The 362,458-nt window shown below is 58.9% G+C and carries 298 protein-coding genes, 1 tRNA gene, 2 rRNA genes and 4 pseudogenes; 104 read left to right on the forward strand and 201 right to left on the reverse strand.

What is annotated here, in order from left to right; all coding sequences use genetic code 11:
• A 23S ribosomal RNA gene (locus tag G494_RS27300) occupies positions 1–111 on the forward strand; the annotation flags it as partial.
• Between the two features lie 58 nt (positions 112–169).
• A 5S ribosomal RNA gene (rrf, locus tag G494_RS0100005) occupies positions 170–286 on the forward strand.
• A gap of 286 nt (positions 287–572) precedes the next feature.
• On the opposite strand, the gene G494_RS21200 is transcribed toward rrf, so the two are convergent.
• Positions 573–2,936 (reverse strand): PAS domain-containing hybrid sensor histidine kinase/response regulator, encoded by a 2,364-nt coding sequence (locus tag G494_RS21200; RefSeq protein ID WP_051305153.1) that lies wholly within the window; start codon positions 2,934–2,936, stop codon positions 573–575.
• A 174-nt stretch (positions 2,937–3,110) separates the two neighbouring features.
• On the opposite strand from G494_RS21200, the gene rsmI reads away from it, so the two are divergent.
• Both rsmI and G494_RS21205 read left to right on the forward strand, forming a co-directional pair.
• Positions 3,111–3,980, forward strand: a complete 870-nt coding sequence (gene rsmI, locus G494_RS0100015) for a 16S rRNA (cytidine(1402)-2'-O)-methyltransferase (RefSeq protein ID WP_051305155.1) — start codon at positions 3,111–3,113, stop codon at positions 3,978–3,980.
• Positions 3,981–4,142: 162 nt separating this feature from the next.
• Positions 4,143–5,075, forward strand: a complete 933-nt coding sequence (locus G494_RS21205) for a DMT family transporter (RefSeq protein WP_051305157.1) — start codon at positions 4,143–4,145, stop codon at positions 5,073–5,075.
• A 146-nt stretch (positions 5,076–5,221) separates the two neighbouring features.
• On the opposite strand, the gene G494_RS0100025 is transcribed toward G494_RS21205, so the two are convergent.
• From G494_RS0100025 to G494_RS0100090, 14 genes are all read right to left on the reverse strand, one after another.
• Entirely contained in the window at positions 5,222–6,394 is a 1,173-nt protein-coding gene (locus tag G494_RS0100025; RefSeq protein ID WP_028582852.1) for an ABC transporter substrate-binding protein, read from the reverse strand.
• Positions 6,395–6,459: 65 nt separating this feature from the next.
• Positions 6,460–8,577: a methyl-accepting chemotaxis protein gene (locus G494_RS24915; protein ID WP_051305159.1), complete on the reverse strand. Its 2,118-nt coding sequence runs from the start codon at positions 8,575–8,577 to the stop codon at positions 6,460–6,462.
• A 246-nt stretch (positions 8,578–8,823) separates the two neighbouring features.
• Positions 8,824–8,979 carry a hypothetical protein gene (locus G494_RS27215; RefSeq protein WP_167331667.1) on the reverse strand — a complete coding sequence of 52 codons (156 nt, stop codon included), beginning with the start codon at positions 8,977–8,979 and terminating at the stop codon, positions 8,824–8,826.
• Positions 8,980–9,016: 37 nt separating this feature from the next.
• Complete coding sequence (locus G494_RS0100040) at positions 9,017–10,306, reverse strand: M16 family metallopeptidase (RefSeq protein ID WP_028582853.1); 1,290 nt, start codon at positions 10,304–10,306, stop codon at positions 9,017–9,019.
• A 29-nt stretch (positions 10,307–10,335) separates the two neighbouring features.
• On the reverse strand, positions 10,336–10,827 hold the full coding sequence (locus G494_RS0100045) for a hypothetical protein (RefSeq protein ID WP_028582854.1): 492 nt from the start codon (positions 10,825–10,827) through the stop codon (positions 10,336–10,338).
• Positions 10,820–11,293 (reverse strand): chemotaxis protein CheW, encoded by a 474-nt coding sequence (locus G494_RS0100050; protein WP_028582855.1) that lies wholly within the window; start codon positions 11,291–11,293, stop codon positions 10,820–10,822. The genes G494_RS0100045 and G494_RS0100050 overlap by 8 nt, the downstream gene beginning before the upstream one ends.
• Entirely contained in the window at positions 11,293–14,673 is a 3,381-nt protein-coding gene (locus G494_RS0100055) for an Hpt domain-containing protein (RefSeq protein ID WP_028582856.1), read from the reverse strand. Before G494_RS0100055 ends, G494_RS0100050 begins: the two co-directional genes overlap by 1 nt.
• A 21-nt stretch (positions 14,674–14,694) precedes the next feature.
• On the reverse strand, positions 14,695–15,327 hold the full coding sequence (locus tag G494_RS0100060; protein ID WP_028582857.1) for a chemotaxis protein CheW: 633 nt from the start codon (positions 15,325–15,327) through the stop codon (positions 14,695–14,697).
• A 77-nt stretch (positions 15,328–15,404) separates the two neighbouring features.
• Positions 15,405–15,770: a response regulator transcription factor gene (locus tag G494_RS0100065; protein WP_028582858.1), complete on the reverse strand. Its 366-nt coding sequence runs from the start codon at positions 15,768–15,770 to the stop codon at positions 15,405–15,407.
• Positions 15,771–15,827: 57 nt separating this feature from the next.
• The gene (locus tag G494_RS25920) at positions 15,828–17,156 is read right to left on the reverse strand and encodes a response regulator (RefSeq protein WP_161629909.1); all 1,329 of its coding nucleotides are present in this window, start codon (positions 17,154–17,156) and stop codon (positions 15,828–15,830) included.
• A 1,096-nt stretch (positions 17,157–18,252) separates the two neighbouring features.
• A complete protein-coding gene (locus G494_RS0100075) occupies positions 18,253–20,031 on the reverse strand; it encodes a M3 family oligoendopeptidase (protein ID WP_028582860.1) in 1,779 nt (592 codons plus the stop codon).
• Between the two features lie 40 nt (positions 20,032–20,071).
• Entirely contained in the window at positions 20,072–20,866 is a 795-nt protein-coding gene (trpA, locus tag G494_RS0100080; protein ID WP_028582861.1) for a tryptophan synthase subunit alpha, read from the reverse strand.
• 197 nt (positions 20,867–21,063) lie between these two features.
• Positions 21,064–22,290, reverse strand: coding sequence for a tryptophan synthase subunit beta (trpB, locus tag G494_RS0100085; protein ID WP_028582862.1), 1,227 nt, complete (start codon positions 22,288–22,290; stop codon positions 21,064–21,066).
• 102 nt (positions 22,291–22,392) lie between these two features.
• On the reverse strand, positions 22,393–23,988 hold the full coding sequence (locus G494_RS0100090; RefSeq protein WP_035244999.1) for a hypothetical protein: 1,596 nt from the start codon (positions 23,986–23,988) through the stop codon (positions 22,393–22,395).
• A gap of 176 nt (positions 23,989–24,164) precedes the next feature.
• On the opposite strand from G494_RS0100090, the gene G494_RS0100095 reads away from it, so the two are divergent.
• The 8 genes from G494_RS0100095 to lhpI all read left to right on the forward strand — a co-directional run bounded on the left by G494_RS0100095 (position 24,165) and on the right by lhpI (position 34,610).
• Complete coding sequence (locus G494_RS0100095; protein WP_028582864.1) at positions 24,165–25,265, forward strand: cyclic nucleotide-binding domain-containing protein; 1,101 nt, start codon at positions 24,165–24,167, stop codon at positions 25,263–25,265.
• Positions 25,266–25,735: 470 nt separating this feature from the next.
• Positions 25,736–26,398: a succinate dehydrogenase cytochrome b subunit gene (locus tag G494_RS0100100; protein ID WP_028582865.1), complete on the forward strand. Its 663-nt coding sequence runs from the start codon at positions 25,736–25,738 to the stop codon at positions 26,396–26,398.
• A gap of 128 nt (positions 26,399–26,526) precedes the next feature.
• Entirely contained in the window at positions 26,527–28,455 is a 1,929-nt protein-coding gene (locus G494_RS0100105) for a fumarate reductase/succinate dehydrogenase flavoprotein subunit (RefSeq protein ID WP_028582866.1), read from the forward strand.
• 74 nt (positions 28,456–28,529) lie between these two features.
• The gene (locus G494_RS0100110) at positions 28,530–29,294 is read left to right on the forward strand and encodes a succinate dehydrogenase/fumarate reductase iron-sulfur subunit (RefSeq protein WP_028582867.1); all 765 of its coding nucleotides are present in this window, start codon (positions 28,530–28,532) and stop codon (positions 29,292–29,294) included.
• Positions 29,295–29,550: 256 nt separating this feature from the next.
• The gene (locus G494_RS0100115; RefSeq protein WP_028582868.1) at positions 29,551–30,771 is read left to right on the forward strand and encodes an L-serine ammonia-lyase, iron-sulfur-dependent, subunit alpha; all 1,221 of its coding nucleotides are present in this window, start codon (positions 29,551–29,553) and stop codon (positions 30,769–30,771) included.
• Positions 30,740–32,527 (forward strand): L,D-transpeptidase family protein, encoded by a 1,788-nt coding sequence (locus tag G494_RS21215; RefSeq protein ID WP_153305704.1) that lies wholly within the window; start codon positions 30,740–30,742, stop codon positions 32,525–32,527. The genes G494_RS0100115 and G494_RS21215 overlap by 32 nt, the downstream gene beginning before the upstream one ends.
• Positions 32,528–32,596: 69 nt before the next feature.
• A complete protein-coding gene (locus tag G494_RS21220) occupies positions 32,597–33,670 on the forward strand; it encodes a trans-3-hydroxy-L-proline dehydratase (RefSeq protein WP_051305163.1) in 1,074 nt (357 codons plus the stop codon).
• Positions 33,657–34,610: a bifunctional Delta(1)-pyrroline-2-carboxylate/Delta(1)-piperideine-2-carboxylate reductase gene (gene lhpI / locus G494_RS0100130; protein ID WP_028582869.1), complete on the forward strand. Its 954-nt coding sequence runs from the start codon at positions 33,657–33,659 to the stop codon at positions 34,608–34,610. Before G494_RS21220 ends, lhpI begins: the two co-directional genes overlap by 14 nt.
• A gap of 48 nt (positions 34,611–34,658) precedes the next feature.
• Here the strand turns inward: lhpI and G494_RS0100135 are convergent, their stop codons facing one another.
• The 6 genes from G494_RS0100135 to G494_RS0100160 form a co-directional block, all read right to left on the reverse strand.
• Positions 34,659–35,147, reverse strand: coding sequence for a universal stress protein (locus G494_RS0100135; protein ID WP_028582870.1), 489 nt, complete (start codon positions 35,145–35,147; stop codon positions 34,659–34,661).
• A gap of 72 nt (positions 35,148–35,219) precedes the next feature.
• Positions 35,220–36,620 carry a TRAP transporter large permease gene (locus G494_RS0100140; protein ID WP_028582871.1) on the reverse strand — a complete coding sequence of 467 codons (1,401 nt, stop codon included), beginning with the start codon at positions 36,618–36,620 and terminating at the stop codon, positions 35,220–35,222.
• A complete protein-coding gene (locus G494_RS0100145) occupies positions 36,617–37,162 on the reverse strand; it encodes a TRAP transporter small permease (protein WP_028582872.1) in 546 nt (181 codons plus the stop codon). Before G494_RS0100145 ends, G494_RS0100140 begins: the two co-directional genes overlap by 4 nt.
• Before the next feature lie 93 nt (positions 37,163–37,255).
• Positions 37,256–38,248: a TRAP transporter substrate-binding protein gene (locus G494_RS0100150; RefSeq protein WP_035245002.1), complete on the reverse strand. Its 993-nt coding sequence runs from the start codon at positions 38,246–38,248 to the stop codon at positions 37,256–37,258.
• 317 nt (positions 38,249–38,565) lie between these two features.
• Positions 38,566–39,921: a sigma-54-dependent transcriptional regulator gene (locus tag G494_RS0100155; RefSeq protein ID WP_028582874.1), complete on the reverse strand. Its 1,356-nt coding sequence runs from the start codon at positions 39,919–39,921 to the stop codon at positions 38,566–38,568.
• Between the two features lie 6 nt (positions 39,922–39,927).
• Positions 39,928–41,784, reverse strand: coding sequence for a sensor histidine kinase (locus G494_RS0100160; RefSeq protein ID WP_208597617.1), 1,857 nt, complete (start codon positions 41,782–41,784; stop codon positions 39,928–39,930).
• 189 nt (positions 41,785–41,973) lie between these two features.
• Here G494_RS0100160 and G494_RS0100165 point away from each other — a divergent pair, with 189 nt between their 5' ends.
• From G494_RS0100165 to G494_RS0100175, 3 genes are all read left to right on the forward strand, one after another.
• Positions 41,974–43,020 (forward strand): KamA family radical SAM protein, encoded by a 1,047-nt coding sequence (locus G494_RS0100165; protein ID WP_028582876.1) that lies wholly within the window; start codon positions 41,974–41,976, stop codon positions 43,018–43,020.
• A 187-nt stretch (positions 43,021–43,207) separates the two neighbouring features.
• The gene (locus G494_RS0100170) at positions 43,208–44,788 is read left to right on the forward strand and encodes a sensor domain-containing diguanylate cyclase (protein ID WP_028582877.1); all 1,581 of its coding nucleotides are present in this window, start codon (positions 43,208–43,210) and stop codon (positions 44,786–44,788) included.
• A gap of 342 nt (positions 44,789–45,130) precedes the next feature.
• On the forward strand, positions 45,131–46,045 hold the full coding sequence (locus tag G494_RS0100175) for an HpcH/HpaI aldolase/citrate lyase family protein (protein ID WP_028582878.1): 915 nt from the start codon (positions 45,131–45,133) through the stop codon (positions 46,043–46,045).
• Positions 46,046–46,156: 111 nt separating this feature from the next.
• Here the strand turns inward: G494_RS0100175 and G494_RS0100180 are convergent, their stop codons facing one another.
• The 7 genes from G494_RS0100180 to G494_RS0100210 all read right to left on the reverse strand — a co-directional run bounded on the left by G494_RS0100180 (position 46,157) and on the right by G494_RS0100210 (position 56,020).
• Positions 46,157–48,136 carry a pyruvate carboxylase subunit B gene (locus tag G494_RS0100180; protein ID WP_028582879.1) on the reverse strand — a complete coding sequence of 660 codons (1,980 nt, stop codon included), beginning with the start codon at positions 48,134–48,136 and terminating at the stop codon, positions 46,157–46,159.
• Positions 48,137–48,192: 56 nt separating this feature from the next.
• A complete protein-coding gene (locus G494_RS0100185) occupies positions 48,193–48,423 on the reverse strand; it encodes a hypothetical protein (protein ID WP_232362449.1) in 231 nt (76 codons plus the stop codon).
• A gap of 37 nt (positions 48,424–48,460) precedes the next feature.
• Positions 48,461–50,017, reverse strand: a complete 1,557-nt coding sequence (locus tag G494_RS0100190; RefSeq protein ID WP_028582881.1) for an acyl-CoA carboxylase subunit beta — start codon at positions 50,015–50,017, stop codon at positions 48,461–48,463.
• Positions 50,018–50,125: 108 nt separating this feature from the next.
• Positions 50,126–50,992 carry a succinate--CoA ligase subunit alpha gene (sucD, locus tag G494_RS0100195; RefSeq protein WP_028582882.1) on the reverse strand — a complete coding sequence of 289 codons (867 nt, stop codon included), beginning with the start codon at positions 50,990–50,992 and terminating at the stop codon, positions 50,126–50,128.
• Between the two features lie 103 nt (positions 50,993–51,095).
• A complete protein-coding gene (gene sucC / locus G494_RS0100200) occupies positions 51,096–52,253 on the reverse strand; it encodes an ADP-forming succinate--CoA ligase subunit beta (protein ID WP_028582883.1) in 1,158 nt (385 codons plus the stop codon).
• Between the two features lie 875 nt (positions 52,254–53,128).
• The gene (locus G494_RS0100205) at positions 53,129–54,091 is read right to left on the reverse strand and encodes a hypothetical protein (RefSeq protein WP_153305705.1); all 963 of its coding nucleotides are present in this window, start codon (positions 54,089–54,091) and stop codon (positions 53,129–53,131) included.
• Between the two features lie 99 nt (positions 54,092–54,190).
• Positions 54,191–56,020, reverse strand: a complete 1,830-nt coding sequence (locus tag G494_RS0100210; protein ID WP_051305165.1) for an extracellular solute-binding protein — start codon at positions 56,018–56,020, stop codon at positions 54,191–54,193.
• A gap of 308 nt (positions 56,021–56,328) precedes the next feature.
• Here G494_RS0100210 and G494_RS0100215 point away from each other — a divergent pair, with 308 nt between their 5' ends.
• Genes G494_RS0100215 through G494_RS0100225 form a run of 3 tightly spaced genes read left to right on the forward strand, consistent with a single transcriptional unit; the run spans position 56,329 to position 59,434 of the window.
• A complete protein-coding gene (locus G494_RS0100215) occupies positions 56,329–57,615 on the forward strand; it encodes a 3-isopropylmalate dehydratase large subunit (RefSeq protein WP_028582886.1) in 1,287 nt (428 codons plus the stop codon).
• Between the two features lie 56 nt (positions 57,616–57,671).
• Positions 57,672–58,202 (forward strand): 3-isopropylmalate dehydratase small subunit, encoded by a 531-nt coding sequence (locus G494_RS0100220; protein ID WP_028582887.1) that lies wholly within the window; start codon positions 57,672–57,674, stop codon positions 58,200–58,202.
• Between the two features lie 50 nt (positions 58,203–58,252).
• Positions 58,253–59,434 carry an aminotransferase-like domain-containing protein gene (locus tag G494_RS0100225; RefSeq protein ID WP_028582888.1) on the forward strand — a complete coding sequence of 394 codons (1,182 nt, stop codon included), beginning with the start codon at positions 58,253–58,255 and terminating at the stop codon, positions 59,432–59,434.
• Positions 59,435–59,625: 191 nt separating this feature from the next.
• On the opposite strand, the gene G494_RS0100230 is transcribed toward G494_RS0100225, so the two are convergent.
• From G494_RS0100230 to G494_RS0100240, 3 genes are all read right to left on the reverse strand, one after another.
• Positions 59,626–60,576 (reverse strand): DnaJ C-terminal domain-containing protein, encoded by a 951-nt coding sequence (locus G494_RS0100230; protein ID WP_028582889.1) that lies wholly within the window; start codon positions 60,574–60,576, stop codon positions 59,626–59,628.
• 106 nt (positions 60,577–60,682) lie between these two features.
• Complete coding sequence (locus G494_RS21225) at positions 60,683–61,951, reverse strand: D-alanyl-D-alanine carboxypeptidase/D-alanyl-D-alanine-endopeptidase (RefSeq protein WP_051305167.1); 1,269 nt, start codon at positions 61,949–61,951, stop codon at positions 60,683–60,685.
• 254 nt (positions 61,952–62,205) lie between these two features.
• Positions 62,206–64,758, reverse strand: a complete 2,553-nt coding sequence (locus tag G494_RS0100240) for a TIGR03960 family B12-binding radical SAM protein (RefSeq protein WP_028582890.1) — start codon at positions 64,756–64,758, stop codon at positions 62,206–62,208.
• A 130-nt stretch (positions 64,759–64,888) separates the two neighbouring features.
• On the opposite strand from G494_RS0100240, the gene G494_RS0100245 reads away from it, so the two are divergent.
• A complete protein-coding gene (locus tag G494_RS0100245) occupies positions 64,889–65,833 on the forward strand; it encodes an AMIN domain-containing protein (protein WP_028582891.1) in 945 nt (314 codons plus the stop codon).
• A gap of 5 nt (positions 65,834–65,838) precedes the next feature.
• Here the strand turns inward: G494_RS0100245 and G494_RS0100250 are convergent, their stop codons facing one another.
• The 18 genes from G494_RS0100250 to G494_RS21235 form a co-directional block, all read right to left on the reverse strand.
• Positions 65,839–66,708 carry a hypothetical protein gene (locus G494_RS0100250; protein WP_028582892.1) on the reverse strand — a complete coding sequence of 290 codons (870 nt, stop codon included), beginning with the start codon at positions 66,706–66,708 and terminating at the stop codon, positions 65,839–65,841.
• The gene (locus G494_RS0100255; protein WP_028582893.1) at positions 66,705–68,444 is read right to left on the reverse strand and encodes a tetratricopeptide repeat protein; all 1,740 of its coding nucleotides are present in this window, start codon (positions 68,442–68,444) and stop codon (positions 66,705–66,707) included. Before G494_RS0100255 ends, G494_RS0100250 begins: the two co-directional genes overlap by 4 nt.
• Before the next feature lie 9 nt (positions 68,445–68,453).
• Positions 68,454–69,053, reverse strand: coding sequence for a dTMP kinase (tmk, locus tag G494_RS0100260; RefSeq protein ID WP_028582894.1), 600 nt, complete (start codon positions 69,051–69,053; stop codon positions 68,454–68,456).
• The gene (gene pdxA, locus G494_RS0100265) at positions 69,046–70,083 is read right to left on the reverse strand and encodes a 4-hydroxythreonine-4-phosphate dehydrogenase PdxA (RefSeq protein ID WP_035245004.1); all 1,038 of its coding nucleotides are present in this window, start codon (positions 70,081–70,083) and stop codon (positions 69,046–69,048) included. The genes tmk and pdxA overlap by 8 nt, the downstream gene beginning before the upstream one ends.
• The gene (locus G494_RS0100270; RefSeq protein WP_028582896.1) at positions 70,083–70,466 is read right to left on the reverse strand and encodes a YraN family protein; all 384 of its coding nucleotides are present in this window, start codon (positions 70,464–70,466) and stop codon (positions 70,083–70,085) included. The genes pdxA and G494_RS0100270 overlap by 1 nt, the downstream gene beginning before the upstream one ends.
• A gap of 24 nt (positions 70,467–70,490) precedes the next feature.
• Positions 70,491–70,838 (reverse strand): PilZ domain-containing protein, encoded by a 348-nt coding sequence (locus tag G494_RS0100275; protein WP_028582897.1) that lies wholly within the window; start codon positions 70,836–70,838, stop codon positions 70,491–70,493.
• A gap of 220 nt (positions 70,839–71,058) precedes the next feature.
• A complete protein-coding gene (locus G494_RS21230; RefSeq protein ID WP_084456222.1) occupies positions 71,059–71,775 on the reverse strand; it encodes a ribonuclease HII in 717 nt (238 codons plus the stop codon).
• A 116-nt stretch (positions 71,776–71,891) separates the two neighbouring features.
• On the reverse strand, positions 71,892–72,239 hold the full coding sequence (gene rplS / locus G494_RS0100285) for a 50S ribosomal protein L19 (protein WP_028582898.1): 348 nt from the start codon (positions 72,237–72,239) through the stop codon (positions 71,892–71,894).
• Between the two features lie 134 nt (positions 72,240–72,373).
• The gene (locus G494_RS0100290; protein ID WP_028582899.1) at positions 72,374–72,955 is read right to left on the reverse strand and encodes an RNA methyltransferase; all 582 of its coding nucleotides are present in this window, start codon (positions 72,953–72,955) and stop codon (positions 72,374–72,376) included.
• Positions 72,952–73,707 (reverse strand): tRNA (guanosine(37)-N1)-methyltransferase TrmD, encoded by a 756-nt coding sequence (gene trmD, locus G494_RS0100295; RefSeq protein WP_028582900.1) that lies wholly within the window; start codon positions 73,705–73,707, stop codon positions 72,952–72,954. The genes G494_RS0100290 and trmD overlap by 4 nt, the downstream gene beginning before the upstream one ends.
• A gap of 9 nt (positions 73,708–73,716) precedes the next feature.
• A complete protein-coding gene (gene rimM / locus G494_RS0100300) occupies positions 73,717–74,253 on the reverse strand; it encodes a ribosome maturation factor RimM (RefSeq protein ID WP_028582901.1) in 537 nt (178 codons plus the stop codon).
• Positions 74,254–74,255: 2 nt separating this feature from the next.
• The gene (locus G494_RS0100305) at positions 74,256–74,486 is read right to left on the reverse strand and encodes a KH domain-containing protein (protein ID WP_028582902.1); all 231 of its coding nucleotides are present in this window, start codon (positions 74,484–74,486) and stop codon (positions 74,256–74,258) included.
• Positions 74,487–74,744 (reverse strand): 30S ribosomal protein S16, encoded by a 258-nt coding sequence (gene rpsP, locus G494_RS0100310; protein ID WP_028582903.1) that lies wholly within the window; start codon positions 74,742–74,744, stop codon positions 74,487–74,489.
• A 102-nt stretch (positions 74,745–74,846) separates the two neighbouring features.
• Positions 74,847–76,199 carry a signal recognition particle protein gene (gene ffh / locus G494_RS0100315; RefSeq protein ID WP_028582904.1) on the reverse strand — a complete coding sequence of 451 codons (1,353 nt, stop codon included), beginning with the start codon at positions 76,197–76,199 and terminating at the stop codon, positions 74,847–74,849.
• A 140-nt stretch (positions 76,200–76,339) separates the two neighbouring features.
• Positions 76,340–77,287, reverse strand: a complete 948-nt coding sequence (gene fabD, locus G494_RS0100320) for an ACP S-malonyltransferase (RefSeq protein ID WP_028582905.1) — start codon at positions 77,285–77,287, stop codon at positions 76,340–76,342.
• Between the two features lie 5 nt (positions 77,288–77,292).
• Positions 77,293–77,784 (reverse strand): signal peptidase II, encoded by a 492-nt coding sequence (lspA, locus tag G494_RS0100325; protein WP_028582906.1) that lies wholly within the window; start codon positions 77,782–77,784, stop codon positions 77,293–77,295.
• Positions 77,785–77,799: 15 nt separating this feature from the next.
• Positions 77,800–80,610, reverse strand: coding sequence for an isoleucine--tRNA ligase (gene ileS / locus G494_RS0100330; protein WP_028582907.1), 2,811 nt, complete (start codon positions 80,608–80,610; stop codon positions 77,800–77,802).
• A 325-nt stretch (positions 80,611–80,935) separates the two neighbouring features.
• Positions 80,936–81,520, reverse strand: coding sequence for a TrmH family RNA methyltransferase (locus G494_RS21235; RefSeq protein WP_232362451.1), 585 nt, complete (start codon positions 81,518–81,520; stop codon positions 80,936–80,938).
• Positions 81,521–81,747: 227 nt separating this feature from the next.
• Between G494_RS21235 and G494_RS27305 the strand changes: the two genes are divergently transcribed.
• Positions 81,748–82,284, forward strand: a complete 537-nt coding sequence (locus G494_RS27305) for a TSCPD domain-containing protein (protein WP_208597618.1) — start codon at positions 81,748–81,750, stop codon at positions 82,282–82,284.
• A gap of 152 nt (positions 82,285–82,436) precedes the next feature.
• On the opposite strand, the gene G494_RS0100345 is transcribed toward G494_RS27305, so the two are convergent.
• Positions 82,437–82,820, reverse strand: coding sequence for a thioesterase family protein (locus G494_RS0100345; RefSeq protein ID WP_028582908.1), 384 nt, complete (start codon positions 82,818–82,820; stop codon positions 82,437–82,439).
• Positions 82,821–82,990: 170 nt separating this feature from the next.
• A complete protein-coding gene (locus G494_RS0100350; protein WP_028582909.1) occupies positions 82,991–84,295 on the reverse strand; it encodes an L-lactate MFS transporter in 1,305 nt (434 codons plus the stop codon).
• 1,058 nt (positions 84,296–85,353) lie between these two features.
• Between G494_RS0100350 and G494_RS24920 the strand changes: the two genes are divergently transcribed.
• From G494_RS24920 to G494_RS0100410, 11 genes are all read left to right on the forward strand, one after another.
• Complete coding sequence (locus G494_RS24920) at positions 85,354–85,950, forward strand: TorD/DmsD family molecular chaperone (protein WP_028582911.1); 597 nt, start codon at positions 85,354–85,356, stop codon at positions 85,948–85,950.
• On the forward strand, positions 85,951–88,167 hold the full coding sequence (locus G494_RS0100365; RefSeq protein ID WP_028582912.1) for a molybdopterin-containing oxidoreductase family protein: 2,217 nt from the start codon (positions 85,951–85,953) through the stop codon (positions 88,165–88,167).
• 55 nt (positions 88,168–88,222) lie between these two features.
• The gene (locus G494_RS0100370; protein WP_028582913.1) at positions 88,223–89,026 is read left to right on the forward strand and encodes a 4Fe-4S dicluster domain-containing protein; all 804 of its coding nucleotides are present in this window, start codon (positions 88,223–88,225) and stop codon (positions 89,024–89,026) included.
• Positions 89,027–89,090: 64 nt separating this feature from the next.
• On the forward strand, positions 89,091–89,942 hold the full coding sequence (locus G494_RS0100375; protein ID WP_028582914.1) for a sugar phosphate isomerase/epimerase family protein: 852 nt from the start codon (positions 89,091–89,093) through the stop codon (positions 89,940–89,942).
• A 93-nt stretch (positions 89,943–90,035) separates the two neighbouring features.
• Positions 90,036–91,190 carry an OmpA/MotB family protein gene (locus G494_RS24925; RefSeq protein WP_051305172.1) on the forward strand — a complete coding sequence of 385 codons (1,155 nt, stop codon included), beginning with the start codon at positions 90,036–90,038 and terminating at the stop codon, positions 91,188–91,190.
• 11 nt (positions 91,191–91,201) lie between these two features.
• A complete protein-coding gene (locus G494_RS0100385) occupies positions 91,202–92,044 on the forward strand; it encodes a motility protein A (protein WP_028582915.1) in 843 nt (280 codons plus the stop codon).
• Positions 92,045–92,085: 41 nt separating this feature from the next.
• Complete coding sequence (locus tag G494_RS27310) at positions 92,086–93,084, forward strand: pentapeptide repeat-containing protein (protein WP_051305177.1); 999 nt, start codon at positions 92,086–92,088, stop codon at positions 93,082–93,084.
• A gap of 106 nt (positions 93,085–93,190) precedes the next feature.
• Positions 93,191–96,709, forward strand: coding sequence for a DNA polymerase III subunit alpha (gene dnaE, locus G494_RS0100395; RefSeq protein ID WP_028582917.1), 3,519 nt, complete (start codon positions 93,191–93,193; stop codon positions 96,707–96,709).
• Positions 96,710–97,035: 326 nt separating this feature from the next.
• Positions 97,036–97,236, forward strand: coding sequence for a cold shock domain-containing protein (locus tag G494_RS0100400; protein ID WP_028582918.1), 201 nt, complete (start codon positions 97,036–97,038; stop codon positions 97,234–97,236).
• A 112-nt stretch (positions 97,237–97,348) separates the two neighbouring features.
• Positions 97,349–99,055: a DEAD/DEAH box helicase gene (locus tag G494_RS0100405; RefSeq protein ID WP_028582919.1), complete on the forward strand. Its 1,707-nt coding sequence runs from the start codon at positions 97,349–97,351 to the stop codon at positions 99,053–99,055.
• Positions 99,056–99,166: 111 nt separating this feature from the next.
• Positions 99,167–99,445 (forward strand): RNA recognition motif domain-containing protein, encoded by a 279-nt coding sequence (locus G494_RS0100410; protein ID WP_028582920.1) that lies wholly within the window; start codon positions 99,167–99,169, stop codon positions 99,443–99,445.
• Between the two features lie 239 nt (positions 99,446–99,684).
• On the opposite strand, the gene G494_RS0100415 is transcribed toward G494_RS0100410, so the two are convergent.
• The 4 genes from G494_RS0100415 to G494_RS0100430 all read right to left on the reverse strand — a co-directional run bounded on the left by G494_RS0100415 (position 99,685) and on the right by G494_RS0100430 (position 103,431).
• Entirely contained in the window at positions 99,685–100,218 is a 534-nt protein-coding gene (locus G494_RS0100415) for a zinc ribbon-containing (seleno)protein DG (RefSeq protein ID WP_035245007.1), read from the reverse strand.
• 83 nt (positions 100,219–100,301) lie between these two features.
• On the reverse strand, positions 100,302–101,717 hold the full coding sequence (gene hslU, locus G494_RS0100420) for an ATP-dependent protease ATPase subunit HslU (RefSeq protein WP_028582922.1): 1,416 nt from the start codon (positions 101,715–101,717) through the stop codon (positions 100,302–100,304).
• Positions 101,689–102,252, reverse strand: coding sequence for an ATP-dependent protease subunit HslV (gene hslV, locus G494_RS0100425; protein ID WP_208597620.1), 564 nt, complete (start codon positions 102,250–102,252; stop codon positions 101,689–101,691). The genes hslU and hslV overlap by 29 nt, the downstream gene beginning before the upstream one ends.
• Positions 102,253–102,519: 267 nt before the next feature.
• On the reverse strand, positions 102,520–103,431 hold the full coding sequence (locus G494_RS0100430; protein WP_028582924.1) for a tyrosine recombinase XerC: 912 nt from the start codon (positions 103,429–103,431) through the stop codon (positions 102,520–102,522).
• A gap of 122 nt (positions 103,432–103,553) precedes the next feature.
• On the opposite strand from G494_RS0100430, the gene G494_RS0100435 reads away from it, so the two are divergent.
• Genes G494_RS0100435 through dxs form a run of 3 tightly spaced genes read left to right on the forward strand, consistent with a single transcriptional unit; the run spans position 103,554 to position 106,583 of the window.
• Complete coding sequence (locus tag G494_RS0100435) at positions 103,554–103,787, forward strand: exodeoxyribonuclease VII small subunit (RefSeq protein ID WP_028582925.1); 234 nt, start codon at positions 103,554–103,556, stop codon at positions 103,785–103,787.
• On the forward strand, positions 103,777–104,673 hold the full coding sequence (locus tag G494_RS0100440; RefSeq protein WP_028582926.1) for a polyprenyl synthetase family protein: 897 nt from the start codon (positions 103,777–103,779) through the stop codon (positions 104,671–104,673). The genes G494_RS0100435 and G494_RS0100440 overlap by 11 nt, the downstream gene beginning before the upstream one ends.
• Before the next feature lie 11 nt (positions 104,674–104,684).
• Entirely contained in the window at positions 104,685–106,583 is a 1,899-nt protein-coding gene (dxs, locus tag G494_RS0100445) for a 1-deoxy-D-xylulose-5-phosphate synthase (RefSeq protein ID WP_028582927.1), read from the forward strand.
• A gap of 148 nt (positions 106,584–106,731) precedes the next feature.
• Here dxs and G494_RS0100450 read toward each other — a convergent pair whose 3' ends face one another.
• From G494_RS0100450 to tatC, 3 genes and pseudogenes are all read right to left on the reverse strand, one after another.
• The gene (locus tag G494_RS0100450; RefSeq protein ID WP_028582928.1) at positions 106,732–107,742 is read right to left on the reverse strand and encodes an NAD-dependent epimerase; all 1,011 of its coding nucleotides are present in this window, start codon (positions 107,740–107,742) and stop codon (positions 106,732–106,734) included.
• 60 nt (positions 107,743–107,802) lie between these two features.
• A complete protein-coding gene (locus G494_RS0100455) occupies positions 107,803–109,083 on the reverse strand; it encodes a class II fructose-bisphosphate aldolase (RefSeq protein WP_028582929.1) in 1,281 nt (426 codons plus the stop codon).
• Between the two features lie 194 nt (positions 109,084–109,277).
• Positions 109,278–109,984 (reverse strand): annotated as a pseudogene (gene tatC, locus G494_RS24935) (twin-arginine translocase subunit TatC).
• 381 nt (positions 109,985–110,365) lie between these two features.
• On the opposite strand from tatC, the gene G494_RS0100470 reads away from it, so the two are divergent.
• Positions 110,366–111,739, forward strand: coding sequence for a sigma-54-dependent transcriptional regulator (locus tag G494_RS0100470; RefSeq protein WP_028582931.1), 1,374 nt, complete (start codon positions 110,366–110,368; stop codon positions 111,737–111,739).
• A 54-nt stretch (positions 111,740–111,793) separates the two neighbouring features.
• Positions 111,794–113,518 carry an ATP-binding protein gene (locus G494_RS21265; RefSeq protein WP_051305182.1) on the forward strand — a complete coding sequence of 575 codons (1,725 nt, stop codon included), beginning with the start codon at positions 111,794–111,796 and terminating at the stop codon, positions 113,516–113,518.
• Here G494_RS21265 and murA read toward each other — a convergent pair.
• The 14 genes from murA to G494_RS0100545 form a co-directional block, all read right to left on the reverse strand.
• On the reverse strand, positions 113,496–114,779 hold the full coding sequence (gene murA / locus G494_RS0100480) for a UDP-N-acetylglucosamine 1-carboxyvinyltransferase (protein WP_028582932.1): 1,284 nt from the start codon (positions 114,777–114,779) through the stop codon (positions 113,496–113,498). The two genes, G494_RS21265 and murA, sit on opposite strands and share 23 nt — an antisense overlap.
• Positions 114,780–114,912: 133 nt before the next feature.
• The gene (prmC, locus tag G494_RS21270) at positions 114,913–115,770 is read right to left on the reverse strand and encodes a peptide chain release factor N(5)-glutamine methyltransferase (protein ID WP_035245011.1); all 858 of its coding nucleotides are present in this window, start codon (positions 115,768–115,770) and stop codon (positions 114,913–114,915) included.
• Positions 115,771–115,786: 16 nt separating this feature from the next.
• Positions 115,787–116,857 (reverse strand): peptide chain release factor 1, encoded by a 1,071-nt coding sequence (gene prfA, locus G494_RS0100490; protein WP_028582933.1) that lies wholly within the window; start codon positions 116,855–116,857, stop codon positions 115,787–115,789.
• 81 nt (positions 116,858–116,938) lie between these two features.
• Positions 116,939–117,148 (reverse strand): 50S ribosomal protein L31, encoded by a 210-nt coding sequence (gene rpmE / locus G494_RS0100495; RefSeq protein WP_028582934.1) that lies wholly within the window; start codon positions 117,146–117,148, stop codon positions 116,939–116,941.
• 91 nt (positions 117,149–117,239) lie between these two features.
• Positions 117,240–118,487 (reverse strand): transcription termination factor Rho, encoded by a 1,248-nt coding sequence (rho, locus tag G494_RS0100500; protein WP_028582935.1) that lies wholly within the window; start codon positions 118,485–118,487, stop codon positions 117,240–117,242.
• 386 nt (positions 118,488–118,873) lie between these two features.
• A complete protein-coding gene (gene coaE, locus G494_RS0100505; RefSeq protein WP_028582936.1) occupies positions 118,874–119,503 on the reverse strand; it encodes a dephospho-CoA kinase in 630 nt (209 codons plus the stop codon).
• Between the two features lie 15 nt (positions 119,504–119,518).
• Positions 119,519–120,496 carry an RluA family pseudouridine synthase gene (locus tag G494_RS0100510; protein WP_232362453.1) on the reverse strand — a complete coding sequence of 326 codons (978 nt, stop codon included), beginning with the start codon at positions 120,494–120,496 and terminating at the stop codon, positions 119,519–119,521.
• A gap of 26 nt (positions 120,497–120,522) precedes the next feature.
• The gene (locus tag G494_RS0100515) at positions 120,523–121,002 is read right to left on the reverse strand and encodes a CarD family transcriptional regulator (RefSeq protein WP_028582938.1); all 480 of its coding nucleotides are present in this window, start codon (positions 121,000–121,002) and stop codon (positions 120,523–120,525) included.
• Positions 121,003–121,201: 199 nt separating this feature from the next.
• Positions 121,202–121,801: an aminoacyl-tRNA hydrolase gene (gene pth, locus G494_RS0100520; protein ID WP_028582939.1), complete on the reverse strand. Its 600-nt coding sequence runs from the start codon at positions 121,799–121,801 to the stop codon at positions 121,202–121,204.
• Positions 121,802–121,907: 106 nt separating this feature from the next.
• Positions 121,908–122,465, reverse strand: a complete 558-nt coding sequence (locus G494_RS0100525) for a 50S ribosomal protein L25 (protein WP_028582940.1) — start codon at positions 122,463–122,465, stop codon at positions 121,908–121,910.
• A 51-nt stretch (positions 122,466–122,516) separates the two neighbouring features.
• Complete coding sequence (locus G494_RS0100530; RefSeq protein WP_028582941.1) at positions 122,517–123,455, reverse strand: ribose-phosphate pyrophosphokinase; 939 nt, start codon at positions 123,453–123,455, stop codon at positions 122,517–122,519.
• Between the two features lie 97 nt (positions 123,456–123,552).
• Positions 123,553–123,627 (reverse strand) — tRNA-Gln (locus G494_RS0100535).
• A gap of 4 nt (positions 123,628–123,631) precedes the next feature.
• Positions 123,632–124,582 (reverse strand): 4-(cytidine 5'-diphospho)-2-C-methyl-D-erythritol kinase, encoded by a 951-nt coding sequence (ispE, locus tag G494_RS21275; RefSeq protein ID WP_051305183.1) that lies wholly within the window; start codon positions 124,580–124,582, stop codon positions 123,632–123,634.
• A gap of 15 nt (positions 124,583–124,597) precedes the next feature.
• Complete coding sequence (locus G494_RS0100545) at positions 124,598–124,918, reverse strand: DUF1844 domain-containing protein (protein WP_035245016.1); 321 nt, start codon at positions 124,916–124,918, stop codon at positions 124,598–124,600.
• 422 nt (positions 124,919–125,340) lie between these two features.
• Here G494_RS0100545 and gltX point away from each other — a divergent pair, with 422 nt between their 5' ends.
• The 7 genes from gltX (at position 125,341) to feoB (ending at position 132,210) form a co-directional block, all read left to right on the forward strand.
• Complete coding sequence (gene gltX / locus G494_RS0100550; protein ID WP_028582943.1) at positions 125,341–126,825, forward strand: glutamate--tRNA ligase; 1,485 nt, start codon at positions 125,341–125,343, stop codon at positions 126,823–126,825.
• Positions 126,826–126,838: 13 nt separating this feature from the next.
• The gene (locus G494_RS0100555; protein ID WP_028582944.1) at positions 126,839–128,530 is read left to right on the forward strand and encodes a glutamine--tRNA ligase/YqeY domain fusion protein; all 1,692 of its coding nucleotides are present in this window, start codon (positions 126,839–126,841) and stop codon (positions 128,528–128,530) included.
• 62 nt (positions 128,531–128,592) lie between these two features.
• Complete coding sequence (locus G494_RS0100560; RefSeq protein WP_028582945.1) at positions 128,593–128,823, forward strand: FeoA family protein; 231 nt, start codon at positions 128,593–128,595, stop codon at positions 128,821–128,823.
• Positions 128,824–129,001: 178 nt separating this feature from the next.
• The gene (locus tag G494_RS26535; RefSeq protein ID WP_153305706.1) at positions 129,002–129,190 is read left to right on the forward strand and encodes a hypothetical protein; all 189 of its coding nucleotides are present in this window, start codon (positions 129,002–129,004) and stop codon (positions 129,188–129,190) included.
• Between the two features lie 145 nt (positions 129,191–129,335).
• Positions 129,336–129,650, forward strand: coding sequence for a FeoA family protein (locus G494_RS0100570; protein ID WP_028582947.1), 315 nt, complete (start codon positions 129,336–129,338; stop codon positions 129,648–129,650).
• A gap of 46 nt (positions 129,651–129,696) precedes the next feature.
• Complete coding sequence (locus G494_RS25930) at positions 129,697–129,867, forward strand: FeoB-associated Cys-rich membrane protein (protein WP_084456224.1); 171 nt, start codon at positions 129,697–129,699, stop codon at positions 129,865–129,867.
• Between the two features lie 171 nt (positions 129,868–130,038).
• Positions 130,039–132,210 (forward strand): ferrous iron transport protein B, encoded by a 2,172-nt coding sequence (gene feoB, locus G494_RS0100580; protein ID WP_028582948.1) that lies wholly within the window; start codon positions 130,039–130,041, stop codon positions 132,208–132,210.
• 77 nt (positions 132,211–132,287) lie between these two features.
• Here the strand turns inward: feoB and G494_RS0100585 are convergent, their stop codons facing one another.
• From G494_RS0100585 to G494_RS0100600, 4 genes are read right to left on the reverse strand one after another with little or no spacing between them, the layout of a single operon-like run.
• The gene (locus tag G494_RS0100585; RefSeq protein WP_232362454.1) at positions 132,288–132,956 is read right to left on the reverse strand and encodes a class II aldolase/adducin family protein; all 669 of its coding nucleotides are present in this window, start codon (positions 132,954–132,956) and stop codon (positions 132,288–132,290) included.
• Complete coding sequence (mtnA, locus tag G494_RS0100590; protein WP_028582950.1) at positions 132,949–134,049, reverse strand: S-methyl-5-thioribose-1-phosphate isomerase; 1,101 nt, start codon at positions 134,047–134,049, stop codon at positions 132,949–132,951. The genes G494_RS0100585 and mtnA overlap by 8 nt, the downstream gene beginning before the upstream one ends.
• 53 nt (positions 134,050–134,102) lie before the next feature.
• Positions 134,103–134,501 (reverse strand): hypothetical protein, encoded by a 399-nt coding sequence (locus G494_RS0100595; RefSeq protein ID WP_028582951.1) that lies wholly within the window; start codon positions 134,499–134,501, stop codon positions 134,103–134,105.
• On the reverse strand, positions 134,498–134,854 hold the full coding sequence (locus tag G494_RS0100600) for a hypothetical protein (RefSeq protein WP_028582952.1): 357 nt from the start codon (positions 134,852–134,854) through the stop codon (positions 134,498–134,500). The genes G494_RS0100595 and G494_RS0100600 overlap by 4 nt, the downstream gene beginning before the upstream one ends.
• Positions 134,855–135,158: 304 nt before the next feature.
• On the opposite strand from G494_RS0100600, the gene G494_RS0100605 reads away from it, so the two are divergent.
• The 4 genes from G494_RS0100605 to G494_RS0100630 all read left to right on the forward strand — a co-directional run bounded on the left by G494_RS0100605 (position 135,159) and on the right by G494_RS0100630 (position 142,535).
• Positions 135,159–137,294, forward strand: a complete 2,136-nt coding sequence (locus tag G494_RS0100605) for an HDOD domain-containing protein (protein WP_028582953.1) — start codon at positions 135,159–135,161, stop codon at positions 137,292–137,294.
• A gap of 269 nt (positions 137,295–137,563) precedes the next feature.
• Positions 137,564–139,480 (forward strand): hybrid sensor histidine kinase/response regulator, encoded by a 1,917-nt coding sequence (locus G494_RS0100615; protein WP_028582954.1) that lies wholly within the window; start codon positions 137,564–137,566, stop codon positions 139,478–139,480.
• A gap of 192 nt (positions 139,481–139,672) precedes the next feature.
• Entirely contained in the window at positions 139,673–141,577 is a 1,905-nt protein-coding gene (sppA, locus tag G494_RS21280) for a signal peptide peptidase SppA (protein WP_051305185.1), read from the forward strand.
• Between the two features lie 40 nt (positions 141,578–141,617).
• The gene (locus G494_RS0100630) at positions 141,618–142,535 is read left to right on the forward strand and encodes a substrate-binding periplasmic protein (RefSeq protein ID WP_028582955.1); all 918 of its coding nucleotides are present in this window, start codon (positions 141,618–141,620) and stop codon (positions 142,533–142,535) included.
• 129 nt (positions 142,536–142,664) lie between these two features.
• Here the strand turns inward: G494_RS0100630 and G494_RS0100635 are convergent, their stop codons facing one another.
• Complete coding sequence (locus tag G494_RS0100635; protein ID WP_028582956.1) at positions 142,665–143,828, reverse strand: RtcB family protein; 1,164 nt, start codon at positions 143,826–143,828, stop codon at positions 142,665–142,667.
• Between the two features lie 108 nt (positions 143,829–143,936).
• Here G494_RS0100635 and G494_RS0100640 point away from each other — a divergent pair, with 108 nt between their 5' ends.
• Together G494_RS0100640 and G494_RS0100645 are read left to right on the forward strand one after the other, a co-directional pair.
• Positions 143,937–144,899, forward strand: coding sequence for a membrane protein (locus tag G494_RS0100640; protein ID WP_028582957.1), 963 nt, complete (start codon positions 143,937–143,939; stop codon positions 144,897–144,899).
• 88 nt (positions 144,900–144,987) lie between these two features.
• A complete protein-coding gene (locus tag G494_RS0100645) occupies positions 144,988–145,914 on the forward strand; it encodes a universal stress protein (RefSeq protein ID WP_028582958.1) in 927 nt (308 codons plus the stop codon).
• Between the two features lie 8 nt (positions 145,915–145,922).
• Here the strand turns inward: G494_RS0100645 and G494_RS0100650 are convergent, their stop codons facing one another.
• Positions 145,923–148,799 (reverse strand): M16 family metallopeptidase, encoded by a 2,877-nt coding sequence (locus tag G494_RS0100650; protein ID WP_028582959.1) that lies wholly within the window; start codon positions 148,797–148,799, stop codon positions 145,923–145,925.
• Positions 148,800–148,884: 85 nt separating this feature from the next.
• Between G494_RS0100650 and G494_RS0100655 the strand changes: the two genes are divergently transcribed.
• A complete protein-coding gene (locus G494_RS0100655) occupies positions 148,885–149,712 on the forward strand; it encodes an SDR family NAD(P)-dependent oxidoreductase (protein ID WP_028582960.1) in 828 nt (275 codons plus the stop codon).
• Positions 149,713–149,899: 187 nt separating this feature from the next.
• On the opposite strand, the gene G494_RS0100660 is transcribed toward G494_RS0100655, so the two are convergent.
• On the reverse strand, positions 149,900–150,154 hold the full coding sequence (locus G494_RS0100660) for a hypothetical protein (RefSeq protein ID WP_028582961.1): 255 nt from the start codon (positions 150,152–150,154) through the stop codon (positions 149,900–149,902).
• A gap of 158 nt (positions 150,155–150,312) precedes the next feature.
• A complete protein-coding gene (rpmB, locus tag G494_RS25935; protein WP_084456228.1) occupies positions 150,313–150,507 on the reverse strand; it encodes a 50S ribosomal protein L28 in 195 nt (64 codons plus the stop codon).
• Positions 150,508–150,809: 302 nt separating this feature from the next.
• Between rpmB and G494_RS21285 the strand changes: the two genes are divergently transcribed.
• From G494_RS21285 to G494_RS0100715, 8 genes are all read left to right on the forward strand, one after another.
• On the forward strand, positions 150,810–151,634 hold the full coding sequence (locus G494_RS21285) for a class I SAM-dependent methyltransferase (RefSeq protein ID WP_051305187.1): 825 nt from the start codon (positions 150,810–150,812) through the stop codon (positions 151,632–151,634).
• A gap of 221 nt (positions 151,635–151,855) precedes the next feature.
• Positions 151,856–152,449 carry a tetratricopeptide repeat protein gene (locus G494_RS21290; protein ID WP_051305189.1) on the forward strand — a complete coding sequence of 198 codons (594 nt, stop codon included), beginning with the start codon at positions 151,856–151,858 and terminating at the stop codon, positions 152,447–152,449.
• Positions 152,450–152,674: 225 nt separating this feature from the next.
• Entirely contained in the window at positions 152,675–154,375 is a 1,701-nt protein-coding gene (ilvB, locus tag G494_RS0100685) for a biosynthetic-type acetolactate synthase large subunit (protein ID WP_028582963.1), read from the forward strand.
• A 230-nt stretch (positions 154,376–154,605) separates the two neighbouring features.
• Complete coding sequence (locus tag G494_RS0100695; protein ID WP_028582964.1) at positions 154,606–155,247, forward strand: phosphatidylserine decarboxylase family protein; 642 nt, start codon at positions 154,606–154,608, stop codon at positions 155,245–155,247.
• 139 nt (positions 155,248–155,386) lie between these two features.
• Positions 155,387–155,980: a 16S rRNA (guanine(966)-N(2))-methyltransferase RsmD gene (rsmD, locus tag G494_RS0100700; RefSeq protein WP_028582965.1), complete on the forward strand. Its 594-nt coding sequence runs from the start codon at positions 155,387–155,389 to the stop codon at positions 155,978–155,980.
• Positions 155,977–156,501: a pantetheine-phosphate adenylyltransferase gene (gene coaD, locus G494_RS0100705; RefSeq protein WP_051305191.1), complete on the forward strand. Its 525-nt coding sequence runs from the start codon at positions 155,977–155,979 to the stop codon at positions 156,499–156,501. Before rsmD ends, coaD begins: the two co-directional genes overlap by 4 nt.
• Complete coding sequence (locus tag G494_RS0100710; protein ID WP_028582967.1) at positions 156,501–156,956, forward strand: QcrA and Rieske domain-containing protein; 456 nt, start codon at positions 156,501–156,503, stop codon at positions 156,954–156,956. The genes coaD and G494_RS0100710 overlap by 1 nt, the downstream gene beginning before the upstream one ends.
• Positions 156,953–157,804: a cytochrome b N-terminal domain-containing protein gene (locus G494_RS0100715; RefSeq protein WP_028582968.1), complete on the forward strand. Its 852-nt coding sequence runs from the start codon at positions 156,953–156,955 to the stop codon at positions 157,802–157,804. Before G494_RS0100710 ends, G494_RS0100715 begins: the two co-directional genes overlap by 4 nt.
• Here the strand turns inward: G494_RS0100715 and G494_RS0100720 are convergent.
• The 7 genes from G494_RS0100720 to G494_RS0100750 all read right to left on the reverse strand — a co-directional run bounded on the left by G494_RS0100720 (position 157,789) and on the right by G494_RS0100750 (position 165,919).
• Positions 157,789–158,697, reverse strand: coding sequence for an HAD family hydrolase (locus G494_RS0100720; RefSeq protein ID WP_028582969.1), 909 nt, complete (start codon positions 158,695–158,697; stop codon positions 157,789–157,791). The genes G494_RS0100715 and G494_RS0100720 overlap by 16 nt on opposite strands.
• Positions 158,698–160,155 carry a glycosyltransferase gene (locus G494_RS0100725; protein ID WP_028582970.1) on the reverse strand — a complete coding sequence of 486 codons (1,458 nt, stop codon included), beginning with the start codon at positions 160,153–160,155 and terminating at the stop codon, positions 158,698–158,700.
• 27 nt (positions 160,156–160,182) lie between these two features.
• Positions 160,183–161,160, reverse strand: coding sequence for a glucosyl-3-phosphoglycerate synthase (locus tag G494_RS0100730; protein WP_028582971.1), 978 nt, complete (start codon positions 161,158–161,160; stop codon positions 160,183–160,185).
• Positions 161,153–162,307, reverse strand: coding sequence for a zinc-binding metallopeptidase family protein (locus tag G494_RS21295; RefSeq protein WP_051305192.1), 1,155 nt, complete (start codon positions 162,305–162,307; stop codon positions 161,153–161,155). The genes G494_RS0100730 and G494_RS21295 overlap by 8 nt, the downstream gene beginning before the upstream one ends.
• Complete coding sequence (locus tag G494_RS0100740; protein ID WP_051305193.1) at positions 162,304–162,693, reverse strand: phosphomannose isomerase type II C-terminal cupin domain; 390 nt, start codon at positions 162,691–162,693, stop codon at positions 162,304–162,306. Before G494_RS0100740 ends, G494_RS21295 begins: the two co-directional genes overlap by 4 nt.
• A gap of 27 nt (positions 162,694–162,720) precedes the next feature.
• Entirely contained in the window at positions 162,721–164,472 is a 1,752-nt protein-coding gene (locus G494_RS0100745; RefSeq protein ID WP_028582973.1) for a sugar phosphorylase, read from the reverse strand.
• A gap of 187 nt (positions 164,473–164,659) precedes the next feature.
• On the reverse strand, positions 164,660–165,919 hold the full coding sequence (locus tag G494_RS0100750) for a glycosyltransferase family 4 protein (RefSeq protein ID WP_028582974.1): 1,260 nt from the start codon (positions 165,917–165,919) through the stop codon (positions 164,660–164,662).
• Between the two features lie 329 nt (positions 165,920–166,248).
• Here G494_RS0100750 and G494_RS0100755 point away from each other — a divergent pair, with 329 nt between their 5' ends.
• The 6 genes from G494_RS0100755 to G494_RS0100780 all read left to right on the forward strand — a co-directional run bounded on the left by G494_RS0100755 (position 166,249) and on the right by G494_RS0100780 (position 174,283).
• Complete coding sequence (locus G494_RS0100755; RefSeq protein WP_028582975.1) at positions 166,249–166,959, forward strand: response regulator transcription factor; 711 nt, start codon at positions 166,249–166,251, stop codon at positions 166,957–166,959.
• Positions 166,960–167,174: 215 nt separating this feature from the next.
• Positions 167,175–168,845 (forward strand): FecR domain-containing protein, encoded by a 1,671-nt coding sequence (locus tag G494_RS0100760; RefSeq protein WP_028582976.1) that lies wholly within the window; start codon positions 167,175–167,177, stop codon positions 168,843–168,845.
• A gap of 17 nt (positions 168,846–168,862) precedes the next feature.
• Positions 168,863–171,127 carry a CHASE2 domain-containing protein gene (locus tag G494_RS0100765; protein WP_028582977.1) on the forward strand — a complete coding sequence of 755 codons (2,265 nt, stop codon included), beginning with the start codon at positions 168,863–168,865 and terminating at the stop codon, positions 171,125–171,127.
• Between the two features lie 116 nt (positions 171,128–171,243).
• On the forward strand, positions 171,244–173,727 hold the full coding sequence (locus G494_RS0100770; protein ID WP_028582978.1) for an intermembrane phospholipid transport protein YdbH family protein: 2,484 nt from the start codon (positions 171,244–171,246) through the stop codon (positions 173,725–173,727).
• A 30-nt stretch (positions 173,728–173,757) separates the two neighbouring features.
• Entirely contained in the window at positions 173,758–173,946 is a 189-nt protein-coding gene (locus tag G494_RS0100775; RefSeq protein WP_035245099.1) for a YnbE family lipoprotein, read from the forward strand.
• A gap of 13 nt (positions 173,947–173,959) precedes the next feature.
• The gene (locus G494_RS0100780; protein WP_028582980.1) at positions 173,960–174,283 is read left to right on the forward strand and encodes a YdbL family protein; all 324 of its coding nucleotides are present in this window, start codon (positions 173,960–173,962) and stop codon (positions 174,281–174,283) included.
• Positions 174,284–174,309: 26 nt separating this feature from the next.
• Here G494_RS0100780 and G494_RS0100785 read toward each other — a convergent pair whose 3' ends face one another.
• From G494_RS0100785 to G494_RS0100800, 4 genes are all read right to left on the reverse strand, one after another.
• On the reverse strand, positions 174,310–176,028 hold the full coding sequence (locus G494_RS0100785) for an ABC1 kinase family protein (protein ID WP_028582981.1): 1,719 nt from the start codon (positions 176,026–176,028) through the stop codon (positions 174,310–174,312).
• A gap of 11 nt (positions 176,029–176,039) precedes the next feature.
• Complete coding sequence (locus tag G494_RS0100790) at positions 176,040–176,351, reverse strand: phasin family protein (RefSeq protein WP_028582982.1); 312 nt, start codon at positions 176,349–176,351, stop codon at positions 176,040–176,042.
• A 47-nt stretch (positions 176,352–176,398) separates the two neighbouring features.
• Positions 176,399–176,767, reverse strand: coding sequence for a RapZ C-terminal domain-containing protein (locus G494_RS21300; protein WP_084456232.1), 369 nt, complete (start codon positions 176,765–176,767; stop codon positions 176,399–176,401).
• Positions 176,768–176,883: 116 nt separating this feature from the next.
• Positions 176,884–178,668 carry a chloride channel protein gene (locus G494_RS0100800; protein WP_028582983.1) on the reverse strand — a complete coding sequence of 595 codons (1,785 nt, stop codon included), beginning with the start codon at positions 178,666–178,668 and terminating at the stop codon, positions 176,884–176,886.
• 439 nt (positions 178,669–179,107) lie between these two features.
• Between G494_RS0100800 and G494_RS0100805 the strand changes: the two genes are divergently transcribed.
• The 3 genes from G494_RS0100805 to G494_RS0100820 all read left to right on the forward strand — a co-directional run bounded on the left by G494_RS0100805 (position 179,108) and on the right by G494_RS0100820 (position 183,971).
• Entirely contained in the window at positions 179,108–179,287 is a 180-nt protein-coding gene (locus G494_RS0100805; RefSeq protein WP_028582984.1) for a hypothetical protein, read from the forward strand.
• Between the two features lie 474 nt (positions 179,288–179,761).
• Positions 179,762–183,334 (forward strand): pyruvate:ferredoxin (flavodoxin) oxidoreductase, encoded by a 3,573-nt coding sequence (gene nifJ / locus G494_RS0100815; protein ID WP_028582985.1) that lies wholly within the window; start codon positions 179,762–179,764, stop codon positions 183,332–183,334.
• 172 nt (positions 183,335–183,506) lie between these two features.
• Positions 183,507–183,971, forward strand: a complete 465-nt coding sequence (locus tag G494_RS0100820) for a CBS domain-containing protein (protein WP_028582986.1) — start codon at positions 183,507–183,509, stop codon at positions 183,969–183,971.
• Between the two features lie 143 nt (positions 183,972–184,114).
• On the opposite strand, the gene G494_RS0100825 is transcribed toward G494_RS0100820, so the two are convergent.
• Positions 184,115–185,059, reverse strand: coding sequence for a YkgJ family cysteine cluster protein (locus tag G494_RS0100825; RefSeq protein WP_028582987.1), 945 nt, complete (start codon positions 185,057–185,059; stop codon positions 184,115–184,117).
• Between the two features lie 563 nt (positions 185,060–185,622).
• On the opposite strand from G494_RS0100825, the gene G494_RS0100830 reads away from it, so the two are divergent.
• Complete coding sequence (locus tag G494_RS0100830) at positions 185,623–185,820, forward strand: hypothetical protein (protein WP_028582988.1); 198 nt, start codon at positions 185,623–185,625, stop codon at positions 185,818–185,820.
• 110 nt (positions 185,821–185,930) lie between these two features.
• Complete coding sequence (locus G494_RS21305; RefSeq protein WP_084456234.1) at positions 185,931–186,764, forward strand: histidinol-phosphatase; 834 nt, start codon at positions 185,931–185,933, stop codon at positions 186,762–186,764.
• 34 nt (positions 186,765–186,798) lie between these two features.
• On the opposite strand, the gene G494_RS0100840 is transcribed toward G494_RS21305, so the two are convergent.
• The 10 genes from G494_RS0100840 to G494_RS0100885 form a co-directional block, all read right to left on the reverse strand.
• Positions 186,799–188,427: a HEAT repeat domain-containing protein gene (locus G494_RS0100840; RefSeq protein ID WP_028582989.1), complete on the reverse strand. Its 1,629-nt coding sequence runs from the start codon at positions 188,425–188,427 to the stop codon at positions 186,799–186,801.
• A 48-nt stretch (positions 188,428–188,475) separates the two neighbouring features.
• On the reverse strand, positions 188,476–190,209 hold the full coding sequence (locus G494_RS0100845; RefSeq protein ID WP_408608361.1) for an FAD-dependent oxidoreductase: 1,734 nt from the start codon (positions 190,207–190,209) through the stop codon (positions 188,476–188,478).
• 149 nt (positions 190,210–190,358) lie between these two features.
• Positions 190,359–190,700: a DUF190 domain-containing protein gene (locus G494_RS0100850; RefSeq protein WP_028582991.1), complete on the reverse strand. Its 342-nt coding sequence runs from the start codon at positions 190,698–190,700 to the stop codon at positions 190,359–190,361.
• Positions 190,701–190,702: 2 nt separating this feature from the next.
• Positions 190,703–191,095 carry a fluoride efflux transporter CrcB gene (gene crcB / locus G494_RS0100855; RefSeq protein ID WP_035245023.1) on the reverse strand — a complete coding sequence of 131 codons (393 nt, stop codon included), beginning with the start codon at positions 191,093–191,095 and terminating at the stop codon, positions 190,703–190,705.
• Between the two features lie 4 nt (positions 191,096–191,099).
• Positions 191,100–194,636: a hypothetical protein gene (locus G494_RS0100860; RefSeq protein WP_153305709.1), complete on the reverse strand. Its 3,537-nt coding sequence runs from the start codon at positions 194,634–194,636 to the stop codon at positions 191,100–191,102.
• A gap of 207 nt (positions 194,637–194,843) precedes the next feature.
• Positions 194,844–195,452 (reverse strand): response regulator, encoded by a 609-nt coding sequence (locus G494_RS21310; RefSeq protein ID WP_084456236.1) that lies wholly within the window; start codon positions 195,450–195,452, stop codon positions 194,844–194,846.
• Positions 195,431–197,767, reverse strand: coding sequence for a PAS domain-containing sensor histidine kinase (locus G494_RS0100870; RefSeq protein WP_028582994.1), 2,337 nt, complete (start codon positions 197,765–197,767; stop codon positions 195,431–195,433). Before G494_RS0100870 ends, G494_RS21310 begins: the two co-directional genes overlap by 22 nt.
• A gap of 330 nt (positions 197,768–198,097) precedes the next feature.
• The gene (locus G494_RS24945; protein WP_153305711.1) at positions 198,098–199,174 is read right to left on the reverse strand and encodes a glycosyltransferase family protein; all 1,077 of its coding nucleotides are present in this window, start codon (positions 199,172–199,174) and stop codon (positions 198,098–198,100) included.
• Entirely contained in the window at positions 199,171–200,727 is a 1,557-nt protein-coding gene (locus tag G494_RS0100880) for a sensor histidine kinase (protein ID WP_167331666.1), read from the reverse strand. The genes G494_RS24945 and G494_RS0100880 overlap by 4 nt, the downstream gene beginning before the upstream one ends.
• A complete protein-coding gene (locus tag G494_RS0100885; RefSeq protein WP_028582997.1) occupies positions 200,636–202,390 on the reverse strand; it encodes a radical SAM protein in 1,755 nt (584 codons plus the stop codon). Before G494_RS0100885 ends, G494_RS0100880 begins: the two co-directional genes overlap by 92 nt.
• Positions 202,391–202,417: 27 nt before the next feature.
• On the opposite strand from G494_RS0100885, the gene G494_RS27850 reads away from it, so the two are divergent.
• Complete coding sequence (locus G494_RS27850) at positions 202,418–202,546, forward strand: hypothetical protein (RefSeq protein ID WP_269746539.1); 129 nt, start codon at positions 202,418–202,420, stop codon at positions 202,544–202,546.
• Here the strand turns inward: G494_RS27850 and ftsZ are convergent.
• From ftsZ to recN, 22 genes are all read right to left on the reverse strand, one after another.
• A complete protein-coding gene (gene ftsZ / locus G494_RS0100895; protein WP_028582998.1) occupies positions 202,522–203,736 on the reverse strand; it encodes a cell division protein FtsZ in 1,215 nt (404 codons plus the stop codon). The genes G494_RS27850 and ftsZ overlap by 25 nt on opposite strands.
• 87 nt (positions 203,737–203,823) lie before the next feature.
• Entirely contained in the window at positions 203,824–205,056 is a 1,233-nt protein-coding gene (ftsA, locus tag G494_RS0100900) for a cell division protein FtsA (protein WP_028582999.1), read from the reverse strand.
• The gene (locus G494_RS0100905) at positions 205,053–205,997 is read right to left on the reverse strand and encodes a cell division protein FtsQ/DivIB (RefSeq protein ID WP_161629910.1); all 945 of its coding nucleotides are present in this window, start codon (positions 205,995–205,997) and stop codon (positions 205,053–205,055) included. Before G494_RS0100905 ends, ftsA begins: the two co-directional genes overlap by 4 nt.
• Before the next feature lie 108 nt (positions 205,998–206,105).
• Positions 206,106–207,065 carry a UDP-N-acetylmuramate dehydrogenase gene (gene murB, locus G494_RS0100910; RefSeq protein WP_051305196.1) on the reverse strand — a complete coding sequence of 320 codons (960 nt, stop codon included), beginning with the start codon at positions 207,063–207,065 and terminating at the stop codon, positions 206,106–206,108.
• Positions 207,066–207,073: 8 nt separating this feature from the next.
• The gene (murC, locus tag G494_RS0100915) at positions 207,074–208,477 is read right to left on the reverse strand and encodes a UDP-N-acetylmuramate--L-alanine ligase (RefSeq protein WP_028583002.1); all 1,404 of its coding nucleotides are present in this window, start codon (positions 208,475–208,477) and stop codon (positions 207,074–207,076) included.
• A 47-nt stretch (positions 208,478–208,524) separates the two neighbouring features.
• Positions 208,525–209,607, reverse strand: a complete 1,083-nt coding sequence (gene murG, locus G494_RS0100920) for an undecaprenyldiphospho-muramoylpentapeptide beta-N-acetylglucosaminyltransferase (protein ID WP_028583003.1) — start codon at positions 209,605–209,607, stop codon at positions 208,525–208,527.
• Between the two features lies 1 nt (position 209,608).
• Positions 209,609–209,833: a hypothetical protein gene (locus tag G494_RS0100925; protein ID WP_028583004.1), complete on the reverse strand. Its 225-nt coding sequence runs from the start codon at positions 209,831–209,833 to the stop codon at positions 209,609–209,611.
• Positions 209,830–211,269 carry a UDP-N-acetylmuramoyl-L-alanine--D-glutamate ligase gene (gene murD / locus G494_RS0100930; protein ID WP_028583005.1) on the reverse strand — a complete coding sequence of 480 codons (1,440 nt, stop codon included), beginning with the start codon at positions 211,267–211,269 and terminating at the stop codon, positions 209,830–209,832. The genes G494_RS0100925 and murD overlap by 4 nt, the downstream gene beginning before the upstream one ends.
• Positions 211,266–212,345, reverse strand: coding sequence for a phospho-N-acetylmuramoyl-pentapeptide-transferase (mraY, locus tag G494_RS0100935; protein WP_028583006.1), 1,080 nt, complete (start codon positions 212,343–212,345; stop codon positions 211,266–211,268). Before mraY ends, murD begins: the two co-directional genes overlap by 4 nt.
• A gap of 6 nt (positions 212,346–212,351) precedes the next feature.
• Positions 212,352–215,387, reverse strand: a complete 3,036-nt coding sequence (locus tag G494_RS0100940) for a UDP-N-acetylmuramoyl-L-alanyl-D-glutamate--2,6-diaminopimelate ligase (protein WP_028583007.1) — start codon at positions 215,385–215,387, stop codon at positions 212,352–212,354.
• 5 nt (positions 215,388–215,392) lie between these two features.
• On the reverse strand, positions 215,393–217,246 hold the full coding sequence (locus G494_RS0100945) for a PASTA domain-containing protein (protein ID WP_084456240.1): 1,854 nt from the start codon (positions 217,244–217,246) through the stop codon (positions 215,393–215,395).
• Between the two features lie 3 nt (positions 217,247–217,249).
• Complete coding sequence (locus G494_RS0100950) at positions 217,250–217,609, reverse strand: hypothetical protein (RefSeq protein WP_153305712.1); 360 nt, start codon at positions 217,607–217,609, stop codon at positions 217,250–217,252.
• A 40-nt stretch (positions 217,610–217,649) separates the two neighbouring features.
• Complete coding sequence (rsmH, locus tag G494_RS0100955) at positions 217,650–218,567, reverse strand: 16S rRNA (cytosine(1402)-N(4))-methyltransferase RsmH (protein WP_035245025.1); 918 nt, start codon at positions 218,565–218,567, stop codon at positions 217,650–217,652.
• Between the two features lie 15 nt (positions 218,568–218,582).
• Positions 218,583–219,038 (reverse strand): division/cell wall cluster transcriptional repressor MraZ, encoded by a 456-nt coding sequence (gene mraZ / locus G494_RS0100960; protein ID WP_028583011.1) that lies wholly within the window; start codon positions 219,036–219,038, stop codon positions 218,583–218,585.
• Between the two features lie 1,111 nt (positions 219,039–220,149).
• A complete protein-coding gene (gene ruvB / locus G494_RS0100970; RefSeq protein ID WP_028583012.1) occupies positions 220,150–221,196 on the reverse strand; it encodes a Holliday junction branch migration DNA helicase RuvB in 1,047 nt (348 codons plus the stop codon).
• A gap of 7 nt (positions 221,197–221,203) precedes the next feature.
• Positions 221,204–221,854: a Holliday junction branch migration protein RuvA gene (gene ruvA, locus G494_RS0100975; RefSeq protein ID WP_028583013.1), complete on the reverse strand. Its 651-nt coding sequence runs from the start codon at positions 221,852–221,854 to the stop codon at positions 221,204–221,206.
• Between the two features lie 84 nt (positions 221,855–221,938).
• A complete protein-coding gene (gene ruvC / locus G494_RS21320) occupies positions 221,939–222,430 on the reverse strand; it encodes a crossover junction endodeoxyribonuclease RuvC (protein WP_232362455.1) in 492 nt (163 codons plus the stop codon).
• Positions 222,431–222,451: 21 nt separating this feature from the next.
• Positions 222,452–223,201: a YebC/PmpR family DNA-binding transcriptional regulator gene (locus tag G494_RS0100985; protein WP_028583014.1), complete on the reverse strand. Its 750-nt coding sequence runs from the start codon at positions 223,199–223,201 to the stop codon at positions 222,452–222,454.
• 182 nt (positions 223,202–223,383) lie between these two features.
• A complete protein-coding gene (locus G494_RS0100990; protein ID WP_028583015.1) occupies positions 223,384–223,995 on the reverse strand; it encodes an SAM-dependent methyltransferase in 612 nt (203 codons plus the stop codon).
• A gap of 174 nt (positions 223,996–224,169) precedes the next feature.
• Positions 224,170–225,699: a CCA tRNA nucleotidyltransferase gene (locus G494_RS21325; protein ID WP_161629912.1), complete on the reverse strand. Its 1,530-nt coding sequence runs from the start codon at positions 225,697–225,699 to the stop codon at positions 224,170–224,172.
• 9 nt (positions 225,700–225,708) lie between these two features.
• Entirely contained in the window at positions 225,709–226,755 is a 1,047-nt protein-coding gene (locus tag G494_RS0101000; RefSeq protein WP_028583016.1) for a thiamine biosynthesis protein, read from the reverse strand.
• Positions 226,752–228,446, reverse strand: coding sequence for a DNA repair protein RecN (gene recN / locus G494_RS0101005; protein ID WP_028583017.1), 1,695 nt, complete (start codon positions 228,444–228,446; stop codon positions 226,752–226,754). The genes G494_RS0101000 and recN overlap by 4 nt, the downstream gene beginning before the upstream one ends.
• A 116-nt stretch (positions 228,447–228,562) precedes the next feature.
• Here recN and G494_RS0101010 point away from each other — a divergent pair, with 116 nt between their 5' ends.
• Positions 228,563–229,069 carry a metal-dependent transcriptional regulator gene (locus G494_RS0101010; RefSeq protein ID WP_028583018.1) on the forward strand — a complete coding sequence of 169 codons (507 nt, stop codon included), beginning with the start codon at positions 228,563–228,565 and terminating at the stop codon, positions 229,067–229,069.
• Between the two features lie 29 nt (positions 229,070–229,098).
• Here the strand turns inward: G494_RS0101010 and G494_RS25940 are convergent, their stop codons facing one another.
• Positions 229,099–229,329: a SelT/SelW/SelH family (seleno)protein gene (locus G494_RS25940; protein WP_084456242.1), complete on the reverse strand. Its 231-nt coding sequence runs from the start codon at positions 229,327–229,329 to the stop codon at positions 229,099–229,101.
• Positions 229,330–229,496: 167 nt separating this feature from the next.
• Between G494_RS25940 and gspF the strand changes: the two genes are divergently transcribed.
• A complete protein-coding gene (gene gspF / locus G494_RS0101020; protein ID WP_028583019.1) occupies positions 229,497–230,723 on the forward strand; it encodes a type II secretion system inner membrane protein GspF in 1,227 nt (408 codons plus the stop codon).
• On the opposite strand, the gene gspE is transcribed toward gspF, so the two are convergent.
• A complete protein-coding gene (gene gspE / locus G494_RS0101025; RefSeq protein WP_035245028.1) occupies positions 230,716–232,410 on the reverse strand; it encodes a type II secretion system ATPase GspE in 1,695 nt (564 codons plus the stop codon). The genes gspF and gspE overlap by 8 nt on opposite strands.
• A gap of 269 nt (positions 232,411–232,679) precedes the next feature.
• Here gspE and G494_RS0101030 point away from each other — a divergent pair, with 269 nt between their 5' ends.
• Both G494_RS0101030 and G494_RS28040 read left to right on the forward strand, forming a co-directional pair.
• Entirely contained in the window at positions 232,680–232,928 is a 249-nt protein-coding gene (locus G494_RS0101030; RefSeq protein WP_028583021.1) for a helix-turn-helix transcriptional regulator, read from the forward strand.
• A gap of 631 nt (positions 232,929–233,559) precedes the next feature.
• Positions 233,560–233,688: pseudogene (locus G494_RS28040) on the forward strand (Fic family protein); the annotation flags it as partial.
• Between the two features lie 99 nt (positions 233,689–233,787).
• Here the strand turns inward: G494_RS28040 and G494_RS0101040 are convergent.
• The 20 genes from G494_RS0101040 to G494_RS0101140 form a co-directional block, all read right to left on the reverse strand.
• On the reverse strand, positions 233,788–233,973 hold the full coding sequence (locus tag G494_RS0101040) for a hypothetical protein (RefSeq protein ID WP_028583023.1): 186 nt from the start codon (positions 233,971–233,973) through the stop codon (positions 233,788–233,790).
• A gap of 628 nt (positions 233,974–234,601) precedes the next feature.
• Positions 234,602–236,827, reverse strand: a complete 2,226-nt coding sequence (gene gspD / locus G494_RS21335; protein ID WP_161629914.1) for a type II secretion system secretin GspD — start codon at positions 236,825–236,827, stop codon at positions 234,602–234,604.
• A gap of 123 nt (positions 236,828–236,950) precedes the next feature.
• Positions 236,951–237,688: a type II secretion system protein N gene (locus tag G494_RS0101055; RefSeq protein ID WP_028583025.1), complete on the reverse strand. Its 738-nt coding sequence runs from the start codon at positions 237,686–237,688 to the stop codon at positions 236,951–236,953.
• Position 237,689: 1 nt separating this feature from the next.
• Complete coding sequence (gspN, locus tag G494_RS0101060) at positions 237,690–238,637, reverse strand: type II secretion system protein GspN (protein ID WP_028583026.1); 948 nt, start codon at positions 238,635–238,637, stop codon at positions 237,690–237,692.
• Entirely contained in the window at positions 238,637–239,179 is a 543-nt protein-coding gene (gene gspM / locus G494_RS0101065) for a type II secretion system protein GspM (RefSeq protein WP_028583027.1), read from the reverse strand. The genes gspN and gspM overlap by 1 nt, the downstream gene beginning before the upstream one ends.
• The gene (gene gspL, locus G494_RS0101070; protein ID WP_028583028.1) at positions 239,179–240,681 is read right to left on the reverse strand and encodes a type II secretion system protein GspL; all 1,503 of its coding nucleotides are present in this window, start codon (positions 240,679–240,681) and stop codon (positions 239,179–239,181) included. The genes gspM and gspL overlap by 1 nt, the downstream gene beginning before the upstream one ends.
• A 26-nt stretch (positions 240,682–240,707) precedes the next feature.
• On the reverse strand, positions 240,708–241,742 hold the full coding sequence (locus tag G494_RS0101075; RefSeq protein ID WP_161629915.1) for a type II secretion system minor pseudopilin: 1,035 nt from the start codon (positions 241,740–241,742) through the stop codon (positions 240,708–240,710).
• Positions 241,735–242,409 (reverse strand): PulJ/GspJ family protein, encoded by a 675-nt coding sequence (locus G494_RS0101080; RefSeq protein WP_028583030.1) that lies wholly within the window; start codon positions 242,407–242,409, stop codon positions 241,735–241,737. The genes G494_RS0101075 and G494_RS0101080 overlap by 8 nt, the downstream gene beginning before the upstream one ends.
• The gene (locus G494_RS0101085; RefSeq protein WP_028583031.1) at positions 242,402–242,821 is read right to left on the reverse strand and encodes a type IV pilus modification PilV family protein; all 420 of its coding nucleotides are present in this window, start codon (positions 242,819–242,821) and stop codon (positions 242,402–242,404) included. The genes G494_RS0101080 and G494_RS0101085 overlap by 8 nt, the downstream gene beginning before the upstream one ends.
• Before the next feature lie 6 nt (positions 242,822–242,827).
• Positions 242,828–243,346, reverse strand: a complete 519-nt coding sequence (locus G494_RS0101090; RefSeq protein ID WP_028583032.1) for a prepilin-type N-terminal cleavage/methylation domain-containing protein — start codon at positions 243,344–243,346, stop codon at positions 242,828–242,830.
• Positions 243,347–243,388: 42 nt separating this feature from the next.
• Positions 243,389–243,847 carry a type II secretion system major pseudopilin GspG gene (gene gspG / locus G494_RS0101095; RefSeq protein ID WP_028583033.1) on the reverse strand — a complete coding sequence of 153 codons (459 nt, stop codon included), beginning with the start codon at positions 243,845–243,847 and terminating at the stop codon, positions 243,389–243,391.
• Positions 243,848–243,914: 67 nt separating this feature from the next.
• Positions 243,915–246,650, reverse strand: coding sequence for a delta-60 repeat domain-containing protein (locus G494_RS0101100; RefSeq protein WP_028583034.1), 2,736 nt, complete (start codon positions 246,648–246,650; stop codon positions 243,915–243,917).
• Between the two features lie 93 nt (positions 246,651–246,743).
• Positions 246,744–247,769, reverse strand: a complete 1,026-nt coding sequence (locus tag G494_RS0101105; RefSeq protein ID WP_028583035.1) for a molybdopterin-binding protein — start codon at positions 247,767–247,769, stop codon at positions 246,744–246,746.
• A gap of 354 nt (positions 247,770–248,123) precedes the next feature.
• Positions 248,124–249,800, reverse strand: a complete 1,677-nt coding sequence (locus tag G494_RS0101110; protein WP_028583036.1) for an FAD-dependent oxidoreductase — start codon at positions 249,798–249,800, stop codon at positions 248,124–248,126.
• Between the two features lie 39 nt (positions 249,801–249,839).
• Positions 249,840–250,622 (reverse strand): 2Fe-2S iron-sulfur cluster binding domain-containing protein, encoded by a 783-nt coding sequence (locus G494_RS0101115; RefSeq protein WP_028583037.1) that lies wholly within the window; start codon positions 250,620–250,622, stop codon positions 249,840–249,842.
• Between the two features lie 48 nt (positions 250,623–250,670).
• Positions 250,671–251,555, reverse strand: coding sequence for a CoB--CoM heterodisulfide reductase iron-sulfur subunit B family protein (locus G494_RS0101120; protein ID WP_028583038.1), 885 nt, complete (start codon positions 251,553–251,555; stop codon positions 250,671–250,673).
• Positions 251,556–251,563: 8 nt separating this feature from the next.
• A complete protein-coding gene (locus G494_RS0101125; RefSeq protein ID WP_028583039.1) occupies positions 251,564–251,971 on the reverse strand; it encodes a 4Fe-4S dicluster domain-containing protein in 408 nt (135 codons plus the stop codon).
• A gap of 897 nt (positions 251,972–252,868) precedes the next feature.
• Positions 252,869–254,740 carry a flotillin family protein gene (locus G494_RS21340; protein ID WP_084456250.1) on the reverse strand — a complete coding sequence of 624 codons (1,872 nt, stop codon included), beginning with the start codon at positions 254,738–254,740 and terminating at the stop codon, positions 252,869–252,871.
• Between the two features lie 36 nt (positions 254,741–254,776).
• Positions 254,777–255,445, reverse strand: a complete 669-nt coding sequence (locus G494_RS0101135) for a YqiJ family protein (RefSeq protein ID WP_028583040.1) — start codon at positions 255,443–255,445, stop codon at positions 254,777–254,779.
• The gene (locus G494_RS0101140) at positions 255,442–256,137 is read right to left on the reverse strand and encodes a PspA/IM30 family protein (protein WP_028583041.1); all 696 of its coding nucleotides are present in this window, start codon (positions 256,135–256,137) and stop codon (positions 255,442–255,444) included. The genes G494_RS0101135 and G494_RS0101140 overlap by 4 nt, the downstream gene beginning before the upstream one ends.
• A gap of 796 nt (positions 256,138–256,933) precedes the next feature.
• On the opposite strand from G494_RS0101140, the gene G494_RS0101145 reads away from it, so the two are divergent.
• From G494_RS0101145 to G494_RS0101185, 8 genes are all read left to right on the forward strand, one after another.
• Positions 256,934–257,731, forward strand: a complete 798-nt coding sequence (locus tag G494_RS0101145) for a TOBE domain-containing protein (protein ID WP_035245030.1) — start codon at positions 256,934–256,936, stop codon at positions 257,729–257,731.
• Positions 257,732–257,918: 187 nt separating this feature from the next.
• The gene (gene modA / locus G494_RS0101150) at positions 257,919–258,680 is read left to right on the forward strand and encodes a molybdate ABC transporter substrate-binding protein (protein WP_028583043.1); all 762 of its coding nucleotides are present in this window, start codon (positions 257,919–257,921) and stop codon (positions 258,678–258,680) included.
• 70 nt (positions 258,681–258,750) lie between these two features.
• Entirely contained in the window at positions 258,751–259,431 is a 681-nt protein-coding gene (gene modB / locus G494_RS0101155) for a molybdate ABC transporter permease subunit (protein WP_269746542.1), read from the forward strand.
• 3 nt (positions 259,432–259,434) lie between these two features.
• The gene (modC, locus tag G494_RS0101160; RefSeq protein WP_028583045.1) at positions 259,435–260,490 is read left to right on the forward strand and encodes a molybdenum ABC transporter ATP-binding protein; all 1,056 of its coding nucleotides are present in this window, start codon (positions 259,435–259,437) and stop codon (positions 260,488–260,490) included.
• A gap of 94 nt (positions 260,491–260,584) precedes the next feature.
• Positions 260,585–260,983, forward strand: coding sequence for a hypothetical protein (locus G494_RS27315; protein WP_028583046.1), 399 nt, complete (start codon positions 260,585–260,587; stop codon positions 260,981–260,983).
• Between the two features lie 96 nt (positions 260,984–261,079).
• Positions 261,080–261,811 carry a Rossmann-like domain-containing protein gene (locus G494_RS0101170; protein WP_028583047.1) on the forward strand — a complete coding sequence of 244 codons (732 nt, stop codon included), beginning with the start codon at positions 261,080–261,082 and terminating at the stop codon, positions 261,809–261,811.
• A 719-nt stretch (positions 261,812–262,530) separates the two neighbouring features.
• A complete protein-coding gene (locus G494_RS0101180) occupies positions 262,531–264,645 on the forward strand; it encodes a sensor histidine kinase (RefSeq protein ID WP_084456252.1) in 2,115 nt (704 codons plus the stop codon).
• Positions 264,646–265,449: 804 nt separating this feature from the next.
• Positions 265,450–266,040 carry a PEP-CTERM sorting domain-containing protein gene (locus tag G494_RS0101185; RefSeq protein WP_028583050.1) on the forward strand — a complete coding sequence of 197 codons (591 nt, stop codon included), beginning with the start codon at positions 265,450–265,452 and terminating at the stop codon, positions 266,038–266,040.
• Positions 266,041–266,308: 268 nt separating this feature from the next.
• On the opposite strand, the gene G494_RS0101190 is transcribed toward G494_RS0101185, so the two are convergent.
• Entirely contained in the window at positions 266,309–266,941 is a 633-nt protein-coding gene (locus tag G494_RS0101190) for a LysE family translocator (RefSeq protein WP_028583051.1), read from the reverse strand.
• 752 nt (positions 266,942–267,693) lie between these two features.
• Between G494_RS0101190 and G494_RS0101200 the strand changes: the two genes are divergently transcribed.
• From G494_RS0101200 to G494_RS0101235, 8 genes are all read left to right on the forward strand, one after another.
• Complete coding sequence (locus tag G494_RS0101200) at positions 267,694–267,975, forward strand: 4Fe-4S dicluster domain-containing protein (RefSeq protein ID WP_028583052.1); 282 nt, start codon at positions 267,694–267,696, stop codon at positions 267,973–267,975.
• 35 nt (positions 267,976–268,010) lie between these two features.
• A complete protein-coding gene (locus G494_RS0101205) occupies positions 268,011–269,156 on the forward strand; it encodes a 2-oxoacid:acceptor oxidoreductase subunit alpha (protein WP_028583053.1) in 1,146 nt (381 codons plus the stop codon).
• Positions 269,157–269,159: 3 nt separating this feature from the next.
• A complete protein-coding gene (locus tag G494_RS0101210; protein WP_028583054.1) occupies positions 269,160–270,008 on the forward strand; it encodes a 2-oxoacid:ferredoxin oxidoreductase subunit beta in 849 nt (282 codons plus the stop codon).
• Positions 270,009–270,043: 35 nt separating this feature from the next.
• Positions 270,044–270,652, forward strand: a complete 609-nt coding sequence (locus G494_RS0101215) for a 2-oxoacid:acceptor oxidoreductase family protein (RefSeq protein WP_028583055.1) — start codon at positions 270,044–270,046, stop codon at positions 270,650–270,652.
• A complete protein-coding gene (locus G494_RS0101220) occupies positions 270,649–274,056 on the forward strand; it encodes an FAD-dependent oxidoreductase (protein ID WP_028583056.1) in 3,408 nt (1,135 codons plus the stop codon). Before G494_RS0101215 ends, G494_RS0101220 begins: the two co-directional genes overlap by 4 nt.
• A 4-nt stretch (positions 274,057–274,060) precedes the next feature.
• A complete protein-coding gene (locus G494_RS0101225; protein ID WP_167331668.1) occupies positions 274,061–275,662 on the forward strand; it encodes a hydrogenase iron-sulfur subunit in 1,602 nt (533 codons plus the stop codon).
• A 20-nt stretch (positions 275,663–275,682) separates the two neighbouring features.
• Positions 275,683–278,133 (forward strand): CoB-CoM heterodisulfide reductase HdrA2, encoded by a 2,451-nt coding sequence (gene hdrA2, locus G494_RS21355; protein ID WP_084456254.1) that lies wholly within the window; start codon positions 275,683–275,685, stop codon positions 278,131–278,133.
• A gap of 181 nt (positions 278,134–278,314) precedes the next feature.
• Complete coding sequence (locus G494_RS0101235) at positions 278,315–278,500, forward strand: Trm112 family protein (RefSeq protein WP_028583058.1); 186 nt, start codon at positions 278,315–278,317, stop codon at positions 278,498–278,500.
• A 107-nt stretch (positions 278,501–278,607) separates the two neighbouring features.
• Here the strand turns inward: G494_RS0101235 and ppsA are convergent, their stop codons facing one another.
• Positions 278,608–281,058, reverse strand: a complete 2,451-nt coding sequence (ppsA, locus tag G494_RS0101240; protein WP_028583059.1) for a phosphoenolpyruvate synthase — start codon at positions 281,056–281,058, stop codon at positions 278,608–278,610.
• 327 nt (positions 281,059–281,385) lie between these two features.
• On the opposite strand from ppsA, the gene G494_RS0101245 reads away from it, so the two are divergent.
• From G494_RS0101245 to G494_RS0101270, 6 genes are all read left to right on the forward strand, one after another.
• Positions 281,386–283,146, forward strand: coding sequence for a phosphohexomutase domain-containing protein (locus G494_RS0101245; protein WP_035245037.1), 1,761 nt, complete (start codon positions 281,386–281,388; stop codon positions 283,144–283,146).
• A 118-nt stretch (positions 283,147–283,264) separates the two neighbouring features.
• Positions 283,265–284,101 carry a Fe-S cluster assembly protein NifU gene (gene nifU / locus G494_RS0101250; RefSeq protein WP_028583061.1) on the forward strand — a complete coding sequence of 279 codons (837 nt, stop codon included), beginning with the start codon at positions 283,265–283,267 and terminating at the stop codon, positions 284,099–284,101.
• Complete coding sequence (gene nifS, locus G494_RS0101255) at positions 284,101–285,288, forward strand: cysteine desulfurase NifS (RefSeq protein ID WP_035245039.1); 1,188 nt, start codon at positions 284,101–284,103, stop codon at positions 285,286–285,288. Before nifU ends, nifS begins: the two co-directional genes overlap by 1 nt.
• Positions 285,289–285,370: 82 nt before the next feature.
• Positions 285,371–286,306, forward strand: a complete 936-nt coding sequence (locus G494_RS25955; protein WP_028583063.1) for an FAD-dependent thymidylate synthase — start codon at positions 285,371–285,373, stop codon at positions 286,304–286,306.
• A 238-nt stretch (positions 286,307–286,544) separates the two neighbouring features.
• Entirely contained in the window at positions 286,545–288,743 is a 2,199-nt protein-coding gene (gene pilB, locus G494_RS0101265) for a type IV-A pilus assembly ATPase PilB (RefSeq protein ID WP_035245042.1), read from the forward strand.
• Positions 288,740–289,528: a glycosyltransferase family 2 protein gene (locus G494_RS0101270; protein WP_028583065.1), complete on the forward strand. Its 789-nt coding sequence runs from the start codon at positions 288,740–288,742 to the stop codon at positions 289,526–289,528. Before pilB ends, G494_RS0101270 begins: the two co-directional genes overlap by 4 nt.
• 7 nt (positions 289,529–289,535) lie before the next feature.
• Here G494_RS0101270 and G494_RS0101275 read toward each other — a convergent pair whose 3' ends face one another.
• From G494_RS0101275 to G494_RS0101335, 13 genes and pseudogenes are all read right to left on the reverse strand, one after another.
• On the reverse strand, positions 289,536–290,339 hold the full coding sequence (locus tag G494_RS0101275; RefSeq protein ID WP_028583066.1) for a glycosyltransferase family 2 protein: 804 nt from the start codon (positions 290,337–290,339) through the stop codon (positions 289,536–289,538).
• A complete protein-coding gene (locus G494_RS21365; protein ID WP_051305203.1) occupies positions 290,326–291,414 on the reverse strand; it encodes a glycosyltransferase family 9 protein in 1,089 nt (362 codons plus the stop codon). The genes G494_RS0101275 and G494_RS21365 overlap by 14 nt, the downstream gene beginning before the upstream one ends.
• A gap of 3 nt (positions 291,415–291,417) precedes the next feature.
• Entirely contained in the window at positions 291,418–292,476 is a 1,059-nt protein-coding gene (locus G494_RS0101285) for a glycosyltransferase family 4 protein (RefSeq protein ID WP_028583067.1), read from the reverse strand.
• Positions 292,454–293,356, reverse strand: coding sequence for a glycosyltransferase family 2 protein (locus tag G494_RS0101290; protein WP_028583068.1), 903 nt, complete (start codon positions 293,354–293,356; stop codon positions 292,454–292,456). The genes G494_RS0101285 and G494_RS0101290 overlap by 23 nt, the downstream gene beginning before the upstream one ends.
• A gap of 2 nt (positions 293,357–293,358) precedes the next feature.
• Positions 293,359–294,636, reverse strand: coding sequence for an O-antigen ligase family protein (locus G494_RS0101295; RefSeq protein ID WP_028583069.1), 1,278 nt, complete (start codon positions 294,634–294,636; stop codon positions 293,359–293,361).
• The gene (gene msbA, locus G494_RS0101300; protein ID WP_332307516.1) at positions 294,593–296,326 is read right to left on the reverse strand and encodes a lipid A export permease/ATP-binding protein MsbA; all 1,734 of its coding nucleotides are present in this window, start codon (positions 296,324–296,326) and stop codon (positions 294,593–294,595) included. Before msbA ends, G494_RS0101295 begins: the two co-directional genes overlap by 44 nt.
• A gap of 50 nt (positions 296,327–296,376) precedes the next feature.
• Entirely contained in the window at positions 296,377–297,252 is an 876-nt protein-coding gene (locus G494_RS0101305; protein ID WP_028583071.1) for a glycosyltransferase family 9 protein, read from the reverse strand.
• Positions 297,252–299,549: a peptidase U32 family protein gene (locus G494_RS24955; protein ID WP_084456256.1), complete on the reverse strand. Its 2,298-nt coding sequence runs from the start codon at positions 299,547–299,549 to the stop codon at positions 297,252–297,254. Before G494_RS24955 ends, G494_RS0101305 begins: the two co-directional genes overlap by 1 nt.
• A 57-nt stretch (positions 299,550–299,606) precedes the next feature.
• The gene (locus G494_RS0101315; RefSeq protein WP_035245044.1) at positions 299,607–301,073 is read right to left on the reverse strand and encodes a sensor histidine kinase; all 1,467 of its coding nucleotides are present in this window, start codon (positions 301,071–301,073) and stop codon (positions 299,607–299,609) included.
• A 468-nt stretch (positions 301,074–301,541) separates the two neighbouring features.
• Positions 301,542–302,075 carry a bifunctional pyr operon transcriptional regulator/uracil phosphoribosyltransferase PyrR gene (pyrR, locus tag G494_RS0101320; RefSeq protein WP_028583073.1) on the reverse strand — a complete coding sequence of 178 codons (534 nt, stop codon included), beginning with the start codon at positions 302,073–302,075 and terminating at the stop codon, positions 301,542–301,544.
• A complete protein-coding gene (purN, locus tag G494_RS0101325; protein ID WP_028583074.1) occupies positions 302,072–302,656 on the reverse strand; it encodes a phosphoribosylglycinamide formyltransferase in 585 nt (194 codons plus the stop codon). Before purN ends, pyrR begins: the two co-directional genes overlap by 4 nt.
• 47 nt (positions 302,657–302,703) lie before the next feature.
• A pseudogene (locus tag G494_RS0101330) lies at positions 302,704–303,279 on the reverse strand (IMP cyclohydrolase); the annotation flags it as partial.
• A gap of 153 nt (positions 303,280–303,432) precedes the next feature.
• Positions 303,433–303,831 (reverse strand): RNA-binding S4 domain-containing protein, encoded by a 399-nt coding sequence (locus G494_RS0101335; protein WP_232362456.1) that lies wholly within the window; start codon positions 303,829–303,831, stop codon positions 303,433–303,435.
• A 299-nt stretch (positions 303,832–304,130) separates the two neighbouring features.
• Here G494_RS0101335 and folE2 point away from each other — a divergent pair, with 299 nt between their 5' ends.
• Positions 304,131–305,006: a GTP cyclohydrolase FolE2 gene (gene folE2, locus G494_RS21375; RefSeq protein ID WP_232362457.1), complete on the forward strand. Its 876-nt coding sequence runs from the start codon at positions 304,131–304,133 to the stop codon at positions 305,004–305,006.
• Positions 305,007–305,206: 200 nt separating this feature from the next.
• Positions 305,207–305,659 (forward strand): PilZ domain-containing protein, encoded by a 453-nt coding sequence (locus tag G494_RS0101345; protein WP_028583077.1) that lies wholly within the window; start codon positions 305,207–305,209, stop codon positions 305,657–305,659.
• 39 nt (positions 305,660–305,698) lie between these two features.
• On the opposite strand, the gene G494_RS0101350 is transcribed toward G494_RS0101345, so the two are convergent.
• Complete coding sequence (locus G494_RS0101350; RefSeq protein WP_028583078.1) at positions 305,699–307,240, reverse strand: adenylate/guanylate cyclase domain-containing protein; 1,542 nt, start codon at positions 307,238–307,240, stop codon at positions 305,699–305,701.
• A 351-nt stretch (positions 307,241–307,591) separates the two neighbouring features.
• Between G494_RS0101350 and G494_RS26545 the strand changes: the two genes are divergently transcribed.
• A complete protein-coding gene (locus G494_RS26545; RefSeq protein ID WP_153305715.1) occupies positions 307,592–307,738 on the forward strand; it encodes a hypothetical protein in 147 nt (48 codons plus the stop codon).
• A gap of 33 nt (positions 307,739–307,771) precedes the next feature.
• A complete protein-coding gene (locus G494_RS0101365) occupies positions 307,772–308,731 on the forward strand; it encodes a bifunctional UDP-sugar hydrolase/5'-nucleotidase (protein ID WP_028583079.1) in 960 nt (319 codons plus the stop codon).
• Between the two features lie 129 nt (positions 308,732–308,860).
• Here the strand turns inward: G494_RS0101365 and G494_RS0101370 are convergent, their stop codons facing one another.
• Positions 308,861–309,775 carry a manganese-dependent inorganic pyrophosphatase gene (locus G494_RS0101370; protein ID WP_028583080.1) on the reverse strand — a complete coding sequence of 305 codons (915 nt, stop codon included), beginning with the start codon at positions 309,773–309,775 and terminating at the stop codon, positions 308,861–308,863.
• 317 nt (positions 309,776–310,092) lie between these two features.
• On the opposite strand from G494_RS0101370, the gene G494_RS0101375 reads away from it, so the two are divergent.
• Positions 310,093–311,052, forward strand: a complete 960-nt coding sequence (locus tag G494_RS0101375; RefSeq protein WP_153305716.1) for a hypothetical protein — start codon at positions 310,093–310,095, stop codon at positions 311,050–311,052.
• 56 nt (positions 311,053–311,108) lie between these two features.
• On the opposite strand, the gene G494_RS0101380 is transcribed toward G494_RS0101375, so the two are convergent.
• The 17 genes from G494_RS0101380 to G494_RS0101460 all read right to left on the reverse strand — a co-directional run bounded on the left by G494_RS0101380 (position 311,109) and on the right by G494_RS0101460 (position 332,098).
• A complete protein-coding gene (locus tag G494_RS0101380; RefSeq protein WP_028583082.1) occupies positions 311,109–311,816 on the reverse strand; it encodes a Bax inhibitor-1/YccA family protein in 708 nt (235 codons plus the stop codon).
• Positions 311,817–312,337: 521 nt separating this feature from the next.
• The gene (locus G494_RS21380) at positions 312,338–313,768 is read right to left on the reverse strand and encodes a sugar transferase (RefSeq protein WP_051305205.1); all 1,431 of its coding nucleotides are present in this window, start codon (positions 313,766–313,768) and stop codon (positions 312,338–312,340) included.
• A 14-nt stretch (positions 313,769–313,782) separates the two neighbouring features.
• Positions 313,783–314,745 carry a glycosyltransferase family 2 protein gene (locus tag G494_RS0101390; RefSeq protein ID WP_051305241.1) on the reverse strand — a complete coding sequence of 321 codons (963 nt, stop codon included), beginning with the start codon at positions 314,743–314,745 and terminating at the stop codon, positions 313,783–313,785.
• A gap of 5 nt (positions 314,746–314,750) precedes the next feature.
• Complete coding sequence (locus G494_RS0101395; protein WP_153305717.1) at positions 314,751–315,608, reverse strand: glycosyltransferase family 2 protein; 858 nt, start codon at positions 315,606–315,608, stop codon at positions 314,751–314,753.
• Positions 315,609–315,655: 47 nt separating this feature from the next.
• On the reverse strand, positions 315,656–316,624 hold the full coding sequence (locus tag G494_RS0101400) for a glycosyltransferase family 2 protein (protein ID WP_028583085.1): 969 nt from the start codon (positions 316,622–316,624) through the stop codon (positions 315,656–315,658).
• A 184-nt stretch (positions 316,625–316,808) separates the two neighbouring features.
• Positions 316,809–318,134 (reverse strand): radical SAM protein, encoded by a 1,326-nt coding sequence (locus G494_RS0101405; protein WP_028583086.1) that lies wholly within the window; start codon positions 318,132–318,134, stop codon positions 316,809–316,811.
• A gap of 47 nt (positions 318,135–318,181) precedes the next feature.
• Entirely contained in the window at positions 318,182–319,171 is a 990-nt protein-coding gene (locus tag G494_RS21385; RefSeq protein ID WP_051305206.1) for a glycosyltransferase family 2 protein, read from the reverse strand.
• 18 nt (positions 319,172–319,189) lie between these two features.
• Complete coding sequence (locus G494_RS0101415) at positions 319,190–321,979, reverse strand: hypothetical protein (RefSeq protein WP_028583087.1); 2,790 nt, start codon at positions 321,977–321,979, stop codon at positions 319,190–319,192.
• A 203-nt stretch (positions 321,980–322,182) separates the two neighbouring features.
• On the reverse strand, positions 322,183–323,838 hold the full coding sequence (locus G494_RS0101420) for a glycerol-3-phosphate dehydrogenase/oxidase (protein ID WP_028583088.1): 1,656 nt from the start codon (positions 323,836–323,838) through the stop codon (positions 322,183–322,185).
• A 20-nt stretch (positions 323,839–323,858) separates the two neighbouring features.
• A complete protein-coding gene (locus G494_RS24960) occupies positions 323,859–324,662 on the reverse strand; it encodes a hypothetical protein (protein WP_153305718.1) in 804 nt (267 codons plus the stop codon).
• Positions 324,663–324,795: 133 nt separating this feature from the next.
• Complete coding sequence (locus G494_RS0101430; RefSeq protein WP_028583089.1) at positions 324,796–325,794, reverse strand: SGNH/GDSL hydrolase family protein; 999 nt, start codon at positions 325,792–325,794, stop codon at positions 324,796–324,798.
• Positions 325,795–325,839: 45 nt separating this feature from the next.
• The gene (locus G494_RS0101435) at positions 325,840–326,697 is read right to left on the reverse strand and encodes a hypothetical protein (RefSeq protein ID WP_028583090.1); all 858 of its coding nucleotides are present in this window, start codon (positions 326,695–326,697) and stop codon (positions 325,840–325,842) included.
• Between the two features lie 250 nt (positions 326,698–326,947).
• Positions 326,948–327,991 (reverse strand): glycosyltransferase family 2 protein, encoded by a 1,044-nt coding sequence (locus G494_RS0101440; RefSeq protein WP_028583091.1) that lies wholly within the window; start codon positions 327,989–327,991, stop codon positions 326,948–326,950.
• 47 nt (positions 327,992–328,038) lie between these two features.
• Positions 328,039–329,025 (reverse strand): lysylphosphatidylglycerol synthase transmembrane domain-containing protein, encoded by a 987-nt coding sequence (locus G494_RS0101445; RefSeq protein ID WP_028583092.1) that lies wholly within the window; start codon positions 329,023–329,025, stop codon positions 328,039–328,041.
• 3 nt (positions 329,026–329,028) lie between these two features.
• On the reverse strand, positions 329,029–329,859 hold the full coding sequence (locus tag G494_RS0101450) for an acyltransferase (RefSeq protein ID WP_051305208.1): 831 nt from the start codon (positions 329,857–329,859) through the stop codon (positions 329,029–329,031).
• A complete protein-coding gene (locus G494_RS0101455; RefSeq protein WP_035245050.1) occupies positions 329,856–330,833 on the reverse strand; it encodes an NAD-dependent epimerase/dehydratase family protein in 978 nt (325 codons plus the stop codon). Before G494_RS0101455 ends, G494_RS0101450 begins: the two co-directional genes overlap by 4 nt.
• 5 nt (positions 330,834–330,838) lie before the next feature.
• Entirely contained in the window at positions 330,839–332,098 is a 1,260-nt protein-coding gene (locus tag G494_RS0101460) for a glycosyltransferase family 4 protein (protein ID WP_028583095.1), read from the reverse strand.
• Between the two features lie 198 nt (positions 332,099–332,296).
• Between G494_RS0101460 and G494_RS0101465 the strand changes: the two genes are divergently transcribed.
• From G494_RS0101465 to G494_RS0101475, 3 genes are read left to right on the forward strand one after another with little or no spacing between them, the layout of a single operon-like run.
• A complete protein-coding gene (locus G494_RS0101465) occupies positions 332,297–333,871 on the forward strand; it encodes an MBOAT family O-acyltransferase (protein ID WP_208597622.1) in 1,575 nt (524 codons plus the stop codon).
• A gap of 1 nt (position 333,872) precedes the next feature.
• Positions 333,873–334,991 carry an alginate O-acetyltransferase AlgX-related protein gene (locus tag G494_RS0101470; protein ID WP_028583097.1) on the forward strand — a complete coding sequence of 373 codons (1,119 nt, stop codon included), beginning with the start codon at positions 333,873–333,875 and terminating at the stop codon, positions 334,989–334,991.
• Between the two features lie 4 nt (positions 334,992–334,995).
• A complete protein-coding gene (locus G494_RS0101475) occupies positions 334,996–335,583 on the forward strand; it encodes a hypothetical protein (RefSeq protein ID WP_028583098.1) in 588 nt (195 codons plus the stop codon).
• Between the two features lie 135 nt (positions 335,584–335,718).
• On the opposite strand, the gene G494_RS0101485 is transcribed toward G494_RS0101475, so the two are convergent.
• The 21 genes and pseudogenes from G494_RS0101485 to G494_RS21415 all read right to left on the reverse strand — a co-directional run.
• Positions 335,719–338,160 carry a YfhO family protein gene (locus G494_RS0101485; RefSeq protein ID WP_084456265.1) on the reverse strand — a complete coding sequence of 814 codons (2,442 nt, stop codon included), beginning with the start codon at positions 338,158–338,160 and terminating at the stop codon, positions 335,719–335,721.
• Positions 338,161–338,205: 45 nt separating this feature from the next.
• Positions 338,206–340,215 carry a glycosyltransferase family 2 protein gene (locus G494_RS21395; protein WP_051305209.1) on the reverse strand — a complete coding sequence of 670 codons (2,010 nt, stop codon included), beginning with the start codon at positions 340,213–340,215 and terminating at the stop codon, positions 338,206–338,208.
• The gene (locus tag G494_RS24965) at positions 340,212–343,751 is read right to left on the reverse strand and encodes a glycosyltransferase (protein ID WP_051305211.1); all 3,540 of its coding nucleotides are present in this window, start codon (positions 343,749–343,751) and stop codon (positions 340,212–340,214) included. The genes G494_RS21395 and G494_RS24965 overlap by 4 nt, the downstream gene beginning before the upstream one ends.
• Positions 343,752–343,790: 39 nt before the next feature.
• Complete coding sequence (locus G494_RS0101500; RefSeq protein ID WP_028583100.1) at positions 343,791–344,747, reverse strand: UDP-glucuronic acid decarboxylase family protein; 957 nt, start codon at positions 344,745–344,747, stop codon at positions 343,791–343,793.
• Positions 344,748–344,796: 49 nt separating this feature from the next.
• Positions 344,797–345,858 carry a UDP-glucose 4-epimerase GalE gene (gene galE, locus G494_RS0101505; RefSeq protein ID WP_332307517.1) on the reverse strand — a complete coding sequence of 354 codons (1,062 nt, stop codon included), beginning with the start codon at positions 345,856–345,858 and terminating at the stop codon, positions 344,797–344,799.
• Positions 345,859–345,867: 9 nt separating this feature from the next.
• On the reverse strand, positions 345,868–346,248 hold the full coding sequence (locus G494_RS0101510) for a DUF2304 domain-containing protein (RefSeq protein ID WP_028583102.1): 381 nt from the start codon (positions 346,246–346,248) through the stop codon (positions 345,868–345,870).
• 26 nt (positions 346,249–346,274) lie between these two features.
• A complete protein-coding gene (locus tag G494_RS0101515) occupies positions 346,275–346,964 on the reverse strand; it encodes a glycosyltransferase family 2 protein (protein WP_035245054.1) in 690 nt (229 codons plus the stop codon).
• 888 nt (positions 346,965–347,852) lie between these two features.
• Complete coding sequence (locus tag G494_RS0101520) at positions 347,853–349,598, reverse strand: hypothetical protein (RefSeq protein ID WP_028583104.1); 1,746 nt, start codon at positions 349,596–349,598, stop codon at positions 347,853–347,855.
• A 40-nt stretch (positions 349,599–349,638) separates the two neighbouring features.
• On the reverse strand, positions 349,639–350,607 hold the full coding sequence (locus tag G494_RS0101525) for a glycosyltransferase family 2 protein (RefSeq protein ID WP_208597623.1): 969 nt from the start codon (positions 350,605–350,607) through the stop codon (positions 349,639–349,641).
• The gene (locus tag G494_RS0101530) at positions 350,604–351,347 is read right to left on the reverse strand and encodes a glycosyltransferase family protein (RefSeq protein ID WP_208597624.1); all 744 of its coding nucleotides are present in this window, start codon (positions 351,345–351,347) and stop codon (positions 350,604–350,606) included. The genes G494_RS0101525 and G494_RS0101530 overlap by 4 nt, the downstream gene beginning before the upstream one ends.
• Before the next feature lie 344 nt (positions 351,348–351,691).
• The gene (locus G494_RS0101535) at positions 351,692–352,846 is read right to left on the reverse strand and encodes a glycosyltransferase family 4 protein (protein WP_084456266.1); all 1,155 of its coding nucleotides are present in this window, start codon (positions 352,844–352,846) and stop codon (positions 351,692–351,694) included.
• 60 nt (positions 352,847–352,906) lie between these two features.
• Positions 352,907–354,145, reverse strand: coding sequence for a glycosyltransferase family 4 protein (locus tag G494_RS0101540; protein WP_153305720.1), 1,239 nt, complete (start codon positions 354,143–354,145; stop codon positions 352,907–352,909).
• Between the two features lie 70 nt (positions 354,146–354,215).
• A complete protein-coding gene (locus tag G494_RS0101545; RefSeq protein WP_161629917.1) occupies positions 354,216–354,554 on the reverse strand; it encodes an SMR family transporter in 339 nt (112 codons plus the stop codon).
• Positions 354,555–355,093: 539 nt separating this feature from the next.
• Positions 355,094–356,122 carry a glycosyltransferase gene (locus tag G494_RS24970; protein ID WP_051305213.1) on the reverse strand — a complete coding sequence of 343 codons (1,029 nt, stop codon included), beginning with the start codon at positions 356,120–356,122 and terminating at the stop codon, positions 355,094–355,096.
• Positions 356,119–357,222, reverse strand: a complete 1,104-nt coding sequence (locus G494_RS0101555; protein ID WP_161629918.1) for a glycosyltransferase family 4 protein — start codon at positions 357,220–357,222, stop codon at positions 356,119–356,121. The genes G494_RS24970 and G494_RS0101555 overlap by 4 nt, the downstream gene beginning before the upstream one ends.
• A gap of 100 nt (positions 357,223–357,322) precedes the next feature.
• Entirely contained in the window at positions 357,323–358,423 is a 1,101-nt protein-coding gene (locus G494_RS0101560; protein WP_028583111.1) for a hypothetical protein, read from the reverse strand.
• The gene (locus G494_RS0101565; RefSeq protein ID WP_028583112.1) at positions 358,416–359,444 is read right to left on the reverse strand and encodes a glycosyltransferase; all 1,029 of its coding nucleotides are present in this window, start codon (positions 359,442–359,444) and stop codon (positions 358,416–358,418) included. Before G494_RS0101565 ends, G494_RS0101560 begins: the two co-directional genes overlap by 8 nt.
• An 80-nt stretch (positions 359,445–359,524) precedes the next feature.
• On the reverse strand, positions 359,525–360,544 hold the full coding sequence (locus G494_RS0101570) for a glycosyltransferase (protein ID WP_028583113.1): 1,020 nt from the start codon (positions 360,542–360,544) through the stop codon (positions 359,525–359,527).
• A gap of 66 nt (positions 360,545–360,610) precedes the next feature.
• A complete protein-coding gene (locus G494_RS24975) occupies positions 360,611–361,657 on the reverse strand; it encodes a glycosyltransferase family 2 protein (protein WP_084456272.1) in 1,047 nt (348 codons plus the stop codon).
• A 278-nt stretch (positions 361,658–361,935) separates the two neighbouring features.
• Positions 361,936–362,064: pseudogene (locus tag G494_RS25960) on the reverse strand (transposase); the annotation flags it as partial.
• Between the two features lie 82 nt (positions 362,065–362,146).
• A partial coding sequence (locus G494_RS21415) for a transposase (RefSeq protein ID WP_161629919.1) occupies positions 362,147–362,458 on the reverse strand: 312 nt, incomplete at its 5' end.

Consider the following 362,458-nt stretch of genomic DNA (forward strand, 5'->3'; position numbering starts at 1 on the left):
ATCTTAAGATACCTCAAGGCTCGTTGGAGACTACAACGTTGATAGGTCGGGTGTGGAAGTGCAGTAATGCATGGAGCTAACCGATACTAATTAGCCGTGAGGCTTAACCATATCCTTTTTTAAACAAAGTATTTACCCTGCTACTTTAATTGTCACAGTTTTTTGATATATCGGTGACCATAGCGAAGAGGCTCCACCCGTTCCCATTCCGAACACGGAAGTTAAGCTCTTCAGCGCCGATGGTACTGCATGGGTGACTGTGTGGGAGAGTAGGTCGTTGCCGATTCTTTTATAAGAAAAAGCTCCAATCATCATTGATGATTGGAGCTTTTTTTTTGGGGTTTTGAATCTGGTTCTTTTCCAGCTGCCGGGCTGAAGAGGCCTGTCTCCCGCTACAGAAGAAGTGTTGAGAAGGATTGAGAAGGATTGAAAACCGCCCTGAAATTATCCCTGGCCGCAATTGCATAACAGGCAGGCTCAAGTGGATCCGTTCCCTCTGAGAGCCTGCTGAGGGGCTCTACGCCAGGCTACCCTCCTGCTCCTGTGCCGCCCCCTGAGCTTAGCGAAGCAGCCTACTGTTCGCTGCTCCACTCCTCCTTTAAAAGCAAACTCACCTGCATGGCCAGTTCCTCGGCGTTAAATGGTTTCTCCAGGTAACCGGCAAGGCCGAGTTCCTCGGCATTTTCCGGAGTAACCTGGGTGCTGAAACCGGTACAGAGCAGGACCTTTACCCCGGGCTGGATCGCCTGCAGTCGCTCGAACAACTCCAGGCCCGTCATCCCCGGCATCCCCATGTCGGTGATCACCAGATCAAAGTTGCCCCCCTCCCGGACAAAGATCTCCAGGGCCTGGCTACTGGTCGGAGAAGAGATGACCTGACAGCCGAGATGCTCCAAGACCTGGGTTTGAAAATCAACGATCTGGGGTTCGTCATCCACCACCAGGATACGCCCCCCCTGAAAACCATAGTCGGCCCGCGGCTCCTCCTCCCCCTCTTCTGCCAACTCGACCTCCGGCAGATAGAGGCTGAACCTGGCCCCCTCTCCGGAAACAGACTCCACCGTCACCGCGCCCCGGTGGTCATTGACAATACCGTGGACCACGGAGAGGCCGAGACCGGTACCCTGATTCTTATCCTTGGTGGTGAAGTAGGGTTCAAAGATCCTGGGCAGATACTCCTTGGGAATGCCTGCACCGTTATCTTCCACCATGATCCTGACATAGGGTCCTGGACTGAGGTTGCCGATCTCCAACCCCTGCTGCGGACTGAGGTTGACCCGTTCCAGGGATAGCCTGATCTCCCCTCCGGTCTTTTCCAATGCCTGAAAGGCGTTGGTGCAGAGGTTGAGCACGACCTGGTGTATCTGGGTGGGGTCCGCCTTGACAAAGACCTCTCTGGCCAGGTTGGCGATGATCTCGATGTTGGCAGGCAGACTGGCCCGCAGCAGCTTTAAGACCTCCTTGACGATCAGGTCAATCTGGAGGTTGGTGGTGCTCTTCTCGCTCTGCCTGCTGAACTGGAGGATCTGACCCACCAACTTGCCGGCCCGCTCTGCCCCGGAAATAATCTCAGCAAGGTTGTCATAGAGCACCGTTCCCTGGTCGCAGCGCGCCTGGCTCAACTCCGCATAGCCAAGGATAGCCGTGAGGATATTATTAAAATCATGGGCTACCCCGCCTGCCAGGGTACCGATGGCCTGCATTTTCTGAGACTGCCGGATCTGATCTTCCAGGGCCAGCTGACGGGTAATGTCCCGTTTCACGGTCACATAGTGACGGATGGTACCGGCATCGTCTTTGACCGGAGTAATGGTCGCCTCTTCCTGGTAACAACTGCCATCCTTCTTACGGTTGGCAAAGGTGCCACGCCAGACCTTTCCCTGGGAGATTTCCTGCCACATCAAGTTGCTCTCGAGTCGTGAGTAGCCCTTGCTGCGAAACATCTTGGGTGACTTCCCCACGACCTCGCCAAACTCATAGCCACTGGTCTCTTCAAAGGCCGGGTTGACATACTCTATCTTTCCCGACGGATCGGTGATCATCACCGATTCCGCTGCCTGGTCGATGGCAGTGGCCAGTAGGCGCCGTCGTTCTTCCAGCTTCTGTCGTTTGCGGATGTCATGGAAGGTGATCTGAGCGATCCTCCGCCCATTGATCACCGCAGTGGCAATCTTGAGCTGAACCGGAATATCACCGCCCCCTCGATTATCACCAATCACGGAGTCAAATCCCGGCGAGTTTCCCCCACCCTCAAGCTGACTCTGATAGTAACGGAAGTACTGTCCCCGCACCGCCCTGGGAAACAGTTCCTCATGATCCATCCCCACCAGTTCTCCGACCGGCCTGGCAAACAGCTCCACGGCCCTGGGATTCACCTCCTGGATGGAACCGCTCCTGCAATCGACAATAACCACGGCATCGTTGGCAGCAGTAACCAGGAGCCGATACTTTTCCATGGATTCCTTGAGTTGGGTAATGCTTTCCTTCTGCTGGGAGATATCCACGAAGGTCAGCATACCACAGGTGGCATCCTCCACCTGGCCCAGGTCCAGGTAGACCTCCAGGTATCTCGGCTGCCTCCCGCCCGGGGAGAGGATCGTTTCAAACAGGGCATGCTGCTCCTCTTTCAAACAGGCCGCAATGAACTGTCGGAAGAAATTACTGTTCCGGGCTCCAAAGATAGCCAGATAGTCGCGCTTGAACTGTTCTTCATTCTCAACACCGGCAAGGGCCAACATGCTCCCGTTGACCTTGATCGTGGTGAGGAGCGTTGCTCCCCTCTCCTGAAGGGCGCGTTCGGCGCTCAGGTACTCATCGATGTCAGCCAACTCCAGTTGACGGAGCTGCTCACACGCCTCTTTTAACCGGGTCAGATCGATCAACCAATGGGGAAGCTGCCCCTTATCAACGAAGACATGACAGTAATCGGTGCTCATGAATCCTCTTTACAAAAATTTCTACAGCAGTTCATGGCTCTGCTTGTTAGGGTAGCGTAAAAACGGTGCGGTCAGGATCCCGTTCCAGTGCCGGATCCGGGCTGTCCCGTTTTGTAACGAAACGCACACCAGGAGAGAATCGACCCGTACCCCTATCAGCCGGGTCCACTATCTATGAAACCACGTATCCCTGCCCCTGACAAGAATCTTAGCGGTGAGCTTTTTGTGGTGGCCACCCCCATCGGCAACCTCCAGGAGATGAGTCCCAGGGCCTGCGCAGTCCTGTCCCAGGTGGATCTCATTGCCTGCGAAGATACCAGGCACACCAGAAAGCTCTGTTCCGCCTTCGAGATCTCCACCCCGCTGACCAGTTATTACCGCGAACAGGAACAGAAAAAATCCGATACCCTGATCAGACGGCTGCAGGGGGGGGAAAACATAGCCCTGGTTGCCGACGCCGGCACCCCCGGCCTCTCAGACCCAGGTGCCGTTCTGGTAAAAAAGGCGCGGGCCGCAGGGATCAAGATCAATGCGGTGGCAGGCCCCTCGGCCCTGGCAGCAGCCCTCTCCATCGCCGGCATAAACGAATCTGCCTTCTTCTTTGGCGGCTTTCTCCCGGCCAAGAAAAGTGAAAAGGCCCAATGGCTCAGAGGTGTGCGAACCCTGCCCTGGCCCTTGATCTTCTATGAATCCCCCCATCGAATCAAACAGTCGCTGGCTGTACTCCTGGAGGTGCTCGGCTACCGTCAGGCCCTACTCATCCGGGAACTGACCAAGATCCATGAACAGTGCCTGGAGGGCACCCTGGAGCAACTTCTTGAGCAGGTAGGCAATGGGGTCAAGGGCGAGCTGGTGCTGATCGTTGAGGGAGCCCCGCCCCCGACCCAGGAAAAACCGGAAAACCTGGAAGAACTGGTGGCCTGGTACCGCCGGGAGCAGCAGGCCAGCCTCAAGGACACGGTCCAGGGTATTTCCGCAGACCTTGATCTCCCCCGCTCCACGGTGTATAAAAACGTGCTGGCCATCTGGAAACAGGAGGAGTAGGCTCGGTCGGCCCGGGTGAAAGCGGGTGGAAAAGGCCCGATCTTTGCCAGCTTCACCCTCTAGCTCGCCTCAAGCTTGTCAGCGTCTGCGAGCCGACTCGGATGATGCCTCCCTCAGCCCTCTCTGACTCCGGTCAGGCAACGTTCACCCCGATCCTCCGGCATGAAACCATCCACCTGGCAGGTCCACGGCTGCGTGCTCATCAGTACCACCCTGGCTGCAACCTCCTTTACCGTGGGCAAGGCCATTGCCCCTGCCCTGGAGCCCACGCCGCTGATCCTGCTCCGCTTCTGCTGCGCAGCCCTGCTCTTCTTCCCCTACATCCGCTGGCGCCATGAGCTGAGCCTTCCCAGCCTGCACGACCTGGGCCGCTACAGCCTAATCAGCGGCGTCCTGGTGGGCTTCTTCTGGCTGATGTTCTTTGCCCTGCGCTTTACCAGCGCCCTGAACACCGGGGCGATCTTCACCCTGGTTCCCGGGATTTCCAGCATCTACAGTGCTCTTCTGGTCAAGGAAAGATTAGGGAGATATCGCCTGGCAGCCCTGTTCACGGCCATGGCCGGGGCGCTGTGGGTGATCTTCCAGGGGGATCCGGCCAGGTTGCTGTCCCTGGAGCTGAATCAGGGCGACCTGATCTTCTTTTCCGGCTGCCTGCTGATGGCCCTCTACACCCCCCTGGTCAGGTTGCTCCATCGGGGAGAGCCCATGGCAATCATGACCTTCTGGGTTCTGGTCACCGGCTGCGGCTGGTTACTGCTCCTGGGGGGCTACAGCCTGTTCTCCATTCCCTGGCTTGAGATTGCCCCTCGAGTCTGGGCAGGAATCGTTTACCTGGCGGTCTTTACCACCATTATCACCTTTTTCATCTCCCAGTGGGCCACCCTGCACCTGGGTCCAACCCGGGTGATCGCCTACTCCTACCTCTATCCCCTGGTAATCGTCATCATCCAATGGCTGCTGGGAGCTGGTCTTCCCCCGACCAGGACCCTGGTCGGGGTTGCTCTTATTCTCCCGGCCATGCTCATCCTCCAGAGGGGTAAGCGCTCTCGGCAGGTTCGGGGTGGAGACCACTTCATTGATCCTCCAGGGCGTTGACAAAAGCTGAAGCCCAATGCCCTGCCCTTATTTTCTTGAGACAGCCGGCTTAAGCCGGTGCCGCCGGCTTGCAATCAGGGCGGCGACAGTTCCACCACTCCTGCCCACCACTGGGGAGGAGGGAAAAAGCAGCTCGGCCGTCCTGTTTACGGACAGAGGGTTTCGTGATGCGTTAATACCCCCTCATCGCTGATCTTGATCATCACCGCACACTTAGTGGGATCACCGGAGGCATTAAAACTCAAGGTACCGGTAACGCCCTCAAAATCCTTGATCGAGACCAACTGATCACGTATCCGCTGACGATCAGATACCAGATCATTGCCCAGGCCACCGGTATTTTTGATTGCCTCAAGCATAATCCAGACCGCATCCCAGGTAAGCCCTGCAACCTCATCGGGAAGAACACCATACCTCTCCTGGTAGACACGGGCAAACTGCCTGGAAACGCCCACAGCCCCTCCGGCGGCATAGTTGCCGACAAAGTAGAGTCCGTTACAGTCATCACCACACTCACTTATCAAATCGCCGCCAGCCCAAGAGTTTGAACCTACAATCGGCTTGTTCCATCCCAACTTTCTCGCCTGCCGGACAATGGAGGGTACTTCGTTATAATGCTGGGGGGTGAAGAGAACATCGGCCCCTGAGGCAACTATTCTCTGCAGTTGCCTGGTGAAATCCGTGTCACCGGTACGAAACTCCTCATAGGCGACCACGGATCCAGGTCCGCTGACTGCCTCGAATACTCTTTTAAAATCCTTGGCCATAAAACGGGGATAGGTATCAACGATGTCATAGAGCACGGCAGCCTTTTCCGCACCAAACTGCTTTCTGACAAAGGTGGTCAATACCGGCGCCTGGATATCGACCAGGTAACCGCTACGAAAGGCAAATGGTCTGTTTTTTGTTGTTTTCGGTGAGGTGGACCAGGGTGAAATGATCGGGGTGGCAAAGGCGTTGGCCACCTCGGCGGCCGGGATCGCCTGCCGACTGCTCAAGGGGCCGACGATGGCCACTACCTGCTGAGCACTCACCAGGTTGAGTACCTGGGATGAAGCACCGGCCGGCGTAGAAGCGTTATCGGCATAGACAAAGTCCACCTCATAGCTGATGTCGCCCACCTTGAGACCACCCTGCTTGCGCAGCTGCTCATTGATCATTTGGCCGACATTTTTCGCATTATTGCCAACAACGGTAAACTCCCCTGTGAGGGGGATATCGAAGCCCAGTTTGATGGTCTGCCGGGCGGCGTGCACTACTGGCTGGAGAAAGATGGCAGCCAGGGCTACGGTCACCAGAATTGTGATCATTTTGTTCATGCTTTGTTCCTCTTAGCTTGCCTTGGGTAGGGGGAGTCCTGCAAGAGATAGTAGATGCCGCCTCCTTATACTGCTGGCGGAGAAACAGTCTCGATTTTAAACATGGCCACCGCCTCGGTAAGGGTTCTGGCAGTCTGACTCAAGACGTTCATCGATTCCGCTGTTTCCTTGGAGGCAACCGAGGTCTCCTCACTCACCGCCCCCACCTCTTTCATGGAATTTGAAATATCTGCTGAGACCTTAACCTGCTGTAGAGAGGCCTGCCTGATCGACTCAATTAAGTCAGCCAACTGGTTGGAGACCTGCTCAATCTCCTGCAGCTTTTCGTGGGCATTATCTGCAAGCCGGGTTCCTTTGACCACCTTGGCAATACTCTCATCCATCCGGTTGCCAGCTCCCTTGATCTCTGCCTGAATACTCTTAACCAGGATCTCAATCTGTTTGGTGGAGTCACTGGAGCTTTCTGCCAGTCGCTGAACCTCTTCTGCAACCACGGCAAATCCATGGCCCGCATCTCCGGCCATGGCTGCCTGAATGGAGGCGTTCAAGGCAAGAATAGAGGTACGATCGGCGATATCATTAATGATCTGGATGACGTTACCAATCTCAAGGGAACTCTCTCCCAAACGCTTAATGGAACGGGCCGTTTCGTTAATCTGCTCACGAATCTCTTCAATCGCCTGATTCGTCTCACTTACCGCCAGGGCGCCCTGGCGTGCATGGGTCCGGGAAACAGAGGAGACCTCGGCTGACTGGGAGGCGTTTTGAGATACCTGCTGAATCGATTGCACCATGGTGTTGATCGAAGCCACGGCCCCGTTAACCACCCTGGACTGCTCACTACTCTTGTCAGCCAACTCAACAGTACGGTTGTTGACGTAGAGTGAGGTATCATCCACAGATGCGGTGGTAGCCTTTACCTGACGAATAATATCACCAAACTGGTTTGCCATGGTGTTAAAGGAGTCGGCAATGGCGCCGGTCATATCCTCGGTCACCTCAGCACGTGCCGTCAGGTCACCTTCGGTCAGATCACTGATCTCTTCCAAGAGCTTCATGATCGAATCCTGAATTTTGTCACGCTCATCCTGACTCTGAATGAGGAGCGTGATATTATCGAGCATGGCGTTCAGGGTAAAGGCCATGGTGCCAAGTTCGTCCGTTGAAACCACCTCAACACGGGCGTCAAAGTTACCCATACCGATATCTGAAAGCAGATCCATGATCTGCCCTACCTGACGAGTCATCCCACGGGAGAGACCGACCGCGATAAGACCACCCAGGACAACGGCTGTCAGTCCGATTGCGAGGAGCAGGTATCGGGTGGTTTGTGCCTGCCGCTCCATGGCAGCAATGGCCTGAATCTCGTTTTCGGCTGCATTGGCGACAAAGGCGGCAAGAACCGGCCGGGCCTCTTCCGCAGCAGCGGTGTAGGCCGCAACCCTGGAGGCAATGGTCCCATCGGTCTTGCTTACCTCTGCAAACCAGCGGCTATACTCAGCGGTTGCCCCACTGAGCTGACGCCGCAGACTCTCATCGACCGGAGCCTGGGAGATACCTTGGCCCATGGCATCGAAATGGCTGCGCACCTCTGTGCCTGCTTGGGCGTCGGGCAACAGAATATAGCGCTGCATTGCGGTTTGCAGGCCCAGGTTACGATCCTGGAGGGACTTATCGTTGACCCCTGCGAGGATAAGGTTAAGAGCCTCGCCACTCTGCTCCAGTTTAATCAATTCGCCAAACTCGGTATCCACACGCAGTTCAAGAATACTCACCGTACCCAGGAGGGCGCTGAGATATTCATTGATGGCCTCCATAGCCGATTGGGCTGAGGCCCGGTCCGCGTCGTTTACTGCCAATTGCTGAATAGCGTAGAGCGTCTTATAGGTCTTGCCTCCCTCGGCAATGAGCTTGTTCAGATAGAGATCCTTGGCCTCCTGAATCCCAACCTGCCTGTAGTTGAGGAAAAAGTCCTTCTCATAGTTGGCCATCAGGGAAAGGCCCTTATCCGTCTCCAGACTCAACCGTTCGATCTTGCCGTGGACCTGGACCACCTTATCAACTGTTTTCTGGGCAAACTGCTGCGAAAAAAAGGCGATACTGCTGACCACCAGTGTCAACGAGATCATGGCCATAAAGGCCAGCATCAACTTGCCTCGAATTTTGAGATTCACTCCCTTCATTTTCACCACTCCTTCCTTAAACGAAAAATACAATAACCCCTATACATACCTTACTGACAACGAAGCCGGACAGTGCCTGTCCGCCGCTTGCTGTCAGGGGAAAACAGGTTTTTCAGCTCTCCTCTCGCCCCGTGGCTGTTCAGGCAGAACCAGCCCTGAACAGCGTAAGCGATGGGATAACCATCCGCCTTTCCCTGATCTTCAACCTCCCTTGGCCCGACAGCTATTCGGGGGAAAGTCAAGGCATTACTTCTTGAGGAAAGTATCGATGGCTTCTTCTTTCCAGACCTTGAGGGTCTTTTCATCCTTGGGATCAATTTTAATCCCCAAGGCATTGACCGGGACAGCGCTCTTTTTTTGGATTTCGATCCAGTTGTTCTTGATCAAAGGATTAAGGCCCATAATTCTCTCCTATATAGTTGATTATCTGTTGCTCTTCCTACACACCACTGGTCATCTTCTGAAGAACGGCCGCCAGACAATCCCCGATGCCTTCCGGTCCGACCAGGGAGATGGCAGCATCCTTGATCCCGCCTTGCAAGAGGCGGCTGGCAAGCCCATGTAAGACGCCGGCCTCTACATCTTCTATTCGGGAAACCATCTCCTCTGATTCGATGTAGCGGTTAAAGTACAGGGACTGGGTGGCCAGGTTAGACATGATGGTTGAGCCGTTTTCAGCTGCCAACAGGTGACGCCCCTTGAGTTGCATCTTGGCCTTCCATAGTTCCTCTGCACTGATCGACAGACCGCCGCAGGCTAACTCATTAAGTTCTGTAAAGATCGTCACCAGGACCTCTTCAAGAAGCTCTGGTAAGGTTGCGCCCTCTATCACCAAGAGGCCGCCATCACGATAGGCCTGGTACTCGGAGTCGATTGCATAGACCAGCCCCTTGGTCTGACGCAGGCAGTGATAGAGCCGCGAACTGATTCCGCCGCCAAGGATGGCATTGAGCAGATGAAGATGATAACGATGCTCGGAATTAAAGCTGAATGCCCTGATACCAATAGAAAAATAAACATGACGAATATCTTTTTGACTAACCTGAACCCCAGCTTGAAAGGGAGCCAGTCCTCCTGCCGGCAGCACATTCGCTCGACCTGGCCTCAGGGCCCAGAGGGCATCGTTGATACTGGCGACCAGTTCGTCGTGTATCAGATTACCGGCCGCTGCAACCACCAAACGGTTGGCCCGGTAATGCTGGTCGACAAAGGCAAGGACATCTTCCCGCTCCAACCGCTCCACCGAGGCGAGCGAACCGCCAATGGGACGGCCGAGGTGGTGTCCCTGCCAGATGGCAGCTTTCAACTGCTCATGGGCAAGGAGATCGGGGCGGTCTGAGGCGCTGAGGAGCTCATGTTGAATAGAGTGTTTTTCCTGCTCCAGGCTGGCAGGCCGGAAGACAGAGTTCAGGAAAACATCACCAAAAAGATCAATAATATAGGTGCCATAATCATCTAAAACCGTGGCTGAAAAACAGGTATAATCACGGGAGGTAAAGGCAGCAATGCTGCCGCCGGTGGTATCAACGATCCTGGCTATTTCATCATCACTGCGGCCCTTGGTGCCCTTGAACATGAGATGTTCGCAAAGATGGGCTACTCCACTCTTGAACTCAGGTTCATGGGCAGGTCCGGCATCAAAGAGAAAGCCGATGGAGAGTGAGCGTTGCTGTTCCATCTTCTTGGTGACCACTCGCACCCCGTTTTCCAGTATGGTTTGACTGTGCATCCCTTAGCTCCCTGCCCCTTTGTTAGGCTCTAGGCCACGGCTTCCATGGCCGCACCAAGCAACAGCCGGTCAAAATCGATACTGATCAACCGCCTGCCCTGGCCGCTATAGATGCCGTTGAGTAAGCCGCCATTGGCCGGTACCTGGTCAGAGGGACTGAAATATTCCAGATTCTTGTCCTCCTCATTCTGTGGAATCTGCAAGCCACGACTGGAAGCCACCATGGCAAGCAGGTTGGTTCCGCTGGCCGGATCGACAGCTGCAGAACGAATGACGATAAACTGACGATATGGCCCTTGCTCGGCAGGATCGGCCAGACCAAGCATCTCCTCCGGACAGATCACCGGCAGCAACTGCTCACCATAGACAGCCGCTCCACGCATAAAGCGAGGGCAGAAAGGCACCTCACAGGCGATAATCTCCTGCATCACCTCAACGACCTGGCTCTGGCCAAAGATACAAGAGTAGGATTCCTTGGCATACCGTCCCAAGGGCAAGAGAAAGAATCTGTGTTCACTCAACGATGTCTTCTGCATTGGATCTGCCTGTACGGTGGTTTGTATGTTTTACCAAAAAACGATGAATATTCTCTGGGGCAAACAGTAAGATGGCATCCTGGCCATTGACCAACATCTCCGGAAAGACCATGGGCACGGCCCGACCAAAGGCAGGTGGCAGGGCCGTGCCCGCCTCTTCACGCACCGAGGCAATACCTCCCCGTGCACTGACCAGAAAGCTCAACAGCTCCTGGCCGTGTTCGACCACAAGAAGCTGCTTCATGTCGCCTGTTCCTGGTTGCTCCAGCCCAAAGAGCTGCTCCAAATCAAAGATCCGGGAGACCCTCCCCCTGGAGAGCAGGAGATACTCGACTCCACCCTTGACTGTGGTCTTGATCTTGCGATGGTTACGGGAGGCCATAGCCACCACCTTTTCCCGGTCCAGGCCGAAGAGTTGCTCTGCCAGCTTGAAGGTTACGATTGTTCGCATCAGGACGCATCCCCCTCTGCCATCACCATCCCTTCATCCTCCTGATATCCGGTGAGATCACGGACCAGGTGAACGAGTTCCTCATCTTTATAGGGCTTATTTAAAAATCCACGGGCACCCAGGGAAAAGGCCTTTTCCCGATGCTTGCGCGAAGTCCTTGAGGTAAGCATGGCCACAGGAATATCTCTCTTTTCACTGATATGTTGCAGCTTCGCCAAAAACTCAAAGCCATTGAGTCGGGGCATCTCCACATCAAGGAGGATGAAATCCGGGTGGTTCGTTTCCAACAACTCCAGGGCATCAAGCCCATCTTTGGCCTCAAGGGCTTCCCAGCCCATGGAGAGAACAAAACGGCTGACGACCCGACGTACGGAGATGGAGTCATCGACGACCATGATCTTCAGTGGTGGTTTTTCCTCCATCTCCAGAGGGAAGAGAGGTTCGATCTGCCGGCCGGTACGGGCAAGCGTCAACTCATAGATATTGAGAACCGGTACCAGGGTACCGTCACCAAGAAGAGATGCTCCGGCAACCCCCTTGACCGCCTGCAGATAGGAACCAAGACCTTTGACCACCAGTTCGCTCTGCCCGATGACAGCAGATATCTCAAGGGCCACCTCCTCACCAAGCAGGTCCAAAAGCAAGACCATGGGACGCTCTTCTGGCTCCACGTCCCTGGAAACCTCCCTGCCGAGCAGGGTTGCCAGGGAGAACCAGGGAATGGTGGCCTCTTCAAACCTCAAGTGATGTCCTGCCCTATCGATATCAGCGCGGTCGACCCTACGGATCTCCTTGATATCGCTGATGGGGATGGCATAGTTAACCTTGCCCGATTCAACCAGCAGGGACTTCACCACCCCCATGGTCAGCGGCAGGGTGATGACAAAGCTTGTCCCCTGCCCAGGAATGGTCTCAACAGTGATGCTTCCCTGGAGTTGCTGGATATTTTCTCTAACCACGTCCATCCCGACCCCGCGACCGGAGATCTCAGAGACGCTCTTGGTACTGAAGCCCGGGTAGAAGATCAGCTCGGTGAGCTGACGCCGGCTCATGGTTTCAACCTGCTCCCCCATGCCCAGCAGCGCAGCCTTGGTCCGGATAGCGTCGTAGTCCAGCCCCTGGCCATCATCACCGCAACGGATGATCACCTGATTGCCGGTTCTCTTGACTGAGATGGTTAAGGTGGCGATTCTCGGCTTACCGGCGGCAAGACGGGTTTCCTGATCTTCGATCCCATGGTGAATGGCGTTTCGGATCAGATGCATAAAGGGATCAGCCAGCTTTTCCCAAACAACCCGGTCAAGTTCGATCTCCTCTCCCGTGACCTTGAGCTCCACCTGCTTGTCCAGTTTAGCAGCCACATCACGCATGGTCCGTCCCAGGCGCGGAGTGATTGAGGCCAGAGGATTCATTCGGGTACGCATCAGCTGGAGCTGTAACTCACGCACATGACGGCGCTGCCGGTTGATATCAGCGTCTATGTCGCTATAGGCCAGCCCCAGGTTGCCGCGGATGGCACCAATATCAATCACCGCCTCATTGAGGGAACGGATGACCAGATTAAGCTGAGTGTAGCGGTCAAGCTCCATGGCATCAAATTCGCCATAGCCATCCCCCTCGCCGAGCTGGGTCATGGTCGACTGCAAACGTTTCACCCCTGCCCCGAAATCATCCAAGGCTTTCACCTCAAAGTTGATCTCAAGCTCAGAGGCGATTTTTTTTAGACGCTCTCTGGAGAGTTCCAGCTCATTAACGGCATCGCGGAAGAATACCAGGCGTTGTTCAAAACCGCTGATTCCCACCAGCAACTCATTGGCCAGGTTGACCATGGAATCAAGCTGGTCCCTGTTGACTCGAAGGGTCTGGCTGGCCTCGCCCAGGGTATACTCAGTTCTGCCCTCAACCCTGGGCAGTGAAGGGGATACCAGCAAGGCTTGACGGTCTTCAGCCCCAGGGTTCTCTTCACCCTGGCCACCATCATCTGGCCTCAACCCCTGAAAGAGTGCGCCCTCGGTGACGACCTGCTGCTCTGGATAGCGGCGCAGGCCGTCGCCTACTTGCCGGCACCTGGTCTGATCCACCTCATCAGGGCGGTCGATGAGCAGCGCCAACAGATCCAGGGCCTCAACCAGGGTGGCCTCCTGCTCGGCTGTCAACTCTTGACCAGAGTCAAACAACCCGTCGAGATAATCTTCCAAACCGTGGGCAAGGCCTGCGATATCTTGTAAGCCGACCACCCCGGCCGCTCCTTTTACGGTGTGGACACTGCGCCTGATTTTGGCTACCTCGTCTGGTCGTCCAGACCACGCACGCTTGCCCTGCTCATCGCTCCGGCCAAGCAGGATCGCCAAGGCAGCCTGGATGATCTCAAGATGTTCCTGGGCCTCATCACGAAACCCTGCAAAGAGTTCCAAGACTTCTTCCCTGGAAAGGGCTGCCATGCTTGAGCACTCAATGGCCGGGGCAAAGGATAGCGATTGCTCCTCAAGTCCGCCTCCTTCTCCTCCAGGCAGCTGCAGTTGCTCTACCAGGGCCTGCAGCTTCTGCTTATCCACCTCTTGCGGACTCTCTACAAGAGCGGCAAGCAGATCGATGGCACTGACCAGCAGAGTCACCTGACCTGGCCTCAGGGTGTTGGCAGACCCAAAGAGATCATCCAGATAATCTTCCAGCTGATGGGCAAAACCTGCAGTGGTCTCCAAGGCGACCATGGCAGCTGCCCCCTTTAAGGTATGGATGATTCGGCGAACGGTGGCGATGTTCTGCCGAATCTCTGCTGAGACAGGGGTGACGGTGCTGACCTGTTGCCCTAGCCGAACCATCTCCAGGTGGAGTCCCTGGAGATGCTCTTCTGCCTCCTGCCGAAAGAAGTCCTCAATCAAACCGGTGGAATCGGTGTTCAGCTCTTCCACGGCAAGTTGTTCTTCCTCATCCAGATCTGCAGGAATCAATTCGACCATTCCTTGATTGCTCTTGGCTGCAGGTATATCTGCCAGCAAGGCACGGCAGCCGGCAAGAGGCACGGCAATAATCGCCTCTGGGTCAGCCTCTGTCCCCTTCTCCATGGCCTGACAGTAGAGATCAATGGCAGCCACCGACTCGCTCATGACGGTTAAAAACGGATCATCCAGGCCACAGCGGGCCTCAATCACGGCCTCCACCAGTTCTTCCGCCTGCCCGGCGAGCTCACTTAATTCCGCTACACCCACCATTGCAGAGGCACCACGGATGATATGCATCTGACGATGCACCTCGGTAACCACCTCGGCCACCTGCCCTTCTTGCTCCAAGGTGGCAAGAGCCGACTGCAAGGCTGGCACATAGGACTGCACCTCTTCCAGATAGCTGCTCAGATAATCGTTTGACACCCTCAGGGGCATGCCGTTCCTCCTTGTTCGTGGTTACTCATTGTTTCCCCCGCTCGCACCTTCCCCAACCTGTTCAAGGCTTCGGATCCCTTTCTGCAGAATCTGGGAGTTCAGTAATTTGGCGCTGTCCAAAATGGCCAGCACCCGTTCATCACTGCGCAAAGTCCCTGAAATATAAGTGGAAAGATTGTTTACCGTTTCATCCTCAGATGCAGAAGAGGTCCGAAATGTACCCTCCCCTGCTTCGACCCCGACTATTCCGCTGATGCGATCCACGGGAAAGCCTAATTTAAGGTCCCCGTGACGTAACAGGATATAAAAGCTGGCCCGCCGGGCAGTATAGTAGGAAATTTTAAACAGGGTCCGCAGTTCCACCATGGATATGATCTCACCCCGGACATGGGCAATGCCCAATATCCAGGGCGGCAGGTTGGGCAGCGGAGTAACCGTGGGAAAACGATCCACTCCCTGGATGGAGCCAATTGGCAAGGCCAGCTCTATTTCATTTAAAAAAAAAGAGATATAGAGCTCTTTATGGCTCCGCCCCTGGCGGGCAACTTCCTGATGTTCTTTGATGCTCTGGGCCGCAAATGGTGCAGTTTTCGACTCAATCGCGCCTAAAAGCGCAGACAAGGACGGTGGGGGATTGGCGGTGGACGCTACCATACTGTTAGAACCCTTGACTTGTGATTACAATTAATCAACTCTGCAAACCGATACTATTGCTTCTCAATCACGGCACTCTAGAGAAGGGCCATGGCTGCATCATAGAGTTCCTGCTCATCAAAAGGTTTTGTCATATACTTGTCGGCACCCTGTTTCTTGCCCCAGAAGGCATCACTTTTTTGATTCTTGCTGGTCAGCATAACGACCTTGATATCCCTGGTGGTCTCTTCAGTTTTGATCTTCCGACAAACCTGAAATCCGTTCATCTTGGGCATGATCACATCGAGCACCACCAACATGGGCTTCTCGCTGTGGACCATACTCAAGGCCTCTTCACCATCTGTTGCGGTGATGACCTGGTAGCCGTTTTTTTCAAACGGTGCCTTCATCATGTTCAGTTGGGTGGGCGAGTCATCGACAACGAGTATTGTGTTCTTAGCCATACGGTTCACCTCATGCGCTAGCTTGATAAGTATTCATTTTTGTAATTCAAGATACTGTTATATATGCTTCTGAATTTCATCGATCATCTTTTGCGGATCAAAGGGTTTGGTTAAATAGGCATCGGCACCACCCATCTTGCCCTTGACCTTGTTGATAAATCCATCCTTACTGGTGAGCATGATAATCGGGATGGACTTCAGTTCCCTGTTGCCCTTGAGCAGAGAAAGAAGCTTAAAGCCGTCCATCTTCGGCAGCACCACATCAAGCAGGATGAGATCAGGCTTCTGGTGACTGACCCGGCTTAAGGCCTCAAGCCCGTCTCCGGCTTCAACAATCCCATACCCATTTCGCTTTAAGGAGATAGTGATAACCTTTCGAATGGTGGGGCTATCTTCGACCACCAGGATATTCTTCTTCTGCTGTATCGCCAACTGCTCCGGCGGCCCAGCCGACGGATTCGCCCCCATTGGCTGCTCTTCTGCCTCAGTAACTGCGCTGCTGGCCGTGGCGGCAAGATAATCCATCAGCAGATTAAGCTGGCGGCTAAACATGGTGTTATCAGGCGCCTTTTTGGAGAGTTGATCCAGACAGTGGAGAGCTTCCTTTAAATGCCCCATATTGAGATGGGCAAGAGAGAGACAATAGAGGGCGGCAAGTGACTCGGGATACTTGGCACTGACTCTGGAATACCTGCGAATGGCCGCGATAAAGGTCCCTGAGTTGGGCCGGTCGACCAACTCCAGCGACTCAGTATCGACCCGGAGAAACCCTGCACAGTGATGGCATCTCTTAAGCTTCTTATCCAGGGGAGTCCAACAGAAGTAACACTTACGGATGGCAGTGGTCTGGATCCGCTTTTTAGCGGCAGCAAACTTTGCCGTCTCTTCTCTCACCAGGGGATCATCGGGACCCAGGATCATCGCATTTTTCAACGCCTTTTCAACAACTTGCAAGTCAGCATGAATCCTGGAGTACCATACCCAGCCACTGGCATTCTTTCTGTTCTTTTTCAGATAGCGAAGCAGGTTGACATGGGCCGACCGGTAGAGATGGGCCTCGGCCTGCTCGATGGATTGCTCCAAGAGATTCAGCGGAGAACCCGGGGAATGTTTCTTCCGTTCATCCTTTTCCTTTGAGGCCTGGAGCAACAGGGACATCAGCGAGACATCAATATTGCGACTCCGTTGAGCAAGCGTAAACAGCTCACACTGGGCCTCTTCCCAACAAAGAATCTCCAAGGCGGCATCATGACCACTGAGTTCACCGCTAAAGGCATCGATGAGCTCTCCTTTTTCCACATAGAGATAGCCGATACGATCAAGGGCAACCACACTCATGGTGCAGCTCTTTTTCTCCATGGAAAGAATCTGAAGGATATTTTCCACTGAAAAACCATCTATGACTTTTGATGCAGCGACAACCATATTGAGACACCCGTACGGCTAAAATTACATGCGCTATATTTGCTTATCAAAACCCGATGTACTGAAACCATAAAAAACAAGACAGGGTACATCCCTGCCTAGCAAGACTGGGCCCACCAGTATTGGCAGAGGCCAAGCTTCCCAACCAGAGCAGCATTACAAACTGTAAAAAAGAAACCTAAACAAGAATGACGAACAGGAAGGATACAACTACAAAACAAAAAAAAATATACTGATAAAAATAAAAAAAAACTAACTACACTCAAACATCAAACGACATACAATCGGTATCAAACCGATCACCTAAAATAGTTAAGCACAATTAATCTTTACTCCTAAATATACTACGACATCAGTAGCTATAAACATCATCACTATTTTTTACTATTTGTTGACCATTAGATCAAATACGACATCTACTTCAGAATAATGAGCAACTTAACATCATGGCTCTCCAATCTCCTACAACGATACGGTAAACCATGATGCTTTATTAAAGACAAACAGTACCTGACAATCTCTACCAATGAATACACGAGACCTACATCTGCCTGAATACAGCTTCCTGAGATGAGGAAAAGATGAAAAAGAAGACAGCACCGCTCTTTTTAAATACAACTGAAATCGGATCGATTTCGCATGTTAAATACAAGTGTCCATGAAATAGCTTTTGATGTCAAACGACTTTTTGCTTTTTTTGCAAAAAAACAAACATCTTTGAATTTATTGTCAGCATACCCCCAGGCCCTAACAACGAAAAAGGCATCGCAATTACAATTACGAAATCCAACAACAGGACCGAGAAGAGAGATGCCTGCTTGCTGCTGCCTTAATCGGAGAGCACTACGAACAAGAAGGGGACAAACACAAAAGAACCAGCTGTGTGAGTACAGAGGGAAACAGTGGCAGTCGCAAGGAGAGATCAGCAGAGCGCTGAGAGCAGGAGAAGAACCAACAGGAGGGAAGGTGGTACAGAGGCACCAAGGGAACCGGCACCGGCCTGTCTGCCCCAAGCAGGGTAAGACAGGCCGGTTTTTTTTAGCACTCCAGCAAAGGACTAGCCCGCTTCCACCCTGGACAAAAGTGACTCGATGATCCCCAGACCGGCCTGCCAGAAGGAGGGGGCATTGAGATCGATATCAAAGGGGGCGAGGAGCTCGTAGGGTGAGCGGCTGCCGCCGGCGCTGAGCAGGGAGAGATACTGCTCCACAAAACGGTCGCCCTCCTGCTGGTAACGCGCATAGAGTGCGAGCACCAGGAGTTCGCCAAAGGCATAGGAGTAGACATAGCCCGGGGTGCTGAGGAAGTGGGGGATATAGGACCACCAGCAGCCGTAGTCCTGGGTCAGGATCAGCGAATCGCCGAACATGGCCTCCTGGGTCTGCTGCCAGATGGCGGCAAACTCCTGGGGTGACAACTCTCCCCTCTCCCGCCTCCGGGTATGCATCTGCTCCTCGAAGCGATTCATGGCCACCTGGCGAAAGACCGTGGCAAAGATGGATTCCAGCTTCTGACAGATAAAGGCCCGACGCTCTTGGCCAGAACCAAGCAACTCCAGCTGGGCGTTAAAGACCAGGAACTCGGCAAAGACCGAGGCGGTCTCTGCCAGTACCAGGGGGGTGTCGCTGTTGTAGTGCCCCTGTTTGCCGGCCAGGAGTTGATGGACCCCATGGCCCAGCTCATGGGCCACGGTGGAGACATCCCGGATGGAACCGGTATAGTTGACCATCACATAGGGATGGAGTTCAGGGATGCAGGGATGGGCAAAGGCCCCGCCCCGCTTACCCTCCATAATCGGGGCGTGGATCCAGCGTGAGCTGAAAAACTGCTCGGCAATCCCACCCATCTCCGGGGAAAAATCGCTAAAGGCAGCCACCACCATCTGCCGGCAGCTCTGCCACCCTACCACCCCTCCCTGGTCGCCGGGCAGGGGAGCGTAGCGATCATAGTCAAACAGTTGTTCATAGCCCAGGAGTTCCCGCTTGAGCCGGTAGTAGCGCTGGACAATATCATAACGAGCGGTCACCGCCTCGATCAGGGTGTCCACGGTCCTGTCCTCCAGCTCGTTGGCCAGATTGATCTCACTGCTCCAGCCGGGATAGCGACGGACCCGATCGCTGATCATCTTTTCAGCAGCCAGGGTATTGAAGACATGGCTCAGGAGGTGACTGTTTTTCTCCAGCTCAAGGGTCATCTCCCCGGCCGCCTGCCTGCGTACCTCCCGCCGGGGACTGTAGAGATCGTTGAGCACCTCTTCTTCGGTCCTGCCGGTTTCCCCAAACTGCAGGCGCCCCATGAGCTTATCAAAGAGCAGATTCCAGGCACTCCGGCCCACCGGCGCCAACTGCTGGAGGAGTTCTTCTTCCGCCCCGGAGAGCTGGTGCGGGGCGAAACGACGCAGGGCTTCCAGATAGTGGGCATAGCTCGCCACTGCCGGCTCGGCCAGGAGGCTGGTCACCGCAAGCTTATCAAGGGTATTCCATTCCAGGCGGAAGAAGACTGTGAGTTGCCCCACGCTGGAGGCCAACTCCTCGATTTCCTGGAGCAGGGCCGAGGCAGGGGCATCGCCGGTCTGGGTGGTAAAATTCAGATACGCGTAGGTCTCCAGCCTGCTCAGCCGGCAGTCGAGTCGCTCCAGTTCCGCCACCAGGCCGGCCAGCTGGTCGCCGCTCAGTTGAGCAACCCGACCGCGATACTGCTCTGCCAGAGCCTGGGCCGTGGCGAGGCACCACTCTTTATCCCGGCCAATGGCGGGATCATCGAGTCCCTGATAGAGATCCTCCAGGGCCCAGATCACCTCACCGGTGCCCAAATCCTGCTTGGTTACGCTGTTCATGGTCCTTCTCCCTCCAAAGGGTGGATAGCTTCTGTCGGCATCACTCTGCAGCTGGCTGACAACTGCCGGCCAGGAGGCCGGCAATAAAGGGCCCCACCGCCCCAGGCCCCTGTTCATCGACCAGTTTAATGGTGGCCGTACCGATGACCGCCATCTCCGCCATGCCGGTTAAGCGGTCGATATCCGCCCGGCTGCTGATACCGAAACCCACGGCCAGGGGGAGCGCGGTCGCCCCTTTACAGCGCTTAAGGTAGGCCTCTATGGAGGAATCCAACTCGGTCTGCTTGCCGGTCACCCCCTTGCGGGCCACACAGTAGACAAAACCATTCCCCTGGCCGGCAACCTCCTCCATCCGCGCCGAGGTGGAGGTTGGGGTGAAGAAGGTGATCGCTGCCAGGCCCAGCTCCCGGCTCAGCTGCAGATAGCTCTGCCCCTCTTCCGGAGGCAAGTCCGGGATGATGGTCCCCCAGAGTCCGATCTCCCTCGTCCGCCCCAGGAAGGTCTCCTCTCCCTGGGCATAGACGATGTTGTAGTAGGTCATGAAGAGGAAACAGACCTGGGGAAAACGATCCGCCATCTCCCGGGCAAAGGTAAAACACTGCTCCACCGTGATCCCGGTCTCCAGGCTGTCCTGATTCGCCTTGAGGATCACCGGTCCATCGGCGATGGGCTCGGAAAAGGGGATCTGCAGCTCGATGCAGTCCACCCCGTTTGCGGCCATCTGCTCAATGACCAGGCGATTATCCTCCAGGGAGGGGTAACCCAGGACCAGATGGGTCATGAGCAAGATGGGCTTCTGCTCCAGTCTGTTGTGTAACTCGTGTGCTAATTCCATACTGTTCTCACGGTGTGTAATGGCTCTCTTGAATATCCTGCTTGTGCCGACTTCCTGCGCAGCTGCCCGGTATCGCCCCCGAAACTCAAGAGAGACACCGAACCCATCCGCACGATTCAAGATACCCTCATGATAAGCGAGTTTCCCTGGATCGCTCCAGAGAAGGGTCTCCTGCCGGGGCAGACCGCTAGCGACCTTCAGCCCCCATACTCCTGCCCCCTGGCAATGATGAACTCTTTCCAGGAGGGATCGTCATAGGCGTGGGCCACGGTAAAGATATCCTTATCACCACGGCCGGACATGTTGATGATGATGGCCTCGTCCCTGGCCATCTTGGGGGCCTCCTTATAGGCCTGGACAAAGGCATGGGAGGACTCCAGGGCCGGAATCAGGCCCTCGGTCTCCATGGTCAGGGAGAGGGCCTCCAGCACCTCCTGGTCGGTGGCGGCCTCAAAGCGGACCCTGCCCTGTTCCCCCAGGTCGGCAAGGATGGGGGAGATGCCAACATAGTCAAGACCTGCTGCAATGGAGTGGGTGTCCAGCATCTGACCATCCTCATTCTGAAGAAACATGGTCTTATAGCCCTGGGCAACACCGGCACGGGCGCGGCTGCCCTTCATCCGGGCGGCATGGCGGGCGGTATCCACCCCTTCCCCGCCCGCCTCGACCCCGACCAGCTCGACCTGGGGTTGGCCGAGAAAGCCCTGGAAGATGCCCATGGCATTGGAGCCGCCACCTACGCAGGCATAGACCCGGGCAGGCAAGCCACCGTGCTGGGCCAGGATCTGCTCATGGGCCTCGATACCGATGATGGACTGAAACCAGGCCACCATCTCCGGGAAGGGATGGGGTCCGCAGACCGTACCGATGACATAGTGGGTATCCTCCATGGAGCTCACCCAGTCACGGAAGGCCTCGTTCATCGCATCCTTCAGGGTCCGGGAGCCGGAGGTCACCGGCACCACTGTGGCCCCGAGTTTTTCCATCCAGAAGACGTTGGGCCGCTGGCGGGCCACATCCTCTGCCCCCATGTAAATGGTACACTCCAGGCCATAGCGGGCCGCCATGGTGGCGGTGGCCACCCCGTGCTGTCCGGCTCCGGTCTCGGCAATGACCCGCCGCTTGCCCATCCGCTTGACCAGGAGACCCTGCCCCATCACGTTGTTGGCCTTATGGGCACCGGTATGATTGAGATCCTCCCGCTTGATATAGATCCTGGCGCCACCCAGGGCCTCACTCAGGTTATCGGCCACGGTGAGCGGGGTGGGTCGGCAGGAGTAGTTCTGCATCACCGCCACATACTCCTGCCAAAAGGCGGCATCGGCCCGGGCCTCCTCGTAGATTCGATTTAACTCCGCAAAGGTCGAATAGAGGACTTCCGGAATGAATGCCCCCCCCCACTGCCCATAGTATCCTTTTTTCATGGTCGGTTTTTTCCAGTTAAATAGTAGCGGGATGGCAGAGCAGGCCCTGACATCCTTGATTGAGCCGCCGGTCACGCGGAGCGGCAAACGTCCCTGAGCCCTTCACTCCTCCCGCTCCAGCATCTGCCGGCAGGCCGCAGCAAAATCCTCGGGATAGTGGCCGCAGATATACCTGGACTGGGCCTCACTGAAGCCTCCCATGGACCAGGGCAACTTCGGGGAAAACGAGTAGAGCAGACGTTGACCATTGTCCACCCCCAGGCGCTTGCTGTATTCGACGGAGGTCACCATCCGGGCCCCGAGGGCTGCCAGAACCTGCTGCGCCCGGAGAATACCCTGGTCAAGGGAGGTACGTACCGCCTGATCGGCCTCGACAATATTCCCCACCGGCCCCTGGGGGCTGTCGGCGATGACCATCAACTGCAGTTCCCACTGGGAGACCTGGGCCTTGGGCACGAAGAGCAGCACCTGTGGATCCTCCCAGACCACCAGGGACTGCTCGCCTCTGCCGCCGTCCACCCTGGTATTGGTGCGAATGGCCCTGAGGTAATCGCTGAAAAAGGAGGAGCCAAAGGCCTGGTGATACTGTTTCAGCCAGTCGGCAACCAGGTCGCCGCAGGCAAAGGCACCACAAGGCTCGCCGTCGCTACTTTCCACCTGCTCGGGGACCAGGGCATACTGCTGATGTATCATCTGGTGGGAGGCGTGGAGGCGATAACCCGAACCGGAAAAATCATAGCCGAAGTTCCAGCCCCAGAGGGTGGCGACCTGCTCCCCCCCTCCCCTCTCCAGCCTGGCCACGAGCTGCCGGCGGAGCGCCTCCAGCTCAGCAGGGCTGTAACGACGCCTCCTGATCGCGGTCTCGATCCCCAGCTTCTCGGCCAGAACCACATAGCTGCGCTGGTAGTAGAGATGGCGGAGCCCCTCCATGTCGGTGGCGCTGAGCTCCCCAATCCGGTAGCGGATGGCGTTGTGGGCAAAGTTGGCGGCAAAGTGGCCCCCAGGGATATAGGAGTTGCCCCGATGGTACTCGAAGAGCGCGGTCTGGTCCTGGTTGAAATCAGCGACAATCTCGCTCCCCCCCTGGGCCCCCGGGCGCAGCACCATGACCTCCTTATAGGGGTCCGGCAGGGCCGGATTGTTGGCAATGGTTTCAAAGAGGCGATGGTCATCGATCTCAGCAAGCCTTCGCCCCTGGACCTCGCGATAGGAGAGTCCCTCAGGCGCATCAAGATCCTCCCCGACAAAGCGGCAACAGCCGCGGGCCAGCATCACCAACTCCTCGGGCTTGGTGGAATTCTGAGCCAGGTCATAGCGCACAGAGCCGGGTAGCCGGGCAAAGATCTGCTCCGCCTTTTCCTGGCTCAGCTCGGCCAACAGCAGCTCCAGCAGTGAATCCTGCCCAGGCGGCGTCATGGCCATGGCGGTCGGATCCTGGCGACGACGGTCGGCCCAGGCAGCGTCGATGTAGGTGCAACCGCGAAAGGGCAAGGGATTAAGGATCTCATAGACCGCGTGGGAGGGAGTGACCTCCAGGTCTCCGGGAGTGAAGTTGGCCCGATTCTCGACAACTGTGCCGTCAGCCAGGGCTCCGAGGGTGAGAATGTGGTCGTGCTGGCGCAGATTGATCACCCCATAGCGGGGCTGATGTATGCCGACGCGGAAGGTGCCGTCGGGCTTCACAGAGGTTCGCATCATTTGAACAGCGGGGTAAGGTTGAAGAGGCCGAGAAGGACAGAAACAGGAACCAGAATAACAAAGCCGGGCAGGAGGATTCGCTTGTATCCCCACTGCAATTGGAGCATAATATACTAATGGGGTGGAATATTCACTAGGATTTCACCACTGGCAGAGAAATCGTTTGGGAGTTTTTTATGGGGTTTCCCAAAATCGGGTTCCGGATCTGTGAAAACAGACAGTGCCCGCTATACAGCTACAACGACACCTTTTTCATCTCCGGTATCGCCATCCGGATGGAGAGTAACGGTGAACAATCCTTTATCAACACCACCGTGATCCACTCTCCTCCGGACAAGGAACACTGCAAGATCCTCAACGGTGACCTCACCCGAATCATCATCGAATATGAACGGGCCGATCAGATCCCGGACTGCCTGATCAGCTGCAGCGGCTGCACCGGCTCCATCCGCCTGGAACATCACCGCTCAACAGAGCTGGACCCTGCCCCAGAGGCCGGAGAGAGGAAGATCAGCTCCATCCTCCACCTCTTGAGCAAATTTTCCTTTTTCCGCAACATCGATCAGGGGGCGCTGGAGAGCGTCATCCAGCACTTCAAGCTGCAGGAGTACTCCGCCAAAGAGATCATTCTCCGTAAGGGCGACCCCGGAGGTAACTTTTACATCGTGGTCAACGGCCGGGTCGACATCCTCAACGACGCCGGCATTGCCATCACCAGCCTGGAGAGAGGTGAGGTCTTCGGGGAGATGAGCCTGATCTGCGAGGAAAACGTCGGCGCAACCGTCCAGGCAGGCAGCGACAGCACCATCATCCACCTTGACCATGATCACTTCACCGCCATTTTAAAGAAATACCCTGCCCTCCAACTCTACTTTACCCGCCTGCTGGCCAAACGGTTAAGCGCAGCCAACCGGATACGTTCCGACGACTATGCCTCGGCCATGATCGGCAAGCTCGAAGAGATCCCCCCGGATGCCCTGTTCCAGACCCTGAACGCCAACCACAAGACCGGCATCCTGACCATCACCCAACTCCCCCGGGGAACGGCTCGTTTTTCTCTGCGTCAGGGCGCCCTGATCAAGGCGATCTATGGTGGCAGAAAGGGCAAGTCGGCCTTCTTTGCCGTACTCAGAGAAAAACAGGGCCGCTTTAAATTTACCCCCGGCATCCCGGCCGAGGATTTTGACGTTCCGGAAATCGGCTACTTCATGAAGCTGCTCATGGAGGGCCTCCAGCGCCTGGACGAGCACTCCAGCGCAAAGGGCCAAAAGGGCTAAGCCCCTCTCTCCGATCCCCCCTGGCGCCTTTTATCCCCCCCAGCAGAGGCGACCGCTCGACAGCAGGAAAAGCCGGTGACCGGCAGAGGGTGCCCGGCTGATCGCGATATGCCAACTGTGCAAGGACAGCAAAAACAACTCACGAAAACCAGAAAACACCCCGGTTTACCCCTCAAAAGAGGGTCGCGCCCACCCCAGGATCGGACCCGAGTCGGTAAAACCGAAGTTCACCCCAGAGAACTCCGCACAAAACGCACAGCAAACGCCCCCTTCGCCAGCACGCTCCAGTCCCGCAATAGTATCAAATATTTACAGCTTTTTTTTCCTTGACAGAGCATTACCCCCCTGTTAATGAATGATCGTTCAGTTGTAAAAGAAATCTACCAGCTGAGCAGTGGTCACGTTACCAAAACCGGTTGAAACGCAGTACAGTCTTTGATTTCGTTAACCAAAACTTAAGGTCAACAATTATGTCGTGGTTCATTCAAACCTGTCGGTCATCTCTAGGCAAAAAGTACATCATGGCCCTGACAGGGCTCATGCTAGGCGGCTTCCTGGTCGTCCATACCATTGGTAACAGCACGATCTTCTGGGGAAGAGAAGCTTTCAATGCGTACGCCCATCACCTTCACTCGCTGGGTATCTTTGTGCCGATTTTCGAGATCGGGCTCTACTCAATCTTTTTTCTCCATGTCATCACCGGTGTTATCCTCTTTCTGCAAAACAGGGCGGCACGAGGTGAGCAGAGGTATGAGGTGGACAAATCAGCTGGTGGCAGGACCTGGGGTTCCAAGACCATGCCATACACCGGTGCGGCCATCTTTGTCTTTGTCCTGATTCACCTTGCCAACTTCCATTTTGTTGAAAAGACGGAAATCCTGACCATTTCTGACGTGGTCACTGCGGTCCTCAACAATCCCGGTTTCACCCTCATCTACATCGTAGGTATGGGTGTCCTGGCGCTGCATATCAGCCATGGCTTCTGGTCTCTGTTCCAGACCTATGGCATCAGCCATCCTCGTTACGACGGGCCTATCCGTAATGTGACCTGGGCCGTGGCAGCCATCATGATCGTGGTCTTTGTCCTGATCACCCTGCTTTTGGTTGTGTCCCAGAATCATCTTCTCGGTTAAGGCAGCTGGAGCACGAGAGATGCTCTACCCTGTAGCGAGAACGCGTGTTGACGCTACGGTATACAGATATATAGCAACGACCCTGATACGTCGTAATTCACTTTCCACCATAGCTAGAAGAAAATATTATGCAGCTTGATTCGAAAATACCTGAAGGACCGTTGGCTGAAAAATGGAAAAAAGCCCGTTTTTCTAATAAACTCGTCAATCCGGCTAACAAAAGGAAATACGAAGTCATTGTTGTAGGAACCGGACTTGCCGGCGCAGCAGCAGCAGCTACCCTTGGAGAACTTGGGTATAACGTTAAATCATTCTGTATCCAAGACAGCGCCAGGAGAGCCCACTCCATCGCTGCCCAGGGTGGTATCAACGCTGCTAAAAATTACCAGGGAGATGGCGACTCCATCTTCCGTCTCTTCTATGACACCATCAAGGGCGGCGACTTCCGTGCCCGTGAGGCCAACGTCTACCGTCTGGCCGAGGTCGCCAACAACATCATCGACCAGGGTGTAGCCCAGGGCATCCCCTTTGCCCGCGAATACGGCGGAACCCTGGCCAACCGCTCCTTTGGCGGCGCCCAGGTCTCCCGTACCTTTTATGCCCGTGGTCAGACGGGACAGCAGCTCCTGCTCGGCGCCTACTCCGCCATGATGCGCCAGGTATCCACCGGCAAGGTCACCCTCCACACCCGTCAGGAGATGGTGGACCTGGTCGTGGTAGACGGTGAGGCCAAGGGGATCATCACCCGTAACCTGATCACCGGAGAGATCGAGCGTCACTCCGCCCATGCCGTGGTTCTGGCCACCGGCGGTTACGGCAACGTCTACTTCCTCTCCACCAACGCCATGGCCTCCAACGTGACCGCTGCCTGGCGTGCCCATAAACGGGGAGCCGGCTTTGCCAACCCCTGTATGGTCCAGATTCATCCCACCTGTATCCCGGTGCACGGCGACTTCCAGTCCAAGCTGACCCTGATGAGCGAGTCCCTGCGTAACGACGGTCGGGTCTGGGTTCCCAAGAACCCCAACGAGACCAGACCGGCGGCCGAGATTCCCGAGTCAGAGCGTGACTACTACCTGGAGCGCAAGTACCCGAGCTTCGGCAACCTGGTGCCCCGTGACGTGGCCTCCCGTAACGCCAAGCAGGCCTGCGATGACGGCCTGGGTGTGGGTGAGACCAAACTCGGTGTCTACCTTGACTTTGGTGAGGCCATCAAGCGTGACGGTCTGGACGTCATCTTGAGAAAGTATGGCAACCTCTTCCACATGTATGAGAAGATCACCGCCTCCAACCCGACCAAAGAGCCGATGATGATCTACCCTGCCGTCCATTACACCATGGGTGGACTCTGGGTCGATTACGAACTGATGACCACGGTTCCTGGTCTCTATGCAACCGGTGAGGCCAACTTCTCAGACCACGGCGCCAACCGGTTGGGTGCCTCCGCGCTGATGCAGGGCCTGGCCGATGGCTACTTTGTCCTGCCCTACACCATCGGCAACTACCTGGCCAACGTCGCACCCGAGCCCACCAACACCAACCACGAGGCCTACGATCAAGCCGAAAATGCAGTCCGGGAGAACACCACCAAGCTGCTGAAGAACACCGGCTCCAGCAAGGCAGGCCTGGAGACCGTGGATTACTTCCACAAGAAGCTCGGTCAGGTCATGTGGGATAACTGCGGTATGTCCAGAAACAAGGAAGGTTTGGAAAATGCACTCAAGGAGATCCCTGCCATCCGTGAAGAGTTCTGGGACAAGGTGGTCGTACCAGGCAATCGTAACGAACTGAACCAGTCCCTCGAGCGGGCAGGTCGGGTCGCCGACTTCCTCGAGTTCGGTGAGCTGATGGTTCGCGATGCCCTTAACCGTGAAGAGTCCTGCGGTGGACACTTCCGTGAAGAAAGCCAGACAGAAGAAAATGAAGCGAAGCGTGACGACGAGGGCTTCTCCCATGTTGCCGTTTGGGAACATAAGGGTGATGGTGCCGAACCTGTCATGCACAAGGAACCACTCACCTTTGAAAACGTTACACCTTCCCAGCGAAGCTACAAGTAACGAAGAAGATATACCATCGTCGAATAATTGTGGGTGTACTCCCTAAGGATTAATACAAACGCAGAATATATCTCATGGCATCGAATACGATCAATATAATAGTAAAGATATGGCGACAGAATGGGGCCCAGGCAAAGGGGCAATTCGAAGACCACGCACTGAAGGATATCAGTACGGACAGCTCCTTTCTGGAAATGCTGGACGTACTCAACGAATGGCTGGCCCGTAAAGGAAACGAGCCCATTGCCTTTGACCACGACTGCCGCGAGGGTATCTGCGGTATGTGTGGTGCAGTGGTGGACGGCATTGCCCATGGTCCTGAAAAGGAAACCACCCTCTGTCAGCTCCATATGCGCAGCTTCAATGACGGCGACACCATCATCATCGAGCCTTTCCGGACCAAGGGTTTCCCGATCATCAAGGACCTGGTGGTTGACCGCTCTGCCCTGGATCGACTCATCCAGGCCGGTGGCTTTGTCTCAGTCAACAGCGGTTCACCCCAGGATGCCAACAACATCCTGATCCCCCAGAACGTGGCAGAACAGGCCATGGACGCAGCAGCCTGTATCGGTTGCGGTGCCTGTGCAGCAGCCTGCCCCAACGCCACCCCCATGCTCTTTCTGGGTGCCAAGGTTTCCCAGCTGGCCCTGCTGCCCCAGGGACAGGCGGAAGCCAAGGCCCGGGCCATCAACATGGTCAAGGCCCTGGACTGTGAGGGATTCGGTAACTGTGGCAACGAGCGTGAGTGTGAGAATGTCTGCCCTAAAGGCATCTCCATCCGCAACATCGCCCGGCTGAACCGTGAGTACCTCAAGGCCCAGTTCAGCTACGACGAATAGGCCTCAGGAAGCTGCCCCAGGCAGTCCCAGGTGCAGGATCTACCCTGTTTCGGCATTGTGCCGGAACAGGGTTTTTTTTTGCCCGGAGCGCGCACCCTGAATCAGACTCCGGACGAATTGACCTTCCGCCCGGATGCGCTCCTGTTAGTTAAGGTATCACTCTTGTTATTCACCATGCCTCCTGGTATGCTGCAGTTGCTGAAACCACTGTGGTGTTATCCTCTACCTGAAACCAACCTCGGGACCCGGCCATTCCATGGACACCTTACTCTCCGCACTCAAGACAAGCCTTGAGGTCACCTCCGGCTGCACCGAACCCGCAGCCATAGCCTATGCAGCCAGCTTTATCGGCAAATACTTGAGCCAGCCGGTGACCAGGTTTGTCCTCCGCATCGATCAACGAACCTACAAGAATGCCTTTGCCGCCGGGATCCCCCACGGGGGTGAGCGCAAGGGCTCGGAATGGGCCCTGATCTTAGGCTTCCTCACCGCAGCTCCGGAAAGACGGCTGGCCCTGTTCTCTGCCCTTAACCAGGAGCTGCTGACCCGGGCCGATCTGCTTCATGCCAGGGACCTCATCCAGGTCGAACTGGTGGACAGGGAGGGGCTCCATATCGATATCCGGGGATTTGGCAGCAGCGAAGAGGTCCGCCTCACCCTGGAGGGGGGCCATACCCGGATCGTCCACCTGAGTAAAGACGACCAGGAACTCCCCTTGGACGAGTTCCAAGCCCAATCCCAGAGCGTCTCACCCTTCCACTTTGACGATACCCTCTACCAGGCCCATGACTGGCCGACTCTGGTCGATAGCCTCTACCAGGATGAAGCCCTGCAGAAGCTTGTCCAGCAGGGGATTGCCTTTAACATGGCCGCAGCACTCCATGGCCAGCAGTATGTCCCGGCCGATAACGACCAGGTCGAGAATCTGGTCATGGGCGCCATCTTTGCCCGGATGAACGGCGATCCCATCCCGGTGATGAGCTGTGCCGGTTCAGGCAACAAGGGTCTCACCTCCATCATCCCCGTGGTGGCCCTGGCCCGTGAGCAGCAGCGGGGTGAAGAAACCGAAATCAAGGCCGTACTGGTCGCGGTGCTCCTCACCGCCCTGATCACCTCCCGTTTCGGTGAGGTCTCTTCGGTCTGTGGGGCCCAGTATGCTGCCGGCGCCGGTATCATCGGCGGCGTACTCTACCTGCGTGACGAACTGCAGCTCTTTGATGGGGCCTATAACAACTTTGTCGCCGCCATCAGCGGCGGCTTCTGTGACGGTGCCAAGGGCAGCTGTTCCATGCGGGGCAGCATCGCCGTGAGCGCTGCCTTGAGTGCCATCAGGCATGCCGAATCAGGCTTTGTGGTCTCCTCCAGAGATGGTTTTCTTGGCCAGAGTTTCCATGCCACCCTGGATAATCTGGTCAAATATAACCCCCTGATCGCCCGTTTCGAACTTGAAACCATCAAGATCCTCCAAGATAAGTAGCCAGCAACCTGGTGAATCCATCAAGGGCCGGGTTCGCCTGCTCAGGATACCTCCCCCTGTAAGGCCTGCCCGGAGGCTGCTCAAGGCGCTCCTGCCCCTGCTGCTCATCCTCTCCTGGTGCCGACCAGGCCATGACCTTGCCGCAGGCGAGTCCATGCCGAGGGTCAGCCCCTTGCGGGTAAAGACCGCCATCCCCTCCAGAGCGGAAACCTCAGTGGATGGCCTGGTCAGGCGACTCTATCAACAACGGAACCATACCCCTCTCTGGCTCACGCCCCAGGGCCCGGACTCCCGGGCAGAGATGCTGCTCAACGTCCTGATTGATGCCCGCCATGAGGGCCTCTTTCCCGCAGACTACCAGGTTGATACCATCCTCGGGCTGTGGCACCGTCCCGGCATCAGGGAGCAGAGTCGACTCGACTACCTCCTGACCAGGGGCCTGACCCTCTATCTGCTGCAGAGCCGCAGAGGCAGGATATCTTCCTGCGGGGAAGGCAGAGGGTCGCGCCAGCTGGCCCACTCTTTTCAGGCAAAAGAGGATTTCGCCCTGCTGAGCCAGGCTGTGGAGGAGAAAGCGCTCCGCAGCTTTCTCTTAAGCCAGCAACCCAACCACCCCCAGTACCCTCTGCTCAGGCAGGCCCTGCAACGTTATCGACGCCTGGCCCTGGCCGGCGATTGGCCGACCCTCGCCCATGGACCACTGATCAGACCCGGGATGTATGATCAGCGCCTGGTCCAGGTCCACCGCCGACTGCGCCTGGATCAGGCCCCCCTGCTCTCCCCCCTCCCCCACAACCGCTACACCCCGGCCTTGGAGTCAGCAATCAAACGTTTCCAACAGCGCTTCAACCTGGAGGCCGATGGCATCATCGGTCAGGCGACCATCAAGGCCCTCAACATCCCTGCCCGCCAGCTGATCCGGCAGATCCTGCTCAACATGGAACGGCTCCGCTGGTTGCCCCAGCGGCTCAAGGGACCACGGGTAGTGGTCAACATCGCCGGCTTCCGGCTCACCGCCTTGGACGGCACCAGGGTAGCCCTGGAGATGCCGGTGATCGTCGGCACCACCGTCAACAAGACCCCCACCTTCAACGACAGCCTCCGTTACCTGGTCTTCAACCCCTACTGGAATATCCCAGACTCCATTGCCGCAAACGAGATCCTGCCCAGTCAGCTCAAGGACCCCAACTATCTTGAGGAGAACAACATCCGGGTCTTTGCCGACTGGGATCATCAGGCCACACCGATTCCGCCCGAGGCCATTGACTGGCAGCAGCTGGGCAGCAAGATCCGGGCTTATCGCTTCCGCCAGGAACCCGGACCTGACAATGCCCTGGGACAGTTGAAATTCATCTTTCCCAATCGCCACCATATCTACCTCCATGACACCCCGGCCACCAAGCTCTTCAGCCTGCACAGACGGAGCTTCAGTCACGGCTGTATCCGGGTCGCTGCACCGCGGCAGCTGGCCCTCTTCCTCCTGGAACAACGCGGCCCGGGCTGGGATCTTGACCGTATTGATCAACTGATTCAGGATGGTCAACGCACGGTCATCTCCCTGGGGACGCCGATACCGATCCATATCACCTATAGCACGGTGGTGGTTGATCCGGAAAACGATGAGACCTTCTTTTACCAGGACATCTATGGCCTGGATCAGCAGTTGGCCAACCATCTCTTTGCACCAGCAGAGAGGCGACTCTGCCGCAGCCAGGACGCTCCAGCCACACTTAGCGCCTCCCTGCCCGGATTGTAACCATAACCACCACCGACACCTTTGCCTGGCGGTGATCATCGCTAACCTTTAGATACGCCAAGGAGAACCATGCACGCCAAAAATATTATCCATCTGGTCAGTTGCCACGCCGAAGGTGAGGTCGGCGATGTCATCGTCGGCGGGGTGGCCCCTCCCCCAGGTGCCACCCTCTGGGAGCAGGCCAGGTGGATTGCCGCAGATCAGACCCTGCGCAACCTCATGCTCAACGAACCCAGGGGTGGCGTGTTTCGCCATGTCAACCTGCTGGTACCGGCAAAAGATCCCAGAGCTCAGATGGGCTGGATTATCATGGAGCCGGTCCACACCCCGCCCATGTCCGGCTCCAACTCCATCTGCGTTGCCACGGTCCTCCTGGAAACCGGCATCATTGCCATGGAAGAGCCGGTCACCACCATGGTCCTGGAGGCCCCCGGCGGCCTGGTTGAAATCCGCGCCAACTGTACAAACGGTAAGGTTACCCGGGTAGAGGTCAAAAATGTCCCCTCCTTTGTCGATCAGACCCAGGTCCCCCTGGAAGTCGCCGGGATGGGCACCCTGCTGGTGGATACCGCCTATGGCGGAGACAGTTTTGTGATGGTGGATGGGGCCGAACTGGGCTTTGCCATCACCCCGGATGAGGCCAGAGAGCTTGCCGAAACCGGGATCCGGATCACCGATGCCGCCAGCGAGCAGCTGGGCTTCAACCATCCGGAAAATCCTGACTGGGACCATATCTCCTTCTGCCAGTTCAACCTGCCCCTGGTTAAGGAAAACGGCATCCTGGTGGGCCGCAACACCGTCTCCATCCAACCGGGCAAACTGGACCGTTCGCCCACCGGTACCGGCTGTTCCGCCCGCATGGCCCTGCTCCACAGCCAGGGGCTGCTCAAGACCGGGGACCGCTTCATTGGGGAGTCGATCATCGGTTCCCGCTTTCACTGCCGGATTGCGGCCACCACCAGGGTGGGCTCGCGGCCGGCCATCCAGCCGATCATCTCCGGCCAGGCCTGGATCACCGGGATTCATCAGCACCTGCTGGACCCCGGCGATCCCTGGCCCCAGGGGTATCGGCTTGCCGATACCTGGCCCAGATTCAACCAATCCCCCTCTTTTCCAGGAGCCGACGCCCATGAAGATCTTTAATGCCCAAGAGGTTGCCGCCCACCTGCAGTGGCAGCCGCTGATCGACAGCCTGAGCACCATCTTCAGCCATGGCTGCCAGGTCCCGGTCCGACACCACCACACCATGGAGCTGGCCGGTCAGAGCGATGCCACCATGCTGATCATGCCGGCCTGGATCCCGGAGCAGTATGCAGGGGTGAAGATCGTCAACGTCTTTCCAGATAATCCCCGCAAGTCCCTACCCACCATCATGGGCCAGTATCTGCTCATGGACGGGGCCAGCGGCGCCTCCCTGGCCCTGCTTGATGGGGCAGAACTGACCGCCCGACGCACCGTGGCGGCCTCGGCACTGGCCAGCCGCTACCTCAGCCGGGAAGAGAGCAGCAAGCTGTTCATCGCCGGCAGCGGCCGAATTGCCCGCTACCTTGGACTGGCCCACGCCGCAGTCAGGCCCATCAGGGAAATCAAGGTCTGGTCACGCTCCCCTGAAAACGCTGCAGCCGCGGCCCAACACTATAGTGCGGCCGGCTTTACCGCCACCAGCACCGATTCCCTGGAGCAGGGCACGGCCTGGGCCGATATCATCAGCTGTGCCACCCTCTCCCAGGAGCCGCTGATCAGGAAGGCCTGGGTCCGGGCCGGCAGCCATATCGATCTGGTGGGCGCCTTTAAGCCCATGATGCGGGAAAGCGACACCGAGCTGATCTGCCGGGCCTCGGTCTTTGTCGATACCCGGAGCGGCACCCTGGCCGAGGCCGGAGACCTGCTCATCCCCATCCGGGAGGGACGTTTTGAGGCGGGTTCGATTCGGGCGGAACTGGAGGAACTGATCCGAGGACTCCATGGAGGACGGCTGGATAGGGAAGAGATCACCCTCTTTAAGTCGGTGGGTGCGGCCCAGGAGGACCTGGCCGCGGCCATCTGCTGCTATGAGCACCAGCAGGGGCAGCAGCCGAGCTAAGGCGCGCCGGGAAAATACGCTGCCCGGAGGATCCGGGCAGCCGACGACTCAGTTGTTGGGGATCAGGAACACGGGGATATTGGAGTAGCGGGTCACCCTGCGGGCACAGGTACCCATCATGGTGTTGCCGAAAAAGCTATGGGCGCTCTTGCCCATCACAATCACGTCCACATTGTTCTCCTCGGCAATCCGGAGGATCTCCCGGCTGGGCGTCCCCATGACCACATGGACTTCGGTGTCCGGGATCCGATCCTGCCGCTCTCCCCGGAGCTCCTCCCGGGCAAAGAGCTGCAGTCTTTTTTTCACCTTCTCCAGGACCTCATGCATGCCGTCTTCGCTCTTGAGCTTATCTGCGGTCTCCAGGGGCAGGTAGGTGTCCACGATGGCGTTGCCGGCGGCACTTAAGGGTTCAACCACGTGAACCATCAGGAGCTTGGCCTCATAACGGCGAGCCAGACTCACGGCCCGGCGAAATACCGGCCGGGTATGCTCGCCCTGGTCGCTGGCATACAGAATTTTATTGATTGGTGGGATCATTACAACCTCTACGGGGATGAGGGCTGATAGGGAGCGGGTGGACGACCCGTGGCCGTCCACCCCTGGGTTCAGTTACTGATAGCCGTGCAGCTTGTCCAGAAACTCGGGCAAGAACAGGGATACCTGGGGTATATAGGTAATGATGATCAGGAAAATAAGCAGGAGCATCAACCAGGGCAGACAGGCGCGAATGACCCAGCCGATACTGTTACCGGTTATTCCTGCGGTCACGAAGAGGTTCAGGCCCACCGGCGGAGTCAGCATACCGATTTCCATGTTCACCACCATGATGATCCCCAGGTGGATGGGATCGATTCCCAGTTTCACGGCAATGGGGAAGAGGATCGGGGCCATGATCAGGAGGATGGCCGAAGGCTCCATGAAGTTACCGGCCATCAGCAAGAGCAGGTTGACCACAATCAGGAACATCCAGGGAGAGAGTCCCCAGCCGATGATCAGTTCCGCCAGATGATGGGGAATCCGCTCGGTGGTCAGCACATGGGCAAAGAGCATGGCATTGGCAATGATAAAGAGCAGCATGATGCTGACCTTGGAGGCATCCAGAATAATCTTGCGCACATCCGGGTCGTTGAGGCAACGGGGGATGGCCTGGATGGATCTGGCGCAGTTGCGCAGAACCGCGCTGGCGACCCCTTCCCCCTGGTTTCGCCAGGCCACCTCTTTCAGCGGGCCCACGTCACGGTAACCGAAGATGGAAACCAGGAAGGCATAGACCGCCGAAACCGCAGCCGCCTCGGTGGGACTGGCCACGCCGCCGTAGATGGAGCCCAGGACGATGATGATCAGCATCAGGCCGCCAAAGGCCGAGGAACCGGCAGCCAGGACCTCGCCAAAGCCCATCCAGGGCATGGCCGGGAGTTTCTTGATCCGGGCAGCGATATAGATGGCCAGCATCAGGATGCCGCCCATCATCAGGCCCGGGATAAAGCCGGCCATGAACATCCTGGCTGCAGAGACCTCGGTTGCTGCCGCATAGACCAGCATGACGATGGAGGGGGGAATCAGGATCCCCAGGGTGCCGGCATTGGTGATCACCCCGGCGGCAAAACTTTCCGGATAGCCAGCCCGCACCATGCCCACGATGACAATGGAGCCAATGGCGGCAACGGTCGCAGGAGAGGAGCCGGAGACTGCCGCAAAGATCATACAGGCCATGACCGAGGCCATGGCCAGACCGCCGCGGATATGTCCCACCAGGCTCAGGGCAAAACGAATGATCCGCTTGGCCACCCCACCGGTGGAGAGAAAGGCTGAGGAGAGGATAAAGAAGGGGATGGCCAGCAGGGTGTAGTGTTCCGAGAGGGCCTCAAAGAGCTTCAGGGCGATGGAGGCCAGGGAGTCACTGGAAAAGAACAGGATGGTGGTGATACTGGAAAGTCCCAGGGCCAGGGCAATGGGCATGCCGATGAGCATGCAGCCGAAAAGCAGTATAAACAGAGCCGCCGTGGTCATGGTGTGACCTCCTCTTCTTTGAGTTCTTCTACGATTTCCATACTCTCCTTGGCCTCATCCACATGGCGGAAGCCATCGGCCTCGTCGATCACGACCTGCCAGAGCAGGAGCAGGATCCGGATGGAGATAAAGCTGAAACCGACCAGCAGCATCCCATGGGCCAGCCAGGTGGGGATGGGCAGATCTTCCAGTTCGATCCCGATCTTCTTCATCTTGGCCAGATAGATCCAGGAACCGTAGAGGATCAGCCCGCAGTAGCAGAGGGAGAGGATACAGGCGACACAGGTGATCAGGCGCCGCATGCCCCGGGGGAAAAGCTTGACAAAGGCATCGACCCCAATATGGGAGCCCACCTTAATCCCGTAGGAGGTGCCAAAGAGCACAAACCAGGCCGACATGTGCAGGGTCAGCTCCTGGGTCCACATGAAACCGGTATTAAAGCCGAACCGCATAACCACATCCAAAAACACCAAGAGCGTGGTTGCTATCAGGAGAAGACTGATCAGCGCCTCTTCCACTTGACTTAAAACACGCAAAAACATAAAAATAGTCCTCAGCAAAGGGAAGGGCAGGATCCCTGGGATGAATCCTGCCCTGGAACGAGCCGTAGCGGGCTCCGCTGGCTCAGCTCGCTCTTAGTTATTGGCATTATAGGCTGCGTCGATCAACTCTTTACCGATCTCATGCTCAAATTTCTTCCAGACCGGCTTCATCACCTCGACCCACTGGGCCCGCTCTTCCGGGGTCAGCTCCAGGATCTGACTGCGCTTGGAATCGATGATCTTCTGCTTATCGGTCTTGGCCTTGTCCGCAGCCACCTTATTACCAAAGAGAATGGCCTCATCCAGGGCTTTTTTCACCTCTACCCGCAGCTCATCGGAGAGGTCCATCCAGAATTCGGCAGAGGTGACCACCATATAGTCCAGGAGACCATGGTTGGACTCGGTGATATAGGGCTGTACCTCAAAGAACTTCTTGGAGTAGATGTTGGACCAGGTGTTTTCCTGGCCATCGATGGCCCTGGTCTGGAGCAGGGTGAAGACCTCGGAAAAGGGTTTCTTCAGGGGGGTGGCCTTGACGGCCTTAAACTGTGCGGCCAGCACGTCTGAAGACATGATCCGGAACTTGAGACCCGCGACATCGGCAGGCACCTTGAGCGGCTTGGAGGAAGAGAGCTGCTTCAGGCCGTTATGGAGATAGCCCAGGCCAACCAGTCCTTTCTTTTTCATGGCAGCCAGCATATCCTGTCCTTCCTTGCTGGACTGAAACTTATCCACCGCTGCCATATCCTCAAACAGAAAGGGCAGATCATAGAGGGCTACTTTTTTCGTATAGCGCTCAAACTTGGACAGGGAGGGTGCGGCCATCTGGACATCCCCAAGCAGCATGGCTTCCAGCACCTTATTATCACCAAAGAGCTGGGAGTTGGGATAGACCTCGACCACGACCTTGCCCCCCAGTCGTTCAGCGACCAGATCCTTGAACTTATTGGCCATCTGCCCCTTGGGGGTGTTCTCAGCAACGACATGAGAAAATTTGATCACCACTGGTTTAGCCCAGACAGGGCCGACTGCAAATGCTGCGCTGATTGCCAATGCGGCCGCGGCCAGAGTCACTTTACGAAACATACAATCCTCCAATCATTTTTAGGTAAGACAGTGTCGGGGAATACCGGCTGCCGAAGAATTCCACCAGGAAACGAGGCAGAAAGGGAACCAGCCAGGCTGCTGCTGATTCTCCATCTAACTAGCAAAGCAGGGACCACATTCAACCCCAAACGACAAGGTACTGATATGGTGGAAATTATAGGTGAGTCCAGCTGGGAGCGCGGACTTCAAACGGGTGGGATTCCACCCATTTGAAGCAAAGGGGAGTGGGGAAAGTTACCCACACCAACCCGGATCGGCTGAAGAAAGCCTGTCAGGAGAGGGGTGTGGGCCTTTTCTTATTTGAAATCATTCTTGTCCAGGCCGTGTTTCTGGAGCTTATCGTAGAGGGTCTTTCGCGGCAGGCAGAGGGCAGCCATGACCTGTTTCAGGGAACCGTTATGGGCGGCCAGGGACTGTTCCAGCAGGGCACGCTCAAACATCTCCACCTGCTGATGGAGGCTGCCGGAGAGGGCGGTCAGCTCACCGGAGAGCAGCTGCTCAACAGACCAGTCAGCCTGACTCCCGAGGAGCACATAGCGCTCGGCCAGATTGCGCAGCTCACGGACATTACCCGGCCAATCATAGGTCATCAGCATGTTGACCTCCGCCGCCTTGGGGGTCGGCACCTCCCGTTGATAGCGGTGGCCGGCCACCAGCAGGTAGTGATGAAAGAGCAGGGGAATATCTTCCCGCCGGGCCCGCAGGGGGGGAATTTCGATACAGACCACGTTGAGCCGGTAATAAAGGTCCTCCCGGAACTCGCCCCGCTCCGCAGCCTCCTTGAGGTCACACTTGGCTGCCGCCACCACCCGGATGTCCAGGGGGATGAGCTTGTTGGAGCCCAATCGTTCCACCGCCCGTTCCTGCAGCACCCGCAGGAGGTGGACCTGCATCTGCAGGGGCATACTCTCAATCTCGTCCAGCATCAGGGTGCCGCCGTTGGCGTGTTCGAACTTACCCACCCGCAGGGCCTTGGCATCGGTGAAGGCCCCGGCCTCATGGCCGAGGAGCTCACTCTCGATCAGATTCTCGGCAATTGCCCCGCAGTTGACTGCTACGAAATTTTTGTTGCGCCGGTTGGAGTGCTCGTGGAGTGAACGGGCCACCAGTTCCTTGCCGGTCCCGGTCTCCCCCACCACCAGCACATCGGCCCCGGTATCGGCGATCTGGGCAATGGTTGCCCGCAGCCTCTTGGTGGCTGCGGTCACTCCGATGATGCGCGGCCCAGGAGCACTGTGGACCTCCAGTTCGGTACGCAGTCGTCGATTCTCCAGGGTCAGCATCCGCTTCTCCAGGGCCCTGACCACGGTCTTGACCAAACGCTCGGAGGAGTAGGGTTTTTCCAGAAAGTCATAGGCCCCGTTACGCATGGCCCGGACCGCGGTGGAGATATCCCCGTGGCCGGTGATCAGGATCACGGGAAGGTCGGGATCGATCCTGTTGATCCGTTCCTGGAACTCCATGCCGCTGATCCCTGGCAGGCGAATATCACAGACCACCACCCCGGGCCAGTCCTCATCAATGACCTCCAAGGCCTGTTCAGCACAGTCACTGGTAATGACCTCCAGATCCTCCAGCTCCAGGGTCTGACGATTGGCCTGGCGGATATGCTTTTCATCATCGATAAAGAGTACCTTGGTCAACAGTTCCATAGCAGTCTAAGGGGTTTTGAGTTTAATGGTAAAACAGGCGCCAAGCTCGGTATTGGCCACCTCGATGGTACCTCCCATCTCCCGGACGATCCGGGCGGAAATCGTAAGGCCGAGCCCCAGTCCCTGACCAGGCTCCTTGGTGGTGAAAAAGGGTTCAAAGACCTGCTCGATCACCTCCTGCACCACTCCGGGCCCGTTGTCCTGGACCAGGAGCTTGACCAGACCCCCCTGACGGTGGGCCGTGATCAGGATCCGTTTTTCTTCCTGGTTCTGAACCGCGTGGAGGGCATTGGAGATCAGGTTGACCAGGACCTGCTGGAGCAGCACATTGTTGGCCCAGACCTCCAGGTCTTCGGGGATGATCCGCACCTCCAGCTTCACCCCTGATTTCACCAGAGCCGGACGCAGGATCTCCAGAGCCCCATCCAGGCTGCCGTGGAGGGGAACGATCTCCAGCCGGTCGCTGGTTTTACGGGCAAAGAGTTTCAACTGGGTACTCAAGGCAGCCATCCTTTCGGTCAACTCGCTGATCTGCTCCAGGTTCCAGAGGGCATCCTCGCCACGCTCTTTGCGAAAGAGGCGGACCGCATTCTCGGAGTAGGTCCTGATGGCGGCCAGGGGCTGGTTCAACTCATGGGTGATCCCTGCAGACATCTGCCCCAGGGCAGCCAGCTTGGCGGCATGGACCAGCTCCTTGCGGGTGCGCCGCAACTTGGCCTCGGTCCTTTGCCGCTCCGTAATCTCCTGTCGCAGCTGGCTGTTGGAGCGGGTCAGCTCCCTGGTCCTGGAAGAGACCCGTGACTCCAGGACCTCGTTGGCATCCTCCAGCATCCTGCGGGACTTCTCCTCATAGCGGTGGCGCTCCTGGAGACGGAGCTGGCGTTGCCAGAAGAGCAGAATCAACATCACGGCAATGGTGAAGACCGAACCCACCGCCACCATGGTACGGATCACGAACTGCTCCACCCCTTTGATGTCAGAGAGAATCTGCACCTCCCAGCCGGCCTCTCTCATCTCTGAGCGGAGATGGAGATAACGCTGGACCACCCCGTTCTCCTCGTCAACGATGGAGACCAGGCCATAGTCGTCCTGGACCTTGCTGTGGATGATGTTGATCGGGGTAAGGGAGGCGGCCGGGTAGCGTTTACTCGCCACCAGCATCTCCAGGACCCCATGGGAGAGGGGCAGGAGGGTACGATATCGCCAGTCGGTCTTGGTGGTGATGAAGATCACCCCCTCCGGATCGGTGACCAGGAAGATATCCCCTGGTTTTTTCCACTTATCCTCAACCGTATCGATGTTGATCTTCATCACCAGGGTGCCGAGGATCTGCTGCTGGTGACGCACCGGATAGGCAAAGTAATAGCCACGCTGGCTGGAGGTGGCACCCAGGGCAAAATAACGGCCCAGGTGTCCCTCCATGGCCTCCTGAAAGTAGGGTCTAAAACTGAAGTTCCTGCCCACAAAGGGCCTGGGAGTCTGCCAGTTGCTGGCGGCGATGGTCAGACCCTCCCGGTCCATCAGATAGGTATCGGCAGCATCACTGATCCGGTTGACGGTCTCCAGGTACCTGTTGAGGGCCTCGATCCGTTCCCGGCCGTCTGGATTCTGCAAGAAGTTGACCAGACGTTTATCCGTGGCCAACAACTCCGGCAGGGTCTCGTATTTCTCAAGGACTCCCTGGAGATAGGACCTGTAGAGGGCAAGGCGGGTGGAGCTCTCCCCTGCCTTCTCGGCAAATCCCTGTTGGTAGGCCCATCTGCTGGTGCCGGCAAGGGCAGCGATCATGAAAACCAGACCAAAGATCAATGCTGTCAGAAACGGACGGCCCATGAATCCCTCTGCCGTGCTCGGCTCGACCATGCCCCGGTCACTTGGTTCTGCCAGCCGCTCCCCGCCTCAGCCGGGCCGGGCCTGCCATCGATCAGCCGGGGAGCCAGGCCGATGGCGCCTGCTGAACCTGCCCGGTTCAATTCCCACTGGCTAATTGCGTTTCGATCCCGTATAGTTGGCTCGCACATACGCCCTCACTTTTCTCTGTCCATGGTACCTATGTCTCTGCACCCATCCTTCCACTCCGGCTCCATCACCTGTCCCGAACAACTCAGCTCTCTGCAGGGACTCGACCTCGCTGCTATCTCCAGGGTAGCTGCCCGCTATCCCCTGCGGATCAGCGGCTATTACTTCCGCCTGATGCAGGAGGTCGGTGCCCCCCTGATCAAACAGGTCATCCCGGACAGCCGTGAACTCAACGATCCCGATGGCCTGGAAGATCCCCTGGACGAAGAGAACCTGAGCCCGGTGCCCAACCTGGTCCATAAGTACCCGGACCGGGCACTCTTTCTGGTCTCCAGCGAATGTGCCATGTACTGCCGTTTCTGTACCCGCAAGCGAAAGGTGGGCACCCCCACCATGTCCATCACCGACCAGACCATTGCCCAGGGACTGGATTACCTGGCCCGAACTCCGGCCATCAAGGACGTCCTGGTCTCCGGAGGCGACCCGCTGATGCTTTCCGACCAGCGGCTGGAACGCATCCTCAAGGCCATCCGAGCCATTCCCAGTGTGGTCACCATCCGTATCGGTACCCGGATGCCCTGCTCGCAGCCCATGCGGATCACCCCCCGGCTGGCCGGGATGTTGAAGAAGTACCACCCTCTCTACCTCAACACCCACTTCAATCATCCGGCAGAGATTACTCCCCAGGCCACCCGCGCCTGCGGCCTGCTTGCCGATGCCGGGATCCCTCTGGGCTGCCAGACCGTGCTCCTGCGCGGGGTCAATGACCGACCCGAGGTCATCAAGGCCCTGATCTACAGCTTACTCGAGATCAGGGTAAAACCCTACTACCTCTTTCAGGCCGACCAGACCAGGGGAACCTCCCATTTCCGCACCACGATCCAGACCGGTCAAGCCATCATGCGCCACCTGATCGGCCATGTCAGCGGCATGGCCATCCCGACCTATGCCCTGGATGCACCGGGCGGAGGCGGCAAGATCCCCCTTACCCCGGAATACATCGATAATCTCACCGAAACCTTGGACTTTACCACCTACCTGGGCAAGCCCTGCTCCTACCCGAATACCATCATTGGCTGATCCTGGTTTCCAGGTTCTTGCTTTATCCCCAGGTTCTTGCTTGATGAATCAGAGCCATCCGTTATAGTATAACAGTATAGCATCACATGGGGTGCAGCAAGCTGCCTTTACCCATCCCCAGGCTCAACTCGACACCGTCGCAAGAACAAGGTCGGCTAAACGTCCCCAGTGCCCACAGGTAGGAGCCATGACTTCAAACACAGAACAGGTAGTCGCCTCTATCCTTCAGTCCCAGGAGTTGCCGACCCTGCCTGTGGTTGCCTCACGCCTGCTGAGCCTTACCGCCAGGGAAGAGACCACCCTCGCCGATATTGCCAATCTGATCTCCCAGGATGTGGGCCTCTCTGCCAAGATACTGCGGGTTGCCAACTCCTCTTTCTACAGCTTCCCCCAACAGATTGCCACCATAAACCAGGCAGTTTCCGTGCTCGGCACCAATGCGGTGCGCAGCCTGGTGCTCTCCTTTTCTTTTCTCAGTTTAAATCGGCGCAAAAAAAAATCTCTCTTTAATTTCCGTAAATTCTGGGAGGAATCGCTGATCGCGGCCGCGGCTGCCAAGCTGATTTTGGAACAGCTCGATGATAGCGACAACGAAGAGATCTTCATCTCCGGGCTCCTTCAGAATCTCGGTCAACTGATTTTTGCCACCACCCTGCCCGAGGAGTATGATCAGATCCTGGCAGAACTCAAGAACGATCCCGATCAGGATGAAGTTGCTCTGGAAAAACGTTTCATCGGGATCTCCCACTCTCTGGCCGGCTATGCTGTTGCCCAAAGATGGGGATTTCCTGACAGCCTGCTGATCCCCATCCGCTACCACCATGCCCCTGATGACTTTCCCCGGGACCAGGCAGGGGAGGAAACGCAGGCCATGCTCCAGAATATCCATGCGGTCTACCTCTCCGGCCTGCTGATCAAACTCTATACCTCTGCAAGCCCAGAAGAGTATCACCGCCAGTTCCGCAGAGATGCCAGACGACTCCTGGCTCTGAGTCCCAGGGCCATCAACACCGTCCTCCGACGATTGGACCTGGAGATCGACCAGGCTGCCAGCTATTTCGACCTGCCCATTAAAAATGTTAAATCTGTGGCAGAAATCCTCCAGGAGGCCAACCTTCGCCTCAGTCTGCTCAACCTCTCCTACGAGGAGATGAACCGCGAGTTGGTCCAGACCAAGATGAAACTGGAAAAGCTCACCGAAGAGTTGGCAAATAAAAACAGGTTACTGGAGAACCTGGCCAACATCGATGGGCTCACCGAAATCAACAACCATCGCTTCTTTCAAAATTTCCTGGACAACGAGATCAATCGGGCCATCCGGAATGAACGCCCCATCACCATCCTGCTGGCAGATATCGATCACTTCAAGCAGTTCAACGATACCTATGGCCACCAGACCGGTGACTTCATCCTCAAGGAGTTCTGCCGTGTGGCCTTGGAAAATATCCGGGAATATGACCTGATGGCCAGGTATGGGGGAGAGGAGTTCGTCTTTGTCCTGCCGGAGACCAACAGCGACGAGGCCCTGGTGGTTGCCGAAAAAATCAGGGAGTGCATAGCCACCTATCCCTTCAGCGACGGTGAACACACCTACCACGTCTCCATCTCCATCGGGGTTGCCACCGCCATCCCCCAGGACAGGAACTTTAAGAAAAATGAGTTCATTGGTATGGCTGATGACGCCCTCTACGATGCCAAGGGAAGCGGTCGCAATCGGGTAGCAGCCTATAGCCCCAAGCAGAAAAAAAAGAGATGGTTCAAGCTGTAAGGTTTTCCTCGCAGCCGCCGCTCCCTCCGCTCTCCCCGCTCTCACCCCCTTCTACTGATACCTGCCGCTCTCAGGACGATCCTCCTGATCAGCCTGGAGCTCACGCTTGTCCCACTGCTGGTCCCCCTCCCCTTGATCAGGGAATCAGCCGCTCTGCACTGGGAGGCCCTGGGATGATCTCCCGGAAAACCAGCCGTAACAATTCCCTTAACAGCTGTTCCCGGGCCTGATAAGATAGCCAGCGCAGTCCGCCATACGATTCTGCCCAGCAGAAGTCCACGCTGGTCCCAGTCCCGCTCAGCGGTTTATCCGTCTCATCAACAAGGAGTATAAGGAGAAATTATGAAGCCCAGGCGTTCCAATCTATCCGTACCCGGCCATGTCCAGAAGATGCATCCCAAGGCCGCTGCCAGCCAGGCCGACGTGATCATGCTGGACCTTGAAGACTCGGTCCCTGTTGACGCCAAAGAGGCGGCCAGGGCACAGGTCATCCAATCGCTTCAGGAGCTCGACTGGGACCAGGGCACGGTAACGGTTCGGATCAACTCCCTGGATACCCCCTTTGCCTATCGTGATCTCTTGGAGGTGGCCGAGGCATGCGGTCAGGTGATCGATGCCATCGTTATCCCCAAGGTCAACGATCCCAGTGATATCCACTTTGCCCGTCACCTCCTGGACGGGATTGAACTCAACCGCGGCCTGGATCGTCCCATCCGGATTGAGGCCTCCATCGAGACGGCAGAGGGCCTCTCCAGGGCCACTGAGATCGCCGCAGCCAGTGACCGGGTGGTCAGCCTGGTCTTTGGCATTGCCGACTATTCCGCCTCGGTCGGGGCCAGGCTGGTTTCGATCTCCGGCCACGGCGAGAAGGAGGAGGATCTCTATCCCGGCCACCGCTGGCATTTTCCCCTCTCCCAGATGATCATGGCTGCCAAGGCCCATGGATCCCTGGCCATCGATGCCCCCTACGGCAACTTCAAGGACCAGGAAGGACTGCGCCGCTCGGCGGTGATGGCCTGTGCCCTGGGCTGTGACGGTAAGTGGGCGATCCACCCCGGTCAGATCGAGACCATCAACGAGGTCTTCACCCCGGCCCAGGCAGATATCGAGCTGGCCCGAAAGGTGCTCGCTGCCAACGAGGAGGCCCGGAGCAGCGGCCGGGGCGCCATCGCGGTGGAGGGGAGGATGGTGGACCAGGCCACCGTGCGGCTGGCCAGACAGCTCTGCGCCCAGGCCGAGCACCTGGGACTGGACTAAGCGGCCGGCCTCCTACGAGTCGGCCACCACAGGGGTGGCCATAAAAAAAAGGGGACTCCGTAGAGTCCCCTTTTTTTTACTCCAATCAAACGATTGGATGCTGGCTGGTGCTTAGCCGATAACAGCCAGTACCGCGTCCTTGACTACGGAATCACCGGAACCGAAACCAAGGGCCTTCACCTCACCGTCACAGGGTGCGGCCAGGGCGTTTTCCATCTTCATGGCTTCGAGGATGACCACGGTGTCGCCGGCGCTGACGGTATCGCCGACATTGACATCGTAACGGATGATCAGACCAGGCATGGGCGCGGTCAGCGGGGTTCCGCCTTCTACGGCCACAGGGGCAGGCGCGGCGGCGGCAGGTGCAGCGGCAGCAGGTGCGGCAGCAGGTGCGGCAGCGGCAGCAGGCTTGGCAGCAGGTGCGGCTGCGGCAGCAGGTGCGGCTGCCATCATCACAGGGGCATCACCGGTGGGATCAACCTCGACATCAAAGTACTCGCCGTCAACAAAGACGTTGAAGGTCCGGATGTTGGCGGTCTTCTCAGGGGCAGGCTTGGGCTCGATCAGCTCACCGGCCTTGGCCTTGGCAAGGATCTCGTCACGCTTCTTGACGTCTTCCATGGTCACCGCACGTACCTCTTCGGGCGGCTCAGCTACACCGTACTTCCACTCCAGGAACTTCTTACCGGTTACCGGGTAGATGGCGTAGAGGATCAGGTCGTCGATGTCCTTGGCCAGATCGCCGATCTCAGCCTTGGCCTTCTCCATCTCAGGCTCGAGTACCTCGGCAGGACGGCAGCTGATGGGCTCCTCGCCACGATCGTAGCCCTTGAGGGCCTTCTTCTGTACCTCTTCGTTGATCGGCACAGCGGTCTTACCGTAGAGACCGTAGCAGAGATCCTTAACCTGACCGGTGATCATCTTGTAGCGCTCATCCGGGGTGTCAAAGAGGACGTTGTTGACGGTCTGGATGCCGACGATCTGGCTGGTGGGGGTAACCAGCGGAATCTGACCCAGGTCCTTACGTACCTTGGGCAGCTCTTTGTAGACGTCGTCGATCTTATCCAGGGAATCCATCTCACGCAGCTGGTTCACCAGGTTGGAGAGCATGCCGCCCGGGGTCTGGTGGAGCAGGACGTTGATATCGATGATGGAGAACTTGGAGTCATCCTGAAGGTGCTTGTACTTGGGCATAACCTCTTTCTCAAGCACTTCGTTGATCTCAGCCAGTTTCTTGATATCAAAACCGGTGTCGCGGTTGGTACCCAACAGACCCATGACGATCGGCTCTACTGCGGCGTGAGCGGTGCGGTAGGCGTATGGGGACATACAGGTATCGATGATGTCAACCCCGGCCTCGATGGCCTTGAGGTGACTCAGCGGAGACATACCGGAGGTGAAGTGGGAGTGCAGGTGTACCGGGGTGTCGGTGTTCTCTTTGATGGCCTTAACGATGGCATAGGCATCGTAGGGAGCGATCAGACCGGCCATGTCCTTGATACAGATGGAGTCTGCACCCATGGAATCCAGGTCTTTGGCCTTGTTGACATAGTAGTCGATATTGTAGAGATCACCACCAAGACGGGGCTCGGTCAGGGTATAACAGATACAACCCTGGAAATGCTTACCAGATGCCTTGATCTGCTTCACGACAGTCTCAAAGTTACGGTAGTCGTTGAGGGCGTCAAAGGTACGGAAGATGTCCATCCCGTTTTCTGCAGCACGCTCGACAAAGGCCAGGGCCAGGTCATCGGCGTAGTTACGGTAGCCGACCAGGTTCTGGGCGCGAAGCAGCATGGAGAAGGGGGTCTTCTTGATGTAACGCTTCAGGGTACGCAGACGTTCCCATGGATCTTCGTTGAGGAAACGGTGCATGGTATCAAAAGTAGCTCCACCCCAGGTCTCGATGGCCCAGAAGCCGATCTCGTCCATCATTTCCGCGACAGGAATCATGTCTTCTGTACGGCCACGGGTGGCGAACAGGGACTGATGTCCGTCGCGGAGACTAAGGTCCATGACTTTTACTGGATTTGCTGCCGCAGGACGGTCAGCATCGTAGTTCATGGCGGTCTGTGTTACTTGGTCGCTCATTTTCTGTTTCTCCTCTAATACTTATCGTTAAACATCGAAAACTGTGTGAAGCACAATTAAAACGCGCGCAGCTGCATCATTCTACGCATGGTCATCATTTCCTGGCGACCACTTATGGCCCAGAGATTGGGTCCTGCCTGGGCAGCATTTGCAGCGGCGGCCTGCTGTTCCAGATAGGCGGCCTCGGCTTCCTGCTGCAGATAGGCATTTACCGCAGCCAGTGCTGCTGCCATTTTCTTGTTTTTTGGTTTTGCCATCGTTTCACCCTTTGATGATAGGTTATTCACTGCATCTTTTCAGATCCTAGTGGTCGACTAGTTCCCGTTACAGCGGAATATTACCATGCTTCTTGGCAGGATTGGTGTCACGCTTGCCGCCGATTGAAGCCAGGGCATTGATGATGCGGGTCCGGGTTTCGGCAGGCTCGATGACGTCATCGATGTAGCCACGTTCCGCAGCACAGTAAGGATTCGAGAAATTGGTGGTATACTCTGCTTCCTTTTCGGCCAGGAATGCAGCAGGATCGTCTTCACCCTTGGCTGCCCGGGCATAGAGCACCTCAACCGCTCCCTTACCACCCATAACGGCGATCTCACCGGTGGGCCAGGAGTAGTTGACATCGCAGCGCAGATGCTTGGAGGACATAACGCAGTAGGCTCCACCATAGGCCTTACGGGTGATGATGGTGATCTTGGGTACCGTGGCTTCACCGTAGGCGTACATCAGCTTGGCGCCGTTACGGATAACACCACCGAACTCCTGATCGGTTCCTGGCAGGAAGCCGGGAACATCGACAAAGGTGATGACCGGGATGTTGAAACAGTCACAGAAGCGAACAAAGCGGGCACCCTTGATGGAGGCATCGATATCGAGCACACCGGCATAGTAGGCAGGCTGGTTGGCGAGAATACCAACACTCTTACCACCGTAGCGGGCAAAACCGATCACGATATTGGGCGCAAAGTTTTCCTTGATCTCAAAGTAGACGCCGTCATCCACGGTCTCGCAGATGACATTTTTCATGTCATAGGCCGCATTGGGGTTGTCCGGGATGATGTCGTTGAGGCTCTCACAGCGACGGGTGGTCGGATCATCACTCTCGACCACTGGCGGATCTTCCATGTTGTTCTGGGGCAGGTAGGAGAGCAGGGTCTGGATGTACCAGATGGCATCATCCTCATTCTCCGCACCATAATCGGTCACCCCGCTCTTGGTGGTATGCATGGAGGCCCCACCGAGCTGCTCAACGGTGACATCTTCGTTGAGTACCGTCTTGACCACCTTGGGACCGGTCAGGAACATGTAGGACTGCTCTTTAACCTGAACAATGAAGTCGGTGAGGGCGGGGGAGTAGACCGCACCACCGGCACAGGGGCCGAACACACCGGAGATCTGGGGAACAACCCCTGAGGCAAGGATGTTTCTCAGGAAGATGTCGGTGTAACCGCGCAGGGCTTCAATGCCTTCCTGGATGCGGGCACCACCGGAGTCGTTCAGACCGATGACCGGGATACCGTTCTTCATGCCAAGTTCCATAACCTTGACAATCTTTTCAGCAAGGGTTTCGGAAAGAGAGCCGGCCAGAACAGAAAAGTCCTGGGCATACAGGTATACGGGACGGCCATTGATCTTGCCGCAACCGGTTATAATACCGTCACCGGCAAACTTGGTCTTCTCCATGCCGAAGTTGACACATCGGTGGAGTTTAAAACAATCATACTCCTCGAAGGAACCCGGATCGACGAGTTGATTGATGCGTTCACGGGCGGTCTTTTTTCCCTTGGCGTGGATCTTGTCAATCTTGGCCTGGCCGCCACCGAGAAGAGCTGCGGCTCTGCGCTTTTTCAGCTCTTCTATTTTTTCTTTTGTTGTACTACTCATGCTGTCTCCTTGCTGCAGAATTCAGTAAAGATCCCGTGCTTCAATTATGAGTACAGGGCCTGTCCCTGGTACACCGGCAACAGGCCCTGGGTATCGGTAATCAAAGAATTAGAAAACTTTTTTACAAAGATCGCCCATTTTACCGAGGTTCTCGCAATGATGAACGCCGCTGGCCTTCATTGCCTCGATCTTAGCTTCAGCAGTACCCTTACCGCCACTGACGATCGCACCGGCATGGCCCATGCGACGACCTGGAGGAGCGGTCAGTCCTGCAATAAAACCAACAACAGGCTTCTTGGTGTTCGCCTTGATCCACTCGCAGGCATCCTCTTCCGCATTACCACCGATCTCACCGATCATGACGATGGATTTGGTCTCGGGATCCGCCTCAAAGGCCTCCAGACAATCGATGAAGTTGGTGCCGTTGATGGGGTCACCGCCGATACCGATGCAGGTGGTCTGGCCAAAGCCAACCTGGGTCAGCTGGTGAACAGCCTCATAGGTCAGGGTTCCGGAACGGGAAACAACACCGACATTACCAGGCTTGCCCATGGTGTTGGGCATGATACCGATCTTGCACTCGCCCGGAGTCATGATGCCTGGGCAGTTGGGACCGATCAGACGGGTGGTCTTGGTGGCCAGGTAGTTCTTGACCCGCATCATATCCATGACCGGGATTCCCTCGGTGATACAGACCACCAGTTCGATACCGGCATCGGCGGCTTCCATGATGGCGTCGGCGGCAAAGGGGGGCGGTACCAGGATCATGGAGGCGTTGGCGCCGGAGGCAGCCCGGGCTTCCCTGACAGAGTTATAGATGGGTACATCGTCCATCTTCTGACCACCCTTACCAGGGGTAACACCGGCAACGACGTTGGTTCCGTAGGCGATACAGGACCGTGCATGAAATTGGCCTTCCTGGCCGGTAATACCTTGTACAAGTAGACGTGTGTCTTTGTTTACAAAAACGCTCATTGTATTCCTCTATGGGTATAGTTGTAATTTCCGTTTAAAAAGAGTCATCAGCCGTCGCCGGGAGAAGAACTGCTGGAGACGGTGATTTGAGAACTCTAGTGTATCAGGCTACCAGTGCTGCTACCTTTTCAGCGGCGTCGGCCAGATCTACGGCATTGACCAGATCGAGTCCTGAATCAGCCAGGATCTTACGACCTTCTTCAACGTTTGTGCCTTCCATCCGGACAACGACAGGCACAGAAAGACTCAGCTTGGTAGCAGCCTGAACCACACCCTGGGCCAGGATATCGCAACGGAGAATACCACCGAATACATTGATCAAAATTCCTTTCACAGCGGGATCGCTCATGATCAAACGGAAACCGTTCTCAATGGCATCAGCGTTTGCTCCGCCTCCAACGTCAAGAAAGTTTGCAGGAGAGGCACCAGCCATCTTGACGATATCCATGGTGGCCATGGCCAGGCCGGCACCGTTCACGATGTTACCCACGTTGCCGTCCAGGTTGATGTAGTTGAGGCCATGCTCACTGGCTTCCAGTTCGATGGGATCTTCTTCCTCAGGATCATGCATCTCTTTGACGTCTGCATGACGATACATGGCGTTCCCGTCCACATCGATCTTGGCATCCAGAGCGATGATACCATTCTCTTCGGTGATGATCAGAGGATTGATCTCCAGCATGGAGCAGTCATAATCCACGAACAGGTTGTAGAGGTTTTTCACCAAAGCTGACATGGGCTTCATCAGCTCTTTTTCCAACTCCAGGCCAAAGCAGACCTGACGCATATGGAAGGGCTGGATACCGGTAACCGGACTGACACTGACGGTGATGATCCGCTCAGGGGTCTTGGCGGCCACCTCTTCGATATCCATACCACCATCCTGGCTACAGACGATGGCCACGGTGGAGGTCTCACGATCAGGAATAACGGAAAGGTAGAGTTCCTTCTTGATGGAAACGCCCTGCTCAACCAGGACCTTGTTAACCTTCTTCCCTTCGGCGCCGGTCTGCTTGGTAACCAGGGTCATACCGATGATGGCATCTGCACACTCTTTTACTTCTTCTTTGGTCTTGGCAAGCTTGACACCACCGCCCTTACCACGGCCACCAGCATGCACCTGGGCCTTTACCACTACAGGGAGTCCAAACTCATCCGCAATTTTCTCAACTTCTTCTGTCTTGTAAGCGACCTTGCCATTGGGGGTCGGTACATTGTATTTTCGGAATAATTCCTTGGCCTGATACTCATGAATTTTCATAGACGCATCCTTTTGCGGAGTACCGTTCATAAACCATGGGCGGTCTCCTAGAGAAGTAAAGTTATTACAAATTCCTATTGACACTAATGCTACGAGTTCCAAGTGAATGTCACTCGCTTTTTCGGGGATAGATTCGGTAAGACGCAGCGCAGGCTGGGCGGTAATCAGGACCAAGTATGGTCGTCATTACCAGTGCGGTCGACATGCATGCCCCGCAACACACCGGAGAACACCGTCAGCGGAGGCAGGGTCGATGTTGGTTGAGGAGGACCGCGTTGAAGGAAGTCGGTTTATAAACCGACATCATAATGTGGTTCTCAACGACAAAACACGACTCAAGGGAACTGACCGGTTTTCAGGTACTGTTACAGGCAGGAACTGCAGGGAAAATTAATGCGTGAGGCACTAATTCGGGTTGAAACCCACGTCTGAAAGATCTCCGGATGGTACCGGAACATCTTCCGCCAACGTCCATTTTACCGCTGCCATATCCGAAAAAACCACTCAAGACCCGGCACCGATACCAGGTGCCAAGTATGAGTCAAGCGATATACAAAGAAGTGGCGGCGGATGAATTCACCCGAAGCAAAAAGAAAAAACAGACAAGAAAGACAGGATATTAGCACAGGCAACCGGTGCTTAGTGTTGAGACTTACCGGTTACTTTACCCCTCCATTATCCATGATTCGATATTTGCACCCAGCACAACTTCTTCCAGAGAAATCACTCAAAACTCAGGATTTATAACAATATTCCAAGCAGGCAGTCAAGGGTTAAATAACGGCCGAAACTGGTAATATCCACAGGTACGCGGGGTAGGGAGATTTTTTAAGGAAGGCAACAGGGAACAGGGTGGTCACTGGGGATGAGACCGTTTACTCGTGTTCCTCTTTCTTTCTTTCTGAGATCTCATCAATGGATATCTCCAGTGAATCCAAGATGATACCGGTATAACGCTGGAGACGGTCCCGGATATAGGCGCGCAGCTCATGGAGCCCGCCTGCCAGGGTCTTGCCGTAGGGAACCCCCACATAGAGACTGATGCCGTAGCCGCTGCGGGCGGTCCTGACCTTCATCTTCTGCACCTGGACCTCCGAGTCATACTCGTCGATACAGTGGAGGATCATCTGGGTGAGGGCCGCCTCAGATATCCTGACCGAGCCGGGCGTCTTTTCCTCGGGATGAAAGTCGGGCTGAACCACGGACTTATCAAAAAAACGGGCCTTCTTGACCCCATCAAGGTTACGGCTGCCCTTAAAAAAGATCCGGATGGAATCGGAGAGAATCTGGGCATAGTCCCGTTTGATCTCGATGGCAGGGACCGGGATGACATGCTTGCCCTCTTCGAAGCGGGACTTGATGGCATTTTCGATATCCTCCTTACTGGCGATCTCCTCGATCTTGATGATCTGGGAGATCGGCGGCAGATCCAGCCGGTCGGCCATCCGGGCCACCATCTTATCCGAGGTACCGATCAGCAGGATCTTCTTGACCTTCTTCTTCTGGATCACCTCCACCATCCGGTCGCGGTGGACATCGTCGGTAAAGAGGGCGGTCTTGATGGCGCTGATATAGTTCTTCTCCTGCTTGGCTGATCTGCCGGCCAGGATGGTGGCCTCGTGGATCAGGAGGCCATCATCGACGATGTAGGGGATCCCGATTTTTTCCGCCAGGAGTTTGGCCCGAAAGCTCTTACCGGTCCCACTCTTGCCGACCAGGGCATACACCGTGATGCCCTGTAACCGTCCCTTGACCTTGTGAAAGAACTGGTAGATCTCTTTACCGGTCAGGTAAATCCACTGCTGGTCCTTACTGCTCTTTTCAGCTGAAGCTGGCATAATTCCTCATTGACTCGTTACTCGTGATGTTACAGTAGGCCTGGCATTGCCGCGCAGCAGGGCCGCAGAAACCATTGCGCGCAGACCTCGGCTTCGCAGCTACTCCCCACTCCACCAGGTATGCAAAAATTGTGCATAGTTATAGTAGAGCGGTAGCTGGCTGGGATACTGCAGGCGCGAGACATAGGCAAGACGCTGGCTGGCAAGATACCAGTTTGGAACCACATAGTAGCCATACCATAAAACCCTGTCAAGGGCTCGACAGGCAGCGGTCAACTCTGCCTGGCTGCTGGCGTAAATCACCTTATTTACCAGCAGATCCACCACCGGATCACCGACCCCGGCCAGGTTCCTGGAGCCCTTGCGGCCTGCAGCCTGGCTGGTCCAGTAATCACGTTGCTCGTTGCCCGGGGACTGGGACTGGGCAAAGACCGACACCGTCATCTCAAAGTCAAAATTCTTCAGCCGATCGGCATAGAGGGCCGGATCAATGGTCCGGTAGCTGGCCTCAATACCCAGCTTTTTCAAATTATTGACAAAAGGTGCCATCACCCGTTCAAAAGAGGGACTGACCAGGATAATCTCAAATCGAAACTCCTGGTCGCCGCGGCGCAAGACCCCGTCCTTCACCTCCCAGCCCTGCTCCCTGAGGATCTGTCTGGCCTGACGCAGGTTCGCGCGCAGACTTCCGGGGGCAGCGGTGCTGGCTGGCGCCAGCGCGGTGGTAAAGACCTCGGCCGGCAGCTGCTCCCTAAAGGGCTCCAGCAGGGCCAGTTCCCCAGCCGAGGGCAAGCCCCTGGCCGCCAGCTCGGAGTTGGCAAAGTAGGAGTTGGTCCGGGTGTACTGGTTATAGAACAGGGCCTGATTGGTCCACTCAAAGTCAAAGGCCAGGCCGATGGCCCGCCGTACCTGGCGGTCGGCAAAGAGGGGGTTGCGGGTATTAAAGACAAAGCCCTGCATGCCGGCGTTGTTGTGATGGGGGAAGGCGGTCTTCTTCAACAGGCCACGCTCAAACAGGGGACCGCGGAGATCACGCTCCCACTGTTTGGCCATGTTGACGTACATCAGATCATACTCTCCGGCCTTAAAGGCCTCCACACTGACGATCTGATCCTTGAAGTACTTGACCGTGATGGTGGAAAAGTTGAACATCCCCCTTCGGGTGGGATGATCGACGGCCCAGTAGTTGGGATTCTTGCGATACTGGATCGATTTCCCCGGCTTGACCTCGGCCACCAGATAGGGCCCTGAGCCCACCGGAACCGCCATGGCCCCTTGCCCCTGCCTGGGAGCAAAGGGGTGTTGCTGGTAAAAGCGTTTACTGAGGATCGGCAACTGACCGGCGATCAGATGGAGTTCCCGGTTGACCCGGGCGAAGTTGAAGCGGATCACCCCTGGCCCCAGGATCTGGGCATCGCTGATATCGTGGAAGTAGGCCTGGTAAAAGGGATGGGCCCCATCGCCCTTCAGGGTATTGAGGGAGAAGAGCACATCCTCGGCCATGACCTGGCTGCCGTCGGAGAAGCGGGCGCGCTCATCCAGGGTAAAGGTGACCGAGCGTTTGTCCGGGGCCAGGCTGATATCCCTGGCCAGAAGGCCGTAGCTGGCAATGGGTTCGTCCAGACTGGGAACGGTAAGGGTCTCAAAGACATAGAGGGAGAGTCCCAACGGCGGCACCCCCTTGAGGGTAAAGGGGTTGAGCTTGTCAAAACCGCCCAGGTCATGGAGGGTCAGGCTCCCCCCCTGCCTGGCCCGGGGCGAGGTATAGTCGAAGCGCTCAAATCCGGGAGCATACTTCAGGCTGCCATCCAGGCTCACCCCGTGGGCGGCCAGGGAGGGGAGTGCGGCCACCAGGCCAAGGAGACAGAGCAGAGCCGCGGCTGACAGCCAGCACCAGGGGGGCGGACCAGTTCTACAGATCTTTACCATTCCCATTTCATTTCCCTTTGTATTTCCCTTTGTATTTCCCATAAGGCAGGTACCACCACCCTAAGGTGCGACCAGAACCATTCTGATCTGTCTCGTCATTCTGATCCATCTAGTATATGCCATCCATTTCCCTCTGTGCAACACTCCTCTCCACCAGCCCGGCCGGGCTCCAGGAAAAAATTGACGAATCGCATCACTGGGTGTATTTAATGTGACTCTCTATAATCCGTAATTATCCAGCTGACCGGAACTGCCTGCCGGCACCGGTGCAGCCCTGATTGATGCCTCTTTGCCTCCAGGAGAACGACATGGGACAAACCATCACCGAAAAAATTTTTGCCGCCCATCGACGGGACACCCCGACCCCGGGCAACATGATCCTGGATCTCGATGTGATCATGTGCCATGAAATCACCACCCCAATCGCCATCATGGACCTGGTGGAAAAGGGTATGGATCGGGTCTGTGACCCCAGCAAAATCAAGGCCGTGATCGACCACGTTACCCCGGCCAAAGACTCCAAGACCGCCACCCAGGCCAAGATCATGCGCGACTGGGCGGCCCGCCACCAGATCAAGGACTTCTTTGATATCGGTCGAAACGGGGTCTGCCACGCCCTGTTCCCGGAAAAGGGCTTCATCCGCCCCGGCTACACCGTGATCATGGGCGATTCCCATACCTGCACCCACGGGGCCTTTGGCGCCTTTGCCGCCGGCGTGGGCACCACCGACCTGGAGGTGGGTATCCTCAAGGGCGTCTGCGCCTTCAGAACCCCACAGTCACTGAAGGTTGAACTCAAGGGCAGCCTCCGGCAGGGGGTCGTGGCCAAGGATATCATCCTGGCCATCATCAGGGAGCTCACCGTCAACGGCGCCACCGACATGGTGATCGAGTTCGGCGGCCCGGTGGTGGAGGCGATGAACATGGCCTCACGGATGACCCTCTGCAACATGGCCGTGGAGGCGGGAGCCACCTCCGGCGTCTGTCTGCCCGACGAGACCACGGCCCGCTACCTCTGGCCATTCATCCAGGACGACTACCCCACCCTGGAGGCAGCGGTGAGCGACTTTGCAAAGTGGCACTCCGACCCGGATGCCGAGTATGCCCGAACCCTCACCCTGGACGTCTCCGAGCTGCTCCCCCAGGTCACCTTCGGCTACAGGCCCGATAACGTCAAGGCCATCACAGAGCTTGCCGGTTCCCGGATCGACCAGGTCTACATCGGCTCCTGCACCAACGGCCGAATCGAAGATATCCGTGAGGCAGCCGCCATCCTGGACGGCAGGATGGTCGCCCCTGGTGTACGGGGGATCCTGACCCCTGCCACGCCGGCCATCTACTCTCAGGCCCTGGAAGAGGGACTGATCAAGATCTTCATGGACAGTGGTTTCTGTGTGCTCAACCCCACCTGCGGCGCCTGTCTGGGCATGAGCAGCGGCGTGCTGGCCGAGGGCGAGGTCTGCGCCTCAACCACCAACCGAAACTTCAACGGCAGAATGGGTAAGGGCGGCATGGTCCACCTGATGAGCCCGGCCAGTGCAGCTGCGGCCGCCGTCACCGGGGTGATCACCGATCCCCGTGAACTGCTCAGTTGACCCCCTTTGTCCAATACCATCACGCCACCACCAAGCCAACCCAAGAGGCATATCCGATGAAACACTTTGGCGGCCCAGCGGTCTTCATCGACCGAGACGACATCAACACCGACGAAATCATTCCGGCCAGGTACCTGACCGAAATCACCAAGAAGGCTCTCCAGCCCCACCTGCTGGAGGACCTCCACCTGGAAGACCAGACCTTTGATCCCCACTCACCCCAGATGGAGCAGGCCAGGTCCCTGGTCACCCGCTCCAACTTCGGCTGCGGCTCCTCCCGTGAGCATGCGGTCTGGGCCCTGGAGGTCAATGACATCAACCTGGTCATCGGCCAGAGTTTTGCCCGGATTTTCCGGCAGAACATGTTCAACTGCGGCATCCTGGCCGTGGAGTTGGCCCCCGCCGATCTGGACGCCCTCTTTGCACTGGAGGGCGAGGTCTCCATCGAGGTTGACCTGGGCCAGGAGCGGATCACCGCCACCCCGGCAGGGGGACAGGCAGTGAACTGTTCCTTTACCCTGAACCCCTTTGACAAGCAACTGGTCGAAGCAGGCGGCTGGCTCAGCTACGCCGACCAGAACTATTAAGACCCTGCTCCTCAGGGCCTCCCCCGTTCCCATTGACCAGTACGCTTGCCATGGACTCCCTCTTCTCTGACCGCATCACCGATGTCCCCCAGTCCTTTATCCGGGAGATCCTCAAGGTCACCCTGGATCCCTCCATCATCTCCTTTGCTGGCGGCCTGCCCAACCGCCAGCTCTTTCCGGTCCAGGCTCTGCAGCAGGCCGCTGACACGGTCTTCTCCCAGGCAGGCATGGATGCCCTCCAGTATGCCAACTCCGAAGGCTACCTCCCGCTGCGGGAATTTATCGCCCAACGCTACCGTCAAAAGCAGCAGCTGGAGGTGGCGCCGGAGCATATCCTGATCACCACCGGCTCCCAGCAGGGACTGGATCTCCTGGGCAAGACCCTGATCAACAGTGGTGATCCGGTGATGATCGAGGCTCCCGGTTATCTGGGCGCCATCCAGGCCTTTTCCATGTACCGCCCGCAGTTTGAAACCATTGCAGTGGATGAAGCGGGGATGGATATCCCTGCTCTGGAGCAGGTCCTGGACCGATGTTCCCCCAAGCTGCTCTATACGGTACCCAACTTTCAAAATCCCTCGGGCATCTCCTACAGCAGTGACAACCGGGCAGCGGTGGCCGCTCGGATCAGGGAGAGCCACTGTATCCTCATCCAGGACGATCCCTATGGAGAGCTGCGTTTTTCCGGCCATCCCAGAGAAAACTTCCTCTCCCTGATCCCGGAGCAGACCGTCCTCCTGGGCTCCTTTTCCAAGACCGTTGCCCCTGCCCTCCGAATAGGCTGGTTGGTAGCGCCGCCCCAGCTCATGGAAAAGCTGCTCATCGCCAAGCAGGCCTCAGACCTGCACACCGACTATCTGGCCCAACGGATCCTCCATCAGTATCTGAGAGATAACGATCTCGACCTCCATGTCAACCGCATTATCCAGGCCTATGGCCGGCAGAAGGAGGCCATGGTGGCGGCCATTGGCCGCCACTTCCCGGCCGGAGTGCACTGCACCAATCCAGAGGGCGGCATGTTCCTCTGGGTAACCCTGCCTGCTGCGATCTCGGCCATGGAACTCTTCCATACCGCTATCCGGGAAAAGGTTGCCTTTGTCCCGGGTACCCCCTTTTATGTCAACCGCCAGGACTGCAATACCCTGCGGCTGAACTTCTCCTGCATGGATTCGGAAACCATCGAGCGCGGAATAGAGCGACTGGGTCAGGCCATCCAAGGCATGATGGCCTAGGAAATCAGCAGAAACCACCATCAGGGAGCAGGGCGGCCTGTGCTGCACCAGCCGCTCTTGGACACAACAAAGCCCCCCTTCTTGCCGGCAAGAAGGGGGGCTTTGTTCACTCCCAGGCTCCCATGGTCGTGGGGCGCGGATGTGAGGCGCGGGTGTGAGGCGCCTGATTTTCGAGGCTCGCCTCCTGGTTCCTAGAGGGCAGCCTGGGCCAGAGATTTGATCAGGGCCTCCTGTTCCTGGTTGAGCTCGGTGGGAATCCGGATGGCTATCTTGACCAGCAGATCGCCCCGGGTCCCGCCGGGACCGGAGGGCAACCCATGTCCCTTGATCCGTAGTTTCGACTCCTGCTGGACCCCGGACGGCACCTTGACATTGAACTTCTTGCCCTCCAGGGTGGTGATCTCCACCGTGGTCCCCAGACAGGCCTGACTAAAGGGAATCCGTTGCTCCAGAAGCAGGTCATCACCATCACGATGGAACAGGGTATCATTGTCGACAGCAACCTTGAGGTAGAGATCACCGGGAGGTCCCCCGCCCGAAGAAGGACTGCCCTTGCCGCTCAGCCGCAGCCGCTTGCCCGCCTCGATCCCCGGAGGTACCTTAACGGTCACGTTTCTGGGTTGTCCGTTATGGCGCAGGCTGATGACCTTTTCCGCACCATTGAGCACATCTTCCAGGCTGATCTTCAACTCAAAGGTCAGGTCCTTGCCCTTGACCGCCTGCCTGGAACTGCAACCGCCGCCAGCGCAGCCATTGGTGCGCATCCCTGCCCCTGCCTGGCTGAAAAAGGATTCAAAGGGGGAGCCGCCCTGCTGATGGCCTTGAAAACCTCCTGCTGAACGAAAGGAATTACCACCAAAGCCAAACTGACGCAGGATATCGTTGAGATCAAAGCCCCGAAAGATGTCTTCCTGGGAATAGCGCTGCTGAAAGCCGTTGGCACCAAAGGTGTCATACTGCTGCCGCTTCTCTGGATCGGAGAGCACGGCATAGGCCTCACTGATCTCTTTAAATTTTCGCTCTGACTCGGCATCACCGGGATTTTTATCCGGGTGATGCTTGAGGGCCAGTTTTCGATAGGCCTTTTTAATTTCCGCGGCAGAGGCATCTTTGGCCACGCCCAGTTTCTGGTAATACTCCATAGTCCTTGTGTCGTGTCACATGTTTGCTGGTTAGTGTTTGGCGCAGTGATCCTGCGCTGGATAAACTATAAGCCTGAAGTGGTGATTGTCTATTCCGTAACTCGCTTTATTTGCCGCCGATGAGCCCAGCCCTCTTTCCGGAGTGCACCAGGCCGGGATGCTGCCGACAGAGCCGATCCAGGACCCGGGCACGCTGATTCTTTTCCTGGTTGAGCAGGATCACATAGGGACTGCCATCGCCCAGGTAGCCGGCATAATTATAAACCCCCTCCAGGGTGCCGGTTTTGGCCCGAACATTCCGCTGCCTGGGCAAGAGGGAGCCGTGGCCGGCAAAGAGACGCAGTATCTCCAGCATGCTGCGAACCGTTACCCTGTTCTCCCTGGACAAGCCGGCCCCGTCCACCACCACCGTTGCAGTTCGGGCGGCAGGACTCAACTCCGCGTCAAGCAGCTCGGCCACGGCAGCAGCACCCTTTTCCCAGGTGGCAGGGCTACCGAACCTCTTGGCTCCACAGGCCAGAAAGAGCTGGTTGGCGATGTAATTTGAGGAGTAGCGAAGCATGGCCTGGATCACCTCTTCCAAGGTTCTTGGATTATGGCTGACCAAGAGCAGGGTGGCCCCGGCAGGAACCGGCCGCTCTCCCAGCGGACCCTGAACCGCTATGCCTGCCTCTGCCATGATGGCAGCAAACAACTCCGCGCTGTGGCGGGCAGCCTGTTTCCCGGGCACCCCCCCTCTGCCCGTGATGTTGAGTCGATGACGGCCAGGCGCCAGCCCGGGTGCCACGGCCTGCATCAGCGGCAAGAGCGGTGTCTGTGGTTCCGCAGAACTGACCCGACCCTGCCCATCCACCCGGATGGGCAGGGTATTGAAATTCACCCCTGTGGCACTCACCGGGGCATCATAGGCATTGGCACTGTTGCCGCTCCCAGGCGGGCTGCCCTCGACTGCCAGCAGGCTGTCATCGATGAACAGCCCCTGAACCCGCCGCAGTCCATGGGCCTGCAAGCGGCCAACCACCCGCCGGACCTCTTCCGAGATCAAGAGCGGGTCACCGCTCCCCCTGATATAGAGGTTCTGGCTCCGATCCAGATGGAACTCGGTGCCAAAGCGATGGGAAGGGCCCAGGATACGGAAGGCAGCCTGGGCAGTGATGATCTTGATGATGCTGGCCGGGATATAGGCTTGGTCCAGGTTACAGCCCTCAGCCAAGGGAGGCGCAGCGACTACGCCGACCCCATAGCCGCCGTTCTCGATCAGCTCCGGATACTCCGGGCAGACGGCTGGAGCCAGCTGCCAGGACAACAGACAGAGCAGCCAGGAAAAGAGCAGCCCCCATATCCTCGCACCGACGCCTCTCCTGTTTCCAATCATGAACCGCATCTCCTCATCCCCTGACACCTACACCTGGACCGACCACCCTCTGCCAGCCAGCGCAGCTGGAATTTCCGGGACCAGAGCAGCGGCTCAGCAGCAGCTGGGCTTCCTGGACAACAGACCTGTTCATGGGCTCTCCTCCCCTCTTCTCTGTTTCTTTAAAAAAAGGAGGCCCGCTCCTCCCGCCTGCTGCCGGCAGGGCCGGGCAAGGAGTTGCGCCCCCTCCAAGGCGGCAACATCCACAAGCCCTCTCAGGCAGGGGTCTCCACCTCCTGGATGGCAAGCTTGGTGATCCGGGAGAGCAGGGCCTGACGGGGAGAGAGCCCCAGACCATGCTCCAGGATCTCCCTGGGGTTGGTCCCGGCCTGGCCATGATAATGGTAGAGGGCCAGGACCAGAATATTCTCCTCAAGCCCTATGGATTCCACCAGGGGGCGGAGATCCAGTTGCCTTTTTTTCCGCTTTCTGATCCGCTCGATCCAGAGGTGGTCCAGTTCGGAGAAGTCTTGCAGCCTGGTTGCCAAAGCCTCTGGATCCACCCCGGTCTCCTCAATCCGGTAGAGGGCCCGGAAACTGGCCTGGCCCGCCTTTTTCACCGGCTTGATCCCGCTCACCCGGATGGTGGGAGGAAGCTGGCTGTTGAGCCGCTCCACGGTCTGGCTCAGGGAGTTGAGGGGGGAGGCCAGTTCCATCTCAAAGAACTCGGCCAGACTCTCCATGCCCACGGGCAGGGCCTGACTAAAGGAGACCTTGGGTGAGGGGTTGAAGCCCTGGGAAAAAAGCAGGGGCAGCTCGGCCCGCTGCAGGACCCGGAAGATCAGCTGGAGGATCTCCAGGTGACCGTAAAAACGGCTGTCGCCCAGGCGCGCATAGTCGACCCGGTAGCTAAAGGCCGGCCGCTCCCCCTGCTCCTTTTTGCTAAGGGAACTCATCATGGGGCTGGTGGGTGCCAGCGGCGCCTCTTTATCCCCATGGACCTGCGGACGGAGGGTGGAAAAATCGCAGAGACCGCACTGCTGGCAGCCATGGACCCGGCAATCCTTGGTATAGCTGCGTTCCAGGGCCCGCTCCCGCTCCTGGAGCAGGAAGTCCCGGCCAACACCGCTCTTCAGGTGATCCCAGGGCAGGATCTCATCCAGGGCCCGGGCCCGCAGATAGTCATCGAGATCAAGCCCGCACTCCAGGGCCGCCTCCTGCCAACGCTCGAGGTTAAAATGCTCGGACCAGCCGTCCAGACGGGCCCCCATCTCCCAGGCCCTGATCAGCAGGGGGGCCAGGCGTCGATCCCCCCGGGAAAAGACCCCCTCCAGATAGGATTGACGGGCATCATGCCACTTGAGGGCAAATCCCTTTCTGGGCAAGAGCTCCTTCAAGCGGCTGATCTTTGCCAGGGACTCGTCCATGGAGAGCTGCGCCTCCCACTGAAAGGGGGTATGGGGCTTGGGCACAAAGGTGCCCACACTGACGTTGATGGTCACCTGTTTCACCTTGCCGGGCCCGGCCTCGAGCCTGGCCTTTTGGACCAGCTCGACAATGGCCTCCAGATCCTCCCTGGTCTCGGTGGGCAGCCCGATCATGAAATAAAATTTAATCAGTTTCCAGCCAAAACTAAAGGCATCCCTGCAGGTGGTGAGCAGGTCTTCTTCGCTGATCCCCTTGTTGATCACCTCCCGCAGACGGTCGGTACCCGCCTCAGGAGCCACGGTAAAGCCGGTCTTGCGGACCCGCTTGATCTGATCCATCAGGGTCGGGGTAAGGGTCCCCACCCGCATGGAGGGCATGGAGACCGAGACATACTCGGCGGCAAAACGATCCATCAGCGAGGTGAGCAGAGGGGCTATACAGGAGTAATCACCGCTGGAGAGGGAGAGCAGGGCCAGCTCATCAAAACCACTGGCCTTGATCCCGGCTTCCGCCATCTCCATGATCTCTTCCCTACTCCGCTCACGGACCGGTCGATAGATGATCCCGGCCTGGCAGAAACGGCAGCCCCGCGTACAACCCCGGGCGATCTCGATCCCCAGGCGATCATGGACCGGTTTGACAACGGGGACCAGGGGCTTGGCCAGAATCTCCGGGGCATGCATCTCAGGGATCACCCTCCGACTCACCGAGGAGTAGTCAGGATCCAGGGGGGTCACCTCCAGGAGACTGCTGCCCTCATAACGGGGCCGAAACAGGGAGGGCACATAGACGCCAGGAACCCGGGCAAGACGACTGCAGATCTCCCGACGGGGTACACCTGCGGCCTTGAGTTCAGCCAAGAGCATACTCACCTCGGCGATGATCTCCTCGCCGTCACCCAGGATAATGGCATCAAAGAAGTCGGCCACCGGCTCTGGGTTGAGGGCCCCGGCCCCTCCGCCGAGCACCAGGGGATGGTCATCACCGCGCTCAGCGGCATAGAAGGGGATACCGGCCAGGTCCAGGACCGTGAGGATATTGGTATAGCAGAGCTCATAGGGCAGGGTAAAGCCCACCACATCATAGGCCTGCAGGGGCAGCCTGGCCTCCAGGGAAAAGAGGGGCAGCTGCTCTTCCTTCAAGGCTGCTGCCATATCTATATCCGGGGTATAGCAGCGGTGGGCCAGACTGTCGTTCCGGCTGTTGAGGATATGATAGAGAATCTGCAAGCCCTGATGGGACATCCCGATCTCATAGAGATCGGGAAAAACGAGACAAAAGTGGATCTGCTCATCCTGCCACGCCTTGGTTTCTGCATTCAACTCACCGCCGATATACCTCCCTGGTTTACGGACAAGGGGCAGGATCTGATCGACATTAACCTGTTTATGTATTGACATTAGAAATAAAGTAGGCTGTAATTCCCAAAGCCTCGCCTGTAACGATCCAGCAAGGGGAACATGTTTATTAACTTTTATTCACCCAGACCTGGACAAAGGTCGTCCAGCGCCTGGGTGATCACAAAACACAATGAATTACCAACGAATAACTGTTATCTGCTCGTTTCTGATCCTCCTGACCCTCTCTGCGGTCAGCGCGACAGCTGCGGGACTGCGACTTGAGCGCATCGACTTCGCCGCCCTCTCTGCCGACAGAGAGCAGGTGGTGCTGCAACTCAACGGACCCTATATCCTAAATAGTTTCACTTTAAAAGGTGAAAAGCCCAGGCTGGTCTTTGACTTCAAAGACGCCAGGATCGCTGCCTCGATTCAAAACCAGACCAGCACCAACGGTGCCCTCATCCGCCAAATCCGGGTGGGCATGCATGGCGGCGGTGATCCCAAGACCAGGGTCGTCTTCGACCTGGCAGGCCTGGCGGGGGTGACGGTGCATCAGGCGCGTGATGATGACCACTTCTCCCTGACCATTCTCCTCTCCAGGAGCAGGGCTGCAGACGCCCCCGCCCCTTCCCCCCCGGGTGCGGTCTCGACCCCACCGCTCCCGGACGCAGAGCCGGCCGGTCCGGCTGCCGCTGTGAAGCTGGAGCCGCAACAGCCCTTGTCCCCGCCCCCTTTGCCTGGGCCTGCTGCCAAACAGAAGCTTGCTGCACCCACGATAGCGACCCTGGAGTCCATCCGTTATGAAAATTCCGCGCTCAAGGGAGAGATGATCCTCTTCCAACTCAACGGCTTCTACCCGCCAACGGTCCAGGGGGTCGAAGAGGGAGTGCCCAGGGCGGTGTGTGACTTTGCCAATACCCGACTCGGAGCGGAGGTGAAGACGATCAACAGAATCAAGGGGACCTATCTCAAGGCGATCCGGGTGGGGCAACACCGCAACCCGGAAAAGATCCGGGTGGTCCTGGACCTGGAGGCCAACAACAACTATGACCTCCAACAGCTCTTCTTCCGGGAAGAAAAGCTCTTTGTGATCATTATCAACACCATCGAGCCGACGCCAGCAACCCAGCCCTGAAGGGTTCAGGGCAGGGGCTCAAGCCGGTACGAGGGGGGGATCTGCGGCGGCCTGGCCAAGGCGTCCCGGGGCTGCACCGAGAAGACCTGCACCAGCCGCAGCTCCACCGTCCCCCCGACCGCGCTGCCGCTGAGCCTTATCCGTCCAGGCCAGAGGCCCTGCCCTCCTCCTGCCGTGGCATAGTCGCTGTAGCTCAGCTCCACCGCAGCCTCCTGGTCATCCTGGTCCATATCCAGAAAGAGGCAACGCCGGATGGTCGCCTGGTCCGAATCGAGCTGAACCAGCAGGGTCTGATCCCGGTCAACACCACGCAGCCGATACCAGAACTCCCCCACCTCCCCATCTCCACCAACTCCGATCCGGCCGACCTCTGCCAAGGCATACCCATCTGGCGGCAGCTGGCCGGCCAGGAGATAGGAAAGCTCCGTTGCAGCAATCACCTCCGGAACATAACGCTGCCAGCTTTCGGAATCGACGCTCCCCAGATAGGCGATGCCGCTCCTGCTATCGATCACGGTCACCTCGCTCCCGTCGGTGGCCGCGACCAGGAGGGCACGACCCAGGGGATCGAGCACACTCAGACGCAACCTGGAGGGCTGCTGGAGTTGTAAGATCCCCTCCACCATTCCCCTGCCTGCAAAAAAATTCCAGTTCAGTTGCACATCGGCATCCAGGGCAACCACCTTGGGTCGCTCCTGGTAGGCCTGGAACAGGGCTGCTGCCCGGCTCTGCTCGGGCAGCGTAAGCGGCTCCAGGGGGCCGATCTTGGCGCCGCAGCCCCAGAGGAGCCAGCTGCAGAGCAGGAGCAGCGGCCAGTGGTAACACCGGCAACACCGGGAGCGCCAGGAGCGCCAAAAAGCAGGCCAGAGGTTCACTCGCCCTCCCTGCCCAGGGTCTTAAGCCTGTCCTGAAGCGCCCGGTACTGTGCGCTCTCTTCCGGATAAAGGGTGAGCGCCTTGCGCAAGGCTGCACGGGCCCGGAGCGGCTGACGGTTCTGGAGATAGACCTCGGCCAGATGTTGCTGGACGCTGGGATCTTTCGGCAGCAGCCGCGCCGCCTCCTCCAGCTCGATGAGGGCCTGGTCGAGTCGGCCCAGCCGGTAGTAGACCCAGCCCAGGCTGTCTCGGATATAACCGTTGTCCGGTTCCAGGGCCACTGCCCGGCTGATATAGTCCAAGGCCTGGTCCAGGCGGACATTGTCCTCGGCCCAGGTATAGCCGACAAAGTTGAGGGCAGCGGCATGATCCGGATTCAGACCAATAACCCGCTCCATGGTTGCCAGAGCCTGGGCCCGCTCTCCTCTGGCTTCAAGCACCAGGGCAAACTCATAGAGCAGTTCATCGTTATCAGGAAAGATCTGGGTGGCCCGCAGATAGGTCTGCCGCACCATCGCCTCTTCACCGCTCAGCTCATAGAGGGCGGCCAGGGCCGCATAGACCTCCACCGAGAGCCGATCGCCGCCACGCAGGGCCTGTTCCATCCGGATGACAGCCTGGTCGCTATGGCCCTGAAGTTGTAAGATTCGGGCCTGGAGGAGCAGGAACTCGCTGGCCAGGGGTTCCCCCGGACCAACCGCCTCGGCCTGCTCAAGTGCCTCGGGCAGCAGCCTGGCCCGGAGAAAGAGCTGGGCCAGCAGATATCTGGACTCTGCCAGGAAGGCGGGCCCCTGATGTGCCTGCAGATATCTCCTGGCCTGGTCGTACTTTTTCCACTTGATATAGAGTCGGGCTATGGCCAGATCGACATGCTCAGGATGACTGGAAAACGGTCGCAGCTCCAGGAGCTGGGCCACGGCAGCTTGGTACTCCCTGCGCTCTTCATAGAGCTCAAACAACCCCATTCTGGCCCTGGTATGATCGCTCTCCCGCTCCAGGATCTCCTGGTAGGCCACAATGGCCTGGTCATCATGGCTGCGCAGACGTTCCAACTCGGCAATCTCCAAGAGCAGCTCGGCAGACCAGCGGAGCCCATGGGCTTTCCTATAGTGGGAGAGGGCGGCAGCAGGTTCCTGCTGCTCTTTAAAGAGACGGGCCAGGAGCAGATGGGCAGGGTAGCTGTTACCTCGATCCTTGAGCAGTTGCTCAAGAACCCTCTGCGCCGGGGCATAGTCCTTGACCGAGAGATAGAGTTCGACCAGGAGAAAACCAAGAGAGGTATCCTGGGGATGAGCTTCCCGAAGGAGGAGGTAACGATCAATGCCCTGCTCCAGCTTGCCCTGACGGACCAGCACCCTGGCTGCAAGTTTCCCCAAAAGCAGGTCATCTGGACGGGCAGCCAACTCCTGGGCCAAGAGTGCAGCAGCCGCATCGAGCCGCTCCAGACGAAGCAGCATCAGCGGTATCTTGGCCCGGAGATAGCTCTCCCCGGGGTCACAGATCAGTGCCTTCTCATAGGCCTCAAGGGCCTCTTCAAACTGGAGGCCAAGTTCGGCATGGCGGCCCCAGAGAAAATAAAAATAACTGCAATGCAGATCGGCCTCTTCCGCGGACAGCCCATTATCACGGTCACCAGGCGTGAACGTCCGGGCAGTGAACCCGGTGCAACCAGCCAGGGGCAACAGCAATCCTGCCAGGAGCAGGGCACAGAGCAGAGAGAGACCAGGACCTTTCACCAAACCTCCCTATGGGGTCAACAGCCCATCGACCTGACGACGGATCAGCCCTTGGACCGTAGCCGCAGGACCGCAGGCATCAATCCGCACGATCCAGGGGTCAGCAAAGCTCTCAAACAGGGCAGCCACCAGCTCCAGTTGTTCGGCCTGCTCAAAATCATTACGCTGTTCCTTCCGTTGCTCCTCAATCCTGCGGATACTTTCGGCCACCGGCATGGTCAGGAGCAGCACCAGATCAGGGGTCGGTGCAAATCGATTTCTGGCCAGGATCGCCTCCGGATCTGCACCGGCTGCCCCCTGATAGGCAGCAGTGGAATAGTAGTAGCGATCAGTCAGCACCACGGCTCCCCTATCCAGGGCAGGTTGAATGCATTGAAGGACATGATCCCGGCGATCCCTGATAAAGAGTTCCAGCTCCTGTTCCGGGGTCACGGTATGGCGCCGGGTATAAAGGGCCCGGATCTGCCGGCCGTAGGGACCGTCAGAGGGTTCCCTGGTAGCGACCACCTCCTGCTTCTTGAGACGCAGATACTCGGCCAATGCCTGCAGTTGGGTGGTCTTGCCGGTACCGTCGATGCCCTCAAAGGCGATCAGGATACCTTTACTCATCTCTGCGCCCTCCTGAGCGATGGCAGACAATGGAGCCGGCCAGGCTGATCGCGGCCTCCAGGCTGGAGGCACTGGCCTGCCAGCTGCCGGCGATATCATAGGCCGTACCGTGATCCACCGAGGTGCGGACCAGGGGGAGCCCCAGGGTAACATTAACTCCGTCTGCAAAGTGGAGCAGCTTAAAGGGGATCAAACCCTGGTCATGGTACATGGCCACCACGGCATCAAAGTGGCCTGCGGCGGCCTGATAAAAAACCGTATCCGGGGGCCAGGGGCCGCTGACCTCTGCCAGGGAACGGCACTGCTCTACTGCCGGCTTGATGACCAGGGCCTCCTGATCACCAAACATCCCCTCTTCGCCGCCATGGGGATTAAGCGCGGCCACGGCGACCCTGGGCTGCCGGATGCCGAAATCCCTCTTCAGGGCGTCCACGGTCTGGGTAATGCATGCTGCAACCCCTTCGACCGTGAGCAGCGCAGGGACCCGTTCCAAGGCCTCGTGGATGGTAACCAGGACCACCCGCAAGCGGGTACCTGCCATCATCATCCGATAACGCTGGCTGCCGGTGAGGGCGGCAAGCATCTCGGTGTGGCCGGGATAGGGGTAGCCGGCCCGGTTGAGGCTGTATTTGCTGATGGGGCAGGTGACCAGGCCGCTGCCCTGTCCGCCTTGAATCAGGGCGACGGCCTCTTCGATGTAGCGGGCCATGGCCTGACCGGTACGGGCATCGGGCTTGCCCCAGGCCTGGGGGGCATAGCCCAGCCTGGAAACGGGGTAGACGGGAATGGACGCCTCGGGGAGCGCCCCGCCCGGGGACCACTCCACCACCTCCAGGGACAGCTGCCGCTCGGCCGCCACCCCTGCAAGGATCTCGGGATCACCAACCACCACTGCAGGCAGTCGGCCCTCCGAGGGGCTGGTGCTGAAGTAGCGGAGAACGATTTCAGGCCCGATCCCCACGGGACAGCCCATGGAAATCAAGAGCGGCGCCCCGACCAGGGAAGCGTGATGTGCAACTGCAGGGTTCATTATTCGATACATTCAAAGGCATGGGTAATATGTTCCAGGCGTGGTTCGCCCGGAGCCTGGAACCAGACCGCGACCACGTCGAAACGGGCCGGCTGCTCCTCCAGGCCGTTTCTGACCAGATAATCAAGAGCAATTTTAGAGAGTTGTCGCTGCTTTCCCAGATCTACCGCCTCAAAGGGACTACCGAAGAGAGCACCGCTGCGGCTCTTGACCTCGACAAAGACGATGGTCGCCCCATCCTGGGCAATGATATCGACTTCGCCAAAGCGTCTGCGATAGTTTCTCGCCAGCAGGGTATAGCCCAGGCTGAGAAGATGATCTGCTGCCAAGCGCTCACCGCGTCGACCGGTGGAGACGGCAGGTTTAAAGAGCTTAAATCCCATCTGGCTGCTCCTGGTCGAGCCGGCTCAACCCCTTGCCTGGCTGAGTTTCTTTTGATAGACCGTGAACAGGAGGAGCCACTCCAGCGGCTTGGCAAAGGAAATGGCAGCAGGATGGGTGGTGCGAACGATCTCACCTGCCAACTGATCAATCACCAGCCGACTGTGCTCCCCGCGAAAAACAATCTGCAGGAAACAGGGCTGACCAAGGAACTCTTTCGGCAGCCCGTTCACCATGGCCAGCCCGGAGACACTCACATCACTTGCAGTACTGACAAAGACCTCGGTCGCCCCTTTGGGCTGCACCTTGACCTGCGCCGGGGTCTGAATACGAACACCGGTTCGACGGTCATTGATATCCTGCTTAAACTGCATACGCGCTATCCTTACACGGGGCTGATTACTGACAAGGGTTCATATCTGAAGCCGAGACGGGCTGGGGACGGTGAGGTCGCAAATAAAACATACTGCAAAGCACAGATCCTGTCATCTCCAGATCTGGCCAGGCGGCCAAATCCGGCCTGGGGTGGCCTGGCTGAAACTCCCGCTAAGCCGAACGCTTACTGCCATAGACAGGACATGAGCCCCTCCAAACTCACCAGAGCGTCTGCTGATCTGGCTGTTGATCAAGGGCAGCGGGATCAACACAAAACTCACGAACCCCCTTATAGGTCTTGCGATGGATGGGACAGGGTCCGAACCGACGGAGGGCGTCTCGGTGTTCCCGGGTGGGGTAACCCTGATTTTTGATAAAGTTGTACTGGGGATACTGCTGGTGGTAGTCGCGCATCAGCCGATCTCGGCTGACCTTGGCAACAATGGAGGCCGCAGCAATGGAGGCGCTCTTGGACTCGCCCTTGATCAGGGCATGCTGGGCAAGGGGCATGGGAATGGTGAACTTGCCGTCCACCAGCAGGAAATCAATCCCTGCTGACTCCTGGTATCCGGCACAACCGGTGACGGCCCGTTTCATGGCTTCCAGGGAGGCACGATGGATGTTGAGCTGCTCTATCTCAAGAGCCTCTACCACACCGACACCGATGGAACTGGGGCTGTCGAGAAGCAGCCCGTAGAGCTTTTCACGCCTGGCTGGGGAGAGCACCTTGGAATCTTTGTACCAGTCCGTGGGTATATCCGGGGCCAGAACCACACAGGCGGCTACCACCGGACCGGCCAGGGGTCCTCGTCCAGCCTCGTCGACGCCTCCTACTCCGCTGGCACCGTGCTGGTAGAGCACCTTTTCATAACGACAGGAGTCTTGGCTGCTCTCCTCAAGCTCGGCAAAGAGAAGTTCGGCTGAAGGAAATTTCAACGATCTGCTCCACCCCCTCGACAGAGAACGCCTGGGGGGACAAAGATGACACAGGCAGCGTCTCAACTCCCCTTAGAGGTGACGGCCACGCTCTAAGGGGAGTTGGGTCCGGCATCCTAGATAATACCACGCTCCCGGATTCGGGCAGCCTTACCACGACGTTCCCGCAGGTAGTAGAGACGGGAGCGACGTACCCGCCCAAGGGTCATCACCTCTATCTTTTCAAGACGTGGTGAATGGAGGGCAAAGGTCTTTTCCACGCCAACACCGTGGGAGATCTTGCGTACGGTAAAGGTGGCGTTCATCTTGCCGCGCTTACGCTTGAGCACCACGCCCTGGAATACCTGAACCCGCTCCTTATTCCCCTCAACGATCCGGATGTGCACCTTGACGGTATCACCGGCTCGAAATTCAGGGATATCAAAACGCATCTGCTCGTAATCAATCTTATCTAAAATATTCATAGTCATTATCTCCTGGTTACGGGTAACTACAGCACCGAAGGCTCAAATATCACCCGAGGAATGCCTCCAAATCATCCGCTTTAAACACTCAAAAAAAATCCGTAACACCGCTCCAAAGCCGGGCAGACGGTGCGTTATTGCTCAACCTCCAGCGCCAGCAGCCGGTCGAGAATAATCGACACCGCAGAACGAACTGACAAATGGTTGAATTCACTATTTCCCTGGATTGGCGGCAGGCTCGCATCAGCCAACTCCAGGGCTTGGGGAGCAAGTCCCCAGGCCGTGCCAAACAGCAGCAGCAGCGGCTCACCTGCCCACAGCCGCTGCCTCACCTGCCGGTACTGCAGGGGATTGGCCCGTGGCGTCGCAGCCGTGGCGAGTACCAGGGGTCTGCGACCATACTGATGTTCGGCCTGCTCAATCACCTCTTCAAGATCGGCGCAGATCCGGACAATGGACAGGGCATGGGCCCGGTCTGAGGCCGCCTTGCTGCCATGGCCGTCGGTCCAGTGGCCGACGATCTGGCCAACCAGCTCCTGCTGCTCCTGATAGGGAGTGACCACCCAAAAGGTATCCACCCCGTAGGTCTTCCCTGCCCTGGCAATATCATGGAGGTCCAGGTTGGTCACCGCAGAACCGATGGTCTCTCCCCTGCGATTAATCACCGGGGCATGTACCAGGGCAAGCCCTAGGTTTAACGTAGCCGTCGCTGTCATCCCTCTTGAACCTCTTTAACCTTGACCCACAAGCCGCTCTTACGCAGCAGCGCCACCTCTTCAGGGCTGAAACGCACCCCAGCCAGAAGATCAGGACGCTTTTCCAGGGTCAGCTCCACCGATTCCAGGAAACGGTAGCCGCGGATGGCAGCATGATCGCCGCTCAACAGCGGTCCAGGCACGCCCATCCCCTGAAACTCTCTGGGCCGGGTATACTGGGAGTGTTTCAACAGCCCACGACTAAAGGTATCGTGGAGTGCGGAATCAGAGCAACCCAACACCTCGGGCAGTAATCTGGTAATGGCGTCCACCATGACCATGGCAGCCAGTTCTCCTCCGGAGAGAACGTAATCTCCGATGGAGATCTCCTGGTCAACATAGCGGTCTGTGAAGCGCTGATCCACCCCTTCGTAGCGACCGCAGACCAGCACCAACCGACTTTCAGCAGCCAGTTCCTCGGCCACCTTCTGGGAAAACTGCCGCCCCCTGGGGCTCAACAGTACCACCGGTCCCCCTTGCTCTCGCTGCTCAAGGTCATCGAGGCAGGCAAGCAGGGGTTCGGGTTTCATCACCATCCCCTCGCCGCCGCCAAAGGGTCGATCATCGGTCATCTTATGGCGATCGAGGGCATAGTCCCGAATATTATGGACCGCTACCCGGATCTGACCGGCAGCCTGGGCCCGTCGCAAGATCCCTTCCTGCATGGGTGAATCAAAAAAATCAGGAAAGATCGTGAGAATATCAAAACGCATGATCTGGAATCAGCTGTTAATCTCCAGCAGCCCTGGAGGGAGCCGAAGCACCACCCGAGTGGCATCATGACTGACCAGAAATGCGGCCACCAGGGGCACCAGGACCTCTTTGCCCTGATGATCGATGGCCAACAGGTCCTGGGTGTCGGAGGTCAGCACTCGACGCACCTGTCCCAGGTGCCGGCCATCTTCGCTCACAGCCTCTTTTCCCTCAAGCTCGTAGAGATAGAATTCCCCGGCCTCCAGGGGAGGCAGCTCCTCGTTGCCGACCCAGAGAGTCTGGCCGACAAGGGTCTCGGCAGTGTTACGGTCATCACAGCCTTTCAGCTTGAGGATCACCTGCCTGCCAAGAACCCGGGCACGCTCCACCTCGTAGGCGGTTTGATGTTCTCCCTGATCCGGCGAGAGCAACAGCCGGGCATACTCCTGAAAGCTTTCCGGACGCTCCGCATAGGAGTAGACCTTCAACTCTCCCCGGATGCCGTGGGGTTTGCTCAGCACCCCAACCACGACGAACTCTGGACGCGTCCCTGCAGTCTCCTTCATAATTATTCAATTATTTCGAGACGAGACCGCTTATTTTCTCCCGCAAGAGCTGCGGAAAGAACAGTACGCATGGCGCGGACGGTTCTTCCCTGCTTGCCAATGACCTTGCCCAAATCTTCCTGGGCGACCCGCAGTTCAACGGTGACGCTGTCGTCCTCCTCCTGCAGGGTCACATTGACCTCTTCGGGCTTATCCACGAGCCGTTGAGCGATAAACTCGATTAAGGCTTTCATTTAGGCAGCAACGGCTGCAGCAGCACTATGCTTTTTAATCAGGCTCTTGACAGTAACCGTGGGCTTGGCGCCCTTCTCCATCCAGGCGTCCAGCTTTTCCTGGTCAATGACGACCTCAGCCGGGTCCTGCATGGGATTGTAGGTACCGACCACATCGAGAAACTTTCCGTCTCTGGGAGCCTGGGAATCGGCTACGATAATTCGGTAAAATGGTCTTTTTTTACGGCCTTTTAAGGTCAATCGGATATGTACTGCCATCGTGATGTATCCTCCTATGGATAACTATAATGCCCAACCTGGCCTGGCATGCCCGGTTGAGTATCTACTGCTCTGGTGAATCGATTCTTGTAAATCGCTTTTTTATCGTCGTGCCAGCCCTTTGGGAAGCTTCCTCCGCTTCCCTCCGCGCATCACGGATTTACCCTTGAGTTTCTTCATCATCTTCAACATCATGGTATAACTCTTCAGCACCCGGTTGACCTCGGCAACCGAGGTCCCGGAGCCTTTGGCAATCCGCTGGCGCCTGCTGGCGTTGATGATCCGATGATTACGCCGCTCCTTGTTGGTCATGGAACGGATGATTGCCTCGGTCTTGCCCAACTCTTTTTCATCGGGCTTAGGGGCGTCTTGGAGCTGCTTGAGCTTGTTGACCCCGGGGATCATGCCCATGAGCTGTTCCAGGTTCCCCATCTTCTTGATCTGCTGGATCTGCTCCAGAAAATCTTCCAGGGTAAACTCATTCTTCTGGAGCTTCTGGGCCAGCTTCTTGGCCTTCTTTTCGTCGACGACCGCTTCCGCCTTTTCGATGAGCGAGAGCACATCACCCATGCCGAGAATTCTGGAGGCGGTACGATCGGGATGAAAGACCTCCAGGGCGTCAACACTCTCGCCCACACCGACAAACTTGATGGGCTTGCCGGTCACCTTCTTCACCGACAGGGCGGCACCTCCACGGGCGTCACCCTCCATCTTGGTAAGGATGACCCCGGAGATCTCCAGGTCGGCATTGAATTTTTCCGCCACATTGACCGCGTCCTGACCGGTCATGGCGTCGGCCACAAAGAGGACCTCACTGAGCTCGACCGCCCTGCTGATCTCCTGCAGTTCGGCCATCAGGGCCTCGTCCACATGGAGTCGACCGGCGGTATCGATGATCACCGTGTCGCAGTCACCGCCTCTGGCCTGGGCCAGGGCCTGGCGGGCAATCTCCACCGGCTGCTGATCGGCCGAGGAGTCAAAGACAGGGACCTCCACCTGGGCTCCCAGGACATGGAGCTGTTCTATGGCTGCCGGCCGATAGATATCCGCAGGCACCAGGATCGGCTTGCGCCCCTTGGCCTTCAGCTGTTTGGCCAGCTTGGCAGCAGTGGTGGTCTTTCCCGAGCCCTGCAGACCGGCCAGCATGATCACCACCGGCTGGCGGCCGTCCAGGCGAAGCGGCTCGGCCTGGGTTCCCAGGAGGGCGACCAGTTCGTCATGGACGACCTTGACCACCTGCTGACCGGGAGAAAGGCTGGTCAGGACCTCCTGGCCCACGGCCTTCTCGGTCACGGCAGCGACAAATTCCTTGACCACCTTGAAGTTAACATCAGCCTCGAGCAGCGCCTTGCGCACCTCGCCCATGGCCTCCTGAATGTTCTCTTCAGTCAGTTTCCCGTGGCCGCGTAACTTCTTAAAAACGCTGTCAAGTCGATCTGTTAAGTTCTCAAACATATCCTGTTCATCGCATAACGGCAGCCCTGGAATCACTCCCCAGGGGCCTCTTAATAGTTTGCAGACGGAAAATAGCCATTATTACTCCAGAGGAACCGTCTTGTCAAGCAGGAAGAAAATCATGCTGATCCGGGTGCTTATCAGCCGGTGATTGCAGCCGCAGCCTTATCCAGTCCCTCGGGGCTGTCTGCCTGGAGGCAGACGATCCCGCTGTTTCGCGGCAAAATCTTTTTCATCATGCCGGTGAGGACGTTTTTGGGACCCAGCTCGATGAAGAGCTCGACCCCATGGTCAACCATCTTTTCAATGATCTCTGCCCAGCGCACCGGCGAGGCGATCTGCCTGGCCATGACCTGGCGGATGGTGGCAGGATCATCGATGGCATCGGCGGTCACGTTGAAGAGCAGCGGTACGCTCGGAGAACTGAAGTCGACCGTCTCCAGGAAGGCGGAAAAGTCAGCAACCGCCCCGGCCACCAGGGGACTGTGATTGGCCACGCTCACCTTTAAGGGGATAACCTTTGCCCCCTGCTCCTGACAGAGCGCGCCCAGCTGGTCGAGGCCCTGGGCATCGCCGGAGATCACAATCTGGGCCGGGGTATTGTGGTTGGCGATCACCGCCACCCCAGGTCCCTGCATCCCGGCCTGGAGCTCTTCGACCTGGTCATGGGAGAGTCCGAGCACCGCCCGCATGCCGCCGGGATTGGCCGCACCCTCACGCTCCATCAGCTCGCCGCGGCGGGTGACCAGAGAGAGAGCCCCCTCAGCCGAGATCGCGCCGGCCGCATAGAGCGCCGAATACTCGCCCAGGCTGTGACCGGCCAGATAGGCCGGGGTAAAGTCGGGCAGCCGTTTTTTCAGCTGCTGCCAACAGATCAGGTTGATCACGGTCAGGGCCGGCTGGAGATGGAGCACCCGGGTCAGCTCTGCCATGGGCCCCTCCAGACAGAGTTGTTCCAGGGGAAAGCCGGAGATCCGGCTGGCCTGGGCAAAGAGCTCGGCGGCCTGGGGATCGGTTTCAAGGAATGGTTGGCCCATGCCCAGGTACTGTGATCCCTGACCGGGAAAGAGAATAGCTGTTTTTTTCATATCTATCATATGGGGGTAGAGTGTTGTTGTTTCTTTCTGCGCTCGACCAGAATGGAGGTGATCATGAAGATCACCACTCCTCCGCTGATCGCGGCATCGGCGATATTAAAGGCAGGCCAGTGATGCCCCTTGAGGTGGAGATCGAGAAAATCAACCACATAGGCAAAGCGAATGCGATCGATCAGGTTCCCGATGGCGCCGCCGGCTATCAGGCCCAGGCCGATACTGTACCAGCGGGAATCGCGGCTGTAGCTACGCTGGGCGATGCCGATGATCACCAGGGCCACCAGGGTTGCTGAGATAAAAAAGAGCTGTCGCCACAGTGCCGGTTGGCCGGCCAGGATACTGAAGGCCGCGCCGTTGTTGGTGAGAAAGGTGAGATTAAAGAGACCCGGGATAATCTCCCGGGTCTCATAGAGGCTAAAGCACTGCAGGATCCAGTATTTGCTTGCCTGGTCCAAGACCACGACCAGGAACAGAGGAAGGAAAAAGCACATGGGCTAGAGTGGACCTCAACTGTCCAGGGAGCGGACGACCTCGGCGCAGCGGGAGCAGAGCGCCGGGTGCTGTTCATCGGTGCCGAGGGTGGTGGCGAGCATCCAGCAGCGCTCGCACTTCTCCCCTGGTGCGGGCTGGACCGCAACCTCCAATCCTTCAACGCTTTCATCACTGGAGAAGACAAGCTCCTGGTCGCTACCCTCCGGGGCCACGACCAGGGAGGAGACGATACAGAGCTCCTGGAGCTGGTCCTGATGGGCCTCCACAAAGGAACGCAGTTCGCCGTCTGCCCTCAGCACCACCTGGGCGTCCAGGGAGAGACCGATGCTCTTCTCCCGCCGTGCCGACTCCAGCACCCGGGTGATGGCACTGCGAATCATGAGCAGTTTATCCCAGCGGGCCATGAAGGCCTCATCCCTGGGGATGTCGTCCACCGTGGGAAAGGAGGCAAAACTGATGGATTGCTCCACCGGTCCGTTCTGATCATGCCCCAGGAAGGAGGCCCAGGCCTCATCGGCGGTAAAACAGAGAATCGGGGCCATCAAACGGAGCAGGCCGTCGAGGATCCGGTGGATCACGGTCTGGGCTGCCCTTCGTTGGGGTGCATCCGGGGCCGAGCAGTAGAGCCGGTCCTTGAGGACATCCATATAGAGGCTGGAGACCACGGTTCCGCAGAAGTTAAAGAGGCGGTGATAGACCGCGTGGAACTCATAACGCTCATAGGCGTCAGTGACCTGATCGCAGAGGAGAGCATAGCGGGCCAGGGCCCAGCGGTCCAGTTCGGTAAAGGCCGCAGGCTCCACCTGGTGGAGCTGGGGATCGAAGTCGGCCAGGTTGCTGAGCAGAAAGCGCATGGTGTTGCGGATCTTACGGTAGGCATCTGAGACCTGCTTGAGGATCTCGGGCGAAACCTTGACATCATCCTGGTAGTTCTCACTGGCCACCCAGAGGCGCAGCACCTCGGCCCCATACTGGTCGATGACCTCCTGGGGCGCGACCACGTTGCCCACGGACTTGGACATCTTCTTGCCCTTACCGTCCACCACATAGCCATGGGTGAGCACCCCCCGGTAGGGGGCCTGCTTCCTGGTACCCACCGAGGTGAGCAGGGAGGACTGGAACCAGCCGCGATGCTGATCACTGCCCTCCAGGTAGAGGTCGGCCGGGGAGTGCAACTCCTCCCGGGGCTCCAGGACCGCGGCATGGCTGGTGCCGGAGTCAAACCAGACATCCAGGATATCGGTCTCCTTTGTAAAGTCATGACTGCCGCAGCTGCAAGCCACCCCCTCGGGGATGAAGGCCTCGGGCCCATGCTTGAACCAGGCATCGGCCCCCTCCTCCTGAAACAGGGCCGTGATCCGTTCACAGACCTCCTGGTTCTTGAGGACCTCTCCGCAGCTGGTGCAGGAGAACACGGTCAGCGGCACCCCCCAGGAGCGCTGCCTGGAGAGACACCAGTCCGGACGGGCCTCCACCATCCCGGAGATCCGCTGCTCGCCCCAACTCGGGGTCCAGCACACCCCCTTGATCGCCTCCAGGGCCTGTTGACGGAGGGCCTCCTTTTCCATGGAGATAAACCACTGGGCCGTGGCCCGATACATCACCGGCTTCTTGCAACGCCAGCAGTGGGGATAACTGTGGTTGATGACGGTCTGCTTGACCAGGCTGCCGTCGGCCTGCATATCGGCGATGATCCGCTGGTTGACCTCGGGCACCTGTTCTCCGGCATAGGGGCCGGCATCTGCTGTGAAGCAGCCCTGGTCATCCACCGGCGAGAAGACCTCAAGCCCGTAGCGCAGCCCGGTCTGATAATCATCGGCTCCGTGGCCCGGCGCGGTGTGGACACAGCCTGTTCCGGAATCGGTGGTCACGTAGTCGGCCAGGACCATCAGGGAGTCCCGCTCAAGAAAGGGGTGACGGCACGTCTTGCCCTCCAGCTTGGCTGCCGAGAAACTGGTCAGGAGCCGATAGTCCTGGCGCTCAAACAGGGCAAAGCAGGATTCCACCAGATCCTTGGCCAGGATCCAGACCTCATCCTCCACAGCCACGGCGGCATAGACCACCTCGGGATGGAAGGCCACCGCCAGGTTGGCGGGCAGGGTCCAGGGGGTGGTGGTCCAGATGACGACCTGCACCTTTTTGCCGGCCAGCTCCGGAGCCACCTCGCCCAGGTCAGAACGTACAGGGAACTTCACATAGACCGAGGGCGAGCTGTGGTCATCGTAATCCACCTCTGCCTCGGCCAGGGCCGTGGTACAGGTGGAGCACCAGTAGACCGGTTTCTTGGATCGAACCACGGTATCGGCCAGCAGGAACTTGTTAAACTCGGCGGCAATGGTCGCCTCGTAGCCATAGTTCATGGTCAGGTAGGGATTGTCCCAGTCACCCAGAACGCCTAAGCGCTTGAACTGGGCCTTCTGGGTCTTGATCCACTTGCCGGCATACTTGCGGCAGGCATTCCTCTTGCCCAGGATGGAGATCTCGCTCTTCTTGGCCCCCAGTTCCAGGTCCACATTGTGCTCAATGGGCAGGCCATGACAGTCCCAGCCCGGGATATAGGGGGCGTTGAAGCCGGCCATCCGCTTGGAGCGGAGGATAATGTCTTTGAGGACCTTGTTAAAGGCCGTGCCCAGATGGATATTACCGTTGGCATAGGGAGGACCGTCGTGGAGGATAAAATCCGGTTTACCGGCGGCGTGCTGCTGCAACTTGGCGTAGAGTTGCTCCTTGTCCCACCGCTTGAGCACCATCGGCTCTTTCTGGGTGAGATTTGCCTTCATCTTGAAGTTGGTTTTCGGCAGGTTCAGTGTATCCCGGTAGTCCATGGTTGCTCTCTATGGTCGAATATATAGACAAAAAAGGTCGAAAAGTCAGCGCAGACAGCTGCATGCCCGGCCAAGCCAGGTGTGGCAAGCACAGCTATCGCCTCAGAATATCAGCCAGATAACCGCAACTCAGGGCTTCGGGACTCTGGCAAACAGGGGAAATATATCCCCCTTCAAGACAGCCGAATGGTGTCAACAGTACATCGGCTGGGACAGTCAAAGGAGCGAATTCTACCAACTAAGGGTGAAGTTGCAAGGGAAAAGGTGGCCCGCAAGGCAACAGGAACCCATTCGACCACCAGCGGGCCGCGTCCGGATCCGGCGCTTAGCCCTGGTTGAGCAGCTGCTCTGCAAGCTGACCGGTTCTGGCCTGCTCCGCCCTGCCATGCTGGCGCACATACTCATACATGGCCAGCGAGGCGGCCACACTGACATTGAGGCTCTGCACCTTACCCCACTGGGGAATGGTCAGCCGCTGAAATGCCGGATAGTCGTCGACCTGAAAGCTCAGGCCAAACTCCTCGTGCCCGACCACAAAGGCGGTCTTCAGAGGAAGCTCCCCACTGCCCAGAAGCTGCTCCCCCCCCGGCTCCAGACAGAGGAAGGTGAAGCCCTGATCCTCCAGGGCCCGATAACAGCCGGCAAAATCCTGATGTTGCCGGACCACCACCCAGCGCATGGAGCCCTTGGCCGGTTCAGGATCAAAAAAATCAACCCCGGTGAGATGAACCTCCCGGATACCAAAGGCATCTGCGGAACGAATAATCTTGCCGATATTAAAATCAGGCTTGAGTCCGTCCAGAATGACCACACACTCATGGGGACCCGGCTGGGCATAGATCAGGTTTTTGCGCTTGGCCTTGGTAAACCTGGTGGCCATATCCTGTCGACGGTTAAATCGGCTTCTCATTTTCCTCATCCTTGACGCTATTTTTTTCTTTCCCGGGGTGGCCTGGCAGGGTATACAAGGTTGATCTTTTGGGCATCTGGACTGGCTTGAGCCCTTGCCTGCACCGGCATACCGGCCCTGTGCGTGCACGCTATCCTCACAGCAGCAAGGACAGCTCAGCCGGCTGAACCTGACCAGGAAATCCCACGGCTCCGCCTCTCCCTACAATTTTTTCCATGGAGTATACTTTGAAGGAAACCAGCCCCACTCTCCCCTGTATCCTCTGCGGACTGGACACCCCGGCTGCAGCGCCTCAAGAGCCGACCATCTGTCCCGGGTGCAGCCCGGTGGCCCGGGCGGTCCGCAATAATCCAGAGGCCATCAAGGCGCTCTGGCGACACTACCAGGACGAGCCGATCCTGCCCAGGCCGCAGAGCAGCATGATCGATGCCGAGGGCGAGCTGCCGGAGGTCCTTGACGGTAAACGCTACCGGGCAATGGACCGTGAATTCAACAAGTGGTACCTCTCGGTCAGCGAGATCGAAGGCAAACCGGTGGAAATCTTTGCCTCCACCGCCTTTGACCGGGACCATCAACTCCAGTCCAGAATCTCCAACCTGACCACCATCACCCGGCTGATCTCGATGATCCTCCGCCATGTGGTTCTGGGGGAACGGTTGACCCTGAACAAGTGCCTCACCCAGATCCAGCGCAGCTCACGCCAACAGGATGATCTGCCCGACCTGCTCTACCGGGTGCTGAGCAAATACAACCTCCCCTCCTGATATCCGAGGGCGCCCCCTGTCAGCTGCTGCCGGAGTCAGGGAGCCCCCTTGAAGCGAGCACCGGACAGCGACCTTTCTGACGGCAACAGCCGGGCACCACGGACTCCAGGCCGACGCTCCGCCCCCTGGTCTTGGGCCGGAATCAGCGGGATTCAGTCCAGCTTGGCCATGAACTTCGCGGTATCGATGATAAAGCGCTCATGACGCCCCCTGCCGATCTCGCCGTTCTGATCCCGGGCCACCAGCTCAAAGACCAGCCTGCGCTTATCCTGCTCCACCAGGGTTGACTCACAGACCACCTCCTGCCCCACAGGGGTAGCCCTGGTATGACTGATATCGACCTTGATCCCCACGGTGCCGGAGCCGCTTGGTAAAAACGGCAGCACCGAGCCCAGACAGGTCTTCTCCATCAGGGCCACCATGGCCGGGGTGGCAAAGACCTCCACCAGGCCGCTGCCGTACTGGGCGGCGGTATCCTTATGCCCCACCACCATCTTCTCCTGACCTTTCAGGCCGATTTCCAATTGAACATCCATCTCCTCTTCCCCCGCTTGATGGGTTGAACACTCCCCGCCTGCCGCCGACAACCACCCTCTGGGCCTGCCGCAGCTGTGCGGGCTCAACAAAAAAAAACGCGGACATGCCTGGGGCATATCCGCGTTTGACGACTACGCTTGGAACGAACGACTCGTCCCTCCTGCGGCTGTTACTGCTCTGCCGGGATGTGGGAATCGTCCGGCCGCTTCAGCATCAGGGCGATGACCACGGAGAGGACCAGCAGGGCCGCCGACAGGTAGAAGGCGGTGTCCAGGCTACCGGTCTTATCTTTGATGGTACCGGCCAGGCGAGGCATGAAGGCACCCAGGCCCCAACCGAAGAAGACCACACCAAAGTTCATGCCCAGGTTCTTGGCGCCAAAGAAGTCGGCGATAAAGGAAGGCATCAGGGACAGGAGTCCACCGTACTGCCAGTAACCGACACCTACGGCCAGGAAGAGCAGGAACAGGTTCTGAGAGGCCATGATCATCGGCATACAGGCCAGGGCAATGGCGGCAACACCGTTGTTCAGGGCATAGGCCTTCATCCGGCTCCAGCCATCGGAGTAGATACCGGTACAGGGCCGACCGGCAGCATTCATGATACCACCGTACGAGGCGAGGATCCAGGCGTTGGCCGCCAGGAAGGGAATAGCCTTGGCGCTCTTGGCGAGCATGCCTGCGGCATTACCGATGATCAACAGACCGGACTGGGTGGCCAGGATGAACATCACCAAGAGCATCCAGTACTGGGGGGTCTTGATCATCTGCTGCCACTGCCAGTTCTTCTTGGTAGCCACAGCAACCTTGGGAGCAACGGCGCCCTCTTTGACCGGGGCAGCCGGCGGGGTGTAGCCTTCAGGCGTGGAGAGCAGCAGCTGACCGGCAACGATCACGACCAGGGCAAAGAAGATACCCAGGGCGATGAAACTTCCGGAGATACCGAACTTGTCGATCAGGTAACGGGCTAGGGGCGCGATATAGAGCGCGGCACCACCATACCCCATAACAACCAGACCGGCGATAACGCCACGACGGTGCGGACCGAACCAGGCCAAGGCAGCCGGCGTAGGTGAGGCATAACCGATACCCATGGCAGAACCACCCAGGATACCGAAACCGATGATCAGACCGGTGTAACTCTTCATCATACCAGCGAGGATACAGCCTGCTGCAAGCAACAGACCACCAAGGGTGGCACCGAATTTAGGACCAAAGGCGTCCCGAATCTTGCCACCAGGAATCATGGTTAAGGCAAAGAATATGACGCAGATGGAGAAAGGTGTAGCTGCCTGGGCATTGGACAGGTACGTCCAGCCGGCATTGACCCCGTCCATTGCCTGCCCAGCCAACTCTGTATTGACCAGAGACTTTTTCCACACACTCCAGGCATAGAGAATACCCAGACATGCGTTGATCGCCGTACCCGCGAACGTCGTAATCCAAGCTTGTACAGGCACTTTGTCTTGACTCATAAAACTTACCTCCCCCTTGTATGATTTACTATTGTTTAGCCCAGGGATTGACTTCCCAGGGCTATTGGTGGACAACGCAATCAATACAACTACTTCAACACGAAAGTGTACCACTGAAGTTAAGCCCTTATAACAACCCGTAAACTGGGCGTCAAGTGATAAAAGGGGAGGGAAAAGACGAGAAAATAGCAGGAAGGGCTAAAATGGGAGAGAGCTTGAAACATCCCAGAAAAGCAAACAGATAGGACACAAAAAACTCGAACCATACCAGACATCCCCTCGGCTGGCAAGGATTGGCCGTCATTTTTCTGCGGGACCCCGCAGGGCTGGCAAAAATAATGAACCTCCATTCATCGATATTTCCCTTTAAAACACATATTATTCCAGACTCATTTCGCCTGGTATCCGCTTCCACCTTGGCCAGCCTCTTTTTCGGGCAAATCCAGACAACCTGATCCTGCTCAGTCCACATATTTCGGTTCCGGAAGCCGTTTTTTTTGAGCTCAAAAAAAAATGGTCTCCCCCTTTTTCCCCTCAAAAAATTCTGTAAAAAAAGCTCTACCCCAAGCCCTTGCCGGCTGTTCGCTGCCAGCCTCGCCTGCTGAATTACGCAGCTGAGTTACCCTGCTGAAGGTGACGCCAAGCCGGCCTCGCACAGCCCGGCTTTGCCGACTCCTGGAGTTGCTGCTCCCAGCGGCACCCTCCCGGCCGGGTCCCCTGCCCCCTCACCTTGCCCCTACAGGGCGCCACCCGTGCAGATAGGGCCCTGCCTGGCCTAGCCCAGCTGCGCTGAGAAAAGCTGAACAGGGGAAAGATACGGACCTTGTACTCACCGCTCTTTTGTGCTACGATGTGCCGATATTGACGTTCCCGTCCGACCCCGTCCTCACAGGTCTCTGCCCGCAGCCGGCAGGCCTGTAGAGCCTTCGACAGAGGTACACGCTGACTCGCAGGTATCATCCGGTGCACTATATAAGATATAGCATAGAGAGATCCCAGAAGAGATTCCCCAGAGACTTCGTCCCTTACAATCCTATCATGCAGTAGATGCCAAGACCATGACCAGCCCCCATCCCCTGCCCCCTGCAGAGCCTGCCGAGGAAGCCGTCCTCCTCAGCGATGTCTACTCCTTTCTGGCGCTGAGCATGCGCTACCCTGATGCGCACTTTCTTGACGATCAGTTTCTTGAGGCCTTTGCCGCCCTCCTGGAGTCCCTGGAGCTCAAGCCCCAACTCGAGGAGTTCCTGCTCTGGCGAGCCGATAGCGCGGATCCCCTGGAAGAACTCCAGCTTGAGTACACCCGGTTGTTCATCAACTCGGTCCCCTGCTCCACGGTTCCCCCCTATGCCTCGGTCTATCTGGATGGAGATCGTACCATCCAGGGGAAGACCACGGAAAAGACCAAGGACTTTTATCTCAGCTGTGGTTTTGATGTCATCGACTCCACGGAGCCGCCGGATCATCTCCAGCACGAGCTGGATTTCCTGGCAGCACTGACCCGTGAATCCAGATTCGAGGAGGAAGAACTCTTTCTTGCGACCCTCTTCCGCCCCTGGTTTGCACAGTTTTTCGAAAAATGTATGCATGAAGCTCGACACCCCTTCTACCGGGTGTCGATACAGTTAATCGATTTTTTCACCAAGGAGGAACAGTAAATGGCAATAAACCTGACCAGGCGGAGATTCCTGCAAACCGCCTCCATTGCCGCTGCGTCCGTGCCGCTCTCGAAGGTTGTGGCCAAGGCAGATTCTGAAGTCGTCAAAACCCCACTGATCCCGCCGGGAAGTTTCAAGGATACCGAGACGGTGGTCGGCGGCGTCTGCGAGATGTGCTTCTGGCGCTGTCAGCTGGTGGGTAAGGTGCGTGACGGCCGTTTGGTCAAGATCGAGGGTAACCCAAAATCCATTGACAACGGCGCCTCCATCTGTGCCCGTGGTAATGCCGGCATCAAGATGCTCTATGATCCCGATCGGTTGAAGTACCCCCTGAAAAACGTGGGCAAGCGCGGCGCTCCTCAATGGAAACGAATCAGCTGGGACGAAGCCCTGGACACCTGTGCCTCCAAACTCAAGGCCGTGGTCGATGAACACGGTCCCGAGTCCCTGGCCATCTTTCCCCACGGCGCCTCGGCAAGCTACCCCTTCCACTTCTTTGAGCACACCGTGGGCACCCCCAACGTCTCGGAGGCCTCCTTCTTCCAGTGCCGCGGCATCCGCGATATGGCCTATGTGGCCACCATTGACAAGCCGCCGGGGGAAAACGTGGACATGCCCAACTCCAAGGTGATCTTCCTTTTAGGCGGTCACTTCGGGGAAAACGTCCATGTCTCCCACCTGAAGCGCTACCTCAAGGGACTGGAGAACGGTGCCAAGCTGGTGGTGGTGGATCCCCGCTTCTCAGCCTCGGCCGCCAAGGCCGATGTCTGGGTACCCATCCGGCCCGGCACCGACACCGCCATGCTCTTGGCCATGATGAACTACCTGATCCAAAATGACAAGCACGCCGCCGACTTCATCGAAGAGTATGGCGAAGGCTTTGAAGAGTTCAGCGAGGGCATTAAGGAGTGGACCCTGGAGCGAGCGGCGGCCGAGTGCGACATCCCGGCGGCCCAGATCAAAGAGGTAGCCGACCTGCTGGCTGCCAACGCCCCCAACGTAGCCATCCATCCGGGCCGACACGTCTCCTGGTACGGCAACGACTTCCAGCGTCAGCGTGCCCTGGCCTGCCTCACCGGCGTCCTCGGCGCCTTCGGGGTCAAGGGTGCCTTTGTCCCGCCCAAGGGACCCAAAGGTTTGAAAAAGGTCAAGTGGCCCCATGGGGACCATGAGCCCGATCGCCTCACCGAGTACAGCGACAACCCCTACGAGTTCTCTCCTCCGGGTACCCCAACGGACCTGATCCGGGATGCGGCCATCAGCGGCAAGCCCTATCCCATCAAGGGTTGTGTGATCTGGGGTCAGAACCCCATCCAGACCATCCCCAACCAGGAGAAGACCATCCAGATGCTTGCGCAGATGGATTTCGTGATGTGTACCGATATCATGCCCACCGATATCACCATGTTTGCCGACATCCTCCTGCCCGAGGCCTCCTACCTGGAGCGCTACGACTATATCAAGACCGGTACCCAGTGGAACTTCAGCGACGAGCACCAGCAGTACATCGCCCCGCGGATGCCCCTGGTGGACCCGGCCTTTGAACGCAAGGACGGCATCTGGATCACCAACGAGATCGCCAGACGGATGGGCTATGGCGACCAGATCCCCACCAAGGACCAGGTGGAGATGGTCAACTACCGCCTCTCCGGAGTCGGCCTGTCCATCGACAAGATCCGGGCAGAGGGTGGCATCCACCTCCAGCCGGGTAAGGATCCCTACGGGATTCCTGAGGATATGAGCGTCTACTTTTACAACGAAGACCTGGCTGATGCCGATTATCCGGCCATCCCCACCTATATCCCGGTGGAGCAGCCCCCTGCAGGCTACCTGCGCCTGCTCTACGGTCGCTCACCGGTGCACACCTTTAACCGGACCCAGAATAATGCCTGGCTGATGGCAGCCATGGACTCCACCCCCATCTGGCTCAACGATAAGGTGGCTGCCAAACTCGGGCTCAAGGACGGCGACACCGTCAGCCTGGAAAACCAGGATGGGGTCAAGTCACGGACCACGGCCCCGATCAAGGTCACTCCGGGTATCCGTGAGGACGCGGTCTACATCTACCACGGTTTTGGCTCCATGAACCCGGAACTCACCGTTGGCTACAACAAGGGTATCGACGACCAGTCCATGATCACCAAACTGGCTGTTGACCCGGAGACCGGCTGCCATGGCATGCGCAACAACTTTGTCAAGCTTGTAAAAGTCAGCTGATGGCGAGCCTGCACATACCGGCACACATCGCTTTATATATTCTGGAGGAATTCTAATGCAATATGGCATGATTATCGATATTGACCGCTGTGTGGGCTGTCACGCCTGCACCATTGCCTGCAAGGCTGAGTGGGAAGTGCCTGCCCAGTACGGGCGCAACTGGGTCCATCGGCTTGGCCCTGCCATGACCACTGCCGGCATGGCCTATACCTACTACCCTGGGCTCTGCAACCACTGCGACCAGCCCTCCTGCGTGGACGTCTGTCCCGCAGACCCGGTGGCCATGACCATGAAGGACGCCAAGAGCGGCAAGACCGTCACCATGGAGGTGGCAGCCACCTGGAAGGACCCCTTTAACGGTACCGTCCAGATCGACAAGGAACGCTGCATCGGCTGTGGCGCCTGTGCCGACGCCTGCCCCTATGGAGCCCGTTACATCAACGAGGCCCTGGCCGATGATGAGAGTGACGGCAAGGCCGACAAGTGCACCTACTGTATGCCGAGGGTGGCAGAGGGACTGCAGCCCTCCTGTGTGCAGACCTGTCTGGCTGGGGCCCGAATCTTCGGCGACCTGGATGATCCGAAATCCGAGGTTGCCCGGTATGTGAAGAGGGGAGCCGTTGGCCTGAGCTCTGCCGCGGTCCAGATCGGCCCCAACAGCCGCTACTTCGGCTCCAAGAAGGCGGACATGGAACTGCTGATGCAGTCTGCCCCCCAGGAGATGCCCGAGGCCTCCCTGCGGCGGATCATGCTGGCCAAGATGACCCGACCGGCGCTCAAGCAGGTCAAGGAGCTGGGCCTGCTGGGCCTGGCCGGCGGCCTGCTGGTCAGCGGTCTCAACAACAAGGATCAGGAGTAGCCCCAGGCCTGCCCCTGTACATAGACAGCCCGCCACCCTTGAGGGTGGCGGGTTTTTTGCTGCCATGACTTCCCCCTCAAAAAAACCACCCTGCCTCGAGCGATTCCGCGCGATCACCGCCCACTGCTTCATCACCACCCCCTACCCACGCCTCCACGACGATCTTCACCGCCTGCTGCTTCCCCAGAGGCTGCAGCCAGAGATCGGCCTGGAGGGAAACGCCCTCTGGCATGAACCAGGGGCGCGGTTCGAGGAGGCGGCCCGGCTCCTCCATGGCTGCGGTCTGGCCGCCACCATCCATGCCCCGTTCCAGGACCTGACCCCGGGTGGTTTCGATGAACGGATCCTTGACCTAAGCCGGGAAAAGCTGCGCCGTGCCTTTGCCCTGCTGCCGCTCTTTCGCCCCAGGAGCATAGTCTGCCACCTGGGCTACAATCACCAGCGACACCGTCACAACCTGGAGCGCTGGCTCTCGGTCAGCACCGAGACCTGGAAAGGGCTGCTGCCCCTGGCTCAAGCGGCCGGGGTAAAGGTGATGTTTGAGAACACCTATGAGCGGGACCCCTCGATCCACCGGGCCCTCTTTGCCCGGCTGGAAGAGTTTTCTCCGGGATTCTGCCTGGATGTGGGCCATGTGCTGGCCTTCTCCTCCACCCCCTGGCAACAGTGGCTGGCAGAGCTGGGCCCCTGGCTCGGCCAGCTCCACCTCCATGACAACGACGGCTCGAGTGACGCCCATGGCCCCATAGGCAGCGGCTGCTTCGACTTTCAGGGCCTGCTCCAGCGGCTGGCTCAAGACGGCCGGCGGCTGCTCTCTACCCTGGAGCAGCGCTCTGTCCAGGATACCCTGAGCAGCCTGGCCGCCCTGGAACGGTTCGACACCGCCGCCCTGAGCGGCCAGCCCCTGGAGAGCTGAGGGGCCACGGTCCCAGGGTGTTCTGTGCCGGCTCCAGGATCACAGCCGGCTGACTTTGATTGAAAAAACTCCCTATTCAAGCTATCCTGGAGCATGGATACCAACAAGGCCGCATCAGGCGAGCGCCAGGCAGCACCAGGCCAAGAGGATCATGGTGACCCCAACGGGATCGCCCGCCCGCCTGCCGACTATCACCAGACCATCAGCCAGCCGCTCTTTGTGATCGAAGATTCCTTCTTTCGCTCCCGCACCCCTGCCGCCACCCACTGGTCCATAGCCTGGTCTGACCTGATGATGACCATGTTTATCCTCTTTTTGACCCTCTTTGTCTACCAGCTGGCCCATCGCCAGTTCCTTGACCAGGAAGAGATCGCAGTCATCGCCGGCACCACCATGCCCCTGCCCCCTGCAACCATCAGCGGGCGGCCCTTTCACCCCATCTCCCCCCAGATCAGCCAACGCCGCTCCACCCCGCTCAAGGCCGTGGAACAGATGAGTGCAGAGGAGCTCGCCGCTGACCCGGCCCTGGAGGGGAAGGATATCCCGATCCGGCTCAGCGACGAAGCCCCGCCGGCCGAACTGCCCCCGCCAACCGCCCCCCCGGCTGCTGAGACCGCTGCAGAGTCCGGGCACCAGCAAGCCGGCTCCAGGGTACAGTCAAGGGCCTTGGTCATTCGCCAATCCCGGGAAGAGATCCTGGAGCCGACACCCCTGGAGACAGGTGAGCCGGCAGCAGCTGCCCCGGCTGAAGGGGAGATCTTCACCGAGATCTATGACCTCTCCCGCACCACCCTGAGCCGGGAACACCTGGAGCGCTTTGCCTCGGTGGAGCTGATCCCGGACAAAACCGTCCGCCTGATCCTCACCGGTGACCTCCTCTTTGCCACGGCCGAGGCAGAGCTGACTCCCCAGGCACGCATCTCCCTGGCCAAGCTCAGCCCCATCATTGCCCAGACGCCCTACATGATCAACGTGGTCGGCCATACCGACTCCATGCCCATGCACTCGGCCCGCTATCCCACCAACTGGGAGCTCTCCGTGGCCCGCGCCAGCCGGGTGGCCCGCTTTCTGGTGGAGGAGATCGGGGTGCCCGGCCAACAGATCGTGGTCTCAGGATTCAGTTATTTCCGGCCGCGCCGTCCCAACAGCACCGAACAGGAACGGCGGGCCAATCGACGGGTGGAGATCATCCTCTCCAAAGATCCGGCTCCGGCTGCAGCCTCGGCCCCCATTGACCTCAAGGAGTAGACAGCGGAAATATGCGACGCAAAAACCTGATCGGCCTGACCCTCTGTGTTCTCATCTTCCTCACCGGTTTCCTGATCAAGGGCAACCTGGGGCTCTACTTCAACCTGGCCGGCCTGATGATCGTGGTCGGCGGCAGCAGTGCCGCGGCCCTGCTCTCCTTCCAGGTCCACCGCCTGAAGATCGTCTTCCAGGTCATCCGTGCCTCCTATACCCAGCGCAACATCTCTGAGGATCAGATCGTCGAGATGCTGATCAACCTGGCCATCAAATCCCGGGTGGAGGGGATCCTCTCCCTCCAGGAAGAGGAGCAGGAGACCTCCATCCTCTTCCTCCGTCGGGGCCTGGGCTGCCTGGTGGACAACTACGACCCGCACCAGATCAGGGATATCCTCAACACCGAGATGTACTTCTTCAAACTGCGCCGGGAAGACAGTGAGCGGGTCCTGCGCACCATCGGCGATTTTTTCCCGGCCTTCGGGATCATCGGCTCGGTGGTGGGATTGATCTCCATGCTGGCCGGCATCGGCGACACCTCGGTGATCCTCCGGACCGTGCCCATTGCCCTGACCTCCACCCTCTACGGTCTGGTCTGTGCCAACTTCTTTTTCGTGCCCTTTGCCGCCAACCTGCGGGAACGGACCAACCACGAACTCCTGCTCCAGAAGATCATCCTGGAGGGGATCGTTGCCATTGAGAGTGAACTCAACCCCACGGTATTGAAGACCAAGTTGCTCTCCTTCCTGACCCCCTCCTCCCGCCAGGACGACCTGGTGCCCCTGGCCAAGATCCGCGATAAATTCAATATCCGCTCCCAGGAAGATACTGACAGGGCAGGAGAGCAGCCTGCCCCCTGAAGAGTAGAAGGAGATGGCGAAATCTGCCCAGGAAGTGTAGGATGGCGGTGATCTTTCTTTCCCCTGCAGCAGGGGAGCCAACCGTCTCCTCAACCCCTGGTCGCCCCATGGATCGTCTCCTCGCCCTTAGCCTGATCTGTCTGTTCTTTCTCGGCTGTTCTCCGGCCACGGTCTCCACCCTGGTCGAGCAGGAGGGGAGTCGACAGCTGGAGGCCCCGGAGGCCCTGAAACGGGTGCAGGCCAACACCCTCTTCCTCCACTCCAGCGACGAGGACAGTTACCTCTTCTTTGCTGCCTCGGGCAAACTCTTTGCCAGGGATATCTATGCCAACAGCGACTCGGGCCGCTGGGACCTCAGTGAAGACGGAGAGCTCTGCCTGCAGCTGAGCAAGTGGTGGTACGGCGACCTGCGCTGCTTCCGGCTCTTTACGGGCAGAGCAACAGACCGTCTGCATCTGGCCAACAGCGCCGATGTGCTCGAATACTCGGCCCAGCTCCTGCCAGGCGACGACCAGGAGCTCTACCGCCCCCCTGCTCCGGAAAAAAAGAGCTTTCGCCGCTCCCAGCGACGTAAGGCAGAGGCTGCCGCGCTTCAGGATAAGCCCCCCTCCATCCCTCCCAGGAGTGAGCCCCCCCCCCCTGCAGTGACGGTCCGGGACAACCAACCGCTCTCCAGCCACCGCAGCCAGAAGGACCACCAGGCCACGCTCCAGTGGATGGCACGGGACTGTCCCGGCTGCAACCTGGCCGGAGCCGATCTCCAGCAGAGTGCGCTGGTAGCAGCCCAACTGGGGGGGGCCGACCTGAAGGGGGCCAACCTGCGGATGGCCAACCTCCGCCGGGCCGATCTCAGCGGTGCGGATCTGCGCCAGGCCAGACTGACCTATGCCAACCTGCCCGGAGCCAACCTGCAGGGAGCCGACCTGAGGGGGGCCGATCTCCACGGGGCCAACCTGATCCGGGCAGACCTGCGCCGGGCCAGACTGGAAGGAGCCGACCTCAGCGAGGCCCTGCTGGAAGGGGCCATGGGCCTGCAATGAGGGCCTGACCACCAACCGAATCAATACTCCCGACCTTGAGCCCGGATCCGACTGCACGGCCCGGGGTTCAGGCGATCGTCAACCATCAACACCCTCGATACCATCCATGTCCGCACCCTTTGTTCATCTCCATGTCCATACCCAGTACTCCATGCTGGACGGCGCCATCCGCCTTCAAGACCTGATCAACCGTACCATCGAACTCGATATGGAGGCCGTGGCCGTCACCGACCACGGCGCCATGTACGGGGCCCTGGAGTTCTACGAAAAAGCCACCAAGGCCGGGATCAAACCCCTGGTGGGCTGTGAGTTCTATGTGGCTGAAAAAGGCATGCTGATCCATGATCGCTCTGCCGGCCACAACTTCCATCTGGTGGCCCTGGCCACCAATGCCCGCGGCTACGCCAACCTGATGAAGCTCACCTCCCTGGCCCAGACCAGGGGATTTTACTACAAACCCAGGATCGACTTTGCCACCCTCTATGCCCACAGTGAGGGCTTGATCGTGCTCACTGCCTGTCTCCACGGCGAGGTCCCCTGGAGGATCACCCATAATGATCCGGCCGGGGCACGGGCCAAGGCCCGGGAGATCCAGGAGGTCTTCGGCGACCGGCTCTACTTTGAGCTCCAGGAAAACGGCATCCCGGAGCAGCGGCTGGCCAACAACGGGATGATGGAGCTTGCCGACGAGCTGGGGATCAAGCTGGTGGCCACCAATGACTGCCACTACCTGACCAGGGAGGAGTCCTATGCCCATGAGGTGCTGCTCTCCATCCAGACCGGCAAGACCATCAGCGACCCCAGCCGCTTCCGCTTCCCCACCCAGGAGCTCTACTTCAAGACCCCGGACGAGATCGCTGCCCAGTTCCACTACTGCCCCCAGGCGGTGAGCAACACCCTGGAGGTGGCGGAGCGCTGCAAGCTGGAGCTCAGCTTCGGGGCCCATCACTTCCCGATCTTTCCGGTGCCCGAGCAAGATACCCTGGAGAGCCTCTTTGAACGGGCCTGCTGGGACGGCTTGAAGGAACGGCTTGAGCACCTGAGGGAACTCCAGGAGGTGGATCAGGAGCTGGAACAGGTCTACCGCGACCGATTGACCATGGAGATCGGGGTGATCAAGACCATGGGATTTTCCGGCTACTTCCTGATCGTGTCCGACTTTATCACCTGGGCCAAGGAGCAGAAGATCCCGGTGGGTCCGGGACGGGGTTCCGGGGCAGGCAGCCTGGCCGCCTTTGCCATGGCCATCACCGATATCGACCCCATCCCCTATGGTCTGATCTTTGAGCGCTTCCTCAATGTGGAGCGGATGTCCATGCCTGACTTTGATGTGGACTTCTGCAAGGATCGCCGCGACGAGGTGATCGACTATGTCCGCCGGCGCTACGGCGGCGACGACTATGTGGCCCAGATCGTGGCCTATGGTTCCATGAAGGCCAGGGCCGTGCTCCGCGACGTGGGCCGGGTGCTGGAGATCCCTCTGCCGGTGGTGGACCGGATCGCCAAGCTGGTACCCGACGAGCTCAAGATCACCCTCAAGAAGGCCATCGACAAGGAGCCCCGCCTGCGGGATGCGATGAAGGAGGACGATGTCCGCGAGCTGCTCACCGTGGCCCAGACCCTGGAGGGCCTCTCCCGGCACAAGTCCACCCATGCCGCCGGGGTGGTGATCTCCCCCACCCCCCTGGTGGACTACCTGCCGGTCTGCATCGGCCCCAACAAAGAGATCCTCACCCAGTATGACATGAAGTACACCGAGAAGACCGGACTGATCAAGTTCGACTTCCTCGGCCTCAAGACCCTGACCGTGATCGACCGGGCCCTGAAGGTGATCGCCTATGATGTGGGCAAAGAGATCGAGCTGAGCAAGATCCCCATGGACGATGCCAAGGCCTATGACCTGCTCTGCCGGGGCGACAGCCTAGGGGTCTTTCAGCTGGAGAGCGACGGCATGCGGGAGCTCTTGATCAAGATGCACCCCGAGCAGTTCACCGACCTGATCGCCCTGGTGGCCCTCTACCGCCCGGGTCCCCTGGATTCTGGCATGGTGGACACCTTTGTCGAGACCAAACACGGCCGGCAGCTTCCCGACTACCCCCTGCCCCAGATCAAACCGGTCCTGGAGGAGACCTACGGGGTGATCGTCTACCAGGAACAGGTCATGAAGATCTCCAACATCCTGGCCGGCTACAGCCTGGGTGATGCGGATATCCTCCGGAGGGCCATGGGCAAGAAGATCCCCGAGGTCATGGAGGAGGAACGGGAAAAATTCATGGCCGGGGCCGAGAAGAAGCAGGTGGACAAGGACAAGGCCAAATACATCTTTGACCTGATGGCCAAGTTTGCCGGCTACGGCTTCAACAAGTCCCACTCGGCCGCCTATGCCCTGATCGCCTACCAGACAGCCTATCTCAAGGCCCACTATCCGGCCCAGTTCTTTGCCGCCCTGCTCTCCTGTGACGTGGATAACACCGAAAAGGTGGTCAAGTATATCAGCGAGTGCCGCCAGAACGAGATCGATGTCCTGCCCCCGGATATCAACGAGTCCTTCAACGACTTCACCGTCATCCAGGACCGGATCCGTTTCGGTCTGGCTGCGGTGAAGAATGTCGGCGGTGCGGCCCTGGACTCCATCCTGGCCGAGCGCAAGGAGAACGGCCCATTTGCCTCCCTGGACGATTTCTGCAGCCGGATCGACGGCAGCCGGGTCAACCGCAAGGTGGTGGAGAGCCTGATCAAGGCCGGGGCCTTTGACTCCATGGGGGGCAAGCGGGCCCAGTACATGGAGGTCCTGGACCAGGCCCTGGAACAGGCCAAGGCCATCCAGCGCGACCGGCTGAGCGGCCAGATGAGCCTCTTTGGTCTGGCCGCGACTCCAGAGGCTGCCAGCTCCACCACCATCACCCTGCCCCCTATCCTGGAGTGGCCGGAGTTGCAGAAGCTTGGCTTTGAGAAGGAGACCATCGGCTTCTTCCTCACCGGCCATCCCCTGGAGGGGGTGAAGCAGGATATTGGCCTGATCGCGGATACCGAGATCGAAGGGTTGGACGGCTGGCGGGAGGGGCAAGCAGTCCGGATCGGCGGCCTGATCACCTCCTACAAGGAACATAAATCCAAGAAGGGTGACCGGATGGCCTTTGTCTCCCTGGAGGACATGGCAGCCAAGGTGGAGGTGATCGTCTTTCCCTCCACCTTTGCCGACTGCAGCGAGCTGCTCCTAAGCGATCATCCCCTGATCGTCCTGGGCACGGTCCAACAGGGGGAACGGGGCGCCAAGATCATTGCCCAGGAGATCACCAGGGTGGAAGAGGCCATGGAACGCTACGCCGAAAAGGCGGCGATCACCCTCCGGGCCGAGGCCACCTCCCGCCAGCATATGATCCAACTCAAGGAGTTGCTCTATCAGTACCACGGCACCACCCCGCTCAACCTCACTCTCCACTTCGACGGCCGGGGCCAGGTGGATATCGAGATCCTCAAGGACCTGACCATCCGAGCCTGCCCCGCCTTTTACCATGATATCGCAGGCCTCTGCGGAGAGCGGGCCCTGGCCCTGCAGATGAGGACCCCTGAGGTCAGAAGACGGGGCAACGGCAAACGCTATCCGGCCAGAGCCGGCAACTGATGCCGACCTCCCGGGCCGGCTGCAGCGGCCGGACCGGACGGCCGCTGGCCGGGACTCCTCCGGGGAGCGCGAAGCCTGCCGGGGTCCAGGGACAGGCCTGCACTTTCATGGAAAAATAAGGAATTATAAAAAACGGATTGCTTTATTCAGGAAATGGGGGTAAATAGAAAGCAGCAGTAGAATATCATCTGTTTTATCATGAGAGATTGTTATACCCCTTCGTCCAATCATCTTCCATGGGATTGGACGTTTTTTTTTCTGTTTTTTGCGGTGATATTCTCATCAACTAAAGGTCCACACAGGACGCACGAGAAAGGAAGTACGAAGTGAACACAGGTATTGTAAAATGGTTTAATGCCTCCAAGGGCTTTGGCTTTATTGAACAGGAGAATGGAGCAGATGTCTTTGTCCATTACTCCGCCATTCAAGCCGACAACTACAAGACCCTTGACGAAGGTGCAGAGGTAGAATTTGAAATAGTTGAGGGCCAGAAAGGTCCGGCTGCGGCCAATGTGGTTCAGCTCTAAACCTTTGCACAACATAGCACCATAGAAAATGCCCTGCGATGAGCAGGGCATTTTTTTTGGCCGTTACCGGCCTTCCTCTCTCCTTCACTTCCATCCGTACCGCTGAAACACTATGAATACATTTGTAACACTAGGGATCAACGATGATCTCCTCAAGGGCATTGCTGCCATCGGCTTTGAACAACCAACCCCTATCCAGGAAGAGGTCATCCCCCTGATCCTGGACCAGCAGGCAGACATGATCTGCCTGGCCCAGACCGGCACCGGCAAGACCGCTGCCTTTGGTCTGCCCCTGATCCAGTTGACCGAGGAGGCCACCCGCCAGACCCAGGCCCTGGTCCTCTGCCCGACCCGGGAACTCTGTGTGCAGGTCAGCCGCGACTTAACGGCCTTTGCCCGCTACGTCAAAGGCCTCAACATTGCCGCCATCTACGGCGGCGCCAGCATGGAACAGCAGATCCGGATGCTGCGCCGCGGCACCCAAATCATTGTCGCCACCCCGGGTCGGCTCAACGACCTGATCAACCGCGGTCAGGTGGATATCTCCCAGGTCCGCTATGCGATCTTTGACGAGGCGGACGAGATGCTCAACATGGGCTTTCAGGAAGAGCTCAACGCCATCCTGGCCCAGACCCCTGCAGAAAAGAATACCCTGCTCTTCTCGGCCACCATGTCCCGGGAGATCAAGAATATTGCCGGCAAGTACATGAGCGAGCCCATGGAGGTGACCATCGGCAAACTCAATGCCGGGGCCGAGCATGTGGAGCACGAGTACTATCTGGTCCAGGCCAGAAACCGCTACCCGGCCCTGAAACGGATCGTTGACAACGCACCTGGCAACTACTCCATCATCTTCTGCCGAACCCGCCAGGAGACCCAGGAGGTGGCCGACAAGCTCTCCCAGGACGGCTATAATGCCGAGGCCCTCCACGGTGACCTCTCCCAGGCACAACGGGACCAGGTGATGCAGAAGTTTCGCCGCAAGAGTCTCCAGATCCTGGTGGCCACCGATGTGGCGGCCCGCGGCCTGGATGTCAACGACCTCAGCCATGTGATCAACTACAACCTGCCCGATGATATCGCCAACTACACCCACCGCAGCGGCCGTACCGGCCGGGCCGGGCGTAAGGGCACCTCGGTGGCCATTATCCAGGCCCGGGAGCAGTTTCGAATCCGGCAGATCGAAAAAAAGATCAAGAAGAAGTTCAGCCGCAAACAGATCCCTTCGGGCCTGGACATCTGCAAGAAACAGCTGTTCAACCTGGCCGAGTCCCTGACCACCACCGAGGTGGACTGTGAGCAGGTGGATCAGCTCTACCCGGAGATCGCCGCAATGCTGGCCGAGGTCAGCCGGGAGGAGTTGATCAAGAAGCTCCTCTCCCGTGAGTTCAAGCAGTTCTTCAACTACTACCGCAATGCCCCGGACCTGAACATCAAGGAGGGGGAACTCAAGCGGGCCAGTCACCAGGAACGCAGCGGCAAAAACGAGCAGCGCTTTGCCGGCGGCAAGCATCAGTTCACCCGATTTCACCTCAACGTCGGCCGCAAGGACGGCCTGCTGCCCCAGGGCTTGATCGGTACCATCAATGGAGCGCCGGGCGGCGGCCGGATCAAGGTGGGAAAGATCGACATCATGCAGACTTCAGCCTTTCTGGAGGCGGACAGCAGGTATATCCCCCAGATCATGAACGCCTTTCGCCATACCACCATCAACGGCAAGACCGTATCCATCACCATTGCCCGGGGCAAACCGCCCATCCGCCACCCCAAACAGGGAGAATTACGCCGCAGCAAGCGGAGAAAATTTAAACATGCCTAAGCTGCCCCAGCGCTCGGGTCAAACCGATATAACCACCTGCCTCTTTCCTGCGGAAGAGGCAGCTCACTGCAGTGAGTCCCCCTGCAGCAACCATCTGAGGAGATCGACCCTATGAATATCTATGTTGGACAATTACCCTTTGACGTCAGCGAAAGTGACCTGACGGAACTCTTCACCCCCTTCGGAGAGGTCGCCAGTGCAAATCTGATCATGGACCGCTATTCGGGTCGATCCAAGGGGTTTGCCTTTGTGGATATGCCCAACAACTCCGAGGCTGACACCGCCATCAAGGCCCTGAACAAGTCCATGTTCAAGGGCCGGGAGATCAAGGTCAACCAGGTCCAACCCCAGAAGCGCAACAAACGCAACAAACGCCGCTCACGCTTTTAGCCGCCGGCCTTGCCCATGATCCGGCCAGGCGTGCTGGCTCCGGCTTGGCTCCGCTCTGGGCGGGACTGAGCCGGGACAACGCTCCTCAGCTGGAGGCAGACCGTTTCAAGGGCTGTACCCTGGGACTGTAGCCTGAGACGAAGGGCGCGTACTCTTCCCGGAGCAGCCTCTCCCCGGCGCCCCGGCCTCAAGGCCCACCCCCTCCCTGTGGGCAGCAGCGCCTGCTCCCTGGCTCCGGCTCAGGCGAAACAGAGCCCACATTCGGGACAGACCGTCGATTGGGTGGAAAAACAGCTGCCGCAGGCCGGACAGGTTGCCTCTGCTGCTGTCGGATCATAGACCGCCCCGGAGTGGGTGGTGTCAAACTCCGCCAAGCCCGTACTGCGCTGATGTTCCTGGGCCAGTACTGCCAGGACCTCTTCCAGATCTGCCAACCGTACCTGGAGCAACACCTCGCTGCCACAACACCCCTTGGTGCAGCCGGCCTGGGTTTCTGCCGCAATCAGAGAGGGCAGGGAGTGCTCGATCAGGTAGGCCTGCAGCGCCTTAATCTGGAGGAGCGGTCCCTGACGGATGGTCACCAGCTCCTCACCGGCTGCGATCTCCAGGGAGCGTTCCCCCTGGGCACGGGCCTGCTGCGCCAGGATCTCCCGCAACCGCGCCCCCTGGATCAGCTCCAGGCTGCAAGCAGCGCATTGGCTTATTTCAGGCCGATACTCCTCACCGCACCGCGGACAGTACTTCAACTCCGCTTCTATCTGTTCCAACTGCATTATCTGCTCTCGTCAGCCGCTGCCTGTCCCTGAACGATGGTTTGGTGACAGACAGCAGCCAGGTTCTGGTTCACAAAAAAAGACTAGAGGATGTAGCGGCTGAGGTCCTCGTCTTCGGAAATGTCGGCAAGCTGCTCCCGGACATATTCGGCGGTAACCCTGAAGTGCAACTCCTCCCGCTCCGGAGCGTCGAAGGAGACCGCGTCCAGGACCCGCTCGATGATGGTGTGCAGTCGCCGGGCCCCGATATCTTCGGTCTTCTGGTTAACCTGAACCGCAATCCGGGCCATCTCCCGGATGGCATCCTCGCTGAAGACCAGCTCAATATCCTCGGTGGCCATCAGGGCGGTATACTGTTTGACCAGGGCGTTCTGCGGTTCGGTCAGGATCCGGAAGAACTCCTCCTCGCCCAGGGCATCGAGGCTGACCCGGATGGGAAAGCGCCCCTGGAGCTCGGGCACCAGGTCCGAAGGCTTGCACATATGGAAGGCCCCGCTGGCGATGAAGAGGATGTGGTCGGTCTTTACCGGCCCGTACTTGGTGGTTACCGTGACCCCCTCGACAATGGGCAGCAGATCCCGCTGCACCCCTTCCCGGGAGACCTCTGGGGATCCGGAACCGCTGCCGCCCCTGGAGGCGATCTTATCGATCTCATCCAGGAAGATGATCCCGGACTGTTCGGTCCGGCGGATGGCCTTCTCGGCAATGGATTCATTGTCCACCAGCCGGCCGGCCTCTTCTTTTTTCAGCTGCTCCAGGGCCTCGGGGACCTTCATGGTGCGCTGCTGTTTCTTCTTGGGAAAAAACTTGGAAAAGGCGTCCTGGAGCGAACTCTGCATCTCCTCCATGCCTGAGGCGGAGAAGACCTCCACCATGGGGGCCCCGCCCTGGGCAGACACCTCCAGGGCAACCTCCCGCTGATCAAGCTTCCCCTCCCTGAGCATCTGCCGAAACCGTTCCCTGGTGGTCAAAGGACTCTCCTCTCCCCGCCCCTGGCCGGCATCCCCGTCATAGCCCAGGCTGACCACGCTTCCGGACTCGGCCCCTGTTCCAGGGCCTGGGGTCTGCCGGGGCGTGCCCGGCAGCAGCAGATCCAAAAGCCGCTCCTCGGCACGCTCCTCTGCCTGGCCCCTGACCCCCAGTTCCGCCTCCTTGGTCACCATATTCACCGCCAGCTGGGTGAGATCCCGGACCATGGATTCCACATCCCTGCCCACATAGCCGACCTCGGTGAACTTGGAGGCCTCCACCTTGATAAAGGGACTCTGGGCAAGGTGGGCCAGACGACGGGCGATTTCGGTCTTGCCCACGCCGGTGGGCCCGATCATGATGATATTTTTGGGAGCGATCTCTTCACGCAGGGGTGAAGCGACCTGCTGGCGGCGCCAGCGGTTACGCAGGGCAATGGCCACAGAGCGTTTGGCTGCTGCCTGACCGATGATATAGTGGTCCAGTTCGACCACGGTCTCTCTAGGGGTGAGCGAGTTCATGACGTTCATCTTCTAAGGTTTCAACCACCAGGTTGGAGTTGGTATAGACGCAGATGGAACCGGCAATTTCCAGGGCACTGCGGGCAATGGTCGGGGCATCGAGCTCGGAGTGACGGACCAGGGCCTGGGCCGCTGCCTGGGCATAGGGTCCGCCGGACCCGATGGCCAGGATGCCGTCGTCGGCCTCGATGACGTCACCGGTACCGGAGAGCAGCAGGGAGTAGCTGCTGTCCACCGCCACCAGCATGGCCTCCAGGCGACGCAGGATCTTATCGGTACGCCAGTCCTTGGCCAGTTCCACCGCTGCCCGCATCAGGTTGCCGTTGAACTGTTCCAGCTTCTGCTCCAGGCGGTCATAGAGGGTAAAGGCATCGGCTGTTGAGCCGGCAAAACCGGTGATCACCCGATCGTTATAGAGGCGTCGAACCTTCTTGGCGTTATGCTTGATCACCGTGGGGCCCAGGGATACCTGGCCGTCACCGGCAACCACCACCTTGCCCCGATGACGCAGGGCCAGGATGGTCGTAGATCGAATTTTTTTCATAGTTCCATATACAGCTGAATTTAATTTGTATTTTGAATAATGAGATATCTGCTGCCGGCTCGGCCCAGCACAGCGGCGGCAGCACCACCAGGCGAAACAGCTGGTGCCAGCATCTCCTCTTCAGCCGCTGTCTGGGCTTGGGCCGGGCCCCATTGTTTTTTGGCCTCATCCTGACCATCAGGCTGAGACGGGCCGCCTCGGTTCCAGGCCGACAACGTTGGCCAAGGTAAGCACTGGGGAGACGGGAGTCAATCCCTGTCAGCGGGACTACCTGCCCTCCTTGCCGGCCTGGGGATGGGCCTGGTCGTAGACCCGGGTCAGGTGTTCCACGTTGACATGGGTATACTTCTGGGTGGTGGAGAGGCTGACATGGCCAAGCAGTTCCTGGACCACCCGCAGATCGGCTCCCATCTCCAGGAGGTGGGTGGCAAAGGAGTGACGCAGGCCATGGGGGGTCACCGGCGTAGGAATTCCGGCCCGTTCCCCATACATCTTCATGAGCCGCTCCACACTGCGTACCGACAGGCGGCTACCGCGGTTGTTGAGGAACATGGCCGCCTGTTCCGGGGCATGCCCCCGGCTGAGGCGGGCAATGCTCAGGGCCTCGCGCTGGGGCTGATAGCGCTCCAGGGCCTCGGCCGCGAGCCTGCCGTAGGGTACCAGCCGCTCCCTGTTGCCCTTGCCCAGTACCCGCAGCATACCGGTATCTTTTTGATAGTCGCTCCGGTTGGAGGCCACCAACTCCGAGACCCGGACCCCGGTGGAGTAGAGGGTCTCCATGATGGCCAGGTCCCGATGTTGAAAGGTGTCTGTTGCCGCCGGCGCCTCCAGGAGGGCAAAGACCTCGTCCACGGTCAGAAAGTTGGGAATGGCCCGCCCGACCTTGGGGTTGCGGATCCCTTGCAGAGGATCGCTAGGCAACAGCCCCTGGCGGGAGAGAAAACGGGAAAAGGTACGCAGGGCAGAGAGTTTCCTGCCGATCGTGGCACTGGCGTTGCTGGTATAGAGGTGACCGATAAATCCCTGTACCAGGACAGGCGTCATGGCGGCGGGCTCGCTCGAGGCGCCTGCGAAGCGATGAAACTCCAGGAGGTCACGATGATACCCCTCCACCGTGTGGGGAGAGTAGCCCTTCTCCACCAGTAACCAGGTGGTAAATTGGTCAATATATGAAATCATCGGTAAACAGCTATTGAAAGGAAGCACTATTATGTTTAAACTAACAGATTACCCCCAGCTCGCAGAGAGAGCAAGGAACAAACAATCTTCGCTCAAACAAAGTGTTACCAGCGGTTGATGCCATGGCAAAAAAAACATTTGAAAGCGCCCTCTCCAAACTGGAGAAGATTACCCAAGAACTGGAAGCCGGTGAACTGCCCCTGGAGTCCAGCCTGAAGAAGTTTGACGAAGGTGTCCAGCTGGTCGACTTCTGCAACTCTAAGCTGGAAGAGGCCAAGTCCAGGGTCGAACTGCTGCTCAAGCGAGACGGCTCTTTTGAAACCGTACCCTTTGAAGAGGATTCCCGTGGAGATTAAGCAATACCTCAAGGATCAGCGAGAGATCGTCGAAGAACAGCTCAAGCAGGTGATGCCCGCTGCCGCAGGCCCCTTTGCCGAACATATGGAATCCATGCGCTACAGCCTCTTTGTCGGCGGCAAACGGCTCCGCCCCATCCTCTGTCTGGCCGGTGCCGAGGCCGTCAGCCCCGGGATCGAGCCAGAGGTGGCCCTGCCCTTTGCCTGTGCCCTGGAATGTATCCACACCTACTCCCTGATCCACGATGACCTGCCGGCCATGGACGATGACGACCTGCGCCGGGGCAAGCCCACCAACCACACCATCTACGGTGAGGCAGCCGCCATCCTGGCCGGTGACGGCCTGCTGACCTATGCCTTTGAGCTGCTCAGCAGAGCTGGTGAGGAGGCCGCGCTGCCCGCAGCCGCTAGACTGGCGATCATCGAACTTATCGCCCGGGGTGCCGGCTCCACCGGTATGGTCGGCGGCCAGTCCCTGGACATGATCTACGAGGGCAAACAGGTGGACTACGAGACCCTGAAGACCATCCACCGCAGCAAGACCGGTGCCCTGATCACCGCAGCCGTGCTCAGCGGCGGCATGGCCGCAGGCGCCAGCCCTGAGCAGGAGCAGGCCCTGAGCAGCTACGGCGACAACATCGGCCTGGCCTTTCAGATCGTGGATGACCTCCTCGATGTGGTCTCCACCACCGAAGAGCTGGGCAAGCCTGCAGGCAGCGATGAGGCCGCTGAAAAGGTTACCTATCCCTCCCTCTTCGGCCTGGACCGATCCTGGAGCATGGCCAAAGAGGCGGTGGAGCGGGCCATCACCGCCCTGGCTGGCTTTGACCACCATGCCGACCCCCTCCGGGCCCTGGCCACCTATATCATCGAACGGAAGAACTAGCCATGCTCATCATGAATACCCAGGTGGACCAGCAGCAAAAGGTACTGGACTTCATCGACAGCCCCCAGGACCTGCGCAGCCTGGATCCGGCTGAGTTAGAGATTCTGGCCCATGAGCTGCGGGAGACCATCATCTCCACGGTGGCCGAGACCGGCGGCCACCTGGCCCCCAGCCTGGGGGTGGTGGAACTCACCATGGCGCTGCACTATGTCTTTAACACCCCCAGCGACAAGCTGGTCTGGGACGTGGGCCATCAGGCCTATGCCCACAAGCTGCTCACCGGCCGGAAGGACCGCTTCCATACCCTCCGCCGCCACAAGGGGCTCAGCGGCTTTCCCAAACGCGGGGAGAGCATCTATGATCCGGTGGAGACCGGACACAGTTCCACCTCCATCTCCTACAGCCTGGGCATGGCCGTGGCCAAGAAGCTGCGGCAGGAGCAGGGCAAGACCATTGCCGTCATCGGCGACGGCTCCATGACCGCGGGTATGGCCTTTGAGGCGCTGAGCCACGCCGGGGACCTGGATAAGGACCTGGTGGTGATCCTCAACGACAACGAGATGTCCATCTCCCCGAATGTGGGCGCCTTCTCCAGCTTCCTGAGCCAAAGGATGACCGGCAAGACCATCCGGAGGCTGCGCGATCACATCGAAGAACGGTTGATGTCGCTCTCCTCGGTGGGCGAAAACCTGCTCTCCCTGCTGCGCAAGAGTGAGGAGAGCCTCAAGGTCTTCCTCACCCCGGGAATCCTCTTCGAGGCCCTGAAATTCAAGTATGTCGGCCCCATCCCGGGCCATGATCTGGACAGCCTGATCGCCACCCTGACCAATGTCCGCGACCATAACCACGGCCCGGTGCTGGTCCATGTGATAACCACCAAGGGCAAGGGCTACGCCCCTGCGGAAAAAAACCCCGGGGCCTACCACGGAGTCGGCCCCTTTGATATCGCCACCGGCAAGGGCAAGAGCTCAAGCCCCGGCCGTCCCTCCTATACCAAGGTCTTTGGCAACACCCTCTGCACCCTGGCCCGCAGAGACCCCAGGATCACCGCCATCACCGCGGCCATGCCCGGCGGCACCGGCCTCCAGCCCTTCAGTTGCGAGTTTCCGGACCGATTCTTTGATGTGGGCATTGCCGAGCAGCATGCCATCACCTTTGCCGCCGGCCTGGCCCTGGAGGGGATGCGGCCCTTCTTTGCCGTCTACTCCTCCTTTATGCAGCGCTCCCTGGACCAACTGATCCACGATGTCTGCCTGCCCAACCTGCCGGTGACCATTGCCCTGGATCGCAGCGGGGTGGTGGGCGCCGACGGCCCCACCCACCATGGAGTCTTTGACCTCTCCTTCCTGCCCTTTATCCCCAACCTCACCATGATGGCGCCCAAGGACGAAAATGAGCTCCAGCACATGCTCTACACCGCCAGCCTCCATGAGGGCCCGGTGGTGCTGCGCTACCCTCGGGGCACGGGGGAAGGCATCCCCCTGGATCAGGAGCTGACCGCGCTCGCCCACGGCAGGGGCGAGTTGCTCAGGGAGGGCAGCGACCTGCTCCTGCTGCCGGTGGGCAACCGGGTCTACCCGGCCCTGACGGCGGCCAACGAGCTAGCAGGATTGGGGATCCAGGCAGCGGTGGTCAACCCCCGCTTCATCAAACCCCTGGACGAGGAGCTGATCAGTAGCTGGGCCGAACAGACCGGTCGGGTGATCACCATCGAGGACAACGCCATCCAGGGCGGCTTTGGCGCTACGGTGCTGCAGATGCTCAACCAGAGGGGGATCAGCCTCCCCCTGGCCACCCTCGGCTATCCAGATCACTTCATCGAGCAAGGTCCCCAGGAGGTGCTCTGGCAGGAGGCCGGCATCGATCCTGCCGGGATCATCAGGGCTGCCCTGAAAATGATCCAGGCCTAGACCGATACGTCCAACTCAGCTGAAGAGGGCAGCTCCCCGCCCCCTCACTTCGTTCGGCTCGCCCAGGGGGGCTCTAGTGCCCAAAAAAAAACAGAGACTGCCAGGCAGTCTCTGTTTTTTTTTAAGGGAAGCAAAGGGCCGGGCCGTTTCAGATCCGATAGTAGTCCCGATACCAATCCACAAAACGCTGGACCCCCTCCTCGATGGAGGTGGCCGGCTTAAAGTCGATCTCCCGAACCAGATCATCCACATTGGCATAGGTGGCTGGGACATCGCCGTCCTGCATGGGCAGAAAGTTCTTTTCAGCCTTCTGACCGAGGCACTCTTCCAGCACCTCGATATAACGCATCAGCTTTTCCTTATGGTTGTTGCCGATGTTGAAGACCCGCCAGGGACAGTAGCTGGTGCCCGGATCCGGGGCATCACCGTTCCAGCTGCCATCGGGCCTGGGCAGGTGATCGATGACCCGGACCACCCCTTCGACGATGTCGTCGATATAGGTGAAGTCCCGTTCCATGTTGCCGTTGTTGAAGACATTGATGGGCCGGCCCTCAAGGATGGCCTTGGTGAAGAGGAACAGCGCCATATCCGGCCTTCCCCACGGCCCGTAGACCGTGAAAAAACGCAGCCCGGTGGTGGCCAGGCCAAAGAGATGGCTGTAGGTATGGGCCATCAGCTCGTTGGCCTTTTTAGAGGCTGCGTAGAGGGAGACCGGGTGATCGACGTTGTCGTGGACCGAGAAGGGCATCCGGGTGTTGGCCCCATAGACCGAACTGGACGAGGCATAGACCAGGTGCCTGACCCCGCTGTGGCGGCACCCTTCCAGCAGATTGACAAAGCCCACCAGGTTGGTGTCCACATAGGAGTGGGGATTGATCAGGGAATAGCGGACCCCGGCCTGGGCAGCCAGGTTGACCACCGCATCGAAGCGATACTCGCCAAAGAGGGCCGCCACCTGATCCCGGTCAGCCAGGTCAATATCGGCGTGGGTAAAGGAGGCCGAGGGCAAGAGCTGCGCCAGACGATCCCGTTTCAACTGGGGATCGTAGTAGTCGTTGAGGTTATCCAGGCCGACTACCTGCCGCCCCTGCCTGAGCAGTTGGAGGGTCAGGTTATGACCGATAAAGCCGGCAGCACCGGTTACAAGCAGGGTCTTCATCGTGGCCAGTTCACCGTTGCTGAGGTTAACAACAGGGCCTCGACCCTGGTCAGATTGTGATTAATCATCAAAATCCCCCTCCGGTCCCTTGTCGCTGTCCAGAAGCGCAGCCCGCTCACGGATCTTTTCCTCGCTCCACTCCTCGGCAGCCTCCAGGCGTCCTGTCTTGGGCCCCAGGTCATAGCTGCCCGCCTCCAGGATGGCCTCCACCGCGTAACGGGCGGTATCGCCTGCATTAAAGACCTCCACCAGCAGGGTATAGACAAAGTCCTCTACCCGGCGGGCCATCCGCTCGCGAATGGCCCGGGGCTGGCCCATGATCTTGTTTTCAAAGACCAGGTTGAGCTTCTTGTAGTCCCCCTTCTTCCAGCCCTGGCTATCGGCATGGGCCACCATCTCGGCCCAGAGTTCTTCACCGACGCCCTCGCCCGGGACCTTGATAAAGCCGCCCTGCTCATCCAGGATGGCGTTGCCGTAGTCGTTGACCTCCAGACCCCAGGAGATCATCTGCAGGGCCGTGGCCACATTGGCCTTGGTGGAACGGGTCTCTTCGGCGATCCGCCGCAGCCGCTTGGAGTTGTTGCCCGAGGTCCCGTGCTGGGCACCGGAGATGCCATAGGGGGCCAGGGCCTCATGAATCTCTCCGGTCAGCTCCACCTGGATCCCCTGGGCCGAGGCCTCGATCCCATGGGTGGTCCCGTTGTTGAGGGCAATCCAGTCCGGAAAGAGGTCATGACCATTCAGGCCCTGGACCAGGAACAGGGCCTCCTCCTTGGAGGAGAGGCCAAAGGCACCCTTGATCTCACCCACCTCGGTCTCAAAGCCGGCCCAGGAGGGTACAAGGCCGGCCAACTCGATGGAGGCCAGCAGGTTTTCCTCGTCAACCATGTGGGAGGCATCGATGGCAATGGAGGTGATGCCTGCCTCAAACAGGGTGGGAATCTCCACCCTGGCCGGTGCCACATCCTCAGGGCTCTTGATCCCATAGTGATCGGCATGGATGGCCACGGGCACGGTGATAGCCAACTCATTACAGAGGGCATCCACCTGTCTGGCCATGTTCCAGTAGTTGGTGGGGCAGTAGGCCTTGGCACCGCCTTCGGAACGGGCGATCTCGATAATCAGGGCGGCCCTGGCACGCTGGGCGGCCTTGAGCGCTCCCCGGATAACCAGATGGTTCCGGCCGTTGGCGGCAATGGTCATGGCGCCGCCCTTGGCCAGCATGGCCCGGTCAATCACCTTGCCGCTGACCAGCAGCGCTCTGGAGTTGGGAAAAAGTGCGGTGATGTTTGGTGGACGACCGATTTCCAGCGCCTTCTCAAAATCAGAAACATAGGCCATAACAAACCTCCTGAGAATAGGTAATGTGCAAAGTACAGATATAACGATAACGATAACGAAAAAAAAGAACCGCTCCGCCTCGAACCAGGGCCACTGCGGCCGGTCTCGGCGTCACGCTCAAAAACTCGAACTCGTGGCCAGGGGCTGGTCCCGAAAGCCATGCCCGGCAGATACCCCTCAGCCATGCCCCGCGCTCAGGAATCCCCGTTTCCCTGATCCGGGCCCTGTCTGGGGCTGAAGCCAAGAAAGGTGGTTCTGGCAAACAGACCAATGGCCACGATGCTCACCTCATAGAGGATGATCAACGGCCCTGCCATCAGGAGTTGATTGACCACATCCGGAGTCGGGGTGAGGATGGCTGCGACCACAAAGGCAATAAGCAGGGCATATTTTCGATTTTTCTGGAGAAAAGGACGGTTCACCACCCCCATCTTGGCCAAAAAAACCATAAAAACAGGTAACTCAAAAACCAGACCAAAGGCAAGCAGTAATCGCAGGGCCAGGGAAAAGTATTCACTCACCGCCGGCATGGGTTCCAGGAAGGTGTTGGCATAGCCAATGAAAAATTTAAAGGCCGGCGGGAAGACCACAAAGTAGCCAAAGGCACAGCCGCTGAGAAAACAACAGCTGGAGATCAGGGTAAAGGGCAGCATAACCCTCTTTTCATGGTGATAGAGGCCTGGGGCGATGAATCTCCAGAGCTGGTGGAAGAGAACAGGGGTGGCCAGCAGCACGCCGCAAACCAGGGCGAGCTTTAGATAAAAAAAAACCCCTCCTGATAGGAGGTGAAGATCAGGTGCTTCTCTTCGGGCAGGACTGTGACCAGGGGCTTGAAAAACCAATCGGCAATGGGCCGGATCCAACTGTAGGCGATCCCGAAACCGACCGCCACCGCCGCCATGGAGATAAGGAGACAGCTGCGGAGTTCCGCCAGGTGTTCGCTCAGGGACTGTTTATCAAATGGTTCTTGCTCGTTCACAGTGATGCTCTACTCCTTGCCAGGGACGGCTTGAAATCTTGCCCATTGTGGCAATCTCAGGATTATGCACTAAGAGCGCTCCCAGGGGGATCGGCCTCGACTCCATCTTCCGGCATACCTACCCGAGTTGAAAAAGGATTTTTCACCCTGCCCCTTCCCCGGACAACCGCCTTGGCCAAACTTACCGTATCCGGCAGCCAATGTAAACCGGAGACTGATTGTATTTGACTTCCCGCCGGGGTTGAGGATACACTGCGGCCAAGGCCAATCAACTGATTTAAGAGATTTTTTCAAAGGTAGCATATGCCAACCCTGCTGGTAGTGGACGATGAACTGAGCATGCGTGAGTTCCTGAAGATCCTATTGGAAAAAGATGGATACCAGGTAGTTACCGCAGCCGACGGCAAGGCGGCCCTGGAAATCGTCAACCACACCCCCGTTGACCTGATCATCTCGGATATCCGGATGCCGGGAATGAACGGCCTGGAACTCCTGGCCCGGGTCAAAGAGCTCGACAGCGAGGTTGGGGTAATCATGATCACCGCCTTTGCCAGTCCCGAGGACGCGGTCTCGGCCATGAAGAACGGGGCCTTTGACTATATCACCAAGCCCTTTAATGTGGATGAGATCAAGGGAGTGATCCGTGCTGCCCTGCTCAAACGAGGCAGGAGCTCGTCCTCGGATCAGAGCGACGCCTTTCCAGAGATCATCGGTCAGAGTCAGGAGATGGTCAAGATCTTTGAGCTGATCAAGAAGATCGCCCCCACACCGGCCAATGTCCTGATCTACGGCGAATCCGGTACCGGCAAGGAACTGGTGGCCAAGGCCATCCACAACCACTCCCGGGTGGCTGACAAGCCCTTTGTACCCATCACCTGCAGTGCCATTCCCGAGAGTCTTCTCGAGAGCGAACTCTTCGGCCACATGAAGGGCTCGTTTACCGGCGCCATCGCCGACAAGGCCGGCCTGTTTCAGCAGGCTGATCAGGGCACCGCCTTTTTAGACGAGATCGGTGAACTGACCCCCATCATCCAGACTAAACTGCTGCGGGTCCTCCAGGAGCGGGAATTCATGCCCGTGGGCTCCACCACCACCCGCAAGGTCAATGTCCGCATCATCACCGCCACCAACCGGGTCCTGGAAGAGGAGATCATCTCCGGCAGCTTTCGCGAAGACCTCTACTATCGCCTGGCCGTGGTGCCGATCCGGGTCCCTCCCCTGCGGGAACGTATCGGTGATGTCCCCCTGCTGGTGGACTATTTTCTCAAGAAATATTCCACCCTGCTGGGCAAGGAGGTGCAGACCATCTCCTCCTATGGCCTGGAGGTCTTGATGAAGTATGACTTTCCCGGCAATGTTCGCGAGTTGGAAAACATCATCGAACGGGGGGTGGCCCTGGAGTCCTCCAACATCATCCTCCCGGAGAACCTGGTTCTCTCCACCCACCGGAGGCAACAGCAGCAGCCAGCCCCTGAACAGAGCCCGCTCTTCGTGGCTGCAGAGGATGAAGAGGAACTCTTTGAACGGGGACTGGAGGAGGTCCTCCAGCAGCTGGAAAAACAGTTGATTCTCCATGCCCTGGACAGGGCGGATCATTCGAAGATGCGCGCTGCAGAACTGCTGAAGATCAGTTTTCGCAGCCTCCGCTATAAGACCAAGAAGTATGCCATCGACTGAGTCCCAGACCAGGTCACCGCCCCTAGCCACCTCTCCCCCGGAGATTTTCTGTTCATGACCGCCCTCTTTTCCTGGAAAGATCGACTCGCACCGGTGCAAAACACCAGTCAGCAGCTCAAAGGACACCTGCTCTCCCTGCTGCTGATCCGGGTCTGTCTCTTTACCCTGATCATCGGCATCACCATGCTCTTCCAGGCCTATGGCCATGGGGTCATCACCCCCCCGTGGCCGGTGAACGCCGCCTTTCTCCTGCTCATCGCCCTGTTTTCGGTGGGTTCGGTCCTCCTCATCCGCAGGCCCGGAATGTCCCTCCGCCGCTTCGGCGTGATCCAACTCCTGGCCGACACCCTCTTCACGGCCCTGCTGGTCTATGCCAACGGCTGCAGCCAGTCGATCTTTACCCCGGTGTTCATTGTACCCATCATTGCCGGCGGCCTGATCCTCTACAGGATCGGCGGCCTGATTCCGGCAGCCTCTGCAACCCTGCTCTATGGCACGGTGCTCGCCCTGGAACTGTTCGGCCTGGTCCCGCCCTACTTCCGGGACACTCCCTACCAGCCTTTAGCCAACTTTCTGGCCGGCTCCAACCTCCTGGCCGGCTACGGGATCACCTTCTTTGTGATTGCCCTGGTCAGCGGTCAGCTGGCCGGTCGCCTCCGGCATACCGAGCAGGAGCTCTCCAAGACCACCCTGGAGTTTGACCGCCTCTCCCTGCTCTATAAACAGATCTTTGACGATATTTCCACGGGCATCATCACCACCAACCAAGAGAACTACATCACCTCCTACAACAACGCTGCCCAGCGAATTACCGGCTATGACAAGGAAGAGGTCCTGGGCAGGCCCTGTGAGCAACGTTTTCCGGAACTTGAGCTGGAGAGCAGCCATGAACGCAATGTCTGTGATTTCTGCAAGCGGGACGGATCGATCATCCGGGTGGGCTACTCGCTCTCCCACCTCCACATGCCCACCAAGGAGCCCCCCCCGGCCCTCTCCAGCTGGCGGGTGATCACCCTCCAGGACATCAGCACCATAGAACAGATGGAGCAACAGGTTCGAGAGGCAGAGAAGATGGCTGCCATCGGTGAACTCAGTGCCTCCATTGCCCATGACTTCCGCAATCCCCTGGCCGCCATCTCAGGATCGGCCCAGATCCTGGCCATGGAGCAGGATGAAGCGTCCGTGGCCGATCCAACCAGCAGGTCACTGGTCGGCATCATCCTCCGGGAATCCGATCGGATGGCCAAGACGATCACCGACTTCCTCCAGTTTGCCCGTCCGGCAGAGATCAAGGGGGAGTGGTTTGACCTGAGGAGACTGGTCAACGAGGTGATCGCAGCCCAGCCAGGTCCCTTCAATGACGAGACCTACTGCAGGCCCCCCAAGGTGGAGATTGAGGCCAACCTGCACTGCTGGGCAGACCGTCAACAACTCCAGACCGTACTCAGCCACCTCCTGGAAAACAGCCGGACCAGCGCCGGGGCTTCAGGCCATGGAGAGACGGCCATCCGGGCCGGGGAGATCAGCCGAGGCAGGCTCAGCTACAACACTATTGAAATCTGCGACCAGGGACCGGGAATCCCGCCGGAGCTTCGGGAGCGGGTATTCACCCCCTTCTTCTCCACCCGTGAGGACGGCACCGGCCTGGGCCTGGCCATCGTCAAACAGATTATTGAAAACCACCAGGGCAGGGTGGAGATCGACCAGGACCGGGAGTACAGCTGCATCCTGCGGCTGCTCCTGCCCAATCCGGGAATTACGCCTCAGGAATCCGTTTGATATCGGCCCCAAGAGCTGCCAGTTTTTCCACCATCTTCTCGTAGCCCCGCTCCAGGTGATAGATCCTGGAGACCTCGGTCACCCCCCTGGAGGCCAGAGCTGCGATCACCAGGGAGGCCGAGGCCCGCAGGTCGGTGGCCATCACCTGGGCACCGGAGAGACCGCTGCGTCCCACACCGCGGACAATGGCGGCGGCACCGTCGATCTTGATGTTCGCACCCATCCGCTCCAGCTCGGCCACATGCATGAAGCGGTTCTCAAAGATGGTCTCATGGATCACGCTGGCTCCGCTGCCCAGGGCCATCAGGGCCATAAACTGTGCCTGAAGGTCGGTGGGAAAGCCCGGATAGGGCAGGGTGGTGACATCGACGCTCTCCAGCGGGCACGCCAGTCCCTGGTTCAGGGGACAACGGACGGTGAAGCCGGAGTCGCGGACACCGATCTCCACCCCGCATGCCTGCAGTTTTTCGGTGAGGGCCGGCAGATGGGCGGGAATGCAGTCGGTGATCTCCACCTCACCGCCGGCGGCGGCAACGGCCATCAGGTAGGTACCGGTTTCTATCCGGTCCGGGATGATGGTGGCCTCGGCAGGACAGAGTTCACCCACCCCGCTGACCGTCAGGCGGTCGCTGCCCTTACCTGTGATCACCGCCCCCATGGTTTCCAGCATCTCGATCAGATTGCCCACCTCAGGCTCCCTGGCCGCATTCTTGATCACGGTCTCGCCCTGGGCAAAGACCGAGGCCATCAGCAGGTTCTCGGTACCGGTAACCGAGGGCTTATCAAAGTAGACGGTGCCGCCGGAGAGCTGCTCTTCCACCCGGGCCTCGACATAGCCCTCACGGAGACTGGTCCGGATCCCCAGCTGTTCAAAACCGCTGAGGTGATAGTTGATGGGACGGGCGCCGATGGCACAGCCGCCGGGCAGCGAGACCCGGGCGGTCTTTAACCTGGCCAGCAGTGGACCCAGGACCAGCACCGAGGCCCGCATGGTCTTGACCAGTTCGTAGGGAGCCTCTACCCCGGTGAGTTGATCGGTGTTGATCCGCACCGTGCTGCCCTGCCGTTGCCAGCGGGCACCGAGAATCTCCAGCAGGCGAAGCATGGTTCTGGTATCACGGAGATCTGGAACATTATGGAGGGTATGCCAGCCGGGGGTGAGCAGGGTGGCGGCAATCAGTGGCAGGGCGGCATTCTTGGCACCGCTGATGGAGACGCGCCCATACAGGGGTCTGCCTCCATGGATGACGATTTTATCCATTGTTGGTTACCTCTCCAGCCGGAAGACAGGACATGGCTGTGCTGATTCCCGGCTGAACGTAGTTGCTGAAGGTTGGTCTGATTTTGCTACGAATCGGCTGCGATTGGCTGCGACCAGCCTGCTGAAGTCAGTCCTAGCGACGGAGCCGGGCCTGGAAAAGCCGGTCACGGCCGGCCCAGTCGGGCAGGACCGCCACCTCACGATAGCGGTCTCCCTGTTGACGGCAGAGCTCACTTACAGCCGCCCCCTGTTCTGCTCCAATCTCCAGGAAAAGCCAGCCCCCCGGAGAGAGGAAGGTATGGGCCTGGCTGATGACCCGACCAATGATCTCCAGGCCGGAGCTCCCCCCGGAGAGGGCGAGCCGTGGTTCAGATACGCTCACCTCAGGTTCAAGATCCCGCAGATCTGCGTCACTGATATAGGGGGGATTAGAGACAATCAGGTCAAATTGACGCTCAGGTCTGAGCGCGCTGAACAGATCACTGCAGAGCAGGGTCAGCTCTCCTCCAGGGCAGTGGCTGGCGACATTTCGGGCAGCCATCTCAAGGGCTGCCGCGGAGAGGTCCACCAGGGTGACCGGACAGGCCAACTCGCGGTTGAGCACCACCCCGATGACACCACTGCCGGTGCACATATCCAGGGCCCTGCGGGCCCCACCACTGGCACGCACCTGTTCCAGGACATGGCTGAGGACAAACTCGGTCTCTGGCCGGGGGATAAGGACTGCAGGCGAGACCTGAAAATCCAGGGACCAGAACTCCCGACTACCGGTGATATAGTGCAGGGGTATCCGGCGGGCGCGCTGCTCCACCAGGGCCAGAAATTGCTCCTCCTCGGCCACTGCTGCTTCCTGACCGCCATGGAGGACCAGGTCGGTTCTACTCATCCGGCTGACGAACTGCCAGAGCAGACGGGCATCGAGCCGGTACTCTTCAATGCCTGCCGCCTGCAGGCTGAGGGAGGCCTCTGTCAGGAGGTCGGAGATCTGCATGGGTGGCACGCAGCAGCTACTGCGCAGTCTGCAGGGCTTCGCTCTGAAAGTGGGTGATCACCGGCAGCAGGATCTCGTCGAGGTGCCCACCGATGATCTGATCCAGCTTATAGAGGGTCAGGTTAACCCGATGATCGGTCACCCTGCCCTGGGGGAAGTTATAGGTCCGAATGCGCTCACTGCGGTCACCGCTGCCGATCTGACTCTTCCGTTCCTCAGAGATCAGGCTGTGGCGCTCCTGCTCCAGCTTATCCAGCAGGCGGGCCCGCAGCACCAGGAGGGCCTTGGCCTTATTCTTATGCTGGGACTTCTCATCCTGACAGGTGACCACCAGGCCGGTGGGGAGATGGGTGATCCGTACGGCGGAATCGGTGGTGTTCACCGACTGACCGCCCGGGCCCGAGGAGCGATAGACATCAAACTTGAGCTCATTGGCCTCGATCTGGAGATCGACCTCCTCGGCCTCAGGGATGATGGCCACGGTCACCGCAGAGGTGTGAATCCGCCCCTGGGTTTCGGTATCCGGAACCCGCTGGACCCGATGCACCCCCGACTCATACTTGAGCCTGGAGTAGACCTGGTTCCCGCTGATCATGGCAATGATCTCCTTAAAACCGCCGATGCCGATGGGATTGGAACTCATCACCTCCACCTTCCAGCGCTGGGACTCGGCATAGCGGCTATACATCCTAAACAGGTCTGCTGCAAACAGCGCCGCCTCATCACCACCGGTCCCGGCCCGGATCTCCAGAAAGATGTTCTTCTCGTCGTTGGGATCCTTGGGCAGGAGCAGTATCCTGATCTCCTGCTCCAACTCGGCGATTCGGGCAGCGCCCTCCTCCAGTTCGGCCTTGGCCAACTCCACCATCTCAGGGTCCTCGTCTTCGTCCCTGATCATGGTCTGGTGTTCTCCCTGCTCCTCGTGCAGACGGGTATACTCCTGGTAGAGGCGGGTCAGTTTGGACACCGTGGCATGTTCGCGCACCACTTCCCGGTAACGCTTTTGATCATGAACCAGCTTGGGGTCTGAGAGCTGGCTCTCAAGCACGCCAAGCCGTTCGTCGATATCTCGCAGATTGTCAAACATCATAGGGAGGAGCGTGGTAGCAATAAAAAAATCCACATGACAGGAAGGCCCGTGTCATGTGGATGGAGGAACGGTCGGTGATTACTTCTTTTCAAGATGGGCGTACTTCTTCTTGAACTTCTCAATCCGGCCGGCGGTATCTACAAGCTTTTGTTTTCCGGTGAAAAACGGATGACAGGCCGAGCAGATCTCAACCTTCATTTCTTTTTCCACGGATCCCAGTTCAAATTCATGGCCACAGGCGCAAACTGCTTTAATCTTGTTATATTCTGGATGAATATCAGCTTTCATAGGTCGAAACTCCTTCCGAAAAAACACGTATAATAAAAATTGACCAAAAGATTAGCAATATACTTCTTTTGGTGTTTTTTTAAAGTCTTTTTTAACGATTCATGGAGGCAAAAAATTCCTGATTGTTCTTGGTCTGCCGCATTCGATCCAGGAGAAACTCCATGGCATCGGCTGGATTCATCGAGGTGAGCAGCTTACGCAGGATCCAGATGCGGTTGAGATCTTCCGGGGGCAGGAGCAGGTCTTCCTTGCGGGTGCCGGACTTGAGGATGTCGATGGCAGGATAGATCCTCCGGTTGGCCATCTTCCGGTCCAGGACGATCTCCATGTTACCGGTGCCCTTGAACTCTTCAAAGATCACCTCATCCATCCGGCTGCCGGTATCGATCAGGGCTGTGGCCAGGATGGTCAGGCTGCCACCCTCCTCGAGGTTACGAGCCGCTCCGAAAAACATCTTGGGCCGCTGGAGGGCATTGGCCTCGACCCCACCGGAGAGGATCTTTCCCGAGGCCGGGGTAACCGTATTATAGGCGCGGGCCAGGCGGGTGATGGAATCCAGCAGGATCACCACATCCTTCTTATGCTCAACCAGGCGCTTGGCCTTCTGGATCACCATCTCAGCCACCTGGATATGTCGCTGGGGCGGCTCATCAAAGGTGGAACTGACCACCTCTGCATCCACGTGGCGCTTCATATCGGTGACCTCTTCGGGCCGCTCATCGATGAGCAGGACGATCAGCTTGGCCTCCTTGTGGTTCTCGACAATGGAGTTGGCGATCTTCTGCATCAGGACCGTCTTACCGGTCCGCGGCGGTGCGACAATCAGACCACGCTGTCCCTTGCCCAGGGGGGCTGCCAGATTCAAGACCCGCATGGAGAGGTTCTCGGGCTCGGTCTCAAGATCGATGAGTTCCTCCGGGTGCAGCGGCGTCAGGTTGACAAAGGCGGTCTTGTTCTTGCCGGCCTCGGGCTTCTCATAGTTGATCCGATCCACCTTAAGCAGGGCAAAGTAGCGCTCATTATCCTTGGGAGAGCGCACCTCACCTTCGATGGTATCACCGGTGCGCAGATTGAGCCTGCGGATCTGGGAGGGGGAGACATAAATATCGTCCGGACCGGGCAGATAGTTGTAATCCGGAGCACGGAGAAAACCGAATCCATCCTGCAACACCTCAAGTACACCGCTGCCCCTGAGTTTTCCGTCTTCGTCGGCCTGGGCCTTCAGCAGGGCAAAGATCAACTCCTGCTTTCGCATGGTGCTGTAGCCCTCGATACCGAGGGAGGCAGCCATGGCAACCAGTTCTTTAATTTTTTTGTTTTTCAACTCAGTTGGATTCATTGACCGGTAATTCCTCCATGTGGTCAGAATGTAAATAACCTGGCGGCACCGAAACCACCAGGGAGTAAGTTGGGGGATAGAGCGCCCGATTACACCTGCCTCAAGACTTCAAGACGTCATCAGCTGCATCATACACACGCATATATCATGAATCACCACCACCCTGGGGTCAGTTTCGCTTCTAGGATATGTAACGTTGCTTGAATGCTTTGGCAGGATAGACTCTGAAATGGGGTAGGACTTCAATTTCCGTTTCCGGAATAGGCTCTTGAGGTCTACAGAAGTATCTGCGAGATTTTCAATATGAAATATCAGAACAAAATTCGCCAGACAGCGATCGATTGTACGAAATGTTCCTACGGTAGTAGTGGGAATGCCACCTGCTGTCAAGTGTTTTCTGGGCTCTCGGGAGCCGGCGGCACCTCTTTTTCCAGAAGCCTCGCCAATGCGATCACCGCCTGGCGGCTGAATCGCCAAGGGCCGCTGTTGTCGATGGTGTAATCGGCCCGGGCAACCTTCTCTCCAAGAGGCATCTGGGAGGCCACTGCGGCCTGGGCCTGTGCCGGAGAGACGCCATCGCGCTGGACGATCCGCCGACACTGACTCTCCAGGTCGGCATGCACCACGATCACCGCCTCCAGCTCCTCCTGCCAACCGGCTTCATAGAGCAGCGGTATTTCGATGAAGATCAGCTCCTGCTGTTGCTCTCTGACCAGGCGATGCATGGTACTGCGTGCCAGGGGGTGGAGCAGGGCATCTACCTCTCTCTTGATGGCCGGCTCCGAGAACAGGGCCTCACGCAGGCCGCTTCGGTCGAGCCGTCCCTGGGGATCGAAGAAACGGGGGCCAAAGACGCTGTTCAGGGCCTGCCAACCGGGTTCCCCTCTGTCCAGGAGACGGCGGCAACAGTGATCCAGATCGATCAGGGGCCGGTTGCAGTAGGCAGCCAGCAGACGGCTGACACTGCTCTTACCGGTGCCGATGCCGCCGGTTATGCCGATACATTGCCGATCCATGGGGGGCCGTCTCGTTCAAGGTTCCAGCTGGCGGAGCTGGGCCAGGCAGGCCTCCATGTCTTCCCAGAGTGGGGCCGTAAAGACGAGCCGCTGTCGACTGAAGGGGTGGAGGAGCTCCAGGGTTGTGGCGTGGAGAAGTTGGCGCTGGGGTTGGATCGGGCTGTTCGCATCCACCTTGCCGCCATAGAGGCGGTCAGCGGCCACCGGGCAGTTCAGCGAGGCCATATGGACCCGGATCTGATGGGTCCGGCCGGTCTCGATCCCGATCCTGGCCAGGCACCAACCGTTGAGATAGCGCTCTTCAACCGCCCAACTGGAGGCCGCGTAGCGACCGTGGATGGGACGGATAGCCATCTTTTTGCGATGCACCGGGTGACGACCGATGGGCTGGACGATACGCCCCTCCTCGGTCGCTGGGGTGCGGAGCAGCACGGCGGTATAGCTCTTCTCCACCCGCCGTTCCTTGAAGTCCTCTGCCAGCTGACGAAGGGCCTGCTCGGTCCTGGCGACCACCATCACCCCGGAGGTGTCCTTATCCAGCCGGTGAACAATCCCGGGGCGCCCCCCATCCAAGTGGGGAAGATCTCCAAAGCGCTGCAGCAGGCCGTTGACCAGGGTGCCTCCCTGATGGCCGGCAGCGGGATGAACCACAATCCCGGGAGGTTTGGCGATGATCAAGAGCTGTTCATCTTCAAAGAGCAGCTCAAAATCAACATCCTCGCCAACCAGGTGTGAGGCTTGGGGCGGAGGCAGTCGCACCGCTACCCTGTTGCCGGCCCTGAGGCGGCAACCTGCCTTGGCAGGTTGCCCATCCACCAGCACATCCTCAGCCAGGATCAGTTTGGTAATGTATGATCTTGAAAAATCAGGACACTGGCGAACAAGATAGTGATCCAGTCGCTGCTTAGCCTCGTGGCTCTGGACCAGATAGTGCCTGGGCTGTTCAGGATCACCAGCAGAGGAGATGTGCTCAACGACGACAGAATCGGGCATGGGAAAGGACAGGGAAACAGAAGGTCCTAGCAAAACAACATTTCGATCTGCTTTTCAACGGCGTCTTCTTCGATCTGCTTGGCCAGGGAGAGTTCTTTCACCAACAGGCTCTTGGCGGTGTCGAGCATCTTTCGCTCTCCATAGGAGAGATCTTTATCTTCCTTGAGCAGAAACAGGTCCCGGAGCACCACGGCGACCTCAAAAACCGAGCCTGTCTTGATTTTTTCCATGTAATCACGATAACGGCGATTCCATGTCTGGGCATTGATCTTAATGTCCCGCTCCTTGAGGATGCCGAGCACCTGCTTGACTTCTTCACTGGAAATGATGGCGCGGAGGCCGACATTATCACTGGTAGCGGTTGGAATCATGATGGTCATATCGTTATCCAGAATCTTCATCACATAAAAACTCTGATCGATTCCACCAATAGTTTGTGTTTCAATGGCTTCAATCAGTCCCACACCATGGGCAGGGTATACAGCCATATCGCCTTCTGAAAACACGTGGACCCCCGGAAAATGAGCTAAGGTTGTACGATCCAATCACAGGGCCGGACACGGCCGGTGATCAATCATAAAATGGTACTATACCATATTTTTCGTGAAGAGCAAAGCTCCGCGGCGTCTCCAATGGTACTTTAGACAGCTCGGTTCATGGCGAGGTGCCTAAACGTGCCTAAAGGATCCGACCTGCAGCAGTCACTCAGCCAGCGCCGCGGCCGTTGATGCCGTTCATGCAGGGACCGATCCCCTCCTGGATAAAGAGCCTGATCGCCTCCTGGACCAGGGGCAGGCGCTCCTCGATCTGTTGACGCTGTTCCGGGGAAAAGGGGGAGAGGACGTACCGTTCGACCGGCTGCCTGCCCTGACCATCGACACCTCTGGGGTGACTGATCCCGATCTTCAACCGGGCAATATCTGCGCTGCCCAGGTGCTGAACCAGGGACTTGATCCCGTTATGGCCGCCGGCGCCTCCACGGGCAACCGCCTTGATCCGGCCACAGCCAAGGTCCAGGTCATCATGGAGCACCAGCACCCTGCTGAGCGGGATATTGAAATAATCGACAAAACGACGGACACACTCGCCGGAACGGTTCATATAGGTCTGGGGCTCAAGCAGGATCGCCTGGGCGCCATGGAGCCGGAGCCGACAGTAGCGGCCCTGCATCTTGCTGCGGTTCACCTCCGCCCCCTGCTCGGCGGCAAGGGCATCGAGCATCATAAAGCCGACATTGTGCCGGGTATGGACATATTGGTCACCGGGATTTCCGAGACCTACAAAGAGATAGAGAGAATCAGCCATGGGAAAAAAAGGGGGGGGGGGCAGAAACAGTTAAGCCGGTATATGGGGACCATATACCGGCTTGAGCAAACAGAGCGGGAGGGAATACTCGAAGAGGGGAACGATCTTAGTAGACCGTAACGCAGGTAACGCTCTCTTTTTCAAGCATCTCCACCTTATCGGAGAGGGGCAGATCACCAAAGGTGATTCCTGCACCACCCTGCTCGAGCGGGGTGACGTCCACTTCGATCTCGTCGGGTATATCCAGAGGACATCCCTTGAGCTTCAACTCATTCTTGAAAATCTGCATCTCACCACCCAGATCAACCCCCTTGGCGGTTCCCACATAGTTGATGGGCACCTTGAACTCCTGGGCCTGGTCGAGCTCGATTTCCAGAAAATCAACATGGACCAGACTTCCGGTTACAGGCTCTTTCTGGATCTCCTGGATCAGCACATGGCGCTTGTCCTTGTCATCCCCTTCAACCTGGAGGGTAACAACAGCGTTACGACCATGGATAAAGAGCAGATTTTTGAAGAGCTGTCCTGCATCGAACTGCAGGGGCAGCGCCTCTTTGCCGCCACTGTATAAGTTGCCGGGTGTCATTTGATTCATCCGCAGCTGGCGCATGGGTCCCTTACCGAAAACCGTGCGTACCGCAGAAGCCATATCGACTTGTAACATGAAAAAGCCTCCCCTTACTCCGGGTTGTGTTAAACAATCATCAGATTAATATTAAACAAAGAGCTTGCTGACCGAGTCTTCGTTGTGAATCCTCTTGATGGCCTCACCAAGCAGTTCACCGACCGACAGCACCGTAATCTTATCACATTGCCGTGCCTCTTCCCGAAGCGGGATCGAGTTGGTCACCAGCAATGACTTGATACATGACGCCTTGATGCGCTCTATCGCAGGCCCTGACAGGAGTGGGTGCGAACAGCAGGCATGCACTTCCTTGGCGCCCTTTTTCATAAGGATCTCCGCCCCGCCGCAGAGGGTGCCGGCGGTGTCCACCATATCATCGAGCAGAATCGCGGTCTTTCCGGCGACATCACCGATCACATGCATGGCCTCGCACTCGTTGGCGGTCTCCCTGCGTTTATCGACGATGGCCAGCCCTGCATCCAGCCGCTTGGCAAAGGCCCGGGTCCGTTCGACTCCGCCTGCATCCGGGGAGACCAGGACGACATCATTGAAGTTCTCCCGGATATACCTCAGGATAATGGGCGCGGCATAGAGGTGATCCACCGGAATATTGAAGAAACCCTGGATTTGACCGGCATGCAGATCCATACAGAGTACCCGCCGGGTGCCGACCACGGTCAACATCTCAGCCACGGCCTTGGCAGTGATAGGTACCCGGGGACGGACCTTCCGGTCCTGGCGGGCGTAGCCGTAGTAGGGCAACACTGCGGTGATCCTGCGGGCAGAAGCCCGACGCAGGGCATCCACCATGATCACCAACTCCATCAGGTGGTCGTTAACCGGCGGACAGGTAGGCTGAATAACAAAGACATCGGCCCCACGAACATTCTCGCCGATCTCCACGGAAATCTCTCCGTCGGAGAATTTTTTCACCTCAGCGTCCCCCAGGGGCACACTCAGATACTCGCATATTTCCTCGGCAATAACCGGATTGGCATTACCGGTGAAAATCTTCATTGTATTGGGCATGGCATACGTCTCGTCTTAAGCTGCCGCTTATTGATCCCTTGGCAGGGAATATCTTATCTTTGAATCGTCTCTGGAATGGTACAGGCCACAAAAAAAATGGCTGGGGCGGAGGGATTCGAACCCCCGAATGCAAGGATCAAAACCTTGTGTCTTACCGCTTGACGACGCCCCAACCTCTACTGCATACCTGTGTCTGTATCCTCAGCGGCAAGACCGTCAAAATCCACCGCTTCGGCAAGAAATGTTGCTGAATATCTTTCCTTCAAGACCTGACAGCAGCGCTCGGCCTGCTGCCTGTCTGTAAAAACTCCAAAAACCGTTGGCCCGGAGCCGGACATCAGGGCAACCGATGCTCCCAACCCAACGAGCTCTTGTCTGATACGCCCTACCTCGGCGTACCGACCGGCAGTGACCTGTTGCAAATCATTTTCAAGGTCAGTACCTGCAGGCAGCTGACCGGCAACCCGGTTGCCCCAGCGCTGCCTCAGCAACTCAATACGAGAATTTGTTAGGTTAATACCTTTCCCTTTTCCTGTCAATGAAAAAGTATCATAAACCCACTTGGTCGAGACAGAGACACCTGGGTTCACCAGGACAAACACCACCCCCAGGACTGTCTCTACCGGGGTCAGGAGCTCGCCGATCCCGGACGCCCAGCAGGCTCCGCTGGTGGCGAGGAAGAAGGGCACATCCGCACCCAGCTGAAGACCCATTGCCGCCAGCTCCTCTGCAGAGAACAACCCTCCATGGAGTCGGTTGAGCCCGGCAAGGGTTGCGGCTGCGTCGCTGCTCCCCCCGCCCAGACCGGCGGCCACGGGAATGCGCTTTTCCAGGGTGATCTCCACCCCGGGAGCCACTGCCGTGGCAGACGATGTACCACGATCAAGAAAGAGGCGGGCTGCCTGGAAGACCAGATTTGACTCATCCTCGGCCAACTCGCTCCCCGGACAGCGGAGACGGACGCCCCACTGCTCGACCAGGCGCAGCTCCAGGCGATCGTAGAGGCTCACCTTCTGCATCAGGGATTCGATGGTGTGATAGCCATCGGCCCGGCGACCGGTAACCTTCAGCAGGAGGTTGACCTTGGCCGGAGCTCGCAGCACCAGCGAACCGAGAGGAGCACGCATCAACCGGTAACCAGACTAGGATCGAGCCAGTTTGACAAACTTCATCTTCAACTCATAGAGCACCCGGGTAAGGAGCTCACTCTCGTCATGGTCCAGATTACCTACGGTCTTTTCCGCCAGCAGATCCAGGGTGTCGATGGTGTGCTTGGCCAGATCATAGTCGACCAGCTTTTCACCGCTTTCCGGATGGGGCAGTTCCCCCATGTGAAACAGGGCCGAGGTATTCAGGGAGAGAATAAAGGAGGCAAAGCTCACCTGCGGCATCACGCAGCGACCGGCATCATCCTTTACCATCCCATCGGGACACTCTTCACAGTTTGAACGTTTATCCACCATAGCCCACCTCGTTAATCTCCTGAGCCAACACCATGTCGACAGCCGTGTTCTTCCCTGAAGCGGCAGGGAACGGATAGCTCTCCTGGAGCTTCAGTCATTATCAGCGTGGCAAATATACCGTCATACCGGTCCGGGGACAAGCCATATTTTAGGTTTTTTCATGCCAAGGAAAATCAGGCCGCCTCCAGCTTCTCCTTGAAGAATCTTGTCTGAAGCGCTATAGATATCCTTTTTATCATCCAGGTGGGTATGGTGACAGACGGCTGACCGTTGATGCCGGCCTGTGGATAGGATCAAGCCTCTCGAGCTGGAACAACGAAAGTTTCCATGACCTGACCTCAACGCTGTAACGGTTCCCCGCTTTCCCCTGAATTGTCCACCAACCTGCCTTCTTTCTGCCCATAGTCACCCAGGAGTTACCCATGGTCGAAGTTCGTGTTCGTTTCCCCCCCAGCCCCACCGGCTACCTCCACATCGGCGGAGCCCGCACCGCCCTGATCAACTGGCTCTTTGCCCGAAAGCACCAGGGGAAACTGATACTGCGGATAGAAGATACCGATACCGAACGCTCTACCCAGGAATCCATAGACGGCATCCTGGACGGCTTGCGCTGGCTTGAGCTGGACTGGGACGAAGGACCCTACTTTCAGACCGACTTTGCCGACGACCATGTCCGCGCCGCCCAGCAGCTCCTGAACGACAACCATGCCTACAGGTGCTTCTGCACCAAGGAAGAGTTGGACCGTAAGCGGGAACTGGCCATGGCCAACAAACAGACCGTGGGCTATGACGGCACCTGTCGCAACCTGAGCCCTGCTGAAGTTGCCGAAAAAGAGGCCGCAGGCCTGCCCTCGGTAATCCGCTTCAAGGTCCCGCGCCGCCCCGGCACCCTGGCCTACACGGACCAGGTTCTGGGCACCATCGAACGCGCCTACAGTGAGATCGAAGATTTTGTGATCGTCCGTTCCAACGGCAAACCGCTCTACCTGCTCTGCAACGTGGTTGATGATATCCGGGACCGGATCTCCCACGTGATCCGCGGCCAGGACCACATGACCAACACCACCCGCCAGCTGCTGCTCTACGAGGCCCTGGGTGCACCTGTTCCGGTCTTTGCCCACATGCCCCTGACCCTGGATCTGCAAAAACGCAAGATCTCCAAGCGCAGCCACGGCGAGATCGTGGCGGTCCAGTTCTACCGTGAGCGGGGCTTCATCCCCTGGGCCCTGTGCAACTTCCTCTGCCTCTTGGGCTGGAACCCGGGCACAGAACAGGAGTTTTTCAGCCGGGAGGAGCTGATCGAGGTCTTCAGCCTGGAACGGATCAGCAAGGTCAACTCGGTCTTCAACTTCAAGCCCGGTGACCAGAAGTTTTTCACCGACCCCAAGCTGATCGCCATCAACGAACATTATCTCCGGACCATGGATCTCTCCGACCTGGGCGAACTTGTGGAAGAACGCCTCCTGGCCGACGGGATCTGGGACCCGGCTTACCTGGACCAGCGCCGGGAGTGGTACCTGGCAACCCTGGACCTGATCCGTGACCGCTTCCACACCCTGGACGACTTCACCACCCTGGGACGGGCCTACTTTGCCGACGACTACAGCGTGGAGGCCAAACCGCTGAAGAAAAACATCCTCAAGCACCCGGATCTTGTTACCTGGATGCCCCAGCTCAGCCAGCGGCTGGCCGCCCTGTCCAGCTTTGACCAGGCCAACGTTGAGCAGGCTGCCCGGGATCTGGCCGACGAACTGGAGATCAAACCAGGCATCCTGATCAACGGGATGCGGACGGTGCTCACCGGTCAACTGGCCGGCCCCTCCATGTTCGCCATCACCGACACCCTGGGCAGAGACAAGGTCGTTGCCCGACTCAGCGACATCAGCCACCTCTACCCCTCAAACTGATCCCCAGACGACCATGACCACAGAACCAAGCATCGTTAAACCTCTGGACTTTATTCGCCAGATCATTGCCGCAGACCTGGCCTCCGGCAAACACCAGACCACCATCACCCGCTTCCCGCCGGAGCCCAACGGCTTCCTCCACATCGGCCATGCCAAATCCATCTGCCTCAACTTCGGCATCGCCAGGGAAAACCAGGGCAGCTGCCACCTCCGCTTTGACGACACCAACCCGGGTCAGGAGTCCAGCGAGTATGTGGAGGCTATCAAAAAGGACGTCCACTGGCTGGGCTTTGACTGGGGTGAACAGCTTCACTATGCCTCAGACTACTTTGAACAGCTCTACGGTTTTGCCGTCCAACTCATCGAGGCGGGCAAGGCCTATGTCTGCGATCTCAGCGGCGAAGAGATGCGCCAACAGCGCGGCACCCCGACCGAGCCGGGCACTAAGAGCCCCTACCGGGAACGCAGTGTGGCCGAGAACCTGGAGCTCTTTGAACAGATGCGCAAGGGCGACTTTGCCGAGGGAGAACGGGTGCTCCGGGCCAAGATCGATATGGCCTCCCCCAACTTCCTGCTGCGCGACCCGGTGCTCTACCGGATCATGCACACCAGCCACCACCGGACCGGTGACAGCTGGTGCATCTACCCCATGTATGACTTCACCCACTGCCTCTCGGACATGCTGGAGGGGATCACCCACTCGCTCTGCACCCTGGAGTTTGAAAACAACCGTCCCCTCTATGACTGGGTCCTGGACACCCTCTCCACCCCCTGCCATCCCCGGCAGATCGAGTTTGCCAGGCTCAACATCAACTACACGGTCACCAGCAAGCGTAAGCTGCGTCAGCTGGTGGAGGAGGGACATGTTCTGGGCTGGGATGATCCTCGGATGCTGACCATCTCCGGACTCAGACGGAGGGGCTACACCCCGGCCTCCATCCGCAACTTCTGCGAGATCATCGGTGTGGGTAAACGGGAATCCTGGATCGACATGGGGGTCCTGGAAAACGCGGTCCGGGAAGACCTCAACACCCATGCGCCCAGGGTCCTGGCAGTGCTGGATCCCCTCAAGGTGGTCATCACCAACTACCCTGAGGGAGAGAGCGAAGAGTTGGAGGCCCGCAACCATCCCCAGGACCCTGAGGCCGGCACCCGGATGCTCCCCTTTTCCCGGGAACTCTATATCGAGCGCAGCGACTTCATGGAAGACGCGCCCAAGAAATTCTTCCGTCTCTCCCTGGGACGTGAGGTCCGACTGCGCTATGCCTACTTCATCACCTGCACCGAGGTGATCAAGGATGAAGAGGGCGAGGTCATCGAGCTGCACTGCAGCTATGATCCGGAGACCCGCGGCGGCAACGCCCCGGACGGGCGCAAGGTCAAGGGCACCATCCACTGGGTCTCGGCGGCCCATGCCCCCCAAGCAGAGGTTCGCCTCTATGACCGTCTCTTCACCACCGAGTTTCCTGACAGCGACAAGGAACAAGATTTCAAATCCTTCCTCAACCCCGAATCACTCCAGGTCCTGAACAACTGCCGGGTAGAACCCGGTCTGGCCACGGCCGGAGCCAGTGACCGCTTCCAGTTTGAACGCCAGGGCTACTTCTGCACCGACGAGCAGGAGCATCGGGCAGAACGACCGGTGTTCAACCGGATCGTCACCCTGCGCGACAGCTGGGCCAAGGTCAGCGCAAAGAAAAAGTAAGATCTCTTCCCCGGAACGCACTCCCCAGCGCTCCGGGGCAACCCCAACCAGAGAGAGTTACCATGGCGGTCATCAACCTGAGAAAGATGTCTATCAACCAGAGCGGTACCATCACCTCGGTAAAGGCTACCGGGGAGTTGGGGCGAAGAATACGGGAGATGGGCCTGGTCCCCGGGACCAGAATCACCATCAAGCAACGGGCCCCGCTCAACGATCCGGTGGCCCTGCGGGTGATGGACTCCACCCTGACCCTGCGCAACAATGAGGCTGACTTCATTGAGGTGGAAATCTAAGCCGGCTCCAGGAGAACGCCCAGAGGGCCGGTCTGGATCCTTGAGCCAGGCCGGGCCCTGCCCGCACCCCCTGGAGGCCCCTCTCTCCCAAGGTGACGCCCGCCCCCTCAGCTGTTTTCCGCAAGTCCTCCTGCCCCGGCGCTCGCCTCCTGGGGGTTAGGGCTGCAAGGCTGCCTCCATGGACCCCTCTCCCCTGCCCCTGCTGCTCTCCGAAGAACTCCTCCCAAAAAGGGCTACGCTCTGGCCCGATTTCAGCTTCCCCCACAGCGCAACGGTTGCGGCCAACGGCTCCCCTGGAAAAATTCGCTCTATCCAGGACCGGCCCAACCACAGGGTGGCACCGCCATCGAGCCGCTTTTCCCTGTAAGCGCTCTCCTTTTTCCCTGCTAATGTGTTGACAGGCACCATTCTTTGGTGTACCTAACATTGACGTAGTGCTGAATTTTGCCGCAGCAACAGAGGATCCGGCAACCTCCACCCTGATTCCTTGCCCCTTTTGCGACAGGTAACAGATGACAGACAGCCACTTTGACAAGACATGCTGCTTCTTTAAAGGCATGAGAAATCGGTGCAGACGGAAGAAGCGGGGTGCCCCCTGTGCAAGCCGTTCCCTGGCCGAGGCCTGTTCCTGTGGCCGATTGAAGGTCTGCCGGGTCAACGGTGATCGGAAGAACTGTGCCAGGATGGCCCACCTGGGGCTGTTGCCCGGCACAGAGATCGAGCTGCTCTGTAAGGGCGGCGGCGACCAGTGCATGGTCAAGATCAATGGCGGTACCATCAGCCTGGACAGAAGTATTGCCACCCAGATCATGGTGGCCCCGGTTTAGCCGGGTCCCATCTGAAAAGAGCCAACCCCCCCAAGAGTGATTCTCAATGCAAGATTTAATGGTCCTGGCGGCTGTGGCAGTTGCAGCCCTCTTTGTCGGCAAAAGACTCTGGCAGACCTTCCGCAGCAGGCAGGTTTCCTCCTGCGGCTGCAGCTGCAGCGGCTGCGACCGCAGTAATGCCAACCCACAGGACTGCTCCCTACCCCGCCCGAACTGACCCTCGTAACCGGACCCAAAACGAGCTCACGACTCGCGAGCCCGCACCATAGTCCCTGGCCATGGAGCCGATACACGGCCAACCGCTCCCCTTTGCTGAGGGGAGCGGTTGGCCGCCCTCGCCAGCGCCATGCCCTCGCCCCCAACAGATCCTTAACCAGCACTTTCACCCATGGAAACAGCCATCAATATCGCCCTGGCAGGCAACCCCAACGCCGGCAAGACCACCCTCTTCAACTACCTCACCGGTGCCCGTCAACACGTGGGCAACTATCCCGGCATCACCGTAGAGCACAAGCAGGGCTGCTGCCTCCATAAGCAGCAGGGCCTCAGCATCGTCGATCTGCCCGGCACCTACTCCTTAAGCGCCTATTCCAGCGAAGAGCTGGTGGCCAGAAACTACATCATCGACTCCCGTCCTGAGGTGCTGATCGATGTGGTTGATGCCTCCAACCTGGAACGAAACCTCTACCTGACCAGCCAGTTCCTCGAGCTCGGCACGCCCCTGGTTATTGCCCTGAACATGATCGACGTGGCTGAGAACCGGGGGATGGAAATCAACGCGGAGAAACTCAGTACGGCCCTGGGCGTGCCGGTGGTCCCGATTATAGCCCGCTCCGGCAAGGGGGTGGATCAACTCCTGGACACGGTCATTGCCACCGCCCGGGCAGAGCAGCCGCCCCAGCCCACCATCCTCAGGTACGGCTCAGATATCGACCAGGCCCTCAACGAGATGATCCCCCTGATCCGCGACCGGGACCTGCTCACCGGGAGCTATCCTGATCGCTGGGTGGGGGTCAAGCTCTTGGAAAACGATGAGCAGGTCCTGGCCCAGGTCCGGGAGCGGGAGCCCGAACTCAGCCTTCGCCTGGAGCAACGCTGCCAGGAGGTGACCGATCACCTCCAGCAGACCACCGGGGTCTACCCAGAGGCAGTGATTGCCGACCACCGCTACGGCTATATCAAATCCATCATGCGCCGCAACATCGTCACCAAGAAGTTCGTCGGCGATCGCCTCTACACCTCGGATCGGATCGACAAGGTGGTGACCCATCGCCTGCTGGGACCGGTGATCATGGCAGGGGTCCTCTTGGGGCTCTATGCCTTTACCTTCAGTTCCTCCACCTTTCTGGTCAGCCTGCTGGAATCCTTCTTTGGGATGCTCTCCACCACGGTGGACACCTTCCTGGACGACGGTCCCCTGAAATCCATGCTCATCTCCGGGGTCATCGACGGGGTGGGCGGGGTGCTCGGTTTTGTGCCCATCATCATGTTCATGTTCTTTGGCATTGCCGTGCTCGAGGACAGCGGCTACCTGGCGCGGGTGGCCTTCATGATGGACCGGATCTTTCACAGCTTCGGTCTCCACGGTTCTTCGGTGATGCCCTTCATCGTCTCCGGCGGCATTGCCGGCGGCTGCGCCGTGCCCGGGGTCATGGCCACCCGGACCCTGCGTTCCCCCAAGGAGCGGATGGCCACCCTGCTGACCGTCCCCTTCATGAACTGCGGTGCCAAGCTGCCGGTGCTTACCCTCCTGATCGGGGCCTTTTTTGCCGATCACCAGGCGCGTTACATGTTTCTGGCCACCCTGGTCGCCTGGGTGGTGGCCCTCTGTGCGGCAAAATTTCTCCGCATGACCGTACTGCGCGGTGAATCCACCCCCTTTGTGATGGAGCTGCCCCCCTACCGCATCCCCACCATCAACGGCCTGATGATTCATACCTGGGAGCGTACCTGGCAATACATCAAAAAGGCAGGCACCGTGATCCTGGGAATCTCGATCCTGCTCTGGGCCATGATGACCTATCCGGGCCTGCCCCAGGAGGAGGTCGCAGCCTTTCAAGAGCAGCGCCAGGCCATCAGCCAGGATCTCCAGAGAAACGGTGGCAATGACCGCCAGACAGCCCTGGAGGCACTCAGTGCCCGGGAAAACAGCGCCGCCCTCCGTCACTCCCTGGCCGGGCGCATCGGCATCGCCCTGGAGGGCATCAGCCAGCTGGCCGGGATAGAGTGGCGAACCAACATTGCCCTGGTGGGTGGTTTTGCCGCCAAGGAGGTCATCGTCTCCACCCTGGGTACGGCCTACTCCCTGGGAGATGTCGACCCGGATGCCTCGGACTCCCTGACCCAGCGGCTGGCCAACGATCCGGCCTGGAACCCGGTGGTGGCCCTGGCGGTGCTGCTCTTTATCATGTTTTATGCCCCCTGCTTTGTCACAGTGGTCTGTATCGCCAGGGAGACCTCCTGGAAATGGGCCTTGTTCTCCATGTCCTTTAATACCCTCTTTGCCTTTATGATGGCAGTGGGAGTCTACCAGCTGGGGATGCTGCTCAAGCTGGGCTGAGCCGGGAGCAACAGGGGAGGAGATCGGATCAGGAGGGAAAAAGGCCCTCCGGTTCTGGCGGCGGGCCGGTGGGCATATCAGCTGGCTTTATAGTCAGCAAAACGGCCCAGCACCGCAGCCATCTCCATCCGGCTCAGGCGAGGCGGCTCCGCGATCTGCAGGGCCTGGCCGTACATCCTGGCCAGGGTCTCCACCTCTGTGGCCAGGGGAATCAGCTGCTCCAGCTCTGCTGCATAACAGACCATCCCGTGGTGGGCCAGCAGACAGGCCCTGCGCTGCCCGATGGTGGCAAGCAACCGGTCAGAGAGCTCCTGGCTGCCGAAGAGGGCGTAGGGGGCACAGGGAATGGAGTCCCCTCCGGCCACGGCAACCATGTAGTGAAAGGGGGGAATCTCCTTCTCCAGGCAGGCCAGGACCGTGCACCAGATGGAGTGGCTGTGGAGGATGGCCCCGGCCTCGGGCCGAGCCTGGTAGAGATCGCGGTGCAGCCGCCATTCCGAAGAGGGCCTCCGGGAAGAGGACTGGCGCCGATCCTGTGGGGCCCCGGCCATGTCCAGGCGGACCATATCAGCGGGACCGCACTGCTCATAGGGCAGGGCCGATGGGGTAATCAGAAAGTCTCTGCCGCAACGGACGCTGATATTACCGGAGGTCCCCTGGTTCAGGCCGCTTTGGTTCATGCTGACCCCGGTGGCCACCAATCCCCGGCGCAGCTCCTGCTCGCCCCTTTCGCCCTGCTCAGTCACGGCTCTGCTCCGGATAGAGCTCCAGCAGACCGGCCTTGCTGGCCGGGCTCACCCCCCGCTCGGTGATCAGTCCGGTCACCAGCCTGGCCGGGGTGACGTCAAAGGCCGGATTCCAGGCCGGTGTGCCCGCCGGGGCAATGGCCACCTGTTCCAGTTGTCCTGCCCTGTTTTTGCCCTGCACCAGCAGGACCTCATCCTGGTGCCGCTGTTCAATGGGAATCTCCCTGATACCGTCGTTTATGCTCCAGTCGATGGTGCTGCCGGGCAGGGCCACATAGAAGGGGATGTCGTTGGCTGCGGCGGCCAGGGCCTTGAGGTAGGTGCCGATCTTGTTGCAGACATCGCCGTTGGCCGCTGTCCGGTCGGTGCCGACGATGCAGAGATCCACCATCTGCTGCTGCATCAGGTGGCCGCCGCCATTATCCACCACCAGGTGGTGATCGATGCCGGCGGCCTGCAGCTCCCAGGCGGTCAGGTGGGCCCCCTGGTTGCGGGGACGGGTCTCATCCACCCAGACATGAACCGGGATCCCTGCCTGATGCGCCTTGTAGATCGGTGCCAGGGCCGTGCCCCAGTCGACGGTGGCCAGCCAGCCCGCATTGCAGTGGGTCAGGATCTCCACCCTGCCCTGCTGGTTTTTCCGCTGCCAGGCCTCCTGGATCAGGCCAAGCCCGTGTACGCCGATGGCCTCATTGGCAACACAGTCCTCGCTGCAGATCGCAGCCGCCTCTTGATAGGCCAGGGTAAGCCACTCCCCGGGCGGATGCCCCTCCAGGAGCCGGCGCATCCGCTCCACGGCCCACTGGAGGTTAACGGCTGTGGGCCTGCAGCCGATCAACTGGCCGCAGATGGACTCCAGCTGTTCCGGGCTCTGCTCCTGCCGGAGACCCAGGCAGAGCCCATAGGCAGCCGTGGCCCCGATCAGGGGGGCGCCCCGGACCTGCATCTCGCTGATGGCGTACTTGGCCTCGGCCAGACTGCTCAGGGTAACCACCCTGAACTCATGGGGCAACCTGGTCTGGTCGATGATCTCAACGTTCCGGCCGTCTTCAGCCAGCCAGATCGATCGATAATGGTGTCCGTCTACCTGCATCGCGTCTCTCCCTCCTGCCGACCCACTCGGGTCAGCCCTGTTCGCTGGACGACCTACGGGCCGCTGACCGGAATCAACTCCGGAGTCCAGAAGATAACACCGCGCCCCTCCACCTCTTCCCAGAAGCTGGGGCCGTCCCACTCGATCTTCTGCTCGTGGTAGCCGTTATGCATCACCTTCATGGTGATCTTCTCGGTCTGTTCGAGTTGGCGCTCGTTGAACTGATGGACCCCGCGCAGGGGGGTGTTACCCAGATAGATCCACTTCCCACCGCAGGGCAGATCCTTGCCGCTTGCCTGGTAGAGGACATGGGCGCCCTCGGGCTCTGAGTTCACCTTGAAGCGGACCGAGGCGCTCTTGGGAGAACAGGCGGCAAGCAGCAGAGCGAGTGTTGCCGCAAACAGCAGCCCTCCCCTGGCGACAGTTGCGTGTCGATTGCAGTTGCGCATCATTGGCGTTTCCTCGGCATCATTTCCACCGTGATCTGCTGGGCCTGGGCCTGGGCCTCTTCACGGGAGGAGTGACGGGTGTTGACCCAGAAGGAGGTGATCTCTTCCCGAAAACCGCTCTTCCGCATCTGGACGGTCACATACTCGGGTTTCCCCTCCTCGGCCTCCCAGGTCACCACCAGGGGTGCGGTCCCCAGGGTGGCGTCATCCCTGAGGTTGACCACCTCTGCACCGGTAGGCACCGTGGTAAACTCCACGGCCCCGTAACTCTTCTGCTTGGCACAGCCGCCGACTCCCATGAGTACCACGAGCCCCACAGCTGCCAGCAACGGGCCCACCATCGTTTTTTTCACCATTTGTTCCCCTATATGAGTAAGGTTATTTCAAGATTTCCCCTCTGGCCTCGCTCCAGCGAAGGGCAGCCACAGGGTGAACGGCCCCCTGTCCCGGCCTGGAGAAGGCTCCATCTTCCAGCCTACCCAACCAGCCCTGAAACGGTCAAGGCTATTCTGCATCCGGCGGCCGCTTCCTCCCCGGCGCCGATCCCCTGCCACGCTTATCGCTCTCCTTGCCAATGCATTGATTTCCACATCCTTTCCTGGTAATGAGGGAGATAGACTTCTTTTCAGCCCTCGACCACCACTTCCACGCCTTAACGCCATGAATGATCCTCGCCAGGCCCTGAGCAACCTTAAAATCTCCGGCAACCTGCCCAGCATGCCCCAGATACTGGTCCAGTTGATCGATGCCTGTCATGCCCAGGATGTGGATCTCCGGCAGATTGCTGAAATCGTCAGCAAAGATGGTCCCCTCAGTGCCAAAATCCTCCAACTGGTCAACTCGGCCTTTATCGGCGCCCGCAGCAGTTTTAGCGATACCGGCCAGGCGGTGGTCTACCTGGGGGCCGACGTGATCAAGAACCTGGCCATCAGCGTATCGGTCCAACAGGTTTTCCGCCGGGTGGAGACCAACGGCCTGCTCTCCCTGGACCGTTTCTGGTACCATAGCTTTCAAAACGGCCTGATCGCTCAACAGATCGCCACCCTGATCAACCATCCCTCCCCGGCCGACGCCTACCTGGCCGGGCTGCTTCACGACATCGGCAAGCTCCTCCTCTGGATGGCATTCCCCGGCAGGTACGCCCCTCTGCTCTTAAAGGGGGTGCGCTGTCACAATGCCAGACTTACCTTCCTGGAACAGGAGAAACTGGAGATCAACCACTGTGAGGCCGGAGCCTGGCTCTGCGAGCAGTGGCAGCTGCCCTCCATCCTGGCCGATGCCATCAGGTATCATCATCATCCCCTGACAGAGGTTGAACAGACCCTGGAGCTAACCAAGATCATCGCCCTGTCCGACCTGCTCAGCCACAGCAGGGCAGACAGCGAAGAAGCTCTCCAGGCCGCCCACCAACTTTTCGGGATCTCTCCGGCCCAGCTTGCCGAGCTCTACGGCGAGAGCGAAGAACAGATCACCCGGATTGCCGAGGAGTTCAAGATCCGCATCCCCAAAGAGAGCAACTCCTCGCTCGAGCCGGAGGGTGCCGGGGAAGAGGTCCACAAGGAGACCTCCCTCTCCCTGATCAGACGGGTCAAGGAGATCACCCAGCTCACCGGGGTACTGGAGAACCTGCTCAAGGCAAAGGACGGCAGGCAGATCATGGCTGCAGCGGAAAACAGCCTCAAGATTCTCTTTAACGAAGCCTGCTGCCTCTTTCTGCTCTGGAGCGATGAGAGCCGACAGACTCTCCAGGCCTGCGTCTCCGAGGAGAACCCCCTGGCAGGCAAGGTAGAACGGTTCCGCTTCTCCCTGCCAAGCGGCGGCAACAGCCTGCTGGAACAGGCCATAACCAGCAGCAGACTGCACCACTCCTTTGGCCAGGCCAACCAGGCCGCCGCCCCGGCCCACCTGCTGGACCAGCAGCTCTTGCACCTGCTCGACAGGGACGGCTTCACTGCTGTGCCCCTGCTCTATCAAGAGGAGCCCCAGGGCTTGATGATCATCGGCCAGCAGCAGGAGGACCACGCCTCCCTGCTCAAGCAGCTCACCCCGCTGCAGCTCCTGAGCCAACACGCAGCTATTGCCTTTTATCTGGAAACCTTGCACCAGCGGCAGAGCCAGGCCCTGCTCCAGGAGCGTATCCAAGCAGCCTCACTGGTGGCCAGAAAGGTTGCCCACGAGATCAACAATCCGCTGGCCATTATCCACAACTATATTCAGATCCTCCACCTCAAGGCAGCCCAGGGAGAGAAGATGGACACAGAGCTGGCCACCATTGATGAGGAGTTGACCCGGATCGGCCGGCTGACGGAACAGCTCCAGGACCTGAGCCGGGACACCCCCCTCCGTAAGACCCGGCCCATCGAGCTCAACCCCCTGCTGGCCGCCATCATCACCCTCTACACGAGCTCTCCCCAGAAGGCCTTACCTTTGATCGAGTTTCTCCCCGGAGAGGAGCTGCCCCAGGTCCAGGCCAGCGAGGATGCCATCCGCCAGATCATGATCAACCTGCTGAGCAACGCGGTTGAGGCCCTCTCCCCGGAGGAGACCATCCAGGTCCGGACCCGTCATTCCGGGCAACAGGTCACCATCGAGGTTGCCGACAACGGCCCGGGCATCCCCCAGGATCAGCTGAAGGATATCTTCAGCCCAGGGGTAACCAACAAACACAATGGTCATGCCGGCCTGGGTTTGGCGATCGTGAGAAAACTGCTCAGCGATCAGCAGGGAACCATCAGCTGCACAAGCGACCGGCAGGGAACCACCTTCACCCTCAGCCTGCCGGCCGCGGCAGCGTGATCCCTAATCCGCTGAACCAGGGGATTTTTGTTGGACATTTCTCAGCAAAACAGGTTCAATGCTACATTGTGACCTGGTAATTCTACCCAGCAGGAGTACCTACGCTCCCCAGCGGGCGAAACCATACCGAGGCCAACGAACCGTTTTTTGTAGACAAAAAGTCGACCGTCCCCTTGTTCGCTCAGCCCATGACCAGATAACGCCTCGGTACGGCAGGCAGGCCCGAGGCCAACCCATTGATCTCGTCTTCTTGCTCAGGATAAGCGCCCATGGAATACTCTCTCCTCATCATCGACGACGAGCCTCATTTTTGTTCCAGTCTCCAGGTACTCCTCCAGGCCGAGGGGTATCATGCAGAGACGGCAAACAGCGGCAAGGAGGGCCTCTTTTACCTTAGCAACTATGTCTTTGATGCGGTCCTCCTGGACATAGGCTTACCAGACTTTTCCGGCCTGGAGCTGGCTGCCCATACCGTGAGCAACCATCCGGATACCGCCGTAATCATCCTCACCGGCAGCGCCACGGTGGATAATGCGGTGGAAGCCCTGCGCCACGGGGTCTATGATTTCCTCCGTAAGCCCTGTCCCCTGGACAGCATCCTCCGTACCATCGCCCGCGCCATCCAGCATCAGAACCTGAAAAAGGCACTCCATACCAGCGAGAAACGGTTTCGCCAGCTCTCCCAGGCCACCTGGGAAGGGATCATCATCTACAACAAGGGGATCCTCCTCCAGACCAACAACCAGCTCTGCGAGATGTTCGGCTACAGCGAGGATGAACTCATCGGCAGGCAGATCTTCGACATCCTCCTGGACAAGAACTCCATCCAGGCTCTTCATGCCCAGACCAGCCCTGATGCCATCGGTCCCTTCAAGGCCCGGGGGATCAAGAAGGGGGGCCAATCCTTTCCGGTGGAGATCCGGGTCAAACATATCGATTACCAGGGCAAGCAGGTCCAGGTGGCCGCCATCCGTGACGTGACCATCAGTGAACTCGCTCTCCAGCAGAAGCTCAACCTCCAGGAACAGCTCACCGATGCCAAACGGATGGAGTCCCTCGGCCTGATGGCCGGATCCGTTGCCCATGACCTCAACAACATCCTGGCCGGGATCATCACCTACCCTGAGTTGCTGCTCCTGGATCTGGATGAAAACTTCAAATATCGCGAAGAGATCACCATGGTCCGCGATGCCGGCCGACGTGCGGCAGCGGTGGTGGATGACCTCCTCACCGTGGCCCGGGGAGCCTCTTGCAAAAAAGAGCCCCGCAACATCAATACCATCGTCTCCGGCTACTTCAGTTCGGTGGAGTACAACAATATCTGCCAGCGATTTCCCGAGATCACGGTCCTCTCCTACCTGGAAGACAGGCTCCTCACCATCAACTGCTCAGGGATGCATATCTCAAAATCCCTCACCAACCTGGTCAACAATGCCGCCGAGGCCATCCAGACCAGGGGGGTCATCACCGTGACCACCAGAAACCTCTGCCTGCAGCAACCTTACCAGGGCTATGAGCTGATTGAAGCGGGAGAGTATGTCGTGATTGCCGTTGAAGACGATGGGGCCGGGATATCTCCGGAGGACCGGGCCAAGATCTTCAGTCCGTTCTACAGCAAGAAGATCATGGGCCGCAGCGGCACCGGACTGGGGCTGGCCGTGGTCTGGAATACGGTCCATGACCATGGCGGCTACATCGACCTAGGCAGCAGTAAGGCCGGCACCCTCTTCTCTCTCTACTTTCCTGTGATCAAGGCCTGCTGCCGGACCAGTGTGCGTCCCGCTGCCCTGCCCACCCATCAGGGCAAGGGCCAACGCATCCTGGTGGTGGATGACCAGAAGAGCCAGCGGGAGATAGCCTCCCGGCTCCTCAACCGGATGGGCTACCAGCCCTACACCGTGCCCTCGGGGGAGCAGGCCCTGGAGTTTATCAAAGAAAAGCAGGTTGACCTGGTCATCCTCGACATGTTGATGGATCCCGGCATCAACGGCTGTGAGACCTACCGACGCATCCTGGAAGAGGTGCCGGAGCAGAAGGCGATCATTACCAGCGGCTACTCCTCCAGCAGAGACGTTGACCTGGCCAGAGAGCTGGGCATCACACAGTTTATCAAAAAGCCCTATTCACTCCATGAGCTTGGCCAGGCCCTGCAGCTGGAGTTCAGCGCCCCTCCAGTCCATAGCTGATCTCTGCCTGCGCCGCACCGCAGCCTTCGCCGCCCGGAGAAGGCCCCTCCCCATTCCAGCCCAGCTCAAAGGCAGGGATGCAGCTATTGTTTGACTTTCCCATCAATTAGCAATACCCTTGCCCCATAGACCTAACTCCATGGGATTGCAGCCTATGCTCGCCTCATCCTCCATTATAACGGAGCGCTCAACGTGAAAAAATTCTTCTCGATTCTCTGGCTGCCGTTCTACTGGCTCTGGAAATGCCTCACCACCGCTGCGGCCCTGTTCACCAGCCTGCTGCTGCTCGCCTCCCTGGCCCTGCTGGCCATGGCCCTGTTGGAACCCCCTGCTGAAAAACTCCCGGAGAGCGCCTTTTTAGTCTTTGCCCCCCAGGGCAATATTGTCGAACAACGTTCAGCCATCGACCCCCTGGCCGGGGTGGTCAACAAACTGGCCGGCCTGCCGGTCCATCGGGATATCCTCCTCCAGGATGTCCTCGACACGATCACAGCGGCAGCCGATGATCCACGCATCAACGGCCTGCTGCTCGCCCCGGATCGGCTGGGCCGGATCGGCCTGGACCAGGTCCAGGCCATCGCCGGGGCAGTACGCCGCTTTAAAGAGACGGGCAAACCGGTCATTGCCACCGCAGATAACTACAGTCAGAGCCAATACTATCTGGCCTCCAGTGCCGATGAGATCTATCTCCACCCCATGGGAAGGGTCAGGCTGAAGGGGTTCGGACTCTTCCGGCTCTACCTGAAACAACTGCTGACGCGACTGGAGGTTGACTTTCATGTCTTCCGGGTAGGGAGCTTTAAGTCGGCCCTGGAACCACTGATCAGAGACAGCATGTCGCCGGCTGCCAAGGAGGCCAACAGGGTCTGGCTGAATGCCCTCTGGGAGGTCTACTCCAGCGAGGTCGCCCATAACCGTGAGATGAGCAGCAGCGCCTTCAAACAGCTGGTGGAGACCCTGCCGGACCGGCTCAAGGAGGCCAGGGGCGACCACGCCCGGATGGCGCTGGCAACGGGCCTGGTGGATGGCCTAAAGAGCCGCCAGCAGCTCGCCACCTACCTGGCTACGCTGGCCGGCAAGGCCGAGGGTACGGCCGGCGGCTTCAGCCGGATAGGATATGAGCGCTACATGGAGACCCTCACCCCCTCCTACTCCTCCTCTGCACAAGCCGCTGACCAGGTGGGAATCATCGTTGCCAGCGGCAACATCATCTACGGCGAGGGACCGGGCAACCAGATCAGCTCAACCACCCTTACGGAGCAGATCCGTCAGGCCAGACGAAATCCCCGAATCAAGGCCCTGGTCCTGCGGATTTCCAGCGGAGGCGGCAGTGCCTTTGCCTCGGAGCTGATCCGCCAGGAACTCCTGGCCTTCAAGGACTCAGGACGGCCGGTGGTGATCTCCATGGGCGCCATGGCAGCCTCCGGCGGCTACTGGCTGGCTGCCGATGCCGACCTGATCGTTGCCGCGCCGACCACCCTCACCGGCTCCATCGGCGTCTTTGGGGCCGTCCCTACCATTGACAAGACCTTGAAAAAAATCGGGATCAGCGGTGATGGCGTGGCCACAGGCAGCACGGCCCTCTTTGGCAACCCTGCCTCTGCCATGAGTCCGGCAGAGAGTTCCTCTCACCAACTGGGAGTGGAACACGGGTATCGCCAATTCCTTCAGATCGTAGCCAAGGGCAGAGATATGCCGCTGACCAAGGTGCGGATGATTGCCGAAGGCAGGGTCTGGGACGGGACCAGTGCCCAGCGCCTGGGACTGGTTGACCGGCTGGGGACCCTTGAGGATGCCGTTAATCAGGCAGCCGAACTCGCCGGACTCCCCCCTGGGGAGGCGGTCTATCTGGAGCAGAAAGGCAGCGGTCTGCAGAACTTCTTCCAGCAGCTTAGCCAGACCCTGGCCGGCAGGGCGGCGACCTCCTTGCCCTGGAGGACCATCCTCAACACACTGTCTCCATCGATCAGCTCGTCGCTCAACCAGCAGCTGAGTTCACCCCCCTTCCAGGGTGACCCGGGAGATATCTATGCCCACGCCCTACTGCCGGCATCATTGCCTGCCCTCTCATTCGCCGGGCCTTCCCGGAGCCTGTAAAGGCCCAGCCTCTCAACCGACGCGATCTCAGGAGATTTCAATGCGCTATTCGACCCTGCTTCCTGCCCTCTTCTCTTGTCTCCTGGCCGCACTCCCTGCTGCCCAGGCCCGGTCCACCCTGGTGGTCAGCGGCAACCCCGAGGCCCCTCCCATCTCCTGGAACAGACAGGGAACCCTCAGCGGGATCGGGCCCACCCTGGCTGCGGCCATCCTCAACGAGCTGAAGATCGACTATACGCTCCAGAGCAGGGAAGAGTGGGCCGGGGTCCTGGAAGAACTCACCGCCGGGAAGCTGGACATGGTGGTCTCTGCCTATAAGAATAAACAACGGCTCCAGGAACTGGACTTCTCCGAGCCCTTTCTGAAGAGCCCGGTGGTCATGGTGGTCAAGAAAGGGGACAGCTTCCGCTGTAACTGCTGGGATGACATGCGGGGCAAGAAGGGAGTCGCCGCCAAGGGAGAAAGTTTCGGTGACAGGCTCGACCGCTTTATTGCCGACCAGCTGGATCTCACCTTTACCTCCTACCAGCGGGCCTTTGAGATGCTGGCTGAAGATACCGCCGATTACCTCCTGATCGATCTCTACCCGGCCATCATCTACGCCAAGCTGCTGATGGTGGAGGACAAGATCGAATTTCTGGAAAAACCGGTCACCGTCCAACCACTGCACATGGCGTTTTCAAAAAAATCGGTCCACCGCGAGCTGCTCCCCCTGATCAATCGGCAACTGCAACGGTTGAAAGAGGCCGGGGCCATCGAGAAACTGGCCATGGAGCAGTATAAGGCCTGGAACAAGAACTTCCAGCAACGACAAGACTTTTACGCCCGCTCCCATCAGGAGGCGCGGCAGGCCCAGGAGCACTTCAATGCCGGAGCCCGGGACCGCGGCCTGGAGAACCTGGCCCGTTTCTATGAGAGGGAGGTGGTCTACATGGACGGTTCAGGCGAACAATTCTGAAGGTCCGGCTAGCGGTCAATGGCAGACGCAGCCCAGGGGCAGCAGGCAATTCATTCCCCTGCCTGCCCACCAGGGCACGTCCTCCAGCAGCACCGAAAACCGGAGGCCGGCGGCAAGAGCGCCATCCCCCTAGCCCTTGACCACGGCAAGGGGGGCAAGCCTGACCCTGATCTCCACCAGGTCCGCTTGAGCAGCCATCACCTGCTCGATATCCTTGTAGGCCCCCGGAGCCTCATCCAGATCCCGCCTGCTCCGCAGGCTATGGATAATCTGTTGTTCTTCCAGTTGTTGCCGTTCCCGTCCCAGATCCAGACGACGCTTGGCCTGGCGCCTGCCAAGCCGCCGACCGGCACCATGGGAACAGGAGGCAAAGGCGTCGGGATTACCCAGGCCGGATACGATATAGCTGGCACTCCCCTGGGAGCCGGGGATCACCCCGGGATGACCGGCACGGGCCGCGGTGGCGCCCTTGCGGTGGACCACCACCTGGCGGCCAAAGTGTTCTTCCAGGGCTGCGTAGTTGTGGGCCACATCAAGGGGAGGGGCAAAATGGCTGCAACCAGTCTCCTCGGCAACGATCTCCCGAAACCGTGCCATCAACTCCCCGCGGTTGGCCCGGGCAAAGGCCCGACAATACGCCATCTCCTCAAAGTAACGCTGCCCCTCCTCACTCTGGAGCGAGAGCTGGGCCAACTGCTGTCGTTTGGCCGCGGCCCCGGCCTGTTGTTCGGCGAGGCGGTTGTAGCTGGTGGCCACGGTGTGACCCAGGTTTCTGCTCCCCGAATGGACCATCAGCCAGACCGCCTGATCACTGCCCTGTTGGATTTCCAGAAAATGGTTGCCTCCGCCCAGGGTACCCAACTGGCTGCGGGCATGTTCAAACTCCCTCCAGACCACGGGCAGACGCTCCTCCCCCCCCTGTAGAGGCAGCTCCGGCAGTTTAGCCGCTGGTCTGGGCCGGGCGTGATGCCGAAATCCCAGGGGAACAGTGGTTCTCAGTGCCCCTACAATGGCCTTTAACTCCTGCCTGGAAACCCTGGCCAGCCCGGTACGGACCGCACAGACCCCACAGCCGATATCCACCCCCACCGCGTTGGGGATGATCACATCAAGGGTGGCCAGGACCCCGCCGATGGGCATACCGTAGCCTACATGGGCATCGGCCATGATAGCGACATGATGAAAGGCTGCCGGCAGGTTGGCCAGGTTTCTGGCCTGCTCAAGGGCCTGGCCGTCCAGATCATCCAGCCAGAGCATCAGGGGGATTCTTTCCGAATACAGTATCTTTTTCATGAGACCCTTGTTGTTTTTTGTTAGCGATAAGAGTAAAAAACCGTTCAGTTCAAGCGATGACGGTCGAGCGCCGCTCCGCCCCCTCCAACTCTCAACAGGCAAGACCCCATGACCACGGATACCCTCCTGATCAATCTCTGGGACGGCCTTGGCTGGCCCCTGCTCCGCCTCCTGTTTTTCATCTCCCTGGGCCTGCTGGTGGCCAACTTCATCGAGGCCCTGAGCTGGACCAGAAAGATCGCCTTCCTGGCCCGCCCCCTCACCCGTTTCGGCCACCTCTCCTCCCTGACCGGTGCCTCCTTTTCCATGGCCTTCTTCTCCGGGGTGGCAGCCAACACCATGCTCTCTGAAGGCTATGAGCAGCAGTCCATCACCAAGAAAGAGCTGATCCTGGCCAACCTCTTCAACAGCCTCCCCACCTACTTTCTCCACCTGCCTACTACCTTTTTCATCACAGCCCCGCTGATCAAGGGGGCGGCAGTGATCTATGTTGGCCTCACCTTTGGGGCAGCAGTGCTCCGCACCTTGGCCATTGCCCTCCTGGCCCACTTTCTCCTGCCCAAACGGGAAGGAGAACAGGCCGAGGAACAGCAACGGCCGCCGGCCACCCTGAAGGTTGCCCTGGCCAACACCATGAAGCGATTCCGCCGGCGGATCAAAAAGATCATCCGCTTCACCGTGCCCATCTATAGCCTGTTCTACTTTTTCAACCAGGCCGGGGTGTTTGCACGGCTGGAACTGTTCATGGCCGACCACTTCACCTGGCTCTCCTGGCTCTCTCCCCAGGCCATGTCCATCGTGGTCCTCCATGTGGCGGCCGAGTTTTCCGCAGGTCTGGCCGCTGCAGGCGCCATGCTCGCCGACGGAACCATGACGACCCGGGAGATCATCCTGGCCCTGCTGGTGGGCAACATTCTCTCTTCCCCCATCCGGGCGCTGCGTCACCAGTTTCCCTACTATGCAGGTATCTTCAAGCCGGCCCTGGCCTCGCAGTTGATCCTCTTTTCCCAGAGTTTTCGCACCATCAGTATCGCCCTGATGGCACTGCTCTATTTTTGGTTCAGCAGATAGACTTTTCCTGACAAAAGATGGTAAAATAAAAGCAGCAACCAAGAGAGCAGCGGCGTCCGCAGCTGCCTCCCAGCCAAGGAGCGTTCCCATGGAAAAGAAGGTTCTGGTAGCCATTGACGGTTCTGTCTACAGCTCCAACAGTCTGGACTACCTTATCAAGATCTTTGCCCGAGACAGCGACTTCCATGTCCACCTGCTCAGCATAGTTGCCGCCGGCGGCAGCAGCCAGGACTGGATGTTTGATGTCGACCCACTGCGACAACAGTCGCCAGCTGCCGAGAAACGATCTCGGACCGCCCACCGCTACCTGAAAGATGCCCGGGAACGGTTGGCACGTAACGGCTTTGCCAAGGAACAGATCAGTTTCAGCAGCACAACCACCAGCAGCGGCGTAGCCGCTGCCATCCATCAGCATGCCACCCAGGGGCACTATGACGGAGTTCTCATCGGGCGTCGGGGGGTGGGTACTGTGGGCGGCATGTTTTTGGGCAGCACCTCCAGTGAACTGCTCCAAAAGTGTCATGAGATCCCGCTCTGGATCATTGACGGCGAGGTGGCCTCCCAGCGTTTTCTGCTGGCAGTGCAGAGCCAGCCCGAATCCCTGATGGCTGCCGACCATCTGGCCTACATGCTCAAGGACCACAACGGGGCCGAGATCTGTCTCTACCACTCCAACAGCATGTTCGGTCGTCAGGCCCCGGCTGCAGCCGAGACCTTCCACGACCGGTGGGGACAACAGTGGTGCGAGCAGTACCTTGACCTGGAAAACTTTCTCTTCTATGCCCATGCCCAGGTGCTGCGGGACCACGGCTTCCCGGGCCAGCGGATCTCCCAACTGCCGGCCCAGATGCATCTGGACGTAGGCTTTGACCTCCTCCGCCAGGCCAAGAGATACAACTGCGGCACCGTGGTCATCGGTCGCCGTGGTCGTCAGTCGACCAAGGGACTGTTCAAGGGCGTTTCCGACCGGACGGTACAGCAGGCCTCCAACATCGCGACCTGGCTGGTGGGCTGAAAGGCGGCCTACTCCTGGGCCGAGCTCACCACCAACACCGCTGCCTGCCCCGACTGGAGGTACCGGCCTGCCAGGCGCTGGATCTCCTCGGGCGTGATCGCTGCAAAGTCACTGAGGATGGTCAGGGGCCACTGCAGCTGCCGGGGATGCCTGCTGGAGAGGGCAAGGACCGCATTGAGCCAGTAGCTGTTGCTCCGCTGGAAATCCCTGATCGAGGTGAGGGTGGGCTCCAGAGAGCGATCCAGCTCCTCCTCGCTCAACAGCTCCCGGGCCAGGGAGCCGGCCACCTCCTGGACAATCCCGGCCAGGGCCAGGGCCTGATCCGGGGCAACACTCAGCTGACTGCGTAAGATCCCAAACCCCTTGCTGACCCGGCTGGAACGGTTATAGACCACCGGCGAATAGGTGGCGCCCAACTCTTCACGAACCTTGAGCCGCAAGCGCTCACCCAGGACCGCGGCCAGCAGATTCAGGCGCCTGGTTTTGGAAATATCCCAGAAATCATCGGTCTGCCAGGCCACCGTCACCAGGGCCTTGTCGATCTCGCTCTTGACCCTCTCCAGCCGGCGTGCACCGGCAGGAAAGCTCACCTGCTGGATGTCTGCTGCCGGGGCAGCAGCACGTTGCCCTGCTCCGAAATAACGGGCCACCAGCTCCCTGGCCTTCTCGGGTGCCATATCGCCGACAATGCTGATCTCCAGAGGTGCCGTAGCCAGGATCGGCTGCAGCCAGGCCTTGATCTCATCCAGCTCGATGGCCATGACCTGCTGACGGTCGGCCATGGTATAGAGGGGATGGTTGCTGGTGAAGAAGCCTTCTCCCACCAGCTGCTGCTGCCCCTCGACACTGTTCTCCAGTTGATCGTACATCTGCAGCAGGCGGGTTCTGGTGCGGAGATAGGCCTTCTCTCGAAACACCGGCTCAAGGAGCTGGGTCTGGACCAGTTGAAGCAACAGTTCCAGCTCTTCACTCAAACCGCTGCCTGCGAGGACAAAGCTCTCTCTGCCAACCTGAAACTGGAGCTGAACATTGGTGCCGGCCAGGGTCTCCTCCAGCTGCTCACGATTCAGGCGTCCCAGGCCGCTCTCCCTGAGCAGCCCTTCTGCAAATGCAGCCATGCCGGCCAGGGGTTCCGAGCGCAGCCCCTGGCCGAAATGGACGGCGAGCTGGATCTGGTTCTCCTGAAAATCGGTCTGTTTAACATGCAGCCTGGTCCCATCCTGGAAGAGGTAGCGCTCCATCTTGATCGCTGGATAGTTCTCCTGGGCCACCACCTGGGCAGGCTGCTCGGCGGGCGGCAGGTAGGGAAAGGCCACCTCCTCTCTCTGCTTCCAGTCCACCATCTCCCGGCCTGTCTGCTGCTCGACAGCGGCCAGAATCTGTTGGCGGGCAGAGAGTTCCCCCTGCTCCAGATCAACGGCGCCGATCACCTCCAGCAGACGCCGCTCTCCCTGCCAGAGGCCCACCAGGGCCTGGTTGGCCTCGGCCAGGGTCATGGCCTCAAGCATGGGAGCGTAGAGCGCCTCCTCCTGCTGGGGCGAGAGCAGCACCTCCTGGTTGTTGAGTTTCCTGATCATGGTGGCGGCAAGCTCCATGGAGTTGCGGGTAGCCGCGGTCTGCAACTGCTTCTCCAGATAGGCCTGCAGCTCCCGCTTGACCCGCTCAAGCTCGGCTGGGGTGAATCCCGACTCCAGGGCCTGGCCAAGGGTCTGGTCCAACAGGGCCAGCCCCTCCTGCCAACGCTCCCCCTTCACCACCGCGCTCAGCCGGGCATAGCCCAAGCGCTGGAGAAAGGTCCCGGCATGGGCCTGGCTTGAGACAAGGGGGCTGTCTGCTCGGCGCACCAGCTTGTCCAGGCGGTTGGCCAGGATGGAGGTGGCGACATAGTTGCTCAGTTGCTGCCGCTCCCAGGAACTGGTATCCGGCTGGGGTGTCTGGTTAAAGACCGTACCCAGGGCAACCCGGGTGGCACCCAGCTCCGGCTCATGGAGGTAGAGCACAGTGCTGCCCTCTTCCTCGAGGGTCCCCAGGGGAGGATCGACGGCCCCAGGGGCAGCGGCCTGAATGGGGCTGAAGCGGGAGATCAGAAGCGGCTCCACCTGGGCAGGATCCATATCACCGACCACCACCACCATGAGACGCTCCGGCCGGTACCAGCGGTCATAGTAGCCACGCAACCGTGCACTGTCCGCCTCCAGAAGCACCTCTTCGCTGCCGATGGGGTCTCGCTTCGCCACCCGGGTACCCGCAAACTCGAACTGAAGCTGCTGCTTGCGTACCCGGGCGGCCACCGAATCACGGGCCCGCTTCTCGGCGAGAATAATCCCCCGCTCCCGCTCCACCTCCTCTTCCAGCAAGAGGGCTCCCCGGGCATAATCGGCCAGCACCAGCAGCCCTTCATCGAGCATCCCAGGATCGGCAGAGGGCAGCACCAGTTTATAAACGGTCTCTGCAAAACCGGTATGGGCGTTGGTATCAGCGCCAAAGCCCATGCCGATGGACTGGAAGTACTCCACCAGGGTTCCTGGCGGATAATGGCTGGTGCCGTTAAAGAGCATATGCTCCAGGTAGTGGGCCAGACCGCGCTCCTGATCCGATTCCTGGAGCGATCCGGCCTGGACATTGAGGTAGAGCCCGACCCGGTTTTGAGGTTCTTTATTGCTGAGGAGCAGGTAGCGCAGGCCATTGTCCAGGCGACCGAAGTGGATGGCAGGATCGGGTGGGAGATCACTGAGTTCATGGGGCCAGGCCCTGTTGTCGAGCCTGTGCTGGGTCCCGCTCTTTTCCGGAAAGAGCGAGCCACAGCCGGCCAGGAGCAGGCCGACGAAAAACAACAGGGCAAAACCGCCGACAGCGGGTATGATGGATCGTGACTGATCGTTCATGGGAGGTCCTTTACCAAAGGGGTTCTGGGTACGATGGGTTGCAAGCTGCTCCCCACAACAATAAACAGAATCCTGCAGAGTCCAAATGAATATTTCCGGAAAAATTGCGCTGGTCCTGGGCGGCTCCCGGGGCATCGGCCTTGCCATCGCCACCTCCCTGGCCGCCAGGGGGGCCAGACTGGTGCTTCCCTGGTTTGACTGGCCCGAGGCCTCCGCTGCCATGTGCCGGACCTTTAGCGGCGACGATAACCGCCACTGCACCATCCAGGCAGACCTTCGCCGCAGCGAGGACATCCTCCGCCTGGTTGAACAGATTGAAACACGCTTCGGTCGGCTCGACATCCTGGTCAACAACATCGAACGGGGCGGGATGCCGATCATCCACGGCAGCTACCACCGCAGCATCAACCGGCAGCAGTGGCAGCTGGAGATGGAGACCACCCTCCATGCCAAGTGGCAGGTCTTTGAACAGTGCCTGCCGCTGTTGAAGAAAAGCAGGGAGGGGGCAGTGGTCAACCTCTCCTCCATCGCCGCACTCACCGGCCGGTCCGGTCCGGCCGGCCTCCTCTTCAACGACGGCTATGCCGCGGCCAACCGGGGGATCCAGTCCCTGACCCAAACCTGGGCACGCCTCTGTGCCCCGGATATCCGGGTCAACGAGATCATGCTGGGATTATTTGAGACACGCCATGGACCCGGTACCCGGGGCTGGGGGGAGTTAGCAGCGTCCCAGCAGGAGGAGCTCATCGCTCACACCCTGCTGGGACGCACAGGTAGAGCTGAGGAGGTGGTGGCGACGCTCCTCTTTCTCCTGGAGGGGGCGACCTTCATGACCGGCAGCACCATCCGTCTGGACGGAGGCTATCTGCTCGGTGGCGAGGAGGTACCGGAGATGCCGGCTGGTGTGATCTAAAAAAAAAAGCAGGGGGGGGGGACGGTCAGCAGCGGACCGGAGAGGAAGATAGAGGGCAAGCCGCTCTCCTGGAAAGAAGCGACGCCGGCAGCAGACGAACTCAACCAAGACCTGCACGCCTGCTGCGCGTCGAAGTTCTCCGGAAAAGGACGACGACCGGGATCAGGATCTCCGTGCCGGGAAGGGCCTAAATATCCAGGGCCCAGTCAGGGATGCGGTGGAGGAGATATTCGGTGACCTTTTCCTGGGCCTTTTCATCTTTTTTATCAATTCCGGCATCCTCCATCACCTCCTCGTAATCAAACCAACAGAGTTCCCTGTTGTCATGATTGTAGACGGTCAGGACACGATAGTCGGGACGATGAATATTTTCTTCTTCCTGAATGGCTGCCACCAGCCGCGACGCCTCTTCATAGGGTAAAAAACGAACTTCTTCGCTCATCTTGACCTCCGCACTTGCTCTCCACTTCCCCGGGTGTGACCCCAGGCATTTCGACAGGACCATGCCGGCTGCTCAACGGCCAACCTGCACGGTGCGACAAAAAAGAAAAAGGGCGAGAAGAGAAACTCCACTCGCCCAAAACCGGGAACCAGTACTCATCAGGCTGGTTTGACAACGGCTCCAGATCGGATACAGCGTGTACAGGCATTAATACGAACAGTTCGACCGCTGTCGCTTACTGTTCTCACCCGCTGCAGATTTGGAAGCCAGCGACGGCGGGTCTTGTTATGGGCATGACTGACATTGTTTCCAGTAACAGGACCTTTACCACAAATTTCACATACACGGGCCATGATATCTTCTCCTAAAACAGGTATTCAAAATTCACAAAAAAAAGATACTACCTCCATCAGAAATAAATGCAAGTTTTTTTCCCTAAAAAAGAAGGGCTCTGGTTCCAACGAGGCCCTACTGGCCGGCGCCAGCCTAAAAAAAAGCCACCTCTGCGCTGAAAGATGGTAAAAGGTGGCAACAGACCCAGCCCATAGCAGAACCAAGATCTGCTCGATCACCTGAACAGCGACCTGACCGGTCCTTACGAGAGAGTAGAGCCCACAGTCCATCTTAACGATCCGATCAGCCCCGCAGCCCTGTCATGAACCCCGAAAATCCCCCTGAAGCCACCCTGGATCAAGCGGATATCGATGCCCTGATCCGCAGCTACGACCGGGTCGGCGACATCATCATCACCACCATCCCAGGACACCTCCTGGCCCAAGAGCAGCGCATCGGCCAACGTTTGCTCCAGTTGCACCCTTCGGTCAGGGTGGTGGCCAAACGCGTCGGCCCCCACCATGGCGACTTCCGTACCCGCAAACTCGCCGTCATTGCTGGCGAGCCGCGCAAGGAGACCCGCCATCGGGAAAACGGCGTCTGGCTGCACCTCAACCCGGAGAGCGTCTACTATTCCGGACGGTTGGCAGGAGAGCGGTTGCGGATCGCTCAACTGGTTGAAGCCGGTGAAGAGGTGGCGGTCTTCTGTTCCGGAGTAGGCCCCTTTCCCCTGGTAATCGCCAGACACAGTGCAGCCGCCGCCATCATCGGCATCGAAAAAAATCCCCTTGCCCACGGCTTTGCCCTCCAGAACCTCCAGGCCAACAGACGGATCCAGAATGTCCGATTCCTCCTGGGAGATGCCGGTCAGGCTCCAAGCCGCCTCAAGCAGAGCGTTGACCGACTGATCACCGTGCTCCCCACGGCTCACACCTCGCTTTTGGACAGCGCCATTCAGACGCTCAGACCCGGAGGCACCCTCCACCACTATGCCATGGTCGAGCAGGGCGCCAATCAGGTGGTGGTGACCCAGATCAGGGCCGCCTGCAGACACCGTCAGCGCCGCCTGGAGGCGGTGACGTACAGACGCTGCGGCCACTGCGGCCCGACCACCGACCGGGTCTGCTTCCAGGCGACCATCCTCTAGACGATCAGGAGCATCGACTCCAAGCGCTTCCCCAAAGAGGGCGGGAGCCGAGCCGGTCGCGCTTTTTTCACAGCTAAGAGCGCCTCCCCCATTGTGGTAGTGCTTTTCCCCATGAGCATGGTTATACTGCAGACAACCCAGTGCTTGCAGCAGGAGCCCCCCTCTCTGGGGGGTGCTCCCCTTACCCTCATCAGATCATCAACAGTGCGGAGAAACACCACATGGCTACCAACAGGCAACAACAGCAGCAGACCAGCAGACAGACTCTCTACATCAGTATCATCGCCTCCCTGCTCATCGGCTTTGTGGGTGGCGTCTTCTACAGCTCCATGCAGGTCCCGGCCACCACCACTGCCCAGAAGCATGATCACCCGGAGGACAATACCGCCCTCCTGGCCCTGGAGAAACGGACCCAGGCCAACCCCAAGGACGGTGAGGCCTGGACCAGGCTCGGCCATGCCTACTTTGATATAGACGAGTATGCCAAGGCGATCCACGCCTATGAACAGGCCCTGCGCATCAGCCCGGACAACACCAACACCCTGACCGACCTGGGGGTGATGTATCGCCGTAACGGCCAGCCGGATCGGGCCATTGCCAGTTTTGACCGGGTCCTCGGCCTGGACCCTAACCATGAACAGGCCCGCTTTAACAAGGGTGTGGTGCTGCTCAACGACTTCAAGGATACCCCAGGGGCCATCGGCCAGTGGAAAGAGTTGCTGGCTCGCAAGCCCGGGGCCACAGCGCCCTCAGGGACGCCCCTTGCCGAGATCATCGATCAGTTGGAGCGTTCCGGGGATGGTCGGGAGCAATAGCAGCAGCGAGCCGGGCAGGGGGAATTATTCCCACTGCTACGGGGAAAGCTTGACACCCCTTTTCATCCTCTATATATAGTTCAAGGTTGGTCTGTAATTGTGCCGTCAACGCTTCAACTGAAACACAACCATGCCGATTGCCGACCATGCTCCAGCCAATGCTGGGCCATGCCCCCCACAGACCACTGCACTGATGCTCAAACACAGCAAAGAGGGACGAAAAACATGAGTAAGATACCAGGATCGCAGGCCATCATCAAATGCCTGCAGGAAGAGGGAGTTGAGTTACTATTCGGGTATCCCGGCGGCGCTGTGATTGAGCTCTATGACCAGTTGTGCAAATCAACCATCAAACACGTCCTGGTCCGCCATGAGCAGGGAGCGGTCCACGCAGCCGACGGCTTTGCCCGGGCCACGGGCAAGGTCGGGGTGGCCGTGCTCACCTCAGGCCCCGGCGCCACCAACGGGGTTACCGCCATTGCCACCGCCTACTGCGACTCCATTCCCCTGGTGGTCCTCACCGGCCAGGTACCCCGCCCCCTGATCGGCAACGATGCCTTCCAGGAGGTGGACATCGTGGGTATCACCCGTCCCTGTACCAAACACAACTACCTGGTCAGCGATCCGGACCAGCTGGTCCCCATCCTCAGGGAGGCCTTCTACCTGGCCGCCTCTGGACGACCCGGCCCGGTCCTGGTGGACCTGCCCAAGGACGTGATCGCCGCCCTGATCGATTACCCGGAAAAGAGACCGATAAAGATCCCGACCTACCAGCCCAACACCACCCCAGATCCCGGTCAGGTGGAAAAGGCCTGCAGGGCCTGCCTCAAGGCCGAGAAGCCGGTCCTCTATGTGGGCGGCGGGGTCATCCTTGCCGACGGCAACCAGGAACTGACCCGACTGGCCAGAGAACTCAATATCCCGGTGACCATGACCCTGATGGGGCTCGGGGCCTTCCCGGGCTCAGACGAGCTCTCCCTGGGCATGCTGGGCATGCATGGCAGCTATGCCGCCAACATGTCGGTGGCCAAGAGCGACCTCCTCATCGCCGTGGGCGCCCGTTTTGATGACCGGGTCACCGGCAAGCTGGAGGCCTTTGCCCCCCATGCCGATATCATCCATATCGATATTGACCCCACCTCCATCAGCAAGAACATCGAGGTGGACATCCCCATCGTCGCCGACTGCAGAGAGGCCCTCCAGGCCATGCTCAGCTGGCTCGAGGAGTACCGGGAACTCAACCTCAAGGAGGTGGCGACCCGTCACCGGCCCTGGGTGGAGCAGGTCAGGGAGTGGGATCGCAAGCACCCTCTGAGCTACCACGACGAGGGGCAGATCATCAAGCCCCAGTATGTGATCGAAACCATCAACGAGTTGACCGGCGGCAACGCCATCATCACCACCGAGGTGGGGCAGAACCAGATGTGGGCGGCCCAGTTCTACACCTTTAACCAACCCCGCCGCCTGCTCACCTCCGGCGGCCTCGGCACCATGGGCTATGGCCTGCCTGCCGCCATTGGCGCCCAATTTGCCTTTCCCGACCTGCCGGTGTTCGACATTGCCGGCGACGGTTCCATCCAGATGAATATCCAGGAACTGGCCACTGCCAAACAGTATGGCATCCCGGTGAAGGTCGCCATCCTGAACAACAAGTTCCTCGGCATGGTCCGCCAGTGGCAGGAGCTGTTCTATGACCGTCACTACGCCTCCACGGCCATGGAGTATACCCCTGATTTTGTGGAGTTGGCCAAGGCCTTCGGCGCCGTGGGCCTGCGGGCCACCACCAAGGACGAGGTCCGCCCGGTGATCCAGGAGGCCCTGGACACCGACAACTCTGTGCTGATGGATTTTTCCATCAGCCGTGAAGAGGGGGTCTTCCCCATGGTTCCGGCCGGCAAGGCCAACACCGAGATGCTGCTGGTCTGACCACCACCATGACCACGCTCCGGCTCCCTCCACGAGCCGGAGCGTTCCTGCCTGCAACAAGGACGAGCTCCATGAAGCAACCCCTCTCACAGCTCACTGGCTCGCCAGCCAGGCTCGAGGCAATCGTTGATATCCCCAAGGCCATCGCTCTCACAGCGGATCTACAGCGGCACGGGCAGTTCACCCTGGGCGCGAAGCCCGGTTCCCCCTAATCCCCACCCCCAGATACCATGAAACAGACAAGCATCTCCATCACCCCGGAAGGCTATCCCTTTATCCTGATCAGCGCCTTTGCAGCCCTGATCTTCGCCCTGGTGGATCTCTGTATCCCAGCCCTGATCAGCCTGAGCCTGACCATCTTCTCGACCTGGTTCTTCAGGGACCCGGCCCGGGTCCCCCCGGAAGAGAGCGGCGCCATTGTCTCGCCGGCAGACGGCAAGGTGATCATTGTCAAGGAGACCGAGGATGAACGCTTCTTCCAGGGACCGACCAAAAAAATCAGTATCTTTATGAACATCTTCGATGTCCACGTCAACCGGGCGCCGCTGGCGGGGACCGTTACCGGGGTACGCTTCAAACCGGGCAGCTTCTACGCCGCTGACAAGGACAAGGCGGTCCTGCACAATGAGTACTGTGCCGTGACCATGGAGACCCCCCGGAAACAGTCCTACTGCACGGTCCAGATCGCCGGTTTGATTGCCCGCCGGATCGTCTGTCGGGTCGCCCCGGGAGATCGGCTGGAGGCAGGCCAGCGCTACGGCCTGATCCGTTTCGGATCGAGGGTCGACATCTACCTGCCCCTGGAGGCGGATATCCGGGTCAGGGTCGGAGAGCGGGTCAGGGCCGGAGAGAGCCTGCTGGGTATCCTCTAGAGCTCCCCTGTCGTCCGGGTCGGCCGGGCTGCTCCCTCTGATTCCCCGAAGGGAACAGCCAGCCCCCCAACTCGGCACTCCCCGACCTCCCCATCAACAGCAACAGGGGCCTCAACCAGGACCGGCCCGGAGAGTTCCCATGCGTATAACCGGAGGAAGCGCCCGCGGCCGCCGCCTGGTGGCCCCCAAGGATGCCAGTCAGACCCGGCCCACCAGCGACCGCGTCCGCGAGGCCATCTTCAACATTCTCGCGCCCCAGCTTGCGGCAGCCAGGGTACTGGACCTCTTTGCCGGGACCGGGGCCCTGGGGATCGAAGCCCTGAGCAGGGGCGCTGACCTGGCCGTCTTCATCGACCAGTCCAGGGAGGCGAGTCAACTGATCAGCACCAACCTGCAGCACTGTTTCAACAAACCCAGGGCCTTTGTCCTTCAACAGCGTCTCCAGGGGAGTCACGCCCTGGAACGGGCCCTGTCCCGACTGCCAGCGCCGCTCCAATTTGAGCTGATCCTGCTGGATCCCCCCTATGGGAAGGGCTTGGTGGAGCCGACCCTGGAGATGATCAGCAGCGGCAAACTGCTTGCACCGGGCGGCCTGATAGTAGTAGAAGAACATCGACGAAGCCAACTGGCCGAGACCATCATCAACCTGGAGTGCATCGACCGCCGCCACTACGGCGAGACCGGTATCTGGATATACTCCCTTTCCCCAGCAGCAAGCAACAATCCGTCATGACCAAGTTAAGCAGCCAGAAGCAAGCAGAACAAGAGAAGAGCCCCACCATTGCCGTCTACCCCGGCACCTTTGATCCCATCACCAATGGCCATGTGGATATCATCAAACGCGGTCTGACCCTCTTTGACCGGATCATTGTCACCATTGCGGAAAATTCCCAGAAAAAACCGCTCTTCTCCCTGGAAGAACGGATGGAGCTGATCCGGCAGTCATTCAACGGCCTCGGCGACCGGATTGCAGTGAACTATACCGATGGCCTGATCGTTGACTTTGCCCTCAAACAGCAGGCCCCCACCATCATCCGCGGCCTGCGGGCCATCTCTGACTTTGACTATGAGTTCCAGTTGGCCCTGATGAACAGGCGGCTCCAGCGCAAGGTGGAAACCGTCTTTCTGATGACCGGCTTCCGCTGGATCTATATCAGCTCCACCAGCATCAAAGATGCGGCCAGGTGCCATGGCAATATCACCGGTCTGGTGCCGGAGCATGTGGAGCGAGCCCTTCAGGAAAAATTTGCCTGATGTCCACCGCCTCCAGCCCACAGGGGCCAGAACTGCAGAGCAGGCGCCTGCTGCTGCGCCGACTCCTCAACTGGAGCGGCGGACTCCTGGTCCTGCTCCTCGGCTACCCCCTGTTCAGGTACAGCCGCTTCCGGGTCAAGGCCAAACCCCGCTATGTCACGGTGGCCGCCCCCCTGCCCCTGAGCGGCTACCACAGCGAACAGGACTTCATCCTCTTTGCCGGCCAGAAGGGGGAAGGGGCCCTGGCGGTCTCCCGGACCTGCACCCATCTGGGCTGCAAGATCCAGTATCTGGAGGATAAGAAGTACATCGAATGCCCCTGCCACCAGAGTCGCTTCAGCACCAGAGGAAAACGGCTGACCGGTCCGGCCCAGCGGGACCTGCCCACCTATGGGGTGGAGACCAAGACAGCTCCGGACGGCTCCATCTCCGCCTATGTGGTCGAGCTGCGATGAGGGTGGCAGCACGCTGCAAGGCGCTGTTCATCGCCAACCGCTGGGGCGGCCAGACCCTGATCAGCCTCTATATCTCCATCATCTCCGGGATCATCCTGGCGCTGCACTACTCGCCGGCCACACCCTTTTACCATACTGCCACCATCGAGTTGATCGCGCCCTACGGCTCCTTCTGGCGCGCCCTCCACTACTACTCCAGCCAGGCCTTCTTTCTCCTCCTCACAGGACACATCGCAGCCATCCTCTGGCAGCAGAGCGAGATCCCCAGCCGTTCTGCCTGGATCAGGCTCTGCTCTTCCTTTCCCGTGGCCGTGCTCCTGCTCTTCAGCGGCTATGTCCTCCGCGGCGATGCCACCGGCGAGGCGGCCGGGGCCATTGCCGAGAACATCTGTCTCTCCATCCCGGTGGTCGGCCAGTGGCTCAATGACCTCCTCTTTGATCTTCAGGAGAGCGGCCTCAGGAAGCCCTACCTCCATCACCTCTGCGGTTTGATGGTGCTGGGCGCCTTCACCCTCTGGCCCCACCTCAAGCGCTACCCTGCCCGCTGGAGCAATCACCTCCTGCTGGTGGCCCTGACGCTGCTGGTCTCGATCTTCTGGACCGCCCCCATGGAGCCCGAACGGCTGGGTCTGCTCCACATCGCCGGCCCCTGGTTTTTCCTGGGACTGCAGGAGCTGCTCCGCTACCTGCCCACCTTCATCGCCGGGGTGGCCATCCCCCTGCTGCCCCTGCTCCTTATCTATCTGCTGCCCAGTCCGCCCGGCCGACGCAGGGGCTGCGTCCTTGCCCTGCTCGCCTGGCTGCTGGCCTACGGGGTTTTCACTCTCCTCAGTTACCTCAGGATCTGAACCAGCTGGTTGAGCTCATTGATCACCAGCTCCGGCCGGGCTGAGCCAAGCTTCTGATCTCCGGGATACAACCTCAGGGAGCGCTGATCTCCGGCAAAGAGGCAGCCGTGCCAGCCGGCCTGGTTGGCCGGGATCATATCCTTACGCATATCATTGCCCAGGTAGAGCACCTGCTGCGGGGAGATCTGCTGCAGCAGGGCCAGGCGACGATTCATCTCAGCAAAGAGCCAGGGAGCGGGTTTGCCCAGCCCGTGGCGGTGGGACCAGAGGAGCAGCTGGGGAGCAAACCCCATCTCCTCCAGGGAGCGGCCGAGGAACATCTCCAACAACAGGGGGGTGTAAAACTGGGCATTGGAGAGGATCCCCAGGATCAGCCCTGCCGAGGAGAGGGCCTCCAGGGTGGGGATCAGCCCTGCCATGGGCCAGACCGGATTGGTCCGACACTCATAGGAGAGGGCGGTCAGACGCAGTCCCTGCTCGATCTCCCGGTCTTCCTGCCAGGGTCTGTCCAGGGCAACCCCCAGCTCGGCAAGCACCGCCTGCCAGATGGAACGAATCTCCACCTCGGGATAGGGCTCGCCCTGCTCCTGGCGCAGCTGACGGCTGGCCCTGATCGCCTCGGTCAGCAGTCCGGCCCTGCCGGCTGCAGGCAGATCGCTGCCCTGATACCAGCCCCCATCTTTCAAGGCCTGGGCAAAGGCTTCATCCTGGGCCGAACCAGCAGCTGTGCCCACATCTCCGGCAGCAGAGGAGAGCAGGGTGCCGTAGACATCCAGAATCACGGCCCGGACCTTGAGCGGTGGGCAGCGGAGCGGCTGGCTGGTCCGGATGATGGTCAGGGGCCGAAGCAGCTGCCGGGCCAACTGATACTCGGCACGGCTCAAGGCGGCCATCTAATCCACTCCCAGGAGATGGAGCCGTTCAGGGGCCAGAAAACGATCCACCAGAACCTCGCCGTCCAGGGCAGTCACCGCTGAGACCGATCCTGCGCAGATTGCTCCATAGAGGGCTCTCAGCTTTTGTCCATACTGCTCCAGGCTGAACTGTTTTTTGAGGATCCGGCAGTTTTCCAGGATCACCTCCTGAGCATCCTCGGGACAGGGCAGGGTCGAGGGAGTAATCGCGGCAGCCGCCCCGGGATCGGCGACCAGCCGGCGAAGCACCGCCTCCTGAAAGGTCTCGTTGAGGCGGCCGAAATCGACCCGTTCCTCCACCACCCAGCTGGCCAGAAGCCGCTCCAGGTCGCTCGCGCCAACACGCCGACCGTAGGCATCCCTGCTCCGACGAAGCCCTTCCCGGGCAGCCTGGATGAGTTGTTCCCTCCCCAGCCACTCCAGGGGAATATCCAGACGCTCATAGCCCCAGGGCAGGCTGATGCCCTGCTCCTGAAACTCGGCAGTAATCTCCCTGAGTTTACGCCCGGTGACCGGACGTCCCAGCAGCCAGGGCTCAAGAAAGGCCAGCCCAAAGCCCTCGTTGACGCTGGTGGTGATCAGGGCATGGGCCTGACGCAGCATGGGGATAAAGCCCAGCTGTTGTTTTTTCCCCAGTTCAAACTCCACCGGCAGCCGCAGTTCTTGGGCGATTTTTTTCCACCGTTGATAGCGGGGCTGCTCTGCCGGGTTATCCGGACTCAGGGTGGTGGCAAAACGATGACCCGGCCGGGCCAGGGCCGACCAGAGCAACAACTCTCCGATATTTTTTCGCCGGATTGCCCGGGTGGGGTAGATCCAGAGGAAATCGTCGCTCCGGGGCAACTCCAACTCCGCCCCACAGCCCAAGGGCAACTCCACCGGATTGGCTAAAAGGTGCAGACAGCCGGACGGCGCCCCGGCCTGCTCCAGGAAACGATAATCCCTGCTGTTGAGGACCCCGTAGTGAACATGCTCACCACAGGGATAGAGGAGCCTGGAGAGCTCATGGTTCCTGCCGGCAGCCATGGCCTGGAGCATCAGGCGGTAGTTGGCCGGACGACCGTCTTCGGCAAAATCGTGGACATGGAGCAGGAGGCGGTGCCCCTGGCGGGCCAGCTCCAGCAGGGCCCCGGCCAGGGCGGTATTCTTGCCCAGACTGTGATTATGGACATGCCAGATATCAGGCAGCCCTCCCAACATCGTTCGGGCCTCCCGAAGCAACTCTGCGGCCAGGCTCCGGGCTGAGATCCGAGGCCGGAAGGCCTCGTACTGCAGCCCCTCCACCACCGACCAGGGAGCGGGGTAGGCTCCGGGCGGGGCCTTACCGCTCATCACCCCGACCATGAAACCGGAATGTTGCAGGGCCCGGAGACTATGTTCAATGATCCTGGTCACCCCGCCCGGCTGGAGGTGGTAGTGGACAATGGCTACCCGCATGATCTCGCCCTCAGCATTGCTCTCCCCTCAGCCCCTGCCAAACTTCCGACGATAGCTCTCCAGTTGGAGCATGGGTGGACGCTCCTCTTCAACAATCTCATGGATGATCTGCTCATAGTGATTTTCCCGGACTTGAAACTGACGCAGACAGGAAGAGAGGCTGCTCATATCGGTGGTCATCCCCTTGGCCTGCAGGCGCCGGATAACGGTCTGAAGGATCCCAAACGACATCTTGCCAAGATCCATCACCCGCTGGTGTCGATGGACCCGCCGATCCAGGTCGGTCTGGGCAAAGGCCTCCAGGCCATATTGGGAGTAGACATCAATCAGGTGGGCGGTCTCAACCCCGTAGCCCACCGGAAAGGGGATCTTCTCCAGGATCTGGCGCCGAACCGCATACTCTCCGGAAAGGGGCTGGATGATGGCGGTGAGATCCGGAAAGAAGAGGGAAAACAGCGGCCGGACCAGGATCTCGGTCACCCGCCCCCCGCCGGAGGGACGAATCTCTTTGGACAGGGCCAGAGGCCTGTCATAGAAGGACTTGACATACTGGACCTCCTGTCGATAGAGCAGGGGGGCGACCAGGCCATAGACAAAACGGGGATGGATATTGGAAATATCGGCATCCACATAGACGATGATATCCCCCTTCAACTGGTAGATCGCCTTCCAGAGGTTCTCCCCCTTTCCCCGTTTAAAGCCCTGTTCCGGCAGGATATCTGCCGAGGCATAGACCTCCGCCCCAAAGGCAGCGGCCACTTCGACGGTATCGTCGGTGGAGCCGGAGTCGATCACCGCGATCTCATCCAGGAGGGGATAGCGGTCCTGGAGCTCGGACTTGAAGAGGACCACCTCCTTACCGATGGTCTTCTCCTCGTTCAAGGTGGGGATACAGAGGGAGATGGTCAGGCCGAGCTGCTCCTTGCGCTTGATCAGGCGAAGCAGGTCCCAGAACTGAGAGTGATGAAAGGTGTTGGACTCCAGCCAGATGGTGCTGTTATTCATCCCTTCCTCCATCCAAAAGCACCAGCAGACCAATCAACTGGGCCATGCCGCTGAGCAGCGGTTCTATCTCCACGTACTCATCAAGGTAGTTGACATTCTCCCCCTGGGAGAGACCGAGACAGAGCGCCGGGATCCCCTGCTCCACGTAGGGAGAGATGGTGGAGGAGTAGCTGCCGTGCCTGGGCTGAATGCCGATGACACCCATGATCTTCCTGCTGGCCTCCACCAGGGGATGGGTCGAGGGGAGGCCGCCGGCCCGGGTACGGGCGATGACTTCCAGTTGGACAGAAACGCTCTTGCCGCTGGAGAGTTCATCGATGATCCCGTGGATCAGGCGATTGACCTCAGCCACACTCTCATCGGTATCGCTGCGGACCTGGAAGGCGAGCTGTGCCGTCCTGGCCGGTAACTTGTAGGTCGCCCCGCCGCTGATCGAACCAAGCACACAGGCGGTATTGGTTTCCCGGGACAGGGGAATCTCACCGAGCCGGCTGATCAGACGGTTCAAGACCTCGATGGCACTCTGGTCACTGAGTTTCCGATCCACATGACAGGAGATAATCCCACCCAGGGAGGCCAGGGAACGATAGTGAAGCCGCCCCAGGGGAGTACCCTCCAGGGCGATGGCCGTGGTAATCGGCAGGGTGGTGTTTTCCAGGAAAAAACGAATCCCCTGCTGGTTGCCCTTTTCCAGGCTCCTGGTGGAGGCCATCAGGAGGAGATTACTCTCTAAACGGATCCCCAGTCGCTCCAGAATGGTGGGCAGGGTGATCAGGGCGGCCACGCCCAGGGAATTATCCGCCACCCCCGGGCCACGGATGGCAGCAGGCTCCACGCTGAAGGTATGATTTTCGCCGGCTGCAAAGGGGATATCCGCATGGGCGGAGAGCAGCAGGGTCTGCTGCCCCCGGCTGCCCGGAATAATGCCCAGCCCATTGCCCACCTCATCGCTGGAACTGCTCTGCAGGCCGCACTCGATGAAGCGTTGCTTGACGAAGTCGATCCGTTGCTCTTCCCCAAAGGTCGGGGCAGGGATTTCACCCACCATCACCACGTTGGCCAGGAGCATCTCCCGATACGGTTCCAGCTCGGCAACCAGACCAGGTAACCTGGCCAGCCAGGCCGGGTCGCAGCCCTGCCCGCTCACGCCCCCTCACCTGGGGTCATCCGGCCGTAATCATCCTCAAAACGTTCGATATCATCCTCTCCGAAATAGTCGCCGAGCTGGACCTCAATGAAAACCACATCCTGGCCCTGATCGTTCTGGACCCGATGGATATCGCCCAGGGCGATATCCAGGGCCTCACCGGGACGGAGGGTGATCAGCTCCTCATTTCTGGTCACCAGGGCCACACCGCTGACCATCAACCAGTGCTCGCGGCGATGCCGGTGGCGCTGCAGGGAGAGACGCTGACCAGGCTTGACCACGATCCGTTTGACCTTATGATCCGACTCGTCGGCCAGGATGGTAAAACTGCCCCAGGGGCGATGCTCGGTCAACTGCTCATAGGCAATGCTGGTTACCTTTTCCATGGCTTCTCCTTGTCTCGAGTTTCCGCATCACCCGCCCGACTCAGGAGAACAGGCCTCCAGCCACAGCGATTGATAGGGCTGCAGCTGCAGCTCCGGGCTGCAGACGGCCGCAGAGATATGATCCATCCAGGCGTCCACCCCCTCCGGAACCCCGGCAAGGGTGCGAAGATCCAGGCTCAGCGAACAGCCGGCCAGGTTATGGATACAGAGGATGGAGGGCTGTTCCGCTGGCCTTCGATAAAAAACCAGGAGCTCTTCGGCACACTCCAGCACCACCTGCTCGGCATCGGGATGAAAGGCGGCCAGACCTGCCCTGATTTCCAGCAGGGCCTGATACTCCCGAAATACCCGGGCCGTGACCGTAGCCGGATCGGCCAGTTCCAGACGAAGCTCCTCATCCGACCAACGGCCCCGATTAACGGAGCGGTAGCGACCGCTCTCCAGGACCCCCTGCTGGTTATTGGGGCTTGCGGTAAGGGAGTGGAAATAGATCGCCGGGATCCCCTGCAGGCCCAGCATCACGGTCTGAGAACAGAGGAAGCGGAGCACCTGGCGTTGGAGATCATCGGGATGACTCAGATCCTTAAGGGCGTCAAAGTAGGTGATGTTGAGTTCATAGGGCTGCTCCCGGCCCTGGCTGTCGCTGCGGCAGGAGACAAAGCCGTTGCAACGCCGGATGGTCTCCACCAGCTGGGTCAGCTCCTCGCCGGCCACGATGCCCTCCAGGGGACGAACGCCGATGCCGTCGTGGGAGGCCGTAAAGTTGACATAGGCACATCCCGGAGGCGGCGGACTGAGGGAGCGGGCCCAGGCGGCAAGATGACGGGCCGAGCCGCTGTGGAGGGCATGGAGCAGCAGCGGGGGCAGGCTGAACTGATAGACCAGATGGGCCTCGTCCCCTGCACCAAAGTAACTGACATTTTCCCCATGGGGCAGGTTGGTCTCGGTGAGCAGCAGGGTTCCTGGGGTGACATGGTCCACCACATCTCGCAGCAGCTTCACCAGCTCATGGGTCTGGGCAAGGTTGATGCAGGGGCTGCCCACCTCTTTCCAGAGATAGGCCACGGCATCCAGACGGAGGATGGCCGCCCCCTTGTTGATATAGCCCAGGAGGATATCCAGCATCTCCAGGAGGACGTCAGGGTTGGCATAGTTGAGATCCAGCTGATCATCACTAAAGGTGGTCCAGAGGTGTTTCTTGCCCTTGACGGTCATCACCTCGGTCAGCAGAGGAGAGCTCCGCGGCCGCACCACCTGGCTCAGCTCCGTGGCCGGATCCATCTCCAGGAAGTAGTTGCGGGCCGGAGCAACCGCACCCCGAAAATCTTCAAACCACTGGGAGCGGCTGGAGACGTGGTTCAGGACCAGATCAAACATCAGCCGGTACTGCTGGGCCAGGCTCTCCAGATCATCCCAGCTGCCGATTTCAGGATCCACCCGACGATAATCGATCACCGCAAAACCATCATCCGAGCTGGAGGGAAAGAAGGGCAGGATATGAACTACCGGCAACAGCCCCTTCAAAAAATCCCCGAGAAAGCGGCCCAGGGTGACCAGTCCCGGTTCCCCGGGCCTGGTGATCATGTCGCCATAGGTGATCAGGATGGCAGTCCGTTCATCCCAACAGGGATGATCTAAACTGCACCGCTGTTCCAGGTAATTGTACCGACCTGCAATAAGGGCGATGCGCTCCAGTAATCGATCGACCTGGGCCGCACCATAGAGGGTGGTCAGACGGGGGAGCAGGGCCTGCTTAAAAGAATGCGTCAAACGCCACATGATTGCTTCGACCTCCAGATGATTTGAGCAGGGCCAGGACCCTGATCAGCTCTCGATTCCACTCACGATCCAGGCTCTCCTCGGCCTGCTCTTCTCTCCCGGCGCCAGAGCACTCCCGTGCTCCTGGCTGCTGCACGGCCTATCCCGGCGAAAGAACATCTCCAGTCCTCCCGCCCCCTGCCAGGGCCTACAGTCCATGGGTAATATTACTGATCAGGGTCTGGAGACAGTAGCGCAGCAGGGGGTAGCCATAGTACTGTCTGGCCAGCTCATAGTTATGCTCCACCATCTCGGCGCAGTGGTCTGGGTCATCCAGCAGCCGGACGGCCTCCCTGACCACGGCCCGGTTGACAAAGCCGTCCATCACCGGGACCCGGAAGCCCTTGGGCTCGATATCACGGACCCAGACCGGGTAACGATTGACCACGATGGGCACCCGAAAATAAAAGGCCTCGAGCAGGGCATTGCCAAAGCCCTCATAGATGGAGGGATAGAGCACCAGGTCGGCATGCGGATAGAGATCATGAAGCACATACATCTTTTCTCCCCTGCCGTTGAGGTGACGTCGATCCCCCACCCGATGGCCGAAGAAACGGAGATCCACCCCTTCCATTTCCGCCAGCTCAGCGATCTGCTCGGGATAATCACTGCCCTCGTCGCCTGCAGCATGGGAGATCACCAGTTTGCAACGGGGATTTCCCAGGGCCTTGACCAAGGCGATGGCATGTTCAATCCCCTTACGCGGGACGATCCGGGTGGGCTGGAGGATGAGCTTATCCTCGGAGCTGAGGCCGATCTCCTCCCGGATATCCCGGCTGTAGTCATCCACAGGATCCGGTGGATGATCAAAGTCAAAGACATTGGGCACCAGCATGGAGGAGAGTCCCTTGCGCAGGGCCAACTCTTCCCTGGCACTCTGGTTGATCACCACATGCTGGAGCAGGATATCCCGCGGCGGGAAGGCCATATCCAGGTAATCGGGCACATTGTTGACCTGAAAACGACTCCGCTCCCAGAAGAAGTCATGGTGGTGGGCGATGCCCGGCATGGTGGTTTCCGCCAAAAACTCGGTGATGGCCAGTCCCAGAGGAATGTGCATGGGAATGGTCAGGGCGTTCTGGAGCAGGAGCAGGGAGATATCAAACTCGCGAACAAAGTCGTACAGGGTCCCCTTGATATACTCGGTCAGATCATGGATGCGACGGGTGACCACCGGGGCGCGATGGGTATGGCCCCAGACCCGTTCATGGATCCACTGGTTTTCGGGATGGCCGAAGTAGGTCTCCGGGATACACATGGAGGCCTTCTGGCTGCGATCAAGGACGCCCCCGTACCAGTAGCTCAGGTGGTCATCCTGCCAGAGCACCTCGGCCCACTTGGCGGACTCCAGAGAGACACCGTCGGTGCCGGCAAAACGGGTGGAGATGAAACCGACGCGTTCAGCCATGGGCCTGCGAGGGAAAAGAAGTTGACGTCATTCACGGCCTCCTGATCGTTCCTGCCCGGGTACCAGGCAAGGGCACCTTCTGTAGCTCTGTTGTTTTCAAACGCTTGTTCTTATACTGTATATGTGTTTGCGCCTAAAAGTCAAGCCAGCCGCCCGGACCGGCCGTTCCCGGGAGAGGCAGCAGTCCAAACCGTGCCGCTCTACGCCGGGTTCCCGGCCGATAAAGACCTTGCCATCCTCTTGAGCCGACGGTACCCTGGGCCTGATCCTGAAGAGCTGCCAGAACAGCATTACGCCCACCCCCAGAGGACCGCAGAGGAAACCGCTCCATGACCGATCCCCATCCCACCCTTCTTGTCTTTGAAGATGACCCAGCCATCCTCAACATGCTCAGGCGCTTCCTCAGCAGCCAGGGTGCCCGGGTCGTTACCGCTGCCCATGGCAAGGACGGGCTGGCCCTGATCCGCGCAACCCGACCCGACCTCCTGCTGCTGGATGTGATCATGCCCTTCAAAGACGGCCTCTCCCTCCTGGCCGAACTGCGAGGGGAGGACAGGGATCTGCCGGTGATCCTCCTCACCGACCGGGACCGGGTGGAGGATAAGGTCAAGGGCCTGGAACTGGGGGCCGATGATTACCTCACCAAGCCCTTCAGTTTACAGGAACTCCAGGCCCGGATCAGGGCGCAGCTCCGCAGGAGTGGCGCCGGACAGCAGAGAAAGACAGGAGCCATCCTGGTCGGCCCCCTGACCATTGACCCGGCAGCCAGGGAGGTCCAGCTGGGATCCGGTGGCAGCCTGGCCCTGACCAAGACCGAGTTTGAGCTCTTGACCTACCTGGCCCGACAACCAAACCAGGTGGTTACCCATGGCGTTCTCCTCCAGGAGGTCCTGGGCTATGCCCCGGATACCGAGACCAAGGCCCTGGTCATGCATATTGCCAACCTGAGGAGAAAGCTGGAGCGTCACTGCCCGGGTGGGATCCAGATTGTTGCCGTTCCTGGAGTGGGCTACAGGCTGACTCCAGGGACGGCACCGTAAGGAGCGCCTCAACGCAGGGATCTGCTGCGGGTCTCAGAGGATCCCTTCTTACTTATCCTTCTTACTTAAAAAGGAGCAGATCCAGGATCTCTCCATGATGAAAGCGGATAAAGGGGGCAGTCCCCCCTGTCCTTGATTGAAAAAGCTCTGCTTTCACGCTATCCTCAAGGCGATGATTGGATTGTCTTCCCCCTCTTACCACCGGTGCGCTGCCCATGGATACCTTCGCTGCCCAGAAGCTGATCAAGACACGCTGCCTCCTGCCCCTGATCACCCTGCTGCTCTTTACCCTTGGCCAGCCGGGTTCGGCCGGGGCCGAAGCGCTCATGATCCCCCTCCATATCCAGGAGGGCACCAACCTGATCCACCTGGCCAGGGACTTCTGCCGCCAGCGCAGCGACTGGAAAACCATTGCCGCCGTCAACCGCCTCAGTCCGCCCTACCTGATCCTGGCCGGTTCCACCCTGAAGGTCCCCTTAGACCTGCTTAAGGTGGAACAGCTCCAGACGATCATCGCCAAACTCCACGGCAGGGTCCTGATCCTTGACCGCCTCGGCAAGCAGAGTGCGGCCCAGGAGGGGGACCGGCTCCTGCCCGGCCAGAGCCTGGTCACCGCCGAAGAGAGCTACGCCCAGCTGGTCTTTCCCGACCACCGCCACACCAGGGTCGAGGCCAACTCACGCCTCACCCTGAACTACCTGATCCGCCTCAACGACGGCAGCGTCAAAACCGAGCCGACCCTCCACTCCGGCAGGCTGATCAACACCATCGAAAAACCGCTCCAGGCCAACGACACCCACCGAACCAGCACCCCCATTGCCGTGACCGGGGTGAGAGGGACCAGTTATCGAATCAAGGCCGCTCCCACGGCCAGCACCATCGAGACCCTCTCCGGCCAGGTGGCGGTGAACGCAGCCGGCGCTCAGCTCACTCTGAAGGCAGGGCAAGGCAGCCGGGTCCGCCCCGGCAGGCCACCTGAAACGGCTCGACCACTGCCGGCTCCGCCGGCTTCCCCACAGCTCCAGCCCCTCTACCGCCTGCTGCCGGCCCAAATCCCGGCCCCCAACCACCCCCGGGCGGCCCGGCTGCGGCTGCGGCTCTGCTGGGATGAACAGGGGAAGGCCACGGTCAGGGAGCTGTTCGCCCAACCGGGCCAGACCTTTTTCCTGGATCAACTGGAAGACGGCAGCTACTCGGCCTTTCTCACCGCCATCGACCGGGAGGGCTTTGAAGGCCGGGCCAGCGGTCCCTTTCCCCTCCGAATCCGGACCATTCCTGCAGCCCCCCTGATTGCCCTGCCCAAAGACCAGACCCGCTCCTGGGAAGCGCAGATGACCATCCAGTGGCTCAGGGGCGAACAGGTGGACCATTTCTCTTATCAACTGGCCACAGATCCTGATTTTAAAGAGATCATCGAGCACAATGAGAGCAGAGAGGACGCCGTTACCACTCCAGCACTGGCCCCGGCAAGCTACTATTTCCGGGTACAGGGGGTAAGCGCGGACGGCTTCACCACCCTGTTCTCTCCGGTGGTGGCCTTCACCATCATCCCCCAGCCAGCCATGGAAGCCGTCACGACGAAGGCCTCGGAAGAACTCACCCTCCAGTGGTCTGCCATGGCTCCCGGCTGCAGCTATGACCTGCAGATCAGCGAAGATCCGAGCTTCAAGACCCTGATTCTGGAGCGGAGCCGGCTGGCAACAACCAGCTACACCGTGGAGCAGCACCTCCTCCCCGGCCGTTACTATGTCCGCCTCAGGGGAGTACTTGATGAGGCCACCCGGGGACCCTGGACCCCGGCACAGACCCTGACCATTGAAGCCGATCCCCCGGGTTGGGAAGAGCTGCTGATGGCAGCGGTCTTCTTTGCCATCATCCTCCTCTGAGCCGCAAAAGCCCCGGCATGCTCCCCCGCCTGCTCATCCCCCTAACCGGCCTGCTCTGCCTCCTTATGGTGGAGACGATCGGTCTGGGAAGCCTGTTCTCCAACTCCTGCCAGGATCTCCTCTTTCGGCTCCGCGGTCCGCTGGCACCACCCCAGTCGGTGATCATCATCGGAATCGACGAGAGAAGCCTGACAGCCCTGGGTGCCTGGCCCTTTCCACGGACCCTGCATGGCCGGCTGCTGAGCCGGCTCAACCAGGCCAGAGCCGTCGGCTTTGACGTCCTCTTCAGCGAGGCGACCCCCGAGGACCCGGATTTCAATGCAGCCATGGCCACAGCCCCCCCTGTCATTCTGGCCACAGCCACCTCCCGGGACGGTCGGCTGCTCCGCCCTGCAGCCAGCCTCGGCAGGCAGGCGGACACGGGTCACGTGGAAACCATCTTTGACGGTGACGGCGTGGTCCGGCGCCGGCTCTCTCCCCACCCCAGCGGCCAGCCCTCCTTTGCCCGGGCCATGCTCCAGGCCGGCGGTATCCCCTTCCCCGGCCAACAGCCGACAGACGCCGGGGACAGGCCCCTGATCAACTTCTACGGCCCGGAACAGACCTTCCTCACCCTCTCCTACCTGGATGTGCTCAACGGAATCTACCCGGAAGCGCTGTTCAAGGATCGCTGGCTGCTGGTTGGCGCCGCAGCCACCGGCCTCCACGATACCTTCCTGACCCCCTTCAGCCGCTCCCAGGTAACGCCCGGGGTAGAGATCCAGGCTACCATCCTGGCCAACCTCCTGGAAGATCGGACCCTCCATCCCTTAAGGGAAGCGGCCCTGCTGCTGGTGGGGCTGGTCTTACTGCTGGCGATCTTCCTCTGGCCTCGGACCGGGGAAGGGATCAACATCACGGTCAACCTGGTGTTCACCGGCCTGGTGCTCCTCGCGGCCCTGTTTTTTTTCCAGCACAACCAGCTGGTGGAGATCTCCTGGTCTCTACTTCTGCTCTGGTTCAGCTATCTGTTTCACCTGGTGCATCAGGTCTTCTGGACCGCCCGAACCCTTGCCCGCCAGATCCTCCAGTTGGACCGGCAGCTGGATCAGCGACTCCGCCAGAGCTACCCCACTCCTGAAACGGTTGCCAGCCAGGGGCCTGCCAGAAAATCCCTGTTCAGCCCCACCGGTATTCAGCAGCATATCCAGCAGCTCCAGGATGCTGCCGATGCCATCACCCTCCAGCATCGATTCCTGGACGACCTCCTCCAGCAGGAGCTGCCGCCACTGGCGCTGTGGGAGGCAGCTTCAGGCCGACTCATCCTGGCCAACGATCGGTTTCAGGGTTTCTGGCAGCAGCAGGTGATTGGCGCAGAGACAACGGCCCTGCTCCCTGATTACCCTACCTTTCTCCTGGAAATAGAGCGACTCAGAACCGACCGGGAGAATCCGGGATCGCAGCCGCTCTCCCAGGATAAGACCAGTCCGCTCCGACTGGAAATCCAGACCATGGGCCGCCGGGGCAGACACGTCTTCCAGACCGACATCCATTGCTTCAACTCTACCAGGCCGACCTTTGGGGCGACCCTGGCCGTTTTCCAGGATATTACCCAGCTCAGGGAGCTGGCCCGGGTCAGAGGTGAGCTGGTCTCCATCGTCTCCCACGAACTCAAGCTTCCCCTGACCACCATCCGCGGCTACGCCGAAATGCTGGAAAATGAGCTGAGAGGGGAGCCGCTGGACTATGCCCGGGAGATCAGCCTCCAGGCAGAACGGTTGAATACGCTGATTGCCCACTTCCTGGAGATCAACCGCCTGGAAAGCGGCAAACAGGAGCTCCGGCGCCATCCCTTCTCCCCCCTGAGCATGGTCAACGACGCCCTCAACAGCATCCTGCCCCTGGCCAAAGGAAAGAACATCCGCCTCTCCACTGATATTCCCCAGAGAACCTCTCCCCTGGTGGGCGACGAGCTACTCCTGCTCCAGGCCGTGATCAACCTGCTGGATAATGCCGTCAAATTCAGTCCTGCCGGCTCCACCATCAACCTGGAGCTCCAGGAAGAGCCGGAGCGGTTCACGATCACGGTCCAGGATCAGGGGCCGGGGATCCCGGAGGAGTGCCGCCGGGATATTTTTAAAAAGTTTCATCGCGGCCTGGCGACCGGCGACCGGCAGGGCTTTGGCCTGGGTCTTAACCTGGTCCAGGAGGTAATCCACCGCCACCAGGGAGAGATCCGGCTAAACCGGATTCCGCAGGGAGGGGCCCGCTTTAGCCTGATACTGCCCAAAGAGCTCCGCTAAAAACGGCGGCAAGCGCGCCCTGTCCCCCTGGCAAGCCATATTTTTCCCTTGAGCCGCACCGCCGGCTTGCTATACTTGGTGCTGATCTTCAAAAAATCCTCAAACCTAAGGCTGCCATGCGCCTGCTCGCCCTCCTCTCTCTTCTCCTCTTCGCCCTGTCGGCGGCCCTGCTCAGCTACCGGCTTCCCCTGTTGGAAGCCGTCCTCCCCCCCCTGTTGACCCGGGCAGGCCTTGCAGGGGTGGAACTCGAGCTGCAGTCCGTGGAGCGTGACCAGCTGGTGATCGGTCGTGCTGTCGCCAGCCTTGCTCCCCCCAAGGGCTCCCTGCGGCTTGAGCTCGGCAACACCACCATCCACTACAGACTCGGCCAACTGCTCAGGGGTGGTGTTGATCAGATCGTGATCAAGCGACTCAGCCTCCGACTGCCCGCAGCCTCGGCTCCAAAGGGCCCGGAGAGCTCTTTCCCCGAAAGAGACGCTGTCAGGAAGCTGCTCACCAGGCTGGAGCAGGTAGAGCTCCCCTGCAACTCCCTTACAATCGAGCAGCTGCTTATCCAGGGTGCTCCCCTGCTGCCGGAAACGGTGCAACCGCCTGCGGCGGAGATCTCCAGAGAGGAGCAGGGGCTGGAGGCACGCCTGGAGCTGCGGCTCTCAGCCAGAGAGCAGTTTGAGCTCAGGGTCCAACATCTGAGAAGCCGGCCCCTCCGCCTGGAGCTGATCCCCACCCTCCCTGGCAAGCAGAAGCCATGGCTGCAACTCAGCCTTCAGCCGGAACGACTGCAGGGGACCGTTGAGCTGCCGCTGGAGCCCCTTGGCCGACTCTTCCCCCAAGGCGCACTGCCGCCCCTGACTGGCCGGCTCCAGGGCTCCTTTTCCCTGGAGCTGGCAGATCCCCTCGCTCTCAGGCTGGAGCTGAGAGGCAGCGAGCTGGGCTGGGGCAGACACTCCCTGGAGAGCTTTGCCCTGCAGCTGGCTGGAGCGTCCCCGGGGCCAGGCCGGGTTGAGCTGCTGGCCGGGTCCAGGCTGAGCCTCAGCAGGCTGAGCACGGGCTCCTTCTCCGCAGACCGGCTTCAGCTGGGGCTCGCCAGTATCCTCCAGCAGAGGGGGGACGCCTGGCAGCTGCGCTTCAAGGATCCCCCCCCCTGGCAGGGCCAGGGGCTCCGACTGGGAAGCTCCCAGCTGGCGAAACTTCAGCTGCCTCCACCCCGCAGCCTGGGCAAGGCCGGCCGCTCCCTCACCCTGGAGCTGAGGCCGAAAACCGAAATCCGGGCCCAGGATCTGACCCTGGGTGCCAGCCGGATCCCCAGCCTGCATTGCAGCCTGACCCGGGGAAAGCCTGCACTCTTTTCCCTGCAGCCAGGGAGCTGGCAGCTGAGCAGCCCGCCCTGGCAGAGCGGTGCGCTCCAGCTTCACCATCCCCAGGGGCAGGTAGAGCTGGCCCCCTTTACCCTCACCCCGCTGGCCATCCGGGGGCAGGAGGAGCAAACCAGGGTTCACCTGGAGATCTCCGCGCCGGCTCTCAGCCTCCGCGCCCGGGGCAAGGGGGTGTCCTTCAAGAAACTCCGGGGCGAGATCCGCCTGGAAGAGGAGCGCCTCCAGGCCCTGCTCCACTGCCAGCCGCACCGACTGGAGGGCAGTCTGGAGCTCAGCCTGGTACACCGACTGGACCTCGGCCAGGGCCGGGCAGAACTGAGCAGCAGCGAGGCGATCGTTTTTAGCGAGCAGGCTGGCCTGGAGCAACTGGTGGAGGGAGTGGAGCTGCCCCTGGAGTTCAACAGCGGCCGGCTCATGCTCCGGGCAGAGGCCGGCTGGTTCCCCGAAGCCCCCCCCAGGGTCATTGCCGGACTCCAGCTGAATCAGGCAGGGGGCATGCTCAGGGGCTTTCCCTTTCAGGAGCTGAGCCTTGACCACTCCCTGGAGCTCAGCCCCGGCTTGCACTCCCTGCAGCCCGGCCGCCTCTCTCTCCAGCGCCTCGAGACCCCGGTTCCCCTGGAGTCCATCCAGGCGGATCTCCAACTGGTGAGCGCAGCCAGCGGCCCGTGGCCGCTGCTGGTGATTGAAGGACTCAGGGCCTCGCTCTTTGAAGGACAACTGCATGGCCGGGAGCTTCGCTATGACCCCAACAGTGACAGCCAGGCCCTCACCCTGGAGGCCAGCGAGTTGGCACTGCCGGCCATGGTCGGCCTGCTCAAGCTGGAGGGGCTGGAGGTCAGCGGCACCATTGATGCCCACCTGCCCCTGAGCCTGGATCAGGAGGGGCTGCGGCTCTCTGAGGGGAGGCTCAGTGGTTCAGCCCGGGGCGGAACCATCCGTTTCCGGCCTCCTGCCGGCACGACTCCCCCCTCCCAGTTCAGCGGCTATGTGCTCAAGGCCCTTGAGGAGTTCCACTACACCCGACTCCGGGCTCCGGTCAGCTATCAGCCCGACGGCACCCTGGTGGTCGAGCTGCAGCTGGAGGGCAAGAGCCCGGCCCTCTCCGCCAGCCGAGCGGTGCACCTCAACATCCGCACCGAGCAGAATCTGCTTTCCCTCCTGAGAAGCCTTCAGTATAATAGCAAGATAAGCAGGGAGTTGGAAAACCGACTTCAACAACACCGATAATCCGCACCAAGAGGAGCCAAGGTGAGAGCCATCTACCAGCCAATCATAGGCGCCATCCTGCTCACCATTTTCCTGGTCGGCTGCACGCCCACGGTGCAGGTTGCACCTCCGGAAAAACCGATCACCATCAACCTCAACGTCAAGATTGAGCATGAGATCAAGGTCAAGGTGGAGAAGGAGCTGGACGATGTGTTCAGTGAAGAGAGTGGCCTATTTTAATCAGGGGAAGATCATGAAAAAATTTCTATCACAGCTGCTGATCATGCTGCTGCTCTGCTGCGGCTCTGCCTGGGCCCTGGACCTGCAGACGGCCAAGAACCAGGGCTTGGTGGGGGAAACCTCCACAGGCTACCTGGCTGCGGTCAAACCGGCCCATGGAGAAGCCGTCCGGCTGGCCGAGCAGATCAACAACAAACGCAGGCAACACTACCAGCAGATTGCCCAGCGCAACAAGACCAGTCTCAAGGCCGTGGAGCAACTGGCCGGTGAAAAGGCCATGAACAAGACTCCGGCCGGTCAGTTTGTCCGGATCAAGGGAAAGTGGCGTAGGAAGTAGAGTGCTCAGCTGAACCGACAGCGGGCTTACATCCGACCATGACGGATGATGGAGAGCAGCAGCCAGAAGCCCATCATCCCGGCCACCACAAAGCCCACCAGCCCCACCAGGGGGATGCCGTGCCAGCGGGGAGGAATATCGGCCAGGACGATCAGGGAACTGCCGATGATCAGGGCAGCCAGGACAATGGCAAAGGCAATCCGGTTGGAGAGCCGATCCAGGGTCGAACCCAGGGCCTCTACCCCCAGGTGTTCAAACTCGAGTTTCATCTTCCCGCCCCGCAACTGGCGGACAATGGCCAGGAGCTCATCGGGTGCCTCCCGAAAGAGATGAAGGTAGGCACCGCCGGTGTGAAGCAGCTCATCGGCCAACCGATCCGGCTGGAGCCGACCGTAACGGATCTTGCGCATGAAGGGTTTGGCCAGGGCGATCAGCTCCAGCTCGGGATCCAGCAGCAGGCCGACCCCCTCCACCGTGGCCAGGGCCTTCATCATCAGGTAGAGACCGGGCTTGAGGGAGAGTTTGTGCCGGGAGACCAGGGAGAGGAGGTCCTGGAGAATCTTGCCCGCCTCCAGCTCACCCAGGGAGCGGTAGAGGTACATATCCATCAGGTTGCCCAGATCACCGGTCAAGCCCTCCCGATCGATCTCCCCCTGCTGGATGGTCACCTGGAGCAAGCAGTTGGTGATCTTGCGCTCATCGCCGGCCACCAGACAGAGCACCAGATCGGTAAAATCCTCCCGATCCTTCAGCGAAAGGCGGCCCATCTGACCGAAATCGATAAAACAGACCAGGTTGTCGGCCAAAATGAAGAGGTTGCCTGGATGGGGGTCGGCGTGGAAGAAGCCGTGGACAAAGATCTGTTCCATCACCAGGTTGGCCCCGCGTCGGGCGATCAGGGGCAGGTCCAGGTTCGCGCCCTGGAGTTGATCGAGATGGGAACACTTGATCCCGTCGATATACTCCATGACCAGCACCCGGTCGGTACTCAAAGATGAGCAGACAAAGGGAACATGGATGGTCTGGTTGCCCTCGAACTGACGACTGAAACGCTGGATATTGGTCAGCTCGATGGAAAAATCGATCTCCCGGCTAAGGCTGCGGGCAAACTCCTGGACCACGGCCGTGGGCCGGTGCCCCTGGAGTTCCTCCAGGTACTGCTCCATCAGCCCGGCGATATGGGTGAGGATCTCCAGATCCACGGCAATGATATTCTCGATCTCGGGCCGCTGGACCTTGACCACCACCTCCTGACCCGAGGGATGCTCACCCTGACCGCTGTCCAGCCGGGCCCGGTGCACCTGGCCGATGGAGGCCGCGGCAAGCGGGTTCGGGTCGAAGTGGAGGAAGATTTCCGCCGGAGGCCTGCCCAGTTCCTCCTCGATGATGGCCGCCACCTCTTCATAGGAGAAGGGAGGGATATCATCCTGGAGCTTGGCCAACTCATCCAGGTAATCGGCAGGGATAAAATCAGGACGGGTGGAGAGCAGCTGCCCCAGCTTGATAAAGGTGGGGCCCAGCTCCTCGAAGACCAGGCGCAGCCGCTCCGGCCGGGAGAGCCGGGCGATCTGCTCCCTGGGCTTGCGGTTGATCATCTGCAGGCCCGATTCCAGGTACTGATCGATGTGGAGCCGATCGACCAGGTCATCAAAGCCGTACTTGAAGAGTACCCGCAGGATCCGATGGTACCGGTTCAGGTGACGGTAGGTCCGGCCGATGGCGCCGAGCTTACGAATACTGAACATCACGCCCGGAACTACTGCTCCTGATCCCGGATATTGAGGGCCACCTGCAGCTCCTCCACCTGGCGGCGCAACTCTTCGAGATCATCCTTGGTGGCCAGGTCGAGCTGCTGGACCCGCTCCTCCACCCTCCGGTTCAGCCAGAGGTCCAGCTGCTCCCGGGCCTTCTCCGACTTGCCGGCCAACTCATCGACAAACTGCTTTCCCTCTTCCCGGGTCAACTTGCCCTTGGCCACCAGCTCCCCCTTCAACTCCTCGATCTTTTCCTTGGTCAGAAAGGCGGTACCAATTCCTGTGTAGAGGGCATTCTTCAAGGTTTCCAGCATCACAACCTCCCGGATAGCTCAGCCGCTCGTCGGCTGTCGCCACCCTGTTACTCTTTATCGATATCCCGGTGATAGACCTCCGGAGTGAAGGTACAGGCAGTCAAGTAAGCACGGAGATGCTCGGTGACCGCAACGCTGCGGTGCCGGCCTCCGGTACAGCCGATGGCCAGGGTAAGCTGCTCCCGCCCCTTACGCTGATGCTCTTCCAGCAGGAAACGGAGAAAAGGTTCCGCACCGGCCAGGAAACGACGGCCGCCGTCATTGTTGAGGACATAGAGGGCCACCTGGGGATCACAGCCGGTGCCCCCCTGCAGTTCAGCCACCCAGTAAGGGTTGGGCAGAAAGCGCACATCCAAGACCACATCCGCCTCCGGGTAGCCATGCTTGAATCCGAATGAATAAAGAACAATTTTCACGGCTCAACTCCCATTGGCTCTCCACTTGACACTGTACTGCTCATATTATACATCCCCGCCGGTCAAAGGACAGGACTAAAACGATAATTCCCTGCCGCCCGGAAAGCCTGGGGCGCTCAGGTGGTGGAGCAGAGCATCCGGATGGACTCGGCCCGTTCACCGATGCCCCGTTTGAGCATCTCATGGTTGTAGGCGGCAATCACATCCTGTCGTTTCAACATCCCCAAGACCCAGGGTTCTTCCAGGGTCTCCACCACCGGGATCTCATCGATGCCCTTGACATCAAAGAGCTGCATGGCCTCGTAGAGATTGTCGTCCGGGGTCAGCATGATCACGTCCCGGGTACAGATGGCCCCCACCAGGTAACAGACCCGCTGCTCGGCGTCATGGAGGATGGTCTTCACATCCTGCATGGAGACCACCCCGACCATCAAGCCCCTATGGTTGACCACAGGGAAATAGAAGCTGTCCCTGGCAAAGCGGAACAACTCGAGCAGGTGATTTATATTTGCGTTCTCACTGATAAAATCAACATCTTCGGTAATGGCCTTACCCACCCGGACAGACTTCATGATGGCCACCTCCCTGCCCTCATGGATGTTGATGCCCTGCCTGGTGAAGTCCACGGTGTCTATGGAGTCGGGATAAAAACGGGACGAGGTGATGGTGCCGAGTACGGCGGTGAGCATCACCGGGATAATGATCATGTAGTTGCCGGTCATCTCAAAGAGCAGGAAGATGGCGGTGAGCGGCGCATGGGTGGAGGCCGCCAGGAAGGCCCCTATGCCCACCGTGGCATAGGCCCCGGACGAGGCGGTATACTCCGGAAAGGCCCCATGGACGATCCCGCCGAAGGCCCCGCCAATGACCGCCCCGATGAAGAGGGCCGGGGCAAAGACGCCTCCTGCCCCGCCGGAACCGAGGGTGATGGAGGTGGCAATGGACTTGAGAAAGATCAAGGCCAGCATCACCCAGACCACCCCGTGGCTGGCCAGGGCCTGCTCGATATACTCGTAGCCGTCTCCCATGACCTGGGGAAAAAAGATACCTATGCAGCCGATGACAAAGGCGCCGACAACGGGTTTGAGCTGGGCATGAATCCAGGTGATGCCCTGAAAACGGTCGCGGACCCAGTAGAAGAAACGGATATGGACCACGGCCAGCAGCCCCACCAACACCGCCATCAGGGTGTAGAGGGGCAGTTCGACAAAATAGTTGACGATCTGGTAATCGGGGATGGGGAAGGCCGAGACCTCACCGTAATAGGCCCTGGAAACCACGGTGGAGAGGGCCGAAGAGATCACCAGGGCGGAGAAGGAGGAGATCTCATAGGTGCCCAGGAGGACGATCTCGGCCGCAAAGAAGACCCCGGCCAGGGGGGCATTGAAGATCCCGGCAATTCCACCGGCACAGCCGGCGGCGATATAGACCTTCATCCGTTTACCCGAGACCCGGAACCGCTGTCCCACCTGGGAGCCCAGGGTACCGCCGATCTGGGCGATGGGTCCCTCTACCCCGGCGGAGTTGCCTGAGCCTATGGTCAGGGCCGTGGCCACGATCTTGATAAAGAGGTTGCGGGCCCGGAAGACGCCGTTTTCCAGGTTGACCCGACGGAGAAAGGTGGTGAGGCCATAGCCGTTGACCTTGCCGGGAAAGGCCAGGGACAGGGGAATCAGAGCCGCGGCGCCCACCATGGGCAAGAGGGGCAGGAGTAGGATCCGCCAACCCCCCTCTCCGATCCTGAGCAGTTCATAGCCCCCGACAAAGACCACCTCGTGGACCATCTCAACCGACTCACGAAAGGCAATGATGGCCAGCCCGGCCATCACCCCGATAAAGGCTGCAATGGTGATCATCCGGGTTCGTTCGCCGGGAAGAAAGAGTTTCAGTTTGGCCCGCATACCTGCTCCGGAGCAGCACTCCGCAGGGAGTGCAGCTGTAAATGAATAAAATCACCCCTGTCCGACAGGCACGATCGCCGGCCAGCTAGGTCTTGATGACACGCTCTGCGGAACAGGTCCCAGGCCTGCCGCTGACAGGCGTCCTCTTCCCCAAAGCCAATATTCCTGCGCACAACAGGGCGGCAGGGATGGCAAAAAGGGGCAGCATACCAAAAGAACGGTAAGTTTGGTACGCTTATTTCCGCGGGATTAAACATTTAGCACCGTTCCGGATCCCGTCCCGGTTGAGCAGAGCTCCCGACTCCGCTCTTTTCCTGGTTTCCGCTGTTTACAGAAGGGCTTTTCAGCACTACTAGTGGTGTCATTGCTCCCTGCCGGTGCAGCTCGGCTGCAGCCTGCAGGGCCTCGTCCTGTTAACCCCCAGCTGAGGATCTGTACCATGTCCCAAAGCAAACGCACACCCAACCCGGAACGCGTCGCCTTTCTCCGCTCCCTGCCCCAGGAGGTCAAAGCAACCATCAGTGGTGAGGAGGCTGAGCAGTTTATGTTTGAAGAAGAGATTCCGGAATCCCTCTATACCAAGATCAAGGCCTATATCATCGACGAGCAGGAGGACTAGCCGCCGCTCCCGGGACCGCGGCCTCAGCCCGGCAACCCTGTCCGGGCAGGCCGGGCCCCAAAACCATGCCATGGCTGGAAAACTGGAAGGATCATCTAGAGTTGTCGCCTGGGGCCAGGCCGCCTTTGGAGCCGACGCTTTAACATTGCATAATACATTGTTTTAGTTTATCTTGTCGCTTTATTGTATCTTATTGCTTAGCCCTGGTCAGACTCAAAAATTTGACGATCAGCTTGAAGGATACGATATTGTTCTTTTTTATCAGCTCCCCATTGGGGCAGAATAGCAGACCAAGGGCCCGCACTGGGCTTTTCATTGAATGAAGCGTCAATCATTTATAATCCACAACAGGTTTATCAGGATATAAAGTATGTTTAATTCTCTGGTCGTTGTCCGGAGAATTTTCTTTTTTCAACCCCTTTCCGGCAGCATGACTGTCGGAAAACAGTAACCACCGTGTAAGGAGAATGAGCTATGTCGCGAAAAATGGTAACCATTGACGGCAACCAGGCATGTACCCATGTTGCCTATGCCACCAGTGAAGTCATCACAATCTATCCCATTACGCCATCCTCTCCGATGGCGGCAGAAGCCGATGCCAAGGCGAACGCGAAACAAGAGAATATCTGGGGCTCCATCCCGGTTATCTCTCAGATGCAATCCGAAGGTGGTGTGGCCGGTGCACTACACGGCTCCCTGAATTCAGGCGCCCTTTGTACGACCTTTACCGCTTCCCAGGGGCTGCTGCTCATGCTGCCCAACATGTACAAGATCGCCGGTGAGTTGACCCCCACCGTTTTCCACGTAACCGCCCGTGCCCTCGCCTACCAGGGTCTGTCCATCTTTGGCGACCACAGCGACGTGATGTCCGCCCGTCAGACCGGTTGGGCCATGCTCTGTGCCCAGAATGTCCAGGAAGCCCAGGACATGGCGCTGATCTCCACCCAGGCCACCCTCCAGTCCCGCATCCCTTTCCTCCACTTCTTCGACGGCTTCCGTACCTCCCATGAGGTTGCCAAGATCGAAGAACTGACCATGGATGACATGCGTGAGATGATCGACGAAGACCTGATCATCGAGCACCGTGAGCGCGCCCTGACCCCGGACAAACCCTCCATGTGCGGTACTGCTCAGAACCCTGACGTCTACTTCACCGGTCGTGAGACCGTCAACAAGTACTACGAAGCCATTCCTGCCATTGTTCAGGAAAACATGGACAAGTTCGCCGCCATGACCGGTCGTCAGTACAACCTCTTTGATTACTACGGCTCTCCGGATGCCACCGACGTCATCGTGATCATGGGTTCCGGTGCCGAGGTTGTGGCCTCCACCGTCGATTACCTGGCTGCCCAGGGTGAAAAAATCGGTATGGTCATCGTCCGTCTGTTCCGGCCCTTTGACCAGGTTGCCATGGTCAATGCCCTGCCCCAGACCGTAGAGCGAATCACGGTCCTGGATCGTACCAAGGAGCCCGGCGCCCTTGGCGAGCCCCTCTACCTGGACGTTCGTGCCGCCGTCGGCGAAGCTGCCGAGATGAATCCGACCATGATGCTGCCCATCATCCTGGGTGGTCGTTACGGACTGGGCTCTGCCGAGTTCACTCCGGGCATGGTCAAGGCGGTCTACGACAACATGGCCTCCTTTGCGCCCAAGCGCAAGTTCTGTGTCGGCCCCAACGATGACGTGGCCTTCACCAGCCTCTCCTACGACAAGAACTTCAACATCGAAGGCGATGATGTCTATCGGGCCCTGTTCTATGGTCTGGGTTCTGATGGTACCGTTGGTGCCAACAAGAACACCATCAAGATCATCGGCGGCGAGACCGAGAACTCTACCCAGGGTTACTTTGTCTATGACTCCAAGAAGTCCGGCTCCATGACCGTCTCTCACCTCCGTTTCGGTGAGAACCAGGTGGTTGCCCCCTACCTGATCAACAAGGCCAGCTTCATCGCCTGTCATAACTTTGCCTTCCTGGACAGCTACGACATGCTGGCCAACCTGGAAGAAAACGGTACCTTCCTGCTGACCACCAACTTCTCCAAGGACGAGATCTGGGCCCATCTGCCCGCCCTTGCCCAGCGACAGTTGATCGAGAAGAATGCCAAGTTCTTCATCATCGATGCGGTCAAGCTCGGTCAGGCCATCGGCCTGGGCGCCCGGATCAACATGATCATGCAGACCGCCTTCTTCATGATCTCCGGTATCCTCACCAAGGAAGATGCCATCGAGGCCATCAAGAAGGCCATCAAGAAGACCTACGGCATCAAGGGCGACAAGATCGTCAACATGAACTATGCCGCAGTTGACGGTGCCATCGAGAACGTGGTTGAAGTTGCCCTGCCCAGCGAGGTAACCGGTCACGAGATACCACCCACCGTTCCTGCGGAGGCTCCTGAGTTTGTCAAGGATATCACTGCCAAGATGATGGAAGGCCGCGGCGAAGAGATCAAGGTCTCTGAGATGCCTGACAACGGTCGCTGGCCCACCGCCACCACCCAGTGGGAGAAGCGGAACATCGCGGTCAACGTCGCGACCTGGGATCCCGAAGCCTGTATCCAGTGTGGACGCTGTTCTCTGGTCTGCCCGCACGGCTGTATCCGGATGAAGGTTGCCACCCCTGAGGCCCTTGAAGCCGCCGGTGCCACCGCCGACTTCAAGACCGCCGATGCGGTTGGTAAAGAGTACAAGGGCATGAAGTTCACCATGCAGATCTCCACCGCCGACTGTTGCGGTTGTACCCTCTGTGTGAGTGTCTGTCCTGCCCGCAAGAAGGACAAGGACGGCAACAAGACCGACAATGCTGCCCTGACCATGATCCCCAACACCGAGGAAGTCCTCGAGCACGAGAGCAAGAACTGGCAGTCCTTCCTCAAGCTGCCCGAGGTAGATCGCGCCACCATCAAGCCGGCCACCATCAAGGGCAGTCAGTTCCTGCGGCCCCTGTTTGAGTTCTCCGGCGCCTGTGCCGGTTGTGGTGAGACCCCCTATGTCAAGCTGGTCACCCAGCTCTTTGGTGATCGGATGATGGTCGCCAACGCCACCGGTTGTTCCTCCATCTACGGCGGCAACCTGCCCACCACCCCCTACTGCACCCGCGATGACGGTCGTGGTCCGGCCTGGTCCAACTCGCTGTTCGAGGACAACGCCGAGTATGGCCTGGGTATGCGTCAGGCCGTGGACAAACTGGGTATGCAGGCTACCGAGCTCCTGGAAGCTGCTGCTGCCGACGGGCTGGTGGACAAGGCTGCTGCCGACGCCATCCTGGATGCTGAGATGAAGGATCAGGAGGCCATCGAGGCCCAGCGTGAGCGGATCGCCGCCCTCAAGGCAAGCCTGGAAGGCTCCAAAGAGATCGTGGCCAAGCGCTTGGCTGCAGTGGCCGATTACCTGGTGAAGAAGTCAGTCTGGATCTTCGGTGGTGACGGCTGGGCCTATGACATCGGTTACGGCGGATTGGATCACGTCCTGGCCTCCGGTCAGAACGTCAACGTCATGGTCATGGATACCGAGGTCTACTCCAACACCGGTGGTCAGATGTCCAAGTCCACCCCGCGTGCCGCGGTTGCCCAGTTTGCCGCTGGCGGTAAGAATGCCCCCAAGAAAAACATGGGCATGATCTTCTCCACCTTCGGTAATGTCTATGTGGCTCGGATCTCCCTCGGTGCCAACCCCCAGCAGGCCATCAAGGCCATTGCCGAGGCCGAGGCCTATGACGGACCTTCCCTGATCATCGCCTACGCCCACTGCATCAACCACGGCATCAATATGGCCAATGGTCTGGAGCAGCAGAAGAAGGCGGTTGAGTGTGGTCACTGGTCCCTGTACCGCTACAACCCGGACCTGGAAGCCGATGGCAAGAACCCGATGACCATCGACAGTAAGGAGCCCACCATCTCCTTTGCCGACTATGCCTTGAACGAAAATCGTTACCGGATGCTGAAGATTGCAAATCCGGAAATGACCGACCAGTTGATGGAAGCATCCCAGAAGGATACGGACAAATCCTGGAAGATGTTGAAGGCCTGGGCCAAGGCGCTGGACGCCTAATCCCTTCCCCTTTCAACAGACGTAGGACCCTTCAGCCCTGCCGGTTATCCGGCAGGGCTGATTTGTTTTTATATCATTTTTCTCTTGCTTTTTTTATGGAGCCTCTTGATATATATAGTGAGGAACGATCCAATCCTATTCGACCCTAATAGCCAAGAAGGAGCCTGTTAGTATGCAGTTATTTGCAAAAGACATAATGATAAAAAACTACGACACCATCAATGTGGACGCCCCTGCCGGAGAGGCCATCAAAAGAATTCTCCATGCCAAGGTGCGCCCCACCGGCCATAAGCCCGTCAGCCTGATGGTGGTGGATGAGGCCCATCGCCTGGTGGGTACGGTCAGCATGTTCTACATTCTCTATCACCTGCGACCCTCCTTTTTGAATTTCGGGATCGATGGCGATACCCTGGCCTGGAAGGGAGAGTTGGATGAGTTCGTCAGATCGGTCAAGGAAAAGTCGGTTCGTCAAATCATGAACACCACCTTTCCCAGTGTCCCCTCGGATGAACCCCTGATGCCCATTGTGGACAAGATGATCAAGGACCGGATCCGACGGATAGCGGTGGTGGATAACGGCAAGCTGGTGGGGGTGGTCTACCTCTCAGACATCTTTTTCCATCTCTTCAACGACTAGGCCCCTTCACCCTGTCAGGCTCAGAAGACCGATAAAAAAAAACGCCGTAACATCCTGGGATGTTACGGCGTTTTTTTTTACTCTCCCCCAGGTCCGAGAAGGCAGCCGGGGGACGATGGTTGGGCTCTGGGGTGCGGCAGTGACTAGTTACCACCTCGCTCCTGTACCATCTGGTCCCGCTCGGCCTTCAGTTCCAGATACTCCCGCTCAGCATCCTTGAGGGCGTTGTCCTGGCGTTCCTTGATCTCCGCCACCTTCTTCTGGAGTTTCTCTTCGCGGATGGTCATGGCACCGGCACCAAAGAGGGTATTGGCCAGATACTGGAACGAGAACTCCATCAGCTTGATGTCATCCTCCCTGATCTCCTCGATGGTGGCCTCATCGACCTCATAGGTCTCCAGAAAGGAGCTCTCAAAGATAAATTTACGAAAGGTATCCAGGTCGGTGGAGGCCATGAAGAACATCCGCTTGGCCGCATCACTGAGGCTTGCCTGATGACCAAAGGACTTGCGGCGCATCACCAGCCGCAACCACTCCTTGTTCATCTCATCCCGCTGGTCAACCCCCTGATCGGCCCGCCACTCACCGATGGTCCACTGCTTGGGCTCCAGGTGGCCCTTACAGTGGTCCTCCTTGACGATAAAAAAGAATTTATCCTCTGCTGCGTCATCGGTGCCGCCTTCATGAAAGTCGGCCATGCCGATGGGATAGTAGCGACAGGCCGTGGGCCGATCCTCATAGACCGTGCAACCATCCGGGGTAACAAAGGGACAACCATTCTTCTCCCCCGCCAGTTTGAGCTGTACTCCGGGCATATCGGTCTTTTCCAAAAAGGTAGGCTCGGTATACTGGGTGATAAACTCGTGGGCTGCCAGCTTGAGTCGTTTGCGCAGCACCAGGATATCATAAGGAGTAAGGATGATTTTGATGTTATGACAGCAGGCGGTAAAACAGGAGACGCCTGGATGGCATTCAAACTGTAAGGCTGAATCCAGGGTCAGCTTTTCGGGCAGGATGTTGGACGGGTTTTTGTCCGTACTCTTGAAGATGGTGGAATCGCATTGTGCTGGTTGCACTTTCTCAGACATTTTGTACCTCTTTTAGAAAACCGTCGGCAAACCGTATGGGCTACAGCTCTCCCAACGGCTTCAAATCTCAATTTACTCAAGGTTCCATGGCCCAGTGGAACAGGGTCAGGGCCCTTCTGCCAGCGTGTGAACAGGAACTTGGTATTGTACCATGTCCCGACCCCCTGTCAAATCTAATTGTCTGTTTTCCTGGCTCCTGCCGAGCAAAAAACCAGGAAGAACCGCCTGCCATCGTCGCAGAAATCCGCCTAAATTGGCCGACCATGCCACTGCGCCCAGCGCCCTGCTGCAAGCCGGTAAGGGGACGCTTTGTCTCAAATTCCGTGGTGTTGACCCCTTCAGCACATCGCAGAATCCCCCACAAGGGTCCGGCCGGAGCCCACCGTTTTCAGCTGGTTGCCTTCGATTTTTGGTGAAATTTTCCTCGCCTTCCTTTACAGTATCGCCTTCCATCAGCTACCATATAGTTAACAGAAAAGGTTAACAGAAAAAAAAACCAAAGGAACACTGTTCTTGGATACGCCTCTTTCAGAAGTTGAGACCTGTGGGAGCATCAGATGCCTATGAAAAAATACCTGGCTCACGCCATCGACTTCTCCAAGGTTGAAACCTTGATCTACCACCTTCCCGACGGCCCGTCCTTTTCCGTGGAAATGAACGGCATGGGCGATTTGATTGATATTGAAATGGAAATAGGCGACATCTGTGACACCTCTGACATCGATGGCGTGGTCCACTTCTTCCCCCGTGGTAATGCCTGATCCCTTTTCGCCTAATCCCTTTTCGCCTCCCCCCTTTTTCCCCAGGTCCTTCTCCCGGCCAGGCTCCAGGCCACCTCACCCCCTGTCCCTCTCCCAGCCACCCCCTGACCATGCTTCCTCCAGACCTTATTGACCCGGGACTAGACGGCCATGTACACACCTCCCTCTGCAACCACGCCTCAGGGACCATGGAAGAGTATGTCCAGATGGCGATCCGCCAAGGCCTGCACACCATCTGCTTCTTAGAACACCTGGAGACAGGGATCGTCTTTCATCAACGCAGTTGGTTGAGGCCCGAGGACTTTGCCGCCTATTTCAGCGAGGGGGAACGGCTCAGGGCACGCTATCAGGGGAGAATCCGGATCCAGTTGGGGGTCGAAGCAGGCTATAATCCGGAGGAGAAGGAACGCTTCCAGGCTCTGCTGGCAGCCCACCCCTGGGATCGCGTCGGCCTCTCCCGCCACTTCCTCCGTCTGGATCAGGGCCCACATCTCAACCTGCTCAGCCGCAGGCGGGAAGGACTTGCCAAACTCGCTGCCCACGGCCCAGAACGGGTATTGACAGCCTACTTTGCCTCCATCAAAGAGGCCCTGCTCTTGATAGAGTGTGATCTGGTCTGTCATCTGGATGCGGCCCTGCGTCACTATCCCGGCATCGCCCTGGGCCAAGAACACCTGGAACAGGTTGACGAGATCCTGGAGATCATGGCGATGCGCCAGGTGGCGCTGGAGATCAACACCTCGGGATTTGAGATCAGGGACGCCCCCTTTCCCAACCAGGAGATCCTTGGCCGGGCCATGGCGCGAAGAATCCCGCTGACCCTGGGCTCAGACGCCCACCAGCCCCAACAGGTCGGCCGCCACTTTGAACGGATTCCCCGGTACCTTGCACAGATCCTGGCAGCAGCTGACCATGGCCCCAATGGACGGCAGCAAAGCTCCTGAGTCTGCCGGCCAACACCCATCCCAGCCTCCCCTCTCAATCCAGGCTGATATACTTGCCCATGGCCTGACGCAGTGTTTCGGCGTTAAAGGGCTTGATCAGGATGTCGTTGACCCCGGCCTCGCTTGCCGCCTCATGATCTTGAATATCACTCTGGGTGGTGACCATGATCACCGGTAACTCTTCGGCGCTGTACAACTTCCTGATCTGGCGGGTCAGCTCGATCCCTGAGACTTCCGGCATGTTCAAATCCGTCAGCACCAGCGCAGGCTTTTCGCTGCCCAGCCACTCCAGCGCACCTGCCGGGAACTCAAACAGGACCGGTTGACAACCGATTTCGTGCAGGGTCGCCTTATAAATATTCAGGATCATCCTCGAATCATCCACCGCGCAGATCCTCAGGCGCGTCCCCTGATCCTGCTGATCCCCGGCCAGTTGGCCGGCAAAATCCGTGAGCCCCTTGTCCTTGAGCAAGCGGGCATAGTGGCTGAGGATATCGGGATGGGCATGGGGCAGGTAGATCAAGGCCAACTTCTGAAAAAACTCCTCCACCGCCAGGCTGAGAAAGACACGATCCACCTGGGCATTGACGATGATCTTAACGATATGACGGGCCTCGTCCCCCCCTGCCCGGATCATGTTCTTGATCCCGGCAGCCAGGATCTCATTGAAGTTGCGGTCAATGGCCCGGGCCGCAGCGGTGCAGACATGGTCCTCACGATCGGTCAACCCGGCTGCAAGGGTATAGGCACCCTTGCGCAGCGGCAGCAGGGCCAGGGCCTCATAGGCGGCAAAACGGACATTGGCATTCTTGGGAACCGTGTTCAGGAGGGTCCTGATGGGCAGGATGGCACTCTCATCGCCCACCTCACCCAGGATATTCAAGGTATGGACCAGGAGATCGCTGTTCCCCTCTTTGAGATTTTCAATCAAGACCGGCACCGCCTTGACCCCCATCTCAACCAGGGCGTCCTTGGCATAGATCCGCATATGGGCATGATGGGAGCGCAGGGTATCGTTGAGCTTTTCCAGGGAGACCTGGTCCTGGACCTCTGCAAAGATGGTCAGGATCATCAGATCCAGCTCATTGTCGGTGCCCATGCGCTCGGCCAGACGATGCATGGCGGTATGGGTACCCACCAGGCCCAGCGACTTGATGGCAACGGTGATCAAATCCCGATCAGCGGAATAGAGGAAGTCGGTCAGGGTGTTGATGCATTCGGGATCCCCGATCAGCCCCAGGGTCTCGATGATCTGCCGCATGGTCATGCTGTCGTCAGAGACCGCCAACAGATCGATCAGGGCCGGGGTGGCCTCTTCATACTTCAACTCGCCGGCGGTCTCGATCATGATCGACTTATCATGGATCTCCGGATCGCGCAGGACCTGTACCAGGACCTCGGGATAGGCGATCAAATCGGAGATCAGGGTTTCCCGAATCACCGGCAGTTCCACGGCCAGGGCCGGCTGTTCCACCAGCAGATAGTTGAGGAGCGGCACGGCAAATTCCACATCTGCCTTGAACAACTCGTAGAGCAGCCGATTCTGAAGCTTCCGGTCCAATGAACCGAGATGGTCGAGTACCAGCCGTGCCTTCAGGCTGTCCCCAGTCTTGATATTGGCTCGGATTTCCTCGATCATATGTTCGGCGTTCAATGCGGCCATGCACACTCCCCTTAAAGTAGATGTTGATAGTAGTTAACGGTGGAGGAACTACTTGATGTACCAGTCAGGTTCCAGCCGACTGACCACATTGAGGCCTCCGCCTAAGACCATGCTATCCGATTTACCGAGATGGTCAAGAAAGACCTGCACTTCATAGGAGCGGGTCCCTGCATTACAGAGAATAATACAGGTCTTGCCCTCCGGAATCTCCTGGTAGCGTTCCCGCATCTGCTCGTACTGCACCGCCAACCACTTCTCCCTGCCATAGCGCTCCACATAGGGTTCCGCCTCCAGGGGATGACGGATATCCAGGGCCAGCCAGTCGGGTTGGCTGGACATGTCCTCCATCCAGGCCAAGAAACGATCCAGGTCGAGCTGGCGCATCCGGCCGTCACAGAGGTTCTCGGCCACATAGGCCACGGCGTTGATGGAGTCAATGGCCGAGGAAAAGGGCGGCGCATAGGCCATCTCCACGTCACTGAAGTCCTCGATGGTCGCCCCGGCAGCGATCAGGCCTGCGGCGGTATCGATTCGGGCAGAGAGGGAGTCGTTCATCATCCCAAAGCCCTGGACCCCCAGAACCCGCCTGGTCCTGCGATCAAAGACCAGCTGGAGGATCACCACCGACTGGTTGGGAAAGAAGTGGGCCCGATCAGGCGGCGAGGTCAGGGCATAGTCGGCATCGTAGCCCTCGGCCAGGGCCGCCTCATAGCTGATGCCGGTGGTGGCGATGCAGCGCTCAAAGGCCTTCATGATAAAGGAGCCGCAGACGCCCTTGAAGCGGGTGGGGATCCCTGCCAGGTTATCGGCAAGGGCCCGGCCTTCCCGGTTGGCCAGGGAGCCTAAGGGAGCGTAGGTTTCCCGGCCGGTGACCACAGAGGTGGAGGCCACACAGTCGCCGGCGGCATAGATGTCCGGGTCCGAGGTCTGCAGCCGCTGGTTGACCCTGATCCCGCCCCAGGGGGCGACCGAAAGTCCTGCCTCCCTGGCCAGTTCACTGCGGGGCCGAACGCCCACGGCCACGATCACCAGGTCCGCCTCCAAGGTGCGCATCCCGGTCTTGACGCCGCACACCTTGCCCTCTGCGTTGGCCAGGATCTCGGTGGCGGATTCACCGGTAAAGACCTGGACCCCGTTCTCCTGGAGATGATTCTTCAACATGGCGGCAAAGGGCCAGTCAACGATGCAGGGCAGGAGTTGGGGTTCCAGTTCGACCAGGGAGGTCTCCACACCCCAGAGATCCTTGAGCGCCTCTGCCATCTCGATCCCGATGGCCCCGCCGCCGATGACCACGGCATTACTCACCTTCCCCTGGGCGATGCGCTTGCGGATCTCGATGGCCTTGTGCAGGTTGGCGATGGTAAAGACCCCGTCCAGCTCAACACCGGGGATGGGCAGGGCAAAGGGCTTGGCCCCGGTGGCCAGGATCAGTTTATCGTAGGGCAGTTCTTCTTCCTGGCCGCTCTCCAGCCGTTCCACCTGAACCACCTTGCGCTGACGGTCGATGGAGATGGCCCTGGTCCTGGTCTGGACCTTGATCCCCTTGGCCTCCTGAAAGAACTTCTCATCCCGGACCACATGGAAGCTGGTGGCACGCAACTCGCTCTCGTCGGAGACATCTCCGCTGACATAGTAGGGGATCCCGCAGCCGCCATAGGAGATCAGGCTGTCCTGATCCACCAGGGTAATGTCCCAGTCGGGTTGAAGCCGTTTCAAACGGCAGGCAGCCTTGGGGCCGGCAGCAACCGCCCCGACAATCACTATCTTCTTTTCCACAATCATTCTCCTTAGTTTTATCGAATAGATCCCGTGAACCGACGACTGCGGCAGCCGGTTCCAAGACAGGGGATCGGCGTGTGCCGCAGCAGGCTCACAAGAAAATTTTCATCGGCTCCGGGCCGTGGACCACGACCCGGAATCGTTCCGGGGACTCAGCGCTCGCCGGGAGGACGATACATCCGAATCCGCAGCTCTTCCATGGTGACCAGACCGCCGCTGAGCACGGAATCCAGCTGATCCAGCAGCTCTTCCAGGACCTCCCGGGTATCCACCAGTTCGATGATCACCGGCAGGTCTTCGGAGAGGCGGAGGATCGAGGAGGTCTTGATCCGCGAGTTGGCGCCGTAGCCCATCATGCCACGAAACACCGTGGCACCGGCAACCCCCATGGATCTGGCCTGGAGCACGATCCATTCATAGAGCGGTTTTCCCTGATAACGCCGGGCCTCGCCGATGATGATCCGCAGCTGACACCCCTTTTCCGGTAACTTCATCCCTACCTCCAGATTCCGGCGGCCACGATCCGACCGCACCAGACCATGCCCAGGCCCACCACCACCTGGACCGAACCGTTGACCGCGGCAAGATCCAGCCGCCCCTCCCTGATCAGCATCAGGGTCTCGTTGCCAAAGGTGGAGAAGGTGGTGAATGAGCCCAGCAGCCCGATGAGCAGGAAGCTGCGCAGTTCAACGGAAAACATCGACCTGCTCTCCACCAGCATGGTCAACAGGCCGATAAAAAAACAACCCAGGAGGTTGACGCCCATGGTCCCCAGGGGAAAAAACAGCAGGCTGGATCGCTGCTGGATCCAGCCGCTGACCAGATAGCGGAGCACAGCTCCGCAGAAGCCACCACAACCGATGATGGCCAGGCGCATCAGTAGATCCATCGACTCACCTTCCAAAGATACTCTCAAACAGGCCGGGCAGGGCCTTGTCCAGTTGCTGCTCAAGTTGTTTTTCAACGGCCCTGACAGCCGCCTGTTCCAGCGCCCTTGCCAGGGCCTGACTGATCTTTTCCCGACTGTAGAGGGGAGCGTCCACCGTACCCTGGAGCGGGATCTCCAGGACCATCCCGCCGATCACCCGATACCCTTCCCTGCCGATCAGAGCCTCGCTCAAGGGGAGCTGAAGGAGGTAATCCAGGGAGCCGTCATAGCCCACAGAGCCACTCAGGGTCATTTCCGTCTCTCCCACCAGCAGATGGACAGGAGAACAGCGGATCCTCCCCTGATCCCCCTGGCAGCTGATCTCGCTATCCTTGAGCTCCAGGGGTTCCTGGCCGGCCTGGAGCAGGCCGAGAATCTCCTCCAGCAGGCCGTTGCGGCTCAGCGAGACCTTGCTCAGATCCAGGGTGGTGGTAAAGGCCGCGCTGCGGGCAGCCTGCAGGTCCCAGGACAGGGCCTCGGCCCGCATGCTGAGCACTCCTGCCGGCTGAACCAGCACCCCGAAGAGGGGATGCACCTTAGCCAGCAGCCCCCTCATCAGGGGTTCCTGGAGTTGAACCTCGCTGAGGAGTTGGCCAGGCTCAGGCAGGAACAGGGCCCCCGGAGTCCCTACGGCCGCCAGATCAAGTTCCGGTCTGAAGGCCAGCCGGCCCTGATTCATGGCTGCCGCAAGCTCCAGATAGCCCCTGCCCTCTTTCAGCTCAGCAGCCAGGCCCAGGTCACGGATATCGATCCCCTGGAAGGCCGCAGCCTCGACACCGCCGCCGTAGGAGAGGTCCAGGGCAGGCAGCCCTGCAGAACGGGCCGGGGTCAAGGGCAGGCTCAGCCTCAAGGTCTGGCGCTGCCGTCCCTGGAGGCTGAGCTCCCGGTTGCTGAGTTGCGCCAGCAGACCAGCCAGGGCCGGAAATTCGGGAATAAGGGTAGCTGCAAGCTCAAGCGCTGCCTGATCGCCCCCTCTGAGGGTGGCGCTGCCCTCGGCGTTGAGCAACCCTGATTGCAGCCGGAAGCTGGGTATGGCGCTCACCATGGAGCCGGGTTCATGGCGGAGCTGGATGGCAAGCGCCAGCGGCTGAGCTCGAAGCAGCGACTCCTGGCCAAGATCCAGGTTCAGATCACTGCTTGTAGCCTCAAGATCCAGGGAGAGCTGCTCTGCCGTCTGTTCCAGCCGGCCGACCAGGCTGGCCTCTCCTGCCAGGGCAACCTCTCTGGGCAGCCGCTCCAGCTGGTGGAGCACCTCAGCCAGACTCTCCAGCTTGAAACCGGCGACAAAGCCCGCCTCCACCCCCTTTTCCAGGCTCTGCCAGTCCCGGAGGCTGAGGGAGGCCTCGCTCAGCTCGACAATGCCTGAATCCAGAGAAAATCGGGGCAGGAGCAGCCCATGCTCCTGGAAGTCGACCCTTGCCCAAGCCTCCACCGGCGGTTGGTAGGCATGGCGATGGTCGTAGATCTCCAGGGGCTTGACTGTCACGGCTCTGTCGGCCCCCTTGGCAAGGCCTCCCTCCAGTTGCCAACGGACCCGGGGGTCATGATAGCTGATCTGGCCATACTCAAGCCCGAACTCATCGATGACCAGGTCCAGACCGCCCACCTCCAGGACCGCTGCATCCAGCCGGCCGAAACTCTGCCACCGGGCCTGCCCTTGAGCAGCCAGGGGCACGGTAAAGAGCTCCAACTGGTTGAGCAGAGCCGCCAGCGGTTCCAGCGCAAGCGAGGCCGAGAGGTCATAGCTGCCCCGGAGGCCGTGGTCGGCTCCCCCTGAACGCTCCAAGCCAGAGCTGCGCAGCCGGCTCTCCCCAAGCCAGGTCGCTGTCCGGATATCCAGCTGGGCCTGGCCCTGGCCCTTAAGCCAGGACAGGGGTGCCTGTCCCTGGGCGGAGAGCTTCAGCCGGTGGGCAGGGATAATCGGCTTGCCCGCAAGCTCCAGGGCAAAGTCATCGATGGTGACTCGAGAGTCCAGCAGATAGCGCTCGTCCTCCTGGATGGTGGAGGAAGCGCTGAAGTGCAGCTTTCCCTCTGTATCCAGGTGAACGTCCAGAAAAGGCTGCAACTCTGCCACGGCCTGCTTAAGGTCTGCGCTGGCCCTAAGCGCAAAGTTATCCGCACTGCCGCTCCCGCTCAGAGAGAGAAAGGGGGTGGAGAGTTCCAGGGCGGTCACGCTATAACGGCCCTGTTCTTCGCTGAGCTGAATCAGACCATCCAGGGGCTTGTCCCAGCGGAGGCTCTTCTCTCCATATTCGGCCTGGAGCGTCCCGGCCCGACAGGCCCCTTTGAAGCGGGTGACCCCATCCATCCGATCCAGTTCAGCGACAAAGCTGAGCTCCCCTTCGCTCACCCTGGTCCCGCCCCGCATCCGCAACCTCTGCGGGAAGAGGGTGAAGAGACGATCCAGCCGCAGGGTCCCCCCTGCCTGGGCACGCCGCTGCTCCCGGTTAAAGAAGGCCTCCCCCTTCAGGGTGATCAGGTCGGACTCCAATCGAAACTCCGGGACCTGCCAGCCCTGTTCCCTGCTGTGTCCGCCGTCCAGGAGGATCTCCACCTGGTCAAGACGGGGATGATCATCCCCCAGGAGGCCGCCGCTCAGGGCCAGGTCCCTGATGGTGGCCTGGCCCTGGACCCTGCTGTTGGCCAGGCCGGAGGTGGTGATCTGCCACTGACCATCCAGGATCCCTGATCCCTGGGGCAGGAGGGAGGGATCCCGGAGAAAACGCCGGGCCAGGGGCAGGAACGCGCCCAGCTCCAGCTGTGTAAGCGAAAGCTCTGTGCCGGAGACCAGCGAAGGCCAGATGGCCTGGTTGCGGATCGGCAGGTTAAAGAAACCCTGGGCCTGCAGCCGGCCCGGCTGTTCTCCGGAGCGATTGTGGTCAAGGGCAAGCTCGTAGCGCACGCTCCCCTGCTCCAGTCGCGCCGATAATTCCAGCTGCTCTGCCAGAACCAGGGGTTCAGCGGCAAGGCCGCGGAGTTGCACCCTGCCATGGCTGAGCCGCAAACGACCGATCAGCTTTTCCCAGATCGGTTTTTCGCTTCCAGCGGCCCCAAGGGCAGGGTCCGGTTTCGGGCTGGAAGGCGGCCTGACAGGGGCAGGGAGGGGACTCTGATCGACAGAGCTGCCAGGGAGGGCAGGAGGGCTGGCGTGCAGATCGATGGTCAGCAGCGGGGAATCGAGTTCCAACTCGCCCAGATTGCCTGGAGCCAGCAGGAGTTGGCCCAACCCCTTGTCCAGCCCGAGCCGACTGACCTTGAGCGAGATCCCCTGGTCCTGATCCAGATAACGGACATCTCGACACCGGATCGCGCCCAGCCAGTCGGCTGTACAGGACCCCACCGCAAGTTCTGCGCCGATCCTTTTTTCCAGATGGTTGAGCAGCGGCTCCAGAACCGGTGGGGAAAAGAGCCAGAGAGGCAGGGAGACGAGCAGGGCAAGTCCCAGCGTCAGCACCCCGAGCACAGACCACGGCCATATCTTTTTCCCGGTGGTTTCCATCACCTCCACTCTCCTCTCCCCTCAGTGGGTCGATAAAACGATTCCCGCACCTTGCCGCGAAACAAACCGGTTGTCAATGGTGTTTTCGGCTAAAAACAGGCAAAGCCGCCCCCTGAAGAGCCTCAGGGGAGCAGAGCCGGGAACGACGCTACAACTATTTGGTATATGGAAAGAATAAGACCTCGGCCCCTTGAGACAAGCAAAAAAGAACTAGCGTCTTCCAGCTCGAAGCCGGTCGTTCTTGATCCACAGCTCGAGCTCTGCCATTTTCCTGCGGTAACAGTCGGGACAGATTCCGTGACTGAGTTCGTTGCCCGTGGCCTTTCTGAGAAACTGCTCCATGGAGATCCACTGGTCGCCCTTCTCCTCTCCCGGCTGATCATCACGGATCTTTTTGCATTCGCTGCAGATGGAGAGCAGGTTTTCATAGAGCCGCAGGGTGGCTGCCATCTCCTGGTGGGTAAAGCAGCGGCCCACCCGGAGAATCATCTCATCGTAGTTATAGGGTTTGAGCAGGTAATCGCTTGCCCCCAGGCGGAGGGCAGCGATGGCGGATTCCAGACGACCGTAGCCGGTGAGGATGAAGACCGCCTGGTCCGGATCACGCTGTTTGACCCGCTCCAACAGCTCCAGGCCGCTCACCCTGTCCATGATCAAGTCGGTGATGATCAGACCAAAGCTCTGCCCCTCCAACAGCTCCAGGGCCGCCTCACCACTCTCTGCGGTGCTTACCCTGTAACCCTGATCGATCAGATCCTGCTCCAGGGAGTGACGGATCAGGGCTTCATCATCAACCACTAGTATGGTATGTTGCTGCACGCTTGCCTCCTGCTTACCCTCTTTTCCCTGTAGGGCAGGATCACCGTTATCCTGGTTCCCTGTCCTGATATCGAGCAGACCTGGATATCCCCGCCATGGTTTCTGACGATGGTCCGGGGCACAGCCAGGCCAGTGAGCATGCCCCCCTGCTCTGTCTGGCTCAGATAGAGCGGGTCAAACTGGTGCTCCACCTCCTTGGGGCTGAGCACCTGGCCGTCATCGGCCAGCATGACCCGGAGGTAGTCCCGATCTCTGGCAGTGGTCAGGACAAGGTCCCCTCCCTCTGCGGGCAGCCGCTCCATCCGGTGCCGGAGCAGGCTCAGGAAGACCTGCTTCAGCTGGGCTTCGGCCCCATCGATCCAGAGCTCGCCGCCGTAGCCCTGAATCAGGTCGACCCTGCGGTGCCGGAAGTACTTCTGGACAAAACGAACCACACTGTCCAGGCAGCGGTGGAGATCAAAGGCAAGCTGCTCCTCCCTGGAGGGAAGGTTGAAATCATGAAGGTCCCGGACCACCTTCTCCATCCGGCTGCACTCTTCCAGGGCCAGCCGGACCAGGAGGCTCTCCTGTTTGGCCATGCTGGTCTTGCGGCTCATCCGCTGAAGGACATTTTTGATCCCGCAGATGGGGTTGTTGAACTCATGGGCGATGGAGGCGGTCAGGGAGCCTATGGCACTGAGCTTTTCCGCCTGAATCAGTTGTTGCTGGGTGTGGTTGAGGTCCTCCTGGATCTTTTTCTGTTCCAACCGGTCACTAAAGAGCACCAAAATCCCCTTCTGCTCCCCTGCGGCCCCGACATAGGGCACGATATGGAGGGAACAGACCATGCGCCTGGAGTTGATCACCCGGTCAACCTCATCGGTGATCTGCTCAAAACCTCCGGCCAGGCGGGTGATGGGACAGAGGGCGGTATCACACTGATCGCAGAGCCAGAGTTCGGCCCCGCTCTTGCCCATCGCCTCCTCTGCGCTCAGGTCAAAGTAGCTGCAAAAAGCCCGGTTCACCCGGGTCACCCGGCAATCGGTGCTGAGCAGACAGAGCGGAAAGGCCATGTTAAAAATCTGGTCCAGTTCATTGCAGGCCTCCACCGCCCGTTGCTGGGCCTTTTTCTGAGCACTGATATCAAAGGCGGTAAAAGAGATGTTGTCCAGGGTCGGCTCTTCGGCGCGAAGCGGCTGGCCACTGAAGAGGACGTCTCTGGAGCAGCCGTCCTTGCAGAGCCACTGCAGCTCAACGGTCTGGTTGAGCGACTGTTCCAGCTGCTGCAGAGCCCCCCCCTGATCCGCTGCCCCCTCGTGAGCGAGAATCATCTCCCATGGCCGGCCGATCAACTCTTCAACCTGATAGCCGGTGAGGTCCACCATGGTATCGTTGACATAGCTGAACCGGCCCTTATTGATCAAGGCGATCCCGGCAGCGGTGCTGTTGAGCACGCTCTGCAGCACCTGGGTATTCTCCACCAGTTCCCTGGTCCGCAACTCAACGGTCCGGGACAAACGTTGATTAAAGAGGCGCAGTTCCTCCTCATTGCGTTTGTATTCGGAGACATCCCGGATAATCCCCTGGACACCACCAATCCCGTTCTCCGTGAGGTAGGGGGTTGCATGCACCTCCATCCAGGCAGAACCACGGTCGTGGGTACGCATCTGAAAGATGAAGTTCTCCTGGGCCTTACCGTCGAGCAGTTCCCGGAAGGCCTGCTGAACCAGGCCGTGGTCCTCGGGAACGACTCGGTCAAGGTAATATTGTCCCTGCCATTGAGGTCGCTTGAATCCGAGCATGGTCCTGCTGGCCGGCGAGAGATAGGTAAGATGGCCTCCGGTATCCAAGCGAAAAAAAAGATTGGCTGAGGACTCGGCAAAGGACCTGAACTGGGCCTCACTGCGACGCAACCGCGCCTGACATCGCCGCTCATGGGTGACAATCCGACCGCTGCCCACCACCCCGATCATCCTCTCCTCTTCATCAAACAGCGGTGATTTATAGACATCCAGATAGAGAAACTCGCCCCGGACGTTGCCGAACTCATCAAATCGCCTGCCTACCCGCTCTTTCAATATAAGCTGATCAGAATCGACACATAATTCGCCAAAGGTGTGCCAGCTGGGATCTGCCGGGTGGAGGCGACGCTGTCGCTCGGCAAAGAAGAGATCGGTTTTACCGATGGGCTCTGCCAGATCCTCGGCAATAAGGAGGGTCTCACAGATGGCACGGTTGACAAAGAGGTAGCGTCCCTGCAGATCCTTTGCCCAGAGCAGGTCAGGAGAGTTGTTGGCAAGCAGGCGAAACATCCGTTCAATGGAGAGATCATTCATGGCAACAGGGCCTCTTTACACACCATGGAGGGATTGTCCTGACTGGACTCTTTCGCTGCAGCCCTCGGTCCGGGGCATAGAAAGCGTACCGAAAACGTCAAGACGTTGTAGTAAAATCGAGGACATAGTAGCTCTGACACAGGGACAAGACAAGAAAAATCAGAACAGGGCAAAGCAAGGCTCCGGGCCAGAGCCAGGCCCGGACGAAGCAGATGCCGATCACGGCAGCCGTCTCCTCCAAGGGTGGGCACAAGCAGGCGGAAGCGAAAAAAGGTCACATAGGGAGCGCTCACTCTTGACCGGCCCCTGGAAAGGACCAGGCCGGCAGGCTCAACTGAGCCCGAGGAGGAAGTCCGCGACCTGATCGGCACCGTCGGCCCTCAACCGCCCATCGAGGCTGCCTGAAGACGCAATCAGCTCCGGCAGGACCTCCAGCCAGCTTCCCGAGACCAGAGCCTGCCTGGAGAGGAGCCGGGAGGGGATATGCTGCCCTATGAAGGCCTCCATGGAGGCGCTTTCGGGAAAATCCGGTCTGGTCAGATAGCCATAGGCGACCCCGGCCTGGAGGACCTCGGCCATGGTCGAATAGCCGACCTTGCCGATCACCACATCTGCGGCAGCCACCAGGTCTGGATGATAGAGGGAGGAGCGGGGCTGGAAATAACCGATATTGTCATGGACTTGCCCCTGGGAATTGCTTGCCGGCAACAGGAAAAAACAATCGCGCTCTGCGACCAGGGGCCCTAGGGCAAGCGCATCGCCCTGGTGTCCTCCCATGGTGATGAGCACCAGTTTTCTGCCCTCCGGGACAAAACGCTCCCGGTAGGCAGTTCCCCTGTCCCCGAACTGACGGGCAATGGGGTTGACCCGAAGCGCACAGGGATGTTCCAGGCAGACCGGGCTGGCCTGGATACGGTAATCCACCTGCTGGTAGAGTTCGCCGAGCAGCTGAATATAGGGCCCCAGCCGGGGAAAAGACTCCAGGTAAGCTCCGTAGATCCAATCCCAGGTAAAGTTCTCCACCAGCACAGAGACAATCCCGGCCCTGCGGGCGAGGGCAATCCCCAGGGGAGCGATATCAGAGAGCAACCACTGGCAGTCCCTGAACAGGGGTGCCAGCTCCTCCACCAGCGCATCCCGGAGCGGATAGATGGTGGCCAGGGCCCCAAGGGTGGCCTCCAGGTCATGCTCCAGAGAGGAGTGCTGGACCAGACCGATGTCGGTCTCCAGGGGATAAAAGGTGGTAATCGGGCGCAGTTCAGCAGGGAAGAACCAGGGCGGTACACTGGTGACCACCAGAAACTCCACTGCCAGGCGGCGGTGGAGGGCCTGCATCACCGCTGCGGCCCGGGCGGCATGACCAAAGCCATGGGGGGTGATGCAGCAGCCGACCTGCAATGGTTTCACTGCTGGCCCAGTTTCTTGACCGGCAAGAGGATCTGAAACCTGCTGCCCTGACCCGGACGACTCTCGACCAGGATCCGTCCCTGGTGCTTTTCCATGATGCTCCTGGCAATGGCCAGGCCCAGGCCGGTGCCGCGGTTCTTGTCGGTATAGAAGGGGGTAAAGATCTGCTCCAGCTTATCCGCCTCCATGCCGACCCCGCTGTCCTCGACCTCCAGGATCACCTGGTCCTGGGCAGCACTCAAGCCCGTGCTCAGGCCCAGGGTACCGCCTTCGGGCATGGCCTGCACCCCGTTAAAGACCACGTTGAAGACGACCTGGTAGATCTGCTCGCTGTCCATGAAGACCGTGGGCAGCCGCGGATTCAGGGCCAGCTCCAGGATAATCCCCTTGCCGGCGAACTCCGGTTCCATGAAACGGACCACCCGCTCGGCAACGGTATTGAGTGATTCACTGGTCATGGCCGCCTCCCTGGGTCGGGCAAAATCAAGGAACTCACGGACAATGGTATCCAGACGGGTGGTCTCCTCGACGATGATCCCGGCCAGATGCTCGTTGCCCGGGGCGACCTGGGAGATCCGCTTTTTCAGGATCTCGGCCGTGGAACGGACAATCCCCAGGGGATTCTTGATCTCGTGGGAGACCGCGGCCACCATCTTGCCCAGGGAGGCCAGCCGCTGGGACTTGTTGAGTTGTTCCTCCAGGGCCAACCGCTCCTTGGCCCGCCTGGCCATGATCCGGTTGGCCTTGACCACGATCAGGCTGAGGATGGCAAAGAGGATGGCCATGATACAGAGGGAAACCACGATGATCCTGGCCTGGAGGGCAACGATGGCCTGGAGGTCGTCGGCCAGGTTCTGGGTGACCTCCACCACCCCCATGATCTCCCCGGTACGCTTGCCCAGGTGATCTTCCTGGCGAAAGGGAACATAGGTTTTCAGGGTACAGAAGACCTCAGGCATCCCGGGCAGGAGGCTGAAGAGCGAACCTCCGGAAATCAGGATGGTGGTATTTTCCCCGTTCAGGGCCTTCTGATACTCCAGACCGCCCATATTACGTTTGCCCATCAGCTCCGCCCTGGTGGAGTAACTGATCCGGTTTTCCCTGGAATCAAAGATGGTCACCGACTCGATTCGCATCCCCCGGGTGATATTGCGGACGATCTGATCCAGCCGCTCGTACTGCTTCTTCTCCGAGAGGGCAATGCGGCCATATCGAACCACCGTGGGCAGGACGAACTGGAGAAAGACCTGACGGTTGAGGTTATCGGCAAAGAGCTGGGAGTAGGCCTCACTGCGCTGGAGGAGCACATTTTTGGCATTATTGGAGATCATCCAGGAGAGGAGCAGGGAACTGACCAGCATGGCCAGGAGGGCCATGAAGGCAAAATACTTGACCAGTTCAAAGGGCAGGAGCCCCTCAACCTGCCAGCCGTGTCTGAGGAAGTGCCCCAGACGGCGCAGGTCAGGGCTGGGAATCTTCGCCGCAAATGCCGCAGCGACGGCAGAGAGCCGTGTCACATGGCGACGTGAATTTTTCAGCCAATGCTTTCTCATATTCTTTCCAGAGATATCCGGTGGAGAGGCCATGGTCAACGATATCCCAGCACATCCGCTCGCCGGCGGTTCTGGGACGGACCGCATACTGCCAGCTGCTGAGTCGATACTTCTTCAGGGCCTGTTTAAAGGTGGCCCGACCGGTCCCAAGCTCCAGCAGCAGGGGGGCGAGTCTGCGGTCCCCCCTGGAATAGACGGCCTGGTGGAGAATCCGTTCAGGACGATCGACCTTGATCCGCAGGTTAGGTACCCTGGCCAAAGCCTTACGAAGATACTTTATTTTCTGTTTGAGCGCCAGGGTTGCCTTGGTGGCGGACTGCTCACTGCAGGCCGCCTGGTTATCCAGGCCGCCGTAGGAGCAGTACTGGAACGGCGTCCAGGGCTTGGGGACAAAGGAGTTCACCGAGAGGCTCAACTCGGTCAGGCGCCCCCGTCTCCTGCCGATGACCCGAATCCGTTGGTGGACCAGCTGGACCAGCTCCACCAGCTCTTCCAGGTCCTGGTCCGTTTCTGTGGGCAGGCCGATCATGATGTAGAGCTTGAGATGGAAGATGCCCGCCTCGGTCAGCCGCTCGGCTGCCGAGAGCAGGTCCGCACTGCTGAGCCCCTTGTTGATCAGTCGACGCAGACGCTCTGAACTGCCGTCCGGAGCAATGGCCACGCTCTTCAGGTTGGATGCGGCCAAGAGGGAGAGGAGCCGCTCTGAAATATGGTCGGCCCGGAGGGAGGAGAAGGAGAGAGAGCAGTGGTGTTCCTCCAGATAGGCGGCGATCTGATCCAGGGTGGCAGCCGGCGCCATCTCCATCCCCAACAGACCTATCCGGCCGACCCCAGGGGGACGCTGGGCCAGGGCCTCGACGATCCCCTGGCCGTTCCAGAGGCGCGGAGGACGGTAGATATAGCCGGCGGCACAGAAGCGACAGCCCCGGCTGCAGCCCCGACCCAGTTCCACCATGTACATCCCCAACTCGGCCTCCTCGGAGAGCAGCTGGGAATGAGCTGCCGAAGATTCCGCAGGCGCCACCACCTTTCTCACCCGAGACGGTACCCGGGTCTCCGTGGGCTCCTGCCGGCTGACCCGCCCCAGCGCATCATACTCCACCTGATAGAGGGAGGGGACGTAGCAGCCGGCCAGTTCGACGGCCGCCTTAAAGAGCAACTCCCGGCGGCTCAAGCCCAACCCGGCCCGGAGCAGGCCCATCAGCGCGGGCAGGATCCCCTCCCCCTCGCCGATGGCCATGATATCGGCAAAGGGTGCCAGGGGCTCCGGGTTCATGAAGACTCCCACCCCCCCCAGGATGACCAGGGGGCTGCCCGGCCGGACAAGATCCGACCGGTCCGTGCTGTAGGGCTCCACCCGGCCGGCAGCCAGCATCCCCACCAGCCGGGGAAAATCCTCCTCAAAGCTGACCGAGCCGCAGACCAGGGAAAAATCCTGGAGGGCGCGCCCGGACTCCAGCGAGCGCATGGCTTCACCCTGGGCAGGATAGACAAAGCGTTCACAGACGATCCCGGGGATACCGTTGAGCAGGCTGTAGATGAGCTGAAACCCCAGATTGGAGACAGCAACAGGATAGGTGTTGGGATAGAGCAGGGCAACAGGCAATCGATTGGTCCACTTCTTGTGGATGGTACCGATTTCTGAAATCAGGGAAGGATGCAAATAACTTTCAGCTTAAAGATTAACAACATGGCAACCGGAGCAGGCCTGAACCGGGATACGGTGCCCCAGGCCTGCGGGCCGGAGATGAACCACCTCCGGCTGGACCTGGTATGGTTGGCAGAGCGGCCGGCTCAGTTGGCCTTCTTGCGCAGATAGGCCGGCTCTTCGTAATCATTATGCTCATGATCATCAAAGATCGGCCGCGGCATGGAGGAGAGTCCCTTGGGCAGTCGATTGGGCTTAGCCTCGGTATAGGAACTGGTATCCACGCTGGAGACCTTCTCCTCGGTCGGCGTGCTCTGGGACGAACGGCTGGACTGACTGCCGGTCTGCTGGGGCTGACGGTTACGAACCACCTCCAGCTGGGAGATGGTCTCTGACTCGTCGATGCTGGAGATGCCGGTGGCTATCACCGTAACCCGGAGCTCCTCGCCCAGGGATTCGTCAAAGAGGGCACCGATGATGATATTGGCATCGTCGTGGGCCTTTTCCTGGATCAGGGCCGAGGCCTCCATGAACTCATTCATGGTCAGGGTCTCCTGGGCGGCCGAGATATTAATCAGGATGCCGCGGGCGCCATCGATGCCCACATCCTCCAGGAGCTGGTTATCGATGGCCCGCTTGGCCGCCTCGCTGGCCCGGTTTTCGCCCACCGCAGCTCCAGAGCCCATGATGGCCGGTCCGACCTCCTTCATCACGGTCTTCAAGTCGGCAAAGTCGACATTGATATGTCCCGGCAGGTTGATCAGATCGGTGATGCCCTTGACCGCCTGGAGCAGGACATTATCCACCATCTTCATCATGTCCACCAGGGTGGAGTTCTTGTTCATCAAGCCCAGCAGACGGTCGTTGGGCACGGTGATGATGGTATCGGCATACTCCTTGAGTCGTTCCCAGCCTGTCTCGGCGTTCCGCATCCGTTTCTTGGCTTCAAAGTAGAAGGGCTTGGTCACCACGGCCACGGTCAGGGCACCCGCCTCCTTGCTCAACTTGGCAATTTCAGGAGCAGCACCGGTACCGGTACCCCCGCCGAGGCCGGCGGTGATAAAGACCATATCCGCGCCACCCAGGGCACGCTGAAGGTCATCGTAGCTCTCCTGGGCAGACTCCTTGCCCATCTCCGGGTCGGCTCCGGCTCCCATCCCCTTGGTAATCCCGGGGCCAAGCTGCAAACGGATATCGGCGCGCGATTTCTCCAGGGCCTGCATGTCGGTATTGGCAACAATAAACTCGACACCTGCCAGTCGATTTTCCACCATGGTATTGATGGCATTACCGCCACCACCACCGACACCGATCACCTTGATTACAGCAACAGACTCTTCTTCAGCCATTCTAAACGGCATGCTCATCTCCCAAGAACAATATTCCTTAATCTTCTCGGCCGGAATATACCATCAATCGATCCCAGGCCAAAGGTATTTTCTGGTAATTCATAGGATATTTTTCATCCAATTTTTCAACTTGCTCACAACCCCGCCGTGCTCCTTGGGGGCATAGGGAGTGGCCCTGCTGCCATAGAGCACCAGGCCCACTCCGGTGGTACAACGCGGGGAGTGGACGTCATCGATCCGGCCCTCCACGCCGTGGGGATAGCCGATCCGCACCGGCATATCAAAGATCTGCTCCGCCATCTCGACGATGTTGGCCAAGAGCGCCGTGCCGCCGGTGATGACGATGCCGGCGTTGATCCGGTTGCGGTAGCCTGAGGCATGGATATTCTTGTTGACCATCTGGAGGATCTCCTCCATCCTCGCCTCCAGGATCTCCACCATCACCCGCTGGGAGACCTTACGCGGTTTACGATCCCCCACCGTGGGCACCTCGATGATCTGGTTCTCCTTAATCATCGATGAGAGGGCCCCGCCGTAGAGATACTTCAACTCCTCGGCCTCCTGGAGGGGTGTCCGCAGCCCCACGCTCAGATCACCGGTAAGGTTGTTGCCTCCCAGGGCCAGCTCCCAGGTATGCTTGATGGTGCCGTTACAGAAGATGGCCAGGTCGGTGGTACCGCCGCCGATATCCAAGAGGGCCACCCCGAGCTCCATCTCATCCTTATTCAGAACCGCATGGGAAGAGGCCACCGACTCCAGGACGATCTCGGAGACCGCCAGATCAGAACGATTGCAGCTGGTCACCAGATTATGGAGGGCGGTCACATCTGCAGTCACAATATGGACGTTGGTCACCAGACGTACCCCGGTCATGCCCAGGGGATTCTGAATCCCGGTATGGTCATCCACCATGTACTCCTGGGGCAGGACATGGATGATCTGCTGATTATCGGAGATCTTGACGGTCTGGGCTGCCTGGATGACGGCCTCGATGTCCTTCTCCTTGATCTCCTGATTGTTGACGGCAATGATGCCCGGCGAATTAAAACCCTTGATGTGATTACCGGCAATCCCCACATAGACGGTCTGGATGTCACAGCCGGCCATGTCCGAGGCATCGTTGACTGCCTGGCGAATCGCCTTGACCGTGGCTTCGATGTTGACCACCACCCCGTTTTTCAACCCGGAGGAGGCTGCTGTACCCACCCCGACAATCTCGATCCGGTCATCGAAGACCTCGGCTATCACCGCCATGATCTTGGTGGTGCCAATATCCAGACCGGCGACCAAATCACCAGGCTCACGCCTCTCCATCTCTTCCATATCCATCATCTATCCACACCTGTTCTCGCCACAAGTATCTTATTTTTGGCATAATCCATCCGGATAGCCGTGATCCCCTGCATCTTCTTTTTCCGGTAAAGCCGTTCCATGATCTTCACCAGCCGACCGTACTTGGTCAGAATGTTCCTGGTCCCGAAGTAAATGGGAAATGGCCGGTCCACCAGGTACACCACCAGGCCCTGCTCCTCATCCAGGTGTATCTCCGAGATAGACTGGATGGGAAGGATGGCATTCCCCTGGGCTGCGCGTTTCAAGAGCAGGATGGCTGATTCCGCCAGGCTGCCCCGGGGCAGCTGCTGACCCGCAGCAGCCTGGAGCCAGGCGAGCCCGGTGATCACCGGAAAATCAAAATCTTCACCCTGACCGAGCGGAGTGAAGATCACTCCCTGCCTGTTGAGGTAGAATAATTGATTCCCCTGGCCGGTTTCAACATTTATAAGCGCCAGGGGACGATGTTCCCGAACCACCACCCTGATGGTGGAGGGCCATTGCCGCTTGACGGTGACCCGGTCGATCCAGGCAAGGGCCGCGATTCGAGCGGCCACAGCTCCGCGCTCCAGGAGCAGCAGGCTCTTTCCCTTCTCCAGGGCACCGGCTTCGAGGATCTCGGCCTCCGGGGTAATGCGATTACCGCTCACCTGGATGTCGGTGAGCCGAAAGACCTCGGAGTGGATCAGGACCGAACTCAGCAGCCAGAAGATCCCTGCCAGGCTGCAGCCCAGGATCACCAGGGTCACCATCCCCCTGGAAAACCGTTTCAGGCGGAGTTCTCGCTGAAAACCGCTGACCACCGCCTGTACCCCGGGGGAATCCCCTCGCCGCTGCCTGCTCCGCCTGGCCCACCAGGCCCGCAGCCTGCGCAGCAGTTTTCCCCTTGCCTTACGCTGCCCCGGGGGGGAGGAGAACGATCCTGGGGTATACGCTGCCATCTCTCTGCTCATCCCTCCATTCTTGTTCGCTTAAGCCTGGCCGCCGATCTGCTCGGCTCCAGGGAGGCTCCAGCGACTATCACCGCATTATCAGGGCACTAAAGGCCACTAAAGAATAACGACTTCCGGTTCCAGGACAACTCCAGCAGAGTCAGCCACTCCCTGCTGGACGCGTTTCATCAGGGTGATAATCTCTCCGGGGGTAGCCTGGCCCCTGTTGACGATAAAGTTGGCATGGCAGCAAGAGACCTGGGCATCGCCCTGCTCCAGCCCCTTCAGGCCGGCGGCCTCGATCAGACGGCCGGCACTCTCCCCCGGAGGATTCTTGAAGAACGAACCCGCCGAAAATCCCGTACCCTGCGGCTGGCTGGCCCTGCGTTGCCGGCTGTATTCCTTTTCCCGGTTGCGGATATCCTCGGGCTCGGCCTGGTCCAGGATGAAGTCGGCCGAGACAATGACCGGCTGCTCCCCAGGCCCTGCTCCGGGAAAACGACTGGAGCGGTAACCAAAATCGATCTGCTCCGCACCAAGTTGCTCCACCTTCCAGACCCCACTGTTGCTGTCGCTGCCGGCAGGCGCGATTACACTCACCCTGCTGAGTTGGTGACTGATGGTACCCCCATAGGCGCCGGCATTCATCCGGAGGGCACCGCCCACGGTTCCGGGTATGCCCACGGCCCACTCCAGCCCACCCAAGCCCTCCAGGGAGCAACAACGAACCAAGCGGGGCAGGCTGCAGCCTGCCCCTGCACGAACCAGGCCTGTTCCGAACGCAGTCGGCGCATCGGGCAGCTTCCGGGCCTGACAGAAGCCGCCCTTAAGCCGGAGAAACACCCCCTCAACACGGGGACTGGCCACCAGGATATTGGATCCTCCGCCGATAAGCCGCCAGCTGATCCCCTGGCCCTGCAACCAGGACAAGAGGCTGCCGAGTTCCTCCAGGTCCTGGACATCCACCAGGGCATCCACCCTGCCCCCGGTGCGAAAGGTCGAGTAGGCACCCATATCCGCATCCCAGTGCACCGTGGCACAGAGCCGGGCCAGTGCTGCACGCTCCTCAGCGATCATCACGGCTCCTAGTCGGCAGAGTCGACAGGGTCGACAGGGTCAAGCAGTGCCAGAAGCTGCTCACCGCTACGGACAATGTTACCGGCCCCCAGGGTCAGCACCAGATCATTGGGCTCCACCATGGAGAGCAAGGCCTGGGGATCGGTGATCAGCTCCGGGATCAGGTAGGTCTGACGCTGGCCATGCTCGCGAATGGCCTCGCGAAGGGCCTGGGAGCTCACCCCCTCTATGGGCGCCTCGCTGGCAGGATAGATATCGGTGAGGATCAACACATCTGCCCGGTGAAAGGCGGTGATAAAGTCATTAAACAGCCCCTGGGTCCGACTGTAGCGATGGGGCTGAAAGGCGACCACCAGCCGTCGTTCCGGCCAGGCCTCACGCACCGCATCCAGGGTGGCCCGGATCTCGGTGGGATGATGGCCGTAGTCATCCACCACCAGCACCCCATTGGCCTCGCCCTTGACTTCCAGCCGTCGTTCCACCCCCTGGAAATCGGCCAGGGCCCCTGCGATGACCTCAAAGTCAATCTCCAGCTCCAGGCCGACGGCAATGGCTGCCAGACTGTTATAGATGGTATGGCGTCCCGGTCGGCGCAAACGGACCTCTCCCAGGTCCCGACCGCGCTGACGGACCGTGAAGCAACTCTCACCGTTATGGCTGACAATCCTGGTGGCGTAGATATCGGCCTGTTCGGTCAGGCCGTAGGTAATGGTCCGTTTACGGATCCGGGGCAGGAGCTGGGCAATGTTCTCATCGTCAAAACAGACCACTGCTGCCCCGTAAAAGGGGAGCCGGTTGATAAACTCGAGAAAGACCTCTTTGATATGGTCCAGATCCCGGTAATAGTCCAGGTGTTCCAGGTCGATATTGGTCACCACCTCGATCACCGGTGAGAGCTTGAGAAAAGAGCCATCGCTCTCGTCCGCCTCAGCCACCAGAAACTCCCCCTCACCCAGCTTGGCATTACTGCCGCCCAGGTGGGCCACCTTGCCCCCCACCACCACGGTGGGGTCCAGCCCGGCCTCACCGAGGATGGAGGCCAGCAGAGAGGTGGTGGAGGTCTTGCCGTGGCTGCCGGCAACGGCGATGCCATACTTTTTCAGGCGCATCAACTCGGCCAGCATCTCTGCCCTGGGAATCACCGGGATATGTTCCTCCCTGGCCTGGACCACCTCTGGATTTTCCCCGGCAATGGCGGTGGAGGTGACCACCACGTCGGCACCTGCCACCCAGGCGGCCTGATGACCGCGGTGAATGATGCCGCCCAGAGACTCCAGACGCCGGGTGATCTCGGTGGACTGCAGGTCCGAACCACTGACCCGGTAGCCCAGGTTCAGGAGGAGCTCGGCGATGCCGGACATGCCGATGCCGCCGATGCCGACAAAATGAATATGCTTGGTTTTCCTGTACATGACTCTTCTCTACTCGCTCTGCTCGCTGGTTATGATAGGTATCCTGCTCAGCTCCGGCGGCTGAGCAGTTCCACGCATTGGTCTACGATCCGCTCCGTGGCCTCGGGTATGCCCTGCTGCCCCATGGAGGCTGCCATCTGCTCAAGGGTCGCCTGATCCCGCAGGCAGGGTTCCAGCAGATCGGCCATACCGGTGCCACTGAGTTCCTCTTCCCGCTTGAGCAGGCAGCCCCCTGAGCCGGCATAGTGGAGGCCGTTAAACCACTGATGATCATCGGCTGCATAGGGATAGGGAACGAGCAGGGCCGGCAGGCCCACCACGGCCAGTTCGGCCAGGGTGGTGGCCCCGGCCCTGGAAATCGCCATATCGGCGGCAGCATAGAGTGCGGCCATATCGGTGAAAAAGGGCTGCACCTCGGCCTCCAGCCCCAGCCCCTGGTATGCCTCCTTCACCAGGGCATGATCCATTTCCCCGGTCTGATGGATCATCCTGGGGCGCAGGCCTCGTTGTACCAGCTCTGCCACGGCCTCAACCACCAGCTGATTGACCCGGTGGGCACCCTGACTGCCGCCAAGGACCAAGAGCACAGGGGGATCATGCTCCTCCCGCTCCCGGCCGGCCAGGGCAAGGATCTGCTCGCGAACCGGGTTACCGGTCAGGACGGTCCGGGCGGCAGGAAAAACCTCTCCGCAGGGGATGGAGGTACAGATCCGATCAGCCAATCGGCCGGCCAGCTTGTTGGCCAGGCCTGGTACCGAGTTCTGTTCATGGATACAGGTCGGCAGGCCCAGCAGCTTAGCCGCCAGGAGCACCGGCCCGGTGACATAGCCCCCCACCCCCAGGACCAGCTCGGCCCGAAAGCCCCTGAGCAAGCTGAGGGCCTGGAACACGGCCAGAGGCTGACGGAGCAGGCTGCGGACCTTGGCCGGATACCCGGCCCCCTTGATGCCGCTGCAGCGGATAACCGCCGTCGAGAGTCCTGATCTGCGGAGGATCTCCTGGTCCATGGCCCGGGCCGTGGTGATGAAGAGGACCTCGGCCGAGGCCAGGCGCTGCTCCACCCCCCTGGCCACGGCCAGGCCTGGGAAGAGATGGCCGCCGGTTCCGCCTCCGCTTACCACCAGACGCATCTTACTTGGCCGCCGCGAGCAGAGGGTGATGACAGTAGATTTCACCACGGCCGTGAACCACGAGCGGATGCCGGCTGACGATAAAGGAGTCAATCTCCCTCATCACCCGGGAAAAACAGGCAGGGCAGTAGCCGTGGCTGAACCGCTCAACCCCGGACTTGGAGTCGGGATAGCCCCAGTTGCCGGCATGCTCTACTTTCTTGCAGATACAACATACTCTGGTCATCTCCCTTCCTTTGCGGTTTCTGTTTCCTGCTTGAGTTGGAGCACACAGCGGCTAAACACCTCGCCTCGATGGCCATAGCCCTGAAACATATCAAAGCTGGCACAACCCGGGGCAAGGAGGACGCAGTCGCCGGGAGCTGCGACCCCGCTGGCCAGCGCCACCGCCTCCTCCATGGAGGAGGCCTGACTGATTGCCAGCCGCCCCCTGAAGAGAGCGGCCAGCTTGGCGGCGGCCTCGCCGATCAGGACCAGATGCCTGACCCTGCTCGCCAGCAGCTCGGCCAGGGGCCGAAAGTCACTGTCCTTGTCCCGGCCGCCGGCGATGAGGATGAGCGGCTGTTCGCTCCCTGCCAGGGCGGCCTGGAGGGCCCCGACATTGGTGGCCTTGGAGTCGTTGATGTAGCGCACCCCGTCGATCATGGCCACCTCTGCCATCCGATGGGGCGGCGGCTGAAAACCAGCCAGGCCGAGCTGGACCGCTTCGGGCCCGATATCAGTTGCCCCTGCAGCCGGCGTCCTCAGCAGGGGCGGCAGCAGGCGGACGGCCAGGAGCGCGGCTGCCGCATTCAGGCGATTCACCGCCGTAGCCAGGCTGGTCTGCTCCAGCCGGTAGCGTTCCGGCGGAGGTACTGACCGAGCCGCATCTCGTTCCAGGGTCAGCTCGATGATATCGCCGCAGACCCTGGCCTCACTGGTGGCACCATGGCCAAAACGATAGAGCGCAACCCCGGGAGCTGTCCCTGCCTGATCGAGCCGGGAATCATCTCCTCCCAGGATGGCGATATCCCCGGGCTGCTGCTTGGCAAGGAGCTTGAGTTTGGCTCCCATATAGGCCTCCAGGCTATGATGCCGGTCCAGGTGATCCGGGCTGATATTGAGGATCATAGCTATCTCCGGCCTGAAGTCTCCGGCCAGCTCCAGCTGAAAGCTGGACAGCTCCAGGACCACGGCCTGGTACCCTCCCGGATCGACGAAAAAATCCAACAGGGGGGTACCGATATTCCCGCCGACAAAGGTGCGAATCCCCTGGGCAGCCAGGAGCTCGCCCACCAGTTCGGTGACCGTGGTCTTGCCGTTGGAGCCGGTTATGGCGATCACCGGCAGTTGGAAACGTCCGGCTGCCAGGGCCAGTTCACCCAGGAGCGGAATATTTCGGGCAGCGGCTGCCTGGAGGATGGGGATATCAAGGGGGACCCCGGGGCTGGGGACGATATAGTCGCTCTCCAAAACAAACCCCCTGCTATGTTCTCCCCACTCCAGGGCTACGCCCAGTTGCTCCAGGGCTTCAAGCTGTCCCGGGTCAAGGGCCTCTGCCGGTCCACGGTCGGACAGGGCCACCTCCTGGCCATGGGCGAGCAGGAAGCGGACCACCGATAGCCCGGCCGCGCCGCAGCCCAGGACCACCCCTCTCTTTCCGGGAGTCAACGGAATGCTCATCGCAGCTTCAGGGTTGCCAGGGCAACCAGGCCTAAGATGATGGAGATGATCCAGAAGCGGACCACCACCTTGGGCTCGACCCAGCCCTTCTTCTCAAAATGGTGATGGATGGGCGCCATTAAAAAGATGCGCTTGCCGCCGCTCAGCTTGTAGTAGCCGACCTGGAGGATCACCGAGAGGGCCTCCACCACAAAGATGCCGCCGACAATGGCCAGGAGCAGTTCCTGCTTGATGATGATGGAGACCGCTCCCAGGGTCCCGCCCAGGGCCAGGGAGCCCACGTCGCCCATGAAGATCTGGGCAGGGAAGGTGTTAAACCAGAGAAAGCCCAGACAGGCCCCGACCAGGGCCCCGCAAAAGACCGCGACCTCGCCCGCACCCTGGATAAAGGGGATCTGGAGATACTCGGCCATCACCATGTTGCCTGCCACGTAGGAGAAGAGCAGGTAGACCGAGCCGCTGATCACCACCGGACCTGCAGCCAAGCCGTCCAGGCCGTCGGTGAGGTTGACCGCGTTGGAGGCGCCGACGATGACCAGCACTGCCAGGGGAATGTACCACCAGCCCATATCCGGCTGAATGCCTTTGAAAAAGGGCAGGCTCAGGCGACCGTCATACTCGGGATGGAGCAAGAGGTAGAGGGCGACCATGGAGGCGCCCACAATCTGCAGCAACAGTTTTTCCCTGGCAGTGAGCCCCCGGGAGTTGCCCTTACGGATCTTTTTCCAGTCGTCCACCGAGCCGATGGCCCCGAAGAAGAGGCAGATCCCGAGAAGCAGCCAGACCAGGCCATTGGTCAGGTCGGCCCAGATCATGGTGGAGAAGGTCATGGCAAAGAGAATAAGCATCCCGCCCATGGTAGGAATGCCCTGTTTGGAAAAGTGGGACTCCGGCCCATCCTCGCGGATGACCTGGCCGATCTGCCTCTTCTTTAACCAGGCAATAAACCAGGGGCCCACCACAAAGAGCACCAGAAAGGCGGTCACCGAGCTGCCGATGGAGCGAAAGGTGATATAGCGGAATACATTCAACCAACTGTACTCCGTATAGAGGGGATAGAGAAAATTATACAACATTACTATTTAGAGATCCAACTCTGGGGTTAAGTAGCCTTCCAAGGCCTCAATCATGGTTTCCATTCGCATGCCCCGGGAACCTTTGGCCAGGATCCAGTCCCGTTGGCTGATCACCCCGTTGGTCACCAGCTGATAGAGCCAGCCGGCAATGTCCGTGGGAGTGGAAAAACAGTGGATATCCTTGGCTGCCATCCCGGCGGCCCGTGCCCCTGCAGCCACCTGCTCCGCCTGCGCACCGGTCACGGCCAGCATGGTGTAACCAAGCTCTGCCACCAGGCGGCCGAGCTCTTCATGGGCAGGGCCTGCGGCCTCACCCAGCTCAAGCATGTCGCCCAGGGCGGCAACCCGGCTGCACCCTTCACCAAAGGCGGCCACTGCCCGCAGGGCAGCCTCCATGGAGGCAGGATTGGCATTGTAGGTATCGTTGACCACCTGGACCCCGCCGGGGAGGATCTGGGCGGCCATCCGTTTATCAAAGGCCTGGTAACGTTCCAGGCCGGCAACGATGGCCTCAGGGGCAACACCGGCTGCCAGGGCAATGGCAGCAGCGGCAGCACCATTGCTGACATTATGCAGCCCTGGAACCCGGAGCTGCAGCCGGGCCTTCCACCCCTCAAGCTCCAGGGTAAAGCGGCTGCCTGCGGCCCCCAGGTTGACCACCCGGGTGACCTTGACTCCTGGCCGGAGTTTCCTGCCCGCCGGGGTAACAGCAAAACCCAGCTGGCGGCCGCCGACCCTGCGGCTGAGCCTGCGGAGATGGGGGTCATCGCAGTTGATCACCTTCACCTTCTCCGCCCCCATGCCGGCAAACAACTCGCCCTTGGCCCTGGCCACGCCTGCCACGCTGCCCAACCCCTGAAGGTGGGCCGGCTGGACGTTGGTGATGCAGCCGATATCCGGCTCGGCAATGGCGGTGAGTCGGGCAATCTCTCCAAAGCTGTTCATCCCCATCTCCAGGATGGCGGTGGTATGGCTCGGCTGCACCGGCAGCAGGGAGAGGGGCAGGCCGATGAGGTTGTTGAAATTTCCGCCGGTCTTGAGGATCGGATCCATGGGGCCGGTTCCCTCGTTCTCCTGGGCAGCAAAGATCGAGGCAGTCATCTCCTTGACCGTGGTCTTGCCGGAGCTGCCCGTGATGGCCACCACCTGCAGGCGAGCCCCCAGCTTCTGCCGACGATAGCCGGCCAGATCTCCCAGGGCCCGGAGGGTATCCTCCACCCGGATGACCAGGACCCCGGGGGGCAGCTTAAGCGGCTCCCGCTCGACGATCAGGGCCGCCGCCCCCCGGCTGCAGGCCGCATCCAGGTAACGGTGGCCGTCAAACTGTTCACCACGCAGGGCGACAAAGACGTCCCCCTCTCCGATCCGACGCGAATCCGTGGAGATCCCAGCAAAGACCTGCGCCTCTGCAGCAGCGAGCAGCTCACCCCCTGTGGCTGCGGCCAGCTCGGCCGGGGTCCAGGCCACCAGTCCGTTCAGGGCCTCCAGGCGATCGTCAAAGAAGAGTTTCTCCCCGGCTGCCAGCTGATACTGTTCATGGCCCTTGCCCGCGATCACGATCCAGTCCCCCTGCTCTGCCAGGGCACAGCTCTGGACGATGGCCGCACGCCGGTCCTCGATAACGACAAAGGTGCGTTCCGGCGTGTCCCGGCCCAGAGCCGCAGTGATCGACTGCTGCCGGCTGCTGCCGCTCTCGGCGAGGCCGGGGAGGATGTCGGCAATGATCTGCCCAGGGGCCTCGCCCCTGGGATTATCCGAGGTCACCACGCTGAGATCGGCATAACGGCCCGCCACCGCTCCCATCTGGGCCCGCTTGCCCCGATCCCGGTCGCCGCCACAGCCAAAGACACAGATCAAGCGTTTGGGCCCGAGCTCCCGGACGGTCTTGAGAACGTTTTCCAGGGCATCCGGGGTGTGGGCATAATCCACCAGGATCACCGGCTGCCGCTCGGCCTGCAGGGGGTTGAGCACCACCCGTTCCATCCGGCCCGGGACCTGCTCCAAGCCGCCCAGGGCGGTGATCATGGTGGCCAGATCCAGACCAAGCGCATGCCCCACCCCGGTTGCCACCAGGATATTGAGCAGATTAAATCGACCGATCAGGGGGGCCTGGAGCCTGCCCTCCTCTCCCCCTACCCGCAGCCGACAACGGCTGCCGGCTGCATCCTGAACCAGCTCTGCGGCCCGGATTTCATGGCCAGGACCGAAACCGCAGCAGAGTCGGGAACAGCCCTCCAGGGCGGAGTACAGACGCTGACCCCAGTTTTCACTGCCTCCGCAGTCTTCGGTGACCACAACCGCCGTGCCTGTAGGCTTGAGATGCTCCTGGAAGAGCCGCTGCTTGGCCTGAAAATAGGCGGCAAAACTCTGATGATAATCGAGATGATCGCGACTCAGGTTGGTAAAGGCGCAGACATCGAAACAGAGACTGCCCAAGCGGTGCTGATCCAGGGCATGGGAGGAGACCTCCATGATCAGGTGGCTCACCCCCTGGTCCGCCATCTCCCGGATCAAGCGCTGCAGGGTCAGGGGATCCGGGGTGGTCAGGGGGGCCTCGCAGATCACCCGGGTCTCATGGTTGTGACGGTAGCGATAGTTGATCGTGCCGATCACCCCGGGGGTATGCCCTGCCTGGACCAGAAGCTGCTCCAGCAGCCAGGTGCAGGTGGTCTTACCGTTGGTGCCGGTTATCCCGATGGTGACCAGGCCCTCGGCCGGGTGATCATACCAGGCTGCGGCCATCTCTGCCAGGGCAGACCTGGGATCATCGACCTCGATGATCAGTTCCCGGGGTCCTCCGCCGTTTCTGGAGTGAATCGTTCCCCGGCGGGCCACCACGGCCACCGCTCCCCGGGCAAAGGCCTGATCTATAAAATCATGGCCATCGAGCCGGCTCCCTTCAAGGGCCACAAAGAGCGTACCCGGGCCCACCTCGGAGCTGCTGCAGGTCAGGTGGCTGACCGCTGTGGAAGCGCCAGTCTCTTCCCGGGAGAGCTGGGGGTTCGCCACCCCGGCCAATATGGTTTCCAGGTCATGATGCATAGGTCTTAAATTTCCGACTCCAAGGTGAGGATACACTCATCTATACCCCGCAGGGATGCCCCTGGCGCAGGTTGCTGATCAACAATGGTGCCGCTGCCGCTGATCCGAAGACGAAGGCGATGGCGGTTCAGTCGCTGCAGCCCTTTACGCAGACTCAGACCGGTGACCTGGGGCATGGCCAGGGGTGGCGCACTGACCACCTGCTCCGGTTCCTGGAAGTCCAGGCGTTTACTGATAAAAAAACGACGCAAATTCTCGCGGCTCTTGCCCCCGGGAAAACCGTTCTCTTCCCGGGGCGTGCTCGCCCCCAGCTGGGTAAGCATGGTCTCGCCAATGGCCGCAAGCCGCATCCGCTTCTTGCCCCGGCGGCTGGGCAGGGGGTAGAGCCGATCTTTTTCCACGGCCATGATCAGGAGGTACTTCGGCCTGGTCGCCGGAATCATGCCCACATAGAGCTCCTGCATCAGATAGCGGGACAGACCATCTTCCAGCTCAACACCCACATGGGAGGAGGTGACGCTGACCACCTTGCTGCCGGCCTTTGCCCTGCTCTCGGCTCGATCGGATCGAAACAGCTCCCGACGAATGACCACCCCTGCGGCCGGATCCAAGACATGGCGACGCTCCACACTGTCTCCCCGCCGGGGGTACCTGGCCCCGGTGGCATGATCATAGAGACCAGCCAGCATATAGGGGGTAATCCGCCAGCCGCCGTTGACCAGACTGGCCAGGGCAACCCCCATCTGGGCAGCGCTGAGGGCGGTCCTGGTGGAGCCGAAGCCAAGTACAGCAGCAGGATCCGTGGAGCTGCTCCAGCTGTTGCTCACCGGCGCAAAGAGCTGGAGCCCTTGCTCAAACTCAGCCACCTCTTCCGGGCTCAAACCATAATCAGGGGCCCCCACGGTTCGGGGGAGCAGCCTGCCGGCAGAAAGGCCCTTACGCTCGATGGCGGCGGCCCGGGTAATCAAGCCCTGGATCAAGCCTTTATGCAGATAACGGTGGTAGAGCCGGTTACGCTGCACCCGTTCGTCGGCCTGCCAAAAGTAGTTGGGGTTAAAGGAGGGATGGTTCAACACCGCCAGGACCCTGCCGCTGAACGGCTCGAGCAACACCCCCATGCCCTTGGCTGCATCCTGCTGAGTCAGGTAGTCTCGGAACCTTGCCTCCAACTGTTTCTGGAGTTCAATATCCAGGGTAAGGATCAGATCCGTGGTGGTCCGCCCCAGTTTCTCTTCCTCCTTGAAATCAATGGCCGCTGCAGCAGCGTTGCGGAACTCTCCGGGCTGGAGGACCGTATCAAAGACGCCTTCGATCCCTGCCAGGCCCGTCCCCTCGCCCACAAAGCCGAGGGCATGGGAGGCAAGGGTATGGCCGGGATAAAAACGGACCTCCTCGGCCTTGGCATAGACCCCTGCAAGGCCCGCAGCCGTTACCGCCGCGGCCTGGTCACGGTCCAGGTCGTCGGCAAGCTCCACCACCCGCTGACGGCTCCTGAGTTGCACCTCCAGGATCTCTCTCTTTTCGCCGACAATGGCTGCCAGGGCCTCGGCCACCCTATGGCGATCCTCGATCTCTGCCGGATGCACATAGAGGCGAAAGAGGCGATAGGATACGGCCAGTTCCCTGAGGGAACGATCGTAGATCGTGCCCCTTAAAACAGCATCAGCGGGCGACTCGCCCGCTGATCTCTGCAAGAGGCTGTTGACCAGGGAGGCCATTGACCTGCCGACACCCCGGAGGGATGGGGAGAAGAGCTGAAGGGCAATGGCAGCGCTGACCGACAGGACGAGAGCAAGGAGCAGATAGAGTCGTTGTCGTTTCCTCTGTTTCTTTTGACTGGGAGAAATCGTACGTACCATGGATCACATGGAATGAACCTGACCTTTTTTCGGGACAAAGAGTCCTAAGCGGGCTCCGGCAACGGCCTGAATATGTCGCGCCGAGATCAACCTGTCCCGTTGCTCCCGAAGAAGGGCCTGCTCCTCGGCCAACTGACGCCCCTGCTGCTCCAGCTGGGCCATACCAAGCTGGACCCGTCCAATCTGCCAGGAAAAGAGCTGACTGGCCGCAAGCACCACCAGCAGGGCCGCCACCACCATCACTGCCAGGGCCCTGCGCAACTCGGCTGTTGCCGGCAGAAAGGTCTTGGCTGCAGGCCGTTGACGCATCACAACGGGGCGGTGAACGGGTCGATAGGTTCTCACATTATAATTTACTATCATAACACCTCCTCCTTGGGCTCGATAGGGCTTCAACAGGGCTTCAACTCCGGCTGCGATCCGCAGCCTCTGTTCGCTGGGCCACCCGTAACTTGGCGCTGCGCGAACGCGGATTGTCGTGCACTTCTTCGACCGAGGCCTGTACCGGTTTTCTGGTCAGGACCTGATATGCGGGATGCTCGCTGAAGGTCTTTTTCACCATCCGGTCCTCCAGGGAGTGGAAACTGATGATACAGATCCGGGCTCCGGGGGCCAGGACCTGGGGAGCGGTGGTCAACAGTCGAAGGATGTTGTCAAACTCTCCGTTGACGGCGATCCGCAGGGCCTGAAAGACCTTGGTGGCCACATGTATCTTCTTGGGATGATACTTCAGCGGTATGGCCCGAGCCACGATCTCCGCCAGCTGGCCGGTACTCACCACCGGGGCCTGGGCCCGGGCTTCAACCAGGTAGCGGGCGATCCGTCTGGCCTGGCGCTCTTCACCGTAGTGATAAAACACATCTGCCAGCTCTGCCTCGCTCAACCTGGCGACCAGCTCGGCAGCGGTCAGCCCCCCCTCCTGGTTCATCCGCATATCCAGGGGGGCGTCCTGACGAAAGGTAAAACCCCGCTCTCCCCGGTCCAGGTGGAGCGAAGAGACCCCCAGGTCGGCAATCAAACCGTCAATCTGGTGGATTCCCCGTCGCTCCAGCTCCTCCACCAGGTTGGCGTATGAGGCACTGACCAGATGAAAGCGCTCCCCGTGGCCGCCCAAGCGCTCACCGGCCAGGATCGCTGCGTCTTTATCCCACTCAAAGCCATAGACGCCGCCAACCGGCGGGGTATGCCTGAGCAGCTCGCCGCTGTGACCGCCGAGCCCCAGGGTGGCATCCACGTACACCCCACCGGGCACAGGGGCCAGCCAGTGAAGGATCTCCCGGCTCAACACCGGCACATGTAAGGTGCTGTTCTCGGTTACCATGACAAGGACAAAAGGCTATAGGATACCCAGGGAGGAAAGCCCTGGGCTGAAGTCGGAAAATCTGTTTCTGGTCTTGAGCCGTTCTGCGGCCCAGGCATTTTTTTCCCAGATCTCAAAATGATGCAGCATCCCGTTGAGGACCACATCTTTTTCTATCTCAAATTCACTGCGCAGGGTGCCCGGCAGGAGAATCCTGCCCTGCCTGTCCAGGGTGCACTCGGTGACCCCGGAGATGACGTAGCGGACAAAGTCGGCAAAACCAGGTTGCATCCTCCCCTGGTCGATCAGCTTTTCTTCGAGCTCTTCCCATTCGCTGAGCGGATAGGCACGAAGACAGTTGTCCCAGTTGGTGACAATCAGGGTTTCGCTATAGATCTCGCGCAACACCTCCCGGAACCGGCTGGGAATGTTCAGCCGTCCCTTGGTGTCTAGGGTGTGTTCTGAGCGACTGCGAAACCTGTATTCTGCCATGTCTTCCTTCAGAGCATATCTTCAGGAGCGACGCACCCCCTTTTAACCACTTTGCACCACCATACACCCGTTGTATACCAAGCAGAAAAGAGCGTCAAGGACAAATCATCAGAAGATCAGCATGTTGCCCCCTGGAGACTAAGGGGGCAACATACCATATATAGTGGCTCACCAGGGGTCGCCACCACCACATGAGCGATGGACGTAATCCCAGGATCGAGCAGAGCAGCAGGGGACCAAGCGACGTTCCCTTCTCAAGGGGCTGAAATCCAGAAACTTTTAGAGAAAGACAGTTGCTCTCCCGAGCGCACGATCAACTCATTTTTTTTAAACTAGAGGGTGACGAAGCAGGGGGGTGCAAAGTGGGGAAGACGAAAAAAGGGGGTCCATCCGGATCTCCCAAGGCATGAGCAGCGGGGACCTCTCCCCTCCCTGTCATCCATTGTTTGGTTGTCATTCCCCCGTAGGGCGGGAATCCAGTCTTGGGGGGAACCATGAAGCCCCCTAATCCCTCCACCTTGACGACCATACGAAATGGGACATTCTACACCGGTGTGAGCAACGACCTACTAAGGCAGCGTATCTGGGAACAGATAACAATCAAGCAGAAGTATAGGCAAAAAATGGCGTAAAAGTTGAGAAATACAACGCAGAGCAGGAATCCCCCCCAGTGGTTATATGAGAGATTGGTGTAAAGAGCTGGATGCCCGCCTGCGCGGGCATGACGGAGAGGGGGAAAGGAACCGGAACCTTTTTTTAGCTGGATGCCCGCCTGCGCGGGCATGACGGCAAAATTGATATATCCATAATGAATTCTATTAAAACCAGCCAGGAGATCTCCCGCAGGGATAGTGCTCCTCATCGTATGGGACTATTCGGAAGGGACATCCCTCATACTTTTTGGGCCTGAAGGTGAGGATCAGATTATGCCAATGAACATCTTCACGATTTTTTGAATCTTGGAACAGGCGAGCTTAGGTCCCAACCTTCTTGTATAGGAGATGCGTTGTTAGGCCCTTTTGAAAAATTAGAATATACTGAGAAAAGAGAGGGAGACACAGGAACAGGAAAAGAGGAGGCAAAGACCGGCTCAGCCTGCGCTCCGATCCCCTTACTCGAACAAGCGGCCCTGGTGGAGCCGCTGGGGCGGGGTATACTCGAAGTGGAGGTAGGCCGCCTCGGTGGCCATGCGACCACGGGGGGTACGCATCAGGAAGCCGGATTGAATCAGGAAGGGCTCATAGACATCTTCCAGGGTGTTTTTCTCTTCGCAGACCGCAGTGGCCAGGGTCTCCAGGCCGATGGGGCCGCCCTGGAACTTCTCGATCAGGGTGAGAAGAATACGGCGATCCATCTCGTCCAGGCCCAGGCGGTCCACATTGAGCATATTCAGGGCCTGGTCGGCGACCTCGGCGGTCACCACCGGATGGCCCCCGACCTCGGCAAAATCCCGGACCCGCCGCAGCAGGCGGTTGGCGATCCTGGGGGTGCCCCGGGAACGCTTGCCCAGCTCCAGGGCGCCCGACTCGTCGATCCTGAGCCGGAACAGGCCGGCGGTCCGCTGGATAATGGTCTTCAGCTCCTCGGGGCTGTAGTAGTCCAGGCGAAGGATCACCCCAAAGCGATCCCGCAGGGGCGGGGTCAGCAGGCCGGTTCTGGTGGTGGCCCCCACCAGGGTAAAACGGGGCAGATCCATCTTCACCGAACGCGCCCCCGGTCCCTGACCTATGACCAGATCAAGCTGGTAGTCCTCCATGGCCGGATAGAGGATCTCTTCCACCACGTGATTGAGCCGGTGGATCTCGTCGATAAAGAGCACATCGTCGGGCTGGAGACTGGTCAGGATCGCGGCCAGGTCGCCGGGCCGCTCGATCACCGGGCCTGAGGTCACCTTGATCCCGGCGTTCATCTCCTGGGCAATGATATAGGCCAGGGTGGTCTTGCCCAGGCCGGGAAAACCGTGAAACAGGACATGGTCCAGGGGTTCGTTACGGCGACGGGCCGCCTGGATAAAAATCCGCAGACTCTCCTTGAGCCGCTCCTGACCGATATACTGATCCAGGCGCCTGGGCCGAATCTCCAGCTCAGGCTGGAGATCACCCTCCCGCTCGTCGCCGGCCAGCAAACGTTTGCCGCTGCACTCTTCTTCAAAATTCATGGCTCACCTACCTGCCTGCTCCTGCCTGGGCCAGGCCCTGGAGGGCCAGGCGGATAAGCTCCTCCACGGCCAGCTGATCCGCCGTTTCCGGATGCCGCTGCTGCACCTGGCGCAGGGCCTGCCAGGCCAGGTGCTGGGGATAACCCAGGTTGACCAGGGCAGACACCGCATCCTGCATACCGTTTCCCCCTGGCACTGTCCCGGGGGCTGCCCCGGCCTTGGCAAGGGCCGGCGAGACTCCACCGCCCAACCCCAGGCCGGTGACCTTTTCCGCCAGCTCCACACAGAGGCGCTGGGCAGTCTTCTTGCCCACCCCGGAGATGGAGGTGAGCCTGGCATGATCCTGCATGCTGATGGCGCTGCAGAGCTCGCTCAAGCCCAGACCGGAGAGGATGGCCAGGGCCAGCTTGGGACCGATGCCGGAGACCGTCACCAGGAGGAGAAAGAGCTCCTTGGCCTCCTGGTCGCCGAAACCGTAGAGGGTGATGGAGTCCTCGCGGACACTGGTATGGATCAGGAGAAAACACTCCTCGCCCACCCGGGGAAGGGTGTCATGGGTGCGGGCCGAGATCAGGACCTCGTAGCCCACCCCCTGGACATCGAGGATGACCGCACTGTTATCTTTGAACCTGAGGATACCGTTTAGGGAGGCGATCATGGTGTGGACCAGGCAGGGAAGGGCCGCTGAACAAAAGAGCGGGAAGGAACGAAAGAAATAGGCATCATCAGGGGTCGGTTCTTCTCATCGGCTGAAACTTTGCTGATAGCTCAGATGCTGGGCATGACAGATGGCCACGGCCAGGGCATCGGCTGCATCGCTTGAGGGGGTTACATCCAACTCCAGCAGGGCCTGGACCATCTGCTGCACCTGGGCCTTGTCGGCCTGCCCATAGCCGGAGATGGTCTGCTTGACCTTACGGGCGGTATAGTCAAAGACCTGGAGTGGGTACTGCTGCACCGCGACAATGGCGGCACCCCGGGCATGGCCGAGCTTGAGGGCGGAACCGGGGTTACGGCTGACAAAGATCTCCTCCACCGCAGCCACCTGGGGCTGGTGGCTGGCTACCACCTGAGAGATCCCCTCAAAGATGATGGCCAGCCGCCTGGAAAAATCCGCCTCATGGGTGGTGCGGATGGTGCCGCAGGCAATGAAACCGAGTTCATGGCCCCGTGCGGCAATCACCCCGTAGCCGGTCACCCGGGAGCCCGGATCAATCCCGAGGATACGTATCACCGGCTTGGCTCAGGCTCCCTCTCAGGAGAGGGCTTCCATCAGTTCGTCGGGAATATCGAAGTTGGCATGCACCTTCTGCACATCGTCGTGATCTTCCAGATTTTCCAGGAGACGCAGCAGGGACTTGGCCGACTTTTCCTCGCTGACATCCACCATGTTCTGCGGCACCATGGTAATGGCGGCCTCACTGCAGCTGACCTCGCTCTTTTCCAGCCCTTCCACCACGTCGTTGAAGTCCTCGGGCAGGGTCAGGACCTGATAGCCATCCTCCTCTTCCACCACATCCTCGGCTCCGGCCTCCAGGGCGATGTCCATCAGGGTCTCTTCATCCACCCCTTCCTTGTCCACGGTGATGGTGCCCTTCTTGTCAAACATCCAGCCCACACAGCCCGATTCACCCAGGTTCCCCCCGGACTTGGCAAAATAATGACGGATATCAGCCACGGTCCGGTTCTTGTTGTCGGTCATGGTCTCCACCAGTACCGCCACCCCGCCGGGGCCATAACCTTCATAGAGGATCTCCTCATAGACGGCTCCGTCCAGGTCACCGATTCCCTTCTTGATGGCCCGATCAATGTTGTCCTTGGGCATATTCTCTGACTTGGCAGAGATGATCGCACTCCGCAGTCTTGGATTGCCGTCAGGGTCACCACCGCCCATCTTGGCGGCAATGGTGATCTCCTTGATCAGCTTGGTAAAGATCTTACCGCGCTTGGCATCGATGGCCCCTTTTTTCCGCTTGATCGTGCTCCATTTTGAATGTCCTGACACTGACTGACTCCCTCTTTGATTCTATTTATTCTATTTATCTCCAGATGAGCGTGAACAGCGATCCCCTCTGCCTCTTTCGGCAGAAAGCCCGAGCCGCCTGTCCAAGAGCCCCATCTCTTACGCCATTATGATTATGCAGTGCAATCCCTCTCCCCCCGGCTGCAGCTCCTGCTGCCGATGGCTCAGGCCGGTTGGGCCCTGGGACGAAAACCACGGCCGAGAATAAAGACCTCCCGACTCTCCTTACGCGAACTCTTGGGCTTGACCACCTTGACCGTCTGAAAGAAGGGCTTGCACTCCTCCACCACCTGGGGAAAGTCTTCCCCCTGGAAGGCCTTACAGTAGAAGGTCCCGTTTTCGTGCAGCAGGGAGCGGGACAGTTCCAAGACCCTGCGGACCAGACGCATGGACTGTTGGTGATCGGCATACTGGCTGCCGGTGGTTCGGGGCGCCATATCACTGAGCACCACATGGAAACCCTGCCACTGCCTGCGCAGCTCTTCAACCAGATCATCGGCAAAGACATCATAACAGAGCCAATGGATTTCGGCATTGGGTTTTTGCTGGGGGATATCCGTTGGCTGCAGATCCACTCCCACCACCACCCCCTGCTCCCCGACCACCTCGGCGGCATAGATACTCCAGCTGCCCGGATGACAGCCGAAATCGATGACCCGTTGCCGTTTCTTTAAAAAACGATACTTCTGCTGGACCTCTTCCAGCTTATAGACCGAGCGGGCCGGATAGTTGTCTTTCTTGGCCTTGTTGAAATAAAAATCCTGGGGTTTACGCATAGTTTCCCTTTCTTCGTTTTCCCGCTTAAGCGGGATCTGTAATACTTCAATTTCTTCTTTACGCTCAGACCGGGCGAGAACATCCATCGCAGATATTCACTCGAGGCCACCTTGATACTCCGGGATCAGCGAGACTGGACGAAACTCATTCAGGGCAACTGCCCCTGGGTGCTGCTACGACTCTTCCCGCTCGGCCAACAGCTCAGCCACCAGGGCCAGGGCCTGCTCACGGCTGACCACCCTCTGCTCCATCCGGGCCTCGGTAACCGCCTTCAGAAGCACCTTAAACAGCGGCCCCGGGACCAGACCGAACTCGCCAATCAGGTCCCTGCCCGTGAGCAGCGGCTCCCCCTCCAGTACCGGGGCCACATTCTCGCGGGCAACGGTCTCCAGCCGGTCATAGAGCCTGCCGAGCTCCGCCTCCATCTCCTCGGGCCGCAGGCTCCCCTGCCCGGCCCTGGCATCGGCCATGGCCAGCAGAAAGAGGCCCGCCAGCTCCTCTCCCAGGCTCTCGAGCAGACGGATACAGGCCTTGGTGGAAACCGGGCCCTGTCGGGCCACATTGGCCAGATGAAAGGGGCGCATATGCTGGCTGATCAGGCGGGCCACCCGCCGCTGCGCCCGGCTGCTCCAACGATAGCGTTCTGCAAACCCGGCAAAGAGAGCGGCCCCCACCTGGTCATGGTTATAGAAGGTGATCCGTCCCCCCCGGGCCTGATCAATCCCATGGGTCCGGGGCTTGCCCACGTCATGGAACAGGGCTGCCCACTTGAGAACCAACTGGTTGGCCGGGTCCCGGCCATAGAGCGCCAGCGACTCCCTGGGCGGGGCATAACCGCAGGAGGGGCTGGCCAGGAGAGCCTCCATCTGCAGGAGGGCCTCGAGGCTATGGCCGAAGACGTCGAGATGATGACTGGCAGGTTGCGCCATCCCCTGCCCCGCCCGCAGCTCGGGCAGGAGCTCCCAGAAGAGGCCGGAGTCCACCATCGCACTCAAGGTCGGGGCCGCCCGCCCGGAGGCCATGATCAGGTCCAGCTCATGATGAATCCGCTCCGGAGCCACCGCAGCGATCAGCTGCCGTTGCCGCTGGACCAGGTCCGTGGTGGCCCCCTTGATGGTGAAGCCCAGGCTGGCTGCAAAGCGATAGACCCGTAAGAGCCGGAGCGGGTCCTCCTGAAAGGCCCCTTGAAAGGCATGGCGGATCCTTCCCTGCTCCAGATCGGCCAGGCCGCCCAGGGGATCGATCAGGGCCGGCTGCCCTGTCCCTGCCCCTGCCCCAGTTCCCTTTCCCTCTCCCTGCCCGAGCAGGGGGCTCAGGCAGCAGCCCAGGGCGTTGATGGTCAGATCACGTCTGCCCAGTTCCTGGCGAAAGCTGGTGGCTCCCTCTCGGAAGGCCGAGACATCCACGGTCACCCCCTGATGGACCACCCGGGCGGCATCCTCGTTGCGCCCCAGGGGCACATAGGTCCCGCCCACCAGGGCGGCCAGCTCCCGGGCAAGGAGACGGGCATCGGCCCGGATGGTCAGGTCTATATCCTGGGGTGAACGTCCCAGGAGCAGATCCCGAACCGTGCCGCCGGCAAGATAGATCCTGCCCGCTCGCCGCTGCTGCAGCCGGGCCAGGCTCTGCCGGAGCCAGTCCGGAAAGAGCCCGGCCAGCTGCTGAGCAGTGAGGTTTGAGGCCAGGGAGGCCGGGGAAGCCATGGCAGCCAACTACTCCAGCCGCCAGGCTTGGAAGCGGCTCTCTTCCAGCGGTGCAAAGATCCGGCTTTCACTGCCGGCCGGCGTCTCAACCATGACCTGGGCAGGCAAACTGACCCCGTCCACCTTCTTGGCAAAACGCACGGCCATGCCGGCAGCCACCCGGATCAGCTCTTCACCCTCCCCTGCTCCTGCCTCCCTGGCCGCGTAGCGCAGCAGACCGGTGGGGCCAGGGTGCTCAGTCATCTGCAACAGCCAGTCATCCGGACCACGGGCCGCCTCCAGCCGGAGGTTCTCCTCCTCGTTGCGCCCCAGGATCAGCCAGTAGCGGTCAAAGAGCAGATACTGACGCCCCAGCAGCAGCAGGTTGATGTCCTCCACCGTGATCCCTGCGCCGCCAAAGGGATGTTCCCCGCTGTAGAAGCGTTCGATCCTGCGGCCCAGGTTGACGTCGGTCAGGATACAGCCCCCGGCCGGGTTGGGATAGTCGGTGATCCCGAACTCCCGGGCCAGCTGCATCTGCGCCTTCCGCCCCCGGCCGGAGAAGCCGTGGAGACGGGAACGATCCACCAGCCCCTCCTGCTCGGCTGCTGTGGGATTGAGCAGCTTGGCAGAGAGCGGTCGCAGCAGCAGACCGCTGCAGCCGGATTCCCGTTCAATCACCCGCAGGGTATCCCTGCGCTGGGACATGGGCCGCTGCCCCAGGACCTCACCGGTGATCAGAAAGGAGGCTTTGTACCGGGCCATCCGCTCCCTGGCCCTGGTGAGCATCAGGATCTTGCAGTCGATACAGGGGTTGAAATGCTTGCCAAAGCCATGGGCCGGGTTATGGAGGAGCTCCAGATAGCCCTCACTCAGATCCACCAGCTCCACCGAGAGCCCGTATTTGCGTGCCACCTCGGCCTGGTACTCCTCCTCCCGGCCCAGCAGCTCATAGTCAAAGAAGGGGGTGACAAACTTCAGGGCCACCACCCGGATGCCCTGGGCCACCACCACCCGGCAGGCCAGGATCGAGTCCAGGCCACCGGAAAAGAGCCCTACTGCCGTTGTCTTTTTCATACCCTGCTCCGCTGTTGTTTGCGCTCCACCAGTTCTCTGGCATAGACCATGGTCTGGCCGCTGGGATCGGAGCCGCCCAGCATCCTGGCCAGCTCAGCCACCCGGGCCTCGGCATCGAGCCGGACCAGGACCGTCCTGGTCCGGCCGTCCCGGACCTGCTTCTCGATCTTGAAGTGGATATCCGCCCCGGCGGCGATCTGGGGCAGGTGGGTGATGCAGAACACCTGGTGATGACCGGCCAGCTGACGGATCTTCTCGGCCACCGCCTCGGCGGCCTGGCCGCTGATACCGGCATCCACCTCGTCAAAGATGACCGTGTCGACCTGATCGCGTCTGGCCAGGATACACTTCATGGCCAGCATCAGCCGGGAGAGCTCCCCTCCTGAGGCCACCTTGGCCAGGGGCTTGTCCGGCTCACCGGGGTTGGCGGAGAAACGAAACTCCACCGTGTCCAGACCGGTGAGCTGGACCCCCTCCATGCCCAGCCCCTCGGGTGCCTTGAGCTGAACCCGGAAACAGGCCTGATGAAAGCTCAACGAGGCCAGCTCCTCCTCCATGGCCTGCTCCAACTTCCGGGCCGCCTCCTTGCGGTACTGGGAGAGTTCCGTGGCCCTGAGCAGGGCCTTGGTGCTCACCTTTTCCAGCTCCAGCTCCAGCTCATCGATCTGCCCCTCCAGGTTCTCCAGGGCGACCAGCTCCTGACGGATGTTGCCGGCAAAGGCCAGGACCTCTTCCAGGGTGGCGCCATACTTGCGCTGCAGCTGCTTGAGCAGGGCCAAGCGCTCGGAGATGCCCTCCATCCTGGAGACATCCGTGGGGACGGCCGCCCCATAGGCGCTGAGTTCCTGCTCGATGTCGGCCACCTCGTAACAGGCAGAGATGGCCCGCTCGGCCAGGGCTGAGGCGTCGGGATCCAGCTCGGCCAACTGGCCCAGGTCCTTGCGCACCTCTGCCAGGGTATCGAGGATCTTGCCGGCAAAGAGCTGGTGAGCCTTATCGACGATGGCCACCACCGTGGCCGAAGACTTGAGCAGATCCCGCTCCCTGATCAACTCCTCGTCCTCGCCGACCACCAGCTGGGCCGACTCGATCTCCTCCAGCTGAAATTGAAAAAAGTCCTTCTGCTGCTCCTTGTCCTGCTCACGCTCCAGGAGCTGACGCAGCTCACTGGAGATCTTCTGCCACTGGCGAAACAGGCGGCTGTACTCGCTGCGCAGGGGCCACAGCTCCCCATAACTGTCCAAAAAATCCACATGGTGGCGCACGTTCAGGAGCTGCTGATTGTCATGCTGGCTGGCAATGTTCACCAGTCCCTCGGCCAGATCCGAGGCAATCCTGGCGGTCACCAGCTGGTCATTGATGTAGAGTTTACTCCGGCCCTGACGGGTGATGATCCGGCGGACGATACAGCCGGAACCATCACGCAGGGCCTGATCATCGAGCAGTTCCAGCAGGGGCTGCTGTTCCGGCCCGATCTCAAACAGGGCCTCGATCATGGCCTGGTCGCAATCGTTGCGCACCCAGGAGGCAGAGCTCCGCCCCCCGCCCAGGAGATGAATGGCCTGGAGAATGATGGACTTGCCGGCTCCGGTTTCACCGGTCAGAACGATCAGACCGGCACCACGTTCCGAGACGTCAAAGTGCAAGGCGTCCACCAGGGCCAGATTATGAACCCGCAATTCATGTAACATTCTAATCGATCCTCAAGAAGAGATCCGCTCGGCACCGACATAATCCTTGACTGGTTTCCAGACAGGAATTATCCTCGCGTAGATACATGTAAAATTTCCACCACAGAGGATTTGTCGTGCCCACCAAGCAACAGTTAAGTGCCAGCCTGGAAGATTATATCGAAGCAATTTACCACATTATCGCTGAAAAACAGGTTGCCCGAGGCAAGGATATCGCCGCACGACTGGAGGTCAGCGGGCCCTCGGTTACCGAGGCCCTGCGAGCCCTTTCCAGGAAGGGCCTGATCAACTACGTGCCCTATGAAGTCATCACCATGACGGCAAGCGGCCGAGAGGTGGCCGAAGACGTTATCGAACGCCACAACGCCCTGAAACAATTTTTCATCGAGGTCCTTGCCCTGGACGAAACCACCGCCGAACAGGGGGCCTGCAAGATTGAGCACACCGCTCCTCGGGAGATAATAAACAGGATGGTGCAATTTAGCAAATTTCTTGCGATCTGTCCCCGGGGCGGCAAGGAGTTGATCGCCGGCTTTGCCGATTATTGCAGCAAAGGGAGTCCCAGGGACAGCTGTGCCCAATGCGTCTCCCAGTGTCGGCAGATTGGGGGCGAGCAAGCCTAGGCCCCCAACGGTATGACCGGTATGGCTAGCTAGCCCTGGCCGCGAAGAAGCCGGAGGATCTCGCCCGGGTCCGGAAAACGCCCCAGCTGCTTCTTGGAAAACAGGGGCTGCTGGTCGCAGAGGACCTCAAAGACGCCGCCTGCGCCGGGGATCAGGGTGACCTCAAGCTGATCGCCAAAGGCCTGCTCCAACTCGGCTGCCAGACCGGCAGCCCTGGGTTGGTAGTTTCACTGCACACAATATTCAATGGATAGCTGCATAAGACCCTCCAGAGGCTAAAGAAGACGATTGCTTTCTTACCAGACAGCGGGCTATATTAGCACACTGATTGGCCGGTGCAATGGCTATGGCGTTTTTTTTGGCGCCGCGATTCCCGGGGCCGCAGCTCCGGGCCCCATGTCCCTCCTCCTGCTCTCCTGGTGAGCTTATGCCTGTCTATGAATTCACCGCCCTCGACGGCTCGGGCAAAAAAATAAAAGGCATCCTCGATGGCGACAGCGAGAGCGCCGTCCGTCAGAAGATCCGCAGTCAGGGCAACTATCCCGTCGAGATCAGGGAGACCTCGAGCCGGACGAAAAAGGAAAAGAAGGGCTCGCTGCTCTCGATCCAGCTGGGCCGCAGGGTTGCGCCCCAGGAGATCCATGTCGTCACCCGCCAGCTGGCCACCCTCCTGGGTGCCGGCATCCCCCTGGTCCAGTCGCTGGACGGGCTGATCGAACAGACCGCCAACCCTGTACTCAAGAAGATCATCGCCCAGATCAAGGATGCGGTCAACGAGGGCAACTCCCTGACCGTTGCCCTGGAAGAACACCCCCGCCTCTTTTCCAAGATCTACGTCAACATGGTCCGGGCCGGCGAGGCCTCCGGCTCCCTGGACGTGGTCCTGGAGCGATTGGCCGAGTTCGGGGAAAATCAGCAGGCCCTGCGCTCCCGGATCAAGGCGGCCCTGCTCTACCCCCTGTTCATGGCCCTGGTCGGCACGGTGGTCCTGGTGCTGCTGATCACCTTCATCGTGCCCAGTATCACAGGGGTCTTTGAAGGCACCCAGCAGGCCCTGCCTGTCCCCACCCTGCTCCTCATCGGCCTGAGTACCCTGCTCCAGCAGTTCTGGTGGCTGCTGCTGCTCATCCTGGCCCTCTCAAGCCTTGGCCTCTCCTATGGCCTCTCCACCTCCAGGGGCAAGAAACTGCTCGACCGGGCCAAACTGGCCCTGCCGGGCCTGCGCAGCCTCAACACCAAGATCGCCGCAGCCAGGTTCGGGCGCACCCTGGCCAGCTTGCTGGCCGCAGGCGTCCCCCTGACCGCCTCCCTGGAGATCGTCAAAAACATCATCAACAACACCATCCTGGAAGAGATCATCAACCAGGCCTGTGCAGAGCTGGAAAAGGGGAGGAGTCTCTCCCAGTTCCTCCGCGACAGCCCCTACTTTCCGCCCATGCTGGTGCAGATGATTGCCGTCGGCGAGCAGAGCGGGGCCCTGGAAAAGATGCTGGAAAAGGCGGCAGACAGCTACGAAAAAGAGGTGGAGGCCGCCATCCTGGCCCTCACCTCCATGATCGAGCCGGTGATGATCCTGGTCATGGGGGTGGCGGTGAGCTTCATCGTGATCTCCATCCTGCTGCCCATCTTTGAGATGAACCAGCTGATCAGGTGACCCGGAAGACCTCCTCCAGGGTGGTCTGACCGGCCAGGACCTTGTTGAGCCCGTCCTGACGCAGGGTCAGCATGGAGCTGCCCTCCATCTCCAGGGCCTTGTTCTTGATCTGGCCCGCATCCGAGGTGGTCAGGGTAAAACGCTTGAGCTCATCGCTTAAGATCATCAGCTCAAAGATCCCGATCCTGCCCCTGTAGCCGGTATCGAAGCAGGCCTGGCAGCCGACGCCCCGATGGAGCAGGCGTCCCCCCAACTCTTCCAGGCTCAGACCGGCCTTGGCCAGATACTCCTGGCTCGGCTCAAAGGACTCCCGGCAGTCCGGGCAGATCTGGCGCACCAGTCGCTGGGCCAGGATGGCATTGACCGAGGAGGAGACCAGGAAGGGCTCGACCCCCATGTCGATCAGCCGGGTGACGGCACTGGCGGCATCGTTGGTATGGAGGGTGGAGAAGACCAGGTGGCCGGTGAGGGCGGCCTGGATGGCGATCTCGGCGGTCTCCAGGTCACGGATCTCACCCACCAGGATGATATCTGGATCCTGGCGGACGATGGTGCGCAGGCCATTGGCAAAGGTGAGGCCGATCTTGGCATTGACCTGCATCTGACTGACCCCGTCCATCTGATACTCGATGGGATCCTCGACGGTGATGATGTTGACATCCGGACTGTTGAGGATCCCCAGAGCAGAGTAGAGGGTGGTGGTCTTGCCGCTGCCGGTGGGACCGGTGACCAGGATGATCCCATGGGGGGCCTTGATCAGCTCCAGGAAACTCTCCATATCCCGGGGAGCCAGGCCCAGGGCCTGGAGCGGCAGGTAGGCGGTGGACTTATCCAACAGCCGCATCACCACCCGCTCGCCAAAGGCCGTGGGCAGGGTGGAAACCCGGATATCCACATTCTTATCCGCGATCCTGATCTCGATCCGACCGTCCTGGGGCAGCCGTTTCTCGGCAATATCCATCCGGGCCATGATCTTCACCCGGGAGATCAACTTGGCCAGGACATGGCGGGGCGGAGAGTACATGTCATAGAGGATACCGTCCACCCGTTTGCGGATCTTGACCCGATCCTTGTAGGGCTCGATATGGATATCACTGGCATTGTCCCGCACGGCCTGGGAAAGGACCAGGTTGACCAGCTTGATCACCGGGGCATCGCTGGTATCATCCAGCAGGTCGGCGGTCTCCTCGATGGCCGAGAAGATCGAGTCCGGGGTCTCCTCCTCGTGCATATCCTGCATCACCCGGTCTGCAGCCCCCTGGCTGGTAATGTCGTAGGCGGCGTTTATGGCCACAAAGATCTCATTCTGGGGGGCCAGCACCACCCGCATCCCCTCCCAGTCCAGGAGCCGTTTGAGGTCATCCAGCTGCTGAAAAAACTGGGGCTCGGCCAGGGCGACAAAGGACTCCTCACTGGTGGCCACCGGGATCATCTTATATTTTTTCAGATAGCCGATGGGCACCCGCTCGACAAAAAAAGGCTCAATCTCCTTGGGCAACTCCCTGACGACCGAAAGGCCGCACTGCAGACTCCTGGCCTCCAGCAGCTGTTCCTCGGTTATCTTCTGCTGCTGCACCAGGATATTGCCAGTCTTGCCCCCCTTTTCCTGCTTCACCTCCAGGGCGGCCGTCAGACTCTCCTCATCCAGGCCGAACTGCTCCTGTAAGATCTCTCCAATGCGTTGCATAGTGCTCACTCAGCGGATTAAAACCAAAAAAATCTTCCCCCTGGCTCTGTAGCGAGAAAGGCTCGCTGTCTCCCGAGGACAGCAGAAAAATTACAGAGCTTCAAAGGGAATCGGAAAAAAAATCGAGCAACCGGGGTGACCGCTCAATCACCTGCTCAAAGGATACACCATTTAGCCCGACTCTACCAGCCTGACGCCTGGCCGGCAGGGGTCAGGGGCCAGCCGGCTGCTACACAAGAAAGAGCCACTACCAACCCATCACCCAGGAGATGGTGGCCAATGAGACGGCCATGGGTAAGTATCACTTCTGCCGCCGCTTTAAGCAGTACTTCGGGCTCTCCTTTAAGCCGTACCCCAATCGAAAACGGATCACCGTGGCCAATAGGCTGCTGGCCGAACACGGCTACAGCGTCTCGGACGCCTGTTTCTCGGGGGGCTTCAACGATGCCTCCTATCTTTCCAAAGTATTCGAGGAGGTGAAAGGAAAGCCAGCCAAGCATTACCTGTACTCCAGATAGCGCCTCCCAGGAGGAGAGCAGGGGATGGTCTCCCTTCAAGAGGCGATTACACCATGAAGAAGGTCAGATCGGGAAGGCGCAAAAAAGGGTCAGGTCTACGCTTGACCTTTTGGTAAAGGTCTACCAGGTAACGCAGCTCTGATTGGGACCGTATGTAAAAAGGGGGGAGTGCAGCAGAATGAGGAGAGGTACAGCGATCGGCTGGAAAGTCTGCACTGGGAGAGATGGATCGCGGCCCGGAGGCCAGGATCCGAGCTTGAGCCATAGAAGCCTGGACAAGCCACGGCCTCCGGGTTGCGTTCTTCAGTAATTCTCGGTGATCGCAGAGAGCGCGGACTTCAGGGACACTCTTGGCGATTATTGACATACATTTTCGAGTAGTATACCTTCCCAAGATGGTACAAACCGCAAGAATCGTCGCACCGGAGCATATCAGCAAAGCAGAAGAACAACCAGATAACATTGAGGCGACAGCCACCCGGAGCCATCAAGAACCACCGGGCTGAATTCCTCTTCTTCAAGGTGGCCTCAAGGCTTATCAGCCCCTGGGGATGTACAAAAAGGAGACCGTTCCTTGGCAAGGGATACAGTTTGGCATAGGACCCCAGACAAAGGCAAGGCCCTGATGTTGGCAAAACGCCAACTGGAATTCAACAGCCTGATGCTTCCATTCTATAGCTCGGGCAAGCAAGAACCGATGAATACATTTTTGCGATCTTGCCTGGACAGCCGAATCATTACCATCATGAAAGAGGAGTGATTCAAAGATATCAGCTCAGATCAGGGAGGGTATCCCCTTTTTTATCACAGCTCTCTGCAACAAGCTTTCCGCCGGTTGGAAGCTTGTCTTGAAACCGCCTCACCCCATCTCTACAGCATCCATCAGTTCTTCCTGAAATTTCTCGTCAGCTATCAGTTTAAGGGCCATGGCCCTGCAAAATCCTGCTGGTAAAGAAGTCGTATCCGGTGACGCCACATCAACGGAGATCTCGCCTTCTTGGTCAATGGTCAGGATGAGTGCTGCTTGATTTTCGTTCAGTTCCATATCTGCGTCCAACGCCATTTTTGGTTATATCAGAATTTCCCAGAAGGGCTTAACAGGCGCCCTCCCAGACAACAAGGTTGGGAGTAAGGTCGCCTGTTCAAAGGTTCAGGAACTCCTGAACCTTTTTTGATCCCAGACACGCTTCAGCCGATCGCTGCTCAGGCCGGTGTAGAGTGTACCCTTCGGTCTACTCACCAAGATGGAGATGCCGGGGTGCTTCATGGTTCCTCAAGACTGGATTCCCGCCTGCGCGGGAATGACGACGACAAGGACAGCTCCACCTTCACAGTAGGACCCTACAGTTCAGTGCGTTATCTGGGTAAGAGCCTCTTGCTCACCATGCTCCAGATTGTAATCTATGGATTCTTTTGCCCTCATGCCCGGGGATGCGGCCATCCAGGTCTTTACGATCGTGGCTCATATAATCCCTGGCACCAGGGTCCATTTCGTCTCGATGCCATTGCCTCTGCTCGCCAAGATGGAAACGCCAAGCTGCTTCACGATTCCTCCAGGACTGGATTCCAGCCTGCGGCGGAATAACGACATCTATCCTGACACAGGGGGTAACACAGGGAGCCCCGCGGCTGATGCCTTGGGAGATTCGGCCAGACCCGTTTTTCAAGCTACCCTACGGTTGTTTTCCTGAACCCAGGTGAAGGATGTTGTCCCGGGCAAGCTGCTTGAGTGCCTCATAGCTCTCCTGCTCTCCATCGCCGCCCTGGACCTCACCGGGATCAAACTCGAGCACCCGTTGGTACATCTCCCGGGCCGCGGCCTGGTTGCCCTCCCGCTCGTAGACCACCCCGAGGTTGATGGTGGCATAGGGATTGTCCGGATCAATACGCAGGGCCTGGAGAAAGTAGTCCTTGGCCTGCCGGTTGTCCTTACGCTGCAGTTTGGCAAAACCGATATCCGTCAGGGCCACGGCATGGGCCGGGTCCGGTGTATCGTGGAAGAATCGATCCGGGATGTCGCTGGAGCCGGGCTGGACATACTCCATGATATCACGTTTCTTATAGTAGATCTCGGCAATCTCTGCCGGATTCTCGACGATGTGGGGGGTAATGAAGATAAAGAGGTTGGTCTTGGTCTCCTTATCATTTTTGGATTTAAAGAGCCAACCCAGGAGGGGGATATCCCCTAAGAGCGGTACCTTGTACTCGCCGCTGGTGGTATCCTGCCCGATGATGCCGCCCAGGACCACGGTCTCCTCGTTATGGACCACCACCGTGGTTTCGGCGTTGCGGGTGAAGGTGGTGGGATTACCGTCGTTGAGATTCTTGAGTTTGATCACCTCCACCCCGATCTCCAGGCGGACCACATTGGCCTGGTTGATCTGGGGAGTGATGGTCAGGGTGGTGGCCACATCCTTGTACTCGTAGTTGGTATAGTCCTGCTGGGCCGTGGTGGTGTTGCGGCTGGTGATGTAGGGAACATTCTCCCCGACCTTGATAAAGGCCTTCTTGTTATCGGTGGTCAGGATCTGCGGGGTGGCGATGATGTTGATATCATCGTCCTTCTTATAGGCGTTGATCACCGCCCCCAGGTCGGGGAAGTAGACCCCGCCGATCTCGATCCCCTGCTTGAGCACGCCCAGGGAAAAACCGGCAGGCAATACCGGCGGGGTGGCATTGATGCCCTGGAGTACATTGTAGGGCTTTGCCTCGCTGCCGCTGAAGCCGCTGAAGACCTTACCGGTCTCGTCGGCAAAGGAACCGCCGCCGCCCCACTGGACCCCAATGGCAAAGTCCTTGGTCACCTGGACCTCCATGATCAGGGCCTCCATATAGACCATCCGCCTGGGGATATCCAGCTTCTTGATCACATCCTCCAACACCAGGTACTCCTCCCGCGCGGCGGTGATGATCAGGGAGTTGGTCTCCACATCGGCGACCACCTTGAGGTCTGCGGAGATGGCAGGGGCCTTGGCAGGCTGTTTGCTGCCGGCGCTCTGCTTTGCAGGCAGGTTGGTCAGCACCTTGACCAGCTCTTCGGCATTGGCGTGCTGCAGGTAGTAGACCCGGATATTACCCTCACCTCTGGGACGAGGGGTGTCCAGCTCGTTGAGCAGGTTACGGATCTTCTCGATATGGGAGCGTGGGGCAAAGACGATCAGGGCATTGGTGCGCACATAGGGGATGACCCTGATATTCTGGTTGCGGACCCCCTTAACAGCCCTGCGCACAAAGAGCTGGCCCACCGACTTGGCCACCGCGGTCACATCGGCATGCTCCAAAGGGATGATCTCCAGTTCTTCGCCGATGGAGGGAACATCCACCACCTTGATGATCTCCAGCAACCGCTTGATGTTGGACTGGACATCGGTGATGATCAACACCCCGGACTGGGCATGGGAGATCAGGACCGAGGTCTTGGAGACCAGGGGTGCCAGAATCTTCTTCAGGTCATCGGCATTGGTATGGACCAGGGGGATGATCTGGGTGACTACCCTGTCCTGGGGCGTCTCGGAGCCCTGTTTGAGGATGGTGGCAATACTCTTGGAACGGGCCTGTACAGCGGGCACGATCTTGATGATGGAGCCGCTGGGCACGGTGGTAAAACCATGGACCTCCAAGACCGACTCAAAGACCCGGTAGGCATCCTGCTCGGAGATCTGCGAGGGAGAGATGATGGTGACCTTCCCCTTGACCGCCCGGTCAACGATGAAGTTTTTCCGCGTCAGTTCACTGATATACTTTATAAAGAGGTTGATATCCACATCGTTGAAATCGATGGTGACAAAGCGCTGACTCTGGGCAGCCATCAGCTGACCGGCGCCGTTGCCGCCCAGGCCGATACCACCGGCCAGGAGCAGCATTCCCCAGAATAGTATTCTTCCTAAAAACCTGTTCATCTCTCTCATCCCAACCTGCCAAAGTACGAAGGTTTCCAGCCAAGTTCCTTCGCCGGTTTTCTCTCTTTCCTCTCTGCCAATACCTGCACCACGCCTCCTCCCTGCGACCAGCCAAAGCGATGATCAGTAGGACTCCTCTGTTTCAACGGCTGCCGGCGCATCTTGCTGTTCTTTAGCCTGCTCAGCCTCAGGATCACTCTCCAGGGGTTCCTGGGGTTCCTCAACGCTTTCCACCAGAGCCGGCCGGGGCTGCCGAAAATTAATCCGCCTCCTCGGTCGAATCACGGTGGCTCTTTTTACGGGAGCTGCAAGCCGGGGAGTTCTTCCCCCGTTTGAGGCTGCAGCCGCCCTGGAGGGTGCACCGCCTCCCTCCCGATCCTTGATGGTCAGCACCTCGGTCTTGCCGTTGACCTGGAGGATGACCTTACCCCGGATGATCCGCTGGATGGTCGCCCCCTGGAGGGCATCGCCGATCCGAAAGATATCCTGTCTCTTTTCTTTCTGATCGATGATGATGGCCCGGGCATCGTTCTCGTCTCCGGCTACGGTCCCCAGAAGCACCAGCTTCAGACGGGTCTCCTCCAGATCTGCTGCATCCGGCTCTGTGGTTTTCGTCACCGGCTCGGCCTCCAGCACGGCCTGGAAGATATTGCGCCTGACGATCACCCCATGATCGGGGGGCGACTCCAGAGCCGGAAGCGGAGCGGCTTCCTGGCTTGGAGCCTGCCCGGGTGTAACGGTCACCTTCCCGGAGGCGGGCAGGAGTGCCATCAGCTGCTGCTCCAAACGATCATACCAGAGAAAGACCGCCAGAGCGGAGAGCAGGGCGATAACCGTCATCTTCACCAGAGTCTTTACCATATCAGCCCCCTCCCTCAGGTTGGAGCAGCTCCATCAGCTCTGCCAATCCCGAAAAAACGATCCCAGGCGACTGCAGCGAGCCGCTGATGGTAAAGGAAAGAGGCCCTTTGGCCAGCCGTCTCCGCAGGCCCTCCGCCGTCTGCCGGTCTTCAATATTTTTCAAGAATTCAGGACGAGGCTGAAGCGTACCCCGGATGCTGAGCAGACTCTCTCCCAAGGGCTGCTGCAGTTGCAGCCTGCCCCTGAACTCAGCGGCAAAGAGGCTTGACTCCACCACCCCCTGGCTCAGCTGAAAGGTCCGGCCCTTGCCCTCGATCCGGGCTGCAAGCGAGGTGATGGGCAGCAGGGTATGACCAAAGATCGGCTGCTTGAGCCCCACGACTCCATCAACAAGCTCCAGTTCCAGATCCATGGTCTGCAGGGCCTCTTCCTCTTCGCTGCCGCGGTTGAGGACCAGGCTAAACACCCCGCCCAGCCGTCCCCGGAGTTCCCGCCCCAGGGTCTGCTCAAGGAGTTTGACCCCTCCAAGCTCCAGGGCGGAGAAATGTCCTTCAAGGCGATACTGCCCCAAGAGCTCTCCCCCTTGAAGACGTGCCTCAAGCTCACCCCCAGCCAGCCGGCCGGCAAGCTGCAGGACCGGGCCGCGGGCCCGGAGGCTCTCTCCTGGCAGCGGCCTGAGGAGCAGCTGCTCAACCACCAACAGTTCTCTGCCTCCATTCCTGCCCCTGACAGCAGCCAGTTCCAGGCCACCCAGTTCCAACTGGCCCGGGAAACGCAGGGCCAGCTCCTCCATTTCCAGGGAATAGCCTGGAAACGCGGCCTGGAAGTAGCGGGGGGTCCACTGCCGTAAAAACGCAGCCGGGAAGAGCAACCAGAGCAGCAGGGTCACCACCACCAGGGTGTAGGCCAAGAGGAACGTGGCCCGGCTTGCCCAAGCAATAGCCTTCATCAGCTGCCCTGCTCCACAATTGCATCCACACTGACAATCTGGACCGTCACATCCAGGGTCCCCTCAGCTTTGCTGTTTTCCTGAATCGAGACCCGCCTGATCCCGACGACCTGCCTGGGTGATTCGATTTTTTCTAAAAATGAGACCAACTGGACTATACTGATGGCCTGGAGCTTCATCTCTACAAAACTCTGCTCAAGCAGTTCATTATCCGAGATCTCGGCAGGTTTCATGTAGGCGATATTCCCCTTGACTCCGCTGTCTGCAGCACTGCTCTCGACAAAGGAAAAGAGGCTGAAGCCCTTATCCCGCTGCTCCAGCAGCTTGGCCAGGGATTGATTCTTCCTGCTGAAGTCCTGGTAGCGCTGCTCCAGCTCCACCATCTCGGCCAGCTGTTTTTCACGACTGCTGATGGCCCCCTGCAACCGGCCCCTCTTCTCCAGCAGGGGAAAGAGGAAAAGCTGCAGGAGGACAAAGAGCAGCAGCGCCAGCAGTGCGCAGCTGACCGCGACCTTTTCCCGCTTGGATAACCTGGCCAGCATCAGCCCTCTCCCAGCTCAAGTTGAAGTTCAAAGCGAATCTTGTTGCTCTTCTTATCGGCAGTGGCAGAGACAATCGCAACCGAGCTGTAGTAGGCGGAGGCAGAGAGATGGTTCTTGATGGCATCCACATTGTTAAAGGTGCCCGTAACTCCCCGCATCCGCACCGCCTGTTGATCAATCACCATTCGAGTCACCTGCAGGCTGAGTTCCTCGGGAATGCGGGCGGAGATATCGGCCAACAGGGCCAGTACCTGGCGTTTGCCGGCATAGACGGGAACCGTGGTCTCGGAACGCTCCATCTCCTGGACCGCCACCTTCAACTGCACATAGGGGTCCTGGATACGGGTGGCCCTGGGAAATATCCCTTGATAGAGGGTCGTCATCCGCTGGCGGAGTTCCTGGTTACGACCAGCCAGCTGCCTGTTGCTGACCAGCCCTCCGACGGTCAACACCAGCAGCAACAGCAGCCCCATAACCCCGGCAGACAGCACTTTTTTTCTGGAGGCAAGGAGTCGGCCCCTGGTGGCAAACTCACCGCTGCGAAAGTTATAACTCGCCCTCTTCTCCGGTCCATAGAGCGCCAGAGCCACGGCCCGCTCATGATGGGCGTCAAGCGGGCCAGGGCTGCGCTGGTCCGACTCCAGCCCCAGAAGGGGTCCAAGGTCCAGCTTCTCCGGCACCAGGCCCAGGCCGGACCCGATGAGGGTGCAGAGGGTCGGCTCTTCTCCCACGGTTCCGCCGACGACCAGATCCTCGATCTCCCCTACGCCCGGCCTGTTTTGCCGAAACAGATCAATACTCCGCTGCAGCGCAGGGATCAACTCGGCACAGCACTGCTGTCCGGCTTCCAGACTGACCAGGCGAACCTCTCCCTGTACCAGGGCAAAGGGTGAGTGCAGCTCCAACAGCTCCGGATAGGGCAGGCGGCGGTAGAGGCGACAGCTGCCGTCATAGAGCAGGCCGACGCTGAGGGCGGAAAGATCACCGTGGACCACCAGCAGCCAGCGACTGCCGAAACGGCGACTGACGGCCTCAAACATGGGCAGGACCGAGGGCAGGAGGATCTCCGGATCCAGGCCGTGCTGCTGCAGTTGCCCCAGGAGCAGAGCCAACTCCTTTTTGGGCGTGGCCAGGGCCATAATCTGACTCTCGGCCCCCTGGAGATCGGTCACCTGATAGGAGGTCACCAACTCCTCTATGGGCTGGATCAGCTGGTCATCCAGTTCATAGGGCAGGGCCTGCTCGATCTTCCTCCGCTCCACAAAGGGCAGGGTAAGGTTGCGGACGCTGACCATGGACTGGGGGACCCCGCAGACACAGCGCCCCCCCTGCCACTCCAGTTCGGTCAAGAGTTGCCCCAACGCCTCTCCCAGCGCCTCGGGACCGTCCTGGCGGAGCACGCTGCCCCGGGCAAGGATCTGCGCACGTTTTCCCTGCTGTTCGACCACGACCCCGGAGAGGTAGTGGTCGTTTATGTCGAGACCAAGCGAGTTCTGTGCCATCTGAACCTAGCGCTACTCCCAGTTTATTATTGAACCTTCCAATGGAGGATCTGCTGGGCACCGTTCTCGGCCCGGCTGACCTCCCCGACCCCGGTCCTGCGCCCCTGCTGCTCCCCTGCCGTTACCGTCACCTGAAAACGTCTCCCCACCACCGAGAGCAGTGTTTTGTCCAGGACGATATCACCGGGCAGATCGCTTACCTGTTGGTACCAGGTCGGCTCTGCCAGCGCCTCCCGGTGATCGATCTCCTGCCGATAGCTGATCATGGCCTGGACCATCTCCTCACTGAGCTCCGGGTGGAGCGCCTGGAGGATCGGACCGGGTGCGGTATTCAGGTTAATGGTGCCATCCTCATCGCTGCCTGCCGTGAGATAGCTGCCGATGCCCTCGTGTTGGCCGTCCCCGAAAAAGAGCTTCGGGGTCACCCCCTTGACCAGGAGCAGTTCCTCCCGGTAGAGGACCGGCCCGTTGCGGCTCTCGTAGCCGGGCTCCAGGCCCTGATAGTAGCCCTTTTCCGCCCCATACTCCCGGGTATCGTCATCCTGGTCAAGCCAGTCCAGGATCCCGTCAAGGACCTCCCTGGCGGCCTCGCTCCCCTCCAGACCAAAACGCTCCTGGGCAAGAAAACGCAGCCAGAGCTGGTGGAGGGCCTGCTGCCTGGCCTCCAGCTGCTCCTGGTCCGCCTTGGAGAGCTCCTTTTTTTTCTTGAGCTGGAGGGCATTGATCGCCAGCCTGCCGGAAAGGTCCTCCACCCTGATCAGCAGGGCCTCACGGTCGCTGAGCACCTCGATCCCCTCCTTGCCCAGGGTGGCCCAGCTGTCATGGCCCGAGTCCACCTTGTTCTCCAGCTGGTCACCATAGAGGGCAGCCTGGGCCAGGCTCAGGCCGGAAAGCATCAGGCTCTCCTGCCTGACCATACTGGTCATCACAGCGGCATCCTCCATCTGCCGATCCACGTCGGCCAACAGCTGCACGGTCACGGCCACCAGAAAGCTCACCGTCACCAGGGCGAGCAACAGGGCCACCCCCTCCTGGCCTCCTGGTTGCCAACGGCTAGCCACGGTCCCCATCCCCAAGGTTCTGGGCAGCGGGAATCCAGACGGCCGAACGAAAAACCGCCACCTGCTCCTCTTCCTGATCCAACCAGAACTCGAGGGTCAGAAAAACCGCCCGCGGAAGCTGGGCCGTCTCGTCCTCTTGCTCCTCAGCCTTGCCCCCCTCCCAGGTGTCAATCTTTTGACCATCAGCACCGACATAGGCCAGACTCAGGGAGCGGAGATCTTTACAGAGGACAAAACCACTCCCCTCTGCTCCCTCCTGACCCGGTCGCAGGCGGTGATCGCGACGGAGCAGTCGGAGGCGCTCGGGCTGTTTTTCCTCACTCTCCACCAGATAGGAGATCTCAGCCACTCCCCCCTGCTCTCCATCCGGATCAAAGACCAGGTGGGCCAGCGAGGCAAAGCTCAGGCTGTCGGCGCGCTGACCATCGATCTCCCTGGAGGTGCCGCTGAAGTCGATACCCGGGACGACCAGGGCTGCGGCCAGGTCCTCACTCAGCCGCTGTACCACCACCCTGGCCTGGCGATGGACATCCTTCTGCAGGGCAGTGGCCCCAAGCACCGCAAAGCTGCTCTTCAGGGCCAGGCCGACCATGGAACTGACCACGGCCAGGATCGCCACGGCCAGCAGCACCTCCAGGAGGGTGAAGCCCTGTTCCCGCTTAATCATCACCTGGCTCGATCTCCTTGAAGAGGATGGTCTGCACGGTCAGGGATCGCTCGCTCACCCCTTCCAGGCTGACGGTAAGGTAGACGGACTTCAAGCTCTCATCAACACCGACGATCCCGACATCATCCTCTCCCAGCTCCGTTACCTGGGTCTTCCAGATATACCCTGCAAATTCTTCGCCAAATTCTCCCTGATCCGTGGAAACCTCCTCAAAGGCTTGGAGGCGAAGCTCGGTCAGCTTCTCCTGGGCCAATAAAGCGGCCACACCTTCAAAGCGGGCCACCGTAACCAACGAGATGCTCTGGGACTGCGAACCGATCAGGGTAACCAGGCCGATGGCCAGGATGGCCACGGCGATCATCACCTCCAACAGGGTAAAGCCCCTGGTATGGTCGGAATGGAGAGGGTTCATGGCATGTCAGTGGAAGAGTTCTTTCTCCAGGGGCAGGTAGCCCTGGTGGATGTAGACCCGACTCAAGAAAGGAGAGAGCTCCAGGGTCAACTCCTCGCCCTCCTCATCCTGGAGATGGATCAGGGCCGGCTCCAGGTAGCCCTGGGCAGAGAAAAGCAGGCTGAGAATGCCCACGGACTGGACCCCCTGATAGTAGCGGCCAAAGTCTTTCACCGCGACCTCCTCGGGCAGTTGCAGGCGAGGCAGCGAAGGCTGCTGCTCAGCCGATTCACGCCGCGATGAATCCAGGGGGACCAGGGTGAAGGTCCTCTCCAGAGGCTCGTACCGCAGCTGGTGGGCCTGGGAGGTGCGCACAGCCACCTGGGCGGACTGGCTGATGAGTAGGGTCAGCTTACGGGCACTGCGCTGGAGCGGTGAACCCAGGGTAAAAGAGGAGAGACGCGGCAGGGCAAGGCTGGTGGTCACGGCCAAGAGCACCATCACCAGGAGCAGCTCAAGCAGGGTAAATCCGCGGCTGTCCGGCACAGGGCTCAACCCTTCCCGGGGAACAGCGATAACCAGTGGAGCCTACTCCAGCTCCCAGTTGTTGATATCCGCATCACTCTCTTCACCTCCAGGCTCGTTATCCGGGCCATAACTGAGCAGATCAAAATCACCGTGGAGTCCCGGGCTGAGGTAGATAAACTCATTGCCCCAGGGGTCCTGGGGCACCTTACCCTTTTCAAGATAACCGCCGGAGCGCCATCTCTTGGCCAGGCGGCCCACCGAAGGCGCCTCAACCAGGGCCTGTAGCCCCTGCTCTGTGCTGGGATATTGGCCATTGTCCAGCTTGTACAGCTTCAGGGCCTGCTCAATGGACTGGATCTGGATGGCGGCCTTGGTCCGACGCGCCTCCTCCGGACGATCCATGATCCTGGGCACGATCAGGCCGGCCAGGATACCCAGGATCACCATGACCACCATCAACTCGATCAGGGTGAACCCTGCCTCCCCTGCTCTCACCCGAACACCATATCTTTGTGACATCTACTTCACTCCTGCATAGTTAAAAAAGTGTGATCCTGCTCCTGCCGAGCTGCCCCGGCCCGACCGCTCAGGCCGCCATCCTGCTGCGTACCATCCCAAGGATGAAAAAACCGGTTCCAAGGCTTACCACGGCCGACACCAGGCCCAACTGCAGGGCCAGCCAGGAAAAACCGACCAGCGGCAGGAGCAGCAGGCTGACCAGCAGACGAAGCAGACGGCTGTTGGCTATCTGCTCGGCCAGGGGCGGGGACAAACTATAGTACAACTCCACCAGCTCCTGCCCCAGGCTGCTCTTCAGGAGGAAGGCATCCCTGAAATCCCGGAGTAACCGCACACAGGGGTGGATCAGGGTGCCGTAGGCGGCGGTGGCGATGAAACAGGCATCGGCGGTGCGGAAGACCTGCTGATTGCCGTAAAAGACCGTGCTCCCCACCTGGGCATAGGCCCGCACATGGTAGGTGGTACCAGGCTTCAACTTCTTGAGGATAGAACTGTAACGCCCGATGCCTGAGCCGTCTTCGGTATGCCCCTCCTCTACAAAGTCATCCTCTGTGGAGCTGCCGAACAAGCCCTGGTTGCTGGTGTCGGTGCTGGTACCGTTGGTGCTGGAGGTTGTACCATTTGTGGCATGGGCCGAAGCCACCAGGAAGCTGCCGGCTCCGTTGAGCACCCGTTCCAACACGGCAGCGCTGGTCGCCAGTTTGATGGTAAAGGTTACCGAATCCACGGTTTCCTCCTGATCCGCAGTTTGGCAACGGACAAAGTAGGTATAGGACTGGTCATCGGTGAGGCCGGACAACTGGGCCGAGTGGGAGGTGGCCAGGCCGTCGGGGAACTTGGTGGTGGAGGCAAAGCCGACATCAGTGCCCTGATTGTAGCCGCAGGTGGCCTTCTCCGAGGTGGTCACAGTAAGCGACGGGGTCAGGGTGGTGACCTCGGCATTATCGACCGGGCTGGTGATGGTCACACTCAGGCCGCTGCCCGAGTCACTGCCGCCGCTGGCCTCCTTGAAGACCGGATCCGGGGCAATGCTGAAGACCACACCCCGCTTGGTCACCCCGCTCAGGCCCACCAGGATCTCACCTCCGCTCAAGGCGCCGGTGCGGGTGATCTCGGTGATCGGCTTGGTGGAGATAAAACGGCTGGTCTGACCGTCGGCAGAGGCATCCCTGCTGAGCTGCTGCTCGCTCTGAAGCCGGACCACGGCCATGCTGTCCACGGCATGGCCATCGGTCTGGGTACCGACCACCACCACCCTGCCGTCGGGCAGCACGGCCAGACCGTTGCCCACGGCCTCCTTGCCGGCCAGCTCCACCACCTGTTCTTCAGGCGCCTGGGACTGGGAATCGGGGAGTTCGGCTGCGACAACAGTGGGGACCAGGAAGGAGGAGAGCTGTTCCAGCAGGCAGCCGAGGTGAGCCCTCACCCCCTTGCCGGATCCCAGGGACCACCAGGAGGCGGACGCAAGATCCTCTAAGCGACCAAGGCCGTCCTGCTCCCTGTGCAGCAATGCGCCCTTGCCCAGATAGTCCTGAAAAGAGGCCCTGCTCTTCAACTCTTGCACCTGGATCGTTCCGGCAGCGCCCGCCCGGGAGCTCTCCAGGACACTCAGCGGAGAAACCGAGACCGGTGCATCCTGACGGGCGAGGCCGGCTGCCGAGGCCGCCGGCTGGGGATCATTATCGACGCCGCTCGGCTGGTCATTCAGCTCCAGGGAGACCACGAAGAGTCGACGCACCCCTTCCCGGGTGGAATAGCCGCTGGCCACCAGGGTCGTGCCCCCGGTGGCCTGGACATCGTAGAGGACATCATCTTCAGGGCCACCCTGAAAGAGCAGGTAACCGCCCTGGGAGAAGGAGTGATCGACCTCCCCCTGGCTGGAGAAACGGAAGAGGACCGGATCCCGCTGCCCCTCAAGGCCTGCGGCGCCGGCCAGGTAGAGAGTTCCTGCCGCGTCCTGGGTCAGACCGTAGCCCTCACTGAATGCAAAGGCGGTCGCAGCCGGGGTGAGCCCCTCCACACCAAAATCGGTCTCCAGGCTGCCGTCGGCCTGCAGGCCCACCAGCACCCGGGAGGTGGTCTCCCCGTCCCGGTAGGAACCGGAGAGGACGATCCGGCCGCCCTCCTGGATCAGCACGCCCTGGGCAATGGCGTCCGCACCAATGCCGAAGAGAGCGACCCCCTGTTCCCCGAAGCCCAGATCGGATGAGCCGTCCCTCAAAAAAGCTGCCGCCACCATCACCCGGCCATTGGTTCCATCGGCCACACCGGCGACCACAATCCGATCATCGGGCCCGATTGCCAGGGCCGTGACCTCATCGTGACTGTTGCCAATGGGCAACACCACCACCCCCTCCTGGCCAAAGGAGCGATCGAGTGAGCCATCGTCCAGGTAACAGGCCAGGGCAAAATCACGATCCGTACCGTTAAAACTGTAGCCCCCGGCCACGATCCGACCGTCGCTGAGCAGACCGACCGCCAGGGCCTCGTCATCCTGACGCCCCACGGCGGTGGTTACCCGACCATCCTCATTGAAACTGGGATCAGGACGACCATCGGCAAGCAGGCGCAAGAGGGAGAAATCATGATCAGCGCTGCTGGAAGCGGAGCCGGCAACGATGATCCTGCCGTCGCTCTGCACCACCACATCGTTGGCCCGGGCGCCATAACTCCAGACCAGGTCACCTGCCCTGCCCTGCTCACCAAAAGAACGATCCAGGGTATAGCCGGCCAGGACCGTGTCCCAGCTCAGCAGAAAGGCAACAAGACAAACATAAACAAGGAGCAGCCTGTGTCTGTTCATAGGATTCTACCTGTAGAAGAGCTTGATGATGAAAATTCCCGCACCTCTCTTATCGGCGACCTGGTCAATAACTTTATGATAATACCGAGTTTGTCATTTGCCAAACGAACAAATCGGATACTGACAGTGTTTACAGTTCCGGCAGAGCCCGCCGTGGCCAAGCTCGGCCAGTTCCCGCCTGCCGATGGCCTCACCGCTGAGGATCCGGGGCAGGACCAGGTCAAAGACGGTGACATGGTGAAACATCCCACAGGCAGGCAGGCCAAGCACCGGCACCTCGCCGATCCTGGCCACCAGGAACATGGCCCCTGGCAGCACCGGGGTGCCGTAGACCATATCAGAGGCACCGGCCGCCTTGATCCCCTGCCGGGTGACGTCGTCGGGATCCACCGACATCCCCCCTGAGGTGACGATGAGTTCGGCACCCCTGGCAAGGCACTTATGGATCTCTGCCGCGATATGCTCCGGGTTATCAGGGGCAAAGCCCACCTCGATCACCTCAGAGCCCAGGGCCTCCAGCTTGTCGCGGAGCACCTCTTCAAACCGGTCTTCGATCCGGCCGTAATAGACCTCGTTACCGGTGATCACCAGGCCGGCCTGGACCTGCCGCAAGGGCAGGACCCGCAGGATCGGCTCGTCAACCGAGGCAATGGAGACGGCGCGCTCCACCAGTCGCCTCCTGGCCACCAGGGGGATCAGCCGGGTGGCCCCGATCTGCTCACCCTGCTGCACCGGAGTGTTGTCCTGGAGGGTGGCGCACATCACCTCGCCCAGCATATTGAACTGGAGCAGGGCCTCCTGATTGACCTTGAGCAGACCGTCGCAGGCAGCGCTGATCGCCACCTTACCCTCCACCACATCCTTTGCAAATTCTGCACCAGAACCAGCAAGGGCCTGGGCCAGGAGTAAGCCGGCCTCGTTCTCATGGATCTCGTATTCGCTGAGTTCAAGCACGTAGATGTTATCCTTGCCCAATCGCCGGAGATGCTCCACATCCTCTGGCTGGATAACATGCCCCTTCTTAAAGGCCCTGCCCTTGAAGCTGTCCCGGACAATCTCGGTAATATCATGGGGCAGGACCATCCCCACGGCCTGCTCCACCGGAACACATCGTTTCATCGATACATCTGCCATGCTTGCTTCCCTTTCCTCTCAACCCTGGGGCTGTTACCAATGGTGTTTTCCACAAATCCTGTTCATAACAAAAATCAGCTGGTCATGGACCTGAAGGTTCTTTTCTCCGGAAGGAATGTACCCTTCTCCGGAAAAAATGCAACCTCAACCACCCGAGCCAGCCAAAGCAGAGCAGGCCACGACCTGCAGGCATGGGCCCCCAGAGGGGGGCTACAAAGGCTCTGCCAGCGGAACAGAGGGAAACGGCCCGAAGAGTGAAGCAAAGCGCACAAAAAAAGGTCACTGCGCCCGAGGGCGCAGTGACCTTGATACCACAACAGCTGTCTGAACAAGAAAACCTTACAAGCCGGGCGTCCCCTCGGTCAGGGCCTCGGGCCAGCGGCGCTCGGCTACCTCATCGGTGGAGTAGTCGGGCAGCAGGATCGGGGCGACCTTCGGCTTCTCAATTCCGGCCTCCTGGAGATCCTGCTCAAACTTGATGACGTGATCCAGGGAAAGCTCCTTGATCTCCACCCCGCCCTTGATATACTCGGCGGCATTGATCCCGGCCCGGCGACCAAAGGTGATGATATCCTGGAGGCTGTTGCCCATCAGCCGGTTCTCACCATGGACCCCGCCGATAACCTCACCGGCGCCGAACAGGCCGGGCAGCACGGTGTTGGTATCGCCGTCCACGTTGATCCCGCCGTTCTGGTAGTGGAGGGTCGGGTAGACCAGCATGGGCTCCTTGGAGATGTCGATGCCGTGGCGCTCGAACTGGATGAACTTGGCAGGCAGCTCCTTCTTGACCGTACCCGCTCCATGCAACTCTTCGATCATGGGGGAATCCAGCCAGAGCCCGACCCGACCGGTGGGGGTCATGATGCCCTTACCCTTGGCCATGGCCTCCTGAATCAACTCGGCAGACTCGACGTCGCGGGGCTCCAGGGGAAAACAGAACTGCTCGCCGTCACTGTTGAGGACATGCGCCCCAAGGCCGCGCACCTTCTCGGTGATCAGCAGGCCCACGTTCTGCTCAGGATAGCTGACTCCGGTGGGGTGATACTGGGTGGAGTGGAGCGACTTGTTGCCCACGCCGGCCCGGTAGGCCATGACCACGCCGTCCATGGTGGCACCATAGTGGTTGGTGGTGGCAAAGCCCTTGATGTGGAGGCGACCGAAACCACCGGTGGACATGACCACGGCCTTGGCCTTGACAATGGTGAACTCGTGGGTCTCCATGTTGAAGAGGATGGCGCCGGCGCACTTGCCTTCGCTGTCCAGGAGCAGCTCAACCGCGGGGTTGAACTCGATCACGCTGATCATCTCGGCCCGGTTGCGGGCCTCATCGCGGACCACCCGCATGATCTCTGCACCGGTCATGTCTCCGGCGGACTGGAGACGCTTGCGGGAAGAACCACCGCAGTGGCGAACCACGGTCCGGCCGTCTTCGTACTTGTTGAACATCATGCCCAGCTTTTCCAGCCAGGCGATGGAGAGCGGGGCATCCTTGGCCAGGGCCGCCACCAGGTCACGCTGGTTGGAGAAGTGACCGCCGCCGATGGTGTCCAGGAAGTGATAGTAGGGAGAATCACACTCCTGGGTCGCAGCCTGGATGCCGCCCTCGGCCATGATGGTGTTGGAATCACCGTGACGGAGCTTGTTGGCGATAATGACCTTGCAGCCGGCGTCTGCGGCCATGATGGCTGCCGAGGTACCGGCACCACCGCCGCCGATCACCAGGACATCGGTTTCCATATCCACCTTGCCCAGGTCCACCTTGTCCGGCCGGACCACGGAGCGGGACTCCAACAGGGCAGTCACGCCTTCCTGGAAGACATCGCCCTTGTTGGGGCCGACCTTGACCTCACGCTTGGCATCTTCCTGGTAATCGGGGTGGAACTTACTCAATACCTCCCGGCGCCCATCCATACTCAGGGCCGGATAATGTTCTTCGCGACGCGCCTTGGCCACTCGCTCCGGGCGGGTGGCCTCAACCTTCTTGATCAGTTCTTTTAACTCGGGTGTATATCCCATGACAATCTCCTTATAACCAGATAATCGATATTTTTTTTCTTAGAGATACTGCCTGTCCTGCGGCATCCAGGAACCCGGCTCGACCATATCCGGTTCACGCTCACGATCCACATAGGTCTTCTCTAAATCATCCTTGCTCATACCACTCATCTCATCGAGCATCTGGTCATACTTGCCGGCCTCGATCTCGGTCACCCGACTCTTCAGGTGCTCGGCCTGGGGCTGGATATAGCGGGCAAAGACCCTCCGGGCCAACTGGGCGATATGGTACTGGGGGATCTCACCCATACAGCGGCTGGCACAGAGACCGCACTGGATACAGTCAAAGGAGAGGCGGGCGGCTTTTTCGATATTGCCCTGCTTCAGGGCCGAGATATAGCCCAGGACATCCACGTCCATGGGACAGGCCTTGGTACAGAGGTTACAGGACACACAACGGAACAACTCGGGATAGAGGGCATGGATGGCATCGGCCAGACCGCTCATCTCCTCGATATCGTAACTGGCCCGGTTGGCCGGGAAAAACGGGATCTGGGCCAGGTACATGTTGGGCTCGACCACGGTCTGGCAGGCCAGGCCGTAGTGGAGCTTGTAGTCGCCGGCCTTACGGAAGACCGTGGGACAGGCCCCGCAGATACCACCTCGACAGCCGGCGCCGCGCAGGAAGCGGAAGCCGGCGAATTCCATTGCCTTCATGATGGTCAGGGTCTCAGGCACCTCATACATCTTGCCCATGACATAGATGGGAATCGTGCTGGCACCTTCAGGTAAAATGGCCCGATCCCCGGTAGCAAACTTGGGTGTACTTGTCGTCTCACACATGGTTGTTCTCCATTCACTCACAAAATATGCTTCAACACCAGGGCGCAATCAGGCTGCGGCCAGGTAGTTCTTGCTCTTTAACAGTTCCAGGCTCTGGCCGTCATTGAGTTCAAAGCGGCAGAGTTCGGGATCGATCCCCAGGGCCACGGCCAGCAGTTGGCTGAAGTAGAAGGTCGGTACCCCCTGCTCGATGGCCTGTTTCTCCAGCATCTGTTGCTGCTGCTTGCCCAGGTTGTACTCGCAGAGGGGGCAGCTGGTGGCCAGGGCCTCGATGCCGGCGCCGGCGGCGCTGTTGAGAATGGCGCTGGCTGCACTGTTTTCACCCGGAGCCGCACCCAGCACCTGGTAGGAGCCACAACACTTATCCGCGGCATTAAACGGCACCACCGTGGCCCCCAGGGCCTCCAGCAGACCGGTCATCTGGGTATAGCTGCCCATGGGCTCGATGCCCACCTCGGCAGGACGCTGGAGGGTACAGCCGTAGTAGGTGCCCACCTTGAGACCGGTGAGCGGCACCTTGACCTGCTCCCTGAGTTTGTCCCAACCGACCTGCTCCTGGAGATAGGTGAGATAGTGCACCACCTCCACCTCGCCGCTATAATCGATTTCATCATCCATAAAGCGGTTAATGGTATCGCGCTTTACTTCATCGTCTTTCATGAGTTGATTGGCTCGCGCCAACGTGTTGTAACACATGGAACAGAGGGTCACGAGCTTGTCGGCCCCCATCTCTTTGGCCCGGATAAGATTACGTACCGGTCCAACGTGATGAATAAGGTCATCGGCTGTCAGTGAATACACCGCACCACAGCAATTCCATCTGTCAATCTCTTCCACCTCGATACCGAGCGCTTCCAGAGAAGCAACCGCAGCCTTTTCCAGATTGTTGGCTTTGGTTTTCAAGGTACACCCGGGATAATAACTGATTTTCATTGCTCTCCCTAGCTGGTCATTTTTCTGAATCCGGCGACCAGGGCAATCTGCGGCAATTCCGCAATCGTCTCGGCCGACATTTCCGAAGGCTCAATATAATTCGTGTTGGTCCGCAGGGTCTGCTGGCGCAGGGCTTCCATAACCTTGGCAATATCAATCCCCCGAGGACACTTGACGGTGCAGGCATGGCAGGATGCACACTTCCAGTAGGTATTGATCTCCTCCAGCTTGGACTGCAGCCCGAACTGCGCCATATGCATCACCTTGCGGGGACTGTAGTCCATCTCTGCCGCCATGGGGCACATCCCGGTACAGGTCGCGCATTGCATACAGAGTTTTACATTTTCCCCGCTCAGCTCATTCAGATTCTTGATCGACTCCCGCGAGAGAGTCCTGTCGTTAATTCTTAATGTCATTTTGATTCTCTTCCTGTAAACAGTGAAATAGCCTCCTATACCATCAGAAGGTTGCGTCATCACCCTTCCTGCCTCTCAAGGATCCTGGACTGCGCTCGTTGCCGCCGGATAAAGGCCGGCTCCGCTCACCCCCCGCTCAGTTCCACAAAGCATCCACCGGAACCAGAGCATCAAACTGCATAGCCTTAAAAAAACAGGTTAGCCCAAACAGTAGACCATTTTGACTCGATAATATTTACCAGAGAGGGGTGTTCTTTTCAAGAGCGATTATGGTCTTTAGTTACAAAGCATTAGGCAATTACCCATGAATGAGCCCTCATTCCTTTATTTAGGGAAGCCTGCAGGGCTCACTATTTCCGGGCCTCCGGAGCTCAGCCCCTGCCTGGCTGCAGGCCCCTTTTTTCGGGGCCCCGGCCCAAGCCGGGCCATGACGACCGGCGCCAGAGAGAACATAAAAATCCACTTGTGGGCTCGAAAAAGAATCAGGATGGAGTCAAACTGAAAAAAGAAGAGGACCGAGCCGGCAGGCAGTCAGCAAAAACCGGCCTCCGGATTGCCCTCAGTCGGTATTCGTCGCTATCGCTCACCTGCTTCAACCGCAGATGGGAGCAGGATTCACTGAAGGGTATCCTGGACAATTGGCTGTTTTGTTCCACATCAAGACATGCGAAAAATAGTACCACAGCTATGCAAATGATATTCCAAGTTTTTTTTTGCCATAACCCCAGAGGTTGGACGAAAGAACCATTATTCAGGATGCTCTAATGCCCTAAACAGGTACACCTGCACCGCTGCCAGCGACTTGCTGCCGCCTGTGAAGCCCCCCTCTTCTCTGGGGGAGGAGAATAATCGAGATCAGAAGAGGAGGGAATGGGGGCTTTTGTATGAGAGCCTGCCTCAGCCTGCTGCAGGGACACCTGATTCGTCTCCACCAGGAAGGGGATCGCTGCTGAGCTCTTCGCCCGCCAGCTGTGCCGCCACCATCTGTTCGGCCGCCAACTGCTCCGCCGACAGCTTTTGGGCCCCGTCCTCCGGGGAGAGGGAGGCCGGTGCCCCCTGAAGCACAGCGGTTAGATCATTCAAGCCCTTGCCGTGGAGACCGATATCTGCCAGCAGCGAATCGACCAGAGGCGCCTGGCCGCGATACTGCAGGGCACTCTCAACCAACTGCTCGGAGAGGTTGACACGGCTGGCCCCCTCTGCCGGGCTGCCTGAGGCCGCGCGGTTGAGTCCGTCGACCTGAACAATCTTTATACCGTCGATCTGCTCCATGGGCTTCACACTCTCGCGAATGATGGCAGGCAGGTGTTCGATGAGGGCCATCCTGATCTGCATGGCGACCTGCTCGGCGGAGAGGATGTTGTGGGACTGGTTCAAGGCCCTCTGGCCATCGGCATCCACCTGGTAGCGCTTGGCTGCCGCCTCGGCTCGCAGCTTCTCGGCCTCAGCATCACCCTGGGCCTGTATCCGCTGTTTATCCGCCTCCGCGTTGGCAAGGATCTTCACTGATTCGGCATTGTCTTCGGCAGCCATCTTCTCTGTTTCAGCGGCCACCTTGATGGAGATCGCCGCCTTTTCGGCAGCCTGGTGCGCCTGCACCAGCTCCACCGCCTTGGCGCGCTCGGCGACCTCGGTCTCACGCACGGTAACCACCGCCTCCTCCTCCTTGACCGCGATGGAACGTGCCCGATCAGCCTCGGCCTGGGCCTCGGACTGGGCCCTGGAGCGCTCCGCAATGGCAATCGCCTTCTCCTGCTCGGCAAGTTCGATGGTCTTCATCCGCTCGATTTCAGCCGTCTCCAGCACCTTGACCCTGAGGATATCCTTTTCCTTGAGCTGCCGCTCATTTTCAATCCGCTGCTCTTCCACGGCCCTGTCCGCATTGATGCTGGCGGTGTCGACCTGCTGCTTGGCCTGGATCTCCGCCTGCTCGGCATCGCGTTTTTTCTCGGCCTGTTCACGGGTGATCTCGGCAGACTGGGCGGCCTTGCGGATCTGGATCTCCCGCTCCTGTTCCAGACGGGCATATTCGGTCTCCCGTTCAATCTCCAGCTTTTTTCGTTCCGCCTCCAGGTTCTTTTGGGAGATCGCCACCTCGGTATCCTGTTCTATCTCGTTTCGTTTACGCCGCCGCTCCTCTATCTCTTCGGTGAGCTTGGTCAAACCCTCTGCATCAAAGGCATTATCAGGGTTGAAATGTTCTTTGCTGGTTTGATCAAGGCCGGTCAGGGAGACCGACTCCAGCTCCAGTCCGTTTTTCAACAGGTCCTCAGAAACGACCTGCTGCACCTTCTGGACAAAATCGACCCGTTGCTCATGCAGCTCCTCCATGGCCATCTCTGCGGCTACCGCTCGGAGGGCATCGACAAACTTCCCCTCGACCAACTGCTTGAGCTCGCTGGGGTTCATGGTCTTCATCCCAAGGGTCTGGGCGGCATTGGCAATGGACTCGTTGGTGGGCTTGACCCGGACATAGAATTCAGCCATCACGTCCACCCGCATGCGGTCACGGGTGATCAGGGCCTGATTGTTGGCCCGCTGCACCTCGAGCCGCAGGGTATTCATATTGACCGGGATGATCTCATGCAACACCGGTACGGTCAGGGCGCCGCCATTCATGATGACCTTCTGGCCGCCAAAGCCGGTCCGGACAAAAGAAATCTCCTTGGTCGCGCGGCGATACATCCGGGCAATGATCATGCCCATGGCCAGGAGGGCTATGAGGATGATCCCGGGAATGATCAACAGCTCAAAAATATTTGAAAACATGTACGTATCTCCTCTTGTTTGTTAAAGAACAGCTGCTCAGGGGCTCAGGGCCTGACTGGGATTTTCTATCGCCGTGAATCCGGCGCCTTTCCGGCTGACAATAAGAACCGTGCTGCCCTGATCCAGGCAGGTTTCCTCGCTATCCGGTTCAACCATGATGTAATGGGCCTGACCGAATTGATCCTTCAATCTGGCCTGGGCCGGTCGCCCCTTGCTTGCCCGGCCCAGGGTGATGACCGCGATTCGGCCGATGAAGCTCTCCTCAGAGACCGACTCTGTCTCATCCTTGGGCAGGATGCGCACCAGCACCCCGTTGCTGATCCTGACCAGGGGCAGGGCGAGCAGCAGGGTGGGCAGAACCGCCAGCCAGGCCGGCAGCGGTGCACCTCTGATGGCGGCAGAAACGGATTGGGAGATCAGACCAAGCAGGCCGAAAACGGTGAGAAAGACAATGGCCAGGATAAGGACAGGGACCTGGCCGATACGCAGCCAGCTCAGAAACCGGGTGAACACCCCTGGCGCCTGTAGATCTGCATCAAGATCCGCATCCAGATCAAGCTCAAGCTCGGGCAGCACCGACTCCAACAGGTCGGACAGTCCTGCGCCGATGAGGGTGGTGATCCCCTCCACCAGGGCTATTGCCAGCATCATAACCAGGGCAACGGTGAAGGGGCTGTTTTCCGGGGCCAACAGAAATGAGATCATTGCTCGCCCATATCCGTCTTGAGCGCGGCCAGACGCTCCTGGATACGATGCTTCCTGGCCAGTTCATCCAGTTCCGCCAGCTTGGCCCTGGAGTGATGGTCCGTTGGACCGGCTGAGGCAGCACCGATCCCGGTGGCCTGCTCAAAGACCCGATCAAAGGCTGAACTTGCCCGCTCAACCGTGCCTTCAAGGCTCCGGCTCCTCTGCTCAGTTGCGGCCGGTGAAGAGTTAGCCGGCGCGGCGCTGCTATTCAAACTCTGCCGATACTGGCGGATATCCTCCTCCATCTCACGACGTTTCGCCTGCAGGGCAGTGATAAAACGCTCCAGTTCCTTCTCCTGGCTGCTGTTGTCGCTGATGGTCGTTTCCAGGACCGGGATCTGGGCCTCAAGGTCCAGTTGCCGGGCCACGGCAGTCTCGGCCAGATCCTCGCGGGATTCCTTCAGGGCAACAGAGATCTTTTGGCTCAGCTCCTGGTGTTGCCTCTTGGCCTCCAGCAAGCGCTTGCCGGCCAGATGGTTGGCGGCAAGCAGGCTACCGAGTTCGGCTCTGACCTCATCGATGGCAGCGTCGATCTCACGGAGCGCTTCTGTCATAACGCTCTCTGGCACGGCGCTTTCAAAGGTATCGATCAGCGAATGGAGAGTGCCGCTGAGGATCCGGCCGGTACGGGCTATCAATCCTTCTTTCATCTGTCTTGCTCCTTTTTTTCAGGTGGAGGTGGGGATCTGGAAGAGAATCCTGAGACCAGGGTTGTCCGGCAGCTCTATCCAACAGGGAAATGGAGGGGCAAGGGACGGGGAGTCCACCTCTTTTGCTGACAATCAGGTGGTCCCTGGCATCACAGAGGCGACACCGTCCTTGTCCGGGCAATGCCCTGCTGCTCTGCTGGGCCTGCAGGCCGGATGGAACGGCACAGCTACACAAAGGATATCAAAAGGGATAGCCGCTTGTCAAACCATGGAAATTCCGGGAAAAATCGTTTCAGCGCAAGGCTTCTGGCCGAATCCTGCAGCAGCGGCTTGAAAAAAAAGGCGATTATTTCATGGGGGCAAGAACAGTACGCTCCAAACAGCTGGCAGGAGAGCTGTTCCCTCTCCATTCAGCGTGGTCGACAACATCGCCTGCGCCCCTGTTGCTCAAGGTCTGCCCAAAAAGGTGCCTGACCTGGAGCACAAAGGGTACCATCGTGGCCCCCCTCTACAGAAATGTACCTTTTCCTACCCTTTTGTCCCTGCCAGGCAGCCCCTCTTGCCGAGCCCTCAGCCCAAGGGGCAGAAATCACCCTCCCAGCCCCCTCTCCTTTCGCGAAACGCGATCCCCGGTAAAGCAGGACAATCCGGCCATTCGACGCCCTCTTCCTGCCTGGTCGAAATAAGAAACTTATGATTCTGGCCGCTTTTCTGCTTTACAGTAAACCGACAGTATGTATATTCGCTATTCCATAAACGCATAACGAATCATAGGGGTAGAGATCTCTTGAAAAAAATGACCCAGGCCGTCTCTTCGGCTGCACTGCTCTGCCAGCTGAGTGACGGCAGCAACCGGGAAGACCCGATCATCAGCCTGCTGGAGGCCATTGGTGCCAGCGGCTCCATCAACCAGGCAGCCAAATCCGTGGGCCTCAGTTACAAGGCCGCCTGGGAGCGGCTAGAAACCATCAACAACCTTTCCCCCAGCCCCCTGATCAGCCGGCAAACCGGGGGAAGCGGCGGCGGGGGCACGCTCCTCACCCGGGACGGCCGCGACTTCCTTGCCCGGGCCTCACTCTTTCGGCAGCAACTGAAACAGCTGGTCAGCTTTTTCCATGACAGCCCGGAAGAGGCCTATGCCATGCTCACCACCCTGAGGGGAATGGAAATGAAGATCAGTGCACGCAACGTCTGGCTCGGTAATGTCACGGCCATCGAGAAGGGAGTAGTCAACAGCGTCGTTACCGTGGGCCTCAAGGGCAGGGATACCATCGTGGCCACCATCACCGATAACTCGGTTAAGCGACTCGGCCTGGAGCCGGGCAAGGCGGTGCATGCCATCGTCAAGGCCCCCTCGGTGCTCCTCTCCCTGGAGGTCGATCCCGGGAAGATCTCGGCCCGGAACATCCTCCGCGGCACCATCAACCGGATTATCGGCGGCGCGGTCAACGACGAGGTGATCATCGATATTGCCGGCGGCAACACGGTCACCTCCATCCTGACCAGCGAAAGCGTCCGCAGGCTCGGCCTCGGACAGGGGCTGGAGGTCGCGGCCGTCATCAAGGCATCAAGCGTCCTCCTGGCCCTCCCCTGATCCGGAGGATCCCGCTCCATGCACACCCCGGCAGCAGCCTGAAGTCAGGGAGGCAGAACCGCCGGATACCGGCAGGCCATGAACTGTAATTGCCCTACGCTGCTGCAGCCATGGTCGAAAATTTGTGACTATTGAGATCATTTAACTCCTTTAACCCGTTTAACCCGATCAGGATCGGAGAAATCCCATGAAGCGAACAACCCCATTTCTGGCCGCCGCCCTCCTTGCTGTCAGCTGTCTCTTCAGCCCCAGCCTCCATGCCGAGGAACTGCGGATCTCGGTCGCCGCCAGCATGACCGAGGTCTTCAAGGAGCTGATCGCTCATTTTTCCAGGGAGCATCCGGCCATAACCGTTCTCCCCAACTTCGGCCCCTCAGGCGGCCTGGCAAAACAGATCAACCAGGGCGCCCCTGCCGATCTCTATGTCTCGGCCAACCCGAAATGGATGCAGTTTCTGCTGGCAGAGGAGAAGATAGAACGCTCCAGCCTGAGGACCTTTGCCCACAACAGCCTGGTCTTTGTCGGCTGCACGGAGCAGCAGGTTGCCGGTCTTAGCGACCTGCCCAACCTGGAGCGTATCGGCATCGGCAGCCCCAAGAGCGTGCCGGCCGGCCAGTATGCCCGCCAGGCCCTGGAGAAGGCCGGCCTGTATGAGCAGTTGCTCACCGCCGGCAAGCTGGTGATGGCCAAGGATGTCCGCCAGGCCCTGATCTACGCCGATCGTGGCGAGACCGACGGCTCCTTTGTCTACAAGACCGACGCGCGTCTGGCCGGCCGGGCAAAGATCCTCTTCGAGGTGCCCCGGGAACTCTACAGCCAGGTCACCTATCCCCTGGCCATGACCAGGGCCGGTTCCTCCAAGGCCGCAACACAGGCCTTTTACGCATTTGTCACCTCCAGGGGCGGTGGCGCCACTGTCAGCAAGTACGGATTTTCCCTGCCTGAGTAATGGAGCCCGTGCTGCTCATCGTACCCAGCGTACCCATCATACCCATTGGAGCTAAAGGAGGCTGCCGCCCATGCTGACGCTCTCCCCCCAGGACATCCAGGCAGTGGGCCTCTCCCTGAAGGTGGCCACCACCGCCACCCTCATCTCCACCCCCCTGGGGATCGGGGTGGCCTACCTGCTCGCCTTTGCCAGGATACGCGGGACCGCCCTGCTCGAGGGTCTGATCAATCTGCCCCTGGTGCTGCCGCCGGTGGTGGTCGGCTATCTCCTCCTGCTGGCCTTTGGCCGGCACGGCTGGATCGGCCAGTTCCTGGACAGCCTCAAGCTGCGGGTGATCTTCAGCCTGAGCGGCGCGGTCATTGCCTCGGCCGTGGTCGGCTTTCCGCTGCTGGTGCGCTCCATCCGGCTCGGCATGGAGTCCATCGACCCCGCACTTTTCCAGGTTTCACGCACCCTGGGTGCAGGCTGGTGGGACAGTCTCCTGACCATTATCCTGCCCCTGAGTGGGCGGGCAATCTTTGCCGGCATGACCCTGATGTTTGCCCGCAGCCTGGGCGAATTCGGCGCCACCGTGATCCTGGCAGGCAACATCCCGGGGGTCACCCAGACCATCCCCCTGGCGATCTACGAATACACCAGCACCCCGGGAGGGGACCGGATGGCCCTGACCCTATGCCTGGTTTCCATCGCCCTCTCCTTTACGGTACTGCTGGTGAGTGAAGCGGCAGGCCGCAGGTTGAAGAGGAGCTAACCCATGCTGCTGGAGCTGCGACTCAACAAGACGGTGGGCAACTTTCGACTCGACTGTGAATGCGCCCTCTCCAGCGACCGCACCGGGATCTTTGGCCCCTCGGGCAGCGGCAAGTCCACCCTGATGCACCTGCTGGCAGGCCTAAGCAGCGCGGACAGCGGCACCATCCGGCTCGACGGCGAGACCCTCTTTGACCGGGCCCGGAGGATTGACTCTAAGCCGGAACAACGGCGGATCGGGGTGGTCTTTCAGCATGCCCATCTCTTCCCCCACATGAGTGTCCGCCGAAACCTGCTCTACGGCTACAGACGGACCAGGGCCGCAGAGAGACGGATCAGGCCGGAGACCCTGTTTGAGGTCCTCGGCATAGAGCCGCTCTTGGAGCGCGACGTCACCACCCTTTCCGGCGGGGAACGCCAGCGGGTGGCCCTGGCAAGAACCGTCCTGACCTGCCCCAGGCTGATCCTGATGGACGAGCCGCTCAACGGCCTTGACGAGCATCTCAAGTTTCAGATTATCCCCTATCTCAAGCGGGTCTTCAGCGAGTTCAAGATCCCCCTGATCTTTATCAGCCACTCCATGCTGGAGATGCGGATGATGACCGAAGAGGTCCTGGTGATGGAACAGGGGAGTATCCGCCGCCGGCTGGCCACGGAATCCCTTGCCCGATCCTCCTGGGAGGCCGACCGCCAGGGCTACGTCAACCTCCTCAGCCTGGGCCGCTCCAGGCCGCACCGGGACCTCTTCAGCTATCCCTGGGGAGACACCGCCCTGATCCTGACCGAGCCGGGCGAGCAGGAGGAGAACCTGTTTGAACTGGATGCCCGAGAGATCATCCTCTTCAAACGGCACCCGGAAACGACCAGCGCCCGCAACCTCCTGGAGTGCAGGGTCAGCCAGCTCTATCGCTCGGGCAACCGGGTGCGGGTCGAACTGGGCTGCGGCAACAGCCGGCTTATTGCCCAGATTGTGCCGGAGGCGGTACGGGAACTGGAAATCAGCCAAGGCTCCAGGCTGGTGGCCGCCATCAAGGCCTCGGCCTTTAAGCGGATTTTCTGATGGCCATGGGCTACCTGATATTCCGGCTGCCGCTGCCGGCACCAGGACGCCCTCCAGCCGGGACCAAGGTCCCTCTTGGCAGCGGAGGGTGCAGATGACCCTCCTGGTGGATGTCGCCAAAAAACTGGACCACTTCACCCTGGAGGTCTGCCTCTGCTGTCCGGCCGGGACCCTGACCGCCACCGCCGGCTGGGCCTGGTCTTCCAGGAGTATCCCCTCTTTCCCCACCTCACGGTTCGCCAAAACGTGGCCTTTGCAGCCAGGGATAAGGCGGGCATCGATCCCCTGCTGCAGCGCTTTAAGATCCCTGGGAGAGGTCGGGATGACCCTGATGCTTGGCGGCAATGTGATCGGTCGAACCAACACCCTCTCCCTGGAGATCTACAACGCGGTCTTTAACGGCGAATTTGAACGGGCCACCCTGCTGACGCTCATCATCGGCGCGATCTCCATCTCCATGTTTACGGTCCTGAAGAAGATAGCAGACCAGTGAGCCCGAGCCCCCTGCGGCTCCTGGGATTGCAGCCAGGGACCCAGGCGGGGAGCAATCCCCTTTTTAAAAAAACAGAACAGAGAGAGAAGGCTAAGTATGAAGCAATCACTGATAGAGGATGTCCAGCAAAGGGCCCGTGAAATCTGGCAAGAGGCGGGTATCCTCAACGAAGAGGTGAGCGTAAGCGCCCGCACCCTGAGCGTGGAGGAGGCCATCGGAAACCCCGAGGGGGACGACTTTCCCCTCCAGCGGGGCAAAGAGAAACTGATGGAGGCTCTATTCCGCCAGGACCGCGGCCAGGCCTTTACCGACCGTTTTGGCGACTTCAGGGCGCCCTTGGGCGAGATTGCAGAGATGAAACTGGAGAATAACTTTCGCCGGGCGATCTTTGTGGCCACCCTCAATGCGGTCCAACGCAGCCTGGGACAGACCGGGAACACCATCCACTGTCGCGATGAAGGTCCGTCCCTGTGTGCGCCCCGGTTTGCAGACCATATCAGCAAACTGTACGGCAGGCCGAAAATCACCCTGGTCGGCTTTCAGCCGAAGATGATAGAGACCCTAGCCGAGCGCTTCGAGCTGCGGGTGGTGGATCTGGACCCCGACAATATCGGCAGCCGCAAGGCCGGAGTGACCATCGAGGGACCGGCAGATAGTGGTGCCGCGGTTGACCAGGCTGAGCTTCTGGTGGTCACCGGCTCAACCCTGGTCAACGACACCCTGGCTGATTTTTTACGGACAGACCGGCCGACGATCTTCTTTGGCACCACCGTGGCAGCCGCCGCCGACCTGATGGGCTGGAACCGCTTCTGCTGCCAGAGCAGTTAAACACAACGCAAACCGTAGGCCTTTAGGCCGGGAGTTCTCTCCCGGCCTGAGCTCAATGGGCTCAGGCCGCCAGCTCCCTGGCCAAGAGGAGCTCACGGCCAAAGGTCTCGATCTCAAAGCCCGGATTTATGGCCATAGATTCCGGAAACTCGCCTGTACCGGCCACACAGCAGTCATTCAGCTCAAACTTTTTCGCCCGATCCTGTCCAGCGCAGGCAAATGAGCATACGGGCCTGACCGCCGATATCCTGTACCACACGGGCCAGCGGGCAGGAGGCAGAGGCCCAGGGTCCCAGCTCCCAGGTCCCCAGGCGGCACCATGCCCTTTGACGGTGAGTTCACCCAGAAAAAATATGCCCAGCAGGTGATCGATCGATACCAAGAGGCAGACGTTCTTCAAGAGGGGTAGAGCAGAAATCCTCCCCCCCTAATCCCCTAATCCCCTAATCCCCTAATCCCCTAACCATGACGGCGCCCCCACCAGGAGCAACTCCAGCGAGTTGATACCCTGGCTTGAAAAAAAAGAGGCTAAACCGGCTCTGCGGGAAAGAGTACTTGGTAAATGGACAGAGGAGTTGATAGAATCTAGAGGAGGTCTCAGAAAAGGTGGGCGCTCCTTCCCTGCAGATCAGCGGAATCAAGAAATACGTCCCGGGGAATGGCTGCTGTTCCCATGACACCTATCCGGGCAAAGAACACCACCTTCCAGAGAGGTAGCGATGGAGAGGAAAATTTTTGGTCCTGTCGTTCTCACGATCCTATGGTGCACACTTGCGCTCCTGATCGTACCTACTCTCTCCCACCCCTCTGCACGCCCGCAAAAAGATCAGAAGATATCCTTACTGGAAGATCAGATCATCCCTGAATTGAACAAGGTGGTCTTTAGCAGTACCGAGACGGCCTCACAGTCCCTGGCAGAAACAGGCGAAGTGCGATCCCAGCTGACGGAGAAAAGAAAACCGGATCATCCCGAGGTCATCATTGCCCTTGAAACGGCCAAGAGAATACTCAATGCCGAGTTCGTGTATCTGATGGACCGAAGCGGCACCGTTGTCGCCTCCACTTCTGACCATGAGGGCAAAAACCTTACCGGTAACAATTACCTCTTCCGCCGCTATTTTCAGGGGGCCCGAAAAGGGAACAATGTCATCTATCCGGCCCTGGGGGTGACAACCAGGCAACGTGGGGTCTATTTCAGCTCTCCTGTGTACTCAGCTCAAAAACAAGCCTTCATTGGTGTTGTGGTGGTGAAGATCCCGGTGAAAGATCTCGACCGCCTCTTTTTACGCTATGAAGAACCGATTTTTTTGCTCACACCGGAAGGGATCGTCTTTGCGACCAACCGGAAAGAGACCCTCTACCACTATACCACTCCGCTTCAACCGGAAACCATGGAGCGGATTCAAGCAGAAAGGCAATTCGCAGACCAACCCCTGAAACCTTTTCCCGCCTTTCTTGATAAAGATACGGTGGTCTTTGACCAGCAAAGGTACCTTGTCGTCCGCAAAGACGTTATCCAGGGATGGTCAATCATTGCCTTTCACCGCGACAACGGCCTGTTTGAAATAAGCAGGGCGGCCTTTTTCTCCATCCTGGGGGTCATTTTTGTCTTAGTGGTGATTCTTATTCTGCTCCTTCGACATAACCTCGCCATACGTAAGGTGGAAGGGGCCCTGCGCAAGAGCCAGGAACTTTTTCAGTCCTTATTTACCCTGGCTCCGGACGGGATAGTCATCACCTCCATGGAGGGAGAGATTCTTGCCTACAACGATTCTTTTCTGGAAATTGTCAAGAGTGACCGGACGAGCATCGCTGACCACAACATCAGAGACTTTTACGACAACCCGGACAGAGACCGACCGGCCCTGATAACCTTGCTGGGTACCAAAAAGATCATTAAGAGCTATCCCCTGACCCTCAAAAACAGCAGCGGCGAGGTGAGGAAGGCATCTGTCTCGACAGCGTTTATCGACTACCAGGGAAAAACCTGTATGGAGTCGATCTATAGAGACATCACAGACCTGGAAAACATGGAGGAACAACTTCGTTTTGCCCAGAAGATGGAGATGATAGGCACCCTGGCAGGTGGACTGGCTCACGATATCAACAACATGCTCTCAGGCATCACCGGTAGTTTATCCCTCTTACGGATGCACTCCGACAAGGAAAGGGGAGTGAGCAAAGCCAACTTTTTAAAATACCTGGACATCATGGAGGGTGCCTCCAAAAATGTTGCGGCCATGGCCCGACAGCTCTTGACCCTTGCCCGTGAGAACGAACCGTCGCTTGGCTCGGTGGACCTGAACGCCTCTGTCAGGCAGGTACTGAAGATCTGCCAGTACTCGCTTGACAAGACGATCTCCTTTGAAACATCATACTCCAAGCATCCGGCCCTGGTGACTGCCGACCCGGTGCACATTGAGCAGGTACTCCTCAATCTCTGCATCAACGCGGCCCACGCAATGACGATTATGAAACCCGAAGCAGACACCCCGGGGGGAATACTGGCAATCTCGGTGGAGCGGGCCCTCCATGCCCCTGTCCATCCTGCCGGAGATTCCGGAATTCAGGACAGGGGGTTTTGGCTCATCTCTGTCAGTGATCAGGGCGTCGGCATGAGCCCCGACGAGATAGAAAAAATATTCACCCCCTTTTATACCACCAAGCAACAGGGAAAGGGAAGCGGTCTCGGACTGAGCATGGTGAACAACATCATAAAACGATACCAGGGTGTTCTGGAGGTAAGCTCCACCCCGGGCAGAGGCAGCACCTTTAAGATCTACCTTCCGGCGACAGAGCTCCCACCCCCGGAACACCATGTTGAGGAGTCCTGATTCCGACCACCCTCTTCACGGGCGCCCCATTCAGACCAGCTCTCTTTTCCTCTCTTATCGGGACGATAGCGCCGACAGCCCCATGGCTCTATGGCGCTATGGCTGTATAAAGTCGCATGGTGCCAGCCTGCTGCAGATACTCCCCGACAAACTGCCCCGCATCTTCGAGGTTGCGCTCCTGATCAGGAACGTCCTATTTACACATTCTCTGCGCACACAGCTATCAGCCAATGCAGCAGGACAGCAGCCCACCTTAATACATTGTTTTTCTTGCCTCTTCAGACCCCGGCGTTGCGCTCAAAATTTTGTCCTCGGGATATCAAGCAGATGCCTGCGATACACTTCGGCACGCGCCTTGATCTTGATCGAAAAGTTTCATTTTTCAAGGTACCCACAACTCTCCCCTGTCTTCAAGTTGGTGCAGAGGTTCCGTTATCCAGAGCTCCATGATGGAAATATCCTGATTTCCGAATATCTTTTTCCAGGAAAGCGAATAATTTCATTGTCCCTGAATTCATATAACAGGCGCATATCCTCCCTAGCTAGCTGAAGAGAAAGACAATCATCTGAAAAAAACAGCCAAATCCACCCACGCCACCTGCTGTTTTTTTTTGGACAACTTATTGCATGGCAAGAATACAGCTATGGACATAGTTTGCTTTCTTTTATGGTTACCACTCAAATTCTACTAGGTACCAACAGAAGCTGCAGAGACAAGACCAGGGGACTGATCTTATTTTGATTGGTGGTAAGATTGGTGGTAATCATATTCTTTCATCATTTTAACTGAAGGAGGGATGCACCATGAAGAAAATCATTACAATCTGTGCCATCATTGCCCTTGCCGGGATCTTCACCACCAAGGCCATGGCCCTGAACATAGCTGAGGGCGCCAGCGTGGATCTCCACGGTACCTTCTTTACAGGTGGCTGGGGAGGGTCAACGGTTGTTGGAGCAGAAACGATAGTTGACGGGGTCTTTTTACCCGAGGGCACCCAATGGGATCAAGGTGCGGTCTGGTGGGATGCCAATCCCTACCCAGTACACTTACAGCAGTATATAACCATCGACCTGGGCGGACTCTTTCATATCGACAGCTTCGTTCTCCAGGCCGACAACAACGATCGCTACCTCATCTCCTACCTTAACGACTCTACCCTGGAGTGGGTCTATATCGGAGATGTAGCAGGATGGGGCATGATGACTCGGCCAGAACTGTTCCTGCCAGCCACAGTCACCACCAGTGCACTCATGATTCAGGGTGTTGATGGTGACGGCTATTATTCAGTTTCTGAAATCCAGGCCTTTGGTCGCCCTGTTCCCGAGCCAGCTACCCTGATCCTCCTAGGGACAGGCTTGGCAGGCCTGGCAGCGGTGGGGAGAAGAAAAAAATAAGCCCAGAAGCGCAGATATGGCTCAAGGTAAAGGCAGGGACGCTCCAGCTCCCTGCCTTTTTTCTGCCCTTATGCCCTGAATGGCGGCTGAATCCGGCCGGCGCCCAACGGATATCGCCCCGACCAGGGGACACTCCATCCGCATCACCCTGCCCTTGCCGGGCAACCAGAGAGCCTGGAGACCGGCTGGCAAAAAACAACAGAAGCACCCTCTTTCAAAACGCTGCCCCTCCCGCCTCAATACCGCCTCAATACCGCCTCAACGCCGCCTAGCCCAGGGCCAGCCAGAGCCCTACCCCCACCATCAGGCTGCCGGCAATGCGGTTGAGCAGGCGGACATTGCCGCTTGTATCCAGAAAAGAGCGCAGGGTCTTGCCGCCACCGGCATAGATGACCAGGCAACAGAACTCGATGAGCACAATCATGACCAGCAGGGTGATCAGCTGGGGCGCCAGGGCAGACTCCTGGTTGATGAAGGGCGGCAGCAGCGAGATCATAAAGGCCCAGCCCTTGGGGTTGGCAATGGCGGTCACAAAGCCCTGCAGGGCTAAGCCCAGACGGTTGTCCCCAACCCGGGCAACAGCACGGGCAGAAATGGCCATCTTTCCCCGGGAACACCAGAGCTGCCAGCCCAGGTAGCCCAGGTAGCCGCCGCCGAGATACTTGAGCAGCTGAAAGAGCAGCGGATGGTGGAGCATCACCGAGGCCACCCCGATCACCGCGGCCGCAGAGACCAGGGCCACCCCCACAAGCTCCCCCCACATCATCCAGAAGGTACGCCGCACCCCCAGGGTCATCCCCAGGGTCATGGAGAGGGTCATGCACATTCCCGGGGTGGCGGAGACGAAGAAGAAGGTGGGGATAAAGATGGCGAGACTGGGAAGGTCGATAACCTGGGACATGGGAACAGGATCCTGTACAGAGGGTTCTCTTGTTGGGCGAAGCCCTGCCAGGGCTCACCCATTTACACTTCAGGGGCAAAGCCTCCGATAGTACCACCAGCTCCCTGGGTGGACAAAGCATTTATCAGGCTCATCCCAGGCCAGCCCACCACTCCGACTTCAACCCGGAGCAGCACGACTCTCACCTCAAACCACCAGCCAGCACCCAAGACCAGAGACAGTGCCGCAAAAAAAACGCCGGGGTCGCCAAGTCAAGCGAAAATAACAGCCGACACGCAGCCAGCAAAGCCCCGCCCCCAGCCGCACCACCCCTGCAGCCTGCCATAGATAACAGCCGCCGCCGACAGCAGAGAAGACACCGGCGCAAAAAAAACGCCAGAGTCACAACATAGCCCTCGGAAAAAAGAAATTTAACTTGACATCTGCCAGGGAATTAGAGTTAACTGTCCGACGCTGCGTGGTATTCAGTCATAGATATCCAGGCGGATGCCTGCCAGCACCTCCCTGTTCTCCCACAGGGACTGCACCACGGCTTGCCCCCTGCCGGACACCACCGGCCAGCTATCACCCCATGGCAGGGTGAGTGGGGCAGGCGAGCGGGCCGCTTATTTACGATGCTTCGCCCTACCCTCAGGCATGGACCTGAGAGCTATTCGAGACACCTGGAAAGGACGCAGCCTGACCCATTCTGAACAACCGTCCTGATCCAGACCCACATTCATCGCACCACCAACCGACAACAGGAAGGCAACATGGCATTCTGGCGAGAACCTCTGGACACCCAAGAGATCCAGATCAGCAAAGGCACCGTCCACATCATCCAGGATCGGTGCAAGGGCTGTGGATACTGCATCGAATTCTGCCCCAAAGATATCCTGGCCTTCTCAGACAGTTTCAACAAGAAGGGCTACCATCCACCGCTGGCAGCGCGGCCCGACGACTGCGTCAACTGCCACTACTGCGAGATCATCTGCCCGGAATTTGCCATCTACTCCACAGAAGACCCGGACATCGCAGCGACCGAGACCACCTAGCCTCTCACCTTCTTCTCCTTACCCAGAGATTTTTTATGAAACCAGCCGTCTTAACCGGAGAACACTACATCACTGGCGACGTGGCCTGCGCCGAGGGAGCCCTGGCCGCAGGTTGCCGTTTTTTTGGGGCCTATCCCATTACCCCGGCCACAGAGATCGCCGAACACATGGCCGAACGCCTGCCCGACGTGGGCGGCACCTTTATCCAGATGGAAGACGAGATCGCGGCCATGGCCTCGATCCTTGGTGCGGCCTGGACCGGGGTCAAGAGCATGACCGCCACCTCGGGCCCCGGCTTCAGCCTGATGATGGAAAACCTGGGCCTGGGCGTCTGCACCGAGACCCCCTGCGTGATTGTCAACGTCCAGCGGACAGGGCCCTCCACCGGTCTGCCCACCCTCACCGGGCAGGGCGACATGATGCAGGCCCGCTGGGGCTCCCACGGCGACTACGAGATCATTGCCCTGGCCCCCTCTTCTCCCCAGGACTGCTTCTACCACACCATCCAGGCCTTTAACCTCAGCGAGAAGTACCGGGTACCGGTACTGGTGATGGCCGACGAGATCGTCGGTCACATGAGCGAAAAGGTGGTGATCCCCAAGGCCTCCACCATCTCCCTGGTTGACCGCCCCAAACCCAGCGGCAGGAAGGACCGGTTCAAGCTCTACCAGCCCGGCCCCAACGGGGTCGCCCCCATGCCCGCCATCGGCGAGGGCTACAATGTCCATGTCACCGGCCTGACCCACGATGAACGGGGCTATCCGGCCATGAGTGTCGAGGCCCAGGAACAGATGATGACCAACCTCAAGGGGAAGATCAGAAACAACCTGGAGGACATCATCGAGACCGAGAGCTATCGCCTGGAGGATGCCGAGATCGTGATCGTCTCCTACGGGATCTCGGTGCGCACCGGCCTGACCGCGGTGGATGAGGCCAGAAAGCTGGGCTACAAGGCTGGACTGCTCCGCCTGGTAACGGTCTGGCCCTTTCCCGAAGAGCAGATCCGCGAGCTCGCGGCCCGGGTCAAGGGGTTGATCACCATCGAAATCAACCTGGGCCAGGTCCACTACGAGGTGGAGCGCTGTGCCGGAGGCCAGGCACCGGCCCACCTGGTCGGCAGCGCCGGAGGCAAGATCATTCACCCGGACAAGGTTATCGCCCTGATCAAGGAGAAATTCTAAGCCATGACGAAAAATCCTCAAAAACCACTCAAGCCGGCGGCCCATCCCCTGGATGACCTGATCCGCACCGAGCGGATCCCCCACATCTGGTGCCCGGGCTGCGGCATCGGTACGGTCTTCTCCTCAACCCTGAAGGCCATCAAGGGAACCGGGATTCCCTATGACCGCTTTACCATGGTCTCCGGGATCGGCTGTTCCGCCCGGGGCGCCGGTTATGTCAAGCTGGACTCCTTCCATACCACCCATGGCCGGGCCATCCCCTTTGCCAGCGGCATCAAGATGGCCAACCCGGATCTGAACGTGATCGTCTTCTCCGGGGACGGCGACCTCTTTGCCATCGGCGGCAACCACTTCATCCATGCTGCCCGGCGCAACATGGACCTCACCGTCGTCTGTGTCAACAACCTGACCTACGGGATGACCGGGGGCCAGGTGGCGGCCACCACCCCCAACCGCGCCAAGACCACCACCACCCCCTTCGGCAACCCGGACGCGCCCTTCAACCTTCCCCTGATGGCCTCTGCCTCTGGGGCCAGCTATGTGGCCCGCTGGACCATCCTCCATACCCGGGACCTGACCGACTCGATCAACGAGGCCATGGCCAAGAAGGGCTTCTCCTTTATCGAGGTGCTCTCCCCCTGCCCCATCAACTATGGCCGCCGCAACAAGGAAAAGCCCCTGGATACCCTGAAGCTCTACCAGGAGAGAACCATCATTAAAAACGGCGCCGATCCGGCCCGGGCGGATATCGACTTTGACCGGGGCGTGATCCTGGGAAAATTTGTCGATATTGACCGTCAGACCTGCGACTCGATGTACAATAGTGTCTGCCGTCCCTGCTCCGACGACTGAGCCCCTCACTCTCTCAACTTTGCCGAAACAAGCCTATGCCCACCCTTGAAAACGACCACCCGACCCAGACCGAAATCATTGTCACCGGCTTTGGCGGCCAGGGCATCATCCTGGCCGGCAAGATCCTGGGTATGTCCGCCTCCCTGGGGGACCATAAAGAAAGCACCCTGGTCCAGGCCTATGGCCCTGAATCCCGGGGTGGGGCCTGCAATGCCCAGGTGATCATCGCCGATCGTCCCATTCACTACCCCTACGTCCAGACCCCAATAATCCTGATCGCCATGTCCCAGGCCGGTTACGACAAGTTCTCCGGCCAGGTCCGGAAGGACGGCACCCTCCTGATTGACCAGGACCTGGTCCCCATCAGCGAAGCCCCCTGCCCCTTTTACGGGATCCCGGCCACCCGGATGGCGGAAAAGCTCGGCAACAAGATGATGGCCAACATCATCATGCTCGGCTTCACCACCGCCATCACCCAGGTGGTCTCCATCCCGGCGGCCAAGAAGACCATCAGCCAATCCGTTCCCAAGGGCACGGAGGAACGCAACATCCAAGCATTCAGCAAAGGGTATGACTACGGCCTCTCCACCCTCAAAGGGCAGGAGCGACGGGCCGCAGGTCAGCCGGGAGCCATCGCACAATGACACGACAGAAAGAACGGCTGCAGCGGGTTATCGTCATCGGCGCCACCCCCGAGGGGATAGCCGCCACCAACAAACTGGGAGAACTGGGCGTGCCGGTCACCCTGATCGAGGCAGAGACGGATATCGATCATAAGCTCTCGACCGAGGGCTACCGCCTGGACTCAGGGCTGAGCTTCAACGCCGCCCACCGGCCGGGCCTGATCCGAATCATGCGCAACCAGGCCATCCGCACCATCCTGCCGGCCTCCATCCGCTCCATCAAGCACAGCCCCCAGGGCTTCAGTGTCCGGGTCAGGCAGGAGCAGACCTTTATTGATCCGGAGCGATGCACCCTCTGCGGCAAATGTGTGGCTAACTGCCCGGTGATCACCACCGAGGGCTGCCGGCCCATCAGCTTCCATGCCAGGACCAGCCTGCCCGGACGCCCCTTTATCGACAAACGCCAACAGCCGCTCTGCCAGGCCGGCTGTCCCCTGGGGGTCAATGCCCAGGGCTATGTGGCCCTGGCTGCCCAGGGAAAATTCCAGGAGGCCCTGGCCCTGATCCGCCGCCATAACGTGCTACCCGGGATCTGCGGCAGGATCTGCACCCATCCCTGCGAGGAGAGCTGTCGCCGGGGAGAGCTGGATGAGCCGGTCTCCATCCGGGCCATCAAACGCTTCCTGGCCGACTACGCCCTGGAGCACGACCTGGAACCCACACCTCCGGCCAGGCCCGACTCAAGCCAGGAGGAGGAGATCGCTGTCATCGGCTCCGGTCCGGCCGGGATCGCTGCCGCCGCCGAGCTGGCCGGCCAGGGTTACCCGGTGTCCGTCTTTGAAAAGGCCCCCCAGGCCGGTGGTCTGCTCCGCTACGGCATCGGCGACCACCGACTGCCGGCAGAGGTCCTGGATCGCGAGCTGGCGGCCATCGAAGAGCTGGGCGTCACCTTTCACACCGGCCGGGATGTTGAGCTGACCACAGAGCTTGAGCCCCTGCAGCAGCGCTACCAGGCCGTGATCATCGCCAGCGGCTCCTGGCAGGACCGCGCCCTGGGCGTGGAGGGCGAGGAGCTCGAGGGCGTGGAGGGCTGCCTGGCCTTCCTGGCCCGTTGCCGGCACCAGAGCCCGGAGGGGGAGCTGACAGCGGCCGCTGAGGTCCGCGGCCGGGAGGTTGCGGTCATCGGTGACGGAAATGCCGCCTTTGACCTGGCCCGGATCCTGATCCGACTGGGCGCCCGGGTCAGCCTGATCTCCTGGTTCAAGCAGGAGCAGATCCCGGCAGACCAGGAAGAGATCCGTGAGGCCCTGGAAGAGGGACTCACCATCATCGACCAGACCCAGGTGATCGCCTTCAACGGCCAAGAGGGGCGCCTGGGCACCCTCCAATGCCGGACCACCATCCCAGGCACAGTCGATGCCTCGGGAGTGGCCTGGCCGGTCATCGACCAGGAGCAACCGGCCTTTCACCTCAGCTTTGACCAGGCCCTGGTGGCCATCGGCCAGGTGGGCGGTTTTGCCCGGGATGGAGCCCCCCAGGGATGCCGGGTCACGGAGCAGGGCCTTATCGCCACCGATGAGCAGCAGCGCGCCGCCGACAGCGGCATCTACGCCGCCGGCGATGCCGTCTCCGGCCCCAGTTCGGTGGTCCATGCCATGGCCTCGGGAAAACAGGCCGCAGCAGCGGTACACGCCGACCTGCGGGCTGAGCAGCTGAACACAACCGCATCCCGGCCGGCAGAGCGCCCCTTTGACCCCATCCCCACCGAGATCCCCTGCCGGAAACGGCCGGAGATGGCAGAGCTGCAGCCGGCGAAACGGAGGAACAACTTCCAGGAGGTGGCCCTGGGACTGACCCAGGAGCAGGCCCAGGCCGAGGCAGGCCGCTGCCTCCAGTGCGGCAGCTGCTCGGAGTGCCTGGAGTGCATCGCATCCTGCGGGGCCCTCGGGGCCATCGATCATCTCCAGCAGCCCCAGGAGGTGATCGAACAGGGCGGGGTGCTCATTGTCGCCGATCCAACCATGTCCACCACGGTCAAGGGAGAGGATGTGATCAGGGCCTATGGGCCCAAGGCCGCCCGCACCGCCAGCAGCGACATGATCGTCCGCGGCTATGCCGCCGCAGCCAGGGCCATGGTCCTGCTCGGCGACGGCGCCCGTAAACACCTCAAGGGCCATGGCCTGGCCTTTTCCGCACCCGATGCCGGCCTGGCCAGCGAGATCCGGATCGGGGTCTTTGTCTGCCGCTGTAACGACTCCCTGGGCTGGCTCGAGGGCATGGACCGCTACCTGGAGCAGCAACAGGCTGCAGATCCCGCCATCGTCCATGTGGAGACCCTGGTCTCGGCCTGTGTGAGCGAGGGAACCGATGCCATCATCCGGGCCACCCGGGAAAAGGGATTGACCAGGATCGTCCTGGGTTCCTGTGTCTGCTGTCCCCTCAACTTCGTCTGCAGCTCCTGCACCGACCAGCGCAGCCGCCTCAAGGACCGTCTCTTCCACGGCACCGGCATCAGCCGCTCCATGGTGGAGACCTGCAACCTCAGGGGCGAGATCCTTCGCCTGATTCCGGCCAATCCGGCCCTGGCCCAGGAACGCTTCCAGGGCCTGCTGCACCGCTCCATCGAACGGACCAAGATCCTCCAGCCTCTGCCGGCGGTGGACCGCAACTACAACTTCACCGCTGCCGTGATCGGCAACTCCCAGGCCACCGTCAACAGTGCGCTCCACCTGGCAGAGACCGGCCATGACGTCTTCCACCTCGATACCAGCGAGCAGCCCCTGGATGCCCAGCTCTCCCACCACAACATCCACAGCCTTACCGGCTGGGAGGTCCAGGCCCTGAGCGGCACCATCGGCGATTTCCGGATCCTGGTCCAACGCGACCAGGAGCAGCAGGTGCTCCGGGCCGGCACCGTGATCCTGGGGGAAAAGGTCCGGCGCCGCCTGCCCTACACCCATCAGGAAGGGTTGCCCAACTGCTGCATAGAACCCATGCAGCAGCAGAAGGGTAAACCCAATGTCCCCTTTGCCGCCCCCTGCGCCACCTCGGTACCTGGACTCTTTCTGGCCGAGCCCTCGGGGATCAATGTCTCCAAGCTGAAGAAGGGTGCGGCAGCTGCGGTGATGGCGGCAGCGGCCCTGCCGCGCGGACCCAGACAGTCCAAGGGCTTCACCGTGGTCATCGATCAGAAGAAGTGCCGGGGCTGCGGCCGCTGCACCACGGTCTGCCCCTATCACGCGGTCAGCTTTCGCCAGAACCAGATCGATGGCTGGCAGGCCACGGTGGACGAGGCCATCTGCAAGGGCTGCGGCAACTGCATCTCGGTCTGCCCCACCGGCGCGGCAGACAGCCCCTATCGCAACCGAGAGTACCTGGAACAGGCGCTTGAGGAATTACTCAGCAACAGTGGTGTCCATGAATAGACCAATGAAGCATTCTAGCCAAACCAAGATCATCCTCTTTCTCTGCAACTGGGGAGCCCATGCCGCCTACCAGACCCTCCAGGACGAGCTCCGTGCCATCCCGGACCAGGTACACATGATCCGAATCCCCTGCACCGGCCGAATCGACCGGGCCCTGCTGCTCAAGGCCTTTGCCATGGGAGCGGACGGGGTGGCCCTGGTGGGCTGCGACCCCGGCACCTGCCGTTACGGTGCAGGCACGACCGCGGCCCAGCGCAACACCACCGATACCGGCAAGATCCTCGAGCTGCTGGGCCTGGGTAAGGAGCGGGTACGCTTTGCCACGGTGCTGCCCGAGGAGAGTGAGCAGCTGCTGGCATTCCTCCACTCCTTTCTCGACGATCTGGTCCGCCTGGGCCCCAGCACCATCCAGCAGCAGCCTGCCGTCGCTGAGCTGGAGTTGGCAGTCGACTCGGACCAGCGCCTGCAGCAGATCATTGCAGCCCATGACATCCACGCCTGTCAGGATTGCGGCAAGTGCTCCTCGGCCTGCCCCCTTGCCCTGATCGGCAAGCCCTTCTCTGCCCGGGGCATTGCCACGGCGGTGATCAACGGCGAGCTCCACCAGGAGTCGGTCAGGGAAAATGTCTGGTCCTGCCTGACCTGCGGCCTCTGTTACGAGCGCTGCCCCTCGGCCGTCAACTTCCCGGCCTTTATCCAAGAGCTGCGCCACCTCTACCGCCAGAAACAGAGCCAGGGCGACGAGAGCCACGGCGGTTTCCTCCACTCGCTGATGCGCTCCATGGCCTCGGCCGAGCTCAAGCCCAAACGGTGGCAGAACCTGCCTGAAAAGCTCCGGATCGACCAGGAGAGCACCACCCTCTTCTACGGTGGCTGCGCCCCCTACTATGATATCTTTTTCGGTAAGCACCTGGATGTGCAGACCGAAAAGATCCTCTTTGACGCCATCGGCCTGCTCAACTTCTTTGACGTCTTTCCCAGGCTGCTGGACGATGAACGCTGCTGTGGCCACGATCTGCTCTGCGCAGGCGACAAGGACCACTTCCAAAAGATCGCAGCCCTCAACGGGGAACGGCTCAACAACCTCGGCATCACCACCATGATCACCTCCTGCCCGGAGTGCTACCAGACCTTTAAGAGCACCTATCCGGCCCAGGGGATCGAACTGAACTTTGAGGTGGTCCACCTCTATGACTTCTTAGAACAGGAGATCGATCGCTCAGCGGTCCGCTTCACCCCCCTGGATCGCCGACTCACCTTCCAGGACTCCTGCCGACTGGCACGCCTGGAAAATCGGGCCGAGCTGCCCCGTCAACTGCTCAACCGACTGCAGCCCGCCTCCTACGAGGAGATGCAGGATTCAGGCAGGGCCGCCATCTGCTGCGGCAACTCGGGCTGGATCGGTTGCGACACCTACAGCAAAGCCATGCAGGTCAAACGGCTGGAACAGGTCCGCGCCACCAAGGCCGACCTGCTGATCACGGCCTGCCCCAAATGCCAGATCCACCTCAAGTGCGCCATGGAAGACCCCTTCCGCCTGGACACCCCCTCGGTGGAGATGCTGGACCTGACCAGCGTCATTGCCCAGACCATTAGCTGGAAATAACCATATCAGCGGAGATACCCATGTCAAACCATACCCAACCACCGCAGCCTGCCGAGGGTGAACCTACACCCCGCATCGGCGTCTATGTCTGCCACTGTGGTCTCAATATCGCCCAAACCGTCAACTGTCCCCAGGTGGCGGACAAGGCCGCCCAGGCCGATGATGTGGTCCTGTCCACGGATATCACCTATGCCTGTTCCGAACCAGGACAGCAGCAGATCAAGCAGGACATCATCGACCGGCAACTGGACCGGGTGGTGATAGCCTCCTGCTCTCCCCGCCTCCACGAGCCCACCTTCAAGCAGATGGCCCAGGATGCCGGGATCAACCCCTATATGGTGGAGATGGCCAACCTGCGCGAACAGTGCTCCTGGGTGCATATGAACGACCAGGACCAGGCCACGGCCAAGGCAGAGACCCTGGTTGAGATGGCGGTCTCCCGGGTACGCCACCTCCAGCCCCTGCACGAAGACACCCTGCCCCTGACCAAGCGGACCCTGGTGATCGGCGGCGGTATTGCCGGCATCCAGGCCGCCCTGGATCTGGCCGACAGCGGCTACGAGGTCACCCTGGTGGAAAAGGAGCCCTCCATCGGCGGGATGATGGCCAGGCTGGACAAGACCTTTCCCACCATGGACTGCTCGATTTGAATACTCGGTCCTAAGATGACGGATGCCGGTCGGCATCCACGCATAAAGTTGTTGACCTTGAGCGAGGTCAAAGATGTCAGAGGCTATGTTGGTAACTTTGAGGTTACCATCATCAAACGAGCAAAATATGTCGATGAGACCGAATGTACAGCCTGCGGCGACTGCGCTGCGGCCTGCCCGGTGGTGCGTCCCGACGAGTTCAACATGGGACTCTCCTCACGCAAGGCCATCTACAGCGCCTTTCCCCAGGCCGTGCCCTCATCCTACCAGATCAACATCAAGGAATGCCTGGGTCACAACCCGGCTGTCTGCTCCAAGTGTGTGGACGTCTGCGAGAAGAAGTGCATCAACTTCCACATGTCGGATGAGGAGATCGTCGAAGAGGTGGGTTCCATCATCGTGGCCACCGGCCTGACGCCCTACGACCCCACCGAGTTGGACGAGTATGGCTACAGCCGCCACGAGAATGTCCTGACCAGTCTGGAGTTTGAGCGGCTGGTCAATGCCGGCGGCCCCTCCAAGGGGAAGCTGATCCGGCCCACGGACCGCAGGCGGCCCAAATCGGTGGGCTTCATCCAGTGTGTGGGCTCCAGATCACGGCGCAAGGGCAAGGAGTACTGCTCCAACATCTGCTGCATGAACACCATCAAGTCCACCCTGGTGCTCAAGGAGCATTATCCGGACATGGAGGTCAAGGTCTTCTACATCGATATCCGGGCCTTTGGTAAGGGCTTTGAAGAGCTCTATACCCGCAGCCGGCGACTGGGGGTCAAGTTCATCCGCGGCCTGCCGGGATCTGCCACAGAAACCGCAGACAGGTCCCTGCGGGTGGCGGTGGAGAACGGGGCCAGCAACTCCCTGGAGTTCCATGAGCTGGACATGCTGGTCCTGGCCCAGGGGGTGCAGCCGGCGCCCAGTACCCAGCGGCTGCAGGAGATCATGGGCTTGCAGCTCACCCCGGACGGCTTCTACCTGGAGGCCCATCCCAAACTCCAACCCGTGGATGCGGCCACCCGGGGCGTCTTCTATGCCGGCTGCGCCGAAGGGCCCAAGGACATCAAGGAGAGCGTCACCCAGGCCTCGGCCGCGGCTGTGCGGGCCATCCGGCTGATGCACAGGGGCGAGATCACCACCGAGCCCATCACCGCCGAGGTCATCGCCGAAAACTGTACCTCCTGCGGGATCTGCGCCAAGGTCTGCCCCTACAACGCCATCAGCGTTGAGGTCAAGAAGCGGCAGCCGGCGGTGGTCAACCAGGCGGCCTGCGCCGGCTGCGGTACCTGTGCCGCGGAATGTCGCACAGATGCCATCTCCATGAACCACTTCACGGATCAGCAGCTCGTCGGCCAGGTGGATGCCATGCTGAACCAGGCGCCGGACAGCAAGATCCTGGTCTTTGCCTGTAACTGGTGCTCCTATGCCGGGGCCGACTATGCCGGGGTCTCCCGGCTGCAGTACCCCGCCAATGTCCACCTGATCCGGGTGATGTGCTCCGGTCGGGTCGATGAGAAGTTTATCTGGGAAGGCTTCCGCCAGGGCGCACCGGTGGTGCTGGTCAGCGGCTGCCATATCGGCGACTGCCACTACATCGACGCCAACCACTGGACCGAGAAACGGGTCAACCGGCTCCACAAGAAGATGGCCAAGCTGGGGATCCGCCCGGAGCGGCTCCAGCTGGAATGGATCAGTGCGGCAGAGGGAATCCGCTTTGCCGAGAAGATGCGCCAGATGGAGGCCCTGCGCAGGAGTGTCTCGGCCGAGGAGATCGCCGAGACCAGCGAACTGCTGGCCAATGCCAAAGTGCCGCTGATGGAGCGCTAGCACAGCTGCCCCTGGAACCGAGCAGGGGGCTCAGCCCTTGAAAAGATTGCCTCTGGGGGCAGATCAGGTATAGTGGAACCGGAGACAGGGGTGAGGGCAGAGGGATCGTTGTCGCTCACCCCTTCAGCTGTCCGGGCCTTCCGGCACAGCCATCGTCAACCCTTAGACCTCAAGATACCCGATGATCGAGCAGACACTCCTGGACATCCTGGCCTGCCCCCAATGCAAGGGCCCGGTACAACTCAGCGACGATCAGGCCGGCCTGATCTGCCGCAGCTGCAGCCTCCTCTACCCCGTCAAGGATGATATCCCCATCATGCTGATCGACGAGGCGATCTCCCTGGACCCGGATACCTCGGATCAATAAAAAAAAGCCCGCAGCCGACCGAAACTGACGGTCGGCTGCAGGCCTCTTCATCTTATCTTCTCAGGGGCAGCCCGCTGTCAGGGAGCTGCCCCTGTTTTTTCCGGCCGCTACTGCGGAGCGATCCCCAGCTCCTTTTCCTTGGCAGCGATCTCCAGCCGGGTCTTGACCACGGTGTCGGAGACCAAACTGATCGAGTCGATGCCCTGCTCCACCAGGAAGGTGGCAAAGTCGGGAAAATCCGAGGGCCCCTGGCCGCAGATGCCGATCTTCCTGCCCCGCCTCTTGGCGGTGGCAATCACCATCTTGATCATGTCCTTGACCGCCTGGTTGCGCTCATCATAGATATGGGAGACCAGATCCGAATCCCGATCCAGCCCCAGGGTAAGCTGGGTCAGGTCGTTGGAGCCGATGGAGAAGCCGTCAAAGACATCGGCAAAGGCATCGGCGGAGATCACGTTGGAGGGAATCTCGCACATCACATAGACCTCCAGTCCGTTTTCCCCCTGGACCAGGCCGAACTCCCGCATCACCTCAATGACCCGCCTTCCCTCCTCAGGGGTGCGGCAGAAGGGAACCATCAGCTTGATGTTGCTCAGGCCCATCTCGTTTCTGGCCTTTAACAGGGCCTTGCACTCCAGCTCAAAGGCGACCTTGTAGCGGTCATCGTAGTATCTGGAGGCCCCGCGCCAGCCGATCATGGGGTTGGACTCCTCCGGCTCATAGAGGAAGCCGCCGATCAGGTTGGCATACTCGTTGGACTTGAAATCAGAGAGGCGGACGATCACGTCCCTGGGATAAAAGCCGGCCGCGATCCGGCCGACCCCCTCTGCCAGCTTGTCGATGAAGTACTGGCGCTTATCATCGGGATAGGCCGAGGTCTTGTAGTTGATGTCCTCGACGATATCGGCGATCTCCTCGTCCTCACGGGCCTCTTCGGCCAGCTCCTCATAGTTGTAGAGGGCCAGGGGGTGGATGCCGATGTGGGAGTTGATGATAAACTCTTCCCTGGCCAGGCCCACCCCGTCATTGGGGATCTGGCCTTCGACAAAGGCCTTTTCCGGCAGCCCCACGTTCATCATGATCTTGGTGGTGGTCTCCGGGATGTTATCCAGATCCAGGGTGACGATCTCAAAGTCCAGCAGCCCCTCATAGATATAGCCGCTCTCACCCTCGGCACAGGAGGCGGTGACCTCCTGGCCGGGCTGGATCATCTCGGTACCGTTCTCGCTGCCGATCACACAGGGGATCCCCAGTTCCCTGGAGATGATGGCGGCATGGCAGGTCCGGCCGCCCCGGTTGGTGACGATGGCCGAGGCGATCTTCATGATCGGTTCCCAGTCAGGATCGGTCATGTCGGTGACCAGGACCTCTCCGGCCTTGAAATCATGCATCTGACTAACATCATGCAGGATCCTGGCAGGGCCCCTGCCGATCTTGGCGCCCACGGCCTGGCCCTGGGCCAGGACCCTGCCCTTCTCCTTGAGCAGGTAGGTCTCCATCACCTTGGTACTGGCCTGGGAATGCACGGTCTCGGGCCGGGCCTGGACGATGAAGAGCTCACCGCTGCCCACGCCGCCGTCGCCGTCCTTGGCCCATTCGATGTCCATGGGACGACCATAGTGATCTTCGATGATGCAGGCCCAGCGGGCCAACTGAAGGATCTCCTCGTCGCTGAGCACATAGCTCCCCTGCTCGGCCGGGCTGGTATCCACATTGATGACCGACTCCTCGCCGTCAGGATCGGGGTTATAGATCATCTTGATCTCTTTGGACCCCACCCGCCTGCCGACGATGGGCCGCTTGCCCTGCTTCAAGGTGGGCTTGAAGACATAGTACTCATCCGGGTTGACCGCTCCCTGGACCACATTCTCTCCCAAGCCCCAGGCAGCGGTGAGAAAGACCGCATCCTGGAACCCGGATTCGGTATCGATGGAGAAGATCACCCCTGAAGAGGCGGAATCCGAACGGACCATCTTCTGGACCACGATGGAGAGATAGACGTCAAACTGGCTGAAATCCTTATCATGGCGGTAGGAGATCGCCCTGTTGGTAAAGAGCGAGGCAAAGCAACGCTTACAGGCATCGATCAGGGCCTCGGGGCCCCGGATATTGAGGTAGGTGTCCTGCTGGCCGGCAAAGGAGGCATCGGGCAGGTCCTCGGCAGTGGCCGAGGAACGCACCGCCACATCCACCCCTTCACCGTACTCATCCTCCATCTTGCGGTAGGCCGCGATGATGGCCTCACGCAGGTCAAGGGGAAACTTGGCCGTGCGGATGATCTCCCGCACCTTGGCCCCCCGCTCCTGGAGATTATGGAGATCATGGGTATCCAGCCCCTCCAGCGCCTCCTCAATGGCCGCCTCCACCCCTGCTTCCTTTAAGAGATACTGATAGGCGTAGGCGGTGATCGCATAGCCGTTGGGCACGCTCACGCCCTGGCTGTCAAGTTTCTGGTACATCTCGCCAAGCGAGGCATTCTTGCCTCCAACCATCGGTACATCGTCAATGGTGATCTGATCAAACCAGAGGATCAGTTCCTTGTCATGTACGCTAGCCATTTACTTTCTCCTTCACGATTCTTCTCCTTGCCAGAACCGGCAGGACCACATCCACACCGCTCCGGCTTCAATCTATTCAAGTGCAGCAGAGCCGGGCCGGCAAAACGCCGGCCAACAGAACATGCACAGATAATTTTGCAGCAAGCCCCCTTGCCCAGCTCAGACGGGATCAGGCCCTCTCAGCGAAAGCACTGGCCGCAAGGGCTGTGAGCACGGATATTGCCATTCTCCCGACGAAGGGCTATACTTCTCTCCCGATAGCATAAACAAAATGAAAAGACCCGGTTTATCTGAAGACCAGCTCTCTAAATTCCATGAGGTGCCTCCATGACCGACTACCCAGCTGCTGCCCCCATCCTTAAACTATACCTTCACCCCGATGACCATGCTGCCAGCGACTATTTTTCAGCCCTGAAAGAGCTGGTCCGACAGCGTAATGCGGCCGATCCAGCTGAAGCCAGGAGCTGGCAGAACGCCATCGACGAAGTCTATGGGCAGATTCGCCGGGAGATCCTCACCAACACCAGCCCACCAGTCAACCAGGTCAGCTTCGGTACCTCGGGCTGGCGGGGCACCCTGGGCAAGGACCTCACCATCCACTCGGTGGCCACGGTCACCTGCGCCATCCTCCAGCTCTACCGTCAGGGGTCCGCTGACCCGGCCATGGCCGCGGCCCTGGGGGGACTTGATTTCAGCGCCATGCAGGAGCAGGGCTGCGTGATCGGCTTTGACAACCGTTTCGGCGGCGAGCTGCTGGCCCTGGCTGCGATCAACATCCTGGTGGCCAATGGGGTGCGGGTCTACTATGCCGGGGAATCGACCACCGGCGCTCTCTCGGCCTCGGTCCTGATCCATAAGGCCGCCTTTTCCATCAACCTGACCCCCAGCCACAACCCCATGGAGTACGGCGGGGTCAAGTACAACGCCGCCGACGGCGGGCCGGCAGCGCCCATCCTCACCGACACCATCACCCGGATGAGCCGCAGCTATCTCCAGGGGGAGGCCAACCCCTTCATGCTCTCCCAGGATCGCCTCCAGACCCCCCTGGAGCAGTTGAAGGGAGTGGTCAGGGAAGACGTCCTGGCGAGCTGGCAAGAGCTGGTCCGAACCAACCGATCGAGCCATGGACTGGACTACGATCAGATCACCGCAGCCTGCGCCGCCCGCGAAGAGCTGGTGGTCTGTGTGGATGCCGTCCATGGTGCCTCCAGAGACTACCTGAGCCGCCTGTTGGCTGAGCCACCCAAGGCGCGGCTCATTCTCCTCCGCAACACCCCGGATCCCACCTTTGGCGGCATTGCCCCGGAACCTTCTTCCGCCAACATCCAGCCCACCATGGCTGCCCTTCGGGCCGCTGCCGCCCCTCTGAAAATCGGGGCCATCATCGACCCGGATGGTGACCGGATCCGCTTCACCGACGGCAGGGTGGAGATCTCCATGAACCAGTTCGGGGCCATGGCCTACCACTTCCTCCACGAGGTCAAGGGCAAGAGGGGAATGGTGGCCAAGACCGTGGCCTCCAGCAACCTGGCCAATGCCCTTGCCAAGGATCTGGGAGAAGAGGTCTTTGAACCCAAGGTGGGCTTTAAGGAATTCAAGCCGGTGATGGGCAAGGCCCTGGTCTACTTCGAGGAGTCGGACGGGATCTCCATCATCGGCCATACCCCGGAAAAAGACGCCTTCATCGGCCTGCTCCTGGCCCTGGATATGGTGCTGACCCTGAACATCTCCCTGGGGGCGTACCTGGAGCAGATCGAGCAAGAGTATGGCCACTTTTATCCGGATCGCGACGGCATCGTGGTCAGCGTCCAGGGTGAGGAGTTGAGCAAGGCCCTCCAGCAGCTGGAACGCTACCAGCCGGGACAACAGATCGCGGTGGGTGATCAGGCCAAGACCATTGAGGAGGTGATCGCCATCGATGGCCGCAAGATCATCTTTAGCGACGGCTCCTGGCTGATGATCCGGCCCTCGGGAACCGAGCCCAAGGTTCGCTTCTACGTGGAGGCCAGGACCCCTGAGGAAACTGCGCTTCTGGTGAAAAGTGCACATTCCATGCTTGCCGAATGCGGTCTCCTGCCATACAGTTAAGACCAATCTTGAGAGCAACAGGGAAAACCGAGGGGGACAAGCGCAGGGAGCATGGCAGCCCGCCCGCCCCAGCCAACACCTTTTCCTTAGCCATAACAACTACCTAGAGACAATCAACATGTGGGAATATACGGATAAAGTCCAGGAGCATTTTATACACCCAAAAAATGTCGGCGAAGTGGAAAACCCCGACGGCGTTGGCAATGTGGGCTCCCTGGCCTGTGGAGATGCCCTGAAACTGACCATCAAGGTCGACGAAAAGGACATCATCACCGATGCCAAGTTCAAGACCTTTGGCTGTGCCTCTGCCATTGCCAGCTCATCGGTGCTCACCGAGATGCTCAAGGGCATGCCCCTGGCAGAGGCCAAAAATATCACCAACGATGACATCGCCGAGGCCCTGGGTGGACTGCCCAAGGAAAAGATGCACTGTTCGGTCATGGGCCGGGAGGCCCTGGAGGCCGCCATCGCCGATTTTACCGGGGCTATCCTGCCCATGGCCCAGGGCGAGGTGGTCTGTGAGTGCTTTGGAGTGACCGACCTGGAGGTTATCCGGGCGGTGGAGGAAAACAGCCTCCGCTCGGTGGAGGAGATCACCAACTTCACCAAGGCCGGCGGCGGCTGCGGCAAGTGTGAAGAACGCTTACGGGAGATCCTGGTCAAGACCGTGGAAGATCTTCCGGAGAAGGCCCAGTCCCCGCCAAAGGAAAAACGGATGACCACCCTGCAGAAGATCAAGAAGATAGAGCAGGTGCTGGAACGGGAAATCAAACCCACCCTGAAGAAGGACGGGGGTTCCATCGAACTCATCGATGTGGACGGTGACTTTGTGACGGTATCCCTGCGCGGGGCCTGCTCCGGCTGCCACTCCTCCCAAACCACCCTGAAAGAGTATGTCGAGAAGAAGTTGCGGGAACAGGTCCTTGAGACCCTGATCGTTGAGGAGGAGAAATAATGCAGTGCCACAGTGACCAGGTCGTCTACATGGACAACAACGCCACCACCCGGATTGCGCCAGAGGTGGTGGAGGCGATGATGCCCTTTCTCACCGACTGTTACGGCAACCCTTCCTCCATGCACACCTTCGGCGGCCAGGTGGGCCAGGCCGTGGAGCAGGCCCGGGAGTCCATTGCCCGTCTCATCGGTGCCCGGGCCGAGGAGATCGTCTTCACCAGCTGCGGCACCGAGAGTGACTCCACCGCCATCCTCTCGGCCCTGCAGACCTTTCCGGAAAAACGACACATCGTCACCACCCGGGTGGAGCATCCTGCGGTCAAGAGCCTCTGCGAGAACCTGGACAACCTCACCGGCCACAAGCACCGAATCACCTGGCTGAGCGTCGACGCGGACGGCACCCTGGACCTGGAGAGCTACCGCCAGGCGCTCAGCGACGAGACCGCCATTGTCAGCGTGATGTGGGCCAACAACGAGACCGGGGTCCTCTTCCCGGTGGAAGAGATGGCCCGGATCGCCAAGGAACGGGGCGTGCTCTTCCACACCGATGCGGTCCAGGCCGTGGGCAAGGTCCCCATCAACCTGGGGGCAACAGATATCGATTTCCTCTCCCTTTCCGGCCATAAACTCCATGCCCCCAAGGGAGTCGGGGTCCTCTATGTGGCCAAAGGCACCCCCTTTATCCCCTTTATCAACGGTGGCCATCAGGAACACGGACGTCGGGGCGGCACCGAAAACGTTGCCTCCATCGTTGGCCTGGGTAAGGCCTGTGAACTGGCCGGTGCCAACATGGAAGAGGAGAACACCAGGGTCCGGGCGCTCAGGGACAAACTGGAGGCAGGGCTGCTCGGCTCGGTTCCCAAATCGCTGCTCAACGGCCATGCCCAGGATCGGCTGCCCAACACCGCCAACATCAGCTTTGAATACGTGGAAGGTGAGGCCATTCTCCTCCACATGAACCAGCACCAGATCTGTGCCTCCTCGGGCTCGGCCTGTACCTCGGGTTCCCTGGAGCCTTCCCATGTGCTCCGGGCCATGGGCGTACCCTTTACCGCCGCCCACGGCTCCATCCGCTTCAGCCTCTCCACCTATAACAGCGAAGAGGAGATCGACTTTGTCCTGGAGAAGATGCCGGCCATCATTGCCAAGCTCAGGACCATGTCACCCTTCTGGGAAGAAAACGAGTAGCTCCCCTCCCGGAAAACTCCACCCCGGCCCAGGATGCCGGGGTGGATCCCACCAACCCCAACAGCAATGGGCCGCCTACGCCATGAAAATCACTGACCCCTCCTACACCATCCTCCACGAGCTTGATCGGCAGAGCCTGCCGGTGCGCATAGAGTACAGCGGCCGCATCTGCTACAAGAGCGAAGATCGTATCGACAAGGACTCCGCCATCCCCTTTGTCCGCAGGATGTCGGAGTATGGCCATAACTCGGTTTTGGAGATGGGGGTAGCCACCTTCCGAGTCAAAGGGACGAGCCAAAAACAGCAGGACGAGCTCTTTCGCTGTCTCCCCAGGTACCTCCAGATCGACCAGGAAACGGAGCAGAGCCTGCTGATCACTGGCTCTATCCGAGCCTTTCGTGAGTTGGCCCAGACTGCAGCCGACACCCCTGTCATCCAGGCCGTCATCGCCTTCCTGGCCAGCCGTCACCCCTACTTTTTCGAGACCATCGCCCTCCCCGAGCCATCCGGGGCAGCGGCATCCCTGAGCGTTGACAAGCTGAACCTTGCAGCCGTGGACCAGCTGAGCGAGCCTCTGCTCAGCCGCCACCGCTACCTGGGCGTCCGCTTCGTGGTCAACCGGGCGGTCAGCCACGAGTTGGTCCGCCACCGGCCCTGCGCCTTTCTCCAGGAGAGCCAGCGCTACTGCCGTTACTCTGCCGACAAGTTCGGCAACGAGGTCACCTTTGTCAAACCCCTCTTCTTCAGCGAGGGGAGTACGGAAATGAGCCAGTGGCAGCAGGCCATGGAACAGAGCGAGCAGATCTATCTCCAACTGCTGGAGACCACAACCCCCCAGGCCGCACGTACGGTCCTGCCCAACTCCTGCAAGACCGAGATCATCGTCTACACCAACTTGCAGGAATGGCGCCACATCCTGGCCCTGCGCACTCCGAAGAATGCAGACCCTTCCATGCGGGAGGTGATGATCCCGCTCCAGGAGGAGCTGGAGCAGACCTTTCCCGCCGTCTTCAGCTGAAGTGACCGGTCGGGGTCAGATCCCCACCGTCGCCGCCTGGCCCCAGGGAAGACACAATAGTTCAGGGAGAACGATTCCCTTTTTGACCATATTCCTAAAATAGAGTAGTATGGTGCAGTATCTATAGTCGTTTAGAACCATTAGCAGCAACTAGCCAGCAACTTCAGCCACCCGGGTTTCTCAAGACACCATGGCCGCACCATCAAAGTCCAATCAGCAGACTGCGCAGAAGGCTTCCATGAAACGGACGGTCAAGGACCAGTCCGGCGCAGGTAAGCTGAAGATTGGGGAACTCCTGAGCAAGGCCGGCTATATCACCGCCGCCCAATTCGACCAGGCCAAGGCTACCCAGAAGAAGACCGGAGAACGGCTGGGCCGGATTCTGCTGGAGAGCGGCGTCATAGAACGTGACACCATCGCCAACTTTCTGAGTCGGAACTTTAACTACACGATGGTGAACATCGAGGATGAGCCGCCCAGCCAGGAGGCCATCGACCTCATCCCCTACGAGACCGCCAAGAAGTACCTGGCCTTTCCCCTGCGGGTGGCCGGCAATACCCTGCAGATCACCATGACCGAGCCCACCGATGCGGTGGAGGTGGAGGAGCTCCAGGATATTGCCCAGAAGGGCCTCAACGTCTGCGTCTCCACGGCCAAGGATATCATCGAGGCCTACAGGAAATATTATCAGATCGACGATGAGGAGTATCAGTCGTTTTTTCGCTATGATCAGGAAGAGGAAGCCGAGGAGGTCACCCAGGTCGAGGACTTCGGCGCCCTGGTTTCCGATGCTGCCGATGATTTTGAGATCGAGTCCGGCTCAGCCGACGATGACACCTTTGAGCAGTTTTCCGCCTCCGACGCCCCCATCATCAAGCTGGTCAACGGTATCCTGGTCAAGGCGGTCCAGGAGGGGGTCAGCGATATCCATATCGAGCCCTTTGAACGGACCATGCAGGTGCGCTACCGTAAGGACGGGGCCCTGTTTAAGTCCATGAACCTGCCCTTGACCATCAAGAACGCCATGGTGGCCAGGATCAAGATCCTTTCCGATCTCAACATCACCGAGCGCCGCGTTCCCCAGGACGGCCGGATCAAGATGCGCCTGGGCCGCAACCGGGCCGTCGATTTCCGGGTCTCCACCCTGCCCCTGCTCCATGGCGAAGGCATTGTCCTCCGTATCCTGGACAAGGGCTCCCTGAACGTGGACCTGACCAAGCTGGGATTCACCGCCGCCACCTTTGAATCGCTGAAACGCTGCTTGAGCCGCCCCCAGGGCCTGCTGCTGGTCACCGGTCCCACCGGCTCCGGCAAGACCGTTACCCTCTACTCGGCGCTCAACTCCCTGAACACCGAGGATATCAAGATCCTCACAGCCGAAGATCCGGTGGAGTTTAACTTCAAGGGCATCAACCAGGTCAACGTCAACGCCGAGGTAGGGATGACCTTTGCCGCCGCACTCAAGGCCTTTCTCCGTCAGGATCCTGATATTATCATGGTGGGTGAGATCCGTGACTATGACACCGCCGAGATTGCCATCAAGGCAGCCATGACCGGCCACCTGGTCTTCTCCACCCTCCATACCAACGACTCTCCTGCCACGGTCAGTCGAATGGTGGATATCGGTGTGCCGGCCTACATCCTGGCCTCATCCCTGACCATGGTCCTGTCCCAGCGCCTGGGCCGACGCCTCTGCAGCCACTGCAAGACCCCTGCGGAGTATGACCAGAAGAAACTGCTCAACGTGGGGTTCAAGGAGCACGAGCTTGAGGAGCTGCAGCTCTTCAGGGCCAAGGGCTGCAACGAGTGTAACGGCCTGGGCTACAAGGGCCGGGTGGGCTTCTTTGAGCTGATGGAAATTACCGACGAGGTGGCCAAGGCCATCCAGGCCGAGGTACCAGAGGAGCAACTGCGGAAGATCGCCATCCAGGAGGGCATGTACACCCTGCGCGAGGCAGCCCTGCAAAAGGCCCGGGAGGGGATCACCAGCCTGGAAGAGGTGCTCCGCCGTACCGTTGCCCACGAAGACAGCCTGCCGGCCTACCTGGTCAACCCGGATGTGGAAGAGTATGAAGACGGAGATGTGATTATCCAGGAGGCCAACAAGGATAAGGACTTCTTCAAGCTGGTCCGCGGCAAGGTGGGGGTCATGCGCGGCGGCAAGAAGATTGCCGAGATCACCGAGCCTGGTGAATATTTCGGCGAGATGGCCTCCATCCTGGATGAACCCCGCTCTGCCTCCATTATCTCTGCCGGCCGCTGTACCATTAAACGCTATCCAGGTGACAAGTTGAACGAACTGATCGAAAAGTATCCCGAGGTCTCCAAACACCTCTTCAAGACCCTGGTCGAACGGCTGCAAAAGACCGACCGGATCGTGGTCCAGTTGGCCAGCGGTGGCCGGAAACCCAGACCCCAGGCGGTGCGACGCGCATGAACAAGATCTCTGTCTACATCATTGCCTACAACGAGGCAGAAAAAATAGAGGCCGCCGTCAACTCGGTCCTCTGGGCCGATGAGATCGTCCTGGCCGACTCCTACAGTCAGGACCAGACCGCGGCAATCGCCGAGAACCTGGGAGCCCGGGTGGTCCAGATCCCCTTCCAGGGATTTGGCGACCTGCGCAACCGCGCCATGGAGGCCTGCTCCCACCCCTGGATCTTCTCGCTGGATTCCGATGAACGCTGTACCCCGGAGGTGCGGGACGAAATCCTGGCCAGCGTGGCCAATCCCCAGGCTGACGCCTACTATATCCCCAGGCGCAACTTCTTCATGGGCCGCTGGATCAAACACTCGGGCTTCTATCCCGATTACCGTCAACCCCAACTCTTTCGCCAGGGCAGCCTCCGCTTCAAGGACGACGACCCGGTGCACGAAGAGTACACCATCCTCTCCTCCCTGCCGGTGGGCTACTTCAACCATCCGCTCTGGCAGTTCCCCTATAAGAACCTTGAGGAGGTGGTCCATAAGGCCAACAAGTACTCGACCCTGGGTGCGCAGAAGCTCCAGAACCGAGGCCGCAGGGGCACCATGGCCACGGCCCTTGCTCGCGGCATCTGGTCCTTTCTCCACATGTACCTGCTCAAACGGGGTATCCTGGATGGCTGGCCCGGCTTCGTGATCGCCCTGGGAAACTTTGAAGGGACCTTCTACAAGTATGCCAAGCTCCACGAGCTCCAGGCCAACACCCCGCCGCCGGAATCCCCACCGCTCAGCAGATAGCGGTCTCTTAACCCAGGTACTGATCTATCCCCTGGCTGCACCAGACGCTCTTGCTGGCAATGGTCTCATGGAGAATGCGGTCATTGATGGCCAGGCGTGCCCTGGTGTTCATCGGATGAAAGAGGTGGTAGCCCAGGGCGAAAAACTTCAGGTTCTGACGTCGCACCCCTGAGTTGAGCAAACGGGCGGTGAATTCGGAGTCTTCCCGCCCCCAGCCGATAAACTCCTCGTTAAAGCCGTTGATCCGAACGGCATCCTCTTTCCAGAAGGCAAAGTTGCAGGTCTTGATCCCCTTGATCCGACGACTGCGCCAGGAACAGAGCCGGGCCAACAGGGGGGAGCGCAGACAGTTCTTGTGATTCTGCACCCCTGGGGTCAAAATCCCGACCTCGACCCTGCCTGTCTCGAGAATCCGAGTCGACAGCTCCTGGTTGAGCAGCACCCTGGTTCCCTGGACAAAACAGTCTCTGCGGGCAGAGCTGCAGTGATCTTCCACAAAGTGCCTTTCCAGGATAATGTCGCCGTCGATCAGGATGATATAGCCACCCCGCGCCCTGGCAATGGCCTTGTTGCGGCTCTTGGCCAGGCGAAAGCCCTTATCCTCCTGCCAGGAGTGGACGATCTTCACCCCGGCCTGGGCCTGGACCCTGCGCACCACCTCGGCGGTTGCCTGGGTCGAGCCATCATCGGCGACGATAATCTCCAGAGGCGGTCTTGTCTGCGCCAGCACACTGTGCAGGGAGGCCTCCAGGGCCTGGGGCCAGTTATAGGTGGTGAGGACAATACTGACCTGGAGCTCAGGGGTGATCATAACACCCTCCCTCCAACAGGGTACGCACAGCCCCCTGCACCTGGGCAACCGAGATCCCTTTCATGCAGCTCCGGTGGCTGCAGCTGCGCTGGCGGCAGCAGAGACAGTCCAGGCCAGGCGCCTGGACAATACGATGCTCCACTCCGTAGGGTCGGACCCGTTCGGGATGGGTAGGGCCAAACAGGGCCACCACCGGGGTCTGTACCATGGCGGCGATATGCATCGGGCCGCTATCCAGGCCCACATAGACCCCGGCCCGCTCCAGCAGGGCCGCGGAGCCGGGAAGAGTGAGTCTGCCGGCAGCCACCATGGGGGTCTGCACCATCCTGCTGACGATCTCCCGGATATAGCCCTGATCCTTGGGACTGCCGCCGAAAACCACCTGGAGCCCGGAGGCGATGAGTTGGTCCGCCAACAGGGCCCAGCTCTCCACAGCCCAGAACTTGGTCTGCCAACGGGCCGCTGGATTGGCATAGACCAGGGCTGGCCCGCTCTTATCCCCCTGATGGCTGCGAAGAAACTCTGCAGCCTGCTGCCGGTCCTCATCCCTCAGGCAGAGGTGGTAGTCCTCCGGCCCGGCAGGACACTCCAGAAACTCGGCAAAGAGCAGGTTCTTTTCCAGGGCATGGACCCTCGCCTCGGGATTTTCGAGATGTTGCTGCTGGAACCAGGTATTCAACTCCCTGGCATCGGCAAAGCCGATGCGCAGCCCCCCGGGATTCATCCGGGAAAAGAGGCCGCTGCGAAAGGAGGCGTGCAGGTCAAGGATCAGGTCATAGGGGGCTGCCCTGAACTCCCTGCGCAGGGCGGCCAGGGTGCTGCAGCTGGCCTTCAATGCCCTGAAATAGACCCCTGGCTCGGCATCCGGATCACTGGTTGCAGGGATGGATACCGGATAGACCCGGTCCACCGCCTGATCACGCTCCACCAGGCCGGCAAAACCCTGATCCACCACCCAGCCGATGACACAGTCGGGATGATGCCGTTTCAGGGCATGGGCCACAGGCAGGGCATGGATGACATCCCCCAGAGAACTCTGCTTAATCAGCAGCAGTCGTTTATTGCTCAACTCCATAGATCACTCACTTCTGCACCCGGCAAGTTCCTTGAGTGCCTCAATATGTTGTCCGGTTTCCAGCTGATGTCGGCCTGCAAATCCCGGCTCCACCAGCCGGGGCCGTAAGCCGGCGATCACTCCAGCCAGGGTCGCCGGGGCATTATCCGCCACCACCACCCCGTCCCCCGGCTCCAGGAGCTCGGCAGCCCCCACCGAGGCCGTTACCAGCACCGGAGTCCGGCAGTGGAGGGCCTCGGCCACCACCAGGCCAAAGGGCTCATAGTGGGAGGGCAGCACCAGATAGTCCACTGCCTGGTAGAGGCTTGCCATATCCTCCACATAACCGAAGAAGCGTACCCTGGGGTCGGCAGGATAGCCCCGACCGGGATCTCCGACAACAATAAGCTCGTGGGAGGCAGGGTCAAGCCCTTTATAGGCCTGGAGCAGCTCTGCCAATCCCTTGCGCTTGTGACTCATGGAGGGGAAGAGCAGGGTCAACTTGTCCGGGGAACAGCCGAACCTGCCGGCAGCTGATGTCCTGGCGTCCTGGTCCACCTGGGCGAAGCGTTGGCCGTCTATGGGAGGATAGAGCACCTTGATCTTGGCTGGGTCCACCGGATAGTGGTGTTCAATCTCCTCCTGAATGGCCCGGGAATGGGCCACAATCCAGGGAACCCCGGAAAACATGGCGCCCTCGTAGCGGGTTTCAACACGATCGTGGATCGATCGATACCAGCCGCGCCTGCCGGCCCTGAGCACCGATTGGGGGTGTACTCCGCCGACAATGGCCACATCCTGACAGGAGGTCCTGGTAAGGCTCAGGGAGAGGTCATAGTCGCCTCTCCTGAAGCCCCGATTCATCCGCTTCAGGAAATAGTATTTGCGCAGCCGCCTGGGCAGGAGAAACAGGCGCATCTGGTGGATGGTACAGTCATAGCTCCCGGCCAGCTGGTGATCCAGCTCATAGGTGTGGACATGAACCTCATCACCGGCCTGGAGAAACCCATGGACCAGGGTCAGCAGGTACGACTCCATGCCGCCGGAGGTCTTGAACTGGTTATGGATCAGTGCTACTTTCATGGCGCATCTCGTGGCTAAAGGAGCGATAGAGCTGTGCTACCAACCGATACTTGGCAAGCTTCAGCCGCCGCAGCTCTTCCCTGCCGGGCAAGGGGGGAAGGCAGCGCAGGGAGAGCAGACGCCACCAGGCCTGGAGGCGACGGGCCCTGACGATTCGTTGCCTGAGCTCCGGGGGATAGTGGAGCCTGAAGAAGAGCAGTTCGGCTCGAATCTTTTTCTCCAGCACGGCTGCCGGTGTTGTGCTTCGCTCGCTCTGCCCCTCCAGGTGGGTGATCACGGCATCCTCGATCAGCCCGAGCCGATAGCCCGCCTGACGGACCCGCAGACAGAGGTCGATATCCTCGCCATAGAGGAAGAAACGCTCGTCAAAGCCACCCAGTTGAGTCATCAAACCCTGCCGGGCCACCATCCCTGCACCCAGGACCCAGGCAATCTCCCCGGGTAGGTCATCGTGCAGCCCCCGGCTGTAGCTGCTGCCGGGGTAGGAGGGTTCGGTGGAGTGATGGCAACTGCCATCGGGATCAGTGATCCTGACCCCGGCAAGCCCAAGCTGCTGCTCAGCGGCCATGGATCTGCGGATAGCTGCCAGGCAATCCGGATGGACCCGGGTGTCCGGATTCAGGAAGAAGACCAGATCAGAACGGCAGCGGGCCAGGGCCTGGTTATTGGCCGCCCCAAAGCCGAGGTTCTCCTGATTGGCGATCAGCTGCACCTCCGGATAGCGGTTCCGGACGAGCTCCGCACTACCGTCGGCGGAATCATTATCCACCACAAAGAGCTGTTCCAGCTCCCGACCCTGGCTGAGGAGCGCGTCCAGACAGGCAGGAAGGAGGTCGACGGTGTTATAGCTCACCAGAATCACTGAGATGGTCGGCTGCATGACTAGGCACCACCCTGATCAGTTAGAGGGGAGCTCTGCTTATAGAGCACCGCTGAAAGGAGGGAAAAGAGGAAGCCGGTCTGGTAGACCACCAGATAGGATTCGGTGAGCATGATCACCAGGAAAAAGAGCGGAAAGGCCTGGCCAAGGCGCTCCAGCCCATCCCGATCCCGCCCGGCCTGGCGAAACTGAGCAAAAAAGATGGCCAGCAGGGCGCACAGGCCCAGGGCACCGTAGCTGGCGGCGGCCAGCACGTACTGATTGTGGGGGTTGTCCGTGGGGGGGACCTGGGGAGAGCGTTGCTGGTTGATCCGGGCATAGGCCGCCTTAAAGTCTCCGGTCCCCACCCCCATGAGGGGTGCTGCCTTGATCATTTCCCAGGAGTTCTGCCAGTAGTGGAGCCGAAAGCCCACCGAGGTCTGGGGGTTGAGCTCAAACTGGCGGATCTCCTCACAGGCCAGATCCACCCGGGCCTTGAACATGGGGCTCAGGAGATAGCTGCCGCTGAAACTGAGGGGCAGGAGCACCGCCACCAGGAGCAGGGCAGCGACCAGCTGTCTGCGCAGAAGCTGGAACAGGTAGAGGGCCAGGAGGGCAAAAAAAACCAGCTGGCCGGCTCTGCCCTCGGTGATAAACATATTGAAGACCATCACCCCCGCAAGGCACCAGCCGGCCAGGCGCCAGCCTCCCCTGGGCCTGCCCCAGGTCAGCTCATGGCAGAGGGTATAGATGGCAAAGGCCAACAGGGGATTATAGACCACGTGGAAGGTCTTCTTGGTCAGGTGCTCCGGGGAGACATCGGCGTAGTGGAGCAGGTCAAACCAGGCCAGATAGGTCATGGCCATGGCCACGGAGATCCCGGCGAGAAAGGCGGCCAGGTACCATCTCCGCCGCTCATAGATCACTGCGGTCAGGAACAGGGGCATCAGCATGATCTTCCAATGCTTACCCAGCCACTGGATACCGGTTCGGAGGTCTTCTGCCCAGAGCAGCCCGACCACCATCAGGAGGAGATAGCCGACCACCGCCAGACAGACCGGATTGGTGCGGATCTCTGTGAACTTTTCCAGATAGCGCCCCTCCAACAGCCAAGAGAGACTCACCAGGATGGCCAACACTGAGATGGCCGAGGTGGAGAGCGGCAGGCAGAAGGCGAGCAGGAGCAGCAGCCAGAAGTTAAGCCGGCTGAACCGATCAGGGACAGAAGCGGAGGACATGGCCTGGGACTCCATCTTTTCAGTGCGCGTACTGAAGCTGGTACAGGGATTGATACTCACCATCTGTGGAGAGCAACTCTTCGTGGCTGCCGCTCTCCACCAGTCGCCCCTCCTTGAGGACCACGATTCGATCGGCATTTTTGATGGTGGAGAGGCGATGGGCAATGACGATGGTGGTACGGTTCTGCATCAGGTTATCCAGGGCACGCTGCACCTGTTGCTCTGACTCGGTATCCAGAGAGGAGGTGGCCTCATCCAGGATCAGGATAGGGGCATTCTGCAACAGGGCCCTGGCAATGGAGATCCGTTGCTGCTGCCCTCCGGAGAGCCGGGCACCGGATTCGCCCACCACGGTATCCAGCCCCAGGGGGAGCTCCTGGATAAAGTCCAGGGCATAGGCAGAGCGGGCCGCGGCCAGGATCTCCTCATCGCTGCAGGCCTCTACCCCGTAACCGATATTGTAGCGGATGGTATCGTTGAAGAGGATGGTCTGCTGGGTGACCATGGCGATCTGCTGGCGCAGGGAGTGCACGCTCACCTCCCTGATGTCGATGCCGTCAACCAGGATGGCTCCACTGCTGACATCATAAAAGCGGGGAATGAGGTTGGCCAGGGTACTCTTGCCCGAGCCGCTGGGGCCGACCACGGCCAGGACTTCACCACGGCGAACCGTCAGCTTGATCTGGCGCAGCACCGGTTCATCCTGACCATAGGCAAAGACCATATCCCGGAACTCGATACTGTTGCGAAAGGGCTTGAGCGCTACCGGGGCAGCGCTCTCTCTGACTTCCGGCTGGATATCCAAGAGGGTAAAGATCCGTACTGCCGAGGCCATCCCCGACTGGATGGTGGAGTTCAGCTTACTCACGCCCTTGACCGGCTCGTAGAGCATGACCAGAGCGGTGAGAAAGGACATGAAGGTACCTGGGGTGGAGTTGCCGTTCAAGACCTGCATGCCGCCAAACCAGATAATCAGGGCCATGCCGATGCCGCCGAGGAACTCCACCAGGGGATGGGCCAGACAGCGAAACCTGGTCTCACTCATCAGAATCTCAAACAGCTTCTCCATATGGCCGCTGAAGCGTTGCTTCTCAAAATCCTCCATGCAGAAGGCCTTGACGATCCGGGTGCCGCTGATGGTCTCATGGAGTTGGTTGGTCGAGGCCCCCAGATGCTGCTGGTAGCGGGTACTGATCCGACGGAATTTTTTCCCAAACACCGTAATCGGTACCGCTGCCATGGGAATGAAGATCAGGGAGATCAGGGCCAGCCGCCAGTCCATGTAGAAGATCACCCCCAACAGCCCGATCACCGTAAAGAGGTTGCGCAGGAGGTGGATCAGGGCATGGGAGACCGAACCCTGAAGCATGCTGACATCGTTGATGATCCTGGAGATGAGTTCCCCGGTGGCGTTCTTGTTGTAGAAGGCCATGCTCAGGTCGTTGAGGTGGGCGTAGATCGTGGTCCGCAGATCCCGGATCACGGACTGGCCCACCCACTCCAGGAGGTAGGAGTAGATAAAATAAAAGATCCCCTTGATGAGAAACACGGCCAGCAGCATGATCGGCAGCAGGTTCAGGAGGGTGGGATCTTTCTTGAAAAAGATCTCATCCAGGAGCGGCTTCACCATGTAGGCCTGGGCCGCATTAAAGGCGGCCACCACCACCATGGCTCCCATGGCCACAAGCAGCTTCATCTTATAGGGCTGCAATACCACCAGCAGCCGGCTGGTTACTTCTTTTGTTGTCATCATCTCTCTAGGTAAAATTATCGTAATCGCCAGGTTGCCGGGGGCGACCGGCTTTAGCCCAGCTGGACCAGGGTGTGAAAGGCCCGCTCCACCCTGCCGGTGGAGAGCAAATATTTCCAGTAGTGCTGACGCAGATAGCTGCCGATAAAATTCACCACCGGCGTCACCACCCGGACCTGGCCCCAACCCGGCTGCCAGACCCGCGCCTTCTTCTTTCTGCCGTGAATGCTGAGAGTGGGAACCCCCAGGCAGGAGGCCAGGTGCCCGCCGCCGGAGTCGTTGCCGATAAAATAGCCCGACTCGTAGAGGTAGGCGGCGCATTCCGTCAGGGAGGCAAAGCCCAGCAGGGGAAATTCGGTGCTGAACAGGGGCTGCCAACAACACAGCTCCTGCTCACTCATGACGATCACCGGTTCATAGCCCTGGGCGGCAAGTCTTCGGGCCAGGCGGGAAAAACGCCTGGGCAGCCAGTTTTTGCTCTCCTCCGCGCTGGTGGGGTGGAGACAGACCCGACGGGGATATTTCCCTCCCACCAGGCCGCCTGGAGGGGTGATACCGTTGGCCAGGACCGGTTGATGGCCGGGAAAACAGTGACCGCAGACCACGGACATATTCTCCACCTGGGTAAGCTCTTCCTGATGCCGGGCCATATAATCCACCGTCTTTGCAGCGAGTAGTGCTGCCAGCGGCTCTGGCAGGGATCCTGACCAGAAAAAAAGCTCAAAGGGGGGCAGGACCGAGGCAAAATCGTCCACCGCCAGGGAAGGTTGAACCCGATGGCCGGGAAACCACTCCCTGAGTTGGCAGATCACGTTACTGTAGACCGTGGTCTCATAGCCCAGAAGACGGGCATTCTCCAGGAGCACCATTTCAATCAGGTTATCCCCCAGACCATATCCTCCCACCAGGGCCACTGGTTGCGATGCCATCAGGACAACCCCTTTTCGTAGTTCCCGGTGAACAGCTCCTGCGGGGGAGCATTGCCGTGCAGCAGCCCGGCGACCTCCAGGGTAGCGCGCCGCAGATTGGGGTAGCTGAGATCCAACACAAAGTAGCCTACCCCCATGGTCATCATCTCCTGGACCTGGCCCAGGAGCACCAGGGACTGCTCTCCATAGACCCGGGTCAGCCCGCCTGTCCGTTCCAGGGTATAGGGCTCCCCCTTGGGACTGACAATGTTCTTTTTCGCTTGGAGATGGGGGGCTTCCAGTCGGGCGGTAAAGAGCGGCGGCCGGCCATAGACATACATCCCAACCTCCATATTCCGGAGGGCAGCCGGCTGTTCCCTTTGCCACCGTTTCCAGCTGCCCAGCGCGGCCTGGAGGGTTGTCCGGTCTGTTTCAAGGGAGAAGAGCATCCCGGCCAGTCCCTGCCGGGCCCCCTCCACCAGGGCGGAACTGTTCAGAACGTTCACCGTATAATCGGCAAACAACTGCAGTTCATCCTCTTTCTGAAGATGATCCTCAAAAAAGAGCACCTGGGAAAGGTGCCCCAGTTGAAAACTGCTCAAACCTGCTCCCAGCAACTCGGCCACGGCCTCCTGATACCAGGCCTGATCCTGCTCATGGATGACCGGGGGCAGCATCCAGATCAGCTGGGAAAAGATCCGCGCCGCCCTGGGTCCGACCCGGCGAAGTTGTTCCAGGGTAAGGTGGTTGAGGGGCACCAGGACCCTTGCTGGCCGGACCGGATACCCCTGCCTGGCTGCGGGCAGGCCACTGAGCCGGACCCACCACTGGGGCCGATTCCGGCTGATCTGTCTGGATTTTTTCCGTCCCCTGGCTGAGGCTGCGCTCCTGCCGGGGGAAGCGGACGGGCGGCTGCCTGTGGTCCAGTGCATGGCGGCTGCCACCCGGCTGAGCTGGTCACGATCTGGTTTCGGCTGCATCCCTGGCAGGACTCTAACCAGGCTCCGACCGCTCTCCCGTCTGCGCCGCCCGCTGACATCCACCAGAAAGAGGAGGCCGGGACCTGCCTTTTTCCGCCCCTGGGAGACGGATCCGGAGACCTCCAGCTCCACCGTTTGACCGGCAGCCGCATGGCTGGTCGGGCGATTCTTATGGTGCAGGCCCTGCAGGGTAAAGCTCTCGCGCACATCACCATGCTCACTCTGAAAACGGAGACGATCCCCGCTCTTGAGCCCATGCTGGAGGGTCAGCTGGTAGCTGCTGACCCGGCCGGAACCGCTCTTCTTCACGGGTCTGGCCTTGCCCAGGAAGATACCGGCCACCCCGCTCTGCCGGGGTTTGATGATCCCTCCATGGTTGTCGCTGAAAAAGCCTGGGGTGCGCCGGCGGCCCATGGCCTGATCCAGGAGGAGACTGGCCTCCTGCTCAACCTCCTTTCTCAGCTGGGCAGGGGCCCCAAGGTGATCCAGGCAGAGGCGGTAGGCCCGCACCGTCTTGCGCACATACTCCACCGACTTCAACCGTCCCTCTATCTTCAGGCTGACCACCCCCATGGCTGCAAGCTGCTCTAAGAAACTGATACCGCAGAGGTCGCTCATGGAAAAGAGGAATCCTCCCTTCTGCCCCCCCTTCTGCGCTCTGTTGGCCGTGGTCCGACCGCTCCCCTTGCCCCGGCGGGCGGACTGCTCGTTATAACGACGTCGACAGGGTTGAACACACTGCCCCCTGAGGCTTGATTTTCCGCCATGCATGCTGGAGAACAGACAGAGTCCCGAGTAGCTGAAGCACATGGCCCCGTGGATAAAGACCTCCAGACGAGCACCGCTCTCCCGGCCGATGGCATGGATCTCTGCCATGCTCAACTCCCTGGCCAGGACCACCCGTTCAAAGCCGGCCCGGCTCAAGAAACGGGCAGCCGTGGTATTGTGCACCGACATCAGGGTCGAGGCATGGAGAGGCAGGGTCGGAAAAAAGGTCCTGGCCAGGTGGAAGAGGCCCAGGTCTTGGATAATCAGGGCATCCGGCTTGATGGCGGCCAGGATGCTTAAAATCTCCAGCGCCTGCTCCTGCTCCTGCTCCTTGACCAGGGAATTCATGGCGATATAGATCCGCTTGCCCCGCTCATGGGCGGACCTGGTCATGGCAGCAAGCTCAGCCATGGAAAATTCCTTGCGAAGGTCCCGGGCATTGAAGCCGGGAGCACCGACATAGACGGCGTCGGCCCCCTCCTCCAGGGCCCCCTCAAAGGCAGGCAGGGTTCCGACAGGGGCAAGCAATTCCAGGGAAGAGGTAGACGCAGACAGGGGGGAAACATGCATGATAAGCTATGATACCGATAAAAGAGACCACCAGAGGCGGCAAAGGAGGCTGGAGGGCTAGAGCCCTTCGTTCAACAACATGGGTGGGTAGTCCAACGGCGGCATGGGCAGGATAAAATAAAAATTATTTCCCTGCGGGGTGGGCTCGTAGCCGGCAACGCCGCCATGCATCTCCACAACCTGGCGGATAAAGGAAAGGCCATGACCGGTGCCGGGAATATCTTCACATCCCTCTCCCCGCACCCCCTCATGGAAGAGATGACTTCCCTCTGTCTCCGTCATCACCGGACCGGTGGTAAAGACATTAAATTTAATGCCCTTGTGGCCCTTGGTCGGAAAGTCCTGGATAATCTCCCGGCCATAGGCCATGGTCTTGCGAGGCTTACCATTCTGGTCGATGATCTCCCGGGTATACTTGGCAGCATTGGAAAAGAGATTGGCATAGACCTGGGCCAGCAGACCGATATCGACCAGGACCGAGAACTCTTCATCCACCATGTTACGTGGCTTTTCCACGGTCACCCTTGCTGCCTTGAGCCTGCTGGCATAGTGCTCCAGTTGCTGGGCGATCACCTCTTTTTCAATAAAACAACGCTTGGGCCGAAGCACCAGGTGGCCCCGCTCAAAATGTTCCCGCCGGAAGAGACTTTCCAGAAACAGACTGGTACTGGTGTGATGTTTGACAATCTCCTGGTGATAGCTCAAGAGGTTATCCTGCAGTTCCTGAAGCTGTTGGCAGCACTGCCGGCATTCGCTGCGATCACCGGGGTGTTCCAGAAAGGCTTCAATCCTCCCCTTCAAGCCGGAGAGCTCCAGGATCTTTTTTTTCAGTTGATTATAGAGGTGGCGGAAATACATGTTGGGCACAATGATGTTATGCTCAATATCCACCACCAGGGTATTGATAAATTTCAAATGTTCAATATTCTGCAGGGCAATCAGACGATTATCCAGGTTATAGCCGATACGGTTGGCATACTTGATAAAGAAAAACTTGTCTGCCTCGGAAAAGCCCTCAAACATCCGCACCTCATATATCCCCAGGGTACGCCCCTCTTCACAGAGGCCCTTGACGTCGTTCCAGAGGGTGGTCTGACGCTGCTGTCCTGCCCCAGGGCCGCTGTCAGGGCTATGGTGCTCAAAGGGCTGCTTACTGAAAATCGGGATCATGAATGAATCGCCGACCTCATAGGGACTCTCGTGCATCTGAACCAGGAAGGAGGCGGGTTCCGGCTCGGCCAACACACCGCGTTCACTGGAGCAGACCAGGGCAAGGCCCTCTTCCGTGCCCCGGCAGATATGGAGTGCACTGCTGACCCCGATCATCTCCAGGGGCACCGCGACACAGACACGGTAAAAATCCTCCAGGGTGTCATACTCCTGGGCAAGGTCAAAGAAGGCCTTGAGAAAATCGTTGTGATGCTGAGAAAAATTATACTGCTGGTAATTTTGGGACTTCTCTTGAACCCGCCGGCAAATCCTGCGCAGATCTGAGGGTATCTGATGTTGCTGTAGCTCGGTCATAATGCGTCGTGGCACTGATCAATAAATTGCTGGAACCCAGGGGGTCATCCTTCGACCTCCCAGCCCGATCTCATCCCTTGGGGACAGTGTACCATGAACCGGCTGTAAAAATCCAAAAAAACAAGCACTAAGATCGCGAGACCAGGACCAGGACCAGGGCAGGATTCTCCAGCAGCCGCTGCAGGCGCCCTTGAATCATCGCTTTTTCCGCCCATCCCTACCCCATATTCCGTCCTGTGCCAGCATAGGACGGGTTGCATTCCCGGAGCTGAACAGAGAATCTGACTCCATCAAAAGATGCTGTACGCTCCCCCAGCCACAACCCTAAGGCCTGACCAAGCCCAACGGACTCGGCAGATCCGACTCGCGCCAAGCCCAGGGAACCTTACTGCTCCGATGGTGGTCAAGGAGCACAGGGCTGCTGCCAGGCTGCGGCCTACCTGCCAAGGCAGACCAGACCCAGACGCTTCACTGCCGGGAAACCACCACCTCATCCCGGCCCCCATGTTCCTCCAGGAGCACATCAATCCGCTCCCCCTCGGCGCCTTTGACGCTCATGCCGATATAATCGGGCTGAATCGGCAGCTCCCGACCACCCCGATCCACCAGGACCGCCAGCTGAATGGAGCGGGGACGGCCGTAGTCCATGATGGCATCCATGGCAGCCCGGATGGTCCTGCCGGTGAAGACCACATCATCCACCAGGATGACCCTGCGGTCCTCCAGAGCAAAGCCGATGTCTGATTTTTTGACAATGGGATTCTGAGAGATCAGACTCCAGTCATCACGATAGAGGGTGATATCCAGGTTGCCGATGGGCAGGGCCAGTTGCTCGTAGGCCTCGATCTTGCGGTGGATCCGTTCCGCCAGAAACACGCCGCCGGTATGGATTCCCACCAGGGCAAGTTCAGCCACCCCGTGATTGCGTTCCACAATCTCCAGGCTGATCCGGTCAAGACTCCGCTCGATATCCTGTTGGCCCATGATGGTCTGTGTCATCAGCTCTTCTCCACTCTGTTCCAGAAAAAATTCACACCCTTGGCATCAACCAGGTTGATGGCCGCAGGATAGACCTCACACTCCTTGGCAAAGACCTTGGCCGCTATCTCGTCGGGCCCATCGTCAAAGTCCAACTCCACACAGCGTTGGAGGACAATGGGACCCTGGTCATACTCCTCATTGGCAAAATGAACGGTGCAGCCGCTGACGGTACAGCCCTTGGCCCTGACCGCCTCATGAACATGGTGGCCATAGTAGCCCTTGCCGCAGAACGAGGGAATCAGGGAGGGATGGATGTTGAGCACCGCCCGTTCCAGCCCCTTGGGCGGGGCATAGAGCTGGAGGTAGCCGGCAAGAACGACCAGGTCGATCTCATAGTCTGCCAGGATGGTATTGATGGCCTTGTTATCCCCGGCGTGGAAGGCAGGGTAGCCATATCTTCCGGCCTTTTCCAGCCCCAGGACTCCAGCCACGTTGGAGATCACCACCTGGATCTCTGCCTGGAGCTCCCCGGCCTGGATCCGCTCATGGAAGTTATCCAGGGTCCGGCCGCTACCGGAGAGCAACACTGCCAGTTTCTGCATCCTCACGCTCCCTTGAAATAGGGTTCTTCAGCCACCTTCACCGTGGAGAGCCAATCGGCAATGGCCCGATCATAGTCGGCGGTCAGGGCAAAGACCTTGCAGGCCAGCTGAAAACGGGTGACCAGGGTGGTCGTGCCCGCCTCCTTCAGCTCAGCAATGACCCGAGGGTAATCGGCAGGATCGACAATCACGGTGACATCGTGAAAATTTTTGGCAGCGGCCCTCAGCAGGGTGGGACCACCGATGTCTATATTTTCAATGGCATCTGCAAAGCGGCAGTCCGGTTGGGCCACGGTCTGTTCAAAGGCATAGAGGTTGACCGCCACGATATCGATGGGCACAATCCCGTGGGCTGTGCACTGCCGGCAGTGCTCCTGATTGGCCCGTTGATGCAGGATTCCCCCGTGGACCTTGGGGTGCAGCGTCTTAACCCGGCCATCGAGCATCTCAGGAAAACCGGTAAAGTCGGAGACATCGGTAACAGCGATGCCGCTTTCCCGCATTTTTTTGGCAGTACCGCCGGTGGAAAGAATCTCGACGCCCAACGCTGCCAACTCACGGGCAAATCCTTCAATACCGCTCTTATCGGTTAAGCTGATCAGCGCTCGCTGAACCTGTTTCATAACTCTTCTCCCTCAATACCCCTAGGCTTTGTTGAATGTTGTTGTGCTGACAATCTCGGCAGCCTGCGTCTCTCTTTTCCAGAAGGACAGAGCCCCGGAGAGACGCTCTGAGCTGTGCAACCCTGGCCTGCCGCGCAGGATGGACAAGACCCCCTACTGCTTCTTGATAAATTCACGGATCTTCCGCCGCTCCCGCTTGTCCGGGCGACGATCTGGCCTGGCGGCAGCTGCCGTAATCAACCGCCGCTCGGCCCGGAGCTCTTCCCGTCTGGCCATGGAGGCGGCACTCTCTTCATAGAGCAACCGGGCCTGGCTGGCCGGCCCGCGCCGATCATGGAGCCCCAAGACCTCCACCGAGAAACTCAGCTCCCCTTTACGGATCTCCAGGCTGTCACCGATCTGGATCAAGCGTGCGGGTTTCACCCGCTGACCGTTGACATGGACATGGCCGCCGCTCACCGCCTTGGCGGCCAGTGATCTGGTTTTAAAAAAGCGGGCTGCCCACAACCATTTATCGAGTCGAACTTTTTCCATGACAGTACACCGAGCCATAGAGGCCACCTTGAAAATTTGCTTTTCCTTCCAATCTTGGCCTTGCTTTCAAAATTTTACCCTCGGAATATCAGCCATATGCCTGCGGGAAAATTTATCGCGCGCCTTAGCCATGATCAAAAAATCTATTTTTCATGGTACCCCAGAGATTTAAAGAGAGCAGATCTACCATATTCTCTGCGATCCATCAAACAAAGAACTCACCTGAGGAGTTACCCCCCCTTTCCTCCCCTCTCCCCCAGCCACGCCTGCTGTGGCCGGAGAAAATCCGCCCGAGGCAACAAGGCCCTTGCTCCCCTGTGAAAAATACAGTATGTGCAGCAGGTACGGGTCGCTCTACCACCGGCCGTCGCCCTGGAACCGACCCTCCTCTAACCCTGGATCACCACCAGCAGCATGCACAGCACTACAGACAGATGACTCTCAAGACCGTCGGTATCCACCAGCTGACCCGCCCGATCTCCATCAAGACCAAGGACGGGGCCCTTCAACAGACCGTTGCCACCATTGAGCTCGACGCCCTGCTTCCCCACGAGCGGCGCAACTCCTGTATAGAGGTCATGCTCCCCCTGTTGGCCGATTTTGCCGAAGATATTCATGTCGGCAACTTCCCGGACCTTCTCCATACGGTCCAGGAACGGTTGCAGGCCAAGGAGGTCCGGCTGACCCTGACCTTTCCCTACTTTATCGATAAACAGGCCCCTGTCACCAACACGGCCAGCCTGATGGAGTACCAATGCTCCCTCACCGGCACCTCCCGACAGGCCCACTCTCCCCGCCTGACGGTCACGGTTCCGGTGACCACCCTCTGTCCCTGTTCAAAGGAGATCAGCACAGCCGGAGCCCACAATCAACGGGCCGAGATTACCCTGGCGGTACAACCCCGCCGTTTCATCTGGCTGGAGGACCTGATCAGCCTGGCCGAGGAGTGTGGTTCCTGCCAGGTCTACGCCCTCTTGAAGCGGCCCGATGAAAAACATGTCACCGAGACCGCCTATGACCAGCCAATGTTTGTCGAAGATGTGGCCAGAATGGTTGCCCTCAAGACGATCTCCCTCCCAGGCATCGACTGGTTCTCCGTAGGGGTGGAGAGCTTTGAATCTATCCACAAGCACAGCGCCTACGCCTATATCGACAGCAGCGACCTGGAGAGTCTCCGTTCGCCGCTCCCCTGACCCCGCCGCTGGCCAGCCAAAGCGCTAGCCATCCCTGCCTGCCGGTGGAAAACGCGCCCTGGGGGGACAACCAGTTCCTCTCCTAAAGGAAGGAGCCTGGCCAAAACCGACAGATACTTTTCTTGTCCCGACGGCCCTGTTCATGGTATTCATGGCTAAGCTGTCCACCTCTAAGCTGTCCACCTCTTGCCGAGTACCAGATGATTATCGACCTGCGAAAATCCTCCCGAAAAGCCGATTTCATGCCCCTTGCCATCCATGCCGTCAACGGCGTCGACGGTAACCCCCTGGCCGGCCCCTTTTCCGGCCGCATTCTCGACTTCTCCAAACACGGCGCCTGCCTGCTGATGACCCAGGTGCTGATAGGACCCTACCATATCTATCATTCCACCAAGGATAACGATTCCAACCTGCTCCAACTGAAAATCACTCACCCGCCGGAACTCTACGAGCTCATCATCCCGGCCCGACCGGTCTGGATAGCACCCTTTCAGCGCCAAGAGATCCGTGCCTATAAGCTTGGGGTCGAATTTATGGTCAGCCCGGACGGTAAACAGATGCAGATGATAACAGCGGCCATGGAGAAGGGACAGCAACAGCGCAGCAACTGGTGGACCCGGACCTGGGACCTGATCCAGCAAAAAAAACAGTGATCAGGGGCTCACGGCTGGTGGAAACCCTTTGCCAGCTGCTCAACTTCGTCGGCCACGGACGACATAGACCGGAAGCGGTGTCTCGATCCCTCGCAGCTGCACCTCCTCCAAACGATCCAGGGCATAGGAGGCGGCCAGATCCCGTTGCACGGCTTCGGTGAGGTAGATACTGCACTGACTGGACTCTGCGGCAAGCCGCTGGGCCAGATTGACCTCATTGCCGATCACGGTATAGTCAAACCGCCGACTTGAGCCCACGTTCCCTAAAAAAACGCTCCCGCAGGTCACCCCGATACCCAGGTCCAGGTCGACAAAGACCTCACTCTGCTCCAGCCAGTGGAGACGGAGCTGTTCAAAACGATGCCTGATCGTCAGGGCCGCCTCCACAGCAGCCTGATTGGCCGCAACATTCTCCACAGGCGCCCCAAACAGGGCCAGGACGGCGTCCCCCATGAACTTATCGACGCTGCCCTGCTGCTCAAAGACGGTCTCGGTAAAGATATTAAAGAAGTCGTTGAGAAAGGCACGCAGGATACCGAGTTCAAGGTGCTGCACCAGGGTGGTAAAATTACGGATATCGGCAAAGAGGATGGTGACCTCCTGGATGTCACCCAGCTGCATGAGGTCCGTATCCCTGGCCAGGAGCAGAGCAGCAACCTCAGGGGCCATATACTGTTCCAGCAGGGTCTGCAGGCGGGTGTTCACCTGGAGCTGGGTCAAGGCCCGGACATTTTCCAGGGCCATGGCGGCCTGGGCAGAGACCACACTGACCATCTCCATATCGGCCTCGGAGAAGCGCCTGTCCGTGGCCTGCTGACTGATATTGAGTACCCCGATGATCTTTTCCCGAATGACCAGGGGACAGGAGATGGAGGAGACGATATCGGGGCGCTGGAGAAAGGGAGCAAAGATGGAGTCTGCCTGGTCCTCCCGGTTAAGGATCACCGGTTTGCCGTGGCTGAAGACCCAGCCCGCTATCTTTTCACCGGGCTGGAGACAGATAGAACGGACCAGCTCCTTATCCAGACCACGGGAGGCCGCAATCTGCAGACAGGAACGCTGCTGGTCAAAGAGCAGGACCGAGAGATTACTGCAGGGGGTCAGCTCGGAGACCGCTGCCAACAGACCGTCCAGCACCTCCTGTTCACTGCTGGAGGAGAGAAACTGCTCACCCAGACTGTAGAGGGGCAGCAGGGTCCGTAAGCGGGTATTTTCCTCCTGCAAACGGACCCGTTCCCAGACCTGAGCCACCACCCGGACCAACTGCTCGGTCTGCACCGGCTGGGGCACGACCCCCAAAAAACCCTCTGCCAGGGCGGTGTTCAGGGCCTGGGTATCAGCGGAGGAGCTCAACAGAAACGCTGACAGTCCGGGACTGATTTCCTGCAACTGCCGGAGGAGCTTGCCGGCAGCGACTCCGGGCAGGTCGTCGGCGAGCAGGGCCAGATACACCTCCTGCCGGCTGACCATGGTCAGGGCCTCTTGCTCGCTGACGCAGGTTACAACGCTGTACTGGTCCAGGGCCGAGCTGATTGCCTGGGCCTGATCAGGAGCGGTTATCAGGAGAAGACTATAATTCATAGGTCCTTGAAAAAAAAAGAGGGTTGTTCCACCCTATCATTTTGGACGAGAGGACGCAAGCCATGGACCCGGCCCCCCTGAGACGCACCTTGACGACGCGGTCCGCTCCGCTCATAATAGAGGGTACTGAAAGAAGGGTACCTTGAAAAATTCGATTTTTCGATCAAGGTCAAGGCGCGCGATAGATTTCACCGTAGGCATATACTTGATATTCCGAAGATAAAACCTTGAACGCAACGCCGAGATTGGAAGAAAAAACATTTTTTCAAGGTGGCCAGAAGACGCCATCGCTTACCAGCGCTGTCCCCTCTTTCCACCCCAACCATCCCTTCCCATCGACAGGAACCCATCATGACCACACCGCAGCCAAGAAGTTTCATTCCCTGCTGGCTCTGGCTGAGCTGCCTCCTGCTCGCAGCTCCGGCCCTCGCCGCCCCAACCACCTTTAACCTGCTCTATAGCAATGATCTCCGCGGCGAGATAGCCCCCTGCGGTTGAGGCTCGGGGAAACTGGGCGGTCTGCCCAGAAAAATGGACCTCATCAACCAGCTGAGCCGTACCTCCCCCAGCCTGGTGGTGGACGGCGGCAACCTGCTCTTCTCCTCATCTCTGCCAAAGCCTGTCCCTGCCGGGCGAGGAAACAATGCAGCGATCATCGCCCAGGCCTACCTGGCACCATCCCAGGCCCTGGTTGCCGTGGGCCCCTATGACCTGGCAGGAGGCACAGAGCTGCTGCTTCAGTTGGCCCGACAGTTCCCCCTCAGGCTGCTCTCCGCCAATCTGGTGGACCAGACTACGGCTGAACCCCTGTTTTCGCCCTACCAGCAACACCATCTTGGAGAACTCAGGATAACCGTGATCGGCCTTACCGGCCCTGCGCTAAACGGCGCCCCGGCCGGCAGCAGGATTCTCTCCTGGGAGGAGGTGCTCACCCCGCTCATCACCAAGACTGACCTGGAGAGTGATCTGACAGTGCTGCTCTCCAGCTACCCTCCAAAGGAGAACCTGAAGATTGCCCGGCGCTTTCCCACCATCCAGATCCTGGTGCAGTCGGGTCATGCGCCGGCCAACCGGCCTCCGCGCCTGGTGGAGAACACCCTGATCTGCCAGACCGGCAGCAGAGGCCAATACCAGGGCGTTCTTGAGGTGGAGTGGAAGGGCTCCGGCCGCTGGCATCACGACACCAGAAGAGAGCAGGCCCGGCTCGCCGGCCGGCTCAAGATCATCAATCAACGGATCGCCGCCCTGGAAGGCGGAGAGGCCGACAGCCTGGACAGGCAACTGGCCGACACCCTCCTTGCCAGGGAAGAACTGAGCAGACAACTCGACCAACTCCGCGCCCAGCAGGCAGAGACGCCGCTCAAGGGGATGAGATACCGCAATCGATTCATCGCCCTCTCTGCACGCCTTGGCGACGACCCGGACACGGCAGCCCTGATCACCACCCTGCAAAAAAAACGTAAGGAAGCTGAACAAGCAGCCGAAGATTGAGCCGGGGAAGGGCTCTGCCGCCGGCCGGCAGGATCAGAAAAGAAGCTCCGGCTCATTGCCTGGAAAAAAAAAGGGCATATCTCCCGGAGGAGATATGCCCTGCTACGAGGCTCGCTTACAACTGAGGAACTAGAATACCTGCTGCAGGTTGGGCACGGTCTGCTTCTTCCGGCTCATCATGCCGTCGATCCAGGCGGTGTTGCCTTCCAGCTTGACATCAAAGGCTTTTTCCACCAGTTCCGGCTCATCGGAGAGGACCACCAGGTCGGTTCCCTCTTTCACCACATCGGTGAGCATCAGCAGGATGGAGTGACGACCATCGGCCTTCATCTCTTCCATGGCCTTCATCAGATCACCACGCATATCGGCGACCTGGTCAAGGGTGGCCAGCTCAAGCTGGCCAACGCCGACCTTCTTGCCGTTCATGTCAAAATCTTTGTAGTCGCGGTTGACCAGATCCATGGCAGGAACACCGGCCACAGCACTCTTGGCCTTCAGCATCGCCATGAACAGTTCATCGGTGTCGGTAACCCCGGCGATCTCGGCCAGCTCAGCAACGGCCTTCTTGTCGGCATCGGTGCAGGTGGGGGACTTGAAGTTCACGGTATCGCTGAGGATGGCGGCCAGCATCAGTCCGGCAACCTTGGCATCGATGGCAACGCCGTCCAGGTCAAAGAGGACCTTGAGCACGGTACCGGTACAACCAACAGGCATGTTGCAGAAGAAGATGGGGCTGTTGGTGGTGACATCACCGATCTTATGGTGGTCAACAACCGCTACCAGCTCGCCCTCGCTCAGGTTGTCAGGGGCCTGGGTCAGGTCGCTGTGATCCACCAGGGCCACCTGCTTGCCGGCGGCATCGGTCATGATCTCAGGCATGGCCACCCCAAAACGCTCCAGCACGGTAACGGTCTCAGGGTTGGCCTGTCCCTGCATCACAGGAACGTAATCTTCACCCTTGGCCTTCATCAGCTCTGCGTAGGCGATGGCAGCGGTAACAGAATCAGTATCCGGGCTCTTGTGACCAAAAACATAAACAGACATAACGTTATTTCCTCCAGAAACTTAATGAGATAATACGGTAGTAGACCTTGTTTCCCGCTCGATCCTCCACAGAACCGAGAAACAATAAAATTGAACGATATTATAACGTTCATTTATAAGCGTCAAGAGGAAAAACAAAAACAACTGTTAATATGGCTAGTTGTCCGTTATCGTGAACAAAAATTCATACCCGCCCAGATCGCCGCTGCTTTTCCTACCCCGATGGACTGCAATCTGCTAAACTGACAACAAGAAAAAGTGTGAACCAATCGCCGATCAGCCCGATCTCATCCAGCCCATCAACCCCGCTACGGCCTATGCTCGACCCAGAAGAAGCGCAACCTCCCCAGAGGCGATCATCGCCATCCAGGCTACGCCTTCCCCTCCTGCTGCTGAGCCTGCTCATGGCGAGCCTGGCCATTGCGGCCCTCTTCCTCCAGCCATGGCAGCGGCCGCAGGAACCCTCCGAGGCCCCTCCCCTCTCCCAACAGCCTCCAGCCAGCCTGGGGTTAGCTGCACCCGAGCCGGCAGAGCAGGCAACGGAGGCCGAGAGGCGAGAGGCGACGGAGAAGAGTCCTCTGCCTCCAGGGGCTGCTCCAGCGGCCCAGCCCACCCCTGGGCAGGGGACCGGCGAAATCCTTGGCCAGGAACCATCACCCGGATGCCCTGAGCTGGGTCTGGCCCTCACTCAATTCTTCACATCCCTGGACAGTAAACCCTATATCCAGGCCATGGCTTTGCAGGATTCCTGCCAGCAACATTTCATTACCCTGGCCGACAAACTCCTCACCAACCCGCCGGTGGTCTCCAGGGAGACCGATGACCTCTTTACCCTGCTCACCAACATGGCCCACTTTTTCCGGATCATAGGTAAGGATAACATCCTCCTGATCAAGAGCATTCTCCACCGGGAACGGGACCTGATCGAAGACATCGGCCTGGAGCTCTACGCCTGGCTGCTCAAAGAACGGTGCCGGGATCCACAGTTTCCGTTACAGGCCTCCCTGGAACAGCTCTATGAGTATGCGGGATTTTTTCTCAACACCATGGGCGGACGCTCCTACCTGTTCCGGCGGGATTCCAGATCACGCCTCCTGGTCAGCTACTACGCCATCCTGATCGTTGACCGGGCCAACCAGGCAGGCCTGAATCGGCACGGCATCAACCTGGTCGAACCACTGCCCCTGCTGGTCAACGAAATAGAGGCGACCAATCAACTGATCTATAAAGAACAGTATCTTGATCGCCTCTACCTCTTACTGGAAAGCTACCAGTAACGGCCGTACAACAAAAGAAGTGCAGGCACAGCCCCTCTGCATGCCTCCTTGGGAGATTAATCCCGCGCGCCGCCAAAGAAGCGCAGCAGCATCAGAAAGAGATTGATAAAGTCCAGATAGAGGGCCAGGGCGCCGATGATGGCTCCCCGTTGAATGGCCGCCTCCCCCTGCTCCATAATTCCCTGCTCTCCCATGGTCTTGATCTTCTGCACATCATAGGCGGTCAGGCCGACAAAGACCAGCACCCCGATCACCGAGATGGCCCAGTAGAGGCTGGAGCTGTGGAGAAAGATATTGACCACCGAGGCCAGGATAATCCCGATCAGGCCCATAAAGAGAAAGGAGCCCATCCCGGAGAGATCCCGCTTGGTCACCATCCCATAGGCGGCCATGGCTCCGAACATCCCGGCGGTGATCAGAAAGGTGCCGCCGATGGAGGCCCGGGTATAGGCCAGGAAGATGGTGGACAGGGTCAAGCCGTTGAGGGCGGAATAGCCGAGAAAGAGGGCGGTGGCCGTCCCTGGCTGGATCTTATCCACCCGGGCCGAGAGGAAGAAAACCAAACCCAGCTCTGCCAGGATCAGGATGATGAACAGCGGACTGCTGGCAATGGTCAGGGCCAGGCCGGAGGCCGCCGTAAAGTAGGCCAGACCGCCGGTCAGGGCCAGGCCGATGGCCATCCAGTTAAAGACCTTGGCCAGGAAAACCGTCGAGGCCTCCTGCTGGGCCTGGGCAAGGGTCATGGAATGGGATCTTGTCTGCATGGTGATACGCTCCTTAAAAGAGTTTTATTCAACAGGCCCTCACCCTCAACTCTTCCCACCAGCGTGGGCCGTTCCAGGGCGAGGTATTCATTGAGCTAACCTTGGTTCGCCTGCATCACGGGATTTCCCGATCAAGCTCTGCCGCGCCTAGACTCTGCACATCTTCAAAACTGTACCACAGCCGGATATTTCCAGGATAGTTTTTTCAGCGCAGCTCGAGATTGAGAGCAGGACCGGATCCAAGGATACCATCTTGGGGCTACTTTGAAAAATGAGATTTTTCGATCAAGGCATGGTGAACGTTTTAGCGCAGGCATCCTCCTGCTATTCAAAAAAACTGTGAGCACAACCCAGAAACCAAAGGAATCGGCCCTGTTTTCAGGTGGCCTTTGATGCCAACCGTAGAGTAGTAGGGTAATCATTATCCCTGCCCAGGGCAACGGCAGAAGCAGCGACTTCTAGTCCTGCTCTCCCTTCTGATCTGGACCTTGGCTTCGTCTCCGGGAGCAGGGAGCTGATCGTTAATAGGCGCCCTTGCCGCTGAACATACAGCGCACGGTCTTGGCAATGATGATCAGATCGGTGCGCAGGGAGTAGTTGAGCACATACCAGTCGTCCAGCTCCACCCGCTCCTGGTAGTTGACCATATCACTGCGCATCATCACCTGCCAGGGGCCGGTTATCCCGGGCTTCATCGAGCAGTAGCGCCCGGCACTCTGCTCACCGTTGCCCTTATAGTAGGCCTCCAGCTCCTTGCCCACAATGGGCCGGGCCCCGACCACACTCATCTCTCCCCTGAACACATTAACAAACTGGGGCAGCTCATCCAGGCTGGTGCGCCGCAGAAAACGACCGATCCTGGTAATCCGGGGATCATCCCTGAGCTTGAAGTGGAGTTCCCATTCAGCCCTGGCCGCAGGATCGCCTGCCAAGAGCTGCTCCAGCTGCCGCTCGGCATCGACCACCATGGTGCGAAACTTCAGACAGGAGAATTCCCGCCCCGTGGCCATGATCCGGCGGTGCCGGTAAAACACCGGACCAGGGCTGTCCAGCCTGATCACCAGTGCCAGGAGCAGAAAGAGCGGACTCCCCAGGAGCAGCACCAGGGAGGAGAAGATCAGGTCAAAGGTCCGCTTCCACTGCCGGTCCGGATTAAAATTCAGGACCAGCATCTCGCCCAGAGACTGGATCTCGGCATGATGGAGGCCAAAGATGTAGAGATCCGGCACCAGCAGGATCTGGGCCCCCAGATCCCGACACTGCTGGAGGAGTCCGAAGATCTTGCGCTCCGCCCGCATGGGCAGGGCGATATAGACATAGTCCACATCATGCAGCCGTAAAAAGGACTCCACCTCATCGATCCTGCCCAAAAGCGGCTTGTTCAACTGGGCCAGCTGTTCCTCCTGCTCCAGCTTGTCATCAAAAAAGCCGATGATCTCGATCCCTGCCCAGGGAATCTCCTCCAGCTGTCTGGCCATCCGGATGCCCAGATCCCCTGCCCCGACGATCACACCATGGCGGATATTCTTGCCCTGACTGCGGTAAAAACGAAGCAGCTTCCGCACCAGCAGGTGACTGCAGAAAATCAGAAAGGGGGTGGTCACGCTGAGGAGGATGAAGACCGTCCTGGAGTAGGCGATGGAGATCTTAAAGATAAAGAAGTAAAAGAGGAGAAAACCGATCACCGCCCCCCAGGCCTGGAGGATCACCAGAAATTCCCGGTAAAATTTCCAGCCCCGCCAGGAACGGTACATCTGAAAGGAGTGAAAACTGAGGAAGGAGGCCGCAAAGAGAAGAAGCTCCAGCCGGGTATAGTAGAAGGTCCAGGGTACCTCATAGATCCAGACAAAGAACCAGAGGAAGAAGCAGACCAGCAGACAGTCAAAGATGTGCAAGAAACGATAGATGACCGAACTGCGTTCCCGCAGATTCAAGGAGAGTAAGGGGGCCATGAAAGAATACCTGTTTATTTCCACCAGCGATGGTGCATACTGAAAAAACGGGCCAGGCTGCGTGGCAGCAGGGCCTGTCTCCTGCCCAGGAAGTAGGCAATATATTTCAAGCCATTGCGCAGCAGGCTGAAAGGGATGAGACCATATCTCCCCTGGTTGAGGAGAAATACCATCTCGGAACGGACAAAGCGTTTGCCCGCCCCTGTGGGTTGACCGAAATGGGCCAGCAGCTCCGGCTGAAGACTGTGGAGGGCGCCGATGTCAAAGTAGCGCTTGAACTCCTGGACCAGGGTGTAGTTATGGGAGTGATAGACCCGGGCATCTCCCACATAGCCGACCAGATAGCCCCGTTGGAGCAGGGCAGCCACGGTACAGGTGTCCTCGCCAAAGAGGATGTTGTCGGGAAAATAGTCGACCTCGGCCAGCCTGCTCTTGCGGTAGGCGGCAAAGGAGTTGGAGATAAAGATGGTCTTAAAGCCGTGAACGGCCCGGTCCTCCCAGGACCTGACCCAGCTCTCTTCAGGGTAGTTGAACAGCCTGAGGTGCTCGCTGAAGGGGCTGGCATCAACATTGGCCAGCTGGCGGCCATAGCTGGCCCCAAGGGAGGGCTCCGCGAGCAGGGGGCCGAGCAAACGCTCCAGGGCCTCCTCATCGGCGGGAATGGCATCCTGGGTCAGAAACACCAGGATTGAGCCGCTGGCCCGGCTCGCTGCCATGGTCCGGGTGCCGCCATGGTCAAAGTCGGCTGCCTCGATCTCCACCAGGGTCGTGGGGTAGCGTTGGAGAATCTCCCTGGTTCGGTCTGTGGAGCCTGAATCCACCACCAGGATCTCAGCCAGGGGGATCGTCTGGAGCATCAACATCTTTAAGAGCGACTCCAGCCATGCTTCGGCAAAGTAGGTGGGGATGATCACCGACACCGACTCGCCCGGGGGCAGTGGTGTTGCCGCCTGGGTGGCTGGGTTCGGTTCAACCATCCGGCTCACAGTCCTAGCCCCCGTACCCCCAGGTACTTGACCAGGGCCCAGAGGATATAGCAGGAGGGGTGCTTACGGTAGAGCAGGATCTCGTTTTTTGCGGCGATCCTCCGCAGCGCCAGGGACATCCGGCTGCGCCGTCGCTGCCAGCCGCGGCCATGATAGACCTGCAGTTCAGGTGCATAGCCGATCTTCCAGCCCTGTTTACGCAGGCGCAGGCTCAGCTCGATATCCTCCTTGTAGAGAAAAAAGTCAGGATCAAAGACCGCGCCCCCGTCCAGGGCGACCTGATCCAGCGCCGTACGCCGACAGAGCATGAAGGCCCCACAGGCGGCCGGAACCTCCTCGGCCCGGTCAAACTGTCCCCGATCCTCTCTCCCCTGGCCACGGTCATACCAGCGGCCATACCAGCTACGGAAGATTCCGGTGGAGTCGAGCAGGCCGGTGGGCCGCCCCTGCTCGATATCATAGCCCAGCAGGCGAGCGGTGAGACAACCGACCTCCGGCTGGGCAGCCATCAATCCCACGGCCTGCTCCAGGGTGGTGGCGGCCATGAAGGCGTCGGGATTGAGGAACAGGATCAGCTCAGCCTCGACCGGACAGAGGGCGTAGCCCAGGTTGTTAGCCCGGCTGAACCCCAGGTTGGCCTGTTTCTCCAGGCGAAACCCATACGCTTCCTGGAGACGATCCAGGTACACGCTGGAGCTTGAGCCCGCATCCACCACCACCGTGGAGAGACTTTGGAGGCTCTGCTCAGCCACTGCCTGGAGGCAGGTTCCGAGCACAAGGCCGGAGTTATGGCTGACGATCACCGTGGCGACTGAGGTCATGGCGGATAAGAGGGCGCAGGTAGGACGATTCAAGGTATCGCTCCCCCGCAGGGGAGCGGCTGATGGAGCTCTCGCCCCGGTCAGGCAGGCGAGGACGATGCTCCCTGATCACGGCCCAGAACCCTGCGCACATGATAGATGGGCTTGCTCTGTGACTCATGATAGGTCCGGACCACCAACTCGGCCACCAGGCCGATGGTGATGAACTGAATCCCTATGAAGATCAAGAGAATGGCCAGGAGCAACAGCGGCCGACTTCCCAGGGGGACCCCGAAAAACTGACGCTGGATGGTCATGACCAGGGCCATGATCATCCCCAGGGATGAGGAGAGGAAGCCCACTCCGCCAAAGACATGGAGCGGCTTGGTGGCATAGCTGAGCAAAAACTTGACCGTGATCAGGTCCAGGACCACCCGCAGGGTCCGGGAGATGCCGTACTTGGAGCTCCCAAAACGACGGGCCCGGTGGTTGACCTTGACCTCGGTGAAGCTGATCCCCATGCCGCTGGCAATGGCGGGAATGAAGCGATGCATCTCCCCGTAGAGCCTGATATTAGAGGCCACCTCCTTGCGGAAGGCCTTGAGGGTACAGCCATAGTCATTGAGTTTCACCCCGGTAATCCAGGAGATCAAGCGGTTGGCCAGCTTGGAGGGCAGCTTTCTGGAGAGATAGGGATCCTTGCGGTCGAAGCGCCAGCCAGTGACCACGTCATAACCCTCCTCCACCTTGGCCACCAGGGCGGGGATATCCCGGGGATCATTCTGGAGATCGCCATCCATGGTAATACAGATTTCACCCTCGGCATAGTCAAAGCCGGCGGACATGGCTGCGGTCTGGCCGAAATTGCGGCGAAAGCTGACCACCACCACCCGCTCATCCCTCTCCTGGAGCCCCTCCAAGACCTGAAGGCTGGTATCCCGGGAGCCGTCATCCACAAAGATGATCTCATAGGAGCGCCCGGTCTCGGCCAGGGCATCGCTGATCTCCTCATAGAGATAGGGAATATTTTCTTCTTCGTTATAGATGGGCACAACCACTGATAGATCCACAAGGTACCTCAAAAAATTCAAAACATTAAAAGCGAAAGATCGGCAAAGCGCCACTCGTCACCACTCAAAGAGACAGGGCGACGCCCGGGAGCGGTCTCGGCTCCTGCCAGGCTACCGGCTCCATGGCCGGGATACGATCTCGGGTTTGACCGCAACCCCATTATTCAAGCAAATTCAAGCAAACTCAGTCCGGAGCAGCACCCTGCTCCAGGGCAAAGACAAAGGGGGCGCTCAGGCGGCCGATTTCCTCCTGTTGATGATCATAGAGGTGGAGGGTAAGAGAGATCTTCTCCACCACCCCCTCCAGCTGGGCGGAAAAACGAAAGCCCAGGGGTTGATGACGGAAACGGGGATAGACGGCCTCCACGTCGGGCCGCAGGTCGGTGGGCAGGGTCTCCCCCAGGTATGCGTCCCCTGCATAGAGCCTGATCAGGGCTATCTCCGTCTCGGCCGCGGCCCAGCCGCGGAGCTGCAGCAACTCGCCGGGCATGATCATCACCTCATCGATCCTGGCCTGCCAACGTCTGCGCAGCTTTTCACCCAGGCCGGCGATCAGGGAACGCTGCGGGCTGCCGTACAAGACCCCGTCAAAAAAAGAGGGGTGGGCATTGGTGGTGACGTTGGCCTGGACAATGGGCAGGGAGGCGATGCTCTCCATGGTATATCTTTGAGAGTGATACTGGGAGTGGGTCACCACAAAAACCAGGGTATCCACCCCCAGCTCCCGGGCCCTCTCCTGGGCAGCCAGCAGCTCTTCCTTGGAGTCGTTGAATTCAAAGAGGATATATTTCCAGATGACCAGGGGGCGGCCCCGCTCCTTGGCGGCAACCCCATCGCCCATGAAGCGGAGCACCTTCTCCACCCTGCCCTTGACCCGGTACTGGGCGTAGCTCTCCTGGTAGAGGCCGTCTCCGGCGACCATCACCTCATCCAGGGGGGCGGCGCCGACGGTCCGTTCATAGGAGACGTTACCGTTGGTGATCAGCCGCTGCCAGGCCTGGGGGTAGTAGCGTTTGGTCAGCTGGACAAACTCGGCAAACCTGGGGTGCATCAGGGGCTCGCCCTGGCCGCAGTACTCGACGCTGTCCAGGCGATAGCCCCGGTTCCTTAGGGCCGAGAGCACCGCCTCATAGGTTGCAGGCTCCATCAGGTGGGGCTGCTCCCTGGTGGTGATCTGAAGATCATTGCTGCAGCAGCGACAGTCCAGGTTGCAGAGCAGCGAGGGCTCCAGCTGGAGTTTGCTCAGCCGCTTTTCGGCCAGGGGGTCGGCAAAGGGTTCTTCACTACGGAGAAAGGCACACTCTTCACAGACCCCTTCCCAGGGGACCCTGCCTGCGGCCAGGGAACTCCGTATATGGCCATAGGCCTCATTGTTCAAAAGCTCATCCAGGCTGGCGGCGGTGGTCTCGGAGGAGACCCGGCCCAGGAGAATACGCTCGCCAAAGTCATCGTTACAGAGGACCTCGCCGTTGCTCTTGATATAGAGGGTATGCAGAATTTCACAGTTCATAATGGGTCATCCTGAGCAAACTCCTTGCCGGGAAAATGTTCTCCATCTTAGATGCAGCCCTGCTGCCTGGCTCGACCATGCCGGCCGTACCGATACGGCCCCCTGACCCCGGTCAGGCCATCCCAGATCCCCCTCAACAGGAAGATCCAACGCTGGCGGCGCCCAGGGGCAACAAGCAGCAGTACCATACAACGAAGCAGCACCTTTCGCATGGTATAAGAGCAGAGCCACGATTTCGGCACCCAGCGCTTCCTGAAGAGCAACAGGCTGTTGCGGAGCTGATAGTAGCTGCGCAGCGGCGGGTGCACGCTTATCCTCCGGCTCAGGGGACCAAAGCCGAGCCGCTGTTTCCAGCCCACCTGATGATAGAGCCGGGCGGCTGCAACCCCGAAACAGTACCGGCCCAGAGCTGCGGCCCGGAAGCACCACTCCATATCCACCAGATCGATAAAGAGCGAACCATCCATCCCACCGACGGCGGTCATCACCTCCAGCCGCACCAGGGTACCCGAGGCATGAAGATAGCGGACCCGCTCTAACCCGCCGATGGAGGACTCCGCTCCTGGCTCCGGGTGGAGTGCAAAGGATTCTGCCTGCCGGGTCTCCCCGGAGACCGGACAGGGCCCCACGGCTGCCACCGCTATGCCCTGTGCGATCAGCTGCGCCTCCGCCGCCAACAGGGCGTCCACCATTCCGCTGGCCGGGAGACTGTCCTGATCCAGGAGGAGCAGATGGCTGAAATCACGGGTCAGGGCCCAGGCCAGCCCCTGGTTCTGGGCATGGCCGATACCGTGATTCTCTCCCAGAACAAGGACGGAGAGCCGTCCGGGGTCATACTCTGCCGGCAGGCCTGCACCGCTGCCATTGTCCACCAGGAGGGTATGGCTGAGCTGTTCGTCCAGGCTGGCACAGAGTTGGGCCAGCTGCTGCGGCTCCGGCTGATAGCTGACCACCACCGCCAGCACCCGGGCCCCTGAGGGGGCTGCCGCAGGAGCGGGCTCAGCGGAGCTGTGGGCAGAGATTCCAGCCCTCGCCATGGCGGCCTCTTCGCTCAATCAACGCCACCGCTGGGTGGAGAGGGCTGCGATCCGGCCAAAGGCGAGCCAGGCCACCATATAGATAAGCAGGCCAAAGAGCAGGGCAAGCCGAAAACCGAAGAAAAAGGCACAGAGCAGGCTCAAAAAACCGCCAAAGACCGTAAAAAAACCATTCATTCCCCAGGCCCAGGGGATACCGCGGGGCTCCACCTGGCCCAGACGATACATGCCCAGCGGAAAGGGCATGCCCAGAAAAAAGCCCAGGGGCAGCATCATCAGGACTGCTGCTCCGACTCGGAGCCAGAGATCATACTGGAGCAGAACAGCAAAGAGGCGCTGGTAGGAGAGCAGGAAGAGGATGTTGACCACCAGAATGGCCACAAAGATCAGGGGCCAGCGCCGAGGCTCATCCAGGCGCCAGCGTTTGGAGGCTGCCGAACCGATCCCGGCGGCAAAGAGCAGGGAAAAGAGCACCGTGGCAAAGGTATGGGTGGGAAAGCCGATGAGCTTGGTAAAGAGTTGGATCAACATCAGCTCAATGATAATAAAGCCGGCGCCCAGACAGGAAAAGTAGAGCAGGTACCAGCCGCGCCCCTGCCATCTGGCCTTGCCCGCCGAAGAGGCCAGCAGGGGAATAAAGACAAACAGACAGGCAAAGAGGATGGAGACCAGCCCGACCACAAAAAAGCTGATCAGGTCCCGGGAGAGGAAGGGGAGCAGCTGGGAGTTGAGCACATTGACCGTACCGCCGTCGATAAACCTGGACGCGCCCACGCTCAGCCAGCGGGTATTCTTGCGGATCATGTTAAAAAAGGGCTTGTCATCGGTCACCGGTGTGAGCCGGTAATCGGCCTGGGCAGCCAGCTCCTCGGGAAAGGGCTGCTCCAGGAAGCGGGCAGGCAGGAGGTTCCCCTCCGGCTGCAAAGGGTCAAAGGCGATCTGGTAGGTCTCGACCGCACCGACAATCTCTGCCGGCAGCACGGGCCGGCCCTTTTCGTTGAGCCAGACCGAGAAGGCCTGCTCAGGGTCAGGATTATCAGAGGAGAGCTCCAGCCGGATCTCCTCTCCCTTCACCCCGCCAAGGGGAGGAGAGAGGATAAAGACTGCATCCTGGTTATCCCCGATCCCTGCCCCGTCAAGGCGGACCAGCCTCTCCTCTCCAGCGGTCCGCAACCTGAGGGTAAGGGTGGAGGCCAGGCCAGGCTGCGTATAGGTACCGATGAGCAGCGGGATCTCGCTCAGGCTCTCCAGCTGGGAGATAAATGCTGACTGAAAGGGTTGCCCCTTGAGCACCTTGACAGAGGGACGCACCGCCACGGCCCGCTGAAGACGCTTGGTCTTTTCCCGGTTGGCATAGTCATGCACCCGCTCGATCTCCGCCCGGCTCCAGGGACTCATCTTGACCAGCATGGTGGGCAGGCTATCCTTGCTGTAGCGTTCCAGGACCAGGACATGGCGGCTGAAATCGCCTCTTCCCAGCCGCTCCCATGCCAGGGCGGCGGTGGTGAGCATCCTGGGATAGATATGGCGATTGATGGAGAGGATCCCGTCCTCCTTGAGGTGCTGGAAGTATTCGATATAGGCCTCAGCGGTCTGGAGGTAGGCAGCCCCCAGGGCTCCGCTTCCCTGGGCAATGCTGGAGCTGGTGTGGTTGCTGAACATCTGGATGATGTCATAGCGCTGGTCCGAGGAACGAAGAAAGGTCCGTCCCTCACCCACCTGGTAGTTCACCCTGGGATGGTTGAAGATGTTGCCGGAGTAGTCTGCGTAGCGCCCCTTGGCGGCATCCACCATGGCCCCGACCAACTCGATGGCATCCACATGGTCGGCACCAAAGACCAGGGCAGCCTTGGTCTCACCACCCACCGCGGCTCCCAGGATCAGGACCTGGGCATGGCTGTCCTGCTTGAAGAAATGGGCCAGGGAGTTGAGGCCGAAATAGTAGCCCCCGGGGTTGGCTGCCCGCTCCTGCCGGTACTGGTCGAGATCTCCGTTAAAGGCAGAGAGCCAGGAGGCCTGCTGACCACCGTCCAGGGCAAAGTACTTGGCATGGGGATGGGCGTTAAAGACGTCCAGCTTGGAGACCGCATCCCAGCGCACATAATCGCGCTTGCCCTCCTTGATCCAGCGGTCGATACCCCGCTTGTTGCCATGACCGCGAAATTCAAGGTAACTCTCCTGCAGCAGGGGGACGGCAAGGATCCCGACGATCACCGGTACGGCCAGGAGTAAGCGAGGCATGGAGAGGGAGGAGAAGCAGCAGCCGGCTGCAACCAGCATGGCCGCAATCACAAAGAGCATTCCACCGGGACCGAAGAGGGGAATCAGCGGCACCAGGAGCAGACAGCCGAGGCCTGCACCCAGGAGGTCAAAGAAGTAGAGGCCATGGCTCTCTGCGGAACAGATGGAAAAGACCATGGAGATGATAATCCCGCCGATGAAGAAGGGTATAATCAAGGCTGCATAGAGGCCGGCCCAGGAGAGAAGCTGGACAGTGATCGAGCCCCCGAAGTTCATATCAAAGGGGAGCAGGTTCAGGGTCGGCAACAGGGCCAGGGCAGCCCCGCCATAGGCCCAGGAGAGCAGGGGGAGCAGCCTCTGCAGATCAGCCTCTCCGGATTTCAACAGGTAGACATAGATCCCTCCCAGTCCCAGGGCAAACATGGCCGCAGTGACCACCATGTAGCCCATGGAGGGGTTGAGGATCACATCAAAGACCCGAACCATGGAGAGTTCAAGCAGGATGGTGGCAAAGGTGGTCAGGCCCAGGCCGAATTTCATCCGGATGATGGGGAGGTTCTGCTGCATGCGCATTCCTTGCTGGTGTTGGTGGCATCTTCAGCCCATCTTCCGCTATCCTGGCAGCCTTGGAAGAGAGCGCCGGGGAGCGGAAGACGACGACTCGCCGAGAGGGCTAAACAACTTGTAAAAAGATGACTATATAGCTCAATTTAGGCGAAAAAGAAAGGGTTAAAAAAAAGGGCGGCACCTCTGCTCTACACTTCAGGCCATTATGAGCTGCCAGGATCCAGGGGGCGAAGGCGATCCATCACCCGCCGCAGCTCGGCGGCCTGCTGCTCTTCATCCCAGCCCAGCAGCTCTGCCATGGTGGCGGCACACTGCTCCAGCAGAGGCTGCGGGACCATGGCTGCGGTCGCCAGATCCGTTCTCCGAAAGAGGATATCCTCCAGGTGAAGGGCCATCTCCTCGGCAACGGCATAACGGATTTCCCCCTGATCAACAGGCTCCGGTTCCTCGACGGGCGGCTTCACGACCTGCCCTCCCCTGTCCGGGGCAAGGTAGGGATACACCCGGGCCGCCTGACGGCCATATCGGCGGAGCAGATAGCCGGGGAGCTCTTTGACTGCACCCGGGCCGGCGGCCTCCGGCATCAGGCTGCGGATCCTGGCCCGCCACTGCGGCTCCAGGGCCAGGCCCTGGCCGGCCAGATGGGCCATCACCTGAGAGGCCAGCGAGAAGGCGGTGGTGTACTTGACGGTCTTCACCGTCAACACCCGGGGAGAACCGCCTAAGGCGCCGTGATCCACCAGGGCGGCCTTTTTATCCAGCTGGACATCAAAGGGCCCGCCGTTTTCCAGGGGGATCGAGGGCATCAGACCGATATGGATAAGAGAGATATCCTGATAGCGCAGCCGGGCCTGGGGGTTGATCTGGTTGACCTCCTCCAGGATGGCGCAGAGTTCCTCTCTGCTGATCTCCGGGGCCTGGCTGGGATCCGGGTGGGGGCTATAGACGGTTCCGATCATGGTCTTGCCCCGCCAGGGAACAAAGAAGAAGAGGCGTTTGCCCTTCTGAATGACGGCATCCTGATCGACAAAGGAACTCTGTCCCTCGAGCCCTACCCCATAACCGGAAAACAACCGGGGCTTGACCACCAGGTTGACGGCCCGGCTCCAGCCGCTACAGATCGGGGCCAGTTCCCGCTGGAGCTCGGCAAACTGGGCACAGCCCGGACCGGTGGCATTGACCAGCCAGCGCGCTCGCACCTGAAAGGGCCCGTTCCCCTCCTCATCCTCACACTCCAGGAGCTTGCATCCATCCTCATCCGAGATGGAGCGCAGGCTGACATAGTTTGCGGCCGCACCGCCCAGCTCGCTCAAGCGGTTGACCAGATCCAGGACAATGCGTTCCGGATTCAGGGCCAGGGCATCGTGCCAGACGGCGCCCCCGGTGTGGAGCGAAGGATCGAAGCCGGGGATGATCCTGGCACAGGCTGCAGCCGAAATCACCCTGCCCCGCCCCAGTCGTCGACCGAGAGGGAGTCCGCGGTTGCGGGTACAACTGAAGAGGTCGTTGAGCAGCAGCCCCAGGGCCATGACGCCTCTGCTCCGCAGCCCCCTGCCCGAGGTGGGCATGACACAGGGTAAGGGCTCAACCAGATCCGGAAAGTTGGCCATCATCCAGCGACGACTGACAATGGAATCCCTGATCCTGGGAAGATCGAGATGCTGGAGATAGCGCAGACCGCCGTGGAGGATCTTCAGGCTGTTGGCCGAGGTGGCGCCGCAGAAATCGCCCCGTTCCAGGAGCAGCGTGGAGAGGCCGCAGGCTGCAGCAAGGGCGGCAATGGTGGCCCCATGGATGCCGCCTCCGGCCACGGCCAGGTCAAAGGTGGTGGTCTGCAGCTGCTCAAGATCTCGTTTCATACGTCTCTGTACCCTGGTCGTTAAGAAAGAGGTAAACGGAGGAGGAGTTGGTTCCGGAAAAAACGGCCAAGGCCTTGGAGCTCGCCATAGTCGTTCAATGGCCGCTCACCCGCCCCCAGGGCACGCTGCAGACCGGCCAGGGGATGCTCCAGGTCCAGCTCCGCCTCAACCCGGGTACCGAAACTGCCCACCCGCTCCAGTTCACCGGGCAGCAACAGAGGATCCGTGCCCCGGATAATCGCCCTTGCCTGCGCCCGGGCAAGGACAAACTGGGGAACCCTCTGCCAGAAGCGCGGCCGACCTGCGTTATCCCCCAGGAAGAAGGAAAGATGCCCCTTGTCGGCCAGGAGGTGCCGGATCAGCCGACCGCGCGCCCCCAACCACTTGCCCACCCCCCAGGGAAGGATCACCAGCCCCCCGGCCGCACAGGCCTGCTCGATGCTGTCTGCCAGCCCCGAGGCTTGATACGGTTCCTGCAGCCCAAAGAGCAGCAGTTCCAGTCGCTCCCTGGTGTTCACCTGCTCGCCGATGATGCAGACCAGGCAGTCCCCCTGCTCGCTGGTGGCGACCACGCTGCCCTGCTCTCTGCTGCAGCTCATCCTCCACTGTGATCGGCCAGGGAGGAGCTTCCCCTCCCTGGCCCAGCCATAGAGCGCCTGGGGCCAGCCCTGCCCAGGCAGGGCGGCCATCAGGAGTACCCCCTGCAGAGGCGCCTCTGCACCTTCCCGGTTCCTTGGCTGGCGCATATTAGCGCTACAGCAGTCCAAGAGTTCTACCAGTCGGTCCTGGTGCTGCAGATGGACATGTCCGTCAAGAAGATACATCCAACGATCCCCCTTGGCTCCCGGCCGGGAGCCCTCAAAAAGACGAAAGGGAAGGAACAGCAGCTGTCCCTTCCCCCAAAAGCTGACGACCCCGCCCGCAGACGCGGGTGAGGTCCCCATTTCCTGCCTGCTCTTAGCTGGCGGTCTTAGCGGGGATGCGATGCCGGCGAATCAGCCAGAGCCCCAGCGCAGAGGTTCCGGCCAGGAGCAGCAGGGCCAACAGCTGTTGCCAGAACGCAGCCTTGACCAGGAGGTAACTCAAGATCAGCAGCGGATAGAGCAGGATCCGAACCAGGCCCTTCAGCCCCTCATGCTCGGCAATCACCCGGGCGATGGGCGGTGAATAGTGATAGTAGAGGGAGACGAAGCGTTTGCCCAAGGCTGAGGGCAGCAGGATCTGGTCCCTGAACTCCTTGAGAAGGTGGACATGGGGTTCCACGGCAGAGCCAAAGGCTGCCGTGGCGATGAAGCAACCGCCTCCACCACCACCGCCGCCTCCAGCGCCACCGCCACCTCCGGAGGAGACGATCACCCCCTTCCAGGCCTCGGCAATGACCTGATAGCCGCCGTCATTGGGGTGGATGCCGTCAGCGGTCCATCCCCCCCAGTTGGGTGCCACCGCAGCATACATATCCACCACCGCGACCCCCAGGTTGGCGCCCACGGACCGAATCATCGGATTATAGGTCCCCTGGATATCCTTGGTCACGCCATTTGCCCGGGTATCAGGGGTCAGGGTGGCCAGGACCGGAGTGACCCCGGCATTACGACTCTTGGCGATCATGGTCTCCAGATGAAACTGGGTGGCGCCCAGGGACATCCCGAAGAAGAGATCGTTGGTCCCCTCAAGGATCAGGATGAAGTTGGCACCGGGATGCGCTGCCAAGGGGGCATCGATCCGACCGGAGCCATAGGACGTGGTCTCTCCCTGTTGACCGTAGTTGAGCACGGTTGACGGGGCACCGGCCGCTGCCAGCAGGGCCTCCAACTTGGTGGGGTAGCCCCCGGTTGAACTGCCGGTCCCGTAGGTAATGGAATCACCAAAGGCGATGATCACATAGGCCTGCGCTGCCGTGGCGAGACAACCGAACAGCAGCGCCGCTATCACCTGAATCACAATGTTTTTTTTCACTCTCAAGGCCCCCTTCAGGTACTTGTTCTTTGGATGGTTCAGCGCTTACTGTCGTTTCCCGGCCTCTTGCCCCTGGCGATTCAACAGTCGCACAGGAATGGACTGGACCTCCTGCTCCGGCAGAAACAGACTAAGGGTGTCAGGGTTGGCGACAAAGTCGGGAATCTCGAATTCAAGGGTCGGCTCCTCGACAGCGACCGACGCAGCAGGCTCAAGCCGCCGCAGCAGGAACGAAGGGCTGGCCTCCACAGGCTCACTCCAGCCCTCCCCGCTCCAGACCGCGGTTCTGGTCTGATAGCCTGCCTCGCCATGATACTGCCACTGCGCCCAGACCATGCCCTTGGAGTTCAGTCCCAGAACCGGCAGGACATCGGGCACCGCATTATCTGCAATCCGCTGGGCCGGTTCAAAGGCCGATCCGTTCCAGCGGGCATAGTAGATGTCATCATCCTGGCCATCGCTTCCTGACCAGACCAGCCAGACCACCTGGCTGCTGTCCACCAGGAGAGAGGGGGCGATATTGGCCTGCAGACCGGTCTCGATCTTTTCAGACTCTGCCCAGGCGCCGTCGCTGAAGCGACGGAAATAGAGATCCGTAGCCCCCTGATCAAAGACGGCCCAGACCACCCAGATCTCTCCTGCCCGGGTGGCGGTGACCGCAGGCACGATATTGAGTTTTTTATTGGTGGAGATCGCCTGGGGCGTCTGCCACTGGCCATCGACCTGCCGGCTCAGGTAGACCTGATAGAGGCCCTCCGCCTCCTGGGTCCAGACCATGATCGGCTCAGCCGCTCCAGCCGGAGCCGCTGCAGCTCCGGGGACAACCCCACCCAGCAGGAGACCGACCGACACCATGGTCGCCAAGAAAAAACAGCTTAAACACCTCTGTACCGAGATCGACATTAGACGCTCCTCATCATCTCAGCCCGGAACCCCAACGTCCACAGTCAGGCTCACAGGCAGATCATTAGGCCACCTTGAAAAGTTGCTTTTTCTTCCAATCTCGGCGTTGCGCTCAAAATTATATCCTCGGAATATCGTATATATGCCTGCGGTACAATCTATCGCGCGCCTTGACCTTGATCAAAAAACCTAATTTTTCAAGGTAGCCATTATTTCAGATTCCCTCTAGTAAAGAATGATTCCTAAGGGTTTATAACGCGTTACGGATTATTCGCCAGTAAAAAAACAGGGCATTGTTTAAAAATTTGTACCCCATGCGCAGGAGCGGGGAAGACATCTCATCGCTGTAGACAAAGATATCTCCACAGCCCATCAGCTGACGATCAGGGACCGTGCGCCTGGCCTGAATCTTTCGTCGCTCCTTGAAGATGCTCGGCAGTTGGCTGAAGACACTGGCCATACCCCGGAAGTAATCCCTGGGCCGACGCTGCAGCAGCAGAAAGCCGAACAGGGGAAATTCATAAAAGAGCAGGGCCGGACTGATCAGGAGGATGGTCTTCCACTGGTACATCTCCAGGATAAATCGCCAGCGGTTGCGGACCGCACTGACATAACGCTTGGAGGCGCTGTGACGCTTGTGCAGCACCACCGAGGCAGGGATATGGTAACAGTTGCAGCCGGCCATGTTGAGTTTATGGTTGAACTCGCCGTCATCACCCCAGCCCAGGGAGTAGGCCTCGTTAAACCAGCCGAACTCGGCGGTCTTGACCTTGTTGATCAGCTGCACCCCCCAGCCGATGCTCAACCGCGGCTCCTGATCCACCTCGGTGAGTTCCCGGTCCCGGTTGATATTGGGCGAGGCCCCGATATAGTGGAGCAGCTGGCCATCCTGGTAGATCAGGTTGGGCTTTTCCTCGTACACGGCCCGGGTCGTACAGACCGTGGCTCCGGGCAGGGTATTCATTCCGAGCAGGGCGGCCTCCACACAGTCGGGGCTGAGGACCACATCGTTATCCACGATAAAAACCAGGTCGGTCCGGGCCGCGGCCAGGGCCCGGTTGCGGACCAGGTTGAGCATGCCCCCGGAGTTTTCCGGCAAGAGCACCAGTCGCACCTGGGGATGGTTGGCCCGTACCCACTCGGGGCTGCCGTCGGTGGAGCCGTCATCCACCATGATGACCTCGGCCACCTCCTGCTCCAGCTCCTTGATGGAGGCAAAGAGATCCGGAATCTTATCCAAACCGTTATAGTTGAGGACAGCGATGGTCACATCCGCACTCGAAAAAATCTTCACGCTTCTACTCCTCTCTCCCATGGCCTGCGCCATGGCTGAATTGTCGCCTAAGTCGCCTCATCAACCGGTGAAGACGCTTTCCGGCCCGGGCTTTGTTGTTTGTGAAAAAGGTAAAAGATCCCCCCCATCAGGCCGATCACGGTGACCATGATGGAGTTGGTCCCGGAGATGGCAAAGGATTGATTGACATCAAGCCCCACCAGTGCAAAGAGGCTGACAAAAGAACCCTCCCTCACCCCCAGGCCGCCCACCGAGATCGGAATCATGATGACCACCACGGTGATGGGCACCACGATGAAATAGGTGAGCAGCTCGGCCTCGATGCCAAAGGCCAGGGCCGTGATATAGATGGTCACCACCCGGATCAGCTGCAGCACCAGGGAGTAGCCAAAGGAGGTGAACATCACCCTGGGGTAGCGTTTGAACTGAAGAAAGGAACGATACATCCCCAGCACTTTTCGCCCCAAGCGCTGCTCTCGGAAAAAAACCAACCGCTCTTCCAGTACCTGGGGCACGGCCTCCCAGAAGGCGCAGCAGGCCGCCGCCACTGTGCAGCAGCTTAACCCCAGGACATAGTAGATCAGGCCCCCCTCAAAGTTGGAGCTGTAGAGCAGGACACTGACCAGGCAGAGAAAGAGCAGGGAAAACAGCCCCATCATCCGGTCCACCACCACCGAGGCGGCCGAGAGTTCCAGGTTGGCGGTGGATTTGGAGAGATAGTAGCCCCGGACCACATCGGTGCTGAGGCTGGAGGGCAGAAACAGCCCCCAGAAGGCGCCGATATTGTAGATGGAGAACAGGGCCCAGGTGGATATCCGGGCCCCCTGGGCCAGCAGCAGGTAGCGCCACTTGAATACCGCCCAGACCCGCTCAAGCCAGAGCAGGACAAAGGCCGTAGCCAGCATGGAGAGATCTCCCCGGCTCAGGGTGGTCATAAAAGTCTGCCAATCGATCCGACTGAGGATCAAACCAATAATAGAACAGCTGACCAGCAGCTTGAGAAGATAGCGGCTTCGCTGGGAGAGGTTGGCCACGAGCTAGCCTTCCTGCCGGGACTTCTTGACCCGGGCAGGAACCCCGGCAGCCACGCTGAAGGGAGGGATCTCCCCCCGGACCACGGCTCCGCTGCCGATGATGCTGTCGCGGCCGATGACCGCCCCGTCCTGGACCATCACCCCGCCGCCCAGCCAGCAGTTATCCTCGATGGTTACCCCGCGCACCACCTGGCCCTGGCTGAGGATGGGGATATCCAGCCGCTGGGTCTGGTGATCGCCGCCGCCGATGACATAGCAGTAGGCCGCAAAGAGGACATGGCTGCCGATGTGCACCTCTCTGGCGGACTGGATGAAACAGCCCAGGGCGATGTTGCTGTTGTCGCCGATGAAGATATCGCCGTTCTTGCAGCTGAGCACCGTGGACCTGCCGATCATGACATTATCGCCGATGACAATGCCGCGGTTCTCTTCTCCCTTGGCATCCAGGACCGTGTAATCATCGCAGACCACATTATCGCCGAGGTGGATCTTATGGGGATGACGGATGGTCATGGAACGGCCAAAGACCACGTTTCGTCCCACCGAGCCGAAAAGCAGGGGATAGAGCTTGGCCCGGAGCAGCAGACCGGCGGCCCCGGGAAGGGGACCTATCAGGAGGATGAGCAGCTCATAGAAGAGCAGCCGGAGCACTCCGCCCTGGCCGATCACCAGCTGCTGATACTTCTGAAGACCTGACTTGCGCTCATCGGTCAGGGCAGACTGGAGGGCGGTCTTGCCCTGGCCACCGCCCTCGGCGGCAAGGATCTCTTCCTGCCCTTGCTGCTCCGGTCGTTCAGGCTGCCCAGGACGCTCAGGACGCTGTAACTCGCTCATAACCAGCCCTCCTGTTCGTACCAGGCAATGGTACGCCTGAGGGCCTCGCGCAACCCCACCTGGGGCTGGTAACCGAGCCGATTCTTGACCTTGGCGATGTCAAAGGCGCGGTTGTTCTGAAAGAAGCTCACCCGCCGGCGGTGGAGGGGCGGCTCGATCCCCAGGGGGACACAGAGCGCCTCGCACAAGCCGGCCAGGAGCAGCACCGGTTGCAGGGGGATGCGCACCGAGGGTGGCTTGACTCCCAGTTCCTCGGCAATGATTACAAAGAGCTCTTCCAGGGGTACATACTCGTCGCTGCCCACGATAAAGACCTGGCCATAGGCCTGTTCATTCCCCAGGCAAAGCAGAAATCCGGCCACCACATCATCGATGTAGGCAGGCTGGAAAAAGGCCTGACAGGGGCCGATCTTGACAAACTTGCCCTGCTTGATCATCCGAAAGAGCTTGAGCATCCGTTTGTCTCCCGGACCGATCAGGGAGATGGGACGGATCACCGTGGTCCGGAAGCCGGCCTGCTCGGCAAAACGCCAGACCTCCTGCTCGGCCTCCAGCTTGGTCTGCTGGTAGAGGTCACCTGGATTGTAGGGGGTGGTTTCGGTGGCCGGGATCTCGCGGACACTGCCGTGCACCCCGATGGTGGAGCAGTGGACCAGCTGCTTGACCCCATGGAGTTCGCAGGCCTCCAGGACCAGCCGGGTCCCCTCCACGTTGATGGAGTGGGCCTCGCCCTTGTCCGAGCCGCCATGGCGGAAGTTGGAGACCGTATGGATCACCCGGTCTACCCCGGCCACGGCCCGGCCCACGGCCTCCGGGTCACGGATATCGCCCCAGATGGTCTCCGCGCCCTGCCTGGCGGCCTGATCGCCGTGGCGGCGGGCCAGAATTCGAACCGTATCACCCTGTTCCATCAGGGCAGTGACCAGGTGGGAGCCTAAAAAGCCGTTACCACCGGTGACAAGTACTGTTTCCATAATGCTCAACCATTGCTTGTCTGCCCCGTTGCCTGTGCATAGGCCTGGAGCAGTTTTTTGGTAAATATCTGGTAGCTGAACTGCTCCCGGACCAGGGCCCGGGCTGCCGCTCCCCGCCGGGCCCCCTCGTGCGCTGCCGCCCCACCCAGGACCCGCCCGATCTCCCGGGCCATGGCCCGGGGTTCGGCTGCGACCAGGAAGGCGGTCTCATCGCTTAGGACCTGGGTGTGGGTGCGCATTCGGGTGGCGATGATGGGCTTAGCGGTGGCCATGTAGGTGTAGAGCTTCAGGGGCGTGTTCTCCCCCTGGGAGCGGGGCGAGATCAGGCCATGGGCCAGCTCCATCCAGGCAGACATCTCAGCCGCCGGCCTGGGCCCGGTGAAGCAGACGCTCTCGGCCCAGCTGCGGCCGGCAAGGCCCTCCTGAAGACGCGCTGCCAGCTCTGCAGGGCCGCCCACGATGACCAACTGACAGGGCTGCTCCCCTCCCTGGTCTGCCATGAACAGGCCCCAGGCCTCCAGCAACAACTCGATCCCCTGATAGGACTGGAGATTACCGGTATAGAGGAGCATCTTGCCGGCCCCCAGCCGGTACTGTGCCACCGCCTGTGCCACCGCGGCCTCAGCCCGGAGGGCCTCCTCCCTCTCCAGGGGAAAGGCGAACTCCAGGGGGATATCTTCGATCTGGACGATGCGTGCCCCGGGTTGCACCGAGCGGGCCTCCTCGGAGAGGGCCTCACAGACGGTGAGGATCAGTTCGGCCCGGCCCATGGCCCACTGCTCCAGCCCTGCCACCACTCGCCGGACCAGGGCAGCAAGGGCTCCCTTGGACCCGAACTGGGCAGACATGACCGAGTCCATATCAAAGATGGTCCCGCTCTTTTTGCAGAGACGTCCCAGGGCCACGGCCAAAACCCCGCCCTCCTCCACCCCATGGATCACCGCATAACGATGGACAAGACAGAGAGAGCCGCACCAGAGGGGCAGGAGCAGGTCAAAGACCATCTTTTTCCAGGAAAAACCGATGGGAATATGGGAGGTGGCGAGAATATTGGGCAGGCGAATCAGCCGCACACCTGCAATCTCCAGATCCCTGCCCGTGGGAAAGGCCACCAGGTCGACCTGATACCCCGCCCTGGCCAGGACCGTGCACATCAGCCGCACGTTCATCGGGGTACCGCGCTCCTCATAGAAGGGCTGGGGCGCGATGAGCAGCACCCGCCCCTTGCCGGGCTGCTGATGGAGCTCTTTACTCCGCACCATCATCTCAGCGATCCGGTATGGGAAAGGTGCATGGGACGATGGGCTTGCTTCAGATCTACAGGGTCCATAGGATTACAGGCTGATTGGTAGATTCTTGCCAATGACGGCAAGCTGGGACGAGACAACAGCTATTGGCCCTCCCTTCAAATAGAGGTGGCCGTTGTATAGCGACGTTTCCAGGGAGACAGCAAGGAAAAAATTGTGTATTCTTGGTTTTGGTCTGCGCAAATCGTAGAGCAGGGGGCTGAGTCCGCCTGCCTATTCAACTCAAACGGCTGCCCTATTCTCTCCGTGGTATTCAGCTCGACAACCTTTCTCTTTCTCTTTCTGCCGCTGGTTATCAGCAGCTACTACCTTGCCGGTGCCACCAGGTGGCGCAACCTGGTTCTCCTGGGGGCCAGCCTCTTCTTCTATGCCTGGGGCGAGGGGGTCTACCTGGGGCTGATGCTGCTCTCCATCGGCTTCAACTACTGGGGCGGACTCGCCCTGGGCGGAACGCTTCCTGGACCGCGTCGCCGACTGCTCCTGGCCGGAACCGTGGGCTTCAACTTGTTGCTGCTGGGCGGCTTCAAGTATGCCAACTTTGCGGTGGACAGCCTCAACCAGCTGCTTAGCCTGGTTGCCCTCGCGCCTCCCGGCCTCCAGCCCAGCCAGCTGTCTGTTATTCATCTCCCTGCCATTCAGCTCCAGCCCATTCATCTCCCAATAGGCATCTCCTTTTTCACCTTCCAGGCCATCTCCTACCTGGTGGACGTCTCCAGGGGCCAGGCCAGGGCCCAGCGCAGCCTGCTGGACTGCGGCCTCTACATCGCCCTCTTCCCCCAGCTGATCGCCGGCCCCATCGTCCGCTACCACGATATCGCCCGACAGCTGCGCCATCGCTCCCACACCAGCATCAGATTCGCCGGCGGCGCCCTGCTCTTCCTCACCGGACTGGCCAAGAAGATGCTCCTGGCCAATCCCATGGCAGGAGTCGCAGATCAGGTCTTTGGCCTGCCGACCACGGAGCTGACCCCGCTGCTGGCCTGGAGCGGCAGCTTTGCCTACACCCTCCAGATCTACTTTGACTTTTCCGGCTACTCTGACATGGCCATCGGCCTGGGCCGACTGTTCGGCTTCGAACTGCTGATCAACTTCAACTACCCCTATACAGCCCGTTCCTTCCGTGAATTCTGGCAGCGCTGGCACATCTCGCTCTCCCGCTGGTTTCGCGACTACCTCTACATCCCCCTGGGCGGCAACCGCAGGGGGCCCGGACGCACCGGCCTCAACCTCCTGCTCGTCTTCCTGCTCTGCGGCCTCTGGCATGGGGCCAGCGTCAACTTCATCATCTGGGGGCTGCTCCACGGCTGCTTCCTGGTGACCGAGCGCGGCCGCCTGGGTAGGCTCATTGCCGGCTGGTGGCGTCCCTGCCAACACCTCTACCTCCTGGCCGGGGTGCTGCTCAGCTGGGTCTTTTTCCGGGGAAACGACCTCAGCCACAGCCTCGGCTTCCTCCAGGCCATGGCCGGGTTCGGCTCTGGCGTGCCCTGGCTGCATCCCCTGGGTCTCTTCTGGAACAAGGCGACCATCCTGGCGGCCCTGGTCGGGATCGTCGCTGCAACCCCCCTTGCCGGCAAGGTACACCAAGGTGTGCTCCGCAGCCATGGAGAGAGCCGAAACGGCCGGGCCCTGCTCTGCCTGGCCCAGGCCTGCTGGGGCTTTTTCCTCCTGACCGGCTGCGCCATGGAACTGGCCGCCGGTACCCATAACCCTTTTATCTATTTCAGGTTTTAAGATGAACTGCCCACGAACCATCCGCTACGGCTTCATCGTCCTCTTTCTCCTTGCCCTCTGGACCCCGCTGCTGGTCACCTTGGCCACCCCCCATCAGGAGGTCTCGATCAGCGAAAAACGTCGACTGGCCCCGCCTCCGAGCCTGAAGCTGGCGGAGATCTCCCGTTTCCCCCGGGACTTTGAGGCCTACTACAACGACCATTTCGGCTTGCGCGAACCCCTGGTTCAGGGGTACAACTCCTTTCAGTTCGCCCTGTTGAACACCTCGACCTCGAAACGTGTCATCGTCGGCAGAGATGGCTGGCTCTTTCAAAACGGCCGGGACCATGTCAGGGACATGCGCAACCTCTGGCCCTTTTCGCCGGGTGAGCTCCAACACTGGGCCCGGGTGCTCTCGGCCAAGCAAGCCTGGCTCAAAGAGCGGGGAATCGTCTATATCTTTGTCCTCACCCCCAGCAAGCCCCTGCTCTACCCGGAAGAGCTGCCCCAGGCCTACCAACCGGTGCAGCCCGAATCCCGGGCCGATCAGCTGATCGACTACCTGCGCAACCACACCCAGGTACCGGTGGTGGACATGCGCCGGGCCTTGGCCCGGATGAAACGACGGCTGCGCCCCTACCACAAGACCGACACCCACTGGAACAGTTATGGCGCCTATATCGGCTATCAACAGATCATCAGAGAACTGCGCAAGCACCTCCAGGATATCAGCTCCGTCTCCCTCAAGGCCCGGGACTTCAAGATGAGCAGCGAACCAGGAGGCGATCTGGCCCGCTCCCTGAACCTCCGCCAGTCGGTCCGGGAAGAGGTCCCGATTCCGATCGACTGGCAGCCGAGCTGTCTGCCCAGCGCCACCCTGAAGGGGGAACACAACGATACCAACCGCAACAAGCAGTGGTTCTCCACCAGCTGCGAAGGCAAACACCACCGGGTGGTGATGTTCCGCGACTCCTACTCCCTGGCCATGATGCCCTATCTCTCGGAGTCCTTTCGCTTTATCTCTTACATCCCCCACAGCCCGGTACGGTTGGCGAACCTCCAGGAGATCAGCCAACAACAGGCCCCTGATATCGTAATTGAACAACGGACGAGCCGCTGGCTCAGAACCCCGGAAGGATAATCCCATGCGCATCAACAAACAGATCTGGCTCACCCTGGGTGTGGCAGGCCTGATCAGCCTGCTCTCTGCCTGGTTTCATTACCAGGCCAGCGGTTACCAGACCATCTCCCTGGAGATCCGGACCAACACCGAGCTGGAGACCCCGGTCTTCCAGCTCTTCTACGACCTTGGTCGAGGCTATAGAGAGAGGGACTCCCACAGTTTCCTGCTGCAACCGGGCGAGAGCTTCCAGCAGCTGAGCTACACCATCCCCAGCCATACCATCCACGGCCTACGCCTGGACTTCCTCAACGGCCCGGGTCAGGTCACCCTCAGACAGTTGACCTTCCACCCTGCTGACAGCGATTACCTGGCACCTGCTCCCCAGGTGCAGCTCCACTTCAACCAGGCCGAACCCCTGAACCACTCTCCTGCGGGCCTCACCATCCGGACCCGTCCTGAGGCCAATGACCCCTTTGTTCAGCTCTCCCTGGAGCAGCCGATCTGCCATCCCTGCTCCCATCCACTCTGGCCGCAGCTCCTCTTTGCGCTCAAGGTCTTCACCTTCCTGGGCCTCTGCCTGGGGACCGTCCTGTTGCTCACCAGACGGTAGCAGCGTGGTTTCCGCCCAGGGCCTCATGCAGCCAGTCCTGCCCGGTCCCAGTCACCAGCAGCTGCTCACCCCTGACGAACTTGCAGCCCTCTTGCTTCTGAATCGTGGAGATCGTGGGGCTCGTGGGACTCATTATCACCGGGCTCCCCTGTTCGGTTCTAGGATGGGGCATCTCCACCAGAGGAGCAGCACCAGCAGCAGGGAGCAGAGGGAAACCAGCAGGGCCGTGATGAAGAAGGGCGGACGATAACGGAGTTCAACGCGGTATTGCTCGGCAGCGGCCAAGGGAACCCCGATAAAGCCGAAATCCACCCGGATGGCTGCGACCTCCCGCTCATTGAGGCTGAGCTGCCAGCCGCGGTCATAGGGGATGGGCAGCAAGAGCACCCCAGGCTGATGGGTGGTGATCCGGCCCTGAAACTGTTCTCCGTCCCAGCTCTCCAGCCGGAGCCCTTCCCAGGCCAAGGGGGCACGCTCCTTCTCCCAGGGTTGAGCAGCTCCCCCTGCGGCCAGGTCCACCAGGGGCAGCCAGGGGATGGGTTGATCGGTGACCACGGCCTCCAGGAGCAAACCATCCCGGGAACTCTGCCCGATGCCGGCAAAAGCCTGGCGACCGATCTGTTGGTAGACCATCCGTCCCAGCACTTGCCCTGCAGCCTCAAGCCGGGTGTTGCGGTAGATATGGACCCCCTCCACGCTCTCTTCCAGGCTAAAACCCTCCAGATCGGCACATTCTTCCTGATCGCGGCAGAGAAAGTACTTCACCCCGAGAAGCGACTGCAGGGCCGATCGTTTCTCCAGGCCATAGCGGTAGGAGGCCAGCCGGGGAGACTCCAGGGACAAGCCCAGGTTATGGTAGAAGTCCACCACCCCGCTGGAGACAAAGCCAAAGTAGGACTGGGTGCCGAAGTAATCCTGGACCAGGGGATCGTTGAGGTGACCGTCGTTATAGCCCTTCTCGATCCGGTAGAAGCCAGCATCCTGCCGGCGGATCCGGGCCAGGGCAGCTCTGGTGGCGGGGTTGAAGTAATGCTCGCCCCGCTCCGCAAAAAAGGGAGTCAGGGCACCGGGATCCCGGCCCACGGTCAGCCCGGAAAAGAGGGCCACCTCCACCACCACCAGGAGCAACACCAGCCACTTCAACCATGGCCGCTGCCCCGCTCGGGACAAGCCTAAAAAGAGCAGGAGCCAGCAGATCCCCAACACCAGGGTGAGCGGCAGGAGCTGTTGGTCCAGACGACCCCAGCTCTGGAGGAGTTCCCTGTTAAAGAGAGAAAACAGCCCCAGGCCCGTGAAGAGCAGCAGGAACAGTCCGGAAAAGAGCCGGACCAGCAGCAGGGTAAGGCGGTCGGCCCTGGCGGTGAAGAGTCGATCCAGCACCTGCAGGGCCCCGAAGAGGGCAAAGAAGCCGCAGTAGAGGGAGAGGTACTTGAAGGTGCTGCTGGCAAAACCGTTGAGCGCGCAGCGCAGCCAGGGAAAGCCCACCACCAGGAGCACGCTCAGGGGAAAGATCCAGAGCAGTCGGCCGTTGCGTCGACCGCTGAAGAGCACCACGGGAAAGAGGAGAGCCACGGGCAGGCCGATATAGAGGGTCGAGTCCTCAAAATAGTTCAAGACGCCGCGGTAGCCGACCCAGGAACCCAGCAGGTCGTTGGCCAGGAAACGGGCCAGAAAGACCCCCAGGGTTGCCCCCTGCTCGGGCTGGAGCATCTTGAGCAGCTGCTCCCAGGTGGAGGCATCGTTGACCGCACTCTCCACCCGGGAGGAAGAGACGATGGCCAGCACATTGGGGAGAAAGACATAGGCTCCCACCAGCAGGCCCAGGCCGAAGAAGAGGGCCAGCCAAGCGTAGAGCCGGAGCAGGCGAAGCGACCAGCCATGGAGCTGGACTCCCCGATAACAGACATAGATGAAACCAAAGCAAGCCATCTGAAAGAGCTGGAGCTCACCCTTCAGGCCCACCAGCCCCAGGACCAGCACCAGGGGCAGCCAGCGCCCCTGCTGCAGCCAGAGCTCAAAGCAGTAGAGAAACAGGGCGATGAAGACCGCATAGTTGCTGTAGTGGTACCAGTGGCAGTTGACCAGCATGTAGCCGCTGAAGGTAAAGAGCAGGGCCCCGATCAGCGCGGTCATGGGGTCTAAATCCAGCTTGTCCAGAAAGGCATGGAAGAAGAGGCCTGCGGCCAGGAACTTGGCCAGGACCACCAGATGGACCACCTCGATGAAGTGATCCGGCCCAAAGAGCAGGTAGACCAACTCAAAGGGGTTGCTGTTGATCATCAGGGAGTAGACATCGATGCCCAGATCAAACTGAAAGGACCAGAAGGGCAGCCGGCCTGCAAGGAGATTACTGAGCCGAAAATAATCAAGGGGATAGAACTGGCTGAGGGTATCGATGGCAAACTGGTCAAAGACAAAGGCCTTGCGAAAGAAGAGATAGTCACGAAAGACCAGACACCAGATGGCGGTGATGGTCACCACCAGCAGAAGTTGACTGTTCCTCTCCAGCAAACCGGCAATGGCTTGGGTCTGTTTGCGCAGATCGTTGATTATGGTCGTCACCCTTGTTGCACTCATCTTTAGGCCCCCATGGATCCCAGGGAAGATAACAATTTGTTCGCCTTAGTCCTTTTCCCATTTTTCCCAGGAAGCATCCAGGGAAAAATCCTCCCTGCTCAGACTCAGGTGGGGATTGTAGTAGGGATCCCCCTGCCCCAGCAACTTATCCCAGCGCTCCTCGCAGAACTCTCGTTCCTGCTTGAAACGGTCCATCTTTTCCGGGGTATTTTCATAGCCGCGGCTGATGGATTCGTGGTGATAGAGTTCGGCAAAGGGGGTGTAGACGATCAGGTAGCCCTGCCTGCGGATGCGCAGACAGAGGTCAACGTCGTTGAAGGCATGGCTCAAGCCCTCTTCAAAGCCGCCGATCTCCGCAAACACGCTTCTCCTGGTCAGGAGGCAGGCCGCGGTGACCGCGCTCAGATTCTGAACGGTCTTCAAGCGGCCAAAATAGCCATACTCCCTACCCTGGGCATACTTATGGGCGTGGCCGGCCACCCCGCCGATGCCAAGGATCACCCCGCCATGCTGGACCGTGTTGTTGGCATAGTAGAGCAGGCTGCCCACCGCTCCCACCTCGGGACGCTGGATATGGCCCAGCATCTCCTCCAGCCAGGTGGGCGAGATCACCTCGGTGTCGTTGTTGAGAAAGAGCAGAAAGGGTTCGCTGGTCTGGCCCACGGCAAAGTTGTTGATGGCCGAGAAGTTGAAGGGCTGATTGTAATGGAGGATATGTACCTGCTCCCGGGACTCCAGGGAGCGGTAATAGGCAAAGGTCTGCTCCTCCTCGCTGCCGTTATCCACGATATAGATCCGGTAGTGCTGGTAGCTGGTGCGCTCCAGGATGGAATCCACGCAGCGCTTCAGGACCTGAACCTGATCCTTGCTGGGGATAATGATCGCCAGCGGATGGGGGGCGCTGAGCCGGTAATGGATCCGGTAGGAACCGAGAAAGAGCCCATCCTCCACCCTGCCGGCGAGCTTGAGCCGCGCCAGGTGCTCCCTGAGTGCCTTTCTGCCGCTCTTGTAGGCATACATCTTGGCATCCCCCCTTTTACCCACCGAGCCCTCGATGGCCCGCCAGTGGTAGAGGATCTGGGGGATGTGACCGATCTGCCGGGCCTGTTCGCTGACCCGGAGAAAAAGATCATAGTCCTGGGAGCCCTCAAAACCCGCCCGGAAGCCGCCGGTACGCTCCAGGAGCTGCCGCCGGACCAGGGTGAAGTGGCAGAGGTAGTTGTAGCTGCGCAGGGTGTCCGGCGACCAGTCGGGCTTGAAGAAGGGATCGTAGCGATGGCCCGACTCGCTGAGCTTGTCCTCATCCGAGTAGATACAGTCCAGCTCCGGGTTGGCGTCCAGGGCCCGGACCACCTCCAGGAGGGCATGGGGAGCCAGTTCATCGTCATTATCGAGAAAGCCGACGAACTCGCCCCGGGCCATGGCCAGAGCCGCATTGGAGGCCATGGCGATCCCCTGGTTCTCCTCCAGGAAGCGGACCTCGATCCGTTGGTCGGCCGCGGCCAGCTCTGCCAGCATGGCCCGTAACTCCGGGTCGGTGGAGCAGTCATCGGCGATACAGAGCTGCCAGTGACCATACCACTGCTGCTGAACCGACTGGACCGCAGCAAGCAGCCAGGCGGGTTTGACGTTATAGACCGGCATCACCAGGCTGATCAGGGGCTGGCGCTCCAAGGCCGCAATCCTTGCCTCTGCCTGCTCTCCCAGCTGCCGGAGATACTGCGCCTCCCCGGCCTGCCACTGCTGATACTCGCCCTTGATCAGACCCAAGCGGGTCAGGGGCAAGAGCAGGTATTCCCGGCTCCAGCGTCTGGCTGCCGGCAGATGGACGCTCTGCAGGGAGGGGAAGAGATGGAGCAGCTGGACCCGAATCAGGCGCCTGAAAAACTCGGCCGTTCGCCAGACCTTGGAACCGGTCACCGCGGCAAGCTCCTGCTCCAGCCGCCGGATAGTCCGCTGCTGCTTGTTCAGCTGGGCCCGGAGCTCAGCCAGCTCGGTGACCTGCTGTTGTCCTGCGGCCTCTGCTGCATCTGTTCCTAGGTGCTGTTCGTTCATCCCTGGCCTGCCTCCCCTTTGAGCAGCTCTTCCCTGGTGGCTGGATCCTTGCACCAGCTCAGGTTGCGCTTCACCGCATAGTCTTCCCGCTCCAGACTGAAGTTGGGATTGAAGTAGGGATCACCGGCCTGGAGCAACTCCTGCCACTTCTCCTGAAAGAAGCCCACCTCCCGCTGGAAGCGGGCCTTCTTTTCCGGGGTATCCTCATAGCCCCGGGAGGCAGACTCATGGTGGTAGGCCTCTGCATAGGGGGTCCAGATGTTGAGAAAGCCCTGGGCCCTAAGCTTGAGGCAGAAGTCCACATCGTTGAGTGCGACCCCGAAATGGGTCTCATCCAGCCCCCCCACCTGCTCGTAGCAGCTGCGCTTGACCATCAGCAGGGCCGCGGTGACCGCACTGAGGTTCTGAATACAGAACAGCCGGTTAAAGTAACCGGCAGAGTCCCGGGGAAACTGACGATGGCCATGGCCGGCAAAGCCGCCGATACCGATGATCACCCCGGCATGCTGGATGGTATCATCCGGGTAGTAGAGCTTGGCGCCCACCGCACCCACCTCAGGCCGCTGGGAATGCTCCAGCATGGCCTCCAGCCAGTCCAGGTTGATGACCTCGATGTCGTTGTTCATCAGCACCAGCTGTTCCCCTCTGGCCTGGCTTACCCCGAAGTTGTTGATGGCCGAGTAGTTGAAGGGCTGGTTATACTCGACAAAGCGGACCTGGCCATCCCGGGTGGCTAGCTGCTCCATCAGCTCAAAGGTCTCGGCCTGGCTGGAGTTGTTGCTGATGCCGATGATCTCGTAGTGGGGGTAGTGGCTCCGCTCCCGGATGGCCTGGATACAACCCTTCAAGAGCTCGGGCTGGTCAGAGAAGGGGATCAGGATGGAGACCAGGGGCCTGGCCGTCAGCTCACGTCTGAGCCGGTAGTAAAAGGGCAGGTTGCCGTAAAAGACCTCACCCTGCAGCCCCCGCCGCTCCAGGGCCGACTCCAGGGCCAGCTTACCGGCCCTGTCGGCATAGGACTTGGCCCCGGGATTACCGCTGGTGGAGGTTTCCAGGCTCCGCCAACGGTAGAGTACCTTGGGGATATGGACGATCCGCTCACTCTGCTCGCTCACCTTGAGGAGCAGGTCATAGTCCTGGGCCCCGTCGCAGGAGGAACTGAGCCCGCCCACCCGCTGGAAGAGCTCAGCCCTCAGCACCAGGAAGTGGGTGATATAGTTATGACAGAGGAGCAGATCCGGCGAGAAGTCGGGCTTATGGTGGGCCTCCTGAAATGCCCCCTCAGGATCGACGATGCACTCGTCGGAGTAGATGATCTCCGCCTCCTGGAGATTGATGGTGCGCACCACCTCCAGGAGGGCATCCCTGGTCAGTTCATCGTCGTTATCAAGAAAGGCATAGTAGCTGCCCGTTGCCAGCTCTGCAGCCGCATTGGTTGCCCCGGCAATCCCCTGGTTGCCAGGAAGATAGCTGACCCGGATCCGCGCATCCAGCTCACTGTACTCGGCCAGCAGCGGCCGGACATGGTCGGCAGGGCTGGCATCATCCACCAGACAGAGCTCCCAGTGCTCATAGCTCTGGGCCAGGACCGACTCTATGCAGGCCCGGAGATAACGGGCCGGCACGTTGTAGACCGGGACCAGGATACTGATGGTCGGCCGGCTGATGAAGTTATCCTCAACCTGACAGGTCGCCCGCCCCTCCCACACCCCGCTGCGGAGGAAATGCACCAGAGGATTTTCTCCGCTGGCAGCCACATCCGGATTCTGCTCCAGGTAGTAGGCCCCATCAAAGAGCGGGTTGGGATTGTAGCCCTGAACCGCGCCCTCCTGGAGATAATGGGCCAGGGGATTCGCCCCACTGGCCCGCACCTGGGGATAACTGCGCAGGTAGTAGGCGGTCTCAAACATGGGGCAGGGGTTGTTCCCCTGCTGCCAGCCCTGGGCAATATAGTGGTAGAGGGGGTTGATGCCCTGCTCCGCGCTTTCAGGATAGCGCCTGCGATACCACCAGGTCGCAAACAGCGGGTTGGGATCCCTGCCCTCACTGTAGCCATACTGGAGGTAATGGATCACCGGGTCGATCAGGCTCGACTGGAGATCCGGATTCTCACGAAGATAATAGTCGGCATCAAAGAGGCCTGAGCGGACAATGGCCCGGTAGGGCCTCTGCAGCATAAACCTGGCCTTGACCAGGGTGTAGAGCAGCTTGCGCGCGCTCAGCCGGGCCAGTCCCTGCCAACTGAGCGATACCGCCGGCTGGTCGAACTCCACGGAGCGATGACGGGCCAGCTCGCCCCGGCAGGCCGCCAGCTCCTGCTGCTGCTGCTCCAGGAGTTGATCCTTGCGCTGCAGGAGGTAGAAGAAGGCCTCCTTGCCGATACGCAGGAAATTGAGGGTCACGCTGAAGCGGGCAATCCGGTTGGTGTAAAAACAGGCATCAGGAAACTGATAATCCACATAGGGGGTATTATCGTTGAAGACCAGGTTGACGCTGTTGTTATCGATGGTATTGGCCTGAAACTCTTCCAAAACGATGGAATAGCCGGTCTCAGAGCTCAGCTCGACCCGGCTGAGGTGGATGGCGCAGTAGTCGTTGACCGGGTGGAATCGCAGCCCACGCACGTTACGGAATCCAGTGACATCAAAGGAGATGGATCGTGTCAAGGGGTCCAGCTTCTGGGTCAGGGTCTGCGCCTCGTTGTAGCCGTCGCCGGTGTCCACATAGAGTCGGGTAACCAGGGACTCCTCGGGCCGGTCCAGGAGCTTGTCTATCCAGATCTGGATATTGTCGGAAAAGAGGCGTGGATGCTTATGATAGATCTTCTCCAGGGTCTCCACCTTCTGCTCCTTCTGCTTGGAGCGGACCATGGAGTCGGCGGTGATCCGGTAATGAAAGAGAATCTCCGGGATCTTGTGGACCAGGGCCCCCTGTTCGATCAGGGAAAGCCAGAAGTCCCAATCCTCCCAGCCATGGACCATGGCCGGATCATAGCCGCCCACTGCCTGCCACTGGCTGCGCCTGAAGAAGCTGGAACAGAAGATCACGTTATCCAGGAGCATGTTGTCCAGGGAGTATTCCGGCAGGATCCACTCGCTCTCCAGCTCACCAAAGAGCCGGGCCCGGCAGTAGACGATGCCGATATCCGGGCTCTGTTCCAGGATCCGGACCGCCTGCTCCAGGTAGGTCGGGCCGATCCGGTCGTCAGCATCCAGGGGCAGGATATACTCCCCCCTGGCCTCGCTGATCCCGTTATTCCGGGCTGCAGCCAAGCCCTGGTTGTCGGTGCTCACCACCCGGGTTTTGGCCTTGGAGTAGGTTCCGAGCAGCTGGTTGGTAAACTCGTCACTGGAGCCATCGTTGACGATGATGATCTCAAAATTCTGACAGCTCTGGGCAAGCACCGAATCAACGGCGTCGTCCACATAGATCCCCTGGTTATAACAGGGAATGATCACACTTACTTTGGGCGAGGAGTGCATAGAGAAGGGCGTAAAGGCAAAGATGGGATAGAGACGGCGACCGGGACGGTGCACAGGGGATTACCGCCCCTGTGCACCCTCATTCAGACGCGCTTATTTGGCCTGGGAGAGGAGTTGATCAAAGTAGGCGATCGTCGGCTGGAGTCCCTGCTCCAGGGTGATGGACGGCTGCCAATCGATCATCTCCTTGGCCAGGGTGATATCCGGCCGGCGCTGCAGGGGATCATCGCTGGGCAAGGGTTTGAAACTCAGTTTTGAGGCAGAACCGGTGATCTCGATCACCATCTCGGCCAACTCCCTGATGGTGAACTCACCGGGATTGCCCATGTTCATGGGACCGGTAAAGGCATCGTCCGTATCCATGATCCCGACAAAGGCATCGATCAGGTCATCCACATAGCAGAAGGAACGGGTCTGGCTGCCATCCCCATAGACGGTGATGGGTTCATTCTGGAGGGCCTGGACGATGAAGTTGGAGACCACCCGACCATCGTGGGGGTGCATCCGGGGACCATAGGTGTTGAAGATCCGCCCCACCTTGATCCTTAGCTGATGCTGGCGATTGTAATCGAAGAACAGGGTCTCGGCACAACGCTTTCCTTCATCATAACAGGACCTGAAGCCTATGGGATTCACCCGCCCCCAGTAGGACTCCGGCTGGGGATGGACCTGGGGATCGCCATAGACCTCGCTGGTCGAGGCCTGGAAGATCTTGGCCTTGACCCGCTTGGCCAAGCCCAGCATGTTGATGGCCCCGTGGACACAGGTCTTGGTGGTCTGCACCGGATCAAACTGATAGTGGATCGGCGAGGCAGGACAGGCCAGATTATAGATCTCGTCCACCTCCACATAGAGGGGAAAGGTCACGTCATGGCGGAGCAGCTCAAAGTTGGGATTATCCAGCAAATGGATAATATTCTCCTTGGTGCCGGTAAAGAAGTTGTCCAGGCAGAGGATATCATTACCCTCGGCCAGGAGTCGTTCACAGAGGTGCGAGCCGAGAAAGCCGCTGCCGCCTGTTATCAATACACGTTTTTTTGAAAAATTCACCGCAACTCCATGGAGTTGATTTTATAAAAAGAGGACTGGGATAGGTATCTCAGCGGGTATGCCAGTCATAGGCGGTCTGAATGATGGTCCTGGCATCAGAAAAACGGGGTTCCCACTGCAGCAGCTCTCTGGCCTTGGCAGCATCGGCCACCAAGACCGGCGGATCGCCGTCTCTGCGATCACCATAGACCGAGGGGATCTCCCGGCCACAGACCGCAGCGGCGATATCGACAATCTCCCTGACCGAGGTCCCGGTCTCTGAACCCAGGTTAAACTGGTCGCTTGCTCCGCCGGCCTCCAACATGGCCAAGGCCCGGACATGGGCATCGGCCAAATCCATCACATGGACGTAATCCCTGATGGCGGTGCCGTCCGGGGTGGGATAATCGTCACCATAGATCACGATCTGTTTGCGTTTGCCCAGGGCAGCCTCCAGCACCAGCGGGATCAGGTGGGTCTCCGGGAAGTGGTCCTCGCCGGTCTCGCCGGCAGGATCAGCACCGGCGGCATTGAAGTAGCGCAGGGCCACATGTTTGAGTCCGTAGGCGCGGTCATAATCGGCCAGGACCTGCTCGATCATCAACTTGCTCCAGCCATAGGGATTAATCGGCTGCTGGGCAGAGGCCTCGGTGAGCGGCAGGGTTTCCGGCACCCCAAAGGTTGCACAGGTACTTGAGAAAACAATATTTTTGCAGTCAACAGACCTCATCACTTCAAGTAAGTTTACGGTGCCGGTTACATTATTGGTATAATATTTCCCCGGATCAACTACCGATTCACCAACGTAACCGAAAGCTGCAAAGTGAATAACCGCGATGGGATTATACCTATCAAATACTCCCTTCAGCCTATCGAAATCAAGAATATCCCCCTCTTCAAACGGCCCCCATTTCACCGCCTCTTTATGACCGTAGATTAGATTATCATAGGTTACGGGCAAGTAACCGTTATTTTTAAGAACTTTACAAGTGTGACTGCCTATATATCCAGCCCCACCGCTTATAAGAACCACCTTGTTGCTCATTATTTTATCACCTTCGGCCCTGACAAAAATAAAAAGTTGACCAGGCTCATTCCACAATGTCCACTGTGGGGCCTGACATCGGAACATTAAAAAATATTATTGCTGGAGACTGCGTTCCTTGCCAACCGGATCCACCTCAAATTGAACGTGTGACAAGGCCTCTTTCCGAGTAAGTTCAGAAACATTCTGCTCTATCTTCTCAATCGCCGACAATAGCTTGAAAATTATCAAAAAAACCATGAGGAAGCCAATCATAACAACCGCATTAAAATTGTCCTCCATCCCAAGTAGTCGTGCAAAAAGTATAGTCGAGTTGGGATACACTGCAACCGTCCCCATCCCCCCCCAGACGACCAGACGAGCAGAAAATTTCAGTAAAGTCTGGCCTGATTCACGCTTAAAAAACTCCTTCGCCCCCTGAAACAACATAACAGACGATATTGCAATAACTATTATCTGATATAACTGAATGTTCATAGCACCCTTGCTTTGATTGTTTAAAATTACACGAAAAGCCCCCACACCATACGTACAAGCGTCTTGATGCCGTTTACAAAGCCTTGTTTTTGCAGCTTCCCCATCGAATATTGAGTATACCTGACCTTGATAGGCACTTCCGTACAGGACAACCGGTTGTTATTAATTTCTCTGATAACCTTACTGTCGTATTCATACTTATCCGCCTTGGTATCGATAATCCCGGCAGCATATCTCGAATAGGCCCTGAACCCAGATTGGCTGTCAGAAACGTGCATCCCGTACAATAGCCATGTAACGGTATTACCTATCTTATTAGCTATAATTTTTACAGCAGGCATCTCGCCCTTCTTCCTTCGCCTAGATCCAAGCACTACCTCGTACTCATTAGCAAGTATAGGCGCAATCAAATGCTGTATATCTGCCGGATCATGCTGCCCATCACCATCCATGGTTACGATGACGTCCGCACCCAATCTGTTGGCTGCAATTATTCCCGTTTTCACCGCAGCCCCCTTACCTCTATTAATCATGTGCCTTAGAGCAACAACGCCTGCACAGCCGGACGCTTCCTCATGGGTTGAGTCACTAGAACCATCATCGACCACAACCAAGTGATAATCACCTGATGCCCGAATTTCACGGATAACATCGCCAATAACCGTGGCTTCGTTATAAACTGGAATAACAATAAAAATTTTTATTTGACTAGACATATAAAGCAGGCACCATCTCACAATTTGCTAAGAAAAAAACTGGGCCCAGTCATCCCCGGTTTATCGCCAGTGACCCAACAAAACTACACCCCATGCCCACCGAGATATTCAACAAAACCGACCCAGGGGAAGTAGATCTATATTCAGCCTAGATCAACCTGACCGCAGTGGACAATATCCTTGGCTGTTTTATTTCCATTTGGCTCCCCCCCCCCGAACTCAACAAAACTTACAGATCCCCAGCAAGAGTGAAGCCTATTGCCGAAAGGCACTTCGACCTAATCGATACCATCTCGCCTGATCTCACAGCGGTCTCAGTAGCAAGCGCCAAAGATTAAAGTTTTTTACGATTCAAATGAACGTTAGCGGATTTTGAATCAGCGACACGAGCAGACGGCGGAACTGAGGAAAATATTAATCCGCCCTTAACTGTGTCCAACGACGAGTATACTGGGCACACCTCTATTTTCCCCAGACTTATCAAGAACATGAAACAATTGCATGTACATTACTCAACCCTTATTACCAGCAAACTATAGCCAGGCGGCTTGAACCTGGATGACAGATTAAAGGCCGCCTTGAAAAAATGCTTTTTCTTCTAATCTCGGCGTTGCGCTCAAAATTTTATCCTCGGAATATCAAACATATGCCTACGGTAAATTTTATAGCGCGCCTTGACCTTGATCGAAAAATCTATTTTTTCAAGGTACCCTAAAGATCAAGGCCTCAAACTGTAGGGACTACTATTTTCAACGTCATTCTATGATAATCAACCAGCCCCGGTTTAAAAGAGAAACCTTAAAACCATTCCTCTCGCATGGTCTAGATACCTGCTGTTTGTGCTCTGATTGGCTTTCATTGGAAATGAATTTCGACCTGATCACAAAATCACATATACTTATAAAAAACAAAACTCTTCTTATTTAGATCGGTGTTATATATAACTTTTTCTTCTAATAAATAATATTTTTTACTTTTAAAACTCAACTCCGGCAAAGGCTCAACTCCGTCAAGATGAGCAATATAGAGGACGTCAAAGACCTTTTCATCAATTAATTTTTTATCATCGGTAACGAAGACATTACCATGACCATTATAACGAGAAAAAGATGTCAGCTCACCTAGAGGCATCTTGTAATTAAGAACAGCCCCTCTCTCCACATCAATTATATTAAAAAATTTATCAAAGTTCAATATTCGCTTTAAATGCAAAACACTCCACGGGACACTGATCTCCCACCTTTGTGAATCATCATAACCTACATATATATATACATCCTCACCATCAACATCACCGAACTCTTCATCGATATCATCAGCCACGTCATAAAGTGCCGTCACTCCATAATTAGAAACACTAAACAAATATTGTTTCTCCTTAACTGATTCCCCATAGTAACCACAATAAAGAAACATGTAAGACATGACGACTATCCCAAAAAATAGATATGATTTACCCCCATATCTTTCCTTCAAAACCGAAAAAACGAACGAGACTGCGTATGATACCAAAAAAGAAAAAAAGAAAACAGAAGGATAAACATATTTTACCAGAACAGGTTTCCATGGAAACAGAACAACCAGGAACCCGACAGACAAGAACAACAATAGCAACGCAAAACGAATATGGTTTTCGACAATGATATCATTGACCTTTTGGCCACGAAGCATACCTGCCAGCACAAAAAAAACAGCTACAAAAACAAAGCTAAAAACATTCACAAGAGAATACTTTGAAACAAGCACCCATAATTGGCCAAACACAGAAACCAGTCCCAAGCAACTAACGTTATATGAACTCGCGTACCCCCGGCTATTTACAGCCACGAAACCTACAACGCCTATGGCAAGAACAACACTTAACGCAGACTGTACAACAACAGCCTTTGTTGGCCACGCATATTCCTTACCAAATCGAAAAAATAACAATTCCAACAGAACAAGTAAGCATAAAGCACAGGCGATGATTACAGAAGTTTCTTTCACAAGAAAAGAGACAAATAGCGCTAACAGCGATATCGAAAAATATAAATACTTCTTAACAGTAGAATTTTCGTATTTAAAAGAGGAAAACAGAGAAAACAGCCAAAGAGAAGCCAGCAAAACCAAAGGTATTTCTTGGCTATCGATAAAATTCTGAAGCAGATTCTCTGCCAAAGACGGTGATAACGGAACAAAAAAGACAGGCAACAGAGAGAATAAAATCGTATTACAAAATCTATATACGGAGAGCATCAACAGAGCCATTGACACGACCACTGAAAGCAGTAAGAAAAAACCTGTTATCCGCAAGTCCCCATTCAGTAAATCGAGATAAGGTCGCGCCTCTTCGGTAGCTTCGTTGTCGTATACCACCGGTGACAAAAAATAGGGGATTGAAATATACGTAAAAAAGGCCGGCCTGAATCTACCGTGAACCAAGTCTTCCTTAACTATTTTCTCAATTTTTTCAACCACTGACAAGTGCTCATCCAGATGAATTTCTGGATAGATCGAAACCCACCCATTGGCCAATGGTCGATAGCGCACAGCATCATCTATAGCCAAATCGAGATAGCTGAATACATACGCAGCAGCCAAAAAAAGAACAAAAAAACAAACAGCAAGGCCTTTTGCGCGACTCTTATCAATCATGCGGTATTATTTGTTGAAAATTTAACCAATAACGGCGGCACTACTTATCTTCTCCAGGAAGTTTAGCTGCACTTACCAAATAGTTAGGCCTTCCCTTGACCTCCATAAAAATACGGCCCACATACTCACCAAATAGCCCCAAAAAAATGAGCTGCACCCCACCCAAAAAATAGACACCAGCCATTAACGACACCCACCCCGAAACAGCTTGATCAGAAAACAACTTGATCATAATCGCATAAAAAACATATGTAAAACTAACCATTGCGATCAAAAAACCCGTTACCGCCGCCAACCTCAGCGGCAAAAAACTAAATGAGGAAATTCCATCAACAGCGAGCCTGAGCATTTTCCTGTAGGTATACTTGCTCACCCCGCCTCTTCGTCGTTCTGGGGTATAGGCGACCTCACACTGTCTAAACCCAAGCCATGCGACCAGGCCTCTATAAAAAACATCCCTTTCTTTCAATCCTCTAACAGCATGGACTACCTTTTCATCAAACAATCTAAAATCAGCCGCACCCTTTTTAAGGTCAACGTCTGCAATCTTCCCAATTAACCAATAAAAAAAAGAGGAAGTATATCTTTTTACCAGAGAGACCTCTCCCCCTTCTTTCCGGGTGGTAAAAACAACATCATACCCCTCTATCCACTTATCAATCATCTCAGGAATCAAACCAGGGGGATGCTGATGATCTCCATCCAAAGTAATCACAATATCTCCGGTACAGTGATCAAACCCGGCTCGCAGCGCATTCTGGTGACCAAAATTGCGCGAGAAGGAGATAAAATAAACTTTACCATTTTTATTGGACAAATCCTGGATCAACTGTAATGAATTATCCTTGCTCCCATCATTAATAAAGACAATCTCAAAATCAGCATAACCTGACAAAATTGACATTATCTCATCAGAAAGAGATACAACATTATCCTCTTCATTATACACAGGAATTAACACAGAAATCTTGCCAACGATTCTCGGCGAGCGACTAACATGACTTTTCACAACAGCTCTCTATATTTTTCCAGCAACCTTCTATCAACGACTTCACTCTCTAAATATTTTTTATAGTACTCCTTTGAAGCCAATGACATTTTCTCCCTATACTGACGATCACGGTAAGCTTTTTTAAGCACATCTACCATTTCGTCTGGACTGTCAACCTCAACCCATCCAATTTCACCAGAAGGAAGACCTCTCATTGCACCTTTCCTCGCGATTATCACTCGTCCGTGCGCAAGCGCCTCCACTCCTTTTATTTGCACTCCGGTACCGCTGGAGGTTAGCATTAACACGATACCGCACTTCTCGTATGGTTCCGAAGATGCTGCATAATTTCCTTCCGACAAGAACCTATCATCGTCTCCGACATAATCAGAGATAGAGCCGTAGCAATGCACTTGGGTTGGCATTTTTTCAGTACTGCTTTTCAACCATTCCAGCCCTTCTACATTATGATGATTACCAGAGGCAACAACACATACCTCAGATGCATCCGCACACTCAAGAGGCTTGACTCTTGGAGGGCTCCAATGTACGTTTTTCATCCCTCTTTGAATCAATTTATCCCGATCTTCTATCGATACCGTCACTATCAGGTCAGCCAAAGCTAATTCAGCGCTCTCCCTTCTCACCCCCTCCCACATAAGATCAGACCACATATCATGCAGCACGACGACCTTGGGACATGCACAAGGTAGCCGAGACCAGTAAGAGTAATGTATTTCCGCGATATCTTTATTCACGGTTTGCTCATACCACCAGTCACTTGGAAATGCGTAACGATGGTATAAGTTAGAATGCCCAAAGGCCTTTTCCTGTTTTAATATTTTAAAAAAACAGGCATAGAGCATCCCTATAACATACGGAAACGAGCTCCCCCCCCACTTGTTGCGGAACACCAACTCAAAGCCCTGCCCCTTTAAATCTTGAACAATGTCTGCACCCCAACCTCCACCTACAGGAAGCTGCCTGGCTGAAGCGACAGTACAACGTCCCTGTTTATTCAAAAAATGCAAATGTTTCAAAAAAATCACCCGGGCCCCTGTCGTGCACGGCAACGGGGCATATGGAATCAATGATACCGAATTCATTTTTCCGACAACACTCTTTCAAAAAAAACTATCTGTTTTTCGGCAATTTGCTTAGGAGAGTATACACTTCGAACCTTTTCAAAGCCGCTCAATCCTGCCTTACGGCGCAATGAAACATCTTCCAGAAAGCGCACTATATACTCTACAAAGCTATATCCATCTGGTTGCGCACTGTAGTTAGTTGTGCCCACGATCATGTCAGGCATACCGCCTACCTCACTTGTTACCAATGCCTTTTTACGTGCCATGGACTCCAAGACTACGTTAGGAAAGGTGTCCCACCGGGAGGGGACAATAACCACCCAAGCCCTTTGATAAGCCCGATTCAGTGCCTCCTGATCGAGATGTCCAAGGAATACCAACTTTTCCAAAGAGTTCCCACCGTGACGACAGAGCCAGTCCTGTATAGAACCAATCCCTCTTGCATAGCTGTCTCCCCCAGCAATCTCCAAGCGAATTTCTGGAAAACGGTATGAGACACAATCCAGCAAACGCAGCAAATAATCAACCCCTTTACCAAAATCCATTCTCCCTACAAAAAGGATTGTGGGAGATTCAGACTCTTCATTCTTCCAATCATAGTTAAGACACACCGGATTGGGAATCACTTCAACTGCTTGAGGAAGCGACAGGTGATGCTGCTCTGCTAAATCAACAATTGCCTGACAAGGTGCCGTTATGGCATCAGCAAGTTCCATGCTCCGCCTTTCAGCAAACAGACGTCCACGTTGCCTGATACAGGCCAATTTAACCACTGCATATTGCCAAAAATACTTTGCCTGGGCATAACGCATGGTCGAAAACACGTCGTTATAATGGAGCTTAATACAAACAGGCGGTCGTGATTTAAACCGTAAAAGCGGGTACGATTCACCGAGATGATCCGCACCCTCTATTATATCGATCTGGTGAGTCTGGGCAATTTCTAGAATTTTTTCAGCTACTGGAAGAGAACCAATTTGAGCAAAATCAAAGATGCGATAAACAAGCCCATTCTCTAAATACTCTATTTCAGCACACTCTGGATATCGACTTGTCACTATCACTACAAAGTGCCCCTGTTCACGCAAGGCGGCTGAAACGACAGATATATATTGCCCTATCCCAGACCCCTGGGGCGGATATTCCCATTTATGAAATAATATTCTCATGTATTACTGCAAAGAAGCAAGAATCTACAACCAACAGCAAACCTAGTCGAGTAATCCATCTCAATCCAAATTAATTTTTGAAATTTTAGAATAGGCCTTCATGACATCCCCCATAACTACTCTGATATCATATTTCTCCTCAGCCTTTCTCCTGGCAACTCTTGCCATTTTTTCTCGATATTGGTTGTCAGAAAGGACTGTAAGTATCGCCTCTGCGAACTTTTCCGCATTCCCCACAGGGGTGACAACTCCATTTTCACCATCTGTTATCACCGCCATATTACCGGGTATATCTGAAACAACGGCAGGGATACCCCAACTCTGCGATTCGATTAAGGCGTTGGAAAGGCCCTCTACCCGAGAGGGCAATACAAACAAAGAAGCATCACAATAATATTTACCTGGGTCGTCAACTCGCCCTACAAAGGTAACAGAATTCGTACACTTATTTTCCACAAGGTAGTCGACCCATTCGGAGCTGTCTCCGCCACCAACCACTGTCAGTCTCGCCTGGTGATTTTTCTCTGCTACAATACACCAGGCTTTGAACAACACATCAAAGGCCTTCCAGTCACTGCCCTGGGTTAAGTTCCCTACATATAAAACCTGATCAGGGAAACTGCGACTCACCTTTGAAGGTAAATGAACTCCGTTGGGGATTTGAAAAATACGATCTTCCCTAATGCCTTTCCCGACCAGCTCATCTTGAGTAAAAGCGGTCATGGCTATGTACCATGGAAGACGCCTTTGCCGATCCAAGATCCTCCGAAAAGGTACATCATAGCCAATGACGGGTAGAGCTGGCGTGGTTGCCTCCTGACATAATATGGCAGAAGAAGAATAGTTGGAAACAATCTGTGCGACCCCTCCCAGCCAAGAGGGCTCATGAAGATGAATGACATCAACCTTTCGCCCTGTAAACAACACCACAACAAACAGCTCAATCATGAACGAGAGGCGACTAATCCAGTTCAAGGGGAGCGACAACCAAAAAAAAGCACTATTGCTTACCTTGTTTTTTCGAAAAGATTGCGAACCGGAATTTGGCTTGCACAGCAGAGACAAGAAACGACGCACTACCCTTTGCCACCCTGCACGCAAAGGCGCCAAGGTACCTAACCGGAGGATTCTTACCTTTCCGTCATAATCCAATCTCCTCATGGACCAACTGGACCAAGAAGTAATTATTTCGCAGTCAACGTCCCTAGCAAACAGTTCCTGCGCCACCATCCTGGCTTGTCGCTCAGATCCACCTTGAAGACCGGGCCAGTAATCCCATATCAACAGCCAAACTTTCATGCTATTATCCGACAACCCAAAAAAACTCGCGCCCAAACGCGTTCGCTTTGAAATCCCAAAACATTTACGGTCAACCCTTACCAGCAAGAAGCACGAGCAAAGAAGCTACTCCGAGCAACACACCCGTACCTTTTTGCAGGGACAGAGGCTCGCCCCATATAAGTACACCCGCCATTATGACTAATAACATCACAGCGATAGTATTAACTGGACTTGCTAAACTTATTGGAAAGAGCTTCAACGCGTTGGAATAGAAAAAGAACGCAAGAAAGTATACAGCGACACTCAAAGCCATTACCATAAACCAGCTAAAAGTGTTTGGCTGTTTAGTTGACGCCACCTTTAAAAGAACCTGCGCCAGGGCAGAGAATACGACAGGAATGAGAAGGAAAAAATACTTAGTTATCAACAAAAACACCGCTATTGAAAGCAACCAAAGAAAATTTCAAGCTACACCTCCACCCATCCCTCCCAGACGGGATCATAGCCGATCGGGGTAATCCTTGCATGATATTTGCCCCAGATAACCTTTGGCAGGAGACACAAAAGCAAAGTACCGTCTGATTATATTTCAAAAAAAAGTTATGCTTTATTCAGTATCAAACACTTGCCCGAAGAGATCCTGACTCTTCGATGTTTCATGTGGATTTCAGTACATTCTGAACCGGTGACACGAGAGGATAGATGATACTGAAAAAAGTTCCACGTTAGCCCAACCTCGCGACGGAAAGACAAAATACCGTGTAATTTAAAAATGTTATCCATACCTGGTCGTTCAGTATGGCACTACATCTTTCATTTTGTTGCAATGGTAGGCCGTATCTATTTCCTTAACCGGACAGCAGTGACTAAAAGTGCAAAATTTTTATACCCCTGTAATGGCGTGCTTTAAATTTTCGTAGCCGACGAACAACCTTCGCCACAGATTTTTTTTAAAAATCAATCTCGCTAAGTTGGGCTAAGCAGCGCCTTCTTCCCTAATGCCAGCAGCAATAACATCCGATATTTCCCAAGAAAATCATACCTCGGCATTCGCATGTATCGAGCAACCAATGCGCTGTTTCGCTCTACACAGTTCCTATAACAGACAGCAAACCACACTTTTCGGATGTACATCAGCCACAGGGAACGCTGTCCCATTGTTTCCGCCATCGAGACCGCCCGTTCGAACCAGTCATATGCCGACCTAATCTCAGCTTCATTATCTTGCAGGCGATTATGGACAATTCTAAGGTGCAGTTCCAGTTCATCATCCGAAACAGGCTCTTGCGAATAGACATCTAGCATGTGCCGATAGATCGCCAAACTTGCCTGTCGACGTTCCTGCTGACGAGTAGACGTGATGTTCTCAGAATGCATGCGATATGCAACAAGAGACCTCGACACATTACCGCAAACCACACCGCTCAATACAAGACGCGACCATAACTCAAGATCCTGTGCAACACAAAACTCAGGATCGTATGTCAAGCCTGCCTCGGCCATGACGCTTCGCCGAAACATCACAGAAGAATGGACAAAGGGACATTCCCACAGGATAGAAGCATGGATATCCTGCATATTGACTGGCGTGCGAATACGCCCTTTGCTCTGCCCAATGATTCGCGCCCAGGTACCGCAGACCCCTGCATCGGGATGTCTACGCATCCAGGTCATTTGATGCTCAAATCGTCGTGGGTACGAGATGTCATCTGCATCCATACGTGCAATGTAGTCACCACGTGCAACGCCCCACCCTTTCAACAAGGACAATGTCAATCCCAGGCGTTCTTCATTGTGCAATAACACTAGAGGAAGCTGACTGGTGTAGCTCTGTAGAATGCACGATGTATCATCATCTGATGCATCGTCGACAACCACAATCTCATCTGCCGGATGTGTTTGCTGGCAAAGACCATCCAGAGCATCTCGCAAGTACGTCGCTCCGTTTCGAACTGCCATCAACACGGAAATCTGAATCTTGGCATGATGACTCACAACACCATATCCTCACCCAGAGATTCAAAGACAACTCTATGCCTTTCGAGCCACGATACGACGTCGAAATCATCTACTGCCCGGCGCCGGGCGGCGCGCGAATAACTAGAATATGATGCCATAATCGTCTCAACACCTGCGGCCATATCCGTCGCCGATGGCCAATGACGCGCCTCCCAATCAACTGGTGCGGGAATCCCAACCCCCGAATCGGCATCAACCTGTTCAGGAATACCGCCTGATGCCGAGTAGACAACGGGCAATCCTGATGCCATGGCCTCAACAACCAGGCGCGGACAGCAATCATTGTACTGGGAATGCAGCAGTATATGAGAGCGCCGAAACAACTCAGGGGCCGCCTTCTGGGAGTACGGCCCACTGATCGAAACATATGACTCAATATGTCGCTTAGACAGGTAGTCTCTAACCTGTTGCTCTGCAACATCTTCTTCTGCCCACGCGAGACGCCCCGCAATTTCCAGATAGGCATCTACTCCATTGTTCCGCAACTCATAGATTACATTTAGCGCAGTCTCTACACGACGGAAAAGATTATGAGTTCCTGCGATAAGAAGCCGAAGGGGTTCGAGCGGCAAAGGTTTGTCTATGGGACAGAAGCAGTCTGTGTTTACAGGGTTATGCAGGATTTCACATGCACTATCACGTTTACCAATATATCGATCAGCCGCTAACTTACAAAAATGACTCTGATAGAAAACATAATCCGCCTCCTGCAAAACAGAGCGTATAAAGTGGTTTGTGCGTTTCCACGCCCCACCATGTACAGGATAAGAGACCCCATTCTGGTTGAGCACAACCTTGGCGCCATTCTCTCTGGCAATTCTCGCCATGGTGTTGGCATAAGGCGGCAGTGCGCTGCTGACCAGATACAGAATATTCGGCTGCTCTGCGCAATTCGGAAAGATCATCTGCAGATCCTGAACCTTAATAATTCCCCCACCACTTAATTCGTCTCTAGACTGCATCGAGTCAGCCCCGTAATACACGCGACATCCTTCCGAAGGTTGTGGCTGTCGCCATCGCTGACGTTCACGCCGCCAAATCTGACACTTCGAGATAATCTCGTAGAAATAGTTCATAAAGAAATCACCTACTGGTTGCTGCATCCGGGTCCGGCTGAAATTCGCAACGATATTGCAAAACAAACTCATTACTCTTCACGCATATCATCAGTCACTATCAGGTATGCATCGGCTTCCAACCTGAACGATGCTGAAAAAGCTCAGGAGCCAGATCGACACACATCGCCAGTGCCCAGGTAAACATGACTGCACCATGCATATCACTTTCAGGCAGGCCACATGTAACCTGACACCCAAAGTACGAGCTCTCGGCGCGATCAGGAAAAAATGAAAAGCCGCCATCGTCACGAATGAACCGTTGCAGATGAGCGACAGAATCCGCAACTAACGTGTTAATCTGGTGGCAATACTTAGTCGAATCACACCCACGCGAAGCATTCCACACGACATACAGACGATTTAAAAAACCACATCCATCACTTTCAAAGGGCTGACTCAGTGCAAATCTCATCAGTGCAGACGAATCAGGAAAAGGACGATCCAACCAATTCAACATTGAAAAAACCTTCATTGCCCCATTGATCTTCATGTTGTCAGGAATGTCCCCCTCATACCAGCACCCATCGTCTCTCTGAATGGTCGCAAGGCAACCGCAGACAGCGTTGACCACAGATTCATAATCGTCGACATTCCTGAACATACGGTTATTGACCGAAAGAAAGAACATCTCATGCGACAGATGACTGGCACAGCCCCACGGTGTCGTCCAGTCCAACGAATGGAAATACTCAACGGCCTTGTCTGGTGATGTAAGTCCGGCAGGCAGGGGATACCGAAGTTTATGTCCATACTCCAGCAGGACTGAGGCAATCTGCCTGGTATCTGCACGAAGGTTCCGCTCTCTTTGAATACGTGCAGGCACCGGCCATTCACAGAGTCTCAAAATAGCGGCTATATACGTTTTCCAGGTAGGCACCGGCACATCGGCCAAAAAAGGATCAGCAAAGTAGCCGTCCTCTCTTTGATTTGACGCCAGGAACTCGAGGCCACCTTTGACTCTCTCGGCCGGCCACTTGAAATGCAGCCCGCAATTCCATGCCGCTTTCAACGCGAAGCATGTCGAGAAGAATGCTGCATTCCCCTCGATCGGGATCAGACTGCCTTCCGTCGAATAACGAAAACGACCCTCGTCAAGATCGCTGGCCACCTTTTCGAACCACGCTCCAAGAGCATCTCGATATATTGCCAGATCAAACACGCTTCCCTCCTAGTATGGTTCTCTTCATATGAGACAACCACATAATGGTTCGGTACTTGATGACCGGCAGCACTCCAAACTCACGCCACAGCAGTCGTTCGAGGTTCACCGTGGCCCAGATACAAGAGATACGTGAAACAGGCCGTGTATCTAACGTACCTGCGAAGGCCACATATTGAGAAGCCAACACCTTCATTGTCGGAAGTTGCTCGACGCTTTCATATTGATGATGATTAAGAACAATTCGGTCCAGCAAATCCGGAATTTCTTCCGGCGACTCATATAGCTCGCCACGGTCCTTTGGCAGCACCTCCGGGTTGCTCGTAGTATTGGATGCCACAACAACTTTTCCTGAATAAATAGCCTCCAACAGCATATTTGAACACGCTTCCACGCGTGATGGAAAGATGAAGATATCGTGCTCTGCCAACAGACGAGCTAACTGGTCAGGTGCAACGGGAGGGCGAACTACGATGTTACTATAAGTTACCTGAGTTCTTCCCACAAATGTAAACGCATACCTATAGAAATCCAAGACATCATCCAGGTATGCGAGAACGTCTCCTCCCTTGTTGTAATTGTCAGACCATGATGCGTACAGCAGTCGAACCTTGCCCCCTTCCTCAGCCTCATCTCTCCACACCACATCGCTGGGAGGAAAGTGCTTCTCGCCAGGCACATTGATGATAACGGTTGCCGGAACATTCTCGGGTGCCCCAGCGGTGATATTGGCACCTTTAGACCAGGATGACTGATAGACAATCCCATCGGCGAACTGACGGAGGAAATAGAAAAAAAGGCGATCCCAGCAGGACTGATCCTCGGTTCCCCGTGCAATTGAAATAGGCCCGGCCAAGCGGCAAAGCAGCTTCTTGCCATGTTTGCACTTCAAGCGGATCGCCTCTGACATCAATCCGAATATCCGAAAAGAAGGAGAGAGATTGAGCAGGACGATATCACATTCTTCAGGGCTGTTCGCGTAATGACCGTCCACTGCGAAACGCTCGCCAACCGAGTTCATAAAATTGTTCCCGCCCCCGGAAGGGCCGGAACTGGAAACATACAGACAATAAAATTTCATACCGGCGATCTATTTAATTTTTACTGAAATATCTGCCCCATTCGCTCAAGCAACGCCCCATAGTTGTTAACCCTGATCGTTTGCTGGAAAGTTGTTCCAACCACTTCTTCGGTGAATTGCGGATCCTCCATGCAGCGTGTTACCAGTTCTGCAGCTTCTTGAGGGGAACTGTAGATCATACTCGGTGCAAGAAAGTCGGCAGCCATCCCAACTCTCGTGGCTATTACGGGAACCTTGCAGAGGGCTGTTTCTACAGCAGCCATAGGGGCACCTTCTGATTTCGAAGAGACAATATAGAGATCGCATAGGTTGTAGAATAGATTTGTTTCGGATTTTGACAGAAAGTTCTTCCCATCATGATAATCATCGCGTCCCGAAATGACGTACGACTCGTCTCCGATATAGTAGTATGGTATCGAGAGACGTTGGCATTGCTTAATGATGTAGTGGCGCCGCGGTCCCCCAAGAAGCAACACAAACTTATCCTGATCCAGACGCTGCAGCACACTCAACAGAAGGTCCGGATCCTTTTGCCACTTCGGCTTATCGAGCTCATCCCCCAGAGAGTCGCGCTGCAGCGAGCCTATTACATAGCGCCCCTTAAGTCTGGAATAGTCAAGCCCCAGGCGAGCAGCTAAGTCCTTTTTCGATAAGCGTACGGGAGAGTAAATCGTTTCATCTACATACACAGGATTGTAGTGCATTGCCGATTCTTCTATTCCCTCAGCTTTCAGAAACTCGAACTGCTGGGTATTGAAATAGATATACTCATCCGCAATTTTCCTTATGGGCTCAAAGTATTCGGGATGAAATGCTGGGTTACTGCTCAGAACAGCGTAGAAACGCTTGTTGGGGAAAGCGCGCTTAAGCAAGAACCAGTACCATTTAATCATGTGGTACCATGTGACTGCGACTATTGCCTCTGCGGCTATTGGGTTCCCTACAATCTGATGTCCGAGTTCTCTCAGGACCTTTCTGTAATGGACCTCATCGACCCCCGTGGCCCACATCTGGTCACACCCAATAATGTATATCTTCATTCGGAGCCCTCAAAGTAAAATCGTTGCGTTCCACGATAGATACAGGCTGCATAAACAGCCCTGCGGTCAGAATTCAGTATTCTGTGCGGCAAGCATCTTGCGTTGACTTATCTTCCTTTGTTTCAATTTGTACGCCGTACCTCGCCTCTGGTCCCAATGCTTGAATGGCGACCAGGCAATATCCAGAAGCGTATGCTTAATGGCTTTACCTGGGCTGCCGTTCATCCAGAAACAGTCCGCAGCATAACGATGCCCTTGCGCCATGGCATCGCGACGGAGTGATTGGTATGGCTGCGCCTCTGGCATGGCATACAGATTCCTCGCGATGCTTAGCCGCTCCAGCGCACGCGTCTCGGGCCACTCGTTATGGCTCTTCGTCGCACTGTGATAACGGTAGTAGACCAATTTCTCGTGGAGATAGAGGGCAGGTTTGAGAATGGCCAGTCGCAGCAACAGGTCTATATCCATCACAAAATGCAGATCTTCGTTGAGCCCACCGACCTGCAGAACCAGGTCACGATCCATTAGGCATCCCGGCTGAGTACCCGTTTTCAGCGTCGCTATGGATCTGCCGACATCGGGGGCCAGCCGCGTCGGCGGACCAAAGGCATTCTCGGTCGTTGCATGAAGGCTGCCATCGGCGTAGATAACATCTTCATAGCCGTGTACTAAACTTGCCTCAGGATGTTCCAAAAGCGCATTAACAGCCTTAAACAGACAACAAGGGGTCAAGATATCATCTGAGTTCTGCCAGTTAAAATACTTACCAGTGGACTTCCTTAACCCTTTATTGATGGCATCACTCTGCCCCCGGTCCTTCTCGCTCACCCAAAAGGTCAGCCAAGGTTCATACTTTCGAATAATATTGACACTGCCATCCGATGACTCTGCATCATACACAAGAAACTCAAGATCCGGATACCCCTGGAGCAAAACCGAGCGTATCGATTCCTCAATAAATTCTGCCTGGTTGTATGACGGCATAACGATGCTCACACGAGGCCAATCAACACGTTTCCTTAACCATGCAGAACTGTCGCTAGCCTCGGTCCATGGCCAGCCAGTCCGACCTGCAGGTGGCGCTGGGATATCTTGTAACGACGGACACCTCATCTAATCTCCTCTGTATTATCGTTGCCCATTTTCTATTCGCTTAGGCCAACTCTCTTTTCACATTCAGCATAACCTGACATATCAATCTCCCTACCCGCTCTCCGTGAGAATGTTATTGCTGCCTCATGTGTTGCATGTTCACCATCTGAGTAAAACTCAGGCCCTACAAACTCATGGTTAAAGTAAGTAACCACCGGTAAAACCGGTGGCTTTAAAAAACTGTGAACCGCTCAAAGCGGTATGTTAAAAAGTTTCGCTGACCACCATTCGGTGGTCGCCTATTGTAATAATGACAGTTGCTCGACACGCTTATCTTCTTTTTCTTGCTCACGGATATAAGCACGAACAACATCCTCATCGGTGCCAAAAGTTGAAACAAAATAGCCTCGCGCCCAGAAACTCATGCCGCCATAGTTTTTCGGCTATATCCGAATCTCCCAACGAGGTAACTCCCGACACAGCCGGTGGCCCCATGGTTTGACAGCACATTTATAGTGTCCGGAAACCTGGCGGAATTTGCCCAGGAATATCCAGGTCCCCGACGGTCAGGAAAATCATGTCTGAGAAGGCCTCCAGATTCCGAAATCCACTGGCCCTGTTTTTGACGATTTTGATAATTCTGTTGAGCCCCTCGGCGATGGCATTAGTGAGGCCAAGCTCTACGAATGGTGTCAGCCGCTGCTCGTGCTTTTTGACTGTTTTAACAAACTTCTTGATAGGCTCCAGGCGGCTCCTGTTTGCCGTCTTGCACCAGTTGCCGAGGAATTCCTTGGCAGCTGCTTGATCTTTGAGATCCCAGAA

This window comes from Desulfogranum mediterraneum DSM 13871, from assembly GCF_000429965.1.
Lineage (GTDB): Bacteria > Desulfobacterota > Desulfobulbia > Desulfobulbales > Desulfobulbaceae > Desulfogranum > Desulfogranum mediterraneum.

What these genes read in the sequence shown, in the direction of transcription:
- G494_RS0100095 (WP_028582864.1), top strand. Translation starts at nt 24,165, where the DNA reads ATGGGGTTTCCCAAAATCGGGTTCCGGATCTGTGAAAACAGACAGTGC.
- G494_RS0100065 (WP_028582858.1), bottom strand. Translation starts at nt 15,770, where the DNA reads ATGGCTAAGAACACAATACTCGTTGTCGATGACTCGCCCACCCAACTG.
- G494_RS0101180 (WP_084456252.1), top strand. Translation starts at nt 262,531, where the DNA reads ATGGAGAGGAAAATTTTTGGTCCTGTCGTTCTCACGATCCTATGGTGC.
- G494_RS0101365 (WP_028583079.1), top strand. Translation starts at nt 307,772, where the DNA reads ATGGACCTCATCAACCAGCTGAGCCGTACCTCCCCCAGCCTGGTGGTG.
- G494_RS0101460 (WP_028583095.1), bottom strand. Translation starts at nt 332,098, where the DNA reads ATGATGGTGCGGAGTAAAGAGCTCCATCAGCAGCCCGGCAAGGGGCGG.
- sucC (WP_028582883.1), bottom strand. Translation starts at nt 52,253, where the DNA reads ATGAAAATTCATGAGTATCAGGCCAAGGAATTATTCCGAAAATACAAT.
- G494_RS21365 (WP_051305203.1), bottom strand. Translation starts at nt 291,414, where the DNA reads ATGGAGTTGAGCAATAAACGACTGCTGCTGATTAAGCAGAGTTCTCTG.
- G494_RS0101335 (WP_232362456.1), bottom strand. Translation starts at nt 303,831, where the DNA reads ATGGCTCGGTGTACTGTCATGGAAAAAGTTCGACTCGATAAATGGTTG.
- G494_RS0100215 (WP_028582886.1), top strand. Translation starts at nt 56,329, where the DNA reads ATGGGACAAACCATCACCGAAAAAATTTTTGCCGCCCATCGACGGGAC.
- G494_RS21340 (WP_084456250.1), bottom strand. Translation starts at nt 254,740, where the DNA reads ATGTTTTCAAATATTTTTGAGCTGTTGATCATTCCCGGGATCATCCTC.
- G494_RS0100100 (WP_028582865.1), top strand. Translation starts at nt 25,736, where the DNA reads ATGTCGTGGTTCATTCAAACCTGTCGGTCATCTCTAGGCAAAAAGTAC.
- G494_RS0101380 (WP_028583082.1), bottom strand. Translation starts at nt 311,816, where the DNA reads ATGCAGACAAGATCCCATTCCATGACCCTTGCCCAGGCCCAGCAGGAG.
- G494_RS0100940 (WP_028583007.1), bottom strand. Translation starts at nt 215,387, where the DNA reads ATGCATCATGACCTGGAAACCATATTGGCCGGGGTGGCGAACCCCCAG.
- G494_RS0101565 (WP_028583112.1), bottom strand. Translation starts at nt 359,444, where the DNA reads ATGAACTCGGTTGGCGAGCGTTTCGCAGTGGACGGTCATTACGCGAAC.
- G494_RS0100905 (WP_161629910.1), bottom strand. Translation starts at nt 205,997, where the DNA reads ATGGCAGCGTATACCCCAGGATCGTTCTCCTCCCCCCCGGGGCAGCGT.
- G494_RS0100740 (WP_051305193.1), bottom strand. Translation starts at nt 162,693, where the DNA reads ATGGAAAAGGTAACCAGCATTGCCTATGAGCAGTTGACCGAGCATCGC.
- dnaE (WP_028582917.1), top strand. Translation starts at nt 93,191, where the DNA reads ATGTCCGCACCCTTTGTTCATCTCCATGTCCATACCCAGTACTCCATG.
- G494_RS0100730 (WP_028582971.1), bottom strand. Translation starts at nt 161,160, where the DNA reads ATGAATAACAGCACCATCTGGCTGGAGTCCAACACCTTTCATCACTCT.
- G494_RS0100615 (WP_028582954.1), top strand. Translation starts at nt 137,564, where the DNA reads ATGGAATACTCTCTCCTCATCATCGACGACGAGCCTCATTTTTGTTCC.
- G494_RS0101210 (WP_028583054.1), top strand. Translation starts at nt 269,160, where the DNA reads ATGACGAAAAATCCTCAAAAACCACTCAAGCCGGCGGCCCATCCCCTG.
- G494_RS26535 (WP_153305706.1), top strand. Translation starts at nt 129,002, where the DNA reads ATGGACCCCTCTCCCCTGCCCCTGCTGCTCTCCGAAGAACTCCTCCCA.
- G494_RS0100645 (WP_028582958.1), top strand. Translation starts at nt 144,988, where the DNA reads ATGGAAAAGAAGGTTCTGGTAGCCATTGACGGTTCTGTCTACAGCTCC.
- G494_RS0101145 (WP_035245030.1), top strand. Translation starts at nt 256,934, where the DNA reads ATGACCCAGGCCGTCTCTTCGGCTGCACTGCTCTGCCAGCTGAGTGAC.
- G494_RS0100635 (WP_028582956.1), bottom strand. Translation starts at nt 143,828, where the DNA reads ATGAAAAAGATACTGTATTCGGAAAGAATCCCCCTGATGCTCTGGCTG.
- G494_RS0100160 (WP_208597617.1), bottom strand. Translation starts at nt 41,784, where the DNA reads ATGGTCGAGCCGAGCACGGCAGAGGGATTCATGGGCCGTCCGTTTCTG.
- G494_RS0100165 (WP_028582876.1), top strand. Translation starts at nt 41,974, where the DNA reads ATGTCTCTGCACCCATCCTTCCACTCCGGCTCCATCACCTGTCCCGAA.
- ruvA (WP_028583013.1), bottom strand. Translation starts at nt 221,854, where the DNA reads ATGATCGCCTCCCTAAACGGTATCCTCAGGTTCAAAGATAACAGTGCG.
- G494_RS0100350 (WP_028582909.1), bottom strand. Translation starts at nt 84,295, where the DNA reads ATGAGTCAAGACAAAGTGCCTGTACAAGCTTGGATTACGACGTTCGCG.
- murA (WP_028582932.1), bottom strand. Translation starts at nt 114,779, where the DNA reads ATGGATAAAATCGTCATCCATGGAGGCAGACCCCTGTATGGGCGCGTC.
- G494_RS0101515 (WP_035245054.1), bottom strand. Translation starts at nt 346,964, where the DNA reads ATGTCTAGTCAAATAAAAATTTTTATTGTTATTCCAGTTTATAACGAA.
- G494_RS0100365 (WP_028582912.1), top strand. Translation starts at nt 85,951, where the DNA reads ATGGCAATAAACCTGACCAGGCGGAGATTCCTGCAAACCGCCTCCATT.
- G494_RS0100560 (WP_028582945.1), top strand. Translation starts at nt 128,593, where the DNA reads ATGGCGGTCATCAACCTGAGAAAGATGTCTATCAACCAGAGCGGTACC.
- coaD (WP_051305191.1), top strand. Translation starts at nt 155,977, where the DNA reads ATGACCAAGTTAAGCAGCCAGAAGCAAGCAGAACAAGAGAAGAGCCCC.
- G494_RS0101225 (WP_167331668.1), top strand. Translation starts at nt 274,061, where the DNA reads ATGAAGCATTCTAGCCAAACCAAGATCATCCTCTTTCTCTGCAACTGG.
- ppsA (WP_028583059.1), bottom strand. Translation starts at nt 281,058, where the DNA reads ATGGCTAGCGTACATGACAAGGAACTGATCCTCTGGTTTGATCAGATC.
- G494_RS0100435 (WP_028582925.1), top strand. Translation starts at nt 103,554, where the DNA reads ATGGCAAAAAAAACATTTGAAAGCGCCCTCTCCAAACTGGAGAAGATT.
- G494_RS0101200 (WP_028583052.1), top strand. Translation starts at nt 267,694, where the DNA reads ATGGCATTCTGGCGAGAACCTCTGGACACCCAAGAGATCCAGATCAGC.
- G494_RS0101055 (WP_028583025.1), bottom strand. Translation starts at nt 237,688, where the DNA reads ATGGTAAAGACTCTGGTGAAGATGACGGTTATCGCCCTGCTCTCCGCT.
- G494_RS0100555 (WP_028582944.1), top strand. Translation starts at nt 126,839, where the DNA reads ATGACCACAGAACCAAGCATCGTTAAACCTCTGGACTTTATTCGCCAG.
- G494_RS0101520 (WP_028583104.1), bottom strand. Translation starts at nt 349,598, where the DNA reads ATGATTGATAAGAGTCGCGCAAAAGGCCTTGCTGTTTGTTTTTTTGTT.
- G494_RS0100430 (WP_028582924.1), bottom strand. Translation starts at nt 103,431, where the DNA reads ATGATTTCATATATTGACCAATTTACCACCTGGTTACTGGTGGAGAAG.
- dxs (WP_028582927.1), top strand. Translation starts at nt 104,685, where the DNA reads ATGAATACCCAGGTGGACCAGCAGCAAAAGGTACTGGACTTCATCGAC.
- G494_RS0100525 (WP_028582940.1), bottom strand. Translation starts at nt 122,465, where the DNA reads ATGTTACAAGTCGATATGGCTTCTGCGGTACGCACGGTTTTCGGTAAG.
- modA (WP_028583043.1), top strand. Translation starts at nt 257,919, where the DNA reads ATGAAGCGAACAACCCCATTTCTGGCCGCCGCCCTCCTTGCTGTCAGC.
- G494_RS0100205 (WP_153305705.1), bottom strand. Translation starts at nt 54,091, where the DNA reads ATGCCAGCTTCAGCTGAAAAGAGCAGTAAGGACCAGCAGTGGATTTAC.
- G494_RS0101295 (WP_028583069.1), bottom strand. Translation starts at nt 294,636, where the DNA reads ATGGTGAGTATCAATCCCTGTACCAGCTTCAGTACGCGCACTGAAAAG.
- G494_RS0100050 (WP_028582855.1), bottom strand. Translation starts at nt 11,293, where the DNA reads ATGCGAACAATCGTAACCTTCAAGCTGGCAGAGCAACTCTTCGGCCTG.
- G494_RS0101085 (WP_028583031.1), bottom strand. Translation starts at nt 242,821, where the DNA reads ATGAACCCTCTCCATTCCGACCATACCAGGGGCTTTACCCTGTTGGAG.
- G494_RS21395 (WP_051305209.1), bottom strand. Translation starts at nt 340,215, where the DNA reads ATGAACGAACAGCACCTAGGAACAGATGCAGCAGAGGCCGCAGGACAA.
- coaE (WP_028582936.1), bottom strand. Translation starts at nt 119,503, where the DNA reads ATGGATCGGCAATGTATCGGCATAACCGGCGGCATCGGCACCGGTAAG.
- G494_RS0100720 (WP_028582969.1), bottom strand. Translation starts at nt 158,697, where the DNA reads ATGGCCGCCTTGAGCCGTGCCGAGTATCAGTTGGCCCGGCAGCTGCTT.
- G494_RS0100845 (WP_408608361.1), bottom strand. Translation starts at nt 190,209, where the DNA reads ATGATTGTGGAAAAGAAGATAGTGATTGTCGGGGCGGTTGCTGCCGGC.
- G494_RS0100040 (WP_028582853.1), bottom strand. Translation starts at nt 10,306, where the DNA reads ATGCACAGTCAAACCATACTGGAAAACGGGGTGCGAGTGGTCACCAAG.
- G494_RS0101345 (WP_028583077.1), top strand. Translation starts at nt 305,207, where the DNA reads ATGATTATCGACCTGCGAAAATCCTCCCGAAAAGCCGATTTCATGCCC.
- G494_RS0101030 (WP_028583021.1), top strand. Translation starts at nt 232,680, where the DNA reads ATGGTGGCCAATGAGACGGCCATGGGTAAGTATCACTTCTGCCGCCGC.
- rsmH (WP_035245025.1), bottom strand. Translation starts at nt 218,567, where the DNA reads ATGGTAACCGAGAACAGCACCTTACATGTGCCGGTGTTGAGCCGGGAG.
- G494_RS0101485 (WP_084456265.1), bottom strand. Translation starts at nt 338,160, where the DNA reads ATGAGTGCAACAAGGGTGACGACCATAATCAACGATCTGCGCAAACAG.
- G494_RS0100945 (WP_084456240.1), bottom strand. Translation starts at nt 217,246, where the DNA reads ATGGTACGTACGATTTCTCCCAGTCAAAAGAAACAGAGGAAACGACAA.
- G494_RS0101405 (WP_028583086.1), bottom strand. Translation starts at nt 318,134, where the DNA reads ATGAACTGTGAAATTCTGCATACCCTCTATATCAAGAGCAACGGCGAG.
- G494_RS0101245 (WP_035245037.1), top strand. Translation starts at nt 281,386, where the DNA reads ATGACCGACTACCCAGCTGCTGCCCCCATCCTTAAACTATACCTTCAC.
- G494_RS24975 (WP_084456272.1), bottom strand. Translation starts at nt 361,657, where the DNA reads ATGAGGTGTCCGTCGTTACAAGATATCCCAGCGCCACCTGCAGGTCGG.
- G494_RS0100695 (WP_028582964.1), top strand. Translation starts at nt 154,606, where the DNA reads ATGAAACAGACAAGCATCTCCATCACCCCGGAAGGCTATCCCTTTATC.
- G494_RS0100790 (WP_028582982.1), bottom strand. Translation starts at nt 176,351, where the DNA reads ATGCTGGAAACCTTGAAGAATGCCCTCTACACAGGAATTGGTACCGCC.
- G494_RS0100190 (WP_028582881.1), bottom strand. Translation starts at nt 50,017, where the DNA reads ATGAGTAGTACAACAAAAGAAAAAATAGAAGAGCTGAAAAAGCGCAGA.
- ispE (WP_051305183.1), bottom strand. Translation starts at nt 124,582, where the DNA reads ATGCGTGCTCCTCTCGGTTCGCTGGTGCTGCGAGCTCCGGCCAAGGTC.
- G494_RS0100660 (WP_028582961.1), bottom strand. Translation starts at nt 150,154, where the DNA reads ATGAGCGAAGAAGTTCGTTTTTTACCCTATGAAGAGGCGTCGCGGCTG.
- G494_RS0100630 (WP_028582955.1), top strand. Translation starts at nt 141,618, where the DNA reads ATGCGCTATTCGACCCTGCTTCCTGCCCTCTTCTCTTGTCTCCTGGCC.
- G494_RS21325 (WP_161629912.1), bottom strand. Translation starts at nt 225,699, where the DNA reads ATGGCTTCCCCGGCCTCCCTGGCCTCAAACCTCACTGCTCAGCAGCTG.
- mraY (WP_028583006.1), bottom strand. Translation starts at nt 212,345, where the DNA reads ATGTTGTATAATTTTCTCTATCCCCTCTATACGGAGTACAGTTGGTTG.
- G494_RS0100145 (WP_028582872.1), bottom strand. Translation starts at nt 37,162, where the DNA reads ATGTTTTTGCGTGTTTTAAGTCAAGTGGAAGAGGCGCTGATCAGTCTT.
- G494_RS0100450 (WP_028582928.1), bottom strand. Translation starts at nt 107,742, where the DNA reads ATGAAGACCCTGCTTGTAACCGGTGCTGCCGGCTTTATCGGTCATAAC.
- G494_RS0100290 (WP_028582899.1), bottom strand. Translation starts at nt 72,955, where the DNA reads ATGACAGCGACGGCTACGTTAAACCTAGGGCTTGCCCTGGTACATGCC.
- G494_RS0100830 (WP_028582988.1), top strand. Translation starts at nt 185,623, where the DNA reads ATGAAAAAATACCTGGCTCACGCCATCGACTTCTCCAAGGTTGAAACC.
- G494_RS0101570 (WP_028583113.1), bottom strand. Translation starts at nt 360,544, where the DNA reads ATGAAGATATACATTATTGGGTGTGACCAGATGTGGGCCACGGGGGTC.
- trmD (WP_028582900.1), bottom strand. Translation starts at nt 73,707, where the DNA reads ATGCGTTTTGATATTCTCACGATCTTTCCTGATTTTTTTGATTCACCC.
- G494_RS21385 (WP_051305206.1), bottom strand. Translation starts at nt 319,171, where the DNA reads ATGGCGAGGGCTGGAATCTCTGCCCACAGCTCCGCTGAGCCCGCTCCT.
- G494_RS0101455 (WP_035245050.1), bottom strand. Translation starts at nt 330,833, where the DNA reads ATGGAAACAGTACTTGTCACCGGTGGTAACGGCTTTTTAGGCTCCCAC.
- G494_RS0101135 (WP_028583040.1), bottom strand. Translation starts at nt 255,445, where the DNA reads ATGATCTCATTTCTGTTGGCCCCGGAAAACAGCCCCTTCACCGTTGCC.
- G494_RS0101125 (WP_028583039.1), bottom strand. Translation starts at nt 251,971, where the DNA reads ATGACATTAAGAATTAACGACAGGACTCTCTCGCGGGAGTCGATCAAG.
- rpmE (WP_028582934.1), bottom strand. Translation starts at nt 117,148, where the DNA reads ATGAAAGCTGATATTCATCCAGAATATAACAAGATTAAAGCAGTTTGC.
- G494_RS0101190 (WP_028583051.1), bottom strand. Translation starts at nt 266,941, where the DNA reads ATGTCCCAGGTTATCGACCTTCCCAGTCTCGCCATCTTTATCCCCACC.
- G494_RS0100880 (WP_167331666.1), bottom strand. Translation starts at nt 200,727, where the DNA reads ATGAGAAAGCATTGGCTGAAAAATTCACGTCGCCATGTGACACGGCTC.
- G494_RS0101000 (WP_028583016.1), bottom strand. Translation starts at nt 226,755, where the DNA reads ATGAAAAAGACAACGGCAGTAGGGCTCTTTTCCGGTGGCCTGGACTCG.
- G494_RS24960 (WP_153305718.1), bottom strand. Translation starts at nt 324,662, where the DNA reads ATGTATCTTCTTGACGGACATGTCCATCTGCAGCACCAGGACCGACTG.
- murC (WP_028583002.1), bottom strand. Translation starts at nt 208,477, where the DNA reads ATGTACAGGAAAACCAAGCATATTCATTTTGTCGGCATCGGCGGCATC.
- G494_RS0101370 (WP_028583080.1), bottom strand. Translation starts at nt 309,775, where the DNA reads ATGTCTGTTTATGTTTTTGGTCACAAGAGCCCGGATACTGATTCTGTT.
- prfA (WP_028582933.1), bottom strand. Translation starts at nt 116,857, where the DNA reads ATGTTTGACAATCTGCGAGATATCGACGAACGGCTTGGCGTGCTTGAG.
- G494_RS0100640 (WP_028582957.1), top strand. Translation starts at nt 143,937, where the DNA reads ATGACCACGGATACCCTCCTGATCAATCTCTGGGACGGCCTTGGCTGG.
- G494_RS0101120 (WP_028583038.1), bottom strand. Translation starts at nt 251,555, where the DNA reads ATGAAAATCAGTTATTATCCCGGGTGTACCTTGAAAACCAAAGCCAAC.
- G494_RS0100140 (WP_028582871.1), bottom strand. Translation starts at nt 36,620, where the DNA reads ATGACCACGGCGGCTCTGTTTATACTGCTTTTCGGCTGCATGCTCATC.
- G494_RS25955 (WP_028583063.1), top strand. Translation starts at nt 285,371, where the DNA reads ATGAAAATCACTGACCCCTCCTACACCATCCTCCACGAGCTTGATCGG.
- G494_RS0100470 (WP_028582931.1), top strand. Translation starts at nt 110,366, where the DNA reads ATGCCAACCCTGCTGGTAGTGGACGATGAACTGAGCATGCGTGAGTTC.
- gltX (WP_028582943.1), top strand. Translation starts at nt 125,341, where the DNA reads ATGGTCGAAGTTCGTGTTCGTTTCCCCCCCAGCCCCACCGGCTACCTC.
- G494_RS0100060 (WP_028582857.1), bottom strand. Translation starts at nt 15,327, where the DNA reads ATGGTAGCGTCCACCGCCAATCCCCCACCGTCCTTGTCTGCGCTTTTA.
- G494_RS0100075 (WP_028582860.1), bottom strand. Translation starts at nt 20,031, where the DNA reads ATGAACAGCGTAACCAAGCAGGATTTGGGCACCGGTGAGGTGATCTGG.
- lspA (WP_028582906.1), bottom strand. Translation starts at nt 77,784, where the DNA reads ATGTGCTTTTTCCTTCCTCTGTTCCTGGTCGTGGTCTTGGACCAGGCA.
- G494_RS0100990 (WP_028583015.1), bottom strand. Translation starts at nt 223,995, where the DNA reads ATGCGTAAACCCCAGGATTTTTATTTCAACAAGGCCAAGAAAGACAAC.
- pdxA (WP_035245004.1), bottom strand. Translation starts at nt 70,083, where the DNA reads ATGAACCCTGCAGTTGCACATCACGCTTCCCTGGTCGGGGCGCCGCTC.
- G494_RS0101315 (WP_035245044.1), bottom strand. Translation starts at nt 301,073, where the DNA reads ATGACCGAGCTACAGCAACATCAGATACCCTCAGATCTGCGCAGGATT.
- rsmI (WP_051305155.1), top strand. Translation starts at nt 3,111, where the DNA reads ATGAAACCACGTATCCCTGCCCCTGACAAGAATCTTAGCGGTGAGCTT.
- G494_RS0100455 (WP_028582929.1), bottom strand. Translation starts at nt 109,083, where the DNA reads ATGGCCTATGTTTCTGATTTTGAGAAGGCGCTGGAAATCGGTCGTCCA.
- G494_RS0100410 (WP_028582920.1), top strand. Translation starts at nt 99,167, where the DNA reads ATGAATATCTATGTTGGACAATTACCCTTTGACGTCAGCGAAAGTGAC.
- ilvB (WP_028582963.1), top strand. Translation starts at nt 152,675, where the DNA reads ATGAGTAAGATACCAGGATCGCAGGCCATCATCAAATGCCTGCAGGAA.
- rimM (WP_028582901.1), bottom strand. Translation starts at nt 74,253, where the DNA reads ATGAAGGAGACTGCAGGGACGCGTCCAGAGTTCGTCGTGGTTGGGGTG.
- G494_RS0100530 (WP_028582941.1), bottom strand. Translation starts at nt 123,455, where the DNA reads ATGCCCAATACAATGAAGATTTTCACCGGTAATGCCAATCCGGTTATT.
- G494_RS0101115 (WP_028583037.1), bottom strand. Translation starts at nt 250,622, where the DNA reads ATGTGTGAGACGACAAGTACACCCAAGTTTGCTACCGGGGATCGGGCC.
- G494_RS0100850 (WP_028582991.1), bottom strand. Translation starts at nt 190,700, where the DNA reads ATGAAGTTACCGGAAAAGGGGTGTCAGCTGCGGATCATCATCGGCGAG.
- ftsZ (WP_028582998.1), bottom strand. Translation starts at nt 203,736, where the DNA reads ATGCCGTTTAGAATGGCTGAAGAAGAGTCTGTTGCTGTAATCAAGGTG.
- gspE (WP_035245028.1), bottom strand. Translation starts at nt 232,410, where the DNA reads ATGCAACGCATTGGAGAGATCTTACAGGAGCAGTTCGGCCTGGATGAG.
- G494_RS0100750 (WP_028582974.1), bottom strand. Translation starts at nt 165,919, where the DNA reads ATGGCTGAACGCGTCGGTTTCATCTCCACCCGTTTTGCCGGCACCGAC.
- ftsA (WP_028582999.1), bottom strand. Translation starts at nt 205,056, where the DNA reads ATGATGGATATGGAAGAGATGGAGAGGCGTGAGCCTGGTGATTTGGTC.
- rplS (WP_028582898.1), bottom strand. Translation starts at nt 72,239, where the DNA reads ATGAATATTTTAGATAAGATTGATTACGAGCAGATGCGTTTTGATATC.
- G494_RS0101470 (WP_028583097.1), top strand. Translation starts at nt 333,873, where the DNA reads ATGAACTGCCCACGAACCATCCGCTACGGCTTCATCGTCCTCTTTCTC.
- rsmD (WP_028582965.1), top strand. Translation starts at nt 155,387, where the DNA reads ATGCGTATAACCGGAGGAAGCGCCCGCGGCCGCCGCCTGGTGGCCCCC.
- G494_RS0100655 (WP_028582960.1), top strand. Translation starts at nt 148,885, where the DNA reads ATGAATATTTCCGGAAAAATTGCGCTGGTCCTGGGCGGCTCCCGGGGC.
- G494_RS0100055 (WP_028582856.1), bottom strand. Translation starts at nt 14,673, where the DNA reads ATGCCCCTGAGGGTGTCAAACGATTATCTGAGCAGCTATCTGGAAGAG.
- nifS (WP_035245039.1), top strand. Translation starts at nt 284,101, where the DNA reads ATGCAGTGCCACAGTGACCAGGTCGTCTACATGGACAACAACGCCACC.
- G494_RS27315 (WP_028583046.1), top strand. Translation starts at nt 260,585, where the DNA reads ATGACCCTCCTGGTGGATGTCGCCAAAAAACTGGACCACTTCACCCTG.
- G494_RS0100305 (WP_028582902.1), bottom strand. Translation starts at nt 74,486, where the DNA reads ATGAAAGCCTTAATCGAGTTTATCGCTCAACGGCTCGTGGATAAGCCC.
- G494_RS0101510 (WP_028583102.1), bottom strand. Translation starts at nt 346,248, where the DNA reads ATGAACATTCAGTTATATCAGATAATAGTTATTGCAATATCGTCTGTT.
- murG (WP_028583003.1), bottom strand. Translation starts at nt 209,607, where the DNA reads ATGCGTCTGGTGGTAAGCGGAGGCGGAACCGGCGGCCATCTCTTCCCA.
- G494_RS0101140 (WP_028583041.1), bottom strand. Translation starts at nt 256,137, where the DNA reads ATGAAAGAAGGATTGATAGCCCGTACCGGCCGGATCCTCAGCGGCACT.
- G494_RS0100510 (WP_232362453.1), bottom strand. Translation starts at nt 120,496, where the DNA reads ATGCCCGATTCTGTCGTCGTTGAGCACATCTCCTCTGCTGGTGATCCT.
- G494_RS0100375 (WP_028582914.1), top strand. Translation starts at nt 89,091, where the DNA reads ATGACTTCCCCCTCAAAAAAACCACCCTGCCTCGAGCGATTCCGCGCG.
- G494_RS0100545 (WP_035245016.1), bottom strand. Translation starts at nt 124,918, where the DNA reads ATGGTGGATAAACGTTCAAACTGTGAAGAGTGTCCCGATGGGATGGTA.
- G494_RS0100090 (WP_035244999.1), bottom strand. Translation starts at nt 23,988, where the DNA reads ATGATGCGAACCTCTGTGAAGCCCGACGGCACCTTCCGCGTCGGCATA.
- G494_RS0100275 (WP_028582897.1), bottom strand. Translation starts at nt 70,838, where the DNA reads ATGCAGTTTAAGCAGGATATCAATGACCGTCGAACCGGTGTTCGTATT.
- G494_RS0100710 (WP_028582967.1), top strand. Translation starts at nt 156,501, where the DNA reads ATGTCCACCGCCTCCAGCCCACAGGGGCCAGAACTGCAGAGCAGGCGC.
- G494_RS0100780 (WP_028582980.1), top strand. Translation starts at nt 173,960, where the DNA reads ATGAAAAAATTTCTATCACAGCTGCTGATCATGCTGCTGCTCTGCTGC.
- G494_RS0100755 (WP_028582975.1), top strand. Translation starts at nt 166,249, where the DNA reads ATGACCGATCCCCATCCCACCCTTCTTGTCTTTGAAGATGACCCAGCC.
- rpmB (WP_084456228.1), bottom strand. Translation starts at nt 150,507, where the DNA reads ATGGCCCGTGTATGTGAAATTTGTGGTAAAGGTCCTGTTACTGGAAAC.
- G494_RS0100110 (WP_028582867.1), top strand. Translation starts at nt 28,530, where the DNA reads ATGGCATCGAATACGATCAATATAATAGTAAAGATATGGCGACAGAAT.
- G494_RS0100175 (WP_028582878.1), top strand. Translation starts at nt 45,131, where the DNA reads ATGAAGCCCAGGCGTTCCAATCTATCCGTACCCGGCCATGTCCAGAAG.
- G494_RS0100105 (WP_028582866.1), top strand. Translation starts at nt 26,527, where the DNA reads ATGCAGCTTGATTCGAAAATACCTGAAGGACCGTTGGCTGAAAAATGG.
- modC (WP_028583045.1), top strand. Translation starts at nt 259,435, where the DNA reads ATGCTGCTGGAGCTGCGACTCAACAAGACGGTGGGCAACTTTCGACTC.
- G494_RS24915 (WP_051305159.1), bottom strand. Translation starts at nt 8,577, where the DNA reads ATGAAGGGAGTGAATCTCAAAATTCGAGGCAAGTTGATGCTGGCCTTT.
- G494_RS0100210 (WP_051305165.1), bottom strand. Translation starts at nt 56,020, where the DNA reads ATGGTAAAGATCTGTAGAACTGGTCCGCCCCCCTGGTGCTGGCTGTCA.
- G494_RS24920 (WP_028582911.1), top strand. Translation starts at nt 85,354, where the DNA reads ATGACCAGCCCCCATCCCCTGCCCCCTGCAGAGCCTGCCGAGGAAGCC.
- pth (WP_028582939.1), bottom strand. Translation starts at nt 121,801, where the DNA reads ATGGCTGATTCTCTCTATCTCTTTGTAGGTCTCGGAAATCCCGGTGAC.
- G494_RS24955 (WP_084456256.1), bottom strand. Translation starts at nt 299,549, where the DNA reads ATGCATGTTTCCCCCCTGTCTGCGTCTACCTCTTCCCTGGAATTGCTT.
- G494_RS0100715 (WP_028582968.1), top strand. Translation starts at nt 156,953, where the DNA reads ATGAGGGTGGCAGCACGCTGCAAGGCGCTGTTCATCGCCAACCGCTGG.
- G494_RS0101390 (WP_051305241.1), bottom strand. Translation starts at nt 314,745, where the DNA reads ATGGTTGAACCGAACCCAGCCACCCAGGCGGCAACACCACTGCCCCCG.
- G494_RS0101350 (WP_028583078.1), bottom strand. Translation starts at nt 307,240, where the DNA reads ATGAATTATAGTCTTCTCCTGATAACCGCTCCTGATCAGGCCCAGGCA.
- G494_RS0100825 (WP_028582987.1), bottom strand. Translation starts at nt 185,059, where the DNA reads ATGTCTGAGAAAGTGCAACCAGCACAATGCGATTCCACCATCTTCAAG.
- fabD (WP_028582905.1), bottom strand. Translation starts at nt 77,287, where the DNA reads ATGAAAAAAACAGCTATTCTCTTTCCCGGTCAGGGATCACAGTACCTG.
- ffh (WP_028582904.1), bottom strand. Translation starts at nt 76,199, where the DNA reads ATGTTTGAGAACTTAACAGATCGACTTGACAGCGTTTTTAAGAAGTTA.
- G494_RS21200 (WP_051305153.1), bottom strand. Translation starts at nt 2,936, where the DNA reads ATGAGCACCGATTACTGTCATGTCTTCGTTGATAAGGGGCAGCTTCCC.
- G494_RS0100240 (WP_028582890.1), bottom strand. Translation starts at nt 64,758, where the DNA reads ATGTCAATACATAAACAGGTTAATGTCGATCAGATCCTGCCCCTTGTC.
- G494_RS0100245 (WP_028582891.1), top strand. Translation starts at nt 64,889, where the DNA reads ATGAATTACCAACGAATAACTGTTATCTGCTCGTTTCTGATCCTCCTG.
- nifJ (WP_028582985.1), top strand. Translation starts at nt 179,762, where the DNA reads ATGTCGCGAAAAATGGTAACCATTGACGGCAACCAGGCATGTACCCAT.
- pilB (WP_035245042.1), top strand. Translation starts at nt 286,545, where the DNA reads ATGAAACGGACGGTCAAGGACCAGTCCGGCGCAGGTAAGCTGAAGATT.
- G494_RS0101375 (WP_153305716.1), top strand. Translation starts at nt 310,093, where the DNA reads ATGCTCGACCCAGAAGAAGCGCAACCTCCCCAGAGGCGATCATCGCCA.
- G494_RS0100115 (WP_028582868.1), top strand. Translation starts at nt 29,551, where the DNA reads ATGGACACCTTACTCTCCGCACTCAAGACAAGCCTTGAGGTCACCTCC.
- G494_RS0100725 (WP_028582970.1), bottom strand. Translation starts at nt 160,155, where the DNA reads ATGCGGGTAGCCATTGTCCACTACCACCTCCAGCCGGGCGGGGTGACC.
- G494_RS0100220 (WP_028582887.1), top strand. Translation starts at nt 57,672, where the DNA reads ATGAAACACTTTGGCGGCCCAGCGGTCTTCATCGACCGAGACGACATC.
- murD (WP_028583005.1), bottom strand. Translation starts at nt 211,269, where the DNA reads ATGAGCATTCCGTTGACTCCCGGAAAGAGAGGGGTGGTCCTGGGCTGC.
- G494_RS0100870 (WP_028582994.1), bottom strand. Translation starts at nt 197,767, where the DNA reads ATGAATGATCTCTCCATTGAACGGATGTTTCGCCTGCTTGCCAACAAC.
- G494_RS21380 (WP_051305205.1), bottom strand. Translation starts at nt 313,768, where the DNA reads ATGGCCCCCTTACTCTCCTTGAATCTGCGGGAACGCAGTTCGGTCATC.
- modB (WP_269746542.1), top strand. Translation starts at nt 258,751, where the DNA reads ATGCTGACGCTCTCCCCCCAGGACATCCAGGCAGTGGGCCTCTCCCTG.
- G494_RS0100025 (WP_028582852.1), bottom strand. Translation starts at nt 6,394, where the DNA reads ATGAACAAAATGATCACAATTCTGGTGACCGTAGCCCTGGCTGCCATC.
- G494_RS0100925 (WP_028583004.1), bottom strand. Translation starts at nt 209,833, where the DNA reads ATGACCAGAGTATGTTGTATCTGCAAGAAAGTAGAGCATGCCGGCAAC.
- G494_RS0100180 (WP_028582879.1), bottom strand. Translation starts at nt 48,136, where the DNA reads ATGAGCGACCAAGTAACACAGACCGCCATGAACTACGATGCTGACCGT.
- mtnA (WP_028582950.1), bottom strand. Translation starts at nt 134,049, where the DNA reads ATGCAGGTAGACGGACACCATTATCGATCGATCTGGCTGGCTGAAGAC.
- G494_RS0101170 (WP_028583047.1), top strand. Translation starts at nt 261,080, where the DNA reads ATGAAGCAATCACTGATAGAGGATGTCCAGCAAAGGGCCCGTGAAATC.
- G494_RS0101415 (WP_028583087.1), bottom strand. Translation starts at nt 321,979, where the DNA reads ATGCAGCAGAACCTCCCCATCATCCGGATGAAATTCGGCCTGGGCCTG.
- recN (WP_028583017.1), bottom strand. Translation starts at nt 228,446, where the DNA reads ATGTTACATGAATTGCGGGTTCATAATCTGGCCCTGGTGGACGCCTTG.
- G494_RS27310 (WP_051305177.1), top strand. Translation starts at nt 92,086, where the DNA reads ATGGCGGTGATCTTTCTTTCCCCTGCAGCAGGGGAGCCAACCGTCTCC.
- G494_RS0100170 (WP_028582877.1), top strand. Translation starts at nt 43,208, where the DNA reads ATGACTTCAAACACAGAACAGGTAGTCGCCTCTATCCTTCAGTCCCAG.
- G494_RS25930 (WP_084456224.1), top strand. Translation starts at nt 129,697, where the DNA reads ATGCAAGATTTAATGGTCCTGGCGGCTGTGGCAGTTGCAGCCCTCTTT.
- tmk (WP_028582894.1), bottom strand. Translation starts at nt 69,053, where the DNA reads ATGAGTAAAGGTATCCTGATCGCCTTTGAGGGCATCGACGGTACCGGC.
- G494_RS0100840 (WP_028582989.1), bottom strand. Translation starts at nt 188,427, where the DNA reads ATGGCCGCATTGAACGCCGAACATATGATCGAGGAAATCCGAGCCAAT.
- G494_RS0100155 (WP_028582874.1), bottom strand. Translation starts at nt 39,921, where the DNA reads ATGGAACTGTTGACCAAGGTACTCTTTATCGATGATGAAAAGCATATC.
- G494_RS27850 (WP_269746539.1), top strand. Translation starts at nt 202,418, where the DNA reads ATGGCAACCGGAGCAGGCCTGAACCGGGATACGGTGCCCCAGGCCTGC.
- G494_RS0100950 (WP_153305712.1), bottom strand. Translation starts at nt 217,609, where the DNA reads ATGATAGTAAATTATAATGTGAGAACCTATCGACCCGTTCACCGCCCC.
- G494_RS0101220 (WP_028583056.1), top strand. Translation starts at nt 270,649, where the DNA reads ATGACACGACAGAAAGAACGGCTGCAGCGGGTTATCGTCATCGGCGCC.
- G494_RS0100570 (WP_028582947.1), top strand. Translation starts at nt 129,336, where the DNA reads ATGACAGACAGCCACTTTGACAAGACATGCTGCTTCTTTAAAGGCATG.
- lhpI (WP_028582869.1), top strand. Translation starts at nt 33,657, where the DNA reads ATGAAGATCTTTAATGCCCAAGAGGTTGCCGCCCACCTGCAGTGGCAG.
- G494_RS24925 (WP_051305172.1), top strand. Translation starts at nt 90,036, where the DNA reads ATGGATACCAACAAGGCCGCATCAGGCGAGCGCCAGGCAGCACCAGGC.
- G494_RS0100595 (WP_028582951.1), bottom strand. Translation starts at nt 134,501, where the DNA reads ATGATGCGCAACTGCAATCGACACGCAACTGTCGCCAGGGGAGGGCTG.
- galE (WP_332307517.1), bottom strand. Translation starts at nt 345,858, where the DNA reads ATGTTCCGATGTCAGGCCCCACAGTGGACATTGTGGAATGAGCCTGGT.
- G494_RS0101270 (WP_028583065.1), top strand. Translation starts at nt 288,740, where the DNA reads ATGAACAAGATCTCTGTCTACATCATTGCCTACAACGAGGCAGAAAAA.
- G494_RS0100770 (WP_028582978.1), top strand. Translation starts at nt 171,244, where the DNA reads ATGCGCCTGCTCGCCCTCCTCTCTCTTCTCCTCTTCGCCCTGTCGGCG.
- G494_RS0101420 (WP_028583088.1), bottom strand. Translation starts at nt 323,838, where the DNA reads ATGAAACGAGATCTTGAGCAGCTGCAGACCACCACCTTTGACCTGGCC.
- hslU (WP_028582922.1), bottom strand. Translation starts at nt 101,717, where the DNA reads ATGAACGTCATGAACTCGCTCACCCCTAGAGAGACCGTGGTCGAACTG.
- G494_RS0101105 (WP_028583035.1), bottom strand. Translation starts at nt 247,769, where the DNA reads ATGAAACGATGTGTTCCGGTGGAGCAGGCCGTGGGGATGGTCCTGCCC.
- G494_RS0100820 (WP_028582986.1), top strand. Translation starts at nt 183,507, where the DNA reads ATGCAGTTATTTGCAAAAGACATAATGATAAAAAACTACGACACCATC.
- murB (WP_051305196.1), bottom strand. Translation starts at nt 207,065, where the DNA reads ATGATCGCTGAGGAGCGTGCAGCACTGGCCCGGCTCTGTGCCACGGTG.
- crcB (WP_035245023.1), bottom strand. Translation starts at nt 191,095, where the DNA reads ATGGATCTACTGATGCGCCTGGCCATCATCGGTTGTGGTGGCTTCTGC.
- G494_RS0101555 (WP_161629918.1), bottom strand. Translation starts at nt 357,222, where the DNA reads ATGAACTATTTCTACGAGATTATCTCGAAGTGTCAGATTTGGCGGCGT.
- G494_RS0100785 (WP_028582981.1), bottom strand. Translation starts at nt 176,028, where the DNA reads ATGTTCAGTATTCGTAAGCTCGGCGCCATCGGCCGGACCTACCGTCAC.
- gspM (WP_028583027.1), bottom strand. Translation starts at nt 239,179, where the DNA reads ATGCTGGCCAGGTTATCCAAGCGGGAAAAGGTCGCGGTCAGCTGCGCA.
- G494_RS0100345 (WP_028582908.1), bottom strand. Translation starts at nt 82,820, where the DNA reads ATGGATGTTCAATTGGAAATCGGCCTGAAAGGTCAGGAGAAGATGGTG.
- G494_RS21305 (WP_084456234.1), top strand. Translation starts at nt 185,931, where the DNA reads ATGCTTCCTCCAGACCTTATTGACCCGGGACTAGACGGCCATGTACAC.
- trpA (WP_028582861.1), bottom strand. Translation starts at nt 20,866, where the DNA reads ATGGAATTAGCACACGAGTTACACAACAGACTGGAGCAGAAGCCCATC.
- ileS (WP_028582907.1), bottom strand. Translation starts at nt 80,610, where the DNA reads ATGGACTACCGGGATACACTGAACCTGCCGAAAACCAACTTCAAGATG.
- G494_RS21220 (WP_051305163.1), top strand. Translation starts at nt 32,597, where the DNA reads ATGCACGCCAAAAATATTATCCATCTGGTCAGTTGCCACGCCGAAGGT.
- G494_RS21205 (WP_051305157.1), top strand. Translation starts at nt 4,143, where the DNA reads ATGAAACCATCCACCTGGCAGGTCCACGGCTGCGTGCTCATCAGTACC.
- G494_RS0100800 (WP_028582983.1), bottom strand. Translation starts at nt 178,668, where the DNA reads ATGCGGGCCAAACTGAAACTCTTTCTTCCCGGCGAACGAACCCGGATG.
- G494_RS0101535 (WP_084456266.1), bottom strand. Translation starts at nt 352,846, where the DNA reads ATGAGAATATTATTTCATAAATGGGAATATCCGCCCCAGGGGTCTGGG.
- mraZ (WP_028583011.1), bottom strand. Translation starts at nt 219,038, where the DNA reads ATGGCAGAATACAGGTTTCGCAGTCGCTCAGAACACACCCTAGACACC.
- G494_RS0101215 (WP_028583055.1), top strand. Translation starts at nt 270,044, where the DNA reads ATGCCCACCCTTGAAAACGACCACCCGACCCAGACCGAAATCATTGTC.
- G494_RS0101450 (WP_051305208.1), bottom strand. Translation starts at nt 329,859, where the DNA reads ATGAGCGAGTTACAGCGTCCTGAGCGTCCTGGGCAGCCTGAACGACCG.
- G494_RS21285 (WP_051305187.1), top strand. Translation starts at nt 150,810, where the DNA reads ATGAACCCCGAAAATCCCCCTGAAGCCACCCTGGATCAAGCGGATATC.
- nifU (WP_028583061.1), top strand. Translation starts at nt 283,265, where the DNA reads ATGTGGGAATATACGGATAAAGTCCAGGAGCATTTTATACACCCAAAA.
- G494_RS0101205 (WP_028583053.1), top strand. Translation starts at nt 268,011, where the DNA reads ATGAAACCAGCCGTCTTAACCGGAGAACACTACATCACTGGCGACGTG.
- G494_RS0101305 (WP_028583071.1), bottom strand. Translation starts at nt 297,252, where the DNA reads ATGGCATCGCAACCAGTGGCCCTGGTGGGAGGATATGGTCTGGGGGAT.
- G494_RS21290 (WP_051305189.1), top strand. Translation starts at nt 151,856, where the DNA reads ATGGCTACCAACAGGCAACAACAGCAGCAGACCAGCAGACAGACTCTC.
- gspF (WP_028583019.1), top strand. Translation starts at nt 229,497, where the DNA reads ATGCCTGTCTATGAATTCACCGCCCTCGACGGCTCGGGCAAAAAAATA.
- gspG (WP_028583033.1), bottom strand. Translation starts at nt 243,847, where the DNA reads ATGTCACAAAGATATGGTGTTCGGGTGAGAGCAGGGGAGGCAGGGTTC.
- G494_RS0100150 (WP_035245002.1), bottom strand. Translation starts at nt 38,248, where the DNA reads ATGTTTCGTAAAGTGACTCTGGCCGCGGCCGCATTGGCAATCAGCGCA.
- G494_RS0100605 (WP_028582953.1), top strand. Translation starts at nt 135,159, where the DNA reads ATGAATGATCCTCGCCAGGCCCTGAGCAACCTTAAAATCTCCGGCAAC.
- G494_RS0101290 (WP_028583068.1), bottom strand. Translation starts at nt 293,356, where the DNA reads ATGCAGCCGACCATCTCAGTGATTCTGGTGAGCTATAACACCGTCGAC.
- feoB (WP_028582948.1), top strand. Translation starts at nt 130,039, where the DNA reads ATGGAAACAGCCATCAATATCGCCCTGGCAGGCAACCCCAACGCCGGC.
- G494_RS0100600 (WP_028582952.1), bottom strand. Translation starts at nt 134,854, where the DNA reads ATGGTGAAAAAAACGATGGTGGGCCCGTTGCTGGCAGCTGTGGGGCTC.
- G494_RS0100270 (WP_028582896.1), bottom strand. Translation starts at nt 70,466, where the DNA reads ATGGGATTTAAGCTCTTTAAACCTGCCGTCTCCACCGGTCGACGCGGT.
- G494_RS0100230 (WP_028582889.1), bottom strand. Translation starts at nt 60,576, where the DNA reads ATGGAGTATTACCAGAAACTGGGCGTGGCCAAAGATGCCTCTGCCGCG.
- G494_RS0100385 (WP_028582915.1), top strand. Translation starts at nt 91,202, where the DNA reads ATGCGACGCAAAAACCTGATCGGCCTGACCCTCTGTGTTCTCATCTTC.
- G494_RS0100135 (WP_028582870.1), bottom strand. Translation starts at nt 35,147, where the DNA reads ATGATCCCACCAATCAATAAAATTCTGTATGCCAGCGACCAGGGCGAG.
- G494_RS27215 (WP_167331667.1), bottom strand. Translation starts at nt 8,979, where the DNA reads ATGGGCCTTAATCCTTTGATCAAGAACAACTGGATCGAAATCCAAAAA.
- G494_RS0101540 (WP_153305720.1), bottom strand. Translation starts at nt 354,145, where the DNA reads ATGAAAGTTTGGCTGTTGATATGGGATTACTGGCCCGGTCTTCAAGGT.
- G494_RS0101275 (WP_028583066.1), bottom strand. Translation starts at nt 290,339, where the DNA reads ATGATCACCCCTGAGCTCCAGGTCAGTATTGTCCTCACCACCTATAAC.
- G494_RS0100405 (WP_028582919.1), top strand. Translation starts at nt 97,349, where the DNA reads ATGAATACATTTGTAACACTAGGGATCAACGATGATCTCCTCAAGGGC.
- G494_RS0100415 (WP_035245007.1), bottom strand. Translation starts at nt 100,218, where the DNA reads ATGCAGTTGGAACAGATAGAAGCGGAGTTGAAGTACTGTCCGCGGTGC.
- G494_RS0101285 (WP_028583067.1), bottom strand. Translation starts at nt 292,476, where the DNA reads ATGAAAGTAGCACTGATCCATAACCAGTTCAAGACCTCCGGCGGCATG.
- sucD (WP_028582882.1), bottom strand. Translation starts at nt 50,992, where the DNA reads ATGAGCGTTTTTGTAAACAAAGACACACGTCTACTTGTACAAGGTATT.
- gspN (WP_028583026.1), bottom strand. Translation starts at nt 238,637, where the DNA reads ATGAAGGCTATTGCTTGGGCAAGCCGGGCCACGTTCCTCTTGGCCTAC.
- G494_RS0100805 (WP_028582984.1), top strand. Translation starts at nt 179,108, where the DNA reads ATGTCCCAAAGCAAACGCACACCCAACCCGGAACGCGTCGCCTTTCTC.
- rho (WP_028582935.1), bottom strand. Translation starts at nt 118,487, where the DNA reads ATGAATCCAACTGAGTTGAAAAACAAAAAAATTAAAGAACTGGTTGCC.
- G494_RS0100225 (WP_028582888.1), top strand. Translation starts at nt 58,253, where the DNA reads ATGGACTCCCTCTTCTCTGACCGCATCACCGATGTCCCCCAGTCCTTT.
- prmC (WP_035245011.1), bottom strand. Translation starts at nt 115,770, where the DNA reads ATGCAGATCTCCGACCTCCTGACAGAGGCCTCCCTCAGCCTGCAGGCG.
- hslV (WP_208597620.1), bottom strand. Translation starts at nt 102,252, where the DNA reads ATGAAAAAAATTCGATCTACGACCATCCTGGCCCTGCGTCATCGGGGC.
- G494_RS0100760 (WP_028582976.1), top strand. Translation starts at nt 167,175, where the DNA reads ATGGATACCTTCGCTGCCCAGAAGCTGATCAAGACACGCTGCCTCCTG.
- G494_RS0100370 (WP_028582913.1), top strand. Translation starts at nt 88,223, where the DNA reads ATGCAATATGGCATGATTATCGATATTGACCGCTGTGTGGGCTGTCAC.
- G494_RS21265 (WP_051305182.1), top strand. Translation starts at nt 111,794, where the DNA reads ATGACCGCCCTCTTTTCCTGGAAAGATCGACTCGCACCGGTGCAAAAC.
- G494_RS0100745 (WP_028582973.1), bottom strand. Translation starts at nt 164,472, where the DNA reads ATGTGGCGTTTGACGCATTCTTTTAAGCAGGCCCTGCTCCCCCGTCTG.
- G494_RS21225 (WP_051305167.1), bottom strand. Translation starts at nt 61,951, where the DNA reads ATGATTGGAAACAGGAGAGGCGTCGGTGCGAGGATATGGGGGCTGCTC.
- trpB (WP_028582862.1), bottom strand. Translation starts at nt 22,290, where the DNA reads ATGAAAAAAGGATACTATGGGCAGTGGGGGGGGGCATTCATTCCGGAA.
- G494_RS0101040 (WP_028583023.1), bottom strand. Translation starts at nt 233,973, where the DNA reads ATGGAACTGAACGAAAATCAAGCAGCACTCATCCTGACCATTGACCAA.
- G494_RS0101435 (WP_028583090.1), bottom strand. Translation starts at nt 326,697, where the DNA reads ATGTCGATCTCGGTACAGAGGTGTTTAAGCTGTTTTTTCTTGGCGACC.
- G494_RS26545 (WP_153305715.1), top strand. Translation starts at nt 307,592, where the DNA reads ATGACCACACCGCAGCCAAGAAGTTTCATTCCCTGCTGGCTCTGGCTG.
- G494_RS0101475 (WP_028583098.1), top strand. Translation starts at nt 334,996, where the DNA reads ATGCGCATCAACAAACAGATCTGGCTCACCCTGGGTGTGGCAGGCCTG.
- ruvB (WP_028583012.1), bottom strand. Translation starts at nt 221,196, where the DNA reads ATGAATTTTGAAGAAGAGTGCAGCGGCAAACGTTTGCTGGCCGGCGAC.
- G494_RS0100650 (WP_028582959.1), bottom strand. Translation starts at nt 148,799, where the DNA reads ATGAACGATCAGTCACGATCCATCATACCCGCTGTCGGCGGTTTTGCC.
- G494_RS0100765 (WP_028582977.1), top strand. Translation starts at nt 168,863, where the DNA reads ATGCTCCCCCGCCTGCTCATCCCCCTAACCGGCCTGCTCTGCCTCCTT.
- msbA (WP_332307516.1), bottom strand. Translation starts at nt 296,326, where the DNA reads ATGATGACAACAAAAGAAGTAACCAGCCGGCTGCTGGTGGTATTGCAG.
- G494_RS0101185 (WP_028583050.1), top strand. Translation starts at nt 265,450, where the DNA reads ATGAAGAAAATCATTACAATCTGTGCCATCATTGCCCTTGCCGGGATC.
- G494_RS21235 (WP_232362451.1), bottom strand. Translation starts at nt 81,520, where the DNA reads ATGAGAAGCCGATTTAACCGTCGACAGGATATGGCCACCAGGTTTACC.
- G494_RS0101100 (WP_028583034.1), bottom strand. Translation starts at nt 246,650, where the DNA reads ATGAACAGACACAGGCTGCTCCTTGTTTATGTTTGTCTTGTTGCCTTT.
- purN (WP_028583074.1), bottom strand. Translation starts at nt 302,656, where the DNA reads ATGCAGAAACTGGCAGTGTTGCTCTCCGGTAGCGGCCGGACCCTGGAT.
- G494_RS0101235 (WP_028583058.1), top strand. Translation starts at nt 278,315, where the DNA reads ATGATCGAGCAGACACTCCTGGACATCCTGGCCTGCCCCCAATGCAAG.
- gspD (WP_161629914.1), bottom strand. Translation starts at nt 236,827, where the DNA reads ATGAACAGGTTTTTAGGAAGAATACTATTCTGGGGAATGCTGCTCCTG.
- G494_RS0101110 (WP_028583036.1), bottom strand. Translation starts at nt 249,800, where the DNA reads ATGGGATATACACCCGAGTTAAAAGAACTGATCAAGAAGGTTGAGGCC.
- rpsP (WP_028582903.1), bottom strand. Translation starts at nt 74,744, where the DNA reads ATGGCAGTACATATCCGATTGACCTTAAAAGGCCGTAAAAAAAGACCA.
- G494_RS0101080 (WP_028583030.1), bottom strand. Translation starts at nt 242,409, where the DNA reads ATGATTAAGCGGGAACAGGGCTTCACCCTCCTGGAGGTGCTGCTGGCC.
- gspL (WP_028583028.1), bottom strand. Translation starts at nt 240,681, where the DNA reads ATGGCACAGAACTCGCTTGGTCTCGACATAAACGACCACTACCTCTCC.